390 protein-coding genes, 4 tRNA genes, 1 pseudogene and 1 riboswitch (2 of these 396 running past the window's edge) are annotated in these 461373 nt (G+C 52.9%); of the genes and pseudogenes, 208 read left to right on the top strand and 187 right to left on the bottom strand.

The annotated features are described in order from the left end of the window. From ispG to F0P93_RS02460, 4 genes are all read right to left on the bottom strand, one after another. A protein-coding gene (gene ispG, locus F0P93_RS02475; RefSeq protein WP_150874783.1) for a (E)-4-hydroxy-3-methylbut-2-enyl-diphosphate synthase crosses the window boundary here: on the bottom strand, nt 1–1451 show its 5' portion. The gene continues 568 nt to the left of window position 1, outside the view; 1451 of the gene's 2019 nt are visible here — the first part of the coding sequence; the start codon lies at nt 1449–1451; the stop codon falls past the left edge of the window. A 154-nt stretch (nt 1452–1605) separates the two neighbouring features. Next, on the bottom strand, nt 1606–2682 hold the full coding sequence (locus tag F0P93_RS02470; protein WP_150874782.1) for a mevalonate kinase family protein: 1077 nt from the start codon (nt 2680–2682) through the stop codon (nt 1606–1608). Further along, on the bottom strand, nt 2682–3914 hold the full coding sequence (locus F0P93_RS02465; protein ID WP_150874781.1) for a sugar MFS transporter: 1233 nt from the start codon (nt 3912–3914) through the stop codon (nt 2682–2684). Before F0P93_RS02465 ends, F0P93_RS02470 begins: the two co-directional genes overlap by 1 nt. Nucleotides 3915–4033: 119 nt before the next feature. Further along, nucleotides 4034–5386, bottom strand: coding sequence for a Gfo/Idh/MocA family protein (locus tag F0P93_RS02460; RefSeq protein WP_150874780.1), 1353 nt, complete (start codon nt 5384–5386; stop codon nt 4034–4036). A 338-nt stretch (nt 5387–5724) separates the two neighbouring features. Here F0P93_RS02460 and F0P93_RS02455 point away from each other — a divergent pair, with 338 nt between their 5' ends. Further along, nucleotides 5725–6141 (top strand): 6-carboxytetrahydropterin synthase, encoded by a 417-nt coding sequence (locus tag F0P93_RS02455; protein ID WP_150874779.1) that lies wholly within the window; start codon nt 5725–5727, stop codon nt 6139–6141. Beyond that, nucleotides 6104–6838, top strand: coding sequence for a GTP cyclohydrolase I FolE (gene folE, locus F0P93_RS02450; protein ID WP_150874778.1), 735 nt, complete (start codon nt 6104–6106; stop codon nt 6836–6838). The genes F0P93_RS02455 and folE overlap by 38 nt, the downstream gene beginning before the upstream one ends. 82 nt (nt 6839–6920) lie before the next feature. On the opposite strand, the gene F0P93_RS02445 is transcribed toward folE, so the two are convergent. Continuing rightward, the gene (locus F0P93_RS02445) at nt 6921–7856 is read right to left on the bottom strand and encodes a sugar phosphate isomerase/epimerase family protein (protein ID WP_150874777.1); all 936 of its coding nucleotides are present in this window, start codon (nt 7854–7856) and stop codon (nt 6921–6923) included. Between the two features lie 180 nt (nt 7857–8036). Here F0P93_RS02445 and F0P93_RS02440 point away from each other — a divergent pair, with 180 nt between their 5' ends. Beyond that, a complete protein-coding gene (locus tag F0P93_RS02440; RefSeq protein ID WP_150874776.1) occupies nt 8037–8600 on the top strand; it encodes a hypothetical protein in 564 nt (187 codons plus the stop codon). A gap of 220 nt (nt 8601–8820) precedes the next feature. Here the strand turns inward: F0P93_RS02440 and F0P93_RS02435 are convergent, their stop codons facing one another. Further along, entirely contained in the window at nt 8821–9825 is a 1005-nt protein-coding gene (locus F0P93_RS02435; protein WP_150874775.1) for a cation diffusion facilitator family transporter, read from the bottom strand. 70 nt (nt 9826–9895) lie between these two features. Here F0P93_RS02435 and F0P93_RS02430 point away from each other — a divergent pair, with 70 nt between their 5' ends. Further along, a complete protein-coding gene (locus F0P93_RS02430) occupies nt 9896–10444 on the top strand; it encodes an NUDIX domain-containing protein (RefSeq protein WP_150874774.1) in 549 nt (182 codons plus the stop codon). A gap of 7 nt (nt 10445–10451) precedes the next feature. Further along, entirely contained in the window at nt 10452–11090 is a 639-nt protein-coding gene (locus F0P93_RS02425; protein WP_138992013.1) for a LysE family translocator, read from the top strand. A gap of 77 nt (nt 11091–11167) precedes the next feature. On the opposite strand, the gene F0P93_RS02420 is transcribed toward F0P93_RS02425, so the two are convergent. Together F0P93_RS02420 and surE are read right to left on the bottom strand one after the other, a co-directional pair. Beyond that, nucleotides 11168–12739, bottom strand: a complete 1572-nt coding sequence (locus F0P93_RS02420; RefSeq protein ID WP_150874773.1) for a GH3 auxin-responsive promoter family protein — start codon at nt 12737–12739, stop codon at nt 11168–11170. A 12-nt stretch (nt 12740–12751) separates the two neighbouring features. After that, nucleotides 12752–13597, bottom strand: coding sequence for a 5'/3'-nucleotidase SurE (gene surE, locus F0P93_RS02415; RefSeq protein WP_150874772.1), 846 nt, complete (start codon nt 13595–13597; stop codon nt 12752–12754). Between the two features lie 109 nt (nt 13598–13706). Between surE and F0P93_RS02410 the strand changes: the two genes are divergently transcribed. Further along, nucleotides 13707–14216 carry a GNAT family N-acetyltransferase gene (locus F0P93_RS02410; protein ID WP_150874771.1) on the top strand — a complete coding sequence of 170 codons (510 nt, stop codon included), beginning with the start codon at nt 13707–13709 and terminating at the stop codon, nt 14214–14216. On the opposite strand, the gene trhO is transcribed toward F0P93_RS02410, so the two are convergent. After that, a complete protein-coding gene (gene trhO, locus F0P93_RS02405; RefSeq protein WP_150874770.1) occupies nt 14199–15155 on the bottom strand; it encodes an oxygen-dependent tRNA uridine(34) hydroxylase TrhO in 957 nt (318 codons plus the stop codon). The genes F0P93_RS02410 and trhO overlap by 18 nt on opposite strands. 85 nt (nt 15156–15240) lie before the next feature. Between trhO and F0P93_RS02400 the strand changes: the two genes are divergently transcribed. Next, nucleotides 15241–15852: a deoxynucleoside kinase gene (locus F0P93_RS02400; protein WP_150874769.1), complete on the top strand. Its 612-nt coding sequence runs from the start codon at nt 15241–15243 to the stop codon at nt 15850–15852. A 4-nt stretch (nt 15853–15856) separates the two neighbouring features. Here F0P93_RS02400 and F0P93_RS02395 read toward each other — a convergent pair whose 3' ends face one another. Beyond that, nucleotides 15857–16474 (bottom strand): SOS response-associated peptidase, encoded by a 618-nt coding sequence (locus F0P93_RS02395; protein WP_150874768.1) that lies wholly within the window; start codon nt 16472–16474, stop codon nt 15857–15859. A 239-nt stretch (nt 16475–16713) separates the two neighbouring features. On the opposite strand from F0P93_RS02395, the gene F0P93_RS02390 reads away from it, so the two are divergent. Further along, nucleotides 16714–20892, top strand: a complete 4179-nt coding sequence (locus tag F0P93_RS02390) for a hybrid sensor histidine kinase/response regulator (RefSeq protein ID WP_150874767.1) — start codon at nt 16714–16716, stop codon at nt 20890–20892. Nucleotides 20893–20941: 49 nt separating this feature from the next. On the opposite strand, the gene F0P93_RS02385 is transcribed toward F0P93_RS02390, so the two are convergent. The 4 genes from F0P93_RS02385 to elbB all read right to left on the bottom strand — a co-directional run bounded on the left by F0P93_RS02385 (nt 20942) and on the right by elbB (nt 24068). After that, entirely contained in the window at nt 20942–22195 is a 1254-nt protein-coding gene (locus F0P93_RS02385; protein ID WP_150874766.1) for an MFS transporter, read from the bottom strand. Next, nucleotides 22189–22560 carry a DMT family protein gene (locus F0P93_RS02380; protein ID WP_150874765.1) on the bottom strand — a complete coding sequence of 124 codons (372 nt, stop codon included), beginning with the start codon at nt 22558–22560 and terminating at the stop codon, nt 22189–22191. Before F0P93_RS02380 ends, F0P93_RS02385 begins: the two co-directional genes overlap by 7 nt. Nucleotides 22561–22895: 335 nt before the next feature. Further along, nucleotides 22896–22978: transfer RNA gene (locus F0P93_RS02375), tRNA-Leu, on the bottom strand. A 397-nt stretch (nt 22979–23375) separates the two neighbouring features. After that, nucleotides 23376–24068, bottom strand: a complete 693-nt coding sequence (gene elbB, locus F0P93_RS02370) for an isoprenoid biosynthesis glyoxalase ElbB (RefSeq protein WP_150874764.1) — start codon at nt 24066–24068, stop codon at nt 23376–23378. A 163-nt stretch (nt 24069–24231) separates the two neighbouring features. Between elbB and F0P93_RS02365 the strand changes: the two genes are divergently transcribed. Next, the gene (locus F0P93_RS02365) at nt 24232–24606 is read left to right on the top strand and encodes a DUF3127 domain-containing protein (protein ID WP_374756762.1); all 375 of its coding nucleotides are present in this window, start codon (nt 24232–24234) and stop codon (nt 24604–24606) included. Between the two features lie 51 nt (nt 24607–24657). Here the strand turns inward: F0P93_RS02365 and F0P93_RS02360 are convergent, their stop codons facing one another. Both F0P93_RS02360 and F0P93_RS02355 read right to left on the bottom strand, forming a co-directional pair. Further along, on the bottom strand, nt 24658–25200 hold the full coding sequence (locus F0P93_RS02360) for a DUF4136 domain-containing protein (protein ID WP_150874763.1): 543 nt from the start codon (nt 25198–25200) through the stop codon (nt 24658–24660). A 146-nt stretch (nt 25201–25346) separates the two neighbouring features. Beyond that, nucleotides 25347–25422, bottom strand: a tRNA-Lys gene (locus F0P93_RS02355). Nucleotides 25423–25539: 117 nt separating this feature from the next. Between F0P93_RS02355 and F0P93_RS02350 the strand changes: the two genes are divergently transcribed. Next, nucleotides 25540–26274, top strand: a complete 735-nt coding sequence (locus F0P93_RS02350; RefSeq protein WP_150874762.1) for an SH3 domain-containing protein — start codon at nt 25540–25542, stop codon at nt 26272–26274. A gap of 95 nt (nt 26275–26369) precedes the next feature. Here F0P93_RS02350 and F0P93_RS02345 read toward each other — a convergent pair whose 3' ends face one another. Then, on the bottom strand, nt 26370–27185 hold the full coding sequence (locus tag F0P93_RS02345; RefSeq protein WP_150874761.1) for an SDR family oxidoreductase: 816 nt from the start codon (nt 27183–27185) through the stop codon (nt 26370–26372). Nucleotides 27186–27363: 178 nt separating this feature from the next. Here F0P93_RS02345 and F0P93_RS02340 point away from each other — a divergent pair, with 178 nt between their 5' ends. Continuing rightward, nucleotides 27364–27819, top strand: a complete 456-nt coding sequence (locus tag F0P93_RS02340) for a CHRD domain-containing protein (RefSeq protein WP_150874760.1) — start codon at nt 27364–27366, stop codon at nt 27817–27819. A gap of 124 nt (nt 27820–27943) precedes the next feature. Here the strand turns inward: F0P93_RS02340 and F0P93_RS02335 are convergent, their stop codons facing one another. After that, a complete protein-coding gene (locus tag F0P93_RS02335) occupies nt 27944–30190 on the bottom strand; it encodes a T9SS type B sorting domain-containing protein (protein WP_150874759.1) in 2247 nt (748 codons plus the stop codon). Between the two features lie 68 nt (nt 30191–30258). Between F0P93_RS02335 and rlmD the strand changes: the two genes are divergently transcribed. Further along, nucleotides 30259–31704, top strand: coding sequence for a 23S rRNA (uracil(1939)-C(5))-methyltransferase RlmD (gene rlmD, locus F0P93_RS02330; protein ID WP_150874758.1), 1446 nt, complete (start codon nt 30259–30261; stop codon nt 31702–31704). A 100-nt stretch (nt 31705–31804) separates the two neighbouring features. On the opposite strand, the gene dnaB is transcribed toward rlmD, so the two are convergent. Continuing rightward, nucleotides 31805–33352, bottom strand: coding sequence for a replicative DNA helicase (dnaB, locus tag F0P93_RS02325; protein WP_374756761.1), 1548 nt, complete (start codon nt 33350–33352; stop codon nt 31805–31807). A gap of 455 nt (nt 33353–33807) precedes the next feature. On the opposite strand from dnaB, the gene F0P93_RS02320 reads away from it, so the two are divergent. The 4 genes from F0P93_RS02320 to F0P93_RS02305 all read left to right on the top strand — a co-directional run bounded on the left by F0P93_RS02320 (nt 33808) and on the right by F0P93_RS02305 (nt 38777). After that, nucleotides 33808–34755, top strand: coding sequence for a PhoH family protein (locus tag F0P93_RS02320; protein WP_150875831.1), 948 nt, complete (start codon nt 33808–33810; stop codon nt 34753–34755). Further along, nucleotides 34736–36064 (top strand): M43 family zinc metalloprotease, encoded by a 1329-nt coding sequence (locus F0P93_RS02315; RefSeq protein ID WP_225309339.1) that lies wholly within the window; start codon nt 34736–34738, stop codon nt 36062–36064. Before F0P93_RS02320 ends, F0P93_RS02315 begins: the two co-directional genes overlap by 20 nt. A gap of 170 nt (nt 36065–36234) precedes the next feature. Beyond that, nucleotides 36235–36684 carry a GNAT family N-acetyltransferase gene (locus tag F0P93_RS02310; RefSeq protein WP_150874755.1) on the top strand — a complete coding sequence of 150 codons (450 nt, stop codon included), beginning with the start codon at nt 36235–36237 and terminating at the stop codon, nt 36682–36684. Further along, entirely contained in the window at nt 36630–38777 is a 2148-nt protein-coding gene (locus F0P93_RS02305; RefSeq protein WP_225309338.1) for a ComEC/Rec2 family competence protein, read from the top strand. Before F0P93_RS02310 ends, F0P93_RS02305 begins: the two co-directional genes overlap by 55 nt. 313 nt (nt 38778–39090) lie before the next feature. Here F0P93_RS02305 and F0P93_RS02300 read toward each other — a convergent pair whose 3' ends face one another. Continuing rightward, the gene (locus F0P93_RS02300; protein ID WP_150874753.1) at nt 39091–40356 is read right to left on the bottom strand and encodes a T9SS type A sorting domain-containing protein; all 1266 of its coding nucleotides are present in this window, start codon (nt 40354–40356) and stop codon (nt 39091–39093) included. A gap of 124 nt (nt 40357–40480) precedes the next feature. Continuing rightward, nucleotides 40481–41257, bottom strand: coding sequence for a 3-hydroxybutyrate dehydrogenase (locus F0P93_RS02295; RefSeq protein ID WP_150874752.1), 777 nt, complete (start codon nt 41255–41257; stop codon nt 40481–40483). Between the two features lie 153 nt (nt 41258–41410). Here F0P93_RS02295 and F0P93_RS02290 point away from each other — a divergent pair, with 153 nt between their 5' ends. The 6 genes from F0P93_RS02290 (at nt 41411) to holA (ending at nt 46296) form a co-directional block, all read left to right on the top strand. Continuing rightward, nucleotides 41411–41902: a YajQ family cyclic di-GMP-binding protein gene (locus tag F0P93_RS02290; protein ID WP_150874751.1), complete on the top strand. Its 492-nt coding sequence runs from the start codon at nt 41411–41413 to the stop codon at nt 41900–41902. A 31-nt stretch (nt 41903–41933) separates the two neighbouring features. Then, nucleotides 41934–42602: a TetR family transcriptional regulator C-terminal domain-containing protein gene (locus tag F0P93_RS02285; protein ID WP_150874750.1), complete on the top strand. Its 669-nt coding sequence runs from the start codon at nt 41934–41936 to the stop codon at nt 42600–42602. Nucleotides 42603–42679: 77 nt separating this feature from the next. Continuing rightward, a complete protein-coding gene (locus F0P93_RS02280; protein WP_150874749.1) occupies nt 42680–44023 on the top strand; it encodes an ABC1 kinase family protein in 1344 nt (447 codons plus the stop codon). A 93-nt stretch (nt 44024–44116) separates the two neighbouring features. Beyond that, nucleotides 44117–44617, top strand: coding sequence for a deoxycytidylate deaminase (locus tag F0P93_RS02275; protein ID WP_114406598.1), 501 nt, complete (start codon nt 44117–44119; stop codon nt 44615–44617). 12 nt (nt 44618–44629) lie between these two features. Then, a complete protein-coding gene (locus F0P93_RS02270) occupies nt 44630–45235 on the top strand; it encodes an acyl carrier protein phosphodiesterase (protein WP_150874748.1) in 606 nt (201 codons plus the stop codon). A gap of 41 nt (nt 45236–45276) precedes the next feature. Continuing rightward, the gene (gene holA / locus F0P93_RS02265; protein WP_150874747.1) at nt 45277–46296 is read left to right on the top strand and encodes a DNA polymerase III subunit delta; all 1020 of its coding nucleotides are present in this window, start codon (nt 45277–45279) and stop codon (nt 46294–46296) included. Between the two features lie 159 nt (nt 46297–46455). Here the strand turns inward: holA and F0P93_RS02260 are convergent. Then, a tRNA-Met gene (locus F0P93_RS02260) sits at nt 46456–46529 on the bottom strand. Nucleotides 46530–46642: 113 nt separating this feature from the next. Between F0P93_RS02260 and F0P93_RS02255 the strand changes: the two genes are divergently transcribed. From F0P93_RS02255 to menD, 6 genes are all read left to right on the top strand, one after another. Then, a complete protein-coding gene (locus F0P93_RS02255) occupies nt 46643–47038 on the top strand; it encodes an START-like domain-containing protein (protein ID WP_150874746.1) in 396 nt (131 codons plus the stop codon). A 6-nt stretch (nt 47039–47044) separates the two neighbouring features. Further along, entirely contained in the window at nt 47045–48562 is a 1518-nt protein-coding gene (locus F0P93_RS02250) for an LptF/LptG family permease (protein WP_150874745.1), read from the top strand. A gap of 90 nt (nt 48563–48652) precedes the next feature. After that, on the top strand, nt 48653–48928 hold the full coding sequence (gene rpsO / locus F0P93_RS02245) for a 30S ribosomal protein S15 (RefSeq protein ID WP_114406728.1): 276 nt from the start codon (nt 48653–48655) through the stop codon (nt 48926–48928). Between the two features lie 200 nt (nt 48929–49128). Further along, nucleotides 49129–51270 (top strand): polyribonucleotide nucleotidyltransferase, encoded by a 2142-nt coding sequence (gene pnp / locus F0P93_RS02240; RefSeq protein ID WP_114406603.1) that lies wholly within the window; start codon nt 49129–49131, stop codon nt 51268–51270. A 118-nt stretch (nt 51271–51388) separates the two neighbouring features. Further along, nucleotides 51389–52252, top strand: a complete 864-nt coding sequence (locus F0P93_RS02235; RefSeq protein ID WP_038118528.1) for a sigma-70 family RNA polymerase sigma factor — start codon at nt 51389–51391, stop codon at nt 52250–52252. Between the two features lie 109 nt (nt 52253–52361). Then, nucleotides 52362–54113: a 2-succinyl-5-enolpyruvyl-6-hydroxy-3-cyclohexene-1-carboxylic-acid synthase gene (gene menD / locus F0P93_RS02230; RefSeq protein ID WP_150874744.1), complete on the top strand. Its 1752-nt coding sequence runs from the start codon at nt 52362–52364 to the stop codon at nt 54111–54113. 104 nt (nt 54114–54217) lie between these two features. On the opposite strand, the gene F0P93_RS02225 is transcribed toward menD, so the two are convergent. Next, nucleotides 54218–55216: a tetratricopeptide repeat protein gene (locus tag F0P93_RS02225; protein WP_225309403.1), complete on the bottom strand. Its 999-nt coding sequence runs from the start codon at nt 55214–55216 to the stop codon at nt 54218–54220. Between the two features lie 123 nt (nt 55217–55339). On the opposite strand from F0P93_RS02225, the gene F0P93_RS02220 reads away from it, so the two are divergent. Next, nucleotides 55340–55585, top strand: coding sequence for a hypothetical protein (locus tag F0P93_RS02220; RefSeq protein WP_150874742.1), 246 nt, complete (start codon nt 55340–55342; stop codon nt 55583–55585). On the opposite strand, the gene F0P93_RS02215 is transcribed toward F0P93_RS02220, so the two are convergent. Next, complete coding sequence (locus F0P93_RS02215) at nt 55554–57440, bottom strand: M61 family metallopeptidase (RefSeq protein WP_150874741.1); 1887 nt, start codon at nt 57438–57440, stop codon at nt 55554–55556. The genes F0P93_RS02220 and F0P93_RS02215 overlap by 32 nt on opposite strands. A gap of 105 nt (nt 57441–57545) precedes the next feature. Between F0P93_RS02215 and F0P93_RS02210 the strand changes: the two genes are divergently transcribed. The 6 genes from F0P93_RS02210 to trmB all read left to right on the top strand — a co-directional run bounded on the left by F0P93_RS02210 (nt 57546) and on the right by trmB (nt 66569). After that, complete coding sequence (locus F0P93_RS02210) at nt 57546–60581, top strand: tetratricopeptide repeat protein (RefSeq protein WP_150874740.1); 3036 nt, start codon at nt 57546–57548, stop codon at nt 60579–60581. Nucleotides 60582–60660: 79 nt separating this feature from the next. After that, the gene (locus F0P93_RS02205) at nt 60661–62364 is read left to right on the top strand and encodes a TonB-dependent receptor (protein ID WP_225309337.1); all 1704 of its coding nucleotides are present in this window, start codon (nt 60661–60663) and stop codon (nt 62362–62364) included. A 22-nt stretch (nt 62365–62386) separates the two neighbouring features. Next, the gene (locus F0P93_RS02200; RefSeq protein WP_150874739.1) at nt 62387–63475 is read left to right on the top strand and encodes an HU domain-containing protein; all 1089 of its coding nucleotides are present in this window, start codon (nt 62387–62389) and stop codon (nt 63473–63475) included. Between the two features lie 203 nt (nt 63476–63678). Beyond that, on the top strand, nt 63679–64614 hold the full coding sequence (locus F0P93_RS02195; protein WP_150874738.1) for a hypothetical protein: 936 nt from the start codon (nt 63679–63681) through the stop codon (nt 64612–64614). A 6-nt stretch (nt 64615–64620) separates the two neighbouring features. Next, nucleotides 64621–65913 (top strand): bifunctional folylpolyglutamate synthase/dihydrofolate synthase, encoded by a 1293-nt coding sequence (locus tag F0P93_RS02190; RefSeq protein WP_150874737.1) that lies wholly within the window; start codon nt 64621–64623, stop codon nt 65911–65913. After that, nucleotides 65910–66569: a tRNA (guanosine(46)-N7)-methyltransferase TrmB gene (gene trmB / locus F0P93_RS02185; protein WP_150874736.1), complete on the top strand. Its 660-nt coding sequence runs from the start codon at nt 65910–65912 to the stop codon at nt 66567–66569. The genes F0P93_RS02190 and trmB overlap by 4 nt, the downstream gene beginning before the upstream one ends. Before the next feature lie 34 nt (nt 66570–66603). Here trmB and gap read toward each other — a convergent pair whose 3' ends face one another. Next, entirely contained in the window at nt 66604–67593 is a 990-nt protein-coding gene (gap, locus tag F0P93_RS02180) for a type I glyceraldehyde-3-phosphate dehydrogenase (protein ID WP_150874735.1), read from the bottom strand. 1094 nt (nt 67594–68687) lie between these two features. Between gap and F0P93_RS02175 the strand changes: the two genes are divergently transcribed. The 5 genes from F0P93_RS02175 to F0P93_RS02155 all read left to right on the top strand — a co-directional run bounded on the left by F0P93_RS02175 (nt 68688) and on the right by F0P93_RS02155 (nt 74218). Then, nucleotides 68688–69506 (top strand): 2,3,4,5-tetrahydropyridine-2,6-dicarboxylate N-succinyltransferase, encoded by an 819-nt coding sequence (locus tag F0P93_RS02175; RefSeq protein ID WP_150874734.1) that lies wholly within the window; start codon nt 68688–68690, stop codon nt 69504–69506. Nucleotides 69507–69698: 192 nt separating this feature from the next. Beyond that, entirely contained in the window at nt 69699–70103 is a 405-nt protein-coding gene (locus tag F0P93_RS02170; protein ID WP_150874733.1) for a helix-turn-helix transcriptional regulator, read from the top strand. 25 nt (nt 70104–70128) lie between these two features. Next, a riboswitch (cobalamin riboswitch) is annotated at nt 70129–70331 on the top strand. Between the two features lie 92 nt (nt 70332–70423). Next, nucleotides 70424–72346 carry a TonB-dependent receptor plug domain-containing protein gene (locus F0P93_RS02165; protein WP_150874732.1) on the top strand — a complete coding sequence of 641 codons (1923 nt, stop codon included), beginning with the start codon at nt 70424–70426 and terminating at the stop codon, nt 72344–72346. Beyond that, nucleotides 72343–73461: a YncE family protein gene (locus F0P93_RS02160; protein ID WP_150874731.1), complete on the top strand. Its 1119-nt coding sequence runs from the start codon at nt 72343–72345 to the stop codon at nt 73459–73461. The genes F0P93_RS02165 and F0P93_RS02160 overlap by 4 nt, the downstream gene beginning before the upstream one ends. Nucleotides 73462–73525: 64 nt before the next feature. Continuing rightward, entirely contained in the window at nt 73526–74218 is a 693-nt protein-coding gene (locus tag F0P93_RS02155) for a Dph6-related ATP pyrophosphatase (protein ID WP_150874730.1), read from the top strand. Nucleotides 74219–74419: 201 nt separating this feature from the next. Here the strand turns inward: F0P93_RS02155 and F0P93_RS02150 are convergent, their stop codons facing one another. The 3 genes from F0P93_RS02150 to gyrA form a co-directional block, all read right to left on the bottom strand. After that, on the bottom strand, nt 74420–74650 hold the full coding sequence (locus F0P93_RS02150) for a hypothetical protein (protein ID WP_150874729.1): 231 nt from the start codon (nt 74648–74650) through the stop codon (nt 74420–74422). Between the two features lie 91 nt (nt 74651–74741). Next, nucleotides 74742–76181 (bottom strand): tetratricopeptide repeat protein, encoded by a 1440-nt coding sequence (locus F0P93_RS02145; RefSeq protein WP_150874728.1) that lies wholly within the window; start codon nt 76179–76181, stop codon nt 74742–74744. 71 nt (nt 76182–76252) lie between these two features. Then, the gene (gene gyrA, locus F0P93_RS02140; protein ID WP_150874727.1) at nt 76253–78802 is read right to left on the bottom strand and encodes a DNA gyrase subunit A; all 2550 of its coding nucleotides are present in this window, start codon (nt 78800–78802) and stop codon (nt 76253–76255) included. 498 nt (nt 78803–79300) lie between these two features. Here gyrA and F0P93_RS02135 point away from each other — a divergent pair, with 498 nt between their 5' ends. The 6 genes from F0P93_RS02135 to F0P93_RS02110 all read left to right on the top strand — a co-directional run bounded on the left by F0P93_RS02135 (nt 79301) and on the right by F0P93_RS02110 (nt 91238). Next, nucleotides 79301–79720 (top strand): response regulator, encoded by a 420-nt coding sequence (locus F0P93_RS02135; protein ID WP_150874726.1) that lies wholly within the window; start codon nt 79301–79303, stop codon nt 79718–79720. Nucleotides 79721–79962: 242 nt separating this feature from the next. Next, nucleotides 79963–82365 carry an ATP-binding protein gene (locus F0P93_RS02130; protein ID WP_150874725.1) on the top strand — a complete coding sequence of 801 codons (2403 nt, stop codon included), beginning with the start codon at nt 79963–79965 and terminating at the stop codon, nt 82363–82365. A gap of 106 nt (nt 82366–82471) precedes the next feature. Beyond that, a complete protein-coding gene (locus tag F0P93_RS02125; protein ID WP_150874724.1) occupies nt 82472–84022 on the top strand; it encodes a CHAT domain-containing protein in 1551 nt (516 codons plus the stop codon). A gap of 3 nt (nt 84023–84025) precedes the next feature. Next, on the top strand, nt 84026–85087 hold the full coding sequence (locus F0P93_RS02120) for an AAA family ATPase (RefSeq protein ID WP_225309336.1): 1062 nt from the start codon (nt 84026–84028) through the stop codon (nt 85085–85087). An 18-nt stretch (nt 85088–85105) separates the two neighbouring features. Next, nucleotides 85106–88870 (top strand): DUF2278 family protein, encoded by a 3765-nt coding sequence (locus tag F0P93_RS02115; RefSeq protein WP_150874723.1) that lies wholly within the window; start codon nt 85106–85108, stop codon nt 88868–88870. 76 nt (nt 88871–88946) lie between these two features. Further along, the gene (locus F0P93_RS02110; protein ID WP_150874722.1) at nt 88947–91238 is read left to right on the top strand and encodes a GH92 family glycosyl hydrolase; all 2292 of its coding nucleotides are present in this window, start codon (nt 88947–88949) and stop codon (nt 91236–91238) included. A gap of 9 nt (nt 91239–91247) precedes the next feature. Here F0P93_RS02110 and F0P93_RS02105 read toward each other — a convergent pair whose 3' ends face one another. Further along, entirely contained in the window at nt 91248–92867 is a 1620-nt protein-coding gene (locus F0P93_RS02105) for a Na+/H+ antiporter (protein WP_150874721.1), read from the bottom strand. 74 nt (nt 92868–92941) lie between these two features. Between F0P93_RS02105 and F0P93_RS02100 the strand changes: the two genes are divergently transcribed. Both F0P93_RS02100 and F0P93_RS02095 read left to right on the top strand, forming a co-directional pair. Continuing rightward, complete coding sequence (locus F0P93_RS02100) at nt 92942–93856, top strand: serine hydrolase (RefSeq protein WP_150874720.1); 915 nt, start codon at nt 92942–92944, stop codon at nt 93854–93856. Between the two features lie 66 nt (nt 93857–93922). Further along, nucleotides 93923–95161: a TlpA family protein disulfide reductase gene (locus F0P93_RS02095; RefSeq protein ID WP_150874719.1), complete on the top strand. Its 1239-nt coding sequence runs from the start codon at nt 93923–93925 to the stop codon at nt 95159–95161. Between the two features lie 6 nt (nt 95162–95167). Here the strand turns inward: F0P93_RS02095 and F0P93_RS02090 are convergent, their stop codons facing one another. Genes F0P93_RS02090 through F0P93_RS02075 form a run of 4 tightly spaced genes read right to left on the bottom strand, consistent with a single transcriptional unit; the run spans nt 95168 to nt 100051 of the window. Continuing rightward, complete coding sequence (locus F0P93_RS02090) at nt 95168–96013, bottom strand: ThuA domain-containing protein (protein WP_150874718.1); 846 nt, start codon at nt 96011–96013, stop codon at nt 95168–95170. Nucleotides 96014–96033: 20 nt separating this feature from the next. Then, nucleotides 96034–97206: a Gfo/Idh/MocA family protein gene (locus F0P93_RS02085; RefSeq protein WP_150874717.1), complete on the bottom strand. Its 1173-nt coding sequence runs from the start codon at nt 97204–97206 to the stop codon at nt 96034–96036. Nucleotides 97207–97213: 7 nt separating this feature from the next. Further along, nucleotides 97214–98602, bottom strand: a complete 1389-nt coding sequence (locus tag F0P93_RS02080; protein WP_150874716.1) for a putative oxidoreductase C-terminal domain-containing protein — start codon at nt 98600–98602, stop codon at nt 97214–97216. 27 nt (nt 98603–98629) lie between these two features. Next, on the bottom strand, nt 98630–100051 hold the full coding sequence (locus F0P93_RS02075; protein WP_150874715.1) for a Gfo/Idh/MocA family protein: 1422 nt from the start codon (nt 100049–100051) through the stop codon (nt 98630–98632). A 307-nt stretch (nt 100052–100358) separates the two neighbouring features. Between F0P93_RS02075 and F0P93_RS02070 the strand changes: the two genes are divergently transcribed. Further along, a complete protein-coding gene (locus F0P93_RS02070; RefSeq protein ID WP_150874714.1) occupies nt 100359–100616 on the top strand; it encodes a hypothetical protein in 258 nt (85 codons plus the stop codon). 48 nt (nt 100617–100664) lie between these two features. Here the strand turns inward: F0P93_RS02070 and F0P93_RS02065 are convergent, their stop codons facing one another. Further along, nucleotides 100665–100880, bottom strand: a complete 216-nt coding sequence (locus F0P93_RS02065; RefSeq protein WP_150874713.1) for a hypothetical protein — start codon at nt 100878–100880, stop codon at nt 100665–100667. A 302-nt stretch (nt 100881–101182) separates the two neighbouring features. Here F0P93_RS02065 and F0P93_RS02060 point away from each other — a divergent pair, with 302 nt between their 5' ends. Together F0P93_RS02060 and F0P93_RS02055 are read left to right on the top strand one after the other, a co-directional pair. Further along, the gene (locus F0P93_RS02060) at nt 101183–104437 is read left to right on the top strand and encodes an amidohydrolase family protein (RefSeq protein ID WP_150874712.1); all 3255 of its coding nucleotides are present in this window, start codon (nt 101183–101185) and stop codon (nt 104435–104437) included. Between the two features lie 126 nt (nt 104438–104563). Then, nucleotides 104564–105088, top strand: a complete 525-nt coding sequence (locus tag F0P93_RS02055; protein WP_150874711.1) for a hypothetical protein — start codon at nt 104564–104566, stop codon at nt 105086–105088. Between the two features lie 125 nt (nt 105089–105213). Here F0P93_RS02055 and F0P93_RS02050 read toward each other — a convergent pair whose 3' ends face one another. Both F0P93_RS02050 and F0P93_RS02045 read right to left on the bottom strand, forming a co-directional pair. Then, nucleotides 105214–107577 carry a T9SS type B sorting domain-containing protein gene (locus tag F0P93_RS02050; RefSeq protein ID WP_150874710.1) on the bottom strand — a complete coding sequence of 788 codons (2364 nt, stop codon included), beginning with the start codon at nt 107575–107577 and terminating at the stop codon, nt 105214–105216. A 250-nt stretch (nt 107578–107827) separates the two neighbouring features. After that, entirely contained in the window at nt 107828–108691 is an 864-nt protein-coding gene (locus F0P93_RS02045) for a polysaccharide deacetylase family protein (protein ID WP_150874709.1), read from the bottom strand. Between the two features lie 451 nt (nt 108692–109142). On the opposite strand from F0P93_RS02045, the gene F0P93_RS02040 reads away from it, so the two are divergent. From F0P93_RS02040 to F0P93_RS02025, 4 genes are all read left to right on the top strand, one after another. Next, nucleotides 109143–112238 carry a SusC/RagA family TonB-linked outer membrane protein gene (locus tag F0P93_RS02040; RefSeq protein WP_150874708.1) on the top strand — a complete coding sequence of 1032 codons (3096 nt, stop codon included), beginning with the start codon at nt 109143–109145 and terminating at the stop codon, nt 112236–112238. 104 nt (nt 112239–112342) lie between these two features. Continuing rightward, entirely contained in the window at nt 112343–113803 is a 1461-nt protein-coding gene (locus F0P93_RS02035; RefSeq protein ID WP_150874707.1) for a SusD/RagB family nutrient-binding outer membrane lipoprotein, read from the top strand. After that, complete coding sequence (locus F0P93_RS02030) at nt 113800–115074, top strand: dipeptidase (protein ID WP_150874706.1); 1275 nt, start codon at nt 113800–113802, stop codon at nt 115072–115074. The genes F0P93_RS02035 and F0P93_RS02030 overlap by 4 nt, the downstream gene beginning before the upstream one ends. A gap of 149 nt (nt 115075–115223) precedes the next feature. Then, nucleotides 115224–116132 carry a Nif3-like dinuclear metal center hexameric protein gene (locus F0P93_RS02025; RefSeq protein ID WP_225309335.1) on the top strand — a complete coding sequence of 303 codons (909 nt, stop codon included), beginning with the start codon at nt 115224–115226 and terminating at the stop codon, nt 116130–116132. 116 nt (nt 116133–116248) lie between these two features. Here the strand turns inward: F0P93_RS02025 and F0P93_RS02020 are convergent, their stop codons facing one another. The 3 genes from F0P93_RS02020 to F0P93_RS02010 all read right to left on the bottom strand — a co-directional run bounded on the left by F0P93_RS02020 (nt 116249) and on the right by F0P93_RS02010 (nt 119409). After that, the gene (locus F0P93_RS02020) at nt 116249–116431 is read right to left on the bottom strand and encodes a hypothetical protein (RefSeq protein WP_150874705.1); all 183 of its coding nucleotides are present in this window, start codon (nt 116429–116431) and stop codon (nt 116249–116251) included. A 94-nt stretch (nt 116432–116525) separates the two neighbouring features. Beyond that, entirely contained in the window at nt 116526–117929 is a 1404-nt protein-coding gene (locus F0P93_RS02015; protein WP_150874704.1) for a sialate O-acetylesterase, read from the bottom strand. Between the two features lie 73 nt (nt 117930–118002). After that, nucleotides 118003–119409 carry a sulfatase family protein gene (locus tag F0P93_RS02010; protein ID WP_225309334.1) on the bottom strand — a complete coding sequence of 469 codons (1407 nt, stop codon included), beginning with the start codon at nt 119407–119409 and terminating at the stop codon, nt 118003–118005. A 129-nt stretch (nt 119410–119538) separates the two neighbouring features. On the opposite strand from F0P93_RS02010, the gene F0P93_RS02005 reads away from it, so the two are divergent. Continuing rightward, complete coding sequence (locus F0P93_RS02005) at nt 119539–120708, top strand: alpha/beta hydrolase family protein (RefSeq protein WP_150874703.1); 1170 nt, start codon at nt 119539–119541, stop codon at nt 120706–120708. Nucleotides 120709–121192: 484 nt separating this feature from the next. Here the strand turns inward: F0P93_RS02005 and F0P93_RS01995 are convergent, their stop codons facing one another. Next, entirely contained in the window at nt 121193–121801 is a 609-nt protein-coding gene (locus F0P93_RS01995; protein ID WP_510186272.1) for a DUF2310 family Zn-ribbon-containing protein, read from the bottom strand. Nucleotides 121802–122315: 514 nt separating this feature from the next. Here F0P93_RS01995 and F0P93_RS01990 point away from each other — a divergent pair. Further along, on the top strand, nt 122316–123449 hold the full coding sequence (locus tag F0P93_RS01990; protein WP_150874700.1) for an FAD-dependent oxidoreductase: 1134 nt from the start codon (nt 122316–122318) through the stop codon (nt 123447–123449). A gap of 59 nt (nt 123450–123508) precedes the next feature. Beyond that, nucleotides 123509–124030 (top strand): RidA family protein, encoded by a 522-nt coding sequence (locus F0P93_RS01985; RefSeq protein ID WP_150874699.1) that lies wholly within the window; start codon nt 123509–123511, stop codon nt 124028–124030. Between the two features lie 60 nt (nt 124031–124090). On the opposite strand, the gene F0P93_RS01980 is transcribed toward F0P93_RS01985, so the two are convergent. Then, on the bottom strand, nt 124091–124399 hold the full coding sequence (locus F0P93_RS01980) for a hypothetical protein (protein WP_191908712.1): 309 nt from the start codon (nt 124397–124399) through the stop codon (nt 124091–124093). 437 nt (nt 124400–124836) lie between these two features. Here F0P93_RS01980 and F0P93_RS01975 point away from each other — a divergent pair, with 437 nt between their 5' ends. From F0P93_RS01975 to F0P93_RS01965, 3 genes are all read left to right on the top strand, one after another. Continuing rightward, the gene (locus F0P93_RS01975; RefSeq protein ID WP_150874697.1) at nt 124837–125202 is read left to right on the top strand and encodes a DUF4406 domain-containing protein; all 366 of its coding nucleotides are present in this window, start codon (nt 124837–124839) and stop codon (nt 125200–125202) included. Nucleotides 125203–125290: 88 nt separating this feature from the next. Beyond that, the gene (locus F0P93_RS01970; protein ID WP_150874696.1) at nt 125291–127483 is read left to right on the top strand and encodes an alpha-galactosidase; all 2193 of its coding nucleotides are present in this window, start codon (nt 125291–125293) and stop codon (nt 127481–127483) included. Nucleotides 127484–127609: 126 nt separating this feature from the next. Continuing rightward, the gene (locus F0P93_RS01965) at nt 127610–128347 is read left to right on the top strand and encodes a carboxypeptidase-like regulatory domain-containing protein (protein ID WP_150874695.1); all 738 of its coding nucleotides are present in this window, start codon (nt 127610–127612) and stop codon (nt 128345–128347) included. A 9-nt stretch (nt 128348–128356) separates the two neighbouring features. Here F0P93_RS01965 and F0P93_RS01960 read toward each other — a convergent pair whose 3' ends face one another. The 4 genes from F0P93_RS01960 to F0P93_RS01945 all read right to left on the bottom strand — a co-directional run bounded on the left by F0P93_RS01960 (nt 128357) and on the right by F0P93_RS01945 (nt 132431). Next, entirely contained in the window at nt 128357–130546 is a 2190-nt protein-coding gene (locus F0P93_RS01960; RefSeq protein ID WP_191908711.1) for a VWD domain-containing protein, read from the bottom strand. 77 nt (nt 130547–130623) lie between these two features. Next, entirely contained in the window at nt 130624–131151 is a 528-nt protein-coding gene (locus F0P93_RS01955) for a DUF6252 domain-containing protein (RefSeq protein WP_150874693.1), read from the bottom strand. After that, the gene (locus F0P93_RS01950; RefSeq protein WP_150874692.1) at nt 131148–131762 is read right to left on the bottom strand and encodes a hypothetical protein; all 615 of its coding nucleotides are present in this window, start codon (nt 131760–131762) and stop codon (nt 131148–131150) included. Before F0P93_RS01950 ends, F0P93_RS01955 begins: the two co-directional genes overlap by 4 nt. A 51-nt stretch (nt 131763–131813) precedes the next feature. After that, on the bottom strand, nt 131814–132431 hold the full coding sequence (locus tag F0P93_RS01945) for a cupin domain-containing protein (protein ID WP_150874691.1): 618 nt from the start codon (nt 132429–132431) through the stop codon (nt 131814–131816). Between the two features lie 220 nt (nt 132432–132651). On the opposite strand from F0P93_RS01945, the gene F0P93_RS01940 reads away from it, so the two are divergent. The 4 genes from F0P93_RS01940 (at nt 132652) to F0P93_RS01925 (ending at nt 140021) form a co-directional block, all read left to right on the top strand. Then, nucleotides 132652–135771 (top strand): sensor histidine kinase, encoded by a 3120-nt coding sequence (locus F0P93_RS01940; RefSeq protein ID WP_150874690.1) that lies wholly within the window; start codon nt 132652–132654, stop codon nt 135769–135771. Next, nucleotides 135749–136504, top strand: a complete 756-nt coding sequence (locus F0P93_RS01935) for a LytR/AlgR family response regulator transcription factor (RefSeq protein ID WP_150874689.1) — start codon at nt 135749–135751, stop codon at nt 136502–136504. Before F0P93_RS01940 ends, F0P93_RS01935 begins: the two co-directional genes overlap by 23 nt. Nucleotides 136505–137043: 539 nt before the next feature. Then, nucleotides 137044–137379: a PadR family transcriptional regulator gene (locus tag F0P93_RS01930; RefSeq protein WP_150874688.1), complete on the top strand. Its 336-nt coding sequence runs from the start codon at nt 137044–137046 to the stop codon at nt 137377–137379. Then, nucleotides 137376–140021: an ABC transporter permease gene (locus F0P93_RS01925; RefSeq protein ID WP_225309333.1), complete on the top strand. Its 2646-nt coding sequence runs from the start codon at nt 137376–137378 to the stop codon at nt 140019–140021. The genes F0P93_RS01930 and F0P93_RS01925 overlap by 4 nt, the downstream gene beginning before the upstream one ends. Nucleotides 140022–140134: 113 nt before the next feature. On the opposite strand, the gene F0P93_RS01920 is transcribed toward F0P93_RS01925, so the two are convergent. Together F0P93_RS01920 and F0P93_RS01915 are read right to left on the bottom strand one after the other, a co-directional pair. Further along, entirely contained in the window at nt 140135–141115 is a 981-nt protein-coding gene (locus F0P93_RS01920; protein WP_150874687.1) for a 3-keto-disaccharide hydrolase, read from the bottom strand. A gap of 51 nt (nt 141116–141166) precedes the next feature. Next, complete coding sequence (locus F0P93_RS01915) at nt 141167–142081, bottom strand: oxygenase MpaB family protein (RefSeq protein ID WP_150874686.1); 915 nt, start codon at nt 142079–142081, stop codon at nt 141167–141169. Between the two features lie 227 nt (nt 142082–142308). Between F0P93_RS01915 and F0P93_RS01910 the strand changes: the two genes are divergently transcribed. The 6 genes from F0P93_RS01910 (at nt 142309) to F0P93_RS01885 (ending at nt 148745) form a co-directional block, all read left to right on the top strand. After that, complete coding sequence (locus F0P93_RS01910; RefSeq protein ID WP_150874685.1) at nt 142309–142767, top strand: (2Fe-2S)-binding protein; 459 nt, start codon at nt 142309–142311, stop codon at nt 142765–142767. Nucleotides 142768–142869: 102 nt separating this feature from the next. Next, nucleotides 142870–145011, top strand: a complete 2142-nt coding sequence (locus F0P93_RS01905; RefSeq protein ID WP_150874684.1) for a xanthine dehydrogenase family protein molybdopterin-binding subunit — start codon at nt 142870–142872, stop codon at nt 145009–145011. Between the two features lie 180 nt (nt 145012–145191). Next, nucleotides 145192–145974, top strand: a complete 783-nt coding sequence (gene budA / locus F0P93_RS01900; RefSeq protein WP_150874683.1) for an acetolactate decarboxylase — start codon at nt 145192–145194, stop codon at nt 145972–145974. Nucleotides 145975–146130: 156 nt separating this feature from the next. Beyond that, nucleotides 146131–146685, top strand: a complete 555-nt coding sequence (locus tag F0P93_RS01895) for a GreA/GreB family elongation factor (protein WP_150875825.1) — start codon at nt 146131–146133, stop codon at nt 146683–146685. Between the two features lie 101 nt (nt 146686–146786). Next, entirely contained in the window at nt 146787–147233 is a 447-nt protein-coding gene (locus tag F0P93_RS01890; RefSeq protein ID WP_150874682.1) for a hypothetical protein, read from the top strand. Nucleotides 147234–147359: 126 nt separating this feature from the next. Then, nucleotides 147360–148745, top strand: a complete 1386-nt coding sequence (locus F0P93_RS01885; protein ID WP_150874681.1) for a DUF4403 family protein — start codon at nt 147360–147362, stop codon at nt 148743–148745. A gap of 37 nt (nt 148746–148782) precedes the next feature. Here the strand turns inward: F0P93_RS01885 and F0P93_RS01880 are convergent, their stop codons facing one another. From F0P93_RS01880 to F0P93_RS01865, 4 genes are all read right to left on the bottom strand, one after another. Continuing rightward, nucleotides 148783–151101, bottom strand: coding sequence for a TonB-dependent receptor (locus F0P93_RS01880; protein ID WP_229315662.1), 2319 nt, complete (start codon nt 151099–151101; stop codon nt 148783–148785). 148 nt (nt 151102–151249) lie between these two features. Further along, nucleotides 151250–152524, bottom strand: coding sequence for a sensor histidine kinase (locus F0P93_RS01875; RefSeq protein ID WP_191908710.1), 1275 nt, complete (start codon nt 152522–152524; stop codon nt 151250–151252). Further along, nucleotides 152521–153195, bottom strand: a complete 675-nt coding sequence (locus F0P93_RS01870) for a response regulator transcription factor (protein ID WP_150874679.1) — start codon at nt 153193–153195, stop codon at nt 152521–152523. The genes F0P93_RS01875 and F0P93_RS01870 overlap by 4 nt, the downstream gene beginning before the upstream one ends. Before the next feature lie 99 nt (nt 153196–153294). Next, nucleotides 153295–154164, bottom strand: coding sequence for an alpha/beta hydrolase (locus tag F0P93_RS01865; RefSeq protein ID WP_150874678.1), 870 nt, complete (start codon nt 154162–154164; stop codon nt 153295–153297). Between the two features lie 127 nt (nt 154165–154291). On the opposite strand from F0P93_RS01865, the gene F0P93_RS01860 reads away from it, so the two are divergent. Both F0P93_RS01860 and F0P93_RS01855 read left to right on the top strand, forming a co-directional pair. Beyond that, nucleotides 154292–156166, top strand: a complete 1875-nt coding sequence (locus F0P93_RS01860) for a CocE/NonD family hydrolase (protein WP_150874677.1) — start codon at nt 154292–154294, stop codon at nt 156164–156166. Between the two features lie 12 nt (nt 156167–156178). Beyond that, the gene (locus F0P93_RS01855; protein ID WP_150874676.1) at nt 156179–156952 is read left to right on the top strand and encodes a M90 family metallopeptidase; all 774 of its coding nucleotides are present in this window, start codon (nt 156179–156181) and stop codon (nt 156950–156952) included. Between the two features lie 78 nt (nt 156953–157030). Here F0P93_RS01855 and F0P93_RS01850 read toward each other — a convergent pair whose 3' ends face one another. The 11 genes from F0P93_RS01850 to F0P93_RS01800 form a co-directional block, all read right to left on the bottom strand. Next, nucleotides 157031–162070 (bottom strand): DUF8693 domain-containing protein, encoded by a 5040-nt coding sequence (locus tag F0P93_RS01850; RefSeq protein WP_191908709.1) that lies wholly within the window; start codon nt 162068–162070, stop codon nt 157031–157033. A 366-nt stretch (nt 162071–162436) separates the two neighbouring features. Then, a complete protein-coding gene (locus tag F0P93_RS01845; protein WP_150874674.1) occupies nt 162437–162706 on the bottom strand; it encodes a hypothetical protein in 270 nt (89 codons plus the stop codon). A 35-nt stretch (nt 162707–162741) separates the two neighbouring features. Next, entirely contained in the window at nt 162742–163884 is a 1143-nt protein-coding gene (locus tag F0P93_RS01840) for an NAD(P)/FAD-dependent oxidoreductase (protein ID WP_150874673.1), read from the bottom strand. A gap of 50 nt (nt 163885–163934) precedes the next feature. After that, nucleotides 163935–164600 (bottom strand): peroxiredoxin, encoded by a 666-nt coding sequence (locus tag F0P93_RS01835; protein WP_150874672.1) that lies wholly within the window; start codon nt 164598–164600, stop codon nt 163935–163937. Nucleotides 164601–164632: 32 nt separating this feature from the next. Beyond that, nucleotides 164633–164830, bottom strand: coding sequence for a hypothetical protein (locus tag F0P93_RS01830; RefSeq protein ID WP_150874671.1), 198 nt, complete (start codon nt 164828–164830; stop codon nt 164633–164635). 205 nt (nt 164831–165035) lie between these two features. Next, a complete protein-coding gene (locus F0P93_RS01825; RefSeq protein ID WP_150874670.1) occupies nt 165036–165776 on the bottom strand; it encodes a LytR/AlgR family response regulator transcription factor in 741 nt (246 codons plus the stop codon). Between the two features lie 5 nt (nt 165777–165781). After that, entirely contained in the window at nt 165782–168976 is a 3195-nt protein-coding gene (locus F0P93_RS01820) for a histidine kinase dimerization/phosphoacceptor domain -containing protein (RefSeq protein WP_191908708.1), read from the bottom strand. A gap of 512 nt (nt 168977–169488) precedes the next feature. Further along, entirely contained in the window at nt 169489–170202 is a 714-nt protein-coding gene (locus F0P93_RS01815; RefSeq protein WP_150874668.1) for an RraA family protein, read from the bottom strand. A 41-nt stretch (nt 170203–170243) separates the two neighbouring features. After that, nucleotides 170244–171095 (bottom strand): LamG domain-containing protein, encoded by an 852-nt coding sequence (locus F0P93_RS01810; RefSeq protein ID WP_225309332.1) that lies wholly within the window; start codon nt 171093–171095, stop codon nt 170244–170246. Then, nucleotides 171092–172348, bottom strand: coding sequence for a spinster family MFS transporter (locus F0P93_RS01805; protein WP_150874667.1), 1257 nt, complete (start codon nt 172346–172348; stop codon nt 171092–171094). Before F0P93_RS01805 ends, F0P93_RS01810 begins: the two co-directional genes overlap by 4 nt. A gap of 2 nt (nt 172349–172350) precedes the next feature. Then, on the bottom strand, nt 172351–175230 hold the full coding sequence (locus tag F0P93_RS01800) for a glycoside hydrolase family 2 protein (protein WP_150874666.1): 2880 nt from the start codon (nt 175228–175230) through the stop codon (nt 172351–172353). 18 nt (nt 175231–175248) lie between these two features. Between F0P93_RS01800 and F0P93_RS01795 the strand changes: the two genes are divergently transcribed. Then, a complete protein-coding gene (locus F0P93_RS01795; protein ID WP_150874665.1) occupies nt 175249–175479 on the top strand; it encodes a hypothetical protein in 231 nt (76 codons plus the stop codon). Between the two features lie 167 nt (nt 175480–175646). Next, entirely contained in the window at nt 175647–175937 is a 291-nt protein-coding gene (locus tag F0P93_RS01790; protein ID WP_191908707.1) for a PIN domain-containing protein, read from the top strand. On the opposite strand, the gene F0P93_RS01785 is transcribed toward F0P93_RS01790, so the two are convergent. The 9 genes from F0P93_RS01785 to F0P93_RS01745 all read right to left on the bottom strand — a co-directional run bounded on the left by F0P93_RS01785 (nt 175919) and on the right by F0P93_RS01745 (nt 189716). Further along, nucleotides 175919–176713, bottom strand: a complete 795-nt coding sequence (locus F0P93_RS01785) for an SDR family NAD(P)-dependent oxidoreductase (RefSeq protein WP_150874663.1) — start codon at nt 176711–176713, stop codon at nt 175919–175921. The two genes, F0P93_RS01790 and F0P93_RS01785, sit on opposite strands and share 19 nt — an antisense overlap. 180 nt (nt 176714–176893) lie before the next feature. Further along, the gene (locus tag F0P93_RS01780) at nt 176894–178087 is read right to left on the bottom strand and encodes an enolase C-terminal domain-like protein (RefSeq protein ID WP_150874662.1); all 1194 of its coding nucleotides are present in this window, start codon (nt 178085–178087) and stop codon (nt 176894–176896) included. 68 nt (nt 178088–178155) lie between these two features. Then, nucleotides 178156–179532, bottom strand: a complete 1377-nt coding sequence (locus tag F0P93_RS01775) for an endo-1,4-beta-xylanase (RefSeq protein ID WP_150874661.1) — start codon at nt 179530–179532, stop codon at nt 178156–178158. A gap of 114 nt (nt 179533–179646) precedes the next feature. Beyond that, nucleotides 179647–181095 (bottom strand): RagB/SusD family nutrient uptake outer membrane protein, encoded by a 1449-nt coding sequence (locus tag F0P93_RS01770; RefSeq protein ID WP_150874660.1) that lies wholly within the window; start codon nt 181093–181095, stop codon nt 179647–179649. A gap of 89 nt (nt 181096–181184) precedes the next feature. Then, nucleotides 181185–184184: a SusC/RagA family TonB-linked outer membrane protein gene (locus F0P93_RS01765; protein ID WP_150874659.1), complete on the bottom strand. Its 3000-nt coding sequence runs from the start codon at nt 184182–184184 to the stop codon at nt 181185–181187. Nucleotides 184185–184373: 189 nt separating this feature from the next. Then, nucleotides 184374–185111 carry an IclR family transcriptional regulator gene (locus tag F0P93_RS01760; protein WP_150874658.1) on the bottom strand — a complete coding sequence of 246 codons (738 nt, stop codon included), beginning with the start codon at nt 185109–185111 and terminating at the stop codon, nt 184374–184376. Nucleotides 185112–185274: 163 nt separating this feature from the next. After that, nucleotides 185275–188082, bottom strand: coding sequence for a M14 family metallopeptidase (locus tag F0P93_RS01755; RefSeq protein ID WP_150874657.1), 2808 nt, complete (start codon nt 188080–188082; stop codon nt 185275–185277). A gap of 159 nt (nt 188083–188241) precedes the next feature. Continuing rightward, nucleotides 188242–189063 (bottom strand): acetolactate decarboxylase, encoded by an 822-nt coding sequence (gene budA, locus F0P93_RS01750; RefSeq protein ID WP_150874656.1) that lies wholly within the window; start codon nt 189061–189063, stop codon nt 188242–188244. 257 nt (nt 189064–189320) lie between these two features. Further along, the gene (locus F0P93_RS01745) at nt 189321–189716 is read right to left on the bottom strand and encodes a Dabb family protein (RefSeq protein ID WP_150874655.1); all 396 of its coding nucleotides are present in this window, start codon (nt 189714–189716) and stop codon (nt 189321–189323) included. Between the two features lie 290 nt (nt 189717–190006). Between F0P93_RS01745 and F0P93_RS01740 the strand changes: the two genes are divergently transcribed. After that, the gene (locus tag F0P93_RS01740) at nt 190007–191329 is read left to right on the top strand and encodes a DEAD/DEAH box helicase (RefSeq protein ID WP_225309331.1); all 1323 of its coding nucleotides are present in this window, start codon (nt 190007–190009) and stop codon (nt 191327–191329) included. Nucleotides 191330–191406: 77 nt separating this feature from the next. Here the strand turns inward: F0P93_RS01740 and F0P93_RS01735 are convergent, their stop codons facing one another. Further along, nucleotides 191407–192972, bottom strand: coding sequence for a serine hydrolase (locus F0P93_RS01735; RefSeq protein ID WP_150874654.1), 1566 nt, complete (start codon nt 192970–192972; stop codon nt 191407–191409). Between the two features lie 213 nt (nt 192973–193185). On the opposite strand from F0P93_RS01735, the gene F0P93_RS01730 reads away from it, so the two are divergent. Then, nucleotides 193186–193581, top strand: a complete 396-nt coding sequence (locus F0P93_RS01730) for a T9SS type A sorting domain-containing protein (protein ID WP_150874653.1) — start codon at nt 193186–193188, stop codon at nt 193579–193581. Between the two features lie 76 nt (nt 193582–193657). Here F0P93_RS01730 and F0P93_RS01725 read toward each other — a convergent pair whose 3' ends face one another. Continuing rightward, complete coding sequence (locus F0P93_RS01725; protein WP_150874652.1) at nt 193658–194374, bottom strand: SDR family oxidoreductase; 717 nt, start codon at nt 194372–194374, stop codon at nt 193658–193660. A 137-nt stretch (nt 194375–194511) separates the two neighbouring features. Between F0P93_RS01725 and F0P93_RS01720 the strand changes: the two genes are divergently transcribed. After that, nucleotides 194512–195276, top strand: coding sequence for a cupin domain-containing protein (locus F0P93_RS01720; protein WP_150874651.1), 765 nt, complete (start codon nt 194512–194514; stop codon nt 195274–195276). A 225-nt stretch (nt 195277–195501) separates the two neighbouring features. Here F0P93_RS01720 and pdxR read toward each other — a convergent pair whose 3' ends face one another. Continuing rightward, nucleotides 195502–196980 (bottom strand): MocR-like pyridoxine biosynthesis transcription factor PdxR, encoded by a 1479-nt coding sequence (pdxR, locus tag F0P93_RS01715; protein ID WP_150874650.1) that lies wholly within the window; start codon nt 196978–196980, stop codon nt 195502–195504. 186 nt (nt 196981–197166) lie between these two features. On the opposite strand from pdxR, the gene F0P93_RS01710 reads away from it, so the two are divergent. From F0P93_RS01710 to F0P93_RS01670, 9 genes are all read left to right on the top strand, one after another. After that, on the top strand, nt 197167–197787 hold the full coding sequence (locus tag F0P93_RS01710; RefSeq protein ID WP_150874649.1) for a pyridoxamine 5'-phosphate oxidase family protein: 621 nt from the start codon (nt 197167–197169) through the stop codon (nt 197785–197787). Between the two features lie 224 nt (nt 197788–198011). Beyond that, nucleotides 198012–198623, top strand: a complete 612-nt coding sequence (locus F0P93_RS01705) for an RNA polymerase sigma factor (protein WP_114406695.1) — start codon at nt 198012–198014, stop codon at nt 198621–198623. A gap of 69 nt (nt 198624–198692) precedes the next feature. Then, nucleotides 198693–199802: a FecR family protein gene (locus F0P93_RS01700; RefSeq protein ID WP_150874648.1), complete on the top strand. Its 1110-nt coding sequence runs from the start codon at nt 198693–198695 to the stop codon at nt 199800–199802. 107 nt (nt 199803–199909) lie between these two features. Continuing rightward, complete coding sequence (locus F0P93_RS01695) at nt 199910–203305, top strand: TonB-dependent receptor (protein WP_225309330.1); 3396 nt, start codon at nt 199910–199912, stop codon at nt 203303–203305. A gap of 13 nt (nt 203306–203318) precedes the next feature. Further along, nucleotides 203319–204761, top strand: a complete 1443-nt coding sequence (locus F0P93_RS01690; RefSeq protein WP_150874647.1) for a RagB/SusD family nutrient uptake outer membrane protein — start codon at nt 203319–203321, stop codon at nt 204759–204761. Between the two features lie 11 nt (nt 204762–204772). Beyond that, nucleotides 204773–206119 carry a polysaccharide pyruvyl transferase family protein gene (locus F0P93_RS01685; RefSeq protein WP_150874646.1) on the top strand — a complete coding sequence of 449 codons (1347 nt, stop codon included), beginning with the start codon at nt 204773–204775 and terminating at the stop codon, nt 206117–206119. Between the two features lies 1 nt (nt 206120). Further along, entirely contained in the window at nt 206121–207407 is a 1287-nt protein-coding gene (locus tag F0P93_RS01680) for a polysaccharide pyruvyl transferase family protein (protein WP_150874645.1), read from the top strand. Nucleotides 207408–207694: 287 nt separating this feature from the next. Continuing rightward, entirely contained in the window at nt 207695–208969 is a 1275-nt protein-coding gene (locus F0P93_RS01675; protein WP_150874644.1) for a polysaccharide pyruvyl transferase family protein, read from the top strand. An 86-nt stretch (nt 208970–209055) separates the two neighbouring features. Next, nucleotides 209056–210327 (top strand): polysaccharide pyruvyl transferase family protein, encoded by a 1272-nt coding sequence (locus F0P93_RS01670; protein ID WP_150874643.1) that lies wholly within the window; start codon nt 209056–209058, stop codon nt 210325–210327. 20 nt (nt 210328–210347) lie between these two features. On the opposite strand, the gene F0P93_RS01665 is transcribed toward F0P93_RS01670, so the two are convergent. The 8 genes from F0P93_RS01665 to tkt all read right to left on the bottom strand — a co-directional run bounded on the left by F0P93_RS01665 (nt 210348) and on the right by tkt (nt 219529). Beyond that, nucleotides 210348–211238: an alpha/beta hydrolase gene (locus F0P93_RS01665; protein ID WP_150874642.1), complete on the bottom strand. Its 891-nt coding sequence runs from the start codon at nt 211236–211238 to the stop codon at nt 210348–210350. A gap of 139 nt (nt 211239–211377) precedes the next feature. Then, nucleotides 211378–212106, bottom strand: coding sequence for a 6-phosphogluconolactonase (pgl, locus tag F0P93_RS01660; RefSeq protein WP_150874641.1), 729 nt, complete (start codon nt 212104–212106; stop codon nt 211378–211380). After that, nucleotides 212106–213620, bottom strand: coding sequence for a glucose-6-phosphate dehydrogenase (gene zwf / locus F0P93_RS01655; RefSeq protein WP_150874640.1), 1515 nt, complete (start codon nt 213618–213620; stop codon nt 212106–212108). Before zwf ends, pgl begins: the two co-directional genes overlap by 1 nt. After that, nucleotides 213617–215044, bottom strand: coding sequence for an NADP-dependent phosphogluconate dehydrogenase (gene gnd / locus F0P93_RS01650; RefSeq protein WP_150874639.1), 1428 nt, complete (start codon nt 215042–215044; stop codon nt 213617–213619). The genes zwf and gnd overlap by 4 nt, the downstream gene beginning before the upstream one ends. Then, nucleotides 215025–215681, bottom strand: a complete 657-nt coding sequence (locus F0P93_RS01645; RefSeq protein WP_150874638.1) for an HAD family hydrolase — start codon at nt 215679–215681, stop codon at nt 215025–215027. Before F0P93_RS01645 ends, gnd begins: the two co-directional genes overlap by 20 nt. Before the next feature lie 2 nt (nt 215682–215683). Beyond that, nucleotides 215684–216790, bottom strand: a complete 1107-nt coding sequence (gene tal / locus F0P93_RS01640; RefSeq protein WP_150874637.1) for a transaldolase — start codon at nt 216788–216790, stop codon at nt 215684–215686. Nucleotides 216791–216948: 158 nt separating this feature from the next. Next, nucleotides 216949–217395: an RpiB/LacA/LacB family sugar-phosphate isomerase gene (locus F0P93_RS01635; protein WP_150874636.1), complete on the bottom strand. Its 447-nt coding sequence runs from the start codon at nt 217393–217395 to the stop codon at nt 216949–216951. A 121-nt stretch (nt 217396–217516) separates the two neighbouring features. Beyond that, nucleotides 217517–219529, bottom strand: a complete 2013-nt coding sequence (tkt, locus tag F0P93_RS01630) for a transketolase (protein WP_150874635.1) — start codon at nt 219527–219529, stop codon at nt 217517–217519. Between the two features lie 197 nt (nt 219530–219726). On the opposite strand from tkt, the gene F0P93_RS01625 reads away from it, so the two are divergent. The 6 genes and pseudogenes from F0P93_RS01625 (at nt 219727) to F0P93_RS01600 (ending at nt 224749) form a co-directional block, all read left to right on the top strand. Next, nucleotides 219727–221844: a S9 family peptidase gene (locus F0P93_RS01625; protein ID WP_150874634.1), complete on the top strand. Its 2118-nt coding sequence runs from the start codon at nt 219727–219729 to the stop codon at nt 221842–221844. An 82-nt stretch (nt 221845–221926) separates the two neighbouring features. Beyond that, nucleotides 221927–222247 carry a DUF4377 domain-containing protein gene (locus F0P93_RS01620; RefSeq protein WP_150874633.1) on the top strand — a complete coding sequence of 107 codons (321 nt, stop codon included), beginning with the start codon at nt 221927–221929 and terminating at the stop codon, nt 222245–222247. 21 nt (nt 222248–222268) lie between these two features. Beyond that, a complete protein-coding gene (locus F0P93_RS01615) occupies nt 222269–222922 on the top strand; it encodes a hypothetical protein (RefSeq protein ID WP_150874632.1) in 654 nt (217 codons plus the stop codon). A 61-nt stretch (nt 222923–222983) separates the two neighbouring features. After that, entirely contained in the window at nt 222984–223184 is a 201-nt protein-coding gene (locus F0P93_RS01610) for a type II toxin-antitoxin system VapB family antitoxin (protein ID WP_150874631.1), read from the top strand. A gap of 289 nt (nt 223185–223473) precedes the next feature. Continuing rightward, a pseudogene (locus F0P93_RS31985) lies at nt 223474–223596 on the top strand (hypothetical protein); the annotation flags it as partial. A 70-nt stretch (nt 223597–223666) separates the two neighbouring features. Further along, nucleotides 223667–224749, top strand: coding sequence for a Gfo/Idh/MocA family protein (locus F0P93_RS01600; RefSeq protein WP_150874630.1), 1083 nt, complete (start codon nt 223667–223669; stop codon nt 224747–224749). A gap of 7 nt (nt 224750–224756) precedes the next feature. Here the strand turns inward: F0P93_RS01600 and F0P93_RS01595 are convergent, their stop codons facing one another. After that, entirely contained in the window at nt 224757–225701 is a 945-nt protein-coding gene (locus F0P93_RS01595) for a YihY/virulence factor BrkB family protein (protein ID WP_225309329.1), read from the bottom strand. Between the two features lie 133 nt (nt 225702–225834). Here F0P93_RS01595 and F0P93_RS01590 point away from each other — a divergent pair, with 133 nt between their 5' ends. Then, nucleotides 225835–226353: a thioredoxin family protein gene (locus F0P93_RS01590; RefSeq protein ID WP_150874629.1), complete on the top strand. Its 519-nt coding sequence runs from the start codon at nt 225835–225837 to the stop codon at nt 226351–226353. 67 nt (nt 226354–226420) lie between these two features. Further along, nucleotides 226421–227212, top strand: coding sequence for a hypothetical protein (locus F0P93_RS01585; protein ID WP_150874628.1), 792 nt, complete (start codon nt 226421–226423; stop codon nt 227210–227212). A gap of 93 nt (nt 227213–227305) precedes the next feature. On the opposite strand, the gene F0P93_RS01580 is transcribed toward F0P93_RS01585, so the two are convergent. Continuing rightward, nucleotides 227306–228535 (bottom strand): DUF4374 domain-containing protein, encoded by a 1230-nt coding sequence (locus tag F0P93_RS01580; protein WP_150874627.1) that lies wholly within the window; start codon nt 228533–228535, stop codon nt 227306–227308. A 236-nt stretch (nt 228536–228771) separates the two neighbouring features. Here F0P93_RS01580 and F0P93_RS01575 point away from each other — a divergent pair, with 236 nt between their 5' ends. Beyond that, nucleotides 228772–229572, top strand: a complete 801-nt coding sequence (locus F0P93_RS01575; protein ID WP_150874626.1) for a carboxypeptidase-like regulatory domain-containing protein — start codon at nt 228772–228774, stop codon at nt 229570–229572. Between the two features lie 74 nt (nt 229573–229646). On the opposite strand, the gene F0P93_RS01570 is transcribed toward F0P93_RS01575, so the two are convergent. The 4 genes from F0P93_RS01570 to F0P93_RS01555 form a co-directional block, all read right to left on the bottom strand. Further along, a complete protein-coding gene (locus F0P93_RS01570) occupies nt 229647–230024 on the bottom strand; it encodes a DUF4890 domain-containing protein (protein WP_150874625.1) in 378 nt (125 codons plus the stop codon). Nucleotides 230025–230187: 163 nt separating this feature from the next. Next, entirely contained in the window at nt 230188–230955 is a 768-nt protein-coding gene (locus F0P93_RS01565) for a LytR/AlgR family response regulator transcription factor (RefSeq protein WP_150874624.1), read from the bottom strand. Next, nucleotides 230955–231983 carry a sensor histidine kinase gene (locus F0P93_RS01560; RefSeq protein WP_150874623.1) on the bottom strand — a complete coding sequence of 343 codons (1029 nt, stop codon included), beginning with the start codon at nt 231981–231983 and terminating at the stop codon, nt 230955–230957. Before F0P93_RS01560 ends, F0P93_RS01565 begins: the two co-directional genes overlap by 1 nt. A 96-nt stretch (nt 231984–232079) precedes the next feature. Next, nucleotides 232080–233153 carry an endonuclease/exonuclease/phosphatase family protein gene (locus F0P93_RS01555; protein ID WP_150874622.1) on the bottom strand — a complete coding sequence of 358 codons (1074 nt, stop codon included), beginning with the start codon at nt 233151–233153 and terminating at the stop codon, nt 232080–232082. 277 nt (nt 233154–233430) lie between these two features. Between F0P93_RS01555 and F0P93_RS01550 the strand changes: the two genes are divergently transcribed. Next, nucleotides 233431–234213 carry a phytanoyl-CoA dioxygenase family protein gene (locus F0P93_RS01550; protein ID WP_150874621.1) on the top strand — a complete coding sequence of 261 codons (783 nt, stop codon included), beginning with the start codon at nt 233431–233433 and terminating at the stop codon, nt 234211–234213. A 229-nt stretch (nt 234214–234442) separates the two neighbouring features. On the opposite strand, the gene F0P93_RS01545 is transcribed toward F0P93_RS01550, so the two are convergent. Then, nucleotides 234443–235147, bottom strand: a complete 705-nt coding sequence (locus tag F0P93_RS01545; RefSeq protein WP_150874620.1) for an endonuclease III domain-containing protein — start codon at nt 235145–235147, stop codon at nt 234443–234445. A gap of 98 nt (nt 235148–235245) precedes the next feature. Here F0P93_RS01545 and F0P93_RS01540 point away from each other — a divergent pair, with 98 nt between their 5' ends. Continuing rightward, nucleotides 235246–237612: a TonB-dependent receptor gene (locus F0P93_RS01540; protein ID WP_191908706.1), complete on the top strand. Its 2367-nt coding sequence runs from the start codon at nt 235246–235248 to the stop codon at nt 237610–237612. Between the two features lie 27 nt (nt 237613–237639). Here the strand turns inward: F0P93_RS01540 and F0P93_RS01535 are convergent, their stop codons facing one another. Beyond that, on the bottom strand, nt 237640–238017 hold the full coding sequence (locus tag F0P93_RS01535) for a DUF983 domain-containing protein (RefSeq protein ID WP_150874618.1): 378 nt from the start codon (nt 238015–238017) through the stop codon (nt 237640–237642). Between the two features lie 263 nt (nt 238018–238280). On the opposite strand from F0P93_RS01535, the gene F0P93_RS01530 reads away from it, so the two are divergent. Beyond that, nucleotides 238281–239063, top strand: coding sequence for a DUF5694 domain-containing protein (locus F0P93_RS01530; protein ID WP_150874617.1), 783 nt, complete (start codon nt 238281–238283; stop codon nt 239061–239063). A 121-nt stretch (nt 239064–239184) separates the two neighbouring features. Further along, nucleotides 239185–240477 carry an acetyl-CoA hydrolase/transferase family protein gene (locus tag F0P93_RS01525; protein WP_150874616.1) on the top strand — a complete coding sequence of 431 codons (1293 nt, stop codon included), beginning with the start codon at nt 239185–239187 and terminating at the stop codon, nt 240475–240477. Here F0P93_RS01525 and F0P93_RS01520 read toward each other — a convergent pair. The 3 genes from F0P93_RS01520 to F0P93_RS01510 all read right to left on the bottom strand — a co-directional run bounded on the left by F0P93_RS01520 (nt 240461) and on the right by F0P93_RS01510 (nt 242655). Next, the gene (locus F0P93_RS01520; RefSeq protein WP_150874615.1) at nt 240461–241219 is read right to left on the bottom strand and encodes a pseudouridine synthase; all 759 of its coding nucleotides are present in this window, start codon (nt 241217–241219) and stop codon (nt 240461–240463) included. The two genes, F0P93_RS01525 and F0P93_RS01520, sit on opposite strands and share 17 nt — an antisense overlap. Beyond that, a complete protein-coding gene (locus F0P93_RS01515) occupies nt 241219–242364 on the bottom strand; it encodes a cellulase family glycosylhydrolase (RefSeq protein WP_150874614.1) in 1146 nt (381 codons plus the stop codon). The genes F0P93_RS01520 and F0P93_RS01515 overlap by 1 nt, the downstream gene beginning before the upstream one ends. A 75-nt stretch (nt 242365–242439) precedes the next feature. Next, a complete protein-coding gene (locus F0P93_RS01510; protein WP_150874613.1) occupies nt 242440–242655 on the bottom strand; it encodes a hypervirulence associated TUDOR domain-containing protein in 216 nt (71 codons plus the stop codon). A gap of 227 nt (nt 242656–242882) precedes the next feature. Here F0P93_RS01510 and F0P93_RS01505 point away from each other — a divergent pair, with 227 nt between their 5' ends. Continuing rightward, nucleotides 242883–245465 carry a phosphocholine-specific phospholipase C gene (locus F0P93_RS01505; RefSeq protein ID WP_150874612.1) on the top strand — a complete coding sequence of 861 codons (2583 nt, stop codon included), beginning with the start codon at nt 242883–242885 and terminating at the stop codon, nt 245463–245465. Nucleotides 245466–245565: 100 nt separating this feature from the next. Here the strand turns inward: F0P93_RS01505 and F0P93_RS01500 are convergent, their stop codons facing one another. Together F0P93_RS01500 and F0P93_RS01495 are read right to left on the bottom strand one after the other, a co-directional pair. Further along, a complete protein-coding gene (locus tag F0P93_RS01500; protein WP_150874611.1) occupies nt 245566–245889 on the bottom strand; it encodes a hypothetical protein in 324 nt (107 codons plus the stop codon). Nucleotides 245890–245894: 5 nt separating this feature from the next. Further along, complete coding sequence (locus F0P93_RS01495; protein ID WP_150874610.1) at nt 245895–247745, bottom strand: hypothetical protein; 1851 nt, start codon at nt 247743–247745, stop codon at nt 245895–245897. A 235-nt stretch (nt 247746–247980) separates the two neighbouring features. Between F0P93_RS01495 and F0P93_RS01490 the strand changes: the two genes are divergently transcribed. The 4 genes from F0P93_RS01490 to F0P93_RS01475 all read left to right on the top strand — a co-directional run bounded on the left by F0P93_RS01490 (nt 247981) and on the right by F0P93_RS01475 (nt 251708). Continuing rightward, nucleotides 247981–249783 carry a serine hydrolase domain-containing protein gene (locus tag F0P93_RS01490; protein ID WP_150874609.1) on the top strand — a complete coding sequence of 601 codons (1803 nt, stop codon included), beginning with the start codon at nt 247981–247983 and terminating at the stop codon, nt 249781–249783. Nucleotides 249784–249925: 142 nt separating this feature from the next. After that, nucleotides 249926–250330 carry a T9SS type A sorting domain-containing protein gene (locus F0P93_RS01485; RefSeq protein ID WP_150874608.1) on the top strand — a complete coding sequence of 135 codons (405 nt, stop codon included), beginning with the start codon at nt 249926–249928 and terminating at the stop codon, nt 250328–250330. A 160-nt stretch (nt 250331–250490) separates the two neighbouring features. Next, nucleotides 250491–251447: a sugar phosphate isomerase/epimerase family protein gene (locus F0P93_RS01480; protein WP_225309328.1), complete on the top strand. Its 957-nt coding sequence runs from the start codon at nt 250491–250493 to the stop codon at nt 251445–251447. Continuing rightward, nucleotides 251448–251708 carry a hypothetical protein gene (locus F0P93_RS01475; protein WP_150874607.1) on the top strand — a complete coding sequence of 87 codons (261 nt, stop codon included), beginning with the start codon at nt 251448–251450 and terminating at the stop codon, nt 251706–251708. It begins immediately after the preceding gene. 36 nt (nt 251709–251744) lie between these two features. Here F0P93_RS01475 and F0P93_RS01470 read toward each other — a convergent pair whose 3' ends face one another. From F0P93_RS01470 to F0P93_RS01455, 4 genes are all read right to left on the bottom strand, one after another. Beyond that, nucleotides 251745–252065 carry a cupin domain-containing protein gene (locus tag F0P93_RS01470; protein WP_150874606.1) on the bottom strand — a complete coding sequence of 107 codons (321 nt, stop codon included), beginning with the start codon at nt 252063–252065 and terminating at the stop codon, nt 251745–251747. A gap of 272 nt (nt 252066–252337) precedes the next feature. Further along, a complete protein-coding gene (locus tag F0P93_RS01465; protein WP_150874605.1) occupies nt 252338–253798 on the bottom strand; it encodes a Gfo/Idh/MocA family protein in 1461 nt (486 codons plus the stop codon). 427 nt (nt 253799–254225) lie between these two features. Further along, a complete protein-coding gene (locus F0P93_RS01460) occupies nt 254226–255650 on the bottom strand; it encodes a tetratricopeptide repeat protein (RefSeq protein WP_150874604.1) in 1425 nt (474 codons plus the stop codon). A gap of 107 nt (nt 255651–255757) precedes the next feature. Further along, on the bottom strand, nt 255758–256060 hold the full coding sequence (locus tag F0P93_RS01455; protein ID WP_150874603.1) for a rhodanese-like domain-containing protein: 303 nt from the start codon (nt 256058–256060) through the stop codon (nt 255758–255760). A gap of 223 nt (nt 256061–256283) precedes the next feature. Between F0P93_RS01455 and F0P93_RS01450 the strand changes: the two genes are divergently transcribed. Then, on the top strand, nt 256284–257114 hold the full coding sequence (locus tag F0P93_RS01450) for a hypothetical protein (protein ID WP_150874602.1): 831 nt from the start codon (nt 256284–256286) through the stop codon (nt 257112–257114). A 12-nt stretch (nt 257115–257126) separates the two neighbouring features. Here the strand turns inward: F0P93_RS01450 and F0P93_RS01445 are convergent, their stop codons facing one another. The 3 genes from F0P93_RS01445 to F0P93_RS01435 all read right to left on the bottom strand — a co-directional run bounded on the left by F0P93_RS01445 (nt 257127) and on the right by F0P93_RS01435 (nt 261704). After that, entirely contained in the window at nt 257127–258878 is a 1752-nt protein-coding gene (locus F0P93_RS01445) for an alpha-L-rhamnosidase-related protein (protein WP_150874601.1), read from the bottom strand. Between the two features lie 110 nt (nt 258879–258988). Further along, the gene (locus F0P93_RS01440; RefSeq protein ID WP_150874600.1) at nt 258989–261067 is read right to left on the bottom strand and encodes a CehA/McbA family metallohydrolase domain-containing protein; all 2079 of its coding nucleotides are present in this window, start codon (nt 261065–261067) and stop codon (nt 258989–258991) included. Between the two features lie 31 nt (nt 261068–261098). Next, nucleotides 261099–261704, bottom strand: coding sequence for an HAD family hydrolase (locus F0P93_RS01435; protein ID WP_150874599.1), 606 nt, complete (start codon nt 261702–261704; stop codon nt 261099–261101). Between the two features lie 245 nt (nt 261705–261949). Here F0P93_RS01435 and F0P93_RS01430 point away from each other — a divergent pair, with 245 nt between their 5' ends. The 7 genes from F0P93_RS01430 to F0P93_RS01400 all read left to right on the top strand — a co-directional run bounded on the left by F0P93_RS01430 (nt 261950) and on the right by F0P93_RS01400 (nt 268402). Then, on the top strand, nt 261950–262324 hold the full coding sequence (locus F0P93_RS01430) for a MerC domain-containing protein (protein ID WP_150874598.1): 375 nt from the start codon (nt 261950–261952) through the stop codon (nt 262322–262324). A gap of 34 nt (nt 262325–262358) precedes the next feature. Continuing rightward, complete coding sequence (locus tag F0P93_RS01425) at nt 262359–263585, top strand: GTP-binding protein (protein ID WP_150874597.1); 1227 nt, start codon at nt 262359–262361, stop codon at nt 263583–263585. A gap of 103 nt (nt 263586–263688) precedes the next feature. Continuing rightward, nucleotides 263689–264150 carry a hypothetical protein gene (locus F0P93_RS01420; protein ID WP_150874596.1) on the top strand — a complete coding sequence of 154 codons (462 nt, stop codon included), beginning with the start codon at nt 263689–263691 and terminating at the stop codon, nt 264148–264150. A 311-nt stretch (nt 264151–264461) separates the two neighbouring features. After that, nucleotides 264462–265376 carry an NAD(P)/FAD-dependent oxidoreductase gene (locus tag F0P93_RS01415; RefSeq protein WP_150874595.1) on the top strand — a complete coding sequence of 305 codons (915 nt, stop codon included), beginning with the start codon at nt 264462–264464 and terminating at the stop codon, nt 265374–265376. A 100-nt stretch (nt 265377–265476) separates the two neighbouring features. After that, complete coding sequence (locus F0P93_RS01410; protein WP_150874594.1) at nt 265477–266298, top strand: hypothetical protein; 822 nt, start codon at nt 265477–265479, stop codon at nt 266296–266298. A 113-nt stretch (nt 266299–266411) separates the two neighbouring features. Further along, entirely contained in the window at nt 266412–267083 is a 672-nt protein-coding gene (locus F0P93_RS01405) for a response regulator transcription factor (RefSeq protein ID WP_150874593.1), read from the top strand. Further along, nucleotides 267080–268402, top strand: coding sequence for a sensor histidine kinase (locus F0P93_RS01400; protein WP_150874592.1), 1323 nt, complete (start codon nt 267080–267082; stop codon nt 268400–268402). Before F0P93_RS01405 ends, F0P93_RS01400 begins: the two co-directional genes overlap by 4 nt. Here the strand turns inward: F0P93_RS01400 and F0P93_RS01395 are convergent. Continuing rightward, nucleotides 268392–270362: a glycoside hydrolase family 127 protein gene (locus tag F0P93_RS01395; protein ID WP_150874591.1), complete on the bottom strand. Its 1971-nt coding sequence runs from the start codon at nt 270360–270362 to the stop codon at nt 268392–268394. The genes F0P93_RS01400 and F0P93_RS01395 overlap by 11 nt on opposite strands. 134 nt (nt 270363–270496) lie before the next feature. Between F0P93_RS01395 and F0P93_RS01390 the strand changes: the two genes are divergently transcribed. From F0P93_RS01390 to F0P93_RS31680, 4 genes are all read left to right on the top strand, one after another. Beyond that, nucleotides 270497–273859: a DEAD/DEAH box helicase gene (locus F0P93_RS01390; RefSeq protein ID WP_150874590.1), complete on the top strand. Its 3363-nt coding sequence runs from the start codon at nt 270497–270499 to the stop codon at nt 273857–273859. Nucleotides 273860–274023: 164 nt separating this feature from the next. Then, entirely contained in the window at nt 274024–275526 is a 1503-nt protein-coding gene (locus tag F0P93_RS01385) for an ATP-binding cassette domain-containing protein (protein WP_150874589.1), read from the top strand. Nucleotides 275527–275867: 341 nt separating this feature from the next. After that, the gene (locus F0P93_RS01380) at nt 275868–278066 is read left to right on the top strand and encodes an alpha-amylase family glycosyl hydrolase (protein ID WP_225309327.1); all 2199 of its coding nucleotides are present in this window, start codon (nt 275868–275870) and stop codon (nt 278064–278066) included. Then, nucleotides 278035–278295, top strand: a complete 261-nt coding sequence (locus F0P93_RS31680; RefSeq protein ID WP_225309326.1) for an alpha amylase C-terminal domain-containing protein — start codon at nt 278035–278037, stop codon at nt 278293–278295. The genes F0P93_RS01380 and F0P93_RS31680 overlap by 32 nt, the downstream gene beginning before the upstream one ends. A gap of 153 nt (nt 278296–278448) precedes the next feature. Here the strand turns inward: F0P93_RS31680 and F0P93_RS01375 are convergent, their stop codons facing one another. Then, entirely contained in the window at nt 278449–279543 is a 1095-nt protein-coding gene (locus F0P93_RS01375; RefSeq protein WP_150874588.1) for a glycoside hydrolase family 130 protein, read from the bottom strand. Nucleotides 279544–279787: 244 nt separating this feature from the next. On the opposite strand from F0P93_RS01375, the gene F0P93_RS01370 reads away from it, so the two are divergent. After that, a complete protein-coding gene (locus F0P93_RS01370) occupies nt 279788–280537 on the top strand; it encodes a head GIN domain-containing protein (protein ID WP_150874587.1) in 750 nt (249 codons plus the stop codon). Nucleotides 280538–280755: 218 nt separating this feature from the next. Further along, nucleotides 280756–282378: an ABC-F family ATP-binding cassette domain-containing protein gene (locus F0P93_RS01365; RefSeq protein WP_150874586.1), complete on the top strand. Its 1623-nt coding sequence runs from the start codon at nt 280756–280758 to the stop codon at nt 282376–282378. 125 nt (nt 282379–282503) lie between these two features. Here the strand turns inward: F0P93_RS01365 and F0P93_RS01360 are convergent, their stop codons facing one another. Then, nucleotides 282504–284945 carry a TonB-dependent receptor gene (locus tag F0P93_RS01360; RefSeq protein WP_150874585.1) on the bottom strand — a complete coding sequence of 814 codons (2442 nt, stop codon included), beginning with the start codon at nt 284943–284945 and terminating at the stop codon, nt 282504–282506. Between the two features lie 610 nt (nt 284946–285555). On the opposite strand from F0P93_RS01360, the gene F0P93_RS01355 reads away from it, so the two are divergent. Together F0P93_RS01355 and F0P93_RS01350 are read left to right on the top strand one after the other, a co-directional pair. After that, on the top strand, nt 285556–286233 hold the full coding sequence (locus tag F0P93_RS01355; RefSeq protein ID WP_191908705.1) for a sensor histidine kinase: 678 nt from the start codon (nt 285556–285558) through the stop codon (nt 286231–286233). A 20-nt stretch (nt 286234–286253) separates the two neighbouring features. Continuing rightward, a complete protein-coding gene (locus F0P93_RS01350; protein WP_229315660.1) occupies nt 286254–286940 on the top strand; it encodes a LytR/AlgR family response regulator transcription factor in 687 nt (228 codons plus the stop codon). 80 nt (nt 286941–287020) lie between these two features. On the opposite strand, the gene F0P93_RS01345 is transcribed toward F0P93_RS01350, so the two are convergent. The 3 genes from F0P93_RS01345 to F0P93_RS01335 form a co-directional block, all read right to left on the bottom strand. Continuing rightward, entirely contained in the window at nt 287021–287317 is a 297-nt protein-coding gene (locus F0P93_RS01345) for a TIGR03643 family protein (protein WP_150874582.1), read from the bottom strand. An 89-nt stretch (nt 287318–287406) separates the two neighbouring features. Beyond that, nucleotides 287407–288234 carry a sterol desaturase family protein gene (locus tag F0P93_RS01340; RefSeq protein ID WP_150874581.1) on the bottom strand — a complete coding sequence of 276 codons (828 nt, stop codon included), beginning with the start codon at nt 288232–288234 and terminating at the stop codon, nt 287407–287409. Between the two features lie 198 nt (nt 288235–288432). Further along, nucleotides 288433–289230, bottom strand: coding sequence for an SRPBCC family protein (locus tag F0P93_RS01335; protein ID WP_150874580.1), 798 nt, complete (start codon nt 289228–289230; stop codon nt 288433–288435). A 234-nt stretch (nt 289231–289464) separates the two neighbouring features. Between F0P93_RS01335 and F0P93_RS01330 the strand changes: the two genes are divergently transcribed. From F0P93_RS01330 to F0P93_RS01320, 3 genes are all read left to right on the top strand, one after another. Next, nucleotides 289465–289581, top strand: coding sequence for a 30S ribosomal protein THX (locus tag F0P93_RS01330; protein WP_114408947.1), 117 nt, complete (start codon nt 289465–289467; stop codon nt 289579–289581). 95 nt (nt 289582–289676) lie between these two features. Next, entirely contained in the window at nt 289677–291626 is a 1950-nt protein-coding gene (locus tag F0P93_RS01325; protein ID WP_191908704.1) for a tetratricopeptide repeat protein, read from the top strand. Nucleotides 291627–291669: 43 nt separating this feature from the next. Next, a complete protein-coding gene (locus F0P93_RS01320; RefSeq protein WP_150874578.1) occupies nt 291670–292242 on the top strand; it encodes a pyridoxamine 5'-phosphate oxidase family protein in 573 nt (190 codons plus the stop codon). On the opposite strand, the gene F0P93_RS01315 is transcribed toward F0P93_RS01320, so the two are convergent. The 6 genes from F0P93_RS01315 to F0P93_RS01290 all read right to left on the bottom strand — a co-directional run bounded on the left by F0P93_RS01315 (nt 292231) and on the right by F0P93_RS01290 (nt 298976). Continuing rightward, nucleotides 292231–293418, bottom strand: a complete 1188-nt coding sequence (locus F0P93_RS01315; protein WP_150874577.1) for a T9SS type B sorting domain-containing protein — start codon at nt 293416–293418, stop codon at nt 292231–292233. The genes F0P93_RS01320 and F0P93_RS01315 overlap by 12 nt on opposite strands. Nucleotides 293419–293435: 17 nt before the next feature. Beyond that, nucleotides 293436–294527 carry a Gfo/Idh/MocA family protein gene (locus F0P93_RS01310; RefSeq protein ID WP_150874576.1) on the bottom strand — a complete coding sequence of 364 codons (1092 nt, stop codon included), beginning with the start codon at nt 294525–294527 and terminating at the stop codon, nt 293436–293438. Between the two features lie 114 nt (nt 294528–294641). After that, nucleotides 294642–295268, bottom strand: coding sequence for a gluconate 2-dehydrogenase subunit 3 family protein (locus F0P93_RS01305; protein WP_150874575.1), 627 nt, complete (start codon nt 295266–295268; stop codon nt 294642–294644). A 111-nt stretch (nt 295269–295379) separates the two neighbouring features. Next, the gene (locus F0P93_RS01300; RefSeq protein WP_150874574.1) at nt 295380–297122 is read right to left on the bottom strand and encodes a GMC oxidoreductase; all 1743 of its coding nucleotides are present in this window, start codon (nt 297120–297122) and stop codon (nt 295380–295382) included. A gap of 143 nt (nt 297123–297265) precedes the next feature. Next, nucleotides 297266–298510, bottom strand: a complete 1245-nt coding sequence (locus tag F0P93_RS01295) for an RNA polymerase sigma factor (protein WP_225309325.1) — start codon at nt 298508–298510, stop codon at nt 297266–297268. Between the two features lie 112 nt (nt 298511–298622). Further along, nucleotides 298623–298976 (bottom strand): YciI family protein, encoded by a 354-nt coding sequence (locus F0P93_RS01290; RefSeq protein ID WP_150874573.1) that lies wholly within the window; start codon nt 298974–298976, stop codon nt 298623–298625. 111 nt (nt 298977–299087) lie between these two features. Here F0P93_RS01290 and F0P93_RS01285 point away from each other — a divergent pair, with 111 nt between their 5' ends. The 3 genes from F0P93_RS01285 (at nt 299088) to F0P93_RS01275 (ending at nt 304839) form a co-directional block, all read left to right on the top strand. Continuing rightward, nucleotides 299088–300044 carry an L-threonylcarbamoyladenylate synthase gene (locus tag F0P93_RS01285; RefSeq protein ID WP_150874572.1) on the top strand — a complete coding sequence of 319 codons (957 nt, stop codon included), beginning with the start codon at nt 299088–299090 and terminating at the stop codon, nt 300042–300044. 134 nt (nt 300045–300178) lie between these two features. Continuing rightward, nucleotides 300179–302824: a vWA domain-containing protein gene (locus F0P93_RS01280; RefSeq protein ID WP_150874571.1), complete on the top strand. Its 2646-nt coding sequence runs from the start codon at nt 300179–300181 to the stop codon at nt 302822–302824. 38 nt (nt 302825–302862) lie between these two features. Next, on the top strand, nt 302863–304839 hold the full coding sequence (locus F0P93_RS01275) for a C1 family peptidase (RefSeq protein ID WP_150874570.1): 1977 nt from the start codon (nt 302863–302865) through the stop codon (nt 304837–304839). A 148-nt stretch (nt 304840–304987) separates the two neighbouring features. On the opposite strand, the gene F0P93_RS01270 is transcribed toward F0P93_RS01275, so the two are convergent. The 15 genes from F0P93_RS01270 to F0P93_RS01200 form a co-directional block, all read right to left on the bottom strand. After that, complete coding sequence (locus F0P93_RS01270; protein WP_150874569.1) at nt 304988–306856, bottom strand: MutS-related protein; 1869 nt, start codon at nt 306854–306856, stop codon at nt 304988–304990. 5 nt (nt 306857–306861) lie between these two features. Then, the gene (locus F0P93_RS01265; RefSeq protein WP_225309324.1) at nt 306862–307872 is read right to left on the bottom strand and encodes an NAD(P)-dependent alcohol dehydrogenase; all 1011 of its coding nucleotides are present in this window, start codon (nt 307870–307872) and stop codon (nt 306862–306864) included. A gap of 343 nt (nt 307873–308215) precedes the next feature. Beyond that, a complete protein-coding gene (locus F0P93_RS01260; RefSeq protein ID WP_150874568.1) occupies nt 308216–310315 on the bottom strand; it encodes an acylase in 2100 nt (699 codons plus the stop codon). 200 nt (nt 310316–310515) lie between these two features. Further along, nucleotides 310516–310725, bottom strand: a complete 210-nt coding sequence (locus tag F0P93_RS01255; protein ID WP_150874567.1) for a hypothetical protein — start codon at nt 310723–310725, stop codon at nt 310516–310518. Between the two features lie 50 nt (nt 310726–310775). After that, nucleotides 310776–311189 (bottom strand): response regulator, encoded by a 414-nt coding sequence (locus F0P93_RS01250; protein ID WP_191908703.1) that lies wholly within the window; start codon nt 311187–311189, stop codon nt 310776–310778. Between the two features lie 5 nt (nt 311190–311194). Next, nucleotides 311195–311473 carry a hypothetical protein gene (locus F0P93_RS01245; RefSeq protein ID WP_225309323.1) on the bottom strand — a complete coding sequence of 93 codons (279 nt, stop codon included), beginning with the start codon at nt 311471–311473 and terminating at the stop codon, nt 311195–311197. A 56-nt stretch (nt 311474–311529) separates the two neighbouring features. After that, nucleotides 311530–312198, bottom strand: a complete 669-nt coding sequence (locus F0P93_RS01240; protein ID WP_150874565.1) for an ArsR/SmtB family transcription factor — start codon at nt 312196–312198, stop codon at nt 311530–311532. Between the two features lie 148 nt (nt 312199–312346). Continuing rightward, complete coding sequence (locus F0P93_RS01235; protein WP_150874564.1) at nt 312347–313594, bottom strand: efflux RND transporter periplasmic adaptor subunit; 1248 nt, start codon at nt 313592–313594, stop codon at nt 312347–312349. Between the two features lie 2 nt (nt 313595–313596). Continuing rightward, nucleotides 313597–318024 (bottom strand): CusA/CzcA family heavy metal efflux RND transporter, encoded by a 4428-nt coding sequence (locus tag F0P93_RS01230; RefSeq protein ID WP_150874563.1) that lies wholly within the window; start codon nt 318022–318024, stop codon nt 313597–313599. Nucleotides 318025–318199: 175 nt separating this feature from the next. Further along, nucleotides 318200–318586 carry a hypothetical protein gene (locus F0P93_RS01225; protein WP_150874562.1) on the bottom strand — a complete coding sequence of 129 codons (387 nt, stop codon included), beginning with the start codon at nt 318584–318586 and terminating at the stop codon, nt 318200–318202. Nucleotides 318587–318733: 147 nt separating this feature from the next. Continuing rightward, a complete protein-coding gene (locus F0P93_RS01220; RefSeq protein WP_150874561.1) occupies nt 318734–319312 on the bottom strand; it encodes a YceI family protein in 579 nt (192 codons plus the stop codon). 10 nt (nt 319313–319322) lie between these two features. Next, the gene (locus F0P93_RS01215; protein WP_225309322.1) at nt 319323–319976 is read right to left on the bottom strand and encodes a hypothetical protein; all 654 of its coding nucleotides are present in this window, start codon (nt 319974–319976) and stop codon (nt 319323–319325) included. A gap of 78 nt (nt 319977–320054) precedes the next feature. Next, nucleotides 320055–320501 carry a Rieske (2Fe-2S) protein gene (locus tag F0P93_RS01210; protein WP_150874559.1) on the bottom strand — a complete coding sequence of 149 codons (447 nt, stop codon included), beginning with the start codon at nt 320499–320501 and terminating at the stop codon, nt 320055–320057. 80 nt (nt 320502–320581) lie between these two features. Beyond that, nucleotides 320582–321964 (bottom strand): hypothetical protein, encoded by a 1383-nt coding sequence (locus tag F0P93_RS01205; protein ID WP_150874558.1) that lies wholly within the window; start codon nt 321962–321964, stop codon nt 320582–320584. Continuing rightward, entirely contained in the window at nt 321957–322538 is a 582-nt protein-coding gene (locus F0P93_RS01200) for an RNA polymerase sigma factor (RefSeq protein WP_150874557.1), read from the bottom strand. Before F0P93_RS01200 ends, F0P93_RS01205 begins: the two co-directional genes overlap by 8 nt. A 160-nt stretch (nt 322539–322698) precedes the next feature. Between F0P93_RS01200 and F0P93_RS01195 the strand changes: the two genes are divergently transcribed. Further along, nucleotides 322699–323514: a hypothetical protein gene (locus F0P93_RS01195; protein WP_150874556.1), complete on the top strand. Its 816-nt coding sequence runs from the start codon at nt 322699–322701 to the stop codon at nt 323512–323514. 116 nt (nt 323515–323630) lie between these two features. Here the strand turns inward: F0P93_RS01195 and F0P93_RS01190 are convergent, their stop codons facing one another. Both F0P93_RS01190 and F0P93_RS01185 read right to left on the bottom strand, forming a co-directional pair. Further along, nucleotides 323631–324062: a YopX family protein gene (locus tag F0P93_RS01190; protein ID WP_138991658.1), complete on the bottom strand. Its 432-nt coding sequence runs from the start codon at nt 324060–324062 to the stop codon at nt 323631–323633. Nucleotides 324063–324395: 333 nt separating this feature from the next. Beyond that, nucleotides 324396–325190: an NIPSNAP family protein gene (locus tag F0P93_RS01185; RefSeq protein WP_150874555.1), complete on the bottom strand. Its 795-nt coding sequence runs from the start codon at nt 325188–325190 to the stop codon at nt 324396–324398. A 416-nt stretch (nt 325191–325606) separates the two neighbouring features. On the opposite strand from F0P93_RS01185, the gene F0P93_RS31420 reads away from it, so the two are divergent. Genes F0P93_RS31420 through F0P93_RS01165 form a run of 5 tightly spaced genes read left to right on the top strand, consistent with a single transcriptional unit; the run spans nt 325607 to nt 329109 of the window. Next, nucleotides 325607–325780, top strand: a complete 174-nt coding sequence (locus F0P93_RS31420) for a hypothetical protein (RefSeq protein WP_191908702.1) — start codon at nt 325607–325609, stop codon at nt 325778–325780. Beyond that, entirely contained in the window at nt 325761–328343 is a 2583-nt protein-coding gene (locus F0P93_RS01180; protein WP_150874554.1) for a WD40/YVTN/BNR-like repeat-containing protein, read from the top strand. Before F0P93_RS31420 ends, F0P93_RS01180 begins: the two co-directional genes overlap by 20 nt. A 23-nt stretch (nt 328344–328366) precedes the next feature. Then, the gene (locus F0P93_RS01175; RefSeq protein WP_150874553.1) at nt 328367–328621 is read left to right on the top strand and encodes a hypothetical protein; all 255 of its coding nucleotides are present in this window, start codon (nt 328367–328369) and stop codon (nt 328619–328621) included. Between the two features lie 17 nt (nt 328622–328638). After that, nucleotides 328639–328890 carry a hypothetical protein gene (locus tag F0P93_RS01170; RefSeq protein ID WP_150874552.1) on the top strand — a complete coding sequence of 84 codons (252 nt, stop codon included), beginning with the start codon at nt 328639–328641 and terminating at the stop codon, nt 328888–328890. Nucleotides 328891–328908: 18 nt separating this feature from the next. After that, nucleotides 328909–329109 (top strand): hypothetical protein, encoded by a 201-nt coding sequence (locus tag F0P93_RS01165; RefSeq protein WP_150874551.1) that lies wholly within the window; start codon nt 328909–328911, stop codon nt 329107–329109. A 137-nt stretch (nt 329110–329246) separates the two neighbouring features. On the opposite strand, the gene F0P93_RS01160 is transcribed toward F0P93_RS01165, so the two are convergent. The 7 genes from F0P93_RS01160 to F0P93_RS01130 all read right to left on the bottom strand — a co-directional run bounded on the left by F0P93_RS01160 (nt 329247) and on the right by F0P93_RS01130 (nt 337053). Next, nucleotides 329247–330362 carry a caspase family protein gene (locus F0P93_RS01160; RefSeq protein ID WP_150874550.1) on the bottom strand — a complete coding sequence of 372 codons (1116 nt, stop codon included), beginning with the start codon at nt 330360–330362 and terminating at the stop codon, nt 329247–329249. Nucleotides 330363–330373: 11 nt separating this feature from the next. After that, on the bottom strand, nt 330374–331132 hold the full coding sequence (locus F0P93_RS01155; RefSeq protein ID WP_150874549.1) for a hypothetical protein: 759 nt from the start codon (nt 331130–331132) through the stop codon (nt 330374–330376). Further along, on the bottom strand, nt 331129–332640 hold the full coding sequence (locus F0P93_RS01150; protein WP_191908701.1) for a LamG-like jellyroll fold domain-containing protein: 1512 nt from the start codon (nt 332638–332640) through the stop codon (nt 331129–331131). The genes F0P93_RS01155 and F0P93_RS01150 overlap by 4 nt, the downstream gene beginning before the upstream one ends. Nucleotides 332641–333003: 363 nt before the next feature. Beyond that, nucleotides 333004–333753 carry a LytR/AlgR family response regulator transcription factor gene (locus tag F0P93_RS01145; RefSeq protein WP_150874547.1) on the bottom strand — a complete coding sequence of 250 codons (750 nt, stop codon included), beginning with the start codon at nt 333751–333753 and terminating at the stop codon, nt 333004–333006. Continuing rightward, on the bottom strand, nt 333753–335378 hold the full coding sequence (locus F0P93_RS01140; RefSeq protein WP_150874546.1) for a sensor histidine kinase: 1626 nt from the start codon (nt 335376–335378) through the stop codon (nt 333753–333755). Before F0P93_RS01140 ends, F0P93_RS01145 begins: the two co-directional genes overlap by 1 nt. 196 nt (nt 335379–335574) lie before the next feature. Next, nucleotides 335575–335658 (bottom strand) — tRNA-Leu (locus tag F0P93_RS01135). A gap of 156 nt (nt 335659–335814) precedes the next feature. Continuing rightward, nucleotides 335815–337053 carry an ABC transporter permease gene (locus tag F0P93_RS01130; RefSeq protein WP_150874545.1) on the bottom strand — a complete coding sequence of 413 codons (1239 nt, stop codon included), beginning with the start codon at nt 337051–337053 and terminating at the stop codon, nt 335815–335817. 96 nt (nt 337054–337149) lie between these two features. Between F0P93_RS01130 and F0P93_RS01125 the strand changes: the two genes are divergently transcribed. From F0P93_RS01125 to F0P93_RS01095, 7 genes are all read left to right on the top strand, one after another. Further along, nucleotides 337150–338412, top strand: coding sequence for an asparagine synthetase B (locus F0P93_RS01125; RefSeq protein WP_150874544.1), 1263 nt, complete (start codon nt 337150–337152; stop codon nt 338410–338412). Nucleotides 338413–338729: 317 nt separating this feature from the next. Continuing rightward, nucleotides 338730–339110, top strand: a complete 381-nt coding sequence (locus F0P93_RS01120) for a cupin domain-containing protein (protein ID WP_150874543.1) — start codon at nt 338730–338732, stop codon at nt 339108–339110. A gap of 111 nt (nt 339111–339221) precedes the next feature. Further along, a complete protein-coding gene (locus tag F0P93_RS01115; RefSeq protein ID WP_150874542.1) occupies nt 339222–339980 on the top strand; it encodes a hypothetical protein in 759 nt (252 codons plus the stop codon). A gap of 32 nt (nt 339981–340012) precedes the next feature. Beyond that, nucleotides 340013–341338, top strand: a complete 1326-nt coding sequence (locus F0P93_RS01110) for a glycosyltransferase (protein ID WP_150874541.1) — start codon at nt 340013–340015, stop codon at nt 341336–341338. Between the two features lie 114 nt (nt 341339–341452). Continuing rightward, complete coding sequence (locus F0P93_RS01105; RefSeq protein ID WP_150874540.1) at nt 341453–341992, top strand: hypothetical protein; 540 nt, start codon at nt 341453–341455, stop codon at nt 341990–341992. A gap of 10 nt (nt 341993–342002) precedes the next feature. Beyond that, complete coding sequence (locus F0P93_RS01100) at nt 342003–342956, top strand: hypothetical protein (RefSeq protein ID WP_150874539.1); 954 nt, start codon at nt 342003–342005, stop codon at nt 342954–342956. A gap of 117 nt (nt 342957–343073) precedes the next feature. Further along, nucleotides 343074–344342 (top strand): glucuronyl esterase domain-containing protein, encoded by a 1269-nt coding sequence (locus F0P93_RS01095; protein WP_150874538.1) that lies wholly within the window; start codon nt 343074–343076, stop codon nt 344340–344342. Nucleotides 344343–344532: 190 nt separating this feature from the next. Here the strand turns inward: F0P93_RS01095 and F0P93_RS01090 are convergent, their stop codons facing one another. Next, nucleotides 344533–344982, bottom strand: a complete 450-nt coding sequence (locus F0P93_RS01090) for a helix-turn-helix transcriptional regulator (protein WP_191908700.1) — start codon at nt 344980–344982, stop codon at nt 344533–344535. A gap of 174 nt (nt 344983–345156) precedes the next feature. Then, entirely contained in the window at nt 345157–346224 is a 1068-nt protein-coding gene (locus F0P93_RS01085) for a DNA/RNA non-specific endonuclease (RefSeq protein WP_150874536.1), read from the bottom strand. A gap of 107 nt (nt 346225–346331) precedes the next feature. On the opposite strand from F0P93_RS01085, the gene F0P93_RS01080 reads away from it, so the two are divergent. The 3 genes from F0P93_RS01080 to F0P93_RS01070 all read left to right on the top strand — a co-directional run bounded on the left by F0P93_RS01080 (nt 346332) and on the right by F0P93_RS01070 (nt 349331). Then, entirely contained in the window at nt 346332–347567 is a 1236-nt protein-coding gene (locus F0P93_RS01080; RefSeq protein ID WP_150874535.1) for a BaiN/RdsA family NAD(P)/FAD-dependent oxidoreductase, read from the top strand. Between the two features lie 123 nt (nt 347568–347690). After that, a complete protein-coding gene (locus F0P93_RS01075; protein ID WP_150874534.1) occupies nt 347691–348506 on the top strand; it encodes a purine-nucleoside phosphorylase in 816 nt (271 codons plus the stop codon). Nucleotides 348507–348605: 99 nt separating this feature from the next. Next, on the top strand, nt 348606–349331 hold the full coding sequence (locus F0P93_RS01070; protein ID WP_191908699.1) for a hypothetical protein: 726 nt from the start codon (nt 348606–348608) through the stop codon (nt 349329–349331). A 63-nt stretch (nt 349332–349394) separates the two neighbouring features. Here F0P93_RS01070 and glgP read toward each other — a convergent pair whose 3' ends face one another. After that, nucleotides 349395–351053, bottom strand: a complete 1659-nt coding sequence (gene glgP, locus F0P93_RS01065; RefSeq protein ID WP_150874532.1) for an alpha-glucan family phosphorylase — start codon at nt 351051–351053, stop codon at nt 349395–349397. A 177-nt stretch (nt 351054–351230) separates the two neighbouring features. On the opposite strand from glgP, the gene F0P93_RS01060 reads away from it, so the two are divergent. Then, nucleotides 351231–352208 carry a hypothetical protein gene (locus F0P93_RS01060; protein ID WP_150874531.1) on the top strand — a complete coding sequence of 326 codons (978 nt, stop codon included), beginning with the start codon at nt 351231–351233 and terminating at the stop codon, nt 352206–352208. Nucleotides 352209–352321: 113 nt separating this feature from the next. On the opposite strand, the gene F0P93_RS01055 is transcribed toward F0P93_RS01060, so the two are convergent. Together F0P93_RS01055 and F0P93_RS01050 are read right to left on the bottom strand one after the other, a co-directional pair. Then, a complete protein-coding gene (locus F0P93_RS01055) occupies nt 352322–353167 on the bottom strand; it encodes a sugar phosphate isomerase/epimerase family protein (protein WP_150874530.1) in 846 nt (281 codons plus the stop codon). Between the two features lie 70 nt (nt 353168–353237). Next, a complete protein-coding gene (locus F0P93_RS01050; RefSeq protein WP_150874529.1) occupies nt 353238–353564 on the bottom strand; it encodes a tetratricopeptide repeat protein in 327 nt (108 codons plus the stop codon). Nucleotides 353565–353688: 124 nt separating this feature from the next. On the opposite strand from F0P93_RS01050, the gene F0P93_RS01045 reads away from it, so the two are divergent. From F0P93_RS01045 to F0P93_RS01025, 5 genes are all read left to right on the top strand, one after another. Further along, entirely contained in the window at nt 353689–354426 is a 738-nt protein-coding gene (locus F0P93_RS01045; protein ID WP_150874528.1) for an electron transfer flavoprotein subunit beta/FixA family protein, read from the top strand. 141 nt (nt 354427–354567) lie between these two features. Then, complete coding sequence (locus tag F0P93_RS01040; RefSeq protein WP_150874527.1) at nt 354568–355530, top strand: electron transfer flavoprotein subunit alpha/FixB family protein; 963 nt, start codon at nt 354568–354570, stop codon at nt 355528–355530. Between the two features lie 113 nt (nt 355531–355643). Beyond that, nucleotides 355644–356240, top strand: a complete 597-nt coding sequence (locus F0P93_RS01035; protein WP_114408903.1) for a bifunctional nuclease family protein — start codon at nt 355644–355646, stop codon at nt 356238–356240. A gap of 64 nt (nt 356241–356304) precedes the next feature. Beyond that, nucleotides 356305–358038 carry a glutamine--tRNA ligase/YqeY domain fusion protein gene (locus tag F0P93_RS01030; RefSeq protein WP_150874526.1) on the top strand — a complete coding sequence of 578 codons (1734 nt, stop codon included), beginning with the start codon at nt 356305–356307 and terminating at the stop codon, nt 358036–358038. A gap of 106 nt (nt 358039–358144) precedes the next feature. After that, nucleotides 358145–358348 (top strand): hypothetical protein, encoded by a 204-nt coding sequence (locus F0P93_RS01025; protein ID WP_150874525.1) that lies wholly within the window; start codon nt 358145–358147, stop codon nt 358346–358348. Here the strand turns inward: F0P93_RS01025 and F0P93_RS01020 are convergent, their stop codons facing one another. Further along, nucleotides 358349–359317, bottom strand: coding sequence for a YihY/virulence factor BrkB family protein (locus F0P93_RS01020; protein WP_150874524.1), 969 nt, complete (start codon nt 359315–359317; stop codon nt 358349–358351). A gap of 234 nt (nt 359318–359551) precedes the next feature. Here F0P93_RS01020 and F0P93_RS01015 point away from each other — a divergent pair, with 234 nt between their 5' ends. From F0P93_RS01015 to F0P93_RS01000, 5 genes are all read left to right on the top strand, one after another. Then, nucleotides 359552–360022, top strand: coding sequence for a Dps family protein (locus tag F0P93_RS01015; protein WP_138991601.1), 471 nt, complete (start codon nt 359552–359554; stop codon nt 360020–360022). Between the two features lie 129 nt (nt 360023–360151). Further along, nucleotides 360152–360448 carry a nucleotidyltransferase family protein gene (locus F0P93_RS01010; RefSeq protein ID WP_150874523.1) on the top strand — a complete coding sequence of 99 codons (297 nt, stop codon included), beginning with the start codon at nt 360152–360154 and terminating at the stop codon, nt 360446–360448. Then, entirely contained in the window at nt 360438–360590 is a 153-nt protein-coding gene (locus F0P93_RS31415) for a ribonuclease HepT family protein (protein WP_191908698.1), read from the top strand. The genes F0P93_RS01010 and F0P93_RS31415 overlap by 11 nt, the downstream gene beginning before the upstream one ends. 27 nt (nt 360591–360617) lie before the next feature. Continuing rightward, entirely contained in the window at nt 360618–360800 is a 183-nt protein-coding gene (locus F0P93_RS31980) for a HepT-like ribonuclease domain-containing protein (RefSeq protein WP_150875814.1), read from the top strand. Between the two features lie 198 nt (nt 360801–360998). Further along, nucleotides 360999–362069 carry a hypothetical protein gene (locus F0P93_RS01000; protein ID WP_150874522.1) on the top strand — a complete coding sequence of 357 codons (1071 nt, stop codon included), beginning with the start codon at nt 360999–361001 and terminating at the stop codon, nt 362067–362069. A gap of 5 nt (nt 362070–362074) precedes the next feature. Here the strand turns inward: F0P93_RS01000 and F0P93_RS00995 are convergent, their stop codons facing one another. The 5 genes from F0P93_RS00995 to F0P93_RS00975 all read right to left on the bottom strand — a co-directional run bounded on the left by F0P93_RS00995 (nt 362075) and on the right by F0P93_RS00975 (nt 368203). Continuing rightward, a complete protein-coding gene (locus tag F0P93_RS00995; RefSeq protein ID WP_150874521.1) occupies nt 362075–363940 on the bottom strand; it encodes a CocE/NonD family hydrolase in 1866 nt (621 codons plus the stop codon). Nucleotides 363941–364262: 322 nt separating this feature from the next. Continuing rightward, nucleotides 364263–366683: an ABC transporter permease gene (locus tag F0P93_RS00990; RefSeq protein ID WP_150874520.1), complete on the bottom strand. Its 2421-nt coding sequence runs from the start codon at nt 366681–366683 to the stop codon at nt 364263–364265. Between the two features lie 121 nt (nt 366684–366804). Further along, entirely contained in the window at nt 366805–367089 is a 285-nt protein-coding gene (locus F0P93_RS00985; protein WP_150874519.1) for a winged helix-turn-helix domain-containing protein, read from the bottom strand. Nucleotide 367090: 1 nt separating this feature from the next. Continuing rightward, nucleotides 367091–367669, bottom strand: a complete 579-nt coding sequence (locus F0P93_RS00980) for a hypothetical protein (protein WP_150874518.1) — start codon at nt 367667–367669, stop codon at nt 367091–367093. A gap of 18 nt (nt 367670–367687) precedes the next feature. After that, nucleotides 367688–368203 carry a hypothetical protein gene (locus F0P93_RS00975; RefSeq protein WP_150874517.1) on the bottom strand — a complete coding sequence of 172 codons (516 nt, stop codon included), beginning with the start codon at nt 368201–368203 and terminating at the stop codon, nt 367688–367690. A 232-nt stretch (nt 368204–368435) separates the two neighbouring features. Between F0P93_RS00975 and F0P93_RS00970 the strand changes: the two genes are divergently transcribed. The 3 genes from F0P93_RS00970 to F0P93_RS00960 all read left to right on the top strand — a co-directional run bounded on the left by F0P93_RS00970 (nt 368436) and on the right by F0P93_RS00960 (nt 369968). Continuing rightward, the gene (locus F0P93_RS00970) at nt 368436–368765 is read left to right on the top strand and encodes an ArsR/SmtB family transcription factor (RefSeq protein ID WP_150874516.1); all 330 of its coding nucleotides are present in this window, start codon (nt 368436–368438) and stop codon (nt 368763–368765) included. Between the two features lie 135 nt (nt 368766–368900). Further along, nucleotides 368901–369101: a hypothetical protein gene (locus F0P93_RS00965; RefSeq protein ID WP_150874515.1), complete on the top strand. Its 201-nt coding sequence runs from the start codon at nt 368901–368903 to the stop codon at nt 369099–369101. A gap of 6 nt (nt 369102–369107) precedes the next feature. After that, nucleotides 369108–369968: a sensor histidine kinase gene (locus tag F0P93_RS00960; protein ID WP_150874514.1), complete on the top strand. Its 861-nt coding sequence runs from the start codon at nt 369108–369110 to the stop codon at nt 369966–369968. Nucleotides 369969–369979: 11 nt separating this feature from the next. Here F0P93_RS00960 and F0P93_RS00955 read toward each other — a convergent pair whose 3' ends face one another. The 9 genes from F0P93_RS00955 to F0P93_RS00915 all read right to left on the bottom strand — a co-directional run bounded on the left by F0P93_RS00955 (nt 369980) and on the right by F0P93_RS00915 (nt 381215). Then, on the bottom strand, nt 369980–371362 hold the full coding sequence (locus tag F0P93_RS00955; RefSeq protein WP_225309321.1) for a cellulase family glycosylhydrolase: 1383 nt from the start codon (nt 371360–371362) through the stop codon (nt 369980–369982). 79 nt (nt 371363–371441) lie between these two features. Beyond that, on the bottom strand, nt 371442–372686 hold the full coding sequence (locus F0P93_RS00950) for an MFS transporter (protein ID WP_150874512.1): 1245 nt from the start codon (nt 372684–372686) through the stop codon (nt 371442–371444). Between the two features lie 119 nt (nt 372687–372805). Beyond that, entirely contained in the window at nt 372806–374110 is a 1305-nt protein-coding gene (locus F0P93_RS00945; protein ID WP_150874511.1) for a Gfo/Idh/MocA family protein, read from the bottom strand. A 135-nt stretch (nt 374111–374245) separates the two neighbouring features. Next, nucleotides 374246–375016: a 3-ketoacyl-ACP reductase gene (locus F0P93_RS00940; RefSeq protein ID WP_150874510.1), complete on the bottom strand. Its 771-nt coding sequence runs from the start codon at nt 375014–375016 to the stop codon at nt 374246–374248. Further along, nucleotides 375013–376158, bottom strand: coding sequence for a Gfo/Idh/MocA family protein (locus F0P93_RS00935; RefSeq protein ID WP_191908697.1), 1146 nt, complete (start codon nt 376156–376158; stop codon nt 375013–375015). Before F0P93_RS00935 ends, F0P93_RS00940 begins: the two co-directional genes overlap by 4 nt. Before the next feature lie 122 nt (nt 376159–376280). Beyond that, nucleotides 376281–377144, bottom strand: a complete 864-nt coding sequence (locus F0P93_RS00930; protein WP_150874509.1) for a sugar phosphate isomerase/epimerase family protein — start codon at nt 377142–377144, stop codon at nt 376281–376283. Continuing rightward, nucleotides 377144–378523, bottom strand: a complete 1380-nt coding sequence (locus F0P93_RS00925) for a glycoside hydrolase family 88 protein (protein WP_150874508.1) — start codon at nt 378521–378523, stop codon at nt 377144–377146. The genes F0P93_RS00930 and F0P93_RS00925 overlap by 1 nt, the downstream gene beginning before the upstream one ends. Nucleotides 378524–378919: 396 nt before the next feature. Continuing rightward, nucleotides 378920–380839 (bottom strand): M56 family metallopeptidase, encoded by a 1920-nt coding sequence (locus tag F0P93_RS00920; RefSeq protein WP_150874507.1) that lies wholly within the window; start codon nt 380837–380839, stop codon nt 378920–378922. Then, entirely contained in the window at nt 380826–381215 is a 390-nt protein-coding gene (locus tag F0P93_RS00915) for a BlaI/MecI/CopY family transcriptional regulator (RefSeq protein WP_150874506.1), read from the bottom strand. The genes F0P93_RS00920 and F0P93_RS00915 overlap by 14 nt, the downstream gene beginning before the upstream one ends. Before the next feature lie 570 nt (nt 381216–381785). Here F0P93_RS00915 and F0P93_RS00910 point away from each other — a divergent pair. The 3 genes from F0P93_RS00910 (at nt 381786) to F0P93_RS00900 (ending at nt 386331) form a co-directional block, all read left to right on the top strand. Beyond that, nucleotides 381786–382124 carry a PadR family transcriptional regulator gene (locus tag F0P93_RS00910; RefSeq protein ID WP_150875812.1) on the top strand — a complete coding sequence of 113 codons (339 nt, stop codon included), beginning with the start codon at nt 381786–381788 and terminating at the stop codon, nt 382122–382124. Beyond that, nucleotides 382121–384769 (top strand): ABC transporter permease, encoded by a 2649-nt coding sequence (locus tag F0P93_RS00905; RefSeq protein WP_225309320.1) that lies wholly within the window; start codon nt 382121–382123, stop codon nt 384767–384769. The genes F0P93_RS00910 and F0P93_RS00905 overlap by 4 nt, the downstream gene beginning before the upstream one ends. Nucleotides 384770–384867: 98 nt before the next feature. Further along, the gene (locus F0P93_RS00900; RefSeq protein ID WP_150874505.1) at nt 384868–386331 is read left to right on the top strand and encodes a leucine-rich repeat domain-containing protein; all 1464 of its coding nucleotides are present in this window, start codon (nt 384868–384870) and stop codon (nt 386329–386331) included. Between the two features lie 39 nt (nt 386332–386370). Here the strand turns inward: F0P93_RS00900 and F0P93_RS00895 are convergent, their stop codons facing one another. After that, nucleotides 386371–386916: an acyl-CoA thioesterase gene (locus F0P93_RS00895; RefSeq protein ID WP_150874504.1), complete on the bottom strand. Its 546-nt coding sequence runs from the start codon at nt 386914–386916 to the stop codon at nt 386371–386373. A 197-nt stretch (nt 386917–387113) separates the two neighbouring features. Between F0P93_RS00895 and F0P93_RS00890 the strand changes: the two genes are divergently transcribed. From F0P93_RS00890 to F0P93_RS00870, 5 genes are all read left to right on the top strand, one after another. After that, a complete protein-coding gene (locus F0P93_RS00890; protein ID WP_150874503.1) occupies nt 387114–387563 on the top strand; it encodes a DUF2147 domain-containing protein in 450 nt (149 codons plus the stop codon). Between the two features lie 131 nt (nt 387564–387694). Then, a complete protein-coding gene (locus F0P93_RS00885; RefSeq protein ID WP_114408876.1) occupies nt 387695–387880 on the top strand; it encodes a CsbD family protein in 186 nt (61 codons plus the stop codon). A gap of 362 nt (nt 387881–388242) precedes the next feature. Beyond that, the gene (locus F0P93_RS00880) at nt 388243–388629 is read left to right on the top strand and encodes a hypothetical protein (protein ID WP_150874502.1); all 387 of its coding nucleotides are present in this window, start codon (nt 388243–388245) and stop codon (nt 388627–388629) included. Nucleotides 388630–388664: 35 nt separating this feature from the next. Further along, a complete protein-coding gene (locus F0P93_RS00875; RefSeq protein WP_150874501.1) occupies nt 388665–388850 on the top strand; it encodes a hypothetical protein in 186 nt (61 codons plus the stop codon). 184 nt (nt 388851–389034) lie between these two features. Beyond that, nucleotides 389035–389898: an EamA family transporter gene (locus tag F0P93_RS00870; protein WP_310587969.1), complete on the top strand. Its 864-nt coding sequence runs from the start codon at nt 389035–389037 to the stop codon at nt 389896–389898. Between the two features lie 84 nt (nt 389899–389982). On the opposite strand, the gene F0P93_RS00865 is transcribed toward F0P93_RS00870, so the two are convergent. Continuing rightward, the gene (locus tag F0P93_RS00865; RefSeq protein WP_150874499.1) at nt 389983–390744 is read right to left on the bottom strand and encodes an SDR family NAD(P)-dependent oxidoreductase; all 762 of its coding nucleotides are present in this window, start codon (nt 390742–390744) and stop codon (nt 389983–389985) included. A gap of 187 nt (nt 390745–390931) precedes the next feature. Here F0P93_RS00865 and F0P93_RS00860 point away from each other — a divergent pair, with 187 nt between their 5' ends. From F0P93_RS00860 to F0P93_RS00845, 4 genes are all read left to right on the top strand, one after another. Beyond that, the gene (locus tag F0P93_RS00860) at nt 390932–392008 is read left to right on the top strand and encodes a sensor histidine kinase (protein ID WP_225309319.1); all 1077 of its coding nucleotides are present in this window, start codon (nt 390932–390934) and stop codon (nt 392006–392008) included. 128 nt (nt 392009–392136) lie between these two features. Beyond that, a complete protein-coding gene (locus F0P93_RS00855; RefSeq protein ID WP_150874498.1) occupies nt 392137–393204 on the top strand; it encodes a sensor histidine kinase in 1068 nt (355 codons plus the stop codon). Nucleotides 393205–393376: 172 nt separating this feature from the next. Beyond that, nucleotides 393377–393919 carry a gluconate 2-dehydrogenase subunit 3 family protein gene (locus F0P93_RS00850; RefSeq protein ID WP_191908695.1) on the top strand — a complete coding sequence of 181 codons (543 nt, stop codon included), beginning with the start codon at nt 393377–393379 and terminating at the stop codon, nt 393917–393919. 33 nt (nt 393920–393952) lie between these two features. Continuing rightward, nucleotides 393953–395656 carry a GMC oxidoreductase gene (locus tag F0P93_RS00845; protein ID WP_150874497.1) on the top strand — a complete coding sequence of 568 codons (1704 nt, stop codon included), beginning with the start codon at nt 393953–393955 and terminating at the stop codon, nt 395654–395656. 118 nt (nt 395657–395774) lie between these two features. On the opposite strand, the gene F0P93_RS00840 is transcribed toward F0P93_RS00845, so the two are convergent. After that, entirely contained in the window at nt 395775–396632 is an 858-nt protein-coding gene (locus F0P93_RS00840) for a dienelactone hydrolase family protein (RefSeq protein WP_150874496.1), read from the bottom strand. A gap of 118 nt (nt 396633–396750) precedes the next feature. Beyond that, nucleotides 396751–397443 (bottom strand): NUDIX hydrolase, encoded by a 693-nt coding sequence (locus F0P93_RS00835; protein ID WP_150874495.1) that lies wholly within the window; start codon nt 397441–397443, stop codon nt 396751–396753. A gap of 412 nt (nt 397444–397855) precedes the next feature. On the opposite strand from F0P93_RS00835, the gene F0P93_RS00830 reads away from it, so the two are divergent. From F0P93_RS00830 to F0P93_RS00810, 5 genes are all read left to right on the top strand, one after another. Continuing rightward, nucleotides 397856–398764 carry a sugar phosphate isomerase/epimerase family protein gene (locus F0P93_RS00830; RefSeq protein ID WP_150874494.1) on the top strand — a complete coding sequence of 303 codons (909 nt, stop codon included), beginning with the start codon at nt 397856–397858 and terminating at the stop codon, nt 398762–398764. Between the two features lie 62 nt (nt 398765–398826). After that, nucleotides 398827–399411, top strand: coding sequence for a Crp/Fnr family transcriptional regulator (locus F0P93_RS00825; protein ID WP_150874493.1), 585 nt, complete (start codon nt 398827–398829; stop codon nt 399409–399411). Between the two features lie 110 nt (nt 399412–399521). After that, nucleotides 399522–399878, top strand: coding sequence for a bleomycin resistance protein (locus tag F0P93_RS00820; protein ID WP_150874492.1), 357 nt, complete (start codon nt 399522–399524; stop codon nt 399876–399878). A 29-nt stretch (nt 399879–399907) separates the two neighbouring features. Beyond that, on the top strand, nt 399908–400270 hold the full coding sequence (locus F0P93_RS00815) for a VOC family protein (RefSeq protein WP_150874491.1): 363 nt from the start codon (nt 399908–399910) through the stop codon (nt 400268–400270). Between the two features lie 81 nt (nt 400271–400351). Beyond that, complete coding sequence (locus F0P93_RS00810; RefSeq protein WP_150874490.1) at nt 400352–401089, top strand: Nif3-like dinuclear metal center hexameric protein; 738 nt, start codon at nt 400352–400354, stop codon at nt 401087–401089. A 62-nt stretch (nt 401090–401151) separates the two neighbouring features. Here F0P93_RS00810 and F0P93_RS00805 read toward each other — a convergent pair whose 3' ends face one another. Continuing rightward, nucleotides 401152–402126: an AAA family ATPase gene (locus tag F0P93_RS00805; RefSeq protein ID WP_114408135.1), complete on the bottom strand. Its 975-nt coding sequence runs from the start codon at nt 402124–402126 to the stop codon at nt 401152–401154. 94 nt (nt 402127–402220) lie between these two features. Further along, nucleotides 402221–403066, bottom strand: a complete 846-nt coding sequence (prmC, locus tag F0P93_RS00800) for a peptide chain release factor N(5)-glutamine methyltransferase (protein ID WP_150874489.1) — start codon at nt 403064–403066, stop codon at nt 402221–402223. A gap of 121 nt (nt 403067–403187) precedes the next feature. On the opposite strand from prmC, the gene ribD reads away from it, so the two are divergent. Beyond that, a complete protein-coding gene (gene ribD / locus F0P93_RS00795; RefSeq protein ID WP_150874488.1) occupies nt 403188–404279 on the top strand; it encodes a bifunctional diaminohydroxyphosphoribosylaminopyrimidine deaminase/5-amino-6-(5-phosphoribosylamino)uracil reductase RibD in 1092 nt (363 codons plus the stop codon). A gap of 6 nt (nt 404280–404285) precedes the next feature. Here the strand turns inward: ribD and F0P93_RS00790 are convergent, their stop codons facing one another. The 6 genes from F0P93_RS00790 to F0P93_RS00765 all read right to left on the bottom strand — a co-directional run bounded on the left by F0P93_RS00790 (nt 404286) and on the right by F0P93_RS00765 (nt 412327). Continuing rightward, on the bottom strand, nt 404286–406550 hold the full coding sequence (locus F0P93_RS00790; protein ID WP_150874487.1) for an NADP-dependent malic enzyme: 2265 nt from the start codon (nt 406548–406550) through the stop codon (nt 404286–404288). A 59-nt stretch (nt 406551–406609) separates the two neighbouring features. Next, nucleotides 406610–408502: an aldolase/citrate lyase/malate synthase family protein gene (locus tag F0P93_RS00785; protein WP_150874486.1), complete on the bottom strand. Its 1893-nt coding sequence runs from the start codon at nt 408500–408502 to the stop codon at nt 406610–406612. Nucleotides 408503–408672: 170 nt separating this feature from the next. Further along, on the bottom strand, nt 408673–409263 hold the full coding sequence (locus F0P93_RS00780; protein ID WP_150874485.1) for a LutC/YkgG family protein: 591 nt from the start codon (nt 409261–409263) through the stop codon (nt 408673–408675). A 33-nt stretch (nt 409264–409296) separates the two neighbouring features. Further along, nucleotides 409297–410691, bottom strand: a complete 1395-nt coding sequence (locus F0P93_RS00775; protein WP_150874484.1) for a lactate utilization protein B — start codon at nt 410689–410691, stop codon at nt 409297–409299. Then, nucleotides 410691–411428 (bottom strand): (Fe-S)-binding protein, encoded by a 738-nt coding sequence (locus F0P93_RS00770; protein ID WP_150874483.1) that lies wholly within the window; start codon nt 411426–411428, stop codon nt 410691–410693. Before F0P93_RS00770 ends, F0P93_RS00775 begins: the two co-directional genes overlap by 1 nt. 119 nt (nt 411429–411547) lie before the next feature. Further along, the gene (locus tag F0P93_RS00765; protein WP_150874482.1) at nt 411548–412327 is read right to left on the bottom strand and encodes a metallophosphoesterase family protein; all 780 of its coding nucleotides are present in this window, start codon (nt 412325–412327) and stop codon (nt 411548–411550) included. A gap of 189 nt (nt 412328–412516) precedes the next feature. Here F0P93_RS00765 and F0P93_RS00760 point away from each other — a divergent pair, with 189 nt between their 5' ends. After that, nucleotides 412517–414289 (top strand): L-lactate permease, encoded by a 1773-nt coding sequence (locus tag F0P93_RS00760; protein ID WP_150874481.1) that lies wholly within the window; start codon nt 412517–412519, stop codon nt 414287–414289. 60 nt (nt 414290–414349) lie between these two features. Here the strand turns inward: F0P93_RS00760 and nagA are convergent, their stop codons facing one another. The 3 genes from nagA to F0P93_RS00745 all read right to left on the bottom strand — a co-directional run bounded on the left by nagA (nt 414350) and on the right by F0P93_RS00745 (nt 416962). Next, nucleotides 414350–415498 (bottom strand): N-acetylglucosamine-6-phosphate deacetylase, encoded by a 1149-nt coding sequence (gene nagA / locus F0P93_RS00755; RefSeq protein ID WP_150874480.1) that lies wholly within the window; start codon nt 415496–415498, stop codon nt 414350–414352. A gap of 99 nt (nt 415499–415597) precedes the next feature. After that, nucleotides 415598–416350 carry a shikimate dehydrogenase family protein gene (locus F0P93_RS00750; protein WP_150874479.1) on the bottom strand — a complete coding sequence of 251 codons (753 nt, stop codon included), beginning with the start codon at nt 416348–416350 and terminating at the stop codon, nt 415598–415600. A 63-nt stretch (nt 416351–416413) separates the two neighbouring features. Further along, nucleotides 416414–416962 (bottom strand): hypothetical protein, encoded by a 549-nt coding sequence (locus tag F0P93_RS00745; protein ID WP_150874478.1) that lies wholly within the window; start codon nt 416960–416962, stop codon nt 416414–416416. 159 nt (nt 416963–417121) lie between these two features. Between F0P93_RS00745 and F0P93_RS00740 the strand changes: the two genes are divergently transcribed. The 14 genes from F0P93_RS00740 to F0P93_RS00675 all read left to right on the top strand — a co-directional run bounded on the left by F0P93_RS00740 (nt 417122) and on the right by F0P93_RS00675 (nt 432639). After that, complete coding sequence (locus F0P93_RS00740; protein WP_150874477.1) at nt 417122–418336, top strand: GlmU family protein; 1215 nt, start codon at nt 417122–417124, stop codon at nt 418334–418336. 50 nt (nt 418337–418386) lie between these two features. Further along, entirely contained in the window at nt 418387–419532 is a 1146-nt protein-coding gene (locus tag F0P93_RS00735) for a DNA polymerase III subunit (RefSeq protein ID WP_150874476.1), read from the top strand. Next, nucleotides 419529–420005, top strand: a complete 477-nt coding sequence (locus tag F0P93_RS00730) for an ATP-dependent zinc protease family protein (protein WP_150874475.1) — start codon at nt 419529–419531, stop codon at nt 420003–420005. The genes F0P93_RS00735 and F0P93_RS00730 overlap by 4 nt, the downstream gene beginning before the upstream one ends. 69 nt (nt 420006–420074) lie before the next feature. Next, complete coding sequence (gene rimK, locus F0P93_RS00725; RefSeq protein ID WP_150874474.1) at nt 420075–420977, top strand: 30S ribosomal protein S6--L-glutamate ligase; 903 nt, start codon at nt 420075–420077, stop codon at nt 420975–420977. A gap of 140 nt (nt 420978–421117) precedes the next feature. Then, nucleotides 421118–422041, top strand: coding sequence for a hydroxymethylbilane synthase (gene hemC, locus F0P93_RS00720; protein ID WP_150874473.1), 924 nt, complete (start codon nt 421118–421120; stop codon nt 422039–422041). Nucleotides 422042–422074: 33 nt separating this feature from the next. Continuing rightward, nucleotides 422075–422518 carry a GNAT family N-acetyltransferase gene (locus tag F0P93_RS00715; protein ID WP_150874472.1) on the top strand — a complete coding sequence of 148 codons (444 nt, stop codon included), beginning with the start codon at nt 422075–422077 and terminating at the stop codon, nt 422516–422518. A gap of 111 nt (nt 422519–422629) precedes the next feature. Then, on the top strand, nt 422630–423343 hold the full coding sequence (locus F0P93_RS00710; protein WP_150874471.1) for a peptidylprolyl isomerase: 714 nt from the start codon (nt 422630–422632) through the stop codon (nt 423341–423343). Between the two features lie 9 nt (nt 423344–423352). Beyond that, nucleotides 423353–424252, top strand: a complete 900-nt coding sequence (locus tag F0P93_RS00705; protein ID WP_150874470.1) for an SDR family oxidoreductase — start codon at nt 423353–423355, stop codon at nt 424250–424252. Nucleotides 424253–424364: 112 nt separating this feature from the next. Then, nucleotides 424365–424799: a hypothetical protein gene (locus tag F0P93_RS00700; RefSeq protein WP_150874469.1), complete on the top strand. Its 435-nt coding sequence runs from the start codon at nt 424365–424367 to the stop codon at nt 424797–424799. Between the two features lie 95 nt (nt 424800–424894). Beyond that, nucleotides 424895–426154 carry a glycosyltransferase 87 family protein gene (locus F0P93_RS00695; protein ID WP_150874468.1) on the top strand — a complete coding sequence of 420 codons (1260 nt, stop codon included), beginning with the start codon at nt 424895–424897 and terminating at the stop codon, nt 426152–426154. A gap of 135 nt (nt 426155–426289) precedes the next feature. Beyond that, nucleotides 426290–429448 (top strand): PVC-type heme-binding CxxCH protein, encoded by a 3159-nt coding sequence (locus tag F0P93_RS00690; RefSeq protein ID WP_150874467.1) that lies wholly within the window; start codon nt 426290–426292, stop codon nt 429446–429448. 153 nt (nt 429449–429601) lie between these two features. Further along, nucleotides 429602–430396, top strand: coding sequence for a 3-keto-disaccharide hydrolase (locus F0P93_RS00685; RefSeq protein ID WP_225309318.1), 795 nt, complete (start codon nt 429602–429604; stop codon nt 430394–430396). A gap of 32 nt (nt 430397–430428) precedes the next feature. After that, complete coding sequence (locus F0P93_RS00680) at nt 430429–431511, top strand: Gfo/Idh/MocA family protein (protein WP_150874465.1); 1083 nt, start codon at nt 430429–430431, stop codon at nt 431509–431511. A 135-nt stretch (nt 431512–431646) separates the two neighbouring features. Next, nucleotides 431647–432639, top strand: coding sequence for a 3-hydroxyacyl-CoA dehydrogenase family protein (locus F0P93_RS00675; protein WP_150874464.1), 993 nt, complete (start codon nt 431647–431649; stop codon nt 432637–432639). A 190-nt stretch (nt 432640–432829) separates the two neighbouring features. On the opposite strand, the gene F0P93_RS00670 is transcribed toward F0P93_RS00675, so the two are convergent. From F0P93_RS00670 to F0P93_RS00660, 3 genes are read right to left on the bottom strand one after another with little or no spacing between them, the layout of a single operon-like run. Then, nucleotides 432830–433288 carry an HMG-box domain-containing protein gene (locus tag F0P93_RS00670; RefSeq protein WP_225309317.1) on the bottom strand — a complete coding sequence of 153 codons (459 nt, stop codon included), beginning with the start codon at nt 433286–433288 and terminating at the stop codon, nt 432830–432832. Between the two features lie 51 nt (nt 433289–433339). Beyond that, complete coding sequence (locus tag F0P93_RS00665) at nt 433340–433648, bottom strand: hypothetical protein (protein WP_150874463.1); 309 nt, start codon at nt 433646–433648, stop codon at nt 433340–433342. 11 nt (nt 433649–433659) lie between these two features. After that, nucleotides 433660–434310: an RNA polymerase sigma factor gene (locus tag F0P93_RS00660; RefSeq protein WP_150874462.1), complete on the bottom strand. Its 651-nt coding sequence runs from the start codon at nt 434308–434310 to the stop codon at nt 433660–433662. A 430-nt stretch (nt 434311–434740) separates the two neighbouring features. Here F0P93_RS00660 and F0P93_RS00655 point away from each other — a divergent pair, with 430 nt between their 5' ends. The 7 genes from F0P93_RS00655 (at nt 434741) to F0P93_RS00625 (ending at nt 441621) form a co-directional block, all read left to right on the top strand. Next, nucleotides 434741–435331, top strand: coding sequence for a gluconate 2-dehydrogenase subunit 3 family protein (locus tag F0P93_RS00655; protein ID WP_225309316.1), 591 nt, complete (start codon nt 434741–434743; stop codon nt 435329–435331). Between the two features lie 109 nt (nt 435332–435440). Then, on the top strand, nt 435441–437159 hold the full coding sequence (locus tag F0P93_RS00650; RefSeq protein ID WP_114408106.1) for a GMC oxidoreductase: 1719 nt from the start codon (nt 435441–435443) through the stop codon (nt 437157–437159). 177 nt (nt 437160–437336) lie between these two features. Beyond that, nucleotides 437337–438599: an Ig-like domain-containing protein gene (locus tag F0P93_RS00645; RefSeq protein WP_150874461.1), complete on the top strand. Its 1263-nt coding sequence runs from the start codon at nt 437337–437339 to the stop codon at nt 438597–438599. A 75-nt stretch (nt 438600–438674) separates the two neighbouring features. Then, a complete protein-coding gene (locus F0P93_RS00640; protein ID WP_150874460.1) occupies nt 438675–439226 on the top strand; it encodes an RNA polymerase sigma factor in 552 nt (183 codons plus the stop codon). Further along, nucleotides 439213–440586, top strand: a complete 1374-nt coding sequence (locus F0P93_RS00635) for a hypothetical protein (RefSeq protein WP_150874459.1) — start codon at nt 439213–439215, stop codon at nt 440584–440586. The genes F0P93_RS00640 and F0P93_RS00635 overlap by 14 nt, the downstream gene beginning before the upstream one ends. Before the next feature lie 124 nt (nt 440587–440710). Continuing rightward, nucleotides 440711–441277 (top strand): hypothetical protein, encoded by a 567-nt coding sequence (locus F0P93_RS00630; RefSeq protein WP_150874458.1) that lies wholly within the window; start codon nt 440711–440713, stop codon nt 441275–441277. 68 nt (nt 441278–441345) lie between these two features. After that, nucleotides 441346–441621, top strand: a complete 276-nt coding sequence (locus F0P93_RS00625) for a hypothetical protein (protein WP_150874457.1) — start codon at nt 441346–441348, stop codon at nt 441619–441621. A gap of 77 nt (nt 441622–441698) precedes the next feature. On the opposite strand, the gene F0P93_RS00620 is transcribed toward F0P93_RS00625, so the two are convergent. Then, nucleotides 441699–442574 carry a DUF4595 domain-containing protein gene (locus F0P93_RS00620; protein ID WP_150874456.1) on the bottom strand — a complete coding sequence of 292 codons (876 nt, stop codon included), beginning with the start codon at nt 442572–442574 and terminating at the stop codon, nt 441699–441701. 218 nt (nt 442575–442792) lie between these two features. Between F0P93_RS00620 and F0P93_RS00615 the strand changes: the two genes are divergently transcribed. Next, nucleotides 442793–444073 (top strand): alpha/beta hydrolase family protein, encoded by a 1281-nt coding sequence (locus F0P93_RS00615; RefSeq protein ID WP_150874455.1) that lies wholly within the window; start codon nt 442793–442795, stop codon nt 444071–444073. A gap of 64 nt (nt 444074–444137) precedes the next feature. Here the strand turns inward: F0P93_RS00615 and F0P93_RS00610 are convergent, their stop codons facing one another. Together F0P93_RS00610 and F0P93_RS00605 are read right to left on the bottom strand one after the other, a co-directional pair. Further along, a complete protein-coding gene (locus F0P93_RS00610; RefSeq protein ID WP_150874454.1) occupies nt 444138–445229 on the bottom strand; it encodes an alkene reductase in 1092 nt (363 codons plus the stop codon). Between the two features lie 74 nt (nt 445230–445303). Beyond that, the gene (locus F0P93_RS00605; protein ID WP_114408859.1) at nt 445304–445573 is read right to left on the bottom strand and encodes an ArsR/SmtB family transcription factor; all 270 of its coding nucleotides are present in this window, start codon (nt 445571–445573) and stop codon (nt 445304–445306) included. 199 nt (nt 445574–445772) lie between these two features. Here F0P93_RS00605 and F0P93_RS00600 point away from each other — a divergent pair, with 199 nt between their 5' ends. Continuing rightward, nucleotides 445773–446927 carry an ATP-binding protein gene (locus tag F0P93_RS00600; RefSeq protein WP_150874453.1) on the top strand — a complete coding sequence of 385 codons (1155 nt, stop codon included), beginning with the start codon at nt 445773–445775 and terminating at the stop codon, nt 446925–446927. A gap of 117 nt (nt 446928–447044) precedes the next feature. Here F0P93_RS00600 and F0P93_RS00595 read toward each other — a convergent pair whose 3' ends face one another. Then, a complete protein-coding gene (locus tag F0P93_RS00595; protein ID WP_150874452.1) occupies nt 447045–448226 on the bottom strand; it encodes an LA_2272 family surface repeat-containing protein in 1182 nt (393 codons plus the stop codon). A 128-nt stretch (nt 448227–448354) separates the two neighbouring features. On the opposite strand from F0P93_RS00595, the gene F0P93_RS00590 reads away from it, so the two are divergent. The 4 genes from F0P93_RS00590 to F0P93_RS31410 all read left to right on the top strand — a co-directional run bounded on the left by F0P93_RS00590 (nt 448355) and on the right by F0P93_RS31410 (nt 451040). Next, nucleotides 448355–449395: a helix-turn-helix transcriptional regulator gene (locus tag F0P93_RS00590; protein WP_310587967.1), complete on the top strand. Its 1041-nt coding sequence runs from the start codon at nt 448355–448357 to the stop codon at nt 449393–449395. Nucleotides 449396–449471: 76 nt separating this feature from the next. Further along, a complete protein-coding gene (locus tag F0P93_RS00585; RefSeq protein ID WP_150874451.1) occupies nt 449472–449930 on the top strand; it encodes a GyrI-like domain-containing protein in 459 nt (152 codons plus the stop codon). Nucleotides 449931–449942: 12 nt separating this feature from the next. After that, a complete protein-coding gene (locus tag F0P93_RS00580) occupies nt 449943–450323 on the top strand; it encodes a VOC family protein (RefSeq protein WP_150874450.1) in 381 nt (126 codons plus the stop codon). A gap of 336 nt (nt 450324–450659) precedes the next feature. Further along, a complete protein-coding gene (locus F0P93_RS31410; RefSeq protein WP_191908693.1) occupies nt 450660–451040 on the top strand; it encodes a hypothetical protein in 381 nt (126 codons plus the stop codon). A 38-nt stretch (nt 451041–451078) separates the two neighbouring features. On the opposite strand, the gene F0P93_RS00570 is transcribed toward F0P93_RS31410, so the two are convergent. After that, nucleotides 451079–451567 carry an NUDIX domain-containing protein gene (locus F0P93_RS00570; protein ID WP_225309315.1) on the bottom strand — a complete coding sequence of 163 codons (489 nt, stop codon included), beginning with the start codon at nt 451565–451567 and terminating at the stop codon, nt 451079–451081. Between the two features lie 92 nt (nt 451568–451659). On the opposite strand from F0P93_RS00570, the gene ruvX reads away from it, so the two are divergent. The 5 genes from ruvX to ahcY all read left to right on the top strand — a co-directional run bounded on the left by ruvX (nt 451660) and on the right by ahcY (nt 456250). Beyond that, the gene (ruvX, locus tag F0P93_RS00565) at nt 451660–452073 is read left to right on the top strand and encodes a Holliday junction resolvase RuvX (protein WP_150874447.1); all 414 of its coding nucleotides are present in this window, start codon (nt 451660–451662) and stop codon (nt 452071–452073) included. Further along, nucleotides 452073–452645: a peptide deformylase gene (gene def, locus F0P93_RS00560; RefSeq protein WP_150874446.1), complete on the top strand. Its 573-nt coding sequence runs from the start codon at nt 452073–452075 to the stop codon at nt 452643–452645. Before ruvX ends, def begins: the two co-directional genes overlap by 1 nt. Nucleotides 452646–452651: 6 nt before the next feature. Continuing rightward, entirely contained in the window at nt 452652–453425 is a 774-nt protein-coding gene (locus tag F0P93_RS00555) for an amidohydrolase (protein ID WP_150874445.1), read from the top strand. A gap of 165 nt (nt 453426–453590) precedes the next feature. Then, nucleotides 453591–454808 (top strand): pyridoxal phosphate-dependent aminotransferase, encoded by a 1218-nt coding sequence (locus tag F0P93_RS00550; protein ID WP_138991063.1) that lies wholly within the window; start codon nt 453591–453593, stop codon nt 454806–454808. 125 nt (nt 454809–454933) lie between these two features. Beyond that, nucleotides 454934–456250: an adenosylhomocysteinase gene (ahcY, locus tag F0P93_RS00545; RefSeq protein ID WP_114408751.1), complete on the top strand. Its 1317-nt coding sequence runs from the start codon at nt 454934–454936 to the stop codon at nt 456248–456250. Nucleotides 456251–456516: 266 nt separating this feature from the next. Here ahcY and F0P93_RS00540 read toward each other — a convergent pair whose 3' ends face one another. The 6 genes from F0P93_RS00540 to ccoN all read right to left on the bottom strand — a co-directional run. Next, nucleotides 456517–457206: a sulfite exporter TauE/SafE family protein gene (locus F0P93_RS00540; protein WP_150874444.1), complete on the bottom strand. Its 690-nt coding sequence runs from the start codon at nt 457204–457206 to the stop codon at nt 456517–456519. 1 nt (nt 457207) lies between these two features. Beyond that, nucleotides 457208–457633, bottom strand: a complete 426-nt coding sequence (locus F0P93_RS00535; RefSeq protein ID WP_150874443.1) for a FixH family protein — start codon at nt 457631–457633, stop codon at nt 457208–457210. A 92-nt stretch (nt 457634–457725) separates the two neighbouring features. Next, nucleotides 457726–459216, bottom strand: coding sequence for a 4Fe-4S dicluster domain-containing protein (locus tag F0P93_RS00530; RefSeq protein WP_150874442.1), 1491 nt, complete (start codon nt 459214–459216; stop codon nt 457726–457728). A 12-nt stretch (nt 459217–459228) separates the two neighbouring features. Then, nucleotides 459229–460071, bottom strand: coding sequence for a cbb3-type cytochrome c oxidase N-terminal domain-containing protein (locus tag F0P93_RS00525; RefSeq protein ID WP_150874441.1), 843 nt, complete (start codon nt 460069–460071; stop codon nt 459229–459231). A 16-nt stretch (nt 460072–460087) separates the two neighbouring features. Then, nucleotides 460088–460258 carry a hypothetical protein gene (locus tag F0P93_RS31405; protein ID WP_191908692.1) on the bottom strand — a complete coding sequence of 57 codons (171 nt, stop codon included), beginning with the start codon at nt 460256–460258 and terminating at the stop codon, nt 460088–460090. Between the two features lie 86 nt (nt 460259–460344). After that, nucleotides 460345–461373, bottom strand: the 3' portion of a protein-coding gene (gene ccoN / locus F0P93_RS00520) for a cytochrome-c oxidase, cbb3-type subunit I (RefSeq protein ID WP_150874440.1). 1170 nt of this gene lie beyond the right edge of the window; only the last 1029 of its 2199 coding nucleotides appear in the window; its start codon lies beyond the right edge, outside the window; the stop codon is at nt 460345–460347.

Below are 461373 nucleotides of genomic sequence, written 5' to 3'. Positions count from 1 at the left end.
CGCCGAAGTTCGGCCATCGCGTGGGTATTTTCCGTTCGAACCACCAGCACAACGTGTTGATCTTCACTGAGCGCACTAGCTAATTCATCCGAAAAGTCACCCAGTTGGGTTTCAACAAAATTGAGAAGCGGGTGCAAACCACCCGGTTTTTGCCGACTATTCAGGTAGGTATTCGTGTCAAGCAAGGGGAATTTATGAACCTGATCGGTGGCGGAAAGCCAGGCCGAATAATCCAGAATTTCTTTCAAGCCGTTGGGTAACATGAATCTAGCGGGCTGAGAACCGGTGTACAGGTAGTCGGCACCCAGGTCATTCATCCGCCATTTGTCGGGAACGGGCAGGTAAAAGTGGCCGATGGGCCGGAGTTGCTCGTGGTGGGTGACGGGTATTTCGGAATAATCGGCAATCACGCGCGGTACGTTGACCCCACCGAAATTGGCGACTTCGCGGGTTTTCCGCCGGGTATACTGGTACGGATGAATGGGATACTGCCGGATTTCCGGAATCGGACTGTGGCCCGCCCGTTTTGCATAGCGGTCGATGAGCGCCTGTGCTACCGGGGCTTCCAGTTCGGGATCTTCCGTTAGGGAAACCCGGACGGTATCGCCCAAACCGTCTTCCAGCAACGTGCCAATGCCGACAGCCGATTTGATCCGGCCATCTTCCGCTTCGCCCGCTTCGGTGACACCCAAATGCAGCGGATACGGTTTCAAGCCTTCCGCATCCAGTCGCTGAACCAACAGGCGGTAGGCTTCCACCATGACCTGCGGATTGCTGGATTTCATCGAAAGAACAATACTGTGGTAATTTTCATCGTCACAAATCCGCAGAAATTCTAAAGCTGATTCCACCATCCCGAGGGGTGTATCGCCGTATCGACTCAGAATCCGGTCCGACAGCGAACCGTGGTTGGTGCCGATCCGCATGGCCGTTCCGTATTCTTTGCAAATCCGGATCAGGGGCAGGAATTTGGCCCGAATCCGTTCCAGTTCGGCGGCATAGGACGCGTCGGTGTATTCGATGACTTCAAACCGCTTCCGGTCGGCATAATTGCCGGGGTTGATCCGGACTTTTTCGACGATGCGGGCGGCCAGTTCGGCGGCATTGGGTGTAAAATGAATATCGGCGACGAGGGGTGTCGTGTAGCCCCGGGCGCGTAATTCCTTGCGGATGTTTTCGAGATTTTGGGCTTCCTTGACGCTGGGCGCCGTAATCCGGATGTATTCGCAGCCCGCTTCGATCATTTTGATCGACTGCTCGACCGAACCCAGGGTGTTCATGGTGTCGATGGTCGTCATCGACTGAACCCGGATGGGATAATCAGAGCCTAGCGGAATGTTGCCGATGGGAACCGTGATGGTTTTGCGACGGGAATATCCGGTTAAGGAGTTGCAATAGAGAGCCGGTTTTTCGGCGGATGGTACTAAAGACGGTGTTGCGAAGTCAAGCATGGCCTAAACAGCGAGTGCGGAAGAGGATACAAAGGTACAAAACCGGCGCGTTTTCCCCGCAAAAGCTAGTAATAGAACCCGCTTTTTCCCGAAATTGTTCATTTCGGAACGTTAGTAAAAGAGATGGATATACGTTGATAATCAGTCGGTTATTCTATTCTTCGACCTTGGTGCCTTCGTCTACCCGAATAATATAGGCCGCACCGCCCTGGCGTTCAATGGCTTCGGCGACGGCTCCGGCATGGCCGGGTGCGTAGGCAAACATACACCCACCGCCCCCCGAACCGTTGATTTTACCGCCCAGCGCCCCGGCATTCAAAGCCGCTTCGAGCATTCGGTCGATTTTGGGTGTCGAAATGCGTTGGGCATCCCGCAGATTGGCGTGGTGACGGTTGAGTAAGTCGCCAAGCCGGATGTGATTCAGATCAGCTGATTCCAGCACCTGCCGGGCTTCGCGGAGGAGATCGCGGTTCGAAACCGTGCCTTCCAGCAGCGTATTTTCTTCGCCCGATAAAAAAAGACGGTAGTCGTCAAGTTCCAGGACATCCGTGGTATGGAGGGAGAATTCAGGGTTGACGGCTTTGATTTTCTGAATAATTCCGTTGACACCGTTCCGCAGCCGACCCAGGATATCCAGCGTATCTTTGGCTTCCAGCGAGTCGCCCAGCACGAAGGCACCGAGTTTGGGCCGTAATTCTTCAATTTCAATGTGCGGTTCCGACTCCAGATAGATCACATCGCCGATGGCGGTGGAATAATGATCCATCATGCCACCCGGTTCGCCAAATTCAAGCACTTCGGCCTCATTGGCCAGATTGCCAATTTCCTGCCGACTCAGCAACCGCGGACGGTCACTCATGCGCATCAGAAAATGCAGCCAGGAAGCCACCAACGCTGATGAACTCGACGTACCGGAATTGATCGGAATATTTCCGTGGACTTCACATTCCACCCCTTTTGAAAACCGGTAACCGTGTTTTAACAGCACATTGTAGCTGCTCCGAAAATAATCACGCGGTTTGGTATACACCAGACTGGAATCCGATAGCTCGAATTCTTCCCGCTCGTTCACATCCGGCAGGTTGATCACCACGTTCCGATCCGCCCGGTGCGAACCGGTAATCCGGATTCGCCGGTTGATGGCTGCGGCAATGACGGGCAGCCCCAAATAATCCAGGTGTTCGCCGAACAAACAGATTCTGCCGGGGGTGGAAACGCTTAATTGGCTCATTACCAGGTGTGTTTTTTGCTTCCTGCTACCGCATAATACAAGATGTAACTTAGCAGGGGCAGGATCATGGCGTACGCTAATTTGGGACTAACGGCGTCGGTCAGATAACCGTGCAGCAGGGGCAGTAACGCACCGCCGGAAATACCCATGATTAGTAATGCTGAGCCTAATTTGGTGAATTTACCCAGCCGGTCTAGCGACAAAGGCCAGAGGGCCGGCCAGATCGGTGCGATGGCAAAACCCAGTAGCGCGATGCACAGTACGGACGTAAACCCGTCGGTTAGCAAAGCACCCACGGTCAGAACCAAACCGAGACTCGTTCCAATGATGAGTGATTTCTGCTGCGAAAGGAAACGCGGAATGAGGATGATGCCCAGGATGTAACCACCAAGCATGCCGTACAACGTATAGGCCGTAAAGTATTTGGCTTCGTCATTGGAGAAGCCCAGCGCAACGCCGTAGTTAATGATGGTGTCGCCCGAAATGACTTCGACCCCTACGTAGCAAAAAATAGCCAGAACGCCCAGTACAAGGTTGGCATGTTGCCATACGCTATCCGTGGTTAATGGCTTGGTTACTAGTGTTTTGTCTTCATCCTGCTCTTCGGATACTTCAGGTAAAGTAGAGAAGCGGATTAGCATGGCGAGCACCACCAGAACGCCCGTCAGAATCAAATACGGCGTCACCACTTTGTTCAGCGATTCCTCGGCCGAAATGACATTGGCCCCCGTTAACAACAAACCGCCGAAAATAAACTGGCTGATGATGCCCGCTAATTTGTTGGCGACCCCCATGAAGCTAATCCGTTGTGCCGCACTTTCGCGGGGTCCAAGGATGGTCACGTAAGGATTGGAAGCCGTTTGCAGAACCGTTAAGCCAATTCCGATCAGGAACAAACCGACCAGGAACAACGGATACGAAACCGCCTTGGCAGCCGGTATGAACGTGATGGTGCCGATGGCCATGATGATCAGGCCCAGCGACATCCCGTTTTTGAATCCTGTTTTCTTAAGCAGCCAGGACGACGGAATCGCCATGAGCGTGTAAGAAATGAAAAACGCCGACACTACCAGGTTCGAACCTACGGTGCTGAGCTGAAAAGCCTGTTTGAAAAAGGTAATCAGCACCCCATTGACCCAGGTGACAAATCCGAAAATGAAAAATAACATGCCGACAATGAGCAGTGGCCCAAGGTAGCTATTGGTTGAATTCCGGGTTGCAGTCGGAGTCATTTTTTGAGAAGTTTGGAGAAATTGAGAACGAGCTCGCAATATAACACGCAGTCGTTTAATATATTTTAAATTTTTTTATTAATTAAGAATTTTATTCTGATTATTGGGCCGTTACCGAATTAATAGTCATCCGTTAAAGCAAAAATGGGCTTATTTGTCTTCCATTTGCCGCGCGTAAAGTCCGGAATTTCAATCGGTTTACTGCCTTTGGCGATGGATTCTTCCGAGAGTGGACTGATGGCGCTCCAGACCGCTGCGTCATACACGTCGATTGGGGGCGGCACTTTCCGTTTGACGGACTCGATGAAAGCCCGGATCACGAAAAAATCGATTCCGCCGTGGCCCGCATTTTCGGCGGTTTGAGCGTGGCGCTTCCAGATCGGGTGGTCGTACTGGTCCTGGTATTCTTTGAAAGGCTCCCACTGGTGCGGTTTGGCACTTTTTCCTTCAATATAAATGGTTTTTCCATCATCCATCCAGATGCCCTGGGTTCCCTGCGCCCGGAAGCCCAGCGAATAGGGGCGGGGTGAGTTCGTATCGTGCATAATCACGATGTTCTCGCCATTCGCACAGTTGATGACGGTCGTAACAATATCGCCCAGTTTGAAATTGACTTTGGCGTTCGGGTGGTTGGCTCCGCCTTTGTCTACCACAAATTTGTGCAGACTCCGGGCCTTGGTCGCAGTTGACGTCAAATACATAAACCGGTTGCCGCGATTGATGTCCAGCCAGTGGGCGACCGGCCCCAAACCGTGGGTAGGATACAGATCGCCGTTGCGATCGACGGAATGTTGGGTCCGCCAGCGGGCTTCGGAATAGCCTTTGGCTCCGAATTCGACGCCTTCTTTGCCCATACCGCCGTTAAACTTGACGGTTCGCAGGTCGTGCTGGTACCCGCAGTGGGCATACAGCATTTCGCCGAACAGACCCTGACGAATCATGTTCAAAACCGCCATGACATCGCGCCGGTAGCAGACGTTCTCCAGAATCATGCAGGGCATTCCGCTTTTTTCCGACGCTTCGATCAGATCCCAGGATTCTTTCAGGGTAACCGTCGCCGACACTTCAACCCCCGCGTATTTCCCGGCTTTCATCGTGGCTACCGACATCGGCACGTGCCATTCCCAGGGGGTGGCAATCACCACGCCGTCGATGTCGTCGCGTTTGAGCATGTTCAGAAAATCTTCGTCCGTTTTGCCAAAAACCGCCGGCTCGGGTCGTCCGGCCTTGCTAATCATGGCCTTGGTGCGGTTGATCGCATCGGGATCAATGTCGCAAATGGCCGTAATGGCCACATCGTTCCGGTAAATGGCCTGATCGACGTGGCTGCGGCCCCGGCCACCCACACCGATAAAAGCCAGCCGGACTTTTTTGTCCTGGGCCGGTGCACCGGTTAGAATGGTCGGAAATAAATGGGCGGAGGAAACGGTTGCGGCCGCAGAACGCAAAAAGTGACGTCGATTCGTTTTCAAGTAGGTTCGGTCGTTAAGGGTTTGTTAAGGACTAAGCCGTAAAAAAAAGCAAAATATCGGTAGAGCCAAAAAAATGACGGGATTACTTGTATTATTATCCAGAGAGTTGCCTACAGTTGATTCCGAAAGGCTTAATAATTTCTTAAAATCGCCGGTATATACGTATGAACCAAATCAGAAACCGGGCTGTTATCCCTGCGAAACTGACTGAAATTGCTTCCTGAAGGCGGATTATCCCACCGCTTGACGGCTCAAATGTGTTGCAGACATCCTTTCTGACGACATTTTGGTCGAGAATTAGTATCAATCGAAAAATCCGGGCGACCGGTTCTGACAGAATGGACAAAAAACGGGTAGCGGTGTTCCGTAAAGAACACTTCAACGCGGCTCATCGTCTCCACAATCCGGAATGGTCGGATGAAGAGAACAAACGGGTTTTTGGCAAGTGCAATAATCCTCATTATCACGGCCACAATTATGAGCTGATTGTTCAGGTCATCGGCGAGGTAGACCCCGTTACGGGTTTCGTCATGGACATGAAATTGCTCAGTGATTTGATCAAAGACCGCGTTACGGACCGGTTTGATCATAAAAACCTCAATGTAGACACGGAAGAATTTAAAAACCTCAATCCCTCCGCCGAACATATTGCCATAGTTATTTACGATTCGCTGCGTAGCCAGCTAGATTCATCTCTGGATTTGAAAATCAGACTCTATGAAACCGAACGGAACTTCGTTGAATACCCGGTCTAACGGCCATCATCCTGCTTATGACCTGCTTCATGACGTAACAGTCGATGAAATGGGTGATGACCACGTGGCGTCTTCCATCGAAACTCCGTTGCGTGATGATGCCTTTGACTTGAGTGATGAGGCAAAAATGGACCTGATCGAAGGCCATTTTCGGCACATTATGAACATTTTGGGGCTGGATTTAACCGATGACAGCCTGAAAGGAACACCCCGGCGAGTCGCTAAAATGTACGTCAAGGAAATTTTCAGCGGTCTCGATCCAGCGAAAAAACCGCAGGCGGCTCTGTTTGAAAACAAATACCAGTACAATGAAATGCTGGTTGAAAAGGGCATCACCGTACATTCGCACTGCGAACACCATTTTGTGCCGATCATCGGCCGCGCCCACGTGGCCTATATTTCGAGTGGAAAAGTGATTGGATTGTCCAAACTCAACCGCATTGTACAGTATTTCGCCAAGCGCCCCCAGGTGCAGGAGCGATTGACGGTGCAGATTGCCAACGAGTTGAAAACCGTGCTGGAGACTGAGGATGTGGCGGTGGTGATCGACGCCCGGCACCTGTGCGTTTCGATGCGCGGGGTTCAGGATGTCAACAGCTCGACCGTTACGGTGCATTACGGCGGCAAATTCAAGGAAGATGAAGCCACCCGGCAGGAATTCCTGCGCCACGTCAGCGAACCAACCGCAGCTTTATAATGATGAATTATGAACGATGAACGATGATTGGACTTCGCCAGTAAAATTCATCGTTCATCGTTCATAATTTATCGTTATCCTATTAAACAAGTGTTCCCACGCGCTCCAGAAGCGCTTTTGTTTTTTTGATTCCTTCGTATTCGCTCAGGGTTGAGCCTTCGTATTCGATCCCGGCGATGCCTTTGAAACCGCTGTCTTTCACGATTTTCATCATGCGCATGTAGTCGGTGTCCGTACAGTTGCCGCTGGCGTCGAAGTCGTGGGTTTTGGCACTGACGCCCTTGGCGAACGGCATCATTTCACCCACGCCCTTGTAGCGGTCATATTCTTCCACACACTTGCCGCCCCATTCGGAATTGTCGCTGCGTTTGATGCAGAAATTGCCGAAATCGGGCAGAATACCGACGTTTTTCATGTTGACCTGCTTCATGACGCCCGTTAGCCACTGGCCGTTGGACGAATAACTGCCGTGGTTTTCGACAATTACGTTGATGTTCATGGTTTTGGCAAATTCGCCCAGTTTTCCCAGTCCTTCCACGGCGGCTTTGGCCACTTCTTCTTCCGTTCCTTTTCCGAAGGCATTGACCCGGATGGTTTTACAACCCAGCGTTTTGGCGCATTCGACCCAGGGCTTGTGTTTTTCAACGGCTTCGTTGCGTTTGGCCGCATCGGTTTCGCCCAGATAGCCTTCTCCGTCGATCATAATCAGGTGATTCCGAACGCCATTGTCCTTGCAGCGCATCATCAATTCTTTCAGATACGTGGCATCCTGCGCTTTATCCTTAAAAAATTGGTTGACGTATTCGACGATATCGATGCCGAATTCCTTTTTAGCGAGGGCTGGAAAGTCCAGGTTTGTAATTTTTTTCTCGTTGAACAACGCTTTGTGCAGCGACCATTCGGCCAGCGAAATCTCGAAGAACGGTTTTTTGGCAGCGGCCTCGGCCAGAGCGGGAAGGGCAGACGCCGTGGCGGTCAAGACGCTGAGTTGTTTTAAAAAGGAGCGACGCGATGTCATAGGTTAATCGTTTTAAATGAGTTAATCTCGAAACTGGGATGAAAGTGAGGAAAGATACTAAAAAAGCTTGGTTTATCGGACTCCCGAACGATGGCCCCTACCGCCCCTGACGCGCGGTAGGGGCGTATGGTCTTGTGAACGAATCGGTTATATTTGTCAGGTACCAAACTCCTGTCCACGATGTCAATTCTTTCCTATCCAAAAATTGAGGAATATCAGTTGCCTCACAAAAATATTCTGGTCATCAGTTGTATCGACCTGCGACTGACCGACAACCTGCTTCATTTTCTTCACCACGATAATCTGCACAATCGGTACGATCATTTTGCGCTGGCCGGTACTTCATTATGCACCCATGCGGCCCATGAACACCGGCATCGGTTTGATCCCCAGGCGTTGAAAACCTATGATCATTTCAAACCCTGGAAGACAACGCTCGACCACCATCTGGCAATAGCCGTGAAGTTGCACGACATTAAGGATGTTTACATTATAGAACACGAAGATTGTGGGGCATACAAGGAGTTTCTGATTGATGGGACGGGGACGTTCAGTTCAAGGGAGGAAGAATACCAATGCCACAAAGAGTTTGCCTTAACGCTTGCCAGGGAGATTCATACTAAACCGTTTCCAAAGGAAGTTGTCAAGGGAAATGAAATTGTGTTGGAAAATCACCAACTCAACGTCCATTGTTTTTTTATTGATTTGCGGGGAAATGTAAGGCTGATGGACAGTTTAACTTAAAAATCGATCCCCTCAAGTCTTGCAGTACTAAACCAGGACGTCTCAAAAAGGAAAAAGGCCCTCAGCAGCGTGTGCGGGGGCCTTTTTAACCGAGATATGAATACAACCTGAATTAAGTATCTCATTTGAGCACTAAATTCTCACCGAAAATTACAAAAAAGTTGATAACGGCCAACTTTTTTAATCGGATTTTGTGAAATTTTTTTGAAAAAGAACCGCATCAATTCGGCTCAGCTTCCCTGACAAAATGTTTTTGATTGGTCGAAATGTTAGCAATCGTCCATTCCACATCGCCGGAGAATGCATGGGCCCGAACCGGACAGTCGGCAATACGGCAATAGTGGCAACATTCCGGCAAACACGGATCGACGTGAATAAAAATTTCCACTTCCGTGTCGATTTCCCGCTTTAGCACTTCTTCAAACTCATGAACTTCCTGGTGAACCTGCGCCAGTGTCCAGTAGTAAGGCAGCGTCAGGTGGCAGTCGATGTGCAGATCAGCCCCGTACCGCTGCACGCGCGTGTTGTGAATATCGATCCAATTGCTGCGCTTGTGGTGTTTCAGAATATCCAGAATGCGTTGCAGCAGCGCCAGGTCGGTTTCGTCCATTAAACCCGCCACCGAGTGCCGGATCAGGCCGAGACCGTTGAAAATGATCACCCCGGAGAGAATAAGCGACAACAGGCCATCGAACCAGGTCAACCCGGTGAGCCAGATGAGGCCGATGCCCACCACCACGATCAAACTGCTTAGGCTGTCGACCAGCAGGTGACGACCGTCGGCAATGAGGGTGATCGAATTCGTAGCGCGTCCGTTTCGGATCAGCAGCCAGCCCACCAGCGCGTTGGCCACCGTGGTCAGGGCGATCAGCGCCAGACCCCAGTCCAGGTTGGTGATGGATTGCGGATGTGAAAAGGATTGAATGGCCTGGAAAATGATGAAAAGCCCCGCCGATAGAATTAACGCCCCTTCAAAACCGGAGGAGAAAAACTCAATTTTACCGTGTCCATACGGGTGATTTCGGTCGCGGGGCTGGCCGGATAGGTAAATGCTGTAGAGGGCAAACCCGCTGGCAATCACGTTGATAATGGATTCGAGGGCATCCGTCAAAACCGCCGTGGACGACGTCAGCCACCAGGCCGTAAATTTGAGAATCATCAGTGCCACACTCAGTCCCAATGAGATCGACATCCACTTGTATTTGATTCGCTGACTGGGTTGCATGGAGCCGTTGGCTGGTTTATAGCCTGTAAAGGTAGCAAACTGTAAAGGATTTCTCTTTACATTTGCTGGTATGGAGTTTACGGAAAATCCCTGGAAAACACTTACATCAACCGTTGTATATGATAACAACTGGTTGAAAATCAGACACGAAGAGGTGGTTACGCCCGCTAACACGCCCGGTATTTATGGCGTCGTCAGTTTCAAGAATAAAGCCGTTGTTGTTGTTCCTATTGATCAGGACGGCTACACCTATTTGGTAGGCCAATACCGCTATCCGCTCGATGAGTATTCCTGGGAGGTACCGGAAGGCGGTGCCCCCATCGGCACGGACCTGCTGGAATCGGCCCGGCGCGAACTCCGGGAAGAAACCGGCCTGGAAGCCGAAAAGTGGACGATGATTGGTCGCATTCACACCTCCAATTCGGCCACCGACGAAGAGGGCTTTCTGTACATCGCGGAGGAACTGACTCAGGGGGCGCACGAACCGGAAGAAACGGAACAATTGCAAATTCGGCGGGTTTCCTTAGCGGACGCCGTTGATATGGTGATGAACAGTGAAATTACCGATGCCCTCAGCGTCTGCGCCCTGCTGAAAGTAGCGCGGTTGAAACAGATCTGATCGCATGATGATTGAAGCTATTTTCTACGGTTTTATTGCGGGTATTTTACTTTGCCTGACGTTCGGAACCGTATTTTTTTCCCTGATGCAAAATAGTGTCGATAATGGCTACCGGTCGGGCATCAAGATTGCTTTCGGCGTGGTGGTTTGCGATGCCATTTTTGTCGTTTGTGCCTTGTTTGGTACGGCTTTTTTGCCCAAAATAGACGGTTTCGAATTCTATCTAACACTGTTTGGCGTGATTCTTCTGATGGCAATGGGCGTTGCCAACCTCTTTAAAGGGACGCCCCGGCTGGCTTATCCGAAAACCCGCTTCGGCAATTTCCTCTATTACTTCACGACGGGCTTCGTCCTGAATGCCATCAATCCGATCAACTTTATCACCTGGGTCACGCTGGCGGCATACCTGACCAATTCGCTGCACTACAGCCACCAGGAACGCTACGGTTTTATGATTGCCAGTCTGGTCAGTATTTTCCTGACCGAATCGGCACTGGCAGTTTTTGCCCACAAACTGAAGCGGTTTTTTACGCCCAAAGTGGTGCTGATCTTCAACCGGGTCACCGGAGTCGTCTTCATTTTCATTTCCCTTCAACTGGCCTGGACCCGGCTATACGATCCGCTGATTGCGATGCTGAAGCAATAACCAACTATAATTCCGTCGGCGATTCTAACCCCGTTAGCGGTCGAAGACCCTGACAGCGGTTAGAATCGCCGACGGGGTTATGTCCGCGCAGCACCCACTTCGATGCCCTGCGTTTTTAGAAAACCGTCCCAGTCGGCAATCATGTTTTTCTTCAGAACCCGCGGAAATTTGTTCTGACCGCCCATTTTTCCCTTGACTTCCATCCACTTGTAAAAAGTTTTGGCAGGTAACACCGTTACAAACACATCTTTGAGAGCGTGCCGGCGTTCGACCGCGTAATCATCGTTCAGTTCTTTTAATTTGGCGTCGATCAGGTTTTTCAACACCGTTTCATCGACCGGGTCGTTGGTCCCAATGTACCAGTGGTGCGCGAAAAGGGTGTCGTGTGAAATACCGGCGACCGTAAATTCCCGCACATCGATGTTGAGTTCCTGCGACGCCAGTTCGACGGCTTTGTTCATGTTATCCACCGACAGGTGTTCTCCGCACAGACTCAGAAAGTGCTTGGTTCGTCCGGTAATGACGATCTCGCTGTGTTTTTTGGAAACGAACTTAATCGTGTCGCCAATCAGGTACCGCCAGGCTCCCGAACAGGTCGAGATCAGCAGGGCGTATTCCTTACCTTCCTCCACTTCATCGATCATCAGCGCCTGTGGTTTGTCGATGACCTCGCCGTCGGCATTGAAGTTTTCGTCGTTGAACGGGATAAATTCGAAGAAAATGCCGTTGTCGAGTACCAACTGCATGCCTTCGGCGTTGGGGTGCGTCTGGTAGGCAATGAATCCCTCCGATGCCAGATACGTTTCGATGTAGGTGATCGGTCGGGCCAGCAGGTGCTCAAAACCGTGCCGATACGGTTCGAACGACACCCCGCCGTGGCAGAACACCATCAGATTCGGCCAGATGTCGTGAATGGTTTTGACCTTATAATGGGCAATGATTTTCTCCATCAGCAACTGAATCCAGGCCGGAACGCCCACCACAAAACCGATGTCCCACTGACTCGCCTGTTCCGTAATTTCGTCCAGTTTCAACGCCCAGTCGCGTTCCTGCGCAATTTCTTTGCCCGGTTTGTAAAACTGCTGGAACCAGAACGGAATCTGGCTGGCCGTAATCCCGCTCAAATCGCCTTCAAAATGGTTGTCGCGGTAATTTAGCATCGTGCTGCCGCCCAGCATCAGAAAGCCCTTTTCGTAGAGTTGCGATGGCAGGTGCTGGTAGCGGCCCAGGCTTAGAATTTGCCGGATGCTGGTTTTCTGAATCGCCTTCGACATGGTTTTCGTGACGGGAATGTATTTGGAAGCCGCTTCCGAGGTGCCGGAACTCAGCGCAAAATACTTGACCCGACCCGGCCAGCAGACGTTTTTTTCGCCGTTGATCGACCGTTGCCACCAGTCTTTGTAAATTTTGTTGTAATCGTAGATGGGAACGATCTCCCGAAACTTTTTATAAAACTCCTTTTCGTCTTCGAAAAAGGCGGCATTTTCAATGTCTTCAAACTGAAAAGCCTGTCCAAATTGCGTGTAGCGGGCTTTCCCGATCAGCTTGACAAAGGTTTTCTTCTGTAATTTAAGGGCATTCAATTTTTTCCGCCGAACCACGTTGGTCAGCGAAATACCCCTTTTCAATAAGCTTCCTAATAAGGCCATAGGGCAAAATCGTTAGGATTGTTGTTTACCGGTTTCGAGCAGTTCTTTCGGTGCAGCAGACGCCGGGATGGCCGGATTCCGTTCGTTGATGTTCCAGGATTTCATGGTTTCAATGATCTTGTAATCCGTCAGGTCCAGTTGGCAGGGAACCACCGACGTGCAGTTTTGCGACAGGGCGTATTCGTCGGTATCCTCCCCGGGATCGTCATTGACAAATTTCCCGGACATCCAGAAATAGCTCCGGCCGTAGGGGTCCTTGCGTTGGTCGAACTCTTCCTGCCAGCGGGCATCCGCCTGCCGACAGATCCGGATTTCCTGCAAAGGTTTGTCCGATTTGGCCGGGAAATTGACGTTCAGCGTGACACCTTTCGGAATACCGTGTTCAAGGGCGTGTCCGGCAATTTTCAGAATGTGGTCGTGCGTATGGGAAAAATCGGGATCGTGGGCGTAATCACAGAGCGAAAACCCGATCGCGGGAATGCCCTCGATGGCGGCTTCGATGGCCGCCGACATGGTGCCCGAATACAGCACACTGATGGACGTATTGCTGCCGTGGTTGATGCCGCTGACGACCAGATCCGGGCTGCGGTCTTTCAGTACAAAATGTTTCGCCAGCTTGACACAATCGGCGGGCGTTCCGGAGCATTCGTAGGCGGGTATACCCGGATACAGATCAACTTTATTTAAGCGGAGGGGAGAGGCAATCGTGATGGCGTGCCCCATGCCCGACTGCGGGCTGTTGGGCGCAACTACCACAACGTCACCCAGTTGTTGCATTAAACCCACCAGCGTTCGGATGCCGTGGGCGGTAATGCCATCATCGTTTGTGACTAGAATGAGCGGTTTTTGGTCCGGCATGATACTTCGTTTTGCGTGTTTACTGGATGCCAAAGGTAAGGGTTTCGGCTCTTTTCCCGCTCGACTATCCTCTTTTCCGTTAATTTTGTACGGCTTAATTTCAAACCATATGTCACTCGAGTTCAAAACCGCAACGCTTTCCGACATCGATTCCATCATTGCCCTGCAGGAACTCATCTGGGAACCCACCTACCGCGCCATTCTCGACCAGGAACAGATTACCTACATGTTTCAGGCCATTTATTCACAGGAGGCCCTCCGGGAGCAAATGACCGTCGAGAAACAGGAGTTTATTCTGGCCTTTTCTGATCAGAAATTGACCGGTTTTGCAGCGTTCTCGCGGAATGAAGCCAACGACGAGCGGTTTAAGTTACACAAAATCTACGTATTGCCGACCGAACAGGGCAAGGGAACCGGACGGCTTTTGCTGGAAGAAGTCATCCGCCGGTGCCTTTCGGCTGGCGGAAACCGCCTGTATCTGAACGTAAACCGGTATAACAAAGCCCGGCAATTCTACGAACGGCTGGGCTTTGAAGTGGTCCGGGAAGAAGATATTCCGATCGGGCCGTACTGGATGAATGATTTTGTACTCGAAAAACCGTTAGTGACTCAGGGTTGATTGCTGGCTCCGGTAGCCCAGCAGGGGCGAATAGCCCCGGGTTTCCTTCGCGTAGTAGCCGGTGCCGTCGTAGGGGCGCAGGGCCGGGTCGGTTTTGCAGGCATCCGCGCAGGTTCCCTGGTGCTCGTCTCCACACGCTTCGCAGAGCGTCACGTGGTTGTTGCAGGCCGGGCTGGCGCAGTTGATCATCCGGTCGGTGTGCGTTCCGCAACGGTAGCAGGTTGAAATCACCACCGGGTTCACCTGGTTGACATCGACCGCAACCCGGTTATCGAACACGTAACACTTGCCATCGAAGTCTTCACCGCCTTCCTCAAGACCGTATTTGATAATACCGCCGTGAAGCTGGTAGACGTTCTCAAACCCCTGATCAAGCAGGTAGGCACTGGCTTTTTCGCACTTGATGCCGCCCGTGCAATACGTAATGATTTTTTTGTTTTTCAGGTGTTTGATTTCGTCCAGGTGCTGCGGCAGTTCCCGCAGATTCTCCATGTCGAACGTAATCGCTCCTTTGAATTTGCCGACGGAATGTTCGTAATTGGACCGCATGTCGATCAACACCACGTCTTCTTCGTCCTTCATCTGCCGGAATTCCTCCGGTTCGAGGTGAACCCCGGTTCTGACGCGCGGATCGACCGGCAGGTCGGAATTGACGATCTCGTCTTTCAACCGAACATTCAGTTTCTGAAACGCGTGGCTGGCGTAATCGTCCACCTTAAATTCCAGGCTTTCAAACCGCGGGTCGGACTTCACAATCCGCATGTATTCGTCACAGTCGGCGGGCAAACCTGAAACCGTGCCGTTCAGTCCTTCGGGCGCGATGATGATTCGGCCCAGCAAATTGAGCCGGATGCACAGCCGGTGGTGTTCATCCCGAAACTGCTCCGGGTTTTCAATGGTTGTATAGCAATAATATAATAAAACGCGATAGGGCTTCATAACACAAACAATTCCTGTCACTGGTTCACACACAAAGATATAAAAAGTATCCCTGACGTCCATGTTTGGGTAACGAATGACCGCTATGCACATCGCGATAACCGGAAATATCGGGGCCGGAAAAACGACACTGGCCCATCTACTCGGCGCTCACTACGGCTGGGAGGTTCTGAAAGAAGCCGTCGAGGACAATCCGTATCTGGTGGATTTCTATGAGGACATGAATCGCTGGTCGTTCAACCTCCAGATTTACTTTCTGAACAGCCGGTTTGAGCAAATGCTGACGATCAATGCCGGAAACCGGTCGGTGGTGCAGGACCGGACGATTTACGAAGATGCCTCTATTTTTGCCCGCAACCTGCACGAAAGCGGGTTTATGAGTCCGCGTGATTACCAGACCTACCGCCGGGTGTTCGAAAACATGCTGGAGCTGGTTCATCCGCCGGACCTGATGATTTACCTGCGTGCGGGAATTCCCAAGCTTCGGGAGCAGATTCGCAAACGGGGCCGGGACTACGAAAAATCCATCAGCCCGGCGTATCTGGCGAACTTAAACCGGTATTACGAAGCCTTCACTGCCGACTATACCGACGGAAAATTACTGGTAATCGACGTAAACGAGCTGGATTACGTGAACCATCCGGAGGATTTACGGGCAATTATAAAGCGGATTGACCGGGTGTTGGGAGGAAATTGAAGTCTTACGCTATCACCTTCGCTTCCATCTGCCCTTCGTCCAGCGGCTGCATCAGCTCCTTGATTTCGGCCCTGGTCAGCTCCGGGTCAAGCCAGCGCCGTTCTTCTTCACGGTTCAGAATGAGCGGCATGCGCTTTTTAGTATTGTGAATGTATTCCATGAGCGGGTTGGCCTTCGTGGTCACGATCGAAAAGGTCGGCCGGTTTTTCCAGACCGAATAAATGCCGCCCAGGGCAAACGGTTTTTGATCCGTCAGGGTGATGTAGTACGGAATTTTCTGTTTCCCTTCGTGGCGCCATTCGTAAAAACCGTCGATGAGCAGCAGGCAGCGTTTTGACTGGATGCTATCCCGAAAAGACGGTTTTTCAAAAATCGAATCTTCCCTGGCATTGAGGGTCATGTTGGCCAACTCGGCCGCTTTGTCTTCCCGGGCCCAGACCGGTAATAATCCCCATTGAAAAAGCTGGATTTCCTGCGGATTTTCCTGCGTAATAACGGGCAGCGGCGGATGAGCAAAACCGGAAATTTTTCCCACTGAAACATATGAATCCGGGTATCGCAGAATTTTATTCAATTTTGCCAATTCGACCAGTTCAGCCCGGGCATTGACGGAATAACACATCGGAACGGTTGGATGTTGCGTACTCCAAGGTACGAAATTTCCCGGAAATGAGGGGGCAGGAACCAGGCCGCAGGCTGGAAAACGGGCCTGCGGGCGTAAAAAAAAGCTCCGTAAAAATAGCTAGTGGTCAATCCCGAAAATCAGGATCAATTTTTGTTAGGGATGCAATTATCAGACAGCTATATAAAGTATCTAAGAATAAACCTATATTGCACTTTTAGAATCTCTGGGCCTTTTACATGAAAATCGTTATTCTCTCGCTGCTGGCCTTTTTCCTGATTTGTTCCGCTTCCGTAGCTCAGACGGGACCGGTTCGGTTTAAGCACATTACCACCAATGAGGGGCTTTCCCAAAGCAACGTAACCTGCATCATTCAGGATCAGCAGGGCTTTATGTGGTTTGGGACACAGGATGGACTCAACCTCTACGACGGCTATTCGTTTACGATTTACCGCAATGATCCAAACCGGCCCAACAGCCTGAGTGATAATTACATTCGCTCCCTCTATGAAGACCGGCAGGGTCGCCTGTGGATCGGAACCGACGCCGGAGGCTTGTGCTTGTTTGATAAAAAAACCGGGGGCTTTACATCGTACCGGCAGATTGAGCGGGATCCTAAAAGTTTGAGTAACAACCGGGTAACGGCCATTGTTGAAGACCGGTATGGCCATCTCTGGATCGGAACCGACGCCGGACTCAATCGATTTAACACCGCCGACCACACCTTTACGCACTACCGCCACCAAGCCGGTGTTCCTACCAGTTTGAGTAATAATTTTGTTCAGGATGTGGTGATCGACCGCGTGGGCCGGATCTGGGTATCAACTTTTGGCGGAGGACTTAACCGGCTGGATACCACGATGCACACCTTTCGTCATTATCAAAACCGCCCGGCCGATCCGTCGTCATTGAGTCACAACAATCTTCGGCAACTTTTTGAAGATTCGAAGGGAGAACTCTGGATTGCCACGGAAGGGGGTGGGCTCAACCGGCTGAATCCCGATCAGGAAACCTTCACTCGCTACCAGCACAATCCGGCCGATCCGGGTACCATTAGTCACAATGACCTGAACTCACTCGGGGAGGATCGCCATGGGAATTTGTGGATTGGCACCGAAAATGGCGGGATCAGTGTCCTCAATAAAAACCGGACCACCTTTACCCGGTACCTGTACGACGAAAACAAGGCCGACGGAATCAACGATGCTTCAGTATATGCCATTTGCCGGGACCGCAGCAGCAACATGTGGATTGGTACCTACAATCAGGGAATTAATTTCCTGGATCACCAGCCCGCCAAATTCGTGCTCTACAAGCGGGATAAAAACAGTTCGAATACGCTGAATAACTCCAACATCATGTCGATGCTGGTGGACCCGCAGGGCAATTTGTGGATCGGAACGGACGGAGGGGGGTTGAATGTCCTGATGAAAGCCACGCAAAAATATACGTACTACAAACACAGCCCGACCGATCCGGGCAGCGTAGGCAGTAACTTCATCATGAGTGTGTATCAGGATGCGGACAACGATATCTGGGTAGGAAATTACAAAGGCGGACTCAGTCGGTTTGATAAATCGACCGGAAAATTTACCAACTTCAGGCAAACCAACAACGCCAAAGGTTTGAGCCACGAAACGGTTTGCACCATCGTTGAGGGCAAAAAAGGTGAAATCTGGCTGGGAACGCTGGGGGGCGGGATCAGCCGGTATGACAAAAACACCGGGAAATTCACGCACTTCCGGCCGGATCCTTCCCAGCCCGGCAGCATCAGCGAGGGATACATCAGTTCGCTCTGTTACGACCACACTGGAACCTTGTGGGTCGGCACCGAAGGCGGAGGCTTAAACCGGTACAATCCCGAAACCGGCACCTTTACCGTGTACCGGCACAACCGGCAGGTGGCCGGCACAATCAGCCATAATCTGATCAACAGCCTGTATGAAGATGCCAGCGGGAAGCTCTGGGTGGGCACCAACGGCGGCTTGAACCGTTTTGACCGGCGTAAACAGACGTTTGTGGCCTTCCGACAGAAAAACGGGCTGACCAACGAAGTGATTCGGGCCATTACCAGCGATCGGCGCGGAAACATCTGGATCAGCACCAACAAAGGGCTGGCCCGCTTCGATCAGAATAACCAGACGTTTCGCAATTTTGACGCCGGTGACGGTCTGCAACGGGGTTTCTTCAATCGCATGTCGGTTTACAAAACCAGGCAGGGCGACTTGTACTTCGGGGGGATTGGCGGTTTGAACGCGTTTTCGCCCGACAGTCTGCGGGATAACCCCGACGTTCCGCCGGTTTACATCACGAGCCTGCACGTTTTCGACCAGCCGGTCTGGCTCCGCTCCAACAAGATCAGCCTGTCGGCGAAGCAATCGACGCTCACCTTCGAATTTGCGGCTTTAAATTACTCACTGCCCGAAAAAAACCAGTACGCTTACAAACTGGAAGGATTCGATCGGGACTGGAACTACAAAAACCACAAGCGCGTGGTTACCTACACCAACCTCGACCCTGGTTTTTACACCTTCCGGGTGAAGGCGTCCAACAATGACGGCGTCTGGAATGAACGGGGCACGGCATTCCGGGTCATTATCAAACCGCCATTCTGGCAAACCTGGTGGTTTGGGTCGTTAATGGCCCTGGCGTTTCTGGCCAGCCCCAACCTCATCATTCGCTGGCGAACCCGCGCACTCAAAGCCCAGAAGGAGAAACTGGAAGAAATTGTGACCGAGCGAACGGCCCAGGTGCTTTACCAAAAGGAAGAGTTGCAATCGCAGTCGGAACATTTGCAGGCCCTGGTTGAAGAAATTCACGAACAGCAGATTCAGGAAAAAAAGGCCCGGGAAGAAGCGGAGCAAGCCAACCAGGCCAAGAGCGTCTTTCTGGCCACGATGAGCCACGAAATCCGAACGCCCATGAACGGCGTGCTGGGCATGACCTATCTGTTGCAGGAAACGGAACTGTCGGAAGAACAGCACGAATACGTCGATACCATTCACCAGTGCGGAACCAACCTGCTGGGGGTTATCAACGACATTCTCGACTTTTCCAAGATCGAATCCGGAAGTCTGGAGCTGGAAGAAGGCGACATCGATTTGCTCCATTGTGTGGAAGATGTGCTGGATCTGTTTGCCGGAAAAGCCGCCGAAAACGGGCTGGACCTGGTCTACCAGTTTGAACATCAGGTGCCTCTGCACGTTATCGGAGACGGGTTGCGCCTGCGTCAGATTCTGATCAACCTGATCGGGAATGCGGTTAAGTTCACCCACAAAGGCGAAGTGTTTGTGCGGGCCGACGTTCGCCAGCGCATCAACGACAATGAGCTGGAACTGGCGTTTCAGGTGCGCGACACGGGTATCGGCATTCCCGAAGACAAACGCCAGCGGCTTTTCAAGGCATTCTCCCAGGTCGATTCCTCCATGACCCGGCGGTATGGCGGCACAGGCCTGGGGCTGGCGATTAGCGAGCGGCTGGTCAAATTGATGGGCGGTGAAATCGAGGTCGAAAGCGAGGAAGGCCGGGGCACGACCTTTACATTTACCGTTCGTTGCCGGGTAAGTCAACAGGCCAAACGGCACTATATTTTGTTCAATACCGCCGAAAACGAAGGCAAACGGGTGCTGGTGGTCGACGATAACCAGACCAACCTGACCATCCTGAAATCGCAGCTTGAGCAGTGGAAACTGGTTCCGGTAACGGCCTTGTCGGGCGCTCAGGCGTTATCGCTCCTGTCGGCCAATCCGTTGTTTCAACTGGTCGTTACCGATATGCAGATGCCGGGGATGAACGGGGTGGATCTGGCCCGAAAAATCCGTTCGCAGTATCCCCGGCTGCCGATTATTCTGCTGAGCTCGGTGGGTGAAGAGACCCGGAAATCGTATCCGGATCTTTTTTCGGCCATTCTTACCAAACCCATCCGCCAGCAGCAGCTTTTCGATCTGGTACAACGGCAACTGAAACAGCCCGATGAAACCCAGTCGGCGATATTTCGTCCCGTTCAACACAGTTTATCTGACGATTTCGCCCGGCAAAACCCCCTTGCTATTCTGGTTGCGGAGGATTATCTGGCCAATCAGAAACTTATTCTGAATATTCTGAACAAGCTGGGATACCAGCCCGATCTGGCTCAAAACGGGAGCGAAGTGCTGACCATGTTGCGGGATAAACCGTATGATGCCATCCTGATGGATGTTCAGATGCCTGAAATGAACGGTCTGGAAGCCACCCGACGCATTCGCCGACAAGCTGGCCCGCAGCCCATCATCATTGCGATGACGGCCAATGCCATGAAGGAAGATGAGCAGGAATGTCTGCAAGCCGGGATGGACGATTACATTTCCAAACCGTTGTTGCTCGACGTGCTGAAAACCGCCCTGGAAAAAGCCTCGATCCGGCGGCAGCAGCGGGTGTAGGGTGTCAATAAGCTATCTTTATTTCTGCATGCGCACTTCGTATCGGGTGTCACATCCTTTGGTGTGCTTTCGGGCGGGTTTCCGGTACAAAGAACCACAACACGGCCAGGGCAATGACGGCTAATCCGGCCAGAGTCAGGAATGCCACATGGTAGCTGGTTCGCTGGAGGAGGGCACCCGAAAAAGCATTGCTGAGTGATGCACCCAAGCCAACGGCGGTCGCAATGGCACCCTGCGTGGTGTTGAACAATCCGCTCCCGCTGGTCAGATCGGATACCATCAGAATCGATAGGACGCCAAAAATGCCCGCTCCAATCCCATCCAGGATCTGAATGGCTACCAGCAAAATTGGGTCGTTTGTCAGCGTATAAAGCAGTCCCCGAATGGGTAATACGGCAAATGCAATCAGTAACAACCGCTTACGGCCTAGCGTAGCCAGTTGTCCGGTAACGTGACTGACAGGAATCATGACCACTTGTGCCACGATGATGCAGGCCGACATGTACGCTGATGAAGCCCCGGCACTACTTCCCTGGGCCAGGCGCTGGCCCAGCAGGGGCAGCATGGCGGCATTTGCAAAGTGGAATAACACGCAAGCCAGAGCAAAAAACAGGATCGATCGGTTTCCCATCACGGCTTGAATCCCCGTCGCTTTGTCTTCCTTTTCCTCCCCTTTTTCGGTGGAGCTTTTGCCCCGGGCCATTTCATGGTCAATGTCATCTTCCCGAATCCGCCAGAGGGATACACTGCTCACAAGCGACATCATGGCAAGCAAGACAAAAATACCTTCCGTTTGTACATAATACCCAATGAGACCAGCCAGTATGGCGGCAACTACATTGCCCGCATGGTTGAAGGTTTCATTCCGGCCAATCCGATTATCAAGCGCTTTGGGTCCAACCAGGCCGAGCGTGATAGCAGCAACCGCCGGAACAAACCAGGCCGCAGCAAAGCCCATGAGGACCTGTCCACCCAGAATAATTTCATAGCGGGGCCACAGAACGGTAAGCAGAGCGGCCGAAGCAATCAGCAGAGCGGCCAGAATCGATAACAGACGTTTCCGTCGCGTGCGGTCAACGAGTATTCCGGCAGGTGTTTGGGCCACAACGGTTGCAATGCCCATAAGTGACATGGCGATTCCGATATCCTGGGCGTTCCAATGTCGCGTGGCGAGTAAATAGATGGCCAGGTAGGGGCCAAGGCCGTCACGCACATCCGCCAGGAAGAAATTGGCCGCATCCAGTGCCCGCAAGCTTGTCCTGGTGGGGATGGATGCCGGAATTTCAGGAGATGCTCTTACCATTTTTTGAAAATAAAAAAGACGGCTATGACCATGAAGGCAAACCCCACCAGGTGATTCCAGGCTAGTTTATCCGTTTTGAAAAAGTAAACCGTGATGAGTGTAAAGACCGTCAGCGAAACCGCTTCTTGAATCGTTTTCAATTCGAATAAGGAAAATGGACCCCCCGTTTCGTTGGAGCCAATTCGGTTGGCCGGCACCTGAAACACATACTCAAAAAAAGCCAGCCCCCAACTGAGCATGACAATGCCGAACAGAGACAGTTTTGCGATGAATGGATAGTTTTTGAGTTGAAGGTGGCCATACCAGGCCAGGGTCATAAAAATGTTCGAGACGGTTAGCAGGCCGATGCAGTAAAGTGATTTCATTCGTTTTCTCAATTGGGATGATGGTACCCTAAACCCCCTGTGCGCAGGTCTTGTTACGCTCTATTCAAAATTCATTTTTATCAAACCGGGAATGCCGCCCATCGTACTACGACTTGGCTCCTCATTGACACGCACTTATTCGATGCCCGACGGGGTCGTTCGTAGGGTGGTGGGAGGCCGAATTACGTGCATTTAGAATGCAAATTCTACCCGAACAAACTGAGGGTGAACTGAAGAAGAAATTAATTAATCTTAAGCTGAAGAACGCTTCATCAATCGTTTACTACAAAAAAATCCCCGTAAACAGCCGCTTACGGGGATTTTCGATTTCAATGTGTCCACGGAGGGATTCGAACCCTCACACCATGACGGCACCACCCCCTCAAGATGGCGTGTCTACCAATTCCACCACATGGACAGGAAAACCGTATTTTTTGTGGATGCAAAAGTAGGCACTTGCACTCAAAAAACCAAGGCGTCTTTCCTTATTACTAAAAAATGATGCGACCATCAGTATGTGCAGTGATCTCTGTGCCTTTATGACCCAGAACGTATAGTGGTTCGTAGCTGGCGTGAAAAACAAAAGCGCGGACCCTATTCAGGTCGGTGGTTCTACTACCGGGCTGGTTCGTTCATCATAGGTTAGCACTGAACCTGGCTCTTCTCCCGATAGAAGAGCCAGTGTTTTTTTGTGGGGGGACGATTGACGGTTGACCATGGACCGTTGACGATGGACCATTGTCGAAATGGCTTCTCTTCTCTCCGAATAACGGTCCATCGTCAATGGTCCATCGTCAACGGTCCATGGTCAACCGTCAATCGTCCCCCTTTAACAGCACCACCAATTCATCGATGGCGGCCCGGATGTTATCGCGGACGTCCAGGATGGACGCTTCCATCATGTAACAGGGTGCGGTAATGATCTTGTTTTCCCGATCGACTGAAATTTCCCGAACGGTTTTCATCTCAGCGTGGTGGCCAAGCGAAGTGATTCCGGCGGCAATTCCGCTGATTTCATACGGGCTTTCTTCCCGGTCCGACCCCACCGTGAGCGTGGCCGAAATTCCGCTGCCCTCCAGGGCTTTGGCCAGCGTGGTGGGACTCATGCAAAGGGCGACAATCGGTTTCTTGAGCGAAACCAGGTCGAGGATGAATTGCTTGACCGGTTCCAGGATCGCACCCTGCGGGCCTTCAAACGCCCATTTCGTAATATTTTTGGCCGTACCAAAACCGCCCGGCATCACCAGCCCATCCAGTTCGTCGGCGGTCAGGGTGGCCAGATTCCGGATGTTGCCCCGCGCAATTCGGGCCGATTCGACCAGCACGTTGCGGGTTTCCGGCATTTCCTCACCCGTCAGGTGGTTGATCGCGTGGTATTGGTCCACATCCGGGGCGATGCAAACCGTCTCGGCACCCACTTCTGCCAGGGCCAGCAGTGTCAAAACGGCTTCGTGAATTTCGGTGCCATCGTAGACGCCGTTTCCGTGTAGCAAGACTCCGATTTTCATAATTCAGGGGATCGATGAGGTGGTTTTTTGGGGAAAATTAAGCCAAAATGTTGTAACTTCAACGATTCATTTCAACCTTCGCCGGACGAAACGAAATTCTGAACGTAAGAACCAAACAGAAAATAACAGAGAGCATATGGCAATGGAATTAGTAGGTAAACTGGTGAAAGTTTTACCTGAACAATCGGGTCAGGGGAAAAATGGAACCTGGACGAAGCAACAATTTGTACTCGAAACCATCGACCAGTTTCCCAAACAAGTCTGCCTGATGGCCTGGGGCGAAAAAGCCGCCGAACTGGCGCAGTATGCGCCGGGCGACACGATGAAATGCGCCATCAGCATCGAATCCCGCGAATACAATGACCGCTGGTATACCGACGTGCGGGCCTGGCGGATCGAAGCAGCCGAAGGCGGTGGAGGAGGATACGAACCGCAATCAGCCCCAGCTGCTGCCCCCCGTCGCTCGGAACCCCGTGCAGCCGCAGCAGACCGCCCTCTGACGACGTTTGAGGAAGAAGACAACGGACTTCCGTTCTAAGGGTAAACTGACCTCTCGGGTGATTTTCGGTTCTGCCGAAAATCACCCGAATCAGAGTTTGGAAAACAGCTTTTCCATCCCTTCATCGATCTGTTTCTGAAGCTTCCCCGGCTTCTTCGGGATAACCCCTTCCACAATCCCCTGCCAAACCATCTCATTCCGCTTCGAATCGATCAGGTGTACATCGATCGTTCCCTGCCGGTATTTACCCACGGGAATTTCCTGACTCCGCCAGCTGTAGCGCCGTTGCCCGATGTAATAGGGCGGATCTGTGCGAAAATTCGTTTCGCGGGTCTGGGTCTTCTCATCGACCGCAATCCCAATGTTCATCATCAGATCCGGCTGCGTGTCGACCCGACGGAGTCCTTTGTTCACCAACTGTTTTTCAATGGCGGCTTTCAACCCATCGACCTGTGATCGGTAAAAACCGCTCTGGGGAATATCGCCTGTCGATTCGATGTCCGAAAAGGCAAACGTCCGGTAATTGGACAACGCAAAGTTGGGAGCCGGTTCGGTCTTGACGACGCGAATCGAGCTACAGGCAGCGCCTGCCATCAAAAGAAAGAAAAAACAGGCCGGTGTGAGGGCTTTCATGAATTGGATGGTTCATTCATTTGCTTTTTAAACGAATGGCCGGTGAAAAAGTTGGCAGGAGCATGAATGAGTGGTGGAATGCAATAAAAATCCCGCCCCTGAGAAGGATGCGGGTTCGTGAAGAAAGCGGGTCTTCGCTGTATTTTTGGTGATCCGGCTGGGATTCGAACCCAGGACCCATACATTAAAAGTGTATTGCTCTACCAGCTGAGCTACCAGATCGAAAAAGGTGAAGACGAAAAGAAATGATTATGAACCGTAACCTTTCTACTTTTACCTTTTGTAATTTTGGGTCGCTTCCCAAAATTGCGATGCAAAAGTACCTTTTCTGACGTGAAAATGCAAGGTCACCCTATAAAATTGCTCTATTTTTTTTCATTTCTGCTGTTCCTCCGGGTCGGAAACGCATCCGCAGCATCGACGTCCGTGACCCTCTATCAGGCTGATTCTCTGTTTGCTGCGGGACTCTACCCGGCTGCCGTAGAAGCCTATGAATCCCACCTTCAAAAAGGCTATAAACCGACCGATCCGATGCTGTTGAAGCTGGCGTATGTATGGGAGAAACAGGGCGACGTGGCCAAAATGCTCTATTATCTGCAAATTTATTTCGACCGTCGGCCCGACGAAGCCATTCTGAAAAAGATGCATGATGTGGCCATTCAGAACAACCTCCGGGGCTACGAAACCGATGATCTGAATTATTTTTACCTGTTCTACAAGCAATATGGGCTCTACATCACGCTCGGGCTGGTGTTGCTGGGGACCTATGCCTTTGGCATTTTCTGGCTGAAATACCGCAACCGCGAACCGGCTCGCCGACGGCACAAACTCATCGTCCTGGCTTACCTCACGGGCTTGCTGCTGCTGGTCAATCTGCCCGAACGCTACCAGTCCGGGATCATCAACCGCGACCGCGTTCTGCTCCGGCGCGATCCCTCGTCCGCAGCCCCGGTGGCCGATGTGATCAACCGGGGCCACAAGGTCAACATCCTCGGCAGCCAGGACGTCTGGCTCCACGTCTTCTGGAACGACGGCCTGTACTACGTCCGGAAGGATAGTGTGTGGTTGATTTAACTTTGTGGTTTACGGTTTACAGTTTACGGTGGCTGACGCATTATACATCGCGCTAGTGAGCATGCGTCAGCCACCGTAAACCGAATACCGTAAACCTAAACCGCTTTCCTCAACGGCGAGTCTTTCTCCTTCGCCAGGGTGTTATACACCAGGCGATCCATGAGTCCGGGGATCCATTTGTTGAGGAAAACCGTCAGCTTGCCCTGGAAGGTCAGGATCAGGTCGCGTTTCCGGCGCTTGACGGCCTTTACAATGTGATCGGCACATTCTTCCGCGCTCATCATTTTGCTCTCGTCACGCATCGTTTCTCCCGCTGCCTTGCCTTCGTTGTTCAGGGCAGAAACGCGGATGTTGGAGGTCGTGAAACCCGGACAGGCCACCAGCACATGAACGCCGGTGTCGAGCAGTTCGGTGCGGAGGGCTTCCAGAAAACCGTTCATGGCAAATTTGGAGGCCGAATACCCGCTGCGAACCGGCAGCCCCCGGTAGCCGGCAATCGACGAAATCCCGACAATAGAGCCTTTGGTTTTCAGAATGTGGGGCAGCGCGTAGCGGGTGGCATACACCGTTCCCATGAAATTGATGTCCATCACTTTCCGGATCACGTCCGGGTCCAGATCCAGCAACATCGAGCGCATGCTGATGCCCGCGTTATTGATTAGAATATCCAGCCGCCCGTATTTCCGGATCGTCGCATCGATCAACCTCCGGACGTCGGCTTCCTGGCTCACGTCGGCCTGAATCGCCAGTGTTTCGATGCCGCTCCGGCGCAATTCGTCACGGACGGTTTCGAGCGATTCGGGCGTTCGGGCGCAAATGACGATGGAAGCCTGCTCGAGGCCAAACGCAAAAGCGAGTGCTTTGCCAATTCCCGACGAAGCACCCGTAATCAAAACAACTTTATCTTTCATGAAACGGGGGAAATTCCGGATGTGACCCGAAAGGAGGGCGGATAAATAATTATCAGTTTTTGGTAGAAACTTCTCATTTTAATAAGTTATCTAGGTATTGCCCGCCTGAGGTTGCAGAGAATTAGTGCAAAGTTAGTATTATTGCGGAGCAATCTGGACCATTTACTATTTACGATTTATGAAAAGAACATTTGCGTATCTGATGACCGCCTTTGTGGCAGCAGCCCTGACGGTGACATCCTGCTCACCCATTAAAGACGCTCCCGACCAGAAAGATACAGTCGAATTTGAAGCCACCCTGAACGGCGCGCAGGAAGTCCCCTCGACGCCCTCGACGGCAACCGGCACGATGACAGGGACTTACAACAAGACGACGAAAGAATTGAGCTATACCATCAATTACACCGGTGTGACGCCGTCGGCCGGCCACATTCACTTGGCACCCGGTGGCCCCGGTACAAATGGTAGCGTTATCATTCCATTTGCCTCCCTGACGAGCCCGATTAGCGGAAAAAGCACGCTGACCCAGGTGCAGGAAAACGCGCTGATGGAAGGACGGCTTTATTCAAATCTGCACACGACCCGGTATCCCGGTGGTGAAATTCGCGGAAATATCATGCGGAAACAATTCTAAAATTGACGGTGTCAATTTTAGAAGCCTTTTGCTTTTGCCCCTTTAGGGGGATTTAGGGGCAAAAGCAAAAGGCTAAAACACATAAAAAAAGCGATCCCGGAAAGGATCGCTTTTTTTGTGCGTTTTAGCGAAGGAGCGTCACCGTGCCTTTGTATGACCGGTTGGTGTACTGAATCAGGTAATAATATTGCCCCGGTGGATAGTCTTCTCCATCCCAGCGGAAGAGCCGGTTGGTGGACGAAAAAACCGCTTTTCCCCATCGGTTCACGATGTCGACCCGGCGAAACTGATCGGAACAATTGTCCAGTGGTAGGTTGGGAACGCTGAATACATCGTTTTTGCCGTCCTCGTTGGGCGTAATAACGTTCGTAATGGTGATGTTGTAATCGACGGGAACGTCCTTCACCACGAAGGTGACGCGGGTCGTATCGTAGCGGTTCGGGCAACTGCTGTCCTGCGAAATAAAATCGAGTTCAAACGTGGCCTGCTCTTTTCCCTGTAGCACCGAGCAATCGGGTTGCCAGACAAAGGGCGAGGTCAGCGGCCCCGGCCCGGTTTTGTTTTCAAACTGCATGCCCATGCTTTTCCAGTCGAAATTTCGGCCCACCGCCGTGAGCTTCAGCACGTCGGGATCGGGATCTTCGGCAATGGCATCGAAGCGAATCGCAGCCGGCACCGAGTCGCCGTGCGTGATGGTCAACTCAACCACCGGATCAGTCAGCGTGGTTCGAACCGTGGGCGGTCGGCCGGTTGCGGGCGTGGCTTTCAGCCGAACGGTCACGGTGTCGCGCAGATTTCGGTTGCAGCGGGTGTCGGTCACGATGAAATCAACGACATATTCCGTGTTTTTGACCTGATCACACTGCGGATTCCAGTTAAATTGCGAACTCACCGAGCCCTGTCCCGAAACCGCCGAGAAGCTCATGCCGACCTGAGCGAGGGTAAACCCGCGTCCGACGGCCGTCAGCGTGATCATATCCTTATCGGCATCGGTTCCCAACACGTTGAACTGTAGGTTTTTGCCCGCCTGTACGGTCGTCTGGTTGCCGGGCAGGGTCGTTTCTGCATCCGGTCGGCGGTTGAGTTCCGGTTCCAGCAGCAGCGTGACAAAAAGTGTGTCTTTCAAACCCTGCGGACAACCCTCATCAGTCGCCAGCAGGGCCAGTTGCAGCGGTTTTCCATCGGCCAGGCATTTGTCGAAACAAATCCGGGTCCGCACCGAATCGCCGGAAGTGCGGATCGTCACTTCATCCGGTGAAAACGTAATCCCTTGCGCCGGACCGTTCAAGACCGACAGCTTGACCTTCTGGTTGGCATCCAGATCGGTAACGTACACATCCACGCAATTGGCATCCTGGGTGCTCAACTTCAAGACCGTGCCTTCCTTGTAAAAAGCCGACTGTCCGGTTTGCCGCATCGCCACGGCGGGCGGGTTATTTTTTTGACAGTCAATGACTTTGAGCTGAAAATCCCGACGCACGAGGCCGATTCGCTGGTAAACACCCGACGCATTTTTCCGGTATTCTTCCACCTGAACGCAAAAAACAAACAGACCTACCTGCCCGGCGGTTACGGTGAGTTGGCCGGTTCGGGTATTGACCCGCAACGGCAGCGGTCCCGGAATGGCCCGATCCTGGTTGAGTCCGCTGCTCCACCGGACTTCGGGATACGACGAACTGGGCAAGGCCACCTGTGGGCGGGGATTGGCCGCCGTGCTGAAACCGTTATAGGGCGTTACGAGCCGGTAGGCCAGGCTGTCGCCGTCTGCGTCGGTAGCGCCGAAATCGAACGCAAATGGCTGGTTGATGCAGATGTAATCACCCTGGACGGGCCGAAACGTGGGAGAGGAGTTGAAGAGGTCCGTGCTGCCGGTTCGTTGCGCCGGAAACTCCAGGTAAAACGTAGAACCAGCCTGACCGGGATTCTGGATATTGCTGATGGAATTGTTGCGACAACAGCGTTCCCAGACCATGTAATAGCCGCGCGGATCGTTGAACGCATTTAGATTGAACACCACATTCCCGCTGTATTTCAGCAGACGGGTACGAAGCGACGGCAGCGCGCACGCCGGTTTGGTGTAGTCGACGGGCTGCGAGCCGATTTGCGGTAGTTCGACCGAACCGATGAACGCATTGTCGCCTTTGCGGTAAATAAAAATAACAACGGTGGGATCTTCGGCCTGTGGGTTACCGTTCAGATCATCGAAATAAAGGTTGAGGTTGATTTGGTGGGTAAACGGGTTTTGATTGGTCAGCCGTTTCAACTCCAGTTCACCCCCCACGATGTGCGTCGCCATAGCCGGAAAAATCAGGCCCACCCAGCCCACCACCAACCAACACCACCAGGCTGTAATCCGATAAAACTGTTTCATTCAAATACGGATAGGGTTGTCGAAACCAAAATACGGTGCTTAATTTACAGAATTTATTACAGTTTATTATGTCAGGAAAGACCCAAAAGATGTCGCAACGGTTGCAAGCGATTCGGATTGATGATGTTGCGGCTGAAGGAAAATGTTTGATTCGAACGGATGAGGGAGTCATCTTTGTGGAAGGCCGTTCGGGTGGGCCAGTGGCTGCACCGGGTGACGTGGTCGATATTCGGATTGTCAACCGGAAAAAACAATACCGGGAAGCGGTCGTCGAAAAAATACATTCCTTTGGGCCAAGCCGGGCCGAACCGTTTTGTTCTCATTTTGGCACCTGTGGCGGGTGTAAATGGCAGCACATCCGCTACGACGAACAACTGCGTTTCAAAGGCCAGCAGGTGTTCGATCACCTGACCCGGATCGGCAAGGTGCAACTGCCCCCGGTTCGACCGACCCTGCCCTCCGTTCAAACTACCTATTACCGCAACAAACTGGAATTTACCTGCGCCGACGGTCGGTGGATCACCGAGGAGGAGATTCGCTCCGGAATGTCGGTGGACAAACGGGCGGTCGGTTTTCACATTCCGAAGCGGTTTGATAAAATTCTGCCCATTCAGCACTGTTATTTGCAACCCGATCCGTCGAATGCCATCCGGCTGGCGGTAGGTGCCTATGCGTTCGAGCACGGGTTTACGATGTATAACCTGAACACGCACGTCGGTTTTTTGCGCACAGTCATTATCCGCACCGCTTCGACAGGGCAGGTGATGGTGGTGGTGCAGGTCGCCGAGGACCGGCCGGAGGAGTTGGCCGGATTGATGGACATGCTGAAAACGACTTTTCCGCAGATCGCGTCGCTGAATTACATTCTGAACACCAAACTGAATGATTCGTACCAGGATCAGACCGTGGTTCCGTATTGGGGAAAACCGTACATCGAGGAGCAGATGGAGGATGGCAGCGGCCAACCGTTAACCTTCCGGGTTGGCCCCAAATCCTTTTACCAGACCAATGCCGCCCAGGCCTTCGAACTCTACAAAATCACGCGCGACTGGGCGGGGCTGACGGGTTCCGAGCGCGTGTATGACCTCTACACCGGAACCGGAACCATTGGCCTTTTTGTAGCCCGGAAAGCGAAGCAAGTGATTGGTATTGAATACATTGAAGCGGCTGTTCAGGATGCGCGGGTGAATGCGTCCATCAACGGAATTCACAACGCGGAGTTCCTGGCGGGCGACATGGGAACCCTGTTGACACCGTCTCTTTTTAACAAATACGGAAAACCGGATGTGGTCATCACCGATCCGCCCCGGGCGGGTATGGACGAAGCCGTGACGCGAAATCTGTTGCAGGCTGCTCCCCAACGTATTGTTTACGTGAGTTGCAACACCGCCACCCAGGCCCGCGATCTGGCCATTCTGGACGAATTATACGAAGTGAAAGACGTTCAGCCCGTCGACATGTTTCCGCATACCCACCACGTCGAGAATGTGGTGAAGCTGGAGAAGAGGGGTTAAGAGTTAAAAGTTAAAAGTTAAGAGTTAAAAATTAAAAGTGAGCTGACGCGTGCTAACCACCGAACCGCTAACTCTTAACTTTTAATTTTTAACTTTTAACTTAAAAGGGTGTTTCCTGCTGGTTGGGGTCAATGTGGCCGAAGTTGGTGAAGTTGCCGCCGGGCGTATTTAAGGTATTGGCTTTGCTTTTGACAATACCGCCCTGGTTTTCGAAGGTCTGCGCACCGGACGTTTTGGCGTCGAAACCGGCCGAAGGCCCACTGAATGGGGGAGGAGTCTGCGGCATGAAGAAGGCATCCAGATCGGCGAATTTGGTGTATTTGCCCACGAAGCGCAGTTGAACGGTATCCAGCGAACCCGACCGGTTTTTGGCGATGATGACTTCCCCGATTCCGGATACGGAATTACCAGCTTCGTCGGCACTGATTCCGTAGTATTCAGGCCGGTAGAGGAAGATAACCATGTCGGCATCCTGCTCGATGGAGCCGGATTCCCGAAGGTCGGAGAGTTGCGGTTTTTTGTCGCCACCCCGGGTTTCAACGGCCCGGCTTAACTGCGACAGGGCAATGACCGGAACGTTCAACTCTTTCGCAAGGTTTTTCATGGCCCGCGAAATCGAGGCAATTTCCTGTTCACGGTTACCGCCCATTTTGCCCGACGTGTCGCCCTGCATCAACTGCAAATAGTCGATTACGACCAGTTGAATATCGTGCTGGGCTTTCAACCGGCGGCATTTGGCGCGTAATTCCAGGATGGAAAGGGCGGGCGTATCGTCGATGAAGATCGGCGCTTCGGTCAGGCGCTGGATTTTATGGTGAAGCTGCGCCCATTCGTGCGGAGCCAGATTTCCTTTCTTGATTTTTTCACTATCGATCTCCGCTTCTGCCGAGATCAGCCGGTTGACCAACTGCACCGACGACATTTCGAGTGAGAAAATCGCCACCGCCTGCCCAAAATCGACGGCAGCATTGCGGAGGGCGCTAACTACAAATGCAGTTTTACCCATCCCTGGCCTGGCCGCCAGAATGATCAATTCCGACCGCTGCCAGCCGGACGTCAGCCGGTCGAGGGCACTGAATCCCGACGGAACACCCGTCAGGCCGTCCTTCATGTTCTTTTTCTGCTCCAGTTCATCCAGCGCCTGCCGCATGATGGTGCTCATGTCGGCGTAGTTCTTGCGGATGTTGGATTCCGAAATCTTGAACATCGACTGCTCGATGCGGTCGAGGAGGTTGAAAACGTCGGTGGTATCCTCGTAGGCGTCGCGCTGGATTTCGTTGGCAACCGTAATAAGGGCGCGTTTGATGGAAGCTTCCGCAATGACGCGGGCGTGGTACTCGATGTTGGCGGCTGAGGTAACGCGGGTCGTGAGTTCCGTCACGTAGCCACCGCCCCCAACAACCTCAATTTCACCGGTTTTACGCAGTTGCTGGGTCACCGTCAGCATATCGACCGGTTCGGCGTTTCCGAACAGGGTGACAATGGCGTTATAAATTCGATTGTTGGCTTCCTTATAAAAACTTTCCGGCTTCAAAATGTCGATGACGGCCGAAAGCGCATCCTTTTCAATCATCAACGCACCCAGCACCGCTTCTTCCAGATCGATGGCCTGCGGGGGCAATTTGCCCAGTCCCGTTGGCGTCAGCATGTGGTTTACACCGTCGGACAGGCTACGCCGGTTACCCAGGTAAGGGGTCTTCCGAAAGTTAGAATTAGTAGGGCGATCGTTCTCCATTGCTTTGCAAGTATAGCCAATCGGTGTTAGAATGAAAAGCCGTCAGGCCGGTTGTCACGGGGTTCTGGGGAGGTTAGCCACACACTAAGTTGTTGTCTCTAAAGTACATATTCCCCGGCTGGCGGGGTGAAAAAAAAGTGAAAATGTTTTTTGTTTTTAGCTTACGGTTTAAATCGATTTTACAGTCTTGCTGGCCCATCGAATTCAGGATTGTTGGCGGAAAAGGCAACTGATTAATCGTGAAGGTTTTGCGCAAATTTGGCAGGATTGGAAGATAATAATTGACAATTTTTGTTGTTTACTACGTATGATCCTCTAAATTTAGAAGCAAAATAAAGGATCGGTCACACTGAAATATGAACGGAGATTTGGTAGAAAAAGTAATCACCCTTGACAATGTATCGCTCATCGACTTTTTGGGAGTTGAAAACAACAACATCAAAGAGGTAGCAGCCGCCTTTCCGATGAGTAAGATTATATCCCGCGGGAACGAAATCCGAATTAAAGGGACAACCCCGGAGATTACGCGAATTACCGACATTCTGGACTCGCTGATCGAGCATTACCAGAAGTACGGTAAACTCACCCACGAGAACGTTCGCAGCTTTCTCAAAAACAATGAGCGCGAGCCGGTTGCGCTTCCCCAAACCGATGAAAACGTGCTGGTGTACGGCACCAAAGGGGTCATTGTCCGGGCCAAAACCGCTAATCAGCAACGGCTGGTAGATGTATCCGAGAAATACGATCTGGTCTTCGCAGTAGGTCCCGCCGGAACCGGAAAAACGTATACCGCCGTGGCTATTGCCGTGCGCGCGCTGAAAAACAAGGAAGTACGGAAAATCATCATCACCCGCCCGGCCGTGGAAGCGGGCGAGAACCTGGGTTTTTTGCCCGGCGATCTGAAAGAGAAAATCGATCCGTATCTCCGCCCGATCTACGACGCGCTGGACGATATGATTCCCGCCGAAAAACTGAAACTCTACATCGAAAGCCGCACGATTGAAATCGCTCCGCTGGCGTATATGCGGGGACGAACCCTCAACCACGCGTTTATTTTGCTGGACGAAGCGCAGAATACAACGCCGATGCAGATGAAGATGTTTCTGACGCGGATGGGACCGAGCTCTAAAGCGATCATCACCGGCGACCGTTCCCAGATCGACTTACCCAAAAACCAGCGATCCGGGCTGATTGAAGCCGTTGAACTGCTGAAAGATATCAAAGGGATCGGCTTTGTAGAATTGGATGGCAGCGATGTGGTGCGTCACCGGTTGGTTAAAGAAATCATCTCCGCGTATGAACGGGCTGAAAAATAGGCAACTTTTTGCTGCGCTGGGACTCATTCTCAGCATCGGTCTAACGGAGTTACGGGCACAAACGCCCGTAACTCCGCAACGCTGTGGCATCGATGTGCGTGAAGAAACCTTACAACGGCGGGATGCACAGCGATTAACAAAACGCCTGAAGCTCAACGAAAGGATTGAAGATCTCATTCGGCAGCGAACCGAGGAACCCGCAAAAGCGCGGGTGGGAGAGGTTGTTTACCGGATTCCGGTGGTGGTGCATGTGGTGCATACCAATTCGTCCGGTTTTGTGGGCGGGGCCAACAACTCCAACATTTCCGATGAACAGATTGCTTCCCAGATCCGGGTGTTAAACGAAGATTACCGCCGGATGGTCGACACCCGGGGCTTCAACACCAACCCGATTGGAGCCGATACCGGCATTGAATTTTTTCTGGCCCGCACCGACCCCGACGGGCTTCAAACCACCGGGATTACCCGGCATTACACCCAAAAAACGAGCTTTAACATCTACGACGGTTCCAGCGGTGACGACCTTCAGTTGTCCCAGATTACCTATTGGCCCAGTGATCAATACCTGAATATCTGGGTAACGACCCTTCGAAACGATTACCTGGGGTACGCCCAGTTTCCGGAAGCGGACGGCATCGACGGGTTGTCGTCCCTGGAAAATGAATTGACGGACGGCGTCATCATCGATTACCGGTATTTTGGGAGTGACATCGGTGCCGTTACCAGTTCCACCTACCGGTATGGGCGGACTACCACGCACGAAGTAGGCCACTGGCTGGGATTGATTCATACTTGGGGTGATGCGGTTTGCGGAACGGATTACTGCAACGATACGCCCCCGACCGAAAGTGCCAACCAGACGACGGGCTGCGCCGAGCGGTTTTCGACCTGCAACGGCACCCGCACCCGCAACCAGATCGAAAATTACCTCGATTACACGCCCGATGCCTGCATGAATTTGTTCACGCAGGACCAGCGAACCCGGATGCGGGCGGTAATCGAAGCCAGCCCCCGGCGTCAACGCGTGGTCCGGTCGGCAGACCCGCTGCCCCAAACCGAATCGCTGACGGTGAATGTGTTTCCAAATCCCGCCCAGAAACAATCGACGCTGGAAGTGCTGTTCACCGGTTTTCAATCGTTTCAGGTCGACATTACTGATTTGTCGGGGCGGATCGTCCGGACCCAGAATTATACCGATTACCCCAGTTCTTCCATCAGCCTGCCATTGGATGCCTTGGCCCGGGGTGTTTATTTTGTAAAAGTACACACTGATAAAGAAACGGCGTCCAAAAGGTTGCTAATTCGTTAAATAACGGTTTACGGTTTTCTGTTTACAGGCTTCGGTGCGGTTCCTCGCAGGGATTGACGCTTGTCTCTTCGTTATTCAATATTCGGTATTTATGATTCGATATTGTAAGAATGCGTCAGCCGCCGAGAACCATAAACGGAATACCGTCAACCGACTAACTTTCCTGCCGTATGATTGAAGTGATTCAGGTTGTCCGTCCGGCTGAAATGCAACAAGTATATGCCATTCGAGAGGCTGTATTTGTGAAAGAGCAACACGTTCGGGCGGAAGATGAGTATGATGAATTTGAAACGAGCAGCCGCCATTTTCTGGCTTTCTGCGACGGTACGCCCTGCGGAGCCGCCCGCTGGCGCACGACGTCTAACGGTGTAAAGCTGGAGCGATTTGCCGTTCTGGCTTCGTTTCGGGGCAAAGGCGTCGGCCAGGCGTTGGTCCGGACGGTTCTCGACGATGTACTGAGTCAGCAGCCGGAACCCATCGAGTCGATTTACCTGAATGCCCAACTCACCGCCATGCCGCTGTACGCTAAGTTTGGGTTTAAAGCCGTTGGCCCGATGTTCGAAGAATGCGGCATTCAGCATTACAAAATGGTGCTGCCCGCTTCGTCCTTTCCGGCCTGATGTTGCGCTGGAACGCCTTTCCGTTCGTTCGCTACGTCGTGGCGCTGATGAGCGGAATAATCGCCTGTCTCTTTTTTCCGGATTCGCTCCGGCTCGTCACCGGTTTGCTCATGCTCTGTTTGCTGAGTTTGGTGATGCTGTTTTTCGTGAGAGACAAACCGTATGCCGTCCTCAAAGGCATGGCTGGCTGGCTGGCCCTGAGTGCCCTGGGCTGGCTGGTGACTTCGTTGCACACCCCGCTGAACGACCCTGCGAATCTGGTTCACCTCCGCCATCCTATTCGGGCGTATGAAGCCGTGGTGGGCTCACAGGCCGAAAACCGCACCAAAACCTTTCGCCTGGAACTGGACGTACGGAAGGTTCTGACCGACCGCACCTGGCAACCGGCAACCGGACGTCTCATCGTCTACATCGATAAAACCGTGGCTCAAAAACCGCGCTACGGCGATGTCTGGCTGGTTCGGGGCGCACACCGGACGATTGACCCGCCCCTAAACCCCGGCGAGTTTAACTACCAACGGCACCTGGCCAACCGGGGAATCTACCACCAGCAGTATCTTCGTCCGAAGGATCGAGTGATGTTGGGTTATCATCCCTCAAATCAGTTGGCTGCACAAGCATATAAAATGAATGAATGGGCCGACAGCGTTTTTACCAGCCATCTGGGGGGCGGCCCGGAATTTGCCATTGTGAAAGCGATGATTTTGGGCGTTCGCGACGGCATCGACCCCGAACTTCAGCAAGCCTATTCGGCAGCTGGAGCCGTGCATGTCCTGTCCGTTTCGGGGCTACACGTAGGAGTTTTGTTTGCTGCGGTCAGCTTTGTGCTGGGTTTTTTGAAGCGACGAAAGGGCGGGAAGTACGTCTTCGCGGTCATCATGCTGGGTTTGCTCTGGTTTTACGCCTTGATGACTGGTTTTTCCGCCCCGGTTTTGCGGTCGGCGTTTATGTTTACCTTGCTGCTCATCGGTCAAACCCTGGGACGTGTCAATAGCCCCCTGAATACGCTGGCGGCATCCGCTTTTCTGATTTTACTGCTTGATCCCTATGCGTTGACGACAGCGGGTTTTCAATTGTCGTACCTGGCCGTTGGTGGCCTGACTCTCTGGTACGAAAGCCTGTACCAGAGCCTGACATTTCGATTCTGGCTAATTGATAAGCTATGGAAAGTGACGGCCATGTCGCTGGTGGCGCAAGTGATTACCTTTCCGCTGGGCGTGTATTATTTCCACCAGTTTCCCACCTACTTCTGGTTAGCCAATCCGCTGGTGATTCCGGTTTCGTCCCTGGTTTTGATTCTGGCAATGGGGTTACTGGTCGTGGGCTGGATTCCGTATCTGGGTTTGCTGGTCGGAAAAGCACTGTTTGCCTCGATGTGGTTCCTGAATCAGTGTATCCTCCGGACGGAGTGGCTACCGTATTCCAGCCTGAAGCCGCTCATGGCCAGCGGGTTTGAACTGGTACTTTTGTATTCCATCATTCTGTTCGGAGCGGCTTTTCTGTTGTTCCGGGAAAAACGATTCGGCTGGTGGCTGGCCATCAGTGCGGCTTTGCTGACCGGGTCGGTTGGCATGACGACACTCCAGCGAAAAAAGCAGCGGCTGTTGCTGGTTCATTTCGTTCCGCATCAGTCGGCGATCAGTTTCGTAGAGGGCAACAGGGCGGTTTTGCTGAGCCGGGATTCGCTGTCGGACAAAAGCCGGGAAGTGACGTTTTATATCCGGAATACCTGGGACAGCCTGGGCGTCGACCGAATTACGTATGCGCACCCGGGGCAAACGAACCCCGGAGTGCCGCTGTTTCAGAACCGGGCCATCACGCTGGTGCACTGGCAGGGAAAAAGTGTGCTGATCATCAATCGGTTGCCTGCCCGGAAAGGCTGGCGATTGCCTGCCGTGATCGATTACGTCGTCATCAGCCGGAATGCGCTGCAATCGTGGAGCCAACTGAAAGGTCGGGTGGCCGCCCGGCATTTGATTTTCGACGATTCCAACAAAACCCCGCTGACGGACCGGTTGCTGTCGGACGCCCGAAAAATGGGCATTCCGTGTCATTCAGTCCGTCAGCAAGGCGCGTATCTGGCGACCTTTTAAGAGTTATTTCAACGAAAACCCTGAGATTATTGACTCCGGAGGGGGCGATTTGCTAGTAACATTACGTGCCGCTGGCACTTACAAGCTGTTCGAGTTACCCGAGGAGAGCCCTGGAAGGGCGGTCTGTCAATAGTCAATAGCATCCATCAGCTCGTGGTAGCTCCGGAGGAGCGGTCCGAAGATGTTTTTAGACCGCTCCTCCGGAGCTACCACGAGCTGATGGATGCTATTGACTATTGACAGGAAAGGCCTCCGGCCTTCACTCAAACAACTTCTTAAACAATTGTTAGGCATCATCATCTCATAGTTCGCGTTATTTCAGCACTTTGCGAATAAAATACCGGTTGCCCAGCCGGATGGTGACCAGATAGAATCCTTTGGGCAATGACTGCACCTGAAGCGTCTGGTTGTGGCTTTTTTCGGTTTTGTTCCCACTCTGGCTGAGCCATTGTTTTCCGCTCAGGTCGGCCACTTCGATGTCAATGATCCCGGTTTCGGCGGTTTCAAATGCGATGGTCAACTGATTGACCACGGGATTCGGGAACAAACGAACTGCGGTCGTTTGCTCTCCCAGGCTGACGGCCAGGATTTTTGAATACGCCATTGTTCCATCCGTATCGATCTGTTTCAGACGGTAGTAATAGGTTTCCGACCTGGCGCCCAAATCGGTGTACCGGTAGATTTTCCGGCCATTTTGCGTTCCAAACGGATCGATGACCTCGCCACTGACGGGTGAAAAATCAAGAGCGTTCAAGGATCGTTCAATGATAAAAAACCGGTGATTCAACTCGCTGGTCGTTTGCCACTCCAGCCGAACCCCGGTTTCCAGCGGCTGGGCGCGGAAGTAGGCATAGGTGACGGGCATGGCGGTGGTGCAATCCGTGCAATTGGTGGACACTGTGGCCGAACCCAAATTGGAGGGGGTATAGGTGCCGGGGAGACAGACCAGCACATCCGGGGAGGTGGTCAGGGGATTGTTCAGAAAGGTTTGCCCGTTCTGGGGTTGAGCAATCGACAGGCAGCCTTTGGATGTCTGGGCGGTGGTACGATTGGTTCCATTATTCTGGAAATACTGGGTGTGGATCTGGCCCATATTGGCCAGGCAAATGCTGCCGCTGCTGTTGACCCGCGTCAGATTCGTTACATTGACCGTTCCCCCATCGACCACCAGACTGCTGTTGATGTCCAGCGAGGTCATGTTCAAGACCCCTCCGTTTTCAACGATGACCCGAACGTTGTTAAAACTGGTATTGGAGGGGTTGGAAAGGGTGCCCTGCACCCTAATATCCCCCGAGTTGGAGTTGAGATTGGAGAGGCTTCCGGAATTGTAAATCAAGGTGCCTCCGTTCAGGTTGGAATTGGTGAGAGAACCGCCACTCATGCAGACAACAGCTCCGCTTGGAATGGTCAGGTTCGAAATGGCGGTGGTAATGCAGTACGTACCGCTGGCCAGTGTTTGATTACCGGTGGTTAAGGCTACACAGCCCGAGCAGGAGGGAGCTGGGGGCGCACATTGTGTAAAGCCGGATTTTGGTAAAAATGTAACCAATAAAACGAAAAAGTAAATGATTGTTTTCACGGGAAAGTCTTGATTAATAGATCGATCCCAAAAGTAAAACGGTTTGCATAGACAAGCAAACTATAGTGACTTTTTCTTAAGTAATTCCTGCAAACTGCTTGAGGAATCAGCGTGAAGCAACCGATCACTGAGCCGTCCAGCCGCCGTCGATGGGCAGAGCCGCCCCGGTTAAGGTACGCGCACTTTCGGATGCCAGAAACAGGCAAAGCGCGGCAATGGATTCGGCAGGAATGAACTGTTTGAGAGCTTGTTTGGCCAGCAATACCTTTTCGATCACGTCTTTCTCCGAAAGCTGGTGCGTTCGGGCCTGGTCGGCAATCTGCTTGTCTACGAGGGCGGTTTTGACGTAGCCGGGGCAGATGGCGTTGGCGGTGATGCCGCAGGAAGCCCCTTCGAGGGCGATGGTTTTGGTAAAGCCAATCAACCCGTGTTTGGCCGCGACATAAGCACTTTTGTATTCGGATGCCACCAGACCGTGGGCCGACGCGATGTTGATGATCCGGCCGAATTGCTGCTGTTTCATGAATGGCCAGACGGCTTTCGTCAGGTGAAAGGCCGACGTCAGGTTCACACCGAGAATGGCATCCCATCGGTCTTCCGGAAACGCGTCGATCGGTGAGACGTACTGAATCCCGGCGTTGTTGACCAGAACATCGATTCCTCCAAATTTTTCCCCGGCCCGGCTGACCATCGCCCGCAGGGCGGCCGGGTCCAGCATGTTGGCCGGATCAAAGATCGCGTCGATGCGGTGGGTTGACGCCAGGTTTTCCGCCAATTGGGGTCCGTTGGCTTCCAACCCGTTTAGAATCAGGTTGTAGCCCTGCTGGGCAAAGGCTGTGGCAATGGAAAGGCCAATGCCGCTGGTGCTTCCGGTAATCAGAACGGTTCTTTTTTGCATCATTTCAGGATGAATTAGCACCCAAAGCTACAACAGGGCGGGAATAGTTTGGTCACCGAAAGGCGGTTTTCCGGGCTGAATGTGTGCTTCGGCCCGGAAAACCGCTTACTTTTGTGAAACCATTTGTTTACGTATTCATTACCAACCCGATGTAGTATGGCCTCTTTCGATATTGTCAGTAAAGTTGATTTGCAAACGTTAGATAATGCTATCAATGTCGCTATCAAGGAGATAGCGAACCGGTATGACTTGCGGAACAGCAAAACCAGCGTGGAACTCAATAAGAAGGATTTCACGGTGAAGATCGATACCGACAACGACATGAGCCTGAAATCGGTGGAGGATATTCTGCTGACGCGCGTGATCAAACAAGGGGTCGATGGGCGGAGTCTGGACTTTACGGCCGAGCCCCACCAGTCGGGAAACCGCCTGCGGCACGAACTCAAAGTCCGGCAGGGGCTCGACAAAGACCAGCAACGCAAAATCCTGAAACTGATCAAGGAAAGCTTTCCGAAACTGACCGCGCAGGCTATGGATGATCAGGTGCGGGTGAGCAGCAAAAAAATCGACGATCTGCAGGCCGTCATCGGCATGTTGCGCCGGGCAGAGCTGGAAATATCTTTGCAATTTGTGAACATGAAAAGCTAAACTTTTTTGCTGCACACTGCGTTCGTCAGGTATGGAAAAACAGGAAAAAATCCGTAAAGCCTATACCGACTATGTGCTTGAAAACGGAACCCCACCACCGAGCGTTTTTCAATTTGCGAAGAAGCTGAAAATTTCAGAAGCGGACTTCTATGAGGAGTACACTTCGTTCGAGTCGATTGAAGCGGATGTCTGGCTGGCCTTTTTCAAACAGGCTCAGCAAACCGTCGAAGGCGACCCGATTTATCAGACGTATTCGGTCCGCGAAAAGCTCCTCGCGTTCTATTATACGTGGGTGGAGGTGTTGAAAGCCCAGCGCAGTTTTGTGGTGTTCAGCTACCACCAACTGCGCCCGTCCACCACCAATCTGTCGCCCATGGCCAAAGCCCGGATGGGAAAACCGTCGGCCCGGGTCTTGCAACTCTTCAAGGATGCCTACTACGACTACGCTCGGGATTTGCTGGCGGAAGGCCGGGAAAGCAAGGAGGTCGAACCCCGGCCTTTCCTGTCCGACCGCTACGCCGACGGGCTGTGGACCCAAACCCTGTTCATCCTGCATTTCTGGGTCAATGACGTCAGCAAGAATTTTGAAAAAACCGATACCGCCATCGAAAAATCGGTCAATACCGCCTTCGATCTGATCGGCCGCTCCCCGCTGGATTCGTTGTTCGACCTGGCGAAGTTCATCTATCAAAATAAATGATGAATGATGGATGATGAACGATGGTTGAATATGACAAACCATTCATCGTTCATCATTCATAATCCATCATTCCCAACATGAAAACGCAAAACCATATCCCGACCACCAAAGTTGCCCGGGCCAGCCAGTTTGTGAAAGCGGGTGTGAAAGTCGGCGGGAATTATTTGAAGCATTACGGGAAAAAGTTGCTCGACCCCAGCCTGACGAAGGAGGAACTGCATCAGGACAATGCGACGGATATTTACAATGCCCTGAGTGAACTGAAAGGCAGTGCGCTGAAAATGGCGCAGATGCTAAGCATGGACCGCAACATCCTGCCGCGGGCCTACGTCGATCAGTTTGCCATGTCGCAGTATTCGGCACCGCCCTTGTCAGGGCCGCTGGTGGTCAAGATGTTCCGAACGTATTTCGGGAAATCGCCCCAGCAGATTTACGACCGGTTCGAGATGGAAGCGGTCAATGCGGCTTCCATCGGGCAGGTGCATCTGGCCTGGAAAGACGACCGGAAACTGGCGGTAAAGGTGCAGTATCCGGGCGTAGCCGACAGCGTCAGTTCCGATTTGCGAATTGCCAAACCGCTGGCGATCCGGCTGCTGAACCTGAACGAGAAGGACATCAACCGGTACATGGGGGAGGTGGAGTCCAAATTGCTGGAAGAGACTGATTATGAACTCGAACTGAAACGCTCGATGTACATTTCGGAGCAATGTTCGTCGATTCCGAACCTCGTTTTTCCGAAATACTACTCCGATCTGTCGAGCAAGCGCATTCTGACGATGGACTGGCTGGACGGTTTTCACATGAAGGACTTTCTGAAAACCAATCCGTCGCAGGAAATCCGGGACCGCATCGGGCAGGCGTTGTGGGATTTTTACAATTTCCAGATTCACGACCTCAAGCAGGTACACGCCGATCCGCACCCCGGTAACTTCCTGATGCGCGCCGACGGCACGATGGGCGTCATCGACTTCGGCTGTGTGAAAGTCATTTCCGAGTTCTTTTACGACAATTACTTCCGGCTGATCAACTTCGACATGCTCGACGACGAGGAAGCCACCCTGGAAACCTTCCGCAACCTGGAGTTTATCGTTCCCGAAGATTCGCCGAAAGAGCAGGCCTTTTTTGTCGATCTGTTTAAGAAAATGATCGTTTTGCTCGGAAAACCGTTTGAGAAACAGACCTTTGATTTTGGGGATAATTCCTATTTCGACACCGTGTATGCGTTTGCTGAAGAACTGGCCCAGGTTGAAGAACTGAAAAACTCGAAAGTGGCCCGTGGCTCGCAGCACGGTTTGTACATCAACCGGACGTATTTTGGTCTGTATTCGATGCTTAATGAACTCAAAGCCAGCGTTATTACGCACAAGCCGGATTGGCTGGTTTCCAAAAAACTGCGACTGGAAATGGAAAATGCGGCTTGACAAGCGGGTAAATAGTTTTAAGTTTATGGCTGAAACCATTGGCAATGGTCAATTGACCATCGTCAATTGACCATTGACCATAACCTGAGATGGATGAGCAAGCCCCGGTTTGACGATATTTTCATGGAACTGGCCGTCAATCTTTCGAAGCGGTCGCACTGCATCAAAGCGCAGGTGGGCGCGGTGTTGACGAAAGAGACCCGGATTATTTCCATTGGCTACAACGGTCCACCGTCGGGGACGCACAATTGCGACGAAGAATTTCCGGAGGTGGGTTGTCCGCGTGACTCCAAAGGAAGTTGCTCCCTGGCGCTTCATGCCGAGCAAAATGCGATTCTGTACGCGGCCAAAAACGGCGCGGTGATCGAAGGCGCAACCATCTACGTAACGCTGTCGCCCTGCATCGCCTGTGCACGGATTATCTTTAGTATGAAAATTGCCAAGGTGGTTTTTCTGCATTCCTACGCGCAGTACAAAGGCATTCCGACCGACGAGGGTGTCGAGTTTTTGCGTAAATTCGGTGTAGAAACCGTCCAATACCAGCCCACGGCGGGGTTTGAAACTGTGCTTGCGCAGGGCGACCCCCATCTGTAGGCGGTCTGATCGATGAATATATTAGCACATGCGTACCTTTCCGGTGATGATGAGGGGCTGTTGATCGGCAATTTTATCGCGGACTTCATCAAGGGAAATCCCGGTCATCCCCGGCATGGGTTATCGGTGGCGGTGCAGCGCGGCATCTGGCTCCACCGCCAGATCGATCAGTTTACCGATCATCATCCCCTGGTGGAGGAAATGCGGATTCTGGTTCGGCCCCGCTGCCACAAATACGCCGGAGCAGCCATCGATGTGTTTCTGGATCATTTTCTGGCGATTCACTTCACGCAAATTTCCGGCCGCCCGCTAACCGAATTTGTGCCGGCCTTCTACCAGTTTCTGAAAAATCACCGGACTCAACTGCCCGATGCCGCCTGGCGCATGGCCGGTTACATGATGCAGCATGACTGGCTGACGAATTACCAGTTTCTGGAAGGCATCGACCGCAGCCTGAAAGGAATGGCCCGGCGTACGGCATTTCCGTCGAATCTGGATACTGCCATTGAAGATTTGAACGATAATTACGCTAGTTTTGAGGAATACTTCCACCGGTTTTTCCCTGAACTGCAACAGCATGTGCGTGATTTTCAGGGGATGAACCCGCCGGTTTTGTGATCGTTTCCTTTCTTGTTTTATTACGTATATAGTACACCGTTATGACCCCGGCTATTGACCAGATTCTGAAAGACGTTCGGAAGAAGAACTTTGCTCCCCTGTATTTGCTGCACGGTGACGAAACGTATTTCGTGGATCTGATTGCGGATGAAATCGAAAAAGTAGCGGTTCCCGAGCACGAAAAGGGCTTCAATCAGTTTACGGTTTTCGGCAAAGACACCCAGGTGGGAGCGGTGATCAACCTGGCCCGGCGCTATCCGTTCATGGCCGACCGGCAGTTGGTGCTGGTGAAAGAAGCCCAGCAGATGGGCGGTTTGAATGAAAAAGCCAGCCAGTCGTTGCTGGAAGACTACGCCAAAGCACCGCTGGCTTCCACGATCCTGGTTTTGTGCCATACCGGCCCCTACGACGAACGCAAGGCCCTCGCCAAAGCCATCGGCCAGAAAGGCGTTCTGCTGAATTCCAAAAAACTGTACGACAACAAAGTGCCGGACTGGATTGGAGACTATTGCCGCCAGCAGAACGTAAAAATCAGCCTGAAGGCCATCCAGATGCTGTTCGATTACATTGGCAACGACCTGAAACGGCTGGCCAGTGAAATCGACAAAATCATGATCAACCTGAAAGTCGGCGAAGAAATCAGCGCCGACACGGTGGAGCGGCTCGTCGGCATCAGCAAGGAATACAACGTCTTTGAACTGCAAAAAGCCCTCACATTGCGGGATGTGCTGAAAGCCAACCGGATTGCCGATTATTTCGGCCGGAATCCGAAAGACAATCCGTTGCCGCCGATGCTGATCATTCTGTACCAGTTTTTTACGAAGGTGTTGATGGTACAGGCCTCCCGCGACCAATCCGAAAAAACCTTATCGACCTTATTGGGCGTTCACACTTTTTTTGTGAAGGATTACCTGCAAACGGCCCGGGCCTACCCGCTGTGGAAAGTCGCCGGGATCATCCACTCCATCCGGCAGGCCGATGCCTTGTCGAAAGGCATCGACGCGCCATCCCTGAACGAAGGCGCTATTTTGAAGCAATTGGTCTACGAGATTCTGCATTGACCTTCCGCCCAGCCTCGGCTTTGCCCCCAACCCCCTGAAGGCCGGGCGGCCGGTGCCGGGCTAACAAAAACCGGATCTAGAAGCCCCCTTCAGGGGGGGGGGCAAAACCGAGGGAGCAAAAACGCAAAAAACCGCCTGATCGGGCGGTTTTGCTTGTCGTAGCGGGGACGAGAGTTGAACTCGTGACCTCAGGGTTATGAATCCTGTGCTCTAACCAACTGAGCTACCCCGCCAGATTTTTCGTGCCACAAAAGTAAGAAAAAAAACATCTACTCCAACAAACCTTTTTGAGTCTCGTGTTAAAATTCTGCTAACTTTGCCACATTACCTATTAAAAATCACTGATATGGAAAACTATAAATTTATTGCGGAATACGAGCTGCGGGCATCTCCAAAGGTCCTTTTTCCCTATATCAGTACGGCTTCGGGCCTCTCTCAGTGGTTTGCATCGAAAGTGAACGTCCGGCCGGATCATCAGTTTGATTTTTACTGGGACAACGAGAGCCATCCTGCCAAACAGGTTTCCATGCGGCAAAATAAAAGCGTCCGATTCGAGTTTTTGAACGGCAACGGCACCGCAACCGACGAACATACCTACATCGACTTCCGGGTCGATGTCAGTGAACTGACCCAGTCTACTTTTTTACGCATCACCGACTACTCTTCCAACACCGACCCCGACGAACTTAAATCCCTTTGGAACAGTTTAATCGATAAGTTAAAAGAAATCGTGGGAAGTTGATTGCCAATGAAAAAAATTGACAAGCTCATACTGAAGTCATTTTGGGGCCCGTTCGTATTGACGCTTTGTGTAGTCGTGTTTATCTTTCTGATGCGTCTGATGATGTTTTACATCGACCAGTTTGTATCGAAAGACGTTGAATTGCAGGTTTTTGCCAAGATCCTCTTCTATTTCAGCCTCATTACCATTCCCATTGCCCTTCCACTGGCGGTACTGCTATCGTCCCTGATGACCTACGGGAACCTCGGTGAATTTTTTGAACTGACGGCTTTGAAAAGCGCCGGCATTTCCCTGACCCGGGCCATGCGCCCCCTGCTGATCGTCGCCACCGGCATTGCTATTTTCTCGTTCTGGTTCAACAACAAAGTCGCGCCCTGGGCGAACCTCAAAGGCTACAGTTTGCTGTGGGATATCAAATCGTCGAAGGCCACGCTGAGCATCAAAGAAGGGATTTTTTACAACGATTTGCCCGGTTACAGCATCAAAGCGGATAAAAAAGACGGCGAAACGCTGCGCGGCATGGTGATTTACAAACACCAGGAAAACGGCATGGAAACCGGAAACCGCGAAATTATTCTGGCGGATTCGGGGCGTATGTTCACCACGCCCGACAAGCAATACCTGATTTTTGAGCTATATAACGGCAACGACTACACCGAATACACGGATAACACCAGTAGCGTGTCCTACGCCAGCAACGGTTCGCCCAATCAACTGGCCAAGTTTCTGCGGAACGGTTTTCAGCACTATAAACTGCGGATCAGCCTGGATTCGTACGGGTTGAAACGGACGGACGAACAGCAGTTCGAATACCACGAGTACATGAAAAATCTGTCGGAGCTGGCCACGCTGACCGATTCCTTGAAGAAGGAACTGAAGGCCAGTCTGGCTGGCACGGCGACGACTTCCCGGCAATACTACAGTTACCAGTTCAAGCAGCCGCAACCCGTCATCGTTACCAACCCCAACACGCCGGTGCCGCCCGCGGTGAAGGCCGGCAAGTGGATCGATTCGCTGCTGGCGCGACCCGTGGAGGCCCGAATTCAGGGCGAAACCAACGAAATGGCCCTGTCGCAGGCCCGCAACATGCTTTCCTACGCCGAATCCAACCAGACCTATCTGAAAGAGAAAGGCAAAACCGTCAACCGGTATGAACTTGAGAGCCACCACAAGTTCACCCAGGCCATTTCGTGTTTCATCATGTTTTTGATTGGCGCCCCGCTGGGAGCGATTATTAAGAAAGGCGGGTTTGGGATTCCGGTGCTGGTGTCGATAATCTTTTTCATTCTGCTGTATGTGTTGACCCTGACGGGGGATAAATACGCTAAAGACGGGTTGATCTGGGTACCGGCCGGGGCCTGGATGGCGAATGCGATTTTGCTACCGGTCGGACTATACCTCATGAAACAGGCCCGAAACGATTCCCGGCTGTTTGACAAAGATGTCTACGTCATCGCCTTTGAGCGGCTGAAAAAGCGGTATCTCAACTGGCGCACGAGCCGTCGGGAAACCCGGGTGGCCTGAAATATTCTGCGCCGGTTTTCCTTCAGATAAGAAATAAAGTCGTACTTTTGCGTTTCATTCATTTTTTTCATTACTATTAGCTATCTGACGATGTATTTAAATACCGAGAAAAAGCAAGAAATCTTTGCTGCTCAGGGGTTCAACAGAACTGCGGAAGACTCTGGGTCGGCTGAATCTCAGATTGCACTGTTCACATTCCGGATTAACCACCTGACAGAGCATCTGAAAAAGCACAAACACGATTATGGCACCCGGCTTGGCCTGCTGAAACTGGTAGGAAAGCGCCGTCGGTTGCTGGATTATCTGATTAAAAAAGATATTAGTCGTTACCGGGCCATCATTGTCGAATTAGGTCTCCGGAAGTAATTCCTTCTTTGCATCAGGGAACCCCTCAAACCGGTTCCCTGATTTCATGTTTTACGTTTCCTATTTACGCTGTTTTTTAGATTTTTTTACGTTCGGATGGTCCGACGAAGCGGTCTGCGAGTAAGTTTAGTATAGTTGCGGTCTTTCAGTAGAAACAATCGGTTTATAAAGCGGCAGTCGTGTGTATTATTCCTTAAAGTATGTCACAAATCATCACGCAATCCATTAACCTTCCAGACGGACGTACCATCACCATCGAAACGGGCAAACTGGCCCGTCAGGCCGATGGTGCCGTAGTCGTTCGGTTGGGCGATACCATGTTGCTGGCAACAGTGGTCTCGAATAAAGAAGGAAAAGAAGGCGCAGATTTTCTGCCCCTTTCCGTTGATTACCAGGAAAAATTCGCGGCTTCCGGCCGCATTCCGGGTAGTTTTCAGCGCCGGGAAGGCCGGTTGGGCGATCACGAAGTATTGATCAGCCGCCTGGTTGACCGCGCCCTGCGCCCCATCTTCCCCGAAGATTATCATGCCGACACCCAGGTCATGATCACGTTGATTTCGGCGGATGCCGAAGTTCTGCCGGATGCCCTGGCGGCTTTGGCGGCATCGTCCGCCCTGGCGGTTTCGGACATTCCCTTCAACGGGCCGATTTCCGAAGTGCGGGTGGCTAAAATCGACGGCGCTTATCAGATTAACCCCAAAACCTCCGATCTGGAACGGGCAACGCTCGACCTGATCGTGGCCGCTACGGCGAAAGACGTTTGTATGGTCGAAGGCCAGATGAACGAGTGTTCGGAAGAAGAAGTGGTCGAGGCCATCAAAGCCGCTCACGAAGTCATCAAGTTGCAGTGTGCCGCTCAGAAAGAACTGGAAGCCGCCGTTGGCAAACAGGAGAAGCGGGTCTACAGCCACGAAACGCACGACGAAGAACTCCGTCAGTTGGTACACCAGCAGTGCTACGACAAAGTGTATGCGGTGGCCCTGCAGGCAAATAAAAATAAGAAAGTTCGCAGCGAATCGTTCAAAGCGGTTTTCGACGAATTCAAGAATATTCTTTTCCCGGATGGCGACGTCGATGGCTTTAAACTGTCACTGGCGAAAACCTATTTTCACGATGTCCAGTGGGAAGCCTCCCGCCGGTTGGTGCTCGATGAGCGCTATCGCCTGGACGGACGGAAGCTGGACGAAATCCGCCAGATCACGACCGAAGTCGATTACCTGCCTTCGGCCCACGGTTCAGCGGTGTTCACCCGCGGTGAAACCCAGTCGCTGACCACGGTGACGCTCGGTACGAAAATGGACGAGCAGATCGTCGATCAGGCCATGCTGCAAGGTTATTCCAAATTCCTGTTGCATTACAACTTCCCGGGCTTCTCGACGGGTGAAGTGAAACCGAACCGGGGTGCCGGTCGCCGGGAAATCGGTCACGGAAACCTGGCGCACCGCGCGTTGAAGAAAGTATTGCCTCCCGAAGCCGACAATCCGTATACAATCCGGATCGTTTCCGACATTCTGGAATCGAACGGTTCGTCATCGATGGCCACGGTGTGTGCCGGAACGCTGGCGCTGATGGATGCCGGGGTGAAAATCAAAGCTCCGGTGGCCGGGATTGCGATGGGATTGATCACGGACAATGCTGGTAAATACGCCGTTTTGTCCGACATCCTGGGCGACGAAGATCACCTGGGTGATATGGACTTCAAGGTAACGGGTACCGAAGCCGGTATTACCGCCTGCCAGATGGATATTAAAGTCGACGGTTTGTCGTATGAAGTACTGACGGAAGCTCTGCATCAGGCCAAAGCCGGTCGTCTGCACATTCTGGGCGAAATGAACAAGTCGTTGACGGCGCCACGTCCGGAACTGAAACCCCACGCTCCGCGCGCGATTACCATCAAGATCGACCGCGAGTTTATTGGTGCCGTAATCGGGCCAGGCGGTAAAGTGGTACAGGAAATTCAGAAAGAATCCGGTACGACGATTGTCATCGAAGAAAAAGACAATGCCGGGTATGTTAACATCTTCTCGACCAACCAGGTCGGCATGGACAAAGCGGTTTCCCGGATTCGGGGCATCGTCACCGTTCCGGAAGTGGGCGAGATTTATGATGGAAAAGTAAAAACCATCATGCCGTTCGGCGCGTTCGTTGAATTCCTGCCGGGCAAAGATGGGTTATTGCACATTTCCGAGATCAAGTGGGATCGTCTGGAAACCATGGATGGCGTACTCGAAGTGGGTGAAGAGGTACGGGTGAAGTTGATTGAAGTCGACAAAAAAACCGGAAAATACCGTCTCTCGCGGAAAATACTACTGCCCAGGCCCGTGAACAAAAATCCAGCCTGATTTGTTACATTTCAGTGTACAGAATCAGTTTATGATTTCGTTACCAATTGGACTTGCGTAGGCGGTCAGCCGATGAAGTAGTATTAAAACCGGACTGCCGGAAGGCAGTATTCCGTACATGAGACAGCTAAAGATTTCAAAACAGATTACCAACCGCGAGAGCCAATCGCTTGATAAGTATTTGCAGGAGATTGGTAAAGTGGATTTATTAACGCCCGACGAAGAAGTTCAGTTGGCCCAGAAAATCCGGGAAGGCGACCAGTTGTCGCTGGAACGGCTGACCAAAGCCAACCTCCGGTTCGTTGTATCCGTAGCAAAACAGTATCAAAACCAGGGTTTGTCATTGGGTGACCTGATCAATGAGGGAAACCTCGGTCTGATCAAAGCCGCCCAGCGTTTTGATGAAACCCGGGGGTTCAAATTTATCTCGTACGCCGTTTGGTGGATTCGCCAGTCGATTCTGCAGGCATTGGCCGAACAGTCCCGGATTGTTCGTCTGCCGCTGAACCGGGTGGGATCGCTCAACAAGATTTCCAAGACGTTCTCCGACCTGGAGCAGAAATTCGAACGCGAACCGTCACCGGAAGAACTGGCCGCCGTGCTGGAGATTTCGGCGGCCGAAGTGGTCGACACCCTGAAAATTTCGGGTCGTCACGTGTCCATGGATGCGCCGTTTGTGCAGGGCGAAGAAAACAGTTTGCTCGACGTACTCGAAAACGATGGCGAAGACAAACCGGATTCGGGACTGATCAACGACTCCTTGCGGAAAGAAGTACAACGCGCCCTGTCGACGCTGACCCAACGGGAAGCCGATGTCATCACGCTCTATTTCGGTCTGAATGGTGAACACGCCATGACGCTCGAAGAAATCGGGGAGAAATTTAACCTGACCCGGGAGCGCGTTCGGCAAATCAAGGAAAAAGCCATCCGCCGTCTGCGGCATACGTCCCGTTCCAAAGCGTTGAAAACGTATTTGGGGTAGACGAATTGTAAGAATACGCCGAGATCGTAAAGAAAAAGCCGGGAATGCAGAGATACTTTGCGGACTCGGCTTTTTTTTGCGATCTCATTTTACCAACCCCTCGATTGTTGTGGCTATTCATCAGCACGTACTGAATCTCGTTGAATTGTGTGTTCGCAAGGGCATCCGGCAGGCCATCATTTCGCCCGGTTCCCGCAGCGCACCCATCACCCTGGCCCTGGCGCGTCATCCGGAAATGACCACCCGCGCCGTGGCCGACGAACGTTCCGCCGGTTTTATTGCCCTGGGCCTGGCGCAGCAACTTCGTCAGCCGGTGATTCTGGTCTGTACATCCGGCAGTGCGGTCTATAACCTGGCCCCCGCCGTGGCCGAAGCCTACTTTCAGGAAATACCGCTGTTGATCCTGACCGCCGACCGGCCCAAAGAATGGACGCACCAGCAGGACGGTCAAACGATTTACCAGACCGACATTTTTGGGAAACACGTCAAACAGGCCTTCGAACTGCCCGCCGATTTTGTCCACCCCGATGCCCGCTGGTTTGCCGAACGGGCGACGAACGAAGCCGTCGATCTGGCGTGGGCGGAACCGCGCGGTCCGGTACACATCAACATTCCGTTGCGCGAACCGCTGTATCCGGTTGGGGACGAAACCTTTCAGTACCAAGCCGTTCGGGTGATTGAACAGGTGATGGCGGCTTCGGCTTTGTCGTCGGAAACCTGGCACCGGTTGCAGGAGGAGTGGGAAACCGCCGAGCGGAAACTGATTGCCGTCGGACAGGGGCCGCACGATCCGGCCTTGCTGGCGATTCTGAAAAAGATCAGCGAAGAATGGCGGATTCCGGTGGTGGGCGATGTGATTTCGAATCTGCCACGCAATGGAGAGTTCATTACGCAGCAGGATATTTTTTTGAGTTCGGCCAACGACGAATTGAAACACGACCTCGTGCCGGATTTGTTGATCACCTGCGGCCAGTCGTTCCTTTCGAAACAGCTCAAACTCTTCCTGCGCAATCACCAACCCGGGGCACACTGGCAGATTCAGCCGCACCACCGCCTGGCCGATCCGTTTCAGTCGCTGACGCGGCTGATCCCGTATGAACCGACGGATTTTTTTGAGAAACTGTTTTCAGATATTGATTACCAGCGGTTTGTGAGTAATGATGACGAAGATTCCGACGACAATTTTCAGGAACAGTGGCAAACCCTGGATCGGAAAGCGACGCGCCTGCTGAATCAATTCCTGAACGACGAGACGGTTTTTCACGAATGGGCGGTTATTCAGCGAATTCTGGATGAACTACCCGCGGACAGCCAGCTTCACGTGGCCAATAGCATGCCGGTGCGCTACGCCAATTTCTGCGGATTACCTGAAAATCAGCGGGTGGAGGTATTTGCCAATCGAGGCACCAGCGGCATCGACGGTTGTTTGAGTACGGCAGTGGGTGCGGCTTTGGCGACGGATCAACTCGTGACGGCCCTGATTGGTGATGTCGCCTTTTTTTACGACCGGAATGGCCTGTGGAACAACCTGGTTCCGGCCAATTTGCGCGTTATTGTGCTCAACAACCACGGCGGCAACATTTTCCGGATCATCGACGGGCCGTCCAAACAGCCGGAACTCAGTGCGTATTTTGAAACGAGCCAACCGCTCTCGGCGGAAAATACGGCCAAAGAGGCCGGTCTGGCGTATGCGAACGTATCCTCGTATGATGATTTAAAAACCGCCCTGGCTGATTTTTTTTCGAAGGGTGATCGAGGTAAATTGCTGGAAATTGAAACGGACCGGTATGTCAACGCTGAACAATTTCAGCGGTATAAACAACTGGTTCAGGAAACCTTTTTAGATCGACAAAACCGTTAAAACGGTTTCCTAACTCTATATTCCGATTTTCTCTAAACCCACGGTTGGAAACCGTGGGCTGTTAAAAAAACGGTTAGAATCCCCGTTTTCTGGTTTGAAATAAACTAACGGCAAAACCGGGCGCTTTGCTCTTTCGCCAGTTCATCGCCCGCCTTGACGCCAATGTTCCAGGTTTGACAAGCCTGTGTTACATTACCCGCCTGCTGGTAGGCCTGACCCAGATAGGCATACACATTTTCGACCGAGGCATTGAGCCGCTCGGCTTCTTTCAAAGCTGCGATGGCCGGAGCAGGCTGATTTTTGGTTAGGTAATACAAACCCAGATTGCGGTGCGCCCAGCCGTTCTGGTCATCGAGTTTGATGGATTGCTGAATGAGTTTCAGCGCATCATCCGGACGATTGGTTTGTAGCAGCAAATAGCCTTTGTTGTTGAGGTAATACGGCTGGGTGGGTTGCAGCGCTAACGCCTTGTCGGTCAGTTGCAGGGCTTCGGTGTATTTCTTTTCCCGGCTTAAAATCTGCCCCAGGTTGTTGAACGCAAAATGTTGTTTCGGATCGACCTGAGTTGCCTGCTGAAAGTCGGTTTTGGCGAGGTCGTATTGTTTCTGGTTGAAATACAACACGCCCCGGTTGGTCAGGGCTTCGGCGTTTTTGGGGTCCAGCGCAAGGGCTTTTTCGTAGGCTGCCTGAGCCGCCGAAAGACGGTTTTGTTTAGCCTGCAGATTCCCCAGCCGAACGTAGAAATAGGTCGAATCCCGGTAAACGGGCTGAATTTTGGTCAAATCGTCGCTACTTCCTTTGAGATCATTCAGATCCGACCGAACTTCGGCGCGGTTGAAATAGGCCTGCCAGAATTCGGCGTCTTTGACAACCGCACGGTCATAGTCGGCCAGAGCGGCCTGAAAATCGCCGAGTCGGTACTTTGCCAAGCCGCGATTGTTGTAGGCATCGGCAAAATCAGGATTTTTTTCGATCGCTTCGTTATAAAACCGGATGGCCTGCCGGTATTCGCCGGTTTTAAATGAAACGTTTCCCCGTTGAAAAAAAAGCGCGGATTCGTCCTTGTCCGAGTTTGAACAGGCGAATAATAAACAACAATGAATAATAAATAACGAATATTGAATAACGAATGTTGACTTACGAAAGGGTGTATGGGAAGTGCTGGGAGCCATGATTTGGTAATTTGGCATTAAATAAGTAACCTAACACTGTTAAATGGTAACAAAATGCGGTATATAAAAGAAATTTCACATCCGGCCTTCCGAATCGGTCTCTATTTCTGGAACAATAAATACCTGATCAAAATCGAAGCCGGGCTGTATGAGCAAACCTACAAGATCAGCGAAATGGACGTCAGTTCCGATGAAGAAGTGATCCGGTTACTGGACGAACCGTTCATGCAACGGGTGAACGAACGATTCGGGCAGATGCACGCGGATTTTATGGATACCCTCCAGCGCCACGAATACTAGACTGACTGCTCGTCACCGAGAGCCATTTTTTATACAACGCCCTTTGCCCGTCCGTCGGATTCGCAACCGGCTCGATTCGAAAAGCGGCCAGCGGATTTCCCGTCAGTTTGGCGGATACGGTTTTTAGTTCACCACCCCGATTCACGAGCACCTGAATGGTTTGGTCGGGTTGATGGGTGTCCAGTATTTTGTCAAGATCGTTATTCACCCGCCGGTTGTCGATCGACAGAATTTCGTCGTTGACATTCAATCCGCTGATCCAGGCGGGGGAATTGCGCCGAACGGCGGAAACCGTGAGTTTGCCATCGGCGTATTTCGTCATCGCACCCAGGTAGGCGTCCTGTTTGCTGGCGCTGGCGTCCACCAGATTCAGTCCGACCGGATTCAGAAACGCATTGTAATCAATTTTGTCGGTTCCGAACACGTATTTCTGAAAGAAATCATCCAGGTTCCGGCCTGCAACCTGTTCCACGGCCTGCTGGAATTCGTCATCCGTAAACCCGCGTTTCAGCTTTTTATAATACGTTGTGTAGAGGAGCCGCATCACATCATCAAGGTTTTTCTGGCCATTGGTGTTCGACAGAATCGCCAGATTCAGCAAACCGCCGAGGGCACTGCCTTTGCTGTAATACGAAATCGTGCTGTTCATCGAATTCTCATTGGGCCGATACAGCTTGATCCACGCATCGAGACTGGCTTCGGTCACCGATTGCACCTCGTTTCCGGGTAAATTCTCGATGCCGGAGATTTCACTGCCCACGGAACGCAGGTAGGCTTCTGACGTCAGAAAACCGCTCCGTTTCAGAATCATGGACTGGTAAAAGGTCGTGATTCCCTCCGAGACCCAGAGTAGGTGGGTGTAATTTTCGTTTTCGTAGTCAAACGGGCCGAGGGCCTTGGGCCGAATGCGCTTGACGTTCCAGAGGTGAAAGTATTCGTGGGCGACCAGGCTCAGCAGATTCTGATAAAGCTGACCGTTCAGAAACGCGTTGCGGGTAATTTGGAGGGTTGTGGAGTTGGCGTGCTCCAAACCGCCCCCGCCGGTGGGCGTCTGGTGGATGATAAAGGTGTAGTCTTTACAGGGATGCTCACCTATGACCTTGAAGGCTTCCTCACAAACCCGTTTCATGTCGTCGGCCAGCCGGGTTTCGTCATACAGTTTCTCGCCGTATACCGCCACCGTGTGCGGAACACCGGCTGCCGTGAACGAAAACGTATACTGGTTTCCAATTTCAATGGGGCTGTCGACCAGCACGTCATAATCGGCGGCTTCGTAGGTGTTGAGTTGTCCGGCGACAGCCGCCAGACCGGTGTTGATCTTTTTCCAATCTTTGTACGGCTGAATCCGGAGCTGGTGGGGCTGGTTTCGCAGGTGATCAATGTACAGAAAAATGCTCGCACCGTTCAGATACCCGTGGGATTCGTCGATAAAACTGGTCCGTACGCTAAGTTCATAGGCGTAGACTTTGTAGCGAATCGTCAGCGGGCTGGCCGTGGAATAAACCCGCCAGGTGTTTTTCCGGATTTTCTCGGAACGCACCGGTTTGTCGCCCGCCGAGGCCCGAAACCCTTCCACATTTTTAGCATACTCCCGAATCAGGTACGAGCCCGGTGTCCAAACCGGCATTTTAACGTCGATATACTCCTTAGAACCCGTTTTAGAATCGGAGAAGGCTCCGCTCACCCGCATTTCCACTTCGAAATAATGGGTTTGGGGTTCGTGCATCGACAGGGTATAGAGAATGGAAGGAGTCGTTGCGAAAGGAGGGGCCAAAGTGGCTTCCGGTGCCGGAAAAGCCGCGTGGACGAAAGCCGGCAGGCAGAGTAAAAAGAAAAGCCAATGATTTTTTTTCATACGGAAATGCGTGTACTTTCGTTTTCAGATGGTAGAAACCCGTTCTTACGACTTACAAAAGTAATAACGTAACTACGATAAAGAAAATCTGTTTAACTCCAACGTATGCGTCCGACCCAGTTTGGAAAGGCATTGCACTTATCGGTTTTATTAACCTGCTCGGTGCTGGCGATTCCGGCAACCGCCCAACGAACCCTCAGTTACACCGAACCCGACGTCCTGTTCAGGAACGGGCTGGAGTGGTTTGAAAAAAATAATTACGCGGCTGCGCGCCAGGAATTCCTGCAATACCTGGATCGTAAAAAGCCGATTACCAACATCAGTGATCAGAATGCGGTTTCGGCGGAATACTACATTGCGCTGACGGGCCTGTATCTCGACATTCCCGAAGCGGAGGTTCAGGTCGATCGGTTTGTGAAAACCCACCGCGAACACCCAAAAGCCGGACTTTTGTACGGCGATCTGGGAAAATACTATTTTGACAAAGGCGATTACGACCGGGCGATCACGTTTCTGGAAAAAGCCATCAAGCAAAGCCAGAACGCAAACGGACAGGCCGAAAGCAAATATCTGCTGGCCATGGCCTATTATTCGAAGCAGGATTTGCGGGCGGCTTTGCCCTTGCTGAACCAGATCAAACAGGATCCCGGTCTGGCACAGGCAGCGTCGGCCTCGTATTACGCCGGTGTCATCAATTTCCGGCAGGGCAATTATACCGCAGCCATTGCCGATTTCAAGCGGATCGAGCAGAACCCGACCTATCAGAATGAAATTCCGAACTGGATTGTGCAGTCGATGTACAAAGCCGGTCGGTATGACGACTTGCTGGCCTATTCCCAGCCGTTGCTGCAACGGAACCGGGGCAATGCGGCTCAGCTGGCCGAGGTGGCGCTGTTTACCGCCGAGGTTCTCTACAAAAAAGGCGATTTTGCCAAAGCCATTCCGTATTACAAACAATATAGTAACATCAAGGGTCGAAGCGTTCCCCCGGCGGTTCAGTTCCGGTATGGCGACGCGTTGTTCAAAACCGGTGATTATACCGGGGCGATTGCCGCTTTGAAAAATGTGTCAGCGGGAAAAGATACGATTGCCCAGTATTCGGCCTACCGATTGGGGATCAGTTACCTGCAAACCGCCAATCCGAGTTTTGCCCTGAACGCCTTCGATCAGTCGGCCCGGCTGAATTTCAACAAGCCCATTCAGGAGGAATCGGCCTTCAACCATGCCAAACTCCAGCTTGATCTGAACAATGGGGGCGATGCTGTAAAAGAATTTACGGATTTTCTGAAACGGTATCCCGACAGCAAGTTTGAAAACGAATCGAACGAACTGCTTAGCGAAGCGTATTTCTCGTCTAATAACAATGCGGCTGCCATTTCGTACATCGAAGGCCTGAAAAAGCGGACTCCACGGATCAACGCGTCGTACCAACGCATCACCTATAACCAGGCGGTGACGGATTTCAACGCGGAACGTTATGACCAGGCCATTGCCAATTTTGACAAATCCCTGAAATATCCGGTTGATTCGGATCTTCGGAACAACGCCCTGTTCTGGAAAGCAGAAACCTTCTCGGCCTTGCGGAAATACGACGAAGCCATTCCCTTATACCAACAGGCCATGCGTTCCGGGAATGTCTCGGGTGATTTGCAGGGCAAGAGTTTGTACGCCCTCGGTTACGCATCCTACAATAAAAAGAACTATCCACAGGCCATTACCTATTTCCGGGATTTCATTACCAAATCCGGGAGTTCCGACAAACAGGCGCTGGAAGATGCAACGGTTCGGGTGGCGGACAGTTATTTTGCGACCAAGAATTACAATGAAGCGATGCGGTTTTACGACAATGCCATTGCGCAGGGTCGGATCGACCGGGATTATGCCACCTTCCAGAAGGGGTTGATTCTGGCGTTCATGGAACGGGATGTGGAAGCCAAAGCGCAGTTTGAAAAAGTACTGACTCAATTCCCCAATTCGCGGTATGCGGATGATGCGTTGTTTCAAATGGCGAATGTGGACTTTGAGAAAGGCGCTTACCAGCAGTCCATTCGCGGGTTCAGCCGACTGATCAACGACAAACCGAAAAGCTATCTGATTCCTGCGGCCTTGTTGAAGCGGGCCACAGCCAACACCAACCTGCAGGTCTACGAACCGGCGATTCAGGATTACAAACGGATTCTGGATCAATTTGGTGGAAGCCCATCGGCACCGGGTGCATTGCTTGGTTTGCAAAACGCGTTGAGTGATGCCGGTCGGGCGGATGAATTCAGCAGCACCCTGTCCAGTTACAAGAAAAGTAATCCCGGCAGTACAGATGTACAAAAGGTTGAGTATGAAAATGCTAAGAGCCTATATTTCAACGAGAAATATACCCAGGCGGTGACTACTTTACTGGCGTTTATCGACGATAATCCGGGAAGCCCGCTGGTGTATGAAGCCCGGTATTACCTGGCCGATTCGTATTTCCGGTCCGGGGATTTGCCAAATGCGCTGCGGTATTATTACCTGGTCATCAGCGACAACAAATCGGATTTTGTGACCCGCGCGGCTGCCCGTGCTGCTGATGTCGAACGTCAGCAGAAGAATTACCCGCGTGCCATTCGGAATTATCGCACGGTTTTGGCGCAGTCGAAAAGCAAGAACGAACAGTCGCAGGCGGTGTTGGGCCTGATGGATACCTATTACGCAACGGGCAATTACGACTCGACGCTGGTTTCGGCCCGCGAAGTGTTGTCGATGGGGAATGTGGTGCCGGGTGCCCAAAACCGGGCGCAGTTGATGCTCGGGAAAGTGGCCTACGCCAAAGGCGATTTCAAACAGGCGACTGCTGAGTTCGACAAAACCATTGCGCTGGCCAAAGACGAGCAGGGAGCCGAAGCCAATTACTGGATCGCCGATATTCTGTACCGGACCAAAAAGCACAAGGAATCCATCGACGCCCTGTTGCGGTTCAACTCCGATTTTGCGCAATATGACTACTGGAAGGGCAAAGGGTTCATTCTGGTTGCCGACAACAACGTGGCGCAAAACGAGATTGCCCAGGCCAAAGCCGTGCTGAATTCCATTATCGAGAATGCTGAAAATCAGGAAATTGTTGCGGAGGCCAAGCAAAAATTAGCCGCCATCGATAGCAAAAACTGATCGGTATACGAAACTGGACCGGCTTCATTCATTCAACTAACAGACATCCGAATCACAGCGATTCAAACAGCATACCTGCATGTTCTTACCAAAATCATCCATCGACCATCTTAGATTGCTTTTGATCGTTACGGGCAGTTTGCTGCTCACTTCGGTCGATGCATTGGCGCAACAGACCCCGCGCCCCACCACGCCACCCGCCCGGGAAGGCGAGGTGGATGATCAGGAGATTACCATTGAGAAAAACCGCAAGATTGAAATGCCGGCGGCCAACCGCCTTTTCAATAAAATACCGTCCATTAAACCGTCTACCGAGCAGCGCAAACTGACCTACGAATTCAACGACCGGTCGCTGTCGGTGGGAGATCCGAAACTCTCGCCCTCGGCCTTGCCCATTCCGGCGGCCCAATCGGAGCAGCAGGAACTCTTCAACAATTACGTGAAACTGGGGGCGGGGAACTACAGCTCGTTTTACGGTGAAGCGTTTGGCAGCGGTCAGGTGATGGAAAACATCGCCGTCGATGGGTCGTTTAAGCATTTATCGTCGGGCATTGGTCCGGTGGACGGCAAAAACTCGGCTACCTCGGAAAACCGCCTGAAGCTGAATGGGAACTACCAGACGGATGCTTTCAAGATTTCGGCCAACCTGGGCTACGACCGGGAAGCGTTTTATTTCTACGGGTATCGTCGCCCGCAGGAAATCGACCGGCAAACCATTCGGCAGAAACTGACCACAACGCAGTTCAGGATTGGCATCGAAAACGTTGACCCGGATCGGAACATCGACTACTCGCTGAAAACCGGGATCGTAAACCTGGCCGATAATTACGAAGCGACCGAGCTCGACTGGGGAACCAATCTCAAAGGCTCGGTGGGGATATCGGACCAGTTCGTGGCCCTCTTTGCGGCCGATGCCTACGTCACCCAACGGAGCGACGGGCCGGTCGATAACCGGAATTTGTTCCGGGTAAAGCCTACCTTCAAATATTCTAATTCGTTGTTGACGGTTACGTTCGGGGTTAACGCTGTTAACGAATCGGATAAACGCCAGAGTATCAACCGAACGCGGGCTTTTCCGGTTTTAGACCTCGATGTGGTTCCGGCTGGGAATATTCACTTTTTTGCGGGCGTCGACGGCGATATTAACCGGAATACCCTACGGACTTTCCTGAACGAAAACCGCTGGCTGGCTCCGCAGACGGTGTTGGCAAACACGGAGAAAACCTGGGATCTGTACGGTGGAAGCAAGGGTGAACTGGGAAGCGGTATTTCCTATGAAGGAAAAGTATCGTATGCCCGCTACAAGAATTTCTACGGTTTCAACAACACCTGGCCCGACACCTCGCAGTTCTTTGTTGTATACGACGGCGACCGGTCCCATGTCCTGACGGTTTCGGGTCAGGTGGGGTATACCTACAAGGAACTATTCCGGTCGACGCTGCGGGCTGATTTTTATGACTACAGCCTGAGCCGGATGGAAGCGGCCTGGCACCGGCCGACGATTTCGGGCTCGTGGTCGAATTCGTTTATCGTGAATAAAAAATTATTTATCACGACCGATTTGTACCATTATCAGGGAATGAAGGGCAAAAATTTCGTTACCAATCAGATTGTCACCCTCAAACCGATCTGGGATTTGAACTTGAAAATTGACTATTTCCTGGGAAAACAGGTTTCAGCGTTTGTTTCGTTAAATAACATTATAGGTTCTAATTATCAGCGGTATTTGTATTATCCGCAACAAGGCCTTAACTTTCTCGGAGGATTGTCGTATAGCTTCTGACACCGCCTTAACCGAAAAGCGTATGGTACCTGTATCGGAGTATCTTAAAAAACTGTTGTTTCAGTACGATTGCCTCGTCGTTCCCGAACTGGGCGGTTTTATTCTGCACTATATTCCGGCCACGTTTGTGGAAAACAGCGGAACCTATTTGCCTCCCCGGAAGAAAATCGCGTTCAACGAAGCCTTGAAGCTGGATGATGGCCTGCTGATCAACTACATGATGCTTCATGAGGGATTAACCCGCGATGAAGTGTTTCAGGCGATCCGTCAGTTTGTGGATGATCTGAAGCAGGAAGTGCATCGGGAACGCATTTTTACGATAGAAGGGGTAGGTTTGTTCTCGGAAAATGAGGAGGGTAAACTCCAGTTCGATCCCGAAATCCGGCATAATTTTCAAGGCGAATCCTACGGTTTTCAGCCCATTGCTGCTCGTATGGTAACAGCTATTGAGGAAGAAGAAAAACCGCTTGCGCTGGTTAAATTTGCTCCGGAAGCTCCGATTTCAGTAGAAGCAGAAGAAGTTCAGGCCGAAACGAAAGAGCTGGAAATGCCTGTAGCGAGAAACCGCAGACAATACCTTGCGTGGGCTGCTGCAGTTTTGTTGATCTGTTCGCTCGGTATTGTGACCGTGAAAAAATCATCCTCTCAGGTGCTGAGTAGTCTGAACCCCTTCGAGTTGTTTGTGAGCGATGAGGATGACGCTCCGGTAACCGTTGCGGAAACACCAACGGCACCTGTTGAGACAGAGAAAGCCGAACCCGTTGTTATCCCGGTTTCGAGTCCGGAGGTGGTTCCGACTCCGCTAGTTGAACCTGCCACACCAGCCGGGGTTGCCGAATCGATTGCTCCTGTGGTGCTGGAACCGAAGAAATCCGAAACTTATTACCTCGCTATTGCCGGCAGTTTTGCCAGCGTTCAGAATGCAAAGCGGCTGATGCGTCGCCTGCGTCGGGAGGGTTTCGAAACGGCGTATATTCTGCCGCATTCGAAAAAGAAAGAACTGATCAAAGTAGCGGCCGTGGGGTCGAATGATAAAACCGAAGTGTTGGCTTCGCTCGACAAAGTGAGCCGTTTATCCGGTGCGAGCGCCTGGGTTTGCAAAATTGAGTGAACAGAACTTGGGTTCACAGGTTGTGGTCTATCGTTTATAACCAGAAACGGTAAACCACAACCAGTGCAACTAGCAAAAAGGCAGCCGTAGGCTGCCTTTTTGCTTCAGGTGAACCGAACAATTCACGAAATCGTTTTAATTTTGCCGGTGTTGAACAATAGAGTCTACCGGTAGTTCCGTTAATTGGCTAAACACCTCCATCCATGAGTCGCGTCGTACTGGAAAATGAGAATGAATACCGGGTAACGGCTTTTGCCGGATCGTTCGCCGTCTGTGCCCTCTTGTTTTTCCTGCTGCTGTACATCCGGTTGTGGCAGTCGGTTCCGGATCCCCCGCCGATCGAATACGTGGAGGTGAACTTTGGGACTGATCTGGTGGGCAGTGGCAACATTCAGACGTATAACAAAGCCAACGATTCCAAAAATAAGGAGGACGTTAAAAAGGAGGAGGACAAACCGAACCCGAAAGTGACGACCACCTCGCGGGTAGAGAAAACACCGGTTTCGCCTGTTCCCAAGATCGTGGATGCCAAACCGAGCAAAGTCGTTACGGAAAAACCGGATATCGCCAGCAAGATTGAAAGCCCGGTTACAGTTCCGGAAAAAGCTGAACCCAAAAAAGTAGAAGCGACCACGCCCAAACCGACACCCGCACCACCCAAGGCCGAACCGGTTGCCGAGCCGAAAAAGGTGGATGCCAATGCGTTGTATAAAAAAGGTTCTTCCGGCGGGTCGAATGGAACGGTAGGCAAAGCATCCGGAACAGGAGGAAACAACAACGGTGACGATGCGTCGGGTGTCGGCGACAAAGGCAATCCGGATGGGAATATCAACGCCAAGCAATTCTACGGTACACCGGGTGGGACGGGGTCCGGCGTTTCGCTGAACATTGCGGGCTGGCGTTTGGCTACGAACCGCATCGCCCAGGATAATTCCGGAGAAAGCGGAAAAATCGTTTTCGAAATCAAGGTGGATGACAAAGGTGATGTTACTTTTGTGCGGGTTAAGGAAACCCGGGTAAGTCCCACGGTAACGGAGTTTTACAAACAACAGGTGTACAAATTGCAACTGGTGCAGAAAGCGTCGGCCGCTCCGCCGATCTCTACGGGTACTTACACCATTAACATCCGCTCAAACTAGTACCGAATGACGTATTCGGAAGCGATTGATTATTTGTATGCGCAGTTGCCGGTTTTTCACCGGATCGGAGCGAAGGCCCTTAAACCGGGTCTGGATAACATTGTTAAACTCTGCGAATACCTGGGAAATCCTCAGGAAAAATTCAGAACCATTCACGTTGGCGGCACGAACGGTAAAGGCAGTTCGTCGCACTTGCTGGCCGCTGTGCTGCAATCGGCGGGCTATAAAACCGGTTTATACACTTCTCCCCATCTGAAATCCTTTACCGAGCGGATTCGCATCGATGGTTTCCCCATGCCCGATGCGGAGGTGGCAGACTTCGTGGAAACCCACAAGGCGTTTATCGAGGATTTAAAGCCTTCTTTCTTTGAAGTGACTGTTGGTATGGCTTTCGACTACTTCGCGCGTCAGAACGTCGATTTGGCCGTAATCGAGGTAGGGTTGGGGGGACGTCTGGATTCTACCAACATCATTACCCCGCTGGTGTCGCTCATTACCAACATTGGCTGGGATCACAGCGATATTCTGGGCGATACACTTCAAAAGATTGCCATTGAAAAAGCCGGAATCATCAAACCCGGTGTTCCGGTGGTCGTCAGCGAACGCGATCCTGAAACGCAGGCGGTTTTTGCCGATCGGGCGAAGGCGTGTCAAAGTCCCCTCGTATTCGCTTCTGACGTTTATGCAGTAACTGATTTTGGGGTCCGGGAAAAGGGGCGGCTGTTATCGGTAACGGATCAGAAGGGGTTTATCGCTGGACTGACGGTGGGTTTACTGGGGACTTACCAACTGAAAAATACCGCGGGTGTTCTGGCGACCCTTGACGTGTTGCAAAACGAGTTCGAACTTTCTCAACCGGCGGTTCAGAATGGTTTTGCGAAAGTCGTTGAGCTGACCGGTTTGAAAGGCCGTTGGCAAATTTTACAACAAAATCCCACCGTGATTTGTGATACGGCCCACAATGAACCTGGTATTCTGAACGTGTTGGAGTCGTTGGAAACGGTTTCGTATCGACAACTGCATCTGGTGGTTGGTTTCGTAAGAGACAAGGATCTTTCGAAGGTGATCCGGTTGTTTCCGAAAGGAGCGAGGTACTATTTTTGTCAGCCCCACATTCCCCGGGCGCTGGATGCGGAGGTGCTGGCAGAAGCGTTTCGGGCGGAGGGATATGCGGGTGATGTATTCCCGGATGTGAATCAGGCGCTGGAAGCCGCTAAAAGTCGTGCTCAACCGGCGGATTGTATTCTGGTGACCGGAAGCACGTATGTTGTTGCAGAATTAAACCAATTGGACGCGTGAGTAGAAAGAAGCTTTCCCGTTTTGAGCATAATAGAGTCAGTGAGAATGTTCTGGAGCCGGGAAAAGAGTTATTTGACACCATCAAGGGGCATTGGCGGGAATGGTATTTTCGGAATGACAATCCGATTGTAATTGAAATCGGCTGTGGGAGAGGAGAATACACGATTGGGCTGGCCCGGCATTACCCGAACCTGAATTTTATCGGCATTGACCGGAAAGGCGACCGGATCGCGCAGGGGAGTCTGGTGGCACTGGAAACCGGATTAACCAACGTCGCTTTTTTGCGGACGGATATTTACCGGATTCAGGACTTTTTTGCAAAAGATGAGGTAAACGAGATCTGGATTACGTTTCCGGATCCGCAACCCCGGGTGAGCCAATTGAAAAATCGCTCGACGGATGCCCGGTTTTTGAAGTTATACCGGGAGATATTGATCGAAGGTGGTTTGCTTCACCTGAAAACCGACCACGATGATTTTTTCGATTTCAGTATCGAGAGCCTGAATCAGAACGGTTTTGATGATTTGGTCTCGACCCGCGACTTGTATACCTCCGAAATGAACAACCTTCACCTCGGCATCAAGACCAAATACGAAGAGATTTTTACCCGAAAGGGATTTTCGATAAAATACTTAAAATGCAAAAAGGCGGGCTAATAACCCGCCTTTTTTGGTGCCAAATCTTTTTATATTACAATTTAGCAATCAGATCAGCAACCCGGCTTGAGTAGCCAAATTCGTTGTCGTACCAGCCGACGATCTTCACCAGCGTTCCGTTGGCGGAAGTCAGTTTCGAATCGAAGATACACGAGCTTGGGTTTCCAACGATATCGGTTGAAACGATTTCATCTTCGCAATATTCCAGAATTCCTTTCAGCGGACCTTCGGCTGCGGCTTTCATGGCTGCGTTGATTTCTTCTTTCGTGGCTTCGCGTTTCAAAATGGCTGTTAAGTCTGTCACTGAACCGTCGGGGATGGGTACCCGGAGGGCATAACCGTCCAGTTTTCCTTTCAATTGGGGCAATACCAGACCAACGGCCTTGGCAGCACCTGTCGAGGTCGGAACGATCGACAAAGCGGCCGCCCGGGCCCGGCGCAGGTCGGAGTGGGGAGCATCCTGAAGATTCTGATCGGCGGTGTACGCGTGAATCGTCGTCATGTAGCCTTTTTCAATGCCAAAAACGTCGTCCAGAACCTTGGCCATCGGAGCCAGGCAGTTTGTCGTACAGGAAGCATTGGAAAGGATGGTTTCTGTACCCGTCAGTGTATCTTCGTTGACACCCAGAACAACCGTCGGAATATTTCCTTTAGCAGGAGCGGAGATCACCACTTTTTTAGCACCAGCCGTCAAATGTTGACCAGCACCGGCTTCATCGACAAAACGACCCGTTGATTCCAAAACAACATCAACGCCCAATGTACCCCAGGGCAATGCTTTGGGATCACGTTCTGCGTACGCATGAATTTTTACGCCATTAATGGTCAGGCTTTCGCTATCGGAGGTAACGGTGCCTTGAAATTTACCGTGAATGGAATCGTATTTTAGTAAATGCGCCAGGGTTGCATTATCAGTTAAGTCATTGATCGCAACAATTTCAACATTTTCTTTTTCGAGGAGTCTTCTGAAAGACAGGCGGCCGATGCGGCCGAACCCATTGATGGCGACTTTGATTTTGCCCATTGTGTGTTTTAATTAGTTAGCAAGAACGGTACAAAGATAGTATTACAAATTGAAACGTAAAGGTAAGTTTAAAAGGGGGCTTTAAATTCCGTTTACAACCGGTTCATTGAAGGGCGACAAAACGAATTGTTTAACAAAATAAGCACCTATTTAAATTAGTATTATACTGTAATTATACTAATAATCTTAATATACATTAGTAGTGTAATTAGCAATTTACTAACGTATATTCGTATTTTACTAATTATAATAGTATATTTCATTTGTTTTTACTAAACATATTTATACATTGTTTGCCTAACCCTATTTTATCTTGTCCCAGCTAAGACGGACATCGAATATTCAGCGAAATAATTTATAACCTGCTTAAAAATGGTTATTTTTATAAGCTGTTTCTACCAGGTTATCATCCATTCAATAGCTTAAAATAGGAGCGGCCCTATTCCTTTAATTCGATTTTAGCCTACTTGACTACCCTAAAAAACGATACCTCGCTGAATCCTAACCCTTCCATAACGGCGGACGTTTGTACCCGCCTTCCCATCGGTAAATCAATTCAGTACGGGTTGCTAAGATCTCACGGCCTGTATCAGACACATCCAATCCTGAAAATACAATCGTGTGAACGCTGCATGACCAAACCGTTAGTCAATCAGATTACTCACCCTAGCCTGCAGATCCATGAAGTAATTTCAGCCAGTTGCACTAATTCTTGGTTGCAATTGGCCCAACTCTTCACCAGCATATTTTTGAAGCACCACAACCAAAAATCGATTCACGATGGTCTTCTCATTATTTCTTCTGGAAACCGCCAACACGCCATATTAAAAGAGTACTTCTATAATATAATTGTATTATATTTATACAGTAACATACCGATACAGTCAGGTACATACCCAATGATTTCCACTTTTGACACCCATTTATTTATTGTCAAAAACACGATCTCTATCGGTTCTTGGTCCACAATAAAACAAAGACCAAATAGTAAAAAATCGATAAGAACGATTTCAGAAAGCACTCTGTAAGTGTACTAATAATCAAGTAGTTATAGTAATCAAAATGAATATTTTCTATAAACATTTTTTTGAATTATGGAGTACACAAAAGTAATTGAAGATTGTTGGTCTGACCGTTCTTTGCTGACCGATTCAGTAACCTTGGAAACCATTAAAAAGGTGATTGCCGAACTCGATGGCGGTCGCTTGCGCGTAGCCGAACCAGGTGGCGAAGGAGGGAAGTGGATCGTGAACGAATGGATCAAAAAAGCGATCTTACTGTATTTTGTTTCCCAAACGATGAAGACGGATGAAGTCGGCATTTTTGAATTTCACGATAAAATTCCGCTGAAGACCGACTACAAAAGTCGTGGTGTCCGGGTCGTTCCACCAGCCGTTGCCCGCTATGGTTCCTACATTGCTCCAGGTGCGATTCTAATGCCGTCGTATGTCAATGTCGGTGCTTATGTCGATGAACGGACCATGGTCGATACCTGGGCTACCGTGGGCAGTTGTGCGCAGATCGGAAAAGACGTTCACCTGAGTGGGGGAGTAGGCATCGGCGGGGTGCTGGAACCGCCCCAGGCGTCACCCGTTATCGTAGAAGACGGCGCCTTCATCGGCTCCCGCTGCATTGTCGTGGAAGGCGCACACATTGGCAAAAGAGCCGTTCTTGGAGCCGGTGTCATCATCACCGGCAGCTCCAAAATTATCGACGTCACCGGCTCATCACCAGTCGAACACCGGGGCTATGTACCCGACAATTCCGTCGTCATTCCGGGTACCATTGCTAAAGAATTTGCAGCCGGCCTGTACCAGGTACCCTGTGCGCTGATCATCGGTCTGCGTAAGGAATCGACGGATTTGAAAACGTCCCTCAACGACGCGCTGCGCACGAACAATGTAACGGTTTAATACACCATACATTTTTAAACGAACAATATTCTCTATTTACAATTCACAAAAGCCAATTTTACATTAGTAACGTTGGCTTTTTCTATTTGTACACAATTAACATTTGTACAGTTTACATTATTAACAAATACTGATTTACATTTGACTTGTTTTAGATTGTAAATTATTTACTTTTGTAAAAAACATGCCGCTATGAATGTAAATGACAAAATTAAACAGGTACTGAAGGACAAGAACTTAACCCCTTCTTATTTCGCCGATGAGATCGGGGTTCAACGGTCGAGCATCTCCCACATCCTCTCGGGACGCAACCGCCCCAGCTTCGATATCATTCAAAAGATCATCCGCCGGTTTCCTGAGCTGGGTTACGATTGGATATTGGAAGAAGATCAACCCGTAACAAATGTAAATCCTCGTCCGGTCGAAATTCCAGCCATTTCGCGCAAGCCCAGCCCGCAACCCGAAATTGTAGACGAAAAACCGCCTTATATAGCCCCGTCACAATCGCCTGTAGCGAAAAATAAAGACGAAAAAATCATAGAACGAATTCTGGTTTTCTACACCGACGGCACCTTTCGGGAGTACGCGCCGTCATAAATAATTGGAGAATCCTCCGTAACCTGCTACCTTTGTTGCATTAGGTGCCGCCTGCCGGTTTGGGCAGGGTTGGCTTAATAGGGAAGTCGGTGCAAAACCGACGCTGTCCCCGCAACTGTAAACCCGTACGAACTGATTTCTACTTCTTGCCACTGTCCGGTTTTGTTCGGATGGGAAGGCCGAAATCAGTGGGTGAGCCAGGAGACCTGCCTAAAACAACGATACTCTGTTTCTTTCGGGTGAAAAGGAAACCGGGTTTTTACGGCTCCCAACCCTATTTAAGAGGGAATTGACGGCCACTTTTTTTACTTAATTCAGCTATGATGCGGTATAGAGACGGGATTATCCTGTCCTTACTAGTGGGTTCGTTTTCGGTTGTGAACGGCCAAACCAACGGTACTGACCAAACGTTACCCGCCGTAACGATTCGGGGAACCACGCCCGAGCGGTTTTCGGCCGGTCAGAAAACCCAGCGGATCGACTCCGTAACGCTCGAACAGTTCCGTTTCCAAACGCTGACAGACCTTTTAACCTATACGACCCCCATTGCGTTTAAGGTATATGGTGCGGGGCAATTATCGACCGCTTCGTTTCGGGGTACCTCGGCCAACCACACCGCCGTACTCTGGAACGGAATCAACATCAACCAGCCAACGCTCGGGCTTAGTGATTTCTCTACGCTGCCCGTCACCGGTTTCGATCAACTCGCGGTTCAGTATGGCTCCTCCGCCAGTTGCGTGGGGTCGGATGCCGTGGGTGGCAGCATTCTGCTGATGAACAATCCGAAGTGGCAGCAACCCGGTTTTCAGGCTTCCGTCGGGCAACAGATCGGAAGTTTTCGAAATTACGGAACGCAGCTTGGAATCCGGTTTGTGCGTGTTGCCGGAAAACGCTGGCAGATTGCCGGGAAATCCTTCTTCTACACCACCAACGCCAACAACGATTTTCCGTATCGCGAACGGGGGAATTACTTCGTAGAGCATTCGATCACCCAACAGAAAGGCTTTATTCAGGATTTGTATTTCCGAAACCAGAAAAACCAGCAGCTTTCGGTGAACCTCTGGTTGACGGATAACAATTTGACCGTTACGCCCTACGATACCACCGTTCGGGAACGAACCCGCTCGCAATCCTACCGGTTTTTAACAACCTACGAAACCAATAAACTTACATTGCGACTGGGCTGGATTCGCGACATCATTGATTACGCACGCGGAAACTTCAATACGCCCAGCCATTCCGAAACCGATCGACTAATCAGTCGAATTGAGAAGGAGTTTACGCATTCCTATCCATCAGCGGAAGTTTCTCTGCGACTGGGGGGAGAATGGTCTCACTACCGCACACAGGTCGACGGCTACGGCGATCAACCTATTCAGGAAGACCGGGCCGATCTGTATGCGCTGCTCCGGATGCAGTGGACGCGGTGGCTGATCTCGGCCAACCTCCGGCAGGCTTTCGTCACCCGGTTTGATCCGCCGATTACACCTTCTCTGGGTGTGGAGTATGCTGTCGTAAAAACGGGCCAAAGTGCGCTGACGGCCAAAGCATCCGCCGGGCGCAGTTACCGGGTTCCCACGCTGAACGAACGGTATTGGAAAGTACTGGGGAATCCGGACATTCGGCCCGAAAACGGGTTTAATCTGGAAGCGGGTTTGGCAAGCCGATGGATTCCCACCGAACACTTAACCGTGACATCCGAAGCCACGGTTTACCGAAACCGCATCGACGACTGGTCGTATTGGAATCCGGAGTCCGGCTACCGGGTCGAAAATCTGCAACTCGTCGTGGCCCGTGGATTGGAGTGGTCGGGAACACTGAATTATACGACAGCCAACTGGCAATCGGGCTTGACGCTGGCCTACGCCTTGACGCGGTCGAGCCAGGAGCGGGTCTACAACGTCTATGCCCAGGACATCATCGGCAAACAACTGGTGTATGTTCCCAAACACAGCGGCCGGTTTTCGGCCTTTGTGGCAAAAGGTAAAAACCGCCTGACCTTCCAGAACCAGGTCAATTCCCGTCAGTACATCACCTTCGACAACATTCAGTTTCTACGCGGCTACGTGCTAACGAACGTGTTGCTCGAAACCCAGATCAAACTCGGCCCCGTCGCTGCCCGGATTCAGGGACAGATCAACAATGTATTTGATACCGTCTACCTCAACGTCAAGCGAAACGCGATGCCGGGCCGCAACTTTACCATTCAATTAATCTGTAATCTGAATACTCTAAAACAATGAGAAAAGTAACTAAAGCACCATCGGTCCGATTTAAACTGGCATTGGGTCTGCTGGTGGCCCTGAACTGGTCCTGTAACAATGACAACGACGATCCGCAAGCCCTGCCGTATGGCTCGGGCGTGCTGGTTGTCAACCAGGGAAATTTTACTGACAACAATGGGACGATCACGTATTTTCCACCAACGGGCTCTACAGCTTCTTACGATATATTTAACCAGGTCAATCAGCGTTCCCTGACCGGGAGTGTGCAGGCCTACGAAGAAGCCGATGGCAAGGGATTGATTCTGGTCGACAACACCACAGCGGGTCAGGACAAAGTTGAAATTGTGGATGCCAATACTTTCAAGTCACTGGCGACGCTGAAATCCCCGGAAATTGAAAACCCCCGCTCAGCGGTTCGGGTGACTGCCAACAAAGTATACGTGAGTTGCTGGGATCTTTCGGGTGATTTTTCAAACGGCACGTTTTACAAAGATCCGGGTTACATTGCCGTCGTTGATTTAACGACCAACACGGTAACCAAAAAAATACCGGCGGTGAAAGGAGTGGAGACGCTTCTGCTGGTGGGTAGCGAGGTGTTTGCCGGTTCGACCGGTGGTTCGACCAAACTTACGGTGATCGACATCACCACCGATCAGCTTAAAACCGGCATCGAAATAGGTGCGAATCCCAATCCGGTGGCCGTCGACGGCAACGGCAAACTCTGGGTGTATAGTGGCGGTGAAATGATTCAGGTCAACCCGCAGAGCAAGGCGATTGAAAACCGCCTGAAAATTGGAACCGACAAAACCCGCTCGCTTTCAAAATTCCGGTTGAGTTCAGACAAACAATACTTTTACTTCGTGAGCAGTTACTACGGCGATGCTTCCGAAAACTACAAGGAAAAAGGAGAGACCTATCGCTTTTCGGTCAACGACACCAGCGTTCCGGCTACCACACCCTTTATCAAACGGTTGTTCAGCGGCTTAGCCGTCGAACCGCAATCCGGCATCATTTATGGCGGGTATACGCCGTCTTACAAACAGGCGGGTTACGTATTCCGCTACCAGGCCAGCGGAACCCTGATCGATTCCGTGAAAGCGGAGATTGCACCTTCCGGTTTTTATTTTAAATAGACATGAGAGATGAGACGAGAGAATAGTTGTCTTTACTCTCTTGTCTCACCTCTTTTCTCTTACCATGAAAAAAGCAATCATCAGTTGGAGCGGGGGCAAGGATTCGGCTCTTGCTCTCTTTTTTTGCCATCAATCCGGGCAATATGATTTGGCTGGATTGCTCACCAACATCAACGAGCAATTCGGGCGGGTCAGCATGCACGGCGTCCGCACCGAACTGATCGAAGCCCAGACAAGGGCTCTGGATCTGCCTTTGCATACGGTTCAATTTCCGGGTGACGTATCGATGGAACTCTATAACACGCTGGTTAAACAAAAACTGACTGAGTTGAAAAAACAGGGCGTTACCCACGTGATTTACGGCGATATTTTTCTGGAAGACTTGCGACAGTACCGGGAGCAACAACTCAGCGAAGTGGGTTTGCAAGGCGTCTTTCCGTTGTGGAATCAGAACACAACGGTGTTGCTGGCCAAGTTTGTCCAGGCCGGTTTTAAAGCCTTGCTGGTTTGTGTGAACGAAAATCAATTGCCGGAAAGCTGGGCCGGTCGCGAACTGGACGCTACGGTTTTAAAAGATCTGCCGCCGTCGGTCGATCCGTGCGGTGAAAATGGCGAGTATCATTCCTTTGTCTACGACGGACCGATTTTCAAGGCACCGATACGATTTCAAAAGGGCGAAGTTGTCCGGCGATCGTATGCCGCTTCGCCAGAAGCCGATCAGTGGGACACCCAATTCATCTTTCAGGATTTGATTTGATTCTCCGCTTAACTCTTCTTTTTCTCTGTTTAACTCCGCGTAACCCTATTATTTGTTCCACGTGAATCCATAAATCATTGATCTATACTAACTTCTATAACCCATTATCTTCCAGATCCTTACAGAGTCATTTACAAGCTGATTCTGCTATGAAATAATTGTTGTATAATTTATATTATGTTAACTAGAGTTTTCAATTCTCTACGTATTCTGTTCAACCTCCTCCGTTTCTTGCTTCTCCTCATCCGGTAATCGCTTCAACCGTTTCTCAAGATGCGTGTACCAAAACGCCAATGCACTGTTGAGTAAAATACCGATGGCTACGGATGTTAGCCGACCGCGTAAACTTGCCGTCATAATCGCCATAAAAGCCAGCCAGCCCCAAACACCAATCATGGCCACGGTGATGAGTACCTTTGTAATTTTTACCATACTACCTCATTAAAAAGCTCCGACCTCGCTTTCACAAGATCGGAGCTTTTCAGGGAAATTAAAAGGCAGCCGTTGTAAGCTGCCTTTTTTGTTATTTGCTTTCGACGCAGGGAATTTTCTTCTCTTCAAACTGCTTCAGAATATTCTGAAGGTTTGTCAGGTTGTCGTTCAAATCCTGGTCGGTATCTTTCACCGATTTCGCTTTTTCGAAATACGGCAGCGCCTGTTTGAATTTTCCACAAACCTGGCCTTCGATTTCCTTGCCCTTGGTCTGGTAGTCTTTCATGTCCATCATCTCCAGTTGCTTCCGGATCTGAACGGCTTCGTTAAAATAAGCAGCCCCGAGGTTGAAGTTCGCATCGAAGTTGTTTGGATCAGCCGCCAATGCTTTGGTATAATACTCTTTGGAAGCGATCCGGTTTTCTTCGACCTGCTTGGTCAGCTCCGCAATTTTCTGTTCCTGATTGCCAGCGGCAGCACTGGCCTGAGCCTGCTCCGCTACTTCTTTTTCCAAACCGGTGATTTTCGTTTTTGAGTCCGCAATCATCTGGTTCACCCGCGCAATCTGATTTTTCACGTCGACGTTCTTTGGCTCTTTCTTCGCCCGGGCCGTCAAACGGGTTAGCTCATTCTGGGATTCTTTCAGAACCACTTTCTCTTCGCTCAACTGCTTGGTCGCGTTCGGGCCTTTCTTGGCACTTCCGACCAGCTTCGACAATTCTTCCGAACCCTTGTTGTTTTTGTCACCATACAGACTGGCCAGCATCAACAGGTGGTTTACGTTGTTCGGATCTTTCTCGAGTTGCTTTTTCATATCCGAAATCGCATCGTCAACTTTACCCGATGTTACGAGGATGCTGGTTTTCTGGGTAGCCAGGTCTTTGCTGTTCGGCAATGTGGCAATTCCCTTGTCAATGGTAGCCAAGGCTTTTTCGATTTCCTTGTCCTGGTAGTAGAGACTCACCAGCGTGGTGTAAACCGACTGGTCCTTTCCCCCATTGGCAATATACCGCTCGAAATGCGCTTTGGCGTCACTCGGTTTCTCGGTGTTCTGCGTAAAGATACCGGCATACAAAGCCGCCGTGGTATCTTTCGGATTGATCTCACCGGCTCTGGACATCAAGGCAGCCGCATCCTTGAAGTTTTTCGCCTGGTATTTATAGATTCCGGAGTTCATAAACGCCTGAAACAGCGTCTGCCCTTTCATGGCTTCCTCTGCTTCTTTAGCCAGTTTACCCGGACCACCGGTTTTTTTATCTTTATCCAGTTCGACTACTTTTTTATAAGCATCGTAGGCAACCGTTGCGGCATTCGAGTCCAGTTTAATAGCCTGCGTAGCAATGTTCTCGTACGTTTTAGCGCGATCCAGCCACGTTTTGGGCTTGACATTGGCTTTCTCATCCGTGATTGCCTTGTCGCTTTTTTCTTTCTCACTCTGGAAAGCTTTTTCGGTTAGAGCATCAAGCCCTTGAGCATACGATGCTCCTACTGATAAAAATCCCGCCAGTAGGAAGAACGAGAATCGTTTCATATGACTAAATTTTGTGGTTGAACGTTGTTTTTGATTTTATTCTGGAAAGTACTGAATAATTTATGGGAATATCAAGCCATTTGATCAGAGGGTGCTTCCTCCGAACCATCGACCGGTGCTTCCGGCACCATGCCATTCCCTTCAATTTCAACATCTTCCTCCCGGGCGATGCGGGTCACCGACGCGATTTCGTCGCCGTCGCGCAGGTTGATCAGCCGAACCCCCTGGGTGTTCCGTCCAATCACCCGCACCTCATCGACGTGCATCCGGATGGCCGTTCCCGACTTCGTAATGATCATCATATCATCCGAATCGGTTACTTCCAGAATGCCCACCAGGTTGCCGACTTTATCCGTAACCTTCAGCGTACCAACGCCCTTCGCTCCCCGGTTCGTCACCCGGTATTCATCGATCGGTGACCGCTTCCCGAATCCTTTTTCCGAAACCACCAGCAATTGAGCGTCGTCGCGACCGATGCAAACCATGCCAACGGCTTTCACCCCCGGCTCCAGATCGATGCCGCGAACCCCGGCGGCCGTACGGCCCATCGGACGAACCCGGCTTTCGTTGAACCGGACGGCTTTGCCCAGGCTCGACGAAATGACAATATCGTTCTGTCCATTGGTCATACAGACGTTCAGCAGGCGGTCTCCCTCCTCTTCGTTAATCGTAATGGCAATGATTCCGTTCTGGCGCGGACGCGAGTAAGCTTCCAGCAGGGTTTTCTTGATCGTTCCCTGCTCCGTACACATCACCAGGTAATTGTTGTTGATGTAATCGGCGTTTTTCAAATCCTTCACATTGATCACCGCCCGCACCTGGTCGTCGGACTCAATGTTGATAAAATTGGCCAGTGGCCGCCCCTTGGAATCCCGCGCTCCTTCCGGCAGTTCATACACCGGCAACCAGTACAACCGCCCTTTCTGCGTAAAAATCAGCAACGTGTTGTGCATCGTCGCCATGAACAGATGCTCCGTGAAGTCGTCTTCCTTGGTTTTGGCCGCGCGCGAACCGACACCGCCCCGGCTTTGGGTCCGGTATTCGGTCAATGGAGTCCGTTTGATGTAACCTTCGTGCGAAATCGTAATCAGCATTTCATCGTCGGCAATCAGCGACAGATCGCTGATGTTCCCGTCGCCCAGAATGCTGATTTCGGTCCGGCGGGCATCGCCGTAACGGGCTTTGAGTTCGAGCAGTTCCTCTCGAATGATTTGCAGTTTCCGTTCTTCGCTCGCCAGAATGCTCCGCAAATCGGCAATCAGCCGGGCCAGTTCTTCGTATTCCGCCACAATCTTGTCGCGTTCGAGTCCGGTCAGGCGTTGCAGACGGAGTTCCAGAATGGCTTTGGCCTGAATTTCCGATAACTTGAACCGGTCAATCAAGCCATTTTTGGCCACCTCCGGATCCCGCGAACTCCGGATGATTTCAATAACCGCATCCAGGTTGTCCAGCGCAATCAGCAAACCTTCCAAAATGTGCGCCCGCTTTTCCGCTTCCCGCAGTTCATACTGCGTCCGGCGCGTAATCACCTCCTGGCGGTGCTCCACGTAATACCGAATCATGTCTTTCAGATTCAGCAAAGCCGGGCGGCCTTTCACCAGCGCGACGTTGTTGATATTGAAAGCCGACTGCAACTGCGTGTGTTTATAGAGGTTGTTGAGAACGACGTTCGGAACGGCATCCCGCTTCAGGTCATACACCACGCGCAAGCCGTCGCGGTCCGACTCATCGCGGAAAGCCGAAATCCCTTCAATCTTTTTATCGTTGATCAACTCCGCGGTTTTTTCCAGCATCATGGCTTTGTTGACCATGTAGGGAACGTCGGATACGATAATCTGGGTCTTGCCCTTGTTTTCTTCAATGGTGGCATGGGCCCGCAGCACGACCCGGCCCTGGCCGGTCCGGAATGCGTTCCGCACTCCCTCGATACCGTAGATGGTAGCCCCCGTCGGAAAATCCGGCGCGGTGATGTGTTCCATCAACTCATCGATGGTAATTTCGTGGTTGTCGATGTAGGCCACAATCCCATTGACCACTTCCGTCAGGTTGTGGGGTGCCATGTTGGTAGCCATCCCGACGGCAATCCCCGACGAACCGTTCAGCAACAGGTTTGGTAGTTTGGCCGGCATCACGGTCGGCTCTTCCAGCGAGTCGTCGAAGTTCGACTGAAAGTCGACCGTCTCCTTATAAATATCGGTGAGCAATTCCTCGGCAATCCGCTTCAGTCGTGCTTCAGTATACCGCATGGCCGCCGGAAAATCACCATCGATGGAACCAAAGTTCCCCTGACCGTCAACGAGTGGATACCGCAACGACCAGTCCTGGGCCATCCGCACCATCGTACCATACACGGATGAATCGCCGTGCGGGTGATATTTACCCAAAACCTCCCCAACGATCCGGGCCGATTTTTTGTGAGGTTTGTTATAATTAACTCCCAGTTCAGCCATTCCGAAAAGCACCCGGCGGTGTACCGGCTTCAGGCCGTCACGGACATCGGGTAAGGCACGCGAGATAATGACCGACATCGAATAATCGATGTAGGCTCCGCGCATTTCGTCTTCAATGTTGATGGGAATAATGTTGGTGGAGTTGTTCTGTTCTTCTGTCTCTTCTGCCATAAGAAGTCAATTCTTTGTCCGATAACACGAACGAAGCGATGGTTAAAAAAGTGGAACCGCCGGATTGGAAATTGTCAGACGGTTTGAGGCCCGTTCTACGATACGCCTATCATACAAATATGCAAAAAAATCGCCACAAATAAAAGTATTTGCCGCGTGCAGTGCAATTTCTGACCCTTCGGGCAAGCGGGGTATTCTACCCATTCTGGATGGTTTTCGACCGGATGGACGAAAAGGGCTTGACGGATGACCACCTCCCGCATTTGCCAGGCCCGGCGCGGGTGTAAAAATAAATCAAAAACCGGAATTCTGATCCGGTTTTCGCGAACGACCGCCATTTGAGGCCCATTAGCCCATATCTTACCACAACGTATGTTTTATAATTTAAACAAGGTCATTTTTCGATTTAAAAAGTTTGTCGGGGGTTAAAATTGTATTTGACATATATTATCTATATTTGACAAAACTACGTTTGATCCTATCCCGCTACCCGATTCAATGACCCGTAAATTCCGCATTATCATTACAGACGACGACGACGATGACCGGCTTCTGTTCAAGTCTGTGTTTGATTCTAGCTGGCTGGATTGTGAGGTTGCGTTCGCAGGAGACGGTGTTGAATTGCTCGATCATCTCGAAAACGTCCGTCAATTGCCCTCGCTGATCTTTCTGGACCTGAACATGCCGCGGATGGACGGATTTGCGACCCTGACCGAACTGCGCTCCAATCCCTCCTACCGTTCCATTCCGGTTATTATTTTTACGACCTCTTCATTGCCCGAACACATCACCCGCTGCTACCAACTGGGGGCCAACACCTACCTAACCAAGCCCCCTGGCTATCAACAGCTTACTAACTTGATCAATCAGATTAGGACGTTCTGGCTCGACACGGCCCGGATTCCGGCCAGCCACTGATCCGCATGGACAACCCGGTTTTGCTTTCGTTGTTCGGGCTCGGTTGGGGTCCTCCTCCGGGTCCAAACCGACCGCCGGACTGGTCCCCATCAAGCCAAAAATCCGGCATGATTTCCGGACACTTCGTTCGTCACCTCCATTTTTGGACTAAAATTTGAGGGGGGTTTATAGGACTGGATAAATCAGACCATTTGTCTGGTAACAGGTAAGTATATTCACTCAACGGGAAGTTAGTCCAACACATGAAAAGCCGGTTTTTTTCGGGCAAAACCAGGAATCCTTTTTTTTATTTCCTCTTCGGCTTACTGGCTTTTTCGCCACTGGGTTGCTCAATCCTCACTTCGGAACCAACCGACTCCCTTCCCGCAGTAGCGCGGCAGGGCGTTCTGGATCTTCGGCGGGTAAACCTTGATCAAAAAATCGTTTCGTTGAACGGAATCTGGAAGTGGTACTGGCACGCATTGCGAAACCCCGGCGATCCCGCAATCCCGTTTGAATACAGCCCGTTTCCTGAAATCTGGAATTCCCAAACCTGGAAAGGCCAGCCCCTTCCCTCCTACGGCTATGCCACCTACGCTCTAACCGTTGTGCTGCCGCCCCGTCACCCTCCGCTGGCGCTCAAACTCCCCGATGCCTACACCACTTACCGCCTGTTCCTGAATGGCCGGGAACTGGCCCGAAGCGGCACCCCCGGCACCTCCCGGGAAACTACGACGCCCTTCTGGTCCACACAACTCAAAGCCATTCCCGAAAAGGCCGATACCCTTCACCTGCTGCTGCAGATTGCTAATTTCCACCACGCCAGGGGAGGTCCCTACAAGGCAATCCTGCTGGGCCAGGCCGACGCACTGACGGTAAAGATAAGCCGGGAATTTGCCCTCAATTTTTTACTGACGGGTTGCCTATTCATGGGTGGGCTGTTTTTTTTAGGTCTCTATCTCTTCGGACGACACGAAACCTCCATCCTGTATTTCTCGCTGTTTTGCCTGCTCTACAGCTACCGTATCATCGGCACGGATCAATACGCTCTCCATTCGATCTTTCATCAGCTCGACTGGTCGGTGACGCTCCATCTTGAATACCTCACGCTTTTTTTAAGCATAGCGGTTTTTACCTTTTACACCCGTTCACTCTACCCCGCCGATGTTCACAAACGGTTTGTTACGGGTCTGGCCTGGGTTTGTCTGGGGTTCGCCGGGGTCACGATCCTGTTTCCACCCATCGTTTTTACTCAGTTGATCCGCCCGTTTCTGGCCCTGATGCCGATCTACATTGGGTACGCTTTTTACGTCTATTGGGTGGCCGCCCGGCGAAAGCGTCCCGGCGCTGAGTACTCCCTGATGAGTACCGCCGTCTTGCTGGCGGTTTTTGTCATCATCATCTTTAAATATTTCCAGATCGCCTTTCCCGAGAATCTGGTGCTATTCATCGGCTACATCGGCTTTTTCTTTTTGCAATCCCTTGTGCTGTCTTTCCGGTTTGCGTTCACGCTCAAACAGGCCAAGGAACAAGCGGAAGATGGCCTGCGCGCCAAAAGCGAATTTCTGAGCACGATGAGCCATGAAATCCGGACACCCCTGAACGCCGTGATTGGCATGACGCACCTGCTGCTGCAGGACAAACCCCGCACAGATCAGAAGCAACACCTCGATGTCATGCTGTTTTCGGCCAAAAATTTGCTCCACATCGTCAATGACATTCTGGACTTTAACCGGATTGAAGCCGGGAAAACCACCCTGGAAGAAATTCCGATGGACCCGGCCGCTATTCTGCACAATGTTATTTCCAGTTACCAGTCGGCCGCTCACGAAAAATCACTGACCCTTTCACTGTCGATCGATCCAAGCTGGAAAGGCAAAGTGATGGGCGACCCCACCCGGCTGGCCCAGGTCATTTCCAACCTGGTTCACAATGCCATCAAGTTTACTATTCAGGGACAGGTGCGGGTGAGCCTGGCCGTTGTCGAACAAACCGGGCAGGACGTAACCCTCACGATAACCATTGAAGACACCGGCATTGGCATTGCGCCCGAAAAACAGGAACTGGTCTTTAACCGGTTTACGCAGGCCGATTCATCCATGTCGCGCAGTTACGGCGGAACTGGCCTGGGCCTGACCATCTGCCGGCGGATTCTGGAGTTGCAAAACGTGGTCCTTCAGCTGCAAAGCGAACCGGGAAAAGGGTCCCGGTTCTTCTTTACGCAGTCTTTCCGGAAAATGACGGTTCCGCCGGAAAGCCAGACCGAGCACCAGCCCCTGTCGAAAGCAAAACCCCTGAAAGACGTCTGCATTCTGCTCGTGGAAGACAACGCGATGAATGTGCTTCTGGCCAAAAGCATACTGGAGCGGCTCGGCGCATCGGTCGATGTGGCCGGCAACGGACAGGAAGCGGTCGATCAACTGGACTCAACCAAACACCGGCTGGTGTTGATGGATCTGCAAATGCCGGTCATGGACGGATATGAAGCCACGCGCATCATCCGCGATCGGAACGAGACGCTGCCCATTATCGCCGTCACAGCCAGTCTGGCGCAGGAAGTCGGCGACCGCGCCCAGGTCGCCGGTCTGAACGAAATTCTGGTAAAACCGTATAATCCGACCAGCCTGATGCAGGCTATTCTGCGCCACCTCAACCTACCGGGTTGACAGACAGTCCCTGCCGTTAAATAATAACCCTGCCCTTGCTGCTCAGGTTTTAAGTATCTTACTTTCCAGAGTCGGTGTCACGCCGTCCACCGGATTTGGAAGGTCTATGAGCAAGCCTGTTATCTTTATCGCCAGCGCCAACCCGTCTACCCTGGACGACGAACCGTATCTTTTGGCCCTGAAAGATGAAATAAAATACATTGATGAACTGCTCAGTGAACTGGAATTAAATGAAGAAATCATTTACCCAACGCCTTCGACCGAAACGGATTCCGAGGGAATTCGCAAGGCATTTGTAAAAATCAGTCAGAACCTCACCGTTTTTCATTACTGCGGTCACGCCAGCCAAACTAATTTCACACTGACCGACGGCAGCTACAGCCAGGATCAACTGCTTACCTTGTTGAGCGGGAAGAAACCCAAGCTGGTTTTTCTGAACGGCTGCTCCACCTACGGTTACGTCGAAGGCTTGCTTAACGCGGGGGTGGAAGCCGTCATTGCTACCTCAACTGCCGTTCCGGACGGGCAGGCCAGTACGTTTGCCAAGGCGTTTTACTTTTCATTTACCCGCCCCCTCAGAACCCTTCAGCAGGCTTTTTACGAAGCGGTTTCGACCTCGAACGTGTTGTCGGGCAAACCCTTCACGTTTCTGCGGGGCGGTTTCCCAACCGAAATTCCGGACGCTCCCTGTGCCTGGGGACTGTATTACAACCAGCCCGAGGTGCTGAAATGGACGCTGGTGAGCAAACGGGTCCACACCGAAAAAATCCCCCTGATCGACCGACAGAAGGCGTTTCTGTGTGATCGGGATCAATACCGCAACGTGTTCGACCCGAGCTTTAACCTGAGTCAGGGACTCGACGTGCTGTACCGTCCGGTGCAACATTACCTGATCGTGGGCGAGGATTACCAGTCTCCGCTGGGGCTGGCGCGAAAGCTGGTGTACGAAAAAATCACGAAGAATCCCGACCGGATCTACAACTACCCGTTCGATCCGAACGACCGGCGTCGCGACGCCGACGACATGCTCGTCAAACTCAACCGGGCCTACGACACCCCCCTCAAGATCCGGCGCGAACTCTATAAGATTGTTAAAGGACAGGACGACAGCACCAGCCTGTCGGTTGAGGAGTTCCTGGCCATTCCGGCGATCAAAAACAGTCAGTATACGATTGTTGCTCTCCAGATCAAGGCCGACGATTTGAACGAGAAAGTACAGGAGTCGATCCGGCAGTTCATGACGGAATTTCGCCCGCCCGAAACCGGGATGACTTCGTCGGCCCATCCGTATCTGCTGTTTTTCTGGAATATTATTTTCACGCCGAAACAAAGTTGGTTTTCCGCTTTTATGCCGGGAAATTCCGTCAAAAAAATCCTGAGACCGTTCCGAAACTCCGGCTTGGTCGATCCCGACGATCCCGCCCGGAGTCCGCTCATTATTCTGAATCAGGATGACGAACTGCTGGCCGTTCCCGATCAGCGAAAATACCTCGAAGAATGGTTCCGGAATTACCTTCGGCACGCGCCGGATGCGGAGAAAGAACGCGTGATTACCCGTATTTTTCAGCCGGATCATCCCGGAAAAATAGACGTCCCGGCGCTGGAAGACAAACTCCTGACGCTGATCGAACGCTTCAATACCCCTCAAACTCCCTGAAAGATGGCCCTGGTCGAAAAATTTGACTTTGACGAGCAAACGGAACTGAATGCTCCACGGATGGAGAAAAACCCCTCGGATTACATCCTCGACTCGGCCCTCTACAACGCCGTCCGGGTGGCGATTCTGCTCAAGCAACCGCTGCTGCTGACCGGCGAACCGGGAACCGGAAAAACCCGGCTGGCTGAAAAACTAGCCGCCGATCTGCACGCCCGATTTCCCAATGAGTACCTGAGCAAACCGCTGGTGTTCAACACCAAAACCGTATCGACGTCCACGGATTTATTTTACCTGTACGACGCCCTCGGCCATTTCCACGCGACGCATTTTGACCCGGAAAAACCGGAGGTTGCTGCCAGTGGAGCGGGTGCCGGAACGGTTTTGTCGATCCCCGAAAAACCGTCCGTTCCCGAAGTGGCCCGCCACATCCGACTCCAGGCGCTCGGGCAGGCCATTGTGCTGAGCAATCCGGCGATGCTCGAAAAATGCCCGTACCTGTCCATGAACGACATCGATTCTTCCAAACCCCGCAGTTCGGTGGTGCTGATCGACGAAGTGGACAAAGCCCCGCGCGATTTTACGAACGACCTGCTGAACGAACTGGATCGCTTCCGGTTTCAGGTTCGGGAAGACGGCAACGCGGAATACGAAATCGGAACCAAAAACATCTTCGTGATTCTGACCAGTAATTCGGAGAAGAACCTGCCCGATGCCTTTCTGCGCCGGTGCATCTTTTACCACATTGAGTTTCCGAAGGAAGATCAGCTCATGGAGATCGTTCTGAATCAAATCTTTAACAAAGAATTGGATCGAACCGAAACCGCATCGAAACGGCACGCTGTTGAACAGACGATTGCAGACTACATTGCCTATTTCGTGACCGTAAAAAATGCCAATCTGAAGAAAAAACCGGCCACTGCCGAGCTCATTAGCTGGATGTATTTCCTGCGTGACGACATTCTCCACCCCCGCCCGCTGCAGGAGGTGGATGAACCCAAACGGCTGGCGAGCTACAGCATTCTGGCCAAACACGCCGACGATTTTGCACTCCTCAAAACCCTGTAACGGTTTTTCCCGACGGCCATGACGCCCGTTTCTTCCCATCGACCGCTTCCCCTGGGTGAGTTGCTCGAGCAACTTCGGCTGGAAGGCTTTGTGGTGACGCCGGAGGTCTACGACCGCTGTTTTCGAATTGCCGACACCTGGTTTCCGGACGGACTGACCACCGCCGGGCAACGCCGGGAATTGAAGGAATTGCTCGGCCCGGTGGTGGTGCGGTCGGACCTTGAGCAGGAAAAGTTCGGAGCGATCTTCGATCAGGTCGTCCGGTTCTCCGATCAGGCAGTGAAAGAGGCCGAAACTGCCGAGAAACCAGCGGATTCGCGAAAACCGCCGAAGCCCAACCGACTGATCTGGGTGGCATTCCTGTCCGTCATTATCCTGATGCTCATCGGCCTGGCGGTTTATCACTCCCAGCAAATTGTCATCCCTGAAAAAGACCCTCCACATACACCCCCCGACTCGACCCAGCCGCTGGTTGCCGACACCACCAGAAGCATCGAGCCAAGTCCCGTTGTCAGGCCGTCTTCGTACCCCTCTTTTCCGCTCATTCAGGCGAATCCCACACGAATCACCACGTACACGCGACAGACCGGGTATCTCCTGCTGGCGGTTTTGCTGGCCACGGGCGCAGTAGCCGCGGTCCTCTTTCGGTATTTTTTTCCGAACCGAAAACGCATTCCGGGCGACGGCCCGCCCTACTTCCTGACCTTTCCGGATCAGGAGAAAACGATCACAGTCGCCGAGTCGATGGACGTCTGGGCGCGTCAATTGAACCAGCGCGATGAAGGCCAAAGGCGGATGATGGACGTTTCGCGCACCATACGAGCCACGGCCAGTCGGGGCGGTTACCCTTCGATTTATTACCAGCAAATCAAGCTCCGCCCCCGGTATCTGGTGCTGATCGATCAACGCTCGACGTTCCACCAGCAGGCCCGGCTGTATGCCTATCTGGGAGCGGTGCTGACCGAAAGCGAAGTTGAGCTGGAAACGCTTTTTTTCAACAGCGACCCGCGTACCTGCCGGAGCGAAAAATACCCGAAGGGAATTGCCCTCAGCGACCTATTCCGTCTCCACCGCCATTCGTACCTGGTGTTGATTACGGAAGGCATCCGGCTGATCGACTACGACCGGGGAACCGTGGCACCCTGGGTTACGAATGGGTTCGACGGTTGGGAGAAACGGGCCATTCTGACGCCGGTGTATCCCGAAAACTGGACGTCCATCGAAGCCATTCTCGCCCGGTTTTTCATCGTACTACCGGCCACCCCCGACGGGCAGTTGCTGCTCCGGACGTATTTTCAGGCGGGCGAGCACCCGACGTTTCAGGAACTGCGTCGCCAGTTGCAGGTCAATACCGGATCGGCCGCCGACCGGGGCTTTTTCGGAAAACCGGCCAGCAAACTGACCATCGCCGAGATCGACCGGTTTCTCGAAAATCCGTTCGACACCGAAAAACTGACCGAGGAAGAAACCAGCCGACTGAAACAGTGGGCTTACGCCACCGCCATTTACCCGACGCCGACCTGGGAAATGACGCTGGCCATCGGCAAAACCATTGAACGCTACACCGGAACCGATGCCTTTGTCACCACTACGAATCTCCTGAAAATAACCGCCTTGCCGTGGTTGCAGCAAAGCAGCATCCCGGAACCGCTGCGGCAGGAGCTGCTCGCCCGCTTCGACGAACTGCCAGTTGCCTTGAAAACGGCCATTCACCAGGATGTCCTGCAGTTGCTCGAATCGGTCAGGACCAGTCCCGGTAGCCTGGCCGAAGAAGAGCGGGAACGGCACACCTACGAGGTGATGCTCACCGATGAGAAACACCGAGCGGAAGCCTTGCGAAAACTGGCTCCGTTTCAGAAAGCCGGACTCCTTACCAGTCCGATTATCGACCACCAGGTGACCGCTCACAAACGCCGGAAAACCGTGGCCTATGGCCTGACGCTGGCGATCCTGGCGGTTTTCGGGCTAGCCGCCGGGTATTTCATAGTCCCCGAAACCAACACCACCCCCCCGGCAGGTTTAAAACCGTTTTTCTACACCGCATCCGATTCGCTTCGGGCTGATAGCGCCGTGATGTATAATAATCTGGCGACCAGGCTTTCGTTCGATAGCCTAAAGAATTCGGACTTTGCTACCGAGATTGCGGGTGCTATACAAACCATCGGCTATGAACCGGCGAACGACTCCATTGGTGCTACGTACCAGAACGGAATGGATCGCATTACCAGCCGTTATCAATCGCCCGCCGGCAAGACATCGGGCGGTTTTGAGGCTGTTTCGGAAATGACCGCGGAGATTGAAGCACATCAAAAAAAATATCTGCCGATCCTGGAATCAGAATTGTATTCGATGCGCATTGCGCTGTTACTGGCATCGCTCCGGCAACGAATCACCTTTGAAGCCCTTTACAATCTGCATGCAGTACGGTTTCAACGGAGCGTTTTTCTGGATTCCACCGGAAGCAGCAGCAGCCGGGAAAGGGATCTCACCATTCGGGGAATCCGACAAATCGTGGCTCCCACGTCCTGGTACTCTGCCCCCGGCTTCTTTCCGCATGATTCCCTGCTGGTGAACTACCTGAAACTTTTAAATCAGAACCTACAGGCTGATTCTCTTCTAATTCGGATCGACGCCCTGGACAGCTACGGGGCCAACGTGAAACAGTACAGCACACCGGCATATTCCCAGGATTGGGGCAACCGACAGTCCCAGGAAATCGGCATCGCCCGGCAGGCGGCTCAATTCAACCGCATCAATTTGTTTCTGCCCAATGCGCCCCGGAACAAAAATTTGCTGATGGTGCGGGTTCCGCGCCGGACTCTTTCGCCCGAGCGGATGGATTCGCTGGCCCGACTCACTGCCGCCTGGATCAAGCTTTACCTCGAGAAGCCGGATTCTGCTCCTCAGACTATTCCCGCTGCAGCAACGAAATCCGCACCGGTCAAAGCCCCCACCGTCAAAACCCGGCCCAAAACGATCCCTGCGAAAACCGCACCGACCCAAGTTCCCAACCCAACACCCGCCCAAACCAAACCAGCCACCGACGAACGGCCCGCAACCGCATCGCCTGATCCCGAACCGGCGGCCGTCCCGCCCATCGACAACACTTCTAATGCCAACGTAAAACAGGAAACCCCGCCGACGGTTGTCCAGCGCGAGATTCCGGGCGACTACGGGGTGCTGGTGGGCGAGGTTCGGGAAACCCGGATGGTCAGTAACAACCTGTTTTTGCTCATCGCGGTCAATGGTGACTATTACCAGGTACGCATTGGCAATCAGCCGAATACGCCGTACGGCCAGTCGTCAGACACCCCTATTGTAGCGACAGCGGAGAATGAACGGGTCCGGAAAATTCCAGGCTTCCAGCGGTTCAGCTCGGCAAAAGAGGGTTTTTATCTACTGGATAAAACCAGCACATCGGGGGCGCTCGACTACCTGCGCACGGGCGATTCGTACGCGGATTTCAAGGTCGATCGAAAGGCTTACCTGGGCGGTCTGGTCAGCGTTTCCAAAAAATCACCCACCCGGATTTACGTCTGGGGTGCCCGCTGGCAACCGGCCTCGTCTACGAACCCCTTCAAACTGCCGAACGGATTCTATGAAATCCACTACGTTCACCAGAATCAGGGATTTTATTCGCCGAACGATGTGCTTAACGCGCCCTGGCAGGATGGCGGGATCATTCTCGATTCGGGCAGTTTGAAAGCCCTTGCCATCCGGTTTTCGTCCCAGTCGACCACGACGGATGCCAAAGGCGATCCGGTCAAGGCGACGGCGAAGTAAAATTCCTCATTCAATCCCGGCCATTCTGCTTTACCTTTGCGCGCGAATTCACCGAATCCCCGTAAAACCAAACCGGATGCGTACCGCTCTTTTCTCCCTCCTATCCTGCCTTGTTCTGTCCCATTTGGCTCCGGCCCAGACCGCTAAACCCGTTTCTGATCCGGTCGAATGGGTCAATGTGTTGATGGGAACAGATTCCAAACCGAGCCTGTCCAACGGCAATACGTACCCCGCCATTGCGCTGCCCTGGGGCATGAATTTCTGGATGCCGCAAACCGGCCGGATGGGCGACGGCTGGGCGTATACCTACGCAGCCGATCGAATCCGGGGTTTCAAACAGACGCACCAGCCCTCGCCCTGGATGAACGACTACGGCCAGTTTGCCATCATGCCGGTGACCGGAAAAGTCCGCTTTGACGAGAACGAACGGGCAAGCTGGTATTCACACAAATCCGAGGTGGCCAAACCGTATTATTACCGGGTATACCTCGCCGATCACAACATTACGACCGAAATTGCCCCCACCGAACGGGCCGCCCGGTTTCGGTTTACCTTCCCGCAAACCGACAGTGCTTCCGTGGTGATCGACGCGCTGGACAAAGGCTCGTTCATCAAAATCATTCCCGGAGAGAATAAAATTATCGGTTACACGACCAAAAACAGCGGGGGTGTTCCGGCCAATTTCAAGAACTATTTCGTCCTGATTTTCGACAAACCCTTCACCTTTCGGACGGTTTTTCACGACAAAAAAGCCGACCAGCAGGCCCTCGAATTTCAGGCCAACCACGTTGGTGCCGTCGTTGGTTTCAAAACCCGAACGGGCGAACCGGTCAACGTACGCGTCGCGTCGTCGTTCATCAGCCCTGAACAGGCAGAACTGAACCTGAACGAAATTGGGTCGGACCCGTTCGAAACTGTCAAGCAGAAAGCCAAAGCCGCCTGGAACAAGGAACTGGGCCGGATTGCCGTGGAAGGTGGTTCGGTCGACCAAACCCGCACGTTTTATTCCTGCCTGTACCGTTCGCTGCTGTTTCCCCGGAAGTTTTACGAAATCGACGCCAGTAAAAAAGTGGTGCATTACAGCCCTTACAACGGCCAGGTTTTGCCGGGTTATCTGTTTACGGATACCGGTTTCTGGGACACATTCCGGTCGATGTTCCCGTTTCTAAACCTGATGTATCCGTCGCTCAACGCACAGATGCAGGAAGGGCTGGCGAATGCGTACAAGGAAGGCGGCTGGTTGCCCGAGTGGGCCAGTCCCGGTTTGCGGAACACGATGATCGGTTCCAATTCGGCGTCGATTGTGGCCGATGCGTATCTGAAAGGTTTGCGCGGCTACGACATCAATACCCTCTACGAAGCGGTTTTGAAAAATTCCGAAAACGAAGGCCCGCTGGATGCCGTCGGGCGACGGGGCGTTTTGTATTACAACAAACTGGGATATGTGCCGTATGACGTTAAAATCAACGAAAATGCCGCCCGAACGCTGGAATACGCCTACGCCGACTTCACGATCTATCAACTGGCCAAGGCCCTGAAACGCCCGCAGGCCGAAATCGACCGGTTTGCCAAACGCAGCCAGAATTACCGCAACCTCTTCGATCCGGCGACGGGTTTGATGCGGGGCAAAAACGAGGACGGGTCGTTTCAGAAACCGTTCAATCCGTTCAAATGGGGCGATGCGTTTACGGAAGGCAATAGCTGGCATTACACCTGGTCGGTTTTCCACGACGTGCAGGGGCTGGTCGGATTGATGGGTGGCCCCCAGAAGTTCGTTGCCAAACTGGATTCGGTGTTTACGCTGCCGCCGGTTTACGACGAAAGCTACTACGGCAGCGTGATCCACGAAATCCGGGAAATGCAGATCGCCGACATGGGGCAATATGCCCACGGCAACCAGCCGATTCAGCACATGATTTATCTGTATCCTTACGCGGGGGCGCCCTGGAAAACGCAATATTGGGTGCGCGAAGTCATGGACCGGCTGTATCTGCCCACGCCCGACGGCTATTGCGGGGACGAAGACAACGGCCAGACCTCGGCCTGGTACGTTTTCTCCGCGCTCGGTTTTTACCCGGTTTGCCCCGCCACGGATCAGTACGTGCTGGGCGCTCCACTGTTCAAAAAAGCCACGCTGCACCTGGAAAACGGCAAAAAACTGGTCATCAGCGCCCCCGCCAACAGCGGCCCAAACCGCTTCGTCGACGCCGTGAAGCTGAACGGAAAACCGCATCCGGCCAACTGGCTGAGCCACCGGGTGCTGATGCAGGGTGGAACCGTCGATTTTATGATGAAAGCCACGCCGAACCAGCAACGCGGTACGAAACCAGATGCCTATCCGTATTCGTTTTCGACGGAAAACCGATAAATTATTCCGTTAAACCGGGTCCAGCCGACGCATCTGGGTTTGCAAACTCAGGCTGCGAATGTCCAGTTCCTGCTCAATCCGGCGGATGGATTCTTCGCTGAAAGTCCCTTGTTTGTGCCATTGGATGATCAATTCGCGCTGGTGGTTGACGATGGCGAGTTCGCTCTCGACAAACTCCCGAAAGAAGTTCGCAGCCGTCGGGGCTTCTCCTTTTTTGGGTTTTTCATCCATCCGCAACACCCCGTTCAGGTAGTTGGTCTGTTGTTCAAACCGGGTTTTCAATTCACTCAGCACTTCGTCGTGCAGGTTCATGGACAGTTCACCTTCGATGTAGGTAATGGAGCTGGTGGTCATGGCCAGGCGGATTTTCTTTTCTTCAACCAGCGCTTTGCCCGCCGGTTCCTGCACGTTCAGCCAGCGGACAAAAAACGGCAGGGTTAATCCCTGCAGCACCAGGGTGACAAAAATGACCATGAACGAGATGAACAGAATCTCGTTCCGCATCGGAAAAGCCTCGCCATTGCTCAGAGTTAGCGGCAGGGCCAGGGCCGTGGCCAGCGACACCACCCCGCGCATTCCGGCCCAGGAAGTGATGAACAGCTCGTTCGGGCGGAACAGGTGCCGCTTTTTCTTTCCATGGTTCAGCAAGGTGCTGATATAGGCCAGGGGAAAAATCCAGACAATCCGGGTGACAATCGCCACGAAGCTGATCAGCAGGCCAAAACCGATGAGTCGCCCCACCGAATGGTCGGCAATATTTTTTAGAATCACCGGCATCTGGGAGCCAATCAGGATAAAAACGAACCCGTTCAGCAGAAAAATCAACATATTCCAGAAACCGTTGATCTGCATCCGGGTTTGAAACGAATAGATCTCGTAGGAATTCCAGGCCAGATACAGGCCCGCCGACACCACCGCCAACACGCCCGAAACGCCCAGGTGTTCGGCCAGCAGATAGGCCACAAATGGCAGAAGCAGCGTAATGGTGGTGGCCACCGTCGGATTTTCGAGCTTGTTGTGAATGTGACGAAAGAGGTAGCCGATGGCAAGTCCGATGGCGACGCCCCCGGCAGCCACCACCAGAAATTGCAAACCAGCCTTCCAGAAAATGAAACTTCCACTGGTGACAGCCGCCACCGCATACCGGTAGGCAATCAGGGCCGACGCATCGTTTACCAGACTTTCACCCTCCAGAATGGTAATCAGTCGGTTGGGAAGTCCCAGCCCCCGGGTGGCGCTCGTAGCGGCCACCGCATCTGGCGGGGAGGTGATGGCCCCCAGCACAAACGCCAGCGGCCAGCTAAAACCCGGGATGAAATAATGCGCCACCACGGCGACCGTCACCGTGGTGAAGAAAACCAGCCAGACCGCCAGCAGGCCGATGGGACGCCGGTAGGCCTTGAATTCATGCCAGGAAATGTTGCCGGCAGCTTCGTATAACAAAGGCGGCAGAAAAATCAGAAAAACCACCTCCGACTCCAGGTGAATGTCTGGCACGATGGGAAGAAAACCCAGCACCAGACCGGCAATCACCAGCAAAATGGGATACGGAATTTTTAGTTTCTGGGTGACGGAAGCCAGAGCAGCCAGGATGGCCATTAACACTAAAACGATTTCAAGATTGGTCATCGAGACGGTTTCTGTTACAGAAAATGCTTACTTTAGAACGCTGAATCATCCAGCTATTACAACCGAATTAAGGTATGGGTTTTCAAAACGACAAGGCGGTTCGCCGGGGTATTTCTTTTTTCTTTTTTTCCCTGATCTCCCTTTTCACGTTCGGGCAATCGCCCCCCCCGCTGGAACAACTGCGGCACCAGATTGAAACCCAACTGGCAACGCAACCGGGCCGATACGCCGTCGCATTCAAGGATTTAACCACCGGACAGACGCTTTTGATTCACGAACGGGAGGAATTTCATGCCGCCAGCACCATGAAAACGCCGGTGATGATCGAGGTCTACAAACAAGCCGCCCAAAAGCGGTTTTCGCTGTCCGACTCCATCCTGATTAAAAACGAGTTCAACAGCATCGTCGACGGTAGTCCCTACAGCCTGAAAGCGACTGACGACAGCGACACGCTGATTTATACCAAAATCGGCACGAAGCTTCCCCTTTCGGCGGTTCTATACGACATGATCATTCTGAGCAGCAACCTCGCCACCAACCTGATCATCGAACGGGTCGACGCCAAAAAAGTGATGCAAACGATGCGTGAAATGGGCACCAAAGACCTGCAGGTTCGGCGGGGCGTGGAAGACACCAAAGCGTTCCAGAAAGGACTGAACAATACGACCACCGCGTACGACCTGATGGTGCTGTTCGAAAAAATTGCCACCGGAAAAGCCGTTAGCCCGGAGGCTTCCCAAGACATGATCCGGATTCTGCTCGACCAGCGGTTCAATTCCGTCATCCCCGCAAAGTTACCTAAAACCGTCAGAGTGGCGCATAAAACCGGCTCTATTACCTCAGTTCGGCACGATTCGGGCATCGTATTTTTGCCCGATGGCCGGAAGTACGTGCTGGTTCTGCTCTCGAAAGAAATCAAAAATGATACCGCCGTGGTCGAGTCCCTGGCCACGGTTTCCGGAATGATTTATCAATATTTCTACCAATAAGAACTCCACACTGGCGTTTTGAATCCGGTTTGGACTATTATTTGCTTGTAAAGTCAATAAAGAATCATGAAAAAAATCTTCCTCCTCTTTCTCTTCATCGCCCGCTTTTTACCAGATGGGTTCTCACAGGACCTTTACCAGGGACCCAGCCCCGAAACCGTTTTCACCGCAGCCTCCGAACTGGGTTTTCTGAAGGAATTCAATGAGAAATTCAAAACCGACTTCGATGCCCCGGCGCAATATGCCAAAGCGCAGACAACCGGTGTGGATGGCTGGGAAATGACGCTGTTTTCGGCCCGAAAAGCACAACGAGCGTTCTATCAATCGCATCCGCAGGCGGGTCAGTTTTCCGAACCATTCAAAAAATACGTTGAAAACTGCATCCGCTGGAATTACTGGCATTTGCTCCTGGCCTGGCCCATCGTCCGGACCAACGCGCAGGCTACGCAGCAAACCGTGCCATCGCTGCCTGCAGTCATGCTGGAAGGGTTTGAGGAGTCGAAAACGAACGATGAAACGGCGATGATTGCCGAACCGTACCGGAATTTCCTGTTTTACTACGTGACGTATTTTAATTCAAAGTCCCGGAATTTTGCCAAATACACGGTAGATGACCTGCCCAAAATGCTGCCGGAAAAAGCCGGTTTTGCCCACCAGCACCTGACCGGAAAACCGTACCAGTATGCCCTGGCCCGGCTGCTGCTTGATAATTGTGAAAAAGCAACGCCTTCTTCAGTCCGCGAAGTGTTTGCAGCCCTGACGGCCACTCCAAACGCATCGGCCTATACCGATCGGGTAAAAACACGCTGTGGGGAGGTGATGGCCCGGAAAGACGAACCCAAACCGGCCGCAGCTTCGGCTAAAAAGAAACCGGTCGATCCGAATGTGTTTTCGTTTCTGAACCAGAACGGCGAGTCCGTCACGCTGGACGATTTTAAGGGCAAGGTGGTGTATCTGGACATCTGGGCCAGTTGGTGCGGACCGTGTATCGGCGAGGTGCCGCACTCCAAAAAACTCTATGAGCGCCTGACGAAGAAGCAATTGGAAAAAGTCGCGTTCCTCTACATCTCCATCGACGATACGGAAGCCAACTGGAAGAATGCCTTGGAAAAACACCAGCTACCCGGCGACCAAGGCTGGTCGAAGGGCGGCTGGCGCTCGCGAATTGTGCAGTATTTTGGGGTTCAGAGCATTCCGCGTTACATCCTGATCGACAAAAAAGGCCAGATGGCCGACCTGAATGCCAAACGCCCCAGCACAGCCGATGCCATTTACGAGGACATTGTGAAACTGCTGGAGAACTGACCGGTTTTAATTATCCCGGATCGGCGTGTCCCGCGAATCGGCATAGGCTTTACCAAAATCGATTTTCTTCACCTGGCTGGCTACGTACTGGATGCCCTGAAAAATGTGTTTCAAGAACAGTGGTTCCGAATAATCCTTCTTGTCGTGGCCGAGGGTCGTACACCAGGTGTAGCCGCCGTCGAAGTGGTAGTACCAGGCGGCCGGATACAGGTTCGTGAAAGAACCGCCGAACATCTTCACTTTTTCGGGTTCCTCGCCGTTGAGGGACGTCAGGTCATGGGCCATGACTACGGTGGGTCCCGGTGACATTTCCTTGGTAAAATAGAACTCGTCCTCCTTCTCCCAAACTTTTGGAATGCCCTGCATCGACGGGTGTTTGGTGTCGATCACGACGGTTTTGAACTTCTGAAATTTGGGATGCCAGGCGAAGGTCCCGCCAATCATGCGCTTGAACCAGGTCCAGTTCCGCTCGGTCCCCGTCACCGAATGAACGCCCACAAAACCGCCCCCGGCTTCGATGTACCGCCGGAACGAAAGCCGCTGGGCGTCGGTGTCGAAGACATCGTTGTTGGTGCTGGGAAAAACCAGCAGCGTGTATTGCTTCAGGTTGTCTTCCGTAAAAACCGACGGCTGATCCGTGACGTCCACCTTAAAACCGTGCTCCTCGCCCAGCTTCTGAATGCTCTTCGCAGCAAACGGAATGTTGTCGTGGACGTATCCTTTTCCGTTTTTGGTATACACCAACACCTTGACTTTCTTCCAGTTCACCTTATCGCCCTGGCTCCAGCCAACCGTCGCCGTCAGCAATAGAAGAAAAAAACCAAAGCGCAACCCCATAGCCAATCGCTTCATGTAGAATCGCATAAAAAAAATTAAACCTTGAATTTGACTTGCTGCGCCTGTTTCTGGGCTTTCAACGCCAGTTCCGTCGCCAGAAAACAATGCGCCTGGGGCATGGCGGTTTCGGTCCGGTTTAGAATGTCATCGATCAAAAGTTTACCATAAGGCGTTTCGACCTGGCTGCAATCGATGGTTTTCGTTTCCTTATTGTCAACGAGAAACAGGTGATTGCCGCCCTCACGCCCGCTGATATCCACATACTTCCGAATTTCGATAAACCCTTCGGTGCCCAGAATCGTCAGCCGCCCGTCTCCCCAGGTGTTCAGGCCGTCGGGCGTGAACCAGTCGACGCGGATGTAACCGGTTCCGCCGTTGCCGCGCAACATCGCATCGCCAAAATCTTCAAATTTCGGGTATTGCGGATGGTTCGTATTGCCCACCTGCGACGCAACGATTTCGGCCTGGGTGGAGCCCGTGAAAAACAGAAACTGGTCGAACTGGTGCGAGGCAATATCGCAGATGATGCCGCCAAACCGCTGCTTGTCGAAAAACCACTCGGGGCGCGTTTTGGCATTCATGCGGTGGGGACCCAGGCCGATGGTCTGAATGACTTTGCCAATCGCGCCGGCTTTCACCAACTCCCCGGCTTTGATAGTTGCCTTGTTTTCAAGCCGCTCACTGTACATGATGGAGTAAATCCGTTTGGTCTCTTTCTGCACCTTACGAACTTCAGCCAGTTGTTCCAGCGTCGTAATACCGGGTTTGTCCGCCATGTAATCCTTCCCGGCTTTCATTACGCGAATACCGAGTGGTGCGCGTTCATCGGGAATTGCGGCACTGACCACCAGTTGGATGGAGTTGTCTTCCAGAATCTCTTTTTCGCTTTTGACGAGCTTGGCATCCGGGTAGCGCTTCGTGAACGCAGCCGCCAGATCCGGTTCTTTGGCGTAAAACGAAACGAGCTGCCCACCCCCGCGAATGACGGCCTCGACCTGCCCGTAAATATGGCCGTGATTCAGGCCAATGGCCGAAAACCGGATGCGGGCCGCGCCTTTCGGACGGCTGCTGCCCACCACGGGAATCGTATGGGGAACGCCCGGGGCGGCCAGAAGTTCTTTGGGGAGAGCCGTCAGACCGGCGAGTCCGGCCGCGGTGGTAACGGATTCTTTGATAAACCGTCGCCGGTTGGCTTGTGAGTTGTTCATGGTCGTTTCACTTTGTCGCGAGTTCACTTTTGGATTTCTTGGCCAGTTCGAGTGCCTGCGTGGTCGTGTAATACTTTGAAATCATGTTCGGAACCTCCCAGGCGGGCAAGGCACCGGCTTTCAGGTAATCGAGGTATTTCTGCGCCACACGGCCAAAGTGGGCTTCGTGTCCTTCCTTGTATTTTTCCGGGATGACCACTTCATAGCCTTTGGCAATTTTCTTTACCTCGACGCCCGGGAATTCTTTCTGGATGTTCGGCAAATCCGTTTTCAGCGCGGCTTCCAGATCCGTGTTTTTGTCAACCGCTTCGATGTAGAGCGTCGGTTTGTATTGCTGCTCGGCTCCCTGACGAATGATCAGGTTGGCTTTCGTTCCCCGCATGATCGAATAGTGGGTATCGCCCGTGCCTTCCGGTGCCTTGTATTTCCAGATCACCGACACTTTGGCGTGAACCCCGCGAAGCTGGTAGTTGATTTCGCCATTGCTGTAGACCTTCAACACGCTGTCTTTCACCACATCTTTCTTGAGATACTCCGGAAAAGTGTCCTGTTTAGTGATGGCTTTGAACTGGCTCAGCGTCATGTCGGTTGTCCAGCGACGGGCGGACGTCAGGCTAATATCCTTTTGGTAATCAATCGTTTGTTCCGGAAAACATTCCCACTGCACCAGATCGACCAGGTGGGTGGTTACGTCCACGATGCCTTCACCCTGCTGGGCCACATCCATAAACCAGGAGGGGCGGGTCAGGATGCTGCCCGAGACGTTCTTGTAGAAATGGTGAACACTTTCTTTGGTAACCGCCGGATTTTCGGGTGTTCCTTTTTCCAGCGTTCCGAACAGATCGGCCTGTTGCGAGAAGGCCCGTTGCAGCATCGTACTGATCTCGTAGCGCTCGGTCATAATGTCATACAACAGCACCTTGTTCTTTTCGGCGGTCGCAAATGCCTCTTTCAACTGGTCGAAGTTGGCCGCGCTGATCACCATCGGTTTGTCGGCCAGCACGTTGAATCCGGCTCCCACGGTTTTCTGAATGTAGTCTGTTTTCAGGCGGTTGTTGCCCGCCATGACGACCACATTTCCGGCTTTGTCGGTTAGCATTTTATCCAGAAAATCCGTACCAAGGTAGACGTCTTCATGCCAGTGCGTGGGGTCATCCGGGCGGGCGTTGTAGCCTTTGATTTTATCCAGATGAAGCTGCACATCCGGACCATCCGGGGCGTAGACATGTACTGTCGAATCGACGCCTTCATACATGGTTTTCTGCACCAGAGCCGCATGAAAATGACCGGGATCGAGGGTAATCAGATGAATCATGTCATCCTTTTTTTGATCTGACTGACAAGCGGTGAGTAAGGCAGCCAGCAACAGGCTGCCAGCAACGGGGGCTACTTTCATTCGAAGCATTTCGGTTAAACGCACTGATTATTTTGATTTGGTGGAGGCAACAACTTTTATGGCATACGGGGACCGCTGCGTACGGGAGAGCAGCTTATTGGCCTCTGCATCGTTTTTAAACTGCTCTTTTTTCGGGTCCCAATACAGTTTCCGATCCAGTTTCATGGCCGCGTGGTGGAGCAGACAGGCCGAACACGACCGGTGGCCCACTTCGGCGGGGGCAATCGGTTCTTTCCGGCTGACGATGCTTTCCAGCCAGTTGCCGTGGTGTTCTTTGCTCACCGGCAAATGAATTTCGTTCGGCCCGATCACCGACTCCAGAATCTTCGGATCGCTGGCATCCAGGGCTTTGGCAGCTTTCTGTTTGGCAATGGGATCGCTGGCGGTAACGGCAGCGTCGCCCCGTGATACAAAAATCCAGCCGTCGGTGCCTTCAAACTTGATTCCGTTGGGCAACTCGTTGCTGACCACCATCCGGACGCCGTTTTCGTACAGAGCTTCGGTGCGGAAAATACCGTGGACATCCCACAGCCCTTTCTTCGGAAAATCGGCTTTTCCCCAGATTTCCACCGGTCCGGTGTATTCGGTATTCATTGCCCAGTGGGAACAGTCGATGTGATGCGAACCCCAGCCGGTGATCATGCCCGCGCCGAACTGTTCGCAGCGCAACCAGCCCGGACGGTCGTAATCTTTCTGCGGATGGACGCGTTTTTCGGTATAATACACCTCGGGCGTTGTGCCGAGCCACATGTCGTAATTGAGATTTTTCGGGATTGGCATTTCCGGTTCTTCCTCACCCGAAGGGTCGCCCGGCAAGCCGACGGAAACGGTTTTCAGTTGACCGATCCGCCCGTTGCGAACGAGTTCGGCCGCAAACCGGAACTGGTGCGACGACCGCTGCTGGCTTCCCACCTGCATGATCCGCCCCGTCCGTTTCACCGCATCCGCCATCAATCGGCCTTCCGAAATGGTGAGCGACGCCGGTTTCTGCATATACACATCTTTTCCGGCATTGACGGCGTGAACCACCATCGGCGCGTGCCAGTGGTCGGGCGTGCTGATCAAAACCGCATCGATGTCTTTGTTGGCCAGCAGCTCGCGGTAGTCGCCATAGCCCCGGACGCCGTCGTACGATTTGCCGGTTTTCTTGGCATACACCCCATTGACCAGGGTTTTTGCATCCTCGACGCGTTTGCTGTCTACGTCGCAAACGGCCATGATCAGGGCATTGTCATATTGCCAGACACCCGGCATGTCGTGTCCCCGGGAGATGCGGCCAACGCCGATCGCACCGATGTTGATGCGGTTGCTGGGTGCATTTTTACCAAATACCGAGGCTGGTACGATGGTTGGAAAACCACTGACGAGGGCGGTTGTTGCGAGGGCTCCTTTGGTGGTCAGGTCGAGAAATTTTCTCCGGGAGACCACTGTTTTTTTTTCCGGTGCCATAGTTAGCAAAGTTTGAAGAGGCTTTTTTAGTAGAAACCTACAGCCCCCAACCCCCTGAAGGGTCCCCAATGTTCGTCATTTGGCAGCCCCTTAAAGGGGGTTGGGGGTATATCTGTAACCATAAGCGACGACTTGCCGATATTTACTATTCATTTTCCAATGAAGGTGTCGGAAGTATCGCTGACGGTTCGCGTTTCCGGTAAAGGATCCTCCACTTAAGGCCCCGTTTTTTCCACTTAACCAAATTATTTTCCACCGTAGGCGGGTTCCGTTTTACCTTGCGGCAACAAACGAAACAACACACCTGATGAATTTGAATGTAAAAGTAGTCCCCTCCGCATTGGGGCTCGTGATTGGATTAGCCATTCTGGCGGCTGGTGGGCCCGACTACGGAGTCGTTCGAACCAAAAAACCGGCTCATGTGGTACCGACGGTTCAAAAAGCGACTGGGAAGACGGCGAACCAAAAAAAACCGGGTCGGTCGGCAGCAGACTGCCGTACGGCGTATGTTGGAAAACAAACCCGGAATGAGCCTTTGCAATGGCCCATTGAAAGCTACAAATAAAGCGGGATCGACCTGACCGTCAGCTTCATCCAGTCAGTTCCGAGCCGGTTAGCCGTTATTCTGCAAAGAGCGAAACCGGTTGATGCCTTTGGACGGGTTAAGTAAGCGGTCTCCCGGAATGGCTTTGTGCTGCTGTTTACGAATCAGCGTCCGGCTTATAAAGCCTTCGCTAGCGGGCGTATGTTCCAGCAAAACGGTTATTTTGTTGTTCAGGTGTTCGATTTGATGCTGTAAATCAGCCAGTTGTTTTTCTATGTTTTTCATGGTGTAAATCCGTTGGGTGTGTGAATCAACAATTGCTTTTGTACAATTACAAGGTTATAACGATACAATTTCAGTTCACTACTAATCTTCTACACAATACTACAATATTCTGACCAAAAGAGTTTTACAGAATTTATTTCTTAACAAAGGTTTATTCTATCGTCACGCTGCATCTCCGAATAATACAACAATTGGTAAAATTTTCAAATTTATACTTTCAATAGTCATACAGCAGGATTTGGCGGTTTCGGTCGTCGTCTTTGCGACTCATTCAGTATCTTTCGGAGCCTTATGCTCCCAACATGAAGAAACTGTACACTGTAGCCGCTTCCCTGCTGGCGTCCATCTTTTCGTTTGCCCAAAAACCCAATCAAACCTGGGACGTTGCCACGCCCCGGGGACCCGCCAAAGAAGTCAGCTTAACGACCACCGAAGGAACCTGGATGAACCTCGACGTGAGTCCGGACGGCCGCGAAATCGTGTTCGATCTTCTGGGTGATCTGTATACGCTACCCATTACCGGCGGCACCGCGAAACTTCTGTCCGGTGGCTTGCCCCTGGAAGTTCAACCCCGCTACAGCCCCGACGGCCAACGGATTTCGTTCACAAGCGACCGAGCCGGGGGCGATAACATCTGGACGATGAACCGCGATGGCTCCGGGTTGCGCCAGATCACGAACGAAGACTTTCGGTTGCTGAACAACGCCGTCTGGACGCCCGACGGCCAATACCTCGTGGCCCGGAAACACTTTACAAGCCGCCGTTCGCTGGGGGCGGGTGAACTCTGGCTCTATCATGCCGGGGGCGCAACCGCCGGTTTGCAGTTGACCAAACGAAAAAATGACCAGCAGGATGCCGGGGAACCCTGCGTTTCGCCCGACGGGCGGTATGTCTATTTCAGTGAAGACGTGAGTCCGGGGCCGATTTTCCAGTACAATAAAGACCCGAATGGCCAGATTTACGCCATCAAACGGTTTGACCGGCAGACGGGTGAAGTGAAAAATATCGTAACCGGCCCCGGTGGAGCCACCCGACCGCAGGTTTCGCCCGACGGCCGGCAACTGGCGTTTGTCCGGCGGGTTCGGACGAAAACCGTGCTGTACATCCACGACCTGAAAACCGGGGAGGAATTTCCGGTTTTCGATCAGCTCAACAAAGACCAGCAGGAAGCCTGGGCGATTATGGGCCTTTATCCCAACTATGACTGGTTGCCCGACGGCAAAGAACTCGTGATCTGGGCCAAAGGCAAGCTGTTTCGGGTGACTATTCAATCGGCCAAAGCCGTTGAAATTCCGTTCACGGTGAACGCCAAACTGACGGTTCAGGACGCGGTACGCTTTCCGCAGACGGTTTTTTCGCCCACCTTCGACTCCAAAATGATCCGCCAGGCCCGGACCTCGCCCGACGAAAAAACGCTGGTTTTTCACGCAGCGGGTTATCTCTACCTGAAAAAACTGCCCAACGGCCAGCCCGAACGGTTGACCAAAGAAACCGCTAGTTTTGAATACGAACCCAGTTTTAGCCCCGACGGCAAATTCCTGCTCTACACCACCTGGAACGATTCGTTGACCGGCAGCATCCGCAAACTGAATCTCCAGTCCCGCAAAACCGAGACGCTGACCCGCGAAAAAGGCTTTTACAACACGCCGGTTTTCTCGGCCGATGGCTCCCAAATTGTGTATCGCAAAAGCACCGGGAACGGTTTTATGGGCTTTGCGTACGGCAAGGAGCCGGGTTTGTACGTCATGCCGGGCAACGGCGGTGTGGCTAAATTCATTCGGGAAGCGGGCGAAGAACCGCTGTTCAACCCCACCGGCGACCGGATTTTCTTCGTGGAAGACGGCGCAACGAAAGCCTTCAAAAGCGTCACGCTGAACAATTCCGACGAGCAAACGCATTTTACGTCGCAGTATGCCACCCGGTTTGTGCCGAGCCCCGACAACCGCTGGATTGCGTTTCAGGAGCTTTTTCAACTCTACATCGCGCCCTTCCCAATGAGCGGGAAAGCCGCCGATCTCTCGGGTGGAACGAAAGCGTTTCCGGTGTATAAAGTGACCCGCGACGCCGGTGATTACCTGCACTGGTCGAACGACAGCAAAAAACTGCACTGGACCATTGGCCCGGACTATTTCACTCGATCCATTCAAAACAGTTTTGCCTTTGTGGAAGGTGCCCCCGAAAAGCTGCCCGCCATCGACAGTACCGGAATACCGATTGGCCTGAAGCTGACGACCGATGTCCCGAAAGGCATCGTGGCCTTTAAAGGGGCCACCATACTGACGATGAAAGAGGATGCGGTGATTGAAAACGGCGTGCTGGTGGTGCAGGACAACAAGATTCTGGCGGTCGGCCCGGCCAGCTCGGTCACGATTCCGGCGGGTGCCAAAATCATCGACGCCACGGGCAAAACCATCATGCCCGGTTTAATCGACTCCCACGCCCACATCGGCACCGGCGACGGCAAATCACCCCAGCAGCAGTGGTCGTATTTCACGAACCTGGCCTACGGCGTGACGACGGTGCACGATCCGTCGTCGAATACCGAGATGGTTTTCAGCCAGTCGGAAATGGTAAAAACCGGTCGGATGCTCGGCCCCCGGGTGTATTCGACCGGAACGATTATTTACGGAGCCGACGGCGATTTCAAGGCGGTGATCAACAGCCTGGACGACGCCCGTTCGCACCTCCGCCGGATGAAAGCCGTCGGCGCTTTTTCCGTTAAAAGTTACAACCAGCCCCGCCGGAACCAACGCCAGCAGATCATTCAGGCCGCCCGCGAACTGGGCATGATGGTGGTGCCCGAGGGCGGTTCGTTCTTCAACCACAACCTGACGATGATCATGGACGGCCACACGACGGTGGAACATAACCTGCCGGTCGATCCGGTTTACAAGGATGTCGTGTCGTTGTGGAGCAACAGCAAAACCGGCTACACGCCCACGCTGATTGTGAGTTTTGGGAGTGTTTCCGGCGAATATTACTGGTACCAGAAAATGAATGTCTGGGAACAGGAACGCTTGTTGCGGTTTACGCCCCGCGCCGTGGTCGACAGCCGGTCGCGTCGGCGGACGATGTTGCCCGATGAAGAATTTGGTCACATCGGAAATTCACAAACCGCCAAACAACTCACGGATGCGGGGGTGAGCGTTCACCTCGGTGCCCACGGTCAGTTGCAGGGACTGGGTGCGCATTGGGAACTCTGGATGCTCGGCCAGGGCGGCATTTCGAATTTGCAGGCGCTGAAACAGGCCACCATCGGCCCGGCCCGAAATCTGGGGCTGGACCGGGAAATTGGTTCGCTGGAAGCCGGAAAGCTGGCGGATTTGCTGGTGCTCGATAAAAACCCATTGCAGGACCTGCGCAACAGCCAGTTCATTCAGTATGTGATGATCAACGGGCGATTATACGATGCCGCCACGATGAACGAAACCGGAAATTATACCCGGATGCGCGGCAAGTTTTTCTGGGAAAACAACCGCTCCAACGACGCCTTCGACTGGCACGCCGAAACGCAGAGCTTCGGACACATTCACTGCGTGTGTCAGGGGTTGCATTGACCCATGTATTTTTGCCGTATAATATATTAGTCTGGCAATCCGTTCCTTATTCAACGGTGAAAACCACCGAACTAAAAATATTTCAATACATTGCAGTCAAAAATTAAGCCTGAAAAATCGATCTGTATGAAAAAAGCCCTTTTGCTCCTGTTGATGGGAACTACACTGTTTGTAAGTTGTAGCAAAGATGACGATACTCCCGCCGTAAAAACCAAATCTGAAATCCTGGTTCGTACCTGGGAAGTGCAAACGGGTTCTATCGGTTTAGGCACTGCAACGCCTATAACGGGTTACACCAAAGGTGGTGGTGCAGCCAATCTTGTTGATATGAGCAAGTTCAAGCTTGAATTTAAAACGGGTGGAGACTTCGTTCAAACCAGTCTGGACGGAACGTCTTCAACGGGCAAATGGGCTTTGACGGACAATGACACTAAATTGTCGCTAACGACGACCCAAATTCCAACGCCGGATGTCTGGAACATAACTACCCTTACCGAGACCAATTTTGACATTGCCCGTCAAATCGCCGGAAATTCAACTGCTCCGGGTGATTTATACTGGAAAAACCTGATTGATACCTTCGGGAAACCACTGGGAATCTCCTCTGCCGCCGGTGCATCCATCGCGGTAAAAATGATCCCGGTCAAATAATCAAGTTTAAAATATTGCCAACCAAAAGCCCCGGAATGAATAATTCCGGGGCTTTTGGTTAAAAACCGTTCCAAATTCAAAACGCTGGGTACGCCTTAACATCGAAAGAGCATTTACCGTAACCCTCATCGCATAAGCACCAACGTTCCCCGCAACAGAGGGGCATCCGGTTTGTAACGAATGGTATACACGTAAGCCCCCGGCGGCACCGGAACTCCTTTTAAGGTGCCGTCGAAGGGATGAGCATAGCCATCGGCGGATTTATAAATTACCTCACCCCAGCGGTTGAAAACCGTTACTTCAACGGCCGGAAAGGCTTCGACTCCTTTCAATTCCCAGACATCGTTCTGCCCGTCGGCATTGGGTGTAAAGGCACCAGGCACCCAGATTCGTTCATAGACTGTCACGACCACCTTTCCCTCAGCCTGGCATCCCGTTGCATTTTCAACTTTCAATGTGTAGACCATATCGTCTTCAATGGAAACCACCCGCGCGTTGGCTTCGGCCGGATTGGCCAGGTAGGTTGGCGGTGACCACGCAAAGGTTACCGGATCGCCGGTCAGAACCGGGCTGATGGTCAGCGACGTGCCCAGCGACGTGATCATTTCTTCCGGCAACAGAATCGTCGGAATGGGCGCCACAACGGCGGTTTGCTGCGCTACGGCCGCCGGACATTCCGGCGCAAAATTGACCGAATACGTCAGCACATGGTTGCCGATCCCGGCGGTTTTCGCATCGTACTGCGCCCCCGACACGCCCGGCCCCGCAAAGGTCCCTCCTGCCGGGGTTCCCGTGAGGGAATAAACCGGACCTTCGGTGCCGCAAACCGGCGGAACGGCATTCATCGTGACGGTGATTGCAGGAATCTGGGCAACTGCGAAAGGAGCAGAAGTGGCTTTGCAACCGGTGGCTGCCGTTACCTCGACGACATACGTTCCGGCGGTTTGTACCGAAAAAACCGGATCGGTGACCGTTGCTACCGGCTGACCATCCCGTTGCCAGGCAAAGCTGACCCCGCCGACACCTTCCAGTGGCAACGAAGCACCGGGGCAAATCCGGTTTTGCGATGAACGGATCACCGCCTGTACGGCGGGGGCACGGGTGATCGAAAGGGCACCGGTGTTGTAAGTACAGCCGTATTGCGTCTGGGTTAAAACGGCCCGGTATTCTCCCGGCTGACTGACCGTCAAGGTGTTGACGGAAGGGGGTGCCGGCACAAGCTTGCCGTCCCGAAACCATTGGTACGTCAGGTCGCTTCCCCCCAAAACACTCAGGCTGACGGAACCATCCGTGGCGCACAACTGGCCGGTTGGGCTGAGATCCGAGGTGAGATCCACCACCTTCAGCGTCACATTCTGGGAACCGCTGGCCTTGCCGCACTGGGTTTTCATGGAAACAAAAACCGAGTAGGTACCCGGTTCGTTGACCTGCAGTCGGGTGCCGGTGGCATCGGGCAGGTTCAGGCCGTCGCGTCGCCATTGGTAATTCCAGTCCGGATTGACGGTCGTCTGCAGTTCGAGCGTTTTTCCCTTGCAAATTGTAAAGTCGGTATTGGGCGGCAAACCGGTGGCCCACACCGTCGGGTTCGGGGCCGTAACCGGGGGGCAGTCGATTACCAGAAACTGAAAATCCCGCCGAACCTCCCCTATTTTCACTCCGTTGCGGTATTCTTCTACTTTAACCGCAAAAACAAACAAACCCAGTTGATTGGGCGTCACCGATAACTGCCCGCTCCGCGCATCGACCGCCAGCGTCGGACCGCCAGGGATGGCATTGTTGGCGCTAAAACCGCTCAGCCATTGGACATCGGGATACGGCCCGGCGCTGGCTTCCTGATTGCGTCCCGTTCCATTTTTATTGAGCGGTGTCACCATCGAATACCGCAGTTCATCGCCATCGGGGTCGGTACCGCCAAAGGCAAACGAAAAAGCCTCGTTGATGCAGAGGTACTCGCCGTTGATGGGATTGAAACGGGGAGATGAATTAGTGAAGTACTGACCGTTTTTTTGCAGGGCCGGAAATTCGAGGTAAAACGTAAAACCGGTTTGCAACGGATTGTTGATGTTGTTGATTCCGGCGTTGCGGTTTTGGGTCTGGAACGACATGTAGTACCCACCGGCATCGTTGTAAAGGGCGGGGTCAAGCTGAATATCGGCTCCGAACGTGGCAGCAACGACCCGCTGGTTCTGCGAGGTAGCGCAGGCTTCATTCGTGAAGACTACGCGTTCCCGCTGCGCCGTTTCCGATACGGTGAATACCAGCATCCGGGCATTGTCGCGCAATCGGAAAATACCGATCTGACCACCCGTGGTCTGGGCCGCCCGGTTATTGTCTTCGAGGTAATTGATTACCGTGATTTGAAAGTGCCCCGGCACATCGCCAATCGCCCGCATTTCGATCTGCCCGCCGACCTGGTGGGTAGCCAGAGCCGGACAAGCAAAGCCCAGCAACAACAGCCAGAGCAACGCTCGGTAGAAAACAGGAAGCATGGGTCAGACAGTAGAAATGGGCGATACGAACGTGATTTTAAACAAAATCATTCAAACAACTAAAGTTACTCTTTTTTCAATATTGTAACTTAAAATAAATACCGCAAAATCAAGGCATGAAGGGAGGTGTACCGCCCGGCAGTCTTTCAATACGGTTCTCTATCGGTACATACGCGGGATTGCATCTGCCCGTTGCAGATGTTACCAAATTTTAGTTAAAGTAAGTATTAATTTCCCCCGAAGCCTGGATCTATTTCCGCAAATCCCGGTACCCAATCAACTGAATGCCTTTGGATTTGATCAGTGCCTTGATTTGGGGATTGGTCCAGGCATCGGTGACGCCCTGGCGGTCGACGGCCACCTGCTCGTATCCAATGTGGTGAATGGCCCGCAACTCCGGCGTGTCGAGTCCGGGATGATCGACGAATAGGTAGGTTTTGCCGGGTTCCAGGCTTTCGAGCATCCTGGAGAAGCTTTCAATTTTCTCGGCTGAGGTCGCATGTGGGCCTAAATAACCCGCACCCGTTACACCCCAGTCCTGCATATTCCGGTCGAGGATCAGGAGGTTGTATTCTTTCGCCAGCTTCAGCACCAGCGTTTTCACATCGTCGCCCATGCCGGTGCATCCCATGTGACCCGAAATGTGGCTGATGCGGGGAATCTTTTTCAGGCCCATTTCAATCTGCGCCCGAAACTCTTTTTCAACGTCCTCCAGTTTCCAGTCGTTCTCGACCAGCGCGCGTTTGGGGTAGTTTTTGTTCGGATAAATCATGGGAAAGAAATACCCGTCGGCGTCACGCAGACTGGGGCTGGCCGAAACCGGCCGCCACTTTACGTTGTCCCACTCGCTGGTCAGGGCCAGGTGAATGCCCACGTCGATGTCCGGAATGTCTTTCAGCATCTCGACAGCTTCGGGAAACCAGGGCGAGGGCACAATCACTTCGATGGACGACTCGATGCCTTCTTTGTAGCATTTCACCAACGCTTCATTGCCCGCATGCGAATACCCCATGTCGTCACCACGGACAATCAGCCGGGGCGGTTGGGGTTGGGCGAAAACCAGCTGGATACTGAGTAGTAAAAATCCGGGCAGGAACAGGCGGTTTATTTTCATCGGTCTGGGGCTGAACTCTATAAAGCCGGATTGCCGTCGTATTTACTGCTCAACCCTTTTGTCATTCTCTACGAGACATGACACCCGGTGTACTTTGAAAATTTATATAAAATTCATTATACAAAAAATATATTTTAAGATAAAAATATTTATATGGTCAAATAGTAAATACACAACTTTAAAATACCAATAAATTCAATTTTTACAATAATAATTTTAATTATTTATCAAATTTTAGAATATTATTTGGCAATTATTCAATCATTCAGTTACATTAGATTTTTAAAAAAATTCTTATTAATCTAAATTTTACCATTATTATTTAACTATGTTTTTCCTAAAATTGATTTTTTTCTTGTTTATCGCTCAATTTAAATACTTACTAGTATTCTAATGTTTAAGCCTTAAAATAAAAATAGTTCTATTTCACTTCATTAATTTCCCATTCTCTATGAAAAGAGTTTCTACCTCATGTTATGTGCTGTTTGCTATGCTGCTCAGTTTGGCCAGCTATGCACAGGACCTTACCCTGAAAGGACGGGTGACCTCCAAAAAGGATGGCGGAGGCCTTCCGGGCGCCAACGTATTGATCAAAGGCACCGACCGCGGAAGTACCACGAATGCGAATGGTGAGTTTACGCTCAACGCCCCCGCCAATGCAACGGTCATTGTCTCTTTTATCGGTTTTAAACCCGTTGAAGTAGCCATTGGCAGCAAAACCACTATTGACGTAGCACTCGATGAAGATGCCGCATTGCTTGGCGAAATTGTTGTAACGGCCCTCGGCATTACCCGCGAAAAGAAAGCCCTGGGCTATTCGGTTCAGGAGGTAAGCGGCAAGCAACTCACCCAGGCCCGGGAGACGAATCTCGTCAACGCCCTGTCTGGCAAAGTGGCCGGGGTTCAGGTGACGAACTCCAACGGCGCACCGGGTGCTTCCTCGCGGATGGTAATCCGGGGTGCCAGCTCCATCGGTAGCAACAACCAGCCCCTGTTTGTGGTCGACGGTGTTCCCATCGACAACGGCAACTACGGTTCTTCGACGGCGGTGGATTATGGCAACGGTGCCGGTTCGCTCAACCCGGATGATATTGAGTCGGTTAGCGTTTTGAAAGGCCCCAGCGCGGCCGCCTTGTACGGTTCTCGCGGTGCCAACGGTGTGGTGCTGATCACGCTGAAAAGCGGGAAAGGAGGCCGGGGCATCGGCGTTTCGGTCAACTCCAATACGGCTTTCGACAGCCCGTTCCGCCTGCCGGAATGGCAAAACGAATACGGCCAGGGTGGTAAAGGCCTGTTCTCGTACGTCGATGGGCGGGGTGGTGGCGTCAACGACGGCGTCGATGAAAGCTGGGGGCCTAAACTGGATGGCCGGTTGTTGCCGCAGTTCGACTCACCCATTGGGGCCGATGGCAAGCGGACGCCCACGCCCTGGGTAGCCCATCCGGACAACGTCAACCAGTTTTTTGAAACCGGCCGGACGCTGACCAACAACGTTTCCGTGACGGGCGCCAGTGACAAAGGTGATTTCCGTCTCTCCTTCACCGACCTGAACCAAACCGGCATTCTGCCCAACACCGACTACAAACGGCGGACGGTTTCGCTGAATGCGGGTTGGAATCTGACCAAAAAACTGAGCATCCGCGCCACCGGAAACTACGTGAAAGACGGCAGTGACAACCGCACCAACTGGGGTCTGTATTTTATCTGGTTCGGGCGGCAGGTCGACATGGAAAAACTGAAGGCCTTTCAGAAACCGGGTAGTATTTACCAGAACAACTGGAATGATAACTACTGGACCAACCCCTATTATCAGCTCAACGTCAGCGCCCGCGAAAACGAACGCGACCGTCTGTTTGGAAACCTGGCCGCTACCTACAAATTCACACCCTGGCTGACCCTGACGGCCCGCACGGGAACGGATTTCTACGAAGACCGCCGGAAAACGAAGAATGCTGCCCGGACCTCCAACCTGTTCGACAGCTACAACGAAGAGCAAATTTACGTTCAGGAATCGAACTCCGACTTCCTCCTGAATGCCACGCATAAATTCGGCGAATTCGATGTGACGGCCAACATTGGCGGGAACCACCGCAAAAACTTCTACCAGCGTAACTACATGGGCGCTACGGAGTTGGCCATCCCGCGTGTCTGGAACATGGGGAACTCCCGCCAGCGGCCGGTAACGGAAAATTCCTACAACCAACGCGTCATCAACAGTGCCTACGCATCGGCCAACGTTGGTTTCCGGAATTACCTGTTCGTGGATTTGACCGCCCGAAACGACTGGTCGAGCACGTTGCCATCGAATAACCGCTCGTATTTCTACCCCTCGGCCGCCGTCAGTGCGGTGTTGACCGATATGTTCAATGTGAATTCGTCGGTGCTGTCGTTTGCCAAAATCCGGGGCGGTATTGCCCGCGTCGGGAACGACACCGAGCCGTTTAACCTGCTCCAAACCTACGCCTACGCCAATGCCTGGGGCAGCACGCCGTCGCTGGCCGAAAGCAACGCCATGCTGAACGCCAATCTGAAACCGGAAATCACGAATTCGTACGAAATCGGGGCGGAAGTAAAACTCTGGAACAACCGCGTGGGCGTGGATGTGACGTATTACAACAAACAGTCGTTCAACCAGATTCTGAACGTCAACATCTCCAACGCAACCGGTTTTGCCTCGAAACTGTTGAACGCGGGTCGGCTGGAAAACAAAGGAATCGAACTGCAACTGTCGGCCACGCCGGTCAAAACCGGTGCTTTCCAGTGGGACATTGTCCTGAACTGGGCCCGCAACCGCAACAAGGTGCTGGAACTGGCCGAAGGGCTGACCACGTATACGCTGAACCCGACGACCAACATCCGCGGAATGGGTGTTGAAGCCCGCATCGGTCAGCCGTACGGCACATTCTTCGGACAAGGTTTCCTGCGCGACCCGAACGGCAACATCGTCTACAGTGGCGGAGCGCCCCAGATCGACCCCGTTCGCCGGATTCTGGGGAACTTCACCCCGAAATGGATTGGCGGTATCCAGAACACCTTTACCTACAAAGCGCTTTCGCTGAGCACGCTGATCGACATCAAACAGGGTGGTGACATCTTCTCGCAATCGATCAACATTGGTCGCTACACCGGGGTGCTGAAAGAAACGACGTTCGGTCGGGAAGACGGCATCATTGGCGAGGGCGTTAAAAACATCGGAACTGCGGCCGAACCCAACTACGTGCCGAACGATGTGCGGATTTCGTCGGAAGAGTGGCACCACAAATACTACTCGCTGACCAACAACGAAGGCACCATTTTCGACGGAAGCTTCGTCAAACTGCGGGAAGTCCGGTTGAGCTATGTCCTCTCCGGTCAGGTGTTCAAACGGTTACCGTTCCGTGACATCTCGTTCTCGATCGTGGGCCGGAACCTGGCACTGCTGCACAGCAACGTACCGCACATCGATCCGGAAACCAGCTTCTACAACGACGGGAACCTGCAGGGCATCGAAAACGGCCAGATTCCCACCACCCGCTCCGTTGGCTTCAACATCGGCTTTAACCTGTAATCTGTTTCCGGTTTTCGGTATACGGTATACGGTTGGCTGACGCGTCCTTCTTCGTGGGGCAACCAACCGAAAACTGAAAACCGGAAACACCAAACCAACATACCATGAAACGCAACACTTTTTCGTTCCGCTATAAAGCCGCTGTGGCCGCACTCTTTCTGAGTATGTCGGCCTGCACGGAGAATTTTGACGACATCAACACCAACCCCAACAACCCGACGGTAGCCTCCGCCGACCTCTTCATGCCCCACGGTATTCAGAGCGCGGTCGATGTGTACTGGGGTGGTTCGCTGGGGCAGGACATTGGCTCCGGTATTTCGCAGCACTGGGCCCGTATTCAGTATACCGACGTCGACCAATACACGATTTCGAACGACATCATCAGCAATAGCTGGCGGGATTTTTACATCGAATCCCTGGCTGATTACCAGCGTATTTATAAGATCGGGGCCGAAACCGGCAACACGAATTACCAGGCCGTCGCCGTTATTCTGCGCTCCTGGGTGTTTTCGTTGCTGACGGATATTTACGGCGACATTCCCTACAAAGAAGCGATCATGGGGCTGGAAGGCTCGCTTCAACCGAAATACGACGCCCAGAAGGATGTCTACGCCGGTTTGGTGGCCGAACTGAAAGCAGCCAGTGACCAGATCGACGTGACCGACAAAAGCAAAGCCATTGGGGGCGACATTCTGCTCGCCGGTGACCTGACCAAGTGGAAGAAGTTTGCCAACTCGCTCAACCTGCGCCTGCTCAACCGGATGTTGAGCAAAACCGACGCGCCCATCGACGTGAAAGCCGAAATCACCCGGATTCTGAGCGATCCTGCCAAATACCCGGTGCTGGCTTCCAACGCCGATAACATTCAGTTGAACTACCTGGCGGCTGTTCCTAACAACAATCCGATCAACGAAAACCGCAAAACCCGCGATGACCACCGCATCAGCGCAACCATCGTCAACAAGATGCTGGCGTTGGGTGATGCGCGGCTGGCGGTGTATGCCGACCGCCCCGCCGACGGGGGCGAATACAAAGGAGTTCCGAACGGCCTGTCGGCGTCGGATGCCAATGCCCTGGGTTTGTCAAAAACCTCGAAAGTCGGGACGTATTTCACCAGCGCAACGGCGCCTGGTGTCATCCTGAGCTACGCCGAACTGCTGTTTATCAAAGCGGAATTTGCCTACAAAGGCATCACCGCAGCCGGTACGACCGCCACGCTCTACAACAGCGCCATCACGGCATCGCACGATCAGTATAAACTCACGGTTTCACCGGCTTACCTGACGGCCAATGCCCTGAAAGACGGCGCTGCGGGCTACACCCAGTTGATGGAACAGAAGTGGATTGCGCTCTACGGGCAAGGTCTGGAAGCCTGGTCGGAATACCGCCGGACGGGCATTCCGACGCTGACAGCACCCGCCCTGAACACCAATAACGGGGTGGTTCCCACCCGTTTACCCTATCCCGGCTCAGAGGAATCGCTGAACTTCACCAATTTCAATGCGGCTCTGAAAAGTCAGGGTGGACAAAACGACAAGAAACTTAAACTCTGGTTTGCGAAATGAAAAACTGGCTATTCCCAACCCTCCTCGCCTGTCTGGCAACCGGCGTGCTGCCCGCATCGGCCACCGACGATGACAAAGCCCTGCTGAAAAAAGCGAAGAAAATCCACGAAAAAGCGTTTACCGTGGATACCCACGCCGACACACCCATGCTGCTGTCACGCGGGGGATTCGACGTTACGAAGGAAAACGATGCCCGCACAACCAACAGCAAAGTGGATTACCCGCGCATGAAAAAAGGCGGTCTGGATGCTATTTTCTGGGCGGTTTATCTCGGACAGGGACCGCGTACGCCGGAAGGACACGAAGCGGCCAAACAGAAAGCCCTCGGCATCTTCGATGCGGTTCATGCGACGCTCAAAAACACGGCTTCGGAAGCAGAACTGGCGACGACACCACAGGATGCCCTCCGAATCGGAAAAACCGGGAAGCGGGTCATTTTTATCGGTGTGGAAAACGGCTATCCGATGGGGCATGATGTGTCGATGCTGAAGAAGTTTTATGACCTCGGCGCCCGTTACATGACGCTTTGCCATTCGAGCAACAATGACATCTGCGACTCGTCGACCGATCCGAAAGGAGCCGAATACCAAGGCCTTAGCCCGTTGGGCGAACAGGTGGTTGCGGAGATGAACCGGCTGGGTATGATGATCGACGTTTCGCACGTTTCCGACTCCACATTTTACGATGTCGTCCGGCTGTCGAAAGTTCCCATCATTGCCTCCCACTCGGGTGCCAAAGCCGTTTGCGATCATCCCCGCAACCTGACCGACGACATGTTGAAAGCCCTGGCCAAAAACGGGGGCGTGGTGCAGTTGAACCTCTTGAGCGATTACGTGAAAACCATTCCGCCCAGCCCCGGGCGGGAAGCAGCCCAGAAAGCCATGCTGGAAAAATGGGGCGTGAAAGACCGGCGGTCAATGATGGGTGCCATGAGCAAGCTGTCGGAGGAGGATCAGAAGAAAATCCGCGCTGATTTCATGGAACTCAACCAAAAATACCCGGTGCAACTCGCCACGGTGAAAGACGCCGTCGATCACATCGACCACATTGTGAAGCTGATCGGCATCGACCACGTGGGCATGGGAGCCGACTTCGACGGCGGTGGCGCCCTGGCCGACTGTTTCGATGTCAGCCAGTACGAAAACTTCACGATCGAGTTTGTGCGTCGCGGGTATTCCAAAAAAGACATCGAGAAAATCTGGAGTGGCAATTTTTTCCGGGTCATGAAGGCCGTTGAAAAAGGTGCCCCGACGGAAATGATCGGTAAATAAACCGGTTGAAATCAATCTGCCTTTCGTAACCTGAATATCCGAAACGCCCCACTTTGCAGTGGGGCTTTTTTTATGGCGCATTCGCCCGAAATGTCCGCAATTTTGGTTAAGCTTGCCGTGGCACAAGCGTTCAAAAAACAACCGAAGCCATGATGACCCCGGAAAAACCAGGACGAAGAGAATTTGTCGGTACCCTTACCAAAGCATCGCTACTCCTGACCCTACCAGGAAGTACGCCACCGAACGGTTTCTGGCAACCCGCCGAACCCGTTACGGTGGGTCAGGTCATGGAGTTGATTCTGAAAACCATTCCGAACGCGCCCTTTCCGAAAACCGTCGATACTCTGAAATCCGGAACGGCGGATCAGAAGGTGACCGGTATCGTTTCCACGATGTTTGCCACCATGGACGTCATCGAACAAACCGCCCGGCTGGGAGCCAACTTCATCATCGTTCACGAACCAACCTTCTACAACCACGCCGACGAAACCGACTGGCTGGCGAAAGACGAGGTGTTCAAACGGAAACACGATCTGCTGGCGAAACACGGCATTGCCGTCTGGCGGTTTCACGACTACTGGCATTCGCACCGCCCCGACGGCATCCGGATGGGTGTGGTGACGGCTCTGGGCTGGGAGAAGTACATGGATGCCGGCAACCCGCGGATGATTACCCTTCCCGCGCCCCTGCCGTTGAAGCAGCTCATTACCCACGCCAAAGAGAAACTGGGCATCGCGATGATGCGGGTGGTGGGCGATCCGGCGCAGGCCTGTCGGCGGATTTTGCTCATGCCGGGTGCTTCGGGTGGCCGAAGCCACATCCTGGCGATTCAGCAGGACAAACCGGATGTGATTCTGTGCGGGGAAATCAGCGAGTGGGAAACCGCTGAATACGTCCGGGATGCACGCCTACAGGGTCAGAAAATCTCCCTCGGAATTTTGGGGCACATCATGAGCGAAGCGCCGGGAATGCAGTGGCTGGTGCCGTGGCTGCAACCGAAACTGCCCGGAAGGAAGATTACCTATATCGATTCCAAAAATCCGTTTATGTATTTGTAGAAGGTAGAAGGAATGTAAACTATTAAATGATGAATGCTAAATGCAAAAGTAGCTAGGTGCTCTGGAAACACTTTTACAATTAACATTCATCATTTCGTATTTTACATTCACTTATTTTAAATAAAACTATCGTCAAACTCGTCAACAACGGTCAGGTCATTCACGTCGAACCATTCTTCTGAATCGTCATCCAGTCGGCAAAGGACCTGCGTTTCTTCTTCGTTCAGGCTCGAAACCGTCAGAGTATGGCCGTTGTTGATGCTCGCATCCGCATGTTTTACCGTGTCTCCGTAGTGCATAGGTTCGTGATCGATTATTACTAACTGGTTTTGTTTGCTTTATTTACAAACAACCAAGTCGATACATTTGTTGAAAATCCCGAAATCCCCGTTCTTATGGCTTCGGGGCAGAAATTAACCCCAAATCCCACACATCCGTACGGAACGGAATCACCGGCAGTCCTTCCTTGCTAAAGAGATTCGGCACCGGGGCATCGCGGAACGCAAACCGCACCGCCACCGGATTTTTGATGTTCTCGGCCCAAACCTCCAGCGTGTTTCCCTTGATGCGGGCCTGTGCTTTCGAAAACACTTTATCAGCTTCAGCAATTTCCAGCTCGGTAATGTCGGCTCCTTTGGCGATCAGGCCGTTGGGCGCGTGGTCGAACGTAATCCGGATTTTGCTGCCGTCCACCTGCATCGAACGGTATTGCGGGCTTTTGTACAGTCCTACATTCTGGCCGTAGGTTTCCGCCAGGGCCCAGTTTGCCAGCCGGTTACCCACTTCTTTTTTGTAGGCCGGGTGAATATCCTTCAGGTTGTCCACCAGATCCGTCGTCACAATCATCCCGGATTTCGGAATATCCATCGCCTTCGTCTGGCTTTCCCGCGTGGCTGCGGTCTGGTACTTATCCCCGTAGGTATACGGGGCAATCTGGACGTAATAAAACGGAAAATCCGTTTGCCAGACGCCCCGCCAGGCATCGACCAGCGCGTGCGTCAGTTTGTAGTAGGCCGGGGCATCGTGGCGGTTGGATTCACCCTGGTACCAGATCACCCCGGCAATCGGAAACGATGTGATCGGTGCGGCCATGCCGTTGTAAAGCACGCCCGGTTGATTGGGGGCCCAGGGCGCTTTCGGCATCGTTTGGGCCGACCGGCGGGTTTCCGGATAAAGCATTGCGATGGGTTCCGGCACCCAGGAATCCATGAACGAACCGCCCCACGACATATCGATCAAACCGATGGGAACGTTGAGCGTGTTCTGTAGCTTTTTCCCGAAAAAATAACCGACCGCGCTGAAATACTTCATCGTCAGCGAATCACAAACCGACCAGTTGCCCCGGACATCGACCTGGGGCGAATCCGCGGCCCGTTTCGGAATTTTGAAAAACCGGATGTTGGCGTTGAACGCCGTTGACAGTTCGGCGCGGGCATCTTTGACGCCCCCGCTCGCCGTCATTTCCATGTTCGACTGCCCGGAACAGAGCCACACTTCCCCTATCAGAATGTTGGTCAATTCAACTTTGTTGTACCCGTTGATGGTAATCGTATACGGACCACCGGCTTTTGGGGTTCGGAAGCTCACCTTCCAGATGGCATTGTCGGCGCAGGTGGTGCTCACCGGCCGGGTTTCCCAACTGGCCGAAACCGTCACTTTCTCCGTCGGATCCGCCCAGCCCCAGATCATGATTTCGGTCTGCTGTTGCAGCACCATGTTGGAACTTAATACAGACGGTAAGCTGACATTAGCCCAGGAAGTCGTAGCCAGCAATACGAGCGCGAGTATCTTTTTCATGCCATTCAACGAAAACGGTTCAGGATGTATCTTCCAGAATCGCAAAGTAAGTGGTATTCCGTCATAAAACCGTCTATTTCTCCACAATGGCATCCAGCAACGGCGGCACCGGCACCACCCCCGCCCGGTGCTTTTCAAATTCCTTTTTCAGATCTTCCAGAATTTCGGGGTGTTTGCTACCCACCTCGTACCGTTCACCGGGATCAACTTCCAGATTATACAACAAAGCCGGCTCATGTGGAACCGGAGCTTCCGGCGAATACGACGGATGCGTTGTAAAATGCGCCTTCCAGGGGCCTTTCCGAATGGCATACAAACGGTCGGAATCGTAATAATAGACCAGATCGGTTACCTTCTCCTTTTTGCCGGTCAAAAGATCGTTGATGTTCTGACCGTCCAGCACCCGATCGTTCGGCAGTGGCACCTTCGCCAGCGCCAGAATGGTTGGAAACAAATCCATCGACGTTGCCACAGCGGACGACACGGTGTTGGCTTTCACCAGGCCGGGACCCCAGACGATGGCCGGGACGCGCATCCCGCCCTCGTAGGTCGACCCTTTCGCTTCGAACAACGGTCCCGCCGAACCGCCCTCTTCTTCCAGGCGGTTTTTGATCAGCCACGGACCGTTATCACTCAAAAAGACGACATAGGTATTTTTATCCAGCTTCAGATCCTTCAGCTTTTTCAGAATCTGCCCTACGCTCCAGTCCAGTTCCTCCACCACATCGCCATACAAACCGCGTTTGCTCTTGCCGGCAAAATCGTCCGAAGCATACAGCGGCACATGCGGAAATGGGCTGGCGTAGTACATAAAGAACGGTTTTCCCTGGCTCTTCGAAATGAAGTTCAGCACCTCGTCGGTATACCGTTTGGTCAACAGCCGCTGATCCGGTTCGGTTTCGATTACAGTATGATCGCGATAAAGTGGCAAGGGCGGATTCGTGTTGGGCGGAATTCCGGCGGCTTTCGACCCCGAAATTGACCCCACTTTTCCCATATCATTCGAATACGGCAAACCAAAATACGAATCAAAACCGTAATTCAATGGCAGATATTCCGGCCGGGAACCCAAATGCCATTTCCCGACCAAACCCGTCTGGTAGCCTTTCGTTTTCAGGGCTTTTGCAAGGGTAACTTCACTGTGGGGCAAGCCATTGGCCGAGTTTGTAAAGAATACCACCCGCTTGCCAAAAATGCCGTTCCGAATTGGCAACCGCCCCGTCAGCAGAGCCGCCCGGCTGGGCGTACAGACGTTGGCGGCCACATAAAACTGGGTAAAGCGGGTTCCTTCGGCGGCCATCCGGTCCAGGTGGGGCGTTCGAATGGTGGGGTGACCGTAGCAACTCAGATCACCGTAGCCTAAATCATCGGCCAGAATGATGATAAAGTTGGGTTGTTTGGCCGACTGGGCGCTACCATCATAGAAAGTCGATAGTACCAGTAGAGAAAATAAGCCTGCAGTTTTGAAAAAAGACATCATGAAAGTTTCGGTTTTGATTCGAACCGCAAATAAACGGTTTTAAACGCGATTAGTCCACGGGAATCCGCTTCTTATTTTGTCTCCATTCCAAAAACATTTACTTTAGCACAACCCTAAATTCAACCTGAAATGCGATCTTCGTTTGCCGCTCTTTCATTGCTCTCCCTCCTTTCCCTGCGCGTGGTTGCCCAACCGAATCCCGACCGGCCCGAATTGCGGCAGGGGGCCTACTTTAGCGAACCCGACGGTGCAAAAGCCCTCCAGAATTGCGCCATGGCCTATACTGACCGGGCTTCCTGGGAAAAGCGGGCCGTCCAGATCCGGCAGGGCATTCGAGAGGGTCTGAAACTCCCGGAAAAACCAGCCTTTGCTCCGCTCAATCCCATTCGGCACAGCCTGCGGAAAATGGACGGCTATACCGTTGAGAACGTTGCGTTTGAAAGTTTACCCGGTTTTTACATAACCGGAAATCTGTATAAACCGGCCGGCATTTCCGGAAAAACAGCCGCCGTTCTTTGCCCCCACGGTCACACGGCCAACGCCGACGCCCGGTTTGTGGAACAGACCCAACAGCGCTGCATCACGATGGCAAAAATGGGGGCAGTGGTGTTTGTGTACGATATGCTGGGCTATGGCGATTCGAAACAGTGTAGCCACAAGCTCCCGGAAGCCGCCAAATTACAGACCCTGAACAGCATCCGGGCGCTGGATTTTCTGACCGGTTTGCCGGAAGTCGATCCCGAACGCGTGGCGGTTTCGGGTGAATCCGGTGGAGGAACGCAAACCTTTCTGCTGACGGCGCTGGATTCCCGCGTGAAAGTTTCGGTGCCGGTTGTGATGGTTTCGGCGCATTTCTTCGGTGGTTGCGTTTGCGAAAGTGGCATGCCGATTCACAAACGCCCGACCCACGAAACCAACAACGTTGAGATTGCGGCCCTGGCCGCTCCCCGGCCCATGATCATGATTTCAGACGGCGGTGACTGGACCAAAAATACGCCGAATGTCGAATTCCCGCATGTCCAGCGGATCTACGGGTTTTACAACGCCAAAAACCGGGTCGAGAATGTTCACCTGCCAAACGAAAAGCACGACTTCGGCCCTTCCAAACGAACGGCGGCCTACCGCTTTCTGGCCCTGCATCTCAAGCTTGATCTAAACAAAGTGATGAAAGACGGCCACATCGACGAAAGCCCGAACGTGCTGTTGAAACCGGCTGATTTGCAGGTCTTTACGGACGCCAATCCGCGCCCTGCCAACGCGTTGGTGGGTGATGAAGCCGTGATGGCGTTGTTGAAGTAATGTCACTTTCAAACCAGAAGGTCTATGCGTAAGATTTTCAAAGCTCGTTCGCGAGATGACATACTAAGCTACGACAAAATGTATTGGTGGTCAAAAACACCAGAGGAACGATTGCAAGCTGCCCTAAAACTGTTCCAGCATGCTAAGGAAATCTACCGTTCCAATCCGGCTAATCCTCCCCTTGCCAATGGAAACCGAATACATAAATCTAATACGCCTATTGAACGAAGAAGGCGTTAAGTATGTAGTCCTGGGCGTCGCTACGACGGCTGGATTGATTTAATGACATTTACGTTAGGTGTTACATTTAAAGAATGTTACCAAAACCGCGTCATCCTGACCATTCAGGATACTCCTGTCAATTTTATTAGCCTACCAGACTTAATAAAGAACAAAAAAGCAGTCGGCAGACCGCAGGATTTGCGTGATCTGGAGAACTTACCCAATCTCTAAAACCGGTTCACTACTTTTACAACAACTGACTCTATCTACTACTCGACAATCCGGAAACCAGCCGGGATTCATCGCATTTAAACGCTATAAAATCGTTGAAAGTCGATCCTTCGATCAACCAGTCGTTGCCGGTAATTGGGCATTTACGGGCTAAATCCTTTTTCCGTCCCCAATCCCGGTAATTCAGCAAGTAGTAGAATGTAGGCACTCCGGTTGCTGCTTCAATGTGTTGACAAATGTCCCTTCCCTGTTTTGACAAGTTCGAGTTGACATCTTCCATTTCCTTGCGGGCTCGTTTTTCGTATCCATTGATGCCGTACCACAGATCATAAAAAGTCTCGTAGTCCCACTGCCACACGTTGATGTCCTTGTAATTTTTAAGGGCCGTGTACGTGTAGGGGATTTTATAAAGCGGGATTTCCTGATGCGTATCTCCGCATACCAAGGGCGAAAACCCTCTGTAATGCAGGATATAAAAGCTGGAATTTTCAGGAATTTCATACCCTTCGTAAGCCGCTTCCACGCCCGTGTGCACAAACTCGATGGGCGTGCCAAGTTGGCTCTCCAACGCAAAACGCCACTTTTTCGCGTAATCCGTTGCGTTTCGGTCGTCCAGCGAGTCCTTTTCCGGACAGGTCACCGGAATTCTGATCTGGTTTCCATTCCGAATGAACTGGTAACTATTCGTACAAATCTGTCGCGAGTCGTATAAACCCTCGAGAAATAATGAACGATTGTAGGCCGATTCATCAAACCCGGCTTTTGACATATTAAGCACAATATCAACGGAATACATGGTTCAAAATCTGAATAGTATGATTTTCAACTTTGTAAAACAGCTTCAAAATAGGCGAATTTTTCCACAAGATTACAGCATGAGTATACCTTCGCTGCAACACCATTCCAACCCGGCTCCGGCTTTAAAGCATTCCGCAAAATAGTCCAACAAGAACCTTTATCGCCTAATAGTCCAATTCGAAAAATAAATAGGACATATCCCCTATACTACCAAAAGTATATTTTGATATTTCGAAATTTATAGTAGATTTATTCCGGCCGCTTCATTCCCTTTTCCAATAGCCCGATCGAGCTATTGACCCATTTTATGATCACCTAATCCAACTAAAACCGGACAATTTGTCCGGTCTGCGACTATGAACCGTCGACATTTTCTTCACAAGGCCAGTCTGAGTTCACTCGCCCTGGCTTCCGGTGTCTCATCCTGCGCGCCCCGCCTGAGCGCCATGTCAAACCAGCCCCTGCACCGCGTTCCGAAACTGAAACTCTCGCTGGACCGCATTGTGAAAGAAACCGTGGGACTACGACCCTTCCGGGCGTCCGGTCCACGCATCGCCAGGGAAACACTGGGCAGCAAAACACTGGTTCACAACTATGGCCACGGCGGCAGCGGATGGTCGCTCTCGTGGGGAACCGGCAATCTCGCCCGCGAGCTCGTCCTGTCGACTGGCGAGAAGAAAGTGGCGGTTTTGGGATCGGGAACGGTGGGACTAGCAACCGCCCGCTTGCTGCAGGAAAAGGGCTGTGAAGTCACCATTTACACCAAAGACCTGCCGCCCAATGTGACGAGCAACCTGGCAACCGGCACCTGGTCGCCCGCTTCCCGCGTGTGTGACCCCAAAGTGGCCACGCCCGAATTTCACGCTTTGTGGGAAAACGCCACCCGGTTTTCGTTCCGGCGGTTTCAATTTATGCTCGGATTAGACGATATTGTGTCGTGGGTCGACGAATATGGGGTCAGCAATGAACCGTTCCGGCAACAAACGGACCTGGCTATCGGGGGTGAGGTCTACCATCTGGCCGGGTTGATTCCCGAGCGGAAAGAGCTGACGCCGAAAGAACATTCGTTTGGGGCCAAATACGTTTCCTGGCGGTCGAGCATGATGTTCAATATTCCGAGTTACCTCCACCACCAACTGAGTACGTTTATCATGCTGGGCGGAAAACTCAAGGTGCAGGAGATTAAAAATTTGGAAGATATCGATGCCCTGCCCGAAAAGTGCGTCGTCAACTGCATGGGACTGGGTGCCAAGGAAATCTTCAATGACGAAGAACTGACGCCGATTTCCGGGCAACTCGCCTGCCTGATTCCGCAGAACGAGGTGACCTATAAGCTCAACGCCCGGGGTGCCAGCATCATTTCGCGGAAAGACGGGATTTACCTGGGGGGCAACGGATTGGTCGGCAACTGGGATACGACCCCCAAACGGGAAGTAACCGAAAAGTTTGTCGATACCATTCAGCAGGTCATGAAGGAAATGAGAAGCTAACCACGTCCTTATTATTATATCGATTACCTAGTGTCAATTCACCTTAAACGTTACCCTTTGTGAGAAAAATCTGTACGGTTCTTGTTATCGGTCTATCCATTGTTTCGAGTGCGGCATTCAGTCAATCGGTCGAAGCCAAATTAAAAGAGCAGGGCATCGAACTGGCGAAACCAACCGCATCCCTGGCGAATTACGTCAAAGCCGTCCGCACCGGCAATCTGGTTTTTCTGTCGGGCCACGTCTCCAACCGGGCCGATGGAACAGGTATCAAGGGCAAACTGGGCAAAGACCTGACGGTTGAGCAGGGCTACGAAGCGGCCAAATTATCGGCCATCGGCTTGCTATCCTCCCTGAAAGCTGAAATTGGCGATCTCAATAAGGTAAAACGCATCGTCAAAGTGCTGGGGATGGTCAACTCTGCTCCTGATTTCACCGATCATCCCAAAGTGGTCAATGGGTGTTCTGATTTACTGGTTAATGTGTTTGGCGACAAAGGCAAACACGCCCGCTCGGCCGTCGGAGTAGCCGCGCTGCCATCGGACTACGCGGTTGAAGTGGAGATGATCGTAGAAGTACAGTAAGCGTTTTAAAGCAAAATCCCCTCCCCGCTGCCGATCAGGTGCTGCGGAGGGGATTTTGGGTTATTGAGCGAGTACCGGGTTGCGGCAAGCCTTTACGAAATCGCGCAGAAGAGAGCTGTTGAGCGCAAAATAGCCCAGTAGAAGGACGACAACCAGCGACTTGAAATAGAATTTCCAGGTGTAGGTACCCACAATGAAATTTTCCCAGAAGGTCCTCAGATCGTACCGGGGAAACTCGACCAACAAATACCGAACGGATTGCGTGATGGGGTTAAATACAAAAAAAGCCAGCAACATGACAGGCAAAAAATACAGATTATAGCGTAGCAACGACCACCACGACAGATTAAACTCTTTGATTTTTAACAACTTATGAAAGCCGTCGATCAAAGCCACAACGATTGAAAGCGTAACGAGCTCAGGCAGAAGCCCCCTTTGGATAACGATGTATAGATACCCTAATGGACCACCATACTTATCTACTATTTCAAGTTTTCTTTCTGGAAGAATGACCCAGCTTATGATTTCAAACAAAAGGGCTGCGAACAATAGGGAGTAAATGGCATACGTGGGCCTTTTTAAATAACTTCTCGAAAGCTGAATTTTGTCCATAACAACGACTTGAATAAAACTAACCTCCTATTTTTTAACAAGATAACAGGAATCGTTTACTGGTACGCAAAAAATTATCAGATTTTCAAAGACAAGCTCGCTCACCTTTCGATCAAAATGAATCATAAACTATCAATAATGATCAATTTTAATTACCTTTGTTGCGTAGACGGTATAAACAATGGAATTGATCGATGAAAAAAATGATCCTGGTTGCCGGTCCGTATCGCTCCGGCACGAACGATGATCCTGAAAAGATCGCACAGAATGTCCTGCTAATGACCCAAACCGCCCTCCAGCTTCTGGAACTGGGCCATTTGCCGATGCTGGGGGAATGGGTTGCACTACCATTGATAGAAGCGGCCGGTTCCCAACACATCGGCGATGCAGTATTCAATCGCCTGTTCCATCCGGTTGCTATGGATCTTTTGTCCCGCTGTGATGGTGTACTGCGCATTGGCGGTTCCTCCCAGGGAGCCGACGAAATGGTTACGGAAGCGCAACAGCGGGGACTGGCGGTTTTCCGTTCGGTGGACGAACTGACCGGACGATCCGTTTAATTTTACCGGTTTTCGGGGCTGGTTCCGTTTTGACTGAGTCCCCATACAGTTTCTTTTGTTAGCTTTGCGGCCTATACCGCCTGCTATCATGAGAAACTTTTGCATCTTCCTAACCTTTCTTTGCTTCAACGCTGTTGCCAACCCGAATGCACCCGGCGACACCCAGATTGCCATCGAAACCCGGCGAACGGCGCTGGTCATCCGGATCGATAAAGCGGGCGATCCCACGGTTATCCACCTCGGAAAACGGTTGCAAAACACCGCCGAATACGGCCTTTTATCAGACAATGGAAAGCGCGGAGAAGATTATACGCAACTTTACAATTCGGCCTATACCCCAGCGGGGGCGCGCAATCTGCTCGAACCGGCGCTTCAGGTTGCCCACGCCGACGGCAATCCTTCCTCGGACCTCAAATACGTCCGGCACGAAACGCAGACGGTTTCCGACGGCGTGATTCTGACCACGGTTTTCCTGAAAGACCCCCAGTATCCGTTCGAAGTAAAACTATTTTACAAAGCCTATCAGCAGGAAGATGTAATCGAACAGTGGTCCAGTATTCGCCATACGGAGAAAAAAACCGTTCGTTTGCAGAAATACGCGTCGGCCAATCTCTACATTCCCGCGAAAAACTACTACCTGACGCACTTCCATGGTGACTGGGCAAAGGAGATGAATCCCGAAGAAATCCCCTTGACGGCGGGCTTGAAAGTACTCGATTCGAAGCTCGGAACCCGCGCCCATTTGTTCCAGCCGCCCTCGTTTCTACTCTCGCTGAACAAACCGGCGGAAGAAGAAACCGGTGAAGTAATCGCCGGAACGCTGGCCTGGTCGGGGAATTATCAGATTCAGTTTGAGGTTGATCCTCTGCGAAATCTGCGGCTGATTGCGGGCATTAATCCGTATGCTTCGGAGTATATGCTGGCTCCGGATAAAGAGTTTGTCACCCCGGCTTTTCTGTATACGTATTCGGATTCGGGCAAAGGACTGGCCAGTCGGAATTTGCACCGCTGGGCGCGAAAACACCGCATTCCGCAGGGCGAAGGCAACCGGTTAACACTGTTAAACAACTGGGAAGCGACCTATTTCGACTTCAACGAAGAAAAATTGACAACGTTGTTCAAAGACGGCAAGAAACTGGGCGTCGACTTATTCCTGCTGGATGACGGCTGGTTTGCCAACAAATACCCCCGCAACGACGATCATACCGGTCTCGGTGACTGGCAGGAAAACAAGCAGAAACTCCCGCACGGACTGGGTTATCTGGTGAAAGAAGCCGAAAGCGCGGGTATCAAATTTGGGATCTGGCTGGAACCGGAAATGGTGAGCCCGAAGAGCGAACTCTACGAAAAACATCCCGACTGGGTGATCAAACTACCCAACCGCCCGGAATACTATTTCCGGAATCAGTTGGTCCTGGATTTGTCCAATCCGAAGGTGCAGGATTTTGTCTACGGTGTCGTTGACGGTCTTCTGACCAAAAATCCGACGTTGGGCTACATCAAGTGGGACTGTAATGCGGTGATTTACAACGCCTATTCAGCGACCAACCCCAACCCGTCGCACCTGTATGTGGAGTACGTACAAGGGCTTTACAAGGTGCTGGAAAAACTACGGGCCAAATACCCGACTCTGCCGCTGATGCTGTGCTCGGGCGGAGGTGGCCGGGTCGATTATGGAGCCTTGAAATACTTTACGGAATTCTGGCCGAGCGACAACACCGACGGTCTGGAGCGCATTTACATCCAGTGGAATTACTCCTATTTCTTCCCCGCCATCGCATTATGTAACCACATCACCGACTGGGGCAAACAACCGATCAAATTCCGCACCGACGTCGCGATGATGGGCAAAATGGGGTACGACATCGTGGTCAGCAAACTGGACGAAAAAGAGCTGGCCTTCAGTCAGGACGCGCTGAAAACCTACAGCCGGGTGAAGGATGTGATCTGGAAAGGCGACCTGTTTCGGCTGGTTTCTCCGCAGACTTCCGACATGGCGTCGTTGCTGTATGTCAGCGAAAAACAGGACAAAGCCATGTGGTTTAACTACCTGGTCGGAAACCGCTACCGGGAAGGCAGCCAGGGAGCCATTCGGCTGAGCGGTTTACATCCGGCGAAAAAGTACCGGATTCAGGAAGTGAATGTGTATCCGGGCACCAATTCACCAATCAACCGCAGTCAGACGGTTTATTCAGGCGATTATCTGATGACGGTCGGCTTTAACCCCGCGGTCGATGCGCGCCGGGCCAGCGTGGTACTGGAAATCACGGAAGCAAACTGAGGTCGGCTGTCGTTTCACCGGTTCGAACTTCCATTTCACCCCCGGTTTTTGTCAATTACTACCGGTTTCGGATGAATTCGGGACGGTTTGACTGCACATTTGAGAAAGTAAACAACCTACTTTCTCATGAAACCAACCCTTCTCGCGCTGCTGACCGTTGCAGCGCTCAGCCTTTCCTCGTGTTCCAAAACCAAAGACCCCGTTGAGCCAGGAGACGCTCAGGCCGGTTTCGTGTCCGGCAAAGTGGTCGATTCGCAGGGCAAACCGATCGCCAAAGCCGACATTGTAGCCGATGATACCCGGTATTACAACAGCAACGTGTTGGGGCAAACCGATGCAAAAGGCAACTACAAACTGGAGGTCGGCAATGGTTCGTTTTATGTCCGCGGAACCGTCAAAATGAAGTACGAGGGCCAGAATTACGTACTGGATCTGTTCGTCGAAGACGACGGTGCTTTTGCCGGTTCCGACGGTGCCGTTAAAAATATGACCTTAAAACTGACCGGTGAGCGAACCGGGAATTTCGGCGACGACGGTGTTTACGGCGGCAAAATCGAGGTGTTTACGCCCATCGGTTTCTACGACACCGAGAATGTAGAATTAACCCTGGAACCCGTCGCCCCGCTCATCGACGGCACCACCGGGAAGAAGATCGTTCAGAAACCGGATTACCTCTACATCGACGACGTTCCCCTTGGAAAGTACAAGATTACGGCCCGGTATGTCCCCGAAAACAAACCCATGAAAGTCCGCGTCCGCAATGTCGGGAGTTTCCAGAATTCCCTCACGACGCTGTTCGTACCGGCCTATGCCGGTGCCACCGGCCGGTATAAAATGGACATCGAAGTTTCCGAGCCAGAATAGAACTCCAGCCTATCGTTCAATTTTCACATCGAACGTAAACGAAGCCGTTCCGCCTGCTTTGTTGACCTGGCCCTGCGTGAACCGGATCAGGCCTTTTTTGCCCTGCTGGGTGCGAAACGACCACAAATACGGTGTGAGTGGAGTCGACGTATTGAGATCCGTCAGTCCTTTGACGAGTTCAGTTTTCTCGTCGGCTCCCGCATCGAACGTCCAGGCTTTGCGCAGAGACGCGGCATCGCTGAACGTCTCCCACTGGTTGGCCGGAATGATGGTGTAGCGCAGGAAGGTGTTCGCGAAAAACGGCCATTTCTGCTGCTCCATCAGCGGCCAGATGGTGTAGGCTCCGCAGGAAACGCCACAGTTTTGGACCGCCCGCGGCCCCGCAAACCAGGGACCGGAATAGTAATCAAACACCACATCGATTTCGTAAGCAACTTTTGCGCCATCGGCAAACCGGTAGAACGTGCCGTTGTCGAGGTCCAGTACATTGCGGGTTTGCGGGTCATTCGACTGCCCTTCTTTCAGATCCAGTTTCAGGTTGGTGAACACCCGGACGTCGGCGCCGGCCTGAAATTCCTGCTGACCCAAAACCGCCGACCGCACCAGCCGCTCGTCGCCCGTCATGGCCACGTCAAAAATGCAATGGCCGAGTTCGGGCTGGCGGCTAACGCCCGCAGCCAGACACATGCCTTCCGCCCATTTGTATTTTTCGGGGTCAATCGCCGGATACGTTTTGGGAAAGGCGCGGTCGGTGTACGAATCGGTATTTTTTCCGTTTTCATACACAAAGAGGGAGGTCGGGCCGGTAATCCGCCAGCTATCGGCGAAGGTGGTGTGGATCGTCGGAAAGCTTCGTTCGATGGCGGTTCCATTGGCCAGTTTAAAATCATTTTGGTCGTCTCCGTCGAAATTGCCCATCAAACCGGTCACATTTCCTTTGCGGGCATCGCCGAGCAGAACGGCATAGTCGAGGTAGGGCGTATTCCAGCGAATCGTGACGCCCTCACCCTGCGCATTCATAAACACCAGCTTTTCTTTTGCGGCTACCCGCAGTTGGTTTCCATTGGCGAGCGTCAATAGGGTAAAGGAGGACAGCGCGGTTTCTTTCTTGTTGACAAAAAGCCGGGGCGCTTCCAGCGAAGCGGGGTTTACCAAAAAACAGATTTCATCGGTGCCGATGCGGGCTGCCACCCCCGTCGTAACGGTTGCGCGGTTGGTCTTGTAGGCATCTTCCTGCCGGGCCTGAATTTCAATCATCGCGCCTTTGGTGGCGACAAACTCCCCTACGGCCTGAAAACCGTAATCCAGTCCATCGTGCGTAACGACATGCGGGTCACCCATGGCCCGGCCTGCCGCAGCCGCAGCATTGCCTAGTGCGTCACCCAGGCGATCAAAAATACCGTTAAAGGCATCGCTGACACTCCTCGGACCTCGGTTTGTGCGCCCGGCCTGGGCGGCTGCCCGGGCGGCTTCTTCGCGAGCCGCTTGCTCGGCAGGTGTTTCTCCCCGCGAGTTTCGTTGCACCGGGGCGGCATTGGAAGGCATCTGTGCCTGCGGAACCGGATTGACAAACCGGTATTCGGGCAAAGGCGAACCGGGCTGGGGCGGAGGACTGTAGTAATAGGCACTGTGGTAGTTGACACCCTGATTTCTACCCAGCGTCTGTGCCCGTGCGGGCGTCGCCAGCAGCGCAACCAGAAATTCGTCCAGACCGAACAGGCCGGACTTCCGGTGCAGATCGGCCAGTACGGTTTCTTCATTCGCCAGAATGCCCCAAATGGCGTTTTCGCTCAAATTGGATTTGGTCGTGTTGTAATCAGCGACTTTCGCGAGTCGGCTGACCATGAAATCAGTCATGGTTCCGAAGCTTTTGACTTCGGCAGTTTTGGCGGCAATGTCGGCCTGCGCGGTTTGAATGGCCGCATCGATGGTGGTAAAGCGGGTGGTTTTGTAGGCCAGGTATTGCGCCGACATGAACCCGGCTACCTCCTGATTCGCATACACATCAAACCGAAAATCCAGAATGGCCACACCCTTGTTTTGGGTAGCGGCTTCCGTACACTCGATGATGAGCTGGTGATACCGGATTTCTTTTGGCCCGTCGGAAGTGGCAGCCGGATCGGAGTCCTTCTGTTTACAGGATTGCGGAAGGAGCAACAGGAACAGCACAACCGCCCCGAGCCCGTGTCGAAAACCCATTCGCCCGGTTTTTTTTTGGCAAGTAAGATCCATAGCCTTTTGCTGATTCTACGGTTGGATAGCTTTCATACAGACGCTCAATCAATCGTTAAAAACTCACCGTCGGTAATGGTAACCGTCGTGGGTCCGGCGGTTCCGGTGCCCAGCGCATATTCCAGGTTCAATGTACCGCTGAAGGTTCCGGACACACGCGTATCGCTGGCCTGCGTAATCTTCACGGTCAGGCTGCTGCCGGGTGCTTTGGTGCTGAGGTAGCTGCCATTTACTGAGCCATCACTCAACGATAAGGCTGCTATGCTGCCACCGGCACTCTGTGGCATGATGATGTACGTACCGGGGGCTGTGCTGCCATAAATATTGACAGTCAGGTTGTCTTTCCCCGCGTCACCACTGAAGGAGATGATGCCCTGGTCGGCAATACCGGGCACTTTGCCCGCAACGCCCGTGATCTTGCTGGTCGCCGTCCAGACCTTGCCGTTGATTTTCATGCGCAGAAACGCCTGAGCCCCTGGCTCCGGATCGTCGGTTTTATTGCCCCCGCAACCCGCTCCCGAGTTGACCAGCAAAACAGCCAGGAACAGACTGTACGTGAAGAGTTTTTTCATGATTTTACCCGTGAAAGATGGACAGTCACTTTTTTATCAAACCGGGGGTCGTCACTGCTCGAATACCCCGAGCCGGTGGCCGTGGTGTACGTAAAAGCAAGCGTAAGCGTCAGGCTGTCGTTCTGCCATTGTCCACCATCTTCCGCCAACAGCACATTGAAATTTTTGCGCAGTTGTTGTTTTTCATCCACTACCCGAAAATGAACCGTGTTGAGTCGGCTTCCGGTTTTGTCTCTGACCGCCCCGTAGCATTCGTATTCTTCAATACCCCGTTGACTGGTGACGGTCGCAAACCCATCGAACCGCTGTTGATCGGATCGGGAACCCAAACCGCTCCGGCGCCGGGTTCGGCGGCTGGCTTTTTTGGCCCGGTCGTCTTCCGTCATCGGCACCAGAATCTCGAGCCGCATGGTTTTCCGCACGCCGTCGGGGTCCAGAAAGTCGCCCTGCCATTCGCCCACCAGCAAATGGGCAGCCTTGTCTTCGCTGTACGCCCACGGACGCTCTGCCAGGTCGTTCCGGTAGCTGAAGTAATACTTCCACTCGTAAATGCCCCAACTAATGACCGCCAAACCGAATAAAAAAAAGAGAATCGTTTTTCCTTTTGCCATAGTTTCCATGCGGTTTATAATCAGCCGGTGTGAGGTACGACGCGAATCGCATCAGCCCCGGAGACCGTATTTTTCCACGAGAGCCTGCCGCTTTTCAGGAAACCCTTTCATTCCGAACTGTTCGGTTAATGCCCGGTGCCTGGCCCGGATTTCCGGCGCATCCATCGATAATCCCTTCGCCTGTGCTTCCCGGGGAAGGGTGTGAAAAACGGCTTCTAGATAGTCCTCAAACGGCTGCTGGAAGTACATATCGATGGCGCGAACGGTCTGGTCGGTCGCATTCCAGAACGTATGGACGATCCCCCGCGGACGCAGGTGCCAGCCCCCCGCCTGAACCTGAAAAACCTCCTCACCGACCAGCACACTGACGGTTCCTTCCAGAACATACATCAATTCATCGAGGGCTTCGTGGAGATGCGGAGCCGGACCCATTATTTTCGGACCGACCACAAACTCAACACTGGAATATTGCCCATTGGTCTGCCGCTGGCGAACCCGGGTGCGAATGCCGATCCCCTGTGGACCCGGCAACAGCGGTTCGGTTGCGGGCGGAAGGTAAAAAGGCAGCAGGTGCTCACCGGGTTCGGACTGATCAGCCAAAGTCGCCGAAGGGAACCCTGCTAAGAAACCGGATGCGACCGTTGCCGCAAGAAAATCACGACGTTCCATAAAAGATCAATAGGTATTTCCGAAACCTGCTGGCCTGAACGGGCTGTCAGATTCATTTCCCCACGCGGGCGGTTTGGTCTATAGGACCCCAAGGTGGGCGCGGACTTGCTTAAAATCCAATGCGTTGAGGGAACGGAAGCCGCGGTTGAGGAAACGGCACAGCCGGGCGTTGACAACGTAGAAATCCGGGTGTACCTTGTGGGCGAAAGCCTTTCCGGATATGAAGCGCGTTGCCCGGCTGTTGATGGGGTTGATGATGAGCCTGTTGCCCTTCCTTTCGCAGGGGCAGACGGAGTCGTTTGTGATCGAAACCATCGGCTTGCGTCAGGGTTTACCGACTTCCGATCTTCACGCCCTGTTCCGGGATGCTAACGGCTACCTCTGGCTGGGCACCGACATCGGACTGGTTCGCTACGACGGCTACGGTTTTGAAACCATCAGCGTGGCGCAGGAAGGTCGCTGGCTGGGCCTGGTCAATGCGATCACGGAAGACCGAAACGGGCAGTTGTGGGTCGGAACGGAAGACGGTTTGTTTGTGGTTCAACACGGCATCGCTCACGCGGTTCGGAGCCTCCAAACCGGTCGTTTCGTGCGTATGAATCACCTGCTCTTCGATCAACGGCAGAACCTCTGGTGCGCCACCAGCAGCGGGGCCTACCGGATCGATCAGGCGGATCTGCAAACCCTCACCACCAATCCAGCCGCGACCGTTCACCCCAGGGCCTTGCCGGATTACGAAAAATGGGTTCCGAAATTGGCGGACCGGCGGGTGTTTTCGCTGGCTTTCGACGAGCAAAACCGGCTCTACATCGGCGGAAAATTCGATTTATTCCGCTACCAACCGGGAAAACCGCTGGAACGAATCTGGCAAAGTCCGGGGCCCAAAGTGGAGATTCAGTCGCTGGCCGTACGGTCCTCCAGCGACCTGATGTTTACCCCCCTCGGACTGTCCTGTGTGATCCGGCTCCGAAACGGTCAGGAAGAACGGCTCTTAAACGACCGGATTTCCAGCGATGTCGCCTACCAGAAGAACCATTTCTGGCACCTTTCCTACGGGCTTTACCGCCAGGGCGCCGGCGATGCGCAACCCATTCAGGAAATCAATTTATACCGAAAAACCAGCGGCAGTTTCACCAAACTGCTGCTCGACCAGGAGGGCATTTTCTGGATAGCCACCAACGAAGGGCTGCTCAAACTCCGGCGTTCGGGCTTCGAACGGTTTCCTTTGCCAACTTCGGTGGCGGGCAACGAAATCAGTGGTTTGGGCCGGTTCCGGGGGCAACTGCTGGTGGGTGCCCCCCACGGTCGGCTGTTTGTCCGAAAAGGGAATCAGCTTCAGAAAATGGGCCGGGATCTGACAACGATTGCCGGGATTAGCGCCCTTCGGGCAGATGCGCGGGGGACGCTCTGGCTGGCCACTACCTACCAGGGACTGTTTTCGTTCGACGGCCAAACCGCCAGACAATATACGGCCGCCGACGGGCTGGGCGATGAAGGATTCAACGACATTTTTCCCGACCGGGCGGGCAACCTGTGGGCCGTGGGCGACGTCGGCATCACCCAAATTCGGACTGACAGCGTGGCAGATCGACGGTATCGGCTGCGGTTTTACGAACCAGTCACCAACCGCTACAAGTTCACCATTTTTTATTCGGGACTGGCCGCACCAGACGGCACGCTCTGGCTCGCCAGCGACTACGGTCTGGTTTCTTTTCGACACGGTAAATTTACGCACCACCGCCTGACCATCGGGCCGGTGACGGTTCGGTCCATCCGCAAAATTGCCCTCGATAAACTGGGCCGGGTTTGGCTGGCAACCGAAGGACAGGGGCTGCTACAGGGCCAGTTTGTGGGCGGTCTTTTTCGCCCTGTCCGCCAATACACCACCCGCGACGGCCTGCCTTCCAATACATTCAACGACGTAATGGTGGACAGCAAAGGGCGGATCTGGGCGGGTGGATCAACGGCCCTAACCTGCCTGATTCCTGACGCAGCCGCTACCCAAATCCGCAATTTTGACTACAAGGACGGTTTTTTCGGCGAGTCATTTCAAAACCCGCATCTGTTTGAGTATCCGAACGATACGCTCTGGATCAGCAGTTCAGAAGGACTTCTGCGCTTCCCGCTCCGGCAACTTGACCCAATCCAGGAAGCCCCGTCCAGTCTGATTACGCGGGTTCGGCTGCGCGACGGGAAAGACGCCATTTTTCAGTATGCCGATAGTCGGGACGTCCGCAGCGGTTTGCCGGTTCGTTGTCAGTTGCCGGCTTCCCTAAACGCGCTGACATTCAGTTTTGCCTTGCCGAGCCTGGTCAATCCGTCGTTCAACCGCTACCGGTTTCGGCTCGATGGCAGTGGCGAAAGCTGGCGGCAGGCAGCGGGCAGCGATCGATCCGTGACCTACGCGGGTCTGAAACCGGGTTCGTATACCTTTCGGATGGTGGGGGCTTCGGCCAATGGAATCTGGAGTTCCGTCGTTTCGTTTCCGTTCGAGATTCTGCCGCCCGTCTGGCAACGAACGTGGTTTATCGCGCTGGTACTCGCCGGGCTGAGTCTCGGGATTTGGGGATTGATCCGGTACCGGGAACAGCAAATCAAGCGTCGGGAAGTGGAGAAAAACCGCCTGGCCCAATTGATTGCCGACCTGGAAACCCGGGCCATTCGGGCACAAATGAACCCGCACTTCATCTTTAATTGCCTCAATTCCATTCAGGAATGCATTCTGGCCGACCATACCGATGCGGCATACCGGTATTTGTCGAAGTTTTCACGGCTCTTGCGCATGGTTCTGGAAGAATCGGCCCGAAATTTCCACGCCATCCATCACGAACTGGAACTGATCCGGCTGTACCTGGAACTGGAATCCATGCGCTTCGACCAGCCGATGCACTACAGCATCGACGTCGATCCCGCCATCGATACACAAAACTGGCAAATACCGTCGCTCCTGCTACAACCGCTGGTCGAGAATGCCATCTGGCACGGCCTCATCCACCAGTCGGAACCGCGCCAGCTTCGGCTGGAAATCCGGCAAAATGACGACCAGACGTTCACGTGCATTCTCGAAGACAACGGTGTCGGTCGCCAGCGTGCGGCTGCGCTTTCGGCCCAAAAACTGGTGACCCGCACCACCCGCGGACTGGCGCTGGTCACGGAACGTTTGCAATTGCTCGAACCGGCGGGTCACGGGCGCGGAACCTTGCAGATTGAAGACCTGGTCGACGCCGAAGGACACCCCGCCGGAACCTGCGTCCGCGTTCACTTGCCGATCATCACCCAAATTGCCGTCCGGGCCAGCCCCCTCTATCCTCCTGCCTATGTACCGCGCCCTGGTCATTGACGACGAACCCCGAGCCTGCCACGTCCTCGAAATTCTGGTCGGGAAATACCTGCCCGAAATCACGGCCTTCAGAACCGCCTTAAGTCCCCAGGAAGGCATTTCCCTCATTCGTTCCTTCAAACCTCACCTGGTTTTTCTGGACATCGAAATGCCGGTTTTGAACGGTTTCGACGTCTTAAATGCCATCGATGACTGGGGCGCCAGCCGCTGGGATTTCGAAGTTATTTTTACCACCGCCCACCACCAGTTTGCGTTGCAGGCTATCAAAGTAAGTGCGCTGGATTATTTGCTGAAACCGATCGATATCGATGAATTGCGGACTGCCTTCGACAAATTTCTGCGCCGACAACCGCAACCGTTTCCGCCCGGTGTCCTGATTAAAAACCTGGTTCATAACCTCAAAACGCCCAATCCAAGCCAGCATAAATTACCCATTCCGACCACCGAAGGTATGCACCTCCTGACCATTGCCGACATCATCCGCTGCGAAGCCGACAATAACTATACGTTCTTTTACCTGACCGGAAACCGCCGGTTTTGTGCTTCCAAAACCCTGAAAGAGTTCGAAACCATGTTGCGTGAACACGATTTCGTTCGGGTTCATAAATCCCACCTCATCAACCTGCAGTTTGTCGAACAGATCGACCGGGACGGAACCGTTCAGCTCACGAACGGCACGGCCATCAGGATGTCCCGGCGCGTCCGGCAATCTTTTTTCTCCAAACCGGGCTAACCCTCCGGCTCCCGACCGACGGTTATTCAAACGACCGGACCTCACCACACCGCCAACAAAGCCCGAAGGGCTGCCCATCTCCAACCCCGGATGAAATCCGGGGGATAGGGACACAGACTAACCTCATCCCACACCGTCCGGAAAAGCCCAACGGGCTGCCCATCACTAGCCCCGGATGAAATCCGGGGAATTGGAATGCGTGATCCAATTCGTGTATTAACCCTGAAAGGGTTGAATCCCTCCCACCATGATCCTATTTAACCCTTTCAGGGTTTGGGCTGGAACGACGCCTGTTCTGTCCCCCGGATGTAATCCGAGGCTAATGATGGGCGCCCGTTGGTTTTTCGAGCGGTGTGGGTTGACGCGTTTCCATTCCACGGCTTTTATCCGGGGTTAATGATGGGCAGCCCTTCGGGCTTTTCGGAAGATGTGGTGAGGTTCGTCCGTTGCTCAAAACATTTTACATACATTTAGTGAATTAATAAGCCTATTTTACATACATTTGGTGAATTAATAAAAACCACTTAACGAACGAGCCCATGAAGGGGACGAATCTCGGAGAATTTGAGGAACTGGTGCTGCTGACCATTGCCGCCCTCATCAGCGATGCCTACAGCGTGGCCATTTGCGACGAATTGGAAAAATACACCGGAAGAGCGGCCAAGCTGGGCGTGGTGCATGCCGTCCTGAACCGGCTGGAAGAAAAAGGCCTGGTGAAAAGCCGGATGGGCGAAGCGACCAACGCCCGAGGTGGAAAACGCAAACGGTATTACGAAGTGACCCACGCCGGAAAAGTCGCCCTGACGCGCTCCAAAGAGGTACGCGAAGCCCTTTGGCGCATCATTCCCGGTTTTAATCTGGAGGGTTCCGTATGAAAACGACCGCTCAAAAACCGCCTGAACCACCGCGCTGGGCCCGGAATCTGCTCCGCTGGTATTGTCGGCTCGACTTGCTCGAAGATCTGGAAGGCGATATGAATGAATATTTTGAAAGGAACCTGAAAACTAAAGGCATCCGACACGCCCGCTGGATTTTTGTCCTCGATGCGCTGAAATTTTTCAGGCCCTACACCATTCGCAAACCCAAATTCCTCAACCTACTCATCCATTGGCTCATGCTTGGCAGCTACTTCAAAACGTCACGGCGCAGTCTGGTGCGCAACAAATTATTTTCGGCCATCAACATTATCGGGCTGGCCGTTAGCCTGTCGGTAGGACTCCTTGTCATCGCTTTTTTAACCGATCTGCTTTCCTATGATCTCTTTCACGAAAAGAGGAATCGAATCTACCGGCTTTTAACCCGAACCGAGTCGGCGGACAAAAGCGTCATGGATTTAGCATCAACATCTCTGAAAGCCGGTTTTAAAATTCGGGAAACGATCGCGGGTATCGAAGACGTATCGCTGATCCGCCGGGGATTTTACAGCGATGCGAAAGTCAGCGACGAAACCATCATTCCGCTGGAGGCAACCTGGGCCGATCCCTCCTTTCTGAAGATTTTTACGTTCCCACTGCTCAAAGGGAATCCGGCTACCGCGCTGAAAGAGCCGTATTCGCTGGTAATTACCGAAAAAACTGCCCGGAAGCTATTCGGCGAAACCGAAGCTCTGGGAAAAACCGTCCGGTTCGATACATTGAATTACAGGGTGACCGGCGTTTTGAAAGACCTCCCCAAACTGTCACACATGCGGTTTGAAGCCCTGATTTCATTGTCGTCGATGCTTGGCCAGAAAGCCGATTCCGACGGCGGTATCATGGACTGGAATAACATCTATCAAAACTATGTGTATCTAACACTCCCCGAAAATGCCAACCTGCAGGCGATTCAGGCCGGACTTGATCAGCTTTGTGCCGCCGAAAATGCGCTGCTTGATCGTCAGAAAATCAATCTTTCGCTCCAGCCGATGGACACCATTGTTCTCGGCGGGCGATTGTCCAATGAGATTGGTGTCAATATTCCTCTGCCTGTGGTCTGGACGCTGGTTGGGCTGGCACTCGTTGTGATCCTGTCGGCCGGTTTTAATTATACGAATCTTTCGATTGCCCGGTCGATGCGCCGTTCTCGCGAAGTGGGCATACGCAAAATCGTTGGCGCGCTGAGAGGCCATGTGCTGGGGCAGTTTCTGGCTGAGTCAGTCATCATTTCCGTGATGGCACTGTTTTTTTCGTTTCTGCTTTTTCTGTTCCTGCGCATTCAATTTCTGGCGCTTGCTCCTCCCTTAGCAGAGGTGGTTTTGCTTGAATTATCACCCCGTCTAATCTTTTATTTTTTGCTCCTGGCCGTTGTTGTTGGGCTTGCTGCCGGTTTTTTACCCGCCCTGTTTTTCTCGCGCATCCAGGCGGTTCAGGTTCTGAAAGATGCCTCCACGCTAAAAGTGTTTCGGCACGTCAACCTGCGCAAGGCGCTGATCGTGATCCAGTACACGTTTTCTCTGATTTTTATTACGGCTACCCTGATCGGCTACAGGCAATACCGGGGATTTCTGTCGTTCGATCTGGGTTTTACCACCGAAAACATACTGAACATCCGGATGCAGGGGAATAAATCTTCGCTGTTGAAAAAGGAACTGGCCGAAATTCCGGCAATACGTCAAATCGCCACCTCGAGCATGATCACGAGCCTCGGGAGCCTGTACGGTACCCAGATGAAATACCAGGACAAAGGGGGAAAGGATTCGGCGAATGTGTGGCAAAACTTTGTCGATGAAAATTACATTCCGCTTCACCGACATTCTTTTGTCGCGGGAGCTAATTTCAAAAACCGTCCGACCAGCGGTAACGAAACGGAAGTCATAGTGAACGAGCAGGTTTTGAAACGATTTCACATGGCCGACCAAAACCCGGCCGAAGCAATCGGCAAGCAGGTGATTGTGGATAACAAACCATTGACAATCGTGGGGATCTTAAAAGACTTTCATTATGGAACGATGGATCACAAAATTGAACCGACCGTCTTTCGGTATTCCTCCGACCAACCCGGTGGTTATCTTAACGTTGGCATCAAATCCGAAGATTACCCGGCGGCATTGGCGAGCATCGAAGCGGCCTGGCAGAAAATCGACAAAGTACACCCGCTCAAAGCAGTATTTTACAATGAGCAGCTAGAAGAAGCCTACAAGCAGTTCGAAGTGATGGTGAAAGTGATCGGCTTCATCACCTTCCTGGCCATCTGCATTGCGTCGATGGGCCTGTTCGGCATGGTAGTGTTCACGACCGAAACCCGGCTGAAAGAGATTAGCATCCGCAAGGTGCTGGGTGCCAGCGAAGGCGGACTGATTTTTCACCTGAGTAAAGGCTTTTTGGTGCTGTTGTTCATTGCCACCCTAATCGCATTGCCGGTGACGTACCTCTTCTTCGACCAGTTCATCCTGACGAAATTCGTGTATCACCAACCGATCGGGCTGAGTGAATTGCTGATCAGCGTGCTGGTCGTCATGGTGCTGGCCTTCCTGCTGATCGGATCGCAGACCTTGAAAGCGGCCAGGAGCAATCCGGCGAAGGTGTTGAAGAGTGAGTAAAAAGAGTTGTATCGCGGAGTTGAGCGGAGTAAAAAAGAGTTAAGCAGAGTTATTTATTTTCTCTGCTTAACTCCCTTTTACTCCGCTCAACTCTGCGATACAACTCTTTTTACTCACTTCTTATACGTACACTTGGAATTATCCGCCACCCGGTAATACGACTTGTAGTTCAGCGCCTTCTTCACCATGCAGCCTTTCAGATTCAGCACTTCGATGTTTCGGAAGTCGATGGCGTGGCTTTCACTTTGCAGGGCGATGTAGCCACCCGTCAACAGCGTGTTGTCTTTTTTGAGCCAGTAGTCTGGATTTCCCACGTGGCCGGACGCAAAGTCGTTCTGCTTGCTGATGTACCCACCGCCAATTTTCGGTTTTTCGTAGGTCAACACCGTGTCGCCTTCAATGATGTGGTGGATGATTTCCCCGCCCAGCACCACCGCCGTGACGCTGACCCACTGATCGCCGTCGTAGGTTTTGGATTGCGAGTCGATGCAGTGATCGGGAATCACTTTGCCACCCATCTCGACGATGGTCCCCGGCGTGCAGAGGTTGGCCGTGTGCCGAACGCCCTTGCCCAAACCGCCCAGCGTCTGAATCTCCAGCGAAATCGGAAAATCCTGGTCTTTGGTCAGGCTCTTCGCCGACTGCGAGTGGATCATCACCCCGCTGTTGCGCACATTCCAGTTGGCACCACCCGGCACCTGGTCGCCCAGAAACCGGTAGTCAAACTTGAGGATGTAATACGAAAAAGGCTCTTTGTAGTAAATGTGGCCGTATTTGTTGTCGAATGTCGTGTACTGATCATACATGATCCGCATCATGCCGTTTTCGGCCCGGAACGTATTCTTGTAGTTAACGTTCAGGTCTTCCCCGGCAATTTTAATATCCCAGCCGCTCAGGTCTTTGCCGTTGAACAGTTGAATCCATTCCTCTTTTTTCGGGTCATTCTTCTGGGCGAAAGCGGGTTGGAAGAAAAGAAGAAAAAGGCTGTATCGCAGAGTTAAGCGGAGAATACCAGAGTTAATCAGAGTTTCCCTGATGAGCTCTGATATCCTCTGATTAACCCTGTGTAATAATTTCTCAGTATAGAATATCATCAGTTTGAAGCTTTATGTTGATTGCTGCCATAAGAAAAAACCGGATTGAGTCTACTCACGGTTACGCAGCCGAGGTTCTTTCTTCATCAGCTTCGTTGGTCCCAATTCTTCCACAGCGGGCAAACCGGTTGTATACGAGCGATGAAACGTATTTTCGACCAGTTTTGGATACGGTTCAAACGTGATCCAGCGCAGGGGGCCTTTTCGAAGCCGGAACGAAGCTTCCAGCAACCCGCAGAACCAGGCCGGCGGTTTTTGGTAGCCAAATGCTTCCCGCAGTTTGTCGTTGATGAGGGCAGCAAAAACCGGCTTCACGACCGGGCGCAACGGTTTGGGCACCCAGCCCTGCACAATTCGGACGGTGGAATCGGCGACGTGACGGTTGCTGTCGGCATACCGGAAATGTTCCGCTTCGTAGGCTTCCGTGAAGGCTTTCAACTCGTCGATGGTTTCAGGAATAGCAGTCAGGTTCATTAGCTGCCCGACTTCCCGGAAAAACAGAAAGAAAGCCTGCTCCTCCGCCGGAATCAGCTGCCGCCAGCCGTAGCGGTTAATCCAGTTGATGGGATAAAAAATAAAGGTGGCCAGCACCATCAGAAAATCCTCGTTCGGAATGCTGTAAAAACCGTGGATGCGGTTCATGTGGGTGATGGCCCGCAATCCGGTTTCGGTGTTCAAACCGTATTGCATGAACCAGGCAATCAGGATGCTGGTGTCATCGTACCGCTTCTGGCCGTGTTTCTCAAACTCGCCCGTTCGCATCAGCAGGGCCGAGGTGCGGGGACTGGCGTAGGTGTGAAAAAGGGCCAGTTCGAGGGCTCGCGTGATGTCGAACGGAAATTCGTAGCCCACCAGCAACTGCACCATGCGTTGGTAGTCCCGCTGCGGGTCGAGCTGTTGCAGTTCGCGTCGAACCGCCGGATTGCGAAATACGCCTGCTACTTTTGAATAAACCGGTGCCGTCATAGCCGTTTTTTCAATGAATTGTGGATGGGAACACGGATTGTACGGATCAAAACGGATTTTATCTGTGCTAATCCTTTTTGATCCGTTCAATCCATGTTCCCATCCAATATAATCAGCCTTTAAAATAAACAGACAATAGACCTCAAACCGTATAAATTCGGGCAAATCTTCCGGATTCGTGCGCTAAATTTGTAATTTAGCTCCGATTCCAAACTCACTCCTTCACTATGGCCTTGTTCAAACTGCAAATCAACGGCAAAAGCTACCAGACCGAAGCCGAAGCCGACACCCCGTTGTTGTGGGTATTGCGCGATAACCTGGGGTTGTACGGCACCAAATACGGTTGCGGAATCGCCCAGTGCGGTGCCTGCACTGTCCACTTGAATGGCGAAGCGACCCGTTCCTGCACATTGCCGGTTTCGGCCATCGGGACGTCCAAAGTTACTACGATCGAAGGATTGTCCAAAAATGGCGACCACCCGGTTCAGAAAGCCTGGGATGAGGTGGACGTAGCCCAGTGTGGCTACTGCCAGGCCGGACAAATTATGACGGCGGCTGCGTTGCTCAAACGCAAGCCCCAGCCCACCGATGCCGAGATTGAAGCCACCATGTCCGGAAATATTTGCCGCTGCGGCACCTACCACCGCATCAAAGAAGCCGTGAAAGTAGCCGCAAAAACAAAATAAGTTTACGGTTTACGGTTTTCAGTTTACGGTGGCCGACGCACGCTAAATGAATGCGTCAGCCACCGTAAACCGTAAACCGAATACCCCAAACCCCAAACCAACATGTCTTCACAACTCAATCATAACCGCCGGAATTTTCTAAAAATTGCCGTTGCAACCGGAGGAGGTCTCTTGTTGGGCTTCAACTGGACGGATTCCGAAGCCGCCGTTGCTGGCGCGCCCCTCAAAGGCGTGGCTGCTCCAGCCATTGATTTCAATAGTTACCTGTCCATCAATCCACAGGGCGTCATCACCATTTTGTCGCCCAATCCGGAAGTGGGCCAGGGCATCAAAACCGCCTTCCCGATCATCGTGGCGGAAGAACTGGATGCTGATTGGAAAAACGTTGTGGTCGAACAGGCACCACTCGATACCCAGAAATTTGAACGTCAGGTCGCCGGGGGAAGCGGTTCCATTCCGCACTCCTGGAAACGGCTGCGCGTGGCCGGTGCAACGGCCCGGCACATGCTGCTGGAGGCTGCTGCTAAACGCTGGAACGTGTCGGCGTCGGACTGTACGACCAGTAAAGGATTCGTGCTTCATGCCGCCAGCAAACGCAAACTGAGCTACGGTGAGCTAGCCACTGAAGCATCAAAAATGCCGGTTCCGGCGGATGTCAAGCTGAAAGAAATCAAAGACTTCAAGCTGATCGGGCAAACGATTAAAAACGTCGATAATCCCGGCATTCTGACCGGAAAACCGCTGTTCGGGCTGGATTTCCACCGTGAAGGGATGTTGATCGGCATGTTGCAACGCCCGGCTTTTGGCTATAAACTAAAGTCGGTCGATTCGGCAGCGGCCAAAGCAATGCCCGGTATCGTCAACGTCGTGACGATCAACAACAGCGTGGCCGTCGTCGGCAAATCGACCTGGCAGGTCAAAAAAGCCAAAGATGCCCTTAAGATCGAGTGGGAAAAAGATGGCAATCTGGAAAGCACGTCGGACCATAACCGGCTTTTTAAAGAGATGCTGGACAGTCCGAATACGACCGTTCGGCGGAAAGACGGTGATGTAGAATCCGCTTTCAAGAATGCGGCCAAAGTGATCAAAGCGGAATATCAATGTCCGTTCCTGCCCCATAATCCGCTGGAACCCATGAATTTCTTCGCCCATGTCAAAGCCGACAGCGCGGAGTTGGTCGGCCCCAGCCAAACCCCGGAAGCAGCCCGGAATCAGACCGCGAAACTGCTGGGTTTATCGCCCGAAAAAGTAAGCGTGCAACTGACCCGCATGGGGGGCGGTTTTGGTCGGCGGCTCAACACCGACTACGCCATCGAAGCCGTTCAGGTTTCCAAAGCCGTCAACGCGCCGGTGAAGGTGATGTGGACGCGCGAAGACGACATGACCGGCGGCATCTATCGCCCGGCCGTTCGCTACCGCTTCGAAGCGGCCCTGGATGCGCAGAACAACCTGATTGGCTATAAATTGCGGGGTGCCAGCATCAATGCCGGGAACGCTACCCGCGAAGACAACTTCCCGTCGGGTGCCGTCGATAACCTCCTGATCGACAGCATCGACCACAAATCGCCTATTACGACCGGCCCCTGGCGTGCGCCGATCACCAACTTCCTGGCGTTCGCCGAACAGGCGTTTCTGGACGAAGTGGCTCAGGCTGCGGGCAAAGATCCGGTACAGTTCCGGCTCGAATTACTGGACAAAGCCAAGCAAAAACCGGTCGGCAAAATCACCTACGACGTCGACCGGATGAAGGGCGTGATTCAACTGGCGGTTGAGAAATCGGGCTGGGGGAAAAAGAAAGGCGTTGCACAGGGATTTAGCGTTTATTTTTCCCACCGCTCCTACGTGGCCCAAATTGGCGAAGTGGTAGTTGAAAAGGGGAAACCGGTTTTGAAAAAAGTGTATTCGGCCGCCGATTGTGGTGTCGTGATCAACCAGAGCGGGGCGCAGCAGCAGGTTCGCGGGTGTGTGGTCGATGGGATTGGTCACGCCATGTACGGCAACATCACGTTCAAAGACGGCATTCCCGATCAGAAGAATTTCAACGACTACAAGCTGATTCGAATGAACGAAATACCGGAGATTGACGTCTACTTCGTTCAGAATGAGATCGATCCAACCGGTTTGGGCGAGCCTTCGCTCCCCCCGGCGGGCGCGGCTGTGGCCAATGCCATTTTCAAAGCCACCGGCAAACGGTTGTATAACCAGCCTTTTGTTGAAACCGAAGTTTTCAAAGGCGTTTCGTAAGTGACGTGCGTTGACTTATGCTGATCGGGATTTGCAATCGCCGGGCGACCCCGCCCGATCCTAACTGTCTCGGATTTAAAATCCGAATCCGATGGGATCAAGCGGGGTCACCCGGCGCTTGCAAATCTTGATCAGCAAATACCGTATTCTTTCCCCTTTATTGCTTACTCAACGACCCGAATGCAAACCAAACCAGGGGTAAAACGTGCCTTTTTCTATTCAATTGTCAGTTTAACTTTACTAACCGGACAGTCCTGTACGACCAAAGAAGACGCCCAGCCTGACACCCGTTCCACCACGGATTTCCTCTACCAGTACTCCATCATCACTGCGCTGCTGGCGGGTGTTTTCGACGGTAACCTGACGTTCGGCGAGTTGAAGAAACACGGCGATTTCGGAGTCGGCACCTTCAACCGCGTGGATGGCGAACTGGTGATCAATGAGGGGAAACAATACCGGATTCGTTCCAATGGCAGCGTTTCCGAAGTAGCCGACCACGACAGTACGTCCCTGGCATTCGTGAAGTTTTTCAAAGCCGACTCCAGTTTTACCGTCCAAACCGCCGGGATGACCCTCGACCAGCTTCAAAAAATGATTGCGGCTACCCTGCCCATCAACGAAATCTACGCCATACGCATCAAGGGTACTTTTTCAAAACTGACCACCCGCGCCCCCGCGCCTGCCCAAAAACCGTATCCGACTTTAAATGACCACCTGGCCAAATCACAGGTCATTTTCAACCTGACGAATACCACCGGTGTGGCCGTCGGTTTTCTGGTGCCGACGTATATGGAAAAGGTGAACGTTCCCGGTTTTCACTTTCATTTTCTGGCGGACGACCGTAAATCGGGCGGACACGTCTATGATTTTACGGCGACTCAGGTTACCGTCGAAATCGACCGCACCAAAGGGTATTACGTGGAATTGAACACCAATACCGACTTCGGAAAAGTGACGTTATAAGCTGATTTGCAATCTTGATTACTTCTGCCGCGGATTTGTAATCCGCAGTGGATTGCAATGGCGCCGGCCAGTCCCGATCAGCCCAAAACAATTCGTCATTCCGGTGGTTTCAATCCTTTGGACACGACCATTTTGTACCCAACGAATCACCCGGAAATGAGCAGTGCTTTTTTGAAAAACGAAACCGCCGACGCGCCGGTAGTAATTCCCGCCCGCGCGCCCCTGCCGCCCGGGGTAACGAATTATGTGACACCCCGTGGACTGACGCTGCTGCGGGATGAGTTGACCGACCTGGAATCGGAACATGCTCACTTACAAGCCCGTGAGGAAAACGACGAAAACGAACGAAGTCGACAATTGGCACTACTGAACGGGCGAATGGCCAACCTCAACCAACGGATTTCAAGTGCCAAAGTGGTGGACTCTCACCCCCAGGACGAGGTTCGCTTTGGGGCCACCGTCGTTTTGAAAACCAAAACCGGAAAATCACCGGGGACTGAACGCCGGTTTACGATCGTTGGCGTCGATGAAGCCAATGCTTCGCGGGGGTTCATCGCCTTTACAGCTCCCATTGCCCGGAGCATCCAGGGGAAACGGGCAGGTGATACGGTCTCGCTGCGAACCGTACAGGGGGAGGAAATGCTGGAAATTACGGCAATCCGCTATGATGAGATTGACAGAAAAGAGCTTGCGAAATTAAAGAGCGATTAAATTCCTGCCATTCTCATTTAACAGGATTGGAAATGGTTGAAAAGGGCCTGAAATTGAGACGTATTTCACTTCTAATCTATTGATTTTCAAAACCTAAAGCCATGTCCTACTCCCCTCTCCGCCAGATCCTGTTTTGTAGCCTGTTCATTCTGATCGCAAACCCCGTTCTGAGTCAGACCACGCACTCCGTCGCCAAAGCCAATGAGACCGTCTGGGTCATCGCTTACCCGGTCAAAGCCACCAAGCGCGCTCAGTACGAACGCTTTATTCATGAGATCTTCTGGCCCGGTGCCAAAAATCTGTCGGCTTCGGAACAAAAAGTTTTTAAACAAACCCGGGTCTTGCACCCGACCAAACCGGAAGCCGATGGCTCGTATGCCTACCTTTTCATCATGGACCCCGTCGTGAAGGGGGCTGATTATGGCATTGAATCACTGCTGACGAAAATGTATGGCAAGCAAAAAGCGGCCGAACATTTCAAACTGTTTAAAGACGCCATCATCGAAAAGAACTACAAAGACTATCGCGTTACCCAATCCAACGATTGAGGTACGGGGCCGGTTCACGATTCGGGGGAATGGTGGACCGGCAGAAATTACGGGTTGACGCAAACAACCGCAAATGAACCGTAGTTTGTATTCATAAGGTTCTTCGCTTACGACCTTCCCTCTTGAATGACGATACGGTTTTTAGTTCGCCTGACCCTCGGCCTGAGCCTTCTTCTTGTGTTGACGCAGTGCCAGAAGACCGCCCCACAGCCACCAAAAGCCGAAGGCTTTGACCCCGCCATCCCCGGCGATACGTCTTATCTGGCGGGCCCGATTACCTTTACGCTGAAGGAATTACAGGAAAAAATCAATCAGGAGCTTGATCCCGTGCTGGTCGGTAAAGGCTCATCGAGTGGCAAGCAGGGTGGCATTTTTCCGTTTAAGGTCGTTCGCTCCGGGCCGGTTCGCATCCAGTATGTCAACAACCAGGTGAAGTTTTCGGCCCCTTTAGGGCTGTACATTAATTCGCCTTTTAGCTCCGGCAAAACCTCCGAACAGCGACCCTTCTGCTCGCTCCACGTCAACTTTCAAAGTCCGTTGACGGTGACGCCAAACTGGCGGCTGGCCAGTAAAGTGCAGTTTACGAATTACGAATGGATTGTCGAACCTGAGCTCCGGTTTCTGGGAAAGGAGATCTCATTGACCAATTTCGCCAGAAAACTCCTCGACAAACACCAGTCTGCCATCGAATCAGCCATCGATACGGCGGTTTACAAGGAACTCCGGCTCGACCAGATGGTGATGCCAATCTGGCAGAGCATCCAGAAACCGCTGTTGATTGACCGCCAGTACGGTCTCTGGCTGCTTCCCAAACCGCTCGGCGTCGAGGCCAGTCCCATTGATGGGGATTCGGTCAACATTACGACGCATTTGCGGATTGCTTTTGCCACCAAAACCGTATTACAACCCGAAAAACCGGCTTATTCGGAAGTCAAATTACCGCTTTTGCAGAAGCGGAATCGGGTTTCTCAACGCTCGGACCTGCGGTTGTTGAGTGTGATCCCGTATGCCGACATCAACCGGATGCTGGAACGCACCCTGGCCAGTAAGAAAAAGAAGCTGCTGCTGGGTGCCCTGACCATCCACAAAGCCTCGGTGTATGGCGGGCAACGTTCGTTGATCGTCAAAACGGAGGTCAGCGGATTACTGAACGGAACACTTTACCTGACAGGTCGCCCCACATTTGATACGCTCTCCAACACCCTTCGCATACAAAACCTGGACTTCGACGCCGGAACCGTTCGTGAACTCTCCAAACTATCGAGTTCGCTTGTTCACAATAGCCTCATCAAACTGCTGGAAAGCTTTCTGACCATTTCGCTGGGTGGTGAGATTGAAAAACTCCCTGAAACCATCACTGAATCGTTTAAAAAAGGGAAGTCCGGCAAAAAAACCGACCTCGGCATCCAGTCGTTCCGGTTTACCCCGCAGAAAATCGCGATCCGGCCCGATGGGATTCAGGCTCTCATCCATGTCCAATCGAAAGTGGCGGTTCGGGTCAAGCAGTTGTGACCACCTTCTTGGCTCTACTGACCCGCTGGTCAGAAACTTACAGTTTGTGACTATACCCCACCCGAATTACCTGGGTTTCGTAGTAATCGGTGCTGATGTACCGGAACCCATTGCCGGTTACTTCCTTTTTGATCCGCAGCGTATTGAAGAGATCACTGGCGTTTACGAAAAGATCTCCTTTGCGCAGTTGCTTTTTTGCCCCCGCATCTACCGAAAAACGCGAACCGATTTTTCCCTGCGGAATCAGGTCCGGGGCAAGGTAGAGTGCAGAAAGCTGAATTTCCGTCTGTTTTCGCACCTTCAACACCCCGTTGAATTTCACACTTCCCGAAGCGAGGGTCTCCTTTCCGGCGGTATAGACGGTTGGTACCGGATATTTATTTTCTACCGTAAACCCATTGATGGTATTTTTATAAATCGTAGCATTGGTATTGAAGGAAAACCACGGACTTACCTCCTGCTGCCAGATCAGTTCCAGTCCGGCATTGGCACTTCGACCGGCGTTTTGAAAAATGGTGTAGACGAGCGTGCTGCCGGGCACGATGGTGCCGATGCGGGTAATGGTGCCCAAGGTGGTTTTATGGTAAAGCGCCGAATAGAAATACCCGCTTTTCCAGTTGGTCTTGTAGCCCATTTCCAGCGAATTGGTAAACTGGGGCCGTAGCGCCGGATTCCCGATTTTGATAATTTCAGCATCGTCGTACTTCGGAAAAATACGAATATCCACCTCATTGGGCCGATCAACCCGGCGATTGTAAGAAATCGAAAATTTATTATTTCCGCTCACTTTGTACACCACCCGCACAGTCGGAAAAGGCTGCGTATAGGTGTACCCATCACTTTTGTAAGTATTGTGGTTGGGATTCACCGTATACCGCAAATCGACATATTCGCCCCGCAAACCGGCTTCGACTTCAAAAGTCCGGTTTTCAAAAACGTAATTCCCATACAGGGCCGGTATCGTTTCATTGTAAGTGGCCCACCCGCCAGCCGACGGATCCAGCGGGGAATTGAGTCCGGGAAAAAATTGCATGTTGGTCGGAATATACCGCCGGCGAAGTTTCAGCCCGCCCTCAAAACGGCCGTATTTCAGCGGTCGGACATAATCGATGGTCAGATCAGCGACGTTTTCGTCGGACAGCAGTTTGAAGGAATCATATCCGGTAAAATCCGGCAGGATGTTGGTAAAGAAGTATTTTTCATCTTCCCGGTGAAACGTGTAATTCAGGCCAACGTTCAGCAGATGCCCCGGCTGCTGAAATTTGTGCTGATACGCAGCGGATGTCGTTACCGTGGTCTTTAATTCATCCTCCAGAAATTGCCACAGCCGGTTCCGTGCGGTCAGACCGGCGTTAAAGAAAGGCTCATCACCCCGGTCGATGATTTTTTCGCTGCTGAACAAACCGGATACTGTAATCGCATTGTTTTGGTCCAGAGTCCAGTCGATGCCGGTTTTAATGGTCGCCACCGTGGTATTCCGGTTTCGTTTGGTCTGCTGCCTGACGGTGTCACCCCGGTCGTAAAACCGGTCCACAAATTCATTCTTATTGAGCGTGGGGGTGTACAGGTAATCGCCCTGAAAAAACAGATTTACGTTCTTTTTGCGGTAATTTAGCGACAGGGAGGGGTTGAGTTTGGGCGTTCGCTGGTATTGGGGCCGAATGCCGGGCAGGTTCTCCTGTTTGACCCATAAAGCCCCCAGCCCCGCCATCATGCCAATTTTTCCGTTGAAGCCCTCCTGTTTGTTCTTTTTGTAGATGATGTTGATGATACCGGCATTCCCGTTGGCATCGTAGCGGGCCGACGGATTGTTGATGATTTCGATCCTGTCAATGGCGGATGCCGGAATGTTTCCTAAACCGGTCTGGTCGCCAAAACCGGTCAGGGCGGTTTGCTTGCCATCAACCAGTACCATCACTTTGTCGCTGCCGCGCAATTGCACTTTCCCGTCCTGCCCGACCGTAACACCGGGCAGATTTTTCATCGATTCCAAGACCGAACCGCCACTTTGGGTGATGTTGTTGGCTATCGAAAACGTTTTTTTATCCATTTTGCCGTCCGGCCCGTCGGCCTGCTGCCCGGCTACGACCACTTCATCCAGTTGCCGGGCCTCTTCCGTCAGTTCGCCCCCCCCCAAATCCAGAAAGGGGCTGAGCGTACCGACCAACACCGGCTGGATGCGGGTTTGAAATCCCAGATACGAATATTCCAAAAAATAGCTTCCGCTGTTGACCTCCGCGATGCTGAATCGCCCCGCTTCGTTCGTGATGGTACCCAGCAGAAAACTACTGTCCTTTTCCGCCTTCAATACCACATTGACATACGGCAGGGCGGCTTTGTCTCTGGAGTTTCTCACACTACCGGAAACAGTTACTTTACTCCCCTGGGCGTTGACGACCATCGTGGGAAACACAAGTGCTAAGACTAGAAAAAACCGCTTCATTGAAAACCGTTCGGGAAAAATACACAGCAAAATGGAGCGTAATTTTGAATACATTCTGAATTCAGAACGTCAGCCGAAACACATGCTGTCCAGCGGTGAAATCGTAGGTGATCTTCCACCCATACCGGTTGCCGATTTCCTTGACTAAGGCCAGACCCAAACCGCTACCGGGGGTTTCAAACGAGCCGGAGCTGAAACGTTTGAAAAGATTTTCGCGGTGGAGTGCTACCCGTCCGGAATTCGAAACGGTTAGGCCATTGGCAGACAGTTTGACATCAATCTTTCCGCACACGTCCGTATGGCGAATGGCATTCAGCAGAAGATTGGTGAGCAGGATTTCAATCAAAATCCGGTTTCCTTCCACGCCTATACCCGGCTGAATGTGTGAATCAACCACCAGACTTTTGACTTCCAGGTAATCCGAAAGCAGCCCGATGTGGTCCGAGAGCAGCGTGCTCAGGTCCACCGGTTCCTGTTCAGCAAATTGCAGATTTTCCAGTTTAGCCAGCAACAGTAAGTTCTTGTTGATTCGCGACACCCGGGATAAAGCCCGGTTTGCAACCTCAATTTGTTCCGCCTGTCTGGCGGTCAAATCGGGGCTCTGAAGCAGTACATCCAATTTTGATTGAACGATTGCCAATGGAGTTTGTAATTCGTGAGAGGCATTTTCGGCAAATTCTTTCTGCTGCCGGTAAACGGCAATATTGCTTTCCAGTACCTTAGTCAGGCTTTCGTTCAGCTCCTTAAATTCAACCGTGTCGGTATTTTCAAACGAAATCCGGTGTTCTTCCTGCAAGTTGAATTGTTTCAATTTTTGAAGAGCCGCATAAAAAGGTTGCCAGAGTTTCAGGGACATTCTTCGGTTTAGAAAAATCAGCCCGGACAGCAACACAAGAAAGAAGAAAAGAGTGACGGCGGCAATGGCAAGAATGGTTTCGTCAATTTCCTCCATGTTGGTTTCGATCAGAAGCCGGTAGGGTTTCCCATTGATGCGAATGTAGGTTACCAGACATCGAAACTGCTCACGATCCTGCATGAAACGATCGAAACGGATGATGGAATAGACCCGGTCGTCGCCGGTTTGGCCAACAGCCGTCAGGACAAATCCCGGTTCGGTCTGGTTCAGAATTGCCACCGTTTGCCAAATGGTGCTGTCCGGCAAATGCAGGCTGTTGACGCGGGTTTCAATTTTTCTTCTGATGGCATAATGGTGCTTGTCGAGTTCCCGCACCCAGATGAAATCAATGATCAAAAAATAAACCGGGATGCTCACGACCGAAACCACCAACGCGTAGATCAGGATCGGTTTTAAGGTGCGGTTCATTAACTTTTTCATACCTCCCATTTATAGCCGGTTGCATAAACCGTTTTGAGGTGATTGCCGTAGTGGGCCTCGCTCAATTTCTTTTTCAGGTTTTTAATGTGGGCATACACAAAATCATGATTGTCGAGCATATCGGCCAGATCGCCCGAAAGGTGTTCTGCCAGAGCGCTTTTGGAGATCACCCGGTTTTTATTGCCGATAAAATAAAGCAGTAGGTCAAGCTCTTTTTTGGTGAGCAAAACCGGCATCCCGTTGACGGTTACGGTTTTAGACAGCAAATCGATTTGCAGTCCGTTTTGCAGAATCAGATTGGTGTTGTCGAAGTTTCTACGGCGAATGACGGAATAGATCCGGGCTGCCAGTTCGGGCAGGTGAAACGGTTTGGCCAGGTAATCGTCGGCCCCCATTTGCAGCCCTTTGATTTTGTCTTCAAACGAATTTTTAGCCGAGATGATTATGACTCCGTCCTGCTTGTGCTGTCGTTTCAGTTCGTCCAGAATCTTCAACCCGTCCCCGCCTGGCAACGTCAAATCCAGCAGAATGCAATCATACTGATACGCTAGCACCTTGTTCAGCGCCTGATGGTAGGTGCCCGCCAGCTCACACAAATAATTCTCGTCCGACAGGTAGTCGGTGATGCTTTGAGCCAGTTCAGGTTCGTCCTCGATGATCAGAATTTTCATGCTCGAATGTACCGAAGTGATTTCGAATAAATTCTGAAGGAAGTCCACCCGTTGCAGCCAACAAACTCCCCGTTTTAAGCCGGTCAACCAACTGGTCTTTCACTGAAAACTCTGGTTGATGAACTGCAGCGCATCCGGCAAGCCCGTTCGCCAGTATTCCCAGGTATGACCGCCGTTCCGAACCCGGTATTCGTGTGGAATGTTCACATCCCGCATCAGGCTGTGCAAGTCGGAATTGCCCCGGTAGAGCAGCAGATCATCGTCTCCGCAATCGAGGTAAAACCGGACGGCTTTCTTTTGCGCTTCCGGCATTTTCTGCACCAGGTACAGAATGCTGTTTTGGTTCCAATACTCCGTAATGCGGTTTTCGCCTTCCTTCAACTCACCCATTGTGGAACGGTACCGGCGCAGATATTCCTGATGTGGCATTTCCTTAATCTGCTGATCAGTCCGAACGCCTGAGCTCAAAGCCGCACAGGAACCGAACAAATCCGGGTGGTGCATGGCGTAGAGCAGCGAACCAAAACCGCCCATCGACAAACCCGCCACCGCCCGGAACCGTTTCTCCGTCCGACAACGGTACGTTTTTTCGATAAACGGAATCAGCTCTTTCATGAAGTAGTCTTCATATTGATACTTCCCGGCGACGTTGTTCATGTAAAACGTCATCTCGGCATCCGGCATCACCACAATCATCGGCGAGATTCGGCCTTCTTTAATCTCCTTATCGACAATGGCTTGCATATTCCCCGACTGGAGCCAGGCAGTCTGGTCATCGCCCCCGCCGTGGAGCAGATACAAAACCGGGTAGGCCCGTTGGGAAGTTTCGTAACCGGGTGGCAGGTAGAGCGCAAACTTCTTGTCTTTTTTCAGGAGCGTGCTTTTGATCGTCAGATCATCGAAAACCCGGCTCTCCTGGGCATAACCGGACCAGGAAACCAACAGGCAAATCAACCAGAGAAACCGCATGGAAAGTGAAACATTAAAGATTGGAACCGGTCGTTACAGGCCGTTAAAATTGAAAGCAAGGTAACGGTTTTCTGAGTTTCTTTTTTAACTTACTTCCCGTTCATCGCTCAATCAATCGAATACAACCATGAAACGTCTTTACTGGATTCTGCTGGCCTTGCTGCCGGTACTCGCTCACGCCCAAACTCCCGATTCCACCTGGTTCCGGAACCACTACACCAAACAGGAAATTTACATTCCGATGCGGGACGGAACGAAGCTTTTTACCTCCATTTATGCCCCCACCGATCAGGCCGAAAAACACCCTATTCTGATGTCCCGAACACCCTATTCCTGCGCACCTTACGGCGACAAGGCATACCGGAATTTCTGGAGCAATCACTACAAGGAATACCTGAAAGAAGGCTACATCATGGTGGTGCAGGACGTGCGAGGGCGTTGGATGAGCGAGGGAACGTTTGAAGATGTGCGCCCGTTTAATCCCGGCAAAAAAGGAAAAACCGAGGTAGACGAAGCCAGCGACACCTACGACACCATCGACTGGCTGATCAAAAACCTGCCCAACAACAACGAAAAAGTGGGCGTTTTCGGCATTTCGTATCCGGGATTTTACGCGACGATGGCGGCCCTGAGCAATCACCCGGCCCTGAAAGCCACCAGTCCGCAGGCTCCGGTGACGGAATGGTTTCTGGGCGACGATTTCCACCACAATGGCGCCTTGATGCTGATGGATGCGTTTAACTTCTACATCCGGCGTGGCTTCGGGATGCCCCGCCCCAAGCCCACGACCGTCGGCCCGAAACCGATGACGGTGGCTACGAAAGACAGCTACGAATTTTTCATGCGCAACGGAACACTTCCCCAACTGACCCAGTTTGCCGGTGACAGCGTTCGTTTCTGGAAGGATCTGATGGCGCATCCCAATTACGACGCGTTCTGGCAATCCCGCAACGTTCGCAACTTTGTCGGCACCATTGCGCCCGAAACCGCCACGCTGATCGTGGGCGGTTTGTTCGATGCGGAAGACTGCTACGGTGCCTGGAATACATACAAAGCCATCGAAGGGAAAGCGAAAAATAACAACAAAATCATCATGGGGCCGTGGTTTCACGGGCAGTGGGCCGGGCGCGGCAGCGATGGTTCGTCGCTCGGCCATGTGCAGTTCGGGAGTCCGACCAGCGAGTGGTATGCGACCAACGTGGAAATTCCATTTTTCAATTATTACCTGAAAGGCAAGGGCAGCGCCGATCCGATCAAGGAAGCGACGGTATTTTTCACTGGCGAAAACCAGTGGCATCAGTTCGAGAAATGGCCCCCGGCCAGCACCACCGAAACCGCCCTTTACCTGCAACCTTCTGGTAACCTGAACTTTACAAAACCCTCATCCGCCACCGATTCGTTTACGGCTTACGTCAGCGACCCGGCCAAACCGGTGCCGTACGCGGAGGGTGTCATTGTCAACCGCACCCGCGAATACATGACGGACGACCAGCGGTTTGCGGCCGCCCGCCCTGACGTGCTGGTTTTCCAAACGGATGTATTGAAAGAAGATCTGACACTGGCTGGACCGCTCACCGCCGATTTGCAGGTAAGCATCAGCGGCACCGACGCCGATTTTGTGGTGAAACTGATCGACGTTTTCCCGGACGATTTCGAATACAGCAAAACCGATAAATACCTGATGAACGGCTACCAGATGCTGGTGCGGGGCGAGGTGATGCGCGGTCGTTTCCGCAACAGTTTCGAAAAACCGGTCGCTTTTGTACCGGATCAGGTCACGACCGTCAAGTATACCCTGCCGGACATTGCTCATACGTTCAAGAAAGGACACCGGCTGATGGTGCAGATTCAAAGCAGCTGGTTCCCGCTGGTGGACCGGAATCCGCAGAAATTTGTGGACATTTATCACGCCAAAGACGCTGATTTTCAGAAAGCAACGATCAAAATTCACCACAGTGGAAAAGCCGCCAGCCGCATCGTGCTGCCGGTATTGAAACCGTAAAAACCTTTTTGCATGGCCTATTTGATTTTTGGTCTTGCTGTCCTGCTGCTCGGCGGGCTAATCTGGCACTACCAGCGACGGAGCCGTCCGATTAGCCCGCCCGCAACAATGGATTACCGCCCGTTGTTGCAGGAACACGTCGCCTATTACCGCGCCTTGAGCGACGACGACAAAAAGAAATTTGAAGAGCGTGTCGAGCAGTTTTTGAGCCAAACCCGCATTGATGGCGTCGGCACAACCGTCGATGAACTGGATAAAGTGCTGGTGGCCAGCAGTGCGGTGATTACGATTTTCGGCTTTAAAGACTGGTCATTTTACCGGCTGACGACGGTTTTGCTCTACGAAGACCGCTTTAATACCGCCTTCGAAACCGACGGAAAAGGGCGCAATATCCTGGGCATGGTGGGTGAAGGTGGCGCGTTGCAAAGCACGATGGCGCTCTCGAAACCGGCACTGCACGAAGGCTTTGCGGATGAATCCAGCACCGAGAATACCGGGATTCACGAGTTTGTCCACCTCCTCGACAAAGCCGACGGGGCCACCGACGGAACGCCACGGTTTTTCCTGGACCGCAACCACGTCAAACCCTGGCTGCAACTGATCCACGCCACCCTGGCCGACATCCAGGCCAACCGCTCGGACATCGACCCCTACGCCCTGACCAACGAAGCCGAATTCTTCGCCGTGGTGTCCGAATATTTCTTCAAACGCCCCGATCTGCTGAAAGAGAACCACCCGGAGTTGTTTGCGCGGTTGGAGGAGATTTTTCAGCAGCGGCCATTTTGAAATAGCCCCTTAAAACCCAAAATTCCCCAAACCGGAATTTGCCATTCCGGTTTGGGGAATCGATCATGAAAAGCAATGCTACAGTTTCTGTATTTTTAGAGTAACCTGGCTCCCGCCCTGTTGTACCCGAAGAAAGAACAGGCCCGCTGGTTGTTGCCCAACGGATAGCGACTGACGCTCAACCGCTTTCGCCTGATCGATCTGGCGTTGACTCACCAGCCGACCACCCGCATCCGTCAGTTGCAAAAGAACCGCCTGGCCCCCGGCACCCCGGATTTCTACCGCCACCTGATCCCCAGGAACCGGGTTGCCCAGAATCGTGACCTGAAGTTCCGGTTTCTGTTCGGCCGAAAACCGGGCCGGGGCGCACTGGAACACTTTGGGTGAACCTTTCAGCACAAAATTCGATCCCAACACCCGCGCCAGCACCAGCGTCCCGGTGGTGACACTGCCCGGTGGCGTAAACTGATAGGCATGCGCGCCGTTGCCTTTGCCCGCGTCCTTCAGATCCTGGCGGGAAATATTGGCCAGGGTGCTGCCCAACACCGTGATGTTGCCCGGACTGGGTTCGAGGTAAAACTCGACCGTCAGCGGTGTGTTGGGTTTGTTGCGGTCCCAGACCCAGCCCCGGATGCCTCCGCAATCCAGTTTGTCCAGATAGCCTTCGAAGCTGCCCGTCACCGTCGTGGTCGACGTCGGCTGAACCGTCAACGGGAAACTCACCGAGTTGGTCAGGTGGCCATCCGTTGCCGAGTAGGCCAGCACAAAGGTGCCCGCTTCGGAGGGCGTCCCGCTGATGACCCGCGTGGTGGGGTCGATCGACAAGCCCTCCGGCAGTCCGCTCAGGGCGTACGTCAGCGCATCACCATCCGGATCGGTGAAGGCCACCAGCGTTCCCGAGAAAGGAACGCCTACCTGGGCCACCACGGGCGTAATCAAAACCGTCGGCGTGGGCGGTTGCGGAGCCCTGTTGCCCCCCGGTCCGGTGTTTCCCTGACAGATCAGGGCTTTTGGCGAATCTTTCAGCACAAAGCTGCTGCCCGTCACCCGCGCCGAGAGACTATGGGGCAAACCGTCCTTGAGGTTTTCGGGAATCGACCAGGTAAAGGCGTGTTTTCCGTTCCCCTTCCCTGCGTTCAGCAAATCCTGCCGAAACTGGTCGGCCATGAGGGTGGCAATCACGTTCGCGCCGTCGAGAATGTCAATCGAAAGGACGGTATTGGGTTTGTTGCGATCCCAGGCCCAACCCCGGAACGTAGCGCAATCGGCCCCGTAAATGAACCCATCGAAGGAACCGGTGATGGTTGGAGGGTTGACCACCACGGTTACACTGGCGGGATCGCTGGTACAGGCATTGGCCGTACAAACGACCTGATAGACAAAGGTTCCGGGCGTGCTGGTGACAACGGTGATGGCCCCGGTCCCCGAAGAACCGCCCGGCCCGGTCCAATGGATCGTCCCCGAACAATTGCTGGCTGTTAAATTGACCGCTGCCCCCCCCTGCGTGACGGTGGTGCTGGTGAGGTTGGGAACGGACGGTATCGCAGCAACGATCAGCTCACTCATGGCCGAGGTTGACTGCTCATCCGCACGAATCGTCAGGGTGAAACGTTGGGTACCCGAGCCACTGGCTACCAGCGTCTGGCTGAACGGGTTGCTGCTGCTCGTGCCTGTTACCGGCGTATTGCCGTTGGTGAGCGTATAGGCATAACTGCCCGTGACATTCCCGATGGTGGCGGTGAAGGTGACCGGACTCCCTACGCAAACGGAAGCCGAATTGGCCGTAAAACCCGTCAGGCTGGGAACGGCAGCCGCTCCCTGATAAACCAGTTTGACATCGTTGGCGGTATACAAAACCGTCCAGCCAGACGGAACGGTAACGGAGCTGAACGTTCCATTGAGCCCCCAGGGTGCCTTTAACAGGGTCACTTCATCGCCATTGGTCGGGGTATAGGCAATCGAAACGGTTAATGTACCGCTGATGGTGGCGGTGTAGTTCACGGAAATCTGATCGTAGTCGACACCCGCCGTGCCGGTTCCTTTCACATCGATTTCCAGGGTGCTGGTGCCAAAATCCCGGCTCCCGTTGAAACTGATCCAGCCGGGCGAATACCCCGGCGACAGCGTGCCGCCCGCGTGGAGGAAGTTCGCGCCATCGATGGAACCGGTTCCTTGGAATACCCCGCCGGTTTTATTGGTGAAGGTACTACCGAATGACTCATTAAAATGCGCCAGTAGTTTGTTATCCGCTGGCGTTAATGCGCCAATGGTAACGGTTCCGGCATTCGCGAAGTCGTCCTTTTCGATATCCAAACCGCCCAGAAAGAAATGGTCGATGTTGATTTGCCCCCCCGTTTGGTTGGCAAAACCCGCCCGGTTGATGATGCCATACTGCATCACAACGTCAAGGCTCCCAATAATGAGGGTTCCGGCATTGGTAAAGGAAGCGGGCGCTGTCAGGGTGATGTTGTGAAGCCCGACGTACGAGGAACGGTCGATTTTGAGGTCTCCTCCCGCTTGGTTGGCAAAGGTGGCCTGGTTCTCCAGACCCGTCGAACCCACACCCGCGACCCCGCCGATGGTGATGGCGGCTGCATTGGTGAACGTTCCCAAACGGTTGTAAAGTCCAATTTCGCTGGAACGGTCAATCCGGATATGGCCGCCCGTTCCGGTATTTGTAAAGGAATTCTCATTTACAATACCATACTTCCCTGTACTTTCAGATGCTCCAATGGTGATGGCGGCCTCATTGGTCACCGTACCTTTACCCTGATCATTCGAAATTTTCGTATTGATAATACCGGCTTCAGTAAAGCGATCGATGCTGATGGTTCCTCCGGAATTGTTGAGGGGACCAACGTTGTAAATCCCGTACTCGCCGACACCCGCTACGCCACCGATGGTAATGGTCGCCGAATTGGTGAACGAACCCGAAAGGCCGAGATTCGAAGCATTGTAAATTCCATATTTGGTCGAGCGGTCAACCCGGATGTGGCCGCCTTCATTCGAAAATACGCCGTAATTATAAATACCGTACTGCCCGATAGTTTCTGATCCGCCGATGGTGAGGGTCGCCGAATTGGTAAAACTTCCTTCGGCAATGTACACTCCGATCGTCGTGGAGCGATCGATGCGGATGTTTCCCCCGGCATTATTCTTGAAATTACCGGCTTCCTGAACGCGAATGCCCACATATCCCACACCGGCAATGCCACCGATGGTGATGGCGGCTGCATTGGTGATTGTGCCGGCGATGAGATTAATCCCGTAGTTATCGGAACGATCAACAGCAATCGTTCCGCCCGAATTGTTGTTAAAAGTGCCCCGGTTTTCAATACCCGAGTATCCCACTGCAGCGATGGATCCGATGGAAATGGTCGCCGAATTGGTAAAGATTCCATTGATCGACTCGAGTTCGTCGGCATAGTTCACCAGCGCCCGCAGCGAGGACCGATCAATTTGGGTGGTTCCACCGGTGTTGTTGAAGGTGGCACTGTTCCAGATACCGTGATACCCCACCGTGGCATTTGCTCCAATGGTAAGGTCGGCAGCATTGGTGAAGGTGCCGCTGGCGTGATAAAGCCCGGTGTCGGTCGAGCGGTCAATCCGGACCTGACCACCCGCATTGTTGTTGAACGTAGCCTTGTTCCAAACGCCATAAGCCCCCACGTTGGTGTTTGCTCCGATGGTGAGGTCGGCCGAATTGGTGAAGGTCGCATGGATCGACTGGGCGACGTCCCCATTATTCATCACCGCCCATTCGGAGGTACGATCGATGTGGATGCTCCCGCCGATGGTGTTGTTGAACGTCGCATCGTTCCTGATTCCCTGAAGCCCGACGCTGGCCTGCGCCCCGATGGTGATGGTGGCCGCATTGGTGAAGGTATCGGACCGGTGAAACAGCGCGGTGGTGCCGTACCGATCAATGCGGATTTGGCCGCTCCCCTGGTTGGTAAAAGCCGCCCGGCTGATCAGACCGTACGTCCCCACAATCTCCGAGGCCCCGATGGTGACGGTCCCGGAATTGGTAAAGGTGCTGGCGGCCTGATGAAGGCCGACGTACGAGGAACGATCGATGTGGAGGTCGGCCCCCGCATTGTTGATAAAAGTCGCCTGGTTTTCTACTCCCGTAGCTCCGACACCGGCGTTCGCGCCGATGGTGATGGACGCCGAATTGGTGAACGACCCCGACGCGTTGAGAAGCCCGATTTCGCGGGTACGGTCGATCCGGATCTGGCCGCCCGTGTGGTTGAACGTCCCCCAGCTCGACAAACCATAATTTCCCGCCGGTTCTGTGGCCCCAATGGTGATGGTGGCAGAATTGGTGAAGGTCCCGTCGGCGTGATAAAGCCCCGTTCCGCTGGTGCGATCGATGGTGATGGCGCCCCCTGCATTGTTGTTGAACGTTCCCCGGGTTTCAATGCCCGCACTGCCAGCCGACGTCGAGGTCCCGGCTGAAACGGTCGTGGCATTGGTAATGGTGATGGTGGCAGAATTGGTAAAGGTAGCGTCGATCGATTTTGCGGCTTCGGCATAGTTCACCAGCCCCCGAAACGTCGAGCGATCAATCCGGATGGTCCCTGCGGTATTGTTGAAGGTGGCATTGTTCCAGATGCCGTGCAGCCCAATATCGGCCAGCACGCCGATGGCAATGTTCGCTTCGTTCGTAAAGGTGCCGCTGGCCTGAAAAATTCCGGTATCGGTCGAACGGTCAATGTGGATTTCACCACCGGTTTTGTTGGTAAAACTACCCTGGTTGATCATTCCGTATTTTCCGACGCTGGCGACCGAACCCAGGGTCAGGTTGCCGCTGTTGGCGACGGTCCCCAGGTTATTCAAACCCGCCGTGAATTCAGTCGGGGTGCTGTATGTAGCAAAACCGTTGATGGTCAGGCTTCCGGTCGCGTTGATGGTCAGCAAGCCACTGGCCTGAATGAGCACCGATTGGGCCAAAGCCGCCGTACCGCCGGCAATGACGGGGTCGTTCGTCACGTCGGGAATAACGACGTCGTCGGCTGCATCCGGCACCCCCGCCGACCAGTTGCCCGGTTTGTCCCAGGCGGTATCGACTCCCCCGGTCCAGGTGGTCTGCGCAAAGGTGCTGGTGGTTACCCACATGAACATCGGAAGTAAAAGCCAAGCCCGCCGGGCTGCAACTCTCCGGCGGGCGTTTTTTATTGTAAGGTTTAGTAAGGGTTCTCTCATGAAATATTCTGTTTCATTGGTGGATGACGAATGACGATTGACGATCGACCATTGACCATCAGTACTGTACGAAGGATTGGTTTTGGCCGAATAATCTTTGGATTTCGAAGCAAAGCTTCCGCTTGCAAAGGCCATTTTTATCCAATTGATAGGGGTTTGTATAACACCGAGACCGAAAAAATGGAAGTAAAATCCATTTTACCAACCAGTTTTAAATCCTTCGTACAGTATTAATTGACCATCGACGATTGCCAATGGTCGGCGGTCGATGGTCAATCGTCAATCGGCTGTATACAGCCTGACATCTTCTACCCGGAATTTAACCAGTTCGATGACCTGTGCCTGGGGTCTCATCAAAGGCGGTATGGCCCGAAGAACACTTTCTTTGTCCTCAAAATCGTAGATAAACCACATTTTATGAACGCCGTCTTTACAACCCCAGTGCGCGTGGGAGATGATGTGCGAACCGGAGTTCAAAAAAACGTTGATCACTTTTTTACATTCCGACACCGTCTCCGAGTGCGGAATTTCAACGAGGTAGGTTGGCATTTTCTGCGTGTTCAGGGGTGAGTAATGATTCTGTGTTAACGGGTCGGAATCCCGAACCAGCGGGCTTTTCGGCTGGAGCCAAAATGGTCCTTGTCGACGACCAGCATTTCGGAGGGTTCGTGGTGAATCCCGTGGGGTTTGGGTCCCGAAAAAAAATCGACATCCACCCGGCCAACCCGGCCTTCGCCAAATTCGATGTAACAGGAACCTGCACCCGTATAAACGGACGCGTTGTTGTTCCCCCGAAACGAGGCAATGATGGAAGCGGCCGCAATTTTGGCCGCCCCTTCCGCAAAAACCCCGGCTTTGGGGGTTCCGACGCTGGTGACATCGCCGATGGCATACACGCCGGGAAACCGGGTGATCAGATCCGTTTTAGTGACCGGAATCCACCCGTTTTCGGCCAGACCGCTTTCCAGTACCACCTCCGGAGCCACGTGTTTGGGAATCCCGAGGAATAAATTGTACGGCATTTCAGTGCCATCGTCCAGCATGACGACCTGACGCGACGGGTCGAGCGAACGAACTTTCCGCTGGGGAATGAACTGGATGTGCCGTTCTTCAAACGCGCGGAGCAAGGCTTTCGACGTATCGGGCGACGGCGGAATGGGTGAGCCAAACGGCATGACGATGCTGATGGTGCAAGCGTCCCGTACCCCGCGTTTGAGCAGGTAATCATGCAGCATCAAAGCCGCTTCGCTCGGGGCGGGCGGACACTTGAACGGTGCCCCACATACGCCGACGATGGCATGACCACGGGTAAACTGCGGAATCACGTTCCGCAACGTTTCGGCCCCGGCAAAAGAATAATATTCATTCCCGCCTTCTGCCAGCCCCGGCGTGGCCGCCAGGTCGTAGTTGGCCCCCAGGGCAACCACCAGCACATCCGCGTCGTAGGTGGCATTTTGGGTGGTAACCTTTTTGGCAACCGGATCAATCGCCGTGATGGTTTCCTGCCGGAAACGCACACCCGGTTTGACCAGATGACGGTATGGAATCTTGACCGCATCCGCCGGTTTTCGCCCAAACATCACATCCAGTTTGGAAAAACCGAAGAAAAAGGAATCGTGTTGATCGATCAACGTCAGATCCAGCTCTGTTCCGAGGGATTCCGAAAGAATGGTGCTGAGTTCCAGGCCACCAAAGCCTGCTCCGAGTACCAGTACACGTAATTTCATGGTACGATTTTAAGTGATCGGTTTGATTGGAAATCGCCTTGATGCGAACCTTAGTTTTGGCCTGGTTGAGCCACGATGCGCAGGTACGGTTTGACGGTTTTCCAGCCGTTCGGGTATTTTTCTCTGGCCTCCGCATCCGAAACAGCCGGCACAATGATCACATCGTCGCCATTCTGCCAGTTGACCGGCGTCGCTACTTTATGAGCCGCCGTCAGTTGCATGGAATCCAGCACACGCAGGATTTCGTGGAAGTTGCGCCCGGTGGTCATCGGGTAGGTCAGGTGCAGTTTGATTTTCTTGTCGGGCCCCACGATAAAAACCGTCCGGACGGTGTGGTTGGTAGCCGCCGTCCGGCCTTCAGACGTTCCGGGCTCATCGGCCGGCAGCATGTCATACAGTTTGGCGATGGCCAGGTCGGTGTCGCCGATCATCGGGTAGTTGACCGGATAGTGTTGCGTTTCTTCAATGTCGGCTTTCCATTTCAGGTGGTTCTCGACCGGATCGACGCTGAGGCCAAGCACTTTGCAGTTGCGTTGTTCGAAATCGGAAGCCAGTTTGGCCATGTACCCCAACTCAGTGGTGCAAACCGGGGTAAAATCTTTCGGGTGGGAAAAGAGAATGGCCCAGCCGTCGCCGATCCAATCATGAAAATTCAGGGTTCCCTGGGTTGTTTCCGCCTGGAAATCAGGAGCAATGTCACCTAATCTGAGACTCATGGTGTTTGATTTTTGGAGGGTTTGTAAAATGTTTAGAGCAGCATGTATCGTTTTTGGCACTGTTCGCATTTATAACTTTTGGGCGTTAGGGTTCCCAGGGATACCAGCTTGATAAACCGCCCGGCGATGGATCGTTTGGGAGAAAGCACCAGATTACCACCACAGTTGCTGCAGCGAATCCCCAGAATAGTCCGTTTGATGATGATTTTGTCCAGATCGAGCAATCCCATAACGGAACCAAAACTGTTACCGTTTGGGCGAATGACCAACTAAAAGGGACGAATGTGGCTTTTCAGGGATGAATGCAGGGAACTTGGGGAGGAAGTCTGTGACGATAGGAACACGGATTAGACGGATTGAACAGATCAACACCGATCGTAATCTGCGCAAATCCGTTCCATCTGTTTAATCCGTGTTCCTGGTCAATGTATACAATCAGGATTCAGGTAGGCCCAACGCTTTGAAAAGCTCTTCCCGGTAGGATTTCCCGATGGGAATCTTAACGCCTTGCAAGGCCATTTCTGTTGGAAAAATATCCTCGATGTGGTTGATGTTTACGGCGTAACACCGGTGGATGCGGATGAACAGGCCGGGCTCCAACTGTTCCAAAAAATCATGAATGGTAGAACGAACCATGACTTTCTTTTGGGAGGCCAGGTGCAGAGTTACATAATTGGCGTCGCTCTCCAGGTAGAGAAGTTCTTTAAAAAACACCTTCCTGAACACATACCCGTCCTTCACAAACATGAAATTTCGGGTGGAGGACGTGGCTAGCGAAGCGGGCTTTCCACCCGTCTGTTTCCCGGTAAAGTTGCTGAAGGCGATTTCAATGGCAGCAAACAGTTCTTCTTTCGTAAACGGTTTTACAATGTACGCATGCGGTTTTACCTTTTTGGCCCGGTCAATCGTATCGGCATCGCTGTTGGCCGTTAAAAAAATGAACGGAACCGGATCAGCTTCATTAAGCTTCTGCGCCACATCGATCCCGTCTTTCCGGCCGGCCAACTGGATGTCGAGCAAAACCAGATCCGGCTTGTCGTGTTCAAGCATTTCCAGGGCTTCGGTGTAGGTGATGGCAGGGCCGCAGTGCGAATACCCCAGCTCGTCGAGGGTATTCAGAATTGTCCGGGCAATCACCAGTTCATCCTCCACAACGCCTATTTTTAAAACGGCCATGACCTTTAGTCTTCGTTTTTCCGCTGATCGCGGTTGGTAAAGTAAATGGTAAAAGCAGCCCCGTTTTTCATTGCATACTGCACACTTCCGCCAATTTGCCGGCTCAGGTCATTGACCAGTTGCAGACCCAGCGTCGACGCCCGGGCCAGATCGAAACCGGGCGGCAGGCCGGGGCCATCATCGGCGTACCGCAATTGGTATCTCCCCTCGGTGAGCGAACGAATCTCCAGTTGAATTTCACCGGCGGCTCCTTCCGAAAAAGCATATTTAAATGAATTGGACAACAGTTCATTCAGAATCAACCCCAGCGGAACGGCGGAATCGATATCCAGGTGCAAATCCGGCACGGCAATCCGAATGGTAACCGGTTTTTGTTTTTGAAAGACGCTCTGAACCTGCCTACAAAGGTCATTGATAAATCGTTTCAGATCAATGCTACTGAGGTTTTCGAACTGGTACAGGTTCTGGTGAATCAGCGCAATGCTGCGGACCCGGTTTTGTCCATCCCGTAAGGCATCTTTTGCGGTTTCATCCGTCAAGCTCTTGCTCTGTAGTTCCAGCAAGCCCGAAATAACCTGTAAGTTATTCTTGACCCGGTGGTGAATTTCCTTCATCAGCACATCCTTTTCCAGCAACAAATCCGACTGTTCGGACAGGGAGCGCTTCAACTGGACAGTCCGTTCGTTTACCATTTGCTCCAGCTTCTTTTTGTCGGCCGCCAGTTGTTTTACTCTGAAACGAATGAAGACGGAAACCGCCAGAAGAAACAGCAGGATGGCTCCGGAAATAAACCACCATTGCCAATAAAACGGCTTTAAAACGGTCAGGGGAAGGATCAATTCACTTTTACTCCAGGCTCCCTCCCCGTTTTGGCCCTTGATGTGCAGGGTAAAATCGCCGTAGGGCAGCCCACTGATGCGGATGGAATTCTCCGTAATGTAATTCCAATTCTTGTCAATGCCTTCGATTTTATACGCATACCGGTGCGCTGCCTCTTTGGTAAAATCCAGCAGCTGAAATTCCAGGGTAAAAAACCGGTCGTTGGGTTTCAGCGTGATGTGTGACGTATTCAGCAACTCGGTGGTTTTGTTGACTAGCTCATTTTGTGAACTTACAAACTGGTTAAACGCAATGATTCGCAACGGCACCTGAAGCGTCGTGGTATCAGCTCTGAAATCCCGGGGGTAAAACGCATTGACCCCGTCGATGCCTCCAAAAAAGAGCCGACCGTCGCTGGATCGGAACGAAGAGGTTCGGTTGAACTCATTGTGCGTAATGCCGTCGACGGTCGTGTAGGTATTGACGGAAAACGACTTCCGGTGAAAGCGGATCAGGCCGTAGTCTGAACTGATCCAGAGGTGATCAAATTCGTCGGGTTCAATCCGGTACAACACATCGGACGGAAAACCGGCGGTGATATTGAACTGCCGGATCGCGTTGGTTTTGGGATCCCAGCGGTATAACCCTTCGCCGTTGGTGGCCAGCCAGAAAATCCCGTCGGCATCCCGGTAGGCATCCAGCAAACTCAAACCATTGAGAAAAGTGGATTGAATTTTGACGATTGACCATTGACGATTGACCATTGACGATTGACCATTGACGATTGGCGATGGTCGGCGGTCAATGGTTAATCGTCGTTCGTCAATCGTCAGTTTATACAACCCATTCTCGGCCACAGCCCAGACGGTACCGGTTTTGTCTTTGAAAAACCGGTACACAAATTTGGCTTCGGGCGTGTTGGGAGTCGCCAGGGAAAGCGAATCAAACTGGCGGGTACGGGAATTGAACACCGACAAACCGGTGGTTCGTCCCAGAAGCAACAGGCTGTCGTTCAACGAAAACATCGACCAGATTTCCGACCCCTGCCCGCCCGGAGAGGCCCTGATCGTATTTTTCGCTGCATCGTACCGAAACAGGTTATAACCGCCGACGTAGAGTGCCGAATCGTGTTTAACAATCGCGTATTTAATTTCCTCATCGGAAACCGCCTGTAGTTTTCCACCCTGCTGACTGAAGGTGTGCGTCCAGATATTGGCAACGATCGGGCCGGTATCATCCGCATAGATTCCCCGGGCCTGGCTGTTAGGCTGGAGGGATTGCTGACTGATGGAAAAATACGGCTCGAACCGGTTCTTTTCGATCGCCAGTTGCAGAACCCCGAGGGAAGTACAGAGCCAGAGATTGCCCAGATTGTCCGGAAAAAGCCCGTAGATAAACAGATTCTCAAATCCCTTCCAGTCCGATTTAGAAATCACTTTCAAAAAAGCATCTTCCCTCCACAGGTAAAGCGCATCCGTACTGATGTACAAAATGGAAGAAAGGGCATTGGTTGCGACCACAATCTGATACCAGTATTGGTCTTTTACCGCATTCAGGTGGTATTTATGCAGATCACCGACGGATTCAAACCGGCCTTTCTGGGTCAGCCTGCCAACGGCAAAACGATCCACCTCGGTTTTGGTGTTGTAAGTAACAAGCAGTTCGTTTTGGCGCGTAAAACCCAGGGGTAATGATCGCAACACATCCTTTTGCGTAAAGGCAAAAACCGTATCGTTCGTGATCAGATACTGGGGGTCCTGGTTGGTTAATTTCAGCAGGGCACTCCCGTTTCCGAAAACGCAAAAAGGCCCGGTGACGCGGGGGTTAACGGCTGACTGGGTTTGATTCCAGCTTTTCAGTTCGTAACGAAGCCGAAACCCCCGTTTGGAAGAGTATTTCCAATACCGGAACGGAAAGGCTGTTAAAAAACTGACTTCATCAGTGCCGTCATTGGCGATCCAGTAGACATCCTGCTCTTGAAACGGCAGGTTGGGAAAAGCCGCCTTCAGTGTTTTAACTTCCTGCGTCGTGGCATCCATCACATCCACTTTCCCATTGGTGGTGAGCTGAAAACCCGTACTGCTGTAGGCAATGAACAGGTGATTAGCATCATCTTTTGCTAGTTGCACCACTTTATTATCCTGCAGTTTATTCCGTTGCCGGGTAAAGAGCAGACAGTCTTTCCCATCGTAGCGGTTCAAGCCGTTGCGGGTGCCAAACCACAGAAAACCGGCGGCATCCTGTAGCCCGCAAAACACCTCGTGAGAAGCCAGGCCATTTTCAATGGAAAGCAACCGCTTGGTAATGGTGTAGTCCGAAGGCGCTGGTGTAAATTTGCTTTGCGCCAGTACGAAATGACCGGTGATCCCGAAAGCCAGCATCAGGAGGCCGCGAAAACAACAAGAAAAGAGGTTTCGCTTGAGGAGCCGAACGAACCGGGTCATTTTAAAGGGTCTTAAAACCGCAGGCTAGATACGATAGATGTTCATAAAGCGCAACAATTATTTCGCTAATGTTACCTTAGAACCATCACTGGTTGCTCCTCAACCGCATTTGCCCCCAGCCTTGCCCCCCCGCCCCTAAAGGGGGAGTTGAGTTACCCGCGCTCCAAGCTCCCCCTTTAGGGGGCGGGGGCAACCAGCAACCTAACCGCCGGATTCGTATTGGGCTTATCAGCCCACTGCTTTAGCGGTGGGGATAGCGAAAAGTACTCCCTTCCAACAAAACCGTTGTAACGGTTTGCGGGACGATGAATCCGTTAAAACGGTTCCGTCATGCTTCGGGTTTATTTCCATCTACCCACAGCTAAAGCGGTGGGCTGATAAACATTCAATCAGGCAATTATTTTGTATGAATCAATAAAACGTCACCGGCTCAGACCCAACTCTTCTTTTTAGAACCGCCCGAATTCTTTGTAGACGTCGAAGGGATCACGCCCGGTTGCCATGGCTTCCCGGCTGCGGGATTCACTGGCAAACCACGCTTCGGCCAGTTCCAAAACCGGAATCGTCAGGTCGGACGGTACCACCACCACACCGTCGTTGTCGCCAAAAATGTAATCGCCGGGGTTCACTTTCAGCAACCCATCCATTCCCTTCACAAAAATGGGAATCTGGTAATCCACCACCATAAACCGCCCGAAAGCTTCGACCGGATTCCGAAACCGGCAGAACGTCGGAAAGTCCATGTCGATCAGGTAGTTGGAATCCCGCGTGGAACCGTCGATAACTGCCCCGACGCAGCCGTGGGCAGCCGCTGCCGTGGCCGAGATTTCGCCAAAATGCCCGCAGGAAGTGTCGCCCTGCGTATCGCGGATCTGGACAATCCCCGGTTTCATGCTTTTGAACATGCCAAGCCGGATGTCGTGGACTTTCGTGTCCCGGCTGGGCGTGGCCACCCCGTGGGCTGTAAACGCCGGGCCGGCCACTTTCATGGTGTGGGTCAGCGGATATACTCCGCTGGCCATGCATTGTTTGTGATACCCGAGGTGTTCGAGGGCGTCCGAAACCAGGCCCGTATACAGCGTGAGATACCGACTCTGGATTTCCTGCCAGTCATAGTTAACATCCACTTGCCGAACAGGATACGAATTTGTCATTACTTCCATTATGCTACGTAGTTAGTGAGTTTATACTCGGTTTATTGTTGTTAACCGCCGTTCCCGACCGGGTTCGGCAGCGGATGATTTTGATGAATCTGCTGAATTTCTCCGGCGGACAACGCCCGGTCGAAAACCGCCAAACCGCCCAATTGTCCGACAAAATCGTTGCCGATGGCCCCCAACCGGTGGACGGCCCCCACCGTGAAGTCGGAGCCGGTTTCGCCCCCGTCGAAAATACCTTCGGCATACGGATACGGATTTCGGTCGGGCCGCGCGTCGAACTGGCCGTTGCGGTACGACCGGATTTCCCGGCTGTCGTACGTCATGGCCACAAACGTCCACGCATCAAACGGCACGGGCGTCTGGCCGATGGACACATCGACGCACCACTTTTCGCCGGGGGTCGGCCCGCCCACGCCCGAAATGTGCCCGCACACCTGGTCTGCACTCTGGTGCAGCCGGATGTTCAGAAACAGGCAGTACTGCCGCATTTTCCGGGTTTCATTCCACAGACCGGCAATGGCTTCACATTCGGCGTTGTGGTTGCTTTTGGGTTGGCGTTTCACCCAGGCCAGCACCGTCACCTGGGAGTTTTTGCCGTGAATATTCAGGCCGGAACAGTCGGCGCGGGGAATTGTCAGGTATTCGTGTTCCCTGATATCCAGGGAATAGCCCGACAAAATACCGCCTTTCACGATCAGCACCGGCCCGGTTGGCTCCTGCAACCGGTAGGCATATTTCCCTTTGGAGAGCAAAGGCTGTTTCTCCGAAAAATCCCAAAGGCACAGCAAATTCGGAACCGAGACAAGGGATTGATCCGGTGGCGAGGCTTTACGGGAAGGCATCATCATCATACCGCTGAGCAGGGTGGTTTGCGTTAAAAAAGTTCGTCGGTTCATTCGGCTGGTTCGCGGTCTTTGTCAAAAAACCAGATCGCTCCGCTGCCGATAAACAGGCTTCCCAGCACGTAAACCCCCGAAAGACTGGCAAGACCCAGCGTGAGGCCCAGCGTGGGTTTCAGAACGCCAAGCAGGTAGGGTGCCGAAGCACCAATCAGGAAGGCACAGGCCAGCATCAACCCGTAAGCCGACGAACGGATTTTGGGCGACACCACCTCATACAGCGAAGCGACAATGTTGGAATCGTACCAGCCCCGAAAAATACCAAACAGAAACAGGGCGACATAGGTCATGGTTTGCGTCTGGCTCATGCTGATCCAGTAGATAAATGGCGCCCCCAGCAACAGGCCCAGCGCCTGAACGACCAGGCGGCTGCGCGGGTTGGTTTTCGCGAAATGATCGGAAATTCTGGCGCCCGACAACACGCCCAGAAAAGCTCCGAGGTGGTGGTAGAACAGGGCTGAAAAACCGGCATCGGTCAGGCTCATCCCGAACTTGTCGACCAGAAAGGAAGGCATCCAGGTCAGGTAGCCAACGTTGACAAAAACCATGCAGCCAAAGCCCAGCGTCAGCATGATGACGGTCGGTTTTCGAATCACAATGCGGGCGGTTTCGCCGATTTCGGCCAGCAGCGGTTTTTGCGAGTCGGTTTTCAGAACGGGCGTGTCTTTCGGAATCCGGATAAAGAACACCACCGCCAGCAAAATCCCCAAACCGCCGAAGAGGTAAAACGCCTTCTGCCAGCCGTATTGCTCCCCGATGTACCCGGCAATGATACCGCTCAGAATAATCCCGAAATACACCGCCGTCTGGTGAATCGACAGGGCAAAAGATCGGCTTTCCCGGTATTTTTCGCCGAGAAGGGCGTTGGCCGAAGGCGCATAAAACGCTTCGCCCCCGCCCGTGGCAATGCCCCGCAGCAGAATGAATTGCAGAACCGTGGCACAGAAGCCCGTCAGCAGGGTTGCACACGACCAGAACAGCAGGCAAAATCCAAGAATGTTCCGGCGCGAAAACCGGTCGCCGACAAAACCGGCGATGGGAACCAGCAGTCCGTAGGTCCAGACCAGCGCAGAAGCAATCAGGCCCAGCTCGGCATCGGTCAGGCCGAGGTCCTGGCGGATGAGGGGTAGCACGACGCTGAAAATCTGCCGGTCGGCCTGGTTCAGAAAAAACGCCAGCCAGAGCACCGTCAGCAACTCCCAGCGAAAACCGGCCGGTTTTTGCGTTACAACGGGGGCGGGTTCGGTCATCTTCAGGGAAGTTTAGCGGTGATCGTTGGGGCATTCCAGGCACTGACCGACAGGGTGGCATTCTTGCGGGTTTCGGGTTCCCGCCAGAGCACATCGAGCGTCAGTTCCTGCGTTTCACCGGGGGCCAGCCAGTTGTAATTGTCCGACGCGACGATGGCCCGTTTGGTGCCGGCAATGTCGACTTTGGTCATAAAAGCCGGGACGATTCCGGTATTGCGGATTCGGACCCGAAGGCGGCTCTGGTCTTTCCCGAGCGGTTCGCTTGATACAACCGCCGAGGTCAGCGACGTAGCGGTTTTAGCAACGGTAGCCTTCAGAAACGGCCCTTTTTCCAGCGTCGGCCACGGAATGGGGGTGCTGACGTATTTCTGATAAAAACCGTCTTCTTCCAGCATCGAAAGGCTGCGGGGGAAATAAAACGAACGGGACAGCAGCTTTCCACCGGCATCGCGCAGTTCAATGAGAACCAACAGAAACCGGTCGCGGTAGTCGGCAGGAATGGTGTAACTGCCACCGTTCACCTCGCTCACCGAAGTGCCTGCGCCGACGTTCACCGACTTCTCCTGTTGCCAGAGGGCTTTAAACGTGTCGTCGAACACCCGAATGCTTACTTTCGCACCGGCGATTCCCGTTGGTACTGAATTCGTTATCTTCACAGGAAGCGCCAGGCGTTCCCCCGGTTTCCAGAGCAGTCGCGGCAGGTCGATGGCCACGTGGGTGGGTTCGTAGGTTCGTTTCAGGAAGTAATACGGCGCTCCGGCATTCCCGAACCAGTCCAGCATCTGAATGGCAATCACGGGCCAGTGACGTTTGAAAACCCACGGCATCAGCCCCGCCGTGACGGGGTAATTGCCCTGCATTTTTTCCGACAGAATCTGGTAAAACTCCCCTGCCCCGATTTGGGATGCCTCCGCAATGGTTTCAATGGTGGGGTCGGCCATGTCGGCAACGTGCGACGCCCGGCTTAACATCCGGGGAACACGACCGGGGCCGTATTCCGTAAAATGGTGGATAAATTCCGGGTGAGCAGCCCCAAAACTTTTGTCCCACATGTTGCCCAGTCCCGTAAACTCCTTGTTATCAACCGTTTCGTAGAACAAACTCGCTTCGGGAATGCTGTGCATCCCGGTTTCCGACACCCAGGGTTCGAACTGGTAACTGCGGTTATACCAGGTTGGGTCCATGTCGGGATAGGCATGCATGGAGCCGTCATCGGGCGTGGTGCGCACAAACAGCCGCGATTTGTCAAAAATATCCAGGTTGCGTTCCAGAATCCCGATGGACTTCGCATTGCCGGACGAATACGGATTGAATTCGTTGCCCCCGCACCAGATCACCAGCGAGGGGTGATTGCGCAAACGGGTGATGTTCTGAACGACCTGCGCTTCCCAGATGTCCTGCGGAAAATCGGGCGTGTCCTGGTTGCCGATCGGAAAATCCTGCCAGACCATGATGCCCAGTTCGTTGCAGATGTCGTAGAAGGCGTCGGTTTCGAGCAGACCACCGCCCCAGATGCGGATCAGTTGCACGCCCATTTTTTTCGCTGCTTCGAGCGTCCAGCGGTAGCGTTCTTTCGGCAAATCAAGCAGAATGTCCTGGGGAGTAAAATTCATCCCTTTGACAAAAATCTTCCGGCCGTTGACCACAAACTGCCAGTTTTCCCAGCGGTCGGCAATGCGCGGCCCGGCGGTGGCGACCCGGTCGATGGTGCGAATCCCGTAGTCGAATTGCAGGACATCGGCGGTTTTCCCGGCCCGTTTCAGGGTTACTTTCACCGTGTACCGGTTCGGTTCTCCCAGGCCATTCGGCTGCCAGAGTTTGGGGTTGGGCAGGGTCAGGTCGTGTTCAAACCAGTTGCGCCCTTCATACACGCTGAGCGGGAATTCTTTGGACAAAACCGTGTTTTGGGCCGAGATCAGTTCGACCAGCAGGCTCAGTTTCTCGTTGACCGGGCTAAAAACCGTCCCTTTTTCGTTGGGATGGTTCAACTGCGTGTTGTTCCAGGGGTGCAGTTGCTGCTGGAGTGAATGGCGGTTGGCAAACACTTCGCCCGAAAGGTGTAACTCGGCTTTCCCGTTCGTCACGGTTTTGGTGGTCAGATAGGGTCGCTCCAGGTGAATCGGCGGCACAATCTCCAGACGCGCCCCCTGCCACATGCCCACGCTGAAGAACGCTTCTCCCCCCGAACCACCCGAGATTACCCAGGGTTTGATGATCCGGCCACTGGCCCGCGGGTTGAAGCCGGTTCGTTTGGAAAAATCGTAGTCGCCGGTCGAGGTTCGGGGCAGATTTTCGTAATCCGTGGCCTTGTTGCCCCAGTTTCCGGCGCGCACTTCCACCGTAATCTCATTCGCCTGACCCCACCTGACCAGACGGCTGATTTCAACCGAAGGTCCGCCAAACATGCCCTCGTGAACCCCCACCAGGCTATCGTTTACCCAGACTTTCGAGAAATAATCGACACCATCGAAGCACAGAAAGAGCAACGACCCCTGCGCAGATGCCGGGAGGTTTACGGTTTTCCGGTAATACCAGACTTTTTCCTCCAGCCAGCGGTATTGCGTCGAGTTCTTGTGGTAATAGGGATGCGGTAATTTTCCGGCTTTGAAATACGCCCAGTGAACCGAATTAGGGACGGTAGTCGGGAACGGGTCTTTCCGGGGCGTCTTCAAATCCGCTACGGGAGCATCGGTGTGCGACAATTCCCAGCCGCTCCCCGACAAGTCGACGTGCTGCGCTCCGGTGCGGGGGGTAATGCGGTACGGACTCCAGAGTTTCGGGCTTTTGTCATCCGACGGTGTCAATCCCGGCTGGGCCGAAACCGAACCGACCGTCAGCAGTGTTGTGAGTAGGAAGAACAAATAAATCGGATTATCTTTCATTGTTAAAAAGCTAAGGTCATGGAAGCACTCAAATTTGTACAAAGAGTTACCGACGATACGCTGGCGTTGCCGATGCCCCCATCGTATCGGGAGCAGGAGGTCGAGGTGATTGTTTTGAAGAAAGAATCGATTCCAAAACCGGAACTTACGAAAGAAGAAAAGCTGGAAATTCTTCGCAAATACAGAGGTACCTTACCAAAATGGGAGCCCGGCCCTGATTTTGAAGACGAAATGTATACGCAGGAATGAAAATATTTGTCGAATCTTCGATTTTGATAGAATACATCAAAGATCAAAAGACCGTACTGCTGGAAGAGATGTTCATTTAAAGTCTTCCACTTTATTACAATAGCATTGTTCTTACGGAATACATCTACTACTTTCTGGGGCATCACGGTACAAAATCTCCACGCACCTTGAAAGAAAATAAACGGATTCCTGAAATTGTGATTCAGAACGAACCGCTTGGACTGCTTAGCTTGTTTGAGCAAGTTAATAATCCCGAGCCTTCTTCTTCGACTGTGATCCGTTTGATGAAAACATACAATTTGCTTCCGAATGATGCCATTATTTTGGCACATTGCCTGACTGCGGGTATCCATTACTTAGCTTCTTACGATTCTGATTTTCAAATTCCCTGCGCAAGCGAAGGCGCTACATTAATCGACACCGTCGAGGTGTTTCACGCTCATTTTCCGGCTTCATAAGGCCCCGGTTTTCCGTATCCGCGCATCAGCAGCAAACCGCCGTCAAGCGTGATCGTTGAACCGGTCATGTAACTGCCCGACGCCACCAGATCGACCAGCACTGCCGCCACCTCATCGGCCTGCCCCAGTCGCCCGGCCGGAATCCCCTGACTGACTTCCTGAAGCAGGGCCGGATTTTCCCAGACCGCCCGGTTGATGCCGGTCTGAATGGCCCCGATGGCGAGCGTATTCACCCGAATCTGGTGCGGAGCCAGTTCCATCGCAACGCCTTTCATCAGGGTTTCGAGCGCCCCCTTGGTTGCGCCGTAGAGACTCAGCCCCAAACCGGGCCGGATGCCGTTGACTGATGTAATCGTCCAGATGCTTCCCGCAACACCCAGCTTCACCATGTTTTGGGCCACCGATTGGGTCAGGAAGGTGGTGCTTTTGAAATTGACCGCGTTGAACTGCTCAAAATCAGCTTCCGTTACGTCCAGAAAGTGCTTTTTATACGAAACCCCCGCGTTGTTGACCAGCACATCCAGCGACCCCGCCAGTTCCCACGCCTGTTCGCCCAGGCGGATGGCCTGAGCGGTTTGCTGCAAATCGGCCTGCAGCACATGAGCAACACTGCCCTTCTGCCGGATCGCGTCGGCAACGGTTTCGGCGTCGGCCCGGTTTTCGTGAAAGTGAATCACCACCTCACACCCTTCCTCCGCCAGCCGCAGCGCAATGGCCTTTCCAATACCGCCCGACGCCCCCGTCACCAGGGCTTTTTTACCCGTCAATCTCCTCATTCAGCATTTCTATTAATGTTGTTCGCTAGTCGTTATTATTTTTGACATCATCGCATTCTGCCCCTGGATCCCCTGAAGGGGACTTTTGGCACCTGAGGTTTCTGCGTCCAAGTCCCCTTCAGGGGATTTAGGGGCAGAATGCGCTATTCGATGTTCAATATTTACTATCCCCACTTCCTTTCACATTCCTCCCACCGTCGGAAACCAATCCGGACGATACGGATCCTGGTGAAAACGGGCGTAGTAATCGCCTTTCTCTTCGTAGTATTTTTCGTAATGTTTCATCTTGTCCTCATCGAGCGAGACGCCTAGCCCCGGCCCGGTCGGCACCTTGATGCAACCGTTTTCGTATTTCATCAAACCGCCTTCAATGATGTCGTCAGTGAGGTAATGGTAGTGGGCATCACCGGCAAAATTCATGGTCGGAATGGTCGAAGCGGTATGTATCATGGCCGCCAGTTCAACACCGAACTCCGCCCCGGAATGCATAGCAACGCCCAAATTGAAGGTGTTGCAAACCGCAGCCAGGTCTTTCACCCCGCGCGGCCCTTCCCAATAATGCAGGTCGGTCAGCACAATGTCCACCGAACCCATCCGGATTGCCGGGGCGAGGTCGTCAAATTTGGCAGGATACATGTTCGTTGCCACCGGAATGTGAATCTGCTTGCGGACGGCGGCATTGCCTTCCAGTCCCCACGATGGATCTTCAAAATATTCGAGGTTCAGGTCTTCCATCCGGCGGCCCATCTGCACGGCGGTTTGCACCGACCACAAGCCGTTCGGATCGATTCGCAAGCCGAAATCGTCGCCCAATTGCCTGCGGCAGAGTTCCAAAACCCGAACCTCCTCTTTGGGAGCCATCACTCCCGCCTTGAGCTTCATCGCCTTGACGCCCAGTGTTTCGTGCAGTTCCTGGCAATAGTCGGCCAGATCCTCGGCGGTTTCGTCGTGCTTGCCATCGCCCGGCCGGTCATACCGCCAGAACAGATACGCAATAAAGGGCACTTCGTCGCGGATGCGGCCGCCCAGCAAATCGCTCATCGGGCGACCCAGCACTTTGCCCTGAATGTCGAGACAGGCCATTTCGAGGGCGGCATACAGGCGGGCATTGGACAGGTAATAAATACTCCGCAGTACTTTCAACTTCATAATTTCCAGTTGAAACGGATCGAGCCCGATGATGCGCGGTTTCAGCTTTTGCAAAGCGCCCCGCTGGTCTCCCCCGCCCACTTCACCCAGTCCGACAATGCCTTCGTCAGTGATAACTTCGACAATCGTCCGGAGAAAATAACCGGGATGAACGCCGGTATTGTGGCGAAGCTGGGCGTTGAGTGGAATGGCCACGCAGCGGGTTCGCAGGTCAATGATTTTCATGCTTGTTTTTTGATTGCCGTAAAAGAGCCTTATTCTACGATTTTAATACGAATCGACCATGTGTGATGTCAGTCCAGCACCACGACCTGGGTGCGTGCGCCACTTTTCGGAAACTGAACTTCTTTCTCGTATTTCTTCCCGTTCCGTTGCGTGACCACTTTATACGTACCGTAGAACCCCTTGTAACTTACCGCGTTATTTTTGGGCGAAGTCGTTACATTCGTACGCCATTCCTGATTGATAAGCCGGTCTAATACGTCGTAAGCGGGCTTTTTGGTAAAGTCCCGGTTCAACAGGCCGCCTTTCCACTTGTCTTCGCCGGGCACGATCGTACCGTCCGGTTTAATCCGGGCGGGTGCGGCTGTTCCATCGACCAGGTTCCACCAGATAATACCTTCTACTTTGGGGTGACTAAACCATAGTTTGTAGTAATTCTCCGTCATGATGGCCTGGTATTCCGGGCCTTTTTCAGACAATGCCGAAACCGTGATTTCGGTAATGTGAATGGGCAAATTGAAGTCGGCGTACAAATCGAGGGTGTGGAACAAGGTAGAAGGCGTCATGGCTTTCCCTTTCAGAATCTGCTCATATTCAGGCTCGCTGAAGTTATGAAACTGCATACCGATCGCATTGATTTTGGCATTCCGCAACAGCAGATTTTCGGTGAGCAGGTAATCGGCATTGTATTCACGCTTGTTGCTACGTCCCCAGATTCCGGTAGTGAAGTTGAGCGTAAACACATTGCTGTTTGGGAAATGGCGCTCGCTTTCTTTGAATGCCTTCAACGCGAAATCTTTAGGCATCAGCACGTCGGGGTGGCGGTCGGTTACTTCATTGACGACGTCCCAAATCTGAATGTCGTGACCATACCGCTCGCCGATTTCCTGGATGCGTTTGCTGATTTTCTGCTCCATGATTTTTTCATCCTTCGGTAGCCAGGTTGGCAGCGACCAGCGTGGATTGTCCCACACGAGCGTATGGCCTTTGGGCGTGAGATTGTATTTCCGGACAAACTCCATCACGACGTCGGGTGCAGGACGGCGGTAACTATAGGGGCTGTCTTTCCCAAAACGGAGTTTTCCCGGCTCAGGCTCCAGTTCGGGCCAGTAGAACGGAATGGTCACGAAATTAAATAGTTTGGCAAAATGCACTTCATACAGCGCATCTTCTTTCGGATTCCGGAACCCCTTCACCATGAAGCCATTGGCTCCGAAGTAAAAATCGTGGCGGGTTTGAGTTACCGAAACCTCCCCGGTTGAAATGGGATTCCCTTCCTTATCCGTAAACTGAATGGTGAAGGCACCCATCCGGTTTTCGCGAATGCCATCGGCAATGCGTTGTTGGATGGCGGGGTCGTTCCACTGATTTTTATACTCGTCGGAAAGCTGGGCCGAAGCCTGAAGAGCTGATAAGGTCAGGAATGCAGCCGTGACAATGTGTTTCATCTTCAATGGTTAATCGCTTGGAAATTGGTGGGCTTGTTGTTTTTTTGGAAATTTTCAGTTGCCCGGTTGAGCCTGTTTTAGTAATTCATTGTATCGGATATCGAAAACCGGCAATCAATACCCCGGGTTCTGGTCAGTTGCGGAAAGGGCGGTGTTGTAATTCAGCTCCGAAACCGGAATGGGCCAGAACAGGTGTTTATCGGCCACGTCTTTTCCGGTGGCGGTTTTGATCACCTCTTTCAATTTGGCCGTTCCGAGCCGTTTCAGATCGAGCCAGCGTTTGGCTTCATACTGCGTTTCGTAGCCCCGCTCTTTCAGCACCAGGTCATGAAAGGTCGTTGCGCTGTAGTCCGCCAGTTTGAAATCCACGTCCGAAGCCACCGTTGGCACTTTTCCGTAGGCCCGGCGGTGCACCTGATTCAGCGCTTCCATCGCAGCAGCCGTTGGCCCGGTTCCGGCCCGGCTGGCGGCTTCGGCATACAGCAGCAAAATATCAGCGTAGCGGTAGACTGGAAAATCATTGCCCGCGCCGTCGCTGGTAGCCGCAACCGGGTCCGAAAACTTCTTGCACAAAATGCTGTTTTTCCCCAGGCCAATGTCCCAGCTATACCAGAAGGCGGTTTTCCGTAAATCTTTTTCGTCCCAGGCTTTTTGCACCGGATTGCTCTGGGTGTCGCTGTAATGCGCATAGAAACCGCCCGCGCCGTGGAGTTTCGAACCCGGATGGTGCGCAAACATCGCCAGATACATTCCCTGCCCGCCCTGACGGGTTTCTTTCAGGTACCAGATTTCTTCCGTCGATGTAACGACCGTCGGGCCAAATACCTTGCTGTCAAAATCGGCGGCAACCGTCACCGGCACCAGCGAAAACTTCCCGGATTTGATGATTTCATCGGCTTTGTCGCGGGCTTCGGCGTACTGGTTTCGGGTAAAATACACTTCAGCCAGAGCCGCCTTGGCCGCCCATTTGGTGGCCCGGCCCACCTGCGTGCCTTTGTCGGGCAGATTGGCTTCGGCTTCTTTTAAATCACTCAGAATCAAGGTGTACACTTCTTCGGCGGAGTTGCGCTTGACATTGGGTTCGTTGAGCGTCGCTTCGGTGCGGATTGGCACCCCACCCCAGTTGCGGACTAACCAGAAATACGCGAAAGCGCGCAGGTATTTGGCTTCAGCCACAAATTTCGTAACGTCGGCCGGACTGATGCTGCTGCCTTTCGGGGCATTCTGAATCACCAGATTGGCATTGCGGATGCTGAGGTAGAACAACCGCCAGCCGTCGTCGGTCCGTGGAATGTTCGTGCTGTTCAGTCCCTGAAAATCGCTCAGTACCTGGTAGCTACCCCGCCCGTAACTGTAATCCGTATACGCTTCGAGCTGCGCGCCCAACTGCCCCGTGATGCCATTGGTGGCCCGGAGCTGGGCATATGCCGCATTCACGGCCGCTTCTACTTCACTGGCGGTATTGTAAAACGTCTCCACCGCGACGGCTTTGGGCTTCTCAACCAGCACATCCTCGCAAGCCAGCAGACTGAGGAATAAGGGAAGGAATAAGATCTTTTTCATAGCTATTTGTGATTGAGCGAATGAGTGATTGAGTGAATTATCCATGCGACAGCCACTCAATCGCTCATTCACTAATTCGCTCAATAAAATTAAAAACCGACCCGCAGGCCGAAGGTGACGGATTTCGAAGTGGGATAGCTGTAATGGTCGATGCCCTGGCCGATGGAATTGGCGCCCCCCTGCGAGTTGGTTTCCGGGTCCCACCACGAGTATTTCGTGAGGGTCAGCAGGTTCTGCCCACTGGCGTAGACCTGCGCCGTCCGCATCCAGGTGACGCCCATTTTCTGCAGCGGCAGGTTGTAGGCAAGTTGAATGTTTCGCAGGCGCAAATACGACCCGTCTTCGACAAAGCGGTTGGAGTAATTGTAGCTGTTGGCGCGGGAAATAACCGGGTATTTCGCCGTGGTGTTGGTCGGTGTCCAGTGGTTATACAACACGTCACGCGGCATGTTCAGCCCAAAACCGTAGTCGAGCGTGTTGTTGATCGAACTGACGTTAACCAGGTTGTTTCCCTGCGTTCCCTGCACGAAGAACGTCAGGTCGAAGCCCCGGAACGACATGGCCGAATTAAAACCGTAAATAAAGTCGGGGTTCGGATTGCCGATAATGGTTTTGTCGAGCTGGTTGATCACGTTGTCACCGTTCTGATCCACATACTTCACCTTGCCCTGTTCGGTGTAGCCGTTTTCCACGTAGCCGTAAAAAACACTCATCGGCTGGCCTTCGCGCAGCAGGTTGGCGGCATCGCTGATGAGCGTCACACCCACACTGCCGCCCAGAATGTCCTGCCCGCCATTCAGCTTGACCACCTTGCTGCGGTTGAACGAAATATTGCCGTTGACATCCCATTTAAAGGCCTTGTCAAAAATGCGGGCTTCCAGCCCAATTTCCAGCCCTTTGTTCTGAATTTCGCCAACGTTCCGAATCGTGCTCGTAAACCCAAAACCGCTCGGTAACTGCACCGTATTGAGCAGGTCGCGGGTGTGTTTGATGTAATAATCGAGGGTCAGGCGGAAGCGGTTGCTGAGAAAACCCGCGTCGATCCCGAAGTCGGTTTGCTCCGTAGTTTCCCACTTCAGGTTGCCGGGCAACTGCGTTCCGGGGGCGAAGGTGTTGTAGAGCGCATCGTCGAACACGGTTTTTCCCGCCGACAGGTTGTTGAGGGTCGCATACGCTCCAATCGCCTGGCTACCCGTCAGGCCCCAGCTTGCCCGTGCCTTCAAGTCGGTAATGAACGGCACATTTTTCATGAACTCTTCTTCCGATACCCGCCAGGCCAGAGCACCCGAGGGGAAGTAGCCCCATTTGTTGCCTTCGCTGTATTTGGAAGACCCGTCGGCCCGGAAACTGATCGTAGCCAGATACTTATTGTTGTAGCTGTAATTCACACGCCCCAGATACGACAGCAACGTACTGAGCGAATAGCCCGTCCCCGGAATACCCGGTGTTGCCGCCGAACCCAGATTGGCGGTTTCGGTGATGTCGCTCAGAAAGCCCACACCCGACGCGTTCAACGATTTGCTCAGAAAATCCTGGTAGGTAAAACCAGCCACGGCCGAAATGCTATGTTTGACGGCCACGGTTTTGATGTAGCTGATCGTGTTTTCACTCAACAGGCTCATTCCCCGGCTCGTCGACACGCTGGCACTGCCCTGGGAGTTGACAAATTTGGTCGTTGTGTAGGAGTCTGTGCGGTCATCGCTGTTTTCAATACCGCCGGAAATCTTGATGGCCAAGCCATCGAACGGTTTAAACGTCAGGGCCGCGTTGGCCAGCACCCGATTGGCATCGACATCGTCGGAAGACTGGTAGATGTAATTCAGCGGATTGGTCAATACATTGGAAATGAAGGGATAAGCCGTTGCCAGCACGCGATACGAACCGTCTTCGTTATACGGCGTCAGGGTTGGCGGGGCCGAAATGGCCGCCGAGATAAGCGAACCGCCCCGGTTGCCGCCCCCCGAATTCTGGCGGCTCGTTGTGATTTTGGTCAGCGTGGCACCGTACGACAGGTTGAGCTTCCGGCTGACATCCGACGAGATGTTGGCCCGGAGCGAATACCGTTTGTAGTCACTGCCGATCACGATGCCCTGCTGATTGAAAATGCTCCCGCCCACCGAATACCGCGTTTTCTCATTGCCTCCGCTGATGGTCAGGTTGTGCGTCTGCATGGGTGCTTTCCGGAAAATCAGATCCTGCCAGTCGAACCCTTCGCCAAACCCATCGATCTGCGCCTGTGTAAAATACGGGGTCACTTTATCGGTCGTGGCCTGCTCGTTGTAGAACGTCGCATACTCCCGGGCATTCATCAAATCCAGCTTTTTGCGCAGGGTCTGGGTGCTGTAGCTGCCTTCGTAATCCACCTGCATTTTGCCGGATTTGCCCTGTTTGGTCGTAATCAAAACCACCCCGTTGGCGCCCCGCGACCCGTAAATGGCCGTCGCCGAGGCATCTTTCAGAATTTCAATGCTTTCAATATCCGTGTTGTTAATGATGGTCGGATTGCTGCCCGAAGTCGGAAAACCGTCCACGACGTAGAGCGGTTCGTTGCTGCCCTGAATCGAATTGGTCCCCCGAATCCGGACACTGATCCCGGCCCCCGGCGCGCCCGTGTTCTGCGTCACCTGCACGCCCGGCGCCCGGCCCGACAACGCCTGGAGGACATTCGTTGCCGGAAATGCGTTCAACTCTTTGGCCTTGACCTGCGCCAGGGAGCCGGTCAAATCCGACTTCCGGACGGTTCCGTAGCCCACGACGACGACTTCATCCAGTTGCCGGGAATCGACCACCAGAGCCGCATTGACCACCGACTGGTTTCCGACGGCGATTTCCTGCGCCACGTAGCCCACCGACGAAATGACCAGCGTTGCATTGGCCTGGTTTGCCAACGTTAGCCGGTAATTTCCTTCTGCATCCGTTGTGGTTCCCGTGGTGGTTCCTTTGAGCGAAACCGAGGTGCCGGGTAAGGGCGCATTGTCAGCCGCTCCCGTTACCCGGCCCGTTATCACCACCGATTGCGTCCATCCGATCGACGGGATCAACAGAACCGCCAGACAGACACGAAGCCATCTATAAAGGTTTTTTTTCATAGGGTTCAGAGTTTTAATTTTTATATTATAAAATCTAATTTTATTTCATTGCAATTCTAATCACAAATGCGGGTTCACTCCAAATTATTTTCAGTTTTTTTATAAAAAATAGTGCTTTCAGTCGAGTGATGGATTTTACCGGGCACAAAAAAAGGGCCGAAGCCCCATTTTATGTTAACATAATTTGCTTTAAATCAATCGGTTATTGATTTTCTCAGCCGAAGTGCGAAGCGAGGTAATCAGTTGTCTTTTGTCCAGCGCCATATAACGGTATTCGGGCAGGTAAATGCTGAGACTTGCCACCACCAGGCCATTCTTGTAAATGGGCACTGCCAGCCCCATGACGTGCCGGTTGGCAATGGTTTGTAGGGCCAGTTCTTCCCGCTTAATAAGCGCCAGGGTCTCCAGCAGATTCGATTCGGTCTGAATTTCGGGCCAGGAGTCGCCGGATGGAAGACCATATTTTGCGATGAACCGTTGCTTCTTTTCGTCGGGAAGCATCGCGATCAAAAGCCGCCCGGATGCCGAATCGTACACCGGTTTGATGTCGGTCGTCCGCACCTGCAAATCCTGCTCGGCGAAGGTTCGATACAGCGCAATCCGCTGATTATCTTTAAGAACAGCCAGCAAACAGTTTTCATTGATGAGCAGCGTCAGGGCATCCATTTCTTCGCGGGCCGCTTCCAGCAAGTCTTTCTGGTACGACTTATTTCCCGTTAAGTAATACGATTTGGCCCCCAGAATATACCCTTTTTTGGTACCAATCTGCTCGACATACCCCCGGGTTACCAGCGTCTTGAGAATGTTGGCGCAGGTGCCGTGGTTGAGACGTAAGCCATCGGCTAGTTCGGTCAGGGATTTGGGTTTCTCCGGTTCGTTTGCAATTTGCTCCAGCAGGTCAAGAGCGCGGTTAATTACCTGGATCATTTTACATCAATTTTACAATGCAAAATAAATGCAAATTATAACAAACCAAAAATCATTCTTTCTAATCCTTATCAAGAGGTCCTTAAAACAAAACTGGCCAGGATTAGAACCGCTTTACGCAGCACCAATCCCGGCCAGTGGAATCATTCCGTACCGACCCCGGTTAGGGCATCGACGTCGAATACAATTGGTTAAACAGCAGCTTGAACGTTCCCTGCGCCTGCGCACGGAAGGTGATTTCCGGACCGAAGGCGTAGAGTTTGCCGGAACCTACAGGGGCCATGAAAGCCGCTACGCCGTCCTGCAAATAGGCTTGACCCCAGGCCCAGCCACTCCGCAGCGGTTTGTTGGTCGAGAACCACGCCAGCGGTTTTACGGTCCCTTTCGCCACAGCATCCGGGGAAATTTTGAAAACCGGGCTGGCATCGAAATACACATCGGTCTGCTTCGCCATGCCCCAGGTTGCCTGCTGGGTCGAGTCCAGATCGATCCGCAGGATGCTGCCGGGAATGTAATATTTTTCATTCGACAAAGGCCGTTCCTGACCGGCGCTGGTCATTTCGACCAGCGCATTTTTAACCGGCAAACCCAGGTGATAGGCGAGGTTCGTGCTGCTGCCGATGGTGACCACATTGCCACCCGCTTCCAGGAATTTCCGGAGTTCCGGAATCGACTTGTCGGCGGTAATCTTACCCAGCCACGGCCGGAACTCCGCGGGCACTTCCTCGACCTTCGGTTCCCGGCTGGCATAACCGCCATCACCCGATCCACCGCCCGTGCCCGAACCCACCGCCGGAATGGCCCGGGTTACGAACACGATCACATCGTATTTCTTCTTCAGATCACCCGCGTCGATGTCCTGCGAATACACCACCTGCATCGGAAAATGGTATTGTTCCATGATCCAGCGCACCCAGCCCGACGGCATCGATCCGCCGTAAGCATCCCAGAGGGCAATCCGCATGGGTGCAACCTTGACCATCGCACCCGTCGGCCGTTTGGCCACACCCGCTACGTCCAGCCCCAGTTCTTTGGCGGATTTATCCAGTATTGCCTTCGCTTTGGCCGATGCCGGGACAAAGAATGTGCCCGCGCCGAACGACGATTTTCCGCTAAAACCGGTTGGTAAACGAAACACCTCGACACCCGATTTCAGCAAATCATTGACTGCAATGAAGGTGTTATTGGCCTGCGCACTTAGTGTGTAGCCAGCCGCAGCCGTCGCATCGATTTTTCCTTTCGTCGACTGCAATTCGCCATACGGCAGTTTTTTAAACGGCCCATCGAAACCCTCCAGAATCCGGTCCACTTTGACACCCATCTGGAACGCCAAAGTCCATCCGGCGGCATCATACGGACGCACCGGCGGGCCACCGGGATACTGAAAATCGTTCGGGTGATCCTGCGGTTCGAACATGTCCAGCACGTGGGGCCGGAATGCCTGATCGGTTTTTACGACGTACGAACCCGCCGGGTATTTCTTGCCTGCCACCGTAAAATCAGCCGTGGCTTCCTGAATCTGGATGCCGGTTTTGATGAGCGCATTGACAAACTTAACCGCCGTTCCGAAATCCGGTTGGTCGGCCGAAATGATAAACCCGCGCGGGTCCCGCAGGGCCGGATCTTTCAAAACCGCATCGAAATATTTCACCGGAATTCCACCGCCACGGGGTAGCAAACCGTATTGGTCGGGCGTTGTGGCACCGGCGGCTCCCGGCGCGGCTTTTTTCAGATCCGCCTGGTGCAACTGGTTGATCGCATCGACGCGTTTTGGCGAAAGCGTCCAGTAATCGGTGCTGCCGTGCTCGATGGCGTTTTTGCCCATCTTATAAATGTTGTACAGCAACTGATCGCCATGACGGGCCGCGTAATCCAGCGTGGCGTAATTGAGCGAAATTGAATAATCGATCGATTGCTTGAAATGCCATTTCTGGGGTGTCACCGGAAACGGCGTATTGCCGTTAGGAATCAGCCGGTTAGGAACGAGCGGCACATCTTCCGGCGTCGGATTCCCGATGATCTCCGTCAGCAAACCGATCATGTTGTGGAAGTGCGTCGTGGTGCGCAACCCGCCGTTGTACCAGGTCGAGAAAACCGAACCGCCCAGTCGTGTAAAACCGGGTTTGTTTTCGGAATTCAGCCGGTTGATCATCGCGGCTCCGAGCGCATCGATTCCGGTGATCATCAGCGGCTCAAACACGTAATTGAACGGATCGCGATACGGCGGTCCCGCAAGCACCGAACCCGCCGGGCCGCGCTGGTGGTGGTTGTACATGATCTGCGGCAGCCATTCGATAAACAACTGACGGCCAATATTTTGCGACTCTTTCATGTTCATGATGAAAAAGTCGCGGTTGTTGTCGTGTCCCGCGTATTTCTGATACAGACGCGGCACATTTTCCAACAGACGCTTTTCCGGTTTGGGTTCGCGCATGTACCAGCTACTCACCAGTTCCTGTCCGTCGGGGTTGGCGTGGGTGAGCAGAATTACCACGTTATCCAGAATCCGCAGCGTTTCCGGGTCTTTGCGGCTCACCAGTTGCCAGGCGGTTTCGATCAGTTGCATGGTGCCGACTGTTTCGGTCGCGTGCAGTCCGCCGTCGATCCAGACCACGGCTTTTCCTTCGGCCGCCATCGCCCGGGCCTGCTCATCGCTGATGCCTTCGGCGCGGGCCAGTTTCGTGGAAATTTCCTTGTACCGGTCGAGCTTTTTGAGGTTTTCAGGCGACGACACGATGATCATATACTGGTGACGGCCCTCTTCCGTCATGCCAATATCGACCAGTTTGGTGCGGTCCGAAGCCGCGAGTTTTTTGAAGTAGGATTCGGTTTGAGTGTAGGTGGCGAGTTGGTAGTCGTCACCGATGTTGAAACCGAAATGTTCTTTGGGTGAAGGAATTGTCTGAGCCTGAGCAGCCGTCAGATTCAAAACCAGCAAGAAGAATAAACCGTGTAAAAAATGTCTTCTCATAGGAAATCGGATTAGTTCGTTGGTAAGACGAAATAAGCTAATTTTCTGATTCTATAAATCAGTTACAAAATATAATTTTATCATTTATAATGATTGCCATATATTTTATGGAGAATTACAGAAAACAAAGCTGTTGCGTAGCTCTAAACGACAAACCAGCTACTCAATCTTCTTTAGCTCTTCCTGCCGGTCTTTGTCCAGACTGACTTTGTCGAAGTCGGCGTTGGTGTTCAGTTCCACGCTGTATCCCTGAATCTTGTCAATCTCAACGGTGAGGTTGTTCGTCGTAAAATCGAAGATATGCCCACCGGCTTTGTGGTCGTCTGTCAGGTAGTGAAAGTGAAAGCCGGGGACGTTGACCTTCGCCAGATAGCCCGGCAACAGAAAGCCGATCACCACACCCCGCGTGTTGGTGAGGTTGAAAAGGTATTGTTCTTTGGCGAGGTGGTCTTTCAGCGACGGATACGGTTTTTTGGCGGCACCGGGGGCGCGGGCCGTCAGTTTCGGAAAGTCGCCTTTCATCCGGATGGCATATAGCTCGTTGGCGGGCAAAGCCGCCATCAGGTCTTTTTCAAGCTGGTCGAGCGTGATTGCCCCCTTGATGGTAAAGGTAGAATCCGCTTTGAAAAACTTCACAAACGCAATCGATGTGCTGTCGGTGTCCGGCATCTCGTGAATGCTGCCGTCGGCACTTACTTTGTACACCGTACCCTGGTCCATAATCAGTTCGCCGTCCACGCGGTTGAAGGTTCCGATGCCAAAATCACCTTTGGTTTTTAGCTGCCCCAGCGTCAGATTGCCGTCGAAGACCCCGGCGAGCAAAGCATCGATGATGGAATACTGGTACATGAAGTCATTGGTCGGGACGGTGTTGGCGGTTTCGGCGGGTTGTTGTTGGGTGCAGCCCTGCATTAAAAAAAATCCACCCAGCAGAATGGTCAGAACGTTGTTTTTAGCCGCAGCCGTTGAGTAAGTAGTCATATGAGGGAGAAAGGGTTATGTTTTTTACCCCGTAGGAGTTCAACAGCGTAACGTCGGAAGTAGCCAAAATCAGGATCAATTCGCTCAGAGTGCCTTTAGGTAGGCAACTAACGGTGGTGAATGCGTACCTAAAGGCACGCCGTGAGCTTGAAACAAACACCTCCGCGACTACCGACGCGTTGCTGTGATGTCCCGATGGGACAACCGTTCGTAAAAATCAATCCGGAACTTGACTTCTTTGAACCTTGACAGGGTTCTTACCGCTTCGGGCCGACGGAATCATAGACGATTACTTTTTCCCACAGGGCCGAATACTCCTCCACGAATTTCAGGTGGATGGGATTCGTCTGGTAAATCTCTTCATCCATCAGGTTATCAAAAAAGCACAGCCACGACACCGCATACGATCGTTCGATCACGGAGCGGGTGGTGGGTGCGGGCGTACCGATGTGTACCAACTTGATCGTCGGGACTTTAGCCAGTTTATTCAGCCCTTCGATCAACTTGGCTTTATCGGCCTCGCTGCCCGGGTTTTTCAGGTAAAAATAAACGTGATGGACAAACAGTTCTTTCGGTGCGCTGCCTGACAAACCCAGACCAAGTCCGGCCCCAACACTGCTTTTGACAAAGGCTCTGCGTGATTGTTCTTTCATAAAAATTTGCTCAGATACTGAAGTTTGGTTGTGTTTTGCCCCTCAATTCCGAAGCGTCAGCCCGGCCTAAAGGGGACTTTGACGCAGCTTAAGTTGTTAAAAGCCCGGCTGCGGCCGACCGTCCTCCAGGGGATTTAGGGGTTATAAGACAAAAATGATCAAGATTCTCCGAATTACTGCCGGGGATAGTCGATTTCTGAAAAATACTTTCCCCGACTGAAAACCGCCCCAAACCCCAGCTTATTCCGGACAGATCGTCGGGGTCGGTTAAAATCCGTTACTTTTGCAGGATGGAAACCAATCTAGACCTTGCTCCCCTGCTTTCGAACCTGGGAATTGAAACCTTCAACCCCATGCAGCGGGAAGCCCGGGAAGCCGTTGTGGCCGAGAAAGCGGTATTGTTGCTGGCTCCGACCGGTTCCGGGAAAACCCTCGCTTTTTTGTTACCGATTCTGCAACTTCTCAAACCGGAGCAAAAAACAGTCCAATGTCTGATTCTGGCGCCTTCGCGCGAACTGGCGTTGCAGATTGAGCAGGTCTGGAAAAAAATGGGGACGGGTTTTAAGGTCAACGTCTGCTACGGCGGGCATCCAATGGCAACCGAAATTCAGAATCTGAGTACGCCACCGGCGGTTTTAATCGGAACGCCGGGCCGCATTGCCGACCACATCGACCGCAAAACGGTCGACCTCGACGGCATTCATACGCTGGTGCTGGATGAGTTTGACAAATCACTGGAACTCGGTTTTCACGACCAGATGTCGTACATCATCGGCGGTTTGCGGAATCTTCAAAAACGCGTGCTGGTTTCGGCCACGTCAGGCATATCCATTCCGGAGTTTACGGGCGTGCGTTCGCCTGTCAAACTCGATTTTATTCCCGACGATGACCGCGACAAAAGCCTGACGACGAAAATTGTTATTTCGGAAGAAAAAGACAAAGTCGATACGCTGTTTCGCTTGCTCTGCGCGCTGGATTCGGAAGCGGCTCTGATCTTTTGTAACCACCGCGATGCTGCCGAACGAACCAGCGCCATCCTGAATGAAATGGGCATTGTTTCGACCTTCTACCACGGCGGCATGGAACAGGACGACCGCGAACGCGCCCTGATTCAGTTTCGAAATGGCAGTGTCAGTTATCTCATTACGACCGATTTGGCCGCCCGGGGGCTGGACATTCCCGAGATGAAATACGTCATCCATTACCACCTACCGCTGCACGAACACGAGTTTCTGCACCGCAACGGCCGGACAGCCCGGATGCACGCTTCCGGAACCGCCTATATTCTGCTGCACCGCAACGAAGAACGACCCCGCTATCTGCCCGAATCACTCGATGAGTTTGTTATTCCAGCTAATCAGCCTTTGCCCAATCCACCCCAATTCCAGACAATTTACGTCAGTGGCGGCAAGAAAAACAAACTTAACAAAATCGACATTGTCGGTTTTTTTTCCCAAAAAGGCGGGCTCGAAAAAGGCGATCTGGGCCTGATAGAAGTGAAAGACTTCATCTCCTTCGCAGCCGTCCGCAAATCCAAAGTCAAGGAGCTGCTGGCGAAGATCAAGGACGAAAAGATGAAAGGTAAAAAGTATAAAATTGAAGTGGCGCGATAGCATTGACTGAGACAAGAGAGTAGAGACAAGAGAGTAAAGACCGTCTCTATTCTCTGGTCTCACTTCTCTTGTCTTTACTACTTTTTCGTAAAATCCAGGTCGTGGAAGTCGTAGCTAAAATCCGTTAAGGGCGAAATGGCCTTCATTTTCATCGAAACGGGCTTTCCTTCGTAATCCAGCCCAAACATCACAAACGCATCCGCTTCCAGACTCCGGTCGTTCCATTTGACCACGAAGGTGTTGCCTTTGTAATGAAACAGCTCGCCGGTTAAGCGCGGAGAACGCTTTGAGACAAACAGGAGTTTCAGGTTATCCGGCACAATGGAAACGTCACCCAGCCACTTGTCGTGGTAGGTGCCGGTGTAAAAATGAATCGGCGGTTTTGCCGCGGTACTCTCCTTTTCAGCCGCAACGGTTTTCCAAACCTCGTCGGTTACTTTGTCGGCACTGGCGGTATTTTCGCGGAGCCGGTCGCTGTATTCTTTCACCCGGTCGGTGCCGGTGATTCCGAAATAACTGTCGAGAATCTGGTTGGTGATGGCCGTGAAAGCTGCTCCGGATTGCTGGTTGGTCAGCACGATAATGCCCAGTTTCATTTCCGGCACCAGCATCACCTGCGTCACCATACCGGGCAAGCCGCCGGTGTGCGAAATCTGTTTGTAGCCCTTGGCATCATTCAGTCGCCAGCCCAAACCGTAGGAACTGAAATGGGTGTTGTAAGGTCCGGGATTGCGCACCGGAATAATGGTTTGGGGCGACCACATGTCATCCTGCACTTTCGTACTGAACAGGGTTTTGCTCAACCCGTCGCCGTATTTTCCCCCATTGAGTTGCATGATCACCCATTTGCTCAGGTCGTTGATGCTGCTGTTGATGCCACCCGCCGAATTCCCGACGTCCAGCCGACCGCGCCTGACCGTCCGCAATTTGCCCTCAATGACAGCGTGGGCATCGATGACGTTCGATTTATTTTTGAGCCGGGAAAATGACGCTGCGCTGTTCTCCATCTGGAGCGGTTTCATAATCCGGGTTTCCACGAACTCTTCCCAACTCTGGCCCGATGCCCGTTTTACCACCTCACCCGCGACCATATACAACAAATTGTCGTAATCGTATTTGGTGCGAAAACCGGACGTCTGTTTCAGATACCGCAGGTTATGAATGACATCTTTCAACTGAAAATCACTCGAATCAGGAAAGAACATCAAATCTCCGGCGCCGAGACCGAGGCCGCTGCGGTGGGTCAGCAAATCACGAATCGTAAAATCTTCGGTGACGTACGCATTGTACAGCCGAAACTCCGGAATGTAGTCGATCACCTTATCATCCCAGCTCAGTTTGCCCTCATCGACCAGGATGCCGAGCGTGGCCGCCGTAAATGCCTTGCTGTTCGAGGCAATGCCGAATAACGTATTGACGTCCACTTTCTGCGCCGAATGCATCGACCGAACACCGTAGCCTTTTGAATGAATCACTTTCCCGTCTTTGATAAGGGCGACCGCAATTCCCGGCACCTCGAAGGTTTTCAATGTTTTTTCAACCAGTTGATCGATTTGGGGCGACGTGATAACCTGCGCAAAAGCCGGTTTTAAACTCAGGAAACTGACCAATAGAAGGCCAACGAAGTGTATGGATGCTCTCATAAGGGGATTTTGATGGGTTTTTAAAGATACACAGTTCGCGCCGATTAATTATTCATCCATCCAGCAAACCATTCATCGATCCGTTTAACCGCCGGAGTACTATGCATAGCAAGGTAGCGCATTTCGCCGTTGTTTTGACCCATCGAAACGGCGAATCACAAGTAGCCGCAGAAAACAACAGATACGAAACACAACACAAAAACAACAAATACCATGAAATCACTCATCGCTTCCGCCTTCCTCGCTTTAACCATTGCCACGACCTCATCCAGCTTTGCGGCTGATCACAAAGAAACCGCCGGTACCCAATCTACGTACCAATCGGTCGTTTATCCGGTGATCAACACGTCGAAAATTCGGGTGAATGTTAACAAGGACAAAAATGCCAAAATCAATGTCACGCTGAAAAATGAATCCGGCGAGATCCTGGCTTCCGAAAAACTGGGAAAAGGACACGAGTCATCGGCGATTCGTTTTGACCTGAACCAACTGCAGGACGGTATTTATCAGGTTGAAATTTCGGACGGCAACACCAAACAGGTGAAAGAAGTAAAGTTGCAGACCTCATCGCCAACGGTGACTACGGAACGTCACATCGCCATGAACTAAGACCCGAAATCTGCGGGTGGTAAACGAAAGAAGCCGACTGAAAAGCCGGCTTCTTTCGTTTTTAAAAGTTCTTCTCTCATTTGCCACCGGGCCGGGAAGGACGCACCTCGATCTTGCTGGGGAGTGTCCGGGCGGGCATCCGGATCAGGTCGGCAACAATCTGGCCGATGTCTTCGGGCTGTATTTTCCAGGCGTCTTTTTCACTCGGCTCGTGGTTGTTGAAATACGACGCCACCGAACCGGGCATGATGGTCGTCACCTTGATGCCTTCGCTGCGAAGGTCGAGCATCAGCGCCTGGGAAAAACCGACCATCCCGAATTTGCTGGCGTTGTAGGCCGTGCCATTTTCGAAGAAGTTGGTTCCGGCCAGGCTTGAAATCGTGATAAAATAACCTTCCTTTTTTTTCAACTCGTCCAGGGTTGCCTTGATGGAATTGAAAACGCCGGTCAGGTTGATGTCGATGGTTTCCTGCCATTGGTCGGAGGTCAGTTCCTGAATCGGCGCAAAGTGACCCACCCCCGCGTTGGCGATCACGTAATCCAGCCGCCCCCACTGCTGGATGATGGCATCGACGGCGCGTTGCTGCGACACCAGATCGCGGACGTCGGCGGCAATGCCCAGTGCAAAACCGTCTTTGATTTTGTTGAGTGAAGCGGCTGCTTCCTCGGCTGCTTCCTGCGAGCGGCTGGTGATGGCCACCCGGATGCCTTCTTTGATCAACACTTCGGCAATGCCGTATCCAATGCCTTTCGATCCGCCGGTAACGAGGGCGGTTTTGATGATTTCTGCCATACTGCTAAAAATAAAATTGAGTCGTTGACGCTTCGTGAAGCTGATGAGATAACCGTGAGTTTTACGGGAAAGTTTGGTTCATCTCAGTAACCGGTATCAGGATATTGCTTTTGAAGGAGTGATCTAAACCGTATTCCATGAAATTCCTTTTCCTTTTAAGCGCACTTTTAGTTATTAACCACACCGCCTTCTCCCAAACCATTCTTTCCAAAGTCTATTCCTGGGATAAAGCGCCAGTGGTCAAAAAAGACGGCGTGATCGATCGGACGATTGTGGAAGGCACCACGCGGGATTTCAATGGTTTTTCCGTCCACGGCATCACGCTTCCTCCCAACCGAGCCCCGCAACCCGCCCAAACGCTGGACGACGAGATTCTGATTATCGTCAAAACCGGGGAACTGACGGTTTCGCTCGGGAGCCGGATCAAAACCCTGGGCCCCGGCAGCGTGGTTCTGATCATGCCCGGCGATGCCCACCGGCTTGAAAACAAAAGTGCCGCGCCCCTTACGTATCACCTCATGCGGTATACCTCGAAAGAAGTGCCGGATCTGGATTTAGAGCAAATGAAAGGGCAATCGTTCTGGGTCGACTGGAAGGATGTGGCGTATCAACCCAACGCTAAAGGCGGTCGGCGCAACATCTTCGACCGCGCAACCGTCATGTGCAAACGGTTTGAAATGCACGTTACGACACTCAATGAAGGCTTATGGAGTCATCCGCCCCACACCCACCGGGCCGCCGAAATCCTGCTCCTGATTGAAAACACCGCCCAGGAAAGCATTGATGGCGTGATGCAACCGGCGAAAGTCGGCGATATCATTTTCCTGGAATCCAACGTTCCCCACGGTATTCTGAATACCACCAACGGTTCGTGTTCTTATTTCGCGTTTCAGTTTGAGTAGTGGTCAAATTGACGGTTACTATCAAAAATCCCTTCACGATTTTCAATATGCCCCATGAGGGGCAAAACAGCGCAGCGTCGGTAGAAACGCTCCTCCCGTTGCCATGAGGTACGCAACTGTCAGATTTCTGTGACTGGTAGCGTACCTGACGACACGCCGTGGTGCGGAATGCTTGTTTGGCTACCGACACTGCGCTGTTTAATCACTACGGGACGACTAACGCTCTTAATTGAATAAACCCTTCACCACCTTCTGCAAAATCCCCACACTTTGTTCCAACTCGGTTTCGGTGCTGGACGCAAACCCCAACCGGGTGCTATTCAGCACTTTTCCGGGCGGGTTGTGCGCCAATCCATCCGAAAAAGTCAACCCTTCCGCCTTGGCTTTTTGAGCAAGTTGGGCAAGATCGACGGGTGGATCGAACGTCGCCCAAACCGCCAGACCGCCCTCCGGTTTAACAAATTGCACCTGATCCGGTAAGGCACTGGTTAGCAGCGAACAAAATTGATTGCAGCGTGACAGATAAGTCTGGTGGGCCTTTTTTAAATGCCGTCGCATATCGCCGTTTCGGAACAATTGCCCAATCGCAAATTCCAGCATCGCGTCGCCCTGCCGGTCGATGATGCGTCGCAAACGGGCCAGTTCATCGATGACGGTTTCGGACGCGACAACGTAGCCCATCCGAAAAGCCGGGGCCACCGATTTCGACAGTGAACCAATGTACACCACCATGCCATTTGGGTCGGCACTGGCGAGCGGCAAAATTGGTCGGCGGTGGTAGTGGAACTCATAATCGTAATCATCTTCCAAAATCACAAAACCGTGTTGCTGACTCAGTTGCAACAGCCGAAGCCGCCGATTGGGCGGCAACGTGACCGTGGTCGGATAATGGTGGTGGGGCGTCACATAGACCAGCCGAACCGGACGACGCTGGCATAGCTCCGCCAGCGCTTCTACATCCAGACCGTGTTGATCGACGGGAACGGTCAGCAATTCGGCCCCGGCCTGCTGAAAATTCATGTTGGCCCCCGACCAGTTGGTTTCGCCCACCACCGCCGTTTGTCCCGGTTTCAGCAGCAACGTACTGGCCAGGTGAATGCCCATCATGCTGCCACGCGAAATCAGGATGTTGTCGGCGGTTGTTCGCAACGCCCGGGTTTCGTTCAGGAAAACCGATAATTCTTCGCGCAGAAGCCGGTTGCCTTTTGGATCGCCGTACCCAAAATGCTGTTGCGGATTTCCCCAGCGAAAATAGCTCCGGTACGCGCGGGACAGTTCCTCCATCGGGGCCAGACGGATGTCCGGAAAACCGTCGTCCAGCCGAAGCCCTTCGCCCATCAAGAGCAACGGACGGACCAGGTGCGGTTGGGTGTCGAATTGAAAGCCCGGTTTGCGATTAGTCTGTTGCCCATCAACCTCACTGACAAGGGATTGTGGCCGAACCAGTGGTAACGGATCGGCCACAAAGGTGCCACTGCCCGCCCGCGATTCGAGCCAGCCTTCCGCCAGCAATTCGTCATAGGCAGCAACGATCGTTTTGCGGTGAAACTGAAGCAGTTCGGCCAACTGCCGCGTTCCCGGCAACTTCTGGCCGGTTTTAAGAACGCCATCGCCGATCAGCCGCCGGAGTTGTTCAGCCAATTGGAGGTAGACCGAGGCTTCGGTGGATTTGTCAATCGTGATTAATGTTTTGAAAGGCAACATACCGGACTACTTATTTTTGAAAAACCGGACGACATAGATAGTCCGGTAAAGGTGCAAATTTGCAGGACAACTCACAATTTTAAATCGTTTACGGTTTTCAGTATTTGGTTTACGGTGGCTGGCGCGCTCTTATCATGCGCCAGCCACCGTAAACCAAATACTGAAAACCGTAAACCAACTTAACACATGCAAACCCCGCGTACAACACCCAGTCGCTCAGCGAAACAGGCTCATTATGAAGCCGAAACGATTTATGCCATTCTCGATGAAGCCCTCTATTGCACTATCAGTTATGCCATCGATGGACAGCCGGGATCGATTCCAACGGCTTACGCCCGGGTGGGCGACCGTCTGCTGATTCACGGATCGGTGGGCAGTCATTTTATTCGGGAAGTCGAAAAAGGCATTCCGGTTTGCATTTCGGTGACGCTGCTCGACGGCCTGGTGCTGGCCAAATCGGGGTTCAGCCACTCGGTCAATTACCGCTCCGTCATCGTTTTTGCTACCGCCGAAAAAGTGGAAGACTATGCCCAAAAAGTAGAAGCGTTGGTGCTGATTACCAACAAATTGATTCCAGATCGGTGGGATGATTTACGGAAAGAAACGGAAAGCGAAATCCGAAAAACAACGGTTTTGTCGTTTTCGCTGGACGAAGCTTCCGCCAAAATCCGGACGGGTGGCCCCAAGGATGAGCCGGAAGATCGGGAGCTCCCAATCTGGTCGGGCGTCATTCCACTGGAAACCGTCAGACGGCCTCCCATCCCCGATGAATCAAGCCTGACGTTACCCCTGCCTCCCTACCTCTAAACAAACCAAAAAGTCCGAAGGACGCAACGTTGGATAACCCCGGATGCAATCCGGGGACTGGACTGACTGACTGACTGACTGACTGGACTGACTGACAGACTGACGGGTCTGGCCTGACCCTAGACTGGACACCAATACGAATGAACATTGTTTTTTTAAGAGTAGGAATTTTACATTCTCACGTTTAACAGGAGTCCGGAAGCTATCGTCCGGGCTCCTGTTGTATGAAGACCAGTGGAAATGCGTCGGCCGGAATGGACTTGCTGTTTTGGGAGCAGCTCAAGACCGGGAACGAAACCGGTTTGCGGAAATTGATCGAGAAGTATTTCAACGCTTTGCAGAACTACGGATACAAATTTCTGCGGGATGAAGACTTCGTCAAGGACTGTGTTCAGGAGGTGTTCATCGAAATCTGGAACCGGCGTGAACGCGTGGCGGTCCCCGACAGCGTCCGGGCCTACCTGCTCAGTTCCGTCCGCAAGCGGGTGTTGCGCGAAGGTTACCGGCAGCGCATCAACCGGGACGATGAGCCGACTGACCTCGAAAATGACCTGAATTTCGTGGAATTTTCGCCGGAATGGTCGGTTATCGAACAGGAAAGTCTGGCCGAAACCACCAAACGGATTGCCGATTCGCTGAATCAACTGCCCAAACGGCAGCGTGAAGTGATTTACCTCCGCTATTACCAAAACCTCGAACGCGACGAAATTGCCGAAATTATGGGCGTCAACCCGCAGTCGGTTTCCAATCTGTTGCAGGCCGCCTTCAAAACCTTCCGCGACAACTGGGTCGGTTTTATCCTTTTTATCGACCTGATCAAAACCAGCACTTTTTAAATAAACGGACATGGGCGGGTATCAAAACGAATCATCCGCCATCTGTTCATAGCATGAACGCTTACCACCATGAGGACTCCCGATTATCGAAACTACAGCGTTGACGATTTGACGCGGGACGAGTACTTCCGGCATTGGGTCATCGACCGCAACGCCCAAAGTGGCGCGTTCTGGTCGGAATGGCTGGCCGAAAATCCGGATTGCACCGACAAAGTGCAGGTAGCCCGGGCTTTTTTGCAGGCGCTGGAGGAGAAAAATACCGCCTTACAACCGGCCGAACTGGATCAGATTTTTAATAATATTATTCAATCCAATCAGCAGAACGTCGTTCCGTTGTGGCAAACTACGGTTTTTCGGGTGGCGGCTTCCCTCTTGCTTTTTATTGGTTTGGGTTATCTGGCGTTCACGTATACCGTCAAATCCGATGCGCGCCGACAGGCCGATACCCGTCTTTCGGCCCTTGAAAAACTGAGTCCTGCCCTGGCGAGCGATTACACCGAAACCGTCAACGAAAGTTCCGAACCCCGGACGTTTGTGCTCCACGACAGCAGCACAGTGGTTCTGTATCCCAAAGGAACGCTGCGGTATCCGAATCGTTTTTCGGCCACCAAACGGGAAGTTTACCTGAGCGGGCGGGCGTTTTTTTCTGTTAAGAAAAATCCAAAAATGCCCTTTTGGGTGTATACCGACCAGATTTCGACGCAGGTATTGGGAACCAGCTTTCTGATTACAACGGGTGAAACCAACGCCAAAGTAGAGGTTCGGTCGGGCCGGGTGTCGGTGTATATGCGGAAAGATGTGGAAAAAGAACAGCCCGCCCGCAAGAACGAGTCGGTCGGCATGGTGCTGACGCCCAACCAGCAGGTGGTGTTCTCGACGACCGAAAAACGGCTCGTGAAATCCGTCGTCGAACAACCGATTACGCTTCAGAAGGTCACAAAAGAGGCTTACATTTTTGAAGAAGCACCGGTTTCGGAGGTGATTTCGTTACTGGAAAAAACGTACGGACTGACGTTCATTTACGATGCGGCCAACCTGAAAGACTGCTATCTGACGGCCAATCTCGCCGGTGAATCGCTGTTTGAAAAACTGAATCTGATCTGCAAAATTACCCGCTCGTCCTACGAAATGGTGGATGGGCAGATCGTAATTCACAGCGAAGGGTGTGAAAATAACTAGTTATAATTGAACCGATTAGGCAATTCCAGTAAATTTTTTCTAAAAAAATTACTGGAAACCAGTATGCAACCACCGCTGTCGCTATCCATGAGCAAACCCCTTTTCTCATGGATAGACTTTATAAAAAGCCCCTTTCCTTCCGGACCCTCATGAAACTATCGGTTATTCAGCTTCTGATGACGATCCTGTTTGTGGGTGCGACGTATGCCCACGATGCCAACGGCCAGGAAGTGCTGGATCAACGCATCGCGGTGAAAGCCGAAACCACCAACCTGAAAAAAGCACTGACGTTTCTGGAGCGCAATGCCAATGTCCTTTTTATCTACAATCCGCGTGAAATTCAGGTCAACCAGAAGGTGACGCTGGAAAACCGGTTTGCGACCCTCAAGGAAACGCTCAATGATTTGCTGACTCCGCTTCACATTCGCTACGAAGTGAGCGGGAAGCAAATCGCACTTTTCAAAATGAACAACACCGGCAGCACGCTTCCAGCCAACACCCTGATTACCAGCGATATTCTAGCCGATCTGACCGTATCCGGTACGGTTTCGGACGAAAAAGGCGAAGGTTTGCCGGGTGTCAGCGTGCTGGTGAAAGGCACCACACGCGGCACAACGACCAACGGCGACGGGAAATACCAGATTGTGGTTCCCAGTGAATCGGCTGTTCTGGTTTTCAGCTTTGTCGGGTTTGTTTCGCAGGAAATGGCCGTGGAGAAACGCACCACCCTCAACATTTCCTTGAAAACCGATAACAAGAGCCTGGAGGAAGTCGTCGTCGTGGGCTACGGAACTGTTAAGAAATCGGATCTGACGGGTTCGGTTGCCAAAGTCGGCGAAGCCAACATCAAGGCCACGCCCATTCCGTCGCTCGACCGGGCCATGCAGGGCCGCGCTGCGGGGGTTCAGGTGGTGTCGAATTCGGCCCGGCCCGGCGGAAACTCCACCATCCGGATTCGGGGATCGGGTTCGGTCAATGCCGGCAATGATCCGCTCTACGTCATCGACGGTTTTCCAACTACTGGTCTGAACTCCATCAACACCGACGATATTGAGTCCATCGAAATCCTGAAAGATGCTTCGGCAACCGCCATTTACGGTTCCCGGGGTTCCAATGGGGTCGTTCTGGTTACGACCAAACGCGGCAAGGTCGGCAAGGCGGTAATTAGCTACGAAGGCTATTACGGCAACCAGTCCGTGCGCCGGAAGCTCCCGATGCTCAACGCCCGCCAGTTTGCCGAACTGGTCAACGACGCCCAGATCAACAACGGCGGCAAGGCCTATTTTGACGGCAGCACGGCGGATCGTCCGCTGGTTTCAACCCTGGGCGAAGGCACCGACTGGCAGAGCATCGTCATGCGCGATGCACCCATCCAGAACCACCAGCTTTCGGTTTCGGGAGGTGCCGAAAAATCCCGGTATGCGGTATCCTTCGGCTATTACGGCCAGGATGGCATTCTGCTGAAATCGGATTTCAAACGCTACACGCTGCGGGCCAACCTCGACAACGATCTGACCTCGCGCCTGAAAGTGGGTGTCACCATGCAGGGCGCCTATACGCTCACCAACAACCCACGCACCGAGACCGATGGCAACCTGGCCGTGAGCGGGATCATCAGTTCGGCCCTGAATTATTCCCCCACGTTTCCGGTGCGGAATGCGGACGGAAGTTATTACAAAAACCAGGGGGCGCTGAACGGTCTGGGTGCGGATAATCCGCTGGCCGTTGCCAATGAGTTTACGGACAAAACCGCCCTCATCCGCATCCTGGCCAATGCCTACGTCGACTACAAAATCATCGAAGGACTAACCTTCCGGACCAGTTTCGGAACGGATCTGCAAAGCTCGAAAAACAATTCGTACATCACCCGACTGGCGGTTCTGGGCGCGAGTGTGGGCGGTAGCGCGTCCGTATCCAATTCCCAAAGCGTCAACTGGTTGAACGAAAATATCCTGAATTACACCCGCCAACTCGCCCCCAAACACAACCTCAATGCGGTTTTGGGGTATACGATTCAGGGGCTGGCCGTCGAAAGTGTAGTGGCCAATGCCAACACGTTTTCCGATGACTTTGCTTCGTACAATAATCTGGCAGCCGGTTCGACGCTGGTGGCACCGCGATCCGGAAGCAGCGACTGGCGGCTGATTTCGTATCTGGCGCGGGTCAATTACGGCTTCGACGATCGCTTTCTGCTGACGCTGACCGGTCGCCGGGATGGGTCGTCGCGCTTTGGGCCGAACAACAAATTCGGGTTCTTCCCCTCCGGTGCCATCGCCTGGAAACTCGCCAACGAACCCTGGCTGAAAGACCTCACGTTTATTGCCGATGCCAAACTGCGGGCCAGCTACGGTCTGTCGGGGAATCAGGAAATCGGGAACTACCAGTACCTGGCCAACATCAGCTCGGCCCCGTACGTCATCGGCGGGGCGCTGAACGTCGGATCGGCCACGGCAGGCATTGGCAACCCCGATTTACGCTGGGAAAAAAACGCCCAATTTGACGTCGGTTTTGACGTCGGATTGCTCAGCAACCGCATCCAGGTATCGGCCGATTATTACATCAAAAAGACCTCTGATCTGCTCTTTAACGTGGGTGTACCGACTTCCTCCGGTTTTTCCACCACGCTGAAAAACCTGGGCAGTGTTCGCAACAAAGGGTTCGAATTTTCGATGAACACAATCAACGTAGACCAGGGCGGTTTTCGCTGGACATCGGAATTCAATATTTCTTTCAACCGGAACAAAATCCTGTTTCTGGATGGCCGGAAAGAATTCAGAACGGGCTCGGATGCCACCATTTCCAACACCACCCAAAATCCGATTTTGCTGCGGATCGACAGCCCGCTGGGCAATTTCTTCGGGCTGGTTACCGACGGCATTTTCCAGAATCAGGCAGAAGTGGATGGGTCGGCCCAGAAAACGGCCAAACCGGGTGATCTCCGGTATGTGGATCGGAACGGCGATGGCGTGATCAATGATTCGGACCGCGACATCATCGGCAACAGCAACCCGGATTTTTTCGGCGGGTTTAACAACACCTTTTCCTACAAAGGCTTTGACCTGAACATATTTGTGCAAGGCTCCTACGGCAACGAAATCCTGAATTTTGCCACCTTCGACCAGCTGAACCTGACGGGAGGCAACAACCAGTCGGCCCGCGCACTGGACCGCTGGACGCCCACCAATCCGAGCAACACCATTCCCCGCGCCAACGCCGGGGGCGGCTCCCGGCTGCTTTCGTCGCTGCACGTCGAAGACGGTTCGTATCTACGCTTTAAAAACATCTCGCTGGGGTATAACCTGCCCAAAAGCCTGATGAACCGCCTGTCGGTTGGCTCCGCCAAAGTGTATGTGACCGCCCAGAATTTCATTACCCTGACCTCGTATTCAGGCTATGATCCGGAAGTGAACCGCTACGGAAGTTCGTCACTGAGCCAGGGGTTGGATTACGGCGGCTACCCCTCTGCAAAAACCGTATTAGTAGGTCTGAACCTGAAATTTTAATGCATAGATGGCTATGAAAACCAACACCTTATTGCTCTTTGTGGCCCTGTTGGCAACCGCCTGCGAAAGCCAGCTCGACCTGTCTCCCGTAACGAACCTGACCAATGCCACTTATTACAAAACCGCCGACGATGCCAAAGCCGCGCTGGGAGCCTGCTATAACGCCATTGGCAACCTGGACCCGAACCTGGACATCACCACGACCGACGACGCCATCCCCTTCTTAACGGGTGATGCCAACCGGCCGTTGCTTTGGCGGTATGACATCACCCCCGCCAATTCCTACGTCAGTCTGTATTCACCAGCGTACCGGGGCATTAACCGCTCCAATACTGTCATCGACCGCTTGCCCGGTATAGCGATGGATGAAACGCTGAAAAAACGGTACATCGCCGAAGCGAAGTTTCTCCGCGCGTTGCACTACTTCAACCTCGTGCGGCTCTATGGCGACGTGCCACTGGTGACGAAAGAAACCACCTCGCTGGAAGGCCTGGAACTCCCCCGGTCACCGGCCAACGACATCTACGCCCTGATTGAAGCTGATCTGAAAGAAGCCGAGAGCGTTTTGCCGGTCACGTATCCAGCCAGCGAGTCGGGCCGGGCTACGCAGGGAGCGGCCAAAGGGATGCTGGCGAAACTCTACCTCTGGCGGGCTGGAACGACCGCCGGTTCGCCGTTCTGGACCCAGGCGGCAACCAAAGCGAAGGAAGTAATCGACCAGGGCGTTTATGCACTGTATGATAACTATGCCGATGCGTTTGCGCTCACGGCGCGGGGCGGCAAGGAGAATATATTTGAAGTGCAATACCTGACCGATGTGCGCGGCCACAGCATTGGGCGCGGTTTTGGCGTCCGGGCGGCCCTGATTTACCCCAGTGGCGGAGCGGGCATTGCGCGGGTCAGTGCCAGTTTGTTCAATGCTTATTCCGCAAACGACAAACGGAAACCCGTTACGTTCATCACGTCGTATGTCTACAATGGCGTGACTACCAATCTTTCCATTACGGACCCTGACCCAACCAAAGCGGTTTCTTTCCAGAAACTGTGGGACAAAACCGCCAAAACCAACGGCGGTGAAGGCACGAGCGTTCCGATCCTGCGGTATTCTGACGTGTTGCTGATGCAGGCCGAAGCCCTCAATGAAGTGAACAATGGACCGACCGCGGAAGCCTATGCCGCCATCAACAAAGTCCGAATCCGGGCGGGCCTGACGGCCTTAGCAGGACTCAACTACCTGCAATTCAAAGAAGCGGTTTTGCTGGAACGACGGCTGGAGCTGACGTTCGAGAACAACCGCCGGTTTGATCTGATCCGGACGGGCAAGCTGGTGGAGGCCGTGAAAGCCGACAACACCTTCAACCGAAATCCGATTATCAAGCCTTTCCACGTTCTGCTGCCCATTCCGCAGGTGGATATGGACGCCAATCCGAGTCTGGTGCAGAATCCCGGCTACTAATCGAACCAACCATGATGCGCAGTCGAAGAGACTTTCTGAAAACAACCAGCCTGTCGGTGGCCACCGCTGCCCTGCCACCGATGGGAACACAACACCCGGTTCCGCATTCTTTCGTTCCGAAGAAGACGCCGACCATCATGCTCCGCTCCTCGTGGCGGGATGCCAACATCGGCGATCAGGGTCACACGCCCGGCACGTTAAGGCTCCTCGAACGCCATATTCCGGAAGTGCAACTGCTCCTCTGGCACGCCGAACCCCGGCCCGAAACCGAAAAGCTGGTGACCCAAAATTTCCCGAAAGTCAAAATTGTGCGGGGTAATTTTTATACAGGCGACACCCTTTCGGACGAGCTGAAAGCGGCTTTTGACCAGACGGATCTGCTTATTCATAATTCGAGCCAATCGTTTAATTACGGCTTGTATAACTACGAATGGGGCGGCCCAATCCGGGCGCTGACGCCGTTTTATTACTGTTATGACCGGGGGATTCCGTTCGGTATTTATGGACAGTCGTTCGATAAATTCGCCCCACCTTCGCAGTATTTTTTTCGGGATATTCTGAACCGGGCGGCTTTTCTGTATGCCCGCGACAACGAATCGCTCAACTTTCTGAAAGCTGAAACCTTCCATCCGTCTATCCTCGAATTTGCCCCGGACGGCTGTTTTGGAATCGATATCCGCGATGAACGCAAAGGGCTGGCGTATCTGAAACAGGCGGGTCTGGAAGATGGCCGATTTCTGGTGGTTATTATCCGAACCAACACGCCCCATTTCAACGAAAAAGGGGAAGGAAATTTACTGAATCCCACGAAACCAACGCCCGGGCAACAGGAACAGGACCGCACCCGGATGGCTAAAATCCGGGAAGTCATTACGCACTGGGTCAGGGAAACCGGTTATAAAGTGCTGCTGGCGCCGGAAGTAGACAAAGAAATGCCGCAGGCGAAAAACCACCTGTACGACCAACTGGACGCGACCACCCGGCAGAAAGTCGTTTTGCGCGACACCTTCTGGAATGCCGATGAAGCCATGTCGGTTTATGCCCGCGCTCATTCACTGATTGGTATGGAACCGCATTCGCTGATTATGGGCCTGGCCCTCGGCAAACCGGTGGTTCACGTTCGCTCCCATTTCCATGGTCGAAAAGGCTGGATGTTTCGCGACATCGGCTTGCCTGAGTGGCTGTTTGAAGTGGACGAAAGCCCGGCTTCGGCCTGGATCGACCAGCTCTCTAAAATTCACCGCGACTATCCGGCGGCCAAAGCCAAGGCGCAAAAGGCGATGGCATTCGTGCAAAAACGTCAGTCCGAAACCATGATGGCTGTCCGCAAAATCGTGGGTTTACCAAGCACCAAATAGTATGACACCTGATTCAACGTATTCCAATCGACGCATTTTCCTGAAAAGTGCTGCCCTGGCAACCGCTTCCCTCCTGGCATCGATAAAAGGCATTTCCGGTAAAAAAGCACCCGCCATTGTGCTGCGGTCGTCGTGGCAAACGGTCAACATCGGCGACATCGGGCACACGCCCGGCGTCCTGTCGCTGCTGGAAAAATACCTGCCCGACGCCAGCATCCGGCTCTGGCCGAGCAGCGTCGGAAATGGCGTTGAGGAGTTGCTCAAACGCCGGTTTCCCAAGGTTGCCATTGTCCAGACACCGGAAGAGATTGCGGCTACCCTGAAAGAATGCGACTTTCTGCTGCACGGCTCCGGGCCGTCGCTCGTGGCCCGCAAGGATGTAGAACGCTGGCACCAGGAAACCGGCAAACCGTACGGGATTTACGGCATCACCTTTCCCGGTGTCTATGCGCCCGGCCCGGCCGCCAGCAAGGTCAATGCGCTGGACGTCGGGTTGTTGAACAATGCCCGATTTGCGTTTTTCCGGGATTCGGTTTCGCTGAAAGTAGCGAAAGAATTCGGGATTAAAAGTCCGGTTATGGAATTTTGCCCGGATGGAGCTTTCGCTGTGGATTTCCGGAATGACCAGGCCGCTACCGACTTTCTGTCGAAACATGGATTGGAAGCGGGTAAATTTCTGTGCGTGATTCCGCGCACCCGGTTTACGCCCTACTGGGAAATTCCCGCCAAAAAAACACCCTTCGACGCGGAACGAAATGCCATTAATGAAAAGATGAAGGAGCACGACAACGCCCCCCTGCGGGAAGCGATCATTGCCGTGGTGCGCCAGACCGGGTTAAAAATCCTGATTGTTCCGGAAGACGAAACCCAGGTCAAACTGGGCAAGGAAATTCTGTTGGATAAACTGCCGGAGGATGTGAAGAAAAACGTGGTGTGGCGCGACCGGTATTGGCTCACCGACGAAGCGCTCAGCACCTATCTGCTGTCGGCGGGCTTGTTCGGACTCGAAATGCACTCGCCCATCATGTGCATCGGCCACGGCATACCGGCCATTGTCTGCCGCTTTGCCGAACAAACCAGCAAAGGGTTTATGTGGCGCGATATTGGTCTGGGCGACTGGCTGTTCGATATGGACAAACCCGAGGAAGTGGCCCGGATTGTTCCGGCGGTTCTGGCCATGGCCAAAGACCCCAAAGCCGCCAAGGCCAAAGCCGCAAAAGCCCGAAGTTTTGTTGAAAAACGCCAGCGTGAAACGATGGCCGTTGTGAGCAAAACCCTGGCTGTCTAGCCATTACACCAAGCCCGAAGGGCTTGACTGTGGATAACCCCGGGTGCAACCCGGGGACAGTCGCGTGGGGTCGTGTCCCTGGAGATCGCCCGCTCCCGGATAGCCTATGCCCCATAGCCCCATAGCCCCGTAGCCCCGTAGCCCCGTAGCCCCGTAGCCCCGGGTTGCACCCGGGGTTATCCAGATCAAGCCCTGCGGGCCTTAGGGCGGGGTCTGTGCTTGGGGGACAGTAGCCCTCGGCTTTAGCCGGAAAACCAATTGTAATGACATTCTAAACCGTTGCTCTCATGCAAAACCGCCGATCTTTTCTCCAACAAACGCCCGCCCTCATCGGCCTGCTGATGAGCATTCCGTCTCTTGCCAACGCAGCTGGAGCCGCAAAAAAAACCATTCTGCTGCGTTCGGCCTGGCAAACTGTCAACATCGGCGACATTGGACACACGCCGGGCATCCTCACCCTGCTGGAACGGTACCTGCCCGACGTCACGATTCAACTCTGGCCGTCAGATATTGGCAACGGTGTGGAAGAACTCCTTCAGAAACGCTTTCCAAAAGTGATCATTCTAAAAGGCCCGGAAAAGATTTCGGCAGCTTTCAACGACTGCGACTTTTTGCTGCACAGTTCCGGGTCTTCGCTGGTGGCCCGCAAAGACGTGGATCGCTGGCACCGGGAAACCGGCAAACCGTTCGGCATCTATGGAATTTCGCTGCACGGCGTTTTCCCGACACCACTGGCCTCCAACGCCACCTCGGCGGCTGAGGTAGAACTGATCAGTAAAGCGCAGTTTATCTTTTTCCGGGATTCGGCTTCGTTAAAGTTTGCGAAGGAAAAAGGAATCACCTGCCCCATCATGGAATATGGTCCGGATGCCGCTTTTGCGGTCGATCTGCGGGACGATGCGTCAGCGGAGGCTTTTCTCAAGGCGCACCAACTGGAAACCGGCAAATTCATGTGCGTCATTCCCCGGCTGCGGTATACGCCCTATTGGAAAATTCCCGCCAAAAAAGCCGCTTTTGACGAATTTAAGCACACCCGGAATGAGGAAATGAAAGAACACGATCACGCCGTGCTCCGCGAAGCCATCAGCGCCGTGGTCCGGCAAACTCCGATGAAAATCCTGATTTGTCCGGAAGACGAAACGCAGGTGGCCATTGGCAAAGAAATGCTGTACGATCCACTGCCCGCCGATGTCAAAGCAAAAGTCGTCTGGCGGGATCGCTACTGGCTCACTGGTGAGGCCATCAGTACTTACATGCGTTCGGCGGGTTTGTTTGGGCTGGAAATGCACTCGCCCATCATGTGCGTCGGCAACGGCGTTCCGGCCATCGTTTGCCGGTTCGACGAACAAACGAGTAAGGGCATCATGTGGCGGGATATTGGTCTGGGCGACTGGCTGTTCGATATGGACAAACCCGAGGAAGTGGCCCGCATCGTCCCGACGGTTCTGGCGATGGCCAAAGACCCAAAAACCGCCAAAGCAAAAGCCGCGAAAGCCCGAAGTTTTGTTGAAAAACGCCAGCGCGAAACCATGGCAATCGTGGGCAAAACACTGGCGGTCTAGCCAACCCACCAAGCCCACCGGGCTTTTCTATGGATAATCCCGGGTGCAATCCGGGACTCCTCACCCTAACGTCCAACCGAGTACTCATGCCAAACCGCAGAGAATTCCTGAAGCAAACGCCGTCACTGATCGGGTTGCTACTCAGTATGCCGTCCCTCGCCAACGCGATATTTCCCGCAAAAAAATCCATCATTCTCCGCTCCTCGTGGCAGACGGAAAACATCGGCGACATTGCCCATACGCCCGGCGTTCTGACGTTGCTGGAAAAGTACCTGCCCGATGTCGAGGTGCGTTTGTGGCCATCCAATGTGGGCAACGGCGTGGAGGAAATGCTGATGAAGCGGTTTCCCAAACTGATTATCCTGAAATCAGCAGAAGAAAAGAAGGCGGCCATTTCCGAATGCGGTTTTCTGCTGCACGGCTCCGGGCCGTCGCTGGTGGGTCGGAAAGAAATTGAACTATGGCAGCAAACGGGCAAACCGTACGGCATTTACGGCATCACCTGGCCCGGCGTATACGGTTTTCCCGAAGACCGCTGGAAGTTCAATCCGGCAGATGTTGAGCTACTCACCAAAGCCCGGTTTGCCTATTTCCGGGATTCAGTTTCGATGGAATTTGCCAAGTCGAAGGGCGTTGCCTGTCCGATTATGGAGTTCTGCCCCGACGGTGCGTTTGCCGTGGACATCCGGAACGACAAAGCCGCCGACACTTTTTTGAAGGAACACGGGCTGGAAACCGGCAAGTTTCTGTGTGTGATTCCGCAACTGCGGTTTTCGCCCTGGTGGGAACTCCCGCAGAAAAAACTGTCGGTCAACCCGGAAAAACACGCCCGGAATGAGGCCATGAAGGAACAGGATAACAAGCCGATTCGGGAAGCCATCATTGCCGTCGTTCGCCAGACTTCGATGAAAATCCTGATTGTTCCCGAAAACGAAACCCAGGTCCGGATTGGCAAGGAAATGCTGTATGATCCGCTGCCGGACGATGTGAAAGCGAAAGTCGTCTGGCGCGATCACTACTGGCTCACCGACGAAGCCGTCAGCACCTACATTCGCTCGGCGGGCTTGTTCGGCATCGAAATGCATTCGCCCATCATGTGCATCGCGCTGGGCATTCCGGCCATCGTCTGCCGGTTTGAAGAACAAACCAGCAAAGGGGCCATGTGGCGCGATATTGGTCTGGGCGACTGGCTTTTTGATCTGGATACGCCCAAAGACGTTGCGGGGATTGTCCCGGCGGTTCTGGCGATGGCCAAAGATCCCAAAGCTGCCAAAGCGAAGGCCCTGAAAGGCAAGCAGTTTGTCAATCAGCGACAAAAAGAAACGATGGCGGTGGTGAAGAAAAACGTCGGAGCCTAGGGGCGACCTTCGCGTTTTGCCTACGATTTTGCGCCGACAAACGTTCGTAACTCCCGGTAAATGAGGTTATTTTGCCAGTAAAGCTGCGTCACCATCCCGACGTGTTTTTTGCCCGGAAGAACTTTGTAATCATGCTTTACACCGAGTTCCCGGAGCCGCTCGTGGAATTTTTGAGTACTGCTGGCAATGCTCGGATACGTGCGGCTTCCGGCGTAGATCAGCATCGGCGGACTGGCGGACGTAACCTGGTAGTGAGCCGACATCGCCCGCCAAACCGTGGAATCTTTCCCGAACGGAACGAGGTATTGTTCATCATTGGGATACTCCATTTTCTGCAGATAGTCGAACATATTCAACCCGGCCGGATCATCGAGAATGGCGCCCTTGATGGGATTTTGGGTCAGTCCGAACGTCTGAAACAACCGGTCGTCCGTGGCTATCAAAGCCGCCAACCCGCCCCCCGCCGAGTGGCCCATGACGAAAATCCGGTTGGGATCTCCGCCAAATTCGGCGATGTTCTGCGAAGTCCAAAGCACGGCGCGAACACAATCGTCGGCCATGCCGGGCACCAAAACCGCCGGGGAAAGGCGGTAATTGATGATGACGGCCACCATCTTCTGTTTGGCCAAGCGACGGCCGATGAACGAATAGAGATTTTTACTGCCGCTGTCCCAGTTACCGCCGTGAATAAAAACCACGACGGGAAAAGGTCGCTCGGCTTTTTGCTTAGGCGCATACACGTCGAGTACATGCCGTTCTGCATCGAAATCCGGAGCGTCGGCTTTTACGTACGGAATGTCTTTGGTCCGTACGCTGGGTCGCGCCGTGGCGTATTCATGGATGAAAAGACTGAGCAGGCTCACGGCAAAAAAGGCAACGGGAATTTGCCAGAGCAGTCGGAGAAAGGACATCGTTTTGAAAGTGGATGGTTGAAAATGGTTAGGATGGCTGAATGGTTAAAAATGGTTGGCTGGCGCGTTCAATTGCGTGCGCTTGCCAACCATTTTTAACCATACAACCATTCTAACCATCCAGCCATCCTACAACCCTCTAAATTTGAGAAAAAGCCGGTTCATCCAAAAACCAGTGCACCTCGCCCTCGGCGGCCCGAATCAGTTGAGCGGGGTGATTATCAATGTCTTCGGCCCCATTCAGAACCGCATTAACAGCTTCGGCCTTTCCTTTTCCGTAGACCAGAAAGGCCAGATGATGCGCCAGATTGATCAGGGGCGCGGTCATCGTGATGCGGTACACGTTCTGATCGTCCAGAAAAACCGCCTTGACCGAAACCGAGGTATCGTGCAAAACCGGCGTATGCGGAAACAACGACGCGGTGTGCGAATTGTCGCCCAGACCCAGCAACACCAGGTCAAACCGGACCTGTTCCGCTTGATACCGATGCTGAATGGCTTGGGTATACTTCAGCGCGGCTTCGTCGGGCGACAGGCTCGTATCGACCGTAAAAATGTTCTTGGCCGGAATCCGGAGTGGCTCGAATAACGCTTTTTTGACCATCAGCGCATTGCTGTCCGGATCGTCGGAGGGAACGTAGCGCTCGTCGCCGAAGAAAAAATCGACTTTGTCCCAATCCAGTTGGCTGCTGAATTCGGGCGAAGCGAGCAGTTCATACAGTTTTTTGGGCGAACTGCCGCCCGAAAGCGCGACCGAAAACCGGCCCGTTGTGGCAATCGTTTCCTTTGCCGTTCGGATGAAGAATTCGGCCAGTTCCAAAACCGCCAGATCGGCGGTTTTGGAGACGTGTAAAATCGGCTGGCTCATCAATGTTTCCCGTTAAGTGGTAAGGTAAACCAGTGAAAACCGTCCTGCGCAATGAGGGCTTCGGCGTTTTCAGGCCCCCACGAACCGGCGGGATAATTCGGAAAACTCAGGCTTTTCTTGCTTTCCCAGGCGTGTAAAATCGGCATAATCAAATCCCAGGCGGCTTCCACCTGATCGCTCCGCATGAACAGTGTCTGGTCGCCCAGCATCGTGTCGAGCAGAAGCGTTTCGTAGGCTTCAGGCGGTTTTCCGTGGTAGGTGCCACTGTAATCGAACACCAGATCTACCGGATTCAGCGTCATGTCCAGACCGGGCCGTTTAGCCTGCATCTGCAAGCGGATGCTCATTTCGGGCTGAATGCTAAAAACCAAGCGGTTTTGCTGCCAGTTCTCGGCGGATTCGGGCGGAAAAATCGAGTGCGGAATGTTCTTGAACTGGATCGAAATGATGGAGGCCGACTGCGCCAGGTGCTTGCCGGTCCGGAGGTAAAACGGAACATCCTGCCAGCGCCAGTTGTCGACAAAAAATTTGAAGGCCGCAAACGTCTCCGTGTTGGACTCCGGGTTCACCTCCGGTTCTTCCCGGTAGCCTGCTACTTCTTTCCCTTCAATCCAGCCGTGGCCGTACTGCCCGCGAACGGCCGAAAACCGGATCGCGTCGGCATCGAACCGGCGCATGGATTTCAGGACATCCACCCGGCGGTTCCGGATTTCGTCGGCGTCCAGGTTGATCGGCGGTTCCATCGCAATCAGACACAGCAACTGCAAAATGTGGTTCTGCACCATGTCGCGGGTCGCCCCGGCCCCATCGTAATACCCGCCCCGGTCTTCGACGCCCAGTTGTTCGGTCACCGAAATCTGGACGTGGTCGATGTAGTTGCGGTTCCAGATCGGTTCCAGCAGGGCGTTGGCAAACCGGAAGGCCATGATGTTCTGCACGGTTTCCTTGCCCAAATAATGGTCGATGCGGTAGATCTGCTTCTCGTCAAAAATGCCCTGCAATTGTTTATTCAGGGCTTTGGCCGATTCCAGATCATGCCCGAACGGTTTTTCAATCACAATGCGCGTACGCTCCATGCCGTCTTTCGGACATTTTTTAGCGATGTTGTCCGCAATGATCGGGAAAAAATTGGGAGCCACCGCCAGGTAATAAATCAGGTCGGCTTTCTCGTTCCACTCGGCTTCATACGACTCGATCCGGCTGCCCAATTCCTGGTAGGTCTTCGTGTCTTTCAGGTCCGAAACCTGATAATAGATGTTCTTGCTGAACGTGTCCCATTGCTCGGCTTTGGCTTTGCCACTACGGGAAAACAGGTTGATGCCCTCCAGCAGTTTTTCCCGGAACTGATCATCACTAAGTTGGGTCCGACCGGTTCCGATGATTGAAAAATGGGACGGCATCCAGCCGTCTAAATACAGGTTGTATAATGCCGGCGCGAGTTTACGCCAGGCTAAGTCGCCGGTTCCGCCGAAAATGATAAATACGGTGGGTTGCGGTGTGAGCGTTGATTTCATGGTTTACCGGGTAATGGCGTCCAGTGGGTGTGGAAAACGCCTTCTTTACCAATTAGTTCGTAGGTGTGAGCACCAAAATAATCGCGTTGCGCCTGAATCAGATTCGAGGGCATGTTTTCGCTGCGAAACGCATCAAAATAAGTCAGGGAAGCCGCAAAAGCCGGCAAGGCAATGCCCGCTGTCAGGGCCGAAGCCACCACCGACCGCATGCCCGGAACGGTTTCGTTCACCAGCGTTTGCACCGACTCGTCGAGCAGCAAATGTTCCAGGCTCGGTGCTTTTTCGTAGGCGTTGAATATCTCATTGAGCAAGGTCGCCCGGATGATGCAACCACCCCGCCAGATTTTAGCAATTTCGGCCAGATTGAGGGTATACCCGTACGAAATCGAGGAACGATACAGGAGATCGAGCCCCTGCGCGTAGGTCATCACCGTACTGAAGTACAAGGCCTGCTCCAGGCTTTCCAGCAAGGTATCTTTGTCGATTTCCAGAAGCGACGGTTCATCGCCATACACCGTTGCCGCTTTGACCCGCAACACTTTGTATTTGGACAAATTGCGCATCGACACCGCCATATCGATCGTCGGAATCGGCACTTCCAGGTCCATCGCCACCTGCGACGTCCATTTGCCGGTTCCCTTCGATTTGGCCTGGTCTTTAATCAGATCAATCAGATACTGATCGGAATCCGGTTCCTTGAATCCGAAAATATCCCGGGTCACTTCGATCAGAAACGATTGCAACCGGCCTTCGTTCCAGGTTTTGAAAAGTTCGTAAATCTCCTCATTGTCCAGTTTCAACCCTTTGCGCAACACTTCGTAGGTTTCAGAAATGAGCTGCATCAGACCGTACTCGATCCCGTTGTGCACCATTTTCACAAAGTGCCCCGACGCCCCCGGCCCGATGTAGGTCACGCAGGGAACGCCATCAACCTTGGCGGCAATGGCGTCAAAAATCGGTTTCAGGGTCAGGTAAGCGGCTTTGTCACCGCCCGGCATCATGCTCGGCCCTTTCCGCGCACCTTCTTCGCCCCCGGAAATGCCCATTCCGAAGAAATGAAGCCCCTTGGAATCCAGCGTTTTGTCGCGGATGTCGGTGTCCGTAAAGTGCGAGTTGCCACCGTCGATGATGATGTCGCCCGGTTCGAGCAGCGGCACCAGTTTGTCGATCACGTTGTCCACCGGTTTGCCGGCAGGCACCAGCATCATGATGGCGCGGGGCTTGGTCAGGCTCTGGGTCATGGCCGCCAGATCCGTAAAACCTTTGACCGGTTTGCCTTCGCCTTCTTTTTCAAAACCGGCCACCTGGTCGGGATTGATGTCGTAACCGGCTACCGGAAAGCCGTGGTCTGCCATGTTCAGCAGCAAGTTGCGGCCCATCGTACCGAGGCCGATCATTCCAAAATTATACTTCGTTTCTGCCATTGAACTCGTGCAAGTTTATCGGTTGGTTTTTAAGCTTTTCCAGAATGGCTTTGGTGGACTCAAACGTCTGGTGGTGCAGGGCGTTGATGCCCAGTTTGCGGGCGGCTTCCACCAGCATCAGCCGGTCGTCAAAATAAACGCACTGTTCCGGACGGGCCTGCGCCACGCCCATCGCCAGCCGGAAAATACCGGGGTCCGGTTTCCGCATGCCTACTTCGCAGGACGAGATGAAGGCATCGAAACACCGGTGAAGCTTGAATTTTTTAATGCGGTATTCGTTCAGTTCGCGCCCCTCGTTGTTGATGGAAATAATCCGGATGCCCCGGTTTTCATTTTTCCATTCCGTCAGCCATTGCAGCATGTTGGGCAATTCCAGCGACTGTGCAAACATAAACGCCTTGAAATCCTCCCGTGTAAAATCGCGCGGCTGGCTGAAAACGACCGTGTCCAGGTATTCATCGAGCGTGATGCGACCAATTTCGTAGGTGTTGAACATGAAATCGTGCAACACGTCCATTTCCGAATAATCGAAACCAAACGTGTCAGCCGCCCGCTGCCGGGATTCGTGCCCCCAACCGTTGGTCAGCAGCACGCCCCCGACATCGAGAAAAAGGATTTTAAGTGGTGCGAGATCCATTATCAGGCGGTTTCGAGCGATTTTTTCTGGGTTTCGATGGCCGCCAGCAGTTTTTCGTACGGCTTGTTGAATTTATCGATGCCTTCGTCTTCCAGTTTCTGGGTGATTTCGTCGATGTCAATGCCCGCCGTTTTGAGTTTTTCCAGAATTTCGGTCGCCTTGTCCAGATCGTTTTCCAGGCGGCTTTGCGCATCGCCGTGGTCGCGGAAGGCCACCAGTGTTTCCATCGGAATGGTGTCCACAGTGTCGGGGCCAATCAGTTCTTCCACGTATTTGGTATCGGGAATCGCCGGATTTTTGCTGCTCGTGCTGGCCCACAACAACCGCTGCGGTTTCGCACCGAGTTCCTTCAGTTTCGCAAACCGTTCGCTGCTGAATACCCGCTTGTAGATTTCGTAGGCTTTGCGGGCCGAGGCAATGGCGACCTGCGCCTTCAGTTCGGGCAATCCTTTCTCGTCCAGAATCGGATCAACCATCACATCGATCCGGCTCAGGAAGAAACTTGCTACCGAGGCAATTCCGTCGACTGGCTGACCAGCGGCTGCGCGGGCTTCCAGACCGGAAATGTACGCATCCGTTACCGCTTCGTAGCGATCCAGTCCAAACAGCAGCGTGACGTTGATGTTGATGCCTTCGCTGATAGCGGTTTGAATGGCCGACAAACCGGGCGCGGTTCCGGGAATTTTGATCATCACATTGTCACGATCCACGGCTTTCCAGAGTTCACGCGCCTGTTTGATGGTGCCTTCCGTATCCAGCGCCAGAAACGGCGATACTTCCAGGCTCACATAACCATCGGCTCCGCGAATTTCTTCTTCATACACCGGCTTAAACAAATCAGCCGCCCGCTGGATGTCGCTGACGGCCAAACCGTAAAATATAGCTTCGTTGCTTTTGTCGCCTTTTGCCAGCATTTTGATGTCCTCATCATAGTCGGAGCTGCTGCTGATGGCTTTTTCGAAAATCGCCGGATTCGACGTAATCCCGCGAACACCATCTTCGTCGATCAGCTTTTGCAGTTCGCCGGAATCCATAATTTTCCGGTCAATAAAATCCAGCCAGATGCTCTGACCAAACTCATGAATTTGTTTTACGCGATTGGTTGCCATGTGTGTAGTTTAAGGTTTATCGTTAATGGTTGGAAGTATTATTTTTAATGGCTAAATGGTTGGGATGGTTAAATGGTTGGCTGACGCACGCAAAAAAGAACGCGTTAGCCAACCATTTTTTAACCATCAAAACCATTCAGCCATCAATCCTTAAGAATCTATTTACCTTCGAGTTCAATCACTTTTTTCAATCTCCGCAGGTGCCGTTCGGCACCGCTGAACCGGGCTTCCAGAAACGCGTGGACAAATTCTTCGGCGACCCGGTTTCCCGTAATACGTCCGCCAAGGCAAATTAAGTTCATATCGTCGTCTTCCACACCCTGATGGGCCGAAAAATGGTCGTTGATCAATGCGGCCCGCACGCCGGGAATCTTGTTGGCGACAATGGCCGCTCCCACGCCACTCCCACAAACCGCCACGCCCCGCTCCACATCCTGGCTAGAAACCGCCTGCGCCAACGGAATGATCAGATCGGGATAATCGTCCAGAGAATCCAGCCGGTACGCCCCGAAATCGACAACCTCATAGCCCAGGTTGGTCAAAAAAGCATGAAGCGTTTCCTTGAGTTCAAAACCGCCATGATCGGCGGCAATGCCTATTTTCATTTCATTACAGTTTACGATTTTCTTTACTTCGATATTCGGTGTTCAACATTCACTATTCGATATTATAAAACTTAACAGAATGAATATCGAATAATGAATGTTGAACACCAAATATCGAAGTTTAACTATCCAGCAACGCCTTCGTCCGCTTCACCACATTCTCTACCGTGAAGCCAAACTTCTTAAACAAATCCTCAGCTGGGGCGGATTCGCCATAGGTGGTCATGGCCAGAATACCGCCTTCGTCGGTAATGTATTTATACCAGCCCATTTCGGCACCGGCTTCTACTGCCAGCCGTTTTTTCAGGGCTTTCGGAAATACTTTTTCCTTGTAAGCCGCACTCTGCCGGTCGAACAGTTCGAAGGACGGCATGCTGACGACCCGAGCCGAAATATCGTCTTTTTTCAATTGTTCCTGTGCCTGAAGCAACAACGAAACTTCCGAACCGGTGCCTATCAGAATCACATCCGGCTCTTTTTCGGAATCCGACAGAATATACGCGCCTTTTTCCAGTTCCGTCGCCGGGGTGTATTTTTCCTGATCGATAACCGGCAATCCCTGCCGGGTCAGCACAATCACCACAGGTCCACCGGGATGCTGAATGGCCACGCGCCACGCCTGGGCGGTTTCGTTGGCATCCGCCGGGCGAATCACCACCACATTGGGCATGGCCCGGAGTGCCATCAACTGCTCGATGGGTTGGTGCGTCGTTCCATCTTCCCCCAATCCGATGCTGTCGTGCGTAAAGATAAAAATTGGCCGGATTTTCATGATGGCCGCCAACCGAATCGGGGGACGCATGTAGTCCGAAAATACCAGAAACGTCGCCCCGTACGGAATAATCCCTTTTGTAACCGCCAATCCGTTCAGGATCGCGCCCATCGCGTGTTCACGAATTCCAAAATGGAAAATGCGGCCCTCCCGGTTTTCTACCGAAAAGGAATGGTAATTTTTCAAATCCGTATCCGTCGAGGGCGACAGATCGGCCGAACCGCCGATGAGGTGCGGCAATGTGTCGGCAATGGCATTCAGTACTTTTCCGGAGGCTTTCCGGGTGGCGATTTTCTCATCACCGGCAGCAAAAACCGGAATTTTCTTCTCCCAGCCTTCCGGCAATTGGCCGTTGCTCACCAGTTCATATTCCTCCGCCAGTTCGGGGTATTTCGCCTTGTAGGCTTTGTAGAGATCGTTCCACTGGTCTTCCTTCTTCGCCCGTTCTTTCCCGATTCCCCGGTAATACTGTAGCACGTCTTCCGGTACAACAAACGATTTTTCGGGATCGAATCCGAATTTTTCCTTCACCAGCTTGATTTCATCGGCACCCAACGGCGAACCATGCGCTTCTGCGGTGTCTTCTTTATTCGGACTACCGTAGCCAATGTGCGTTCGCACCTTGATCAGTGACGGTCGTCTGGTTTCTTCCTGCGCGGCTTTCACGGCCTGGTACAAGGCTTCCAGATCGTTGCCATCGGGGACGACCTGCACGTGCCATCCGTACGACAAAAACCGCTGGGCAACGTCTTCCGTAAACGTCAGATCGGTACTGCCTTCGATGGAAATGTGGTTGTCGTCGTAAAAATAAATCAGGTTGCCCAGTTGCAGATGCCCCGCCAGCGAAGCTGCTTCGGCCGTAATGCCTTCCATCATGTCGCCATCGCTGCAAATGGCGTAGATTTTATAGTCAAAAAGCGGAAAGTCCGGTTTGTTGTAGCGGGCGGCCAGGTGATATTGCCCGATGGCAAAGCCGACCCCGTTGGCGAAACCTTGTCCCAGCGGCCCGGTCGTTATTTCAATGCCTTTCGACAAACCGTATTCCGGGTGGCCGGGTGTCTGGCTATCCAACTGGCGAAACGCCTTCAGGTCGTTCATACTCAGTTCATAACCGGTCAGGTAAAGGTAACAATACTGCAACATACAGCCGTGCCCCGCCGACAGAATAAACCGGTCGCGGTTGGGCCAATCCGGATTTTTCGGGTTGTAGTTCATGGCTTCCGTCCAGAGAATATGGCCCATCGGGGCGGCTCCCATCGGCAAACCGGGGTGGCCGGAATTGGCTTTCTGCACGGCATCGGCGGCCAGAATCCGGACGGTATTGATGCCTACCTGTTCAATGGATTGGGTTGGGGTTTTCATCGAAATGGGGGATAAAGCGACTCGTAACGTTGACTTAGTTAACCCCCCGCCAAAAGGGTTTGTTCATCACTTCGAAGTTATTTCACAGAGTGTATCAGAGACAATCAGAGGTACACAGAGTTTTTTTTTCTCTGATAAACTCTGATTTACTCTGCTCAACTCTGCGAAATAACGCTTTACATCGTATTTTCGAGCATATGAAAACAGCCTTATTTCGCTTTATAGCCTGCCTTCTTCTAGTACTTCCTATCCTCACACAGGCGCAATCGTTTAGTTTAGAAACCGTTAGAAGTTATCCTTTCCCCTCCGACCTCACCAGTTCGGCCCAGGGATCGCGGCTGGCCTGGGTGTGCAATGAACAGGGTAGACGAAATGTCTATGTGGCCGAAGGCCCGGATTTTGCACCCCGAAAACTCACAAACTACACCGAAGACGACGGACAGGAAATTACCAGTCTGACCCTCTCTGCCGACGGAAAGTGGGTCGTTTACGTACGCGGTGGCGATCACGGTTCTAACTGGGACGAAGCGTTGCCGGTAAACCCATCATCCTCACCCAACCCCATCAAGGTTCAGATCTGGAGCCTTCCCTTTGTGGGGGGCGAACCGAAGTCGTTGTCGGAAGGCGATGAACCGCTGATTTCGCCCAAGAATGATCAAATCGCTTTTATCAAAGGCAATCAGATCTGGACAGCCCCTCTTGACGGGTCTTCTCCCGCCAGGAACCTCTTCACGGCCCGGGGCGAAAACGGCTCCATTCAATGGTCGCCCGATGGATCGCGGCTGGCCTTCGTCTGCAACCGGGGTGATCATGCTTTCGTCGGGGTTTTCACCAATTCCGAAACGCCCATCCACTGGCTGGCTCCCTCTTTTTCGCGGGACCGATCTCCCCGCTGGTCGCCCGACGGCACCCATATTGCCTTCGTCCGGACAGCCGGTGCGGGTGGCGCACCCGATTCTCTTCTGGCCCGCAAACACCAGCCCTGGGGAATCTGGACGGCAGATGTCGCCACTGGAAAAGCTCAACCGCTCTGGCAGGCTCCCAAAACGCTGGCGGGGTCGTTGCCACCCACCCACGGCGGCACCAACCTGCACTGGGCCGCCAACGACCGAATCGTTTTTCTTTCGTACCAGGATGGCTGGCCCCACCTGTATTCGATGCCCTCCACCGGAGGTTCCCCCCTGCTGCTGACGCCGGGCGGTTTCATGGCCGAACACATTCAACTAAGCCCCGACCGCAAGTGGCTCGTTTTCAGTGGTAACACCGGCCCCGACAAACAGGACATCGACCGCCGGCACGTGGTTCGGGTGCCGGTCGACAAAGCCGCCTTGGAAGTGCTGACGCCCGGAGCCGGGCTGGAATGGACGCCGGTCGTAACGGGCGACGGGGCGACAATTGCGTTGATAAGCGCGACGGCCCAACGCCCCCCGCTGCCCGCCGTCATGCCTTTTTCGAAAGGAACGCCCCGGCTGCTCGCCCAAAATCTGATTCCTGCCAATTTCCCAACCAGTCAGTTGGTGACGCCTAAACAGGTCATTTTCAAAGCCGCCGACGGCGTAACGGTTCACGCCCAGCTTTTTGAACCGGCAGGCGGACCCTCCAAAAAACCCGCGATTATGTATATACACGGCGGACCCATGCGCCAGATGCAACTGGGCTGGAATTACTCCGATTATTATTCCAATGCCTATGCCTGGAACCAGTATCTGACGAGCCTCGGGTTTGCGGTTTTGTCGGTCAATTACCGGCTCGGCATTGGCTACGGTTACGCGTTTCACCAACCCGCCAGGGGCGGCAAAAATGGCGCGGCCGAATACCAGGACATCCGGGCGGCCGGCGAATGGCTGGCGAAGCAACCCCAGATCGACGCCAGCCGGATTGGAGTATACGGCGGTTCCTACGGCGGTTATTTGACGGCTTTGGCACTGGGTCACGATTCCAGACTGTTTGCCGCCGGGGTCGATATTCACGGCGTCCATGACATGACCAACGACCGAACCGAACAGGTTTCCCACCAGATCGAACAGATACCGGATGCTAAACTGGCCGCAAAGGTAGCGTTCGAATCATCGCCGATATCGGTGGTCAACACCTGGACCTCGCCCGTGCTGATCATCCACGGCGACGACGACCGCAACGTCCGGGTCAGCCAGAGTACCGATCTGGTCCGGCGGCTGGAAGCAAAGGGCGTCCCGATGGAGACGATGATCATTGTGGACGATACGCACCACTGGATGCGGCATGTTAATGCGCTGAAAGTCGGCAACGCTATGGCGGATTTTTTCAAACGGAAACTGCTCAAAACCGGGAAGTAAGTTTTTTCTCATCGGTTTACAACGCATCGCGGTTCAAACTGGTCACTACAGCATGTCCTTATCAACCCAATGCCTTTTTCCCATGCATCGCTTCTTTTTATTGTTTTTGATTGTTCTGTTTTCCAGTTGTGACAAAAGAGACCTCAAACCCGATCTGATTACGATGCAGGTGGCCGACCATTACCAGGATTGCACGGGCGTTGGCCCCATGAAGTGCCTGTTGGTCAAAATTAACGGTGCGCCGAACTGGACGTATCACTACGCGGGTATTGAAGGTTTTGCGTACGAAGAAGGGTTCGAGTATAAACTGACCGTAAAGCGGGAGAAAATCAAAAATCCACCGGCCGATGGTTCCAGTATCCGGTATACGTTGGTCAATGTAATTGAAAAAATCAAACCCTAACCCAGAAAAACCGCTTCGCCCATGAAAACCTTTACCCTTGCCGGTTTATTGCTTTTTGGCGTTTATACCACCCAGGCCCAACACTGGCAGGGGCAGCTAGGGACCAATTTCGCCACGCTGCCGGGTCGTTCGCTGGAACTTACCTCCGCCTGGAGTCCGAATTTGAACCAGTGGGCGCTGACGTTTAATGCCGGATACACCTACCACAATCCATTCGGCGGTTTTCGTTCCGGGTATGCCTGTGATTGCGGAGTCGACAATCTGAAAACATCGGGTGCCTTCGTTAAGGTCGGCTCCCGGTTCGACGTCATTCGCCGGGCAGGCAAACCGACTAAAGTAGGTTTACCGATTGGCGCCCATTTGATCGGTTCACAATACCGGCAGGAGGGCACGATTTCGTCCTTCCCCGACGGGCAATCGCGGACGCGTCTGCAAACCGCCAGCGGTTTTGTACTGGGTTTGGGGCTAACAGCCGCCATCAACATCCGGTTTTCGTCCCGCTGGAATCTGGATTTGGGCGTTCAGAAGTTCATCGCTTTGCAAAAGCGGACGGACTATTTCCTGTTCGACACCTTCATCTCGCACCAGCCGGGAATCGGCCTCACCGACTGGAAAAACTCCTTTCCCGGTTTGCAGGGGATTGTCGGCCTGAATTATCGGTTGGGGCGGTTGTAAGGCTGATCGTGACGTTTATCTTGCGGTTGAACTATCTTTGTTTAAATCCGGTATTCAGAACATGAAAACGACGGTCGAGTTAAACGATGATTTAGTGCAAGAGTCAATGCAACTCAGTCACATTCATACGCCTGAAGACTTGATTCGAACGGCTTTGTATGAATTTTTGCGGAAGCTCAAAAAGCGTGAATTAGCCGCGATGCGTGGCACTATTCACTGGGAAGGTGATTTGGATCAGATGCGCACTTCACCGAATGAATGATTTACAGTTTGACAGTTCAGTCTGGATAAATTACTTCCGAAAAAACCATTAGTCCTCAAACTGAATTATTGAATACGGCTCTTCTTTCAGACTGGACTATCTGGCTTTGCCCACCAATACGGCAGGAAGTGTTACAGGGTGTAAAATTGCCGAATGAGCTTCGCTTCGTTCAGAACAGTTTTAGCTTCCTGGAAAGACTGGAATTGATCCTTATCGAATGGCAGATAAAGCCGCTGGGCTCTATCGATCATTGCGTCAGCAGGGAGTTCCCATTTGAAAACCCAATGACTGTCTAATTGCTGCTTATGCGATTCATTTTAACCTGAGCGTTGTTCACAACGATATTGATTTTGACCGTATAGCTACGAATTTATCGACTCAGGAAGGCGTTTTAAGGATTTGGTCTGAATAACCAAGTTATCAGTATCTCTTTTTTTATTCCCGATCCCTTCCCAACTTGCCGTCCTTAATTCAATTATTCCATGTCAACTCCAAATTCCCCCGTGCGGGTTCTCGTTGTCGGCTGCGGCAACATGGGTTCCTCGCACGCCATAGCGTATTCAACGAACGACGGTTTTGAAATCTGCGGCATCGTTTCTACCGGCAAAAGCAAGGAAGTTCTGAACGAGCGTCTCGGCGGTGGCTACGCCTTGTTCACCGATCTGGCCACGGCCCTCGCCGAAACCCAACCCGATGCCGTTTGTATTTCGACCTATCCCGACACCCACGAAGCGTTTGCCATTCTGGCGCTCGAACACGGTTGCCACGTATTCATCGAAAAACCGCTCGCCGATACCGTCGAAGGGTCCGAGCGCGTGGTGGCAGCCGCCGAAAAAGCGGGCAAAAAAGTCGTCGTTGGGTACATCCTGCGCCAGCACCCTTCCTGGGAGAAGTTCATCGAAATTGCACACGAAATGGGCAAACCGCTCGTGATGCGGATGAACCTGAACCAGCAAAGCCACGGCGGCATGTGGACCGTCCACCGGAATCTGATGAAAAGCCTCAGCCCGATTGTCGATTGTGGCGTCCATTACATCGACGTGATGTGCCAGATGACGCGCTCAAAACCGACGCAGGTAAACGCCATCGGTGCGCGACTGACGGAAGAGATTCCGGCGGGCAACTACAACTACGGCCAGTTGCAAATCCGGTTCGAAGATGGATCGGTGGGTTGGTATGAGGCCGGTTGGGGACCGATGATGAGCGAAACCGCCTTTTTCGTCAAAGATGTGATTGGGCCGAAAGGCTGCGTTTCCATTGTAGCGAAAAATGCCGGAGCCGCCGGCAAATCGGATAACGTGGATTCACACACCAAGACTGAATCCCTCCGGGTTCACCACGCGCCCCTCGACCAAAACGACCAGTTTGTGCAGGAAGACACCTGGATCGACATGCAGGATGAGCCCGATCACCAGGAGCTTTGCAACCGCGAGCAACGGTATTTCCTGAAAGCCATTCGGGAAAACATCGACCTAACGGATCATCTACAGGACGCCGTCAACAGCCTGCGCATTGCCTTTGCCTGTGATGAGTCGGTGCGGACCGGCCAGCCGGTAATGTTGTAAATGCTGGTCAAGCGGGGTCGCCCGGCGGTTGCAAATCCTGACCAGCAGCGTTCGGGCGATCCACTTCCGTAATTTGATACGCGACGGCATGAGCGCCGGGTTCGGCTTCCAGATGAATCCACTGGGCAAAATGGCGGGTGAAGCTCGCGCCGTAATAAAAAATCAGCGAGGAGTAGAAAACGAAGAGCAGAATCAGCATTATCGACCCTGAAGCACCAAACAGGGAACGAACCGAACTGGTAATTAAAAACCGGTCCAGCACCTGTTCTCCGGCTTCGACCAGAATGCCCGTCACCAGAGCGCCCACCCAAACCGCCGGCCAACGGATGCGGATGTCGGGCAAATACTTGAAAATAACGGCAAACCAGACGGTCAGCATCAGAATCGACAGAAGATGCTGACCGACATCTGTCGACCAGTCATACATCGCATTCTGTTCCAGATTATCCTTCAGCGGCAGTAACGTCCGGCGAATGGCCAGCGAAACCGTGAATAACAAACCGGAAAACAGGATGATGCCCAGCGCAATGACCCGATCGACCAGCAGGTGCCAAACCTGTCTTTTAGCGATGGTTTTTACCCTCCAAAGCTGATTCAATGAATTCTTGATGATGGCGAACAAGGTGGTGGAAGCACCCAGCAAAAGCACAATGCTTAGGCCGGTTAAGAACGGGTTGGCCCGCTCCTGTTGCAGATGTCGTGAAATATCCTGCAATTGACGGGCACTCTGATAACCAACCAGTTCAGCCAGTTTACGAATCAGCAGGTAGTTCAAGCGCTGGCCGTGTTCATCAAACAACTCTTCATACAACTGACTCAGGATAATGACGATGGGCGGTAACGCAAACAGACTGAAAAAAGCCGTTGCTGCCGCCATGCGAATGGGGTCATTCGTTTTCAGATCCGAAAAAGCCCGAAATGCTAATTGAAAAACAGGAATGGCTTTTTTCACGGTTGGTCAGGTAACAATACCCTTCACTAACCCTGCGTTCAGGCACATAGTTTAGACGTTTCTCTACTCTTTTGATACCCCACGCTACCTGAAAAGCGTTTATCTTTGCTTTTTCGATCAACTAGCTGATCTGATGAAAACCCTGCTACTCGCCTTTGCTCTGTTTTTTGGAGCATGTACTGCCGTTTATTCACAGTCGACCACCAAAGCCGACGCGCCAAAAATTTATGATCCGAATGCCAATGCGCAGCAGGACATCCAACAGGCGGTGGCCCAGGCGCAAAAAGAAGGCAAACACGTGCTGCTGCAACTCGGGGGCAACTGGTGTGTGTGGTGTCTCCGGTTCCATACCCTGACGACTACCGACACGACACTCAACCGCATATTGACCGACAATTATGTTGTGCTGCGCGTGAACTACAGCCCGGAGAACAAGAACGAGGAAACCCTGGCACGACTGGGCTACCCGCAACGGTTTGGCTTCCCGGTTTTTGTGGTGCTGGATGAAAAAGGGAACCGGCTACACACCCAGAACTCGGCCTATCTGGAAGAGGGAAAAGGCCACAGTCCGAAACTGGTAGCGGATTTTTTGCAGAGCTGGTCGCCGAAAGCCCTGGATCCGAAATCGTATCTCCCGAAAAAAAGTAAGTAAAAAAACGGAGCGTACCGGGTTTCCATCGGTGTCACTATTCCTGCCATCTGTAACCACATTTGCTTCCATGCGGTTTTTAGCCCTCCTGCTGGTCCCCTTTTTTTTCAACACCACCCCGGTTTTTGCCCAGAAAGCCCACGAAATCCAGCGATTTCAGTTAAAGGAAGTGAAACAGGGCGTCGCCGTCGATGCGGCTCACTTTTACGTCATCAACAACACCTCCCTCACCAAACATACGAAAACGGACAGCAAACAGGTGGCCGCCTGGCGGGATACAACGGGTTTATTGAAACACCTGAACAGTGGCATCGTCCTCAACCGGAAACTCTACTGTGTTCATTCCAATTACCCGGACGTGCCGATGGTAAGTTCCATCGAAATTTTCGATACCGAAACGCTCCGGCACACGGGTAGCCACAGCTTCGGATTGCTCCCCGGCTCGGCCACCTGGGCCGACTTTTACCAGGGCTATTGGTGGGTCGCCTTCGCCAATTACTCCGACAAAGCCTCGGCGGAAGGGCGCGACAACCGCTGGACGATGCTGGTGAAGTTCAACGCCAACTGGGAACGGCTGGAATCCTGGCAGTTTCCGGCGACGGTTTTGCAGGCTTTCGCCCCCAAAAGTACGTCCGGCGGCACCTGGGGAAAAGACGGTTTGATTTACTGTACCGGTCACGACAAACCGGAACTGTATGTCCTGAAACTCCCTGACCGTGGCTCTACGCTGCAACACGTAAAAACCATTCCGACCGTCAGTGAAGGACAAGCCTTTGCCATCGACCGCAGCGTGAAGTCCAAACTGATTCTCTATGGCATTACCCGAAACGATAATTTTGTGGTGGTTTCGGAGGTAAAATAACGGTTTTCAGTTTATAGTTTACGGTGGCTGACGCATTCACTGCAAACGTGCGTCAGCCACCGTATACCGTAAACTAAAAAACCGTAAACCGTCCTACAGCTTAAAAATCCCCGTCACATATTTGGCATTTACCCGGGCGCCGGGTTTGGCCGTGGCGGTGGCAATGTCGATTTCCCAGATGTAGGTTCCCTCGGTGTAGCTCGTCACCGGCAGGTAAGTTTTTCCGTTTTCAACCGGCACCGACAGCGTGATGCCCCCTTGTCCGGCATGGGCCGGTATGCCGCCCGACACTTCTTTCACGGTTTTGGCATTCAGGTCGATGATGACAACGCTCAGATTAACATCTTCGTAGGCCCACTGCCCGTTGACAGTCGGAAAACGACCCATTTCGGCCAGCACCAGTCCGTTACCCAGATACTGGCAATAGTAGATTTTCCGGTTGTTCGAAATCTCATCCAGGTTGAAAAAATACGTGGGGTCGAAAACCGTCTCTCCGTTTTTAATCCGCAGAAAACCAGCTGGTTTGGTCCGTTGTGAAAACGTGTACGCCGACGAAGCCACGGTATAAATATCGCCGTTTTCGGTTTTGATCAAGCCATTGCTGCTATTGGACGACCCCGCCGGTCCCGTACGAACATCCTTGATGACTTTCTCCAGCGTAAAAGCCGGGTAGCTGTAGATGGCCACATACGCCGTATCGGTAAAGGCCGTCTGCAACGTAGTCCGGTTCTGGAGGTAATACGACACATACGCTTTTCCGTCACGTACCCGCATACCCGACGGCCACACCAGATCATCCTTGAACAGGGGAGCCAGCGAGTTTTTCACCTGACCCGATAGGGCTGGGGTAGCAACGGTTGCCGTGTAGAATGTGGCACTCCGGTTATCGGCTGCCGTCCGGGGAATCTGAATACCGCCGAGCGTATTGTCATCAATGACCGTCGGCGCGTCGAAGTATTTTTCGAAGGTAAAACTTCCCTTCTGAACCAGTTTGTTCGCGGCATCCAGCACATAACCCACTGCCGAGGGCGTTCCCTGGTTGGCTCCGCTCCCACCGATGCTGAAGACCGTTTTACCGGCCTGCACGTACGTCCGATTTCCCGTTTGCGCAATTCCCTGTCCGGCTACCGAGAGTGTACCGCTCGTAATCGAAGTCGTTTGCAACAGATAATCCGTTGATTGGCTGGCTCCTACATCCCGGATGGCGACGACATACCCGCCGGTAACCGCCGGTGGATCAACCGGGTCCGGATCCTTGCTACACGAATTCAGCGATAACCAGCAGCCTACAGCCGCCAGCATCAGTATGGTTTTGTTGTACATAACGAGGCCTGTTAATGGCTACCAATTTACTGATAATTACGGGCAAAATCCAGGATTACGCTCGTGCGAAAAATCCGACACCCTCTCAACGGCCTGAATTCAATCGGTTTCCCTTTTTACAAATCAGTTCTTCGATTGTGCAATTCAATCGGAGGTTGTTGCTGTCCATACCGGAACGGGTTGAACCGGGCGGGATCAGTTAGTTTTGCTGATCGAAACCAAACAACAACACGACCATGAACACACCACCAATCCTACGCGGATGGACCCGCACAGCCCTTCTTCTGGCCGGAAGCCTCACGTTTCTGACGGCCTGCAAAACCGATTCCACCGAACCGGAACCCGGCTCACCCAGCGAAACCGGTGGAAAAGCGGGTTACGTTATCGGAAAGGTGACCGATCCGCAGGGTAAACCGTTACCCCGTGCCACGGTTTACATCGACAATACAGTTATCAAAGGGCGCGGGGCCGAAGTCGCCAGCAACAGCGATGGAACATACCAAATTCAACTGATGAAAGACCTGGGGCAGTGGGTAACCAAAGGGTATATTCTGAAACAATACAATAACCGGGTCTACAAACTCCTGCTCGATCCCGAAAACCCGGACAGCTTTTCGGAAACCGAAAAACCGGTTCGTAATTTTCAATGGAAACTGACGGGCCATATTCCCGATCTGAGTCTGGATCTCTATTATGGCGGAACGGCAGAGTTGTTTCGCGATCCCAATGTCACCGACCTGCCGGATACTGAAAACATAGAATTTACTTTCAAACCCATTGGGACACTCATTGACGGATCGACCGGTAAAACGCTCAAACTCCGGGTCGCCAAACGCACCAACGACTTTCTGAAGGACATTCCGATGGGCCGCTACGAGGTTTCGGCGGTGTATAAACCAACGGGAGCAACCTTGCTGGTGACCGATGCCTGGGGCGATGATCTGATCTACAAACCGGTGGTTACGCTCGATTTTTTAGGCACCGATTCGGCCACCCGCTCCAATACACTGGGAATTGGCTACACGAATCGGCGGTAATGGGTCGCCTTTGGGACGTGTCGCTGATTGCCTGATCAATTCGGCGACACGTCCCAAAGGCGATGCGGGCGGTCTTACTTCTGTTTCCGGCGCTCTTTGAGTTCGGCTCTCATCTCTTCTTTGATGGCCTGATACTGTTGGTATTGATCGGAATTCAGGACCTTTTTCAGTTCCTCGTCCTTCTTTTTCATCACAGCCTGAGCCTGCCGCGCCGTGCGGAGGTTTCGACCACCGGTTTCTAGCAACGCCTGGTTTTGTTTGGCATATTTCAGGTTGATAGCAGCTACCGGTGTTTCTTGTTCAGCGGACAAATTCAGCTTTTCTTTCATCCGCGCCGTCATTCGGGTGGCGCGTTCTTCGGGTGTTCCCAGTTCTGCCCGCTGGGCAAACGACGAGACTGAAAACAGGAGGAGGGCAACGAAACAGAGGGCTTTTGACAGGTTGGTTTTCATACTTTTCGATACGCGTTTCATTCTATTGGGTTGGCTTTTGATTGAATGGTCTGCGCGACCGCGAAGACGATACAAACGTAGCCTGCGGAAAGACCGAATTCCTGAAAACCGCCGTGAAGCCGACTAATTCGGCCCTCAAAGCGCCAGGGCTCCGGGTGAACGTTCAGAAGTCCTCCATCCACTTTTTGAACTGGGGCGCGCGGTCTTTGCTGATCACCACCGACCCGCCCGGCAGGGGCTGAAGCTGCAATTGCAACCGGCCGTTGAAATACAGCTCCGCTTCCTGAATGCTTTTCCGGGAAACGATAAACTGGCGATTGGCGCGAAAAAACTGCTGTGGGTCCAGTTGGATTTCCAGATCGTCCAGCTTCTGATCGATGGGATAACGGATTTTGGTAAACAGCGTCGCGGAAACCACACCCCCTTCAATGTCAAAATAGGCGATGTCACTTACCTTGACCGGCAGCAGTTTGTCCCGAAACTGAATCAAAAAGCTGTTTCGGTAGGTTTTGGGCATAAACACCTGGCCACGGAGCATTTCCCGCATCTGTTGCACCAGATCGTCGGTGGCCGGGCAGGTCAGCGAACGGTATTTCAGCAGACTGGCTTCCAATGCTTCCCGTTCAATGGGTTTCAGCAGGTAATCGATGCTATTGAGCTTGAAAGCCCGGATGGCATATTCGTCGAAAGCCGTCGTAAAAATGATCGGACACGGCACCCGAACCTGCTCCAGCAGCGAAAACGACAGCCCATCGGCCAGTTGAATGTCCGAGAAAATGAGGTCGGGCGTTGGCAGACTCTCCCACCGCTCCCGGCCCTCGGCCACGCTGTCGATGACCGCCAGAAACGTCAGGGAAGGTTCGATGTCCCGCAGTAAAGCGGCCAGGTGCGTAGCCGCCAGGACTTCATCTTCAATAATCAAAACGCGCATCAGACGGCAGGAATTATGGGTAAATGGACACTGAATTCTCGCTCGGTTCGAACGATCTGAATGGCTTTGCCGGTCAGCAGCCGGTAGCGGTTTTCCAGATTGGACAGGCCCATTCCAGTCCCGTCGGCGGGTTCGGGTTTGGGCTGGTAGCTGTTGCTGACCCGAATGAAGGCGCCCGACAGGTCGATGGAGAGCCGAATTGTCAGCGGTTTGACGTTAGAAATAACGTTGTGTTTAACGCTATTTTCAATGAGAAGCTGCAACGACATCGTCGGAATCAGCCAGGATACTTCGACCGGTAACTCGTTGTATATTTGCAGATTAGCACCAAACCGCATGGTTAATAGAAACGAATAGGCCATCGTAAACTGCATCTCTTCGGCAAACGGAACCAGCGACCGGTTTTGAACCTGAAGTGAATACCGCAACACCTGCGATAATTTGGACAAATACGGCTGCGTGTTGGCACTCCCTTCCCGAATCAGCGAACTGAGGGCATTGAGGGAATTGAACAGAAAATGAGGATTGAGCTGGGCGCGCAAGCCGTCGAGCTGGGCTTGCAGACTCTCCCGTTTCAGCCGCTCGTTTTCGGTCTGCATGCTGCGGTTTTGTTGCAGAACCGTCAGGAAATTCGCCACCAGCAGGGCCGTTCCCCACACGAAAAAACCGCGAAAATACGTGGTAACCAACACGAGAATCGGTCGCTCGGGATACCACGGCAAAACCAGCGCGACGAAGAGCGCGTTGATTGCCAGAAACAACAGAAAGTTGATACCATACCAGCCCGCGAGGTTGAGCCAGGGTTCGTAGCGTTTCCGAATCAGCACATAGCGGTTTAATTCAATGAAGAAAAAGGTGAACGCGATCTGAAACAGCACCCGGACGACCAGAAAAACCGTGTCCGGCAAACCGGGAATAACCGCCAGTTGGGTTTGGTTCGCCAGCCGGATCAGCGGCAGGTTCACCAGAACCGCCACGATCACCGATGCGATCCCGGAAATTTGCCGAAAAGAAAAGCGCGCATTCATGCTGCAAAGATGACGCCTTCGGGGACGAATCGGGAACGAATCGACCTGAAACCGGAAAATTCGACGGTCAATCCTCCAAAAACCGCCTTGAATTACTTATTCCGTTGCCTTGTCAATAATTTCAGCGGCTTCTATCATGTCATCTTTCTCGGGCGTCGGCACATCTTTCGGCACTGCGTCGGGGACGTAGGTCAGCGAAATCAGGATCGGAAAATGGTCGGAACCGCAGTTCGGCAGTCGGCGGATCAAGCGCAGTTTGAAATGGTGGGACACAAAAATATGATCGAGCGGCCACCGCAGAAAGAAATAATTGGCGTGGAACGTGTTGAAAAGTCCCCGGCCAATGCGCGGGTCGAGCAGGCCACTGACACGCTGAAAAAGCCGCGTGGAGTGCGACCAGGCCACATCGTTCAAATCCCCGGCAACGATGATTGGTTCTTCCCGCCCCCGCACCTCCTTGCCCACCACCAGCAACTCCGCATCTCGTTCCGTCGAGCGATAATGTTCCGTGGGGCTGGGCGGCATCGGGTGAATCCCGTAAAAATGAATCACCTGACCCGAATCCAGTTCAAGCTGGGCGTAGATGGAAGGAATATCGTCCTGAATTAGAAACCGCACTTCGTGGTGCTGAATGGCAAACCGGGAGTAAAACAGCAGGCCATAGGTATTTTCGAGCGGATGCAGAATCCGGTATGGAAACTTCGGTTCCAGGGGTTCCAGTTCCTTTTTCCACCGCTCGTTGGCTTCCAGAATCATCACCACATCCGGGTTATGTTTGTCCACCAGTTTCAACACGTCGGGGCAGTGAGTGTTGTCCATGAACACGTTGGCGTTCAGGATTCGGATGGTGTTACGGTCTTCGGAACGGTCTTGCGACGGTTTTCCGAAATACTTCACCTGTTTCCGGTGCAATTGCGTGAAGGGGTAAATCAACCAGCCTTCGTAGACCAAGGCAGCCAATAAACCCGTCACGCCCAGCAACATCGGCCATTCCGTGTTTCGGCTCAGGGCCACCCACCCCAGTAGGCCAATGGCCGCGAGCACCGTGAGTTGCAGGTGTGGAAAATCCCAGATCCGAATCCACCAGGCATCGACCCGGATCAGGTGTATGAACGAAATGGTGGTTATGACAAATGCGTATCCAATCAGAAAAGTGTCTATCGTGCTCATTTCAGGTTCAGTGGGCCATTCGTATCATAAAACCGGAAAGCAAGTTAGAGGTTTAATCCTGATATTTATTTTTAAAAATCGGCAAGATCGGCTGTAAGCTATTTTCTGGCTCTCAGGCTTGTAAAAAAAACGCTTTTGCGATAGTTTTGCAGCATGAGAATGGCACCAACGCTTTAATCTTCCCTCCTGCGGTCGCTCCGACCATGGGCCTTTTTTAGGCCTGTTTTCCTATTGTCTTCACAAAAAAACTGGCTGGCTCCGGCCCAGCTCTCTACCTATGTCTGCCCTTTTCAATCAGAACGAAATCGAGCAATTCCTTCAAAATGGATTTATTCGCATCGACCATGCCTTCTCTTCCGAAACCGCCCGACAGGCCCGAAATATTCTCTGGAAAGACCTGAACGCCGACCCGGGCAATCCGGCAACCTGGACCCAACCGGTTATCCGGCTGGGCATGTATTCCCAGGAACCGTTCGTTCAGGCGGCTAACTCGCCCATTCTCCACCAGGCTTTCGATCAACTCGTCGGGCCTGGCCGCTGGCTTCCCTGCCGAAGCATGGGTACGTTTCCGGTTCGTTTCCCATCGGATACCGACCCCGGCGATACCGGCTGGCACGTCGACGCCAGTTTTCCGGGTGACGATCCAACAGACTACTGGACGTGGCGGGTAAACGTCCGGTCAAAAGGCCGGGGGCTGCTGATGCTCTTTCTTTTTTCGGATGTCAGCGAACGCGATGCGCCGACCCGCATCCGCGTTGGCTCCCACCAGGATGTCGCCCGCCTGCTTAAACCGGCGGGCGAAGCCGGGCTTCCATTCCTGGAAGTGGCCGGAAAGCTGGCGGAATTGCCGCAACGAAACGAAGTGTTGGCCACTGGAAAAGCCGGGACGGTGTATCTCTGCCACCCTTTTCTGGCCCATGCCGCCCAGCCCCACCACGGCCGGGAACCCCGTTTTTTAGCCCAACCTCCACTTCTGCTCCGGCAAGAACTGCAGATTGAAGGATTGAAAGGGGCATATTATCCGGTGGAAGAAGCCATTCGGCTGGCTTTGATTTTGTAATTTCAAATGATGAATATCGAATGTAAAAGTGTATGGCATGTCCAGCTACTTTTACATTTAACATTCATCATTTTTCATTTAGTTAGGACTTTCGCTTTCTGCCCCGTTCCCCTAAAGGACGGTCGGCCGCTGCCGGACTTGGACGCGGCTTAGTCCGGATGCTAAAAGTCCGGCAGCGGCCGACCGTCCTTTAGGGGAACGGGTATAAAGCGAAAGAGTGTTAGAATTATCAGACGTAAGTCCTATTAGTATTCCTTTTATTTTCCCCTTGAAAATAATCACACTGCGTTTTCAGCACACACTGCGGGCATTTGGGGTAACTCCAGGTGCAGACCCGCTGGCCGTGCCAGTAAAAGTGTCGGTGGAAATTGAATAAAACCGTCGCATCCTGCGGCAAATAGGCCAGCAAAATCGCGTGAGCTTTCTCGGCGCTGACTTTCGGACCAATCAAACCCAGGCGCTGCGACACGCGGTGGACGTGCGTATCGACGGGCAAAACCGGCTTCTGAAAATTGAAAAGCAACAGCAGAGTCGAGGTTTTCGGTCCGACTCCGGGCAAGGCGTTCAGCCAAGCCATCGCGTCTTCGGTGGTCATATCCCGCAAAAAGTCGATGTTGGCATCCCCGCGTTCGGCAATGATCCGGCTCAGAATTTGTTTGATATACGGTGCTTTTACCTCCGGATAATTGGCGGTTTGGATTGCCGCCGTCAGTTCCTCCACCGGTGCATCCCGAATGGCTTCCCACGAACCAAACCGCTCCATCATGGTGCGAAACGCCGTGACCTCATTGGCGTGGGTAGTTCGGTGCGACAAAACCGTCGCAATCAACTCGTGCAGGGGTTCAAGCCGTCCGCGAATAGCCTGAATTCCGTACTGTTGATTGAGGAGTTCGTGTACCAGTCGCGTTTTCCCGCTTTGATCCAGGGTTGTCATCGAAAAAAATGATTTTTGTCAGAACAACCGAATGTTTATCGACTTGGTTAATTGTCGTTGTACTTTTGCGGTTCCTTACCGCCCATTCTGCGAACCCAATGACGACAACGTTCTTTCGTAACTCCCTTTTTCTGTGTCTGCTGACACTCCTAGCCCTCACCGGTTTTTCCCAAACGCCCACCCAAACCATTCGCGGAACCGTCTACGACGCCAGCCAAAGTCGCCCGCTGGTCGGGGCTTCCGTGGTGGTTCAAAATTCAAAATCAGGTGCGATCACGGACGAACAGGGTCATTTCCGGCTGACCAACCTTCCCATTGGCCGTCATCAGCTCAGCGTTTCGTTTGTGGGCTATGAACCGTCGGTGATCAATGAAGTGCTGGTGGAATCCGGCAAGGAACAGGTGCTGGAAATTTACCTGCAACCCGGTGTAACCCAACTGGGCGAAGCCACGGCCATTGGCACCCGCACCGACCGCACCATCAGTGCCGAACACATCACCATCGAACAGGTGCTGCGGTTTCCGGCCAGCTACCTCGACCCGGCCCGGCTGGCGACAGCCTACGCGGGCGTGGTGACGACCAACGACGGCACCAACAACATTTCCGTGCGCGGCAACTCGCCCAACAGCCTGATCTGGCGGCTCGAAGGCGTTGAGATCGTGAACCCCAACCACCAGAGCAACGCCGGTACCATCGGCGACCGTCCCACGGCAAACGGCGGTGGCGTCAATATGCTGAGCGCCCAGTTACTCGGCACAACCCGTTTTCTGACCGGCGCTTTCTCGCCCGAATACGGCAATTCGGTCGGTGGCGTCATGGACATGAGCCTGCGTCCGGGCAACAACGAACGCCATGAATTCATCGCCCAGGCGGGGTTGATCGGCCTCGATCTGGCGGCTGAAGGACCGATTTCAAAGCAGAAAGGGTCGTCGTATCTGGTCAATTACCGGTATTCATTTACGGGTCTGCTCGGCACAATGGGTGTCACGTTCGGGGGCGAAGACATCCGGTTTCAGGATCTGTCGTTCAACCTGACCTTCCCGACTCGCAAAGGCGGACGGTTTACGGCGTTTGGCGTTTTGGGGAATAGCAGCAACGATTTTACGGCCCTGGCAACTGAGGAACAGACGCAGGACAAAGACCGCAACACCATCTCGTTTACGACGAAAATGGCCGCCGGGGGGTTGACCCTCTCCCAGCCCATCGGTACGCGCTGGTTGTGGAAAACCGCCCTGGTGTTATCGGCCAACAACAGCGCCCGGAATCTGGAATCGCCGGGAGACGCACGTTTTCGACCCAACTACGAAAGAGACGACCAAACCGGGTCGCGGTATTCACTGACGAGTTCGTTAAATTACCGGATCAATGCCCGAAACAGTTTCAAAGCCGGATTATACCTGACACGGGCTTATAATTCGGTGGATGTCTGGAAAGATGTGAACCCATTTTTCATCGGCAGTTCGGCGAATAACTCCCTGTTCGCAGGGTCAATGGAAGGCTGGATGATTCAGCCGTATGTGAATTACCAGTGGTTGCCGGCGGACAACGTGACGGTGAATGCGGGTTTGTTTTACAACACGTTTACCTTCAACCAAAGCCGCTCGCTCGAACCCCGGGCGTCGGTTCGCTGGGAAGTGCGGCCGGGGAAAGCATTGACCGTTGCTTACGGTTTACACAGCCAGCCGCAACTACCGCAGGTGTATCTGGCGAAACGCAATCCGGACAACAAAATGCTGTTTAACAACGAAGATCTGGGCTTTACCAAAGCATACCACCTCGTCGCGGGGTACACACACCAGCTCAGTCCGGATAGTTACTGGAAAATCGAAGGCTATTCCCAAATGCTGTTCGACGTACCGATCAGCACCGTTTCGGGCAGCAAGTTTTCGGCCGTGAACCTCATCGAAGCCTACGCGAGCGAGCCGCTGGTCAATGCCGGGAAAGCCCAAAACCGGGGCGTTGAACTGACCTACCAGAAGTATTTATCGAAAAATTATTACGTGCTGGCGTCCGGTTCGGTCTACGATTCACGGTACCAGGCCGCCGATGGCGTCTGGCGCAGCACCCGGTTCGACGGCGGTTTTACGTCGGGCCTGACCGCCGGGAAAGAGTGGACGAAAAGCCGGGAAACCCGAAGCCGGATCTGGGGGATCAACGGCCGGATTTCGTACCTGGGTGGCTTGCGCGACCGCCCGATCGATGCGGTTTTGTCGCAGCAAACGGGTACGACGGTCTACAGCAGTGAGGAGTTCAGCGTGCATTTCCCGGCGTATTTCCGCACCGATCTGCGGATTTACTGGAAGAAAAGCAAAGCCCGCTACAGCCGCACCCTTTCCCTCGATTTGCAGAACCTGACCAATGCGCAGAATGCTTTTTATAGCTATTTTGATGCTTTTCAGGGGAAAGTCGTCCAGAAATACCAGTTGGGATTGATTCCGATTCTGAATTACCGCTGGGAATTTTAACCGAACACCGACCAAAAATATCGCCTGCTATTTCTTCGAATACGGGCGGTATTTCACGAAGATGTTAATCCAAACGCGACGCGCGACCCGGAAGAAAAACGGCGTCAGGATAATCAGCGACGGTATGAGTCCCCACAGAAAGGCAATCACGTCGATCTCCAGCAGAACGCCAAACAACACGAACGTACTGATGATCCAGGCTACATACAGGGCATAACTGATGTAAAGTGAGCCGGTGTAAAAACCGGGTTCCGGCTCAAAACTCTGGCCACAGACGGAACAATTCTTGTGCATTTGATCGAACTTCTTCAAGTTAAATGCACTTTTGGTTACAAAAAAGTCGCCCTCATGACAATACGGACACTTGTTGAATAGAATGCTGTAGAGTTTCGTACCTTTTCGCATGGAAAATCAGAAGGGAAGCTATTTTCCGAACCCGGAAAGCCCAAAAGTAGTTGGTTTCGCTCATATTTTAGTAATACCGTAGCGGTTCTTCGTGGTAGATCATTCAACGGTTTTGCTTTTCCCAATTCATTACGACGCTCATGAAATTTGCCTTTTCACGAAAGCCCCTACACCATTTGGTCCCGCTATGCCGGTTCATTTTCTTCCTGACTTTTTTCATCCCCAAAGTCGGTTTTGCCCAGAATATCACGCCGGCTGAAATCATGTTTGTTGGCTTCGACCACCTCAATCAGCTGGCGAACGGAAAACCGCAGGCGGAGGTATTCAGCCCCAAAAAACAGGCCGAACTCGCCCGACTCAATGCCGCTTTGAAACGTTTTGCACCCGATCTGATCCTAGTGGAAATGGACCCCAAAACGCAGCCACGGCTGGATAGTTTGTTCCGGGCCTACCGGGCGGGATCGCTCAAACTGAACGAGCTGGAAGGGGGCCGGAATGAAACCTACCAGGTCGGTTTTGCACTCGGAAAACTCCTCGACCACGCCCGGATTTTTGCGGTCGATTCGTACGATGCGACGTCGCAATCGCTACTGAACAAGGGCGAGAATATCGACCTGTTCAAGCAGGGATTGCAAAAACTACAGGCGACGGCCCGGCCGTTGAAAAAAGCCGTGCAGGCCGACAGTCTTTCGCTCTATGAGTATGTGGTAGCGATGAATCAGCCGGAAATGATTCAACTAACGCACCGGTTGTTCTACAATCTTCCAGCCGTAGTCATTCATGGCGATTTTTCGGAATCCGGGACGCACAGTGCCGACCTGAGCAAAATCGATAAAGCCTACATTGGCGCCGAATACATCAGCCTTTTTTACAAGCGAAACCTGAAGATTTATGCCAACATTCTCAATACGCAACTGCAAAACCGGGGCCGTAAACTCCTGGTGATCATGGGACAAACGCACGTGGGCGTCCTGCAGGATCTGGTCAAAGACAACCCGGATTATTCGATAGTGTCTCCACTGACGTATTTAGTGCCGAAAAAATAACCGTCATCGCCCCTGACAACGGTTTGGGAATCCGATGATTTTACTCACAAAATCCAACCCGTTCGGGCGGTAGGTTTGTCAAAAAAAATAATCCGATCATTCGTCATTTCGTTTCCATACCATGCAAAATCTGGTTCCTATTGTTAGTCCGGAGCAGGCCGTAGAGGTGATTCAATCCGGCAATCGGGTGTTTGTTCACAGCGTTGCCCAAACGCCCCACCGCCTGATTGCGGCCATGGTCGGGCGGGCTTCTGCTGCCGGGCTGCGTGACATTGAAGTGTGTCACATGCACACGGAAGGCCATCTGCCGTATTGCGAAGAACAGTACGCCGGGATTTTCAGACCGAATTCGTTTTTCATCGGAGCCAACATGCGCAAGCAGGTCAATGCCGGGATTGCCGATTACGTTCCTATTTTTCTGAGCGAAATCCCGCTGTTGTTTCAACGGAATATTTTGCCCCTCGATGTCGCCCTGATCCAGATTTCACCCCCCGATCAACACGGTTTTTGTTCGCTCGGCCCATCAGTAGACATTTCGTTAAGCGCCGTTAAATCCGCCAAATACGTGATCGCCCAGATCAATCCGAACGTTCCGCGGACCCACGGCGACGGCATTATCCACGTCAAAACGATCCACGCGGCCGTCGAATGCGACGATCCCTTGTACGAAATGCCGCTGAAACCGGCATCGGAAACTGAGCAGAAAATTGGCCGGTTTGTGGCTGAACTGGTGGAAGACGGGGCCACGCTGCAAATGGGCATCGGCGGGATTCCGAACGCCGTGCTGGCGGAGTTGATTTACCACCAGAAACTGGGAATTCATACCGAAATGTTCTCCGACGGCGTCATTGATCTGGTCGAGCGGGGTGTTATCACCAATGAACTCAAGAAAGCCATTCCGTATAAACTGGTCTCCTGCTTTGCGATGGGAACGCGCCGGTTGTACGATTTCATCGACGACAACCCCGCCGTGGTGATGAAGGAAGTGACCTACACCAACGACACGGCCATCATTCGCCGGAATCCGAAGGTGACGGCCATCAACAGCGCCATTGAGGTGGATCTGACGGGTCAGGTGTGCGCCGATACGATTGGGACCTATCAATATTCCGGGGTCGGCGGGCAGATGGATTTTGTGCGGGGAGCCTCGCTCTCGGAAGGTGGCAAACCGATCATTGCCCTGCCCTCCGTAACGAAATACGGTGAAAGCAAGATTGTGCCGTTCCTGAAAGAAGGGGCTGGCGTGACGACCACCCGAGCCCACGTCCACTACATCGTGACCGAATACGGGGTGGCGTATCTGTACGGCAAAAACCTCCGCCAACGCGCCCGGGCGCTCATCAACATCGCCCACCCCGACCACCGCGAGTTGCTGGAACTGCAGGCCCACGAGCGGTTTAAGGTGTTTGAGTAAGCGTTTTTTCCAATTCAGCCATCCCAAACAAAACCGTCAGCATCCGCTCAAATTCGGTTTGTAGCGGGGCCGAAATGATACTTTCTTCGTTCGAAACCGGGTGTTGAAACCGGATTTCCAGCGCGTGTAACAGCATGGTTTCCATCCCGAAATGCTCCTTAAACAGCTTGTTCTGTTTATTGCAGCCGTGTGGCCGGTCGCCAATGATCGGGTGGAAGATGTGCGCCAGGTGCTTTCGGAGCTGGTGAAACCGGCCGGTTGTGGGTTTCAGTTCGACCAATGAATAGCGTGAGGTGGCGTGTTTCCCAAACGGCAGTGCCACTTCGGTCCGTTGGAGCGTTTTTAGTCTGGTAAAAGCCTCTTGAACGATTCCGTCGTCGCGCCGGAGCGGATAGTCGATTTCCAGTTTGTCGTCGGTATATCCCCGCACAATGGCCCGGTAGGTTTTGTGTACCTTCCCTTCGGCAAACTGCTGCTGCATGGCGGAATTCAGGGCTTCATTCAGCGCAAAGAGCAGAACGCCCCCGGTTTTTCGATCCAGCCGATGAACCGGATAGACCCGCTGCCCCAATTGATCGCGAAGGAGTTGAACGGCAAATTCGCTGGCGTCACTGGCGATCATCGACCGGTGTACCAGCAGTCCGTGCGGTTTGTTAATCGCCACCAGATCAGGAGACTGATACAAAATTTCGAGCGGTTTTCGCTCATTGGGCACTTCCAAAACCGGTTGTTCCTCGCTCATCAATACTTCGCCAGCAGGTTCAATAATTTCCGGTCCAGTTTATGACCGTGCCAGTCTTCATATGCCACGTCGGCCCGTTTGGAATCAAGTACCCCAAAATCTCCGCTGAATTCCCAGAGCGCAAAACCGATGCCGTTGCTCGTCAGAATGTCGAGCACATCGCCAAACCAGGCCAGAAAAACGTCGTGCGGGGTTTTGTTCCAGGCACCACATTCGCCACAATGCACGCCGACACCCTTGTTAACCAGTTCTATCCACGGTTTGTAAAACGTTTCCAGCATCGCCCGGCTCAGGTATTTATCGCCCACCTGTCCCGGCCACTTCGGCAGCGGCAGATTCTCGGGATCTTTGTTGGCCCAGGGGGCTTTGTAATGCGAAATAATGCCCGGATTGTAGCCCCGGCAACTCTGCGCAATGTCCAGATCGGTGATTTCGGGAATCACCGACGAGCCCACGTCGTTGCCATCGGCAATCACCAGGTGTTTCGGGTTTTCTTTGCGAATGGCTTCCAGAGCCGCCAGCGCCACTTTCCGGTATACGGCACCCGGCACCGAACTGCGTTTGGAAAGCTGGTCGTTCATGTCTTCCCGCATACTCGGCTCGTTCAGCAAATCGAAGCTGATTTTCTGAGAAGAGACGTTTTTGTAGCGTTTCGCCCAGTAGTTCCAGTGAAAATTGAAAGCGTCCTGCGCGGGCTGATCGGTCCAGAGGTTGTAGGGTTCGTGAAAACCGGCGTTGACACAGTAGCCCGGTGCGCGGTGCAGGTTCAGGCTGACGTGAAGGTTGTGTTTGTGGGCCATCGCCACCAGCTTGTCGATCCGATCCACGGCCGACTCGTCGATCTGGTAGACCTCGTCGGGCGTAATGTTGCGGCTCCGGTCGAATTTCAGATAGGCCGGATAGGCCATCGGCAGCCGGACAAAATCGAAACCCCAGTCGCGCATCCATATGAAGTGTTCTTCAGTGGTCGGCTTCCGGCCCTGCGCCGGATTGGGTGAAAAGAAATCCAGCAGGTTAAAGCCTTTCCATTTCGGCAGTTTGTTTTTGGCCACCGGAGCGGACGACGCGGCTAAAACCGCCGGGCCGGAAGTGGTCACGGCTGCGGCCAAAAGCCCGGTATTTTGAAGAAACGTTCGGCGTTGCATGAAGGATTGTGGAATAGATGCAGTACAAACTTACTCAAAAACCAACCTGATCACCCCGTATCCTGGCGACATTCGTCAGTTGTGAATCTTTTCTACTTCACTTTGTAGTTTCAAAACCGTCTGTTTGTCCTCCTGTTCGATCACCAGCGCCGGATTGTCTTCGGAGCCGTTTCGCTTGATCTTTGATCCTTTGATGGTTTTTTCAATTTCCTCTTGGTGGACTTCCACCACCTTGCCTTCGGCATGACCACTGGCGTATTTCCAGCGCACCCGATCTCCTTTTCTAATCATGATTACTGCCTGTTCATTGAAAAAAGTAGTAACCGGGTTTGCCAAAAAAGGTTTGTTTTTTTTGAAACCGTCGAACGCGCGCTAAACCGGATCCCGGGATCGAAAAAGCCCCACTCAAACGCGATCGGTAAATATGGAAAAGTTATCATACTGTTAAATAGAGCGGCTTTTTATCATTTCGGAGCGAAAAAAAAGTATCTTTACTTACCCACAACTCTCAACCCGAAATGACGGACAGCAGAAGAGAATTTCTCAAAAAAGCCGCCTTGCTAGCCGGTGGCACGAGCCTGTTTCAGGTTCTCCCCGATTCGATCCAGAAAGCCCTCGCCATCGACCCCCAGCCGGGCAGCACCTTTCAGGATGCCGAACACATTGTCATTCTGATGCAGGAAAACCGCTCCTTCGACCATTGCTACGGGTCGCTGCGGGGCGTTCGGGGCTTCAACGATCCGCGGGCGATTACGCTTCCCAACAAAAACCCGGTTTGGCTCCAGACCAATGCCGCCGGTGAAACCTACGCTCCCTTTCGGCTGAATCTGAAAGATACCAAAGCCACCTGGATGAGTTCGCTCCCCCACTCCTGGACCAATCAGGTGGATGCCCGCAACGACGGAAAATACGACAAGTGGCTGGATTCCAAACAGTCGGGCCGGAAAGAATATGCCAACATGCCCTTGACAATGGGCTATTACAACCGGCAGGACATTCCGTTTTACTACGCCCTGGCCGACGCCTTTACGGTTTGCGATCAGAATTTTTGTTCGTCCCTGACCGGCACCACGCCCAACCGGCTTTACCTCTGGACCGGCACCATCCGGGAAAAACCCGACCGGAATGTGAAAGCCAACGTCCGGAATGAGGACGTCGATTACGACGATCCGGCCCACTGGAAAACCTTCCCCGAGCGGCTGGAAGAAAACGGCATCTCGTGGCGAATTTACCAGAACGAACTGAGTTTACCCGTCGGCTTTGAAGGTGAAGAAGAAGGCTGGCTGGCCAATTTTACCGACAATCCCATCGAGTGGTTCAAACAGTACAACGTCGGTTTCTCGGAAGCCTACCAGCGTTATCTGACCAAAAAACTCCCCGAACTGCCCGGCGAAATTCTGGCCTTGAAAACCAAAATCAGCTCCCTGCCTGAAACCGACGGCGAACTTCCTAAACTGAAGCGGGAGTTGGGTCGGAAAGAGCAAGAGTTGATTGTCGGCCGGGAGCACCAAGTGAAATACAGTCGGGAAAACTACGCCAAATTGTCGCAGCGGGAGAAAAACCTGCACGAGAAAGCCTTTACGACCAATAAAAATGATCCGCATTACCACGAACTGACGAAGCTGAAATACCACGACGGCAGCACGGAACGGGAAGTTGAAATTCCAAAAGGTGATGTGTTGCACCAGTTTCGGGCGGATGTAAAAAACCGCACCCTGCCGACGGTCTCGTGGGTGGTGGCCCCCGAAAACTACTCCGATCACCCGGGCGCGGCCTGGTACGGAGCGTGGTACATTTCCGAAATGCTCGACATCCTGACCCAAAATCCGGATGTCTGGAAAAAGACGGTATTCATTTTGTGCTACGACGAAAACGACGGTTATTTCGACCACGTTCCACCGTTTGTGGCTCCCCATCCCGACAAGCCCGAAACCGGCAAAGTCTCCAAAGGCATCGACACCAGCGTCGAGCACGTCTATATGGACCAGGAGTTGCAACGCAAAAGTCCGAACGCCCGTAAAGAAGCCCGGGCTGGTGCCATCGGGTTGGGGTACCGCGTGCCGCTCGTGATTGCCTCGCCCTGGAGCCGGGGCGGCAAGGTGTCGTCGGAGGTCTTCGATCACACGTCCATTCTCCAGTTTCTGGAGGTGTTTCTAAGCAAGAAAACCGGTAAGAAAATCGAAGAGTCGAACATCAGTGCCTGGCGACGGACGGTTTGCGGGGATTTGACCTCGGTGTTCCGGCCCTACAAAGGCGAGAAAATACCGATGCCGGCATTTGTGGAGAAAAACGAGTTTGTCGAAAGCATCCACAAAGCCCAGTTCAAGGAGTTGCCATCCGATTTCAAGGTGCTGACCACCGACGAAATCAACAAAATCAAAAAAGCTCCCTACACGTCTCCGTTCATTCCAAAGCAGGAGAAAGGCCTGCGGTCGTCCCTCGCGATTCCGTACGAATTATACGCCGATGGGCAGTTCGATCCGGACCAGAAAGCGTTTGACATCACCCTGAAAGCTGGAAATGACGTTTTTGGTTCGAAGTCGGCGGGTTCGCCCTTCACGGTGTATGCGCTGAACAACTTCGTGTCGGAAAACGAAAACGCCGAGCGCGATGTGCAGGTTCGGAATTATGCCGTATCCGCCGGAGACCGCCTGAACGACCGATGGGACATCCGGGAATTCGGGAACGAAACCTACCAGTTCCGGGTCAATGGCCCCAACGGTTTTTTCCGCGAGTTCATCGGCACCGCCAACGATCCACGGGTTGCGGTTCAGTGCGACTACCAGCGCACGGCCCCGCAGGCCAGCACGCTCACCGGTTCGGTTGAACTCAACATCACCAACCTCGATCCGGCCCGGGCCTACACCATCGACGTTAAAGACAACGCCTACCAAACCGGCACCCAGACCCAAACCCTGGCCGCAGCCGGTTCGAAAGGAAGCCGGATCAGCCTGATTCTGGACCTGAGCCGCAGCTTCGGCTGGTATGATTTCAGCGTGACCGTGGACGGCCATCCGGTTTTCGAGAAGCGGTATGCGGGCCGGGTTGAAACCGGAAAGGAAGGATTTTCGGATCCGGTAATGGGTGGGGAGTTGGTTTGAGGATACCCAAAAAGAACCTTTTTACGGATCAAATTGGAACATAAATATTGGTAGCACGACTTAGCCTAATCGTCAGGCAGTCGTGCTACTGGTAAGTTTTTTATGAACACTCAAAAATTGGTCGTCCCTGAGCATCACGCACAATATTCCCATCGGCATCTTTTACCGGCCTGCAGACCAGGCCGTGAGTGTTGGCTGCAATTACCATTCCTTGTGGCAAAGTTTTATCCACTTTCTTTTCATTATCATCGAAGCCATCATTTTCAGATTCAGTCTTATTTTCTGACTGATCGTCTTTCTTTATCTCTTCGACAAACTGTAGCCTTACTACACTAAAATGGCTCAGGTTATGGTGCAATAATACGGCATGAATGGCATCAAGAATTGAGGGCAACGTGCGATTTAGGGATGTCTGGTTTTCCATGAGATTTAATCAGCTTTAGATTCGACGGTTTTTGTCCCCCGTAGCGGGGTAACTGCACTAAAAATAGTTTCAATGTACTTTTTTATGTCCATGTCAAAGGAAACCCCGATGAAAGGCAAATTGGTTAACTGGCGGGGTAGTTCCAATGAGGCCGGGCGTTTGTAGTACCAGGTATAACCTCCAATCAGCTTAACAGTATTACTGAACCGGAAGCCTAGTCCCGTGAGTAATGAGCTTTTCTCGAAAAAATCGTCACGTGGGGCCTGTGTATAATCATCTTTGAGTGGAACAAGACTGTAGCCCACAACAAGGGATAGACGTTGCCAAAGCGTTTTTTTTCGGATCAGCTTAAACGGAACATCGCGGTCAATCTGGCTGAAATTTATGCTGGCGCCCAAATAGGGAATCAGCAGAAAATTGCTGTTACGACCACTTTTAAACAACCGGTTGGTAACCAGCCCCACCTCCGGAACGATACTCAGTTTGGTACGGGTTTCAAAGCTGAAAATAAAAGTATCCCCATTTGTTACATCTGCTCCACTGAACAGGGCATTCTTTTTTATTTCATCCTGAACCTCCGAGATTTTCTCACTCATTATTTTTAAGTAACCACGGGAGGTAGTGACCGATGCGAGCAAACTTTCAAAATAGGTAAAGGTGTCATTTAGAGCAGTCTCCTGACTAGCTAGTACCTGAGCAAGCAGGTATATACGTTGAATATCCGCAAAAGTTTCCTCTATGTTTTTTAGTCGGTTCCCATAATCCGTGGATTTTGCGGGTTTGCAAAGGCTGCACAGAAACGGCTGTAACCCCTGCATTATCGCGTCGGTTTCGGTCCGAGACTGCGAGAGCAATTTGTTCACCGTTTTGAGCACCCGGTTATTATCCTGCGTAAATTGTTCTTTAAGCTTACTATGTTCCCGAAAATCAACACTGATATAGGCCTTGTTTAACAGGGCTAATTTAGCTTTCTCAGTATTTGAAGGGATGAAATTTGCGCCATTGGTCGAAATATGAGTCGTAAGATTAGTACTCTCTGCGTCAATAGCATCGTATAGTACTTCAATCTTTTGGTTATGGAATTTCAGAATGTCCTGAACTACATTTTTGTTAATAATAGTAATTGTCTTGCCTCCGATGTTGACCGAATTGCGGGTAACAATGCCATCATTGTCGAAATCTGACTCTGGCAAGCTGGCTACATCCGTTTCGGATATGTAATCGATAAATCGGATATTAAAATAAATACCTAATTGCTCGTTAACCTTATCAGCCAGTGATTTGTAGACATCCATCGCCTTACTAATTTGCTTTGCTTTTTTGAGCTTATCACCTGTAGCCGTTCCGGTAATTTTCATTGACTCATGCAAGGCATTAAAAATAGTAAGCGTTCGTGCATCCGGATCGGTCGCAATAACGAGAGAGTACAATTTATTGGGCTTCAGAGTGATCGTATCCTTAAATCGAATGAATAGAGAATTTTTTGTACCTTCTTTGGCCATAAAAAAATAAGCGGGCGGAATCGGCCTCAAATGATAATCCTTGAAGAGTGTATCCGTTATTGTATTTCCGCTATCATCGATTCGGCTGACGATCTCTGTGGTTCGTTTTTGGATGGTTTCCGAAAGTGTTTTGTTCCCTATGTGGTCTATAAGATACATGCTGGAATACTCCTTCTGCTTAGCGGGTATTTTAAGGATGAAAGGCCTATTAAAAGGCAAAGCTTTAGCCGGCACACCGGTGGTCGTATCGACCGCAATGACATCAATTTGGGCCAAGGAAGTAAAGCCGCTCAAAAAGCAATTTAAGAAACACGCACTAAATAGATAAGCTCGAATAAATAAACGATTGGTCATGACAAAGAGGTGATTGGTTGATCACAAACGTACCCAACCATGCCATCCTCCACAATGGGATATTTCCCATTTCTCGCGGGCTATTGCGCACATTTTGGATTCAATAGTTTCTAACTTTTACCATCCGCTATTTACTTATTCCATTTTTAAAACGCAGAACGGGTAACATCACCGTACCTCCCTAACCAAAAACCGGTTGTAAAACCGGCCCCAATCCCCTTACTTGCCAATCCGTATGAAACCGTCGATCTGGAATCTCCTTATGCTGCTGTACTGTAGCAGGGCTTTGGCCCAACCGCTTCCCACACCCGCGAACCTTACTGCGATCCAACAGGCTGAAAAACAGGTGGTCGTGCTCAACAACCCATCGGGACTGGTGCCGGTCACTGACCTTCTGAACGTGAAAACCGCCATTGTGAATGGTCGCTACGCTCAGCAAGCGGTTTTTGATAGTCTGGCGGCTAAATACAGTCCGGTCACGGGTTTTTCACTCGGTGCGGCTCCGACCGATTCCGTTCTGTTTGATCTCCATGACCGGTTAAAATTGTACAATCTGGTCGTCATCACCTTATCCGATTCGTCACCCTTTGGCCCTAAACTGCTGAATTTCATTGCCGATCAGCAGGCGATCAATAAGGTCGTAGTGGTACTGACCGGGAGCGGAAAAAACCTGGCCGGTCTGGAATCCCTGCGCTGTCCCATTATCTGGTATCCGGCCAATACCGCCGAGGGTGCGTCAGCCGCAGCCCAGGTCCTTTTTGGCGGTATGGCTTCTGTCAATCGCCTTGAAACCACGTTTAGCACCCTTTTCAAAGCAGGCAGCGGGTATTCGACGCCCAAAATCCGGCTGGGGTATTCGGTCCCGGAGACTGTAACGGTGAGTAGTAAACGTCTGAAGGCGATTGACTCGCTGATGGCTGTAGCCATTGCCGACCACGTGACCCCCGGCGCGGTGGTTTTGCTGGCGAAAGACGGCAAAGTCATCTTTCACAAGGCGTATGGACATCATACCTACGCGCGGGATGCCGTAACGAAACCCGATGATCTGTTCGACCTCGCTTCGGTCACGAAGGTCAGCGCGACCACCCCGGCGGTTATGCGGCTGCTGGATCAAAAGGCGCTGGATCTGAAAACGCCCATCAGTACCTACGTGGCCCGAACCCGGACGATCCCGGATAAAGCGACGGTCACCATCCGGGAGGCCCTGCTCCATGAAGCGGGGTATACGCCGTACATCAAATTCTACGAACAACTCAAACCGCTGGATCTCAGCTTCGACTCGTCGGCGGCCTATCCGACCAAAGTAGCCGACCGGTTTTTCCTCCGGGCCAATTATTTCGAAGAGGTCATGTGGCCCGTCACCCTGCAATCGAAAGGCGGGACGCGGGGCAAATTCGTGTACAGTGATGTCAGCATGTACATGATGAAGGAAGTCATCGAAACAGTTTCTCACCAGAAGCTCGATGAGTTTGTGCAGGATGCGTTTTACCGGCCGCTCGGCATGACGTCGACGGGCTATTTGCCCCGAAACCGCTTTCCCCGCTCCCGCATTGTTCCGACCACCGAAAACGACAACTGGTTTCGCAACATGCGCGTGCAGGGTTATGTCAACGATCCGGGTGCGGCCATGGCCGGGGGTGTCGAAGGCCATGCCGGGCTGTTCGCCAACGCCAACGATCTGGCCATTCTTTACCAGATGTATCTGAACAAGGGTTCTTACGGCGGTCGCACCTACATCCAGCCCGCTACGGTGGATCTCTTCACGGCGGAACAATCGAAAACCAGCGCCCGTGGCTACGGTTTTGCCAAAGCACCGAATCCCAAACAAGGCCCCAAGGCGTATCCGTCTCCCCTGGCCTACGGACACAGTGGCTATACCGGCACCTACGTCTGGGTCGATCCGAAATACAACCTGGTCTACATTTGCCTGACCAACCGGGTGTATCCCGACGATTCCAAAACCTACGGCAAACCCACCCTGAACATCCGGGCGCTGATTCTGGACCGGTTTTACGAAGCCGTGGTGCAGGGACAGTAAAACCGACCTCAAACTACCGGAATTTTTGCTCCTTTGTCCATCCCAAAAGTAGCAGGGATTGACTCATTTGTGACAGCCTTTTCAGGCGTTGAAGCGGACCTTTGATTCATTCAAACGGACCAAAACAAAAACTTCATACGCCATGAAAACGCTCTCCAAATCCCTGCTCGTTGCCTTTCTGATGACCTTGACCAGTCTCTCGTTTGCGAAGGCTGATGTCTACATGTCCTTCGTTCATCCCAAAAAACCGGTCGCTTTTCAGAGTGGCATGTATACCACCACTGAAGGCAAACTCCGGATTGCGCTGGATAAACAAACCGGTGGGGCCGTCCAGGTACGGATCGTCAACCGGGCGGGGGCCGAAGTATTCAGCAAGCAAATTGGGAAAAACCGCCAAAACGCCCGGCTGCAACTGGACGTCCGGAACCTGCCCGACGGTGTCTACCAGGTTACCATTACGAACGGCGTAGAAACCACCACGCAGGAACTAACCCTGGCCACTACGCCACCGGTACCGGCAACGCCCCGACTGATTGCTTTTCACTAAAACCGCATCGAGTGGCCGATGTGATATCACCCCAGACTGACTATATCCACCCGGAAAGGCTGGCCCCGAAAGAGGTCAGCCTTTTGATTTATCCGGGCGAAGCCATGTCGATCACCAATCCTTTTGTACCTTGCTCTCCTAACCCATTCATTTAAGGCCCATGAATCAACCCGCTCCCCATCGCCTTCAATCGACTCATACCTCGTCAGGCAGACTTTCCGTTTTCTTCTTTCTGACGCTCGGAATGCTGATTTCGGCACACCTGTCGGCGCAGGTTCAAAAGAAAATGACTGCTAAAACCGCAAACCGGGCTCCTGAATCCGCTGCGAGATATGCCGGACCCAAAAACTGGAAACTGGGCGTTGCTCTCTATACGTTCAATCGGTTTCCGTTTCCCGAGCAACTCGCCAAAGCGGACAGCGCCGGGTTGAAATTCGTGGAAGGCTACACCTTTGGCCGGGCCGGTGCCGATCTCAAGGATTCGCTCCTCATGAATCTGTCGTGGTCGGGCATTGCCAAACTCAAGCAGCAGGTCAGCGATAAAGGCCTCCTGATGGAATCCATTTATTTAACCGGTGGCAAAACCATCGATAAATGGACGCACGAATTTGAATTAGCCAAAAAATTGAATGTGAAGTACGTCACGGCAGAACCGCCGGTGGAACTTTGGGATAGCGTGGACAGTCTGGCGGGGGTATACGGGCTGAAAGTCGCTCTCCACAACCACTGGAAGGGTGTGAGTGCCTACTGGCATCCGGATTCGGTGTTGGCGGCTCTCAAAAACCATCCTAATTTCAAAGTTTGCGCGGACATTGGCCACTGGCCTAAAAGCGGCATCAACCCGGTCGAGGGCCTGAAAAAGCTGGAAGGTCACCTGATTGCCCTGCATTTAAAAGACATTGCTGCTTACAATGACCCGAAACTGAAGGATGTGCCGGTTGGTACGGGCGTCATCAATTTCCCGGAAGTTTTTAAGGAATTACAGCGGCAGCACTTTACGGGTCATATTATTATTGAGCGGGATACACAGGATAAACCCAGCAACTTACCTTCGGTGATTCAAACGGTCCGCTATTACAACGAGCAGTTGGGCCTGACACCGAAGCGGGGAAAATAAATGATTCTATCGAAGCTTGTCAGTATCGTAACGCCACTCATGCTGATGGCGTTGATCGGGGTGGTCATGATCATCTACGGGCTTTTAAACACCGGACGGGAGAACAACATTCTTCAGTTTTTCTTCGGCATTCCCATTGCCCTGGGTTTCGCCGGAATGCATTTTTTAATTCGTCGGGTGCTGGAGAAAAACAACCTCCGGATCTGGATCCTGGAGACGCTGATCGTTGCCGCCCTTTGGCTTATTTACCCTCATCTTTAGGCAAGTCCGTTCTGTTGGCTGATTCGGCTTTGGAAGTCAATAAAAGATTGCCAGCCAGATGGTTTCTTCGTCTTCTTTCGTCCAGTCAACCCGGTGTTTGACGTGCGCGGGCAGGTTGATGTAGGTTCCGGCGGTTAGTTCAATGGGTTCGTCAACGCCCTCGATTCGCAGCCGGGCCGCTCCCCGCACGACCAACACCCATTCGTTCTCCGGCTGATCGTACCAGAAACCGTCCGGTGAAGCCTGCCCTTTGGAGACGATGCGTTCGATTTTAATGCCTTTCTCCGCCATCAACTCCTCAAAAAGTTCATCAGGCAGCGAGTCCGGAATGGCCGCAAACAGATTACCCATGTTCATCGATCCAAGGTTCGGTTAGAGGAACGTATTTAACGTGAATTCAGGATTCTTTTCTGCGCAAGGAGTAGTCGACCCATTTTTAGACCCGTTAGGGTCACCACAGCGCAGCGTCAGTCAATAAAACCGGTCCAAGCATGCCCATGTACCGTCAGGTACATCACCGTTGTGTACCTGACGGCACACGTAGCCGCATATGGGAAACAATTTCTACCGACACTGCGCTGTAGTGACCTTAACGGGTCAAAAATGTACGGATCAACTAACCGTAATACTTACGATTTCTTGGCAACCGTCACGGCTTTCTTGGCCGGGCTAACGGGTTTCTTTTCCGTCGACGCTTTCTTGCTTTTCGCCCCATCGGGGTATTTCTGCGTCATTGTCACAGGGTCCCAATGCACAACTTTGTTTTCGAAATAACTCTCGTTGCAGGCCAGCACCGGGGCGGCTGCGCGGAACCCGAAAACCGGGTCCTCGATGGTTCCCTGGCTGCCCGCCCGCATGTTCGTAAAGAAATCTGCGAAGTGTTTGGCGTGGGCGTCGTCGTCTTTGGGGGCTTCGAATTTAATTTCCTTTACCGGTTCGGCGGTGCGGGTTTCGGGCGGGTATTTGGCGTCGTATTGCTCCACAAACTTCTTCTGCACATCCTCCGTGAACGTAAAGAAGCTGTCGTAATTCCCGTAGCCCGGCGCAATCGGCAGTTTTTTCCTGGTCAGAATCAGGTTGTTCTCCGAAAACTCGACCGTGCCTTCGTTGCCGATGATCCGGGTCACGTTGCTGATTTTGCCGGCATTCGCAAAATTGACGCGCAATACCATTTGAAACGCTTCGTGTTGCTCCGTTTTCGGGTAATCCATGATGCTCGTCATGATATCCGGCACATCGCGGTTTTCTTTCCAGTAGGCCAGATTGCCCGACGAATACACCCGCGTCGGCCCCAGCGTGTTGGTCACGTAATGAACGCCCGTAATCAGGTGAATGAACAGGTCACCGGCCACCCCCGTGCCGTAGTCCTTGAAGTTTCGCCAGCGGAAAAACCGGATCGGGTCGAACGGACGCTTCGGCGCATCGCCCAGAAACCGGTCCCAATCGACGGTTTGCGGGGAAGCATCGGGCGGTACGGAGTAGTTCCAGGCACCGATGGCGTTGAACCGGTCGCTGTTGGATTCGATGTAGTTGATCTGCCCGATTTCACCGGCCTCGATCAGTCGCTTGGCTTCCTTAAACGACGCACTGCTGATGCGCTGGCTACCGACCTGCATGGTTTTTCCCGATTTTTTCCACGCATCGATTACGGCTTTGCCTTCGTTGAGATGCTGCACCATCGGTTTTTCGCAATAGACGTGTTTCCCGGCTTTCAGGGCGGCAATGGTGATGTGATCATGCCAGTGATCGGGCGTGACCACCAGAACGGCGTCCACGTCTTTGCGGGCCAGGATCTCGCGGTAATCACGCGTCGTGTAGACCTGTTGCCCGAAAGCCGTCCGCGCGTGTTCGAGCCGCCCGGAGTAGAGATCGGCCACGGCCACCAGTTCCACATCCGGGTTGCGCAAAGCCGCCTGGGTGTCGAAATTCCCCTGAATCCCCATGCCGATGGTGGCAATCCGGATCTTGTCGTTGGGGCTGACCTTTTTCAGATCCCGTATGATATTGAAAGGCTTGGCGACACTTTGGGTGGCCACCAGCGCCGAAGCAGCTGACAAGCCTTTAATAAAGTCGCGACGATTGGAATGCATGGGGTTTATTGGGTTTTGGCTATTCAAAAAAAGCACATTTGCGTTTGAATATACGCAAATGTGCCGAAACAGGACTAGTAAACACACTATTTAACAACAAACAGCGCTTACCGTTTTAATCTCAATCCCCTGAAGAAGGCTTTCGCAATCCGGATGTTGCGGCTTCCAGGCCCGGTTGATTACACCCGAAGCCCGCACGGCTGGCACAAGGATAACCCCGGATGGCATCCGGGGGTCAGGGTCAGCAACCGAACAACCCAATAGTCAACTCTGAGAGGGTTAAATACTCTGATCTGAAATTGATGCAACCCTTTCAGGATTGATTCTGCATCGTTCTGATCTCTGCTCCCGGTCTCTGGATGGCATCCGGGGTTATCCAGGTGCCAGCCCTGCGGGCTTCGGGTGTAATCAACACGACAAAAATGAATTAGCGGGTATACAGAGCCCCTTTGGCAATGGTCGATTCGTATTCGCCACTAATGGTCTCCAGAAACTTGCCGGTAACCCAGCCAATGTCCGAATTTCGGATGAACACAAACCGCTTGGGAGCCGAGGGCGTCGAGTAGGTTTTCATGATGGATTCGAGCCACAACGCCCCGGCAATGAGCTGCTTTTCACTCAATTGATCTCGAACCGCGCTGATTTCCTGCTCCGCTTTGCTGCGAAGGGCTGCGTCGGCGATGTCTTTCACATTGGGGCGTGTAAGCGTCTGGTAATCATCCATCACCATTTTTTTAAACCGCTCCACATCTTCCATCGAAATGGCTACCGCCGTGGTTCCGGTTTTTTCGGGGTGCAGATAGGTCACCAGCGCCCAGGCCACATCGCCCCCCAGCCCCACCGTCCGACGTTGTTGCAGTCCTGCGCCACTGGTTTTGAAACGGGGTGCCAGGGCCGTATCCGCCACGGTTTTGATGACCCGTTGCGCTTCCTTTTTAAACGCGTCCGTGTTCAGCGAACGCTTGCTTTCAATCTGGCTCACCAGTGTGTTCATTCCCACCGGCATTTCAATCGGGTGAAACGTTTTGTCAGCATCGAAATAACCGCCCACCGTGACATCGCTGCCGATGTTGAGCGACGAGGTGGTCGGCCAGACTTTTCGGGGAATGGAGCCAACGGTAAACAGTTCAGCTTCGCGGTCGATGGAAAGTGTGGTGTCGATGCGCAGATTGCCCGTCGGCAACGCCCGCGACAACTGATCATACAGCATCTTTTTCGTCGCCGGGGTTCTGGCCAGTCCCTCCTTCATTTCGTTGCTGAACACAATGAAGATCCGTTCGGTCGGGATGTTGTAGCGACTGATGGTGTCGAGACAGACTTTCAATGCATTCTGCCCGGCTTCCAGCGACTTCGAGGCATCGGCTACAAAACTAACGTTGGGAACCTCAAACCGGGTTTTGATATCTTTTTCGTAAAAATCGCTTTCGTATTTGGTTTTGAAAATCGCCAGCTTCACATCCGAAGCCCCAAACTGAATACCGGCATACAGATTTTTACCGGAAATGTCGCGAATCAGTTCATTGACGCCCCAGGCACTGGCGACATACCGCAGCTTCTCGTAGCGGCTCCGGGCGATTTTCAGATAATAATCAGCGTTTTCGCTGTTGTTATTTTCGTAGTGGGCCAGTCCCAGCAGCTCGCAGGCAAACGCTTCCCAATAGGGATTGGTGCCCCGAACGGCCGGTAACGCCCTCTCCAGCAGGCTGATGGCGTCCTGCGGTTTGTCCAGCGCCCGAAGCGTGTTGGCAAGTTTGATGTACCGAATGGCCTGAACGGTGCTGGTGGCTTTCTGGGCAAAACCGGCCTGAACCAGCAGAAAAAGAAGGATGGACAGAGAAAAAAGGCGTTTCATATCTCGCTTGGGTTAACAGCAGGATATATACGCAGAAACGACTCAAAGCGATTTCGGACTGCCCGAACCGGGTCGTCGATTCGGGCAGTTTTCGTCAACGCCGGTTCCTACAAATTCCGCCAGCTACCGGCATCGAACAGGTTTTCAACGCCTTTCCCGCGCAGGATGGCTTTGGCGCGGGCGCTGCGCATCCCGGAGGCACAACATAAAATCAGAGGTTTCTGATAGCCTTTGATCGTGCTGAGTTTGGATTCGAGCTGGTCGAGGGGAATGTTGACGGCCCCCGGCACATGCCCACCGGCAAATTCACCTGGCGACCGAACGTCAATAATCAGAGCGCCCTGCGAGCGGATTTCGTTAAACTGGCTGGTGTCGGCCTTACCAAACAGACTTTTTATGAGGTTCATCATACGAATGCTTTTGAAGCTGATGGGGCAAAAATACGGTTTTGGAAAAACGGGTTCCGTGACAATTGTCACGTTCATCTTTTTTCGTGACTCGCCGGATCGCATCGCAAAAAAAACACTTCAAATACTGATCCCGTCTATTCGTACAAACCGCCATGGCAAACCGGCGAGGCCTCGATAGGTTTGTGATGACCCATGTCATTCACACCAACCTATTTCGTCTTTTATGAAAACCGCATTGACAACCCTATTGCTGGGGTTTACCCTGCTGAGTTTAACACACTGCAAAAAATCGGAGATCGATGCACCTAGCGAAGCGAGTTGCAAACTGACCGCCATCGACCGTGGCAACGGCAACAAACACCAGTATGCCTACAACGCGGCTGGCTACGTCAGCCAGTTGACTGTCAATTTTAAAGGGCCGACCGGCGGCAGTACCGAGCATGTATACGTTTATACCTTCGCATACAACAGCGCAAATCAGATAACCGGCGCCACGATTACCGTCGACGGAAAAACACCCGACCAACTCACCGACTGGGGCATTGGCAGTGGCCTGAAATGCCGATGGACCGACGGTAAACTCACGGAAATCCAAGACCTTGTTGGCTCCCAAACCGTCCTGACTACGACCATCCGGTACGATGCCGAGGGGCGTATCCTGAGCTTCAAAGCTATGCCGGCCAGTAAGGACGAACCCACGTTTGAAAAAGTCTTTTCGTACGACGCGAACGGAAACAGCACCTACCAGTATCTGGAAGACGGAACGAAATATTATGCGGAAGCCCACGTCTACGATTCCTCCACCCAAAGTCCCGAAGCGCTGCTGGCCAAACGGGGTTTACCGTTTGATGTTTTCAACCTCTACCCCTGGAAGAAAACCATCCTGAAGGGATTTGAAAGCGATGAATTTGACGAGTCGGGAAAAGTGACGGCTCACAAGACGTTCCAGATCACCAATGTGGTCAAAAACAACCAAAACTATGCCGTTTCGCAGACGGTTGAAGAAGGCAGTACGAAGCGGGTAAATACGTTTGGATTGGCGGATTGCGATTGACCGTTCGTCACGCTACCGAATAATCCGCACTTCCTTTGGCCCGCTCACCTCCGTCTGAATTTTGCCGCCCGCCAGTTTGGTGTGCTTCACCTTCACAACTCCGTACGGCGTCGGGAACGTCCCTTCGGCGAAGGTTAAATCTTCCAGATGCGGTTCGATTTTTATCGCTTTGCAACCCGGTTCTACTACCTTGATGCCCAGCACGTGTTCGGTCAGCCAGGGCGTGGGGCCGGACGCCCAGCCGTGGGCCAGACTGTGCCGGAACCCGACGTAGCAATAGGCCCCACAGTCGCCGTGAATGTCTTTTTGACCTTCCTTCACCAGTTCGTCGATGCGCCCGGCATTTTTCACCCAATCCAGGTTAAAATCTTCCCAGAACGTCGTTGCCCCGAGCTTGAGCATCCCGCCCCAGAACTCGCGGATGTTGGCGAGAGCGGTTTTGTAATCACCGGCTTTGGCCTGCGCCTGCAGCATGTAATAGCCGTAAAAGGTCGAGAAGTTGCGCGCACCGTTCACTGCCAGCACGTCCTTATTGGCTTTTTCGGCGGGCATCAACCCGGAGAGCGCGAGCAAAGCCGCCCCCTGCTTGGAGTTGTTGGGATCGGGAACGTACTGCTTCAGCCGGGCGACCGCATCAGCACATTTCTTGGCCGTGGTCGGGTCGTTCAGAATGCGGCTCAAATCCCCCGCGGCATTCAAGGACAGCACCAGCATCGACTGCAAACCGGCGTGAATACCTTTCGGATTTTCGCTCGACGGCCAGTCCAGAAACCGGGTTCCGTCCAGCTTTTCGCAGTTCTTGTCGTCAATTTTCTGAATCAGCAAGTCGACCAGTTTCACCAGATACTCCTTCTGCTGTTTCAGATAGTCGAGGTTGCCGTTTTGCAAATACCAGTCTTTCTGAATCAGAATCCACCACATCGAATAGGTGCTGATGCCGTTCATCCAGCCCGGCAACGGCGTAATGTCCCGCGCCAGATCGAGGCTTTTCGTCACCACCTCGTTGTAGCCAAAGACAGCGTTGATGGTCGCCACTTCGGGATGCATGTCCCCCACCCACACCAGCCGGTCGCGCTTGATGCCGTCCCAGAGGTAATCCTGCATGTTCAGATGAACGGTATACGCACCGGTCGCCCAGATTTGATTCAGCAGTTCGTCGCTGCTCCGAAACGAGCCGAGGTACGGAATATCCCGAAACACGAAAATGGCCCGCAACTCCTTCAGCAGCAACTCGGTATTGCCATCGACCAGATCGATCCGAACGAAGCGAAAGCCGGTATTGCCGATTTCCAGTTTGCCCAGCCACGGCACCTGCACCGTCAGATCCCGGATGGCGTGGTCGTTGGTGGCATTCTGTTTGGGTTCGATGTCGGCCATCGCTTCACTGGCCGATTCGCCGAACCGAATCCGGACGGTGATCGGCTTGCTTTCCTTCCACTGCCCCGTCACGATCTGCAAACCGCCGTGCAATTCCCGCCCAAAGTCCAGCAGCAGACTTGCTTTGCCATTGGCGTCACTTTTCAGCGAACACATGTCTTTCCCCGACAAATCCGCCTGGCCATTGCCGACTTTCAACAGCCGCTCGGCGTTGCGAATGGTGCCGGTTTGCCACAGAATTTTGACGGGCGACAGAAACCGCCGGACGGTGGCTTCGGTTTGGGCTTCTTTGGCGCGGTTGGTTTCAAAAATGGGCGGAAGCTGGGCCTGTGCGGAGTCGATCAGAACCAGACAAAAGAAAAAGGAAAGAAGAGAAGCGTATTTCATACAGTTTGTTAGTCCAGAATTCTAAACAAAATGGGTAATTTATCCAGTTCTAAACGCTAATCCGATCAACGGAATGGCCGCTGACAGGGTCTTCGACCGCTGTCAGGGCATCATTCCAGCCACACCTGCTGCGTAAACGCCCCGTTGACGGCAGCATCCCAGACTTCAACGCGCACCCATTTTTTGCCTTTTAAACGGGTATTGAACATAAAGGTCTGTTTGCCAAACGGCAGTGTTTTCGTCAGGTCGATGCGTTCCCGAAAAACCGCTTTTCCATCACCCGAGACGATCTCGGCAAACGTCAGTGGGAAGGTCCAATCCACCGTCAGCGAAATGGCGCTTTTGCCGTCCTCGGGAAGTTTGACGGTTTCGCCCGCGCCTTTTCCATTTACGGTAAATGCCGGAAATAAGACCTCCCCGGTCGTTACAAAAAATTTGCCCTGCTTCATCACGTCCAGAACCGGTTGCCAGCCCTGACTGTAGGCCGGTAATTGATCCAGTTGGAGGTAGTTGACGTTGAGGTGGGCGTAGGTCTCATTTTCCGGTTCCATCGTAAAAATATCGGACTCGGCGATGACGTGTTTTTTGTGGCCCCAGTTTGCCATGTCGTCCATCAGATCCAGCACCCGGCGGCTCAGTCGCGGTTCCGACAGGTCGGCGGGGATGTTTTTCCAGGCGGCTCCGAAAAAATGATCGGACTTGAAAAACGCTTCCTCCCTGTATTTGTCCGGGTAACCCGTCGACCCTTTGGTTCGGGCATGGGCCGTCCAGGCCAGGCCATTTTCGAGTTCCAGCAGTTTCAGCATGTCATTTTTATCGGCAATCCGGTAGACTTTTCCGTACGTCGGGTCGTCCGTCACAAACGGCATTTCCGGTTTTCGCGACATGATCCAGTAAACCGGTTTTGGAAAAAACTCCAGCCAGTGACCGCCAAAAAAGTTGTTCGGCTCTTCGCCCGGCAGCAACAAAAAATCCTTGGTAGACAACCGTTTGCATTGTTCAAACAACGCTTTCAATTCCCGCAACCGCAACGAGTCCGGGCCTTTCGGATGGCCGGGACCGTGGAATTCCGCCAGGTGAACAATATCGACACCCGAGTTTTTGAAGACATCGACAAAAGCCGGTTTTTCCGGAATCGGCTTGTTTGCCAGCACCACACTCATCGTGAACTCATTGTGAAAATGGCTCGACATGGTTTTGTAGCCTGGAACCACCGGGTACTTGTCGTTGTGCGTAAATCGCTTGACGTCGGCCAGCGCTTTGGCGGGCGAATCCGTGCTCAGAAGGCAGAAAAAGTTGAGCCGCTGCCGGGTTTTCGGGGGCGCATTCACCCACGGCACCCACCGCCGGTCACCCATCAAATCCTGCCGGATGCCGATGCCAAATTCCGGTACCAGACTCCGGTAGCCCGATCCATACCAGGTAAAGTCCAGGTTATACGCTTCATCGAGTGGATAAAAATACTGGTGCGGAGCCGGAAAAACCGCCAGACTGCCCTGGTCATTCACGCCGATGATGGTGCGGTATTTAACCGCCTGCGCCTTGTTGGGTTCGCTCAGGTTGGCCGGGACCTGCTGCATGTTATCTCCGGTGTCCGACCACGCCAGGGTTTTCCAGACCGGCACTTTTGTCACCAGACCGGCATCGTACAGAATCGCCGTGGAGTCCACCTCGGTCGCCATCACTGCAGCCACATTGAATAACGGGCTGCCGTTATACACCGTAATCTCAATGTCTCCCTTGAAATGAGCCGCCTGTACCTCTGAAATCCGAACCACGGTTCGCGTTCCAATGGTGTTGACGCTCGCAGCCCGTTTGTTCAGCGCCACGGCGTAGGCTTTGTGGGGCAATTTGTTGGTTTTGTCGAAGAAGATGTTCCAGCCGTTCTGGGAGATCAAATCCCGTTTGCCGATCGTCAGCACAAAAGCCGGGTCGAGGGCTTTCGCAATTTCTTTGAAAGTCCCCTGTTGTGATAACTGGAGGCTGGTAAACAGCGGTTTCCCGTTTTCCAGGTTGATCACCAGCCTCCCTTTTTCGCGGGCGGTGGTCGGCCAGCTTACCACCAGACTGGTCCCCTGGCTGGCGACGACGGTTCCGTTTTGGGGTTGAAAACCAGTTCGATCCACCCGGAATTGGGCCAATGCCAACGAAGGCAGCAGCGCCAGAAAAACGACGATGTACTTTTTCATAAAGGAGGGTTTAGGAAGGCAAGTAGCGGTTTTAAACCGGTACGCCGTACGCAATGAACTGCTCTTTTAACTGCTCCGGATTCACAAAATGAATGGCGTGAATCCCAAGGTCTTCGGCCGCTTTTACATTCCGAAGGTTATCATCGATGAAAAGGGCTTCATTCGGTTCAATCGAATACCGACTCAGCAGCGTCCGGTAAAAAGAGGGGAACGGTTTGCGGTCTTTTTCATCGCCGGAGACCACAATGCCGTCGAACCAGGACAAAAATTCGAAACGTTCAAGGGCAATCGGAAACGTCTCGGACGACCAGTTGGTCAGGGCATAGAGCTTGTAATTTCCCGAATCCCGGATCGTTTTCAGCAGTTCCACCGTCCCCGGTATTTCACCCCGCAGCATTTCGGGCCAGCGATCATAAAATAACCGGATATTCTCCTCGTGCTCCGGAAATTGGGCAATCAATACCTGCGTAGCCTCTGCCAAAGACCGGCCTCCATCCTGCTCTTCATTCCAGGCGGGGGTACAAACCGTCGCCAGAAAATGATGCATTTCGTCTTCCTTAAAGATTTTTTTGTACAGGTAATGCGGATTCCAGTCGATCAAAACCGCCCCCAAATCAAACACAATGGTGTTAATCATGTCGTTGAATGCAATGAGACAAATCGTTTTTCAATTTTTGCCCAATAACTTAAAAATTATCGGTTTTATATACCGCTTACCCCCTCCTTTCCCATTTCCGACTTCAGGATTTCTTAGCACCCGCCGTTTAGGAACTGATTATCCCAATGAAATTTCAATCAATTCATTTTTGCAACATTGTTGCATTTACGAAAAATGCCATACTTTTGTGCCGTTCATTTTCAACCACAAGCCAACACCAATTTATGGCCACTTTCTCTTCAAAAGCCGATTACATCGGCATTACCGGATCAGTGCTTTGCATTATTCACTGCCTGATCACACCCATCCTGCTCATTTCCTCCAGCCTGCTGGCGGATCGAACGCTGCGGATTGGCTTTCTAAGCCTGGATTACGTCTTCATCGGGGTCAATATTGTGGCCGTCTATTTTGCTACGCGCCGGGCCAGCCAGCGGATGGTCAAAGTCGGCTTATGGTATTTCCTGGGTCTTTTCGCCGGAGCCCTGCTCCTGGAAGACGTTCACGAAGCGTTTGAATACCTGGCCTACACGGCGTCGGCCGGGTTAATTGGCTTTCACCTGCTCAACCTGCGCGCTCACGCACTCCACCACGCGCACTGACGATCACCTCCATTCTTTAATTCAATCATTCACCATGAAACGACTTCCCGTTACGGTTTTGAGCGGTTTTTTAGGAGCCGGTAAAACCACCTTACTCAACCACATTCTGCACAACAAAGCTGGTTTGAAAGTAGCCGTGATCGTCAACGACATGAGCGAAGTGAACATCGATGCACAACGGGTTCGGAATGAGAACACCCTGTCGCGGACGGAAGAAAAGCTGGTGGAGATGTCCAACGGCTGCATTTGCTGCACCCTGCGGGAAGATCTGATGCTGGAAGTGGAACGGCTGGCAGCCGAAAACCGGTTCGATTACCTGCTTATCGAGTCGTCCGGCATTTCGGAACCACTGCCGGTGGCGCAAACGTTTTCATTCCAGTCCGACGACTCGGTCGATGCCCAAAACCGCGTTGACCTGTCCCGGTTTTCGCGTCTGGATACGCTGGTGACGGTGGTCGATGCCAGCCAGTTCGGGCGCGATTTCGGGAGTATGGAAACGGTTTTCGACCGCAACCTGAATGAGGACGCTTCGAACACCCGCACCATCGTCAACCTGCTCACCGACCAGATCGAGTTTGCCAATGTGCTGGTTCTCAACAAAACCGATCAGTTAAAACCGAATCAGGTGGGCGAACTGAAAGCCATTCTGAAAACACTGAATCCCAAAGCCCACCTCATCGAAAGCCAGTTTGGCCGCATCGACCCGGCCCGGATTCTGAACACCGGCCTGTTCGATTTTGAGGAAGCGTCGCAATCGGCGGGCTGGATTCAGGAGCTGCAAAACCACCAATCCGGCAAAGGCCACCGGCCCGAAACCGAAGAATATGGCATCGGCTCCTTCGTTTTTCGCGACCGGCGACCGTTCCACCCCGCCCGGTTTTGGGCGTATCTAAGCGAGAATTTTCCGGCGGGTATTATCCGCAGCAAGGGATTGTTCTGGCTGGCGTCCCGGCCCGATGAAGCGCTGAATTTTAGCCAGGCCGGCGGCAGTCTGCGGGCCGAACGGGCGGGCGTCTGGTGGGCGTCGATGCCGTTCAGCCAGCGAATCCGCTATGCCAGTTTCATCGAAAACCAGAAAGCGATTGAAGCCCGTTGGGACAAACAATTTGGCGACCGGCAAAACGAACTGGTGATCATCGGTCAGGATCTGGATGCCGAACAGGTGACGCAGGAATTGCGAACGTGTTTGTGTAGCGAACCCGAGCTGATGCATCTGGCAGTCGAGGGCCGGTTCAATGATCCGTTTCCGGTTTGGGAATAGAGCGAGTATCGGTCGATCTGTTACTTTAAAAAGCTACATTCTTGCAACAACGTTGCAATTTACGTAGATTTCGGTCCACTTCTCTTCTGAAACAACCTGTACCATGAAATGCACCCTTTCACTGATCATTCCGCTTGCCTTCAGCCTGGGAGCCTGTTCCCGTTCGGACCAAAAAGATCCTTTGCTCGAAGAAGCCGCCAAATTTCACACCGAAGCCACACAGATTCAGGCGGTTATCGAACCCCAAATCGAGCAAATCGATTCGCTCAAAATCCTGCTGGCAAACCGTTCGGAACCCGTTGTGCTGGCGACCGTAACGACGCTCGACAGTCTGAAAAAGGCGTTTGAACAATGGGAAGAAAACCTGGTCGAGGTGCCGGGAATGCCGCACGAACACCACCACGATCACGGCAAACACGAGCATCACCACCATGCGGATGCCACGCTGAAAGATTTGCCCGCCGATAAAATGCGCGATTTGCAACTGGGCATGCTCGACAACATCCGGCAGATTCAGGAACGAACCGAATCAACTTTCTCACAAGTAACGTCAATCCTGCACTAGTTACGGTTTAAACCATTCCGCTTCTTCCAGAACTACGCCATCCTGACCAATGAAAGGATTACTACCAGTTGTTTAAGTGCCAGCGGCACGTAATGTTGATAGCAAATGAGTATGCTGAGCACTCCAGGCGTGCCGGAGGGACGCGATATAGGCTTAGTTGCGTACTCCGGCACGCCTGGAGTGCTCAGCATACTCATTTGCTATTAACATCTGCCCCCCTCCGGGGTCAATAATCTCACAGATTGCGTTAAATTTAAATCAATTGGAGGAACGGGGACAGAAAGCAAAAGTCCTACATCAGAAGAACCTTTATGAACCAACCATCAACTCCCTCCTACGACGTCATCATCATTGGTGGCAGTTACGCCGGACTAAGCGCAGCCCTCGTCTTGGGCCGTTCCTTGTGGACGGTACTGGTCCTTGATAGCGGCCAGCCCGCCAACCGGCAGACGCCCCACTCCCACAGTTTCCTGACCCGCGATGGCGAAACGCCCGCCGAGCTGACGCGGATTGCCCGGCAACAGGCCCTTGTTTACCCGACCGTCAGTCTGCGGGATGCAACGGTTACCACCGTTCAGCCATCGGATTCTTCGTTTCAGGTGTACACAAACGACGGCGAGGTATTTACGGCCAAACGGCTCATTCTGGCGACCGGTTTGTCCGACGTTCTACCAGCAATGCCCGGTTTTGCCGAATGCTGGGGCATTTCGGTTTTGCACTGTCCGTTTTGCCACGGCTACGAAGTGAAAGACCAGGTTGTCGGGGTGCTGGGCAATGGCGATGAGGGATTCGGATTGGCGAAATTGATCCACTACTGGAACCCCGGCCTAACCTTGTTCACCAACGGCCCGTCCACCCTGAACCCGGAACAAACCGCCAAACTGCACCAACACGCCATTCCCATCATCGAAACCCCGCTGGTGGCCCTGCAACACCGGAACGGTCAGCTCGATGCACTGAAACTGGCCGATCAATCGGTGAAACCTTTACAGGCCTTGTATGCGCGCCCGGCGATGCAGCAGTCGAACGATCTGGCGCTGCAATTGGGCTGTGAACTGGATGAGATAGGAATGATCCAAGTCGATGAATTTGGCAAGACTAGTGTTAGGGGCGTGTTTGCTGCCGGGGATAACCAAACCATGATGCGGCAGGTTTTGGTCGCAGCCACCAACGGACTGCGGGCGGCTGTGATGATCACGCGGGAACTGATGGAGGAAAAATTCTGAATGGGTTGCGGGATGAAGAAAAATTAATTTCAGGTTCAGGTTGGCCTTAGAGCACGTCGTTAGTTTTGCTACCGTAATCAACAGTAAAGAACACCTACGAATGAAAACCAACGCAAAACTCATGACCGGTCTGCTACTGACCGGCAGCCTTCTGGCCCCTCATCTGTACGCCCAAACCGCCCCGGATCAGCCCAATGGACCCGAAGTAACCACCCTCTCCCCCGGTATGGCCCCACCTGCTTTCGATCAGCCGCGACCGGAAAGACCCGGGGGCCCCGGTCGGCACCCCGGCCTCCGACCCGATCGCCGGGAAGCCCGTGGACCCCTGGGACGGCGGGAAGGGCTGACGGCACTGACCACGGTGACCGGAACCGTCGGCCAGTTGACGGGCAATGACGATTTTATTTTGAACGGTTTTACACTCAAAAATGCGTCCGGAACCGTCACCACGGTAAAATTTCCGGCGCACCTCGGCCAGTCGGTTCAGCAGGCGGTTAAAGCCGGTAGCAACGTCAGTGTCACCGGTTTTACTGAAACCAGCCACAGGGGTGAAGCCAACTTCCGGATGACGAGCCTGACGTCGGGTAAAACAACGGTGACCGACGCTCCTCCAGCGGCATTGCCCACCCCGCCCGCCACGCCGACGATGAGTACCGTTACCGGGAAAATCGCGGATTACCAGCTCGACCGCGAAGGACGCGTCAACGGGTTAATTTTGTCTACCCCGGGCGATGCGAAAACGATTGTTCGCATTCCGTCGAACGTAGTCGCTCAACTGTCGAATCTGGCGACCAAAGGCAGCACGATTACCGTGCAGGGTTTTGCCAAAATTCCACACGAGGGACAGGTGCAACTCGAAAAAGCGACCATTCTCCGCGCATCGGTGTTGACCATCAACGGCCAGCAGTATCTGGTTCGGTAAGTCCTGTTTTCAAAACCGCTCCGGCTGGAGGAAAGGCCGGAGCAGTTTTGTTTTGGTTCGAATCTCTCCTACTTTTAGCCGCCACCTGCATCCGTTGCATTTCTGCGTTTTTCATGAAAATTCTGGTTATCGAAGACGAGCGCAAGCTGGGCCGGTTTATCAAACAGGGCCTGGAACAGAACGGCCACGTCGCCGACCTCACGCACTCCGGTTCCGAAGGACTCGACCAGTTGGCCGGTGGTCTGTACGACCTGGTGCTGCTCGATCTGATGTTGCCGGGCCAAACCGGTTTTGAGGTACTGAAAAACCTCCGGGCTTTTGGGTTAACCGTGCCGGTGATGATCCTGTCGGCGCTGAGTGATCCGGCCACGGTGGTGCAGGGCCTGGACCTGGGTGCGGTCGACTACCTCCGCAAACCGTTCGATTTTGACGAGTTGCTGGCCCGAATCCGCATTCTGCAACGCCGGACGACCACCAGCGACAACGTGGTGCTTCGGGTGGCTGATCTGGAAATGCGGCTTATTTCGCACGAGGTTTTAAAAGGCGGAACCAGCCTGAACCTGACCAACCGCGAATTCGCCCTGCTGGAACTGCTGTTGCGCCGGGCCGGGCAATTGATTACCAAAAACGAAATCGCCGAAAAAGTCTGGTCAGCCGACTACGATATGGGCAGCAACGTGATTGAAGTACACATTTACCAACTGCGTAAAAAGCTGGACGCGAGCGGGATAGCGGGGCTGATCGAAACGCAGGTGGGCCGGGGCTATCGACTCAAAACGCCATGAGCCTGCGAAGCCGGATCGTGCTGGCCGTGCTGGCTGTTTTTGCCCTCATCAGTGGAGCCGCAGGTTACCTCATGCTCACCCGCGCCGAAGTCGGCTTGCAACGGGCCTTTGACCGCGCCACCCAAACCCGGGCGGCCTGGCTCCTGGCACTCGTCAGTGTCGACCCCGTCGTGATTCCGTTGCCCACCGAAACCGAGCGAATGCGGGTGGTTTACCGCAGCTACGGCCAGCGTCGCGAGTTGTTCCGCAGCCCCGGTTTTCCGGACGAAACCGCCCCTCCTTCAAACCGGACCTCCCACCGATCCATCACCGTCGAAGGGACACCCGTTCAAACGCCCGACGGGCAGCTTATTCTGACGCTGGCGGTGCCGGATGAAAGCTTGCGACAGGACATCGGACGACTTCGGTGGGTGTTCGGACTGAGCTGGGTGCTCAGTCTGATCCTGGCGTTCGGAGCGGGCTACGGGGTGGCGGGCTGGCTTCTACGACCCATCCAACGCATTGTCAACCAAGTCGATGCGATCAACAATACGAGCGCCATCGACCCGATCGAACTGCCCAAAACCCGCGATGAACTTTATCATCTCACGGCAACCTTAAACCGGATGCTGGCCCGGATTCGGGAAAGCGTCGAGGGGCAGCGACATTTTTTCGGGGCGGCCGCGCACGAACTCCGCACGCCCCTGACGGTGATGAAAACCGGTTTGCAGGTGACTTTGAAACAGAGCCCGCCCGATGCCGCAACTACGGCTTTTTTGAGCGGTCAACTGGAGGAAGTGAGCCGATTGACGCGCCTGATCAACGAGTTTCTGACGCTGAGCCAGCCCGACACCATCGCACCGGTTCTCAAACTTTCTGCCGTCGACCTTCCGGAATTACTGGACAACTGCCTGCGGCAACTGGCCTCGCTGACGGCCGACTATGGCGTCACGACGGTTTTCGACCGCAACGGTTTCTCCGACGCCATTTTACAAACGGATGCCCTCAAACTGGAACACATCCTGTTGAATCTGATCGAAAATGCCGTCAAATACGCCGTTTCGGACAGTGTTGTCACCATCCGGCTACAAAATTCCGGGCAGTGGCAGGTTCGGATTGAAAACCGGACAATTCGGGAGAGTGGCCCGACGCTCGATTTGCGACAAGCCTACTACAGGGCCGATCCGTTCAAAGAAGGCCACGGTTTGGGACTCTGGATTACGCATCGCTTAACCACGCTCCTGGGTGGAACCCTGCAACTGGACTGGAAATCCCACACCTTTACCAGCGAGTTGAGCTTGCCGGTTTCGAATCCGGATTCATCAACCATTAATCCGTGATCTTCACCCGTTTGGCTTTGGTCGGCAGCCAGACCTGCATCGGACTTTTGCCGCGATTGGCCCAGACGTAATACGGAATGGCCGTAATTTTCTTCCTTTCCGTCATTACACCCGCACCATCCGCCGACGGCCCTACCACCGGCACCTCGGCCTGAATCGCCACCACCGGTTCCGTGCTGACCTGATAAGCCTGGGTTGTAAACGTCGTTTGATCGGGCACCAGTAGGTTCCAGGCCTGGCCGTTGTTGTCGGCCCCTTCCACGCAATAGACCAACGGCCCGCGCTGAATGGCCACGCGGTCATTGGCGGCCACCAGTTCTTTTTTCGCGACCACCCGCTTCACGTCCATCGGCAGCGTCAGCTCGATCACATCGCCTTTCTGCCACGTCCGGTTCACCACCACGTAGCCATTTTCTTCCCGGTAATCGACCGGTTTTCCGTTCAAATTGACGGTAATTTTCGCCGGACTCTCTTCCTGAAACCGGTAGAGATCACCCGGCACCGGCACGTTGCTAACCCAGCCCGGAATCCGCAGATGCAGGGCGTAAGGCGTCTTTTTGGCCGGCGTCACGGTTAGTTTCACACTACCGTCCCACGGATAATTCGTATCCATCTGAACCGGAACGTCGGTTTTGCCAATTTTCAGCGTTGTGTTGCTGCCAATGTACAGATTGACCCAAAGGCCGGAGTCGTTTTTGCCATAAATATAATCGCCGAGCGACGCCACCAGCCGGGCAATGTTCGACGGGCAGCAGGCCGTTCCAAACCAGGCACTCCGGGCCGTATTGCCGTTGGAAGCCAGCGGATTACCATAGAAAAACCGGTCACCACTCAGGCTCAGGCCGTCGAGCGCGCCGTTGTACAAGCTCCGTTCCAGCACGTCGATGTATTTGGCCTCGCCGGTGAGCAGGTTCATCCGCTGGTTCCAGAAAACCATTCCGACCGACGCGCAGGTTTCGCAATACGCCGTTTCGTTGGGCAGGTCATAATCCAGCGAAAACCCTTCGTTTTGACCCGACGAGCCAATGCCGCCCGTGATGTACATATTGCGGTAGACGACATCTTCCCAGACGGTTTTCATGGCGTTCATGTAGCCCGCGTCACCGGTGGTGGCGGCCACATCGGCGGCCCCCGTGTAGAGGTACATCGCGCGAACCGCGTGTCCGGTAATCTCTTTCTGATTCTTTACCGGGGTGGCATCCTGACAGTATTCCGGCGTCTTCCACTGGTCCCAGATCTTGCCGACGCCGAAGCCCCGCCCGCGCTGATCGAGAAACCAGTCGGCCAGTTTCAGATACCGGTCATTTTTCGTCAGGTGATACAACTTCATCAGCGCCAGTTCAATTTCCTGATGGCCGCTCACCCAGTGGCGGTTGGGTTGGCGGAAGGTGACGTCAAGGTGGTCGGCAAAACGAATGGCGACGTCCAGCAATTTCCGTTTTCCGGTGGTGTTGTAATAGGCCACAGCGGCTTCGATGAGGTGACCCGCGCAGTAGTCTTCGTGCTTTTCCATGTCGGTCCAGCGCTGGTCTAAACCGACGAGCGAATAATACGTATTGAGGTATCCGTCAGGCTGTTGGGCGGCCGCAATCTTGTCGATCCACTCATCGGCTTTCTTTTCGAGTTCGGCGTCGGGGCGGTTTTTCAGCGAATAGGCAATGGCTTCCAGGGCTTTGTAGACATCGCTGTCGTCGTAATAAACACCTTCGTGTTTTTCGTGCTTTCCACGCTGCACTTTCTCAAAATTCCGGATGCGGCCCGTCTTTTCTTCGGTCTGGAAAATGCAGGCCTGCAGGGTGGCCGTGGCGACTTTATCGAGCTTTGGACGCCAGAACCGGTCGGTGATGTTGACCTGCGAGAAACTGACGGGTTCGAAGCGTTTGACCGGTATCTGGGCGATGGCGATCAGACTTGCCGTCGTAGTCAAAACCGCAGCAAAAAATCGAAATCGGGTGATCATGGGGTTCAGAAAGGGTTAGGAATACCGTGAAGGGATGCTCAAAAATAGAACTTGAAACGGATTATTTCTATGGCAAGCGCGGCTAATGGCGTAAATTGCGGAACAGTCTACCCAACAACCTTCGTCGGTCACCCATGCTCAACCTTTCGGCTCACCCCGCGTATTGTCTGGAAACGGTTACAATACCGACTTTGTCCGACGGAATCCTCTTCAAACACAGTTCCGCAGCCGCCTTTTCCACAGGGAGTTACACCGACGTCATCGCGGTTGAACTGGCCGTCGATCAGGGTACTTTTGTCCTCGCATCCCGGGACATTCAACGTACGGAAGTAGTTGTCAGCCAGTCGGAAGAGGCACTCCGGATTTCCTGTTCGTGTCTGGCTCCGAAAGACCGGTTGTGTGAGCATCAGGTCCAGGTTTTATCGGCGATTGTCAGACGAAAGGAATTCCGGATCTTTTTTGATCAGGTCCTGCGGTATGAAGCCATCAAACCGGTCGCCAGAGACTACGGTCTGGAGAATGAGAGCCAACTGGATGCGTTTTTCCAGGTAGACTACGAGAATAAAACCCTCACGATCAAACCCAATCGACCGGAATTACTGCGATTTAATCAGGCCGACAAAGCGTTGCTGGTGTCGACCCTGGTACCAAAACCGGGTCGGCTGGAGCTGATTCTGGAAGAAACGGCGTCGAAGCTCAAGCGAATTGTCGTCTTTACGAAACACCGCTATTCCGATCATTTCGGGCTGGAATTGTTCGACGCGCCAACGACGCGGGAAGGGAACGTAAAAAATCCACTCACCCCGGTACAGCCGCTGGAAGCGATCAACCGGATTGAGCATCTGAACGAATTAAAATTCTATTCGGCGCTCGCCCGATTTCAGCATACCCACCGCAGCAAAAAGACCGAATCCGACCTGGAAGCGCTGCGGTTTGTGGCCGAAAACCCCGGAAAACTGGCTTTTTATTACCATTCGAGCAGCGTATCCGAAAACATTTCCTCCCAGTCGCTCATCCCGGTAAAGCTCAAAATTCTGATGGGCGACCTGCGGTTGTGGGTTCGTCAGGTCGATCAGTTTTACGAAATCCGGGGTTCGCTCGTGGTGGAAGGTACCACGCAGGAACTCCACAAACTCGTTCTCAAATACGATTACTTCATTCTGCTGCACGACACGCTGCACCTCATCGACAACCCTGACTATCTGCGGGTTATTGAGTTTTTTAGCAAGAAAAGTACCCGAATCGTTCTGCACCAGTCGAAGTACAGCGAATTTCAGGAAGCGGTTTTGGCCAAACTGGAAAACCAGATTCGGATTACCTATTCGTATCTGCAACCGGCAACACCCGCGCAGCTCGAAGAAAACGGCTTTAATCTGGAACGCGAACACCTCCTGTATCTGGCCGACTCCGAAGATTACGTCATTCTGACGCCGGTCATGAAATACGGAACCGTTGAAGTGCCGGTATTGTCCAAAAAACAGATTTACTCTGTCGACAGCCAGGGAAAACCGTTTACGGTGGAGCGCGACGACGAAGCGGAAATTCAGTTTACGATGGCGATTGCCAGCCAACACCCTGATTTTCAGAGCCAACTTGACCGATCTGAGTTTTATTTACACAAAACCCAGGTGCTGGATGAAAACTGGTTTCTGGACGCTTTCGATGCCTGGAACAGCCAGAACATCCGGGTTCTCGGTTTCAATTCCCTGAAAAACAACCGCCTGAATCTCCACAAGGCCAAGGTGTCGGTAGTGGTCAACAGTGGTCTGAACTGGTTCGAAACGCAACTGGGGTTGTCGTACGGCAAGCAGCAGGTTTCTCTGAAACACCTCCACAAAGCGATCAAAAACAAGAGCCGGTTTGTGCCGCTAGACGACGGAACGCAGGGACTGTTGCCTACCGAATGGCTCGAGCGGTTTTCGGCTTATTTTCAGGCGGGTGAGGTGGTGAATGACGTGATCCGGACGCCCCGGATTCGTTTTTCGGACTTGCAAAAGGTGTATGACGACGGGCAACTCAGCAGCGGGGTTTCGGACGAAATCAAGACGCTGGCCGCCCAATTCGCCGACTCCCCATCCATTCCGCCCGTTGCAGTCCCCGACGAGTTGCACGCTACGCTCCGGGATTACCAGAAAGAGGGCGTTTACTGGCTGAACTTCCTGGACGAACTGGGATTTGGCGGCTGCCTGGCCGACGACATGGGCCTCGGAAAAACGCTCCAGATCCTGGCTTTTTTGCTGGTGCAGAAAGCCAAAAACCGCACCCGGGCCAACCTGGTCGTGGTGCCGACCTCCCTCCTGTTCAACTGGCAGGCCGAGGTGGCGAAATTTGCGCCCACGCTCCGGCTGTACACCTTCTACGGAAACAATCGCAGCCTGAAGAAAAAAGACATCGACCAGTACGACATCATTCTGACCTCCTACGGCACGCTGTTGTCAGACATCCGGTTTCTGAAAGACCATACGTTCAATTGCATCGTTCTGGATGAGTCGCAGGCCATCAAAAATCCGGAATCGCAACGCTATCACGCGGTTATGCTGTTGCAATCGCGTACCCGGTTTGTCCTGACCGGAACGCCCATTGAAAACCATACCTTCGATCTGTTCGGGCAACTTTCGTTTGCCTGTCCGGGTTTGTTGGGCAATTACCACTATTTTCGGGCGCATTATTCCACGCCCATCGACAAATTCGATGATCGGAAACGCGCCCGCGAACTTCAGCAGAAAATCAGCCCGTTCATTTTGCGCCGGACTAAAGAGCAGGTCGCCACCGAATTACCCGACAAGACGGAGATGATTCTGCACTGCGAAATGGGACCCGACCAACGGAAAGTCTACGACGCTTACGAACGTGAATTCCGTACGTTTCTACTGACGACGCAGGACGGCGACATTCCCCGGGAGCGCCTGCATGTGTTGCAGGGACTCACCAAACTGCGGCAGATTTGCAACTCGCCGATGTTGCTCAACGACGATGAATTTTATGGCGACGCGTCGGCCAAGATCGACATGCTGATCGAGCAGATTGAAAACAAATCACCGCAGCACAAAATTCTGGTTTTTTCGCAGTTCGTCACCATGCTCGACCTGATCCGGAAAGAACTGGAAAACAGACAGATTGGCTTCGAATACCTCACCGGCCAAACCACCAACCGGGAAGCCTGCGTCAACCGGTTTCAAACCGACGAAACCGTCCGGGTGTTTCTGATCAGCCTGAAAGCGGGCGGAACGGGCCTTAATTTAACCCAGGCCGACTATGTTTATCTGGTCGATCCGTGGTGGAACCCGGCGGTGGAAAACCAGGCCATCGACCGAAGTTACCGCATAGGTCAGAAGAAAAATGTGGTGGCCGTGCGTCTGATCTGCCCGGATACCATCGAAGACAAAATTCTTCAGCTTCAGGAATCTAAAAAAGACCTGGCCGATCACCTCATCAAAACCGACTCGTCCATTCTGAAATCACTGAATCGAACGGAACTGTTGAGTTTACTGCATTGATTTTTTTATCTAGGACTTTCGCTTGTTGCCCCTAAATCTCCTAAAGGGGACTTGGACGCGGAACCCTCCGGATGCTAAAAGTCCCCTTTAGGGGATTTAGGGGCAACAAGCGAAAGTGTAAAATATTATCAGACATAAGTCCTATTATCGTTAATTCCATTGAAATGTCTATCAGTCCGTTACTTTCTTTACAAAATGCCACCGTTCGCCGGCCCACCGGCCTTATTTTACAGAACCTGAGCTGGACCCTGAAACCCGGTGAACACTGGGCGGTTCTGGGGCCTACGAGTTCGGGAAAAAGTACGTTCCTCGATGCCCTGAGCGGGCGGTTGCCCGTGGCGAGTGGCGCGTATGCTCACCCGGTGGGTGTTTTGCGGGAAGTGGTCGAGCAGGTGGCAAATGATTACCGGTTCGACCGGCAGGTGGCTTCGTCGGCCCGGTACTACCAACAGCGGTTTAATGCTGATTCGGCGGAAGAAGCGCCGACGGTTTGGGAGGTTTTGCAACACCGGATCAAGCCCACCGGAACCGTCAATGAACATTCCGTCGAATTACCGCCACCGGCTTTTCCGGAAGATTGGCTGGCCGAAGTAGCTGACTGGGTGCATATTACGCACTTGCTGGACCGCCATCTCACGTCGCTCTCCAACGGCGAAACCCGCCGGACGCTGCTGGCCCGCTCGCTCTTACGCCGTCCCGAAATTCTGCTGCTCGACAACCCGTTCGGCGGTCTGGACGTGGATAGCCGCGAACGGCTGCACGGGATTTTGAACCGGATTGCCGCCGAAGGAACGACGCTGGTGCTGGTGACGACACCCCGCGAAATTCCGGATTGCATCACGCACGTTGCTGAATTGACGGACGGCCAAATCAGTTGGCAGGGACCGAAAGCCGAACGACCCGCACTGCCCGAATCCGCCCCCGAAACCCTGACCGACCCGGCCCTGCTCCCCCGCTGGCTGAACACCTCGGCAACTTCGTTCCATACTGCGATCGGGATGCGGAATGTGACGGTGAGTTACGGCGAGAAAGTGGTGTTGAACGCGATCAACTGGGACGTGAAACGGGGTGAAAAATGGGCGGTTTTGGGTCCCAACGGTTCGGGAAAATCCACCTTGCTGAGTTTGATCACGGCCGACAATCCGCAGAGCTACCGCAATGAGTATGAACTGTTTGACCGAAAACGAGGCACCGGCGAAAGCATCTGGGATATCAAACGGAACATTGGTTTTGTGTCGCCGGAACTCCACCTGTATTTTCCCCGCGAGCAACCGGTCTGGAAAGTGGTGGCTTCCGGCCTGTTCGACACGGCAGGACTTTTTCGCAAATTGACCCCAGACCAAACTGAACAAATGGAATTTATGCTGGACTTGCTGCGCATCCAGCCCCTGCGCGACAAGCGGCTGGCGCAACTCTCGACGGGAGAACAACGCTGGGTGTTGCTGGCCCGCGCTCTGGTGAAAAACCCTCCCCTGCTCGTGCTGGACGAACCCTGCCAGAACCTCGATCCGGCCCACATCGCCCGGTTCCGGGATTTAGTCGATGAACTATGCCAGTCGCCGGAACGGACGCTGCTGTATGTGTCGCACTACGCCGAGGAAATTCCGACCTGCGTAACGAAGGTGCTGCGGCTGGATGCGGGGAAAGGCACGATTGATCTCCTGTAATACAACCGAGTGTGCATTCCCTCACAACAAGCCCGAAGGGCTTGACTCATGGGTAACCCCGGACAAAGTCCGGGGAGGCTGACAGAGTCCGTAGGCCGCGATAGAGCCCAGAGCAGCTGATAGAGTCTGGTACTACTGACAGAGTTCGGGGAGGCTGATAGACTCTGAGGCTACTGACAGACTTGCCCCGATGGTGTGATCTCCCGCTGCCCCGGACTCTGTCCGGGGTTATCCATGCGGAACCCCGTTAGGGTTCTGCGGTGTAGCTGCCGAACACTCAATAAGTCTGTTATTCAAAACCGCCGGCAAGTATCTTTCTGTCAGCATACAACCTGACGATCATGGCGACCAAAACCGTTACCTTCCTCTACCTCACCGGTATCAAAAGCCCCTTGTTCTCAAACGCTATCCTGCGCGGAAGCTGGGACGAAACCGGCCACTATTCCGATCTGTGGACCGATACGCCCATGCTGGAAATCACCGGCGACGATGGCTGTCCGGCGTTTCAGGCAACCATCCCGCTTCAGGACGATGGCGACGACCCCTTTTTTCACTGGGGTGTTCGGCTGGATGGCCCCGAGCGACCGAACCAATGGGGCATTCCGACGGAAGTGCCGAATCCATATTCCGTAGACCGGTTCCGTTCGTTTCGACTGAATGCCGAATCCGATAGCCAGACCGAACGGTATTACCTCACCTTCAGTCGGCGGTTGGGGGCCAACAAGGTGTATTCCGAAACCGACGCCGAACCGGCACTTCAGTTCTCGGTGTGGGCGCCCAACGCGCAGGCCGTTCAGGTGGTTTTCGGGTTGCCGGATTCGGGCTATATTGCCAACGACGGAACTGGCATCGATCCAACCCGACCGCCCATTCCGCTGGTCAAACCGTCCGACGACGGAATTTGGAGAAGTACGATTCTGCCCGGTTTTAAAACCTACGAGCGCCTGCCCTACATGTACCAACTGGTGACTGCGCAGGGCGAAACTGTATACCGCACCGACATTTTCTCCCGCAGCCAGATCGGTTGTGGTGGCATCAATCCGGAAAATAACCCAAGCTGGCCAGGCACCATCGAAACCCTGGATGGTGCCATCAGTTGCAGTCTGATCATCGATCCCGACACCATCAGCCGCGATTTTGAACCACCTTCCGACCAAGCGCCGGTTCTCGTTCCGGCCACTGAATTTTGGGCGGATGAATTTACACCCAACCTGCCGCTTCCGGCACACGTGGACGATCTGGTGATTTACGAATTGCACATCGGCTCCCTCGGTTTCGGGAAAGACCAACCGGGCGACCTGACGGATGCGCTGGCCCTGCTGGATTATCTGACGGCCCTGGGAATCAACACCATCGAGCTGTTGCCGATGGCCGAATTTACCGGCAGCATTGCCTGGGGCTACGGCGGAACCCACCACTTTGTGATCGAATCCAGCGCCGGTGGGCACGACCAATACCGTCATTTTGTGCGCGAATGCCACCGTCGGGGCATCGCTGTTCTCCAGGATGTAGTCTATAACCATTACAATTATGCCGCCGACCGGGCGCAGTGGCAGTATGATTCAACGCGGCCCGAAGACAACATCTATTACTGGTACGAAGGGCATTCGAGCGATTACGCGCATTCCGACGGCGGTTATCTCGACAACGGTTCGAGCGGCTGGACACCCCGGTTTTCGGAAGAAGTCGTTCGGCAACAATTCATCAGCAGTGCGGCTTTTCTGATCGACGAAATGCACATCGACGGTTTGCGGGTCGATCTGACGCAGGCCATTCACCGCGACAATGTGCTCCACGCCAACGGCCATTTAGTGGGTCGCGCCAACCAATTCGGGCAGAAACTGCTGCGCGAATGGAGCCGCACGCTGAAAATGATCCGCCCCAACGTCATGCTGATTGCGGAGGATCACACGGGCTGGGATGCCGTCACCAAACCGGCGGCTGGCGGTGGGCTGGGCTTCGATGCAACCTGGTACGTCGATTTCTACCACCACCTGATTGGCGACGCCAAAGGCCAGGATTCGAAAGCCCGGCTGCTGGAAAAAGCCGGTTTTGGGTACAACGATCCGCTGCCCATGCGCCAGTTTGCGGCTTCACTCCACCAGAGGCCAGTACAGCACGGTGGTTTTTCACGAATCGCACGACGAAGCCGGAAACCACGACGGCCCGCTGTCGGAAAGCACGGCGCGGACGATGGTGGTGGCGGTCAACAACGCCGAAATGACGCCCACTACCCGGTTTTGGGCCGAAATGCGCTCCCGAACGGTTTTTGGTTTATCGCTGCTTTCCGCCGGAACCCCGATGTTTTTCATGGGCGAAGAAATTGGCGCCCGGAATCGCTACAAGTACGATACATTCATCCATTTACGGGAAGATTTGCTGGGAGAACGCAACGGTTTGGGCGCCAACATGTACCGGTTTTACCAGGATTTGATTGCCGTCAGCAAGCGACTCCAGTCCATTCGCAGCCGGAACATCGACATTCTGCACGCCCAAGACAACAGCCGGGTGATTGCCTTCAAAAGGTGGCTCGGCCATGAGCAGGTGCTGATCGTCGCCAGTCTGAACAACATGCCCTACGATCAATATACGATCCACAGCGATTCGTACCGGTTGCCCACGGGCGGCTGGAAGGAAATTTTCAACAGTGATTCTGAACTCTACGGCGGGGCTAACGTGGGCAATGGCGGGGCCATTCACCAAGCTTCAAATGGCTCCATTACGATTGCCTTGCCGGCCAACGGTTTGGTGTTGTTTGTGTTGCAATGATCCGGTAGTGTCATCCGCCGAATGGTCCGGGGATGGATCATCCGCAACGATCCGGGGATGGATCATCGCAACGATCCGGGAATGAATCATCCGTACCCGGATTGCATCCGGAGCTAATGTTGTCAGCCCGTTGGGCTGGTTGTCGGTTGTGTTTCAGGGTTTTTCGGGGGCGGTGGCGACGGCAATTTTGGAATCGGCGGTGCCGTAATACAAAAACCACTGGCCTTTGTAGGGGACTAACCCTTCGATAAAACAAACGTGGTTGATCTGGCCGACCATTTCGTAAGGCTGATCCGGTTTGAGGAAATAGGTTTCGGAGCGGTCGATGAGTTTGGTGGGCTCGCTGGCATCGAACAGCAACTGACCGGCCGCGTAGGTTCCGTCCGGCAAATCCCGGTCGCCGTCTTTCCCGTGGTTCATGCCGTTGTACAGCAACACAATGCCACTGGGAGTGATCAGGGCGGGTGGGCCGGGTTCCAGCAGGCGGTAATCGTGCTTGTCTTTCCGCCGTTCGGCCACCGCAAACAGTTTGCCGTTGGTGGTTTCGACGGGCGTCCAGTGGATGAGGTCCGGCGACGATGCGCAATACAGTTGCGGCTGATCTCCCCAGTACATCCAGTATTTCCCGTTGATTTTCTCGGCCACCAACCGGCTCCCGATGCGTTTGCACACAATCGAACCCGACTTCGACCATTCGTTGCGGTATTTCAGATCATCGAACGCCAGCCCCTGTTTTTTCCAGTTGATCAGGTTTCTGGAGGTTGCCACGCAAAGCCGGGCCTTGTCGCCGTCGTAGGCCGTATAGGTCATGATATAGACCCGGTTGGGGCTTTCCACAATCCGCGGATCTTCACAGCCGCCCTCCCACTCATACACCTTCATGGGGTCGTTGTCGGGGTAAAAAACCGGTTTGGGCCGTCGCTTGAAATGGATGCCATCGGTGCTGACGGCAAGTCCCAGCCGCGAGGTTCCGGCGTGTTTTCCAACGGTATCTTCGGCCCGGTAGATCATGCAGATTTTGCCTTTACGAACCACTACCGCCGGGTTAAAGACATCCTTTTCCTCCCAGTGTACGGTTTCGCCCCGCAACGGACAATCAAAGGTGGTGTTTTTTTGGGCATCCAAAACCGGGTTGGCGGCATGTTGCTTCGTGAATTCGCCAATCATCCACGGTTTATAGGGCGACTGGGCGTAGGACGCGACGTGGAATACGAGGACGACAAGCGATAAAAAGGAACGATATACCATGAGCAATTGCGAAAGTAATGATAGGAACACGGATGGAACGGATTGGACGGATTCACGCTGATTAAAATCCGTTTAATCCGCTCCATCCGTGTTCCCATCCAAAAATTCAATCCCAACATACAGGAATTTAGGTTAACAACCGCAATCAGACGGTTCAGGTTATAAAAAACGCAGTTGATCCAACTATAACTTGAACCGCAAACCGATTCACGCCAATTTTGAGTGACATAAACAACAACGACCAATGAAACGATTTTTTTTATTTGCAACGCTATTGGCAATTTTCGCCAGCGTTCTGTCCGGGTGTAACCGCGAAGACATCGGCCCACTGCAGGAAGGCGAGAAAGCTTTTTTACTGACGGGTTTCGACCGCCTGGAAATGGGCAGCGGTTTTGATGTTACGCTGGAGAACGGCCCGGCTTTCAAGATCATGGCCAAAGGCGATCAGCGCAACCTGGATGACCTGGATGTGGAAGTCCGTAACGGAACCCTGTTCGCCGACTACCGCACCAATAGAAGCCGGAAATACAGCACCGCTTTCACGATTACGATGCCGAACCTGCGGGGTGCCAACTTCTCGGGCGGAGTTCATGCGAACGTGAAGGGCTTTGCGAATCTGACCAACTTGGACATTGAGCTCTCCGGCGGTGCGCACGGATCTTGGGAAGTGATCGCCACCCGCACGAATGCCGTGGTGTCCGGCGGTTCCAAACTGCGACTGATCGAGTCCAAAATTACGACGGGCGGTGATGATTCCATTTCCAGTTTGATCAATCAGCTCACCGTCGATGCGTCCGGCGGCTCCCACGTCGAAGCCTTCGACTACGCGGCCAAGTCGGTGAACGTGAAAGCATCGGGAGCCAGCCACGCCGAAATTACCGCGACCCAATCGCTGACGGCGGAAGCCAGCGGGGCCAGCAAAATCCGGTACAAAGGCAATCCGGCCAACGTCAACCAAAGAGCTAACGACGCCAGTAAAATTGAGAAGAACTAAACCCTGACAGCGGCCAAAGGCCCTGTCAGCGGTTAAAAGCCTCCCCAACTATACACACTACTGTCCACCCCATCCCGAAAAAGCGAAAACCGCTGACAGGGCCTTTCGGCCGCTGTCGGGGTTTTCGCTGCATTTTGAGATTCATTTGCCGGTAAAATGGCAAAAAAAGGCAAATTTCCGTACCTTTGCACCTTCATTTCAACAAGGAGAGCAATCGAATGATTTCAGTACAAAACGTCTCACTCCGCTACGGCAAGCGGGTTTTATTCGACGACGTCAACATAAAATTCACCGCTGGCAACTGCTACGGGGTGATCGGCGCCAACGGAGCGGGCAAATCAACGTTTTTGAAAATCCTGTCGGGCGAAATCGAACCCCAGACGGGTTCAGTCGTCATCACGCCGGGCGAACGGCTTTCGGTGTTGAACCAGAACCAGTTTGCCTACGATGAGTTTCCGGTTTTGCAAACCGTCATCATGGGCAACAAACGCCTGTATGACATCATGCAGGAAAAGGACGCCCTCTACGCCAAAACCGACTTTACGGATGCCGATGGCGAGCGGGCGGCCAACCTCGAAGGCGAATTTGCGGAGATGAACGGCTGGGATGCCGAGTCGGACGCTGCTTCACTGCTGAGCGGTTTGGGCATCAAAGAAGACCTTCACTACAGCCAGATGGCCGATCTGAACGGTTCCGAAAAAGTGCGGGTGCTGCTGGCCCAGGCACTGTTTGGCAATCCGGACATTCTGCTGCTGGATGAACCGACCAACAACCTCGACGTCGAATCGAGCCTGTGGCTGGAAAACTACCTGGCCAATTTCAAGAATACCGTGATTGTGGTTTCTCACGACCGCCACTTTCTGGATCAGGTTTGTACGCAAGTCGTTGATATTGACTTCTCTAAAGTTCGGCTTTTTACCGGTAACTATTCATTCTGGTATGAATCGAGCCAACTGGCCCTGAAACAACGCCAGGATCAGAACAAGCGGACGGAAGACAAACGCAAGGAACTGGAGGAATTTATCCGGCGGTTTTCGGCTAACGCTTCCAAGTCAAAACAGGCCACCAGCCGGGCGAAATTACTCGAAAAGCTGACGCTCGACGACATTGCGCCTTCGTCCCGGAAGTATCCTTACATCAATTTCAAACCGGAACGCGAACCCGGCGACCAGATTCTGAACGTCGAAAACCTGACCTACACGAGCGAAGACGGCGCCCGGCTGTTCACCAACCTGTCGTTTTCGATGCGCAAGGGCGACAAGGTGTTCCTGTTCAGCCGCGACGGTCTGGCCGTGACGGCCCTGTTCGATATACTGGCCGGTGAACGTAAAGCCGATTCGGGCGAATTCAAATGGGGCGTTACCATCACGCCGTCGTATTTTCCGAATGACACCGGTCGCGATAAATATTTCCAGAATGACCTGAACCTGGTGGACTGGCTGCGGCAGTTTTCCGTGGAGAAAGACGAAAGTTTCATCCGCGGTTTTCTGGGCCGGATGCTGTTTTCAGGCGAAGAGTCGCTGAAGAAATCGACGGTTTTGTCCGGGGGCGAAAAAGTGCGGTGTATGCTTTCCAAAGTCATGCTTTCGGGTGCCAACCTGCTGTTGTTGGACGAACCGACCAACCACCTCGACCTCGAATCCATTACGGCCCTCAACAACGGCCTGATCGACTTCAAAGGTCCGATTTTGTTCACCTCGCATGACCACCAGTTCGGCGAAACCATCGCCACCCGCATCATCGAAATTGCCCCGAACGGCCACCTCGATAAACTGATGACCTACGACGAGTACCTCACAGATGAAAACGTGAAACAACAACGCGAAGCGCTTTATAAATAAGGTTTTCAGTTTATGGTTTACGGTTGCTGACGCATTCTACATTCGCTATTCTCTATTCAATATTCATTATTGATGAATGCAGCAGCAACCGTAAACCATAAACTGAAAACCGTATACCGTACCCCTCAATCCACTCTTCCTTTCTCCGCATCAGCGGCATTGTCGTTGTGCCGGCGTTTCCGGGCGAAGGTTTCCTTGCCAAACCGGTACGAAAAGGCCACCCCAATCCGACGTGTATCGGTGATCTGGGTATGAAAAGCATCGGCCTGTTTCAGACTGACCGTTCGGTCTTTTAAATTCCACGAATGAAACAGATCCTCGGCTAACAACCGAACACTTCCTTTGTCTTTTAATACTTTCTTTTGCACTGCCAGATTGATCCGGTAACGCGGATTTGTTATCCTTTGTCCATTCAAATCTTTGGTAACATAAAAACCGGTTACCTCGCCATTCCAGCCTTTATCAAATTTCAATTGATTGACAAGATTCATTCTGGCCTGGTAGATTTCAGGGTTAAGTTTTTCAGAATAAGCCACTCCGTTTAATGCCATATGGGCAATGGTTAAGTTGGCATTTAATGTCCACCATTTTGTGAGCGATTGATTCAGATTGGTTGCCATTGCCAGAATGCGACCGCTTGCCACGTTGTTCGGACTGGTGATAAAAATGTCATCAATGGCTTGTGTCGTCTGGAAAATCACATCGGTAAACTGATTGTATTGCAACGCAATGCCGAAGTTATTTTTATGCTGGTACTTCAATTCATACTGAAAATGGTATTGCGGTTTCAACAGTGGATTTCCGGAAATATAGGAATACGCATCCCGGTAAAATAAAAACGGATTCAGCAGTTGGTAATTGGGGCGATTGATCCGACGGGCTATGCTCAATGCCAGGGTGTTATTTCCCAAACTATCCAGCTTGTACCGAAAAAAAGCCGTTGGAAATAACCGCGTGTAGTTTTTATCGAACGTGGTTGCTTTTACTTCCGCATTTCCCAACTGACGACCGTTCACCAGCGTATTTTCCAGGCGAAAACCGAGTTGGGCGGCCATCCGTTTCCACTCTTTGCGGCTGTTGAGGTAAGCTGCCTGGATGGTTTCCCGGTAGATGAAATGGTTGGATTTGCCATAATCCGGCGTCTGAACGTTGCCTGATACAGCATAATAGTGGGAATCATTATCCGTGGTAACAAAACTGGATTTAAAACCGGCTTCCAAAACGGCCTTATTTTTTAAGGGATGCACGTAATCAGCTTTGGCCGTATAAATGGCGATTTCCGAGGGCAGATTATACAGAAAGTCCCTGCGGTTCGTAAATGATCCGTCGGCGCTTCTGATCATCGTAGTGAGTCGTTGTTCGCCCGTTGTCAGGTGGGTAATGTAGTTGACATCGGCCGTAAGTTCCCGGCCCTCCAGGTTAAATTTATGCTGAAAATTTCCATTTACACCCACATTGCGCCAGTTGAAATGACCATTGGTGTACCCCTTTCCAAGCGAGTCTAAAACGGACCTGGCCGTAAAGTTTTTACTAAAATAATCGAGCCTTTCCTGCCTGGAGCGATTCTGATAATTGACAACAAAACCGAAAGTTGTTTTGGCCGAAATGGCATAATCCATGCCCAGCCTGGTCATGACTCCGGGAACGGTGTACATAAGGTTATTCTGTAAAACGACCGAGGAGTTAACGAAAGAATTCTCATTGTAAAGAATTCGGTTATACGAATCATCTGCATAATCGGCATCCCGGCTATATCCCATGCTACCAAACAGGTTTATCTTCTTGCGGTTATAATTGACGTTGATTACATTATTGGTTCGTGCTGTCACGCCCTGGCTATAACTGGCAGAAATATCCCCAACAAAGCCCTGCACCCGGTTTTTTTTCAGACGAATGTTAATGATACTCGTGCCAGCCGCATCGTACTTGGCGGGCGGGTTGGTCATGAGTTCAATTTTATCCAGCGAACCGCCTGGCAAAGACTTCAGATACGACGCCAAATCCGGCCCGGACAGGTAGGTCGGCCGACCGTCGATCAAAACCAATACGCCGGCTTTTCCGTTCAGGCTAATTTCGCCATCGGTGCCGACCGTGACACCCGGCGTTTTTTCGAGCACTTCCAGCGTAGTACTGCCAATACTGGAAATCATCGCATCTACATTGACGACGGTTTTGTCAATCTCCTGCTCAATCAAGGGTCGTTTGGCCACTACGACCACTTCGTTTAGCATTGTTTTTGAAGGCGTTAAAATAATCACCGGCAACGAAACCTCCGGGTGCTGGTCATCGATGGTCAGGGGACCACTCCGGTAATCGTTGCTGCCAACGCTTGACACACGCAGAATATACCGGTTAGTAGCCAAGCTTTTAAGCTCAAATTTACCATTCCCGTTGGTGATTTCACCCTGTACCAGGGTCGAGTCGGAAGCGCTTAACAAACTCACGGTCGCGCCCGGTACGGTTTCATTTTGGGAATCTTTAACGACTCCGCGAATGGTTTTAGGAGTTACCTGAGCCAACGCTGAAAAGGCAATAAGCAGGAAGAGGATGGAAAAAAAAGACTTCATAGTGTAGTCGTTCTAACGGCAATTGTCATACTTGCCAAGCAAATATGAATGGCGCAACGATCGTCGGCAATAAATCAGGCTATACCGGACTAACCGGCTGACAGAATGCGGATTTGAGGGGTTGAAACACTTGGTGCGACTCTACACGGTTTCCGTCAGCATTTTTTTCGAGTTCAACCGGTATGTTTACCGGAGTGGAAGATTTTGATCAGCTTTGGGATGCAAACCAGCCCATGCGGATGCAACAAATATGAAAAAAGCAGAAAATACGGACTTTGCGGGACTAACGGGACTTCAAAAACACCTGGTTTTTAGCCTCATCACGGCCATACCAATCTACCTCGCGAGTAATTTGTATACCCAATCCATCGTAACACGGGATGATGAAGAAGCGGCTTTAGCCGCCACGATTTTCTTTTTAGGAGGCATTTATATCGGTCGGTATGTTTCTTTAATGTGGGTGTCAAAAAAAATACCGTTCCGCCTTTTTCTTAACTTATCCTTGCTCAGTATACTTTGCCTTTGCTGGATTTTTTTTCACGCCGATTTTCCGCTCAAAGAAACCCGGATCTTCCTTAATTTAATATTGTTTTATCTGCCGCTATTCCTGATGAGTATTGCCATTGGAATGCTCATCAAACTGGGGCGAATAACCGTTGAAAATCAGCTTCAGGAATCGAAAGCGGTGGCCGAACAGAGCCAGAGCGAACTGCATTTGCTCCAGTCTCAGTTAAGTCCTCATTTTCTATTTAATACCCTGAATAATTTATATGGAATTTCGATTTCCCAACACGAGAAAATTCCCACGCTATTGTTAAAGCTTTCTGATTTGCTCCGGTATTCGGTGTATGATGCAAAGGAATTGTTCGTCCCCTTGCGGGACGAACTGTCCTACATCAACAACTACATCGATTTCGAGAAAATTCGCATTGGCGACCGGCTTACACTCACGACTTCGGTGGAGGATCTGACCCATGCCGATCTAAAAATTGCGCCGATGTTGCTCATCGTGTTTATTGAAAATGCTTTCAAGCATTCCAAAAACACGACCGAACCGTATATTTCGATTGATATTCACCTGAAAACCTGGGGAAATTCAATTCTGTTTGCCGTAAAGAATTCACATGGTGCAACGTCTGGTGAGAGCGGTTTTCTGGAAAAAAACAGCGGTTTGGGGTTGGCAAATGTGAAGAAAAGACTGGATTTGCTGTACCCAAACGCCTACGAACTCACCATACAGAACGAAGGCGGATTTTATCAGGTCATGTTACAACTGAAAGTAAAATGAACCCAATCCACTGTTTGATCGTGGATGACGAACCTATTGCCCGGGACATCATCCAGACCTATTGCAGTCATTTCCCGAATTTGAAAGTCGTAGCGTCCTGCAGCAATGCGCTGGAAGCTAAAGCGGAACTTCAAAAACAGCCCATCGACCTACTCTTTCTGGACATTAATATGCCGGTTTTGAACGGGATTTCTTTTTTGAAAACGCTCAGGAATCAGCCGCAGGTTATCTTCACAACCGCCTACAAAGAATACGCGGTAGATGCCTTCGACTTATCGGCCATTGACTATTTATTAAAACCATTTTCGCTGGAACGGTTCATGGTTGCGGTTGACAAAGCGCTGGAACGATTACAGCCTAATCCTGTAAGTATTCAAGAAATAACGGAGAAAAACACCGAAGATTATCTATTTGTAAAAACTGACGGAAAAATTTACAAAATCTTCTATTCTGATTTGTTATACGCGGAAGCCAGCGGCAATTACACCAAAATTATAACGATGCAAAACACGATTCTGCCCGGTATGACCTTCTCCAGTCTCGAAGAATTGCTACCCAAATCCCGGTTTCTCAGGGTTCATCGCTCTTTCCTTATCAACAAATCGAAGATCACGCACATCGAAGGAAACCGGATTTTTATTGGCAAAAATGAAATCCCAATTGGCAGTAATTACCGGGACGGTTTTTTGAAGTCGCTGGGCTTGTAACGCAGCTTTATTCTCCGTCAACACAAAAATGGATAGCAAGTGGGTCAGGTACCCGGTACAACAAAATACAAAAAAGGAGTTTAGACTCGCTTGGAAATCCGGTTGTGGGTCACCGTCCGCTGCTGGTTCGATTTAAACCGGGCATCTTCCTCCGCCGACAAAGCCGCGTGTTTGGTAGCCCGACCCTGAACCCGAGCGCGCCACTTTCGCCACGAGGCCGGTTTCAGTTGCCGGCGCATGACATCGATCACTTCCTGTTCCGACAGCCCAAACTGAGCTTCGATGGCATCAAAGGGCGTGCGGTCTTCCCACGCCATTTCGACAATGCGGTCCAGGTCTGTTTCTCTAAGCTCAAGTGCCGGTTTGGAACGTTTCATACCGGAACAACGATCCCGGCTTTCACATAATTCCCCCGCAGTGCCCCAGGCAAAAACAAATGCGTTGGACGCGTATCTGACGCCTGACCTTAAACTGGGGGGCCAAAAAGAATGTTGAACACCTCGCGGGCGGATTTTGCCCTTCGCAGGTCGCGGCCAATCTCGACCCAGACGTGGAAGTTCAGATACACCGGGTTAAACGATTCTACCGGTTTGGTCAGGCCGTAGACCGGCGCTTCGTCTTCTTCCTGAAAGGTTCCGAACAGGCGGTCCCAGATGATGAGCGATGAACCAAAATTTTTGTCGAGGTAGCGGTCGTTGCTGCCGTGGTGAACCCGGTGATGGGAAGGCGTCACGAAGAAAAATTCAAACCAGCGTGGCAACTTGCCGATCATTTCGGTATGAATCCAGAACTGATACAACAAATCGATCTGGTAGCAGGTCAGGATAACCACCGGATTAATGCCTGACACCCAGGCCGGTATAAAAAACACCAATTTCAAATGCTGGGTCCACGAATTGCGGAAAGCCGTCGAGAAATTCAGGTGCTCGGACGAATGGTGCGTAACGTGCGTAGCCCACCAGACGCGTTGTTTGTGGGCGATCCAGTGCGCGGTGTAATTGCAGAAATCGATCAGCGCGTAGGCCAGCAGCCAGGTCCACCACCGGGTTTCGAGCCGCCAGGGCGTGAGGTGGTAGAAAAACAATGCCATCCCGAAAACGCTGGTTTTCAAAATGGCATTGATCAGCAGACTTCCGGCCCCAATGCCCACCGACGACCAGAAATCACGGCTTTGATACCGGTGTTCCTCGTCGTGGCGGGTCAGCCAGAACTCCAAAAGTACGGAGCCAAACACCACCGGAGCGGCATAGGCTGTTAGGGGGAGCAGTTCGTGCTCCAGTTGTTGCAAGTCCATCAGGTCGTTGTCATTTACTGTTCGACCCTATGACAGCCAATTGAAGCCTTCCCCCTATTGAATAGTTAAAAAAATGTTAAATGAAAAATGATGAATGTCAAATGCAAAAGTGGCTCACTTGTCCACACTTTTACATTTGACATTCATCATTTTTCATTTAACATTCCTACTTGACTAAAGAACAAGGCATTTGTTGAATCAAAGCTGTGCGCTTCCCGATGGTAATTCGGTCGGCTGATTCAGCGCGGCTTCCACATCATCTTTCTCCATAATTTCTTTAAACCGGTAGAGATCTTTTTCGATCATCTGTGAGAACGTCGGGTTAAAGAGCTTCATCAGTGCGCTGCCGATCTGTCCCACGGGTGGCCGGTAGTGGATCGTGGCCAGAATTTCGGTCCCAAAACCGTCTGCCGAATCCCGAAACCGCACCTCGCCCGCATTGTCGACCCGGGCCCCTTCTACGGATTTCCAGACCAAACGTTCGTTGGGTGTTTCGTGGATAAGCTGCGCATCCCATTCCAGGGTTCCAATGGCTTCGGCCACGGCACCTCCAGACGACGAAGCCTGGGCAATCCAGTGCGAATGCGTCGAATCCAGTTGACGGACTTCTTTCAGATGAGACATAAACCGGGGCAGATTCTCCAGTTTCCGCCAGAACTGATACACCTCTTCACGGGGCTTGTAGATGGTCATGCCGGCCGAAATCTCGATGGGTTTCACCGCCATCGCTTCGCCCTGCGCCGTGTTGCGACCCACGGCTTCACTCACGGGACAATGACCCGATAACCCCCGGTAGGCTAGGTAACCGCCTGCTGCAGCCAGCAACAATCCGCTCAATGATCCCCCTTTGAGGCCAAAGGCGACCAGAAGGGCTCCCCCGGCGGTCGACCAAACCCGCTCCTCTTCTCCTACATTGATCCGGCTCGATCCGCTTACTTCCGGTTCGAGTGGTCCGATTCCGGACTGTCCCGAAACCGGTGTTCCTGTATTTGCCATACCTGTATTTTTTTGCGTTTTTGTTTGCAGGATAACCCGATCAGGAGGCAGATGTTTGGAAATATGAGGGATTGGCCTGGCCATTCTTCCGGAAAAACTCCTTCCGCTGACGGCATGAGGTAAGTTCGTAAAGCTTGGGCTTTGAATTGTGCGATTAAATGATTAACTATGATTTCTTGTTGACGAATGTCGTCAATCATGATCTCTTAAGTCTGTACACATAAATTTTTGAACATGGGAAAAGGAGATGTTAAAACCAAGCGCGGAAAAATCTGGCGCGGTTCGTACGGCGTAACACGCCCCAAACTGAAAGATCAGCGAGGAAAAATAGCGAAAGTGGTCAAAGAATAAACTGCTATTTCCATAAAAAAGCCCCGCCAGACAAATTGCGGGGCTTTTTTATGGTATATATTTTGTGGCAATTCAACCGAACTCTGAATCCTGCCATGGCCAAACCAAAACCGACCGGACAACGGACGAACCCGTCGCGTCCTCAGGCGATACCTGCCTCTTCTCCTTTAAAACCGGCTCAACCAGCACCGCCCGTGCTGGCGAAAAATGGCTATCAAATCTACCTCTGGCTCCCGCTGCTGCTGCTGACGGTTTTTATTGCCTACGCTTTCGGGTTCAGCAACGGGTTTGTAGACTGGGATGATTCGGAATATGTTTTCGGAAATCCGTATGTTCTGGAACCCACCGCCGATCACGTCCGCACCTTGCTAAAGTCGGTGGTTGCGCTGAATTACCATCCGTTAACGATGCTGTCACTGGCCGCTAATTCAGCTTTATTCGGCCCGGAAGCCACGTCGTTTATTGTTACCAATACGGCAATCCATCTTCTCAACACGTTCCTGATTTTTGGTTTTGCGTATCAACTAAGTCATAAAAATCAGTGGGTTGCGCTCTTCGTGGCCGCCCTATGGGGGCTGCATCCGATGCACGTCGAATCGGTCATCTGGGTGTCGGAACGAAAGGATGTTCTCTACACCTTTTTCTTCCTGTTGGCCTGTATGACTTACCTTCGCTATCGGAAATCAGGGGCAATAATCTGGTTACTTTTCACCTTTTCTTTGTTTGTAGCATCATGTATTACCAAAGCGATGGCCGTCGTGCTGCCTTTTGTGCTGCTGTTGATCGACTATTGGAATGCGGGCGATCAGCCTCTTAAAAAGACGTTTAAACCGGCGGTTCTAGTTGAAAAATTCCCCTTTCTGCTGGTAGCGGTTTTCGTGGGTCTGGTGGCAACCAACGTACAGGCTGGCGGTGATTTTCACGGCTGGCTGCTTCGGATTGCGGAGAAAAAAGACGCCGTCGGCCAGGAACCCTTTGCCGCCCGCTGGCTGGTCTACGGCAGCTACGGTTTTCTGATGTACCTGATCAAACTCGTCGCCCCCTTCCGTCTGTCAGCTTTTTATCCGTATCCCGAAAACGTTCGGAACATCGAGCTCCAGCACTGGCTGGGGCCGGTAGCTTTGCTGCTGGTGGTTGGTTACGCCGTCTGGCAGCTGCTGACCGCCAAAACCGAGCGGCAGCGGCTGGTGGTTTTTGGTATCGGTTTTTTCCTGATTACTATTTTTCTGGTATTGCAATTCATGACCGTCGGAGCCGCCATCATGGCCGACCGGTACAGCTATCTCTCCTACTTTGGCCTGATCTTCCTGGTAGTTTACGGCTTGTATTTACTGACTGGCCAGAACCCTTCCCGGCTCCGATTGGCCACCATCGGTTTAGGTGTCTTTACCGCCCTGTGTTTTTACCGAACGATTCAACAGGTAAAAGTCTGGAAAAACACCGAAACGCTCTGGCTCAATGCCCTCCAGTATTATCCCGATAACGATCAGATGCGCGAAGGCCTGGGCGATTATTACGGCAAAAATAACCGCATCGACGAAGCCATGCAGCAGTTCAAGGCCGCCATGGAGAACGGCAGCAACCGCTACCATTGCTACGAAGGGCTGGGCAATGCCTACGGTTTGAAAAATGATTTTCCGAAGGCGCTGGAAATGTATAACCAGGCCATCCGGATGGATTCGACCAAGAGCGATGTGTATTACAACCGGGGGTTAACCTACAACAAAACCAGCCGTTTCCAGGACGCCCTGCGTGACTTCAACAAAGCCCTGACGCTGGCACCCGGCAAAGATTCGGTGGTACTGACAGCGCGCGGTTTTACGTACCTGCAACTCAAAAAATACCAGGAATCACTGTCTGATTACGAACGGTATCTGCGCTACAAACCCAACGATCCGACGGCCCTGCACAACCGGGGTGTCGACCGGTTTTACCTCGGCGACCGACCGGGCGCCCTGGCAGACATTCGCCGGGCGGTGGCGCTGAAACCGGATTACGAAGAAGCGAAGAATAACCTCCGGCAGTTGGAACAGGCGGGGCAATAACCGTTTTTTGGTATATTTACGCTCCGTCATTTGCACGAACTTTATGGGAAAATTTCACGATGTTATCAAGTCTCCCCACCAGACTTTCATCAAAAAACAGCATATTTTTTTCGTCAGCACCGCCCCGCTGCGTGGGGATGGTCGCGTCAATCTCTCGCCCAAAGGACTGGACTGTTTCCGGGTATTGTCGGACAAGCAGGTGGGCTACATGGACCTAATCAGCAGTGGCAACGAAACCTCGGCGCACACGTTGGAAAACGGTCGCATTACGATCATGTTCTGCTCGTTTGAAGGCCCACCCCTGATTTTGCGGCTGTATGGCAAAGGGCGAACGGTTTTGCCCGGTTCGGACGAATGGGCCATGTATGCCCCGAATTTCACAATTTATCCGAGTACCCGGCAGCTTATTTTGGCCGACATCGACCTGGTGCAAACCTCCTGCGGGTTTGGCGTCCCGTTGTTCGATTACGTTGGCGAGCGCGACATCCACTTTGAGTGGGCTGAAAAAACCGGCAAGAAAGGACTTGAGGACTACGTTACCGAAAAAAATCTGACGAGTCTCGACGGTTTGCCAACGAGCATCGGTCTGGAAAGAACCCAATCGTTACGGCACTAACACCACGACGCCCCGTTTTTGAAACCGCCTGCCATCCGGTTTTTCCTGATCCAGCCGATACGAGTAGGTTCCCGGCGGAACGGTTTTTCCCTGTTGTTTACCATCCCAACCGGTCAGGGCATCATCCGTTGAAAAGACCACTTCGCCCCAGCGATTGAAAATCGTCAGCGTTGCCTTTCCGCCCAACAGCCCCTGAAGCTGCCAGTGGTCGTTGATGCCGTCGGCGTTGGGGCTGAAAGCGTCGGGCAAGAAAACCGTCGAGTCGGGAACCGGTGCGGGTTCGGGCGGTTTGGGGGGCGTATAACACACCTCGGCAGAAGGTGCAGCCTGTAAGCAGGTATCTGCGAGAACAAGTCGAAAACAAACCGCCATTGTCGTATCCGCTATCAGCCTGACCGTTGCATTCACCGCGTCAGAACGTTGGCTGGTTTGGACGTAGGTTCCGCCGGGCGACCGCTGTTCAATTCGGAAGCGGTTTCCACCGGGATTGCTGATGGTCAGGTCGATTGCCTGGGCACCGACGGCCCGCACCTGATCGATGACGGGCGTCATGGCTTTCGTATCGGGCCGGAAAGAAACCCGGGTTGTGCCGCCACAATTGCCGTAGAGATGCACGCCCCGAACGGAAATAGACCGCTGACTTTCACTGGAGTAAGTATGAACCCCCACGGGAGAAACACCACCGAGCTGCTCCTGCGTCCCATCGCCCCAATCGACCCGGTACCAGTCATATTGATACTCCACTGACTTCGGAATCGTGACCATCACCCGCATTTGACAGCCCGTCACCACCAGTTCGGGCGGCAGCGTGTCATACACCTGAACAATGGCGCACGCCCGAAGCTGGCGTCCATCCTGTTCCGAATATTGCAAAACCCGGAATAGTCCGGGCTTTTGATACGTAAAAACCGTGTCCCGAATCAAGTCGGAATCTTTCACTGCTCCTCCCTGATAATCATATACATACCGAACATTCGTCACATTTCGGAGGCCGCTCGTGGCCGTAATTTTCAAAGGCAGGCAACCGATACCGGGACTGATCTGAAGCGCACCCGTAAACTGACCGGCGGTGGGCGTACACTGATCCGGCTGGGCGAGGCAGAAGCAAGAAATAAAAAGAAAAAGTACAAGGAAGAGAATCCCGGAACGATGCGTTACGGCTTTTGCGAGATTCATCGGTCGGGTGGTTTACACTAGGTCAACTTCACCGATTGGCCGGATTTGGCCGCCCGATAAATCGCTTCCACAATCCGGATGTCGCGCAGTCCTTCTTCGCCGGGAGCAATCAACGGTTTGTTGTTCATGATGGCATCGGCATCGTCGTCCATCTGCATGGCCTGCTGGCGGGGAACGTCGTAGGGATGCTTGATTTTTACCCCGCCCGATGCTTCGCCCGTCTGACCGTTGTAGGCCGAATACGGTTCCATTTTCAGAAATCCTTTCTCACCCGTCACGTGCAGGAAATTCATATTGATCCCGAAGCTGGTCTGAACAGCCGCCCGCGCCCCGCTCGGAAACACGAGTTGGGCCATCGTGGTCTCGTCCAGTCCGTTTTTGTAGATTTCGGGCCGGGTCGTATACTGCTGGGCGGTAACCGAAATCGGTTCTTCGCCCGTTGCCAGCCGCGCACCCTGCAACACGTAAACGCCCATGTCGTACATCACGCCCCCGCCCATTTCCTTTTTCTGCTTCCAGTGCGTGGTGCGGTTGTCGTTGTACCCCGCCGAACAACTCACCATTTTAATCTTGCCGATTTTGCCGTCACGCAAAAACTTGATGTATTCCTGCGTATTCGGTTCGTGCTGTAGACGATAGCCAACGGCCAGCGAGCGTTTGTTCTGCTTGCAGGCGTTGATCATGTCCTGGCACTCCTTCTCCGTCATGGCCATCGGTTTTTCCACCCAGACGTGTTTGCCCGCTTTGGCCGCCCGGATCACATACTCGCGGTGCATGGACGGGGGCAGAATTACATAGACAACATCGATGTCGGGGTTGTCGGCAATTTTGTCGAAGTTTTGGTAGTTGTACACATTCTTTTCGGGAATGTTGTACTTCTTGGCCCAGGTCTCGGCTTTCGAGGGAGTTCCGGTAACAATACCGGCCAGGTAACAATTTTTGGTCAGTTGCAAAGCCGGCGCGATCAAGTCCGTGCTGTAATAGCCCAGTCCCACCAGTGCTACTCCCAGGCGGTCTTTTTTGGGCGACTGCGCAATGGTCAAGGGCGAGAACGCCAGTGAAGAAGCAATAAGACCGGTTTGTTGCAGAAAAATCCGTCGAGTAGGCATAAAAGTAAGTTATGAATTAAAAGTTAAGAGTTAAAAATTAAAACGGGACGTTGCTGCGTTAAAACGTTAAGCGTCAAACCAATTTGTAATTTTTAACTCTTAACTTTTGACTCTTTATTCGTCGTAGCTTAAATTATACTGCTTCAACACATCGGCCGGAACACCTTCCCACTGGTTGGGGGTGTTGCCGACGTAGCCGAGGTCTTTGATGCCCATCTGGCTGGTGAAAAAACCGGTGGCGACAAACCCGCGCATCATGTTGAAAAAAGCGACACCCTGCGACATCTCCGGCTTGGCTTTGCCCGGGTAGGCGATCTCGTCCACGATTTCGATTTGCTGTGCTTTGAGACAATCAGCAAACTTCTTGCCAAACCGCTTCGTACAGACGTTGTCGAGCCAGCGAAGCCCACCGCGCATCGGCGTCTGCCACTGCGGCTGGTCTTTCATCATAAACTCGATAAACGCCGGGGTTCCGGCCTGTGACGCACTGCCGGACTTGGCATCGGCCGGAATGATGATGTCTCCCAACACGGTGACGGTTTTCAGTTCGTGGGGCGTAAAAAACTTGTCGGCATTCAGTTTGGCATCACGCTCCGCTTCAAATTTCTGACGACCGCCGGGAATTTTCGCCGGTTTGACATCGGGGGGCATGATGGATTCGGCAGCGGAAATCTGCGGATTCAAACCGGCAAATCCCAGGCTGCTGAGGGTTATGGCTTTGAGAGAATCTCTACGTTTCATATTTATGCGGGTTTACGGTTTACGGTTTTCAGTTTACGGTTGGCTGACGCATTCATTTCGTGTGTGCGTCAGCCAACCGTAAACTGAAAACCGTAAACCGAATACCATAAATTAGATATTCTTTTGTTTGACCTGATCGATGATGTAGTCGGAAGTCCGCCAGGAGTTGGCCAGGATCGTCCACGTCACGTTTTTGTCGCCCTGCGACGGGAAAGCGGCCGCATCGACCACGAACAGATTCTTGACGTCGTGCGCCTGCGAATACTTGTTCAGCACCGAGTTTTTCGGGTCGTTCCCCATCCGTGCCGTGCCGATTTCGTGGATAATTTTACCGGGAGCCTCCAGACCGTAGTTGGTTTCCGGACCCGGTTTTTTCCCCAGCGCAATACCGCCCATCGCATGGATGATTTCCTCGAAGGTATCCTGCATGTGTTTGGCCTGCTTGATTTCCGCTTCGCCCCATTTGTAGTTGAAACGCAGCGTCGGAATCCCATACTTATCGACCGTGTTCGGGTCAATTTCGCAGTAGTTGCTTTCCAGCGGGACGGGTTCGCCCCGACCGGCCATCCCGATGTTGGCTCCGTAGAACCGGCGGAAATCGTCTTTCAGATCCGCACCGTAGCCACCGGCCGCTTTCGGCTTGCCATCGCGACCCGGCACAATGCTGTTCCGGCCTTCCATGCCAAAGCCAAAACCATACATCGGCATGCCCATACCGCCACCGTATTCGATGTGGTAGCCGCGTGGGAAATCGAGTTTTTTGTTGTCGAGCCACCAGGGTGAATAGACGTGCGCACCGCCAACGCCATCTTCGTTGTACCGCTTACGGTCCATCAGAGCCGGAATAAAGGCCCCGCGTGAAGCACCCGTCGAATCGTTGAGGTATTTTCCAACCACACCGCTCGAATTGGCGAGTCCGTTCTGGAACCGGGCCGACTTGGAGTTGAGCAGCAAACGCGCCGTTTCGCAGGTACTGGCCGCCAGGACCACCACTTTGCCCATCACCGACTGTTCGGTCATGGTTGGCACATCGACGTAGGACACGCCGGTAGCGAGACCGGTTTTCGGATCGGTGATCACCTCACGGGCCATCGCGCCATTGATCAGCGTAACCCGACCGGTTTTCACCGCCGGAATACACAACACCGACGACGACGAGAAGTCGGCATAAGCCTGACAGGCCCGGCCACACTGGGCGCAGTAGAAACAGCCGCCCCGGTCATGAATGGGTTTGGTCAGAATCGAAAGCCGTGAGGGAATAACCGGCACACCGATGCTCTTCCCGGCTTTCTTGATCATCAATTCGTGCAGACGCGGTTTGGGGGGTGGCAAAAACCGGCCATCGGGCGCATCCCGAAGTCCTTCTTTTGAGCCAAACACTCCAATCAGGTCGTCTACTTTGTCATAATAGGGCGCGTAGTCTTCGTAGCTCAGTGGCCAGTCTTCACCAATTCCCGTCAAGCTTTTCCGTTTGAAATCGTCGGGACCCATCCGCAGGGAAATCCGGCCCCAGTGGTTGGTCCGACCACCCAGCATCCGGGAACGGAACCAGTGAAATTCGGTGCCTTTGACGGCCGAATACGGTTCACCTTCAATTTCCCAACCGCCCCAGGCCGCATCGAAATCACCAAACGCACGCGTTGTTCCGGCACCACGACGGGGCGACTCATACGCCCATTTTAACTGGTTAATATACTTAGGATCAGCCGGGTCGAAATACCCGCCGGCTTCGAGCAAACAAACCGTGGCACCCGCTTTGGAAAGCTGATAAGCCGCCATTCCGCCCCCGGCTCCCGAGCCAACAATGACAACGTCGTAAACTTTCGCTGCCTTTTTTATTTGTGGAACATCCATTGAATTTTGGTTTAGTGAGTAGGTCACTGAAGTGATTACGTGAATACGCTGCTAAAAGTAATACCGAATGGGCTAAATATCCATTTTTTTAACAGAAAAGCAACTATCCACTTCCATCATTACTGCTAAAACCGTTTGGGAGACTACAGCAACGGAGCGATTTTTTTGCGGAGCAACTGCTTTTCGGCGCCGGACAAGGTGAGGTGCAGGGCTCGTTGGTAATGCTGGCGGGCGCGGTCGGTCTGGTGGAGTTGAGCATACAGGTCACCCAGAATCGCATGGTAATACTGATTCGTCTCCAGTTCCTTGATTTGTAAAACCGCCAGCAGGGCCTCCATGGGGCCGTCTACTTCGGCAAGCGCCACTGCCCGGTTCAGCGCCACAACGGGGCCGGGTTTCCGGTCGAGCAGCAAATCGTAGTAACGGAGGATGGACGGCCAGTCCGTTTGTTCGTAGGTGGGTGCCAGACAATGCTGCAGGGCAATGGCGGCTTCGAGGTGGTAGTCAGTGAGTTCGTGGCCTGCCGCCGAAGTCGTCAGTTGGCGTTTTCCCTGCGCAATCAGCTCCCGGTTCCATTGCGTCCGGTCCTGATCCTTCAGGAGAATGATGGCGCCCGTTGCATCCGTCCGGGCCTCGAAGCGGGCTACCTGGAAACACATCAACGCCAGCAAAGCGTGGGCTGGGGGTGTGGTCGTCTGGGGTGTTTGGGTGAGCAGCAGCGTCAGGCGCATGGCTTCTTCACACAAATCCTGACGAATGAGCGTATCGGGATGCGACGAGGTGTACCCTTCATTAAACAACAAATAAATGCTTTTCAAAACCGCATTCACGCGGATGGGCAACTGCGGCCCGGTCGGCACTTCCAGGCGGATTTCGTTGGCACGAATCTTTTCTTTGGCCCGGTATATCCGCTTGGTGATGTTTTCTTCGCTGGTCAGAAAAGCGTTGGCAATTTCGCGGATGCTCAACCCGCAGAGAATTTTCAGACACATCGCCACCTGCGACTCGAACGGCAGCGACGGGTGACAGCAGGCAAACAGCATCCGCAACTGGCTGTCGTTGATCTCGTCTTCGAAAAAAAACCGCTCCATCATTTCTTCTTCCTGCCGTTCACTGGCCCAGTCTCCGCTGATTTGCCGGAACAATTTCTCGCGACGAACCACGTCCAGTGCCTTGTTTTTTGCCACCCGGTAGAGCCAGGCCGAGGGGTTTTCGGGAATGCCCTGAAACGGCCAGCTTCGCAGGGCCTGCACCATCGCATCCTGCACAATATCCTCCGCCAGCTCAATCCGGTCGAACCCCAGCATAGCCGCCAATACCGAAACCATCCGGCCTGCTTCATGCCGGAAAAGGTGCGCGACGAGTTGGGAAGAATCGGAAGAAGACACGGATTTTTAAAGGAATTTCAAATGTAAAATGATGAACGTCAAATGTAAAAGTGAATGGCGTATCCGGCTACTTTTACATTTGGCGTTCATCATTTTACATTTGAAATTTCATTTATTCAAATTTCTGAATCTGCCGCACTTCCACTTTTCCGCCGGTTTCGAAGTGGGGGCAGCCTTGCGCCAGTTCGATGGCTTCGTCGAAGGTATCGGCGGTTAAAAGCATGTAGCCGCCGACGATTTCCTTGCCTTCCGTGAACGGGCCGTCGGTGACCACTTTGCCACCGTCGGTCAGCACTTTGCCGGCGGGCAACAATGCTTCGGTTCCGATCATCTTCCCCTGAGCGGCAATTCCGCCAATCCAGGTGTTCCATTTCTCGATTTCGGCCTGAAAGTCTTCGGGTGACAAGTCCTGAAAGGCGGTTTCATCCATTTGTTGTCCGTGGAAGATCAGCATAAATTTTTCCATTTGTGTACTGCGGTTTAACGTGATTATTTGATTTTTGACGCTAAGACGAACGAAGGAATGGAAACCGGACAGGAAATTCAAAATTTTTTTTCAAAATCGTACCTTTGCGGCATGGCACAAATTGGAACAGATGTTCAGAAGGCAAAAGACTTCCTGGAAGCGGGGAAGGTGATCGGACTGCCCACTGAAACCGTGTATGGACTGGCGGGCAACGCCCTGAATCCGGATGCCGTTCTGGACATCTTCAAGGTCAAAAACCGCCCTTCGTTCGATCCGCTCATCGTTCATACCGATTCGATCGATAAGGTCGAGTCGTTCGTGACGCGGATTCCGGAACCGGCGCGTCGGCTCGCGGAGCGGTTCTGGCCCGGCCCGCTGACGATTTTATTGCCCAAAAGACCGATCATTCCCGATCTCGTCACCTCGGGTCTGGAAAACGTGGCGATCCGGATTCCGAACCATCCAATGGCGCTCAAACTGCTGGCTTTGCTCGATTTTCCCCTGGCGGCTCCGAGTGCCAACCCCTTCGGCTACATCAGCCCCACCACCGCCCGGCACGTGGCCGATCAGTTGGGCGACCAGATTCCGTATGTGCTGGATGGCGGCTCCTCCACAGTCGGCATCGAATCGACCATCATCGGGTTTGTGGAAGGCGGCCCGATTGTGTACCGGCTGGGCGGCATGACGCTGGAAAAACTGGAAGCCATTGTCGGGAAGGTGTCGGTCCGCAGCCATTCGACCTCCAACCCGAAGGCACCGGGGATGTTGAGCAGCCATTATGCGCCCCGCAAACCGCTTTTTCTCAAAACCCCGGAGCAGGCGCTGGCGACCCACAAACCCGAGCGCATCGGGGTGCTGGCCTTCGATGCCATGACGCGGCTGATTCCGTTGGAGAACCAGCAGATTCTGTCGGTTACGGGCGACGTTTCCGAAGCCGCCAAAAACCTGTTCGCAGCCCTGCGCGCACTTGATCAGTCGAACGTCGATGTTATTATAGCCGAACTGCTCCCCGAAACCGGGCTAGGCCGGGCCGTCAACGACCGCTTGCGCCGGGCTGCGTTCAAGTGAGAAGCGATGTTTGGGGTTTTTCGTAAACGGTAATCGTAACCTCGATCAAAGGTTAGAACTTGCAGACCAATTGATTAGCGTCACTAACAGGACGCTTCAACAGACTTTGCCAGCTGCTACCATCCCACCCCACCATGAATACGTCTCTTTTTCTAGCCCTCCTGACCCTTGGCGCCTACAGTGCGTACAATACTGAAGAAAAACCGCCCCAACAGGCCCTCAATCAATACGTTGCCTTTCTGAATCAATCGGTCGATGTCGTCTTTGACCGAATCCAGGTGCTGCAATCGTATTATGCGGCCACGAAGCAGTTTCGCACCCGGTCAGGCACGCTGATCCGGCTGCCATCGTCGGGACCGCTGGAAGAATACTACTACCGAAAAGCCCTCGAAACGACCAACAATGGCCTCAGTGCGCAGGAAAGCCAGCAACTCAACGAGGAAGCGGAAGCCCTCTGGCAATTGCTCGAAGCGTTCGACCAGTCGGGCAAAGCACTGGAAACCTACGTCCGGCTGAACGATTACCAGCGCGACGGTCTGAAAAAATCGGATGCGTTACTGGCCGACCTTCAGAAACAGGCCGGGCAGATCAGCCGCAAACGGGACGCTTTTTTTCGCCAGATTCAACGGATTTACCGCGTTTATCAACCCTATGACGCCAGCGATCCGTACCTGAAACTGGAGCGGGAAATGGTTCAGATCCTGATTCGCGAAAAACAAACACTGGCGTCCTGGCCGTTTTCCCTCAACGAAGAAGCCCCTTCGGGCTGGCCAGCGGATAGCCTCCGCGACAGCATGCTGCACGACGCCGAGGTGTTGGCCGGTTTTGGCAAAAACGAGTCGGCCATCGCCTACCCGGCTTCCAGCATGATCGGTTCGTTCAAGAGTGCCTTGCAATCCATTCTGGGCCTGAAACTGGACGCTATCAATGCCTATACCTTTGAAGCCAAAAAGTCGGCGCAACACGGCAACCGCGTGTATCTGAGCCTGATCAATCACTACAACAACGATCTGTTGTCGAATTACCAGTCGTTTGTCAAGTACAGTGTTTCGGTTAAACACCTGCTGGATTATCCCAAATTCTGCCCGGTTTTTGTACTGGAATCTGCGGGAATGGCAGCGCAGAAAACCGCCCGCACCGAACCGTTCCGGGATTTGCCGCGGGTTCCGTTCAAAACCAAACCGTCGGCGGCTCCGGCTTCCGATGCCACTTTCCACGCCCTGAATGCCTACATCGACTTCATCAACGAGTCGCTGCGACAGATGAATCACCTCCAGGTTCAGGTGCGCAACTACCAGTCGTCGGCCGAATACCACCGTTATCCCGATCCAAACCGGCGACGGGGTCAGTTGACGTATTCGCACACGGAATACAAACTACCGCTGGCCGATTACCAGCTTCTTCTGAACGGCAGCAAACCCATTCCGGCGGAGTATCGGACTGCGATTAATGCACAGACGGAGGTGCTGATGAACATGTTAAAGGAAATGGACGGGCTTAGCATTGAGCTAATTGCCTACACGCAGGAAAAACAGTATGAACAGGACGGCCTGAAACTTTCCGACGCCATTCTGGACCGCTACGCCGTTTTGTTCGACCTTTTCGATCAAAAAAAAGAGCAGTTGTATGCCGACGTTCGGCGGATTCACGAGAGTTACAAACCGGCGAATCCGGCCAGTTCGTGGCTCCTCGCCGGCAACGCGCTGCTCAAAGCCATCGACGACAACAAGACGGTTTTGTTTGGCATTCGGTCGTATTACGGGGACGAAACCCCGCAGATTCCCGCGACGGAAAAGCTGGAGGAAAACCGCCGGGCGCTGATCACCGATGAATACAAAAACCTGAAAGGATTGACCCGCTACGGTCGCAGCAACGGACTCTGTCCCTATTCGCCCTATGAGGACCTGGCCGAAAACACCGGGCGTTTTGCCGAAAAAGCCCGAACGGTCAAACCGGCTTCACCGACGGGTTCGCATCCCTACGAGTCGTTCTATTACTTTTACAACAACGAACTGGTCTATCAGTATAACAAGTTCAGCGAACTGGCCAAAACCGGCGTTCTGAAAACGATTATGGAACCCAACCTGTTTGCGTTCCGGCGACCGGTGACAGCCAGGCGAGTCGAGCCGGTTGCTGAAAAAGGGGAACCGGCGGCACCCGTTCCGACCCTTCCGGCACCGGTGTCCCTCCCGACACCCGCACCCGCGCCCACTGAAGCGGCTCCTACACTGGACGGTTTTGCGACCAACAACATGGTGCTGTTGCTGGATGTTTCGGCCTCGATGGAGTCGCCGTACAAGATGCCGTTGCTGAAAAAATCCATCAAATCACTGCTGCCGTTGCTGCGGCCCGAAGACCAGGTTTCGATTGTGGTGTATTCTGGAAAAGCCAAAGTGGTGTTGCCACCCACCTCCGGGTCGAAAACCGCCGACATTGCCCACGCCATCGACCAGCTCCGGTCGACCGGCGAAACCGACGGCAACGACGGCATCAAAACCGCCTACAAACTGGCCGAAAAGCACTTCATTCCCTGGGGAAATAACCGGATCATTCTGGCTACCGATGGCGAATTCCCGATCAGCGAATCAGTCTATGAACTAGTCGGTCAATCAGCCCGTAAAGAGATCAATCTTACAGTGTTAACCTTTAGTCGAAATGTGGTTAATTCAGCCAACCTGAAAAGGTTAGCCACCTTAGGGCAAGGCAGTTATGAGCATGTTACTGAATCAAAAGCTCAGTTACAATTAATCCTGGAAGCCCAGGCCCGAAAAGCCCCCTGAATCCCCATTAACTCTTAACTCCTAACTCTTAACTCCTCATGTCTGCCCCAACCAACGCCGTCGAACGCACGTACAACGCGCGGCCCGACACCCTGGATTTTCGCGACAAAATCTATGTTCCCAATCTGTATGAAGTGCCGATCAAGATCACGCTCAACGACTACCAGGCCTGGGAGGTTCCCATTCTCGACCAGGGTCAGGAAGGCGCCTGTACGGGGTTTGGGCTGGCTACGGTTGCCAATTATCTGCTGCGCCGTCGGAAGGTCGTTGCCGATCCCAATCCGGTCAGTGCCCGGATGCTCTACGAAATGGCCCGGCGCTACGACGAGTGGCCCGGTGAGGAATACAGCGGATCGAGTGCGCGGGGCGCCATGAAAGGCTGGCACAAACACGGGATTTGCGCCGACGAACACTGGCCTTACCAGACAGCGGCCCAAAACGAGCGGTTGACGGAACAAAGAACCTCCGATGCCCTGAACCGCCCACTGGGAGCTTACTACCGAGTGAATCACAAAGACCTGGTGTCGATGCACACGGCAATGGCCGAAGTCGGCATTCTGTATGCGACGGCCACCGTTCACGAGGGCTGGGAGAAAGTCGGTCCGGACGGCTTGATTTCGTTTCCGGAGAAAATCCTGGGTGGTCACGCCTTTGCGATTGTCGCCTACGATCAAAACGGTTTTTGGATTCAGAATTCGTGGGGACCGGATTGGGGAAAGGGCGGTTTTGCCCAGATTTCGTACGACGACTGGCTCACCCACGGCACCGATGTCTGGGTTGCGCGTTTGGGTGCGCCCGTGATGTTGTACAAACCCCAATCCATCGCCATTAGCAATTCGGCCTCTTCCGGCAAATCGAATGCCTACGCCTTCGCCGACCTGCGTCCGCACATCATCAGCATTGGCAACGACGGCAAACTGAACGAAGGCGGCAGCTTCGGAACCTCTGCCGATGAAGTGAGAACGATTTTTCAGGACGATTTTCTTCGGGTAACGCAGAACTGGAAAAAGAAACGGTTACTTCTATACGCACATGGCGGTTTGGTCGGAGAAGAATCTGCCGTGCAGCGTCTGGCCGACTACCGGGCCGCGCTGATGGATGCTGAAGTATATCCGGTTTCGTTCATCTGGCACACCGATTTCTGGACAACGACCACCAACATTTTGCAGGATGCCCTCAAACGCCGTCGGCCCGAAGGCTTTTTGGACGCCAGCAAAGATTTCATGCTGGATCGGCTCGACGACGCCCTGGAACCGGTGGCGCGGATGCTGATGGGAAAAATGCAGTGGGACGAAATGAAGGAAAACGCCTTTCTGGCCACGACGAAGTCGAACGGCGGTGCGCGAATTGCTCTCCAGGAAATTGCCAAACTAGCGAATCAGACAGATCTGGAAATTCATATTGTCGGACACAGTGCCGGTAGTATTTTTCACGCCCGGTTTATTCAGGCACTTACAAACGAATTTGGGTTAAAGATCGAATCCTGCACCCTCTGGGCACCGGCCTGCACAATCAACCTGTTCAAGGAAGCCTACGTACCCGCTCTGAAAGCCAAAAAAATTAACCGCTTTGCGCTCTATACGCTGACCGACCAGGCCGAACAGGACGACCACTGCGCCCGGATCTATAACAAATCGCTGCTGTATCTGGTCTCGAACGCGTTCGAAACCCAGGGGCGAATCCCGTTTTTCCGCGAAGGAGAACCCATCCTCGGCATGGCAAAATTCATCACGAAAGTGTTGGACAAAACCGACAAAAAATACTTTGATCAGAGCCTATCCGATCTCTTTAAAGCCAAAAATGTCGACTGGGTTCAGTCCCCCAACAACGAATCGAAAGACGCGAAGAAGCGGTCGACCTCGCTTCATCACGGCGATTTCGACGATGACCGGCCTACGGTGGAATCCACCCTGGCCCGGATGCTTGACAGCGCTAAACCGGAGGTAAAAACGGAACTGGTTTTCACCCGTTCGGCCTCATCCAACCGGGAGAAACGGGAGCAGTTGATGCACTGATCGATCTGCTTTTGTTGAACACGGATACTAGAAATTCTAAATGTAAAATGTTGAATTCTAAATGTAAAAGTACACTGCTGTTGGCCACTTTTTCATTTAGAATTCAACATTTTACATTTAGAATTCTTCTTAATCTAAAAATCTTCAATTAAGTACCCTTCATTTTATCAAACGAAGAAAGAATTTTAATCCCACTTCGTTTCATTAGTTCGCTCGCGTTAAAGTCGGTGCAAAGGCCCGGGGTCAACTGGTAGTTAAAATTAATTTCACTCCCTTTTATTTCGCTGTTAAAACTGTAATTAGCCACTGCCATGTGATTTCCGACGACGTTAGCCAATTCCAGATCGTGGGTAGAAATCAGGCCAAACGCGTTGAGTTCGTTGAGTTGTTTGATCAGCGAAACACCCCCTTTATACCGATCCTGTGAATTCGTCCCTTTGAACATTTCATCAAGCAGAAAGAAAATAGCCTGTCCGCTTTCAATCAGTTTCAGCAGTTGCTCGATTCGTTTCAGTTCAGCATAAAAGGAAGAAACGCCTTCTTCCAGGTTATCCTGCGTGCGCATACTCGTGAACAAGCGCAGGACGGACACCCGCGCGGTCGTCGCACAGCAAGGCGCACCCATCAGAGCCAGCACCAGATTGACTCCCACGGTTCGGAGAAACGTACTTTTACCGGCCATGTTAGAACCGGTTATCATGGCAATTTCACCCCGCCCCTGCATCGCAAAGGCGTTGCAAACCCTTCGTGCCGGGCTGATCAACGGATGGCCAAGGTGTTCAAAATGGATGCAGTAAGGTTCCTCCACAATTTCGGGGAACGAGAAGCCGGGATTGGCATGAGCAAAACCGGCCAAACTACAGAAAACCTCGAATTCACTCACCGCAGCCGCCCATGAACGCAGATACGCCCGGTTTTTGAGTTTCCATTTTTCCGTCAGCAGAATTCCATATACATCCAGCAGCCAGAGCTGATTGAAAATGGAGTAAAACAAATTGCGGCCAACGGTATTTTGGGTGCCACGTAGTTGAAACACCGTCAGTGTTTTTTTTAAGCGGTTGATTTCCAGAACGGCGGAATAATGGTCCCGGCGAAACACAGCTTTTATCTGCTGGAGCGGCTTTGTCCCAAACGGTTCAGTTTCAATCTTCGAGATAAGGGCTTCGTAGCTGCCCAGGATTTTATGGTTTTGCTGAAGGCTTTCAATGATCTCTTCAGCAATCGGCTTAACGCGTTTTAGAATCCGGGAATTCAGGAACACCAGTAAAATCAGTGCCAGACTATAGCCTACTGAAAATGGCTGACTAAAATAGTTTACCTGAACCAGATGAACCAAAAAAGCAACAGCCGCCGAGGTCGATACAACCGCCAGCAGAAGGCTGACGAAGAGGTATTTCGATTGGTTGGGCAGAAGTTGAACCGGCTTTTCGACCCAGGCCAGCAGACTGGCGAAATCACTTTTTGCGTTGAGGAAAGGCATTCCTGTAGCCTGAAAATCCTGCCTCCAGTCGAGTTTTGGCGTCAATTCTTTTATGGCCTGTTGTCGTTCTAAAATAACCACTTTTGTAGCCGGTACAGTCAGCCATTCGGCCAACCGAACCTGACCCGACTCGGTGGTGGTTCGATTCAGCAATTGAAAAACGGAGTGCGGACCGAAAAGATCAACATCGGTTGCATACGCATGATCGCGACTGAGAAACGATTGACCCGTTGGAAAACCGGCCAGTGTATTCTCCTGTCTCAACACTTCCTGCTCATTGATTGCCTTTAAAAAAGTTGTATGCTGCAATTGAAATACCGTCTGATTATAGCGATGAATGAGCTGTCCGAAACCCACCATACAGAGAAGAAGAACAAGCAAAATCAGCAGCCCCAAACCGGCATTAGCCAGTACTAAAATCAAGACCATTGAACCGATAAAAGCCGCTAATCGCCAAGTCGAAAGCTTCTTTAAAGACTCGTTTACCTGTGCAATTTTTGTGGTATTTTCTTCAATTTTAGCTTGATACTGCTTCATTCGCCCTAAATCTCGTGTTTTACCCGAATCACCACATTGCCAACTTTCTGGCCGGTTTCTACATACCGATACGCATCGACTATCTGCTCCAATGGATAATGTCGGTCGATCACCGGTTTATATTGACCGGTTTCGACCCGTTTTTTCAGATAAAGCACGTCGGCCTGGCTGATGGTTGGAATCGGGAACAACACTTTTTTACTACCTACAAAGGGAGTTATCAGGGCAAGGAAAGGATTTTGGGACATAGATCCCAGTTCGGTCGATAGGTAAATGCCTCCGGTTTTGAGCAGCGGTTTGCACTTTCCGAACGAACTTTTGCCGACTGCATCAAACACCACGTCAAACGTTTGACTGATTTTAGTAAAGTCCTCTTTCGTGTAATCAATGACCACATCGGCTCCCAGGGATTTCACGAGCGCAACGTTTTTTGTGTCACAAACCGCCGTAACGGATGCCCCCAGCACTTTGACCAATTGGACCGCGGCCGAGCCAATGGCACCCGTTGCGCCATTGATCAGAACGGCTTGCCCCTTCCGGATTTTGGCGGCCCGAATATCGCAAAGTGCGTAATGGCCGCCTTCGGTGATCGGGGCAGCCTCTTCGTAGGTCATCGCTGGCGGCATGGGCGCAACGGCATCATTCTCCGCCATCACCATGTATTGGGCATGGGCTCCAAACTGGCTGTCGTTGTACCCGAAAACCCGGTCGCCCGGTTTGAATGCCGTGACGGCCCTGCCAACTTCGGTGACCTCCCCGGCAAATTCATTCCCCAAGATGGGCTGTTTGGGGCGGAACAACCCGCTGAAGAACCGAACAATGAAGTATTCTGCACTCCGAAACCCGCAATCGGTGCGGTTTACGGTGGTCGCATGAACTTTGATCAGGATTTCATTGGCCTTCGGGACGGGTCTGGCAACTTCTTTGATTTGAACAATTTCGGGAGGGCCGTAGGCCGTATAAACGCTGGCCCGCATCGTGGTTTTGTCCGTTACAGTCAGTTTTGCAGGATTCATTTCGGATCAGTAGTGCGCTAAGTATCAGTTGTTACCTGTCACGAATGAACTAAATTTCCCACTCTCCCATCCCGCCAATTGTACGGTCGGTCGTTCAACGTTACGGTCGGCATCAGGCGGTATTGTGACGATCGGCGGAGCTTTTTCCCTTTTCGCCCGTCAATCGCCAAAAGGGTATGGCTGATCCATTTTGAACCGCTTTTGCACACAGCCCCCTAAAGGGGGAGCCTGGAGCGCGGAAAAACTCCTCCTTTAGGGGGCTGGGGTGGCAAAACGGCCGACTCAGCCGATTCCACGTCAAGAACATAACAACATTTGCCTTGAGGGGATCAAGGGGTAAATCTCATTTAAAAACCGTCTTTTCCCGCAAATTCTTTTCCGCTTCCTCCCGCAGGAACCAAACCGGGCGCATTTTCTTTTGGGAGAGCAGCGGCAACTGGTCTGTGCGGTGTTTGGAACCGGGTTGGGAAGCATTGCCGTAACTGGTCAAAACCCGGGCTTTGAGCGGTTTGGAAAACTCGATGGCTGCTACGTAAGTGTCACCATGCACGGGGGTGAATTTACCATCGGCACCCGCCGGGCTCAGCGTCATGGACCGAAAAACGCCCATTGGTTCGGGACCTCCGTTGCCCGGCAAATCAACGTCGCCGATCCGAAACCGGAACACTTCGCCCCACGGTATGTCCAGTCTACCGTATTTCTGCTTGACCTCCCGGGCGGCTTTCACCAGCCATTTCACAGCAGCTTCAGGATCAGCCAGTCCGTCGGGCGTGTTCACCGGGTCGTTGTGATCCCAGGGTTTGGCGAACCGTTTGGAAGCCGTTCCCAACTCCGTTAAACCGGGTGCCCACAACCGCACAAACCGGTCAAACAGAAAAGCGCCCTTGCTGTCGGTGTCGGTCTGATGGTCCCAGGCTGCCAACACCTCGGCGGCTTCCTTCGCTTCGGGGCTTCCCTCCTTTTGGGCGGCCAGCAGAAGATCATCGGCAATGCGGTCGGCCAGTTCCATGCGGGTCGACAGTTTTTTGGCAATAAACTCATCCAGCGTAATTTTGTCATTCTCCATCAGCATCTTGATCGAGCGTTGCGTCCGCATCGACATGTTGGGCACCGGAGCCATGTAAGGCGGAAAGTCGGCGGCTTTGTTCACCATCGGCCAGGTGGCGGTCCAGGGAGGTTCGTTCGTGTTCTGGAGCCAGCCCGTCGGCGGATTGAGCACTTTCGGCAGGTCTTTGTAGGGGTGCGTTTGGGTCCAGAGGGTTGCTGACGTGTCCCCCCGAACCAGGCCCGACCAGTAGTTCCAGTCACCCTGCGACCGCACCGGTACCTGCCCGTTGAAGAGGTTAAAGATATTCCCTGCGTTGTCGGCAAACATCAGTGTATACATCGGAACCTGCAAACGGCTGACAGCAGCCTGAAATTCCGTGACGTTTTTAGCGCGGGCCATGTCCCAGTATTGCTCGAACATCGCCGACTGATCGAGTCCGACCACGCGCATGGCGATGGTTTTCCCGCCTTTCTCGCTCACGACCGGCCCATGCACCGAGTGCCGGACCACCATCTTTTCTTCTTTCAAACGTCCGTCGGTTTGCCTGATTTTCAGGGTATGTTCGCGGCTGGTGAAGGGCTTCACCTTTCCATCGAACACATAGCCGCCTTTGACCGTTTTCAGCTCGTAAAAATCCTGTCCGTCATGCGTGTTGACAGTCTGTGAATAACCAGCATTCTCGTTAAAGGCCATCGTCAGCATCGGAAAGCCCATGCGGGCAATCCCGTAGGCGTTGATGTTCGGCGAAACCAGTTGCACTTCCATGTAGAGGTAAAAATCGGACCAGGGAAGGTGTGGATTCGTCAGCAGTAGCGTGTTTCCGCTGGCTGATTTTTGGGGCGCTACTGCCCAGGCATTCGATCCATTGTCGGCCCCTTTCGGGCTCAGAGCGGCATTCAGCCGGGAAAAAGGAGCCACAAAAACAAAATGCGTAATCCGCTGCATGTGCGCCAGCAAGTCAACGGCGGTGATGGGCAAAGCCGCTTTGGCTGCGGGGTCAATCTGATCGGGATTCTGGGAACAATAGTCGTTCACGCCTTTGGCAAACGCTTCCAGCTTGGTTCGGAAAGCCGGTTTTTGCACTTTTAGCCACCCTTCCGCCCGTTCGTAAACGCCATTGGTGATCACCCAGCGGTCGGCTTCGGCGTATTTTTCGCCCCAGTATTCAGCCCCTTTTCCGCGGGCCTGACCGTACAGATGGAGCAGTAAATCACCGTGATTCCGGGTTTGCGCCCAGCCGTAGGCGTAGAAAAGGCTCTCGTCGTTTTTGGCATAAATATGCGGAACACCCCAGGTATCCCACAAAATTTCGGCTTGTTTATACGATAACCGCGATTGGCTTTCGCCCGTTAAAAAGGGTATTAAGCCACAACAAAGCAGCGCTATTTTTTTCATGGAAGCACGGAAAGTTGAATCGATATTGGAAGAACCTGAACACCGGATAAGCCGGAGCCTAACCACACCAATATTTTACATTCACCGTACTTTTCCTAATTAAATAGCAAAAAAACAACAATACTCAGAGTATTATTCTGATTGAACACCATTTTGCCGGAATAACAACATTAATTCTACAAACCACTACAGCACAGACCTTACAGCATGTTTACGTGGCTCCGCACAAAGCGAACGGCTAAATACAGGTACAGGATCTGAGCGCCTGTCTCCAGAACGCCCTCCATCCGGTTTTGCTGGTAGACACCGGTTTGAACGTCCCGTACCCAATCTACGACCGAGATACAATAGGCAGCAAAACACAGGAGGCTCGTTATCAGCAGGACAATAAACCAGAGGGTGTTGCGCATGGGTGTTCAGGTCGTTTATGATTTCAGTCTGGTACCGGACAGACGCTTTTTTAGCAATCGGGTGCCAGCTTCCAGTCGGACACCAGTTGGAAAACGGTTTTTTTCAATTCTTCGATGGTCGACGGTTTAATCAAGTAGGCACTAGCCCCCAGATCGCGGGCGTGCTGCCGGTCCGACTCCTGAACGGAGGTGGTGAGCATCACAATCGGGGTGGCCTGATACGCCTTCTTGCTGCGTAACACCTTAAGCGTTTCAAAACCGTCGAGCCGGGGCATGTTAATATCCAGAATAATCAGGGCGGGACTCACTTCTGAATCCAGCAAAAGGCGGAGTAAATCCAGTCCGTCGTTGGCAAATGTTAATGCGGAGTCAAACCCCAATTCCTGAAAAGCGAATTGCAACAGAAAACGATCATCTTCATCGTCGTCAGCGATAAAAACACAACTGGTAAGTGAATTTTTCAAATGATTTACGCTATTGAAATACCAAATTGATTAAAGTCCATCTGACTGAGATACCGATCCAGCCGGTCGATTCGCGAAAAGGAACAGATACAGGTCAGTTTTCCGTTTAAATTATCATAGCACATTTCCACGTAGAACGTATTGAAACTGTATAAATACCGGGTTCGGCAACAGTCAACACGATGGGCCAGCAGCACCCCCCAAAGTTCGATGGCTCCCTGGCGAATCAGGAGCGGCTGACGATCGTATTCTTCACGCGAAATATACATTGCCGTAGCGGTCATGAACCCGAATGCCCGGAGTGTGGGTGTCCCTGTTTTACGATGGAATGAACCGGAGGTCAGTCGGAAAGGGCGTGAAACGGGAGCTGACGGCTTTTCCAGTCGGGGAATCCCTCTTCAAGCCGACTGGCAGCAAAACCCTGGTTTTGAAGCAAATCCACCGCTTCATCTGCATAGACACAGAAAGGTCCCCGGCAGTAGACCACCACCTCCCGACCCGAAGGCAAACCCACAATGCGTTCCAGAAGCTGGTCGATCGGAATGGACAGGGCGCGGGGAATGTGGCCCGCCCGGTATTCTTTTTCCGGTCTGACGTCCAGAATCACCACGTTGTCCTGCTCCATTTTCAGCAGCAGCTCGTCAATTGTAACCGCCTGAAAAACGTGCTTTTGTGACCGGAAATCGTTCAGCGTCCGTTCAATTTCCGCCAGCCGCTCCATGCCCAGTTCGCGCAGGGATTGCCAGACCGCGACGACTTTGTCGTCGGCCAGATGATAGTGTGCATAATGGCCTTCTTTTAGGACATGAACCAGGTTGACAGCTTTCAGCACTTGCAAATGCTGTGACGCATTGGCCATGCTGAGGCTCAGTTGGGTCGCAATTTCCTCAACGGTCCGACTGCTCTGGGCCAGTAGATCGATTATTTGTAGGCGGAACGGATGGGCCAATGCTTTCGCAAGCCCCGCCAATTCGCCGAACACCCTTGCTTTAAACTCTTTTTTCTCCATTCACTTCTGCAAATAAGTAGGAGCAAGATAAAAAATGCTCAATTAATCAATGAATCTATTGAATAAATTTCCCCAATCTTTTATTGAATGGATCTGAAATGCGAACGGAGTGGTTTAATACGAGCCGCCCACTTTGATCAACATTCGCTCATTCTTCTTCGCTGTTGTTTAGTTTAGACAACAGGCTGTAGGCCCCGTTGACGACGATGGGCGTTTGCTGTGTATCGACCCCCGGCGGTAAGGTAATGGCGACATAGCCGTTTTCCCGGACTCCGGTTTTCACGCCGATCTGTCGGAAGGCATACGAAACCGGATTCGCCTGCTTCTTCTCCAGCGCGTAGATAAACATCTGCCCCCCAAAACTGACCACCGCCGACTCGGGCAAAGCGGGCAGGGGCTGGGTTTTGACATCGACCTCCGCCGTCACGTAGCCGCCCGGGATAAACCCGTCGGCATACGCGTCAGGATGCGCTAATACGGACACCGTGCGGTCGGCCGAGAGCGATTTGCCAATCAGAAAAATCGTTCCCCGGTGAATCGGTTTCGAGTCGCCCCCGACGCCGAACCGCACGGTTTGCCCGGTATGAATCCGGCTAAGGTCCTTCTCAAAAATACTCAACTGAACGTGCATGTGATCGATGTTCGTGATCTCGACCACCACGTCGGCGGGATTCACAAACCGGCCGTTGTTGACAGGAACGCTGGTAACAAAACCCGACACCGGCGACGGAATCGCCACCAGCCGCGTCAATTGGCCGGGGCTGAGTTTGGCCGGATCGATCCGCAACAGAGCCAGCCGCTGCGCCATGCCCGCCAGTTGCGCCTGCAAACTCTGCCGGTTGGAACGGACCTGTTGAAACACCTTCAGGGCGTTGACGTTGTCGCGGCTCAATTCCTGCTGCCGGGCAAACTCCAGATCGGCGTAATCCAGTTTGGCTTTGGTGTCGAGGTAATCCTGCTGAAACTGAATGTACTCCGGATTTTCAAGCACCACCAGCGTCTGGCCTTTCTGAACGCGCATGCCCGGTTCGAGCCTGATTTGCCGGATGTAGCCGCCAAACGGGATGGAAACGGACACCACTTGCTGCGCCGGTACGTCGAGCATTCCATTCACTTTCAGGGTGGTGCTGAGGGGGCGCAATACGGGCTGCCCGAGTTGAATGGCGGCCACGTCGTATTGCGCCTGCGTCAGCGAAACCATCACCGGTTCCGTCTGGGCCGAATCCCCTGCGACTTCGGTTAACGACGACGTCAGCGGCTGTTCGGCCTGGGCCGTATCGTCTCCACCCCCGCCCGAGCCGCAACCCGACACACCGAGCAGCCCAACCAGTACCACCAGCACAAGGTATTGATTTTTAACCCATTGAATTTCGTATACTTTACCTATTGTTTGCATGATCAGGGATTGCCGAGCAGATAGTGGATGGAAAGAACCGATTGATTGTATTGATGAAGCAGGTCGAGGTAACTGGAGCGGATGGCCAGCGCCTGCTGCAAAGCGAGCGAAAATTCCACGTAGCCAATGTCGCCCCCACTGAAGGCCCGCCGGGCGTTGGACTGGATGAGCGCAGCCTGGGGCAGACCGCTTTCTTCATAATAGGCCAGGGCCGTCCGGTACTGGTCAAATTGCTGCACCGCCTGCTTCACCTGCTGATCGAGGAAAAACCGCTGGTTCTGCCAGTCGGTTTGCGCAATTTGTTCGCCCATGCGGGCGGCATTGATCCGCGCTTTCTGCGCCTGCCCCAGCAACGGAAACGAAACACCGATTTGCCCGCCATAAAACCGGTGTCCGGCCCCGAAATACAATTCCTGCCCGTTGATGAGTTGATTTCCAATGAGCGTCTGGCTGAACAACCCTACCGAAAACTCCGGTTTGAGACGCGCCTGCTCGACCTTCCGGTTTTGCCCCACCCAGAGAATCTGCTCCTGAAGCTGGCGGAGCAGCGGATTGCGCGATGCCGTCAAGCTGTCTGCCACCACCGGCAGCGTCAGTCTGGGCAACGGATCGGGGCTGATGTCCAAGGGCTGTGGGCTATGAAGCAGGGTTTGCAACCGGGTGCGGCTGGCCGTCAGACTAGCTTCGTTCTGGGCGAGCCGTACCCGCTGGTCGGCCCGCTGGCTTTCGGCGGTGGCTTTTTCCAGACTTCCCGTTTCCCCGGTTTTGAAGCGAAGGTTGGCGGCTTTCACGAATTCCGCTAAAACCGTATCCTGTTCCTGAAACAGGCGGTTTTTCTGGTACAGGTAATTGATCTCGTAATAAACCGACCGGACCTGATACTGGACGTCGTGACGCGTAACCACCACGCCTGCTTCCTGCACCCGCACAGTCTGGTCATTTTGTTCGGCCAGTCGTCGCATCAGCGTTGGATTGGGGATGGAATGCGTTACCGTCAGGTTGTTGTCAAACCGCCGGGTGTTGTATTGACCGAGCATCGCCGTGGCCGAAAACCGGCCGGCATCGTAGGCCGTTCGACGGAGCGCCTGTTGCTGGCTGACCGTCAAACCCGCGATCTGAATCTGTGCATTGCGGGTTCCGGCCTGTTGCAACGCCTGTTCGAGCGTCAGCGTTTGTCTGGAAACGGGGGCTTCGCTTGCCGGTTGCGCCCAGCCGACGGTTGCCGTCAGAAACAGGATTCCGACGGTGGCCGTCACAACGGTTTTCGGTCCGCCTGCTTTCTTAGCCGCTTCTGCTTCTTTCGCTACGGCTTTTTTCTCCGACAGGGAATACAGTATCGGTAAGATGATCAGGGTCAACAGTGTAGCCGTCAGCAGTCCCCCGATGACGACGGTCGCCAGCGGTTTTTGCACTTCGGCCCCGGCGGAGTTGGAAATCGCCATCGGAATAAAACCGAACGAAGCCACCAGCGCCGTCATGATCACCGGCCGCAGCCGAACCTCCGCCCCCAGCCGGATGATTTCGGTCAGGTCGGTCAGCCCTTCCTCGTGACGAAGCCGGTTGAACTCGGCAATCAACACAATGCCGTTCAAAACCGCCACACCGAAAAGTGCGATGAACCCAACCCCCGCCGAAATACTGAACGGCATTCCGCGCAGCAACAGGGCAAACACGCCCCCAATGGCCGCCATCGGAATGGCCATAAAAATCAGCAGACTTTGGCGAATGGAGCCGAACGTAAAAAACAGCAGGGCGAAAATCAGCGCCAGCGCAATCGGAACGGCAATGGCTAGCCGCTGTTTGGCATCGACCAGGTTCTGAAACTGACCGCCGTAGGTGATGGAATAACCGGGTGGAAATTTAATTTGTGTTCCGACTTTTTGCTGCAATTCCGTGACGATGCTTTCCACATCACGCCCCCGGACGTTGAACCCCAGCGTGATGCGCCGGTGCGTATTATCCCGCTGGATCTGGTTGGGGGCTTGTTCGATGGTGACCTGGGCAATCTGACTCAGTGGGATTTGCTGCCCGGAACCGGATGGACCCTTGGGCGTGGTTACATACACATTGCGCACATCGTCGACACTTTGGCGCTTGTCGGCCGCCAGCCGAACCACGAGATCGAATCGTTTTTCACCTTCAAACACCAAACCGGCTGACTGTCCGGCAAAAGCCGTATTAATCACCCGGTTGACATCGGTTACGTTCAGGCCAAATTTGGCAAGCTGCGCCCGGTCGAGTTTGATCAGGATCTGAGATAAACCGCCTACCTGCTCCACATACAGGTCTTTGGCCCCGTCGATTCCCCCGATCAGGGTGCCAACCTGACCGGCCAGTTTGGTCAACTGCCCCAGCTCTTCGCCGTATATTTTGAGGGCCACATCCTGGCGCGCGCCGGTCATGAGTTCGTTAAACCGCATCTGCACCGGCTGTTGAAAGCCAAACGTAACGCCCGGAACCACCGAGAGTGCTTCGGCCATTTTGCCGGCCAGTTCGTCGCGGGTGGTGGCCGACGTCCACTGATCGCGCGGTTTCAGGATCACCATCAAGTCGGAAGCCTCGATTGGCATCGGGTCGGTTGGAATCTCGCCGGAGCCGACTTTGGCCACCACCTGCTCGACTTCCGGAAACTGTTTGAGCAAAATCCGTTCGGCCTTCAGGGTCGCATCCACGGTTTCGGAAAGCGAACTTCCCGTCAACGTCCGCGTATCAACCGCAAAGTCGCCTTCGTCAAGTTGGGGAATAAACTCTCCACCCATCCGGTTGAAGAGAAAAACCGCAACCGCCAGCAGGGCAACGGCACTGACCAGAATGATGAGCCGGTGTTTCAGAGCCGACAGCAGAACGGGTTCATAAAACCGCTGGATCCGTTTCATGATTTTGTCCGAAAACGTCTCTTTGTGGACGATTTTCTTATTCAGCATCAAAGCCGAAATCATTGGCACGTAGGTCAGCGACAGAATGAAAGCCCCCAGAATGGCAAACGCAACGGTCAGGGCCATCGGCCGAAACATTTTGCCTTCGATGCCCGACAGGGCCAGAATCGGCAGGTAAACGATCAAAATAATGATTTCACCAAAAGCAGCCGACGAGCGGATTCGACCTGCCGACTGGAAGACTTCGTCATCCATTTCGGCCTGGGTCAGCGTTTTGTTTTTGTTTCGGCCGGTAATGTGGTGCAGCGTCGCTTCGACAATGATGACGGCGCCGTCCACAATCAGTCCGAAGTCGATGGCCCCGAGACTCATCAGGTTGCCCGACACCCCGAAGAGGTTCATCATCGCAATGGCAAACAGCAACGCCAGCGGAATGACGGAGGCTACGACAAACCCCGCGCGGAAGTTGCCGAGCATCAGCACCAGCACAAAAATGACGATTGTTGCCCCTTCCAGCAGGTTGCGCTCGACGGTTCCGATGGCACTGTTGACCATTTTTGTGCGGTCCAGAAACGGCACAATCTGCACCCCTTCGGGCAGCGTTTTCTGAATTTCGGCAATCTTTTCCTTCACCCGTTTGATCACCGCCGATGAATTTTCGCCTTTGATCATCATCACGACAGCTCCCACAGTTTCGCCCTCGCCGTTGCGGGTAACGGCCCCGTAGCGCACTGCCGAACCGAGTTTGACCTGCGCCACGTCGCGTATCCGAACGGGCAACGACTGGTCGTTCAGCCGGACGACGATGTCTGCAATGTCGCTGATCGAGCGAATCAGGCCGTCGGAGCGAATGAAGTAGGCGTTGGGCTTTTTGTCGATATACGCCCCGCCCGTGTTCTGGTTATTCTGCTCCAAGGCGTTGAAAATATCGGTAATCGTGACGCCCATGCTCCGCAGCCGGTCGGGATCGACCTCGATCTCGTATTGTTTCAACAGCCCCCCAAAACCGCTGATGTCGGCCACGCCGGGGGTTCCGAGCAACCCGCGCCGGATGGTCCAGTCCTGAATGGTGCGTAGGTCGGTGAGTGAGTATCTGGTTTCGTAACCATTCCTGGCCAAAACCGTATACTGAAAAATTTCGCCCAAACCGGTTGTGACGGGGGCCATGACGGGCGTCCCGACGCCGGGTGGAATCTCTCCCACCACATTTTGCAAGCGTTCGGCAATCTGCTGGCGAGCCCAGTAAACGTCCGTTGCGTCGGTGAAAACGACCGTTACAATGGACAGCCCGAAACGCGAAAACGACCGCAATTCGGTAATACCCGGAATATTCGACAGGCTGACTTCAATCGGAAACGTCACGAGCCGCTCGATGTCTTCGGCCGCCAGCGACGGACTGCTGGTGATCACCTGCACCTGGTTGTTCGTGATATCCGGCACTGCATCGATGGGCAGTTGGGTCACCGACCAGGTGCCCCACCCCACCAACGCCAGCACGAACAGGCCAACAATGAGTTTGTTGTGAATGGAAAAATGAATAACGGCATTCAGCATAATGCGTTCTGAAAGAAGAAGTTGACTAAAAATCAGGAAGAAAATAGGGCCGTGGGAACTGACGAAACAATCCGCCACCACTCGGCACGCGTTGTGCGGGTAGTATGGCCGAGAAGACAAGGCGGAAAAACCGTCCGTTTCATCCGGACACACGTCGGCCAGGGGCGATGGAAAACTAGCGTCGGGGGGGATTGATCAGCGCGAAAACCGCCTGAAAAGAATACAGATCGGCTTTGCGGAAAAAATCAGCCTGGGGAACGACCAGCACCTGACAGAGCTGAGGTGCCGATAGCCAGACGGTGTTGGGAGTAAAAACCGGTACGGAATGACCGACCGAAGGCAAATTCTGGTGACTGTGGTTGGGGTGCTTCTGGTGTTCCGAATCAGCCCCGTAATGCATTTTGATGAAGTCGATGAAGCTCAACCGGGCGTCTGTGGCCCGGTGTTGCTGGTAATGCTGCACCAGATCACCCCAATGGGAGGTCTGGTCGATGCTGAAGCCAGGGAGCAAACTCCCGCCCAACATCCAGCACGCAAATACCAGGGCAACGAAAGATTTCATGACGATTCTGATTGTAACCGAACAACAAACCTGCCGGACGAAAGTTTCCGGCAGGTTTGCATTTGCTGTAATTTGGAAATAATCTAATACCAGCTACCATTTTTTAACAGTAGTAAACTGATAATCAGAGTACAGGAGCAGGAGCATTTATTGATTTACCGGAGCGGTTTTGTGGTAGGCCATTGAAAATTTTACCAGAAAAGACTCATCGGTCGGAACCATCATCAGCGACGGCCGCTCGATGTTGTAGTCACTCATTTTGATTGAAAATTCTCCGGTTGCCAGCAACTGCCCGGCCTTATCAACCCGAACAGCCAGCACCTCGACAGGCCTGGTTACCCCGTGAAAGGTTAGATTTCCCCAAATTTTGAGTTTATCCTGAGTTTGCTCGATGCCCGTACTGCTAAAGGTTACGCGGGGGTACTTGATCCCATCCAGAATTTCAAGCGCGTGCGAATCGCGGTTTGCATTCTGGCTATCGAACGAGGCCAGTTTAACCGCAACGGCTACAGCCTCGATGCGATCGGTAGCGTCGTTATACAACAGCACACTTTGCACTTCCCGGCTGACGCCGTCCCAGGTATGCATGGGGTGGTGCATGGTGTAGGTCATTACCGATTGGGATTTATCAGCCATCAATTTGCGGGATGCAGTTGGCGCAACGAATGCCAGCAACCCAACGATTCCAATGGCAAAAGCAGAAAGAATTCCGATTGTACGATTCATGAGCGATAGGTTAGAATTTGATGGCAATAACCGACAGCGCAAAAGCGCCAAAGGTTGTGTAGGCGGCCGCCCGGTGATACGGTTTTAGTTCGGGGTGGTTTTCGATCGAACTCGCCAGGATGTTGGTCGCCAGCATACCGGCCATGTGGACAACGCCCAGGTATTGGTGCAGTTTGATCGAGCTAAATCCCCGGCGTTCACCAACCAGTTTGGGCGGAGCCGTTAGTGACAAGAGAGCCGTGGTGACGTAGGTTAGGTTGATTCCCGCAGCCAGTGAACTGTGCACATTCTGCAATCGCCCATACTGGTCGCCGGTAGCGTGATACAATTTAGCGCCAACCAAACCCTGGGCCACAAACCCCGCCAGCGTCACAAAGCCCATCACCTGGTGGCTCACCAGCATAGTCCGGCGGATTTTCAGTTCTTTTTCCCGGCCTTCGGGCGTCAGTGGAGCCAGATTTGTAGTTCGCAGCAGCCCTTTCGGCCCCCAGAAAATACGCTGGGTAAAGAGCATTTTATGTGGTAATAACGCCTGTTGACTGGTGCTGTCGTCCAGATCAGAAAGCAGGTCATCCGTTTTTTCGACGGGCGGAATCGTATCGGCCGAAACCGTCTGAGCCCAGGTCTGGGAGAAAGAACCCAGCCAAAGCAGGGTGATTATCATACGCGTGCGCATCCGGTTTGGGGAGTGTTTTAGATGACAATTTCTGAAGGTACTTTTGTTTGGAAAACCAATCTCAGGTTATGAAATCGTCAACACATTGCCGGATTGCGTCACCGTGTAAACCGTTAATCCGCGGCTTCCCTCGCTGTTCAGTCCTTTTCCGGTCAGATCATACCGGGCACCGTGTTCCGGGCAGTAGAATTCACCATTGCGGAGCTGAACTTTCTTTTTGCCTTCGTGGCTGCACACCACTGTGACCGCTACATACCCTTTGGAAGTGTTAGCCACTACCACATTATTGGTGACGATGTATCCGCCAACGGTTTTCAGCGCGGAATTGGTCGAACTGGTCAGGTCAACGGTGATGGCACTGGTGAGCGGATCAGGCGTTACATCGGAGCTTTTGCTACAGGCCGTCAGGGATTGCCCGGCACAATAAACGGCAAGCAGCGCGGCCCCCTGCATGCCGAGTTGACGAAGAAACTGGTGACGACTCAGTGCGTCGGAATTCTGATTCTGTGACATAGATCCGTATGGCTTTTAATGAGCAATACGGTTTTCTTCTGTTCAGCCGTTGCCTGCGTCCGGAAAACTTTTCATTCTTTTTATTTGAATAGATCGATCCAAACCGACGCTTTCAGCCCTATGTTACTCCCACCGGGGGCGTCGGCCAGGCTGCGAAAATCGTAGAGATAAAACGGAATCAATTGCGCCGAAAGCCGGGACTGGTGGAACTGAACTCCTCCGCCGAACAGAAAATTGTGAAAAACCCGGTGTTCCGCTTTCAGGCTAAATGCATGGTGCTGTTCGTCGCCCCGAAAATAACTTTCGTATTTGATTTGCTGGTAAGCTGCCAGATCCAGACTTGTTCCCGTTTGGAACGACAACGACCATTTCGGGTCCAGCGGTACGTAATATTTCAGCGTTATGGGCAAACTAATGCCGGACGTATGGATCGAAATCTCCTCGATGCGGTCGTATTGCGCCGGTAAATATGGCCGGTACTGCTCGATAAATTCCTGGCCGGTGGCCGAATTAAAATCTTTCAATCCCCGGTGTTTTTCCGAATTTTGGCGGGTTGCCAGCAAGCCAACGGATATCCCCAGATTTTCCATCGGAAATACTTCGATAACCGGACCAATGCCCACACTGTTTCGGGTCAGCAGGGTTTCGATTCCGCCCCGGGGGCGTAACGATGAAAGCCGAAACGGCGGGCGTTTCGGTTCAATTTTAGGAACTTGGGCCCGCAATGAAGCGGGCGCCACAGCCCCGTTTTGTGCCGCCGAGTCAGGTGGAGTTTTTATTTGGCTGTCCACCGGAATCGGCACCAATGCCTGACCCACATCCTCCCGTTTTTCGCCCGAAGCCGGGTCGGTTTGGGCCAGTGTTTGCAACGAATCATCCGTTACGGGTGTGCGGCTGCCCGCCGACCAGACCCTGTTTGGTGTTTTACCCGATCGATTGGCGTTCATGGGTGGAGCCGGTGAAACTAACCGGGCTCCAAAACCGGGCTGGCGACGCGATTCCGCTTCGGTTGTCCGTTTTGCCGGTTTCGATCCGAAAGGTTCGGTTTCATTTCCTGATCCCTTCAGAACTTCGGTTGACCTGACCAGGCCTGATCGATCCGTAGCGTCGGCTAGCGAACGGTACGAATGCCGGTGTTCCACCACCGTCCGTTTGACAATGTAGACCGTGTCGACCCGCTGAACCGGAGCAACCGGTTGGCGAACTTCAGTTTGGGTCGTCGATTGCAGCGTTTTATGCACGGTTTCCAGCAACCGGCGGTTTTCCTGCAGGGTGTAAAGCGTTGTGAGCCACCCCGTCAGCATCAGCGCGCTGAGTACCCAGCCGCCATACTGCAGCAACCAGGGCCAGAATCCCGAGAGGGGCAGGCGTTTCCGGAAACGGTCCCAGGCCCGGGGCTGGTAGCCCGGCTTGACCGCTTCCAGGTTTTTCTTCATCAGTTTGTCGAAACGTTCGTTAGACATAGTTTCGTCGGTTTACTGAGTTTGTAGAGGTCCATTCGATAAGCAGTTCCTGTAATTTCTGACGCGCTTTCGCCAGGTTTGAGCGTGAAGTACCTTCATGAATGCCCAGCATTTGGGCAATTTCCGGATGAGAATAGCCATCCACCACATGCAACGAAAAAACGGTTCGGTAAGCGGGTGGCAATTGCTGTACAACCGCCAGAATTTCGTCGGCGGCCAGTCGCTCCAGCAACGCGTCCGTCTCCCCCACTTCGTAGGCTTCATCGATGTCGGCATAAACCAGCGGGGATTTGTTCCGGCGGTAGTGGTCGATGGCCGAATGCACCATCACCGTACGAAACCAGGCATCGAAAGGCTGGTCAGAATCGTAATACGAAATTTTGTTGAGTACCCGCAAAAAACCGTCGTCAAACATCTCCTCCGCTTCTTCCCGGGTGGCCGCATAGCGCAAACAGATATTGACTCCGAAGCTGTAATAAGCCTCGAATAGCTGCTTCTGGGCAGCCGGTTTTTCACGCCGACACCCCTCGATGACCTCCGGCAGTGCCAGAGATTTACTTCGTCGGAATAGCACAGATGGTCGCTGTTGTTACGGTCCAAATTTCTTTACGACAGAACAGGCTTACTCCGTTGCCTGAAAAAAAAATATTTATCTGACTCAGGCAACGCAATGCTGCATTGTATCCGTATGGATCACTAACAGCCATCTTCCATTCATCTAACTGACCGATCCCATGCGCGTCCTTCTTGTACCCGTCGCCCTTTTCATGACCCACTATGCCCTGGCTCAGGATAACCTTGTTCTGCGCAGTGGTGAGGAAATTCCTGCGAAAGTACTGGAAATCAACCAGACCGACTTAAAATACCGGAAATCAGCTAACCTGGACGGCCCGGTGTACACCGCACCGTTGCGGGATGTGTTGTTCATAAAATACGCCAACGGAACCAAAGACACCTTTGAGGCCGGGCGTGCGGTGGCTCCCACCTTGCCCGCCCCCCGGGAAAGCGGGGAGTCCGTGGCGCCCGCTTTGAACACAACAGGCTTAGCCGGACTTCGTTACCACCGGAGTCTGTTTAGCCGGTATTTTACGGATGCAAACGACGAGCCAATCCCGAAATCCGAGGTTCGATTGCTTCTGCAAGCCCAACCCACGGCGTTAAAATACTACCAGCGTGGTCGGTCACTGCGGGTGTGGTCGGTGGCGACGGCCATTCCGGCGGCCCTGCTGATCGGAACGGGTGTCGGTTTGATGGTGGTAGGCGACGGCGAACAGGGCCACAACCGGATGCTGAGTGACCGCCCGTACCGTAACCGTGACTTTGACAATCCGGTTCGGCCGGAATCGGAAGATGGAAGTGGAATCGAAAACTTCGGGGCAATTCTGGCCGGCAGCGGGGTTTTGCTGGGTGCGGCAGCGGTCTGGTTCGACCACCGGGCCTCCGTCCAGTTTCGGCGGGCTGACAACCGCTTCAACCACCGGCATTCGACGAGCGTCCGGTTTGTACCCGCCCGGCGGAGTCTTGGCGTCCGCGCTGTCCTGACGTTCTGATTTTACCTGCCTGGCGGTTTTACGCTTTTCCGGTGGCATAAAAAAAGCCTCGCCGGTTGTACGGGCGTGGCTTTCGGAACGTAAACGGTATGGATATGGAAGAAGGAAGATTCAGATCAGGCGGCTGCCTGCGACAAAAACCGTTGTTCCAGCAACTGCGGATGTTCGTAGCGGTTTCCCAGTACCCGCAACTGGCGGGCGTGCAGGGCACTGAGTGAAAATGCCGGAAACTCGCCCGTTCCCAGGGGTTGAAACAGCGCATAGCCGCAACGGTGATTCGACCAGCCAATCTCGAAAATCCGTCCGTCCCACTCCACCAAATCGCTTTCATACAGCAGAATACCCTGCCGATCCGACTGACCGATGGTGCGCATCAACCGCCAGGAAAAGCTGGTGGGTTGCGGTAATTCGTCAACCGCCGACACCTGGCTCACCAGGGCAATGGCTTCCTGCAGCCAGATGGATAAATAGGGCTCCGGGGTCATGGGCAGCCCGGCCAGGTAGAGCATTTTCTGGCCGTCCCATATACGGGATTGGATTGGTTGCATCGTCCTCTCTATATTTTAGTTATACGATAATGACTAACAAATATATACGATAAAGACGACATTTTGAAGTCAAAAGTTACTTATTTATATCATTTCGCATACATTTAGTAAACGGCTCAGACGCTTCCCAGAACTAATTCCTCGGGTTTCCAACAAAAGTATGCTATACCCAAAAAAGCTCTATCTTCCCTTGGCTGGGTACAAATTTAATACCGTGATGCCAGTTTCACCGAAGGTACAGACAACACTTGCCGCAGACACAACCCGCTATAACAAGCTGTTATGACTGCGGCAAGTGTCATGCAATCAGGTCCTTCTACAGGCTGGACGGTTCTAAATCTGGGAAATGGCAGTCGGAATCAGGAAGGTCCTGGTGATGTTTGAAACGATCCGGGCATTGGCATATTCGGGCATGGAACTGATTTTTTTCCATTCCGGATCGCTGCCGAACGTCTTCCAGTTCTGATCGTGCTCTTCCATGTTGTCAAACGTCAGCAGGTACGTCAAATTCGGACGCATGGGGCCAATCAGCGTTTCGCCGAAGAAAACCGGCGTGAGGCCAACGCGTTTGAAAATGGCAATTTCACCGCCTTCATTGAACATCTCGATTTTCTTCTTTCCGGCGGTTTCGTTGTGGCTTTCGTAGCGACGCAGCTCAAAAATCCGCGGTTTTTTCTCCGGGGCTTCCAGTTTGGGCATGAATGCAAACGATTTCAGCAACGAGCTTTCAATGCGCTCATAGGCCGGATCAGTTGCCTGGGCCGTCAGATAATCAGCGCCCGCCTGTTGGTAAGCGGCATCACCGGCCAGTTTTTCGGGCAACTTGAAATAATCGTCCAGCGAATTAAACGGGATCACCGTCACCAGTTTCGTGAATCCCTGGGGAAGGTATTCCGTAAAAACCCCGATGTTTTTGCTCCCCAACCGATTGAGGGCCGGGATGGCGGCATTCTGAAAATAGCTTTCCACCATTTTCTGCTGTTTGCCATTTTTCAGGGTATAAATCCGCAACTCATAAAATTCAGAACCGGCATTTTGATAGGGTGCTGCAGCCACGCTCAACGGATTCAGAAGACTGGCGGCAGAGGTGGTAACCAGGGTTGTTTTAACAAAATTGCGTCTTTTCATAGCGGTTTTATTCGGGCTTACGCGCGGTTTTCACTGTTGTCGAAAGCACAACCACCTTCTTTTCTACCTCATCCGATTCTTTTCACATCACTCTCCTTCCATTTATGCTGTTTTGTCGCGGTCGTCAGCCCAGCCATTCCGATTGCCCGGCTCCGGATTAGCCCTAAATACTACTATTTTTTCCATCTATTCTTATACAATCTTTTAACCGCTCCCTCAAAACTTAGCGGCCCATTTTGATAATTACCATTACCTTGCTGTCGGTTAATGCGTTATACGCAGACTCTCCTCAACCGTACCCATCACCGACCGTCGATCTGGTTTGTCCCCTGAAATCGGGTGGACATCTGGGCGATTTCTGTTTTTTCCTGACCTGTTTTCTGACGATCATCCTCTATCCACTAATCAATCATGCTATGACCAAACGACGAGCTGACGAGCCGGACAATAAAGCAGCCGAACGTCTGAGACAATTTAGAGAAGCCCGTGGTATTCCGGAAAATTACCCGGAAGAAGAAACTGAATCTCCCGAGAAGAAACCGAAGAAACCAACCAAAACGACTCCGTCAGATGAAGGGACCGAAGGATGACCTCTTGAACCCGACCGACCAACCCGCTCCTGCGGTTCGGGGACGGGCCACGCTTCCCAAGCCACTCACCAGTAAAGTGCTGCAACGATTGCTGTACTTTTCGGAAGAGCGCGGTCTGCCAATCACGGAAGCGGTGGCCGACGAGAAACCGAAAGCAAACCGTCGCCGTTCGGCCACTGCAGCCCTTTCGGTCGAAGGCCCACCGGAAGTGGTTTCGAGCTATGCTCAGGCGCTGGTCGATGCCGCCCTGGCCCTGCAACCCGCTCTTGTTGAACCGGCAGAAACCGAAAACGGTGAGTCAGAACCGACCGCTGCCATCAAAACCCTTTCCGGCCCATCCCTCTCACCGCCTACCGGTTTTGGCCCACAGTGGCGGTTTTTGGGTCCTACGATGATGTCGAACGGGCAGACCTACGGAGAAAGCCGGGTAGTTGTTTCGGGTCGGATTGCAGCAATTGCCGTCGACCCCTCCAATGCCAATCACATTTTATGTGGCGCGGCAAGCGGAGGCATCTGGGAGAGCTTTAACCGGGGAACCTCCTGGAGTCCGCGCACGGATTATGCCGCCACACTGACGGTCGGCGCACTGGCCTTCAATCCGTCGGCTCCGGCCACGGTGTATTGCGGCACGGGAGAAGGCAATTTTTACGCCTGGCTGGGTGCCGGGTTGCTGCGCTCGACCAACGGCGGCAGCACCTGGACGATGCACGCAACAGCGCCTTTCGTAGGGCAGGGTTTCTATGATTTGCTGGTCGATCCCGCCAACGGCAACCATTTGCTGGCGGCCACCACCCACGGCATTTATGAATCCACCGACGGCGGAACGGCCTGGACACTCCGCCGGTCGGGACGCTGCTGGGACCTGGCCGCCCATCCTTCCGGTGGTGCCACGGCGGAGGTGCTGGCGGGTTGTCAGAGTGGGCTTTTCCGCTCCACGAACGGCGGTCAGACCTGGGCGGCTGTTGCCTTACCGGGGGGACCCACGGCCTACGACCGGCTAGCGGTGGCCATATCCCGTACGAATCCGGCCGTTGCCTACGCGTATGGCGCAGCCGGGACCACCCTGTTTCTCTACCGCAGGGCCAGTACGGGTACCTGGGCGCGTATTACCGGACCGGCGGGGTTGTCGACCGGGCAGGCGTGGTATGACTGGTTTCTGGCTGTAGCTCCCGATACGGATTCGGAAATTTACCTGGGGGCCATTGAAGCCTACCGTGGAAACCTGTCGGGCAGCACCTGGACCTGGGTGACGATTTCCAACAAAACCGGTGACGACATCCACCCCGACCAGCACGCCATCACGTTTGATCCCACCAATGCCAACATCGTTTATGTGGGCAACGACGGCGGATTGTTTGTGTCGCCCAACCGGGGTACCAGCTGGACGTCGCTCAACAACGGTTTGGGTATTACGGAGATCGAATACATGGCCCAGGATTACGGTTCGTCCCGCTGGCTGATGGCCGGAACGCAGGACAACGGCAGCATTCGCTACACCGGCAATCCGGCCTGGGATCACATTGCCGACGGCGACGGGGGCGACTGCGGGGTACACCGCACCGATCCAAACGTGGTGTTTCATTCCTACTACAGCATGGGCATGGAGCGCTCCACCACCCGGGGAAATTTCGGATCGTTTGGCTGGATCGGCCCTAATGTTCCCGATGGCTACAATGCCCTGTTTTATCCGCCGATGGAAGCTACTAACGACACGGTGGCCCAGGCGGGTCAGAGCGTGTACATTTCCCGAAACCGGGGGACCAACTGGACGGAGGTGGCCCTGCCCGCGGGTCAGGTAGCATCGGCCATGTACATTCCCAACCCCGATACGGTTTTTGTCGGAACCACAACGGGTCAGGTGTACCGCATCAGTTGGTTCGGCACGGCCTGGTCGTCGGCGACGGCCCTGACGACGCCCCGCGCCAGTGCTTATGTCAGTGATTTACACGTCAATCCGGCCAACCTGAACCGCATCTGGGCAACGTCCACCTCGCTGAGTGGTGACCGGGTGTTCCGGTCCGACAATGGCGGCAGCACCTGGGTCAACTGCACGGCGGGTTTACCCAATCTCCCCATCACGGCGGTAGAAGTCGATCCCGGCAATGCCAACCGGGTGTGGGTGGCGGCCGACGTGGGCGTCTACCAATCCCTGAATGCCGGGGCCTCCTGGAGTGCCTTTGCCAACGGTCTGCCGAATGCGCTGGCAGTCGATCTGCTCTATCATCCGCACGCCCGCGTGTTGCGGGTGGGAATGCGCAACCGGGGCGTTTGGGAAATTCCGGTCGATGGCTGGCTGGCGGCCCCCATTTGCGGGGTGCAATGGAACGGCAGTTTGGCCCCGAACCAGACCCACCGCTGGTTTACGCATAGCTGGCCGGCGACCTGGCACATCATCTGGACCATTATGCCCACCTCGCCCCTGCCCGGTGCTCCGCAGGTGAGCTGGAAAGTACAGGTAGAACGGGCCTCCGCCGAATTTGTCACCTACTGGATCAGCGTCACCAACCACACCGGTTCTCCCGTCAGTTTTGAAGGCCGGTATGCCATATTAAGTTTCTACTAATCAACCTTTTACTATTCATACCGATGCGAACAGGAACACAATTTACCGGCACACTGGCTCCCAATCAGACCCACCGCTGGTTTACGCATAGCTGGCCGGTTGACTGGCACGTCACCTGGTATATGATGCCCACCTCGCCCCAGTCGGGAGCGCCCCAGATCGACTGGGACATTTTTGTGGAGCGGGCCAATGCGACGCACTGCACCTACTGGATTACGGTAAAAAACCTGACCAACGCGCAAGTTACCTTTGAGGGTCGCTACGCGGTTTTGAACTAAATTAACCGCCTATTCCCATGCGAATTACGATCGAAATCGATACCAAAGACCTGCCCAATGTGAGCGTAACGCCCAAGGTGGAAGTTCAGCAAGTAGAGGGCAACGCTTCCCGTTCGTCGGCAACCGACGCGGGTGCCGCCCCAGGCGCCGGAGTTGGAACGGAGGAGTCGCCAGCACCAGTCCCGCCAACGAAAGTTTCGGCCCAACCGGCGGCTGATATGACCTCGGCGGGGGGCGCACCCTCTCTCATGAATGATGTCCCATCCTAATCCACCGACCACAAACCCATGTATACATTGATCCGTTCGTTGCCGTGGTTCAGAATCGCGACCGAACAACTCCCGGCTTTGGTGGTGGCGATGCTAACGGCTGAGGTATTTTACAAATTCCACAGTTTTGTGCTGGAATGCCTCGCGTTTTTGCTGACGTGGTTCATCACCGACGGTTTAATCCAGTTCGGCCGCAAGCTGTTTCGGGCGAGGAAGTAGGTTTTTCGCCCACTGAGAAAGAATGCTGAATGAAAAATGATGAATGTTGAATGTAAAAGTGCTGACTTGGACGCAACTTTTACATTCAGCATTCATCATTTTTCATTCAGCATTCCCGTTTTTAAATTCTAAACACCTCACGGTTTGATAACGGGATTCAGGATGAGTTTGCCCCGTAACCGTCCTTCAATATAGGGCGGCTGCTGGAACCCACGCTTTTCAAGGCCCCGATCGATCCGGTCGATCAGTTCAAAAATATCCAGATTCGGTTCTTTGATGTTATTCACCAGTTCGCTGGTAAACAGACCGTTTTCATTGCCATCGCTGGCCGTTTTACCCGGTTCCGTGGCATACACGATCAAGGTTCCGACCGGCGGATTGATGGTGGTATAAACCGGTTGTCCGGCACTCCGCGTCCAGGAACGATAGGGATTGTTGCGACAGGCATCCCAAAAAACGAGGTTGGAACCATTGGGATTGGCGGTTTTCATTCGGGCCACCACGCGTTCCAGCGAGTAGCAAACGTACCGGGCGTCCACTTCAGTCGATGGATCAGCATCGGTGGGTTGAATAAAGTTCTGGTTATCCGCCATGATGCCATGTCCCGCGTAGTAGAACAAGCCCACGTTGTTGCTGTCTAATTCCGAATAAAATTTTTCGAGCGCCTGATCGGTTTCCCGGAGTTTCAGGTTTTCCAGAAGGGTCACCGTGAATCCCAGCTTTTCAAACTGTTCCCTCACGCTGCGACCGTCGTTGACGGGATTTTTGAGCGGGTGTTTTTCATAATTGGAATTGGCAACGATCAACGCCACCCGCTTCTGTCCGATGACCGTATCTTTTTTAGCTTCGTAAACGATGTGCCGTACCGTGGACGTGGTGGTCCCCACCGAGTTGGTGGCCATAATTTGCAGGACATTGTCGCCAGCCTGAAGCAGCACTTCCTGGGAAACCTGTTCACCGCACACCAGGCGTTTCATGCCCCGCTGCTGACCAAACGTTTTCCCGTTGACGACCACACGATGTTCCTTCAACGCTTCAAAGGACTGAACACAGGCCGAAACCGTGAAAGCTGGTTGTTTCACCTGCAGGTAATCAGTGCCCGGAGATTGCCAGGTAATCACCGGAGGCAGATTTTTGGGCGCTTCTCCCTTCAGTTTCAGGGGTTGACTTTTTGCAGAAATCACCGTGGGCGACTGGGCTCCGGCCAGGAAATGGACGGTTAAGCCGCCCAGAAGGAGTAGTATTTTTTTCATACAGGGTGTGGTTAAATAGTTCGACGAATGCCAATAAGGGGTGTATTGCCCTGAAAGCCCAGGGTAAGCTGATTGGATTTCCTGCGATTACGACTCCCCTTAATGGCGCTATAAATGACATCCGAAACCAGAATAAGGGCTGCGGCACGGGTCGCAATCAGGTATTGATGGCGCAACTGGTTTGCTTTCGTAAAATATGGTTCTGCCTGGTTTTCATACGGTTGGGACTCATAAATCGCATACTGGTCCATCGCCTTGCTTCGCTGCATGAGCCCATACACGAGCAAGCCCCCGTAGGCAACCGTGATCAACGGGCGGAATCCAATCTTTTTATGCGGTTGAACCAGCACATTGCCGAGCCCCGGAACCAGAATCGAGAGCAGGGCATTGGCGGGGCCGCCCCCCAGATCTGGTGGCGCTAGCTTGACATTGACGACCACCTGGACTTCATCTTCCGCCAACAAACCATCCGCCTGAATATCCCAGTAAACGATTTTTCCCTTGCCGGAACCAACGCCTTTGCCAACCGCTCCGGTCACCGACCGGGCGATTAAAACCCGGTTATTTTGATTAACCGCCTGAATATAAACCGAATCATTTTTTACCAGACTTTCTACATCATACGTAATCTTTATCCTGGTTTCCTGCTGTTCGATTTTAACGTTGGTAACTGTAACCTGACGGGTCGACTGACCCATGGCCGGAGTCAGAAAGAAAACGCACAAAACGACCAGGGCATAGAACATCGTTTCATAAAATATCCTTTTCATAAAGCAAACAGAGATTGAACGTCAACAAGGGTTAAAGCCCGGTTATAAAATCGCAATTCATCCACACTCCCCTGAAATTTATTCGGAAAAGCCTGGCTGAGTAACCCAAGCCGAACATCACCACCCGGGCAATTATCGATGTTCGAAATCGGCAGATTTTCCCGACTGGTTACCAATTTTCCATCGAGGTATAATTTCAATGAACGACCTTCATAAACACCCACGACATGGTGCCAGTTGTTGAGCCATTGGGTGACGGTATTGCTCGCATTTTCCCACCCGGCTCCCGAAACACAATTGCTGTTTTGTTTGACATCGACGTTCAAGACATGGCTGCTTGAATTGCCCGCCAGGGGACGAATGCTGATGCCATATTGCTCATCTCCACCCGTATAACGCGACTTCACCAGCAACTGCATCGGCTGGCTGACCGTTCCCGTTGGTTTTACCCAGAAGCTGACCGTCATGGCATTCGTAAACCGCAAAACAGGGTGATCCGGAATCTCAACAAAGTCATTGTCACCATCCAGGAAAACCGCGCTGTTGGGTGCCTCTTTCCGATCCGTTGTCGAGGGCGGTTGATTCACCAGTTTTCCGTGATTGCTACCCGCGAAATCATTCGCATTTCCGTTCAAGGGATAATACGCGACCAGTCCGCTCGTAATTGATGAAGCCAGGGTATTGAACGTCAAAACCGCCCCGTATACCGTACCGACTGCGTTGATGGCAAAGGCCCGGTAATAATACAACGTATTGGCCTGAAGGCCGGAAACGGTAAAATCGGCTTTGTTACCGGGCAACGAAGGCGCAATCCCCTGCGTATCCGTATTGAATGTCTGATAAGTACCCGTTTTGCCCGGGTCCGTAGAGGTAGAAGACACATACACCCCATAGCGCGTTAAAACGGGGGTTCCCGGGTTGGTCAGCGACAGGGACAGGACAGCACTAGTACCCGTTATGGCCGTGGCCGCCAGGGTGTTGACGACAGGCTGGGACGTGGTTAAAAACGTCTTGACGACGCCATAGGAAGTACCGGCTTCATTCGTTGCGAATGCCCGTACATAATAGAGGGTGTTGGGGAGTAATTGAGCGGCCTGAAAAGTCTGGTTATTACCAATTACCAGACCCGTTTTTGTAGAAAGAACGGTGGAATTATCAACATCCGGAACACCCACTACGTTCGAATAACACACGCCGTATTGCGAAATGGTGGCATTCCCAGCATCATTTACTTTTACGCCCATTATCGCCGAAGTACTGGAAACACCCGAAGGATCGAGTGTCGTGACGGAAGCTAAAGAGGCATTGGTTAGTTGGGTGGTCAGGGTCGCGTTGTACGTATCTCCGCAAGGATTTTTAAGCTCGGCGTTGACGGTATACGTACCTGCTGCCGAATACGTAAAGGTCTGCTCCCGTTCGGATGAGGTGACGGGATTACCGGCGCCAAAATTCCAGGAAACCGTGGTAAAATCGCCCTGAATATCGACGAGTTTATAGGTTACCCTCAATTTTTCAGCCGTAAAAGAAATTCGGGCCGAAGGCTTCGCGCAGGATTGAAATGATTTCCGCTCAAAATCCCATCCTTCACATCCAAAGAGAAAAAAACAGATTATACTAAAATACGCCGGTAGCCGTAAATTCATACCAAAGAAGTAAGAAAAAATTCTTATATACTCCGCAATACTTTTTTTATAAGTATTTATAGCGTATAAAATTACGACAACTTTAATGCAGTTGGAGAATATTTTCCGTTTTTATTTTTAACGGATAAGTGTGCTAATTCTTGATTTAATGACAAGGTAGGTAAAGACCTGGACTATTGTTTTAAAACAACCTGATTCCCTGTTATTCGACCCGGCGTACGCCCGGTTTTATGACAAACGCAGTGCTTTTTTCAGCTCTTCTTTTTTAGCCCTCGAAATGGGCACTTCGGAGCCATTGGTCAACACCAAAAAGTCGCCGAACTCTTTTTTCCAGCTCCTGATAAATTGTTTATTCACCAGGTGTGATTGATGGCAGCGCACAAAACCGTAGTCTTTCAACAACTCATCGTACCCGAAAATGGGTTTGCACACCAGCAGGGCTTCCCCATCGACCAGGTAAAACGTCGTATAATTGTTGGACGATTCGCAGCGGATGATTTCACCGGTTTTTACAAACCGCGTCTCCTTTGCCGTCGCCAAAGCAATTCGCGGCTCTTCGGGCGGCTGACCCGCCTTAAGGAAGTGCATCAGGTTTTGCAGGAGTTGGTTCTGTGCTTTCAACTGCCGTTGTTGGCGGGCTCTTTCCACGGCTGCCTGTAATTCGTCAATCGCAACGGGTTTCAACAGGTAATCGACCGCAGCAAATCGCAGGGCCTGGATGGCAAATTGATCATAGGCCGTGACGAAAATCACCGCAAAGTCGTAGGCAGGCAGACTGCGCAACCAGTCGAATCCGTTTTGTTGGGGCATCTGGATGTCCAGAAAGACCAGATCGGGCTGGAGAACGTGCAGTCGGTTGGTAGCGGTTTCCGCGTTCAGGGCCGTGCCAGAGACTTCCACCTGCGGACAATACGCAGCCAGCAGGGCCTGCAGATTCTCCAGATTCGGTTGCTCGTCGTCGATCAGCAGTGCTTTCATCAAAACCATGCCCCAAAGGTAAGGGTTATCTGCGTTCCCGATGGGGTGGCTTTTTGAATGAACAAGGTAATTTGCCCGTCGGAATGGAGTTTGTTCAAGCGCTCAATTCGGTCGCGGGTGAGGCTCAATCCCAAACCGTTACCGGCTTTTTCTTCCGTAAAACCGCGACCATTGTCGGTGATGGCCACGGTCATGACCTGATCCAACCGACTGAAAACCACAGCAATCACCCCTTTTTTCTGTTGGGAAGCGACGCCGTGTTTGACCGCGTTTTCGACCAAAGGCTGTAAAAGCATCACCGGGATAGCCGTTTCATATACATTGATTGCAATATCGGCGCGGATGGAATACTGAAACCCAAACCGGAGTTGCTCCAGCTTCAAATACGTGTCCAACATCTGGATTTCTTCGTGTAGGGAAAGCTCGTTTTTGTGAGCATGATGGAGCGACTCCCGCAGCAGCCGGGCAAAATCGGACAGGTACCGGTTGGCCCCTTCAATGTCCTCTTTGTTGATGAGGCCCTGGATCGAGCTGAGGGCATTAAAGACGAAGTGCGGATTGAGCTGGGCGTGGATCGCCTTCAGTTCGAGCTGCAACCGGTTTTTATCAGCTTGTTCCAGCCGGGTTTTCCGCCGTTGCCGGATGAACAGGAGCAGAAATAAACACGCGCCTAGTAAAACCGATGAAAAAATCACCGCTAAAAGAACGAACTGGTTTGATTGATACCAGGCGGGTTTGACGTCAAAGCGGTATTCGGTCACATGCTGTGGCTGAGCCGAATACCGAATTCGGATCGTATACGCTCCGGGGGGACAATCTTTGATCCAGATAAAACTGTTGTTGAACGCATTGTCTCGCCAGGGGGTGTAAACGCTGCCGGTTCGGATCAATTCGTACTGAATCTGTTTTTTACTGAACTGACCCTTTTCGAGCGCAAAAATCAGGTTTTCGTTTGTGGATGGCACCGTAAAAACCGGGGGAAAACTACCCGTGGATTGCCGGTCGGGCAGCCAGGGCGATTGCAACTTCTGAAAAAACTCATCGATGGTTTCGGACGTATACACACTGGTGATCACCGGCTTGACCGACTCCCAGGCCACCAGCGAAGTCGCCACAATCTGGTTCTGTCCGGTGTTTCTGACATCCACGATCAGCATCTTCCCCAGCCGGGTTCTATAACCGCCCAGGTAAGCCATCGCCGGCATCCCCGAATCGTGGATCAGGGTTGAATCGGTAAACCGCTCGATGCCATGCCAGGGAACCAGCACCCGATGGCCCGGATATTCCATCACCCGAAACTGGTATTGCCAGGCCATTTGCGGACCCACGCCGTGCAGAAAGAACTGCGCCCGCGCCGTATCGAACGTGGTGCGGGCCACGAAACCACGGGGCCGTTCCCGTTGAAAAATCGGGTCTTTCTCCAGAGCAAGCACATGGCGGCTCTTGTCCCGGATTTCCCAGAATGCGTTGTTCTCTTTTCGGATGGCCAGGATCAAGCCCACCGCTGAGGACTTGTTTCCGACCTCAGCCGAAAAACTTTGGGAGTAGTCGCCCCAATTGATTTGCGCCTGGACTGAAGTCAGGGTCAGGCACCCTGCGATGATGGCGAAGATGGTCTTTTTCATGTTGTCGAATTTGAGACATCAAAAAAAGGATCTTTTTTAACCATCGTGTTGGGCAATGTGAATTTGGTCAGTCTCAGTGTGAATTCGAACCAGCGATCAGATTACACTACAATTTTTCGTGTTTATCCGCGAACTATAACAAACCAAAAACACCTTACAAATCACTGAAAATCAGCTCTTCGTAAGGTGTTACTTGTACCGGGAGCCGGACTCGAACCGGCATGCCCTTGCAGACATTGGTGTTTGAGACCAACGCGTCTACCGATTCCGCCATCCCGGCATTCCTACGGCGCGTGTCGCTCAAGCGAACGTGGGTGCAAAAGTAGGATTAATACTGAATAAAGAACCATTTATACTGAATATTTTTTTAGGGTTTGTCTCATCCAACAGCCTTTCTAACGCTTATTTGAAGGGTTTTGTCCTCATTGACAATCCGTTACTCGTACCGCAGGGCTTCAATCGGGTCGAGACGGGACGCTTTGAAAGCCGGGTAAATGCCCGAGAATAAACCAACGGTCACACACACCAGAATGCCGACGGCCATCCAGAACCAGGGCACCACGAAGCTGCCATTGCCCTGACTTACTACCGTCGATATCAGGTTACCGATTCCGATGCCCAGGATTATCCCGCCAATGCCGCCCATGATGCAAATGACCACGGCTTCGATCAGAAACTGCTCCCGGATGCGTTTCGGGGTGGCTCCCAACGATTTCCGAATCCCGATTTCGCGGGTGCGCTCCGTCACCGACACCAGCATGATGTTCATAAGCGCAATGGCCGCACCCAGCAGCGTGATAAAACCAATGCCAAAGCCGCCGATCCGGAGGTAGCTGGTGATGTTTTCAAAGTCCTTCGCCAGCTCGTCGGCCCGCTTGATTTCAAAGGTGTCGGGTTTTCCCAGCGGGTCCCGGCGAATCTGGCGCATCAGGCCCCGGGCCTCGTCGACCGCCGTTTCGGCGTCGGCCATGTTGGGCACCGACCCCGTGATGTCGAAGGTGAGCGTCCGGTTGGCGGCCATGGCCCGGGCATTTTCCAGCGGCACCAGTACCATGCGGTCGTCTCCTCCCCCCGAAAAACCGCCTTTTTTCTCCAGTACCCCAACGACTTTGTATTTACCGCCCAACACACTAATCTCCTTATTGAGCGGATTCTGGCCCTTATCAAACAGGGTGGTCGCCACTTCGTTACCGATAATGGTTACGTTGAGCGAATTTTCGAGGTCATTCAGGGAAAAATTACGGCCCGACTGCATCTTCAGGGCTTTGATGCCCATGAAGTTATCATCGATACCGATCAACTGCACGTTGGGATTGGTCTTCTTGGAAGCGTATTTGATCTGGGCGGCTCCGGTCACGGCGGCATACACTGCAATGTTTTCGCCCTGCTGAAACCGCCGTTTAAAGGTCATCGCCTGGTGGTAGTCGATCGGTGGAACTCGTTTTTCGGACCGACCGCCAAACCGCCGGTACATTTGCGGTCCCTGAATATCGAACGTATTCGCCCCCAGTCCGGCAAAACTGTTATCCACCGAGCTCTGAATACCGTCGATGGCCGTTAAAATCCCAACCAGTGACGTGATTCCGATGGCAATGATCAACGAGGTCAGAATGGTTCGCAGGCGGTTGGAAATGATGGAGCGCAGTCCTTCACGGATATTTTCGAGGAGATTCATAGCGTGTCAGGGTGAAGATTTAGCATAAAATTTGCTTATCTTCGTTGAATACGAGTACGTACAAAGCTACTTAAAACAGCTAAAAAACGATTACCGATGAAAAGGCTGCTATTACCGCTCATCCTGATTTTGGCATTGACGACCCCGGTTTGGGCGTCGAAAATCCTGATTCCAATGGATGAAAGTCAGAAGAATCACCTCAAGGCGTACGGCATAGCCTACTGGGTATTACGACAGTATGATACCGAAGTGGATTGGTTGCTGAATTACCGGGGGGGCAGTTTCATGATGCCGCACACCCAGAAATTTGTCAACGAACTGGTGATCCGGGGCGTCAGCTACGAGGTCATTTCCGACGCGCAGGGCGGGCAGATCATCGCCGAGGTGTCGTCGCCCGATGCCAACATGGATGCCGTCAAATTGCAGAAAGCCCCCAAAGTCGCCGTCTATTCGCCCAAAACCAAGCAGCCGTGGGACGATGCCGTGACACTGGTTATGAGTTACGCCGAAATCCCATACGAAACGGTTTTTGACGAGGACGTGATGGATGGCAAACTGGCGCAATACGACTGGCTGCACCTTCACCACGAAGACTTTACGGGACAGTATGGCAAGTTTTTCCAATTTCGCGACCAACCCTGGTACCAGGCCCAAAAGCGCGAATCGGAGCTGATTGCGAAGAAATACGGCTATACCAAAGTGTCGGAACTGAAACGCAACGTGGTTAAAAAAATCCGGGATTATTGCCTGGGGGGCGGTTACATGTTTGCCATGTGCAACGCCACCGATACGTACGACATTGCACTGGCGACTCAGAACACCGACATTGCGGAGTCGATTTATGATGGCGATGCCGCCGATCCGGCAGCCAACAGCAAACTGGATTACAGCCAGACCCAGGCTTTCCGCAACTTTCAGGTCTACATCAATCCGTATCAGATCGAGTTTTCGAACATCGACAACCAGCCCGAAGAACGCGGACTGATCGAGCAGAACGACTATTTTACGCTGTTCCAGTTTTCGGCTAAATGGGACCCCATCCCGACCATGCTGACCCAAAACCACATGAACATCATCAAGGGGTTTATGGGCCAGACCACCGCCTTCAAGAAAGGATTTATCAAACCGGAGGTGGTGATTCTGGCCGAAAACCGGGCCGCTAACGAAGCCCGCTACATTCACGCCCCCTACGGCAAGGGCTTCTTCACGTTCTACGGCGGGCATGATCCCGAAGATTACCGGCACGAGATCAACGAAGAACCGACCGACCTGAACTTACACCCCAATTCCGCCGGTTACCGTCTGATTTTGAACAACATCCTGTTCCCGGCGGCTAAAAAGAAAAAGCAGAAGACGTGAAATGGGTTTAGGGTTTACGGTTTATCGTTTACGGTGGCTGACGCCTGCTTGCCAGTTCATAAACAATAAACCAAAAATGCGAAAAGCGGGTATGAAGCGGATGCCGCTTCATACCCGCTTTTCGCATTATATACCCCCGTGCGCAGGGCATGTTGAGGGAACGGTTTCACGCCTGAAAGTTTCCAGTTCAGGGGCGAAAGTTACGTGTTCATGGACAAGAGCGTTGAAAAAAGTGCGTTAGTCTGCCACCTTTGACCCATGAAGTACACAACTTCAGGTTATTGGTAAACAACAACAACATCCATACTCGGAAACTCATGAACCCTTTTGCCACCACTCAGGCGACGCTGAACCTGTCGCACGTCGCCATCCGCGAGGCCGATCTTGACCTGTCTTCAACCTGCGGCATAAAATACTGGTTTTTGCCATCGCTGCCGGATTCGAAAGTCGATACGGGCGTGGTCTGGCTGGCGGCTGGAGCCAGCGGAACGGCCCTGCACACCCACTCCGAAGAAGATGAATATTTTTCGGTTGAATACGGCGAACTCGAAATCTTTTGTGGCAACCGCTGGATTCGCCTGACCGCCGGCCAGTCGCTGACCATTCCCGCCGGAACCCAACATACGTTACGGAATCAGTCGGGCCACTCCTGCCTGTACTTTTATAGCATTTCACCCCAATTTGCTTCGCTGATCTAGCGGCCTTTTGTCCCGCCTTCCCCTGCGGGTTTGGTTCCAACACCCACTCCCAAAAATGGTGTACCGGAACCGTAGTGCTTCTGTTTTTTAACCATCCAACAACCAATACGCATGAACGCCAACCCGACTACGCTGAACGCAACCCTATATTATAAAAAAACTGCCGGATGGCTGGCCATTCTTTCAGGAATGCTGGGCTTCGGTTCGCTATACATCGGGAGTTGGGCAACACACTTCAATCCGGATGTTTTCACGGATCTGGGTCTGGTTCTGAGCATTCCGAACGTCAGTATTGCCGGGGTGCGCTGGTCGATGATCTGCGATATGCTGGGCTATTACCTGCTCCTGATTCCGACACTTTTTTACCTGCACAGTGAGTTAAAGTCCCGGACACCCTGGGCCGCCGTTGCTACCTATTGCGGGGGTGCATACCTGCTCATCGGCGCCATTGGAGCGGCTATCCTAGCAACCGTCAATCCTTATATCCTGACCGCGTATTCCCTTGCTTCCGAACCCGATCAGATCGCACTAAAATACAATTACCTAATTATAAACGAACTGGTATACGGTGGCTTATGGAATTTACTGGAAGAACTGCCCGCCGGTATCTGGTGGCTGATCGTCGGAATCGCACTTCGTCAGGCGTCGGCAGCACTCGGCTGGGTAACGGTTATACTGGGAATCTGCTCCCTGGCCGATAGCGTCGGCGAGATTCTGGGCATCAAAGCCATTGCCACCATCGGCCTGAACGGGTATTTAGTGCTGGCTCCGGTCTGGGCCATCTGGATGGGCATTCTGCTGATCAAACATCGTCAGGGATTCTTTTCAACGGGCCAGATTCCGGGAAGGAAGCCCCTGGCAACGGTCTAAACAATTTACGCTTACCAACCAAACAACAACTCATGAACGCCAAAAAAATCCTCTTTGCTACCATTCCCGCCGATGGTCACTTCAACCCGCTGACGGGCCTTGCCAAACACCTGCAGGAACGGGGGCACGACGTTCGCTGGTATACCGGCGGATCGTACCTCACCAAAGCCGAAAAGATCGGCATACCGGTTTTTCCGTTCAAAACCGCCCAGGTAATCAACCAGGAAAATTTCGAAGATCTGTTTCCTCAACGGCGGCAGATCAAAGGAACCATCGCCCGGCTTCGGTTCGACATCAACCAGGTCTTTCTGAATCGTGCGCCCGAGTTTGTGGCAGACATCGTTGAACTCTATCAGGAGTTTCCGTTTGAACTCCTGGTTTGCGACGCCCTGTTTACGGGCGCGCCTTTCATCAAACAGTTGCTCCATGTGCCGGTAGTGACGATCGGCATCGTTCCCCTGACCGAAACCTCCCGCGACCTGCCACCTGCCGGCATGGGCCTGGAACCGGCAACCGGTTTTTGGGGGAGACGCAAACAGGATGTGATGCGGTATGTGACCAAAAACTTCCTCTTCAAACCGTGTACGGACCTTTACAACCACTTTTTGATCCAGCACGGGCTGGCTCCTACCCAGGATTTTGTGTTCGATTCGTTCATTCGCAGTGCCGATGTGTACCTGCAAAGTGGCGTGCCCGGTTTTGAATACGTCCGACAGGATATGAGCCCGAATGTCCGGTTTGTCGGCCCGCTCCTGCCCTACACCCGGGGTGCCCGGAAACCTTTCCAGCACTACGATACGCTCAAAAAATACCGCAAAGTGATTCTGGTGACCCAGGGAACCGTTGAACGCGACCCCGAAAAAATCATTGTTCCAACCCTCGAAGCGTTCAAGGATTCGTCGTACCTGGTGATTGCCACCACCGGCGGTTCGCAAACGGAAGCCCTCCGGGCGCGGTTTCCACAACCCAATTTGATCATCGAAGACTTCATCGATTTCAACGAAATCATGCCGTATTGCGATGTTTACGTCACCAACGGCGGCTATGGCGGGGTAATGCTGAGCATTCAGAATGGTCTGCCAATGGTGGCTGCGGGCATCCACGAGGGCAAAAACGAGATTACGGCCCGGATCGGCTACTTCAAACTCGGCGTCAACCTGAAAACGGAAACACCCACGCCCGACCAGATTCGCACGCAGGTGAAAACCGTCCTGAACACCCCCGACTACCGCCAGCGCATCCTGAAAATGCGGGATGAATTTGCAGAATACAGTCCGAATGAATTGTGCGAATACTACATCGCGGAGGTTCTGGGCGAATATAAAAGTACGGTTTCACACCACACCACAGCCTACTGAGTGAGTGGTCGGGACGTGTCGTGATTTGCGTGTTTTCTGCGTAAAATGACACGTCCCGCGCCGTTTTTTGCCCGTACCTTTGCCTCCAACAAACAACAACTACGACGAACAAAAATGAAAAAATTAACACTCCTCACGATTCTGGCGTGGCTGATTGCCGTCGCCCTGATGCCTTCTGCCAAGGCACAAACCATTGAACAAGGTACGAAACTGATCAACGCCGGAATTGGCCTCGGTACGTATACCTACCGGGGATTGCCCATCGGTGCCTCCTTCGAGTACGCGGTCAAAGATAATTTTTCGGTCGGTGGCTCCTTCGACTTTGCCCGCTACGGGTACAACAGCGGGGGGTACAAATGGAATTATACGTTTCTGTTTTTTACGGCCCGTGGCACCTATCATTTTGGCGAGCTCCTGAACGTCGGCGACTCCAACTTCGATCCTTATGCGGGCCTCTCGCTGGGTGTCCGAACCTCTTCCTACCGCGATTCCTACGGTTCTTCCAGCGATTATTACAGCCCCTACGGCAATTCCCTGTTCCTTGGTCTTCACCTGGGTTCCCGGTATATGTTCTCCGAACAATTCGGCGGTTTTGCGGAAGTGGGTTACGGCGTGGCGGTTCTGCGCGTGGGTTTGACGGCTAAAATCAAGTAATCGACCGGCAATGAAAAAGAACGTATTTGCAGTAGCGTTCCTGGTGGTCGCCGGTGGGTGGTGGATAGCCGCCCGTCCCGGCGACATTGTGACCGACCTGGGTCTGACCACCGAACAGGTTCAGGAAACGACCTTTACCAATGTCACGTCTGAAGAATTCAGCATACCCTATAGCTACAAGGTTCGGCAATTGGCCAAGAAGATTCCAGAAGGCTCCCGGGCAACCGCCGTTCAGGCGCTGGGGGCCGTGGTACGGTCGTATGCCAGCTCGGCCGACTTTAAAAACCGCTATCAGGACTGGCTGAAAAATAAATACCAGATCAGCGACGACCAGACGCGCGACGCTGCCCAGAACCAGAGCACCACGATGAACGATGTGAAGTCGGCCTATAACCAGCAGGCGGCCATGGTTCAGAATGCTTACAGCCAGATGCCGCCGTCGGCGCTGGCGATGATGATTCAAAGCCAGATTCAGGTGGCGCAACAGGAACTTTCGGAAACCGAGGGAACTGAAAAGACCGCCAAGACGCAGGAAATGATGGAATTGAAACGGTTGCAGGCTCTGTCGAAAACGAAACCCGAGGAGTTCAAGAAACAATACGTGGCCCACTTCGACAAAATGCTTCAGCGGGAAATGGCGAAGAACATGGGCAAGGTGGAGAACGACCTGAACGAATCGAAGCAGAAGGCTCAGGAGTATCAGAAACGACTGGCCGATTACAAAGCTGCCCCGTCGGTCCATGCAGCCCTGAAACAACGCCTGACCGATTTCATTGCCCTGGCTGGCACCGTCGACTTCGACGCCCAACTCACCAAACAGGGCTACAAAATGGAGTTCGTCAATCCGCAATACCGCAACCAATCCAGTCAGTGGAAGCTGTTGTTTCGGATGGGTAAAGAACCGGTTCTGGCCGCGCGCTCGTTCGCTCAAACCTGGGTGAATGAACTGGAAAAGAAAAAGTAAACGTTGGTACTTAATTTTTCAGGTAAACTGCAGAAATTCTGCTGACACTGTCGGCAGAATTTTCTCTTTTTAGCGGACGTCTTGAGCAAGAGCCGGAAAATGAGTAAACTGCACGCCATGAAAACCGCTCTTTTCGCCCTTTTCCTGCTAGCTAACAGCCTTTTCCTTCGGGCTCAGAGTCTGCCCCTGCCTGATCCGTTCACGTTGAAAGACGGGCGACGGGTCACGTCCGTCCACCAATGGAAAACCGTACGACGCCCTGAGTTGCTGGCGATGTTTGCCCATGAGATGTACGGTCAGTCGCCCGCCAAACCCTTGCAGATGACGTTCAGGGTGTTCGATACCGATCCGAAGGCACTGGGCGGAAAAGCAACCCGCAAACAGGTTGCTATTTTTTTGAACGGACAGGCCGACGGTCCGCGGATCGACGTGTTGCTGTACATCCCGAACCAGGCTAAAAAACCGGTTCCGGCCATTCTGGGGCTTAACTTCTGGGGAAACCACAGCATCCATGCCGATCCCGGTATCCGGATTTCGCCGAGCTGGATGGAGTCGAGCCGCCACAATCCGTATGTCGATGTTTCCTGCGTGGTCGATCACCGTTCCACCGAAGCTTGCCGGGGCATCAACGCCCGGCAGTGGCCCATCGACAGCATTCTGAGCCGGGGGTATGCCCTCGTGACAGCCTACCGCGAAGACATTGCGTCCGACGAGCGGGCCACCGGCTTTTCGACGGGCGTTCACCCGCTCTATCCCGACTTTCAGAAGCAGGGCGATAATTTTGGCACCATAGCCGCCTGGGCCTGGGGACTGAGCCGGATCATGGATTATTTGCAAACCGACCCTGCCATCCAGGCCAAACGGGTGGCTTTGTTCGGCTGGTCTCGGTTGGGAAAAGCAGCTTTGTGGGCGGGAGCAACCGATGAGCGGTTTGCAATGGTGCTCAGCAACGAGTCGGGGGCGGGTGGGGCCAAGCTGTTCCGCCGGGGCGTGGGCGAAAACATCCGGAGACTGAATACCGTCTTTCCGCACTGGTTCTGCGGCAATTTCCGAAAATACATGGATCAAGACACGCTACTCCCCTTCGATCAGCACCTGGTGATTGGCCTGGTGGCCCCGCGACCAGTTTACATCGCCAGTGCCGAGGACGACAAAGGCTCCGACCCGGCGGGGGAATTTGCCTCAGCCCAAGCGGCCGATGCGGTCTACCGGTTTTTAGGAACCGATGGTTTGCCTACGCAGACGATGCCCGCCCTCAATGTGTCCGTTCAGGGCCGGATTGGCTACCACGTCCGGTCGGGTGGTCACGATGTGTTGTGGTACGACTGGGCTCAGTATCTGCAGTTTATGGACAGGCATTTCAAAACTGAATACCGTAAACCGTAACCTAACGTGAGCTATGAGATTATTGACCCCGGAGGGGTCAGATGTTAATGGTAAATCGGTATTTTAAGAACTCCAGGCGTGCCTCCGGCACGCCTGGAGTTCTTAAAATACCGATTTACCATTAACATTACGTGCCTCTGGCACTTAAACAACTGGTAGGCAAGGGCATCATCTCATAGTTCGCGTTAACCTAATACGTCGCCAGTTGATAGGCCTTCGGGTTGTGTCCCGTCCATTTTTTAAAAGCCCGGCGGAACGAACTCGGTTCGTCATACCCCATAACAAAGGCAATTTCGTTGATGTTATGCTGGTTGGTGCGGATCAGACGCAGGGCAATGTCCCGGCGGGCGAGGTCGATAATTTCGCGAAACGTAACGTCCTCTGCCTGCAACCGGCGTTGGAGCGACCGTACCGACAGTCCCAGTTCGTCGGCTACATCTTCAATCTGGGCGGTTTGTTGGTTATCGAGCCGACGCAGCACGATGGCGCGGGATTGCTCGGCGAGGGGCTGGGTTTGCAGATACCCCGTTCCGTATTCCATCGCCTGACACACATGATCGTATAATTCGTTCGGATTGATGCCCATTCGTTGGCAAATGGCCTCGACGTGGTCTTTATTACCGTTCAGAGCAATATTCAAAATCGTTTTTAACGAGTTAAAAGGAGTCGGTCCTGCGTACATGTCGATAAACGGGATGGGTGAATTACTTAAATCGGTTACAAGTAATTCAACTTTGATCGACAGGGAAACGCAGAAATCTTTAAAGTGCAGGAATCAGTATCTGAAATGGTATTTTAGGGTGCTCAACCGCTATTAGAAACTGAACCAGTTTTCCATGACCTGCGAAGGCCGGGCGCTTTCCAGTTGCTGTTCCATTTTGTCAGGAATCGTGGGAAAGAAGTCGATCCCGGTACGTTTTTCCACCTCATCGACCGTAACCACAAACTGTTTCAGGGAGCGATCCGACTCCTCGTTTTTCATCAGAAAAGCAATCATGCGAATGTCGGGGTTGTTGCAGTACAGGATCACTTTGTAGTAATATTCCGGAACGGCGACCTGGTTTTTCTTGCCGATGGTCGGCAATCCGGGACGCAAAACCGGCCCCGTAACCACATACAGCCCTTTGTCGCGCAGCGCCCAAACCCGTACCTGCTCTTCCAGTTTTTTCCAGATGCCCCGGTTAAAATTCGGCGCCTGCGGACTGATGTTGCTCATGTAAAACGTTTGCTGCATCATTTCTTTCGAAAACTTGAAGTCGCCCGCCGGGGCCAAGTGCCCCCGGTCGTAGCCCGACCGGGTATAATCCGACGAGAGTGCGGAGCCGGTTTCGACCAGCGGATCGGGCTGAAACTGCTCGTTTTTGCGGTCGGCGTCGCCCAGAATCTCGTCTTCCAGCAACGGATACGACACCCAATCGGCCTGTTCGTATTCTTCCCGATAGCGCAGCGTATAACCGTCGTGCCGAATGATGGCGTCGGTGGGCTGGAAAGCGGGCAACGTAAAATCAACGACTTTTTCAAAATCAAACAGCTTCTTTCGGTCACTTTTTTTCGGAACGACCAGCGTTGACCGTCCCTCCGCCTTCGCTTTTTCCAGCATCGACCGGTCGTCACTCGCTTCGGTATCGGTATTGTCCGTGGCCACTTCCGGCGTGGGTTCGGGCGCCTTGTAGGGATTTCCCTGCGATTCATGGCGGGGCGATTTGAGGCCCACCAGACTTTTGACATCGTTCCAGAAAGCCACAACGGGCTCAGTCCGACCGCCGTAGTGGAGAAACAGCCCAATCAGAAAAAAGACAAACAACAGCAGCAGCGTATTGCCCCGCAACCGAAATCCGCGCTGGTGATAGCGTCGGGCACGAAAAGACGAACGAAAAAACATGGTGCTAAGTTACGAATACAATCCAAAGAGAACTGACGATAATTGTTACCGAATACAAGATAAAGGTTATTAATTTTGTCTTTCTTGCCCACTCCCAGTTGAACCGCATGCCAACCTTAAAAATTGTCGTTATCGGTGGAGGTGCTGCCGGTTTTTTTGGTGCCATCACAGCCGCCGAAACCTTTCCGGATGCCGAAATCACCTTACTCGAAAAAAGTAAAACCGTCCTGAACAAGGTCCGGATTTCGGGCGGTGGACGCTGTAACGTCACCCACTCGTGTTTCGATAACCGCAAACTGGTCAAAAACTACCCGCGCGGGGAGACTTTTTTGCGCCCGCTCCTTAAACAGTTCGACGCCACCGCCACCGTAACCTGGTTTGAAAGCCGGGGCGTCCGCCTGAAAACAGAAGCCGACGGCCGCATGTTTCCGGTTACCGATTCGTCCGAAACCATCATTTCGTGTTTACTCCAGGAGGCCGCCCGGTTGAAAATCCGGATTCGGACCAGTTGCGGAGTCAAAACGATCACCCGCCCGGACGATCAATGGCAGATCGAAACCCTAACCGACGAAACCCTGCCTTCTGACCGCATTCTGGTGGCCGCTGGCGGTTATCCGCAGGCGGTTTCCTACGGCTGGATTCCGGGACTGGATGAACCCGAAAAGGAAACGCTCGTTCCGCCGGTGCCGTCGCTGTTTACGTTCAACACCCCCGACAATCCGTTGCTGGCGCTGGCGGGGGTTGCCGTGCCGGACGCGGTGATGCGCATTACCGGCACCAAGCAGGAACAACGTGGGCCGGTGCTGATTACACACTGGGGATTCAGCGGCCCGGCGGTCTTGCGGCTTTCGGCCTGGGCTGCGCGCGATCTCGCAGCGATGCACTACCGGCACGAAATCCGCATCAACTGGCTCGGTGCCCTGAATGAAAACCAGGTTCGGGAACAGATGCAGACCTTTCGGCAGCAACATCCGAAAAAGCAGGTAGCCACCCAATCGCTCTTTGGCTTGCCCGCCCGCCTGTGGTTGGCACTGGCCACCGAAGCCGGTATTTCGCCAACCGAACGCTGGGCCGAACTACCCGCCAAAGCCCAGAACCGGCTGATCAACCTGCTGACCAACAACACCCATGCGGTTTCCGGAAAAAGTACGTTCAAGGAAGAATTTGTGACCTGTGGCGGTATTCCCACCGACAATGTCAAGCCCGAAACGCTCGAAAGCCGGACGCAACCGGGACTGTTCTTTGCGGGCGAAGTCCTGAACATCGATGGAATTACGGGCGGTTTTAATTTCCAGAATGCCTGGACCACGGGATATGTCGTGGGAAAAAACATTGGATTGTAAGCATGATCCGTGTTAGAAATTATTCCTGATAATTTAGTTTCGCGTTGGCTTTCGCCCCGTTCCCCTAAAGGACGGGGCGAAAGCGAAAGTCTTTTTAACTACCCATTCGACCCTCAACCCCCTATGATTGAGCCGATTCTGAAAGCCGTCGACCTCATCCGGTCTTTCCATCCCACGCAACCAGCCATTGGCATCATTCTCGGCACCGGTTTGGGAGCCCTCGCCAACGAAGTAGAAATCAACGCAGCGATCCCATATGCCTCCATTCCGGGGTTTCCACGCTCCACCGTCGAATCGCATTCCGGCCAGTTGATTTTCGGCACGTTGTCGGGAAAACCGGTGGTCGTGATGCAGGGGCGGTTTCACTTTTACGAAGGCTATTCGATGCAGCAGATCACCTTTCCGGTGCGGGTGATGAAATGGCTGGGCGTCGAAACCCTGCTCATTTCCAATGCCAGTGGTGGGCTAAACCCTGCGTACGACGTCAGTGATCTGATGATCATCGAAGACCACATCAGCCTGTTTTTACCCGAAAGTCCGTTGCGGGGTCAGAATTCGCCCCAGCTTGGCGACCGGTTTCCCGACATGAGCGAACCGTATGGCAAGGATCTGATCTGGCTGGCCCGGTCGATTGCGAAAAAACTGGGGTTCCCGATCCAGAAAGGCGTGTATGCTGGCGTGACCGGCCCCCAACTGGAAACCAAAGCCGAATACCGGCTGCTTCGCCAACTCGGTGCTGATGCCGTTGGCATGTCGACCGTCCCGGAGGTAATTGTTGCGCATCAGATGGGTTTGAAGGTTTTTGCCTGCTCGGTCATCACGGATTTGTGCATTCCCGAAACGCTCGAAAAAGCCAGCCTGCCGAAAATTCTGGCCGCTGCCGCCGTGGCCGAACCCCGCCTGACGGCCTTGATGAAAGAATTGGTGGCCGGGCTTTGAGGGGTGTTTTTTTGGGTTAAAACCCAAACTGGAACACCATAGCCCCCCTACCATCGTTAGTAGATCAGGTTCACGTGTGTATCTGTCCGTCACAGAAAAATGCCAACGCTGTCGCTCCCCCAGATCCTGGGAAACCATAACGTTTATAAAAACGAATCCGAACAGACCTTGACCGTTTTCGCAGAACTGTATCTCTACGGGTCGGTTGCGACGGACGATCTCGCTCAACGGATTGCCTACAACGTCGGGCGGGTCTGGGATCGCCCCGAAATCATTCTGTCGCTGGATGAAACGGATTACCTCATCCGGTTTCAGGTGAGCGGTTTTTACAGCGAAGATCCGCGACCGCTGCTGCACAAAAACCGCGACTACAAAAAGCTGTTTTTCCGGATCGAAACCGAAACCGACAACCCGCTGGGCGGTATTTCCTACATGGATGGCCGCAATAGCAACACCGGTTTTTTCCGGCTCGACAATGTCGGTTTCGACGGCTCGACTACCGAAGCCCACGAAGTCGGCCACGGCTGGGGGCTGGTTCCGGGAACGCCCGACGGCCACCCGCTTGACCTCAACCTGATCGGGAAAGGCCAACCGGGCATCATGTATCCGCGTGGAACGCTCGTCGATCCGCAGTACCAGTGGAACCCATCGGCCCGACCCGGCGAGTTTGGTGGCACCCTCAAACCAGACAAACGGATCGTTACCCTGGAAGACATTGCCATGCTGGGTCTCGACCAACTTGACTACGACTGGCAGGGCCGCGCCCGGCTGGGCGGTTTGACGAATGTCTACCACGAAGGGCAGTCATCCTGGCCGATTGCCTGATTGCAAGCCCTGTCAGCGGTTGAAAAACCTGACAGGGCTTGCAATCAGGCAATCGGCAGCGCATCAATACACTTTTTGATAATACTCCGTTGCCATCCGGTTGGAGTTGAAAAACGCGTTGACGTCGTTCATGCTTTGCAGCGTCAGGCGATGCCAGTCAGCCGGTTTATCGTAATAAAGCGGCATGATTTCGTTTTCCAGTTGATCCAAGAAGTGGTTCCGGTCCTGCGTATCCCGTTCTTCGGGCGACAATCCGGGTTGGGCCACCGGTACGATGAACGCATTTTTCTGGTGCTCCGCAAACTCGCATATCCAGCCATCGAAGGTTGAGAAGTTGATTCCCGCATTCATAGCCGCCGTCATGCCGCTCGTGCCGGATGCCTCGCGGGTCACCACGGGCGTGTTCAGCCACAGATCAGCGCCGTCTTTCAACTGTTTCGAAAGTGCCAGTTCGTAGCCCGTCAAAACCGCCATGTTTTTGTGGAGGTGACTCCGGTACACCAGCGAATTGAAGATGTGCGTAGCGCCTTCGTCGGACGGATACGGTTTTCCGGCCCAGATAAATTGAATGGGGTACTCGGGATGATTCATCAGGTGGTGAAAGCGTTCGTCGTCCTGCACTAGCAGATCCGGGCGCTTATAGCCCGCAAACCGCCTGGCCCAGACGATCGTCAGCACCTCCGGGTCGAACAATTTGCCGCACTGATCGGCCACGGTTTTGAACAGGGTTGCTTTCAGGCTTTTCTTCCGCTCCGCAATGGTTTTTCCATCGCTCTTTTTTCGGGCCTGCTCCAGTTCAGGGTCAGCCCAATACCGCTGATTTTGCGCATTGGTCACGTGTGTAATCTCGGGAATGCCACTGTACGACCCCCACAGATGCCGCGACACTTCGCCGTGCAGTTTGGAAACCGCATTGGCCTTCCGGCTCAGTCGCAAGGCCGCCAGCGAGTGATTGAACACGTTGTCTTCGATACCGGTTATTTCCCGCACGGTTTCCAGCGGCACTTTCCCAAAGAAACTCATGATATTCAACTGGTTGATGTCGTGTTTTTCGTTGCCGGCTTCTTCGGGGGTGTGGGTCGTAAAAACCATCCGTTTGCGAACTTCGTCTGCGCTACCGTATTTCTGGTATAAGTGAAAAGCCGCCGACACCGCGTGGGCTTCGTTCAGGTGATACACGTCCGGTTCGTACGTCAATTCATCGAGCAGTTTCGCCCCACCCAGGCCCAACACCATACACTGCGCAATTTTAGCCGACGTAATGCTGTCGTATAACCGGTGCGTGATGGAGCGGGCCATCCAGTCGTTGCCTTCGATGTCCGTGGTCAGAAAAAACATCGGAATTGTGTTGAAGTGCTTGGGGTTCAGGTAATAGGCCTTGACCCAAACCGGCGTATGGTGAACGTCGATGGTAAATTTGATGTCGGTATCTTCCAGAAAACTGTAGATTTTTTCCCGAAACAGCACATCCATCGCGTTGTCGGTTTTGCGGGTCTGGTCATAATACCCATACTTCCAGAGCATGCCGATGCCGATCACATTCTGCTTCAGTTCATAGGCACTCCGCATGTGCGATCCAGCCAGAAAACCCAGGCCACCGGAATAGGTCTTTAAAGCCTGATCGATGGCAAATTCCATCGAAAAATACGCAACGGATTTCTTGAATTGGGGATCAAATTCGTAAGGGTGGCGAAACGCCTGGGGCAAGTTCGATTTGGTCATTCGGGAAACGGATGGTTGAGTCAATGGGATCGATCAGTTGGCAAGATAGCAAAAGACTCATCAATACTCATTTCCGGAGAGTTATGGGCATTCTGCTACCAACTATGTATTCCGACTCGTTTTCTGCACCCGGGCCTGCCAACTTTGCAGCGCAACAACATTTTAATCGACACAACAGTGAACAACAACTCATTTCAAAAAACCGCTCTGGCCATTGGTTTGGCCTTATCTACCAGCCTGGTATCCTGCCAGAAAGACAGTGCCATTACACCCGATCAACCACTACGGGAAAATACGTCCGCCCAAAAAGCAACTGATGACGTCATCGTGGTGAACGTGGCGAAAAAGTACACCTTAACCCAGCAGGGGAATGCGATTTTAACGTACTATCCCGATGGTCGGCTGCAAAAAGTGACCCAGGGTGCGGAATTCCACCGTGATTACACCTACAACGGCAATACGATCCAGGCCATATCCTACCGAAACGGCAAAATGGCTTTCAAGGACACGTACCTGATCGACCCGGCCACCAACCGCTGCTACGAATCGGAGCAAGTCGACTACAAAGTATTGCAAACCCCTTTTAACTCTAACTTAAACGACCCATTCCGAGTCCGTACCTGGGTGTATGCTTACAATGCAAAGGGTCAATTAATCAGTTGCGGAGAAAAATACAAAGCCGTTAACCGGACCGAATATAGTTACAACGCACAGGGCAACCTGAATCTGGTGACGACCTACTGGGAAGGCATGTCGAAGGTAAAACCGTGGTATACCATTACGCTCAAATACCTGGAAAACAAAACCCGTCAATCCCAGAACCCGGGTCAGATCAATGTGATTGAATACGTTGAGGATAAATATCCAACAAATTTCAACTGGATTCTTCTGCCTACCCCGTACAGCTACATCGATTACTATGCTCAGGCGATTCCGGAACGGTATCTGAAGATTTACGGCAAGATGAGTAAAAGCTTATTGTCGGCGGCCAACTGGCAGGTTGAAGGCATGGGGTACCATGGTTCAAATTTTACGTATTCCCTGAACGCCGATGGGTATGTAACGGAACGGAAACGGTACGACGATCAATACCCGCAATTGCTGGCAACGGAGACCTATAATTATACAGTATCCTACCTGGGCGCAAGTTTATAAACACCTGGTGAATTTCCTTGCCTGATTGTATGGGAACACGGATCTAACGGATCAAAACGGATTAACACAGATTGAAATCTGTTTTGATCTGTCCGATCCGTGTTCCCATACAATTAAATCGTTTTCAGATACGCCATGCTCTGCGGCACCTGCTGCTGGGCCGTCGGGCTTTCGTCTTCGATGTAAAAAAACTCGATGGCCGTTTTCTGGGCGGCTTTCAGAATTTCCGGCAGATTGATTTGTCCCGTTCCCAGGGCCACGTCGTTTTCGGGCGGGGTTCCTCCCGACCTATTCCCCTGCACACCTTTTTTCACATCCTTCATGTGCATCAGCTTGAAGCGTTTCGGGTATTTTAGCAATAGCTTGGCCGGGTCCTGTCCGGGGAAGTAAACCCACAAAACGTCCATTTCAAAACTCACCGCTTCCGGGTCGGTTTTCTGAACGATGTAATCGAACAGGGTTCCGTTTTCGTAGGGCTCAAATTCGAAGCCATGGTTGTGATATACAAACACCAACCCTTTGTCTTTCAATTGCCTGCCGATCAAATTAAAGTCACTGACGGTTTTCTGGGCGGCTTCCAGCGTATACGTTCCCTTGTGCGGAACCGATCCCAGCCGGACATACTTCGCGCCCAGCGTTTTGGCATTCTGAACCACCATGTCCATTTTGTTCATCAGGTCGTCGTAGCCAACGCCGTGACTGGAGCATTTCATGCCTCGTTTGTCAAGTTCCGCGCGAATTTCGGCAGCGGTTTTTCCAAACAGGCTGGAGAACTCCATGTTCGAAATGCCCATCGCCTTAATTTTGTCGAGGGTGCCGGGCATGTCTTTCGCAAATTCGTTGCGCATCGTATACGACACCATACCCGGTGTATCTTTCAACGTTTTACCAAACCGTTGACCAAACGTGGTGATTGCCAGAAGGCAAACCAGCGAGGTCAGCAAGACCTGTTTTTTCATAATCGTGAATTCGTTTATGCCCTAGTAAGTACGAAAACCGCACGGCCTACTGTAAACAAACCCAGTATGGTCAGTATTCGTCGTCATCCTGAAACGCCCGATAAGACCGGCTCAATTCCTGAAACGCCTTTTCATTTTTTTGCGCACGGGCCAGTTCTATTCCCTGCTGGTAGGTTTCCTCCGCTGCTGGCCGGTTTTCCTGTTCGGCATAGAGGGCAGCCGCGTGGTAATAGGTTGGCAAATAGGATGGATGCTGTTCGAGTAACTGCTGGAAATAAACCAGGGCCTGAGCGGGTTGCTCGTCCCGGTATTCCATCGCCAGGGCGTAAACATTGAAAGGATCTTCGGGTTGTTCTTCTATAAATTGAAGCAACAGTTGAATTCGAGTATCGTTCATAGGGATACAGTTTACGGTATTCGGTTTTCAGTTTACGCCGGCACCAAATATTAGTATGCACGCATACGTTTTATTTAAGACAAGTTTGTATTTTTGCCGCCATCACCTCTAAACCACAGATAACATGAAGATTTTAGTGTGTGTCACCAGTGTTCCGGACACGATCACCAAAATTACCCTCACGGATAACAATACCAAACTGAATAAAGCGGGTGTGCAGTTTATTACCGGCCCTTACGACGATTACGCCCTTTCGCGGGCCGTCGAGCTGAAAGAACAACTGGGAGGCAGCGTCACGGTTTTGAACGTGGGTGAATCCGACGCCGATCCGGTGATTCGGAAGTGCCTTGCCATTGGTGCCGACGACGCCATCCGGGTCAATGCCGAGCCAACGGACGCCTATTTTGTGGCCGAACAAATTGCCGCCATTGCCAAAGAAAGCAGCTATGACCTGATTCTGATGGGCCGCGAATCCATCGACTACAACGGCGGTCAGGTCCACGGCATTGTGGGCGAAATGTTGGGACTTCCGTCCATCTCGCCGGTTATGAAGTTAGCCATCGAGGGTTCAACGGCCAAAATCACGCGGGAAATCGAAGGCGGTCACGAAGAACTGGAAGCCGGTTTGCCGCTGGTGCTGGGCTGTCAGGAACCGATTGCCGAATGGAAAATTCCGAACATGCGCGGCATCATGAGTGCCCGCACCAAACCGCTGAAGGTGGTGGAACCCACGGGCAAAGAAACCCTCACCCACATTGCCAACTACGAACTCCCACCCGCCCGCGGAGCCTGCAAAATGATCCCCGCTTCGGAAGCCGAAACGCTGATCAAGTTGTTGCGAACCGAAGCAAAAGTAATATAAAGAGTTGTTGCACAGAGTTAAACAGAGTAAAAGGGAGATAAGCGGAGTAAAAAGTAAGAAAAACATTTCTCTGCTTAACTCCTTTTCCTCCGCTCAACTCCGCGAAACAACCTCTTTCCCAACCTTTAAAGCCATACTAAAATGTCAGTTTTAATTTTTGCAGAACTCGATGAAGGCGCGTTGAAGAAATCATCGCTCGAAGCCATATACTACGGTTCAAAAGTAGCCGAACTCACCGGAACATCCGCCACGGTCCTTGTGTTGGGCGAAGGCAACGCCGACGAACTGGCGAAAGCCGGGCGGTTTGGCGCGTCGAAAGTGCTACACGCCAGCGACGCCCAACTGACCGAAGGCAACGCGATGGCCTATGCCAGTGTGGTCGCCGAAGCCGCCAATCAGGAAGGAGCCGACGTGATTGTGCTGGCCAAATCCTCCCTGGCCGATTCGATGGCGGCCCGGCTGGCCGGAAAACTGAAAGCCGGATTGGCAGCCAATGTGATCGAGTTGCCGGATGTCAGCAACGGTTTTCGGGTTAAACGCAGCATTTTCACCGGAAAAGCGTTTGCCTTCACCGAGTTAACGGCCGAGAAAAAAATCCTGGCAATCAAGAAAAATACCATAACACCGGAAGAAACCGAAGCAACCGCAACCGTGGAAGCATTCAAACCGGCTTTGAACAACGCGGATTTTGCCGTTAAAGTGACCAAGGTTGAAAAAGCCACCGGCGACATTCTGCTGCCCGAAGCGGACCTGGTCGTTTCGGCGGGGCGCGGACTGAAGGGCCCGGAAAACTGGGGAATCGTCGAAGATCTGGCGAAGGCACTGCATGCGGCCACGGCCTGTTCCAAACCGGTTTCAGATCTGGACTGGCGGCCCCATCACGAGCACGTCGGACAAACCGGGATCAAAATCAGCCCGAATCTCTACATAGCCTGCGGGATTTCCGGGGCCATTCAGCATTTGGCCGGTGTGAACTCATCGAAGGTCATTGTAGTTATCAACAAAGACGCTGAAGCACCGTTTTTCAAATCGGCGGACTATGGCATCGTCGGCGATGTGTTCGAGGTGCTGCCCCGGCTGACGAAAGCGGTACAAGCGTTGTAATTTAGGAGTTTGGGAGTTGAGCGGGTGGCGAATTTGGAATTTTTTTAGTTTCTGGTGAAAAAACTCCTAAACCCTCAAACCGCTAAACTCCCAAACTCTATTAACTTTGCGCCGTGGAGAAGATTAGACTTGAAATCTTAGGTTTGTCACCCAGCCAATCGCAGTCGGGTTCATTTGCATTGGTATTGGGAGAAGAATATGGGAACCGCCGGTTGCCAATCATCATCGGTATGTTTGAAGCTCAGGCCATTGCCATCGAGATCGAGAAGATTGTGCCTAACCGCCCGATGACCCACGACCTCTTCAAATCATTTGCGGACAAATTCGGCTTTACAGTTCGTGAAATCGTGATTTCCGACCTGCGGGAAGGAATTTTCTTTGCCCGGATCGTTTGCACCGACGGCACGCGGGAAACCGTGGTCGATGCCCGCCCGTCCGACGCCATTGCGATTGGCATCCGGTTTAACGTTCAGATTTACACCTACGAATCCATCCTTTCAGAAGCCGGCATCACGGCCAGCGTCACCGACGAAAGCGAGGAACAGGAAGAACTGGTTCCTCAACCCGCGTCGCGCTCGTCCCGCTCGTTGACCGAACAACTGAAAGACATGACCCACGACGAGTTGCAGCAATCGCTGGACGAAGCCCTGAAAAAGGAGGAATACGAAAAAGCCGCCAAGATTCGGGACGAAATGAGCCGTCGTAATTAGTCTTCCTTTTGCCAAAGCCAACCGAAGGCTGTAAATTAGTCCTTTCACCCCTGATTCAAGCGGTATGCCTGAAGTACCCAACGATACCAATAACCGTATTTCCAACGAATCGGAACGCCGGAGCGATGCCCCTGCGGAACGTTCGCTGAATTTTATCGAGCAAATTGTTGAAGAAGATAGGGCCAGCGGCAAAAACGGAGGCCGTGTTCACACACGCTTTCCGCCCGAACCCAATGGCTATTTGCACATCGGTCACGCCAAATCCATTTGCCTGAATTTTGGGCTGGCCGATAAATACGGCGGAAAAACCAACCTCCGCTTCGACGACACCAACCCCGTTACCGAAGATACCGAGTATGTCGAGTCAATCAAAGCCGATGTACGCTGGCTGGGTTTTGAATGGGAAAATGAGTTTTATGCGTCGGATTATTTCGATCAGCTTTACGCATTTGCCGAAAATCTGATTCAGAAAGGATACGCCTACGTCGATGACTCGCCGGCGGAAGTGATTGCTGCTCAGAAAGGTACACCAACGGAACCGGGAAAAGAAAGCCCGTACCGGACGCGTTCGGTTGAAGAAAATCTGGATCTGTTTCGGCGGATGAAAGCCGGAGAATTTCCCGATGGAGCCAAGGTATTGCGCGCCAAAATCGATATGGCGTCGCCCAACATGCACTTCCGAGACCCGATCATGTACCGGATCAAACACGCCCATCACCACCGGACAGGCGATGCCTGGTGCATTTATCCGATGTACGATTTCGCCCACGGGCAATCGGATTCCATCGAGCAGATTACACACTCACTTTGCACCCTGGAGTTTGAAGTTCACCGGCCGGTTTACGACTGGTACATTGAGAAACTGGGAATTTTCCCGTCCCGGCAAATCGAATTTGCGCGGCTGAATTTGACGTATACCGTCATGAGCAAGCGGAAATTGCTGCAACTGGTCAACGAAGGCCACGTTACGGGCTGGGATGATCCGCGGATGCCGACCATTGCCGGGATTCGCCGTCGCGGCTACACCTCCGCCAGCATTCGGGAGTTTGCCGACCGCATCGGGATTGCCAAGCGCGACAACCTGATCGATGTGGGCCTGCTCGAATTCTGCATCCGGGAAGAGCTGAACAAAACCACAACGCGGGTGATGGCGGTGGTCGACGAAAAACCGATCAAAGTGGTGTTGACCAATTATCCGGAAGGCCAGGTTGATGAAGTAGCGATTGAAAACAACCCCGAAGACCACGAAAGCGGTCACCGGAACGTGCCTTTTTCGCGGGAACTCTACATTGAACGGGACGATTTCCTGGAAAATCCGCCAAAAAAATACTTCCGGTTGTCACCCGGCGGCATGGTTCGGCTCAAGGGCGCTTACATCATCAAATGCGAGGAAGTCGTTAAAAATGAGGCCGGTGAGCTTCTGGAACTGCGCTGCGTTTACATTCCCGAAAGCCGGAGCGGTTCGGATACGTCGGGCATCAACGTGAAAGGTACGATTCACTGGGTGTCGGTGGCTCACGCCATCGAAGCCGAAGTGCGGCTGTATGACCGGCTGCTGACGAGTGAAGATCCATCATCAGAAGACCGTGATTTCAAGGAGTTTATCAATCCCAAGTCACTCGAAATTGTTCGGGCCTACGTGGAGCCTTCGCTAAAAACCGCCCAGGCCGGAGATCGTTTTCAGTTTATCCGCAAAGGGTATTTCTGCATCGATCCGGACTCATCCAACGAAAAGCTGGTTTTCAACCGGACGGTGACGTTGAAGGACACCTGGGCGAAAGAGCAACGCAAATCATAACTTTTACGGTTTTCAGTTTGCGGTTTACGGTGGCTGAAGCGTTACACTTCTTGCGACAACCGCCGTAAACTGAAAACCGTAAACCCTGAACCAGATTTCTACCCCTATGAACCCACAGCAGGAAAAACTACAGCAGGATGCTGCCGAGGTGATGGAAAAACGCATGCCTTTTCTGAATAAAGAGAAAAAGCGTACGATTACCGTTGAACCGGACGCATCAGATTTGACCATCGACGGTTTAGATGATGAGGAAGAAACAATTGTAAAGGAAATTCTTCGAAAAGAATACGGGTATACTGACCTGAACTAATCAGTCTTCTTTGACGGGTTCGGTGTTTTTTTGCGGGGGCAACGTTCGGACTTCCCGCTCTCTTTCCTGCTGCTCAACGTATACGGCATAATCGGCGGGTTCGATTTTGATGCCGTAATGCTCTGCATACACCTGCGTAAATTCCGCCCCGAAATACAGGATGGCCGCCGTATAATAAATCCAGACCAGAATGACGATGAGTGATCCAGCGGCCCCGTAGGTGGAGCCGGTGCTGGTGGTTTCGATGTAGAGTCCAATCAAATAGCGCCCCAGCATGAAGAGCAAGGCGGTGAAAATAGCCCCCCAGCGAATGTCTTTCCAGGCAATTTTAGCATCCGGCAATACTTTGAAAATCACGCCAAATAAAACCGTGATGACCCCGAAGCTAATCAGAAAGTTGAGAGTCTCCACGAAGATGACGGCCAGATCCGGAAAGTAGCGGGTCAGCGTGTCACTCAAAGCCAGAATGATCCCGTTGACGATCAGCGATACGACCAGCAAAAAGCCCAGACTAACGATCAGCGAGGACGATAACAGCCGGTCTTTCAGCAACTTGACCCATCCCCGTTTGGGCTTGGCTTTTACCCGCCAGATCAGGTTGATCGAATCCTGAATTTCCACAAAAATGCTGGTGGCACCCAGAATCAGGGTGAAAATACCGGTGACCAGCGCCACGTTCGTTTTCCCGGAAAGCTCCACACTTTTGATCATTTCCTGGATCTGAATGGCCGCCTGATTACCGACCAGGCCATTGATCTGCGAAAAAACCTGCCCCCGGATGGCTTCCTGGCCGTAAAAAATACTGGTAATTGAAATCAACAATACCAGCAGCGGTGCCAGGGAAAAAACCGTGTAGTAGGCCAGCGCGGCACTAAGCTTTAGGCCCCGATCGTCCATAAAACCGTTGAAAGCTCCCAAAAGCAGCGTCCACGCGTCGGAGAAGAACTTTTTGTATTTTGATTGTGCCATACCGTTGTTGATGGTGGATTTCAGAAACCAGAGGAGAGCAGTAAAACAAAAGAGGTATCAGCAACGCTCTTCTCCTTCCTCCACTCCTCTTTCTTTATTTCTCTACTCTTCGTGTATTCTAAACCACAATGCCAGCGCGTTGTTTGGGTCTTCCACTAAACAAACCGGCATTTTGGTGGTTTTAAAAGAGGCCGCTGATAGAATGCCGCCCTTTCATTTAAGACATCACACACTATGAAACTCAACATTGGTCTTGATCAGGACACCCTCAAACAAGTCAACGAGCTGCTGAACGCTCTACTGGCCGATCAGCATGTGTTATACATCAAAACCCGGAAATACCACTGGAATGTCAGCGGGCCGAGCTTTCTGGAATACCACGAGTTTTTCGAGAAGCAATACACCCAGCTTGAAGCCGCCATCGACGAAGTGGCTGAACGCATCCGTACCCTGGGGGGCCGACCACTGTCGACGATGGAGGATTTCCTGAAACACACCAGTTTAAAGGAAGACAAGAGCAGTGAAGTGAAGACCGAAGATATGTTCAAACGGTTGCTGGACGATCACGAACAATCGATCCGTGAGCTGCGGGAAGATGTCAGCAAATGCGAGGAACTGGAAGACGCCGGAACTGCCGACTTTCTGACCAATCTGATGGAAGAGCACGAAAAAATGGCCTGGATGCTGCGGAAGTATTTGTCGTAACGCCCCGGTTTTGAAGATAAAACCCCGGTTTCCTGACGGATGCCGGGGTTTTTCATTGGAGGAAACCATTCTAGTTGAGGGAACTATCCATGTATTTTGTTATTTTTGGCAAATACGATTTCCATCAGTATGGTAACGACTGTTAAATCGACATTAGCGGAGGCCCTTCAACCTTACTTTTCTCAACAACCCGTTGTGCGTGTCTATTTATTTGGCTCTCTTGCCCGTGGAGAAGAAAACGAGGACAGTGACATCGATTTACTAGTCGAGTTTGCGAAAGGAGCTACTTTATTTGATCAAGCTCGAATTTCCTGGCAATTGGAAGAATTACTAAACCACAAAGTTGACGTCATTTCCGAAAGCGGGGTTGCTTCCACAATCCGCCCTTTCATCGACCAGGATCGGATTCTAATTTATGAAAAGTAGTCTTGGCGATCGACAACGAATTCAGCATATCCGTGAAGCCATTGACCATATCGAAAACTTCACCGATGGTATTGATTTTGAAAGTTATATGAACAACTTTCAACTTCGCCTGGCTTTGGTAAAATTATTAGAAATCGTTTAAGAGGCTGCAGCAGCCTTAAGTGAAGATCTGAAACAGGAGTTTTCGGAAATCGAATGGAGAACTCTAAAAGCCGTCAGAAACATATTGGTTCATGAATATTTTGGCATTAGTTACGATATCATCTGGACTTCTATACAAAAAGATATTCCTCCATTAAAAGAGAAAATCGAATCTCTGATCGCTACAAAATTCAGTGATGGCATTGAGTGACGGCCTTTCCAGATATGAATACAACCTGAATTTATTTTCATGACAATCATCCCCATCTGAATATTCCTTACTGCCAGATGCTTTACCATTCCCTTAATCCTTTTACCGTTTCCTAATAAATTCCGTTTCCCAAACGGAAAAGGAGGTAGTATTGTGCCGATCACACCGGTATGCTTTCATCCTAACTCCTTCAAAGCCATGTGGAAACGTCTCGCCTTCGTTGCTGCGACTCTGCTGATTCTGTCGGTTATCCGTTGCACGCCCACACCCCATCAGGTTCCGAACGACTCGCTGAAAGTCTGGCTGGTGGGACTGGATGGGAAAACCCTTCTGCTCGATCAGAAAGCGGCTGAGTCCGTTCCCCCACCACCGGTTAAACAGGACAAGAACGGGAGCTATTACGGCACACGGTTCGCCCTCAGCCCGGAGCAATATTCACGGTTGAAACAGGCCAAAAATCCGGCGATTATCCGGGTTCTCTACGGCGAAAAAGATCAGTTTCTACGGGCCGAAGCCTTCCCGCTTTCGCAGCTTCTCCAAGAAGGCAACATCGATCTGCCTGATGCCCAGCTCATTCCGCCCAAAGCCGTTCAGATTGATTATCAGGTGGTGGATTACCCAACTCCCTTGTCGTTGCCGATGATTATTCAGGAGGTGGATCTCCGGAAATATCCGTGGAGTATCTATGGAAGGCTCGTTATTCGGCTCCCGTATCGAATAGTCTGCTACTTCACCACTACTTCTCCCTGCGAACTGGAACGCTGCCTGCGGTACCCGCCGGAATTCAATTTTGAAAGCATCGAGATCCTGGCCAATGCCGGCCCGGCGGTCATCAAAACGCTGACCTCCGCTGATTGTGCCGTTACCCTGGCAGCCTCTCAGGCTTTCAGTACGGCGGGTCCGAGTGCCACCTTTAAAATCCGGGCGACACTCAAACGGTTACGCGCGGCCCCGGCAAGCCCGGCGCCGGTATATTCGTTTCGGTTTTCCAACTCATCCTTGCCCTCGCGCCTGGAAGCCTCGAATCTGGTAAGCGTCGATCTATCCAGCCTGGCAACGCTGGCGGTTGGGGCCACCCAGACCATTGAGTTCCAACTAAGCTGGATTCTGCCCACCGGCATTGGAGCCAAAGATTTCTTTGTCGTCAACAATGCCACGTACGACGCGATTGTGGCAAAAGGCGGCTGTTCTACCCCCAACACCATGCAATATTACGCCGAAGACCGGTTTCGGTTTAACCTGAACGGGGCCGTTGGCGGCTGTTTGTAAAGTTATCACTCCACCACCCGAACTTTCAGAAAGCTGCTGCCATACACCCGGTGGGTGGCTTTTTGAAAGTCGGTTTCGCTGGCTTTGTGGATGTTCGGGACAAACTTCTGCGGGTTGCGGTCGTAGAGCGGAAACATCGTGCTTTGCACCTGCACCATAATGCGGTGGCCTTTTTTGAAGGTGTGCAGCACATCGATCAGCTCGTAGTTGACGGCGGTAATCTCGCCCGGCCTGAACGGTTTGGGTTTCGTTTTGTCTTCCCGGAATTTACCCCGGAATGCGTCATGCCGGATCATCTGCTGAAAACTGCTCATCTTCTCGTTTTTAGCCGTGTTGGCATTGTCTTTCGCATCGCCCGGATACACGTCGATCAGCTTCACGATCCAGTCAGCATCGGTACCGGTCGTCGAGACCTTCAAATTGGCTAGCAGGTTACCGGCCAGCGTGACGTCTTTGTCCAGCACATCAGTCTGGAACACCAGTACATCGGGACGGCGGGCGGCAAACCGCTGGTCTTCCACCATATAGTCGCGGTTCATGTCAAGCGAGATGGTTTCGGTGAACGGCACCGGTTTCGCCGGATCGGAGACAAACTCCGAAAAACCGGTGTTTGCTGCCGGAGCCTCAAACGCCAGTTTTCCACCCGGCAACAGGTACAAACTCTTTTCGACGGCGGCTTTGGGCGGCCAGGCGTCGAAGCTGCGCCATTGGTTCGTTCCGGTTTCAAAGACCTGGGCTTCGGGAAATTTGGCGTCGCCCTCCCCTTTCAGGAAATAAGCAAAGAATTTCCGCTCGATGTTTTCCTGAAAATACGGCCCGGTTTTTTCACCAAAATTCACACTACCCAACTGCTCACCCGTGTCGTTCCACCCGCCGTGCGTCCAGGGACCGGCCACCAGAATGTTGTAAATGCCGGGATTTTGTTTTTCAATAGCCGCATAGGTCTTGAAAATTCCGTGCAAATCCTCGGCGTCGTACCACCCCCCGACAATCATGACAGCGTGTTTGATGCCTTTCAAATGCGGCAGAATATTCCGCGACTGCCAGAATTCATCGTAATTTGGATGCGCCAGATTGCCGTTCCAATACGGATCTTTTCCGCCGTACAGTTCCGGTTTCTGCGAATTTTTCATCGAGCCGAGGTTCAGAAAGAACTCGTAACCGTCTTCCGTGCCGTACTTAAATTCGGTCATGGCTGGTGTTTTCGTCGGCTTCCCGTCCGTGCGGTTCGTAAAATACGGGTAGAAATTGAAGTTGTGCGGAATCAGAAAAACGCCGTTGTGGTAGCTGTCGTCCCGCCAGAGATCGGCCATTGGGGCCTGCGGAGAGGATGCCACCAGAGCCGGATGGCCGCTTAAAGCCCCTACGGAGGCATAAAAACCGGGGTAACTAATGCCCCACTGCCCCACTTTGCCGTTGTTGTTCGGAATATTTTTAATCAGCCAGTCCACCGTATCGTAAGTGTCCGTGCTTTCGTCTACGTCGGTTTTGGCTTTTTTATTGACAAGCTGCGGGGTCATTTCCTGAAAAACACCCTCACTCATCCAGCGCCCCCGAACGTCCTGATATACAAAGATGTACTTGTCTTTCATGACAAACTCGGAAGGCCCAAACCGCCGGGTCGGAAACTGCTCTGCGCCGTAAGGTCGGCAGGAATACGGCGTCCGTTGCATCAGAACCGGGTACTTCTTTTCGGCCGAAATGTCTTTCGGAATATAGACAGCCGTGAACAGTTTGACCCCATCGCGCATCGGAATCTGGTATTCAACCTTGGTATAATTTTCTTTGATGAACGGATTGGCAGCCGGAGCCTGCGCGAAACTGCTAACGGAAATGGTCAGGAAATAACTAATCAGAAATCGTATTTTCATAAAAGGACCCACGGATTGAAGTCCGTGATTTTCTAGTGTTTGTAGCATAATCAAAACTAACCAGTCACGGACTTATTGATTTAACAAAAAACCGCCATATTCATATTTTGGCTTACCAGCCCACTGCTTTAGCTGTGGGAAAATTGTCATGAAACCGAATCATTCCGGAACCGTTTTAACGGTTTGCCGGACGATGAAACCGTTAAAACGGTTCGGTTAGCACGGGGTTAGTGTTCGCTTGACCCACAGCTAAAGCAGTGGGCTGATAAACATTTACTTCGGCGGTTGTTAAATCTAAATCAATTAGTTCGTGGGTACTTTCCTATTCATTCTGCAACGACTGCGTGGGGTTGGCCAGAGCCGCTTTCACCGTCAGGTAACTGATGGTTGCCAAAGCGATCACGACCAGAATCAGCATCGGTACCAGCCAGTGAATCGGGTTCAGCTCAATCCGGAAGGCGTAAACCGACAGCCATTGCGTCATCAAATACCACGAAACCGGAATCGCCAGCAAACCCGCCAGCAGCAACAACCGGACGGATTCCCAGGCCAGCAACCGCAACACGCTGGTCACCGACGCCCCCAGGACTTTCCGAACGCCAATCTCCTTGGTTCGACGGGCCGTACTGTAGGACGTCATCCCGAACAAGCCCATGCAGGCAATCAAAACAGCCAGCGACGAAAACAGTATAAAGGTGCGGCCAAACTGCCGGTCCTGTCGGTATTGCTGGTTGAAAAAATCATCCAGAAAAAAGTAATCCATCGACGATTCCGGAAAAAACCGTCCCCACACGGTCTGCACCTTTTCCACCAGTCCCTCCACCTGATTAGCACTGATTTTCAGGGAAAAAAAATCAGTCGGCAGCCAGCGGTAGTCGGGGTCCATGAACAGAATCAGGGGCGTGAATTGCTTCTGGAGCGACTGCTGGTGGTAATCTTTGACAACGCCGATGATCTCGTTTGGCCGGTCGTGGGTCGATTCCAGCAGTACTTTTTCGCCGATGGCCTGTTCGTTAGACTGAAAACCAAATTGCTTCACCGCCGATTCGTTCAGCACCAGCCCCAGCGAATCGGCGGGGCGACTGCGGTCGAACGAACGACCCGCGACCAGTTTCAAATCAAAAGTTTTGATAAAATCGAAGTCGATCATCAGCATTTCGTAGAGCCGGTCGGCGCTGGGTTCTTCATGCAAACGACGGTTGGCCAGCATCTGCCCCACCTCCTTGCCCGGAACCGCCCCGGAACCCGTCACTTCCGTAATCCCCGGAATGGCTTTCAATTCGTTTTTCAGCGTCTGGGTTTTCCGGCTGTAGTCCTCGGTTTTTACCGGTGCTTTCAACACCAGCACCTGATCGACCCGGACGCCCAGGTTCTGGTTCATCATGAACGAGAGTTGACGCCAGGCGACAAACGTGCCCACGATCAGAACCATCGAAGCGGCAAACTGAAACACGACCAGTCCTTTGCGCAAAAACGCTCCACTGCCCGTAAACCGGTATTGCCCTTTCAACGCCAGCGCCGGTTTTACTTGCGACAGCACCAGCGCCGGATAAATCCCGGAAATGGCCACGCCAAACCAGAAAATCAACGCAAAAAGACCGTACTGGCCGGGTTCCGACCAGTCGAATGAAGCGTTTTGCAGATCCAGAAAGACGGGCAAAACGAAATGGGCAATGACTACCAGCGCCACCGCCAGAATCAATGCCAGCCCATTGAGCAACAGCGATTCAAACAAAAACTGAAACACCAGCAGGGACTTGTGCGAGCCAACGGTTTTCCGAATCCCGATTTCTTTGGCCCGATCCATCGCCCGGGCGGTCGAGAGGTTGATGTAATTGACCCAGCCGATGATGAGGATAACAAAGGCAATGGCCGACAGAAACTGAACCGCCCGCCGGTTTCCTTTTACCTCGATTTCGTTCTGCGTAGCCGGGTTCAGGTGAATGTCGTGCAGGGGAACGAGATCAATTGCCCATACGTGGTCACGCAAGGCTTCGGCGGTTTTATATTTTTCGGACAAAGCCGGAAACTTGGCGATCACCCTGGCGGGATCGGTCTGCGGACGAAGCCGCACAAAGGAATAACTTTCGTGCTGATACCAGAAATCCCAGTTCCGCCGGTTCGAGGTGGTCCACGACAGCAACATGTCGAATTGCATGGTGGAGTTGGGTGGCAAATCGGCAAAAACGCCCGTCACCTGGCAATGGTACGAACTGGCGATGGTACTGACATCCAGGTATTTCCCCAACGGATCGGTGTTGCCAAAATACCGCCGGGCCGCCGACTCCGAAATCACAATCGTGTTGGGGGACGCCAGAAAGGTGTTGCGATCGCCTTTGAGAACCGGATAGCTGAAAAACGTAAAAAAGTTGGAATCCGCGAAACATACGTGGTTCTCCCGAAACTTGGTTTCTTCGTGCCGTACCACGCGGGTCGAACCGCGCCAGGCGATGCGGGTATAGGTTTCAATTTCCGGAAAGGCCTGCTTCATGGCCGGAACGTAGCCGTTGGAACTGGTGGCCCAGTGATCGGTTTCGACGCCATTTTTGAAAAACACGCTTTCAACCCGGTAAATCCGGTCGCCGTCCGGGTGAATGCGGTCGTAGCTCTGTTCAAAGCGGACGTAACCGGAGATGAGCAGGAAAGCTGCCATGCCCAACGCCAGACCGCTCACGACGATGCCGGTATAGACTTTATTGCGAAGAATGGTTCTAAAAACAACGGTACAGTAGTGTCGGAGCATTGGCCGGAACGGGAGGAAAAGAGCATGAAAAGGATTCCAGAACGCTGGAATCGCCTGTTTGTTCCGTAAAGTACAAATTAAATGAGAGAAAAAAACGCTGACTCCCGACAAAAGTTGAAGGTCACTTCTTGATGTATTTTTCCAGCGCGTTCACGTAATTTTCAAATGCCGTAAGACCCAAACTCGTAATTTTACACAGGGTTTGGGGGAAATTATCTTTATAGCCTTTCGTCACTTCAATGTATCCCGCGTCTTTCAGTTTGGTAATCTGAACGCTCAGATTACCCGCCGTAGCCCCGGTTTTTTCGCGCAGAAACGTAAATTCCGCTTCCTGAACGCTGATCAACAAGGACATCACGGCCAAACGCAACTGCTGGTGCAGCAAGGGATCAAGTTCTTCAAACATCTCAGTTCCTGTAATTTAACCGTAGCAAATGCCCGGGAATGATGTAGCTGCAGGTGACGGCTAATCCAAGTAACAACAATTGGTATTCAAACGGCACGAAAAAAGCCACAATGGCAATTGGCCAGTTCAGGGCACCCCCAATGATCAACGGTTTGAAACGCAAGGCTCCCCCCGAAACGAAGGTGCCGATGCCGTACAGAAGGATTAAAATCGGGTACGTTTTCTCCATCCCGAGTTTAGGCATGAAGGCCAGCAGGATGATGATCGAAACGATAAAAGCCGCCCATAAATAGGACATAAATTCACCAATGTAGGTTTTAACCGGTTGCCGTTTCACCATCCGGCTGACAAAAACCGCATTGATGATCCCCGCAATCGGCATCGTAGCCCAGGGCAGATACGGGTACGCAAAAGTAGTCATGGTCATCAAAAGGTAATGCGTCACACTGGCAAATAACACCAGCCAGCCCCACATCAGGTAGAGGGTGCCGTCGTCCTGGATGGTTTTCTTGGCGGAATCGATCATGGCATGAATCACCCGAAGGCTTTCCTGTTCGTTCATTAGCGGTTCTGTTTCCATTTGTTTTCAGGTAGTTAGTTACTTCAGTTTGTCTAAAGTCATTTCAAAATTTTGGTACCATTTCTGGCCATCCGGACTGTATTCACCGATTTCGTGCCACTGTCCTTTTTCGTTCAACTTGATGGTGTATCGGATTTTTCCACGCTGAACATCAAACCCCCATTCCAGCCAGTTGTCGCCTTTCACGTCCAGATACGCGTCCGTGGCATTGCCCTCGGCGGTATACGCTTTCATCGAATACTTCCGGTTTAGTGAATCATAAGCCGCAACCGCCAGTGCCTGAAACACCACCTTATCCTGTTCCCGACCGGTTCCTTCGATCAGCAAAACTCGCTTGTTAAGTTTAAATTGCACATTTTCGGACTGAGCCAGGTTCAGCTCTTTTCCCCGACCGATCATCGCCCTGGCCGGACCTCTCCACTGCCCTTCCAAAAAACTCAGTTTTTGCATCGCATCACTGGTTTGCGCAAACGTCCGGAAGGTCATCATTATTACGAAGAATAGCCAGAATACTGAAAGCACGATTTTTTTCATGATAAAGTAGTTTATAGTGTAAACTAAATTGGTAAAAATAAATCCCGATGTGGGATAATGACACAAACATAAAGTAGTTTATATTATAAACCAAATGGCGGCAATAAAAAATCAGCCGGAATGAATATTCCTGACCAAAAGTGAATTAATTTTAGCTATCCGATCGTTGTAGTAGCAATTAGTGTATCTACATCTTTTTTTGACTTATTGGCAAAATGAAAGGAAAAACCGCATGAAGCAGTACCAACATCCTACCATCGACCAGATCACCTTAACCGGTATTCTACACGCGCTGAGCGATCCGGTGCGGCTGAATTTTGTGCGAAGTCTGGATCAATATGCAACAGAGCAACGTTGCGGGGCCATTGCGACCCCCGTTGCCAAATCGACGATGTCGCACCACTTGCGGGTATTGCGCGAGGCTGGTATCATCCGCACCCGAACCGAAGGTACGCAGTGCCTGACTTCCCTGCGGCTGGGAGAATTGGACGCAAAATTTCCGGGTGTTATGGACTCTGTTTTAAAAGCTGCCGATCGTTCAGAACTGACATCAACGCCCTAAGCATACTCATGTGTTCACTCGTTATAAATCTTCCCGCGGCAGGGATTGATTCCATGACTACTATTTCAGATATTAGCCGTTCAGATTCAGTCACCTGGATTCGGGGATCTGGTTTTAGTCTAGTCACCTAAACGAATGCGGTTTCGGCAACCTGTCCATTTTCTTCAATCCCGTTACTCCACGCAAAGTATCTGGATTTTTATCGGCGTCATTTCCTGGACCGTTCCCCTCGGCATTTACAACTGGTTTGGCCCCCTCTACTTTTCTGATGGGCGCATTCTGGTCGCTTCCACCCTGATGGGTTACGTGGTTTGTGGGCTTCTCCTGCTGGTTTAACAGCACATGCTGCGTCTGATCGTATTGCGCTTCCCGGAAATTAGCCAGACACCAACCCGCATTGTTCTTGAATTTGTCGTTTTTTCAACGGCCATTGCCTCTTCCACGAGTCTGCTTTTTTTCGCTTTCCGCACCATTCCATTTTTCAACTTCCACACGATTTATTTTTGGCCAACTACCAACCTCTGGCTGGCCGTCTGCTCGACACTTCTGTTTATCGGCTTCTACGAATGCTACTATACGTTGACGAAATGGCGGGAAAACAGTCTCCAGGCCGAAGCCTACAAGCGAGAAGTATTGCTGAATCAATTGGACGTTTTGAAGAACCAGATCAATCCGCACTTTCTGTTCAACAGCCTGAATTCCCTGTCCTCGCTGATTAGTGAAGAGCCACGGCAGGCCGAACAATTTGTAGATGAAATGGCAAGAGTATACCGGTATTTGCTTCAGACCAACGAAAAGAATCTGACGATTTTGAAAAACGAGCTTGATTTTATCAGGTCCTACTACCACCTCCTGACGATGCGGTATCAGTCCGGTGTTTCGCTCACCATCGACGTTTCGACGGACTATCATACCCGGCGGTTGCCCCCGCTGACGTTGCAGTTGCTGGTTGAAAATGCCGTCAAACACAACCGTGTTCAGGCCAGTAAACCGTTGAAAATTCGAATCGGAACGACGCCGGAAGGTTGGCTGGAGGTACGCAACAACCTGCAACCCAAAACCATCCGCGTCCCGTCCAACAAAGTGGGGCTGACGAATATCGCGGCTAAATACCGTCTTTTGGGCGAATTGGAACCGGTTATTTCCGACCAGGATGGACATTTCACCGTCATTCTACCGCTGTTAGCTCCGGAAACCGTCTAAGAAAAAACCGGCTATTTCCCGACTATAACCCTGATGATAACCACTTTATCATTTGCTCCTTCCGGCACCACGAGCCGCCCGTTCACAACGGTTTCCGATCTCAGTTTTTGTCCCGTTACCACATCCATCCACTCCGCCCGGTAGGAGCCTTTTTTCAAATTCAGGTTCAGATCATGCGGTTTCACGGCCATTGGTTCGTAATACAGAACCCACTCCGTTTTTCCGTTGCCCAGCACCTGCGTCAGTGCACCCGGAGCCGAAGCCACCAGCCCCGGATCGGGTTTGTAGGTCACAAAATCCAGCTTTTCAAAAAAGTTCTTCATCGTTTTGAATTGCGACCGCAAGGCCGGACTACCTCCGCCGGGGGCTTTATACGACGTATCCTGACCGGTTTCGGCACCAACGGAATACGAATAATCCAGATGATTGAATAAACCGCCCCCGGCCATCAAGAACCGCCAGGCCTGCCGACGATACGTGGCGTCTTCACGACCGGCAAAACCGGTTTCGTTAAATCCGATCACACGGTTCAACTGGTAATTTTCCGTGACGGCTTCGGGCAGGGCATAGTGAAACGTGAAAATCGAAATGTTGGGATCGGCATCGGCAATCGGATAGTGGAAATTGCTGATATCCTGCGAAATCAGATGCCGGTTTGGAAGTCGGCTTTCTTCGTCTTTGATCCAGCGGGCTACCTGCCGGTGCCAGTCGTTTGAGCGTTGCGAAACCACCTGCAGGGTCGAACGCCAGTCTTTTTCGGGGCCGTATTCGTTGCGTTTCAGCACAATATCCGTCTGATCGGCCCAGGGTTCATTCTGAATCTCGAAGTAGCAATTATCGAAACCATTCAATTCCCGGACAATTTTCCTGACATATTTTTCCTGATGCGCCAGCAAATTTCCATTCTCCAGCGTGTTGACAAGACGGGACGAGATGCTGTCGGTTTTATTGATGTTATTCTTTGGATTCAGCGCACTGTATTTCCAGCCATCGCCATAATGCGCCGAAAATAGATTGATCTCCACAATCACCCCCTGCTGCCGGGCCTGGGTCATAAAGTCTTTCAACCGATCGAAATAAGCCCCATCCCACTGGCTGAGGTCAAACTTGTTTCCGCCCAGCGTGTAACCGGGTTCGGTGCTCCGTCGCCACGGCAAAATCAACCGGCCTTCGGCGGCTGCCAGGGTGTTTTTCTGGATGCCAAAATCGCCCAGTTTCTCGATGTAAGCACCCGTAAAAAGCCGGGTGGTGTTCATGCCATCGGCGGCTGTGGCCTGCAAATACCGGGCGTAATCGAAGTCGAGGTTGATCACCGAACCGTAGTGTTCTCCCGAACCGACCATCAGAATCGGCTTGTTCCGGTATTGAAAATAATGCGGATTCTGCGGATGCAACCGAAAGGTTCCGGAGGTTTGCGCCCAACTCCATGCGGTAGAACATACCAGGAACCCTGCCCAAAAAAAACCGGGTTTTCTAGTCCGTTTCCACATAATTCATGTCCTTTTTGAAGGTTTCCTCCATAAAGTACAGCGCAATGAACGCCAGCGTTGCCGTCAACAGCCCGACACCGAGTGCACTATTCAGCGTTCCGATCTGGCCTTTTCCGTACACAAACAGCGACGTTAACGGAATTACCGCTCCCCGCACAAAGTTGGGAACCGTGGTGGCCACCGTAGCCCGCAGGTTGGTTCCGAAAAGCTCGGCGGCAATGGTCACGAACAGCGCCCAATAGCCGTTGGCAACGCCGAGGAATACACAAACGAGGTAGAAAACCGAGAGGTCTTTCATGGGCGCCAGCAGATAAACCAGCACGAAAATCAGCGAAAGGGCGATGAAACTACCAATGACTTTTTTGCGGCTTTTGAAATACTGGCTCAGCAAACCACTCGCAATGTCACCAAAAACCTGACCGGTAAACGTCAACATGACGGCTTTTCCGGCTACGACCGGTTCGGTCAATCCCATGGCCTGACCAAATTCCGGCGAAAACGTCACCAGAATGCCGACGACAAACCAGATGGGCAAACCGACCAGAATGCACTGGATATACTTTAGAAACCGCTCCCGGTTGTTGAACAGCATCATCAAATCACCGCGCTTCACCTGACGCTCTTTCACCACTTCAAAAATCTTGGATTCAAACACGTTCATTCGCAGCACCAGCAGCATCAAACCGAGACCGCCCCCCACGAAATACGAGATCCGCCAGGCAAACAAATCGGCCACGAAATAGGCCATGATGGCTCCCAGAACGCCCATGGTGGCCACAATCGTGGTTCCATACCCGCGAATCTGTTTCGGCAACACTTCGGTTACCAGCGTGACACCGGCTCCCAACTCACCGGCCAGACCCACGCCGGCCACAAACCGCAGCGCGGCATACATCGGCAGACTATCGACAAATCCGTTGGCAATGTTCGCGAGCGAATAAATCAGAATCGACCCGAAGAGCACGGAAAGACGCCCCCGTTTGTCGCCCAGAATGCCCCAGAAAACACCGCCCAGCAGCATCCCGGCCATTTGCCAGTTTAACAACATGATGCCGTCGGGAAGCAGCCGGTCGTCAGCGACGCCCAGGGCTTTCAGGCTCGGCACCCGCACGACGCTAAACAGAAACAGGTCGTACATATCCACCAGATAACCCAGCGCGGCCACCAGCACCGGAATTTGAAGCAATTGTTTACTCAGGCTTTGTTGGGGTTTCGGTTGCTCAATCATTTTTTTCGGTTTCAGTTTTATCGTTTACGGTATTCGGTTTTCAGTTTACGGTGGCTGACGCGTGCTTATAAATGCGACAGCCCACCGTAAACCGTAAACCGAATACCGTAAACCGAAAATTATACTTGCTTCGGCAGCGCGTACGGTGCGCGGTATTGACGGCTCAGGTGCGAATTGGCTTCCGAGTCGCCGATGAATTCTTCTTTCTTCGGATCAAATTTCAGGGTGCGACCCAGGCGGTACGCAATGTTACCGATGTGGGCCAGTCCCGACGCTAAGTGGGCGGTTTCGACCGGGCCGTTCAGCTTCGATTTGTCCCGCGCCCGAACCGCTTCGATGAAGTTCAGGTAATGGTCGCCCCCGGCATGACCCGCCGGTCCGGGCGTCCGTTCTTTGCCCAGAAACGTTTTGTAATCGTTGTAGCCATTGATGACCATATAGCCTTTGTCGCCGTAAAAGAGGTTACCCACTTCCACGCCGTCTTCCCGGTTGGTCATCCACGGCCGCACTTCGAACTGGATTACTTTGCCTTGCGAGGGATAATTATAGGTCGATGTCAGCAATTCCGGTGTTTCCTTGCAGTCTTTCCAGAGGTATTTGCCCCCCGCGGACGTCACCTCTTCCGGAAAACCGACGTCCAGCCCCCACATGGCCAAATCCGTTTCGTGGATGCCCTGGTTGCCAATGTCGCCATTGCCATAATCCCAGAACCAGTGCCAGTTGTAGTGAACGTAGTTTTTGGAGAACTCGCGCGCTTTGGCCGGTCCCTGCCACAAATCCCAGTTCAAACCCGCCGGAACAGCGCTGGGGCCCTGGTTGCCAATGTCGGGACGCCATTTGTAGACCAATCCGCGGGCCATGTACACTTTCCCGATCAACCCGTCGCGGAGGTGTTTGATGGCTTCTTGAATGGCCGTCGAGCTGCGCAATTGCACGCCGTGCTGCACAATCCGGTTGTATTTGGCCGCGGCTTCCACCAGTTTTTTGCCTTCGCGCAGGTTGTGCGTACCCGGTTTTTCGACGTACACATCTTTTCCGGCCTGACACGCCCAAATGGCCGCGAGGGCGTGCCAGTGGTTGGGTGTGGCAATGCTGACGGCGTCGATGTTTTTGTCGTCGTACACTTTCCGCAAATCCTGTTCGGTTTTCACCTTTCGTGAATACGTTTTCTCGAAATCAGCCGCGCGCTGGGCTGAAACCACGTTGTCGACGTCGCAGAGCGTGACGACCTCGACGTTCGGCAGTTTGGAAAAATTGGAAATGTGGTCTTTCCCGCGTCCGTTGACGCCGATGACGGCCACGCGGATGCGGTCGTTGGCACCAAAGGCGTGGGCCGGAATCAGGGTCGGCAACCCCATCACGGCCAGGGAGCCGGTGGCTGCGGTTTTGAGGAAAGTCCTCCGGGAATCGGATTGGTTTTTCATGATTTAAGCGGTTTAGGAAAATGAGTTATTTCGCAGAGTTGAGCGGAGTAAATCAGAGTTCAGCAGAGAAAGAGAGAAAAAATCTCCGCTTAACTCCTTTTTACTCCGTTCAGCTCTGCGAAACAACTCTTTCTTTTACAGTCTTGGCAAGGTCAGGCCGCCGTCGACCATGATGACTTGCCCGGTTGAATACGGAAAGTCGCCACGGGCCAGAGCCGCCACCGCCCGGCCCACATCGTCTGGAAATCCCCAGCGTTTCTGGACCGTCAGCCCTTCCTCAATAAGTTTGTCGTATTTCCCGACGACTCCCGCCGTCATGTCGGTACGGATGATGCCGGGACGTACTTCAAAAACCGGGATGTCGTATTCACCCAGCCGGGCAGCAAACAATTGCGTGGCCATGCTGAGTCCGGCTTTGGCAATGCAATATTCTCCCCGGTTCACCGAAATAACCGTCGATGAGATCGAGGAAATCGTTAGGATACACCCCGTAAAGCCCGTTTGATCAGCCTTTTGCGCTATCATCCAGTTGGCCACTGCCTGGGTCAGAAAGTAGGCCCCCTGCAAATTGGTCGACAACACGTATTCGAAACTTTCCTCGGTTGCCTCCAGAATGTCCCGACGTTCCTTCGGCGCAACCCCGGCGTTATTCACTAATACGTTCAACCGACCAAAACGGGCCTTGATTTGTTCCAGCATGCGGGCGCGGTCTTCTTTCGACGCAATATCACCCTGGCAATAGATGACCTCTGCTCCCAGGGTCTGAAGACCAGCCAGGGCCTCCCCGACCGCTTCTTCGGGCCGAACGCCATTGATGGCCAGGTCGAACCCAGCTTTCGCCAGGTGTTCCGCAATCCCGTATCCGATTCCCCGGCTTCCGCCCGTTATAAATGCTACTTTTTTCATAACTCCGGAACATCGACCCAGCAGCGTTTTTCCCAGCTTTCGATGCCTTTTTCGGCCAGTTGTACACCCTTGGCACCTTCCCGCAAGTCCCACGGAAATGGATCATCCTTCACGACGTGTTTCAAAAACAACTCCCACTGCACCTTAAAAGCATTTTCGGCCACTTCCTGCTCCGGCACTTTGGCCCAGCCTTCAAAAAACTTGATCGGCTGCTCGATGTCGGGGTTCCAGACCGGTTTGGGGGTGTTGCCGTAATGCTGAATGTAACATTCCCGCAAACCCGCCACCGCCGAGCCCTTGGTACCATCCACATGCAAGGTCAGCAGATCATCGCGACGAACGCGGGTGGTCCACGAAGAGTTGAACTGAGCGATCACTCCACCTTCTAGTTCAAAGGTCGCATAAGCGGCATCATCAGCCGTTGCGGTATACGGTTTGCCCTGCTCGTCGATGCGCTCCGGAATGTGGGTCGCACCCAGACAAGATACAGCTTTTACTTTACCAAACACCTGATCAAGCACATAGCGCCAGTGGCACAGCATATCGACAATGATCCCGCCATCGTCTTCCTTGCGGTAATTCCACGAGGGCCGTTGCGCCGGAATGGAGTGTCCTTCAAATACCCAATAACCGAATTCGCCCCGAACAGACAGGATTTTTCCGAAGAATTCGTTCTGCATCAGGCGTTTCAGTTTCAATAAACCGGGTAACCACAGTTTATCCTGCACAACGCCGTTTTTCAGACCGGCAGCTTTGCAGAGTTCATACAGTTCCAGGGCTACTTCGGTGCTGACGGCGGTCGGTTTTTCACAGTAGACGTGCTTTCCGGCGGCTACGGCTTTGCGAACGCCCTCCGCTCGGCGCCCGGTCGTCTGGGCGTCGAAATAAATGATGTTGTGGGGATCGGCGAGGGCTTCATCGACGTTGGTCGTCATTTTCTGCACGCCCGACTGCTGGCACAATTTCTCCAGTTTATTGACATCACGACCTACCAGAATGGGGTCCGGCATGATGACCTCGTCCGGTCCAACCTTCACGCCCCCCTGTTTGATGATGGCAACAATGGAACGCATCAGGTGCTGATTGGTACCCATCCGGCCGGTTACGCCGTTCATGATAATACCGACTTTGTGTTCTTTCACTTTTCAATAAATGGCTAAAAGATGGTTGAATGGTTACGCCCCTAAATCCCCTAAAGCGGACTTTATGCATCTTGGTAATTCTGGGTCTAAGTCCCCTTTAGGGGGATTTAGGGGTAATTATGTTACGAATGATACAAATACCCGTGTTTGATTTTTTCCAGGAATTCCGCCTGATCTTCCGCCCAATACCGGTTTGAGAAGATCTCGACTTCGTTGAACCCCGAAAAACCGGCGGCTTCCACCCAAGACCGAATCTGGCGGATGTTGATGCAACCTTCGCCCATCAGTCCGCGGTCGTTGAGCAGATCGAGGGTCGGGGTTTTCCAGTCACAGATATGGAAAGCATACAAATGCCCGTTTTTACCGCATCGGGCAATTTCCTGTTCCAGATCGGGGTCCCACCACAAATGGTAGACATCGACAGCGATGCCCACATAGGAAGAATTTAGCTCCTCGGCCATGTCATTCGCCTGACCTAACGTATTGACAGCCGAGCGGTTATCGGCATACATCGGATGTAAAGGTTCAATGGCCAACCGGACACCATTGGCTTCGGCATGGGGCAGCAGCGCGGCAATACCGTCCCGAATTTGCTTGCGGGATTCCGTCAGGGACTGGCCCGGTGCGGCACCACACACCAGCACGACGTGGGGCGCACCCAGTTCAGCGGCTTCGTCGATGGCCCGGCGGTTGTCATCCAGGGCGGTTTGTCGGCCAGCGGCTTCGAGGTGCGGAAAAAAACCGCCCCGACAGAGTGACACAACAGCCAGGTTGTGGTCCCGCAGTAATTGACTGGTTTCCCGAATGTTTCGATTAGCTAGCGCATCCCGCCAGATCGAAATCCCCCCAATGCCCGAGCGGGAATAGTGCTTTGCGGCTTCTTCAATGGCCCACGGACGGGTGGTGATCGTATGAATGCACAGTTTTGAAAAATCCTGAAATGCCGGTTCCCCAGGCGAGGACTCCGTTAGTGGTGTTGTGCTCATCACAGGGCGCCGAAAAAGGTGTAATACGGTTCGTTATTGACCACGCGTTGCAGGTATAACGCAACCTCACGGGCGTGGTAATCGCCCCACATGCTCGACTCGCCGTAGGGAATTTTGCTCCCCGCCGGAACATGATCCCAGCCGTTGGGCCGGTGGTAGATCGAATGCAGAATCAGTCCCTGGTGGTTGGGGTCCGTGCTGAGATACGGTTCTTTAAAGAGCGAATCTAACACTGTTAATCCCGCCTGCCAGTACCGTGAGCCGTTTTCGGTTTCGCCCCGTTCGGTCAGGTAGTGGCCCAGACGAAGCAATCCCTGCGCCCCGATGGCGGCCGCGGAACTGTCTATCGGTTCAAAATCATTGTAAGGATCGGAGGGCCGGTCGAGGTAATTGCCCAGTTGCGACAAACCGGGTGCGCCGGTATCCCAGTACGGAATGCCGTCGATCGGCGTGTGTTCGATGTAAAAGTCGCAGGTAGCGCGGGCGGCTTTGAGCAGATACGCTTCCACTATCTGCCGTCCACCGAACGGTTCCAGATCAACGTCTTCGAGGGTGGTCAGGTATTCCAGTTGTTCGGCAAAGCCGCACATGGCCCACGCCAGGCCGCGCGTCCAGGTCGTAAAACCGGTGTAGCCCTGCTGGGAGTTGGGGCAACGGAAATTGCCGTCTTTGGTATTGAACACGCTTTCGTGCGCGGTGCGACCCCACAGGTCGTAGATGTCGCGTCCTTCGCCATAAAAAACCGAGTACTCGGCCGTTGCTTTCATGTGCTCCAACCCCCGCTCGAGCAGATTGATTTTAACATCGCCTTCCCCCTGAAAAACGTGACCGAGGCTGTGGCTCAACACAACCGCCCGGCAGGAACGGATCGTATCGACAAAAAGCGAATGCGGCCCGTTGAAGGAGTGAATAAATCCGCCGGTTTTGACGGTTGTCCAGCGGCTGGCCTGCACGGCTCCCGAAATTTTGAGGGCAAGTTCATAAAAATTCTTTTCCCACTCGTCAAATTCCACTTTGCCTTCCCGCATCAGCCGCAGCAGGTTGCCGTAGGTACTCACGTTGTTGAAACCGTGGTCGTGAACGCCAATGTGGCTGATGTGGGGGGCCATGACGCCGAGCGTTTTTTGCCGCCCCGTTTCCAGAAAATGCGGGTCGCCGGTGGCGTCGAACTGGAGGATGGAGGAGCCAAACTGGAAGCCCTGCGTCCACTCGGTCCAGCCGCGGGTGGTGTAGTGTCCCTGCACCGTAAAAACCGGTGACCCTTTGGCGGTATCGTAATGAGAGTCGATCAGGTTGATTTTTTGGGCGGATAAATCCCAGAACTGCTTGAGTCGGGTAGTGAAGTCAGCCGGTTGAAGGCCGTAGTTGATTTGAATCATTGGTCGATACTGGAAACGGAAGGAAATCCATTGAACTACCGGTAAAAGACAGGATGGGGCTGGAATTACCGGTTTGAGTGGAAATAAGTTAACGTGAACTATGAGATTATTGACCCCGGAGGAGTCCTATGTTAATAGCAAATGGCTATTCTGAGCACTCCAGGCGTGCCGCAGATACGAGATATAGGCTTAGTTGCGTACCTTCGGCACGCCTGGAGTGCTCAGAATAGCCATTTGCTATTAACATTACGTGCCGCTGGCACTCAAACGACGATTAGGCAAGGGCATCATCTCATAGTTCGATTTAATTTAAAACAAGGCCCCTGAAAAAATAGACCGACGGCTGTGGGGTCTACTTTTTCAGGGGCCTTTAGGTGACTGATCCGCTTTCCTTTTCTACTCTTCCTGTTTCTTCGGAGTGGTTTTCGATTTCGCCGACTTGGCTGATTTCACGGTTTTTGCTTTGGGAGCGTTCTTCGTTTTAACATGAATTACGGTTCCTTCCATCGTGGACCAGGTGGAGACCTCATCCCCTTCTGACGGTGCGGGCGGAACAGGCGGCTCCGGGGGAGCCATCGCTGCCGGTGGAACAGACGGGACTGGGGCCATCGCTGCTGCTGGCAGATCAGGGGCGTCAGCGGCAGCCGGTGGAACTGGTGGATTGGGCGCTTTCGGCAGGTCTTCCGAACGGTTGTAGCGTTTGCCGTTGTACCAATACGGCCCTACACCCGCCGGTTTGGGCATCCGGGCAGGCCGGGGAGCCGCAGCGGGAACGGGAGCAATGGCCGGTACAGGGGCGAGCGCGGGTACGGAATCCAGTTGGAGTACTTTCTCCTGTATCCGGAGTACTTCGGCGGCATGAAGACCCGCTTTTTCGGCCATGCCCGCTATTTTCGCCGAAAAAGTCCCTATTGAGTCGGTGAAAATCCGTAGTTGCTCACCCGTCAATGACTGAAGCTTCGCCATCTGCTGGTTCATCTTTGCCATTTCTTTGTCGGTCAGTTGCTCCAGTTTAGTTTGCAACTCCAGTTGCTTCTCAAGCTGGAGCATGGGCAGATGGATCTTCTCCATTTCGCGCTCCAGCCGCTCGACCTGCTCCAGGTGGTGATCAAGTTCAGTTTCCAGCCGAATGCGGACCACCGGGTCAACCGCATCCGTATCGATTGAAAGGGAAAGAGGTTCCGGCTTCTCTACGACCTTGATGCTGGTTTCTTCCGGAACCGACCGCTGAACGTTTGTGTCCGAATGCCAGGCATTGAACGTCTTGGCGTCGCCATGCAGACCGCTGGTGGTTGCCGGACGATCGACACGCTGTCCTGTTACCAAACCGGCAAGCAAGACCAGACAACCCGCTGCCAGCAAACCGTTTGGTTTAGACGACGGCTGTTCACTCACGCCGATGACCCGTTTTACGCGCTGCACAAAGGATGGCTTGCGGGCTCCAAAGGCCATCGCCAAAGTGGGCGTTGAAGCAAATGCCTGCCGGCGTTCTTCGATTTGAACCAGCGCCTGCGCCAGACTGGCCCGCTCGCCCCGCAACTGAATGGCCACATCATCGCAGCAATGCTCCCGCTCTTCCCGAACCCGGGCCGAGAGCCACCAGATGGCGGGGTGAAAAAACAACACAATCTCGACCGCCGACTGCACCAGATTGACCAGGTAGTCATACCGCCGGATGTGCGCCAGTTCGTGGACCAGCACGGCTTCGACCTGCCGGGGAGACAAACCTGCCAGCAAACCGACGGGAATCAGAATGACCGGTTTTAACCAGCCTATGGTCATCGGCACCGCTATCTCCGCCGACTCCACCAGCCGGACGGCCTTCGTGATGCCAAGCTGATCGGCCACCTTCTGCGCATACGTCTGCCAGGCTTCCGGTGCCGGACTGGTATTCCTCTGCGTCAATCGCTGAACGAACACCCAGCCGCCGAATAACCGCACCATCAGCAAAACCGCACCCAAAAACCAGACCGTCACGAGCAGGGACAAATGCGGATGAAGCCAGCTCATCAGTTGACCCGACCAATCGCTGGTGAAGGACAAATCCCGAACGATGGCGGTTTGCCGGTCGCCCTGAATCGACAGGGTGGTTCGGATGGGTTCGTAACCCAGCCAGAGCGTTGCCACAAAAGCCAGGAGTTGCAGGAACAGCGTTCCGATGCCGATGCCGTAGCGCACCGACGCCGGGCGGTTTTGGGTCAGTCGCAACGCCAGAGCGGCCGCAGCCACGAGCAGGGTACCCTGCCAGAGCGTATGCACCAAAGCCCAACCCAGCGCATTCGTAAAGGGTTCTGAAAACACGTTAAAGTTGTTCATCGGATTCGTTGTTTTCGGGGTTCAGATGGTTGATCAGTTTTTGCAATTCTTCGAGTTCCCGGGGTGTTGCCTTGCTGTTGCCCAACGCCTGCATCACGAGTTTCATGGCCGAACCCCGGAAAGCCGTGTCGACAAACCGGTCGAGCAAATGCTGCTGCGTTTCTTCTTCCCCGATCAGGGCCTGATACACATGATAACGGCCTTCTTCGGTACGGCTCAGGAGTCCTTTTTCGTGCATGATCTGCATCAGTTTCAGGGTCGTGGTATACCCAATGTCACGAGTTTGGCTCAGATGTTCGTTCACCTGCCGCACGGTGCTGGGGCCTTTCGCCCAAAGTACCTGCAGGATTTCCAGTTCAGATTCGGTTGGTTTCATGGTTTTTTGTTTACTGTTCGAAACGGTAGTTTGCGCGGTTGTCGACAACGAATTCAGACCTACGAAATATTTCGTAACAAAGATATACGAATCGTTTCGTAGAAGTCAAGTATTTGATACGAAAGTTTTCGTAATAAATGTTAAAACCGTATTTTGATCAGATTCATTCATCCCGTAGGGATTGAACAGCGGAGCGTCGGAAGTAAATAGACGGCTGATGCACCCTGTCGTGCCGATAGGTACGCGACAATTCGCAGCAACCCAGCCGTAGGTTGCGTACCTATCGGCACGCTGGAGGAAGATTCCTGGCTTCGTGCCTACCGACGCTGCGCTGTTGAGCCCCTAACGGGGCAGTGTCGCCGGGCTGGGGGCGGTATAATGAAAAACGTTGGTACCAATAAACATTCAATCATCCCACTCAACTGTCCACTTCTGTACAGAAAGCTGTCCGTTTCTGGACAAGCTCTCTCCTATTTTTCTTTTAAAAACTGCCTCATTTCAATCCAATCGCGCTTTTAGGTAATTGGTCTGCTATTTGCTATGCAAATGAGGAAGATACTATTTATAACGATGAAGGGTGATCAACTAGGAGAATTTGAGGAGTTGGTTCTTCTCACCATTGCATTTCTGTATGATGACGCCTACAGCGTGGCCGTCGTGGAAGCCCTCAGCCAGCGACTGGAGCGGCCCATGAGTCTGGGTGCTGTTCACCGCACCATGCAACGGCTGGAAGAAAAAGGGCTGGTCTGTTCTCGGTTTGGCGAATCGACGGCCGAGCGGGGTGGTCGGCGGAAACGCCTGTTTACCGTCAGCGTGGCCGGCGAACAGGCCTTGCAGGAAGTGCGACGAATCCGCAACGCGTTGTGGGATGGGATTCCAATTACCGCTTTCGGCGGAAGTAGGTCATGAGTCAGAAACCGAACACTCCCCAGCCGCCCCGCTGGGCCGAACGACTACTGGAACGAATCATCGCGCCCCACCTCCGCGAAGAGCTGCTGGGGGATTTGTACGAATTGTTTCAGAAGCGGGTCCGTCGCTCCGGGTCTTCCCAAGCCCGGCTGCTGTACGGGCTGGATGCGCTCCTGCTCCTGCATCCCCGACTCTGGCGCCGGAACTCCGCCGATCAACAGTACCGGTATCCTCAAACCACTGATTATTCAACCCCTGCCCTAACGGATATGCTCAGCAACCATTTCAAAATCGCCCTCCGGAAGCTCAACCGCCACCGGTCGCATGCTCTCATCAATGTGTTAAGTCTCAGCCTCGGCATGGCCTGCGTCATGCTGATTTTCACCCTGATCACTTACCACCTGAGTTTTAATACCTTCCACGCGCACCAGGATCGGATTTACCGGATTTACACGGAATTCCACGATGACAAGGTCCGGTACAATACCGGCGTTCCCAATCCGCTCGGAACGGCCTTTCGGAATGAACAACCCGCGGTCGAACGCGTGGGGCGAGTCGCCTTCCTGAAAAAAAGAGTCGTGGAGGTTTCGCCAGCGAAGAAATTTGAAGAAGACATTGCCTTTGCCGACCCCGAATTTCTGGAAATTTTTAATTTTCCACTTGTGCAGGGAAACCCAAAAACCGTGTTACACGAACGGAACACGGCCCTTTTGACGGACCGGGTCGCCCGGAAATTTTTTGGCGACGAAGATCCCATCGGCAAACTCGTCCACGTTGATGACTCCCTGGTGGTTCGGATCACGGGCGTTCTGCGGGACCTTCCGCCCAACACGGATTTTCGCTCCGAAATGTTTATTCCCTTCGACAATTTGAAGGATCATACACCCTGGATGGTGGAAAAAGACTGGTGGTTTAGCGTCAATAGTGAGATGCAGAGCTTCACCCGGCTAAAACCGGGAACGTCGGCGGCTACAATCGACAACACGGTCCTTTCCGCCATTTCCGATAAATACTACAACAAAGACATGGCGAAGTACTTCCGGTTTAAATTGCAACCGCTTGCCGATGTACATTTTAACCCCAACCTGAAGGGCTATACGGAGAAGAAAAATCTCTGGGCTTTTGGCCTGATTGGCTTTTTCCTGATCGTCACCACCTGTGTCAATTTCATCAATCTGTCCACGGCTCAGGCCCTCGGCCGCTCGAAAGAGATCGGGGTTCGAAAAGTGCTGGGCAGTCGGCGGGGGGCGCTCTTCTGGCAGTTTATGACCGAAACGGCGATTATTACCGGGCTGGCTACGGTTTTCGCTTTCATGCTGGCCTATCTGGCTCTCCCAGCCGTGAACCACCTGTTCGAAATCGAGCTGAGCCTGAATCCGCTGAATAATGTTTATCTGGTTATTTTCTTACCCATTTTGCTCCTGATCGTCATCTTCTTTTCGGGTACTTATCCCGGCCTGATTCTGGCGCGCTTTCCACCCCTGCTGGCGTTGAAAGGAAAACTTTCCGGACGGCAAACGGGCGGTTTTTGGCTGCGAAAAAGCCTGGTCATCACCCAGTTCGCGATTTCACAACTACTCATCATCGGTACGCTCGTGATTGCGAACCAACTTCGGTATTCCCGGCAGGCCGATATGGGTTTTCAAAAAGACGCAATGGTTATTTTGCATGTTCCAGATAACCAGAAAACAAAAATCAATACGATGCGTTCGCAGTTTTCTGAACTAACCGGGGTGGAAAATGTAACGTTTTTTGACACGGCACCCGCATCCGAGGAGGTAGGCAGCACCGGCATCCGCTTTGATTCCCGCACTGAAAGCGAAAATTTTCCCATTTCGATCAAAGCCGCTGATGATCACTACGTAGCCACGTTTGGCCTGCAGATTCTGGCCGGACGCAATCTGAAACCTTCGGATACAATCCGGGAATATATTGTGAATGAAACCACCGTAAAAGCCCTTGGGTTGGCCGCAAACCAGGACGTTATTGGTAAAAATGCGTCGATCAACGGGCGGAAAGGCACCATCGTCGGCGTCATGAAAGATTTTCACAACCGGTCGTTTCACACTGCCATCGACCCGCTTTGTATCACGACGCGCAGTGAGAATTACAGCCATTGCGGGGTGAAAGTAAGTCTCGCTAACCTAGAGCCAACCCTCGCCGGGCTGGAAAAGAACTGGTCGGCGATGTATCCTTCTTCTATTTTTACCTACCGCTTTCTGGACGAGGACATTGCCCGGTTTTACAAGCTCGACAACATGATTCTGTGGCTGATTCAGGCCTTTTCCATTATCGCCATCGCCATCGGCTGCCTGGGTCTCTACGGTTTGGTAGCGTTTATGGCCGCTCAGAAAACAAAGGAAATCGGAGTTCGCAAAGTACTGGGAGCCAGCGTTTCCGGTATTCTGTGGCTATTTGGGAAAGAATTCTTCCAATTGCTGCTGATCGCTTTCGGGCTGGCGGCTCCGCTGGCGTGGTGGGTCATGAGTCGCTGGCTGAATGATTTTGTGTACCGGATTGAACTGGGAGCCGGTATTTTCGTTCTCGCGATTGCCATTACTTCTATGATTGCGGTGCTGACCGTCGGATATCGATCGTTGCGGGCTGCACTGGCCAATCCGGTGAAATCCCTCCGATCGGAATAGCGGTTTTCGGTGGTGAAAATGGTAAAAAGTGAAAGGTATCAACAATTCAACTATATTTACCGTTATTCACCTAAACACTACGTTAAAGGCTTATCGTCATGCTCAATTACCTCGTAATACTCGCCGGAATCCTGATCACCGGGACACTGTCGGCCCAAACCGTCTGCCTGACCAAACCGGAGCACGATGCGGTTGCTAAAAAACTGGCGAATGAGTACATCCTGGCGCAAACGATCATCGATCCGGGTTTCCGAACGCGTCAGCCCGGTTTTCGGACGGTTGACGAAATGGAGCCAAGTGAAAAAAAGTGGTTTGAGTTGAGTGAGCAGTTTGGGAAAGACCTCAACCTGATGCTCAAACAGGCCAACGTCTTACAGGACACCGCCGGTTACCTGATTGTCAACCTGTATGCCAACCCCGATGGCTCCCTAAACCGGGTTTTTTATGAAGTGGGCCGGAATTTCTCCGTTATACGCTCCGATAGCCTGGCCACACTCCGGTTGAAAGAGCGCATCGACCCGGTTTTGTGCCCGTGGTTTTCGACCTATCGTTTCCCTGTCACCGGCGACAAACCGTACCGGTTTTCCTCCGCGCTGGCGATTGGCAAGTTGCCTTCCAAACGAAAATTGCGCAAAGGACCGGGTATTATGACTACCCTGGCAGAAGCCGAAAAAACCGCTCGTCCGGATACTGTTAAAAATCTGGTACTGTATACGCTGGAACTGAAGGACGTACCCGAGGTGATCTACCGGTTTCCGAATCTGGAAATATTGGATTTAAGCGTCAACAACCTCAGCGTGATCCCGGAAAATGTGTTTCGGATTCCGACCTTGAAACAACTCAATGTTTCCGGCAACCCACTGGGCAACGAGGGCCTGCACGTAGCCCGCAACAAACATCTGAAAATTCTGAATATTCAGTCGACCAAAATCACGGCGATTCCGAAAGCCGTTACCCGAAACCGGCGGCTGGAGAGTCTCTGGCTCGGTTTGAATGATTTTTCGGGAGGGCTTAATACCGCTCCCTTCCACCGACTGCGCCGACTCAAAGACCTGAACCTGTATAAGGCGAAGCTGTATGTGCTGCCCAATCAAATCCGCCGGCTGCGCCGACTGGAGGTTTTGGACCTGTATTACAATAACCTACGCGTGCTGCCGGAGCGTCTTTGCCGACTGCCCCGGCTCCAGCAACTGGCCATTTCCAACAACAAGCTCAACACTTTGCCGGAAAATCTGGGTCGTTTGCGGAAACTTCAGGTGCTGTATACGCACCATAATTTTCTGGGCAGTTTACCTGCGAGCCTTCAGAAACTCTATTATCTACGGATTCTGGATGTCAGTCACAACGCTTTTGTCACGGTTCCCGACCCGGTTTTGACCCTCCCTTATCTGGAAGAACTCGACCTGAGTCACAATCGCCTGACCGACCTGCCTTCCAGCCTGACCCGGATTCAAACGCTCAAAAAACTCTTTGTCCGCGGTAATCCCGTCAGCGAACAAAAAACCGTCTCCGCCAACCTCATTAAACAACTGGAAGGAAACAAAACGGAAGTGTTTTATTGATTGAAATGCAATCATACATGAATGTTTCACTAAAAACTCCTAATCTCCTCCGCTTTCTCCCTCCATCTTTTCCTGCACCAGTTCTTCTTTAATCTGCCGGATGCGGTCGTTGAAATTCAGGTTGTGAAAATCGACATCGCGCACGCAGATGGCCGCCAGAAACGCCATGACGTCGGGATCATGGGGGATTCGGCGGCCCGTTACTACGCTGACGTATTTTGACGTCATCCACAGCACATTCTTCAACTGCCGACCCGAATCGTCGGTCATATAATACTCCGTGACAATCGTATCTTCGCTGACGTAGATGATGCGGGACACGATCCGGAGCCACTCGTTTACCGTGGCCGGTCGAACGTAAGCGATCTGGTGCTGGTAAACCACCCAACTCGTCTTGTATTCGCGAAACAACTGCGCCGGACTGAAGTTATATTGGGTAGCAACCTGGTCTTCCCGTGCGTTGAAATAGTAGTCGAAGTACTTCGCGTTGTTGAGGTGCTGCAACGGATCGCAATCCTGAAAACGGACGATGGTGCGCGATTCCGTTTCGTGCGGGTAAGTTCTGGTCGGATCAAGTTTGATCATAGCGTGGTGGTCCCTGACGGACTTTTGGCAAATAGGGTGAAAATCCGGCCGGATCGCAGAAGCAATAGCCGGATTCATTCCTGCAAAAATCAGGGTAATTCCGCAAATCAGCGTAATCCGGTAACACACATTTTTAATTATTTTTACGTTTTAGTCCGTACAGTGTTCAGCGTTTCCATCAACATCTTAAAAATCGAATGAAGTCGTTTTCTCTCCTTATTCCCTTTCTTTTGCTTGCGCATTCGCTCACCGCTTTCACGCCCCAATTTCATCCGGATGCGGTGGTAGGCACCTGGCTCAACGGCACCAAACAGGGTCATATCCAGATTTATAAAAAAGGCAACCAGTATTACGGAAAACTGGTCTGGCTGCGGGAACCCAACAACCCCTCGACCGGAAAACCCAAAACCGACCTGAAAAACAGTCAGGCAACGCTGCGTTCGCGGCCACTTATGGGGCTGGATGTCATGCAGGGGTTTATACACGATGGTGGCAAAGTCTGGGAAGATGGTCACATCTATAACCCCGAAGACGGAAAAGAATACAGTTGCAAAATGACGCTGAAAAATCCCAATACCCTCGACGTGCGGGGGTATGTCGGCATTTCGCTGCTGGGAAAAACCCAGACCTGGACCCGGATCAATTAACACTCCCGTTGAGAAGTTTGATCATTTTTTTTCACCCGAATCGTCAAACATTTTAAACGCATCGCCGGTTTATACAGCATGATTCTTCGGAATCGTTTACTGGATCACTCACGTTATAACGATTATCAATCATGAACGAGACAACCCTTAAAGGTGGATGGAATGAGTTGAAAGGCAAAATCAAACAAGCCTATGGCGATTTGACCGACGACGATCTGACGTACGCAGAAGGTAAGGAAGACGAAATGTGGGGCAAACTTCAGCAAAAAACCGGAAAGACGAAAGACGAAATCCGGAAGGCTGCTGCCGACCTGTAATTCATACATATACACGAGTCCAAAACGCCGGAAGCCACAAACTTCCGGCGTTTTTGTTTGATGCAGTTATACGTTCTTTGGCCATACGGCTCTCTGCCGGTACTGCACCAACGGAAACGAGGGCCAATTTCGGGTAAACCGAACGAAATACCGTGTCCGTCTTTTTGACGCCGATGCCCTAATTTCCAGACACTGAGTTCACTACTTCCTGGCCACGAACCGCCCCCGGAATTTTATTTGAAAAGGACACAAAATTAGGTGTTACTTTTTGTGTGATGTGACATCTAAATGGGTGACGAAGCGGCAATAAAGGATTTCCGGCCATTCGTCACCTAGTCACGAACCAAAACTCCGTCCACTGAATGAGTTTCTATCAACGCCCTAATCCATTGATTCATTTTAATAATCTTCTGCCTGAATGGGGTCAGGCGGCTGACGAAATCTACCACAATTATCACTTCTTAAACCACGCCCTCAGCCAGACCGATAGCCTGCTCATCCCGGAAGAGGCTCTAACCAAACTAGCGGGGCTCAAAGCAGCTCTGGTGATGACCCTGGCCCGACTGATTCAAGATTTACCACCTTCCACGCACCGGATTTCCAATGAGCCCACCGAGTCCATAAGCCGGTTTAACGCACACATCAATACATTAAAAACCGTTAATTTACAGACAGACCATACGTTTGATGATTTGCTGCAACAGCACCCCTCTCTGAAAAATTGGTTTGAGTCAGACCTGAACGACTAGAACTCCCCTGTTTCCCTCTCTGAATCCACGAAACGATGAACGATACCGTCTACGTAACTGAATTGCTCCGGCGTCTGAACGCCACCGACGATCCTACCCTTTTCGATGCCCTGTTTACCCTGTACATTCACCGGTACCGCCAGGTCCTCAGCAACAGCATCCGGTTTACCGTTGTTGAAAAAGTCCCTTTATCGCTGTGTACGACCGAAAACGACAACTAAACCATTCGTTACGCCCATTTTCATTCTGACTATTATTAAAACTAATCACTTCCATTAAAAAAATTTGCGGTTCATCTCTGGAAATATTTCTATTTCTTTGGTGTTGTAAAAATAACCAAGAGAAAAGTGAGTGATGAATCCGGTTTTCGTTAATAAAGTACAGCCTCCCCGCTTAACGCTCTGGATGGCCTTGATCTCCGTGTATGTTTTGTGGGGGTCGACCTACCTTTTTGTTCATTTTATGACCGAGAAGATGCCGCCCCTGTACATGGCATCTTTGCGGCTCAGTACGGCGGGGCTGATCTTGTTTCTGTATGCCCGGCTAACCGGCACACCCGTTCCCGCTCCCAAACAATGGCTTTCGGCGGGAATCATCGGGGTCTTGTTGCTCACGATTGCCAACGGCAGCATGTCGGTCGCGCTGCAATACGTGCCGTCGAGCATTGCCGCACTGCTGGCCGCGCTGGTGCCCCTGTTCATTATTCTGTTCAACTGGGTGGGTTTTGGACACATCCGCCCCACCAACTTATCGCTGGCGGGGCTGGTGCTCGGGCTAATGGGCGTTTCACTACTGGTTCAGCCCTCCGGTTCCGGGATGGCTTCGACAAGCCACACCTGGACGGGCGTCGGGCTGATCATGGTGGCGAATGTTTCGTGGGCAGTCGGTACGCTCCTCTCCTCCCGGCTTTCGCTTCCTTCCCAACTGATTTCCAGTGCCATCCAGATGCTGGTGGGCGGTCTGGTGTTGTTACTGTGCAGTATGATTACGGAGAATGTTTCGTTGACGAGCATTGAGCATGCACCGGTAAAAGCCATTGGGTCACTGGTTTACCTCATCATATTTGGCTCGATCATCGGTTTTTCGTCCTTTGCGTGGCTGGCCCGAAACGCACCTCCACAACTGGTTTCGACCTATGCCTACGTCAATCCGGTGGTGGCCATGCTGCTGGGCTGGGCCTTTGCCGGCGAAACCCTGAACGCGTATTCCATCCTGGCCGCCCTGGTTATTTTATCGGGTGTCGTATTGATCACCCTGGGTCGGAAATAAAGGATTGATTTGCCCACAAGCCCCTGAAAGGGACTTAAAAATCGGCGGAATTAAGCCCCCTTCAGGAGGTTGGGGGCAAATCGATCATCCAACCGGCGGAGGGCTCACCGCCGTCCAGCCGCCATCGACCACCAGGCTCTGACCCGTGATGTGACGCGACTGGGGTGAAACCAGGAAGAGGGCGGCATTGGCAATATCGTCGACGGTGGCGGGTCGGCCCATCGGTGTGATCCGCGACCAGATTGGTACGTAGGTAGGATCATCGAGCGTGCGCTCGGTTTGGGTCGCGCCCGGTGCCACGGCATTGATGTTGATTCCGCAGGGCGACAGATCCAGCACGAGATTTTTGGCCAGCATTTCCAGCGCGGCTTTGGTCATGCTGTAGGCTGCCAGTCCCGGATGCGCCTGATGGCCCGTAACGGACGACATCAACAAAATGCTGCCCCCTTCGTTCTGGTTCCGCATCTGGCGGGCGGCTAACTGGGTTAGAAAAAAGCTTCCCCGCAAGTTCAGATCGACCACTTTTTGAAAGGCATCCGGCTGGTAATCAAAGAAATCGCCAAAGATGGTGATGCCGGCATTGGCGACAACAATGGTCAGTTTACCGAATTCCGAAACGGCTTTATCGACCATGCCCTGAATGAAGGTGACGTCGGAAGCGTCACCGGGATAGGCCAAACAGCGGCCCCCTTCCTGTTGGATCCGGTTGGCGGCCTGCTGAGCCACTGCGTTATCGAGGTCATTGAGTAAAACGGAAGCACCCTCGCGGGCAAGCTGGCGGGCAATGGCAAAACCGATGCCGATGCCTGCGCCCGTTACGATGGCAGTCTGGGTTTGGAAAATCATGGAAAATGCGGGTGGCAAAAAGGTTGCTGCAAAGATGCCCCAAATTTGAAAAAAAAGGCAACGTTCTGATCAATTACTGCTCAAAACCCGCTCCCGTTCGTTTTCACTCTCAATTGAAGCATCCTGTAAAAACCGTACCTTTGGGCGAAAAATCAGCAAAACCGGTAGCCTCCGACGGCTTTTTCGAATGATTCAACGGCCTCACCGACGATTGACCTCTTTTTTCTCCAACTGGGAGCTTTGGTACCACATCCTGATGATGCCGGTGTTGTTTCCCGTCGGCAATTATTATTTCGTTGGCTCTCGCTATTTTAGTGATGCCCGAGTCTTTTTGCTGGGCACAGCGGTGGTTTTCGGTCTCTACTGGTTATCGGTCATCACCCTCACGCTGGCCGTTCGCGGAGTCATTCGCCACTACCCTGATGTGCTCCGGGCCACGCTCCGCACCCTGGTGATGCTGGCAGTTGTGGGCCTGATTACCATCGGATTGGCGGTTTTGGATGTGTTCATCTACAGCCTTTTCCCGCTTTTGAATGTCCCGTTTACGTGGGATGCCATCCGGCCCATTCTGATTCTGGGGCTCATTTTTGATCTTTGTTTCTGTGTGGCACTGAATGTTTTTTACACCTACAACCAGTGGCACCGCGACCAGACCGAAAACGAGCTTCTCCGGCAAGCTACCCTTCAACACCAGCTCGACTCGCTGAAGATGAAAATCAATCCGCATTTTCTCTTCAATAGCCTTACCTCGCTGTCGTCGCTGATTGGCGAAGACCAGAAACAGGCCGAGCAGTTTGTCGACCAGCTCGCCAAGGTATACCGCTATCTGCTTCAGGCCAACACCCAGGCGTTGGTTAGTTTACAAACCGAACTGGAATTTGTTGCCAATTATTCGGCGCTGTTGCAAACCCGCTACGGACCGGCCCTGCGTGTCGATCTGCCCGCCGACTCAGCCTTTTCAGACACCCTGCTGCCTCCGCTGACGCTCCAGCTCCTGATCGACAATGCCATCAAACACAATGTCATGAGTACCGGCAAACCGTTGTCGATCAGCCTTCAAACCACCCCAGACGGGCGACTGGCGGTTCGGAATACGCTCCAGCGAAAGTCGGTTAAAATGGATCTTTCGCAGGCCAGACTGGCTACCCTGATGGCTAAATACCGACAATTGGGCCTGGAAGAGATCCGGGTGGAAGAAACCGGAACGCATTTTGAAGTATGGTTGCCGTTGCTGCGTTCTATACCCCCACACACCGCTTCCTGATGTCCGGAGCATCCTTCGCAATTCATTCCGGCTTTTTGGCAATTCAGGCAGCCAATCCATCAATTTACGCACTATCTTCGGGTTTCGTTCACTCAATATCGCTAGATTAAGGTGGACACGGTCGGTTTATGAAGTCATTTCATTTCAGCTTTTTTCAACATTTTCCGCGCCTTCGGAAACAAAGCCAGTGGCACTTTTTGCTGCTGTTTCCGTGGTTTATTCCGCTTATTTCCTACTGGGTGGTGGGCGATCGTTACCTTGCCCACCTGGGGACTTTTCTGTCAGCCACTGCCCTGAATCTGGCCATTGCCAGCCTCTGTTTATTTACCCTCGACCAGTTGACGCAGTGGGTCATTCAGCGGTATCCGAACCTGGGCCAGACCTGGCAACGGGTCTGGCGCCTGTTGCTGGTGTTTGTGCTGGTAACGCCTTTCTTTATTCTGGGAGGCATTTTCATTTACGAAGCGTTCCACTTGTTTGGGTATCACCATAATCCGGCGGCAACCGGGCAAATCCTGCTGCTCAATCTGGCGGCCAATCTGGTTTCGGTCGGTATCGACGAAAGCGTTTACTCCCTGAATAAATGGCGCGAGAACACACTGGAAAAGGAGCAGTTGAAGAAAGTCAATCTGCAAAGCCAGTATGAGAGCCTCAAGAGCCAGGTCAATCCGCACTTTCTGTTCAACAGCCTCAACTCGCTATCGTCGCTGATTGCCGACGAACCTGACCGGGCGGAAGAGTTTGTCGATGAAATGTCGAAAGTATACCGGTATTTACTCCAGACGAACGAAGGCGAACTGACCACCCTGGAAACCGAGATGACGTTTATTCAATCGTATTTTCATTTGCTTAAAACCCGGTATGGTGCCGGGATTCGCCTGGAAATCGCCATTGCCGAGCCATTTCTTGCGTTCCAACTTCCTCCACTGACGCTGCAGATGCTGGTTGAAAACGCCGTCAAACACAATGTGATTCACGCCAGCAAACCGCTGTTGATCGAGATCAAAACCACGCAGGTCGGCCGCTTGGTGGTTCGGAACAACCTCCAGCGTAAATCCGGTCGGGTTGCCTCCAATCAGGTGGGGCTTTCCAATATCGTAGCCAAATACCGCCTGCTGGCTCAAAGCGACCCGATTGTCACCTCCGACAGTTCGCATTTTACCGTAGCCCTGCCACTGATGGCTCCGCAGTCCTGACGACGGGCATCTGCCCCCCCCACGGGTGCCTGTTAAATCTGAAAAACGGGGTCTCCCTGCACTTTTCCCCTTCGATCAAGCCCGGTGAGTAAACCGGAAGCATTCTGTGCTTTACCCATTTATCAGACCTGATCTTGATTTTTACCAACTCTTTATTAAATCGATCCAAGGAATGTCGACTCCTTTCATTCGTCGCCGGGAGGCTTTGCAACGGCTGGCACTACTGGTTGGCGCCACCCTGTCCTTACCGGTGCAGGCCGCTCTCCGGGGCGAAACCACCGCCGGGGTTCCGCTGGTTTTTTCGGAAGCCCAGCAAAGACTCATGGCCGATTTGGCAGACGTTATTCTTCCGTCCACGGACACGCCCGGCGCGAAAGACGCGGGCGTTCACCAGTTTATCGGGCATGTCATCGGCCATTGTACCGCCCCAGCCCAGCAGGAATTGTTTCTGAAAGGACTCCAACAAACCGATGCGCTGAGCCAAACGGTTTTCCGGAAACCGTTTTCGGAACTCGACAGCCCGCAACGAACGGAGGTGGTCAGGCAACTGACCCAGCGCGAAAAGCCTTTTTTCCTCACCCTCCGCGAGCTCACCATCGTAGGCTACTTTACCTCGGAAACCGGAGCCACCAAAACCCTGGCGTACCTTCCCATTCCCGGCCGGTTCCAGGGCGATCTTCCTTTAAAACCGGGTCAAAAGGTTTGGGCTTTATAAATGCATGAGTTGCATCCTGATCGGTAAACTACTATGAATCTTAACATTGATGCGGTAAAAGCACAAACCTACGACGCCATTGTGATTGGATCGGGGGTCAGTGGTGGATGGGCCGCCAAGGAATTGACGGAGAAAGGCTTGCGGGTCCTGATGCTGGAGCGGGGACGTCCGCTGGAACACGTTTCGGGCTATACCGAGGCCCTGAAAGCACCCTGGGAAATGCCGGAAGCAGCCCGGCTGGGCGATCTGGCCCTGAAGTACCCGCAGGCCCCGCCGGATGCCGCGAAAACCGTTCCGACCTACTGGATGCCTGGTGCCGACACGTCGTACCGGCAGGAAAAACCGTTTCGCTGGCTGCGGCCGGATATTGTGGGCGGCAAATCCATCATGTGGGGACGACAGTCGTACCGGTTCAGTGACATTGACTTTGAAGCCAATGCCAAAGAAGGCATCGGTATCGACTGGCCGATTCGGTACAAAGACCTTGCTCCCTGGTATTCCTACGTGGAAAAGTTTGCGGGGATATCGGGCGAAAAACTGGGGTTACCCCAACTTCCCGACAGCGAGTTCATCGCTCCGATGGACATGTTTCTGGTCGAAAAAGAGGTCCGGAAAAGCATCGAAAAAAACTATCCGGGCCGGGTGATGACCATCGGGCGAACCGCCAATTTATCGGAAGCGCAAAAGGTCCACGTCGACAATGGCCGGTCGCCCTGCCAATACCGGAACCAATGCATTCGGGGGTGTCCATACGGTGCGTATTTCAGTACCCAATCCTGCACACTCCCCCCCGCCGTCAAAACCGGTCGGCTCACTCTCCGGCCAAATTCGGTGGTGACGGAGGTGATCTACGACGCCCAAAAACAACGGGCCTCGGGCGTGCGGGTGAAAGACGCGCAGACGCTGGAAAGTCAGGAGTATTTTGCGAAGATTATCTTCGTATGTGCCAGCGCCATGGCCTCCACGGCCCTGCTCATGAACTCGGTTTCTGAGCGGTTTCCGAACGGCCTGGGCAACGATTCAGGGCAACTTGGCCACAACCTGATGGACCACCACTTCCGGATCGGGGCCAATGGGCAGTGGGAAGGCGGACAGGACCGGTATTATTACGGACGACGGGCCAACGGCATTTACATTCCCCGCTACCGCAACATTGGGCCAGACAAGCGCGACTACCTGCGCGGTTTCGGGTATCAGGGCGGTGGGGGCCGACAGGGCTGGCAGCATCAGGTGGCCGAACTCGCCTTTGGAGCATCGCTAAAGGAAGAACTCACCAAACCGGGGCTTTGGAACATGGGCCTGATCGGGTTTGGCGAGCAACTGCCCGAATACAAAAACCGCATGTACCTGGATAAAACCAAACTGGACAAATGGGGACTGCCGATGCTGGTCTTTGACGCGGAGATCGGCGAAAATGAGAAGAAAATGCGGGTCGATATGCTCAACGATGCGCAGGAAATGCTCGAAAAAGCCGGGTTGATCAACGTGAAAACCTACGACCAGGGTTCGGTTCTCGGCCAGGCCGTTCACGAAATGGGAACCGCCCGCATGGGTCGTGACCCCAAAACCTCGGTGCTCAATGGCAACAACCAGATTCACGCGGTCAAAAACGTGTTTGTCACCGACGGGGCCTGTATGACCTCATCGGCCTGCGTCAATCCGTCGCTGACTTACATGGCGCTTTCGGCCCGTGCGGCTCACTTTGCCGTTCAGGAGTTGAAGGCGATGCGGATTTAAAAGGATTAGTTAAAAAATTATAAATGAAAAATGATGAACGCCCAATGTAAAAGTGGGTAGCCTTGAGCTAGTTACTTTTACATTTCTCATTCATCATTTTTCATTTATAATTTATATTTCAACCCAGTTTCTCCTTAAAAAGCGCAATGGTGCGTCCCCAGGCGAGTTTGGCAGCGGCTTCGTTGTAGCGCGGCCCGGCGGTGTCGTTGTGAAAGGCGTGTTGTGCCCCTTCGTAGACATACAACTGATACGGCACATTCGCTTTTTTCAGAGCTTCCTCGTAGGCCGGAATCCCGGCATTGATCCGCTCGTCCATCCCCCCATAATGCAATTGAACGGTCGCTTTGATTTTGGGAACATCGGCGACTTCGGGCTGGCGACCGTAGAACGGAACGGCAGCTTTCAGGTCCGGGTAGTTGACCGCCAACTGATTGGCCATGGCCCCACCCCAGCAAAAACCGACACAACCGAGTTTGCCATTGCTGTCGGGACGGCTTTTCAGGTAATCCAATCCCTTCAGAAAGTTCTGCTTCGTTTTTTCGGCATCCAGTTTCCCAAACAACTCCCGCATCTGCGTTTCGTCGGTGGGCGTTCCTCCGGCGGCTGAGAGCGCATCGGGGGCCATCGCCAGAAAACCAGCCAGCGCAAGTCGGCGGGTCACGTCTTCGATGTGCGGATTCAGGCCCCGGTTTTCGTGAATGACGACCACCGAGCCGTATTTCCCATTCGCTTTCGGGCGGGCCAGATAGCCTTTCATGGTGGTGTCGGAACCCGGATAGGTGACGCGTTCGGTGATGATCCGGTCATCCTGTCCCGCAACGGTTTGAGCCTGGGCATAATTTACTTCCAGGGTCGATAAAACCGCCAGCGCTGCGGTCATGCTTCCGGTCAACTTGGCCAGCCGCGACAGAAAAACATCCCTTTTCAGCGGTACATGAGTATACTCGTCAAATAGGTTGATAATGCGTTGATCCATGGGTCAAAGGTTTAGCAGGAAAGATACAAAATAGTTTACGGTTTTCCGTTTACGGTGGCCAATCTATTGAGATGACCGCTACAGCCACCGTAAACAGAAAACCGTACACTGTAAACGTTTATTTCAAATCAAAACTACTGCCTTCCTGCACCAGCTTCTGGTACAGATCCTGATCGAACTGGTAGTAAAAGGCGCCTTTTCGGGACGAACCTTTATCTTTTTCATTCAGCTTCACCAGCCACTCCATCGAATTGAGCCGTTTGCTGAAGTTCCGATGATCGAGCGGCTGGTTGTTGATGGCTTCGTAGAGACTGCGCAACTGGGGAATGGTAAACTTCTCGGGAAGTAACTCAAAGCCAATCGGTTGGGTGCGCGCCCGACGCCGAAGCCGGGCCAGGGCTTTCTCTACCATGTCGTTGTGATCGAAAATCAAATCCGGTCGTTGCGAAACCGGAAACCACCTGGCATTGTGCGAATCGGCGAGGTCTTTGTTGTACTGGTCGGTGCGAATCAGGGCGTAATAGGCAATCGAGAGGGTACGGGCCACCGGGTCGCGCCGGACTTCGCCGTAGGCATACAGTTGCTCCATGTAAACGCTGGTCAACCCCGTCAGGGTCTCCAGAATCCGCTCGGCGCCTTCATCGATGCTTTCGTCACGTTTCAAAAAACCGCCCATCAGCGACCAGTTGCCCTGTTCGGGTTCAAATCCCCGCTTGATCAGCAACAATTGCAGTTCCTGCTGATCGAATCCAAAAATAATGCAATCTAAAGCTACAAAATGCTTTTCGTGCTGGTCGTATACAATTTCCATTCGACGTACCCACGGCCAAAAGTCCGTGAAATCCTTACAACGATTGATCCTAACCTAAATATTAAAGCAAACTATGAGATTTACTATCAGGACTTTCGCTTTCTGCCCCGTTCCCCTAAAGGACGGTCGGCCGCTGCCGGACTTGGACGCGGCTTAGTCCGGATGCTAAAAGTCCGGCAGCGGCCGACCGTCCTTTAGGGGAACGGGGCAGAAAACGAAAGAGTGACAGAATTATCAGACGTAAGTCTTAATGATAAATACTAAATGTAAAAGTGCTGAATTGGGAAATACTTTTACATTTAGCATTCATCATTTTACATTTAGCATTTCATGTAGTGTTCTCCTTCCGCTCAGGAGTTCAACCCAATGCGCAGTGGCCGCCAATCATTTTTGACAATTGATCCTTTTTTCCATGAATCCAACCGAAAACCAACCGTCAAGAAGAACCTTTTTAAAGGGTGCCACCGGAATGCTGGCCGGGATAACCGCAGCGAGTGCGCTGGCTAAAGCCGGAATGGGGGAAGAAACCAGGGCCGGTTTATCCCTGCCTTTGGGCGTTTGTGCCGGTTATGAAAAGGTCGGGTTATTAAAAACGCTGGGCTTTTCCTTTATCGAGGAAAGCGTCGGCCGGTTTTTGATTCCCGACGCGGGGGATTCGCAGTACGATAAAAACCGGGTGACGCTGAAGACGGAAGGACTGCCCGTTCGATCGTACATTTATTTTTTTCCGGGCACCCTGAAGTCGGTGGGGCCAACCCTCCACCACGAAGCTATTTTGCAGCGGGCCGATCTGGCGCTGAAGCGGGCGAAGGAATGCGGCTCGAAGAATATTGTGTTTGGCAGTGGCGGTTCGCGGGCGATTCCTGATGGATTTGACCGGGCGACCGCCAAAGCGCAGCACATCGAACTCTGTAAAAAAATGGCTCCTCTGGCCGAAAAACACGGTGTTACGCTGGCGGTTGAGCCGCTCAACCGGGGTGAAACCAATTTTATCAACAGCCTGGCCGAAGGCGTGGAAATCATTCAGGCCGTCAACAACCCGTGGTTTAAGTTGCAGTGTGACATTTACCACATGCTGAAAGAAGACGAAAAACCGGAGGAAATCATCAAATACCGCCAGTACATCACGCATTGCCACATTGCGGAAAAACAGAAGCGAACTGCGCCCGGTGTGATGGGCGATGATTTCAAGCCTTATTTTCGGGCGTTGAAGCAAATCAAATACGAGGGTGGGCTGTCGCTGGAATGCAACTGGACCGATTTTGACAACGAAGTCGCCCTCGGTTTGGCGACCGTAAAGAAGCAATTGGCTGAGGTATAAAACCGGACGGTTCTAGTGCTCAGCAGCAACTAGAGTTACTTCGTCGTCATAAAAATAAACCAATGACTGAGGCATGGATCACCACCGTCGCGCAAATGCTCACTCCAATCGGAACGTTCAGTGAGGAGCAGGTTCGGCTGGTTGCCCATCGCGTGCGTCGCCGGTCTGTAGAAAAAAAAGCCATTCTGCTGGCGGCAGGAGCCATTTGCCAGACGGTTTATTGCAGTCTGGAAGGCGCTTTCTACCAGGTTAGTTACGACGACGAACAGGAGCCGGTCATCATTGATTTACACCTTCCCGGGCAGTGGTTTTTCAATCACCAAAGTTTTGTCACCCAGGCGCCCTCGGCCTACACCATTCAGGCCTATTCAAACGGCGTTGTGCTCGAACTGTCGATTCAGGTGATTCATGAATTGATTGCGATGTCGCCCGTATTCCTGCAACTGGGCAGCCTGCTCAATCAGGCCACGGATCGGATTCGCTTCTTTGATCAAAATCTAACACCCACTCAGAAATACCAGTATGTGCTTGATTCACAGCCCCAATTGCTGCATCTGTTTCCCCTGAAAATGATTGCGGCTTACTTGAAAATAACGCCCGAAACGCTGAGTCGCGTCAGAGAGCGTCTGACGCGGGGCATTTCTTGATTTGAATCAAGTATCAAATCAAACCGGGTTTCTTATGTTTACCAAACAGCACGCTGAAAGCAAACGACAGCCGACAGCCCGAACTGACCTCATCGAACCTTAGGAACCCTATGCTGACAGCCATACATCCCAAATTGCCTATGCGCAACAAGCGCGTCACCCAAGACTTTTACCTGAACCAGTTGGGCTTTCAGGAAGTCGGGCAGACCGATTTTGCGGACTACCTGATGGTGCAAAAAGACGTGATCGAGATTCATTTTTTTGCGTTCGGCGACCTCGATCCCGCCCAAAACTACGGACAGGTTTACATCCGGACGGATGCCATTGACTCCTTATACCAGTCGCTAATGGATCATAATGTAAGCATCCATCCGGCGGGGCCTTTACAGGAAAAACCCTGGGGGCAAAAGGAATTTTCGGTCTTGGACCCCGACAACAACCTCCTCACCTTCGGGCAGCGTGTCTGACTGTAACATAAACCCAACAAACTACTGTCATGAAATTTACCAGACTTGTACCGAATGTATTTTACACGGACATTAACGATGCCTTGAAATTATTTGTCGATTGTCTTGAATTCACGATTGAGCACAATGAACTGGGCGCCAAGCAACCCTTTTGCGTCATTGAAAAAGACGGTTTGAGCATCAACGTTTTTGAAAATGCGGAGCTCGCTCAGGAACATAGCCCTGAATTTAGACTGGTAACCGATGAGATCGAAGCGGTTTACCAACAGATCGCATCCACCCATCCGGAGTTCCTGCATCCCAATCTCAATAAAATAACCCTACGACCCTGGGGAGCAAAAGAGTTTGCTTTAACCGATACGCAACTCGGTATCGTTATTCAACAATGGTAGGAAGGGATTTTCGATCCGACTGGTTTTAGCGAGGATCGAATGCCCGGCTTCTGACATTAGGAACACGTAGCTTTCAGGACGGTGATTTTAACGCAATTCTTACAGCTTCTGGCGGAGATTTTTAATACGTCCGTCTATCCTCCCGGGGAACAAGGTGGTCTGTTCTACGGTTCCGGTTTCGATCCGTCAGGCCATCCGGTTCAACGGCTGGGGCTGGTTCTTGAACCCTGGCCGGCGCTTCCGGAATGGCTGGTTACCCACCGCATCGATACGCTCTGGCTGCACCGCCCCTGGAAGCTCGACCGGGCTTCCCTGCCCGCAAACGTGGCGGTTCTTTACCATCATCTTCCGTTCGATGAGCATTTTACGATCGGATACAACCGTTGGCTGGCGGAAGCCCTGGGATTTTCTGGAACGCCGAAACCGCTCCTTGAGGTGATAGGCTACAAAGCGATGCCGGGCTATCCCGATCGGCCAATCGGGATGATCGGTTCGGAGTCGCAACTGGACTTTCAGGGTTGGTGCCAGCGGATTGCCCATGAGTTTGGCGGGTATGAAGACGCCATTCCGGGGCTAAAAACCGTACCGGGCCAAATTGCCATTGTTGGTGCCATGACTACGGCCCTGATTCAGGAAGCCTCGGAGCGGGGAGCGGGTTTATACCTGACGGGGCAATACCGGAAATCCGCCCAAAAAGCCGTCGAAGAAACGGGCATGGGCGTCATTGCCATTGGCCACCAACGGAGCGAGGAATGGGGCATTCGGAAGCTCGCTCAACTTTTGGCGGAGCTTGACTTCGTCGTGCTGATGCCTGATTGACTGACAAAGAGAGCATGGCCAACCTGAGAAGGTTACCAGCATGAGGCCCATTTACGGGATTTTTACCGCCCAATCGCTACTTTTCGCAGAATAGAATCAATGATCTGCAAAGTTGTCACACCGTCGGCTTCGGCTTCGTAGTTGAGCAGAATCCGGTGGTTGAACACGTCGGGGGCCACTTCCTTGATGTCTTCCGGCAACACGTAATCGCGCTGGTCGAAGTAGGCGAGGGCTTTGGCGGCCCGGTTGAGGTTGATACTGGCGCGGGGCGACACGCCGTATTGAATATACCGGGCTTCGTCGCGCAGGTTGTAGTCGAGTGGTCGGCGGGTGGCAAAAACCAGCTCGATGATATAGCGTTCGAGGGTTTCCGAAATGGTAATTTTATTGATTTCGTTCTTAATCGCGAAAATGTCTTCCTTGTCCAGAACCGGCTGCACCTCGTAATCGAAATTCAGGTTCGACATCCGGCGCATGACCTCCAGTTCTTCGTCTTTCGACAAATAGCCCACGAAAACTTTCATCATAAACCGGTCAATCTGGGCTTCCGGCAGGGGGTAGGTCCCTTCCTGCTCGACCGGATTCTGCGTGGCCAGCACCAGAAAAGGCTTATCGAGAATAAACGTTTCTTCGCCGATGGTCACCTGCTTTTCCTGCATGGCTTCGAGCAGGGCGGATTGCACTTTGGCGGGCGAACGGTTGACTTCATCGGCCAGAATCAGGTTGGCAAAAACCGGTCCCTGCTTCACTTCGAACTCGCCGGATTTCTGATTAAAAATCATCGTCCCGACCAGATCGGCCGGGAGCAGATCGGGCGTAAACTGAATCCGTTGGAAATCGAGCTGCAACGCTTTTGCCAGCGTGTTGATCGTCAGCGTTTTGGCCAAGCCGGGAACGCCTTCCAGTAAAATATGCCCACCGGTAAACAAGCCGATCAGCAGCCGGTTGAGCAGGGCCTGCTGCCCCACAACGACCTTGCTCATTTCGTCGAATACCTGACGGATTTTGGTATGATAGGTGATGTCTGCTGATGTCATTTTTTAAGGAATGATGAGTTATGAATGATGAACGATGAATGGGCTGGCGCATGCAATCCATCGTTCATCGTCCATAATTCATCATTCATAATTATTATTTAACCGCCTTAACAAATCGCTCTTTGCCATGAATGTCCTTGAAAATCTGCACATTCCGATAACCGCGTTCTTCGAACACCTGCTGGGTTTGCGGTCCAAACCGCTCGTTGATTTCGACGTAGCAGGCGCCGTCCGTGTTCAGGTGTTGCCGCCCAAAATCGGCGACGGCTTTATAAAATAGCAGCGGATCCTGGTCTTCTACAAATAACGCCAAATGGGGCTCATATCGTAAAACATTCGTTTCCATATGTTCCGCTTCCGACAAGGTTACGTACGGCGGATTGCTGACCACGCACTCAAACCGGCGGTTTTCTTCGCCCACATTGAGAATGTCGCGTTGTTCAAACTCCACGTCCGCCAGGAGCGTCCGGGCGTTTAACTGCGCCACTTCGAGCGCTTCCGGCGACAAATCCCAGGCCACTACCGATGCCTGTGGCAGAAACCGGGCCAGGGTTACCGCAATACAGCCGCTGCCGGTGCCGATGTCGATGATGTTCAGTTGGCCGGTGGTTTCGGCATAATCCCGGACGATGAGCCGGATCAGTTCTTCGGTTTCGGGGCGGGGAATCAGCACCGCCGGCGACACCTGAAACTCCAGACCGCAAAACTCCGTTGTGCCAATGAGGTGCTGAACGGGTTCGTGGCTGTTGAGCCGCCGGATGAGTTCGGCCCAGTCGGGTTGGGGAGGATTGGTGGGAATCGGCTTACCGGCCACCACGTCGGTTCGGCGAAGCAACAGGTAATGTTCCAGCAACAAAAACACGATGGCGCGGGCTTCTTCCGGGCGGTAGCCTACCAACTGCCCCACCAGCGAATCAAATAACGACTTGGCTGTAATCATGCGGACGTAAAATTTGCGTAAATCTAAACCTTCGCGAAACAGATTTCACGGATTTTACTGATTTCTTTACGTTGAAGTATACAACTGATCCTGAAAACCGTTGATTGACGACACCTTATTCATGTCCCGCGCCCTGGAACTGGCCAAACTGGGCCGGGGGCACGTCAGCCCAAACCCGATGGTGGGCTGCGTCATTGTCCACAATCAGCGCATCATTGGCGAAGGCTGGCACCGGCAGTACGGCGGCCCACACGCCGAAGTGAACGCCGTTCGCTCGGTAACCGACGAATCACTGCTGCCCGAATCGACGGTTTACGTCACGCTGGAACCGTGTTCGCATTTTGGAAAAACGCCCCCCTGCGCCGATTTACTGATTGCCAAACGGGTGAAAAAGGTAATCGTTTGCAACGACGACCCGAATCCACTGGTGGCCGGCAAAGGGTTAGCCAAACTGCGGGCAGCCGGTATTGAAGTAGAAACCGGTTTGCTGGCCGAGCGGGGCCGTGAATTGAACCGGCGGTTTTTTACCTTTATCGAACAACAACGACCGTACCTGATTCTGAAATGGGCCGAAACCGCCGACGGTTTTATGGCTCCCGCCGATTTTCGCCCCATTCCGATCAGCAGCCCGCTGTCGCGGCAGTTGGTCCACAAATGGCGAACGGAGGAAGATGCGATCATGGTGGGGACCAACACCGCCCGGCACGACAATCCGCAGTTGAATGCCCGGCTCTGGAGCGGGCGCAACCCCGTTCGCATTGTGATCGATAAGCAATTGCAATTACCCGCTTCTCTGCACCTTTTCGACGGTTTGCAGCCGACGCTGGTGTATACGGTTTTGCCGGGAAAGGAAACAGGTGTAGATGCCCCTAAATCCCCTAAAGGGGACTTGGACACAGCAAAATCCGGATCCACAAAGTCCCCTTTAGGGGATTTAGGGGCTTTAACAAAATACGTCCAATTAGACCCTGAAACTCCTTTCCTGCCCCAACTCATCGCCGATTTACACCGGCAAAAAATTCAGTCGGTGATTGTGGAAGGCGGGGCGGCTTTGCTGGAAAGCTTTCTGAATCTGGGGCTTTGGGATGAGGTGCGGGTTTTTAAAAGTCTGAAAGTGATGGGCGAAGGGCTGGCGGCTCCCGTGGCTCGGGGAAGGCTGGTCGCTACCGAGCGGATCGGCGATGATTCGCTGATGACGTACCGGCCTTCCTGAACCGAATTACCGATCGACAACCGCGACCGCAACCATGTTGAAAATTTCCCGTACCGTACTGCCGAGTTGCAAAACGTGGATCGGTTTTTTCAGCCCCATCAACACCGGGCCGATTTTTTCAATCTGCGCAATTTCTTTCAAAAGATTATACGCAATGTTGGACGATGACAGATTGGGGAAAATCAGCGTATTCGCGCCCGATTTCGCCAGGGGCGAGAACGGATACGTTTCTTTCAATAAGTTCAGATTGAAAGGCAAATGAGCCTGCATTTCACCGTCGACGATCAAATCCGGGCGTTTGGCGTGAAGAATTTTGACGGCTTTCTGCATTTTCAGAGCGTCTTCGCCACCGGCACTGCCAAACGTCGAATAAGACAGAAACGCGATGCGGGGTTCCACATTCAGCCGCTTCACTTCATTAGCCGTGATTTCGGCAATTTCCACCAGTTCCTCGGCGGTCGGGCTGATGTTGACGGTGGTGTCGGCCAGGAAAATCGGGCCGAATCGACTCATCAGGATATACATCCCCAGAATCTTGTTGATGCCGTCCTGTGGTCCAATCACCTGCAAGGCCGGTCGCAGCGTTTGGGGGTAATTGCGCGTCAAGCCCGAAATCAACACATCGGCGGCCCCGACTTCCACCATCACCGCGCCGTAATAATTGCGGTGCAGCATCAATCCCTTCGCATCGACGAAGGTCAGTCCTTTCCGTTTCCGTTTTTCATACAGCACTTCGGCGTAATCCAGCACGGTTTTTTCCTGTTTCCGGGAACGCGGATCAATGATGGTAACCCGTTCGATCGCCAGTTTATTTTCCCGAATGATCCGGTTTATTTTCGTCGCGTTCCCCAGCAAAATCGGCACCGCGATCTTCTGTTCAAGCACTTCCTGAACCGCCCGTAGCACCGTCAGATTTTCGCCGTCGGTGAAAACCACCCGTTTCGGCGACCGTTTCGCCTGGTTGATAATGCCCCGAATCAGCGAATTGTCCAGGCCGATGCGGTGCGATAACTGCGAATGGTATTCTTCCCAATCGGTAATCAACTTGCCGGCAACCCCCGATTCCATCGCGGCTTTGGCTACGGCGGGCGCAACGGTGGTCAGAAGTCGGGGGTCCGTCGGTTTGGGCAAAATATATTGCCTTCCGAACGACAGATTCTGTTGGCCGTAGGTCATGTTGACAATTTCAGGAACCGTCTTTTTCGCCAGATCGGCCAGCGCCCGAACGGCCGCCAGTTTCATCGCTTCGTTAATCGCCGTGGCCCGCACATCCAGCGCACCCCGAAAAATATAGGGGAAGCCCAGCACATTGTTTACCTGATTGGGATAGTCGGACCGCCCCGTGGCCATGATGATGTCGGGTCGGACGGCAACCGCTTCCTCGTAGGAAATTTCGGGCGTGGGATTCGCCATCGCAAACACGATGCAATCTTTCGCCATGGATTTGACCATGTCCTGGCTAACGACCTTCCCGATCGATAACCCCAGAAACACATCCGCACCCTGCATGGCGTCGGCCAGCGTCCAGCCGTCCGGGAGCTGATCCCGGACGTACTTGTATTGGTTCGGAACCAGATTCGTGCGGGCGGGGTGCAGCAATCCGTCCTTATCAAAAACCGTAATATGCTCTTTTTTAACGCCCAGTGCAACGTACAAATCCAGACAGGCGATGGCAGCCGCACCGGCACCATTGACGGCCAGCTTGATCTCACTGATTTCTTTACCAGATATTGTTAACGCGTTCAACAAAGCCGCTGCGCTGGTGATGGCGGTGCCGTGCTGGTCGTCGTGCATGACCGGAATTGTCAGTTCTTTCCGGAGCCGCTCTTCAATTTCGAAGCAGGCCGGAGCGGCAATGTCCTCCAGATTGACCCCGCCAAAGGTGGGCTCCAGAATCTTGACGGTCCGCACAAACTCATCGATGTTGGTGGTATTCAGCTCAATATCGAAGGCATCGATGTCGGCATAGATTTTAAACAGCAGGCATTTTCCCTCCATCACCGGTTTGGAAGCGCCGGGGCCAATATCGCCCAGACCCAACACCGCCGTGCCGTTGGTGATCACCGCCACCAGATTGCCTTTGGTCGTGTAATCGTAAATTTTTTCGGGAAAGCTGGCAATTTCCAGACACGGTTCCGCCACGCCGGGTGAATAAGCCAGCGACAGATCCCGTTGATTTAGCGTTTCTTTGGTCGGAACAACCTCAATTTTTCCCGGACGTCCTTTGGCGTGATAATGCAGCGCATCTTCCCGTAATTTTTGCGAACTCATGGAATCGTAGTTTGCTGATGGCGATTGTTGCGACAGCCCACTGCTGCCAAAAACCGCCCCTAAACATACGGACTCGTTGCTACAAAGTCTAAATTTTCGGTGATTCGTTTGCCGTCCTGCACCAGCGTGTTCATATACAGTAGAATCCGTTTTTTCGCCACGTCCAGATCCAGATTGTTGAGGTTGATGTTCAGCAGGTCGATGAACCAGGGCGGTTTTACTGCGCTCAGCGTGTAGACGTTCGCAATCTCCAGCGCAATGGGCAAGGTCGTCGTTTTCGAGGATTCGTACACATCCTTACTAGCCGCTTTCAACAGCTTTTCGTATTCTTCGGCCACCAGTTTTTGGTACAGTTCCTCCGAAAAAAACGCCCCGGCCTGTGTTCCGGTTTCGGGATCGTCGTCCGTCAAAACCGCCCCTTTGTGAATCCATTCCCACAGAATACTCAGCCGGATTTCGCCCGTTGCCATGTCTTCCATCAGGTACAAAATATCGTCGTTGCCGAAAAAATCCGCCGGTTTCAGGGCTGCTGCCTGCATCCCCTGCCCGAACGCATTACCGTATTGCAACGCTACACTCACCAGATTCCGCGCGCCCCGAATGTCGGTCGGTGCCGGTTCGATCAGAATTAAGCCGTCGGCGTCAGCTTGCGTGTACGTCAGCCGGGGAAATGCACGGCCCAGCTGATTGGCTTCGCCCACTTTCTCCCAAACCGGTCGGACGATGTGTACCATTTTCCAGTGCGCCACCCACTTGCCGCTGGCTCCCTCGCGCTGTTCGCGACCGGCACCCGCCACGGCTTTTTCCATGCTGGCTGCGACTCCGGCTTCGGAACCCACCGGAATGTTGGGTTCCATACCGCCCTGCCACAAGGCAAAATTGCCGTGCAAGTCCGGTGTGTTGACGGCCCGGCGAACCCGGTCTTCGTAATTTCGCATGTACCCGTAGGTCATCGTAATGGCTTCAATGTTCGGATTAATGAACGTTTTGTCCCACGCCATTGCATCCGAAACGCTGTTGATGTAATCCCAGCGACCGGTATTGTAGCCTACGAAATGTTTCCCCAAAGCCGCCCGGATTTCCATCAACTGGTGCGTCGCTTCGAGTTGTTCGACCAGCACATACACTTTAATCGTTCCGGCGGGGAGTCCAATCTGGCTTTCCAGTGCGTCGAGCAGGTCGTTCCAGACGGCGGCTTCCCCGGCAGTCTGGATTTTGGGTAAATACAGGACGATGGACGAACCGGCTTTTTGCAGTGCCTGATAATTATTGACGACGTAGAGTGTCGCATCGACAATAGACGCGGCCAGAGCTGTTCCGTCGGCGTCGCGGATGTGCCGGTCGTCGAGGTGAAGACCCCGCGCCCGGAAGATTTTGGTAGTAAAATTCAGTTGGGTTTCCCAATCGGTGATCATTTCGCGGCCCAGAAATGAGTTCGACCAGCGGTTCATTTCCTGGGCGACCTGTTCGGCTACTTTCAGGAAAACCGGGTCTTTGTGAATGGCGAGTTTGAGGTTGCGCTGGTTGTCGAGCGACATGGTGGTAATTTGTCCCAGCGCATCTTCGCCGTCGAACATCCAGCCGTCGGCACCCGACAACAGCGCGTAGGCCACGTTTCGGATGCTGTTTTCGACGGGGGCGTTGGGTTTGGCGGCTGGCCCGGTTCCCTGAATCCACTGGCGTTGCAGGTCGGCCGGAATAACCGAGCCTTCGAAGTGGCCGTCACGGGCGTCCTGCACGGTAATCGCCGTACCGGGAATCAGACTTTCCGGGTCGAGGAAGGTGATGCGGGTTTTAGTCTTTTGCCGATCAGCCCGCCGTTTCAGTCGGTCGGTCATGGCGGTTTTGATGCGTTGGTTGAAGGGAGCCAGTGCCGAAAGGGCCGCGAGGGCTTCGTCGGTATAGACGTCTGTATAGGTTTCCTGCAGGTTGTCGCGGATGATAAGGGTCATGTTCGGGGTTGAGTTACTGATCATTTAAAGCAAATGATGCGAATAGTCTTTTCGCTTTTTGCCCCTAAATCCCCTAAAGGGGACTTGGACGCGGAATCATCCGGATGCTAATAGTCCCCTTTAGGGGATTTAGGGGCAAAAAGCGAAAGGACTATAAATTATAAAATCTCCTAATTAGTAGTTAAAATAAACACGCTCATCGTAATCGGTCCGTGCGCGCCCATCACCAGCGCCTGCTCGATGTCCGCCGTTTTGGAGGGGCCGCCGATGAACGCACCAAAACCGTAATCGCCCACCCCGATTTGCGCATAGGCTTCGTGCAGGGTCGGAACGATGGTTTCGGCCCGAACGACCACCGCCAGATGCTGGCAGATATACGGAATAATGCGTTGCCCCATCCGTTGTTCCGGGAGCCAGACCGCCCCGTTTTCGGCCACGGCCAGTTGGGCTTCGATCACGGCCAGTTCGACATCGTTGAAGGTGCGCGGATCGGCGGTTTTGGAGAGAACTTCAAACGGTTCGCCCAGGTCCGGCAGGGTGGTTACCAGCCGTTTCGTAGAATCGAAGTTCTCCAGAAGCCGGGCGTTCACGGCGGCCAGATCGTCAACGACAAAGACGCTGCCGCCGATGCTGGTAAAAACCGCCTGATAGGTTGAAACGATGTCCGGTCGATTGCCCTTTAAAAAAGACAGATCGGGCAACGGACTGGCGGGAGGCTGGTTTTTCAAAACCGCAGCCAGTATACTTTCTCGGGTGCTCATGCCGGTTTTCAGGTTCAGGATGGGAAGGGGAGTTTAAACTTTTTCGGAACCGTTGTCGCCCTGGTTTTTGGCGTACCATTCCCCGAACGACTCTTTCGGGCCGTCTGGCATTTCCCGCTGTTTGTACCACGGATTGAACTTGTTATTCACGGCAAACGGGATGTTGTTCAACACCCATCGACCGGCCCTTCCGATGGTTGAATACGAACCGGGAGACGATAACGTCCAGGCCATCGCTTTCATACCCAAAACCTTGGTATTGGCCGCATAGCCTTCCTGAACAATCACCTGCCGCCACTGGTACAACTGATCGTGAATATTGATTTTTACCGGGCAGACGTTGGAACATGAACCGCAGAGCGTCGATGCAAAAGGTAGATCCGCGTGCCTTTTCATGTCCAGATTCGGGGCCAGAATCGCGCCAATCGGGCCGGAAATGGTGTTGTGGTAGCTCAAGCCGCCACTTTTTCGATACACCGGACAGGTGTTCATGCACGCGCCACATTTGATGCATTTCAGCGAATCCCGGAAATCCGGTCGACCCAACTGACGGCTTCGGCCGAGATCGACCAGAACCAGATGCATCTCCTGACCCGGACGCGGTTTTTTAAAATGGCTGGAATAAATCGTGATGGGCTGGCCGGTAGCGCTTCGCGCCAGGAGCCGTAAAAAAACGCCGAGGTGTTCCTTTTTGGGAATGATCTTTTCAATGCCCATCGACGCAATCTGAATGTCTGACAAATGAGCGCCCATGTCGGCATTCCCTTCATTGGTACAAACGACGTATTCACCGGTTTCGGCCACGGCAAAATTAACGCCGGTCAGGGCTGCCCGTCGCGATATGAAGGCATCGCGCAGGTGCCAGCGGGCAAACCGGGTTAAGGTGGTCGGGTCCGAAACACCTTTTTCGGTGCCCAGGTGTTCGTGAAAAATTTCGCCGATTTCCTCTTTTCGTTTGTGAATACAGGGCAGCACAATGTGGCTCGGCGGTTCGTTGTCCAGTTGCTGGATGTATTCGCCCAAATCCGAGTTGATGACGTCGATGCCGCGTTCGATCAGGTATTCGTTCAGGTGGCACTCTTCCGTGAGCATGGATTTGCTCTTGATCATCTGCGTGATTTCCTTCGCTTTCAGGATGGAATACACAATCCGGTTGTGTTCTTCCGCATCAGCCGCCCAGTGGACGGTAACGCCGTTTTTGGTGAGGTTGGCTTCAAACTCCAGCAGGTAATCGTGCAGATTGGACAGCACGTTGCTTTTGATTCGGGAAGCGGTTTCGCGCAATTGCTCCCATTCGGGTATGTTTTTGGCGGCAATGTCCCGTTTTTGCCGAATCCACCAGAGCGCACCGTCGTGCCAGTTCACGTGTTCTTCGTCCTGGTTAAACGCTTCGGCCAGAGCGGCATGATCTTTCGTTGCTTTTTCCATCACACGGTGGCGTTTAGAATTTCGGCAATGTGTACGGCTTTAATGGCGCTTTTGTTCCGGTGCAGGATGCCTTCCAGGTGCATCAGGCAGGAAAGATCCACGGAGGTAATGTATTCGGCCCCATTTTTCACGTGATCGGTCACCCGGTCTTTGCCCATTTTGACGGAGACGGCTTCTTCTGCCACGCAGAAGGTCCCGCCAAAACCGCAGCATTCGTCCGGGCGATCCAGATCAACCAGTTCCAGGCCGTCCACCATGTTCAGCAACTGCACCGGTTTGGAAAAGGGCGACGCATTGAGTTCGCTCATCTGGGCCAGATAAAGCCCCCGCAACCCGTGGCAACTCTGGTGAATGCCGACTTTGTGGGGAAACCGGGCCGCCAGATTCTCCACTTTCAGCACATCGGTTAGAAACTCCACCAGTTCATAGACTCGTGATCGGGTACGTTCCGCCAGTGCCGGATTCGTTGGCGCATGGAGGTGTTGCTTGACGTGTAACACGCAACTGGCCGAGGGCGCCACGATGTAATCGAACTCGGAAAAATTTTCCAGAAAAAGACGGTTGCAGTCCTGCGTGAGGTGTTCGAAGCCGGAATTGGCCATCGGTTGTCCGCAACAGGTTTGCCGGGGCGGATACACCACCTCGACCCCCAGTTTTTGCAGCAGTTGCAGGGTCGCAATGGCGGCCTGGGGGTAAAACTGGTTGACGTAGCAGGGAATAAAAAGTCCGACAGTCATGGAGTAGGGTTTAGGATCGGGTTGCTTAGACTCTTTTCTCCCTAAAGCAGCGAAGCGAATCAATTTACTAAGCAACTGCGAATCAGCTCCCTTTACCCTTTCTGGCGACGGATCATGGATCAGTCGACCGGCAAGGCTCTCTCCAAAAAGTCGGCGTAAAAATCCGGGATTTCACTGCGCCGGATTCCGTCGGCGGTCTGCGCGATGGGGTAGTCCACCTGAACCAGTTCATACCTAATCGAGTCGGCATCAAACCGGTTCTGAACGCCGGAGGTAGTGATGAGCAGGTATGTCGCCAGCGGGAGCGTTTCTTTGGATCGCCCGACGGAGCCACAATTGATGGCGGTTTTGGCCGGAAAACCGGGGCGGTTTTGAATCGTTCGGATGTACGACTGGTGCGTGTGACCCATGATCAATACATCGGCGTTCTGCTCCGCCATCATCGTCACCAGATCATCGGAATCATGGTCTTCGTAAATGTACTCGTCGATCGACCGGGTGCTGGCGTGGGTCAGGAGGACGGAAAGCGACGCATCCGCAAACGTGAATTCTACCCGGAGCTGGCGCGGCAGGCTGGCCAGGAATGACTTGTTTTCCGGCGTAATGTGCTGGCGGGTGTAGGCGATGGCGGCTATGCGGGCCTGCGTTTCGGAATCGCCGTGTTTCGCCAACGGAATAACCGGTTGGTCGAAGGCAATGCGTTCGTCGTGGTTGCCCATGATCGTCGGGATGCGGTTTCGCCGGATCAGGTCGATGACTTCGTTGGGCCAGGGTGCAAAATCGACTAGATCACCGAGGCAGAAAAGCTGATCGACCTGACGGTTTTCAATGTCCTGTAAAACCGCTTCCAGAGCGGGCAGATTAGCGTGAATATCGCTGATGACGGCAATTTTTAACATCCTATAAACCAGAAAGCAACATCAATACAAGCCACAAAGATAGCGGTTGGCGGGTTGGCTGGGCGGTAAAACGAATCATAAAAAGAGACGCAGACCCCGAACGGGCGAAATCGTATAGTAAAAAGCGGTAAAATTTGCTTTATCTGGTTGATCTACCTTTACCCTGAACCCTTAACGCCCGGATAGTTTATGAAATGGACCCAGGTTATTGATCCCCTGCAGAACCTCACGTTGTCCGTCCTCGTCGCGGCCCTCCCCATTCTCTTCATTTTCTGGGCGTTGATCATCCGAAAAATGAAAGGCTATCAGGCCAGTTTACTCGCCACGGTCATTGCCGCCCTGCTGGCCATTCTGGTGTACGGAATGCCGGTTAAACTGGCGGTTTTGTCCTTCGCCCACGGCGCGTTATACGGGTTGTTTCCCATTTGCTGGCTGGTGATCATGGCGGTTTTTCTGTTCAATCTGACGGTCAAAAGCGGGCAGTTCGAAATCATCAAACACTTCATGGCTTCCATCACGTCCGACCGGCGGTTGCAGGCGCTGCTCATTGCGTTTTCGTTCGGCTCTTTTCTGGAAGGAACGGCGGGTTTCGGGGCGCCGGTGGCCATCACGGCGGCCATGCTGGTGGGTCTGGGGTTCAATCCGCTGTATGCGTCGGGGATTTGCCTGATTGCCAATACCGCCCCGGTGGCGTTTGGCTCCATCGGCATTCCCATCACCGTTGCCTCGCAGGTTTCCGGGATTCCTGAGTTGCCGATTTCCCAAATGGTGGGCCGTACGCTGCCGATTTTGTCCATCATTCTGCCTTTTTACCTCGTAACGATCATCGCCGGTTTCAAAAAAGCGAAGGAGGTGCTGCCGGCGGTCATGGTCTCCGGGATCTCGTTTGCGTTCCTGCAATGGTTTTCGTCTAATTACCTGGGGCCGTCGCTGCCCGACGTGATCGCGGGACTGGGCTCGATCATTTGCCTCATGGTTTTCCTGCGGTTCTGGAAACCCGAAACCGTCTGGCGGTTTGCCAACGAACCGGCTCCCACGTTCAACACCGACGTTTCGTATAGCAGCGGGCAGATGCTGCGGGCCTGGTCGCCGTTTCTGGTGCTGACGATCATGGTGATTGCCTGGGGTGTGCAACCGATCAAGGACGTACTCAACGCCGTGGGCATGATCCAGTTCGAAGTGCCCGGCCTGCACAACGCCATCGTGGGCGAAAACGGAGCGGTTTTGCCAAAAGTGTTCAAATTCAATTACTTATCGGCGGCCGGAACCGCCATTCTCATCGCTAATCTGGTGGTGATTCCCCTGATTGGGCTGACTTACCGGGAGGCTGCCCGCATTTTCGTTAGTACACTCAACCAGTTAAGATTTCCCGTGCTGACCATTGCTGCGGTTTTGGGTTTTGCCTACATCGTCAATGATTCGGGCATCACGCTGACCCTGGCCGCCGTGCTGGCCAATACCGGTTTTTTGTTCCCCTTTTTCGCGCCAATCCTGGGCTGGCTGGGGGTGTTCATTACCGGCTCCGATACGTCAGCCAATGCGTTGTTTAGCAAACTCCAATACGCTACGGCTCAGTCGATTGGCGTCGATCCGGTGGTAACGGTGGCCGCCAACGTGTCGGGGGGCGTGGTGGGGAAAATGATTTCTCCGCAGTCCATTGCGGTGGCGGCTGCGGCCGGCGATTTGGTCGGCAAAGAATCGGAGTTGTTTCGCTTTACGGTCAAGCACAGTTTTATCATGCTGACGGTCATCTGTTTCATTACGCTGGCGCAGGCATACGTCTTTCAGTGGGTCATTCCGACGTACGAAATGCTCAGTAACCAGAAAACCGTCGTGAGTCCGGACGCATCGCGGGGCTATGTGTATCTGCTGATTCTGGCGCTGGTGCTGGTCGCCCTGATCGCAACGATCCGGGTGATTGCGAAGAAGAAAACGCTACGATTTCATCAATCCGAGACCTAATGAACCGTATAAGTTCGTACCCTTTATTGTTTTGCAGCCACCCGGCAAGGTCTGACTCATTTACCGGTTCTGAAACCGACCATCCACCAGCACGTCAGCAACCCGAACATCTTCCGTTAAAACCGCCAGATTGGCGACAAAACCGGTCTGAATCTTGCCCAGTGAATCCCCCAATCCAATGATTTCTGCCGGAACGGTGGCCGCCATCCGGAACACCTCGGCGGGTTCCAGCCCCACGTGCTGAATGCAATTCTGAACGGCTTTAAGCAGGGTAATCGACGAACCGGCCAGTTTGCCTTCCGGATTGGTATAGCGTCCGTTTTCGTAGTGAAGGATAAAATCTTCGAAGGCGTAGGTGGGCTGGGTCGGGTTGGCAAAAGTCGCATCCGAAATCAGAAAGAGACGCTCGCCGAGCAGCCGTTTCGCAATCCGGATGGTGGCCCAGTCGCAGTGAAAACCGTCGGCAATGATGCTGGCCCGAACGCCCGGATGGTCGAAAACCGCCCCGACAACGCCCGGTTCGCGGCTTTCAAACGGGCGCATGGCGTTGTACAGGTGTGTCGAAAGGGTAATTCCGTGGTGAAAAGCTCCGGTGGCTTCCGCGTAGGTGGCGTTGCTGTGACCCAGCGACAGCAGGGTGGAAGCCTGGTCGGCTTGTTCAACCAGGCTGGAAAGCTGCTCCGGACTGAAAATTTCGGGGGCAATGGTCAGCAGCCGGATGACGTCACGGCCCTTCTCGAACAGCTCGGCCAATTCGGCCTCCGTAGGCCGACGCACGTAATTCGCACTGTGCGCCCCCCGCTTCACGGCGTTGATATACGGCCCTTCCACGTGCAGCCCCAACACCCCATTCGGATTCGTTTGCCGCACCTGCCGCACGGATTCCACGGCTTTCAGAATGGTTTGCAATGAGGTTGAATACAGCGTTGGCACCACGGAGGTCGTGCCGGTTTTCAGGTGCGTTTCGTAAATGTGCGCGACGGTTTCGGCGGTGGGCGATGCGTTCAGGAAAAAGTCGGAACCACCGTACAGTTGCAGATCGACAAAACCGGGAACCAGCCAGTGTCCCTGAAGGTCGATGGCGTCCGGGCCGTCCGCTGTTCCGGCGAAGACCTCCTGGATCAGCCCATTCGAAATCCGCACCGAGGCATTCGGCAAAAGGGTTGTTCCGGTAAAAACCGTGGCGTTGGTCAGTGTTAGTTCGTGCATGGTTGCGAGGCCCTGACAGCGGTCGAAGACCCTGTCAGCGGCTTTTTTGCGAGACCTTAAAAGCGGTCGAAGACCCTGTCAGCGGCCTTTTGGGATGGGCTATAAATTCCAGATTTCCCAGGCTTTTTCAGCCTGCAGGTGGAGCATCGGCAGTCCGTTGTGCGTCGCGGCTCCCTGTTCGCGGCCCTGCTCTAAAAACCGGGTTTCCGCCGGATTATAGACCAGATCATACAGCAAATGCCGACTCGTCAGCAGACCGTACGGAATGGCCGGACTGGCTTCGACGTTCGGGTACGTGCCGACGGGTGAGGTGTTGATAATCAGGCGGTATTCGTCCAGAATCGTCGGGCTGATGTTTTCGTAGGCCAGGGCTTCGGCGGTTTGCTGGCGGGAAACCAGCCGATAGCGGATTAGCAGGTCAGTCAGGGTGGTGGTGACCGCTTTGGCCGCTCCGCCATTGCCCAACACCATTGCCTGGAGCGTTTCGGGCACTACGTTGAGCGATTTCAGCCAGACTTCCAGCGATGACCGAAACCCGTAATAATCCGTGTTGTAGCCGATTTTTCGACCGTCGGGCAAAATCCGGATGGTGTTGACCGCGCCAATCCGCCCGGCCGAAGCCGGATCGAGTTCATCCAGGAACGGCAGAATGGCCTGTTTGTGCGGTATGGTGACGTTCAGGCCAACCAGATCGGGAATCGAAGCGACCAGGTTTGGAAAAGTCGTCGGGTCGGGCAACTCGAACAAGTCGTAGCGACTGTCCGGAATGCCTTCTTTTTCAAACTTTTCAGTAAAATATTTCTGGGAAAACGAGTGGGTCAGCGGATACCCAATCAGTCCGTAACGGCGCATAGCAAAGGATAAATCGGTTGCCCAAAGCTACGACCAAAACCGGTAAACCCGACAAAAAACCGGCTAAATTGCCCCGTTGACCACCACCGAAAAAATGGCATCCCGAATCCGGATGGTGTCGGGCCGCGACCGGCCGGGCGAATCACTGTCGGGGTCGATCACAAACGTTGCGTTCAGATGGCCTTCGAGCTGGCGGCTGGTGGGGTTGTAGGCGTCGATAATAACCTCATTGGTCTCGGTCTTCGACGCGTAGAGGTTATAGCGGTCGCCGGTCGTATTGTCGCCAATGCGGGTGTATACCCAGGCCGAAAGCGGGGTGCCGTTGAGGTCGTCCCAGCGGATGGGCCGCAGCCGATAGGTGCCGGGCTTCGTTGGTAACTGGTTAATGCTGAGCCAGTCGACTTCGCCGGCGGTGCGGAATGTGCCGCATTCTTCTACCATAACATTGATGCTGTCGCGGTGCGCAAAGGTCGCCGTTGAAGCCGCCGACCATTCCTGCGAATTCTTCAACGCCATGAAATTGCCACAATTCGGGATCTGAGGAACCCCTATTTTTTTGTTGTCGCAATTCAGCATGGAACCAATCAGAGCCAGTAAAAGGATATTCTTCATGTGGATATAGGCGGGAAAAGGCAACTCTATATACAGTGACCATTTAGACCGGGTAATGGTTTAAAGGGCCACCGAAAAAAATTAACTTATTTGATAAAATTCAGGCTGTCACTTTCCCGATTAAACTCGGATATTTGCAACCTGACCGTCGAGTAGTGTATGCACAACCTGATTCTCTTTGACGATCCAACGATTCGCACGGCCCTTCTGCCTTTTACCTTTACCCGGCCCGTAAGCGAAATCCGGATTGGCATCTGCACCATCACTGAAAAATGGGCCGTCCGGCTCCAGACAACACCGTCGTTTTTGACGGACTTGTATCTGCAAATAAAGTATCCCCGTCGGACAATTCACGATAACTTTTTCGTAAACGGTGCCGTTTGCCCTACCAACGCCCTGATTAATGCGTTGAACGGGTTAAAACCGGAGTCAGGACTCGTAACGGCGGAGGGAGTGCTGCTGGCACTTCGTACCGAAAAACCGCTGGAAACCGCCCCTTCGACCGACGATGCCGGTACCTGGGATGTATTTGGCGAACCTCTGACGATTCTGAAAGACCTGCCGTCGATCTTTGTTCACAACGGTGAGCAGATCCGAACCGACTTTGAACTGCTGACGGTGGGCCGGACCTCGCAGCCGATTACCGATCCGCACACCCGTTGTTATGCCCCCGAAAACATTTTTGTGGAAGAGGGCGCGGTGATTCGGGCGGCTGTTCTGAATGCCGAAAATGGCCCGATTTACATCGGCAAAAACGCGCTGATTCAGGAAGGTACGGTCATGCTGGGCCCTTTTGCGCTCTGCGATAACGCCACGGTGAACTGGGGCGGCAAAATGCGCAGCAACACCACCATCGGGCCGTATAGCAAAGTGGGCGGAGAAGTCGGAAACTCGGTTTTTCTGGGCTACAGCAACAAGGGCCACGACGGTTTTCTGGGCAATTCGGTCATCGGCGAGTGGTGTAATCTGGGAGCCAATACCAACAATTCCAACCTAAAAAACGATTATACTAATGTGAACCTGTACAGCTATGCCACCAACCGGCTCGAAAACACCGGCCGGCTGTTCTGCGGGCTGATGATGGGCGATTATACGAAGGTGGGCATCAGCACGATGTTCAACACCGGCACCGTCGTGGGCGTGAATGCCAACGTATTCGGAGCCGGTTTTCAACCCAAACACATTCCCTCGTTTTCGTGGGGCGGTGGGGCTGAGGGGTTTACAGAATACCGGCTCGAAAAAGCCTTGCAGGTAGCCCGCGAAACCATCGGCCGCCGGGGGCTGGACTTTGACGAGGTCGAAGAAACGATTTTGCGGGAAGTGCATCGGCAGACGGTAAACCGGCGTCAGGAAGAAGCGGGAGAGGAGATTTAAACAGAAAGACGACAGGTTAAACGGCGGGATTTTCCGGCTTTTTTGATACCATGCAATTCAGCGAAATCATTGGACACGACGACACGAAGCGGGCGTTGACGCGGGCGGTTCAGACCAACCACCTGGCTCATGCCCAGCTCTTCGACGGGCCACCGGGCAGTGCAAACCTCGCGCTGGCGCTGGCCTTTGCGACGTTCATCAACTGCGAAAACCGGCAGGAACTTCCGGATGGCCTGGCCGACTCCTGCGGGCGGTGTCCGTCCTGCACGAAAATGAATAAACTCGTTCATCCGGACCTTTCCATCATTTTTCCGGTAGCGGGCAGCAAGGTCACCAGCGAATCGTTCATGGCCGACTGGCGCAAGTTTGTTGCCCAGCATCCCTACCGCGTGCTGGACGAGTGGCTGGCAGCGATCAGCATCAAACAGGGTAACATTCCGGTGGAGGAAGCGCGCGAGCTGATGGGCAAACTGTCGCTGAAAGCGTACGAAGGCGAGTATAAAATCGTGCTGATCTGGTGTGCCGAAAACCTGCATACCGCTACGGCCAACGCCCTGCTGAAATTGCTGGAAGAACCGCCCGCCCGAACGCTTTTTCTGCTGGTGACGAACCAGTCCGATAAACTGCTGATCACGATTCTGTCGCGGACGCAACGCGTGGCCGTGCAGGCGTTTTCGGACGATGAAGTGGCCACGCACCTGCGCCAGCACCTGAATCTGCCCGAAAAACGAGCCCGGGAAATGGCCTATCTGGCCGACGGAAATCTGTCGGAAGCCATTCGGTTGTCGGAAGAAGAACCGGACCCGAAAGACGGTGAACCGGGGTCGGACCGGCACGCGTGGTTTGCCGAGTGGATGCGGTTTTGCTACCGACAGGACCTGATCGCGCTGGTTAAGCAGGCCGATGGGTTCGATGCGCTCGGGAAAGAAAAGCAACGCGGTTTGCTCGACTACAGCCTGAACCTCTGCCGCGACCTGTTTTTGTGGAAACACGGCGTCAACGAACTGTTGCGACTCCCCGCCGAAGAACGTACGTTTGTGGAGAATTTTGGCAAAGTCCTCGAACCGGAACACCTCGAACACATGGTCGGCAACCTGAACGAAGCGGTATTTCACATCGAACGGAACGTCCGCGCCAAGATGGTGATGATGGATTTGTCGCTCACGTTCAGCAGCCTGATTCGCAACGGAAAATGAAAAAACCGACGCAGACGGCTTCGGCCGAGCGCCCCAAACAGGTCATCGGTTTTGCCGACCGGGTGGATTTTCCGGATCTGGACTGGACCGACATCGAAGCCAAAATCGACACCGGAGCCTATACTTCCGCCCTGCATTGTACCGACGTAAAACTGGTGTCTAACGGCGACCAGTCCCGGTTGCATTTCACGCTGGCGGGCGCACGGGGCCGGAAAAAAAAGCAGTTTGTAACCGACTTTTTTCAATACAAAACCGTTAAAAACTCATTCGGTCAATCCGAAAAGCGGTTTGTCATCCAAACCCGTGTTCTGGTGATGGGGCGGCTCATCCGGGCCGAATTTTCGCTGGCCAACCGCGGCACGATGCGCTTCCCGGTCTTGCTGGGCCGCAAACTATTGCGTAACAAATTTGTTGTTGACGTATCACTGCAAAACGTTTCGTATCAACTCAAACAACAGACGCCGAAATCCTGATTTCTGTCGCGAAAACCGGGTCTGTTCTTCCCAGATTCTACACCAACCGACTTTCCTTTTTTTACCGATATGCGTATTGCCATATTGTCAACCAATTCCGACCTGTATTCCACCCGGCGGTTGGTACAGGCTGCCGAGCAGCACGGACACGAACCCGTTGTGATCGACCACCTGCGGTGTCAGGTGATGATTGAAGGCGGAAAACCCGAAGTTCTCTACAAAGGCCAGCCACTGGAACAAATTGACGCCATTGTACCGCGTATCGGGGCTTCCGTTACCGACTACGGCTGCGCGGTGGTTCGTCAGTTTGAGATGATGAAAGTGTTCACAACGGCTCGTTCCCAGGCCATCACCCGTTCCCGAAACAAACTGCGGAGTTTGCAGGTATTGTCGAAAGCAGGGGTGGGGTTGCCCAAAACCGTGTTTGCCAAACACCCGAAAGACGTCGATCAACTGATTGCGCTGGTGGGTGGTCCGCCGGTGGTGATCAAACTGCTCGAAGGCACGCAGGGGCTGGGCGTGGTGCTGGCCGAAACCGCCAAAACCGCCAAATCGACGATCGAAGCGTTTTATGGCCTGAAAGCGAATGTTTTGATTCAGGAGTACATCGCCGAGGCCAAAGGGGCCGATATCCGGGCGTTCGTCGTGGGCGGGCGCGTGGTGGGGGCCATGAAACGCCAGGGCAAGGAAGGCGAATTTCGGTCCAACCTGCACCGGGGCGGTTCCGGTCAGGCGGTTTTGCTGACGCCCGACGAGGAATGGACGGCGGTCAATGCCGCCAAAGCCCTGGGCTTGCGGGTGGCCGGGGTCGATATGCTGCAATCGCAGCGGGGGCCGCTGGTGCTGGAAGTCAACTCATCGCCGGGGCTGGAAGGCATCGAAAAAACGACGGGGATCGACATCGCCGGTCAGATTGTGGACTTCATCGAGGAGAAAATTCCGACGGATGAAAACGATACGGTGGGGGTGTGAAGAAGATGAATGATAAACGTAAAATATCGAATGCTAGATGTAAAAGTTGAAACCAGCGGGCGAATCACTTTTACATTCAGCATTCGATATTTTACATTTATCATTCCTTTAACTACCGTCTCTTTGGTACATTTGCCGGCATGAAAATAAAAATTGGAACGCGCAGCAGTCGGCTGGCACTTTGGCAGGCCTATTACATTCAGGATCTGCTGAAAGCGGCTGAGGTCGAGTCGGAACTGGTGCTGATCGAAACCAAAGGCGACCAGATTCTGGATCGGTCCCTATCGAAAATTGGCAGCAAAGGCGTTTTTACGCAGGAACTGGAAGACCAGCTTCGCGCCGGTACCATCGACATTGCCGTCCACAGTGCCAAAGACCTGCAATCGTCCCTGCCAAACGATCTGGCAATTATTGCCTTCACGGAGCGCGAACGGGTCAACGATGTGCTGGTGAGCCACGACAAAAGCCTGTCGCTGACTGGTGGCCGGGAGTTTGTCGTCGGCACCTCCTCGACGCGCCGGGTGGCCATGCTGAAGCATTTCTGTCCGCACATTACCACCGTCGACATGCGCGGCAACCTGCAAACCCGCCTGCGAAAACTGGAAGAGGGGCACTGCGACGCGCTGCTGCTGGCCTATGCGGGGGTTCACCGGATGGAATACGACGACATGATTGCCGAATACCTGCCGACGCAGGATTTTACGCCCGCCGTGGGGCAGGGCAGCGTGGCCATCGAAGCGGCTGCCAGCCTGCCGATCGACAAACTCAATGCCGTTCGTCAACTCACCAACCACGCGCCCACCGAAGCCTGTCTGAAAGCCGAGCGGGCCTTTTTGCGGAGACTCGAAGGCGGTTGCAGCATCCCGGTTTTTGGGCTGGCCACTTTGCAGGATGAAACACTGACGCTGACCGGTGGCGTTGTGAGTCTGGACGGCCAGGAGCTGTTGCGGGAACAATTCAGCGGGCCGTTGGCGGATGCCGAACAGATTGGGCACGATCTGGCGGAAAGTTTATTAGCCAAAGGCGGGGACGAAATTTTGCGGGCAGTTCGCCAAAACTTGTAACTTGTCGGCTCAAGCCATCTGCCACCGTTTCCCATGATTAAAATTGCCCAAACCGAAGCCGATCTTCGCCGTTGTCTGCCCGCTCTGGTGACCCTGCGGCCGCATTTGACCGAAGAACAGGCCCTCCGACAGATATTTTTGTTGCAGGAAGAGGACCGCTACGTGGTCGCTTTCGTCGATCATTCGGATCAGAATCCGTCCGAAACCGTAGCCCCGGCGGCCATTGGCTACCGTTATATGAACCTGCTTTTCAGCGGTAAAACCCTGTACATCGATGACTTGTCGACCCTGCCCGACCAGCGCGGAAAAGGCTACGCCAGCCAGTTGCTCGACTTCGTGATCGACGAAGCCCGCAAAGCCGGTTGTGTGGCCGTCACGCTCGATTCGGGCCACAAGCCCGAACGGTACGATGCCCACCGGCTGTATCTGAACAAGCGGTTTAACATTGTCAGTCACCACTTTGCGTTGAAATTGTAATAAAATTGCCCCCAACCCCCTGAAGGCCGGGCGGCCGGTGCCGGGCTTCAGCATCCGAATTTATAAAGCCCCCTTTAGGGGGTTGGGGGCGAGCAAACCAACACACCACGTATGCGGCTATTTGCTTTCCTTATTTGCCTCCTGATAACCGGCTCGGTTCTGGGCAAGAAACCTTCCAAACGCAAGGATTATTTGGTGACGATCCAGACGGATTTTGGCGTCATGCGGTTGATTCTGTACGACCAGACGCCGAAGCATAAGGCGAATTTTATCAAGCTCACCCAGGAAAAGTTCTACAACGGGTTGCTGTTTCACCGGATCATCCAGAATTTTATGATTCAGGGGGGCGACCCGAACTCCCGGACGGCCCAGGCCGACCAGATGCTGGGCAATGGTGACGTGGGCTATACCGTACCGGCCGAATTTGTGCCGGAATTGTTTCACAAAAAAGGAGCACTGGCAGCAGCCCGCGATAACAACCCCGAAAAAGCATCGAGCGGATGCCAGTTTTACGTGGTGCAGGGTCGGGTTTGGGATGATGAAAACTTTCAGAAACAAACCGAGCGCATCACGCAACTGAAAGGACGACAACCAACCGACGCTCAAAAACAAGTATACAAGACGTTGGGCGGAACCCCGCATCTGGACGGGAACTACACGGTTTTCGGCGAGGTTATTGACGGCCTGGCCGTGGTGGACAGCGTGGCCAAACAACCCGCCAATCCACTCAACCGCCCCCTGAAAGACCTTCGCATGACGGTTTCGGGCGAGTGGATGAAGAAGAAAAAAATTACGAAACAGTTTGGGTATACCTATCGGAAGTAATTGAATGTTATGAAAAAACGAATTCTTATTACCGGTTCCAACGGCCTTCTCGGACAGAAGTTAGTCGATCTCTTGACTCAACAACCGGAGGTGGAACTCATTGCCACGGCGCGCGGAGCCAACCGGCTGCCGGAGTCAGATCGGTATTTCTACCAACCGATGGACATTACCGACCGCCAACAGGTGCTGGCGGTAATCGGCGAAACCAAACCGGATGTGGTGATTCATACGGCGGCCATGACCAACGTGGATCAGTGTGAGTCGGAGAAAGACGCCTGTTGGGCGCAGAACGTGAAAGCCGTCGAGTATCTGGTGGAAGCCTGCCGCAGCAACGATAGCTTCCTGTTACACGTTTCGACGGATTTTATCTTCGACGGAGCCGCCGGTCCGTATACCGAAGAAGCCGAAGCCAACCCGATCAGTTTCTACGGCTGGAGCAAATATGCCGCCGAAAAAGCCGTTATTCATTCAGGTATTCGCTGGGCCATCGCCCGGACGGTTCTGGTCTACGGCATTGCCCACGACATGAGCCGGAGTAACATTATTCTGTGGGTGAAGAAATCGCTGGAAGACGGAAAGACGATCAAAGTGGTGACCGATCAGTGGCGCACGCCAACGCTGGCCGAAGATCTGGCCCTCGGCTGCTGGCTCATTGCCGAACAGAAAGCAGAAGGTATTTATAACATTTCCGGGAAAGATTTTCTGAATCCCTACGAAATGGCCATCAAAACCGCCGATTATTTTAACCTCGATAAGTCGCTCATCACTAAGGCCGATTCGTCGACGTTTTCGCAACCCGCCAAACGCCCCCCGCGCACCGGTTTTGTGCTGGACAAACCGCGTCGGGTGTTGGGATACGAACCCAAAAGTTTTGAAGAAGGCATTGCGGTTCTGGCCGCGCAGATTTAAAATCGGTTTACGGTATTCGGTAGCTGACGTGTGCTTGCCTGGATGCGTCAGCCACCGAATACCGAATACCGTAAACCGAATACCGTAATCCCTAAACCCCTTCCTGAATCGTATGAAATGGATCCTGTTTTTTGTTCTTGCCGTCGTTTCCCTGAACGGTCTGGCGCAATTACCGGCTGCGGGCAAACGCATCAGCGGCCCCGTTACCACGAAGCGCGGCATCGTCCTGAAAGCGGGGGATTCGGTTCGGTTTGGGAAGGGCGGCTTGCCTTCGGGGGCTTATCAGCATGCCTATCTTTCGTTTGACAAATTTGGACAAAAAGAGGCCGCGCTGGAAGAAGGGTATGCCTTCAAATACGCGACCATCAGAGAGTTTCGGGAGGTTGGAACGGGCGCTGATAAACGGTTAGTGGTGCTGGTTCGGCCAAAAGGAGGCATCAGTGTCAACTTCAGAGCCATCGATATCGAGCCGGCGATGGAGACCAAAGAAGTCATTTCAATCAACGGTACGGCAATCAGCAAGCTGGTTGCGAAGAAGCCGATTTAAGCCCACTCCATGCACCGCCGGGTGAAAAACCGCCCACGATTGATTGCGCAAGGGTTATCCGGTATATTGCGTCCCGGTATCAACCACTAGTTTCTGTGAAAGCGAAGGAAACGGTTTTCAAGTCGGTCGTCGGGGCGATGGGGATTCTGCTGCTCAGCTACGGCTTTTTGCTGTGGCAGCGAAAAGCAACGGCTCCACCAGCCGATATGAAATTGTATTTTTCGGTTTCTACACAACTGTCTGAAGGGAAAATACCGTACCGCGATTTTACCGTCGAATACCCGCCATTGGCTCTGTTGCCGCTGGTAATTCCGCACCTGCTTACGGCTGGCATGACGCTCGATTACCGGGCGTATTCCTTGCTGTATCTACTGGAAACCTTTCTATTGCTGCTGCTGATTGCCTTCACGGTACAACGAGTGGCCCGGTTTTGGCCCGAATCATTATCTCCCTGGCGGCTTCTGGCGGTTTATTTACTGTTGGTCATCCTGAGTAAAGATTTTGTATTCTGGCGGTATGATCTCTTTCCGGCCTGGCTGACCTTACTGGCCTTCCTGGCGGTTTTAAAGAAGCAACCCCTGCTGGCCGGTATTTGGGTAGGAATGGCCATCATGGCTAAATTATATCCGGTTATACTGGTGCCGGTTCTGCTGGTATATTACCTGGCCGGGCAGCACTACCGGGCGTCGGTGCGGCTGGTGGCCGGAACGGGTCTTGCGGTCGCGCTGGTACTGCTGCCGGTTGTATTTCTGTCGGGTAGTCAGGTATTTTCCTTTCTAACGTATCACCAGTTGCGGGGACTGCACATCGAAAGTGTGGCCGGAGGCTTGGTCTTGCTGGGCCATTTAACGGATTTATCGCGGGTCAGCACTGAATTTAACTACGGCGCTTTTCACCTGAAGGCCAGTGGGGTCGAGTCGGTTTTGAAAGCCTTACCGGGAATCTTTCTGGCGGGTTTTAGCGGGCTTCTGGCGCTTGGCTGGTTCCGGTTCCGGCGTGAATACGGGCAGACCGGAACGGTTTCGGCGGACAGTCTGCTTCGGTTTTTGCTGGGCGCTTTGCTGGTTTTTATCAGTACCAACAAGGTGTTTTCGCCCCAATACCTGATCTGGTTACTTCCGTTTGTGCTCTTTCTACCCGTTAAACCGATCGCCTGGATGGGCTTTATTTTCTTACTGACCACGCTGGTTTACCCGGTTTTTTATCCCCAACTGGTTGATCCCACGGTTTTTGGCGTTTTGCTGCTGACGGCGCGGAATGGATTTTTCCTCTTTTTTTTCGTCCACGTTGTACGGAAAAGCCGCCCCTCTTCATCCTTACAGAATCTTTCCCCAACAGCCTTGCCGAATGGGTAGTCTGCCGCCGGGAGGAGCCGATTCTACATTTTTGCTGATTAATAATACTTTATTTCGGGATTGGGTGGGCTCGCTTGCGTCTACGCAGGAAATCCAATAAGATTGCCGTCTGTAAAAGTCTTCTTTGCTATACCTATGTCTCTTCGTATCAGCACGTACCGGTGGGGCCGTCGAATGAGCCAGACTGGCGGGTTTTTTCTGGCGGGCCTGTTCCTGATCGGATCAACGGGTCGAAAACCCAACGAAACGCCGGGCTTTCAGGTACCGGACGGTTTTACCATCGAACGGGTGGTGGCGCCGGATTTGCTGTCCTACCCCATGTTCGCCAGCTTCGATGGCGCAGGCCGTCTTTTTGTGTTTGAGTCAACCGGCCCCAATGCCATGGGGACCGAAAAGATGCTGGCCGAACCGTCGTATCACATTCGCCTGTTGGAAGATGCCGACGAGGACGGCCAGTTTGAAAAAAGCCGGATTTTTGCCAAAAATATCCCGTTTCCCAAAGGTGGGATATTTTACCAGGGTAGCCTGTATGTGGCCGAATCGCCCAATCTGGTGAAGTATACAGATACAAACAACGATGGCGTTTCGGACCAAAAAGACGTGATCCTGACGGGTTGGACGCTGCACGCCAACGGGGCCACGCTGGGCGGTCCTTTTTTCGGCCCGGATGGCTGGCTTTACCTGACCGACGCCCGCCGGGGCTTTTCGATTACCACCAAAGAGGGCAAGGTTCTGAAAGGAAAAAGTGCCCGGATCTGGCGTTGCCGCCCCGACGGAACCGGCCTGGAGTCGATGGCGGGGGGCGGTTTTGATAATTCGATTGAAATTGCCTTTCTGCCGTCGGGTGAAACCATCGGAACCATGACCTATTTTGTCGATCCGCAGGATGGGCAGCGCGACGCCCTCATGCACTGGGTGGAAGGCGGCACATACCCCAAACCGAACCCAGTCATCGCCGAAGATGGCCTGAAACTGACCGGCGAGCTGATGCCGACGATGACCAAAATGCCCCGCGTCGCGCCATCCGGCATCATGCGCTACCGGGGTGCCGGGTTTGGGGCGGCCTATCAGAATAATTTGTTCAATGCCGAATTCAATACCGGACGAATCATGCGGCATAGCCTTTCGCCCGACGGAGCCACGTTCAAAACGGTGGATGACGTCTTTTTGAAGTCGTTCAGCGCCGATTCGCACCCGACGGATGTGCTTCAGGATGCCGACGGCAGTATGCTGATGGTGGTTACGGGCGGCTGGTTCATCGAAGGTTGCCCGCTTTCACGCGTTGCTAAACCGGATGTTCAGGGCGGTATTTACCGCATCCGCAAAACCGGTACGCCCAAGCCAAGTGATGCGTGGGGCAAAAAACTCGCACTGGCCAAACAGACTCCCCAAACCCTACTGAACTACCTCACGGATACCCGGCTGGCCGTCCGCGACAACGCGATGGAGCAACTGATCCAACGCGGAAATGCGGCTGTCAACCCCCTTCTCATGGTTTTTCCTGCCTTAAAAGACGAGGAGTTGCGGGCATCGGCAGTTTTTGCCTTGTCCCGAATCAATACGCCTGCGGCCTGGAATGGCGTTCATAAAGCACTGACGGATCGGAGTAGCGTTGTTCGTACGGCAGCCGTTCGGGCGCTGGGATTGCACAAAGACCGGATGGCCGTGGACAAACTCATCGCCTTGATGCAGAAGGATGCGCTGCCGGTTCGTCGCCAGGCGGCCACGGCCCTGGGGCAGATCGGCGATCAAAAAGCCGTCCCGGCCTTGCTGAACGTAGCCGCGAGCAACACCGACCGGTTTGTCGGACACGCCATCGTTCATTCACTCATTACGCTCAGGAATACGGAACTGCTGGTCAGGGCGCTGGAAAATCCGTCTTCGAAAATCCGCGTTGCGGCCCTGATTGCGTTGGATCAGATGGACGGTGCTCCGCTTCAAAAAATGCATCTGGCCGCAGCCCTGGCCGCCCGGGAGACGGATTTCCAGAAAACCGGTATCTGGGTGGCGTCTCATCACCCGGAATGGTCGGACATCGTCATCGGTTTTCTGGAAAAAAAACTGAAGGACGGGACGCTCTCGGATGCCGACGCCGGTTCGGTGCGGGAACTGATGCTGACCTTTAGCAAGGAACCCGCGCTGCAGCACTTTCTGGCCGCGCAACTGGCAAGTGCGGCCACAACCTCCGCCCGAAAGGGTTTGCTGCTGGAGGTCATGGCAAAATGTACGTTGAAGAAACTGCCGGACGCGTGGGTGGAAGAGCTGGGGAATCAACTCCGGAGTAACGATGAGCGGGTGCTTTCCCAGGTACTGGGGCTGATTGAATCCCGGCGTATCCAGGTGCTGAATCCGCACCTGGACCGGATCGTTCAGGCCGAAAAGACGCCCGTTGGCTTCCGGCTGAAAGCCCTGAGCGCGCGGATCATGTCGTCGCCGGGCCTGACCGATCCGGAGTTTCAGCGCTTGCTGACGTACCTCGGCCCATCGTTTGACTCGCCGGTGCGCCAGCAGGCGGTGCGGCTCCTGAACCACGCTGAACTGACCAATGATCAGCTTCTGGTGATCGCCCGCACCCAAATCGGGAAGACGGACGCCTTCCTGTTACCGCCCCTGCTGAGCGCCTTTGAAGGAAACCGGGATGAGCGGGTCGGCCAGGAACTCATCACGGCCCTGCAAGCGGTTTCGGGGCGGCTGGACAATGTACCGGAGCAGGATTTTCAAAACCTGTTGAAACCGTTTCCCGCTTCGGTGCAAGCCCAGGCTGCCCCGCTGCTCGTCAAGCTAAAATCGCTGCATGCGGAGCGGTTGGAGCACCTGCAAAACCTGGAAGCCCGGTTGACAGGGGGCGATGTGGGCGAAGGCCGGAAACTGTTTTACGGCAAGGCGTCGTGTTCTACCTGCCATGCCGTGGGAGCCGAAGGAGGGCGTTTTGGCCCCGACCTGACCAACATCGGTGAAATCCGTTCCCAGCACGACATTCTGGAAGCCATTGTGTACCCGAGCGCCAGCTTTGCCCGCGAGTATGAAACGTTCCGGGTGGTCACGAAAACCACGTCGTATACGGGCATTCTCAAGGAACAGCTTCCGGAGTCGGTCGTGATTGAACTGGGGCCTGCCCCCGGTGTACGAATTGCCCGTTCGGAGATCACCGCCATCGAACCGCAGACGTTGTCGATGATGCCGCCGGGCCTGGACCAGCAACTGAATCCGACCGAAATGGCCCATCTGATCGCTTTTCTCAACGCGCTGCCCTACCGGCTGGACCGGATGATTCAGGCCAGTCAGAAAAAATAAAACCGGAATCTGTTCCTGATGAAAGTGAGAATGACGCTTTCTGCCCCTAAATCCCCTGAAGGGGACTTGTAGCATCCTGAAGGTTTCGCGTCCAAGTCCCCTTCAGGGGATTTAGGGGCAGAAAGCATAAAAAACACCTTGAAAATGAGGGGCTTGAATTTTTTAGTTCTGGCGGTGATCATCGCCCTGTTGGTTGCCACGGGCGACGCAACGGCTCAATCGGCGCGGTCGAAAACCGTCAAACTATTCAACGGAAAAAACCTGAAGGGGTGGTACGTCTTTATTGAAAAACGGGGACGGGAGAATGATGTTAAAAAGGTCTTTACGGTACACGACGGACTGATTCACGTCTCGGGCGAAGAATATGGCAGCATCATTACCAACAAGGCGTACGAGAATTATACGCTGACGGTGGAATTCAAATGGGGAGACAGAACCTATGCACCCCGGGAAGACCGCGCGCGGGACAATGGCATCCTGTTGCATTCCACCGGGCCGGATGGCGGGTACCGCGGAATCTGGATGCGTTCCATCGAATGCCAGCTCATCGAGGGCGGGTCGGGTGATTTTCTGGTGGTGGGCGATGGCAGTGAGAACTACGCCCTGACGGCCACCGTAGCACCCAAACAGGAAGGCCGGGGAAATGTATACTCCCCATCGGGTGCGCCCCTGACCATCCACAGCGGCCGGATTGACTGGTTCGACCGGGATCCGGCCTGGAAGGATGTCAAGGGGTTTCGGGGTGCCAAAGACCTCGAAAAACCGCTTGGCGAGTGGAACACGATGGTTTGCGTGGCCGAGGGCGACACGGTTTCGATTTACCTGAACGGGACGCTGGTCAACCAGGCTACCCAGGTGAAACCCGCGAAAGGTCGCATCCAGATTCAATCCGAGGGTGCCGAGCTATTCGTTAGAAAAGTAGAACTTGTTCCTTTACGAAGGAAATAACGCTTGCCTAAAACCGATTAACCGAAACCGTTATGTCTGATCAGTCAACCTCTTTGCGTGTCCTGGTGGTGGGATGCGGAAACATGGGGTCATCCCACGCCCAAGCCTATCACCGGCTGGATGGCTTTGAAATCTGTGGCATTGTCTCTACCGGAAAAAGTAAGGAAGTTTTAAATGAAAAACTGGGGGGCGGTTTTACCCTTTTCAGTGATTTTGAAGAAGCTCTGGAGCAGACCAAACCGGATGCGGTGTGTATCTCGACCTACCCGGACACGCACGAGGCATTTGCCGTCAAGTCGTTTGAGGCCGGGTGCCATGTTTTTATCGAAAAACCGGTGGCCGACTCGGTGGCCGGGGCTGAGCGGGTGGTGGAAGCCGCCGTGAAAGCGGGTAAGAAACTGGTGGTCGGCTACATTTTACGCCATCACCCGTCTTGGGAGAAATTTGTCGGCCTGTCGCATGAACTTGGAAAACCGCTGGTGATGCGGATGAACCTGAACCAGCAAAGCGAAACCACCATGTGGACCCTGCACCGGAACCTGATGAAAAGCCTGAGCCCGATTGTGGACTGCGGGGTACATTACATCGATGTGATGTGCCAGATGACGCGTTCCAAACCGGTTCAGGTCTACGCCATCGGTGCCCGGCTGACGGACGAAATACCGGCGGGTAACTACAATTACGGCCAACTCCAGATCCGGTTTGCAGACGGGTCGGTGGGCTGGTACGAAGCCGGTTGGGGCCCCATGATCAGCGAAACGGCGTTTTTCGTCAAAGATGTTTTCGGGCCGAAGGGCAGTGTTTCCATCGTGGCCAAAGAAGCCGGGGGCGCTGGTAAATCGTCGTCCATCGAAGCCCATACCAAAACGGAATCCATCCGGTTTCACCATGCAGACCTGGACGCCAGCGAGCGGTTTGCGAAACCGGATGAGTGGATTAATCTGGAGGACGAACCTGATCATCAGGAGCTTTGTAACCGGGAGCAGCGGTATTTTCTGAAATCAATCCGGGAAGATATCGACCTGACCGATCACATGCAGGATGCCGTCAACAGCCTTCGGATCGCCTTTGCCTGCGATGAATCGGTGCGAACCGGTCAGGTTGTTATCCTGTAAAAGCCCGGCTTGGGTGAAATTTCGTGCCAGAATTAAGGAGGAAAAAGTAGTCTGTTGTCTGAAACCGGAATACCTTTAGGCCGTTTGTGCCGCGCTTTTGCGTCGGTATCCGGTTGAACCACTAGATTTTAGCTAATGACCCCAATTCCGCAAGAAATCCCGGTCGGCATCGTTGGCCTTGGGCTGATGGGATGCAGCATTACCACCTGTTTATTGATTGCCGGTCATCCCGTCGTTGCGGTGGCTCCGATTCCCGTTGACATGGTTACCGCCCTGCCCCGGATCAAAGAACACCTCGAACGGTCGTATCAGAAAGGACTGATTACGAATCAGCCTGAATTGTACCTGGAAAACCTGATTCTGACGGAGGACTACGAACAACTCCGGCCCGCCCGGCTGGTCATTGAATGTACCATCGAAGACCGGGGGATTAAGGAATCGGTATACCAGAAAGTGGAACGGGTGATCGCTTCCGATGCGCTGCTGGCGAGCAACACCTCGGCCATTCCGATCAGTGTGCTTCAGAAACTGACCCAGCACCCGGAGCGGTTTTTTGGATTGCATTGGGCCGAACCGGCGCATACGACCCGGTTTCTGGAAATCATCTGCGGAGACAGCAGTGCGGTTTCCCGGGGCGAATACCTCTATGAACTGGCCCACTTCTGGGGCAAGGAACCGATCCTGGTTCGCAAGGATATAGCCGGTTTTATCACCAATCGCCTGATGTATGCCATGTACCGGGAAGCCATCAGCCTGGTCGAAAACGGCTACGCGACGGTGGAGGATGTCGACCGTTCCTGCCGCAACAATGCGGGCTATTTCATGACGCTGGTGGGGGTTTTCCGCTGGATGGATTTGACGGGCGTTCCGGCCTACCATACCGTCATGAAAGACCTGTTGCCCACGCTCAACAACAGTACGGAAGTGCCGAAACTGATCGACGACATCGTAAAAAGCGGAGGGCGGGGAGTCGCCAATGCACACGGTTTTTATGACTATACGCCGGAAGAAGCCCGGCTTTGGGAGGAAACGTTTACGGAATTTAGTTACAAAATCCGTGAAATCGCCTTGCAGTATCCGGCTGATTATGTGAAGCAAAAAATGAAAGAGAAAGAGGATTCGGTGTAGAAACGATTTCAGGATTGCAAAAAACGAATATCGAATAAAAAATGATGAATGTTAAATGTAAAAGGGGCTTCCAATCCAGTACTTCTACATTTAACATTCATCATTTTTCATTCGATATTCATCCTTCTCTGTTCCTGGAAGAGAAATGAAATCCTGAACGGATTCTTCATTTCCCCTGTATTTCTAAAAATTAGCTCTTCGTCGCCGTAGGCTCCGCCGGATGGCCGGGGTCCGTTTCCTGCGGTTGCGGCCCCCAGTGCTGTCGTCCGCGGCCGAATCCGCGCGGGCCGCACCCGCCTTTCCATTGTTCCTTCATTTGCTGCTTGAACTGCTGACGTTCTTCGGGCGTCATGTTCTGCCAGCGGTTCGACATTTTCTCGCGCCAGTAAGCGTGTCTCGGGTGACCGTAGGGACCACCGCCCCAGCCGCTACCGCCCCACCGTCGGCCACCCCAGCCCCCGCGAAAACCGACCAGAATCCGGCTCAGCAGGAGCAGGCCCAACGCCTGAACGAAGGTGATCGTCGGGCCGGCAAACAGCACCGGCACCAGCCAGTTCCAGAGACTTGATACGGCCCAGCCAGCCGCCGTTACAAAAATGACAGCGAATAACAGGCCGCCGACTACGCGTTTAATCCAAAATAGTTTCATGGTAATAAATGGTTGTAATGGTTTGATGGTTGAAGGGTTGTTTCAACCGCATTATTGTTGGAGCGATTTCTCGGTTTTTGAGGGATGCTCATACGGCTGGCAAACGGCGGCATGGTGGCGGTCAAAACCGTGTTGCCCGCGCCAGTGTCCGCCATGCCCACCGCCGAAGCCAAAACCGCCCACCAGCAGTCTGGTCAGAAACAGCAGGCCCAGCGCCTGGACGAACCGGATTTTCGGCCCGTTAAAAACCGAGGGCACCAGCCAGTTCCACAGCCGCATGACGACCAGCGTGACCAGCATGAAGAGAGCAATTCCGAGGGCTAAAAAGCCAATTCCTTTTAAAATCAACAGAGGTTCCATTGTCGTTGTGTTTAGTTCATGATCCATTCTTCGTATAAGCCCCGCAGGCGTTCCCGCAGATACAGAATCGCATAGCGTTTGCGCGACAGTAGCGTGTTGATCGGAATACCGGTTTCGTCGGCCATGTCCCGAAAGCTCTGTCCGTCGATCTCGTGCCGGATAAATACCTCGCGTTGTTCGGCGGGTAGCTCCGAAACCGCTTCCATGACGGCTTCCATCATCGCTTCCCGCATCAGCATCTCGTCGGCGGTCAAGTCGTTGGCGGGCAGCAAACTGGCCATCAGCAGCGGTTCGCCATCGTCGTCGGCATAGCCCCTGGATTGATCTTCCAGCGAAACCGTCCGCTTTTTCCGGTACCAGTCGATGATTTTCCGCCGGGCCACCGCAAACAACCACCCGGCCAGATGCTCGATGGGCTGCGTCAGCGGTTCCGTGGGCGACGGCAGTTGCGTCCGGCGGTCGATTTCGGCCCAGTCCATCAGCACATCCTGCAACAGGTCTTCGGCATCCTCGCGCGTCGGGAGCCGTCGACGGATAAAATCCAGCAGGCGGGGGCGTTCGCGCTGAACCGCCCGGGCCGCCCCGTCGGGTGGCCGGGAATCGGAACCGGAATGATCCGATCCTTTCGGGTTGATGGGGACAGACAGCGCTACGTTTCTCATACACCAGGGAAGTCGGATGAAAACAGCGGATATTGTATCACCAGTGCCTGAAGTCCTTAAAAATGGATAAGTGGCGCAATGGACCCGACGAAAGGTCGTTTAAGGCTTGGGAGTAAAGAAGTTAGACGAGTAACAAGAGGCTGAAAGGACGTTTTTTTGAGCCTCCTGTCACCTGTCTCAGCGCTTTGGTCGCGAACGAAAAAAGAAAAATGCCGCATCCATTTCATTTCTACCGGTTTTTTGGCAGATTCATGACCCGGATTCCGGATGACGTATTGGGGCATAACCGGTAAGACTATACGCTCTGGGGACCTTCCTTTTTCGGATGAAACCTGCCGAACGCCATACAAATAGCCGATCGATTGCCTATATTTGTCATGGATTATTCCGTTAGTTTTTTGAATCTCACTAATCTTTTACTCAATACAGTATGAACAGAAGAGATGCCTTGATGCGGGTTGCGGCCTTGATGGGAACCACCCTGACGCTGCCTGCACTCGCGGATACGCTCGAAGCCTCGGCCACCAGACGGGCCCTGAGCGGAAAGCCTCTGTTGTTTACGGCCGACCAGGACACGATGGTCGCTGAAATGACCGAAGTCATTATCCCCACGACCAGCACCCCCGGTGCGAAAGCCGCCAAAGTCAATGAAATCATTGACATTATCTTGAAAGACTGTTATCCGCAAAAAGATCAGAAGCAGTTTTTAGACGGACTGGCCCATACCAATGAGCTGAGTCAGGCTTCCTACAGCAAGAATTTCGTGGCGCTCGATGCCACGCAACGGACGGAGATCATGACGAAACTGCAGGCCGAAGCCGCCGAACAACGCAAGGCCATGGCTTCCATGCCCGCTGAAAAACGGTATACGCCCTTTTTCAATACGCTGAAATCCTTGACGCTGAACGGGTATTTTACGTCGGAAATTGGCGCCACCCAGGCCCTGGCTTACATTGCCGTTCCGGGCCGGTTCCAGGGGTGCATTGATCTGAAACCCGGCCAGAAAGCCTGGGCTACCTAATGTCGATGAACAAGGACGAATGGAAGGGTATCCGGTTCGTTCGTTATTTGGAGCTGCCTGAGCGGTCCCGGAAATTGTTCATTATCCATTTTATTCGTCATTAAAAAACATGAACCTTAACATAGATAGTATCAAAGCCACTACCTACGACGCCATTGTGGTCGGGTCGGGGATCAGCGGGGGATGGGCAGCGAAAGAGCTGACGGAGAAGGGTTTGAAAGTGCTGATGCTCGAACGGGGCGAAGACATCAAACACATCGAAGGGTATAAAACCGCCATGACCGACCCCTGGCAGTTTCCGCACCGGGGGCGGGTGACGTCGGAGATTGCCGAGGAACAGGCCGTTCAGGCCCGGACGGGCTACACGGTTTCGGAAGGAACCGCTTACCTGTTTGTCAACGATAAAGAAAATCCGTACCTGGAAGACAAGCGGTTCGACTGGATGCGCGGCTACCACACGGGTGGGCGTTCGCTGATGTGGGGCCGTCAGAGCTACCGCCTGGGCGATCTCGATTTCGAAGCCAACATCAAGGAAGGCGTGGGTGCCGACTGGCCGATTCGCTACAAAGACATTTCGCCCTGGTACGATTACGTCGAAAAATTCATTGGTGTCAGTGGTTCACGCGATGGTTTGCCGCAGTTGCCCGACGGGCAGTTTCAGCCGCCGATGGATATGTATTGCCTCGAAAAACACGTCAAAGGCGAGGTAGAGAAAAAATTCAAGGAGCGGACGATCACCATCGGCCGCGTGGCACACATCACCAAGCCTACGGCACAACAAAGCGCCCTGGGCCGGGCGCAGTGCCAATACCGGAACCTGTGTAGCCGGGGGTGTCCGTTCGGTGCGTATTTCAGCACGCAGTCGGCCACGCTGCCGGCGGCCATGAAAACCAAAAACCTGACGCTTCGGCCGCATTCCATCGTGACGTCGGTGATTTACGACGAAGCGAAGAAAAAAGCAACGGGCGTTCGGGTGGTCGATCAGTTGACAAAAGAAGAACTGACGTTCAACGCCAAAATTATTTTCCTCTGTGCCTCGTCCATGGCGTCGACGCAAATCCTGATGGCCTCGGTTTCCAACCGGTTTCCGAACGGTTTGGGCAACGAAAGCGGGGTGCTGGGTCACTACGTGATGGATCACCATTTTCGGGTGGGTGCCAGCGGTGTCTACGAAGGGTTTGGCGATAAATACTACTACGGTCGTCGGGCAAACGGGATTTATGTGCCCCGTTTCCGCAACCTGCCCGGCCAGGCAAAACGCGATTACCTGCGCGGATTTGGCTACCAGGGCGGTGCTTCACGCATGAACTGGGGCCGGGGTACGGCTTCCGAAGGTTTCGGAGCGGCCTTCAAAGACGAAATGACCAAACCGGGACCCTGGGCGATGAACCTCGGCGGCTTTGGCGAATGTCTGCCGTATTTCGAAAACAAAGTCGTGATCGACAAGTCGAAAACCGATAAGTATGGTCTGCCGGTACTGCGCTTCGATGCCGAGTTCAAGGAAAACGAAATGAAGATGCGCAAGGACATGGGCAACGATGCGGCTGAAATGCTCGAAACGGCGGGTCTGAAAAACGTGACCATCAACGATAACGGTTCGTGGCCGGGTCTGGGCATTCACGAAATGGGAACCGCCCGGATGGGGAATGATCCAAAGCAGTCGGTGCTGAACAAATTCAACCAGGTGCATTCCGTGAAAAACGTCTTCTGTACGGATGGCGCGTTCATGGTTTCGGCTTCGTGTGTCAACCCGTCGCTCACCTACATGGCCATGACCGCCCGCGCGGCCAACTACGCCGTGCAGGAGCTGAAGCGGCAAAACCTTTAGAGAGTTAAGAGTGAAGAGTGAAGAGTTAAAAATTAAGAGTAGAAACACATCGCGGCCTGTTTGGCCGATGGGGTTTACTTTAACTCTTAATTTTTAACTCTTAACTCTTCACTAATTTTTGCAACCCTTTCGGTATCAGCCTTGTCATATCGTTCAGAGCGTTGTCTCGACGGTGATATGTTTACATCCAGATTTTTTAGTACGGTATTGACGGTGGTATTGCTGGGCACAGTGGCTTGCGATCGAATCGCGCAGGATGCTGCACCCGGCCCCGACGGCGTGGATACGGAAGAAATAGAATATTATACCCTGCCCGACCAGCAGGTGGCGATTGACTTGACGTCCATTTCCGGCCTCAATTCGGTCACAACGCTGTACATTACCCAAACTCCGCGACTCGGTAATGCCCGATTCAGCGGCAGCGGTTTGCTGGTTTATACGCCTTATTCCACTTTTGTGGTGGGTGAAGACCAGTTTGCGGTCAGCACGGGCAAAGAAACCCGCCTTGCCCGGTCGTTTCGGATCAGTATGGCGGCCGACAGCAGCCGGATTCCGTGTAATGCCGGCCCGATTCCGGATTGGTACCGGACGGCCGAAAACCAGGCCATTACGGCTGATGTCCTGAAAAATGACCGGTTTTGTGATGCCACGGTTGATCTGGCTAGTCTGGCTGTCCAGCAGCAACCGGAGCATGGCAAAGTAACGGTCGAAAACGGAGAAATTAGTTATACGCCCGCGCCCGGTTTCAACGGGTTTGATTTTTTCTTTTACAAAGTAAAGGCTGTTTTCCCGCAAAAAACCCGCACATTCTTATGTCCGGTTCGGATTAGCGTCGGTGATCCGTATAAAGATTGTAAAATTCTGCTGAAAGACGAGCAGATCTACTGGAAACAATGGTTCATTACCGATTCACTGCGCATTCCGGTTCTGGCCAACGACCAGCTTTGCAAATCCCGGTATGACCTGCCGGTTACGATTGTCAAGGCCCCCGGTAAGGGCACGGCAAGGGTGTTGAAGAACAATACGGTATTGTATTTTCCGACAAACGGTTATACAGGGGAAGATGAATTTACGTACCGGCGTTGCGATGCCGGCGACTGTCAGGAAGCCACGGCCCGTATTTCGGTCACCGGTTCGGATGCCGACTGTGCGTTGACGGCACGCAATGACAATGGGCAGATTTCGGCCGCTATTTTGCCTACCGACCCCAAAAAGCGGATTGTTTACATTTATGCGTTGGGAAATGACCGCGTTTGTTCACCCTTACGAAGTATGACCATTACGGATAATCCATCGGGGGCCGCTTTAGAAGTCCTGCCAAACGGGGCTATTGTGTACCGGCCCTCCCTGGATTTCAGAGGAAGTTTTCAGTTTACTTATGAATTAACAGACGTGAAAAATAACAAGGCGTCGGCGACGGTAAATCTTGCCATTCAATGAAGTAGAAATGGTAACTTGGGTCGGTTTAAGGAAAAGTTGTAATTCGTACATACACCGTCGTCCTGAAGAAACTCTTTGTCTGAAATAGAATTGTTGCGGGCATGCCAGCGGCACGATGCGCGGGCTCAAACGGCTTTGTACGAACGTCACAAAGGCCGGATGATGGGCCTTTGCCGTCGCTATGCCCATTCTCGCCCGGAAGCGGAGGACATGTTTCAGGAAGGGTTTATCCGCATCTTCCAGCAAATTCATACCATCGAACAACCCGAGCGGTTGTTGAACTGGATGAAACGGGTGATGGTCAACACGGCCATTAACTGGTATCACAAGCACCACCACGAGCAGTCCGAAACCGATTACGACGAAGCCTGGGAAACCAGCAATACCGAGCATAACGACATTCTGGCCCGCATCTCAACGGAGGAATTGCTCACGCTGGTGCAGGACCTGGCCGATGGCTATCGCATGGTGTTCAACCTGTATGTCGTCGATGGGTACAGCCACCAGGAAATTGCCCGGATGCTGGGGATTTCGGAAGGGACCTCGAAGTCGCAACTGGCGCGGGCCAAAGACGTTTTAAAACAAAAGTTGAAGAAAATAGGGATTGTCAGCTATGGCAGCTACTGAAGAGGAGTGGGAACGGATTTTCCGGCAGCGACTCGAAAACGACGAGTCTGAACCGGCCGAAGACGCTCTGGAACGTATTTTAAGGGGATCAAAACCGCCATCGGCTGAAAAACCGGTGCGTCATGTGGGCCGGCGAATTGGCCTGGGTCTGGCCTTTCTGGGTATTCTGGTCCTGCTAACCGTTGGCATCCGGGAGTATACAGCCTCGTCGACAGGCACCGTTGCGCAATCACCGACGACGGGGAAAACTGTCCCAATAACGGAAACGGCGCGGACTACCCTTGCTTCTGAAAACCGTCCGATGGCCGGGAGTCGTATATCCCGAAACGGAAGGTCAGCCCGCGCGGCAGAAATCCTTCCCGACCCTGCCAGGATTCGGGGTGATGAATCATCGGTTTTCGCCCGGGCAACTGAAAAATTCCGGCGAAAACCGGATGGCTCAGGTTCGGAGTCACTGCGAAGGAATGAACAGAATACGAGTCTGAACATAGTCAATCAAACCGGAAGCGTACACAAAGAAAGAGTAAGTGAAGCCTATGACGTAAACGCTACGATCCCATCATCCAATCCGCAAACGCGTATTGATCCGCAAACCGAATCAGTTCTGACCTACGCATTGATAACCGGAAAGACGACCCGGCTGGTGTTTCCGGTTGCCACCTTACCTGCTGTTCATGCCCCGGCCAGGCAGCAGGCTCCCGGTATCGAACCAGAGTGGTTGACCGCCCGCCCATCTTTTTTCGCCAGTGTCATGCCCCTGTACACGTTCCGGGAGGTGACGCCTGTGCGACAGGATAATGTGGTGATGGAGAAAATCCGCCCGTCCACCGCATTGGGTGCCCGGACGGGTTTGCGGGTGCAGGCCGGGGCCGAATGGTCGCTGAACCGCAGGCTCAGTTTACGGGTTGGAGCGGTTTATCAGAAATTGCAGCAGGAAATGACCTACTCTGCCCGGGCGCTTCACTCGGATTCGACCAAAGTGGAGTGGGTCGATCAGCAAACCATCAAGCTAACCCCGCTGTACAAATCGGTGGAACACCGGGTAAAAACCGCCTGGCAATATGTGGCCCTGAGCGCAGACGGTCGGTGGCAGTTGAATCCGGGTCAGACGACGGGGCTGCGGCATTCGATGGCGATCGGAGGGAGTCTGGGTTATCTGGTCAGTGGCCGCTCCAGCCAACGCTGGCAGCCCTTTTTGCAGGCTTCCTACGGAATTGAGCGCCAGTTAACGGAGAAGTTGCGGTTGCAGGTTGAACCCGGAATTGTCTATAATCTCAACGCCATCAGTGATAACTCCCGTTGTTTCAGCGTCCGTCCCTACAGCTATGGTCTGGTAGTCGGATTACACTGGCAGCCTTAAACATGAACGGAGCCTTGTCCCGTTGGCTCAGGAATTTAAAATTTTTCCGAACAACTTTAGTATGATCAGAGTTTGTTTTATAATTGATTTGGTTCAAACAACCATCATAAAACAAAACTCAACGATGAAAAAGCTAGTGATGATGGGGGCTATGTTCGTGGCGGTTGCCCTCAACGCCAAAGCGCAGAACACGACCGGGTCGACAGGCGCCGGTACGACGACCGGTACAACTGTAAACCCGCAGACGCAGACGACCAATCCGCAAACCCAGGGGATGAACGGCCAGTCGATGGGTACGACGGGAAATACGAATACGACGACGTATCCGCAGGGCCAGACGACTTTAGGGTCGCAATCGCCTACCGGTTCGACGGCCAATCCGCAAATGCAAACGCAGCCTCCAACGACCGGAACCACTACATTTCCGCAAACGCAACAAGGCCAGCAGGGACAAATGAACCAACAGGGTCAGATGAACCGCGAGCGTCGTACGACCGATCCAACGTCTACCCAGACCGATCCGGTTCAGGGTTCAACAACGACTAATCCTTCGACTACGACCAGCCCAACCCCGACGAATTCAGAAATGAACACCAAGGGAACGACCAACAATTCGAACGACCGCAAAAACCGGAGAAATAGAAACCGGAATGATTCGACGATGAAGCGTGATACGCTACAAAATAAATAGTAGAGAATCAGTTAGGTAATCCAAGAAAAGCAGTCATCACTCGGTGTCTGCTTTTTTTCCTTACAACCATGAAAAAGCTACTGATTGCCAGCCTAATCGGAGTTTCCCTTTTTGGGATTTCTGCGCAAACTACGGGGATGGTTCGTCTCTGGGATCCTGTTACCGGGCAAACCGTTACGCAGGATACGATCAAAAAAGACACGAACCGGCTTCGTCAGGGCGACCGGATGCGCCGGGGACAAATTGAGGACCGGCGGCCAACGGGCGATCCGAATCCGAAGCAACTCCGCACCGACTCGCTTCGGCGGGGTGGAGTGATGAAAGTGGATACCGTTCGGCACTAAAAATGAAAAAACTCCCGGAACGGGAGTTTTTTTGGTTTAAGAGGATGGGTTAGTAATGGCTTTTGCCGGTAATCAAATTACAGCGATACGGTCAGGTCTGACACCACGTATTCGTAGGGCGAAGTCTGGAGCAGAGCCCCGTTCGACACGCTGTATTTTTTGCTGATCGTTACATACCCGTCGGCATTGAGGGTATAAGCGAATCGGTAATCGGTCGTTGTGCCACCATACACGGTTTGAATCGTTTTTAGCCGCTGCACCAGGTGTTTGCTGGTTTTGCCGTAAATACGCAGGTAAGGGTCCAGGTTGAACACGCCAACCGCATTGAGACGGTTATTATCGGTCAGGATGGATGAGCCCGCAAACTGGTATTCATAGATGTTCTTCTGAATCACATCATTGGGGTTATTGAACCGCTTCACTTCAACCAGATCACCGTCGGCGTTGTAGGCAAATTCCACCCGCATGTTGGGGTAAATGGAATGGTAGCGGTTTATCAACCGGCCCTTGGCGTCGTAATCGTATTTAAACGAGTTCATAGTAATATGCGGGATGCCATCCACGACGGAATAGTCCGGCACTTCAGAGTGCGTGCAGCGGCCGTTCGCATCCAGAAAATAGGTGCCATCCTGCGTTTTCGTACCGCCTACCAGCGTTAGCGTCGTGACTTTTCCGGGGCTGTAGGCATACGTAGTCGTGCGGTTGCCTTCGGTGACTTTCACCAGTTTTCCGTTCGCATCATACGACAACGTAGCGTTGCCTTGTTTTACGAGGGTGTGTTTTTTCGCTACCGATACGATGATGTCATCCATTCCCAGTGCGTTGGATTCCGCCGACTGGCCCGCCGTGTTCGACTGGCGAGGTGCCGAAGGGTCAAGCTGCTGGTTTTCACACGATGACAAACTGATCAGAAGACTACAGAGCGCCAGAGCGCTGATTTTGGTGAGGTTCATTGGTTCTTTGTTGTTTTGGTATGTTGGTGCAACAAAGGTAGATCGCCGGTGTTTGGTCGGCTAGCCGGAGTCGGTAACGAGTGGATTGGGGTCAATAACGAGCGGGAAAGAACCCGCAGTTGGTTAGGCTGGTCAGGATTTACAAATCTCAATCAACGGAGTAAAACAGAAACGGAAAAGCCTTTAGGAAATGACCGGCTTCAACGGTATCGAACGTAATGCAGACTTCGTTTGTCAGATTCCTCCTGCTTTCAGGACTTCTATTCCATCAGGCCACCCTGCATGCGCAGTCGCCTGAACCCAACTACGACGAAACCAAAATACCGCCCTACACCTTGCCCGACCCCCTCGTCACACCGACCGGGAAGCGCATCACGACGGCTCGCCAGTGGGAAAGCCAGCAACGGGCGGTCTTGTTGAAACAATTTGCCACGCAGGTATACGGTGTTACACCCGAACGACGGCTGGCAACCCGATATGAAATAAAATCAGTGGATTCCTCCGCGCTCGGCGGGACGGCCATTCGCAAACAGATTTCCATCATCTGGACCGAATACCCCAATCTGCCGTCGCTGGATATCCTGATTTATGTTCCTAAAGGTGTGAAACGCCCGCCGGTTTTTGTCGGATTCAATTACATGGGAAACCACAGCATCAGCACCGAACCCGGTATTACGCTCTCCACGCGCTGGTTGCCCAACCGGCCCGACGGAAAAGTCGTCAATAACCGGGCGACGGAAGCCGCGCGGGGTGTTCAGCGATCCCGCTGGCCCCTGGAACTCATCATTTCAAAGGGGTATAGCGTGGCGACGGCTTATTACGGCGACCTGGAACCCGATCATCCGGAGGGCTGGAGAACCGGTATTCGTTCCGTATTGGGACCGCCGACGGAGCAGAAAAGCGATGGCTGGCAGGCGATTGGCGTCTGGGCGTGGGGCATGAGCCGGATGCTCGATTACCTGGAAACCGACGGCTTGGTGGATGCCAGACGGGCAATTGCGCTGGGGCATTCGCGCCAGGGGAAAGCCGCTTTGTGGGCGGGCGCGCAGGATACGCGGTTTGCGGCCGTTATTGCCAACGAATCCGGCGAAGGCGGAGCGGCTTTATCGAAGCGCGTTTTTGGCGAAACGATTCTGCGGCTTAACACGAGTTTTCCGCACTGGTTTTGTCCGCAATACCGAACCTACAACAACCGGCCTGAAGCCCTGCCGTTCGATCAGCACCAACTCCTGGCCCTGATCGCGCCCCGTCCGCTTTACGTTGCCAGTGCGCAGGGCGACCAGTGGGCCGATCCGAAAGGCGAATTTATGAGTGCCCGCCAAACCGATCCGGTTTACAAACTATATGGCAAAAAAGGCATTGTTACCGACGATTGGCCGCCCGTGCACACCCCCGTCGGGGAGACGGTGCGCTACCACATCCGCACGGGCGAACATGACGTCAAGCAGTATGACTGGGAACAATTTCTGAACTTCGCCGATCAGCAGGTGAAAAAATAGACAAGAGAGGATAGACAAGAGAAGTGAGACTCTTTACTCTCTTGTCTATCCTCTCTTGTCTATATCACACCTGCGCTTCAACCAGCGCGGGGTAATCGATGAACCCTTTTTCGCCACCGGCATAAAACGTTGCGGGGTCGGCCTGGGCCAGTTCAGCGCCGGTGCTCAGCCGTTCGACCAGATCCGGGTTCGCAATGAACGGATACCCAAACGCAACCAGGTCGCCCAGGCCGTTTTGCAAGTCTTCTTCGGCGCGTTCAGCGGTATATTTACTGTTCAGAATCAGCGTATTGCTGAATTTTTCCCGAATGGTTTTGAGCAGCGGTACGGTGGTTTCGGCTCCTTCCGGGGCTGCGGTATTGATGACGTGGAGGTAAACGATACCCAGGTCGTTCAGTTTTTCGGCCAGGTAGGTGTACGTTTCGTCGATTTCCGGGTAGTTTGGCATGTCGTTGAACACACCGTAGGGCGAAAACCGGATGCCAACGCGATCCTTTCCAATGGCCTGCGCCGATTGTTCAGCAATTTCCAGGGCGAAACGGGCGCGGTTTTCGACGCTGCCGCCGTATTCGTCGGAGCGCTGGTTGCTGTTCGGATTTAAAAACTGCTCGATCAGATAGCCATTGGCACCGTGTAACTCGATACCGTCAAAACCGGCTTCCACGGCGTTTTTAGCCGCCTGAACAAATTCCTGAATCGTTTGCTTTACCTCGTCGGTGGTCAACTCGCGGGGCTGGGCGTTGGCCTGCATACCTTCCTGATCCGTCCACATCGGACCCTCGGCTGCAATCGCCGACGGCGCAACCACCTCGGCACCGGCTGGCAAATTAAGAGGGTGGCCAATGCGGCCGGTGTGCATCAATTGCACAAAAATATGCCCGCCTTTTTCGTGAACAGCCTGCGTCGTCAGTTTCCAGCCCGCCACTTGTTCGGCACTGAAAATACCCGGAATCCGGGCATAACCCAAACCGTTGGGGGAAGGCGAAACGCCTTCGGAAATGATTAAACCCGCCGAAGCCCGTTGGCCGTAATAATTGGCAATCAGTTCGTTGGGGATGTTGTTATAAGCCCGGCTGCGGGTCATCGGAGCCATGGCGATTCGGTTGGTGAGGGTCAGTGTACCGAGTTGAACGGGGGAAAAAAGTAACTTATGCATAGCGATGGATGTCTTGGTTCGGGGGAATAACGCATCCATACATTTAAAAGTTTGAATGTATTAGGGAAAATTTTTTAAGTCAGCTTCGTCAGGAAGCCCGACAAGTCCTTCAATCCCTCTTTATTTAAACTCAGGTTCTGGTTGCGGCCTTCTTTGTGGGAGTTGACGAGTCCGCTGTCGATCAGGGTCTTGACGTGGTGTGAAACGCAGGGTTGCGACAGTCCGGTCATTTCCTGAATATCCGAATTGTTCAAACTTCCTTTTTCGGAAAGGGCCAGCAAAATTTGCAACCGGTATTTATCGGCAATGGCACCCGACGCTTTTTCAATAAACTTGTTATCCATTGGCTGAGCCGGATGTTGGGTCCGGTTTAAACAGAATACGGTCGTTGAGAATACTACAAAGTGCTGAACGTCACCGTTCACGGTGTTGTAAAATTGATGAAGTTTCTTCAAATATTCTACTCTATCCCCATAAAGTTGCACTTCATGGTATTTTTCTGACAATTTAGGAATTAAATTCCTAAATTGTCAGAAAAATACCATGATCGATCGTCAGCTTACGCATCGGGCTTCCGAGATGCTTCGGAAATATCCAATTATCACCATTACCGGGCCGCGCCAATCGGGGAAAACCACACTGGCAAAGTTTCTAAAACCCGATTACCGATATGTGAGTCTGGAACGTTTGGCCGAACGGGAATTTGCCCGGCAAGACCCGAAAGGGTTTCTGGAAACCTATCAGAACGGGGTGATTCTGGATGAAGTACAATATGTGCCGGACCTGTTTTCTTATCTGCAGGTGGCAACCGACGAGCGGCAACGCACCGGCGAATACATCCTGACCGGATCACAAAATTTCCTGTTGATGAAGTCGATCACTCAATCGCTGGCGGGGCGGGTGGCAGTATTCAACCTGCTGCCTTTGTCGTGGCAGGAACTTCGAAGTACGACATATCAGCCCGCGTCGTGGGAGACCTATATCGTTAGTGGGTCCTATCCGCGAAAACTCGTACACGATATCGACGCCGACGGTTTCTACGATAGTTACCTGCAAACGTACGTAGAGCGTGACGTGCGCCAAGTCAAAAATATTCTGAATTTAAATCTATTTCAGAAATTCATTCAGTTGCTGGCAGGACGCATCGGGCAGTTGTTCAACCAGCAGAGTTTGGCGGTGGAGTTGGGTATTGATAACAAAACCGTCAACGCGTGGCTGACGGTGCTTGAAACCTCATTCATTGCGTATCGATTGCCTCCATATTATCAAAATTTCAGCAAGCGCATTGTGAAAACACCGAAGGTCTATTTCTACGATACGGGATTGGCGGCCTATTTGTTGGGCATCCGGTCGGTCGATGATCTGGGGGTTCATTTTGCCCGCGGTGCCCTTTTTGAAAATTTAATCATCAACGAACTGACCAAAAACTGGCTGAACCAGGGTCAGCGACCGCCGTTTTATTTCTGGTCGGATCAATCGAATCACGAAATTGATCTGCTCATTGACCGGGGCAAGAGCCTGACGGCGGTTGAAATTAAATCAGGGCGAACCATTCAGCCGGACTTTTTTAAAGGCTTGGACTACTTCCAGAAACTGGCTCCTCAAACTACCTCGACACTGGTGTACGGAGGGAATGACGCCCAGCAGCGGACTGACGCCCGGGTGCTGACCATCAATGAATTGGATGGGTTGAATTAAGGGACAAATGAACCCTGCTATGTCGACCAGCCTGCACTAAAATCGGTTGGAAGCAACCTGGCTTCCAACCGATTCGATTGATCCCTACTGGTGGGTGGTTTGCTACAACAGTGTGCGTTAAAATTGAATTCCGACATTGAGGCCCGGCCACATCCGAACCCGGACTTCTTCGTCCGACCACCGGCGGCTGAACGTCTTGTCGTACACGTCCCATTTGACCCATTCCGTTCCGGTTCCTTCGCGGGTTTCAAATTTTGTTACCTGCACATTGAAGGTGGGCGTTACGGTGACGGCAATGCGGTTATGAATCGGCAAAATGAAACTTACCCGGGCCTGATTCAGCAAATTGAGATCTTCCCAGTGGTTGCCTTCTTCCTGAATCTGGTAGGTCAGGGCTTCGATGCTGATCTGGTTGCGTTTGCCGATAAACTGGTTGGTACCAATTCCGTAACCATAGCCCCAGCGGAGGCTGTTCCAACGGACGTTGTCGTTTTTGGGCCAGGCCGCTCCGAGGGCGAATATGTTGTAAAACTTGCGGTTTCCACCCATTTTGAAGCCGATGTTGGCGTGCAGGGCGTCACCCGCCCAGATTTCGAAGCGGTGGTAGCCGTTTTTGGAAAGATTCAGCAAACCGATCTGCGCGCCGTCGACGTTTTCGGCCACGTTGATCAGCCCGATCTGGGTGCCTTTCACGCGTTTCGCCACGTTGGCAATGCCCGCGATCTGCAAGCCTTCGACCGATTCAGCCAGATTGGCAATCCCGGCAATCTGCGCGCCTTTCACAGCTCCCTTCGTCACGTTCGCAATGCCGCCCACTTGCGCGCCGGTCAGTTGCGACCCGGAGAGGTTGGCAATCCCGGCAAACTGCGCCCCTTTCACGCTTTTTCCGACGACGTTGACAATCCCGCCGAACTGGGCTCCGTAGAGTGGGCCACCCACGGCGTTGACAATTCCGGCAAATTGCGCGCCATCGACTTCATTTCTGACTCCGTTCAGGATACCCGAAAACTGCGCTCCCTTGGCATAATCTTTCTCCAGGCTGAACAAACCGCTGAACTCGATGCCGTCCAGGGCCGCGGCATACCCGCCGAGCAAATTCAACGAAAACCGGTTGCTGAACAGGGCGTTGTCGAGTCCGTTGGTGCTCAGGGGCGGCACAAAACCGATCTGGGCGGGGCGGATGGGATACCGGTTTTGTCGGGCTTCTTTCAATTCCGTTCGGAGAGAATCCGTATCCTGCGAATAGGCCGGTGCGGCAAAACAAAACAGGGAAGTGGCTAGTACGAGTATTTTTTTCATGGCAATTGTTCCTTTTTATGGGTGTTTACTGTTGTGCAATATAAAGTTGATAAAACCGGGTTCTGTTATCCCGAATCTGCTCCTATGACCGTCATCCTGCGTCCTACCCCCACGCGGCTTTCAAAAAAATGTTTACCGGAAACAAACCGATCGAATTGCCGCTGAAACCGCAGTCTGGTTACCTTTGCAGAAAACTGCACCCCGAAATGAACCGCATCGACCGCCTGACCGCCATTCTGATTCACCTCCAGACCAAACGCGTTGTCAAAGCGCAGGAACTGGCCAAACGTTTCGGCACCAGTTTGCGGACGATTTACCGGGACATTCGCTCGCTGGAGGAAGCGGGCGTGCCGATTGGTGCCGAAGCCGGAATTGGCTATTTTCTGGAAGATTACCACCTGCCGCCAGTGATGCTCACCCGCGAAGAAGCCAGCGCGCTGCTGTTTGGGGCCAAAGTGATTGAAAAATTTGCGGACGAATCGATTCGGACGGAATTTGAATCGGCTTTGTACAAAATCAAATCGGTGCTGAAACGCAAGGACCAGGAGCATCTCGAGGATCTGGAACCGCGCGTTCAGGTGGCCAAACGCCCCACGACGCCCCCGTTTTCGGATGCCCTGCTGGTCGATATTCAGCGCGCCATCGGGCAGCAACAGGTTTTACAACTGGATTATCGGTCGGCCTACAAGGACGAAACGACCGACCGGGAGGTGGAACCCGTGGGCTTGTATCATTACGGAGCGGGCTGGCATCTCATTGCGTTTTGCCGCCTTCGGCAGGACTACCGCGATTTTCGGGTCGACCGAATCCGGCAACTGAACCATACCGGGCATACCTATTCGAGCCAAAACCGCCTTACACTGACGGCGTACCTCGAAAAAATCCAGCAAACGCAGCATCTGGAGGAGGTGGTGGTGCGGTTTGACAAACAAGTGGTGCGGCATATTCAGGAAATGAAGTACCACTACGGCTACGTCTCGGAAGAGGAAGACGCCGGGCGATGGGTTCGGATGAAGTTCATGACCCAGTGTGTGCGGGAAGTGGGTCGCTGGCTGCTGATGTTCGGCCAGTGGGTGGAGGTAGAATCGCCCGATGTGCTGCACGAAACCATGAAAGAACTGGCGCAGGAAGTGCAGGCGCATTACTTGTCGGAACGCGTCAATTCCTGAAAATACCGCAAGCCTGCTGACATACGGCTGTCACAACCGGGCGTTTACTTTGTTGCATCCTCTATCAAACACCAGTATGATGCAACTCAAAGAAGCGAAACCGCTCACCACCCTGGCTTTTTCAACCCGGACCACGCTGGCGGGTTTGACCCCCTTCGTCCGCACCGTGGCCCGGCAACTGTACCGCGAAGCCGTCCGGCTCGATCTCGAAATCACCGGGCCGATTTGCTGGCAATACACCGGCGTCGACGGGAAACCGGACACGGTTTTTGACCTGGATATTGTGCTGCCCGTTCAGTCGACGCAGGGCGAACCGGCTGAGGGGCTGGCGTTTAAAAGTCTGGATTCCTTCAATAGCGGTTTTGCCGAACACCCTGGCAGTTGGGACAATCTGGCGGCAACCTACGGACCATTGGTCGGCGGTTTGTTGCAGAACGGACACCGGCTGAGTGCCGTCAACCGGGAAGTGTATGTCCACATGGATTTCGAAAATCCGGCCAATAACGTGACGCAAATCCACCTGGGAGTTCTTTAAAACCGTATCGTTATGAAACTGAACGCAGGCATTATTACCGACAAACTGGCCGAAACGAAGGCGTTTTACCAAACCGTTCTGAACTTCGGCATCACGTTTGAAAATGATTTTTATCTGTTGCTGCACACGCCCAATCAGCAGGCTGAACTGAGTTTTCTGCAACCGAATCACCCGTCGCAACGACCGGTTTTCCAGAAACCGTTTACCGGTGAAGGCGTCTACCTGACGATTGAAGTGGACGATGTCGATGCCGAATACGAACACATCCAATCGTTGAATGTACCGATCGAAATTGAACTCCGCGACGAACCCTGGGGTGACCGTCACTTCGCCATCGTCGACCCGAACGGAATCGGGATTGACATCGTGACCTATGCGGCCCCGGAACCCTGACAGCGGTTGAAAACCCTGTCAGCGGTTTCGCCTAAGCCAGATTTTTAACTGGACTCTATTGGCCCATCGGGGTTTAACAGCGAAGCGTCGGTAGAAATAATGCGGTTTACCCCGTCAGCATTCCGTAAGGTACGCGACGGCCGTCGTAACAATGCGGTCGCGTACCTTACGGCACGTTGGAAAAAATCATTACGTTGGGCTACCGACGCTTTGCTGTTGTGCCCCAATGGGGCAAGACCGGGTCGATTCGTGCTACTGTTGTTTCTTTGCGTTTTCCGCTTCCAACTCACAGATGCTTTTCAGGGTCTCACAAAAGAACAAACCCTTGATGTGCTGATGAAAAAATATACCGGTTATCGGTTCCTGCTGCTATTTGTCTTCCTTGCGGCCTGTGATAAAGAGCCTGAACCAGAAAGATACGCCAATGGGCAGCTCGTGGTATGTGGCGTCAGGGACCCGCTCAACAATTTGAAATGGCTGAATGACCAGTTTAAATTATTTCAGGGAGGCCCATTGATCAACGGAATTGTGTTGTATCGCTACAAAGGCAGAAATGTAATTGAAGTGCAGAATGGCTACGCCAGCTCTACAAATCAGCATCAATATTATTGTGATGGGGAGAAGCTTAACCTCGATCACCCCGAAACCTTTGCGCAGTTCAAAAAAGATCGGGAAGAGATTGCGGTGCTATATGGCACGAATCTCTGGGGCAGATAAAGCTTGTGTGTGTATTGACTCTTGTATTGTAGGATCGATTACGACCTGTTATTTCGCTTTTTTAGCCAGTCCCGCACCGCCGGGCCGGTTCCGAACGGCCACGGTTTCAGCGCATTGATCGGAACCAGTTTGTAATCCTGAAGTTCTTCTTCGTCAATTTTAATGTCGCCCCACGCCCGGACGTGGTACGTGATGATGACTTCGTTGCGCTGGTAAAACGTGTAGACGCCCAGCCGCTCCACAATTTCGGCATCCAGTCCGATTTCCTCCTTGATTTCCCGCAAAACCGCCTGATCCGGTTCTTCGCCCGGTTCCAGAAAACCCGTTACCAAACCAAACCATTCAGTCGGCCAGCCCCGGTTTTGAATCAGGATGACGGTATCGTTGTCGTATTCGACAATCGCACCCACGACCGGCAGCGGATTGTTCCAAAAAATGTAACCGCAGGCGGCTGAACACACGAGCCGTTCACGACCTCCGGCAAAACCGGGCGTAAGCGAACTACCGCATTGGGGACAAAAATTCATCTTTGGCATCGGTTCAACGAAGGATTTGCGGTCAATATAAACACCCCCGTTCGGATTTCCGTATATTTGCAATTCATTTAACAAAAGTTACTTTGCCCCGATTACTGGCTATTGATTACGGAACGAAGCGTACCGGTTTGTCGGTTACCGACCCGTTGCAGATTATTGCGACGGCGCTGGAAACCGTTCCGACGCATCAGTTGCTGGACTACCTGAAACGGTATGTTACCATTGAACCGGTCGAAGCGTTTGTGGTGGGAATGCCCACGCGCCTGGACGGATCGGATACGGACAATACGCCCCGGGTGAAAGGCTTCGTTGGTAGACTCAAAGCCGCTTTTCCGGACATTCCAGTGCATTGGCACGACGAGCGGTTTACGTCGGCGATGGCCTTACAATCCATGATTGCCAGTGGCGTCAGCAAGAAAGACCGGCGCGTCAAAGGCAACATCGATAAAGTGAGTGCAGTAATTATTTTACAATCCTTCATGGAATCCAAAAGGTGATGATTTACCCAATAATAGCGTACGGTGATTCCGTTTTGCGGAAACGGGCGCAGAACATCGACAAAGGGACTACCGATGTCAAAAAATTGAGTGAAGACCTGTTTGAGACGATGTATAATGCCTCGGGCATCGGGTTGGCTGCTCCGCAGGTCGGCAAAAGCATCCGCATGTTTGTGGTCGATGGAACGGCCCTGAACGAAGACGAACCGGAGGAAGACAAGGACCCCAGCCTGATGGGTTTCAAAAAGGTGTTTATCAATCCGCAGATTCTGGAAGAAGACGGCGACGAATGGGGTTTTGAGGAAGGCTGTCTGAGCATTCCGCAAATCCGGGGGGAAGTTTTTCGGCCCGAATTCGTCAAAATCCAGTATTTCGATACGGACTGGAACGAGCACATCGAAGAATACGACGGCATGGCCGCCCGCATCATCCAGCACGAATACGACCACCTGGAAGGCAAACTGTTTACGGATTACCTGCCGCCGTTGAAACGCCAGTTGATGAAGAAAAAACTGGCCGATATTACGCGCGGCAACGTGAAGGCGGATTATAAAATGAAGTTTCCGAAATAGACAGGAATGCTCCACCTAACCCTGCTGCAAACCAGCCTCCACTGGGAAAATCCGACGGCGAACCGGGCGATGCTCGAAGAGAAAATCTTCGCGCTGCCCGAAAAAACCGATCTCATTGTGTTGCCGGAAATGTTTACGACCGGTTTTTCGATGAACGCCAAAGCACTGGCTGAACCGATGAACCTGACGACATTCCGCTGGCTCAAACAGATGGCGGCCCAGACCGACGCCGTGGTGACGGGAAGCTATATTGTGCAGGAACAGGGTCAGTTCTACAACCGCCTGATCTGGATGGAGCCCGACGGTTCGTTCGATGTCTACGACAAACGACATTTGTTCCGGATGGCGGGGGAGGAGCAGACGTATGCCGGTGGCACGAAGCGGCTGGTGAAATCCTGGCGCGGCTGGAACATTTGCCCGCTGATTTGCTACGACCTCCGGTTTCCGGTCTGGAGCCGGAATGCCGGGTTGGAATATGACCTCCTGCTGTATGTGGCCAACTGGCCTGCCGCCCGCAGCACCGCCTGGAACGCCCTGCTGCAAGCCCGCGCCATCGAGAATCTGGCCTATGTGGCCGGCGTCAACCGGGTGGGTGAAGACGGAAACGGACATGCCTACGCGGGTGATTCGAGCCTGATCGACCCGAAAGGCGAGGTACTTTTCCGGCAAAACCAGACCGAAATAGTATTTCAGACCACCCTTTCTCTGGACGAATTAAGCGCCTATCGCGAGCGGTTTCCGGCCAATCGTGACGCAGATGATTTTCGGATAATTGGATAAAAACCGGAAATGCAGGGACTCCATTTTTCGGTCCGATAACGATAAAAATTCAAATTTTACGCACTTATCGTTAGATAGTTAGTAATTTTGTGCCCGGGATACGCAGTCCGGGACGCAAAGTCAGGTTGAATAGGCCCGTTTATTGAATCAATCACCTCATATCTCATGTCTGCATCGGTAGAAACTGTCAGTTTATTGGCAGACCGCATCATCGCGCTGGAGGAGTCGTCAACATTGGCGATGACCAAAAAAGCCCGCGAACTGGCCGCTCAGGGCCACAAAGTAATCAGTCTCAGCGTTGGCGAGCCTGATTTCAAGACGCCGAAACACATTTGCGAAGCCGCCAAGCAAGCCATCGACGAAGGCTACCACGGTTATTCGCCCGTAGCGGGTTATGCCGATCTGCGGAAAGCCATTGCAGATAAGTTTAAACGGGAAAACAACATTGACTGGAAACCGGAAAATATCGTGGTTTCGACGGGTGCTAAACACTCGCTGGCGAACGTGATTCAGGTGCTGGTGAACCCCGGCGACGAGGTGATCATTCTGGCTCCCTACTGGGTAAGTTATTCCGAAATGGTGAAACTCGCTGAAGGAAAGTCGATTATCCTCGAAGGGGCTTTTGACAACGACTTCAAAGTAACGGCGGATCAACTGGAAGCGGCCATTACGGATCGCACCAAAATCGTGATGTACGCATCGCCCAACAACCCGACCGGTTCAGTGTATAGCGAAGATGAACTGCGCGCCATTGCTGAGGTGGTGGCCCGGCACGAAAACGTGATTGTGCTGGCCGACGAAATCTACGAACACATCAATTTTACGGATAAAGGCCATTTCAGCATCGGTTCCATTCCCGAAATCAAAGACCGCGTGGTTACCGTCAACGGCGTAGCGAAAGGTTTTGCGATGACAGGCTGGCGGATTGGTTACATCGGAGCGGCCAAATGGATCGCCGACGGCGTGGAAAAATTGCAGGGACAGGTAACTTCAGGAACCGGTTCGATCTCGCAGCGGGCTACACTGGCCGCCCTGAACGGTCCGATGGAACCGACGCGTGAAATGTCGAAAGCCTACGAACGTCGCCGGGACCTGGTGGTAAAACTGCTGAAAGAAATTCCCGGTTTTAAAGTGAACGTGCCGGAGGGTGCTTTCTACGCGTTCCCCGACATCAGCTATTATTACGGCAAATCGGACGGAACAACGACCATCAACGACTCGGACGATTTTGCCGCCTGGTTGCTCAATACGGCTTATGTGGCAACGGTGGCGGGTTCCGGTTTTGGGGCTCCCTACGGTCTGCGGATTTCAACGGCCGCTTCCGACGAAGCCCTGACCGAAGCCGTACAGCGCATTAAAGACGCAGTTGCCACGTTAAAATAAATGGTTTACTGTACTCGGTTTTCAGTTTACGGTGGCTAGCGCGTTCTTTTCTAAGCGCGCGTCAGCCACCGTAAACTGAAAACCGAATACCTCTCTATTCATCAAGCATTAATTACTCCCTTTTTATGTCTACAGAAACATCCACGTACGTTCCGTACAAAGTTAAAGACATCGCGCTGGCCGAATGGGGCCGCAAGGAAATCCGGTTGGCCGAAGCCGAAATGCCGGGTTTGATGTCCCTCCGCAAAGAGTTCGGACCGTCGAAACCCCTCGCTGGTGCCTACATTGCCGGTTGTCTGCACATGACGATCCAGACCGCCGTTCTGATCGAAACACTGGTTGAACTGGGTGCCGAAGTGACCTGGTCATCGTGTAACATCTTCTCGACGCAAGACCATGCCGCAGCCGCCATTGCAGCCGCCGGTATTTCGGTGTACGCGTGGAAAGGCATGAACGAGGAAGAATTTAACTGGTGTATTGAGCAGACGTTGTTCTTTGGCGAAGAGCGGAAACCGCTGAATATGATTCTGGACGATGGTGGTGACCTGACCAACATGGTTTTCGACCTCTATCCGGAATTGATTGCCAACATCAAAGGCTTGTCGGAAGAAACGACGACAGGTGTTCACCGGTTGTATGAGCGCATGAAAAACGGGACGCTGCATTTGCCCGCCATCAACGTCAACGACTCGGTTACCAAATCGAAATTCGATAACAAATACGGCTGCCGCGAGTCGCTGGTGGATGCCATCCGTCGCGGAACCGACCTGATGCTGGCTGGTAAAGTAGCGGTTGTCGCCGGGTATGGTGACGTAGGGAAAGGTTCTGCCGAATCACTCCGTGGCGCCGGTTGCCGCGTGCTGGTGACAGAGATCGACCCGATTTGCGCGCTGCAAGCCGCGATGGACGGTTACGAAGTGGTCACGATGGACGAGGCTGCGACCCGCGCCAATATTTTCGTAACCGCAACGGGCAACATCAACATCGTCAAAGATCGTCACTTCAAGACGATGCGCGACAAGGCGGTGGTTTGTAACATTGGTCACTTCGACAACGAAATCGACATGGCGTGGCTGAATGCAAACTACGGTCATTCGAAGAGCCAGATCAAACCGCAGGTCGATTTGTATGAAATCGACGGCAAAGAAATCATCGTGCTGGCCGAAGGCCGTCTGGTGAACCTGGGCGTTGCGATGGGTCACCCGTCGTTCGTGATGTCCTGCTCGTTCTCGAACCAGACGCTGGCGCAGTTGGAACTGTGGGCCAATTCGGACAAATACGAAAACAAGGTCTACATTCTGCCGAAACACCTCGATGAGAAAGTAGCGGCTTTGCACCTCGATCACGTGGGCGCAAAACTGGAAAAACTGGATCAGGAACAGGCGGAATACATCGGCGTCACCACCGAAGGCCCCTACAAATCGGATCTGTACCGGTATTAAGAGTTAACAAGCTGGTTGAGTTAACCGGGATAGCCCTGAAAGGGCGATCTGTTAATAGACAATCGCAGCCATCAGTAGTGGTAGCTCCGGAGGAGCGGTCTAAAAGCATCTTCAGGCCGCTCCTCCGGAGCTACCACTACTGATGGCTGCGATTGTCTATTAACAGGACAGACCTCCGGCCTTCATTTAAACCGTTAAAACAAGATTTCGCAGTTGAACGCGTCAGCCTACTTTTAATTTTTAACTCTTCACTCTTAATTCTTAACTCATTTCCCGTGGCACAATGGAACTTCGTGGCCCGTCTGGTCAATGACGGTGGAAGGATAGAAGCCCCGGATCAATAAGAGAAAGGCCAGGGCAATCGTGATGACCGGCATCAAGACCGTAAACCGGCGTCGTAGGTTTGCCGGGAAAAACGTCGGGACAAACCGGACCAGCAACAAAGCCGGAACCGTTCCCAGCCCGAACACCGCCATGTAGAATGCGCCGGTTGCCGCGCTTCCGGTTGTGATGGCTCCGGTCAGGGCTACATACAAAAAACCGCAGGGCAATAAACCGTTCAGGAAACCGAGTCCGGTAAATGCCTGTAATGTAGGGCTTTGCAAAAAACGGGACATCGGTTTGGTCACCCAGCCTCGTCCCCCATTCAGAGACAAACCGGCCCGTTTTCCGTGCTGGAACAGAACCCAGAGCAGCAGGAACAGACCGGCCGCAATCGATACCGACCGTTGCAAACCCGCCAGCAACAGCCCCTGGCCGATGGTGCCGACCAGCAACCCCAGCCCGGAATACGCGGTAATTCTACCTACATGATACAGTCCCATCGCGAGCACCCGTTGTGAACGGGGCAATCGTCCGACGGGCAAGGCCATCGCTAGTGGTCCGCACATGCCGACGCAGTGCAGGCTTCCGACTAAACCCGTGGTCAGGGCTGCGATGATCCAGACATTCTGCACGTTACGGAATGGTTACGGTTTGTTCGCTATAATATTCCTGCCCGTTTTCCAGCCAGTTTAGTTGCACACGCCAGAAACCGGACGCCAGTTTGGGGGTCGAAACCGTCGTTTGGCCGGGCTGCAAGGCAACACTCCGATCCTGTCGGCGATCCGAAGGGCGGTAAAATGTCAGTTTGCCGCCGGTTGAACCCGCTTCTGATCGCGTCAGTTCGATCGTCTGCCGGGTGGCATCGAAGCGAATGGTGGGCGAATCCGCCAGTTTGGCGGTTCGAGCTACCCGGTCAATCTGTTGTTGAAAGGCGATTTCGGTTTGGTAATAATCATCGCGCACCAGATCGACCCGTTGGCGGCACATGAGATACACCAGGGTGCCGATAAATCCGGCAAACAGGATGTAAACGAGTACGATGGCTTTTCCCCAGTTCATGGTTTTATGGAGTGATTGAGTGAAGTAGTGATTGAGTGAAAAGCAAAACCGGTCCAGAGTGAACAAGGAATCTACTTCGCTCAATCACTCAATTACTTGACCGGTCCCAGAAACGTGGTTTCGATCTGGTCGACGACTTCGTTACCGGCCAGCACGTCGATGTGAAGTGGTGTACTGTTTTGGCGGATGGTTTTTTCCGGTAAATCGATGAAGAACATCCCTTTGGTCTGTTCCCCGGCCGGCACCGACGACAGCGGCTGTACGAAACGCAGTTTGGCGTCCGTTCGGCTCAGGCGGAATTGAACCGGCAACGTCCGGTAGGTCTTGTTGATCACTTCCACCAGATACAGATTCGATACCTTGCCACCCGTTTCGCGCTGGTACAACTGCCCTGGTGCCCGCAAAACCGTCACGTCCATCACCGGTCGGCTGACGAGCAGAAAACCGATGATTCCCAACAAAACGAGTAATACGCCACTGTAGGCCAGAATCCGGGCCGTAAACCGGAACGGTTTTCCCTGCTCGATATTGGCCTGCGAATCCATGCGGATCAGTCCCTGGGGCAGTTCGATTTTGTCCATGACACTATCACAGACGTCGATGCAGAGCGTGCAATTGATGCATTCCAGTTGTGTCCCGTTCCGAATGTCGATTCCCATCGGACAAACCTGCACACAAAGTTTGCAGTCGATGCAATCGCCCTTTCGGGAGTGAAGAGTTAAGGCCGGGTCGCCGGTCGGTGACGAACTGGCTCCATCAGGAAAACTCTTAACTCTTAACTCTTCATTCTTAACTCTTAATTCTTCACTCTTCACTCGTTTCCCGCGTGGTTCTCCCCGGATGTAGTCATACGCGACGATCAGGGAGTTTTTGTCCAGCAAAACGCCTTGCAGCCGTCCGTACGGGCAGATCGTCGTGCAGACGATCTCGCGCAGCCAGGCAAAAACGAGGTAAAATACACCCGTAAAGACTACGATGGCCGCCAGACCGGCGAGGTGTTGCGCCGGGTCATCGGTGATCAGGGTCAGCCACTGGTCGCGACCAATGAGGTAGGCCAGAAAGGTGTTGCTGATGGCGAACGAAATCAGAAAGAAAACGCCGTGTTTCAGTCCTTTTTTGACTACTTTTTCGGTCGTCCAGGGGCTGGCATCCAGCCGTTTCCGGGCGTTAAAATCACCCTCGATCCAGCCTTCGATTTTCCGGAAAACCATCTCCATAAAAATCGTCTGCGGACACGCCCAGCCGCACCATACCCGGCCATAGACGACGGTGAACAGGGCCACAAACACAATGAAGGCAATCAACCCAAAGGCAACCAGGTAAAAATCCTGCGGCCAGAACGGCACCCCGAAAAAGATAAACCGGCGTTCGAGCACGTTGAACAGGAACAGTGGATGTCCGTCAATCCACACAAACGGCCCGGCAAATAACACGATCAGCAGCACCACCGCCACCACCGTCCGCCAGCGGGTAAACCGGCCGGTGGTTTCACGCGGATACAACCACCGCCGACCGCCAGAGGCATCGGCTGTGGGCAGCGTATCGCGGAAGTCGGAGGGGGGAAGTGCTACGTTGGATTTCATCGGAGTGTTGAGTTAGCGGGTTGCAACGGGTTCGCCGGTGGCTACTTTTTCACCCTGCGGTTCTTTCGCTCCGGCGGGGTTCGTGCCTTGCAGCGACAGGATATAACTGGCGACTTGCTGCACCTGGAGCGGATTCAGTTGTTTTTTCCAGGACATCATCCCTTTTTCGGGAACGCCTTCGGTAATGATGTGGTAAACCGCCTTGACGTCACCGCCGTGCAGCCAGTAGGCATCGGTCAGGTTGGGGCCCACCTTGCCCTCGGCATTGGCGCCGTGGCAAGCCACGCAGTTTTGGGTGAACAGCGCTTTCCCGGCGTCAATCCCCTTCGCATCTTTCAAAAGCGTAACGGTATTTTCGTTGATGGAACCGGCCACTTTTTTGATGTAATCTTCCCGCTGTTTATCGGCAATGGCCATTTCCTGGGTATATTCCTGCACCATGATGTCGCCCGGGTTGAAGACGTGGTACACGAGCAGGTAGATGACACCCGCCACAATCGTTCCGTAGAACAACCCCATAAACCAGGGGGGCGTCGGATTGTCGAGTTCGGCAATGCCGTCGTAGGCGTGTTCCATGGTCAGGTTTTTTTCCTGATTCAGTTCGTGCAAACCCGCCATCCGTTGCCACCAGGAGCGCGTATCGACCGGTTTGGCAACGGTTTGGGCGTCGGGTTCTATTATTTTTTTGAGGAGGAACACCAGGTTCAGGGCTACAGCTCCAACGGCTACCATGCCCACCAGCAGAAAAAGAGCGACGGTAACCAGCAACAGATCCTGACCGGATGAAATGTCCCAGATGGATTTTGCCGGTTCCTGGCCCAGCAGCCCACCATTGAGTAAAATGAATGAATTCATGGAAAGAGAAAGGTGGTTAATCGGTTGACGATTCATCGAGGGGCATCTGGCTCATCTGGCGGATGTACGTTTTATCCACCAAAACCAGGTATAAACCGACGAGAATGAAAAAGGCGAGGAAGGTGATAAACGAGCCGACCATATAGACGTCCGCGCCGGGAATTTTGGAAATAAATTGCTTGAACATGGTTTGTTAGGAAATGATGAACGATGTAACGATGAACGATCAATTATGCGCCAGCCCATTCATCGTTCATCATTCATAATCCATCGTTATTTGGTTGCGTTTTCCATTTTCCTGATGTCCGTGCCGAGCCGTTGGAGGTAGGCAATCAGGGCGATGATCTCGCGGTCGGCGTCGACTTTGATGCCATCTTTCGCCAGGCGGTCGCTGACTTGCTGCGCCTGTTTTTGCAAATCTTCGTTGGCGTAGCTGATCGTGGCATCGTCGTAGGGAACGCCCACTTGTTCCAGTGTTCTCAGCTTATCCGACGTATTCGAAATGTCGAGTTTCTGATCCAGCAGCCACGGATAGGCGGGCATGATCGACCCCGGCGACATCGACGTTGGGTCGCGCATGTGGTGGTAGTGCCAGGAATCGGGGTATTTGCCGCCTTCGCGGTGCAGATCCGGCCCGGTGCGTTTGCTGCCCCAGAGGAACGGGTGGTCATACACGAATTCGCCCGCTTTGGAATACTCCCCGTAGCGTTCGGTTTCGCTGCGGAAAGGCCGAACCATCTGGCTGTGGCAGTTGACGCAGCCCTCACGGATGTAGAGGTCGCGGCCCTGGACTTCGAGGGCGCTGTAGGGTTGAACGGCCGAAATCGTCGGCACATTGGACTCTACCATGAACGTCGGAATCAATTCTACCATCGAACCGATCAGAATCACCACCAGGGAGCCAATCAGCAGCGGTATGGGCTTGCGCTCCAGCCAGCGGTGCCAGTAGGTATCGCTTCCCGTCGGCACATAGGCTTGCTCCAGAGCAGGGGCTTCGGCGGCTTCGTTGACCACCAGTTGCCCGGCCGCCATCGTTTTGAACAGGTTATAAGCCATCAGAATCGCACCCAGCAGGTAGAACGTACCCCCCACCGCCCGCATCTGGTGCATGGGCAGCAGTTGGATGGTCGTTTCCAGGAAGTTCGGGTAGCGCAGGGTGCCTTCGGGGGTAAACTCCTTCCACATCATGCCCTGGGTGAAGCCCGAAATGTACATTGGAACGGCGTAGAACAGGATTCCCAGCGTCCCGATCCAGAAGTGGATGCTCAGCAGTTTTTTGGAATACAGGGGCGTTTTATACAT

Origin of the sequence: Larkinella humicola (assembly GCF_008727875.1) — a bacterium.
Classification (GTDB): domain Bacteria; phylum Bacteroidota; class Bacteroidia; order Cytophagales; family Spirosomataceae; genus Larkinella; species Larkinella humicola.
Note: the sequence above shows the minus strand (reverse complement) of the source record. Positions and strands in the feature narration are given on the sequence as shown.

What these genes read in the sequence shown, in the direction of transcription:
- F0P93_RS02470 (WP_150874782.1), bottom strand. Translation starts at nt 2,682, where the DNA reads ATGAGCCAATTAAGCGTTTCCACCCCCGGCAGAATCTGTTTGTTCGGC.
- F0P93_RS02465 (WP_150874781.1), bottom strand. Translation starts at nt 3,914, where the DNA reads ATGACTCCGACTGCAACCCGGAATTCAACCAATAGCTACCTTGGGCCA.
- F0P93_RS02455 (WP_150874779.1), top strand. Translation starts at nt 5,725, where the DNA reads ATGGACAAAAAACGGGTAGCGGTGTTCCGTAAAGAACACTTCAACGCG.
- folE (WP_150874778.1), top strand. Translation starts at nt 6,104, where the DNA reads ATGAAACCGAACGGAACTTCGTTGAATACCCGGTCTAACGGCCATCAT.
- F0P93_RS02445 (WP_150874777.1), bottom strand. Translation starts at nt 7,856, where the DNA reads ATGACATCGCGTCGCTCCTTTTTAAAACAACTCAGCGTCTTGACCGCC.
- F0P93_RS02440 (WP_150874776.1), top strand. Translation starts at nt 8,037, where the DNA reads ATGTCAATTCTTTCCTATCCAAAAATTGAGGAATATCAGTTGCCTCAC.
- F0P93_RS02435 (WP_150874775.1), bottom strand. Translation starts at nt 9,825, where the DNA reads ATGCAACCCAGTCAGCGAATCAAATACAAGTGGATGTCGATCTCATTG.
- F0P93_RS02430 (WP_150874774.1), top strand. Translation starts at nt 9,896, where the DNA reads ATGGAGTTTACGGAAAATCCCTGGAAAACACTTACATCAACCGTTGTA.
- F0P93_RS02425 (WP_138992013.1), top strand. Translation starts at nt 10,452, where the DNA reads ATGATTGAAGCTATTTTCTACGGTTTTATTGCGGGTATTTTACTTTGC.
- F0P93_RS02420 (WP_150874773.1), bottom strand. Translation starts at nt 12,739, where the DNA reads ATGGCCTTATTAGGAAGCTTATTGAAAAGGGGTATTTCGCTGACCAAC.
- surE (WP_150874772.1), bottom strand. Translation starts at nt 13,597, where the DNA reads ATGCCGGACCAAAAACCGCTCATTCTAGTCACAAACGATGATGGCATT.
- F0P93_RS02410 (WP_150874771.1), top strand. Translation starts at nt 13,707, where the DNA reads ATGTCACTCGAGTTCAAAACCGCAACGCTTTCCGACATCGATTCCATC.
- trhO (WP_150874770.1), bottom strand. Translation starts at nt 15,155, where the DNA reads ATGAAGCCCTATCGCGTTTTATTATATTATTGCTATACAACCATTGAA.
- F0P93_RS02400 (WP_150874769.1), top strand. Translation starts at nt 15,241, where the DNA reads ATGCACATCGCGATAACCGGAAATATCGGGGCCGGAAAAACGACACTG.
- F0P93_RS02395 (WP_150874768.1), bottom strand. Translation starts at nt 16,474, where the DNA reads ATGTGTTATTCCGTCAATGCCCGGGCTGAACTGGTCGAATTGGCAAAA.
- F0P93_RS02390 (WP_150874767.1), top strand. Translation starts at nt 16,714, where the DNA reads ATGAAAATCGTTATTCTCTCGCTGCTGGCCTTTTTCCTGATTTGTTCC.
- F0P93_RS02385 (WP_150874766.1), bottom strand. Translation starts at nt 22,195, where the DNA reads ATGGTAAGAGCATCTCCTGAAATTCCGGCATCCATCCCCACCAGGACA.
- F0P93_RS02380 (WP_150874765.1), bottom strand. Translation starts at nt 22,560, where the DNA reads ATGAAATCACTTTACTGCATCGGCCTGCTAACCGTCTCGAACATTTTT.
- elbB (WP_150874764.1), bottom strand. Translation starts at nt 24,068, where the DNA reads ATGAAAATCGGAGTCTTGCTACACGGAAACGGCGTCTACGATGGCACC.
- F0P93_RS02360 (WP_150874763.1), bottom strand. Translation starts at nt 25,200, where the DNA reads ATGAAAGCCCTCACACCGGCCTGTTTTTTCTTTCTTTTGATGGCAGGC.
- F0P93_RS02350 (WP_150874762.1), top strand. Translation starts at nt 25,540, where the DNA reads ATGCAAGGTCACCCTATAAAATTGCTCTATTTTTTTTCATTTCTGCTG.
- F0P93_RS02345 (WP_150874761.1), bottom strand. Translation starts at nt 27,185, where the DNA reads ATGAAAGATAAAGTTGTTTTGATTACGGGTGCTTCGTCGGGAATTGGC.
- F0P93_RS02340 (WP_150874760.1), top strand. Translation starts at nt 27,364, where the DNA reads ATGAAAAGAACATTTGCGTATCTGATGACCGCCTTTGTGGCAGCAGCC.
- F0P93_RS02335 (WP_150874759.1), bottom strand. Translation starts at nt 30,190, where the DNA reads ATGAAACAGTTTTATCGGATTACAGCCTGGTGGTGTTGGTTGGTGGTG.
- rlmD (WP_150874758.1), top strand. Translation starts at nt 30,259, where the DNA reads ATGTCAGGAAAGACCCAAAAGATGTCGCAACGGTTGCAAGCGATTCGG.
- dnaB (WP_374756761.1), bottom strand. Translation starts at nt 33,352, where the DNA reads ATGCTGACGCCAACGGGACTGGGCAAATTGCCCCCGCAGGCCATCGAT.
- F0P93_RS02315 (WP_225309339.1), top strand. Translation starts at nt 34,736, where the DNA reads ATGAACGGGCTGAAAAATAGGCAACTTTTTGCTGCGCTGGGACTCATT.
- F0P93_RS02310 (WP_150874755.1), top strand. Translation starts at nt 36,235, where the DNA reads ATGATTGAAGTGATTCAGGTTGTCCGTCCGGCTGAAATGCAACAAGTA.
- F0P93_RS02305 (WP_225309338.1), top strand. Translation starts at nt 36,630, where the DNA reads ATGCGGCATTCAGCATTACAAAATGGTGCTGCCCGCTTCGTCCTTTCC.
- F0P93_RS02295 (WP_150874752.1), bottom strand. Translation starts at nt 41,257, where the DNA reads ATGATGCAAAAAAGAACCGTTCTGATTACCGGAAGCACCAGCGGCATT.
- F0P93_RS02290 (WP_150874751.1), top strand. Translation starts at nt 41,411, where the DNA reads ATGGCCTCTTTCGATATTGTCAGTAAAGTTGATTTGCAAACGTTAGAT.
- F0P93_RS02285 (WP_150874750.1), top strand. Translation starts at nt 41,934, where the DNA reads ATGGAAAAACAGGAAAAAATCCGTAAAGCCTATACCGACTATGTGCTT.
- F0P93_RS02280 (WP_150874749.1), top strand. Translation starts at nt 42,680, where the DNA reads ATGAAAACGCAAAACCATATCCCGACCACCAAAGTTGCCCGGGCCAGC.
- F0P93_RS02275 (WP_114406598.1), top strand. Translation starts at nt 44,117, where the DNA reads ATGAGCAAGCCCCGGTTTGACGATATTTTCATGGAACTGGCCGTCAAT.
- F0P93_RS02270 (WP_150874748.1), top strand. Translation starts at nt 44,630, where the DNA reads ATGAATATATTAGCACATGCGTACCTTTCCGGTGATGATGAGGGGCTG.
- holA (WP_150874747.1), top strand. Translation starts at nt 45,277, where the DNA reads ATGACCCCGGCTATTGACCAGATTCTGAAAGACGTTCGGAAGAAGAAC.
- F0P93_RS02255 (WP_150874746.1), top strand. Translation starts at nt 46,643, where the DNA reads ATGGAAAACTATAAATTTATTGCGGAATACGAGCTGCGGGCATCTCCA.
- F0P93_RS02250 (WP_150874745.1), top strand. Translation starts at nt 47,045, where the DNA reads ATGAAAAAAATTGACAAGCTCATACTGAAGTCATTTTGGGGCCCGTTC.
- rpsO (WP_114406728.1), top strand. Translation starts at nt 48,653, where the DNA reads ATGTATTTAAATACCGAGAAAAAGCAAGAAATCTTTGCTGCTCAGGGG.
- pnp (WP_114406603.1), top strand. Translation starts at nt 49,129, where the DNA reads ATGTCACAAATCATCACGCAATCCATTAACCTTCCAGACGGACGTACC.
- F0P93_RS02235 (WP_038118528.1), top strand. Translation starts at nt 51,389, where the DNA reads ATGAGACAGCTAAAGATTTCAAAACAGATTACCAACCGCGAGAGCCAA.
- F0P93_RS02220 (WP_150874742.1), top strand. Translation starts at nt 55,340, where the DNA reads ATGCGGTATATAAAAGAAATTTCACATCCGGCCTTCCGAATCGGTCTC.
- F0P93_RS02215 (WP_150874741.1), bottom strand. Translation starts at nt 57,440, where the DNA reads ATGAAAAAAAATCATTGGCTTTTCTTTTTACTCTGCCTGCCGGCTTTC.
- F0P93_RS02210 (WP_150874740.1), top strand. Translation starts at nt 57,546, where the DNA reads ATGCGTCCGACCCAGTTTGGAAAGGCATTGCACTTATCGGTTTTATTA.
- F0P93_RS02205 (WP_225309337.1), top strand. Translation starts at nt 60,661, where the DNA reads ATGTTCTTACCAAAATCATCCATCGACCATCTTAGATTGCTTTTGATC.
- F0P93_RS02200 (WP_150874739.1), top strand. Translation starts at nt 62,387, where the DNA reads ATGGTACCTGTATCGGAGTATCTTAAAAAACTGTTGTTTCAGTACGAT.
- F0P93_RS02195 (WP_150874738.1), top strand. Translation starts at nt 63,679, where the DNA reads ATGAGTCGCGTCGTACTGGAAAATGAGAATGAATACCGGGTAACGGCT.
- F0P93_RS02190 (WP_150874737.1), top strand. Translation starts at nt 64,621, where the DNA reads ATGACGTATTCGGAAGCGATTGATTATTTGTATGCGCAGTTGCCGGTT.
- gap (WP_150874735.1), bottom strand. Translation starts at nt 67,593, where the DNA reads ATGGGCAAAATCAAAGTCGCCATCAATGGGTTCGGCCGCATCGGCCGC.
- F0P93_RS02175 (WP_150874734.1), top strand. Translation starts at nt 68,688, where the DNA reads ATGGAGTACACAAAAGTAATTGAAGATTGTTGGTCTGACCGTTCTTTG.
- F0P93_RS02170 (WP_150874733.1), top strand. Translation starts at nt 69,699, where the DNA reads ATGAATGTAAATGACAAAATTAAACAGGTACTGAAGGACAAGAACTTA.
- F0P93_RS02165 (WP_150874732.1), top strand. Translation starts at nt 70,424, where the DNA reads ATGATGCGGTATAGAGACGGGATTATCCTGTCCTTACTAGTGGGTTCG.
- F0P93_RS02160 (WP_150874731.1), top strand. Translation starts at nt 72,343, where the DNA reads ATGAGAAAAGTAACTAAAGCACCATCGGTCCGATTTAAACTGGCATTG.
- F0P93_RS02155 (WP_150874730.1), top strand. Translation starts at nt 73,526, where the DNA reads ATGAAAAAAGCAATCATCAGTTGGAGCGGGGGCAAGGATTCGGCTCTT.
- F0P93_RS02150 (WP_150874729.1), bottom strand. Translation starts at nt 74,650, where the DNA reads ATGGTAAAAATTACAAAGGTACTCATCACCGTGGCCATGATTGGTGTT.
- F0P93_RS02145 (WP_150874728.1), bottom strand. Translation starts at nt 76,181, where the DNA reads ATGAAACGATTCTCGTTCTTCCTACTGGCGGGATTTTTATCAGTAGGA.
- gyrA (WP_150874727.1), bottom strand. Translation starts at nt 78,802, where the DNA reads ATGGCAGAAGAGACAGAAGAACAGAACAACTCCACCAACATTATTCCC.
- F0P93_RS02135 (WP_150874726.1), top strand. Translation starts at nt 79,301, where the DNA reads ATGACCCGTAAATTCCGCATTATCATTACAGACGACGACGACGATGAC.
- F0P93_RS02130 (WP_150874725.1), top strand. Translation starts at nt 79,963, where the DNA reads ATGAAAAGCCGGTTTTTTTCGGGCAAAACCAGGAATCCTTTTTTTTAT.
- F0P93_RS02125 (WP_150874724.1), top strand. Translation starts at nt 82,472, where the DNA reads ATGAGCAAGCCTGTTATCTTTATCGCCAGCGCCAACCCGTCTACCCTG.
- F0P93_RS02120 (WP_225309336.1), top strand. Translation starts at nt 84,026, where the DNA reads ATGGCCCTGGTCGAAAAATTTGACTTTGACGAGCAAACGGAACTGAAT.
- F0P93_RS02115 (WP_150874723.1), top strand. Translation starts at nt 85,106, where the DNA reads ATGACGCCCGTTTCTTCCCATCGACCGCTTCCCCTGGGTGAGTTGCTC.
- F0P93_RS02110 (WP_150874722.1), top strand. Translation starts at nt 88,947, where the DNA reads ATGCGTACCGCTCTTTTCTCCCTCCTATCCTGCCTTGTTCTGTCCCAT.
- F0P93_RS02105 (WP_150874721.1), bottom strand. Translation starts at nt 92,867, where the DNA reads ATGACCAATCTTGAAATCGTTTTAGTGTTAATGGCCATCCTGGCTGCT.
- F0P93_RS02100 (WP_150874720.1), top strand. Translation starts at nt 92,942, where the DNA reads ATGGGTTTTCAAAACGACAAGGCGGTTCGCCGGGGTATTTCTTTTTTC.
- F0P93_RS02095 (WP_150874719.1), top strand. Translation starts at nt 93,923, where the DNA reads ATGAAAAAAATCTTCCTCCTCTTTCTCTTCATCGCCCGCTTTTTACCA.
- F0P93_RS02090 (WP_150874718.1), bottom strand. Translation starts at nt 96,013, where the DNA reads ATGAAGCGATTGGCTATGGGGTTGCGCTTTGGTTTTTTTCTTCTATTG.
- F0P93_RS02085 (WP_150874717.1), bottom strand. Translation starts at nt 97,206, where the DNA reads ATGAACAACTCACAAGCCAACCGGCGACGGTTTATCAAAGAATCCGTT.
- F0P93_RS02080 (WP_150874716.1), bottom strand. Translation starts at nt 98,602, where the DNA reads ATGAAAGTAGCCCCCGTTGCTGGCAGCCTGTTGCTGGCTGCCTTACTC.
- F0P93_RS02075 (WP_150874715.1), bottom strand. Translation starts at nt 100,051, where the DNA reads ATGGCACCGGAAAAAAAAACAGTGGTCTCCCGGAGAAAATTTCTCGAC.
- F0P93_RS02070 (WP_150874714.1), top strand. Translation starts at nt 100,359, where the DNA reads ATGAATTTGAATGTAAAAGTAGTCCCCTCCGCATTGGGGCTCGTGATT.
- F0P93_RS02065 (WP_150874713.1), bottom strand. Translation starts at nt 100,880, where the DNA reads ATGAAAAACATAGAAAAACAACTGGCTGATTTACAGCATCAAATCGAA.
- F0P93_RS02060 (WP_150874712.1), top strand. Translation starts at nt 101,183, where the DNA reads ATGAAGAAACTGTACACTGTAGCCGCTTCCCTGCTGGCGTCCATCTTT.
- F0P93_RS02055 (WP_150874711.1), top strand. Translation starts at nt 104,564, where the DNA reads ATGAAAAAAGCCCTTTTGCTCCTGTTGATGGGAACTACACTGTTTGTA.
- F0P93_RS02050 (WP_150874710.1), bottom strand. Translation starts at nt 107,577, where the DNA reads ATGCTTCCTGTTTTCTACCGAGCGTTGCTCTGGCTGTTGTTGCTGGGC.
- F0P93_RS02045 (WP_150874709.1), bottom strand. Translation starts at nt 108,691, where the DNA reads ATGAAAATAAACCGCCTGTTCCTGCCCGGATTTTTACTACTCAGTATC.
- F0P93_RS02040 (WP_150874708.1), top strand. Translation starts at nt 109,143, where the DNA reads ATGAAAAGAGTTTCTACCTCATGTTATGTGCTGTTTGCTATGCTGCTC.
- F0P93_RS02035 (WP_150874707.1), top strand. Translation starts at nt 112,343, where the DNA reads ATGAAACGCAACACTTTTTCGTTCCGCTATAAAGCCGCTGTGGCCGCA.
- F0P93_RS02030 (WP_150874706.1), top strand. Translation starts at nt 113,800, where the DNA reads ATGAAAAACTGGCTATTCCCAACCCTCCTCGCCTGTCTGGCAACCGGC.
- F0P93_RS02025 (WP_225309335.1), top strand. Translation starts at nt 115,224, where the DNA reads ATGATGACCCCGGAAAAACCAGGACGAAGAGAATTTGTCGGTACCCTT.
- F0P93_RS02020 (WP_150874705.1), bottom strand. Translation starts at nt 116,431, where the DNA reads ATGCACTACGGAGACACGGTAAAACATGCGGATGCGAGCATCAACAAC.
- F0P93_RS02015 (WP_150874704.1), bottom strand. Translation starts at nt 117,929, where the DNA reads ATGAAAAAGATACTCGCGCTCGTATTGCTGGCTACGACTTCCTGGGCT.
- F0P93_RS02010 (WP_225309334.1), bottom strand. Translation starts at nt 119,409, where the DNA reads ATGATGTCTTTTTTCAAAACTGCAGGCTTATTTTCTCTACTGGTACTA.
- F0P93_RS02005 (WP_150874703.1), top strand. Translation starts at nt 119,539, where the DNA reads ATGCGATCTTCGTTTGCCGCTCTTTCATTGCTCTCCCTCCTTTCCCTG.
- F0P93_RS01990 (WP_150874700.1), top strand. Translation starts at nt 122,316, where the DNA reads ATGAACCGTCGACATTTTCTTCACAAGGCCAGTCTGAGTTCACTCGCC.
- F0P93_RS01975 (WP_150874697.1), top strand. Translation starts at nt 124,837, where the DNA reads ATGAAAAAAATGATCCTGGTTGCCGGTCCGTATCGCTCCGGCACGAAC.
- F0P93_RS01970 (WP_150874696.1), top strand. Translation starts at nt 125,291, where the DNA reads ATGAGAAACTTTTGCATCTTCCTAACCTTTCTTTGCTTCAACGCTGTT.
- F0P93_RS01965 (WP_150874695.1), top strand. Translation starts at nt 127,610, where the DNA reads ATGAAACCAACCCTTCTCGCGCTGCTGACCGTTGCAGCGCTCAGCCTT.
- F0P93_RS01960 (WP_191908711.1), bottom strand. Translation starts at nt 130,546, where the DNA reads ATGGGTTTTCGACACGGGCTCGGGGCGGTTGTGCTGTTCCTGTTGCTC.
- F0P93_RS01955 (WP_150874693.1), bottom strand. Translation starts at nt 131,151, where the DNA reads ATGAAAAAACTCTTCACGTACAGTCTGTTCCTGGCTGTTTTGCTGGTC.
- F0P93_RS01950 (WP_150874692.1), bottom strand. Translation starts at nt 131,762, where the DNA reads ATGGCAAAAGGAAAAACGATTCTCTTTTTTTTATTCGGTTTGGCGGTC.
- F0P93_RS01945 (WP_150874691.1), bottom strand. Translation starts at nt 132,431, where the DNA reads ATGGAACGTCGTGATTTTCTTGCGGCAACGGTCGCATCCGGTTTCTTA.
- F0P93_RS01940 (WP_150874690.1), top strand. Translation starts at nt 132,652, where the DNA reads ATGAAGCGCGTTGCCCGGCTGTTGATGGGGTTGATGATGAGCCTGTTG.
- F0P93_RS01935 (WP_150874689.1), top strand. Translation starts at nt 135,749, where the DNA reads ATGTACCGCGCCCTGGTCATTGACGACGAACCCCGAGCCTGCCACGTC.
- F0P93_RS01930 (WP_150874688.1), top strand. Translation starts at nt 137,044, where the DNA reads ATGAAGGGGACGAATCTCGGAGAATTTGAGGAACTGGTGCTGCTGACC.
- F0P93_RS01925 (WP_225309333.1), top strand. Translation starts at nt 137,376, where the DNA reads ATGAAAACGACCGCTCAAAAACCGCCTGAACCACCGCGCTGGGCCCGG.
- F0P93_RS01920 (WP_150874687.1), bottom strand. Translation starts at nt 141,115, where the DNA reads ATGATATTCTATACTGAGAAATTATTACACAGGGTTAATCAGAGGATA.
- F0P93_RS01915 (WP_150874686.1), bottom strand. Translation starts at nt 142,081, where the DNA reads ATGACGGCACCGGTTTATTCAAAAGTAGCAGGCGTATTTCGCAATCCG.
- F0P93_RS01910 (WP_150874685.1), top strand. Translation starts at nt 142,309, where the DNA reads ATGGCCTTGTTCAAACTGCAAATCAACGGCAAAAGCTACCAGACCGAA.
- F0P93_RS01905 (WP_150874684.1), top strand. Translation starts at nt 142,870, where the DNA reads ATGTCTTCACAACTCAATCATAACCGCCGGAATTTTCTAAAAATTGCC.
- budA (WP_150874683.1), top strand. Translation starts at nt 145,192, where the DNA reads ATGCAAACCAAACCAGGGGTAAAACGTGCCTTTTTCTATTCAATTGTC.
- F0P93_RS01895 (WP_150875825.1), top strand. Translation starts at nt 146,131, where the DNA reads ATGAGCAGTGCTTTTTTGAAAAACGAAACCGCCGACGCGCCGGTAGTA.
- F0P93_RS01890 (WP_150874682.1), top strand. Translation starts at nt 146,787, where the DNA reads ATGTCCTACTCCCCTCTCCGCCAGATCCTGTTTTGTAGCCTGTTCATT.
- F0P93_RS01885 (WP_150874681.1), top strand. Translation starts at nt 147,360, where the DNA reads ATGACGATACGGTTTTTAGTTCGCCTGACCCTCGGCCTGAGCCTTCTT.
- F0P93_RS01875 (WP_191908710.1), bottom strand. Translation starts at nt 152,524, where the DNA reads ATGAAAAAGTTAATGAACCGCACCTTAAAACCGATCCTGATCTACGCG.
- F0P93_RS01870 (WP_150874679.1), bottom strand. Translation starts at nt 153,195, where the DNA reads ATGAAAATTCTGATCATCGAGGACGAACCTGAACTGGCTCAAAGCATC.
- F0P93_RS01865 (WP_150874678.1), bottom strand. Translation starts at nt 154,164, where the DNA reads ATGCGGTTTCTCTGGTTGATTTGCCTGTTGGTTTCCTGGTCCGGTTAT.
- F0P93_RS01860 (WP_150874677.1), top strand. Translation starts at nt 154,292, where the DNA reads ATGAAACGTCTTTACTGGATTCTGCTGGCCTTGCTGCCGGTACTCGCT.
- F0P93_RS01855 (WP_150874676.1), top strand. Translation starts at nt 156,179, where the DNA reads ATGGCCTATTTGATTTTTGGTCTTGCTGTCCTGCTGCTCGGCGGGCTA.
- F0P93_RS01850 (WP_191908709.1), bottom strand. Translation starts at nt 162,070, where the DNA reads ATGTGGGTAACCACCAGCACCTTTGCGCAGACCACCTGGACCGGGGGA.
- F0P93_RS01845 (WP_150874674.1), bottom strand. Translation starts at nt 162,706, where the DNA reads ATGCCAACCTACCTCGTTGAAATTCCGCACTCGGAGACGGTGTCGGAA.
- F0P93_RS01840 (WP_150874673.1), bottom strand. Translation starts at nt 163,884, where the DNA reads ATGAAATTACGTGTACTGGTACTCGGAGCAGGCTTTGGTGGCCTGGAA.
- F0P93_RS01835 (WP_150874672.1), bottom strand. Translation starts at nt 164,600, where the DNA reads ATGAGTCTCAGATTAGGTGACATTGCTCCTGATTTCCAGGCGGAAACA.
- F0P93_RS01830 (WP_150874671.1), bottom strand. Translation starts at nt 164,830, where the DNA reads ATGGGATTGCTCGATCTGGACAAAATCATCATCAAACGGACTATTCTG.
- F0P93_RS01825 (WP_150874670.1), bottom strand. Translation starts at nt 165,776, where the DNA reads ATGGCCGTTTTAAAAATAGGCGTTGTGGAGGATGAACTGGTGATTGCC.
- F0P93_RS01820 (WP_191908708.1), bottom strand. Translation starts at nt 168,976, where the DNA reads ATGCTGGCTTTCGGGATCACCGGTCATTTCGTACTGGCGCAAAGCAAA.
- F0P93_RS01815 (WP_150874668.1), bottom strand. Translation starts at nt 170,202, where the DNA reads ATGGAAGTAATGACAAATTCGTATCCTGTTCGGCAAGTGGATGTTAAC.
- F0P93_RS01810 (WP_225309332.1), bottom strand. Translation starts at nt 171,095, where the DNA reads ATGAACCGACGAACTTTTTTAACGCAAACCACCCTGCTCAGCGGTATG.
- F0P93_RS01805 (WP_150874667.1), bottom strand. Translation starts at nt 172,348, where the DNA reads ATGACCGAACCCGCCCCCGTTGTAACGCAAAAACCGGCCGGTTTTCGC.
- F0P93_RS01800 (WP_150874666.1), bottom strand. Translation starts at nt 175,230, where the DNA reads ATGAAAGATAATCCGATTTATTTGTTCTTCCTACTCACAACACTGCTG.
- F0P93_RS01795 (WP_150874665.1), top strand. Translation starts at nt 175,249, where the DNA reads ATGGAAGCACTCAAATTTGTACAAAGAGTTACCGACGATACGCTGGCG.
- F0P93_RS01785 (WP_150874663.1), bottom strand. Translation starts at nt 176,713, where the DNA reads ATGAGGAGATTGACGGGTAAAAAAGCCCTGGTGACGGGGGCGTCGGGC.
- F0P93_RS01780 (WP_150874662.1), bottom strand. Translation starts at nt 178,087, where the DNA reads ATGAAAATCATTGACCTGCGAACCCGCTGCGTGGCCATTCCACTCAAC.
- F0P93_RS01775 (WP_150874661.1), bottom strand. Translation starts at nt 179,532, where the DNA reads ATGAAACACATTGTCACGGCTGCATTCCTGACCTTATCAGCTCTTCAG.
- F0P93_RS01770 (WP_150874660.1), bottom strand. Translation starts at nt 181,095, where the DNA reads ATGAAAAAGATCTTATTCCTTCCCTTATTCCTCAGTCTGCTGGCTTGC.
- F0P93_RS01765 (WP_150874659.1), bottom strand. Translation starts at nt 184,184, where the DNA reads ATGAAAAAAAACCTTTATAGATGGCTTCGTGTCTGTCTGGCGGTTCTG.
- F0P93_RS01760 (WP_150874658.1), bottom strand. Translation starts at nt 185,111, where the DNA reads ATGATCCAGGTAATTAACCGCGCTCTTGACCTGCTGGAGCAAATTGCA.
- F0P93_RS01755 (WP_150874657.1), bottom strand. Translation starts at nt 188,082, where the DNA reads ATGAGAAGACATTTTTTACACGGTTTATTCTTCTTGCTGGTTTTGAAT.
- budA (WP_150874656.1), bottom strand. Translation starts at nt 189,063, where the DNA reads ATGACTACTTACTCAACGGCTGCGGCTAAAAACAACGTTCTGACCATT.
- F0P93_RS01745 (WP_150874655.1), bottom strand. Translation starts at nt 189,716, where the DNA reads ATGAAAGAACAATCACGCAGAGCCTTTGTCAAAAGCAGTGTTGGGGCC.
- F0P93_RS01740 (WP_225309331.1), top strand. Translation starts at nt 190,007, where the DNA reads ATGGAAACCAATCTAGACCTTGCTCCCCTGCTTTCGAACCTGGGAATT.
- F0P93_RS01735 (WP_150874654.1), bottom strand. Translation starts at nt 192,972, where the DNA reads ATGAGAGCATCCATACACTTCGTTGGCCTTCTATTGGTCAGTTTCCTG.
- F0P93_RS01730 (WP_150874653.1), top strand. Translation starts at nt 193,186, where the DNA reads ATGAAATCACTCATCGCTTCCGCCTTCCTCGCTTTAACCATTGCCACG.
- F0P93_RS01725 (WP_150874652.1), bottom strand. Translation starts at nt 194,374, where the DNA reads ATGGCAGAAATCATCAAAACCGCCCTCGTTACCGGCGGATCGAAAGGC.
- F0P93_RS01720 (WP_150874651.1), top strand. Translation starts at nt 194,512, where the DNA reads ATGAAATTCCTTTTCCTTTTAAGCGCACTTTTAGTTATTAACCACACC.
- pdxR (WP_150874650.1), bottom strand. Translation starts at nt 196,980, where the DNA reads ATGTTGCCTTTCAAAACATTAATCACGATTGACAAATCCACCGAAGCC.
- F0P93_RS01710 (WP_150874649.1), top strand. Translation starts at nt 197,167, where the DNA reads ATGCAAACCCCGCGTACAACACCCAGTCGCTCAGCGAAACAGGCTCAT.
- F0P93_RS01705 (WP_114406695.1), top strand. Translation starts at nt 198,012, where the DNA reads ATGAAGACCAGTGGAAATGCGTCGGCCGGAATGGACTTGCTGTTTTGG.
- F0P93_RS01700 (WP_150874648.1), top strand. Translation starts at nt 198,693, where the DNA reads ATGAGGACTCCCGATTATCGAAACTACAGCGTTGACGATTTGACGCGG.
- F0P93_RS01695 (WP_225309330.1), top strand. Translation starts at nt 199,910, where the DNA reads ATGGATAGACTTTATAAAAAGCCCCTTTCCTTCCGGACCCTCATGAAA.
- F0P93_RS01690 (WP_150874647.1), top strand. Translation starts at nt 203,319, where the DNA reads ATGAAAACCAACACCTTATTGCTCTTTGTGGCCCTGTTGGCAACCGCC.
- F0P93_RS01685 (WP_150874646.1), top strand. Translation starts at nt 204,773, where the DNA reads ATGATGCGCAGTCGAAGAGACTTTCTGAAAACAACCAGCCTGTCGGTG.
- F0P93_RS01680 (WP_150874645.1), top strand. Translation starts at nt 206,121, where the DNA reads ATGACACCTGATTCAACGTATTCCAATCGACGCATTTTCCTGAAAAGT.
- F0P93_RS01675 (WP_150874644.1), top strand. Translation starts at nt 207,695, where the DNA reads ATGCAAAACCGCCGATCTTTTCTCCAACAAACGCCCGCCCTCATCGGC.
- F0P93_RS01670 (WP_150874643.1), top strand. Translation starts at nt 209,056, where the DNA reads ATGCCAAACCGCAGAGAATTCCTGAAGCAAACGCCGTCACTGATCGGG.
- F0P93_RS01665 (WP_150874642.1), bottom strand. Translation starts at nt 211,238, where the DNA reads ATGTCCTTTCTCCGACTGCTCTGGCAAATTCCCGTTGCCTTTTTTGCC.
- pgl (WP_150874641.1), bottom strand. Translation starts at nt 212,106, where the DNA reads ATGAGCCAGCCGATTTTACACGTCTCCAAAACCGCCGATCTGGCGGTT.
- zwf (WP_150874640.1), bottom strand. Translation starts at nt 213,620, where the DNA reads ATGAAATCAACGCTCACACCGCAACCCACCGTATTTATCATTTTCGGC.
- gnd (WP_150874639.1), bottom strand. Translation starts at nt 215,044, where the DNA reads ATGGCAGAAACGAAGTATAATTTTGGAATGATCGGCCTCGGTACGATG.
- F0P93_RS01645 (WP_150874638.1), bottom strand. Translation starts at nt 215,681, where the DNA reads ATGGATCTCGCACCACTTAAAATCCTTTTTCTCGATGTCGGGGGCGTG.
- tal (WP_150874637.1), bottom strand. Translation starts at nt 216,790, where the DNA reads ATGGCAACCAATCGCGTAAAACAAATTCATGAGTTTGGTCAGAGCATC.
- F0P93_RS01635 (WP_150874636.1), bottom strand. Translation starts at nt 217,395, where the DNA reads ATGAAAATAGGCATTGCCGCCGATCATGGCGGTTTTGAACTCAAGGAA.
- tkt (WP_150874635.1), bottom strand. Translation starts at nt 219,529, where the DNA reads ATGAAAACCCCAACCCAATCCATTGAACAGGTAGGCATCAATACCGTC.
- F0P93_RS01625 (WP_150874634.1), top strand. Translation starts at nt 219,727, where the DNA reads ATGAAAACAGCCTTATTTCGCTTTATAGCCTGCCTTCTTCTAGTACTT.
- F0P93_RS01620 (WP_150874633.1), top strand. Translation starts at nt 221,927, where the DNA reads ATGCATCGCTTCTTTTTATTGTTTTTGATTGTTCTGTTTTCCAGTTGT.
- F0P93_RS01615 (WP_150874632.1), top strand. Translation starts at nt 222,269, where the DNA reads ATGAAAACCTTTACCCTTGCCGGTTTATTGCTTTTTGGCGTTTATACC.
- F0P93_RS01610 (WP_150874631.1), top strand. Translation starts at nt 222,984, where the DNA reads ATGAAAACGACGGTCGAGTTAAACGATGATTTAGTGCAAGAGTCAATG.
- F0P93_RS01600 (WP_150874630.1), top strand. Translation starts at nt 223,667, where the DNA reads ATGTCAACTCCAAATTCCCCCGTGCGGGTTCTCGTTGTCGGCTGCGGC.
- F0P93_RS01590 (WP_150874629.1), top strand. Translation starts at nt 225,835, where the DNA reads ATGAAAACCCTGCTACTCGCCTTTGCTCTGTTTTTTGGAGCATGTACT.
- F0P93_RS01585 (WP_150874628.1), top strand. Translation starts at nt 226,421, where the DNA reads ATGCGGTTTTTAGCCCTCCTGCTGGTCCCCTTTTTTTTCAACACCACC.
- F0P93_RS01580 (WP_150874627.1), bottom strand. Translation starts at nt 228,535, where the DNA reads ATGTACAACAAAACCATACTGATGCTGGCGGCTGTAGGCTGCTGGTTA.
- F0P93_RS01575 (WP_150874626.1), top strand. Translation starts at nt 228,772, where the DNA reads ATGAACACACCACCAATCCTACGCGGATGGACCCGCACAGCCCTTCTT.
- F0P93_RS01570 (WP_150874625.1), bottom strand. Translation starts at nt 230,024, where the DNA reads ATGAAAACCAACCTGTCAAAAGCCCTCTGTTTCGTTGCCCTCCTCCTG.
- F0P93_RS01565 (WP_150874624.1), bottom strand. Translation starts at nt 230,955, where the DNA reads ATGCGCGTTTTGATTATTGAAGATGAAGTCCTGGCGGCTACGCACCTG.
- F0P93_RS01560 (WP_150874623.1), bottom strand. Translation starts at nt 231,983, where the DNA reads ATGAATGCGCGCTTTTCTTTTCGGCAAATTTCCGGGATCGCATCGGTG.
- F0P93_RS01555 (WP_150874622.1), bottom strand. Translation starts at nt 233,153, where the DNA reads ATGAGCACGATAGACACTTTTCTGATTGGATACGCATTTGTCATAACC.
- F0P93_RS01550 (WP_150874621.1), top strand. Translation starts at nt 233,431, where the DNA reads ATGTCTGCCCTTTTCAATCAGAACGAAATCGAGCAATTCCTTCAAAAT.
- F0P93_RS01545 (WP_150874620.1), bottom strand. Translation starts at nt 235,147, where the DNA reads ATGACAACCCTGGATCAAAGCGGGAAAACGCGACTGGTACACGAACTC.
- F0P93_RS01540 (WP_191908706.1), top strand. Translation starts at nt 235,246, where the DNA reads ATGACGACAACGTTCTTTCGTAACTCCCTTTTTCTGTGTCTGCTGACA.
- F0P93_RS01535 (WP_150874618.1), bottom strand. Translation starts at nt 238,017, where the DNA reads ATGCGAAAAGGTACGAAACTCTACAGCATTCTATTCAACAAGTGTCCG.
- F0P93_RS01530 (WP_150874617.1), top strand. Translation starts at nt 238,281, where the DNA reads ATGTTTGTTGGCTTCGACCACCTCAATCAGCTGGCGAACGGAAAACCG.
- F0P93_RS01525 (WP_150874616.1), top strand. Translation starts at nt 239,185, where the DNA reads ATGCAAAATCTGGTTCCTATTGTTAGTCCGGAGCAGGCCGTAGAGGTG.
- F0P93_RS01520 (WP_150874615.1), bottom strand. Translation starts at nt 241,219, where the DNA reads ATGAGCGAGGAACAACCGGTTTTGGAAGTGCCCAATGAGCGAAAACCG.
- F0P93_RS01515 (WP_150874614.1), bottom strand. Translation starts at nt 242,364, where the DNA reads ATGCAACGCCGAACGTTTCTTCAAAATACCGGGCTTTTGGCCGCAGCC.
- F0P93_RS01510 (WP_150874613.1), bottom strand. Translation starts at nt 242,655, where the DNA reads ATGATTAGAAAAGGAGATCGGGTGCGCTGGAAATACGCCAGTGGTCAT.
- F0P93_RS01505 (WP_150874612.1), top strand. Translation starts at nt 242,883, where the DNA reads ATGACGGACAGCAGAAGAGAATTTCTCAAAAAAGCCGCCTTGCTAGCC.
- F0P93_RS01500 (WP_150874611.1), bottom strand. Translation starts at nt 245,889, where the DNA reads ATGGAAAACCAGACATCCCTAAATCGCACGTTGCCCTCAATTCTTGAT.
- F0P93_RS01495 (WP_150874610.1), bottom strand. Translation starts at nt 247,745, where the DNA reads ATGACCAATCGTTTATTTATTCGAGCTTATCTATTTAGTGCGTGTTTC.
- F0P93_RS01490 (WP_150874609.1), top strand. Translation starts at nt 247,981, where the DNA reads ATGAAACCGTCGATCTGGAATCTCCTTATGCTGCTGTACTGTAGCAGG.
- F0P93_RS01485 (WP_150874608.1), top strand. Translation starts at nt 249,926, where the DNA reads ATGAAAACGCTCTCCAAATCCCTGCTCGTTGCCTTTCTGATGACCTTG.
- F0P93_RS01480 (WP_225309328.1), top strand. Translation starts at nt 250,491, where the DNA reads ATGAATCAACCCGCTCCCCATCGCCTTCAATCGACTCATACCTCGTCA.
- F0P93_RS01475 (WP_150874607.1), top strand. Translation starts at nt 251,448, where the DNA reads ATGATTCTATCGAAGCTTGTCAGTATCGTAACGCCACTCATGCTGATG.
- F0P93_RS01470 (WP_150874606.1), bottom strand. Translation starts at nt 252,065, where the DNA reads ATGAACATGGGTAATCTGTTTGCGGCCATTCCGGACTCGCTGCCTGAT.
- F0P93_RS01465 (WP_150874605.1), bottom strand. Translation starts at nt 253,798, where the DNA reads ATGCATTCCAATCGTCGCGACTTTATTAAAGGCTTGTCAGCTGCTTCG.
- F0P93_RS01460 (WP_150874604.1), bottom strand. Translation starts at nt 255,650, where the DNA reads ATGAAACGCCTTTTTTCTCTGTCCATCCTTCTTTTTCTGCTGGTTCAG.
- F0P93_RS01455 (WP_150874603.1), bottom strand. Translation starts at nt 256,060, where the DNA reads ATGATGAACCTCATAAAAAGTCTGTTTGGTAAGGCCGACACCAGCCAG.
- F0P93_RS01450 (WP_150874602.1), top strand. Translation starts at nt 256,284, where the DNA reads ATGAAAACCGCATTGACAACCCTATTGCTGGGGTTTACCCTGCTGAGT.
- F0P93_RS01445 (WP_150874601.1), bottom strand. Translation starts at nt 258,878, where the DNA reads ATGAAATACGCTTCTCTTCTTTCCTTTTTCTTTTGTCTGGTTCTGATC.
- F0P93_RS01440 (WP_150874600.1), bottom strand. Translation starts at nt 261,067, where the DNA reads ATGAAAAAGTACATCGTCGTTTTTCTGGCGCTGCTGCCTTCGTTGGCA.
- F0P93_RS01435 (WP_150874599.1), bottom strand. Translation starts at nt 261,704, where the DNA reads ATGATTAACACCATTGTGTTTGATTTGGGGGCGGTTTTGATCGACTGG.
- F0P93_RS01430 (WP_150874598.1), top strand. Translation starts at nt 261,950, where the DNA reads ATGGCCACTTTCTCTTCAAAAGCCGATTACATCGGCATTACCGGATCA.
- F0P93_RS01425 (WP_150874597.1), top strand. Translation starts at nt 262,359, where the DNA reads ATGAAACGACTTCCCGTTACGGTTTTGAGCGGTTTTTTAGGAGCCGGT.
- F0P93_RS01420 (WP_150874596.1), top strand. Translation starts at nt 263,689, where the DNA reads ATGAAATGCACCCTTTCACTGATCATTCCGCTTGCCTTCAGCCTGGGA.
- F0P93_RS01415 (WP_150874595.1), top strand. Translation starts at nt 264,462, where the DNA reads ATGAACCAACCATCAACTCCCTCCTACGACGTCATCATCATTGGTGGC.
- F0P93_RS01410 (WP_150874594.1), top strand. Translation starts at nt 265,477, where the DNA reads ATGAAAACCAACGCAAAACTCATGACCGGTCTGCTACTGACCGGCAGC.
- F0P93_RS01405 (WP_150874593.1), top strand. Translation starts at nt 266,412, where the DNA reads ATGAAAATTCTGGTTATCGAAGACGAGCGCAAGCTGGGCCGGTTTATC.
- F0P93_RS01400 (WP_150874592.1), top strand. Translation starts at nt 267,080, where the DNA reads ATGAGCCTGCGAAGCCGGATCGTGCTGGCCGTGCTGGCTGTTTTTGCC.
- F0P93_RS01395 (WP_150874591.1), bottom strand. Translation starts at nt 270,362, where the DNA reads ATGATCACCCGATTTCGATTTTTTGCTGCGGTTTTGACTACGACGGCA.
- F0P93_RS01390 (WP_150874590.1), top strand. Translation starts at nt 270,497, where the DNA reads ATGCTCAACCTTTCGGCTCACCCCGCGTATTGTCTGGAAACGGTTACA.
- F0P93_RS01385 (WP_150874589.1), top strand. Translation starts at nt 274,024, where the DNA reads ATGTCTATCAGTCCGTTACTTTCTTTACAAAATGCCACCGTTCGCCGG.
- F0P93_RS01380 (WP_225309327.1), top strand. Translation starts at nt 275,868, where the DNA reads ATGGCGACCAAAACCGTTACCTTCCTCTACCTCACCGGTATCAAAAGC.
- F0P93_RS01375 (WP_150874588.1), bottom strand. Translation starts at nt 279,543, where the DNA reads ATGGTATATCGTTCCTTTTTATCGCTTGTCGTCCTCGTATTCCACGTC.
- F0P93_RS01370 (WP_150874587.1), top strand. Translation starts at nt 279,788, where the DNA reads ATGAAACGATTTTTTTTATTTGCAACGCTATTGGCAATTTTCGCCAGC.
- F0P93_RS01365 (WP_150874586.1), top strand. Translation starts at nt 280,756, where the DNA reads ATGATTTCAGTACAAAACGTCTCACTCCGCTACGGCAAGCGGGTTTTA.
- F0P93_RS01360 (WP_150874585.1), bottom strand. Translation starts at nt 284,945, where the DNA reads ATGAAGTCTTTTTTTTCCATCCTCTTCCTGCTTATTGCCTTTTCAGCG.
- F0P93_RS01355 (WP_191908705.1), top strand. Translation starts at nt 285,556, where the DNA reads ATGAGTATTGCCATTGGAATGCTCATCAAACTGGGGCGAATAACCGTT.
- F0P93_RS01345 (WP_150874582.1), bottom strand. Translation starts at nt 287,317, where the DNA reads ATGAAACGTTCCAAACCGGCACTTGAGCTTAGAGAAACAGACCTGGAC.
- F0P93_RS01340 (WP_150874581.1), bottom strand. Translation starts at nt 288,234, where the DNA reads ATGGACTTGCAACAACTGGAGCACGAACTGCTCCCCCTAACAGCCTAT.
- F0P93_RS01335 (WP_150874580.1), bottom strand. Translation starts at nt 289,230, where the DNA reads ATGGCAAATACAGGAACACCGGTTTCGGGACAGTCCGGAATCGGACCA.
- F0P93_RS01330 (WP_114408947.1), top strand. Translation starts at nt 289,465, where the DNA reads ATGGGAAAAGGAGATGTTAAAACCAAGCGCGGAAAAATCTGGCGCGGT.
- F0P93_RS01325 (WP_191908704.1), top strand. Translation starts at nt 289,677, where the DNA reads ATGGCCAAACCAAAACCGACCGGACAACGGACGAACCCGTCGCGTCCT.
- F0P93_RS01320 (WP_150874578.1), top strand. Translation starts at nt 291,670, where the DNA reads ATGGGAAAATTTCACGATGTTATCAAGTCTCCCCACCAGACTTTCATC.
- F0P93_RS01315 (WP_150874577.1), bottom strand. Translation starts at nt 293,418, where the DNA reads ATGAATCTCGCAAAAGCCGTAACGCATCGTTCCGGGATTCTCTTCCTT.
- F0P93_RS01310 (WP_150874576.1), bottom strand. Translation starts at nt 294,527, where the DNA reads ATGCCTACTCGACGGATTTTTCTGCAACAAACCGGTCTTATTGCTTCT.
- F0P93_RS01305 (WP_150874575.1), bottom strand. Translation starts at nt 295,268, where the DNA reads ATGAAACGTAGAGATTCTCTCAAAGCCATAACCCTCAGCAGCCTGGGA.
- F0P93_RS01300 (WP_150874574.1), bottom strand. Translation starts at nt 297,122, where the DNA reads ATGGATGTTCCACAAATAAAAAAGGCAGCGAAAGTTTACGACGTTGTC.
- F0P93_RS01290 (WP_150874573.1), bottom strand. Translation starts at nt 298,976, where the DNA reads ATGGAAAAATTTATGCTGATCTTCCACGGACAACAAATGGATGAAACC.
- F0P93_RS01285 (WP_150874572.1), top strand. Translation starts at nt 299,088, where the DNA reads ATGGCACAAATTGGAACAGATGTTCAGAAGGCAAAAGACTTCCTGGAA.
- F0P93_RS01280 (WP_150874571.1), top strand. Translation starts at nt 300,179, where the DNA reads ATGAATACGTCTCTTTTTCTAGCCCTCCTGACCCTTGGCGCCTACAGT.
- F0P93_RS01275 (WP_150874570.1), top strand. Translation starts at nt 302,863, where the DNA reads ATGTCTGCCCCAACCAACGCCGTCGAACGCACGTACAACGCGCGGCCC.
- F0P93_RS01270 (WP_150874569.1), bottom strand. Translation starts at nt 306,856, where the DNA reads ATGAAGCAGTATCAAGCTAAAATTGAAGAAAATACCACAAAAATTGCA.
- F0P93_RS01265 (WP_225309324.1), bottom strand. Translation starts at nt 307,872, where the DNA reads ATGAATCCTGCAAAACTGACTGTAACGGACAAAACCACGATGCGGGCC.
- F0P93_RS01260 (WP_150874568.1), bottom strand. Translation starts at nt 310,315, where the DNA reads ATGAAAAAAATAGCGCTGCTTTGTTGTGGCTTAATACCCTTTTTAACG.
- F0P93_RS01255 (WP_150874567.1), bottom strand. Translation starts at nt 310,725, where the DNA reads ATGCGCAACACCCTCTGGTTTATTGTCCTGCTGATAACGAGCCTCCTG.
- F0P93_RS01245 (WP_225309323.1), bottom strand. Translation starts at nt 311,473, where the DNA reads ATGACCGCTACGGCAATGTATATTTCGCGTGAAGAATACGATCGTCAG.
- F0P93_RS01240 (WP_150874565.1), bottom strand. Translation starts at nt 312,198, where the DNA reads ATGGAGAAAAAAGAGTTTAAAGCAAGGGTGTTCGGCGAATTGGCGGGG.
- F0P93_RS01235 (WP_150874564.1), bottom strand. Translation starts at nt 313,594, where the DNA reads ATGCAAACAATAGGTAAAGTATACGAAATTCAATGGGTTAAAAATCAA.
- F0P93_RS01230 (WP_150874563.1), bottom strand. Translation starts at nt 318,024, where the DNA reads ATGCTGAATGCCGTTATTCATTTTTCCATTCACAACAAACTCATTGTT.
- F0P93_RS01225 (WP_150874562.1), bottom strand. Translation starts at nt 318,586, where the DNA reads ATGAAATCTTTCGTTGCCCTGGTATTTGCGTGCTGGATGTTGGGCGGG.
- F0P93_RS01220 (WP_150874561.1), bottom strand. Translation starts at nt 319,312, where the DNA reads ATGAATCGTACAATCGGAATTCTTTCTGCTTTTGCCATTGGAATCGTT.
- F0P93_RS01215 (WP_225309322.1), bottom strand. Translation starts at nt 319,976, where the DNA reads ATGATAATCACCCTGCTTTGGCTGGGTTCTTTCTCCCAGACCTGGGCT.
- F0P93_RS01210 (WP_150874559.1), bottom strand. Translation starts at nt 320,501, where the DNA reads ATGTCACAGAATCAGAATTCCGACGCACTGAGTCGTCACCAGTTTCTT.
- F0P93_RS01205 (WP_150874558.1), bottom strand. Translation starts at nt 321,964, where the DNA reads ATGTCTAACGAACGTTTCGACAAACTGATGAAGAAAAACCTGGAAGCG.
- F0P93_RS01195 (WP_150874556.1), top strand. Translation starts at nt 322,699, where the DNA reads ATGCGCGTCCTTCTTGTACCCGTCGCCCTTTTCATGACCCACTATGCC.
- F0P93_RS01190 (WP_138991658.1), bottom strand. Translation starts at nt 324,062, where the DNA reads ATGCAACCAATCCAATCCCGTATATGGGACGGCCAGAAAATGCTCTAC.
- F0P93_RS01185 (WP_150874555.1), bottom strand. Translation starts at nt 325,190, where the DNA reads ATGAAAAGACGCAATTTTGTTAAAACAACCCTGGTTACCACCTCTGCC.
- F0P93_RS31420 (WP_191908702.1), top strand. Translation starts at nt 325,607, where the DNA reads ATGACCAAACGACGAGCTGACGAGCCGGACAATAAAGCAGCCGAACGT.
- F0P93_RS01180 (WP_150874554.1), top strand. Translation starts at nt 325,761, where the DNA reads ATGAAGGGACCGAAGGATGACCTCTTGAACCCGACCGACCAACCCGCT.
- F0P93_RS01175 (WP_150874553.1), top strand. Translation starts at nt 328,367, where the DNA reads ATGCGAACAGGAACACAATTTACCGGCACACTGGCTCCCAATCAGACC.
- F0P93_RS01170 (WP_150874552.1), top strand. Translation starts at nt 328,639, where the DNA reads ATGCGAATTACGATCGAAATCGATACCAAAGACCTGCCCAATGTGAGC.
- F0P93_RS01165 (WP_150874551.1), top strand. Translation starts at nt 328,909, where the DNA reads ATGTATACATTGATCCGTTCGTTGCCGTGGTTCAGAATCGCGACCGAA.
- F0P93_RS01160 (WP_150874550.1), bottom strand. Translation starts at nt 330,362, where the DNA reads ATGAAAAAAATACTACTCCTTCTGGGCGGCTTAACCGTCCATTTCCTG.
- F0P93_RS01155 (WP_150874549.1), bottom strand. Translation starts at nt 331,132, where the DNA reads ATGAAAAGGATATTTTATGAAACGATGTTCTATGCCCTGGTCGTTTTG.
- F0P93_RS01145 (WP_150874547.1), bottom strand. Translation starts at nt 333,753, where the DNA reads ATGAAAGCACTGCTGATCGACGACGAGCAACCGAATCTGGAGAATCTG.
- F0P93_RS01140 (WP_150874546.1), bottom strand. Translation starts at nt 335,378, where the DNA reads ATGAAAAAGACCATCTTCGCCATCATCGCAGGGTGCCTGACCCTGACT.
- F0P93_RS01130 (WP_150874545.1), bottom strand. Translation starts at nt 337,053, where the DNA reads ATGAATCTCCTCGAAAATATCCGTGAAGGACTGCGCTCCATCATTTCC.
- F0P93_RS01125 (WP_150874544.1), top strand. Translation starts at nt 337,150, where the DNA reads ATGAAAAGGCTGCTATTACCGCTCATCCTGATTTTGGCATTGACGACC.
- F0P93_RS01120 (WP_150874543.1), top strand. Translation starts at nt 338,730, where the DNA reads ATGAACCCTTTTGCCACCACTCAGGCGACGCTGAACCTGTCGCACGTC.
- F0P93_RS01115 (WP_150874542.1), top strand. Translation starts at nt 339,222, where the DNA reads ATGAACGCCAACCCGACTACGCTGAACGCAACCCTATATTATAAAAAA.
- F0P93_RS01110 (WP_150874541.1), top strand. Translation starts at nt 340,013, where the DNA reads ATGAACGCCAAAAAAATCCTCTTTGCTACCATTCCCGCCGATGGTCAC.
- F0P93_RS01105 (WP_150874540.1), top strand. Translation starts at nt 341,453, where the DNA reads ATGAAAAAATTAACACTCCTCACGATTCTGGCGTGGCTGATTGCCGTC.
- F0P93_RS01100 (WP_150874539.1), top strand. Translation starts at nt 342,003, where the DNA reads ATGAAAAAGAACGTATTTGCAGTAGCGTTCCTGGTGGTCGCCGGTGGG.
- F0P93_RS01095 (WP_150874538.1), top strand. Translation starts at nt 343,074, where the DNA reads ATGAAAACCGCTCTTTTCGCCCTTTTCCTGCTAGCTAACAGCCTTTTC.
- F0P93_RS01085 (WP_150874536.1), bottom strand. Translation starts at nt 346,224, where the DNA reads ATGTTTTTTCGTTCGTCTTTTCGTGCCCGACGCTATCACCAGCGCGGA.
- F0P93_RS01080 (WP_150874535.1), top strand. Translation starts at nt 346,332, where the DNA reads ATGCCAACCTTAAAAATTGTCGTTATCGGTGGAGGTGCTGCCGGTTTT.
- F0P93_RS01075 (WP_150874534.1), top strand. Translation starts at nt 347,691, where the DNA reads ATGATTGAGCCGATTCTGAAAGCCGTCGACCTCATCCGGTCTTTCCAT.
- F0P93_RS01070 (WP_191908699.1), top strand. Translation starts at nt 348,606, where the DNA reads ATGCCAACGCTGTCGCTCCCCCAGATCCTGGGAAACCATAACGTTTAT.
- glgP (WP_150874532.1), bottom strand. Translation starts at nt 351,053, where the DNA reads ATGACCAAATCGAACTTGCCCCAGGCGTTTCGCCACCCTTACGAATTT.
- F0P93_RS01055 (WP_150874530.1), bottom strand. Translation starts at nt 353,167, where the DNA reads ATGAAAAAACAGGTCTTGCTGACCTCGCTGGTTTGCCTTCTGGCAATC.
- F0P93_RS01050 (WP_150874529.1), bottom strand. Translation starts at nt 353,564, where the DNA reads ATGAACGATACTCGAATTCAACTGTTGCTTCAATTTATAGAAGAACAA.
- F0P93_RS01045 (WP_150874528.1), top strand. Translation starts at nt 353,689, where the DNA reads ATGAAGATTTTAGTGTGTGTCACCAGTGTTCCGGACACGATCACCAAA.
- F0P93_RS01040 (WP_150874527.1), top strand. Translation starts at nt 354,568, where the DNA reads ATGTCAGTTTTAATTTTTGCAGAACTCGATGAAGGCGCGTTGAAGAAA.
- F0P93_RS01030 (WP_150874526.1), top strand. Translation starts at nt 356,305, where the DNA reads ATGCCTGAAGTACCCAACGATACCAATAACCGTATTTCCAACGAATCG.
- F0P93_RS01025 (WP_150874525.1), top strand. Translation starts at nt 358,145, where the DNA reads ATGAACCCACAGCAGGAAAAACTACAGCAGGATGCTGCCGAGGTGATG.
- F0P93_RS01020 (WP_150874524.1), bottom strand. Translation starts at nt 359,317, where the DNA reads ATGGCACAATCAAAATACAAAAAGTTCTTCTCCGACGCGTGGACGCTG.
- F0P93_RS01015 (WP_138991601.1), top strand. Translation starts at nt 359,552, where the DNA reads ATGAAACTCAACATTGGTCTTGATCAGGACACCCTCAAACAAGTCAAC.
- F0P93_RS01010 (WP_150874523.1), top strand. Translation starts at nt 360,152, where the DNA reads ATGGTAACGACTGTTAAATCGACATTAGCGGAGGCCCTTCAACCTTAC.
- F0P93_RS31415 (WP_191908698.1), top strand. Translation starts at nt 360,438, where the DNA reads ATGAAAAGTAGTCTTGGCGATCGACAACGAATTCAGCATATCCGTGAA.
- F0P93_RS01000 (WP_150874522.1), top strand. Translation starts at nt 360,999, where the DNA reads ATGTGGAAACGTCTCGCCTTCGTTGCTGCGACTCTGCTGATTCTGTCG.
- F0P93_RS00995 (WP_150874521.1), bottom strand. Translation starts at nt 363,940, where the DNA reads ATGAAAATACGATTTCTGATTAGTTATTTCCTGACCATTTCCGTTAGC.
- F0P93_RS00990 (WP_150874520.1), bottom strand. Translation starts at nt 366,683, where the DNA reads ATGCTCCGACACTACTGTACCGTTGTTTTTAGAACCATTCTTCGCAAT.
- F0P93_RS00985 (WP_150874519.1), bottom strand. Translation starts at nt 367,089, where the DNA reads ATGTTTGAAGAACTTGATCCCTTGCTGCACCAGCAGTTGCGTTTGGCC.
- F0P93_RS00980 (WP_150874518.1), bottom strand. Translation starts at nt 367,669, where the DNA reads ATGGAAACAGAACCGCTAATGAACGAACAGGAAAGCCTTCGGGTGATT.
- F0P93_RS00975 (WP_150874517.1), bottom strand. Translation starts at nt 368,203, where the DNA reads ATGAAAAAAATCGTGCTTTCAGTATTCTGGCTATTCTTCGTAATAATG.
- F0P93_RS00970 (WP_150874516.1), top strand. Translation starts at nt 368,436, where the DNA reads ATGAAGCAGTACCAACATCCTACCATCGACCAGATCACCTTAACCGGT.
- F0P93_RS00965 (WP_150874515.1), top strand. Translation starts at nt 368,901, where the DNA reads ATGCGGTTTCGGCAACCTGTCCATTTTCTTCAATCCCGTTACTCCACG.
- F0P93_RS00960 (WP_150874514.1), top strand. Translation starts at nt 369,108, where the DNA reads ATGCTGCGTCTGATCGTATTGCGCTTCCCGGAAATTAGCCAGACACCA.
- F0P93_RS00950 (WP_150874512.1), bottom strand. Translation starts at nt 372,686, where the DNA reads ATGATTGAGCAACCGAAACCCCAACAAAGCCTGAGTAAACAATTGCTT.
- F0P93_RS00945 (WP_150874511.1), bottom strand. Translation starts at nt 374,110, where the DNA reads ATGAAAAACCAATCCGATTCCCGGAGGACTTTCCTCAAAACCGCAGCC.
- F0P93_RS00940 (WP_150874510.1), bottom strand. Translation starts at nt 375,016, where the DNA reads ATGAAAAAAGTAGCATTTATAACGGGCGGAAGCCGGGGAATCGGATAC.
- F0P93_RS00930 (WP_150874509.1), bottom strand. Translation starts at nt 377,144, where the DNA reads ATGAGCACAACACCACTAACGGAGTCCTCGCCTGGGGAACCGGCATTT.
- F0P93_RS00925 (WP_150874508.1), bottom strand. Translation starts at nt 378,523, where the DNA reads ATGATTCAAATCAACTACGGCCTTCAACCGGCTGACTTCACTACCCGA.
- F0P93_RS00920 (WP_150874507.1), bottom strand. Translation starts at nt 380,839, where the DNA reads ATGAACAACTTTAACGTGTTTTCAGAACCCTTTACGAATGCGCTGGGT.
- F0P93_RS00915 (WP_150874506.1), bottom strand. Translation starts at nt 381,215, where the DNA reads ATGAAACCAACCGAATCTGAACTGGAAATCCTGCAGGTACTTTGGGCG.
- F0P93_RS00910 (WP_150875812.1), top strand. Translation starts at nt 381,786, where the DNA reads ATGAAGGGTGATCAACTAGGAGAATTTGAGGAGTTGGTTCTTCTCACC.
- F0P93_RS00905 (WP_225309320.1), top strand. Translation starts at nt 382,121, where the DNA reads ATGAGTCAGAAACCGAACACTCCCCAGCCGCCCCGCTGGGCCGAACGA.
- F0P93_RS00900 (WP_150874505.1), top strand. Translation starts at nt 384,868, where the DNA reads ATGCTCAATTACCTCGTAATACTCGCCGGAATCCTGATCACCGGGACA.
- F0P93_RS00895 (WP_150874504.1), bottom strand. Translation starts at nt 386,916, where the DNA reads ATGATCAAACTTGATCCGACCAGAACTTACCCGCACGAAACGGAATCG.
- F0P93_RS00890 (WP_150874503.1), top strand. Translation starts at nt 387,114, where the DNA reads ATGAAGTCGTTTTCTCTCCTTATTCCCTTTCTTTTGCTTGCGCATTCG.
- F0P93_RS00885 (WP_114408876.1), top strand. Translation starts at nt 387,695, where the DNA reads ATGAACGAGACAACCCTTAAAGGTGGATGGAATGAGTTGAAAGGCAAA.
- F0P93_RS00880 (WP_150874502.1), top strand. Translation starts at nt 388,243, where the DNA reads ATGAGTTTCTATCAACGCCCTAATCCATTGATTCATTTTAATAATCTT.
- F0P93_RS00875 (WP_150874501.1), top strand. Translation starts at nt 388,665, where the DNA reads ATGAACGATACCGTCTACGTAACTGAATTGCTCCGGCGTCTGAACGCC.
- F0P93_RS00870 (WP_310587969.1), top strand. Translation starts at nt 389,035, where the DNA reads ATGGCCTTGATCTCCGTGTATGTTTTGTGGGGGTCGACCTACCTTTTT.
- F0P93_RS00865 (WP_150874499.1), bottom strand. Translation starts at nt 390,744, where the DNA reads ATGATTTTCCAAACCCAGACTGCCATCGTAACGGGCGCAGGCATCGGC.
- F0P93_RS00860 (WP_225309319.1), top strand. Translation starts at nt 390,932, where the DNA reads ATGATTCAACGGCCTCACCGACGATTGACCTCTTTTTTCTCCAACTGG.
- F0P93_RS00855 (WP_150874498.1), top strand. Translation starts at nt 392,137, where the DNA reads ATGAAGTCATTTCATTTCAGCTTTTTTCAACATTTTCCGCGCCTTCGG.
- F0P93_RS00850 (WP_191908695.1), top strand. Translation starts at nt 393,377, where the DNA reads ATGTCGACTCCTTTCATTCGTCGCCGGGAGGCTTTGCAACGGCTGGCA.
- F0P93_RS00845 (WP_150874497.1), top strand. Translation starts at nt 393,953, where the DNA reads ATGAATCTTAACATTGATGCGGTAAAAGCACAAACCTACGACGCCATT.
- F0P93_RS00840 (WP_150874496.1), bottom strand. Translation starts at nt 396,632, where the DNA reads ATGGATCAACGCATTATCAACCTATTTGACGAGTATACTCATGTACCG.
- F0P93_RS00835 (WP_150874495.1), bottom strand. Translation starts at nt 397,443, where the DNA reads ATGGAAATTGTATACGACCAGCACGAAAAGCATTTTGTAGCTTTAGAT.
- F0P93_RS00830 (WP_150874494.1), top strand. Translation starts at nt 397,856, where the DNA reads ATGAATCCAACCGAAAACCAACCGTCAAGAAGAACCTTTTTAAAGGGT.
- F0P93_RS00825 (WP_150874493.1), top strand. Translation starts at nt 398,827, where the DNA reads ATGACTGAGGCATGGATCACCACCGTCGCGCAAATGCTCACTCCAATC.
- F0P93_RS00820 (WP_150874492.1), top strand. Translation starts at nt 399,522, where the DNA reads ATGCTGACAGCCATACATCCCAAATTGCCTATGCGCAACAAGCGCGTC.
- F0P93_RS00815 (WP_150874491.1), top strand. Translation starts at nt 399,908, where the DNA reads ATGAAATTTACCAGACTTGTACCGAATGTATTTTACACGGACATTAAC.
- F0P93_RS00805 (WP_114408135.1), bottom strand. Translation starts at nt 402,126, where the DNA reads ATGACATCAGCAGACATCACCTATCATACCAAAATCCGTCAGGTATTC.
- prmC (WP_150874489.1), bottom strand. Translation starts at nt 403,066, where the DNA reads ATGATTACAGCCAAGTCGTTATTTGATTCGCTGGTGGGGCAGTTGGTA.
- ribD (WP_150874488.1), top strand. Translation starts at nt 403,188, where the DNA reads ATGTCCCGCGCCCTGGAACTGGCCAAACTGGGCCGGGGGCACGTCAGC.
- F0P93_RS00790 (WP_150874487.1), bottom strand. Translation starts at nt 406,550, where the DNA reads ATGAGTTCGCAAAAATTACGGGAAGATGCGCTGCATTATCACGCCAAA.
- F0P93_RS00785 (WP_150874486.1), bottom strand. Translation starts at nt 408,502, where the DNA reads ATGACCCTTATCATCCGCGACAACCTGCAGGAAACCTATACAGACGTC.
- F0P93_RS00780 (WP_150874485.1), bottom strand. Translation starts at nt 409,263, where the DNA reads ATGAGCACCCGAGAAAGTATACTGGCTGCGGTTTTGAAAAACCAGCCT.
- F0P93_RS00775 (WP_150874484.1), bottom strand. Translation starts at nt 410,691, where the DNA reads ATGGAAAAAGCAACGAAAGATCATGCCGCTCTGGCCGAAGCGTTTAAC.
- F0P93_RS00770 (WP_150874483.1), bottom strand. Translation starts at nt 411,428, where the DNA reads ATGACTGTCGGACTTTTTATTCCCTGCTACGTCAACCAGTTTTACCCC.
- F0P93_RS00765 (WP_150874482.1), bottom strand. Translation starts at nt 412,327, where the DNA reads ATGTTAAAAATTGCCGTCATCAGCGATATTCACGCTAATCTGCCCGCT.
- F0P93_RS00760 (WP_150874481.1), top strand. Translation starts at nt 412,517, where the DNA reads ATGAAATGGACCCAGGTTATTGATCCCCTGCAGAACCTCACGTTGTCC.
- nagA (WP_150874480.1), bottom strand. Translation starts at nt 415,498, where the DNA reads ATGCACGAACTAACACTGACCAACGCCACGGTTTTTACCGGAACAACC.
- F0P93_RS00750 (WP_150874479.1), bottom strand. Translation starts at nt 416,350, where the DNA reads ATGCGCCGTTACGGACTGATTGGGTATCCGCTGACCCACTCGTTTTCC.
- F0P93_RS00745 (WP_150874478.1), bottom strand. Translation starts at nt 416,962, where the DNA reads ATGAAGAATATCCTTTTACTGGCTCTGATTGGTTCCATGCTGAATTGC.
- F0P93_RS00740 (WP_150874477.1), top strand. Translation starts at nt 417,122, where the DNA reads ATGCACAACCTGATTCTCTTTGACGATCCAACGATTCGCACGGCCCTT.
- F0P93_RS00735 (WP_150874476.1), top strand. Translation starts at nt 418,387, where the DNA reads ATGCAATTCAGCGAAATCATTGGACACGACGACACGAAGCGGGCGTTG.
- F0P93_RS00730 (WP_150874475.1), top strand. Translation starts at nt 419,529, where the DNA reads ATGAAAAAACCGACGCAGACGGCTTCGGCCGAGCGCCCCAAACAGGTC.
- rimK (WP_150874474.1), top strand. Translation starts at nt 420,075, where the DNA reads ATGCGTATTGCCATATTGTCAACCAATTCCGACCTGTATTCCACCCGG.
- hemC (WP_150874473.1), top strand. Translation starts at nt 421,118, where the DNA reads ATGAAAATAAAAATTGGAACGCGCAGCAGTCGGCTGGCACTTTGGCAG.
- F0P93_RS00715 (WP_150874472.1), top strand. Translation starts at nt 422,075, where the DNA reads ATGATTAAAATTGCCCAAACCGAAGCCGATCTTCGCCGTTGTCTGCCC.
- F0P93_RS00710 (WP_150874471.1), top strand. Translation starts at nt 422,630, where the DNA reads ATGCGGCTATTTGCTTTCCTTATTTGCCTCCTGATAACCGGCTCGGTT.
- F0P93_RS00705 (WP_150874470.1), top strand. Translation starts at nt 423,353, where the DNA reads ATGAAAAAACGAATTCTTATTACCGGTTCCAACGGCCTTCTCGGACAG.
- F0P93_RS00700 (WP_150874469.1), top strand. Translation starts at nt 424,365, where the DNA reads ATGAAATGGATCCTGTTTTTTGTTCTTGCCGTCGTTTCCCTGAACGGT.
- F0P93_RS00690 (WP_150874467.1), top strand. Translation starts at nt 426,290, where the DNA reads ATGTCTCTTCGTATCAGCACGTACCGGTGGGGCCGTCGAATGAGCCAG.
- F0P93_RS00680 (WP_150874465.1), top strand. Translation starts at nt 430,429, where the DNA reads ATGTCTGATCAGTCAACCTCTTTGCGTGTCCTGGTGGTGGGATGCGGA.
- F0P93_RS00675 (WP_150874464.1), top strand. Translation starts at nt 431,647, where the DNA reads ATGACCCCAATTCCGCAAGAAATCCCGGTCGGCATCGTTGGCCTTGGG.
- F0P93_RS00670 (WP_225309317.1), bottom strand. Translation starts at nt 433,288, where the DNA reads ATGAAACTATTTTGGATTAAACGCGTAGTCGGCGGCCTGTTATTCGCT.
- F0P93_RS00665 (WP_150874463.1), bottom strand. Translation starts at nt 433,648, where the DNA reads ATGGAACCTCTGTTGATTTTAAAAGGAATTGGCTTTTTAGCCCTCGGA.
- F0P93_RS00660 (WP_150874462.1), bottom strand. Translation starts at nt 434,310, where the DNA reads ATGAGAAACGTAGCGCTGTCTGTCCCCATCAACCCGAAAGGATCGGAT.
- F0P93_RS00655 (WP_225309316.1), top strand. Translation starts at nt 434,741, where the DNA reads ATGAACAGAAGAGATGCCTTGATGCGGGTTGCGGCCTTGATGGGAACC.
- F0P93_RS00650 (WP_114408106.1), top strand. Translation starts at nt 435,441, where the DNA reads ATGAACCTTAACATAGATAGTATCAAAGCCACTACCTACGACGCCATT.
- F0P93_RS00645 (WP_150874461.1), top strand. Translation starts at nt 437,337, where the DNA reads ATGTTTACATCCAGATTTTTTAGTACGGTATTGACGGTGGTATTGCTG.
- F0P93_RS00635 (WP_150874459.1), top strand. Translation starts at nt 439,213, where the DNA reads ATGGCAGCTACTGAAGAGGAGTGGGAACGGATTTTCCGGCAGCGACTC.
- F0P93_RS00630 (WP_150874458.1), top strand. Translation starts at nt 440,711, where the DNA reads ATGAAAAAGCTAGTGATGATGGGGGCTATGTTCGTGGCGGTTGCCCTC.
- F0P93_RS00625 (WP_150874457.1), top strand. Translation starts at nt 441,346, where the DNA reads ATGAAAAAGCTACTGATTGCCAGCCTAATCGGAGTTTCCCTTTTTGGG.
- F0P93_RS00620 (WP_150874456.1), bottom strand. Translation starts at nt 442,574, where the DNA reads ATGAACCTCACCAAAATCAGCGCTCTGGCGCTCTGTAGTCTTCTGATC.
- F0P93_RS00615 (WP_150874455.1), top strand. Translation starts at nt 442,793, where the DNA reads ATGCAGACTTCGTTTGTCAGATTCCTCCTGCTTTCAGGACTTCTATTC.
- F0P93_RS00610 (WP_150874454.1), bottom strand. Translation starts at nt 445,229, where the DNA reads ATGCATAAGTTACTTTTTTCCCCCGTTCAACTCGGTACACTGACCCTC.
- F0P93_RS00605 (WP_114408859.1), bottom strand. Translation starts at nt 445,573, where the DNA reads ATGGATAACAAGTTTATTGAAAAAGCGTCGGGTGCCATTGCCGATAAA.
- F0P93_RS00600 (WP_150874453.1), top strand. Translation starts at nt 445,773, where the DNA reads ATGATCGATCGTCAGCTTACGCATCGGGCTTCCGAGATGCTTCGGAAA.
- F0P93_RS00595 (WP_150874452.1), bottom strand. Translation starts at nt 448,226, where the DNA reads ATGAAAAAAATACTCGTACTAGCCACTTCCCTGTTTTGTTTTGCCGCA.
- F0P93_RS00590 (WP_310587967.1), top strand. Translation starts at nt 448,355, where the DNA reads ATGTTTACCGGAAACAAACCGATCGAATTGCCGCTGAAACCGCAGTCT.
- F0P93_RS00585 (WP_150874451.1), top strand. Translation starts at nt 449,472, where the DNA reads ATGATGCAACTCAAAGAAGCGAAACCGCTCACCACCCTGGCTTTTTCA.
- F0P93_RS00580 (WP_150874450.1), top strand. Translation starts at nt 449,943, where the DNA reads ATGAAACTGAACGCAGGCATTATTACCGACAAACTGGCCGAAACGAAG.
- F0P93_RS31410 (WP_191908693.1), top strand. Translation starts at nt 450,660, where the DNA reads ATGAAAAAATATACCGGTTATCGGTTCCTGCTGCTATTTGTCTTCCTT.
- F0P93_RS00570 (WP_225309315.1), bottom strand. Translation starts at nt 451,567, where the DNA reads ATGAATTTTTGTCCCCAATGCGGTAGTTCGCTTACGCCCGGTTTTGCC.
- def (WP_150874446.1), top strand. Translation starts at nt 452,073, where the DNA reads ATGATTTACCCAATAATAGCGTACGGTGATTCCGTTTTGCGGAAACGG.
- F0P93_RS00555 (WP_150874445.1), top strand. Translation starts at nt 452,652, where the DNA reads ATGCTCCACCTAACCCTGCTGCAAACCAGCCTCCACTGGGAAAATCCG.
- F0P93_RS00550 (WP_138991063.1), top strand. Translation starts at nt 453,591, where the DNA reads ATGTCTGCATCGGTAGAAACTGTCAGTTTATTGGCAGACCGCATCATC.
- ahcY (WP_114408751.1), top strand. Translation starts at nt 454,934, where the DNA reads ATGTCTACAGAAACATCCACGTACGTTCCGTACAAAGTTAAAGACATC.
- F0P93_RS00535 (WP_150874443.1), bottom strand. Translation starts at nt 457,633, where the DNA reads ATGAACTGGGGAAAAGCCATCGTACTCGTTTACATCCTGTTTGCCGGA.
- F0P93_RS00530 (WP_150874442.1), bottom strand. Translation starts at nt 459,216, where the DNA reads ATGAAATCCAACGTAGCACTTCCCCCCTCCGACTTCCGCGATACGCTG.
- F0P93_RS00525 (WP_150874441.1), bottom strand. Translation starts at nt 460,071, where the DNA reads ATGAATTCATTCATTTTACTCAATGGTGGGCTGCTGGGCCAGGAACCG.
- F0P93_RS31405 (WP_191908692.1), bottom strand. Translation starts at nt 460,258, where the DNA reads ATGTTCAAGCAATTTATTTCCAAAATTCCCGGCGCGGACGTCTATATG.